Genomic DNA, 461373 nt, shown 5'->3' with positions numbered 1-461373 from the left:
GGCGCCTTCGCGATCGTGGCCGGCGGTTTCGATGGCTCCAGCGACCGGCGTCCCCTGGCCGCCGCGGCGGCCGATCTCATCGCCGCCACCGCCGTCGGCAGCCTGGAGATGCAGGGCCTCAGCGTCAGCGACTCCGATCCGAAGGGGCCGGTTCTGTTCGAGATCGGCCGGGCCGCCTACACCTCCGCCGGGTCGGAGGGCAGCACCGTCCTGGACAACCTGGCGCTGTCGCGCGGCAGTCTGCGTGTCCATGTCGGTCGCCTCGCCGTCCTCGGGACCTCGCTGGTGCCGACCGTCGCGGCCCTCCAGGGGATCGCCGCCGAGCCGACGGCCGGGCCCGGCTTCTCCGATATCGAGATGCGCCGCCTGACGCCCAAGCTCGGCAACCTGACCCTGAGCGACCTGTCGATCGAGCTGCCGCCGGAGGGCGAACCCGAGCGGGCGCCGCCGCGTGATGGTCGGGCTCCGGCCCGCGGCGGCCTCTCCGACTCTGGCCGGGCGGGGCCTGGCAGGCCGGCAGATCCGAGGACGGGCGACACCGCCGCCGACCCCCTCGCCCTGTCGGTATCGCCCCGGCCGGTCCGCCGGATCGCCCTGCGCGAGGCCACACTCGCTCTGGGGGCGCCGAATGACGGCGTGCCCAGCGCGACCCGCCTCAGTCTCTCCGGCCTCAGCCTGCCGGCGGATCTCGTGGCGGGCGCGCCGATCATCGGCATGCTGCCGGTTTACGGGTACCGGGATCTCGACCTCGACCTCGTGGCCGACGCCACTTTGGATGAGAAGGCCCGCGACCTCGCCCTGCGCGAGGTGACGGTGTCGGGTCGCGACATCGGCACCGTCCGGCTATCCGGCACGCTGGGCGGTATCGGGCCCGAGCTGTTCTCCGGCACCCTGCCGGCCGCGACCATGGTGATGTTTTCGGGAAGCGCCAAGGCCCTCGACCTGACGGTGGAGAACGCGGGCCTGTTCGAGCGCTTCCTGGCCGCGCAATCGAAGGATCTCAGCCTCAAGCCGGACGAGCTGCGCAAGGAGTACGTCACCGCCAGCCTGCTCGGCGTGCCGATCATCCTGGGCAACAGCGCGGCCGCCAAGGGCATCGGCGCCGCCATGGGCCAGTTCGTGATGAAGCCCGGCAAGCTCGTGGTGCACGCGAAGTCCAAAGAGCCCGCCGGGATCGGTTTCATCGATCTCGGCGCGGCGCGCTCGCCGGCGGCCGTGCTCGACCGGCTGGACGTCGAGGCGAAGGCGAATTGAGGCAACCGTGACCGGTCTCCGGGCTGTCGCAGCCGGAAGACCGGCCTGAGGAGGCCCCATGCGCGCCGTCCGTCTCGCGAAGGCTGCGCTCGCCGCCGCCCTGGCGCTGACCTGCATGCCGGTCGTGTATGGCAACGTCGCAGACGATGCCGCCGCGCGATCTGGCCTGCGGCCGGTCGGGTAGATTTCCGTCTCGCTGATCGGGCTTGGCTCACGAACTGGACCGAGCCGAGACAGCCCAAGGCTGAAAGCTGTCGCGCCGGCTGTCGGAGCGTTCGTCGTCGACCGCGGAACGGCCTGCGTCGAACGTCGCTGATCAAGCGACCACGCGGGCCCGTTGCGGAGGTTACAGCGCGATGATCTCCGGATGCTGCGCTGCGAGGTTCGCCCGGGTCGCCTCGGCCCAGGCGCGGTCGCGTTCCCGGCGCGGTCGATCGAGGGACACGGCGGCGATGAGACCCGCCGGGCGCCGGGAGACCAGCAGCAGACGGTCGGCGATCCCGATCGCCTCGGCGACGTTGTGGGTCACCATCAGGACGCTCATGCCGGACCGATCCACCGTATCCACCACGAGGCCGCGCAGCTCGGCGGCGGCGGCATCGTCGAGGGACACGAAGGGCTCGTCGAGGACCAGCACCCGCGGCCCGTCGGCCAGGGCCCGCGCCAGTGCCACGCGGCGTTGCATCCCCAGGGAGAGCGCCTTCGGATAGCTGGCCCGCCATGCCGTCAGGCCGAGCTGCGCGAACAAGCCGTCAAGGTCGAGCCCGCGCCGCGCCCGAGGGAGCCCGAGGCGGACATTGTGCTCGACGCTGCGCCAGGGGAGCAGCCGCGGCTCCTGGAATACGATACCGGCCCGCTCCGCCCCGGAGACGCGTCCCTCGAACGCGGTATCGAGGCCGAGCAGGATCCGCAGCGTCGTGGTCTTTCCGGCGCCCGATGGCCCGATCAGGCAGACGATTTCCCCGGCTGCGACCTCGAATTCGAGGTTGCGAACCGCCTCGACCGGTTCGGCATCGCGCGGCCGATACCATTTCGACGCGATCGCGACCTGAAGAACGGGCTCAGCGCCAGCGACGGACATAGGCTTCGAGCCGCTGCAGCAGGAGGACGTCGATGCCGATCATCACGGCCATGAAGACGAGGCTGTAGCCGATGATGGCCGCCACGTCGGTGCTCTGGACGAAGTAATAGTTGATCGCGAAGCCGACTCCGTCGGGACGACCGAGCAGTTCCACCACCAGCACGATCTTCCAGGCGAGGGAGAGGCCGGACCGCGCCGCCGTGACGATGTAGGGCTGGAGCTGCGGGATCAGGAGGTCGCGGGCCCAGGTGAGCCGGTCGAGCCGATAGGCGCGGGCCATCTCGTCGAGGCCGGGATCGAGATTACGGGCCCCTTCCCGGACAATCACCGCGACATTCGGGAGCTTGTTGAGGACCACCGCCAGGATCGCCGCGGTCTCGGTGAGCCCGACCCAGACATAGGCCAGTACGGTGATCACCAGGGCCGGCGTGTTGAGGAGGACGAGAAGCGGCGTGTCGAGCGTGAGATCGGTGACCTTCGAGCGTCCGAGCGCGACGCCGAGGACGACGCCGAGAAGCATCGCCACCGTGAATGAGATCGCTACGCGGAGCAGCGTCATGCCGACGTTGTGTGCGAGGTCGCCGCGCTCCGCCTCCTGAACGATGAAGCGCAGCACCGCCAGCGGCGCCGGCAGCAGGCGCGATCCCGCCTCGAGTGCAGCCAACTGCCAGGCTGCAAGGAGCACGACCAAAGACGCGATGCGGGTCAGCACGCCCAGGCGATCCCGAGTGTCTGGACCGCTGCAACGGTGGCCCGCTGGGCCGGCGCATCACCCATTGCGACCGGTGTAGTACAGGTCGGGAGGCAGTGCGTCGCCCTTTCCGACGAGGCGCGCTCCGCCGAGCCGCGCCATCACGGTGTAGAGTTTCTCGGCATCGGCGCGCTCCTCCGCCACGGGGCGCCGCGGGATGCCGGCGAGGAAGTTGCGCTTGAGCGCCTCGAAGGTTGCATCGTCCTCGGCCGCCATCAGCGGGCGCACGATCTGCCACGCGGTCGGATCCGAGGCCAGGATGTCCTTGGCCGCCCGCGACGCCCGCGCGAAGGCCGCCACGGCAGCGGGCTTCTCCTTCACGGTGGTGTCCTGGAACAGGTAGCCGATCAGCGCCACGTCGCCGGGGACGCCGAGGGCGTGCATGATGTCCTCGGCACCGACCAGTTGGCGAAACCCCTTGGCCTGAAGGCGGGCGCAGTAGGTCCAGTAGGTGAGCGCTGCGTCGAGGGCGCCCTGCTCCAGCTTCAGCGTGATCAGCGGGGGCGCGCCGTAGGCGATCTCGGCTTCGCGCTCCAGGTCGATTCCGGCCGCGTCCTTCGCCTGCGCCCGGAGCAGCAGCCAGTTCTTGTCCAGGGGACCGCCGGCCACCCCGAGGCGCTTGCCGGCGAGATCCTTGAGGCTCTTCACCGCGCTCCCGGCCGGTACCATCACGCCGCCCTCGGAGGTCGAGTACGGGATGAAGCGCACCGCCTGCCCGTCATTGCCGAGGCGGGCGGCCCAGAGCAGGTCGCCGATGATCGTATCGACCTGTCCTCCGATGAAGCTGATGCGGGCCGCGTCGTTGCCGGCGAGCTTCACGGCATCGAGCTGAAAGCCGTTGTCGGTGTCGAGGCCGCGGGCCTTGATCACCGCAGCCTCCCAGGTCGACGTCCCGAAGGGCAGACTCCCGAGACGGATGGTCGGCACGTCCGCGCGCGCCGCCCGCAGGCCGAGGCCGCCCAGCAGGCCGCCGGCGAGCATCGCGCGCCGTGACAGCATCACGCCTTCTCCCATCGTATTACGCAGTCTTGGACGGCGGTAGACTGACGTGCCGCATGAACGGGACGCCATTGGAAAAAGGTCATAGGGCTCACACCGGTTTCCGTCCACCGTGCGGAACACGCTTGCGCGCAACCGGCTGCGGCGGCACCCTCGACCGAGACGCCATTAGGGGAGACATGCGATCATGACCGAGCGACGCGAGGGAGTTCTGGACGAGGCGACCGTGGAGGCGCGGCTGAAGGCCGAACTGCCCGCCTGGCGCCTGGAGGATGGCTGGATCCGCCGCACCTACAAGACGGCCGGCTGGAAGGGCACGCTGATGGTGATCAACACCGTGGGTCACCTCGCCGAAGCAGCCTGGCATCATCCCGACATCACGGCGTCCTATGCCTGGGTCGAGGTCCGGCTGATGAACCACGCCGCCAAAGGCATCACCGAGAAGGACTTCGCCCTCGCCCGGAAAATCGAGGAGGTCGTGTCCTGGCAGCCGGTCCTGGAGGGACAGGGCCTCGAAGGGACGCCCACGGATCCGCGCTTCGCCTACATCAAGTACGACAAGTAGCCGCGCGGCGCGGGCGTCACTGCGGGTCCTTCACGCGGCGGCATTCGGTCTTGAGGTAGGCGGTCTTGCCGATCTCGTCGCGGCGCTCGGTGCGGGCGATGATCTCCTGCCAGCCGGTGGCGCATCCGAGCTCGTTGGCAACTCGGACCTTGCGGACCTCAAGGGCCTGGGCGTCCGTGCAGGCGTCCTGTGCGAGGCCGTTGGCGCAGACCAATACGACGGCGATGAAGGCGTTCATGGATGGGGCGGTCCTCGTTCTCGCCGCACCCTACGCGCCAAGCGACCGCAAGGTTTCCGATGACGGGCCGCGGCCCGCGATCAAGCTTTCGTCACGGTCGGCCCGCCCTGAGGGGGCGGAGGGGCGGGCCGACCGTTTCTCGCAGCACCCGCGGGCGCTGCGATCGCGTGAGCCGGGCGATCAGCCGGCGTGGGCCGCCGGACGGGCGCCCGCATCCGGGCGGATGCGGTAGCAGCCGATGTAGAGGGCCGGCAGGAACAGGAGCGTGAGGAAAGTCGCCGCCAGGATCCCGCCAATCATGGCGAAAGCCATCGGGCCCCAGAAGACCTCCCGGGCGATCGGAATCAGGCCCAGACTCGCGGCGGCTGCCGTCAGCAGGATCGGCCGCATGCGGTGGTGGGTCGCCTCGAAGACCGCTTCCCAGGGGGCCATCCCCTCGGCCCGGAACTCCTCGATCTGGCTCACCAGGATGACCGCGTTGCGGATGATGATCCCGATCAGCGCCAGGATGCCCAGGATGGCGACGAAGCCCATCGGCTTGTCGAACAGGAGCAGGGCCGGCACGACGCCGATCAGGCCGAGCGGCGCCACGGTGAAGACGAGGATCATCCGCCCGAAGCTCTGGAGCTGCATCATCAGCAGGAACGCCATGGCGAGCAGCATGACCGGGACGACGGCCGCGATCGGGCCCTGGCCCTTGGCGGATTCCTCAACGGCGCCGCCGGTCTGGACGGTGTAGCCCTCCGGCAGCGCCTTGATGAAGGCGTCGATGCCGGGCTGCAGAGCGGCCACGATGGTGGCCGGCTGGGTCGCGTCGTGGATCGTGGCGCGCACCGTCACGGTCGGCAGACGGTCGCGGCGCCAGACGATCGGCTGCTCCAGATCGTAGCCGATCCGTGCGAAGGCGAGCACGGGGACCACGGTGCCGTTCGCGAGACCGACCTGCAGCGATTGCAGGGTGTCCAGCGAAGACCGCTCCACCGCGCGGGCACGGCCGACGACGTTGACCAGATAGATCGAGTCCCGGACCTGCGTGATCGCCTGGCCGCCCTCGATCCCGTTGAGGATTCCGGCGACGTCCTGGCTGGTGACGCCGAGCTGACGCGCCTTGTCCTGAAGGATCTCGACCCGCAGCACCTTGCCGGGCTCGTTCCAGTCGAAGGTCGGCACGTCGAGCCGCTTGTCGCCGGCCACCACGTTGGCGAGGTCGAGCGAGAGGCGGCGCACCGTCTCCATGTTCGGGCCGCTGAGGCGGTACTGCACCGGCCGGCCTACGGGCGGTCCGAGGCTCAGGGGCTGCACCAGCACGTCGGTGCCGACGAAGTCGCGCAGGGCGATGGCCTGGAGACGCGCCATCACGCGGTCGCGCACCTCGAGCGACTTCGTGACGATGACGATCTGACCGAAGAAGGCGTTGGCGAGCTGCTGATCGAGGGGCAGGTAGAATCGCACCGCGCCCTGACCGACATAGGACGACCAGCTCGACACGTCCGGATCGCCCTTCAGGTTCGTCTCGAACCGGTCCATCTGCGCCCTGGTCTCGGCGATGGTGGCGTTCTGCGGGAGGGTGAGGTCGACCAGCACCTCGGAGCGGTCCGAGGACGGGAAGAACTGCTGCTGCACATGCCCCATCCCGACGATGGCGGCCGCCATCAGCGCGAGGCAGACCACCACCGTCGTCCAGTGCCAGCGCATGGCGACGCGCAGAGCCGCCATGAACAGGCGCGTGAAGATGCCGCGCTTCTCCGTGTGGTGCTTCATGGTCTTCGGCAGCAGCGTGACGCCGACGAGCGGGGCGAACAGAACCGCCACGACCCACGATACCAGCAGCGATGCGGCGATCACCACGAACAGCGAGTAGGTGTATTCGCCCGCGCCGGAGCCGTTGAAGCCGATCGGCAGGAAGCCCGCCACGGTCACCAGCGTTCCGGTCAGCATGGGGAACGCCGTCGACGTGTACGCGAAGGTGGCGGCCTTGCGCAGCGTGTCGCCCCGCTCCAGCCGCGCGACCATCATCTCGACGGTGATCATGGCGTCGTCGACCAGCAGGCCCAGCGCGATGATCAGCGCGCCGAGCGAGATGCGCTGCAGGGTCACGTCCATGATCTGCATGACCACGAAGACGATCGCCAGCACGAGGGGGATCGACACCGAGACGACGAGGCCGGCCCGGATGCCCAGGCTCACGAAGCTCACGGCCAGCACGATGACCACGGCCTCGACCAGCGCCTCGGTGAAGCCGCCGACCGCATGCTCGACCTGCTTGGGCTGATCTGAAACGAGGTGGACGCCGACGCCCACCGGCAGCGTCGCCTCGATCCGCCGCATGCGCTCCTTCAGCGCTTCACCGAAATGCAGCAGGTTGGCGCCCGGACGCATCGCGATGGCCAGCCCGATCGCGGGCTTGCCGTCCACCCGGAATAGGGGCGCGGGCGGATCCTCGTAGCCGCGGCTGATTTCGGCGATGTCGGCGAGACGGAAGAAGCGATCGTTCACCCGCAGATTGAAGTCCTGAAGCGAGGCTTCGGAGGCGAAGGAGCCGCTGACCCGCAGCGAAATGCGCTCCGGTCCGGCCTGAACGACCCCGGATGCCGAGACCGCGTTCTGCGCTTGAAGCGCCTTGATCAGGGCCTGGAGATCGATGCCGTAACCGGCGAGCTTCCGGGTCGAGAAGTCGAGATAGATGGTCTCGTCCTGGGTGCCGAGCAGCTGCGTCTTGCCGATATCGGGCACGCGCAGCACGTCGGTGCGGATGCTCTCCACGTAGTCGCGCAACTGCCGGTGGGTCAGGCCGTCGGCCGTGAAGGCGTAGACGTTGCCGTAGACGTCGCCGAACTCGTCGTTGAAGAACGGCCCCTGCACACCGTCCGGGAACTGGCTCTTGATATCCCCGAGACGTTTGCGGACCTGGTAGAAGGCGGGCTGGACCTCGCCCTTCTTCAGGGTATCGCGGAAATTCACGAAGACTGTGGAGGATCCCGGGGTCGTGTAGCTGCGGACGTAGTCGAGGCCGTTGAGCTGCTGGAGTTCCTTCTCGACCCGGTCGGTGACCTGATCGAGGGTATCCTTGATGGTCGCCCCCGGCCAAGTCGTCTGCACGACCATCGTCTTGATGGTGAACGGAGGATCCTCCTCGCGGCCGAGGCGGCTATAGGCCATCACGCCCGCCACGAGCGAGACCAGCATCAGGAACCAGACGAACGAGCGGTGCTCGAGCGCCCAGTCGGAAAGGTTGAAATCCTTCACGCGAAAACCCCGTGCGGCCGGATCAGACGGCGCCGTTGGCCAGGCGCACGGCCTGGCCTTCCTTGAGGACATGGACCCCCGCGACCACGACGCGTTCGCCGGCCTTCAGCCCATCGACGACCGCGATGCGACCGTCCTCCGCGTTGTCCCGCGCCGCCGCTACGGTCACGTCGCGACGCGACACGGACTTCCCGTCGGCGGACACGACCCAGACCGAGCGGCGGCCGCCGTCCTCGAACAGTGCCGATGCCGGCAGCAGCACGGTGGGCGAGACATTCCGCGTCAGCGACACGTTGATGGTCGCGCCGAGCCGGAAGGCCGGGCCGGGCTGGTCGAGGCTGATCCGGATGCGCTTGGAGCGCGTCCCCGATTCGGCGAGCGGCGCGATCTCGCGGACGCGCCCGCGCGCCGTGAGCTCCGGGGCGCTCTGGAGCGCGACGGTGAAGATGCCGTCCGCCGGCAGCGCTCCGACATAGACCTCGGGAATGTCGACCACGGCCTCGCGGACGTCCGGCCGCGCCACGGTCACGACACCCTGGCCGGCGGTGAGCACCTGGCCGACCTCGGCGAGGCGCTGGGTCACGACACCGTCGAACTCGGCCTTCAACTCGGTGTAGCCCATCTGGTCGCGGGCCTTCTGCAGGCTGGACATGGCTTGGTCCACCCGCGCCCGGGCCGTCTCGCGCTTGGCAACCGCTTGGTCGAGCGTGGCCTGGGCGACGCTGTTGCCCGACATCAGGCGCCGGGTCCGCGCCTCGGCGGCCTCAGCGTTCTCGGCCTGCGCCTTCGCATCGGCGAGATCCGCCTCGGCACGGGTCAGGTCGAAGCGTGTCACGATGGTGTCCAGGGCCGCGAGGCGCTGGCCCCGGGTGACGAGGTCGCCGATCGTCACGTCCCGCGCCACCATGCGGCCGGGAATCTGGAAGCCGAGCTGCGCCTGATAGCGCGGCTCGATCGTGCCGGCGAAGGGCCCGAACATGACGGTGTCGCTCGGCACGACCACCTGCGTGAGCACCGGACGTATCGGGGCGGCTGCCGCGGCTTCGCCGCCCTCCTCGCCGTGCCCGTTGCAGGCCGCCAGCGCTGCCGCGACGAGGCTCAGGGCGAGATACGTGTGCGCCTTCACGGGCGAGCTCCGATCTCGGCGGCCGCGACGGTCTGACCAGGGCGCAGGAACTGGATGCCGGCGACGACCACGCGCTCGCCCGGCTCGACGCCGCGCTTCAGCGCGATGATGTCGGGCCCGAAGCGGTCGATCTCGACGGCGCGGACCGAGACTGTCCGCCGGTCGGGGTCGTAGATCCAGACGGACGGTTGCCCGTCGTAGCGGTACAGCGCCGACCAGGGCAGGATCACCGCTTCATGGGGCGCGAAGCGTCCGCGGCCGACCACGACGGCACCCAGCCCCATCGCGGCCGGAGTCGATTTGAGTCCGATCTTGACCCGGACGGTGCCGCTCGCCGCATCCACCGTCGGCGAGATCTCGCGCACGGTCCCGACCGCGGTGATCGCCGGATCCGACTGGAGCGCGACCGCGATGGTGTCGCCCGCCGGCGGCTGGGCCAGCAGCGATTCGTAGACATTGAAGACCGCATCCCGGGGGCCGTCCTGCGCAATCACGAGAACGGTCTGCCCCGATTGGACCACCTGGCCGACCTCGAAGCTCCGGCTGGTCACGACACCGGCCACGCCGGCGCGCAGTTCCGTATAGGAGAACTGCTCCTGCGCGGTTCCCAAAGCGGCCTTCGCCGAATCGACGGCCGCCTGTGTCGTGCGCAGCTCCTGCTCGGCATTGTCGTAGGTCGAGCGCGTGGTGAAGCCGCCGGCAAGAAGTTGCTTCTGGCGCTCGAAGGACATCTTGGCCTGGGTCAGGAGTGCCTCGGCCGAAGCGAGGGCGGCTTTCGCGTTGTCGAGATTCGCCTGCTGGGTCAGGGGCTCGAGAACGGCGAGGACCTGATTGGCGGTGACGTGATCCCCGACCCTCGACCCGCCGCTCGGCCACCTTGCCGTTGGTCCGGAACGAGACGTTGACCTGGGCCTGGGCCTGGATGTCGCCGGTCACCACGACCTCGAGCGCCTGGGGCGTACGGCGTGCCTGCACCACCCGCACGCGCGCCATCGCGGGATCGAGCGCGGCGTCAGGTTCGGCCCGTGCGCACCCGATCGACGCGAGCGCGGTTAACACCAGTACAACGGATGGGGGTGGACGGAAGACGATGCGGCTCATGCGATCGACCGTGTCGGCGCGGCTCGTGCGAAATGCGTGGCGCGTTCCTACGCCATCCGTTACATACCGTCCAGACGGTTTTTAGTGCAGGTCAGCGATGCAGGTGAAGCGACAACGGCTGGCGGCCCGGCCCGAGATCATCCTTGAGGCCGCCGCCGCGGTGCTGCTCAAGGCGGGCGTGCGGGGGTTGACGATCGACGCGGTTGCCGCCGAGGCCGGGCTGAGCAAAGGCGGGGTTCTGCACCATTTTGCGTCGAAGGATGCGTTGGTGGTGGCTCTGGTCGCCCGAAAGCTTGCGGATGTGCGCGAGGAGATCGCGGCATGCGCTGCGGCGATCCCCGCCGGCCCGTCTCAGTTCCCGAAGGCGATGGTGGCGCATGTGCGCGGGCATTATTGCGAGGACAACGAATCCGCGCGCGCCCTCCTGCTGGCCTCGATGGAGTCGCCGGAGGCGCAGAAGGGGTTCCAGGCCTTCGTGGTGGATCAGCTGGATCAGCTCGGTCAGATCGACGGCGCCCGTCCGGGCGAGGGTTCCGTCCTGTTCTTCGCGATCCTCGGCCTGTTCATGAGTCGGGCCCTGGGCTTCCACCAGCTCGGCGAGGACTCGCTCGTGCCGATGCTCGACGCCCTCGATCGAATCGCGAGCCGGACCGACGGCTGAGATTGCGCGCTCAGACCTGAAAGGCAAGAACCGCCCGCGTGCCCGGAGATCCGGGGGCATACGACAATGCCGAGCGCAGGTTCGACGCCATCGCACGCACGATCCGTGAGCCGAGTCCGGTCCCGCGGATCTCACCCTCTCCGGTCCAGCCGATTCCATCATCCTCGACGGCGAGCCGCACGGTGTCGGCGGCATCGCACTCGATCGCCACGCGGATCTCGCCCGACGTGCCGGCCGGATAGGCGTACTTGTACGCGTTGGTGACGAGTTCGGTTACGACCACGCCCACCGAGACGGCCTTGTCGGTCGAGAGGCGCACGGGCGCCGCCCGGAGCCGGATGGCATGATCCCGCCCGCTCGCCCGCATGGCCGCCTGCAATTCCTCGACGAGGCTCTGCAGGTAGGCGTCGAGCTCCACGGACTCGACGTCGTCCGAGGTGTAGAGCCGCCGATGGATCCCGGCGATCGCCGAGATCCGGGCCTGCATCTCGTCGAGTGCAGCCTTGGCAGCCGAATCCGTGACGGCGTTGCGCTGCATATGCGCCAGGGCCGCGACGAGGGCCAGGGAATTGGCGACGCGATGGTTGACCTCGCGCAGAAGCAGTTCGGCGCGGTCGCGCGCCTCGCGCACCTCCGCTTCGGCGCGTTCCTTGTCGCGCCGCAGGCTCTCCTGCCGCAGCGCCGTGGCGACGGCCTCGCCCAGCAGCTCCCGGAACTGCCCCTGAACGTCCTTCCAGACGTAGTCGACCGCGCCGGCCTTCAAGGCCGCGACGGCGACGCGGCTGTCCTCGGAGCCGGTCACGTATATGACCGGGGGCGCCTCGGGCAGGGCACGGATTTCCGGCAGCAGATCGAGGCCGGTCTGGCCGGGCATGTGATGGTCCAGGGCGACGGCATCGATACCGCCCTGCGCCAGCCGTGCCAGCCCCGCGGCGCCGTCGGGACAGATCTCGACCGCGTAGCCCCGGGCCTCCAGGGCGCGCCGGACCAAGCGACCGAGGCCTGGATCGTCGTCGATGTAGAGGATGCGTGCCGCCGCGGCGGTCCCGTCCCCGCTGACACGCCCGGTGCTCATGGGTTCTGGGGAACCTGCATGACCGAGAAGAACAATCCGAGCTGACGGATCGCGTTCGCGAAGCCGTCATAGCTGACCGGCTTGGTGATGTAGACGTTGGCCCCGAGATCGTAGCAGCGCTGGATCTCGCGGCTGTCATCCGTGGTGGTCAGCACAACCACCGGGGAGCGCCGCGTATGCGGGTTCGCCTTGACCTTCTCCAGGATGTCGAGGCCGGTCATGTCGGGCAGGTTGAGATCGAGCAGGATCAGCAGATGCCGCCGGGCACTCGCCTCGCCGGTGCCGTCCGCGCCGAACAGGTAGTCCAGCGCCGAGGTGCCGTTCCGGAACGGGACGATCTCGTTGTTGACGCCGGCGCGACGGATGTTGCGCTCGATGAGGCGCGCATGCCCCTCGTCATCCTCGATCATCACGATGCTGACAGGATGCACGGGCGGGCTCCACGCTCATTCGGCGGCGATGGGCGCCGGTTCGGGGTCTATCTGGACCGCTGTAGCCGGAGCGCGGGGCAAGGTCACGTCGAACGTCGTGCCGACGCCGAGTTCCGAACGGACCTCGATCCGGCCGCCGAACGAGCGCACCAGGGCTTTGACATGGGCCAAGCCTATCCCATCGCCCGGGCGATCCTGCAGGCCGGAGCGTCGGAAGAGTTCGAAGACGCGGGCATGATCCCGTGCGGCGATCCCCCGGCCGTTATCGGCGACGGAGAAACAAACCCGCCGGTCTCCGACGGCCGTGGCGGTCACGGTCACGCGTCCCGGCCGGCTGGGGTCGAGATACTTCACGGCGTTGTCCAGCAGGTTCCCGAAGACCTGCTCGACGGCCACGCGATCGGCGACGATCGTCGGCAGGTCGGGGGCGATCGTCACGGTGGCGCCCGTGGCCTCCGTCTGGTGCCTCTGGGCGTCCGCCACGTCGCGCAGCAGATTCGTCATGTCGAGGCGCTCGGGGGAGAATTGCCGCCGCCCTTCTCGGGAGAGCTTCAGGATGGCGGCGATCAGCCCTTCCATCCGGTTCACCGCCGCCTTGATGAAGCCGAGCGCCTCGGCGAGATCGCCGTCGAGCCGCTCCGCCTCCGGGTGCCCGCGAAGGGCCGCCTGGATCTCGGTCCGGGTCGCCTCCAGCTCGCTGGTGAAACCCATGACGTTGACGAGCGGCGCGCGCAGGTCATGGCTCACGATATAGGCGTAGCGCTGGATCTCCTCGTTGGACTCGCGCAAGTCGGCTTCGGCCTGTCTCTGTTCAGTGATGTCCGTATGGACGCCGACCCATTCCCGGATCGCGCCGCGTGCATCGAGCACCGGAATGGCGCGGATCGCGAAATGTCGCCATGATCCGTCGCGGGACCGGACCCGGTGTTCGTGGACGTAGGTTTGTCGCGCTCGGACGGTTGCGTTCCAGCTCTCGATGGAGGCCTGCACGTCGTCCGGATGCACCGCGTCGGCCCAGCCGTAGCCCTGGTACTCCGCCCGCGTCTGGCCGGTGATCGCGCTCCAGCCGGGCTGGTCGCCGAGCATCCGGCCCTCGGCATCGTTGGTCCACAGGACGCCACGCACGGCCTGCACCGCGGCTCGAAACCGTGCCTCGCTCGCCAGCAATTCGCGTTGCACCCGCTGCTGGTCCAGAGACGAGGCGAGGATCGCCAGGAACAGGATGAGGAAGGTCGCGCCGGCGACGTAGAGCGCGAGATTCTGCTGGCCCTGCACGCTCGTCATCGCATGGGCGGCGTGGGTGCCGCCTTCATCGACGGTGATCGTCGCGGCGGCCATGCCGGTGTAGTGCATGCCGGCCACGGCAACCCCCATGACGCAGGCCGCGACAAGCTTCTGCCAGACGCCGTGCTGGTGAAACGAGAGCCACAAGGCCGCGGTCGCCGCGGTCACGGCGATCGCCACCGAGAGCGCGACCATGGGCCGATTGTAGGCAAGGTCGCCGGGGATCCGAAGCGCCGCCATGCCGGTGTAGTGCATGCCTGCGACCCCCAGGCCCATCAGCACGCCCGCCACGAGGATGCTGCCGAGCCCCTCCCCGGTCCGCTCCACCCACAGAAAGCCGGCGCCGGTGGCCGCAACGGCGATCGCGAGGGACAGGAGGGTCAGGCCGATGTCGTAGGTGGTGGGCATGCCGGTTTCGAAGGCCAACATGCCGACGAAATGCATCGACCAGATGCCGCCGCCCATGGCGAGCGCAGCGCCGGTGATCCACGGCCAGCGGGGGCCCGCCGCGACGGGCCCTCGGATGCGACTGCCCAGATCCAGCGCTGTGTAGGACGCAAAGACGGAGAGGCCGATCGACAGGGCGACGAGCGCCGGATTGTAGCCTGTATGGACCATCGACTGGGATCGACGTGTGGAGCGCGCAGATCGGGATGTATCCTGAGCCCTCGAAGCGCGCCATCGGGAATCGAAGGCACCGTGGTTTCCCGCAGCCAGGATCGTGAGCGCGGGGCCGACCTGCCGGTCGGCTGCGGCTGGCGCGGCGTGGCGGAAGCCCGGGCCTTCCCGTCGCCGCGGCGATCGCGCATTGTCCCGCGCGGCGGCCTTCGGCCTGTCCCGACAGGTTGCGGCAAGCAGGAGGAGCGACGATCCATCGTGGCCCCGCCCGAGCCGAAGATCCGCCGCCCCGACGCGGGTTCGCGGTGGAGGGGGAGCCCAGATGCGGGCCCCATCCGGTCAACCCGACGGCCGGGCCCCGAACGACCCTGGGCGCCGCCGCCGGCGCGCCCATAGACTGCGTAGAAAAATCCGCGTTCGTCAGACCGCGATGGCCTCATCGGTCGCGCGCGCGCGTTCTAGAATTCCGTCGATCGCTCATCGCGAATGCAGGTTCATGAACGGACACGCTGCGGCACGACTTCCGGACGACCTGCGCGACGCCCTGGCGCGGACCCTTTACGATCACGACCAGCCGGCGGGCGAGGCGTGCGCGGGCTGGGAGGCCGCGGATTTCGAGATCCGTCACCCGGGTCTGCGCGAGCGCTATCGCCGCTCCGCCGACGCCCTTGCCGACGGCCCGCTCGCCGAATGGCTTCTGAGCCGCCTCGCCGACGAGGAAGAGTTGCGGGTGCTCCGACGGCAGCGGATGTCGCCGGAGCGGGAGCGCGAGCTTCTGGAAGCCAACAACCGTCTTCTCGCGCGCGCTGAAACGGCCGAAGCGGCCCGGGAGGCGGCCGAGGGAGCGCTCGCCACGCTCCGCCGCGAGCGCGACGTCGCCCGGGAGGCGGAGGCGTTCTGGCAGCAATTCGCCTTCGATGCCGACGATCTCGCGACCCGCCGCCTCATCGAGCAGACGGATGCGCGTGCCGAGGCCGAGCGCCGGGCCATCGCGGAACGGTGCCGCAGGGAGCGCGCGGAGGCGGCGTTGCGCCTGTTCGCCGACCGCGCCGACGTGATGCCGAAGGAAGGCTGGGCCTCGGAACTGGCCCAGGCCAATCGCGACATACCGCTCTGGTGGTTTCACGCGGCGCGCGTCGCCCTGGACCCGCCGGATCTCTCCCGGCCAGCCGAAGACGGAGAGGGTTGAGACCCTCAGGCGGCGGCGGACTGCTTGGCGGACTGGTCTCGGAACAGCGCCGTGCATCCGGAACCGCGGTGCATGCTCAGGATCGACGCGCGGTCGATCTCCGGGTGCGACTTGAGCACGTTCTGGACGCAGGCCAGGACACGCTCGTACTGCGCGGCATCGTAGTTCGGCTCAAGCGGACTGACCGCGATGTAGGTCTCCACGACGAGGACGCGCTCGGCGCGGTCTCGGGCGACGTCGACGGCGATCCAGGAGGATTTGATCAGGCTGGTGCTGGCGAGCATGGGCGTTCCTCGTGCAGCGTTGCGACTTTAATCCCGCGGCGGCGGGCCAATTTTGGCGAAACCATGGACCGCCCGGCCGCGAATGCCAAGGGGCGCTCCCACTTGGTCCAAGGTTGCAAGCTGTCTGTGGAGCGCCGCGTCTGGCCGGCTTACGCTTCGTCACGGGCCGCCATAGGCCCGATCCACAATCGGCACTCGCATCCGGCGAATGGCATGTGGTATACAAATTCGAGGACTCGTCACCCAGGGTCCGAGTGACGGTGTCGCGACACGACGAGACCGCGCATTGGGAGGGATAGCAGACATGATCCGTTCGAGGATGAGAGGTCCCTGCCCCTGCCCCTGCCCCGGCGTCGCGCGTTGCCCGTCACCGACCCGTGCAGGCAGCTTGCCGGCATTCCGCGCGGCCTGAGCCGCCCTCCGACATTCCCGCATCCGACTCCAGCTCCGAGACCGATCATGACTAAGGCCCTCGAAGGCGTCCGCATCCTGGACTTCACCCACGTTCAATCCGGCCCGACCTGCACGCAGCTCCTGGCTTGGTTCGGTGCAGACGTCATCAAGGTGGAACGGCCGGGTGTCGGCGACGCCACGCGTCAGCAGCTTCAGGACATTCCTGACGTGGACAGCCTCTATTTCACGATGCTGAACCACAACAAGCGCTCGATCACGCTGGATTCGAAGAATCCGAAGGGCAAGGAGGTCCTCTGGCGCCTCATCAAGGAATGCGACGTCCTGGTCGAGAACTTCGCACCCGGCGCGCTCGCCCGCATGGGCCTCACCTGGGAGAAGATCCACGAGGCCAACCCGCGCATGATTCTGGCCTCCGTGAAGGGCTTCGGTCCGGGCCGCTACGAGGACTGCAAAGTCTACGAGAACGTCGCGCAATGCGCCGGCGGCTCGGCCTCGACCACGGGCTTCCGGGACGGTATCCCGATGGTGACGGGTGCGCAGATCGGTGATTCCGGAACGGGTCTGCACCTCGCGCTCGGCATCGTCACGGCGCTGTATCACCGGACCCAGAGCGGCCTCGGCCAGAAGGTCGACTGCGCGATGCAGGACGGCGTGCTCAACCTGTGCCGGGTGAAGCTGCGCGATCAGCAGAGGCTCGAGCACGGCCCGCTGAAGGAATACAGCCAGTTCGGTGAAGGCATCCCGTTCGGCGAGGCGACTCCGCGCGCCGGCAACGATTCCGGCGGCGGTCAGCCGGGCCGCATCCTGCGCTGCAAGGGCTGGGAGCAGGATCCGAACGCCTACATCTACGTGATCACCCAGGCCGCCGTGTGGGAGCCGATCTGCGACATCATCGGCGAGCCGAGCTGGAAGACCGACCCGAACTACGCCACGCCGAAGGCCCGACTGCCGCATCTCAACGAGATCTTCACGCGGATCGAGGCGTGGACGATGAAGGTTTCCAAGTTCGAGGTGATGGATACGCTGAACAAGTACGACATCCCCTGCGGCCCGATCCTGTCCATGAAGGAGATCGCCGAGGACGAGTCGCTGCGGAAGACCGGCACGATCGTCGAGGTCGACCATCCGACGCGCGGCAAGTACCTGACGGTGGGCAATCCCATCAAGCTGTCGGCGAGCCCGAGCGACGTGAAGCGCTCCCCGCTGCTCGGTGAGCATACCGAGGAGATCCTGCGCAGCGTGCTGGGCTATTCCGAGGCCGAGGTCGGTGAAATCTCCGAGTCCGGCGCGATCGGCGTCGTTCAGAAGATCGCCGCAGAGTGAGCGGCGTGCGGCGATCCCTGGCTCCGGCCTGGGTTCGCCGCCGTCGTGTCCGGGGCCGCACCGTCCCGGACTTCGGATGACGCCGTCCGATCAACGGGGCACGACCGTTCGCCGCCGCGCCCCGCGCTCCGACCGTCCCTTTCCCGGGCCGCCATGGGCCCGGTCGAAGCCCAGGAGATTGCATGCGCATCGCCTTCATCGGCCAACAGGATTTCGGCAAGGCGGTCCTGGAGGCGTTCCTCAAGCGAGGCGATGAGGTCGCCGCGGTGTTCTGCGCGCCCGAGAAGCCCGGCGCCAAGCCGGACGTCCTCAAGACCGCGGCGGTCGAGAAGGGGTTGACGGTTTTCCAGTTCCCCAGCCTGAAGAGTCCCGAGGCCGAGGCCGCGATGCGGGGGCTCGATGCCGACATCGGCATCATGGCCTACGTGCTGCAATTCGCGCCCCAGAGCTTCGTCAACATCCCGAAGCACGGCACAATCCAGTATCATCCGAGCCTGCTGCCGCGGTATCGCGGCCCGTCCTCGATCAACTGGCCGATCGCCCGCGGCGAGCTGCAGACCGGCCTTACGATCTTCCGGCCCACCGACGGGCTCGATGAAGGGCCGGTGATCCTGCAGAAGACCTGCCCGATCGGCGCCGATGCGACGCTGGGCGACGTCTACTTCGACAACCTGTTCCCGATGGGCGTCGAGGCGATGCTCGAGGCGGCCGATCTCGTCGTTGCGGGAGAGCATGTCGAGATTGACCAGGATGAGGATGCCGCCAGCTACGAGGGCTGGTTCCGGGGGGCGGAGGCGGAGATCCACTGGTCCGCTCATGCCGAGCAGATCTACAACCTGATCCGCGCGGCCAATCCGGCGCCGGGCGCCTGGACGACGCTCGACGGCAAGAAGCTCCAGATCTTCGATTCGACCCTGCATCGGGTCCGTAAGCTCGCCGATGTCGTGGGCAAGCCCGGCGAGGTGATCGCCATCGACGACGCGGGGTTCAGCGTCTGCGCGCAGGGCGGCCGGATCGAGATTCGCAAGGTCAAGGCGGAGGGCGGCAAGAAGATCGCGGCCGCCGCGTTCGCCCAGGAGGTCGGGCTGGCGGTCGGGCAGGTGCTCGGGCGATAGGATGCCCGCGCCGGCGGTGGAGCGCATCCGACCTTAGACGGCGCGGCGCCCGACCGATCCCGCGGGGCCTCTCGGCTAAGCGGTCGTTGAGCCTGTGCTCCCCGCCGCATTCAGCCCATAGCCGCGAAAGCGCTCGACGGTGATGCCGATCTCTTCATCGGACAGGACGATCGGCGTCCCGATCTGCCGCGCGACGGCGTATTGGTGGCAGAGTGTCTCCAGCTCGACGGCGAGCCAGAGGGCCTTCTCCAGATCGGTGCCGGCCGCGATCATGCCGTGGTTGGCGAGGAGGCAGACGTTGCGATCGGCCAGCGCCGTCAGGGCCAGGTCCGAGAGTTCAGCGGTGCCATAGGGCGCATACGGCGCGCAGCGCACGCTCGGGCCTCCGAAGGCGGCGATCATGTAATGGATCGCCGGTATCGGCTGACCGCACATGGCGAAAGCGGTGCAGTAGACCGGATGTGCGTGGACCACCGCACCGAATTCCGGACGGGACACCAGGATGTCCCGATGGAAGCGCCATTCCGAAGAGGGCTTCTGATCCGGCGGGTGGGTGCCGTCGAATGCCATCGGGACCACATCGTCCGGTCCCGTCCTGTCGGTGGGCATGCCGGAGGGTGTGATCAGGAGCCCATCGCGGAACCGCACCGAGACGTTCCCCGACGTCCCGCGGTTCAGCCCCTGGGCGTCGAGCGCCCGTGCCGCCGCCACGACGCTCTCCCGCGCGATCCGCTCGTCCCTGTCCATACCCGATCTCCGGAAAGCCCGGTCCCCGGTATGCAGGAAGCCCGGCGCCGTAAAGACGGCGCCGGGCTCATTCTCGTCGGTTCGTGTCGCCTGGACCGCGCTACTGGGCCAGGACCGGCGCGAGGCTCGCTTCGCGCTTCTTGGTATAGGCGGCCCGCATCGGCTTCAGGACGAAGAGCGCCAGCAGAGCCGCGACGATGTTGAGGGCCGCTGCCGCCAGGAACACCGCGTGCCAGCTCCCGGTCATGGTCGTGAGCACGCTGGTATAGGGGACGATCAGCGCCGCCGTGCCCTTGGCCGTATAGAGCAGACCGGCATTGGTGGCGGCGTATTTCGAGCCGAACGTGTCTCCGCAGGTCGCCGGGAACAGGGAGTAGATCTCACCCCAGGCAAAGAACACGAGACCGGTCAGAAGCACGAAGGCGATCGGGTTCTGGCCGAACTGGCTGAGCGCGTAGATGCCCAGGCCTTCGATCGCGAAGGACAGGAACATCGTGTTCTCGCGGCCGATATGGTCGGAGACCCAGCCGAAGAACGGACGCGTCACGCCGTTGAGCACCCGGTCGAGCGTGGCCGCGAAGGTCAGCGCCGGCAGCGTGATCCCGAGCAGCGAGACCGGAACGTCGGCGATCTTGAAGTCCTTGGCGATCGGGCCGAGCTGCGCGGTCGCCATCAGGCCGCCGGCCGCCATCATGACGAACATCGCGTACATGACCCAGAAGATCGGCGTGCGGACCATCTCGGAGGGCTTGTAGTCGCGCTTCGACTGGCTGACCCGGGCGATCTCCGGAACCTGCCCCTTCGCGGGCGACCGCAGGAACAGGGCGATGAGCATCACGATGACGCCCTGCCCGATACCGAAGTAGAAGAACGCCGCCTCGTAGCCCTGCGACTTGATCATGGCCTGGATCGGCACGACGGTCAGGGCCGAGCCCGCGCCGAAGCCCATCGCGGTGATGCCCGCGGCGAGGCCGCGTCGGTCGGGAAACCACTTCAGCGAATTGCCGACGCAGGTTCCGTAGACCGCACCGGCGCCGGTGCCGCCGATCGCGGCCGCGATGTACAGCACGGTGAGCGAGTCGGCGTAGGAGTTGATCACCCAGGCGATGCCGCAGAGCAGGCCGCCGAACAGCGTGACGATCCGCGGGCCATACTTGTCGACAAACCAGCCCTCGATCGGGACCAGCCACGTCTCGGTGACGACGAACAGCGTGAACGCCACCTGGATCGCCGCGCGATCCCAGCCGTGCCGCTCCTGCATCGGGTTCACGAAGAAGGTCCAACCGTACTGCATGTTGGCGATCATGCACATGCAGACGACGCCGAAGGCGAGTTGCAGCCAGCGGCCACGTCCCGCCGGTTTGACGATCTCGGACATACCCATCCCTCCTTGGCAGTATTATTGTTGGGGTCTGTGCTCAGACCGGCTGTATGCCCTGCCGCGGCCCAGCTTGGCAGAACAAGATGACCGGGATTCTTCGAAAAATTCTTGGCCCGCAGGCAAATAAAGTCTCAAGTACTCGAGCATCCGCATTGGACTCAGCAGCGCGGGACTGATGGTCGACGGTATGCCAGCAGGATGGTGCTGGTATCCCTCCGGGCTGTCAATCGAACCGGCATAAAAATACACGTTTCGGTGCTGGGATTAAAACAGATCGGCCGAACGTGCGGTCAAAACGGGGGATGGGGAGCCGCGCCTGCACAACTTCCGCGAGGCGAAAAGTCGGCAAAGGTCACAGGTCTGTGGGGCCGCCCCGCAATTGACTAGGATCTGGCCAAGGTTTGGGTTAGTCCGCTTGGGAGCGCACGACAGAGAATGCGTGCGAGACATCATACGTGTGAGCTGACTGGACGAGGGATGTCGAATTCCGAACCGCTGAGCGTGAAGCCCATCGTCGCCAGCTCCAGTCTCCGGACCTTGGCCTACGAGGCGCTCAAGACAGCCATCACCAACATGGACATCTACGGACGTCCGGACGAGGTCCGCCTCGACGAGCGGAAGCTGTCGCAGGATCTCGGCGTCAGCCGGACGCCGGTGCGCGAGGCCCTGACGGTTCTGGAGCAGGAAGGCTTCGTCCGGTCCGAGGCCCGGCGCGGTGTCTTCGTGATCAAGAAGAACAAGCGCGAGATCGTCAGCATGATCCACGCCTGGACGGCGCTGGAAAGCATGGCGGCTCGCCTCGCCTGCACCCGCGCCACCGATGCCCAGCTTCGCGCCCTGCGCGAGTCCTTCCCGGAATTCTTCGAGGGACAGCCCTCAGAGCACATCGATGAGTACTCGGACGCGAACATCCGCTTCCATCAACGCATCATCGCTCTGGGACACTGCGATGCGATTGCCGATCTGACCAGTAATCTTCTGATGCATGTGCGGGGCATCCGCAGCACGGCGCTCCGGCAGGGCGACCGGGCCGAGCGTTCGATCCGGGAGCACGTCGCCATCATATCGGCTCTGGAAGCGCGAGATGCCGACCTGGCCGAACGTCTCGTGCGCGAGCATGGCCTCGGGCTGGCTCAGCACGTCGACACCTACGGCGACTACCTGGACTGATCGGCGTCGAGACCGTCCCACAGGGTCCGTTTCGACCGACAAAGCCTCGCCGACCGCTTTGCCGACCGCATCGGGAATCGTCGGCGAGGGCCGCACGGTCGTGCGCTTCGGCTGCGACAGCACCGACCGACCCGGTGGTCTGAACCCCGACCGAGTGCTGGTTACAAATTAAATCGCGCACAAGCGTTGCCGCACTGCAAAAATTTTGAAAGGCGCGAAGTCTCTGTGCGCCACTCTCAACTGCGAGCGTGGCGCATGCGATGTGCGGCTTCTGTGCGCAATGCGGTCGCATCTCCGCCTTCCATGCATAGGCGGCATGAACGGTATTCGTTATCTGGCATACCAGTTTGCGGGGCGGCATGACATATCTCGCACCGCAACATATCGCGGTGCCCGGCCGCCCTGGAGAGTCCGATGATCGCCAGCTTCCTCGCCATCTTTGTCGCTTTCGCCGTTTGCCAGGCGCTGCTGACCGTGAAGTTCGCCGACTTTCTGAGCTCCGAGCGCACGTCCGGTCGTTCGACCGTCGCACCGACCGGCGACGTCGCCTCCGCCAAGCTGGCCTGACGGGATCCGTCGATGTTTCGGTGAGGGCGCCGAGCACGGTTAACGCTTTCCTCAAAACTTGCGCGTAGGGTAAATGGATCGTTGACCCTGCGGGCGAGGAGCGACCGCGTTGGCCCTCGGCGCCGCATCGCGATTCTCGGACGGCCCCTACGTCCTTCTGATTTCGGATCGCCCATCCGAGCAGAGAGCCCTTGAGCGCGCGATCGCGCTGGTGATGGATTGCCGGGCGCTCTCGCCGGGCGCGCCGATCCCGGCCGAGCGGCCCCACCTCGTGGTTCTGGATCTTCCACCGGTCCAAGCTGCATCGTTGCGGACCACTCTCGACCGGTACAGGCCGTCACTCCCGCTCTTGGTTCTCGTACGCGGCGAGCCCATGGCGGGGGCGTCCAACCTCCGCCAGCTCCCCGCCGCGGCACCGCGCCAGATCGTCCTGGCTAATGTCTTCGCCATGATCGAGGAGGCGACGCGGTCGGCCGAGGCGCGTCGGCGACAGCTCGCGGAGCGCGTCACGGGTGCCACCGCAATCGTCGCGGACCTGTTCGACAGCGCCGCCCTCGGCGCCCGACTCCGGCGTGCCGACGTGGAGCGGGGAACCGAGCTGGTCCTCGCTGCCGTTTCCGAGGTCGGCATCGGGGCGTGGCTCGCCGAAGTCTGGCGCCACGAGATCGGCGTCTATCAGCACACGCTCGGCGTCGCCGGACACGCCGCGACCTTCGGCGCGCAGATCGGCCTCAATCGGACCGACCTCGCGCGACTGGTTCGATCTGCGCTGCTGCACGACATCGGCAAGTCGCGCATTCCGGTCGAGATCCTCAACAAGCCGGGGCCGCTCAATCCTGAGGAGATGCGGCTCATGCAGCGCCATCCCGATATCGGCGCCGACCTTCTGGTCGCTCAGGGTGAGTTCGAGGCGGCAATCATCGATGTGGTCCGGCATCACCACGAGCGCCTGGACGGCAAAGGTTACCCCGACGGCCTGGCCGGCTCGGCCATCTCGGACCTCGTGCGCATTGTGACGATCTGCGACGTGTTCTCGGCCCTGACCGAGCGGCGCACGTATCGGCAATCGGCGACCCCCGCCGACGCCCTGGCGACGATGGTCGGCGGCACCGGTCATCTGGACCTGGATCTCCTCCGCGCCTTCGCACCCTCGATGCTGGCCGGCATGTCCCTGGCGGCGTGATCACGCCGGGTGCGTGGCGCGCGTGCCACGCGCGAGTGCGGCATCGTGCGGGCGCGCCGCGTGCCGCGCTTTCGCCGCAACCGCCCTGGAGGGAGGCGGGTGTCTGTCACCGATCGCCGTCCGGACCGTGCCGAAATTCAAGTTCGCCCTCGCCGCCGCCCTTCTGATGAGCCTCACCGCATGCGGCGGCGTCTCCGTCATGCCGGATGCGTCCGTTGAGAATGCGACGCATACTGCCGTGCTCGACGAGGTCGCGGCCGCGGCCGCGATTTCGGCCTACCGGGTTCAGAACGGCCTGAGCCCCGTCGTGGTCGATCCGGTTCTCGTGAAGGCGGCGGCCTTCCAGGCCGGCAACAACGCGCGCCACGGCCAGCTCAGCCACGAGATCGGCGGCAGCTTCACGTCGCGCATGGCCTCCGTCGGTCTGGCGAAAGCCTGGGCGGCGGAGAATCTCAGTGCCGGCTCCGAGACCCTCGAGCAGGTGCTCGCCCGCTGGAAGGCGAGCCCCGAGCACAACAAGAATATGCTGCTGCCGCAGATCCGCAGGATCGGGATCGCCCGCGTAGATGCGCCGACCACGCGCTACAAGCGGTTCTGGGCCCTTGTCATGGCAGGAACCTGACGCAGCGGCTCTCAGGGGTCCGCTGGCGCCAGATCGACGATCCGGAGCTGGGCCCGCTCGGCCCCGCGCCAGCGGTCGCAGGACAGCGTTCCGGCCACGTGCATATCCCGACCGATCCCGTTCAGCAGCGCGAGGCCGAGGGGGCGCTCGGCGGCACGGAAGCAGATGGCGCCCACCGCCTGTCCGTCGCGGCTGCGCAGGCGGGCCCTGACATGGCTCGACCCGACCACGCCGGCATCGACCAGGCGATGGCGCCCGAGGGCGAAGATCGGCTCCGGCGCGCCCTGTCCGAACGGTCCGGCCTGCTGGAGCAGCCGGACCGTTTCCGCCGTGGCGCCCCCGGCGCTGAGTCCGCCGTCGATCAGCAGGGCGTCGGCCGCCCGCGCCACGGTCACGCTCGCCCCCAGCAGCATGACGAGATGCGCCTCGAAGCGGGGGATGTCGTCGGTCCGCACGGTGACGCCGGCCGCCATGGCGTGTCCGCCCCCCTTGAGGGCGATCCCGGCCTCGACGCAGGCGCGCACCGCAAGCCCGAGATCCGACCCCGGGATCGAGCGCCCCGAGCCGGTGGCGCTGCCGTCGGGTCGGATCGCGAAGGCGAAGGCCGGGCGGTTGAACCGTTCCTTCAGGCGCGACGCGATGAGTCCGACGATGCCGGGATGCCACTCAGGACTGGCCGTGACCAGCACGGTGCGGGTCGGGTCGAGCGTCAGGGCACGGTCCATCTCGGCCTCGGCCTCGGCGACGGCCTGCGCCTCGATCGCCTGACGCTCGCGATTGAGGCGATCGAGGTCGGCGGCGATCCGGGCCGCTTCGTTCGGGTCCGCCGTCGTCAGAAGCCGGGCACCGAGGGCCGAATCGCCGATGCGGCCACCGGCATTGATGCGCGGCCCGAGGACGAAGCCGAGATGCCACGATTCCGGCGGTTCGCTCAGCGAGGCCGCGTCCAGCAGGGCCGCCAGGCCGATGCGGCCGCGATGGCGCATCACCGTCAGGCCCTGCGTCACGAAGGCCCGGTTGAGACCGGTGAGGGGCACCACGTCGGCCACGGTCGCCAGCGCGACGAGGTCGAGGGCATCGGTGAGCTGCGGTTCGGGACGGTCCGGCCCGAAGAAGCCTTCGAGACGCAGAGCACGGTTCAGCGCCACCAGGGTGAGGAACACGATCCCGGCGGCGCAGAGATGGCCGAGGCCCGACAGGTCGTCGAGGCGGTTGGGATTGACCACGGCGCGGGCCGGCGGCAGCACCTCGGAGGCCGCATGATGGTCGAGGACGATCACGTCGAGGCCCGATTTCTCGGCTTCTTCCAGAGGCGCGTGGCCGCTCGTGCCGCAATCGACGCAGACCAGAAGCGTTGCGCCGTCCGCCGCCAATGCGGTGATCGCAGCGATGTTGGGGCCGTAGCCCTCGGTGATCCGATCGGGGATGTGGATCGGAGCCCTCAGGCCCACACCGCGCAGGTAGCCGGCGAGCAGGGCCGCGCTCGCGGCGCCGTCCACGTCGTAGTCGCCGAAGACCGCCACCGTCTCGCCGCGGCGCACGGCCCGGACGAGCCGGCGGACGGCGGCGTCCATATCGAGCAGCGTATTCGGGTCCGGCATCAGGTCGCGCAGACGCGGCGCAAGGTGGCGCGGCGCGGCCTCCGGACCGATCCCGCGCCCTGCCAGCACACGGGCGAGCAATTCCGGCAGGCCGTGGGCCTGAACCATCTTGGCGATGTGATTCTGGACTGCCGCGCCGCCACAGCGCTCCTGCCAGCGCCGGCCGGTGATGGAGGCGGCGACCCCCAGGAAGGGCGGCGGATCGACGGAGAGCGGGGCGGATGACACGGATGCCACCCTACACCGGGTGGGCCGCGGAATCTTGCGCACCGCCGCAACAGCGTCGGCGAACGCGCGCCGTCGCAACGAAAAAGGGCGGGCATCGCTGCCCGCCCCGGAAATCCGCCCGAGACCCGGGCCTCAGAGCGACTTCAGGATGCTGTCGACGACCTTCTTGGCATCGCCGAACAGCATCATGGTGTTGTCCCGGAAGAACACCTCGTTCTCGACGCCCGCATAGCCGGAACCCATGCCGCGCTTGATGAACAGCACGGTCTTGGCCTTCTCCACATCGAGGATCGGCATTCCGTAGATCGGCGAAGCCTTATCGGTCTTGGCCGCCGGATTGGTGACGTCGTTGGCGCCGATCACGAAGGCGACGTCCGCCTGCGGGAACTCGCCGTTGATGTCCTCCAGCTCGAAGACCTCGTCGTAGGGCACGTTCGCCTCGGCGAGCAGCACGTTCATGTGGCCCGGCATGCGCCCCGCCACCGGGTGGATGGCGTACTTCACGTCGACGCCCTCCTTCTTGAGCATGTCGGCCATCTCGCGGAGCGAGTGCTGCGCCTGGGCGACCGCCATGCCGTAGCCCGGGACGATGATGACCCGCTCGGCATTCTTCATGATGTAGGCGGCGTCGTCGGCGGAGCCCTGCTTCACAGGGCGCGTCTCGACCTGGCCCGTGCCAGCCGCCGCGGTGTCGCCGCCGAAGCCGCCCAGGATGACCGAGATGAACGACCGGTTCATCGCATGGCACATGATGTAGGACAGGATCGCACCCGAGGAGCCCACCAGCGAGCCGGTGATGATCAGCGCGAGGTTGCCCAGGGTGAAGCCGATGCCGGCCGCCGCCCAGCCCGAGTAGGAGTTCAGCATCGACACGACCACCGGCATGTCGGCGCCGCCGATCGGGATGATGATCAGGCCGCCGAGCACCAGCGCGGCGATGACGATCAGCCAGAAGATCGCCTTGGACTCGGTGCCGATGAACAGGGCGATGAGCAGGACGAGGCCGGCGGCCAGCAGCGCGTTGATGAGGTGACGCTGGGGCAGCATGATCGGCTTGCCGGACATGCGTCCGTCGAGCTTGGCGAAGGCGATCACCGAGCCGGTGAACGTGATGGCGCCGATGGCGACGCCCAGGCCCATCTCGAACAGCGACTGCTTGTGGAAGTGGCCGTTCTCGATGATGCCGAAGGCCTGCGGCGCGTAGAGCGCGCCGGCCGCCACGAAGACCGCGGCGAGACCGACCAGCGAGTGGAAGGCGGCCACGAGCTGCGGCATCGCGGTCATCGGCACGCGCTTGGCGATCACCGCGCCGGCGCCGCCGCCGATGCCGAGGCCGAGGAGCACGAGGATCCAGGCGCCGAACCCGGCCGGCGGGTGGCCGACCAGCGTGGTGAGTATCGCGAGACCCATGCCGACCATGCCGTACAGGTTGCCCTGCCGGGAGGTGGTTGGGTGCGATAGCCCCCGCAGCGCCATGATGAACAGGACGCCGGCGACGATATAGAGAAGGGAGGAGACGTTCTCAGACACCGGCTCAGCCCTTCTTCTTGTACATGCCGAGCATGCGCTGCGTGACGAGGAAGCCCCCGAAGATGTTCACGCTGGCGAGCACGATGCCGATGAAGCCGAAGAACCGGGCCAGTCCGGTGCCCTTCTCGATCAGGGGCACGCCGACCGCCAGGATCGCACCGACGATGATCACCGACGAGATCGCGTTGGTGACCGACATGAGCGGCGTGTGGAGCGCCGGCGTCACCGACCAGACCACGTAGTAGCCGACGAAGATCGCCAGCACGAAGATCGCGAGCCGGAACACCGTGGGATCCACGGCGCCGCCGGTCGCGGCACTGAGCCCGTGGCCCATGCCGTCGGCGAGGGCCTGTGCCTGGTCGGCGGCGTTGCGGGCCACCGCGGCCGCCGCGCGCGCGGCGTCGGCCAGCACGCGGGCCTGATCGGCCGCCTGATCGGGAGGGACGATGACGGTTGCCATTCTGCTACTCCTCTCGGCCGGGCTTCACTGTGCGCCGGCCGGAGCGGCCGTGCCGGTCTCCGGCTTGGCGAGCCCCACGGACGCGGCTTCCGAGGTCGCTCCCTCGGTCTTGGGCTGGAAGGATGCGTGGACGACCGAACCGCCGCGGGTCAGGTTCGTGGCCTTCACCAGCTCGTCGTCCCAGTTGATGGCGAGCGCTTTCGAGTCCTTGTCGATCAGGGTCTCGACGAAGGCGTAGAGATTGCGCGCATAGAGGCTCGAGGCTGTCGCGGCGAGGCGCCCCGGAACGTTGACGTGGCCGACGATCTTCACACCGCGGTCGTCGGTGACGACCTCACCGGCCTTGGCGCCGGCGACGTTGCCGCCACGCTCCACCGCGAGATCCACCAGGACCGAACCCGGCTTCATCGAGGCCACCATCTCCTCGGACACCAGCTTGGGAGCCGGGCGTCCGGGGATCAGCGCCGTGGTGATGACGATGTCCTGCTTGGCGATGTGGCCCCTGACCAGCTCCGCCTGCTTCTTCTGGTATTCGGCCGACATCTCCTTGGCGTAGCCGCCCGCGGTCTCGGCCTGCTTGAACTCGTCGTCCTCGACGGCCACGAACTTGGCGCCGAGTGATTCGACCTGTTCCTTGGTGGCGGGCCGGACGTCGGTGGCCGTGACCACCGCGCCGAGGCGGCGGGCGGTCGCGATGGCCTGGAGACCGGCCACGCCGACGCCCATCACGAAGACGCGGGCGGCCGGCACCGTGCCGGCGGCGGTCATCATCATGGGCATCGCCCGCCCGTACTCGGCGGCACCATCGACGACCGCGCGGTAGCCGGCGAGGTTCGCCTGCGAGGACAGCACGTCCATCACCTGGGCCCGGGTGATTCGGGGCATCAGCTCCATGGCGAAACCGTCGACGCCGGCCTCGGCCATCGCCTTCAGGGCCGCCTCGTTTCCGTAGGGGTCCATGATCGCGATCACGGTGGCGCCGCGCTTCAGCTGCGGCAGCTCGTCTGCGCTCGGTCGGCGGACCTTGAGCACGAGATCGGCGTCACCGGCGGCGTCGGCCGCGCTGCCAGCGATGCTGGCGCCAGCCGCCTCGTAGTCGCTGTCGAGGATGCCGGCTCTCTTGCCCGCACCGGACTGCACCACGACGTCGGCACCGAGCGAAATGAACTTCTTGACGGTCTCAGGAACCGCGGCGACGCGCGGCTCCGCGGAGTCCGTCTCGGACAGCACAGCAATGCGCATACGAGGGTTCCCCTGGAAAAGCTCGGCCTTCGAATGCGCGAACCGGCGACGCTTTTCGAGAGGCAGATCTACGATACCGCGTTGGAAGCGGCGGGAATGTAACTTGTGCTCAATTTAATTGCCAACAATGCGTCAGCGGCCCGCTCGGCGAACGCGAGCGAGCTCCTCATCCGAGGCAGCCAGCGAACCGGCCGCTCGGGCCTCGCCTCAGGCGAAGAACAGGTAGAGGACGAGGAGGATGCCCACGACCAGCGGCGCACGCCAGCCCACGGCCGGCGCCAGGGCACCGACGGCTCCTGCCGCTCCGGCGACGATCACGCCGACGATGGCCAGCAGCCAAGCCTCGCGGATTCCGCCGATCGCAAGGGCCAGGACCCAGCAGATCACGACGCCGGTGGCAATTTCGACGAACCGGACGAACCCGCGATAGGTCTGTTCGTGAGTCCTCGCGTCCATCGCCGGGCTGTAGGTGTGCCCGGCCACCGTGTCACTCTCGGCCATCGTGCGCTCGTTTCCCTAAGACGCGACTTCTTGCGGTCAGGGTCGGATGTAGCTCAAGCGTTTATCTGCCGCAATCGGACGCACGCAAGTTGATCGCTCTCTCGGTGGATCTTCGATCCCGATCAGACCGGTTCCGGCAATCCCGCCTCGGCAAGGGCCCGGCCCTGGCGATCCGACAATTCGTCCAGCGAGAAATGCTCGATCTCGGCCTCGAACAACCGGTGGTAGTTGAGTTCCGACCTGAGGTGGAGAAACACCGCGCCGAGGCCGACGGCGGCGCGATCCATGAAGACGAATTCCTGCGGAACGGTCACGGGTCCGCGCTCCTTCAGCGCCTGGTGGACCTGGAAGGCCTGTCGCCGGCCATATTCTCCGGGCTTCACCCCGTCCGCGACCGTGCGGGTCCGATCCTCCAGCAGGGGACCGTAGATGAACCGGGCCCAGATGTTCAGGATCTCGATCTTCTCCTTGTCGAGGTCCTTGAAGCCCCACACCTCGTAGGCGTGGACGATGCGGGCCTCGTCGTTCTCCAAGAGGCCGCGATACAGATCCACGACACCGCCCACGAATCGCGGATGGAAGATGCGGACGCAGCCGTAATCGAGCAGGTTGATGCCTGCGGCCTCGCCGCCCTCTGAGAAGACGGTGTAATTGCCGAGATGCGGATCGCCGTGGATCACGGCCGCGCGGCTGAACGGGTGCCACCACGCCTTGAACATCGCCTGGGCGATCCGGTTGCGCACCTCCACCGGCTCGTCGGCGAAGCCCAGGATCTTGTCTCCGTCGAGCCAGCCGAGCGTCAGGAGGCGCTTGGTGGAGAGGTCCGGAAAGACCCGGGGCACGCGCACCGCCGCGATGTCCTTCAAAACGGCCCCGTAGAGTGCCGCGTGCTTGGCTTCACGTTCGTAGTCGAGTTCCTCGCGGACCCGGGCGCCGATCTCCTTGGCGATCTCGCGGGTGTCGAGCCACGAGTTCATCCGGCGATGCAGCGCGAAGGCGACTTCCAGCTGCTTCAGGTCGGCCTCCACGGCCGATTGCATGTCCGGATACTGAAGCTTGCAGGCGAGCCGTTCACCATCCTGGGCGGTTGCACGGTGCACTTGGCCCAACGAGGCGGCGGCTGCGGGTTTGAGGTCGAAGTTCCCGAAGCGGCTCTGCCACCCGGCTCCGAGTTCCGACTGCATCCGGCGCCGGACGAAGGCCGCGCCCATCGGCGGCGCGTCGGCCTGGAGCTTCTGCAACTCGGTGGCGTATTCGGGGGGCAGGAGGTCGGGAACGGTGGCCAGCAACTGCGCCACCTTCATGATCGGACCTTTCAGGCCGCCCAGCGCCTGCGCGAGGGCGGCCGCATTGGTCGTGCCCTCCTTCCCGAACAGCCGTGCCATGGCCATGCGAGCGGCCACGCCGCCGACATTGGCGCCCACGCTGGCGTAGCGCCCGGCACGGGCGGAGAAGCGGTTGGCTTCGCGGTCGGTCTCGGCCATCTCTCGATCTGCTTGTCGTGTGATGGTCCGGAGATAAGCCGCGCCCCCGCGTGAACCAGGGGCGTGGGGCCCTGCGCCGCGGGGGGGCACCCCGCGGCGTCGCGGTCAGGGCTGTCCTTCCATGCCTTCCAGTTCGGCGATCATCCCTTCGATCATGCCGAGCCCGATCTGCCAGAAGCCCGGATCCTTCGCGTCGAGCCCGAACGGCGCAAGCAACGTGCCGTAGGGCTTGGAGCCGCCAGCCGAGAGCAGCGCGAAGTAGCGCTCCACGAAGCCCTCCTCCGCCTGGGCGTAGACGCCATAGAGCGAGTTTACCAGGCAATCGCCGAACGCGTAGGCGTAGACGTAGAACGGCGAATGGATGAAGTGGGGGATATACGCCCAGAACGGCTCGTAGCCGGAATCCAGCGTGATGGCCGGACCGAGCGACTCGGCCTGCACGGACAGCCACAGGGCATTGATCTGATCGGTGGTCAGCTCGCCCTTCGCGCGGGCGAGATGCACCTTCCGCTCGAAAGAGTAGAAGGCGATCTGGCGCACCACCGTGTTGATCATGTCCTCGACCTTGGCGGCGAGCATGGCCCGGCGCTGGGTCGTGTCGGTGGTGGCGGCGAGGAGCCTGCGGAAGGTCAGCATCTCCCCGAACACGCTGGCGGTCTCCGCGAGTGTCAGGGGGGTCGGCGCCATCAGGGCGCCGTTCGGCCCGGCGAGAACCTGGTGGACGCCGTGGCCGAGCTCGTGCGCCAGCGTCATCACGTCCCGCGGCTTGCCCTGGTAGTTTACCAGGACATAGGGGTGAACCGACGGCACGGTCGGATGCGCGAAGGCGCCCGGCGCCTTGCCGGGACGGGTCGGCGCGTCGATCCAACGCTCATCGAAGAAGCGCTTCGCGATCCCCGCCATCTCCGGCGAGAACGCGTCGTAGGCGGAGAGAACCGTGTCGCGGGCCTCCGTCCAGGGGATCGTCCGCTGCTCGACCCGCGGAAGAGGCGCGTTCCGGTCCCAATAGGGCAGCGTCTCCTGCCCGAACCACTTCGCCTTCAGCTTGTAGTAGCGGTGGGAGAGCCGCGGATAGGCCGCCCGTACGGCGTCGACGAGGGCTTCCACCACCTCGGGCTCGACCCGGTTCGACAGGTGGCGCGCGTCCGCCACGTCCTTGAAGCCGCGCCAGCGGTCGGAGATCTCCTTGTCCTTCGCCAGCGTGTTGGTGATCAGCGTGAAGACGCGCAACTGCCCGCGCAGAACTTCACTGATCGCACCGGCCGCCTCCTTGCGGACGGCTCCGTCCGGATCCTGGAGCTTGTTGAGCGTCGGCTCCAGCGGCATCTCCTCGCCCTGCACGGTGAAGCGCAGCGAGGCGATCGTCTCGTTGAACAGACGGTCCCAGGCGGCGTTCGACGTGACCGACTTCTCGAGGAAGAGCTTCTCGGTCCGGTCGTCGAGCTGGTGCGGCTTCTCCTTGCGCAGGTCCTCGATCCACGGCGCGTAGTGGGCGAGCGGCCCCTCCGCCATCGCGGCATTCATCGCCGCGTCGTCGACGCGGTTCAGCTCCAGGGCGAAGAACAGGAGATCCGCGGAGGCGCTGGTCAGCCGCTCGCGCGTGTCGCCGTAGAACTTGGCCCGTGCCTCGTCGGTGGTATCGCCGGAATAGACGAGACCCGCGAAGGACATCAGCTTGCCCAGCAGGTCCTCGATCCCCTCGTAGGTGCGCACGGCCTCCGCCAGTCGGGCGGACGCCTCCGGTCCCGCGGCGAGCTCGGCTATGCGGCCGGCATAGAGTTCGGAGAACCGGCGGCACTCCTCCTCGGCCCGGGTCATGTCGCCGGAGAATTTAGGGTCATCGAGGCCGGAATAGAGGTCCGACAAATCCCATTCCGGAAGATGGCCGAGGTCGGCAGCCTTCGCGGCGGCGCGCGCGGCGCTCACGCCCTCCGGCAGGCGGACAGTCACCGGCGATGCGGCGTGGCTCGGCATCATGTCGTGCAATCCTCTCTAAGGGCAGCGGCCCCGTACCCTGATATCGAGCGTGCCGCCACGCGTTCAACGCGGCGTGTCGGTTCGAAGCCCCGCGCGATCGTCGACGACACGATGCAAACGTCGTTAAGCGCCACTTTACGTCTGTGGGTCACCCTACGGCTCGAAACGAAACAGTCGCCGAATCGGAGCCCGTGACGGGGTTGAGCCCATGTCGCGAGCCCGGCCTTCGCGCGCCGTTCAGGGAGCCGCCATGTCCGCCACCGTGCTCATTGTGGACGACGATCCGGTCCAGCGGCGTCTCGCCGAGGCGGCGGTGCGCCGCTTCGGCTTCGAGCCCCGGGTCGCCGAAACGGGCGCGGACGCACTGGCCCTGCTCCGGTCCGAAGGCGCGGACGTCGTGCTCCTCGACCTCGTCATGCCCGGTCTAGATGGGCTTGGCGTGCTGGCCGAGATGCGCAAGAGCGGCCTCGCCACCCCGGTGATCGTCCAGACCTCCAACGGCTCCATCGACACGGTGGTCGGCGCCATGCGGGCCGGCGCCGTGGACTTCGTGGTCAAGCCTGCGGGTGCCGAGCGGCTGCAGGTCTCGATCAAGAACGCCCTGCGGGTCGATACGCTGGAAGAGGAGGTGCGTCGCATGCGCCGCCGGGCCTCCGGGGCGCTGACCTTCAAGGATCTCACGTCCAAAAGCCCCGACATGGAGCGGCTGATCCGCCTCGCCGAGCGGGCGGCGAAATCGAACATCCCGGTCCTGATCGAGGGCGAGTCCGGCGTCGGCAAGGAGGTGCTGGCCCGGGCGATCCAGGGATCCGGCGACAGGCGCGGCAAGCCGTTCGTGACGGTCAATTGCGGGGCGATCCCCGAGAATCTCGTGGAATCCACGCTGTTCGGTCACGAGAAGGGCGCGTTCACCGGTGCGACCGAAAAGCATGCCGGCAAGTTCGTCGAGGCCTCGGGCGGTACGCTCTTCCTCGACGAGATCGGCGAGCTTCCCCTCGACGCGCAGGTCAAGCTGCTCCGGGCCCTGCAGGAGGGCGAGGTGGATCCCGTCGGCGGCAAACGCTCCGTGCGGGTGGACATCCGCCTCGTCTCCGCCACCAACCGATCGCTGCTCGACCTCGTCAAGCAGGGCAAGTTTCGCGAGGACCTCTACTATCGCCTGAACGTCTTCCCGATGACGCTGCCGCCGTTGCGGGCGCGCCGCGAGGACATACCGGACCTCGTTCGCTCGTTCTGCGCGCGGTTCTCGGCCGAGGAAGGCAAGCGCGTCAGGGCCATCACGCCGGAGGCGATGGCGCTGCTGACGCGCTATCCCTGGCCGGGGAATGTCCGGCAGCTGGAGAATGCCCTGTTCCGCGCTGTCGTGCTCGCGGACGGCGACGAGCTGACCGTGGCCGAATTCCCCCAGATCGCCGCGCAGGTGGAAGGCTTCGACGTCCGCATCCCGGCCCTGCCGGTTCAGACGCAGATGCCAGCCTACGCCCCCGAGCCCGTGCGCGAGATCGTCCGCGTGGAGGTGCGCGACCCTCATGCCATGTCCCTCGTGACCGAGGAGACCGGCGAGATGAAGCCGATGGACGTCCTGGAGGCCGAGATCATCCGCTTCGCGCTCCAGTTCTATCGGCAGCGGATGTCGGAGGTGTCGCGTCGCCTCGGCATCGGTCGCTCCACCCTCTACCGCAAGCTCAAGGATCTGGGCTTGGAGGACGACGCGAAGACCGAGGACGCGGCCTGATCGAGCGCCGCGTGCGCTAACGCACCGACCGCATTCGGTCGGCGCGGTGGTGCGGGAAATTCACCTGATGCTGCACGCAATCGACCGACGATTAGGTAGATCATAAGCTGAGCAGCATTAGAAATGACACATTCATCTGCGCGACAGAGGTTCTATTCGCGACGACTGCGGTTGCTGAAAGCCACGCTTGCGCGGATAATCACACTCTGAGCGTGCGGTCCTACCGCCGCACCCCGGGAGATCACGATGCGCGTCCCGCGCTCCAGCCTCATGGCGCTGGCCGCCCTTCTCTGCGGCACGCTGGCCCCGGCCGCCTCGCTTCGTGCGGAGACCGTCTCGCTGGACCAGCCCTCCGCCGATGTCCCGGCATCGCCAGCCGCCGCGCCGCCTGCGCAGGCGGCTCCCTCGGCTCCGGCCACGACGGCGCTACCCGACTACAAGCCTGAGGCACCGGCGGCCGAGCCGGCACCGGCCCCCGCCGCCACGGCGCCGGTCGCCCCAACGGATCCGCTCGGTGCTGCGGTCTTCGCCCGCTTCGCGGATCCCGCCCCCCTTCTGCTCCGTCTGACCGGCAAGGATCGCGATGCGATCCGGACGTTCTACGAAGCCCGCACCTACAAGCCGCTCTGGATCTCCAGCGGGGCGTGGACCGAGGCCGCAAAGTCGGTGTCGGCCAGGCTGGCGGCTGCCGCCGAGGACGGTCTCGACTCGCGTGCGTACACGGTCCCGTCGCTGCCCGATAAGCCGGACGAGAAGGCGCTCGCCGATGCCGATCTCCGCCTGTCCGCGGCGGCCGTGCTTTATGCCCGGGACGCCCGTGGCGGCCGCGTCAACCTGGCCTCGATCTCGCGGCTGATCACGCCGCATCTCGATCTTCCCGCCGGGGACGCGGTGCTGGCGAAGCTCGATGAAGCCGGCGCGAAGGCGGGCGAGGCGCTCCAGGGCTACAATCCGGCGACGCCCGGCTATCTCGCCCTCAAGGCGCGTCTTGCCGCCCTGCGCGGTCCCGTGCCGACCGCCGTGAAGCCGCTGCGTCTTCCGGCCGGGCCGGCCTTGCGCGTCGGCATGCGCGATGCCCGCGTGCCGCTGCTCCGGACGCATTTCAATCTCGAGAGCCGCCCGGCCGGAACGTTCGACAAGCCCCCCGGCGAGCCGGACGAGTACGATTCCGTGGTTGCCGACGCGGTCGCGAAGTTCCAGCGCGGCCGCGGGCTGCCGGGCAACGGGGTCCTGAACGTCCAGACGGTCCTGGCCCTTGCCGATGCCGGTCGCGCCGCGCGTCCGACGGGGGGCGAGGCCGAACTCATCGTCAACATGGAGCGGTGGCGGTGGCTTCCCGGCGATTTGGGATCCGACTACATCCTGGTCAACGTCCCGGAATACCGCCTGCGCGCCTACCGGGGCGGCGTCCTGCGCGATGAGGCGCGGGTCATCGTCGGCAAGCCGGAATCGCGGACGCCCCTGTTCTCGGGGCTGATGGAATACGCGGTCGTCAACCCGTCCTGGTACGTGCCGCCCTCGATCCTGAAGACGATGGCGCCGAAGCTCGCCGGCTACGGTGGTAAGACCTGGGGGGGCTACGAGGTCGTCCGCCGCGGGGGGCACATCTCGCTCCGCCAGCCCCCCGGCGAGCGCAATGCGCTCGGCTTCATCAAGTTCATGTTCCCGAACCAGCACGCGGTCTACCTGCACGATACGCCCAACCGCTCGCTGTTCTCAGCCTCGAAGCGGGATTTCAGCCACGGCTGCGTGCGCGTCGACGACCCGTTCCGTCTTGCCGACGCGGTGCTGCCGGACTGGTCTCAGGACAGGTTGAAGAAGCTGATCGGCAAGGGCGAGCGGACGATCCGGCTGCCGGAGAAGCTGCCGGTCCATCTCGCTTACTTCACCGCCTTCGTGGACGATGGCGGCACCTACCGCACCCTGCCGGACCTTTACGGCTACGACGCGCCGATGCGCGCAGCCCTCGGGCTGCCCGGCGGCGGCGGACCGGCGATTGCCCGGCTGCCGGACGAGCCGCCGCGGCGCAAGGCCGAGTCTGCGCCGAAGCCGCCCGTGGCGCGGACGGTCCATCGCCGCGCGCCCGAGCGCCCGGTGGCCAATGCCGAGGCGTGGCCCGAAGGGCGCTACGAGGAAGCGGACACGCGGCGCCGGTCCCTGCGCCGTGCCGCCCGGGCCGACAGCGCGCCGGAATACGGCGAGCCCGGGCTCTGGACGCCTGCGCCGCAGCAATCGGCGCCGCGCGGGTGGTGGTAGGCCACCCGCGGAACCCGCAACTTTCGCGTGCGCAGACGCACAGCCGGGCACGATTTCGCCACGGTCGAGCCTTAGCCGTTTCGACCGACAGCCCGGGCTGAGACGCGTTCGGGCGAGGGTTTCGGGAGAGGATCAGGACCGTCGTGCCCAGTCTCCCGCGTCCCCTCCGTCATCTCGCCCTCGGCTTGTCCGGCCTCGTGCTCGGAGTGCTGGTCGGGACGGCCGAAACCGAGGACGCGGTGGCCAACGGCGACACCCGCTCGCTGACCATCTACCACACGCACACGCAGGAAAGCGCGACCATCACGTTCAAGCGCGATGGCCGCTACGACCGCGCGGCCCTCGATCAGCTGAACTGGCTGCTCCGCGACTGGCGGATCAACGAGCCCACCAAGATGGATCCGCGGCTGTTCGATACGGTCTGGGAGGCCTATCGCCAGGTCGGCTCGTCGCAGCCGATCCACATCGTCTCGGCCTATCGGTCCCCCGGCACCAACGCGATGCTTCGCCGCCGCTCCAAGATGGTGGCCGAGTACAGCCAGCACATGCTCGGCAAGGCGATGGACTTCTTCGTGCCGGACGTCTCGATCGACCGGATCCGCGAGGTCGGGCTCCAGATGCAACGGGGCGGCGTCGGCTGGTATCCGCATGCCGGAACGCCCTTCGTGCATCTCGATGTCGGTTCCGTGCGGATGTGGCCGCGGATGACCCACGATCAGCTCGCCCGGCTCTTCCCCGACGGCAAGACCGTGCTGCTCCCGAGCGACAACCGTCCCTTCCCGCGCTACGAGGAAGCCAAGGCCGAGATCCTGGCCCGCGGCGGTACCGTCGCGGGGATCACGACCCAGATGGCCGGCGGCGAGGAAGAAGACGGTCCCGGCCTGTTCGGCTTCCTGGCGAGTCTGTTCGGCGGCGGTCGATCCAGCCCCGAGCCCGCTCCGGCACCGCCGCCGGTGGCGGTCGAGAAGAAGGGACGGCGCGCCCCCGTCGTCGCCGTGGCGAGCGCCGATCCGCAGGATCCGGTGGGCGCACGGACGGCCCTCGCCTATGCGGCCCCCGCCACCGACGACGCGCTGCGCGGTTCGCTGGCGGCGCGGGCTCAGGCGAAGAGCGCGGAGATCAAGCCGTCCGATGCCAAGTCGCTTCTGACGGCCGATCAAACCGCGCCCGCCGACGACGCCATGCCGGCGGTCACGACGCCGCTGCCGCCGCGGCGTCCCTCGGACCTCGCAGCCGCGGTCGCGAGCCTGAACATGCCGCTTCCGCCACCGCGCCCGGTGCAATTCGCGGCGCTCGAACGGGGGATGGCCAATCTTCCGTCCGCGAGCGAGATTCGCGCGCTCGGCAAGCCCACGGCGCCGGACCCGGTTCGTCCGCGTTCGCTCGTGGCGCCGGACGCGGACGCGAAGGCCCAGCTGCGCGCCCTGTTCGATTCCGTGTCCGCCGGTCCCGTTGCGACGCCGGCGAGCCGCGCTGTCCCCGTGCATGTGGCTGCCACGCGTCTCCGCGGTGCAGCGCCCGACTCGGTCGTCGCTGCGGTTCCGGACCGCGTCACGACGCGGTTCAGCACGCGCAGTCCGGGCGATGACCTGACAACCCGGTTTACCGGCTCCGCTGCCCGCGCCTTGCCCGGAGCACGCTGATCGAGGGGTCGGTCTGACGGGGAGGTGCGCTTCGCCTGCCCGTCCGCGTCGGACGGCTCGTGCAGGGTGACCAGCGCACCCGTTCGATTCAGCGCAGGGGCTTGGACAGGTTGACCGCCAAGGCGCCGACCAGCGTTGCCGCGTAGCTGTCGTCCTGCGTCCCGGCGATGCGTTCGGCTTCGCCACCGCTGTTGGCCGCGACCGACATCATCAGCATCACGGCGGTCACCAAGCCGCCCAGGCCGCCGACCAGAGCGAGATACGCACGGACGGCCGCGCGCGGCACCGACACGGCCGCATCGGTCCCGGTGAGGCACAGCGGCGATGGGCTGTGAGACATCTTGACGGCCGATTCTGACGGGCGACGTTGACCCGACGCAGGCCGAATAGGCGCACGCCAGACCGCCTCGTTCAACGAAAGAACGCCTCACAGAGAGTCGAGTTCAACCGAAAGGCGAGGTTTTTCCACTGGTCTTCATTCGGATGGTTGATCGCCGTCCGGAGGCCGCCGCGCGGCGGCCTCCGGCGCGCGCTCAGCCTTCCTTGCCCGAGACCTTGCCCAGCGCCGCCTGGGCGGCCGCGAGCCGGGCGATCGGCACCCGGTAGGGCGAGCAGGACACGTAATCGAGGCCGACCTCCTGGCAGAAGCCGATCGAGGCCGGATCGCCGCCGTGCTCGCCGCAGATGCCGAGCTTGATGTTCGGCCGGGTCTTGCGGCCGCGCTCGACGCCGATGCGCACGAGTTCGCCCACGCCTTCCTGGTCGATGGTGATGAACGGATCGGCCGGCAGGATGCCCTTCTGGGTGTACGGCCCCAGGAAGGTTGCCGCGTCGTCGCGGGAGATGCCCAAGGCCGTCTGCGTCAGGTCGTTCGTCCCGAAGGAGAAGAACTCGGCCGTCTCGGCGATCTCGCCGGCCTTGAGCGCTGCGCGCGGCAGCTCGATCATCGTGCCGACCTGATAGTCGAGGGTCGCGCCCTTCTCCTCGGCGACAGCCTTTGCCATCGCGTCGATGCGCGCCTTCACGATGTCGAACTCGGCGCGCGTGAACACCAGCGGCACCATCACCTCGGGCGTGACCGGGCTACCGGTATCGGCGGCGGCCTGGACGGCCGCCTCGAAGATCGCCCGGGCCTGCATCTCGGCGATCTCCGGGAAGGCGATGGCGAGCCGGCAGCCGCGGAAGCCGAGCATCGGGTTGTGCTCGGACAGCTCCCGCATCCGGTGCCGGATCTTCTCCTCGGCGACCCCGGTCGCCTTCACGACCTCGGCGACCTCGGCATCGGTATGCGGCAGGAACTCGTGGAGCGGCGGGTCGAGCAGACGGATCGTGACCGGCAGCCCGGACATGATCGTGAACAGCTCGAGGAAGTCCTGGCGCTGATAGGGCAGGATCTTCGCGAGTGCCGCACGGCGGCCCTCGGCGTCGTCTGCCAGGATCATTTCGCGCACCGCGATGATGCGGTCACCCTCGAAGAACATGTGCTCCGTACGGCAGAGGCCGATGCCCTCCGCGCCGAAGTTGCGCGCCGTGCGGGCATCCGTCGGCGTATCGGCGTTCGCCCGCACCTTCATGCCGCGGAAGGCGTCGGCCCATTCCATCAGGGTGGCGAAGTCACCCGACAGCTCGGGCTCCAGCATTTTCACCTCGCCCTGGATCACCTGTCCGGTGGACCCGTCGATGGTGATCTTGTCGCCGGCCTTGAGCGTGTTGCCGCCGACCGTCAGGGTCTGCGCCTTGTAGTCGATCCGGATGGAGCCGACGCCGGAGACGCAGGGCTTGCCCATGCCGCGGGCGACCACGGCCGCGTGGCTCGTCATGCCGCCCCGGGTGGTCAGGATGCCCTCGGCGGCGTGCATGCCGTGGATGTCCTCGGGCGAGGTTTCGATCCGCACCAGGATGCACTTGCGCTCCGCCTTGCGATGCGCCTCCGCGTCCTCGGAGCTGAACACGATCTCGCCGGTCGCCGCGCCGGGCGAGGCCGGCAGGCCCGAGGCGATGACCTTGCGGTCCGCCTTCGGGTCGATGGTCGGATGCAGGAGCTGGTCGAGCGCCCCGGGCTCGACCCGGCCGATCGCCTCTTCACGGGAGATCAGCCCCTCGCCCGCCAGATCCACGGCAATGCGCAGGGCGGCCTTGGCCGTGCGCTTGCCGTTGCGGGTCTGGAGCATCCAGAGCTTCCCCTTCTCGATGGTGAATTCCATGTCCTGCATGTCGCGGTAGTGCGACTCCAGGATCCCGTAGATCCGGGTCAGTTCCGCGAAGCTCTCGGGCATGGCCTTCTCCATGGAAGGCTTGTCGCTCTCGGCCTCGATCCGGGCTTTCTCGGTGATGTTCTGCGGCGTGCGGATACCCGCGACCACGTCCTCGCCCTGCGCGTTGATCAGGAACTCGCCGTAGAGCGCCTTCTCGCCGGTGGACGGATTGCGGGTGAAGGCCACGCCGGTGGCCGACGTGTCGCCCATGTTGCCGAACACCATGGCCTGCACATTGACGGCCGTGCCCCAGCTCTCCGGAATGTTGTTCAGCTCCCGGTACTTCTTGGCCCGGGGAATCATCCAGGAATTGAATACGGCGCTGATCGCGCCCCAGAGCTGGTCGTCCGCGACCTGCGGGAAGTCGGATCCGTGCTCGTCGCGCACGATCTTCTTGTAGGTCTGGATGAGCGTCTTCCAGTCCGCGGCGCTGAGCTCGGTGTCCAGCTCGAAGCCCTTGGCTTCCTTGTACTGCTCCAGCGCCTCCTCGAAGGCGTGGTGCTCAACGCCCAGCACCACGTTCGAATACATGGTGATGAAGCGACGGTAGGAATCGAAGGCGAAGCGCTCGTCTTCGGCCTCCTTGGCCAGCGCCAGCACGGTCTCATCGTTGAGCCCGAGGTTCAGGACCGTGTCCATCATGCCGGGCATCGACGCCCGGGCGCCCGAGCGGACCGAGACGAGGAGGGGATTCGTGGCATCGCCGAACTTGCGGCCGGTGAGCGTGCCGATCTGGGCGAGCGCGGCGGCGATCTGATCCTTCAACTCCGGCGGGTAGGACTTCCCGTGATCGTAGTAGTATGTGCAGACTTCGGTGGTGATGGTGAAGCCGGGCGGAACCGGCAGGCCGAGATTGCACATCTCGGCGAGGTTGGCGCCCTTGCCACCGAGCAGGTCGCGCATCTGCGACTTGCCCTCCGCCTTGCCGTCGCCGAAGGCGTAGACCCACTTCGCGCTTCCGGTCGCCATGTCGATCCCGTCCGTATCTGGTGCCCGGCGCTGGCCGAGCTGATGGGCGGGGTTGGACCATCCCGCAGCGCAACGCAAGATGAACGCGCGATGGCCCTGTGCGTGCTTGGATGACGGGTTCGACGGTCTGTCAGGCCCGCCGCGTCGCGGTGCGGGCGCTGCCCCTCAATGGAGGATTCCGAGCCCGATCACGCCGACGATGATCAGGTAGATCGCGACGATGTAGTTGAGCAGCCGCGGCATCACCAGGATCAGGATCCCGGCAAGGATCGCGATGAGCGGTTGGAGGTTCGAGATGGTGATGGTCACGGGCGCCTCCTGAGGCCGAGCTTGGCCGCCGGTATCGACGCCTTTACCCAACAGAGGTTCCCCGGAGCTTGAGCGGAGCGGCCGGACGGTCCGGCCGCTCCGGTCCGATCACGGCTTCGGCGTCTCGGTGCCGGGGATCGGGTCCTTCGCCTCGCCCGTGGGCAGGTTCGCCGAAATCGTCGGGTGCGACAGTTCCGGATAGGGCTCGATCACGTTGGCGCCGTTGAGCGGCTTGTTGGCGCCGTTGTGACAGGTGGCGCAGTTGATCTTCGGCACGTCGCCCAGAACGCCGAGGCGATTCCGCGGGAAGACCGAGGTCAGCGGCGTCATGTAGTCCTGGTTGAGATCGCGGACCATGCGGATGCCGTACCAGGCATGGACGCGGTTCGGCGTGCTCGTATCCCACTGCGCCACCGAGCGGGTGTTGTGGCAGAAGGTGCAGTTCACGCCCAGTGACTGCGACATGCTGATCATGATTGCGAAGGTCTTCTCCGCGTCCTGGATCGGCTTGCCCTTCGTCTCGGGCAGCGCCGTGGTGGCGTTGACCCGCACCGCATCCTCGGGCGTGTCCTTGTGCTGGTAGAAGGCCTGATAGACGTCGTAGGGCAGCGACGTGTTGCCGACCTCCGCGGACGCGAGATTCTGGCTGTTGTTGCGCGGGATGAAACGCCCCGCCCCCTGAACCGGGTGGTCGAACCAGATATTCGCCGGCACCGGATTGCCGCGGTGACACGTGTAGCAGGTCACACCCGCCTCGTGGACGTGCTTCTCCTTCCAAGTGGAATTGATGTACTGGGTCATCTGCAGCATGCGCCGGGCGACGCGCTTCTGGTAGAGCTCGTCCGAAGCCATGTTCTCGGTGCTGTGGCAGTACGTGCAGCCCTGCTGGGGTGCGACCCACTCGGTGATCGACACCATCAAGCGGTTGAACTGCTCAGCCGAGAGATCTCCCAGAACTTGCACATTCTGGTAGACCGCCGAAGCCTTGTCGCCCCCTGCCTCGGCCGGGTCGGCCGGGGCCGGCGCGACGTTGGCCGCCGACAGCGCCGCGTTCCCGGCCCGGGTGCGGATCAGGTCCATGCCCGTTCCGCGAAAGCCGGTCTGCTTGTTCGCCATCGGCGGATGGGTCCAGCCCGCGCCGCCGAACATCGCGATGGTGAGGAACAGGGCCAGAGCCCCGCCGATGACCGCCAGAATCGTCTTCATGACGGCCTCCTCACGGCTTCATGCCGGGTGCGAGATGAGCGGGATCCACGATCGGGCCGTAGACCTGCGGATAGGAGGGCGCGACGCCGTGCTTGACCGCCCAGAGGTACCAGTTGTCCACCACGGTTCCGGTGAGCAGGATGCCGATGCCGCCCGTGAGCGTTGTCAGGACCGCGAACCACCAGGCCCAGCGGTGGATCGACTCCATCGTGGCGTTGAAGCCCATGGTCCAGCGCCAGAACAGGGCTGCGCGTTCGGTGGCCGTGCCCCGGTCGACGATCTGATCGATCTCCCGTTCGGCGCCGTAGCGCGAGCAGGCCAGGATCGTGCCGCCATGCATCGCGAACAGCAGCGTCGATCCGTAGAGGAACGTGATCGAGAGCATGTGGAACGGGTTGTAGAACAGGTTGCCGTAGCGGAGCGAGAAGGCCGCGGTCCAATCGAGGTGGGGGAAGATGCCGAAGGGCACGGCTTCCGACCACGATCCCATCAGCACCGGCCGGATGAAGCCGAGGACGAGGTAGAGCCAGATCGCCGACGCGAAGGCCCACGGCACGTGGGTGCCGAGCCCGAGCGCCCGCGCCCGCCGATAGAGGTGGACCCACCAGAGGAGGATCGAGGCCGTCAGGAAGAAGCCGGCGATCAGCCACCAGCCACCCTCGTTGAGGGGTGGAAGGACCTTCAGCCCGTACTTCGGGAGCGGCGGCTCCAGAGCGAGCCACGGCAATTGCCGGACGAACTGGACCGGATCCCAATTCACCGAGGCCCACATGTTGAGCCCGATGATCTCGAAGGCGATCAAGCCGCAGACAATCGAGAGCGCCGCGATATAGCCGATATAGATCGGACCGACTTGGCTGTTGCCGATGAGCCCGAACAGGTAGCTGTTGAACGGCTTGCCGATCCGGTCATCGACCGCCACCGGAACGCCGTGCTCCGGTACCAGCGGGCGCACCTGAACCTGCGTGAAGATGTTCTGGTAATAGGCCATGGCCTGCCCTCCCCCGGAGTGCCGCGCGCTCGACGGCGGCGACCCGCGTTATGTCCTTCGTTCCGATCGCGTCCGGCTTGTCATCGCCACACCGGCAGATTGAGCCACCAGCCCCACCATTGCGGCCAACCCTGCGTCCAGAACGGCCCGCTGATCACGATGCAGACCGCACTCCAGAACCCCGCTGAGAGGGCTAGGAACAGGCCGAGGCGGTGAACGCCGAGCGTGCCGATCGAGTAGCCGATCGTGTCGCGGAAGAAGGTGTCCTCGTGCTCCGGCGTCTTCACGACCTCGCCCTTCTTCGGGTTGGTCGCCGACAGGATCAGGCCGCCGTGCATCGCCAGGGCGAGCGTCGTGGTGAAGAAGAACGTCACGGCCAGCATGTGCGCTGGATTGTAGTGGAAGTGCAGATACTGATAGCCGGTGTTGGAAACCCAATCGAGGTGACTGAGGATGCCGTAGGGAAAGCCGTATCCCCAGGCGCCCATCAGGAACGGCCGGACCACCACCAGCGTGAAATACGCGAAGATCGCCATCCCGAAGGCCGCGGGCACGTGGTAGCCGATACCGAGCTTGCGGCAGATCTCGACCTCGCGCAGCGCCCAGGACACGAAGGACCCGAGCGCGCAGAACGTGATGATCTGCCAGAGACCGCCCTCCTTCAGCGGGGCGAGCCGCAGGCCGTAGCTGATATCCGGCGGCGCGATGTTGATCTGCCAGACGTTCCAGGTCGGCCCGATCGCCGCGCCGTAGATGACGAGGGCGGTGCCCAGCACCGTGAAGAACAAACCGACGACCCCGAAGAAGCCGACGAAGAACGGCCCGACCCAGAAGTCGAACAGGTCGCCGCCGAGCAAGGTGCCGCCGCGGACCCTGTATTTGCGCTCGAAGCTCAGCATCGCCATGGCGGCTGCTCCTCAGTCAGGCCGGAGAAAGGGAAGGTTTGGGGTGACCGCGGCCCTCGCGCGCCGCGGTCCGGACCGGCGGTCAGGCCGGCATCTGCGGCAGCGCGAGCGTGATGGTGTTCTCGGCCGCCTTGTTGTTTCTCGGACCGTCAAGCCAGTTGAACCGGTCGGTCGAGAGCAGGATGAAGTGGATCAGCAGCGCCAGGATGAAGAGGAAGGTGAACAGAGCCACCAGCGTGCGCCGCGGATCGAAGAGCAACCAAACCTTGTGCATTCGATCCTCCTCAGCCGATCATCGTGACGAGGGCGTGGGCCGCATCGCGGACGCCGTCGAGAGAGGCGTAGCCCTGCGGTCCGGGAAGCCAGGGGCGCCACAACCAGACGAGGATGTGAGCGACCACGGCAATCGCCGTGAAGATGAGGAAGCTCGTCAGGAAGATCGCATGGAACTCCTTGGCTTCCGGTTCCGTCAGCCCGGACAGGCTGCTCGGTCTTTCTGTTGTGACGGGTCCACTCGCCATCGTTCAGACCTCCGTGTGTTGGCCGCGCCTCTGACGAGGCGCGACGGGTTCAGCCACGATGCCTTGCAGCGGTCGCGGCTCGACTTCCCCCGCGTGACCGGACGGAAGTGTCTCGCTCAGGGGCGTGTCAGCCCATGAAGGCGAAGGGGATCGCCTGAACCGCCATGGCGCGGGCCTCGCCGAAGACCGAGCGCCGCGCCGGTGCCAGGCCAGGACGGGCCGCCTCGCGCGCCGGCCGGAACCGGTTCAGCGCGGCCGCGGCGAGGAAGAACGGGTAGGTCGCCGTCAGGATCAGCCGGAACTGAATGGCTTCCTGATGCTGGCGGCCGGTCGGGACCATCGTTCTCATCGTCAGGTCTCCTCTGGGTGAAACGGAAAGGCGGCTCACGCGGGGATCCCCCCGGCGAGATCGGCCCGGGCCCGCGCCACATGGGCGGGCGCCACGGCGGCGGATTCTGTGTCGCGTGCGGCGCGCTCGGCGGCGTCGCGCAGGCGCTTGGCGGCGGAGATCCGCGCCAGGACCGGCTGGGCCTCCACGAGGCTGTCGAGGGCCTGACGGGCGGCCTCGTCCCAGGGCAGCTCGCGGTGGAGGCGGGCCGGTGTGGCCTCGACCTTGTCCATGTCGCGGGCGAGCGGCAGGATGTGGAAGAGGGTGTCGAACAGGGCGTTGCAGACTTCCTGGACCAGGTAGGTGGCGCCCGCGTAGCCCATGAACGGCGTCCCGGTATGCCGCCGGATGATGGCGCCGGGGAACGAGGCCGGAACATAGGTCGCCCGGGCGCCGCACTCCGCGAGGTACATCCGCTCGTTGAACGACCCGAAGAGAACCAGGGGCGGCTTCGCCGCGATGGCGGCCCGCACGGCGTCGTTGTCGGGTTTCAGCCCGGCGGAGCGGCCGAAGGCGAAATGGCAGGGCAGGCCCATCTCGTCCTCGAGGAAATGGCGCACGCCCCGGGCGTAGGTCTCGGTGGCGACGATGCCGAAGCTCGCCGTGCCGAAGAAATCCTGGGTTACCGACCGCCAGAGATCCCAGACCGGCTTGATGGTCGTATGCCGCTCCCGCTCGATGAACGGCTCCGGGTCGAGGCCCAGAATGGCACCCAGCGAGCGCAGGAACTTCGTCGTCGAGAGGATGCCGATCGGCGCCTGCAGGTAGGGCCGCTCCAAGTCTTCGCAGAGCAGGCGGCCGAATTCCCGGTACAGACAGATGTTGGCGTCGGCGTTGACCAGCTTGGGCACGTCCGCGAGGTGCGAGCCCAGCGGGAAGGTCAGGTTCACCTCGGCGCCGATCCCCTCCACCAGCCGCCGGATCTCGGCGAGGTCGGAGGGCATGTTGAAGGTGCCGTAGGCCGGACCGATGAGGTTGACCCGCGGCCGCTCGCCGGGCTTGCGCTCCGGCCGGGCCGGGATGCCCTTCTTGGCGAACTTCTTCGCCCCGTATTCCTGCCACAGCCAGCGCATCGCCCGGTCGGCGGCCTGCCACTGGTCCTCGTCGATGGTCCGGGGCAGGAAGCGCTGGAGGCCGGTGCCCTCGGGGGTGACGCCGCCGCCGATCATCTCGGCAATGGAGCCGGTGACGACCACGCTGGGCTGGCCGGGATCGAGGGTCGCGTGGGCGCGCTTCATGGCGCCCTCGGTGCCGTGCCGTCCGAGCTCTTCCTCGGCGAGGCCCGTGACCACGATCGGCAATTCATGGGGTGGCAGCGCATCGGTGTAGTGCAGCACCGACGTCACCGGCAGATTCTCGCAGCCCACGGGGCCGTCGATGACGACCTGCAGGCCCTTGATCGCCGTGAAGACGTAGACCGCGCCCCAGTATCCGCCGGCCCTGTCGTGATCGAGGATCAGCATTATGCCATCTCCCCGATCGGCTTCTTCGGGCCCTCGATCTTCGGGCCCTGCCGCCGCTGCGGCACCTCCTGCCAGACCCCCGCGGCGTAGCCGGTCCCGACGCCCTCGAAGAAGTCGCGCATGGCATCGAACCGCGCCTTGTTGCCGAGCGCGGCGTTGATCACCGTGGCGAGCGACCCGGCGCCGGCCGCGCCCATCAGCGGGCGGGCCGAGATCAGGTTGGTGAAGTAGAGGGCGGGCGTGCCGCGCTCCTTGGCCCGCTGCACCACCGGCGTCGTGCCGATGGCGAGGTCGGGCTTGAGCGTATCCAGGGCGTAGAGATCGTCCTCCAGGGAGGCGCGGTACTGAACCTGCGTCCCCCGCGCTTCCAGCCATGCGCGGTCGGACTCGGACCAGGGCGTGCGCGGGCAGGCGGTGCCGACATAGGGGACCTCGGCGCCGCTCTCGACCAGCAGCCGGGCCACCAGCAGCTCCGAGCCCTCGTAGCCCGAGAGGGTGATCCGGCCCTTGATCGGCATGGCGGCGAGCGCCCCGCGGATGCCGGGCAGGATCCGGTTCTTGGCCGCCTCGACGGTGGCGCGGGGCACCGCGCAGGCCTCGCCGATCCGGTCGAGCCAGTCGGCGGTTCCGTCGACGCCCACCGGGGCCGAACCGACGATCGGGCGGCCCGCCGCCTCGAATTCGCGGATGGAGGCGGTGTAGAACGGGTGGATCGCCGCCACGGCGGCGCAGTCGAGGGCGGCGTAGAGCTCGCGCCACTCGCGGGTCGGCACCACCGGGCCGGCCGCGAGTCCGAGCGGCTCCAGGAGCGACGCGATCACCACCGGATCGGCCGGGAAGACCTCGCCGAGGAGCGCCACGCTCGGGCGCTCCGAACGGCCGCCCCGGGGCGCCGCCACCGGTCCCTGCTCGGCTTCCGCGCGGGCGACCTTCAGCATGGCGCCGGCGAGCACGTCCTTCGCCTCGGCATGGGTCGGGACGCCGAAGCCCGGCACGTCGATGCCGATCACCCGGACGCCGTCGATCTCCTTCGGCAGAAGGCGTAGCGGGACGCCGGAGGCCGTGGGCACGCAGAGATTGATGACGACGACGGCGTCGTAATCCTCGGGCTTCGCCGTGGCGTAGACCGCCTCGCGGATATCCTCGAACAGCTTGCCGGTGACCAGGGTCTCGGAATTGAACGGCACGTAGCCGACGCTGCGCCGGGCCCCGTAGAAATGCGACGTGAAGGTCAGGCCGTAGACGCAGCAGGCCGAGCCCGAGAGGATCGTGGCGGTCCGGCGCATGCGCAGCCCGACCCGGAGCGAGCCGAAGGCGGGGCACATGCTCTGGGGCTGGTCGTGCGGACCCTGCGGATAGTCGCTGCGGAGTTGTGCCAGGGTGTCCGACAGGCCGGCGGCCTCGGCGGCCGCCCGCATCGCGTCCTTGCCGGCGTGGCAGCCGAGCCCGTCGCCCTCGGTGGCGGCGCGATCGATGGTGGGCGCCGCCTGGCGGGCCCGCAGATCGGCGATGTCGAGGGAGACGGCCATCGCTCAGACCTCGTCGTAGACGACTTCGAGGGACGGCTTGGACACGTGGGCGACGCCGCACATGTCCTCGTGGGTTGCAGGCACCAGCACCACGTCGCGGCCGGTGACGTCGCTGGAGAACAGGCCGAGCAGCCCATCCTGCGTCAGCGGGGTCGGCCGGTGCGGCGCGGCGTCGGCGACATTGGCGGCCAGATCCGAGAACAGGCTGCCCCAGCGGCTCTCCGGCCGGCCGATGATCTCGTAATTTGCGCTCTTGCGGCGGATATCGTCGTCGGCCGGGATCGAGGCGAGGACCGGGATGCCAGCGGCATCCGCGAAGGCCTGCGCCTCGCCGGTGCCGTCATCCTTGTTGATCACGAGGCCGCCGACGCCGACATTGCCGCCGAGCTTGCGGAAATACTCCACCGCCGAGCAGACGTTGTTGGCGACGTAGAGCGATTGCAGGTCGTTCGAGCCGACGACGATGACCTTCTGGCACATGTCCCGGGCGATCGGCAGGCCGAAGCCGCCGCAGACCACGTCGCCCAGGAAGTCGAGCAGGACGAAGTCGAAGCCCCATTCGTGGAAGCCGAGCTTCTCGAGGAGCTCGAAGCCGTGGATGATGCCGCGGCCGCCGCAGCCGCGCCCGACCTCGGGCCCGCCGAGTTCCATGGCGTAGACGCCGTCGCGCTTGAAGCAGACATCGCCGATGGCGACCGCCTCGCCGGCCAGCTTCTTCTTGGTCGAGGTTTCGATGATGGTCGGGCAGGCCTTGCCGCCGAACAGCAGCGAGGTGGTATCGCTCTTCGGATCGCAACCGATGAGCAGGACCTTCTTGCCCTGCTGGGCCATCATGTAGCTGAGATTGGCGAGGGTGAACGACTTGCCGATGCCGCCCTTGCCGTAGATCGCGATGATCTGGGTCTCTTTCTTGGCCGGGCTCGTCGCGACGGGATCCGGTTCGACCGCGGCCTCGGCGCGGAGCTGCGCGGCTTGGGACAGGGCGGCCTTGTTGAGCTGAACGTTCACGCGGCGTCCCTCCAATCGAGGATCATCTTCAGGCAGGCCGGATCCGCGAATGCGGTGCGGTAGGCGTCCTGGGCTCGACCCGCGGGAAGACGGTGGGTGATCAGTCCGTCGAGGGACAGGCGTCCGCCTTCGATCAGCGTCGTCACCGCCGCCGTGTCCTCCGGACGGAACTCGGCGGAGATCCGGATGCGCGCCTCGCGCATGAAGGCGGGCGGGAAGGCGAAGCTCAGGGGAGCCTCGTAGAACCCGGCCAGGACGATCTCGCCGCCGGGCGCCAGCCGGGCGATCAGGTCGTCGAGGCCGGCGGCGTTGCCGCTGACGTCGGTGATCGTCGCGTAGTCGCGGCGCGGGTCGGCGTCGGGCGCCACGACCGCGTAGCCATGGTCTCCCGTGGCCCGGGCCGGATCCGTCTCCCAGACCGTCGGCTCCGCGCCGGCCGCCAGGGTCAGGCGGGCGAGCAGCCGTCCGAGGACGCCGTGCCCGACGATGAGCGGGGTCGCCCCGGGCCGGATCTCGCCGAGGGCGCGGTAGGCTGTCGCCGCCAGGGCCAGGAGGCAGGCCCGGTCGCCCAGCGACGCGTCCACCGGCACGAGCCGGGCGGCCGGCGCCACCAGATGAGAGGCCGCGCCGCCGAACAGCCCGCGGACGGAACCGAAGCAGCGCGCCCCCGGAACGTAGACGGTCTGGCCGACCCGAACCGAGGTATCGGCGCCGGCCTCGATGACGGTCCCGACGGATTCGTAGCCGGGTACGAGCGGATATCCCATCCCGGGAAAGGGCGGCATGCGACCCGACCAGAGCAGGCGCTCGGTGCCGGTGCTGATCCCGCTCCAGGAAATGGCCACCACCGCATCGGCATCGCCGGGCGGCGTCAGAGCCAAGCGCTGAACCGAAAGGTGCTCCGGGTTTTCCAGAATGACGGCCAGAGCGTCCATGGCTGGAATCGTCCACCCTTTGCCTTGCGACTCTCTCTGATGCGAAGCCGCTAAGTGTCATCCTAGATAGACACAGGCCAGCGTCAAGTGACACTTACTTGAGACGGCCTGTTTTTTGGGCTTTCAGAACTCGGGTGAGCAGCGGGCGCCGGGTCGGATGTTCATGCGTCACGGCGAATCCTGCCGTCCGGAGCATCGCGCGGAGCTCCTCCGCACGGCGCGGGCGCCCGGATCCCATCGCCAGGAGATAGAAGCCGAAATAGGCGTCCCCGACCGGTTCCGCGCCCGGCGTTCCGGCCATGGGTTCCGCGAGCAGAAGCGTTCCGCCCGGCGGCAGAGCCGCGTGGGCCGCTCGGAGCAACGCCAGGGCGGGCTCGTCGTCGTGGTCGTGGACGATCCGAACGAGGGAGATCGTGTCGGCGCCGGTCGGCAGGCCTCCGTGGAAATCGCCGCCGCGGCAGGCGATTCTGCCTTCGAGGCCGGCCTGCGCCAAGCGGCTGGCGGCGCGCTCGGCCACGGCGGGGAGATCGAACAGGGTCAGGCGCGGCGTCGCGTGCCGTCTTGCCACCGCTTGCAGGAAGGCGCCCTCCCCGCCTCCGACATCCATCAGGTGCCGGACCCCTGACAGGTCGCAGGCATCGAGCACGTCCTCCGCGATCAGCGCCTGCGAGGCGCCCATCAGGCCGCTGTAGGGGGCCACCGTCTGCGCATCGCCCGAGAGGCCGGAGGCATAGGGCCAGTAGCGCGCGAGTCCGGTCGGCGGGGCCTGGCCGCGCAGCAGGGCCACCGGATCCGCAAGATCTGCGTAGAGCAGCGCGTGATGCTCGATCATCGCGGCGATCCCGGGATTGCCGACGAGAGCGGCACCGAGATCGGCCAGCCCGAACCGCTCGCCCGACAGGGCGCGGACAAGCCCGAGGGATTCCGCGGCCCGAAGAAGGCGCCGGGTGTTGTCCGGCGGCAGGTCGAGCCGGCGAGCGAGGGCTTCGATCGTCTGCGGGCCTTCGGCCAGGATCGCGAACAGGTCGAGGCGGACGCAGGCAGTCAGAACCTGCGCGTAGACGAAGCCCGCGCAGAGATCGAAGAGGGCGCGCGTGTTCCGGCGGGCGATGCCCCGCGTGAGGGGGAAGCCCGCCGCCCAGCGCTGGAAGCGGGGGCTTGCGACCAGGCGGCTGCGCCAGGCGTTCCATCGATCCGTCCAGGCGGACGGGACAGACGCCGCCGCACCGATGCCGGAGAGCGATCGGCCGGTCAGGCCGTCACCGCCCGCAGGCTCGCGGGCAGGAACAGCCGCGCCTGCGCCTCGATCTCGGCGGTCAGCGCGGCCATGCCCGGGCAGGCCGGAATCGCCGCCACGGCCTCGCGTGTCAGTCTCGACAGCCGATCCAGCGCGCCGCCGGTGCCCAGAAGCGCCGCAGCGTTGGGCCGCCCCAGAGTTGCGTCGCGCCCGGCAGGCTTGCCGATCTCCTCCTGGCGGCAGGCGACGTCACGCAGGTCGTCGGCGACCTGATAGGCCTCGCCGAGGCACTCGCCGAGGCGGCGCCAGGGCTCCGAATCCGCTCCCGCCGCGGCGGCGCCGGCGACGGTGGCGGCGGCGAACAGGGCCCCGGTCTTCGCCTGCTGGTAGTCGCTGAGACTGATATGGGCCTCCGATTCCCAGGCTTGCCCTGCGGCGATGCCCGACGGCGACCCGGCGGCGCGACCGAGGAGGCCCACGAGCCGTCCCAGGCGCGTGGGATGGGAGCCGGCGGACCGGGCCAGTGTCTCGAAGGCCAGGACGATCAGGGCGTCGCCGGTCAGGACGGCGATGGGCTCGCCGAAGGCGACATGGACGGAGGGCTTCTGCCGACGCATCGGCGCATCGTCGAAGCACGGCAGGTCGTCATGGACCAGGGAGGCGCAGTGCAAAAGCTCGATGGCCGCGGCCGCCGCTTCTGAGCCGGCCGGGTCGTCATCACCGCAGGCGCGGGCGACCGACAGGCATAGCCGCGGCCGGATCCGATGCCCGCCCGGGAACACCGCGTAACGGAGCGCCTCCGCCAGAAGGGGCGGCGCGCCCGGCGCCTCCGCGTGAGCAACGGCGCGATCCAGCGCCATCTCGATCCGCCGACCGGACTCCATCGCGTTGCCTCCCGTGTTGTGTGCGGTTGTCAGCAACAAGTGTCATTTCTTATTGACACTTTGGCGCCGTCAGATCAATCCCGTTTCCGGGGGAGAAGGTGGAGCGACCGTGGCGCAGGAGCGCGTCGTCGTGATCGGAGCGGGGATCGGTGGTCTCGCCGCGGCCGTGCGGCTCGCTCATGCCGGATTCCACACCACGGTCCTCGAACGGGCGCAGCAGCCCGGCGGAAAGATGCGCGCCATCCCCGTCGGAGACCGCGCCATCGAGGCCGGCCCGACCGTTTTCACGATGCGCTGGGTCTTCGAGGAGCTGTTCGCGGAATGCGGTGCAGAGCTCGGGGACCGGATCTCCCTGGCGCCGGCTCGGCTCCTCGCCCGGCATGCCTGGAGCCGGGACGAGCGCCTCGACCTGTTCGCCGACATCGAAGCGTCCGCCGACGCCGTCGCGGCCTTCGCGGGACGGCGTGAGGCGGACGGCTATCGGCGCTTCTGCGCCCGCTCGGCGGAGGTCTACCGCACCCTCGAAGGGCCGTTCATCCGCGAGGGCCGGACCGGCCCCGCCGGCCTCGCGCAAAGGGTCGGCCTGTCGGGCCTCGGCGACCTCTGGCGGATCCAGCCCTTCACCACGCTCCAGTCTGCGCTGGGCAGCTACTTCCGCGATCCCCGGCTGCTCCAGCTGTTCGGACGCTACGCCACCTATTGCGGCGCCTCGCCCTACACCGCGCCGGCGACGCTGATGCTCGTCGCCCATGTCGAGCAGGCCGGAATCTGGACCGTTTCGGGCGGCCTCAGCGGCCTCGCGCGGGCCGTGGCCGATCTCGCCGCGGAGCGGGGCGCGGCCTTCCGCTACGCGGCGGAGGCCGAGCGGATCCTCACCGCGGGCGGCCGGGTCGTCGGCGTACGCCTGGCCGACGGCACGACGGTTCCGGCCGACCGCGTCGTCTGCAATGCCGATTGCGCCGCCCTCGGCGCGGGCCTGTTCGGACCGGACGCCGCCGTCGCCGGCGAGCGGCTCGCGCCCGGCGAGCGCTCGCTGTCCGCCGTCACATTCTGCGCGGAGGCGGTGCCTGCCGGCTTCCCACTGGCGCACCACACGGTCTTCTTCTCCCGCGATTACCGGGCCGAGTTCGACACGATCCTGCGCGACCGTCGCCTGCCCGACGATCCCACGGTCTACGTCTGTGCCCAGGACCGGGACGCGGCGGGGACCGCGCCGCAGGGGCCCGAGCGCCTGCTCATGCTCGTCAACGCACCGGCGGATGGCCGGGAGCGACCGCTCACGCCGTCGGAGACCCAGAGATGCGAGACGACCCTGATCCGCCGGTTGGAGGCCTGCGGGCTCACCCTGACCTTCGCGTCGTCGGCGGTGACCACGACGCCACGGGATTTCGACGCCCTCTTTCCCGGGACGGGCGGAGCGCTCTACGGGCGGGCGGCGCAGGGATGGGCGACGACCTTCAAGCGCGCGGGCGCCCGGACGGCACTGCCGGGCCTCTATCTGGCGGGGGGCTCGATCCATCCCGGCCCGGGCGTGCCGATGGCCGCGCAATCGGGTCGGCTGGCAGCGGCGGCGATCCTGGAGGACCGCGATTCGATGGCCCGGTCGCGCGGGGCGGCTACGCGTGGTGGTACGTCGATGCGGTGAGCGACGATGGCCGTCACGGCCTCACGATCATCGCGTTCATCGGAAGCGTGTTCTCACCCTACTACGCGTGGAGCGCCGAGAAGGACCCCTTCGCCCATTGCGCCATGAACGTGGTCCTCTACGGCGATCGCGGCCGCTTCGCGATGACCGAGCGGCGCGCCGCCAGCCTGTCGCGCGGCCCCGACCACATCGCCATCGGCCCGAGCGCGATGCACTGGGATGGCACGGCGCTGACCGTTCGCATCGACGAGCGCGGGGCGCCGCTGCCCCATCGACTCCGCGGCACCGTCCGTCTCGAGCCGCGCGGTTTCACGGCGGGCCCGTTCCATCTCGACAGGGCGGGCCGCCACCGCTGGTGGCCGATGTCGCCGTCCTCCCGGGTCGAGGTGGATTTCGACCAGCCGGATCTGCGCTGGAGTGGCGGAGGCTACTTCGACACGAATGACGGCGACGAACCGCTGGAGGCCGCCTTCTCCCGGTGGACGTGGTGCCGGGCGGACCTGCCGGACGGCGCCGCGATTCTGTACGACGTCCACCACCGCGACGGCGGCGGACAGAATCTGTCGCTCCGGTTCTCAGCCGACGGCAGCCGGCGCGAGATACGGCCGCCGCCCGCGGCGTCGCTGCCGGCGACCGGGTTCTGGCGGATGCCGCGCGAGACCCGCAGCGATGACGGGCGGTCGCGGGTGCTCGCGACCTACGAGGACACGCCGTTCTACGCCCGCTCGCTCCTCGCCTCGACGCTGGGCGGCGAGCCGGTGCGGGCCATGCACGAGAGCCTGTCGCTCGACCGGTTCCGCAACCCGCTGGTGCGGCTCATGCTGCCCTTCCGGATTCCCCGGCCGCTGGCCCCGTGAGGGCCTGGATGTCGACGCCGCCCCTCCCGGTTCGGTGCCGTCCTTCGAAGACCGTCCAGGGCCGAATGCGGTGGGCGATGCAGGCGAGCGTTGCGACGCTCAGCACGAATCCGAGGGGAAAGCCGGTCAGCCCCGCCACCTCCCGCGTGACCGCGAAGAGCGGCGCACAGCAGATCAGGACGCGTTCGTGCGGTCGCAATCCGCCCGCCCGGTGCGCGGCGAGGGCCAGCAGGAGCGTGGCCGGGACGACGGGCGCCAGATCGTAGACCGGCAGGTACGGCGACAGCATCGGCGCGGCGGCGACGAGCGCCGCCGCGCGCAGCGCCGCGTCGGTGGGGCGGCGCCAGGCGCGGCAGGCCACCCCGAGGGCCAGTGCGGCGACGAGCACCTGCGCGATCCAGGCTGTGGCCATCGCGCCGCCGACCAAGCGCACGGCCCCGAACGCGCTGGCATTGAGGTCGAGGCCCGCGGCGGCGTTCTGCAGGATGATCCGATTCGTGTCTCCGAGCGTGCCGAAGAAGCCGCTCCAGGGCGCCGTGCCGAAGAGGGCCAGCGATGCCAGGCAGAGGACCAGGACCGTGGCGAGGCAGGCCGCCAGACAATCCCGCCGCCCGGTCGCCAGCAGGAGCACGGGCGCCAGCGCCGCGAAATGCGGCTTGTAGGCCAGCAGGCCGAAGCAGAGCCCGGCCAGCCAGGGGCGCCGGTCCACGAGCACCGCGCCGAGGGTCAGAAGCGACGCCGTGAACAGAGCGTTCTGGCCGTAGGCGAGGTTGCTCAGCACCAAGGGATGCGCGAGCGCGACGAAAGCCACATCCATCCGGCCGGCTGCCACGCGCATCGTCAGCGCGAACAGGGCGACCGAGAGTGCAATCCAGGTCAGATAGGCCGGTTGCGGTTCCATGAGCGCCATGGCGGCCGCCGGCAGGAGGAACACCGGCGGGTAGTGCCAGGCGAAGCGGCAATCCTGCCCGAAGGCGGCCTTCATGTTCGCCAGATGCACCGGCAGATCGTAGGGCTCGCTGGCCCGGCCCTCCAGAGCGGAACGGCCCGCCGTCCAGACCTGAGCGAAATCGTTTCCGAGCGGATCGCCGTACCAGTTCCGCCGCGGCTCCGGGCCGGTCCCGTAGACCAGCAGGACCAGGGCGAGGCCGAACGGGACCAGCACCCGGGCCGCGCGCATGGCAAAGGCGGACAGCCGGGCGTCGCTGCTCACGAGATTCGCGAAGTCGGCCCATAAGGCAGGCAGGCGTGCGGTCGCGGGGTCCGGCGCGCGGGACGGGGGAGGCGCAGGCATCGGGCGATTTTTGTATCCGGACTTGGCGGAAGCTTAGGTTCCCGCGGTTTGAAGCCCGTTAACAGCGCTGTTTGCGGCCCGGCCCGGCTTGTGCGAGAGGGCGGCGGCTGCGATCCTTGCGCCGTCAACCGGGGCGGTCACCTTGATGCGACTGGACGAGGCGTCTTCGGCCCCGCGCGTCCTGATTTACAGCCACGACACCTTCGGGCTGGGGCATCTGCGCCGCTCGCGGGCGATCGCCAACGCGATCGTGGCGTGCAACCGCGGCGCTCAAGCGATGATCGTCTCGGGCTCGCCGGTGGTTGATCGCTTTGCCTTTGCGCCGGGCGTCCGGACCGTCCGGCTGCCGCCGGTGACCAAGTTCGCGGATGGCAATTATGCCAGCCTCGACGCGGCGACCCCCCTCGCCCGCACGGTCGAGCAGCGGTCGGCGATCATCGCCCAGGCCTGCGGAACCTTCCGCCCCGACCTGATCATCGTCGACAAGGAACCGGCCGGCTTCCACGGCGAGTTGCTGCCGGTGCTGGAAGGCGCCGCCGACCGCGACATCCGCCTCGTCCTCGGACTGCGCGACGTCCTCGACGACGCCGATCGTCTCGTGCCCGAATGGGAGCGCAAGGGGGCGATCGAGACGATGGTGCAGTTCTACGACGAGATCTGGGTCTATGGGCTGAGCCGCATCCATCAGCCCCTCGCGGCGCTGCCGATGGATCCCGAGATCGCCGCGCGCATCGACGCGCGCCTGATCTATACCGGCTATCTGCGCCGGGACCTCCCGGAGCGCCGCGCCGGCCGCAAGGAGCCGGCCATCGCCGACGGCCCGTTCATTCTGGTCACGCCGGGCGGCGGCGGCGATGGTGCCGCCCTGATCGACTGGGTGATCGCCGCCTACGAGGCCGATCCGGCGATCCCTTTGCCCGCCCTGATTGCCTTCGGTCCCTTCCTCGATACCGCCACCCGCGACGGTTTCGCGGCGCGCATCCGCGCGCTCGGCGGAAGAATCGCCGCGATCACCTTCGACAGCGAGATCGAGTTCCTGTTGCGCAAGGCCGCCGGCATCGTCGCCATGGGGGGCTACAACACCTTCTGCGAGATTCTGTCCTTCGACCGTCGCGCAATCCTCGTGCCCCGGACCGAGCCGCGGCGGGAGCAGGCGATCCGGGCGCTCGCGGCCGAGCGGCTCGGCCTCGCGCGGGTCCTGATGGAGGCCGAGGGCCGGACGCCCGGGCGCATGGCGGCCGCGCTCCGCGACCTGCCGGAGCAGGATCCGCCGTCGCGGGTACTGGTGCCGGGTCTGCTCGACGGCCTCGACGCGGTGGCCCGCCGCGTGCGGGCGCTGACGGCGCGCGACAGCGCGGACGAAGAGACCCGCCCGTGCCTGCAGGCCTATTCGTGAGCGCCAAACGGGTCGCCGTGGTGCTGAAGGGCTATCCGCGGCTCTCCGAGACCTTCATCGCGCAGGAGCTGCTCGCCTTGGAGCGGCGCGGTCTGTCCCTGGAGATCTGGTCCCTGCGCCGCCCGACCGACCAGGCGCGCCATCCGATGCACGGGCAGATCCGAGCCGAGGCCGCTTACCTGCCCGAATATCTGCGCGATGCGCCGCTGCGTGTGCTCCGCGGACTCGGTGCGGCGCTCCGGCGGCGGAACCTCCCCGCGCTTCTCGCGCTGTTCGCCCGTGACTTCCGGCGCGACCCGACGGCGTCGCGGCTGCGCCGCCTCGGGCAGGCCCTGGTCCTCGCCCGGGAACTGCCGGCCGACGTCGCCCATATCCATGTGCATTTTCTGCATACGCCGGCCAGCGTCGCCCGCTACGCCGCGCTGCTCACCGCGCGCCGGTGGAGCTTCTCGGCGCATGCCAAGGACATCTGGACGACGCCGGACTGGGAGCTGACCGAGAAGCTGCGCGACGCCGCTTGGGGTGTGACCTGTACCCGCGACGGGCTTGCACGTCTGGACGCGCTCGCGCCCGGCCGGACGCTGCTCGCCTACCACGGGCTCGACCTCAGCCGCTTTCCGATCCCGCCGCCGCATGAAACGCGCGACGGCACGGATCCGGTCCGGCCGCTCCGGCTCCTCTGCGTCGGCCGGCTCGTCGCCAAGAAGGGACACGACGATCTCATCGACGCCCTGGCCACCCTGCCCCCAGGCCTGCATTGGCAGCTCGACCTGATCGGCGGCGGAGAGCTGCGCGCTGCCCTGGAGGCGCGGGTTGGCGCCTGTGGCCTCGCGGAGCGGATCCGCTTCCGGGGCGCCCTGGCGCAGCCTGCGGTGATCGAGGCCATGCGCGCGGCCGACCTGTTCGTCCTGCCGACGAAGCCGGCCCCGGGCGGCGACCGCGACGGATTGCCGAACGTGCTGATGGAGGCGGCAAGCCAAGCGTTGCCGATTCTGGCGACCGCATTCGCCGGCACGCCGGAATTCATCACCGATGGCACGCACGGGGTTCTGGTCCCGCCGGGCGACCCGGCGGTGCTGGCGGCGGCGCTGATCCGTCTCGCCGACGATCCGGGCCTCCGCCGGAGGCTGGGCGAGGCCGCCCGGGCGCGGCTTGTGCGAGACTTCTCCGAGGAGGCCGCGATCGCGCTGATCGCCGGCCGGCTGCGTGCCTCCGCGGGTCTGTCGTCGGACGTGGCCGCACACGAATCGGAGCTGCCCGCGTGCGCGTCCTGATCGCGGTCACGCATCTCTTGGGCGCGGGGCATCTCACCCGCGCCGCCGCCCTCGCCCGCGCCTTCGCGGCGGCCGGTCACGAGACGCTGCTGGTCTCGGGCGGCGTTCCGGCGCCGATGGTCCGCCGCGACGGCCTGCGCCTCGTTCAGCTGCCGCCGCTCCGGATTGCCGGCACGGAGTTCTCGACGCTGCTGGAGCCCGACGGCCGTCCGGCCGAGCCGGCGCTGCTGGCACGCCGCAGCGCCCTGATGATCGAGACCGTGACGGCCTTCGCACCGGATGCCGTCATCACCGAGCTGTTCCCCTTCGGCCGCCGCGCCCTGGCACACGAGTTCCTGGCTCTGGTGGATGCCGCTCGTGCAGGTCGGCCGCGCCCGCTCGTCCTCGCATCCGTCCGCGACATTCTCGTCGCCTCGACGAAGCCCGCGCGCATCGCCGAGGCGCACGCACGCGTGGCGGACCTCTACGACGCCGTTCTGGTACACGGCGATCCGGCTCTCGTGCCCCTCGATACCTCCTGGCCCGTCGATGCGGCCACCGCCGCGAAAGTCCGGTACACCGGCTACGTGGACGAGGGCACGGTCGCTCCGCCGGCAATCCGTCGCGCCGGCGTGCTGGTCGCCGCCGGATCCGGGCCGGCCGGGCTGGTTCTGCTCGGCGCTGCCGCCGAGGCGGCCCGGCAACGGCCGGATCTCGGCTGGCGGATCCTCGCCGGCCATGGCGTGCCCGAGGCGGCGCTGTCCGGGATCGGCCGCGATCTTCCTCCGGGCGTCCTCGGCCGTGCCCGGCCCGACTACCGCGCCCTCCTGGCCGGGGCCGCCGTCTCTGTGAGCCAGTGCGGCTACAACACGGCCATCGATCTCCTCGCCACGGGCACGCCCGCCGTGCTGGTGCCGTTCGAGGCCGGCGTCGAGACCGAGCAACGCCTGCGCGCCGCGTGCCTCGCCGCCCGCGGTCTCGCCCGTGTGCTGCCGGAATCGGAGTTGACGGCCCAAACCCTGGTCCAGGCCGTCGAGGCCCAGGCGGCTGCACCCGTCCCCGGTCCGCACGGCATCGACATCGCCGGCGCCCGGCGCACGGTGGAACTGGTCGAGAGCCTGCACGGCGTCGGTCCGGCGCGGCGCGGATCCGTTCCCCCGACGGATCCGGCCTTCGCGGTCATCGATCGCGCCCTGGATTCCGTGGCCGCCCGCGGCGGGCGTGTTCCGCTGTTCTGGCGCGACGACGATGCGATCGCGGCGAGCCCGGAGCTCGATCGGCTCGTGGGGCTTGCGGAGGCGCACGGCATCCCGCTGCTCCTCGCGGCGATTCCGTCCGGGATCGAGCCGTCGCTCAAACGGCGCCTCGAAACGGCTCCGGGCGTGAGGGTCGCCATTCATGGCCTCGCCCACAGCAACCATGCGCGCCCCGGCGAGAAGCCGGCGGAGTTCGGTGCGCACCGGCCCCTCGATATCCGGATCGCGGAGGCCGCGGCCGGCTTGCGGATCGCCCGCGCGCGGCTGGCGGAGGCCACGGTGCTGCCGGTCTTCGTCCCACCCTGGAACCGCCTCGCGCCGGATCTCGCCGCCGCCCTGCCTGATCTCGGCTATTGCGGCCTCTCGGCCGTACCCGGCCCACCGGTTCCGGGTCTGCGCCGGCTCGACGCCACGCTCGACCCGATCGACTGGCGGGGCACCCGGTCCCTGCGCGATCCGGAGGCGCTGCTGACCGGCGTCGCCGACGCCATCGTCCGTGCGCCGGAGCAGCCGGTCGGTCTGCTGACCCACCATCGCGTCCATGACGACGCCCTCTGGAGCTTCGTCGCGGCGCTGATCGCGCACCTCGTCCGGCACCCGGCGATACAGCTGCTGGATCTTCGCGAGCACTTCGGCGTCGCCGCGATGGACATGGGCCCCAAGGCGTCTAAGTCTCGGGTCTCACAGATCGCGAGGACGGGTTGAGCCCGCTATTGTCCATCCGCGACCTCGCGGTCGCGTTCCGCACGGAGAGCGGCCCGTTCGAGGCGCTGCACGGCCTGTCCCTCGACGTTCACCGCGGCCGGACCCTCGCTCTCGTCGGGGAGTCCGGCTCGGGCAAATCGGTGACCGCCCAGGCGATCCTCCGGATCCTGCCCCCGGCCGCCGCCATCACCCGCGGCCGGATCCTGTTTCGGGATGGCGAAACGGAGACCGACATCGCGCGCCTCCCCGCCGACAGCGAGGCGATGCGGGCGATCCGCGGCCAGCGGATCGCGATGATCTTCCAGGAGCCGATGACCTGCCTGTCTCCGCTCCACACGGTGGGCGATCAGATTGGCGAGGCCCTGCGGATCCATACCGGTGCCGACCGCAAGGAGGCGGATGCCCGAACCGAGGAGGCGCTGGCCCGGGTCGGCTTCCCCGATCCGCACCGCGCCCTGCGGACCTATCCGTTCGAGCTGTCCGGGGGCCTACGCCAGCGGGCCATGATCGCCATGGCGCTCATCCTGAAGCCCGCCCTGCTGGTGGCCGACGAGCCGACCACCGCGCTCGACGTCACAACGCAGGCCCAGATCCTCGCCCTGCTCGCCCGGCTCCAGGAGGAGACCGGGATGGCGATCCTGCTGATCACGCACGATCTCGGCGTGGTGGCCAACATCGCCCACGACGTGGCGGTCCTGTATCGCGGCCGCCTCGTGGAGGCGGGCCCGCGCGACACGGTGATGCGGACGCCGGGCCATGCCTATCTCCGCGCGCTCCTTCACGCGGTGCCCCGCTTCGACATGCAACCCGGCGAGCGCCTGACGCCGATCCGCCCCGCGCGGGCCGAGATGCCGCCCGGGCAGAAGCCCGCGCCGCTGCCGGGGCCGCTCCTCCAGGTCGAGGGCGTCAGCAAGAGCTTCACCCTGCGCGCGGGACGGATGTGGCAGAAGCCGCGGACCGTCCATGCGGTCTCGGACGTCTCGCTCAGCCTCGCGGGCGGCCAGACGCTCGGGCTCGTCGGTGAGTCCGGATCGGGCAAAACCACCGTCTCGAAGATGATCATGCGGGCGCTGCGGCCGGATGCCGGGCGGATCCTGTTCGACGATGGCAGCGGCCCCCGGGACGTCCACGCCTTGAGCGGCGATGCGTTGTTCGCCTATCGCCGCACGGTCCAGTTCGTGTTCCAGGACCCTTACGCGTCCCTGGATCCGCGCATGACCGTGCGCCAGATCCTGTCCGAGCCGATGGAGATCCACGGCATCCCGGCAGGAGAGAGACGGGAGCGCTGTCGTGCCCTGATGGCGATGGTCGGTCTGGAGTCGAGCGGTCTCGGCCGCTACCCGCACGCCTTCTCGGGCGGCCAGCGGCAGCGCATCGGCATCGCCCGGGCCCTCGCCCCGAAGCCGCGGCTGCTGGTGCTTGACGAGCCGGTCTCGGCCCTCGACGTCTCGGTCCAGGCCCAGATCCTGAATCTGCTCAAGGATCTCCAGGCGGCGCTGGGTCTCTCCTACCTCATCGTCTCCCACAATCTGGCAGTGATCGACTACATGGCTGATACCATCAGCGTGATGTGCCGGGGGCGCATCGTCGAGGAGGCGCCCCGCGCCGCCCTGTTCCGCCGTCCGGTGCATCCCTATACGCAGGCGCTGCTCGCGGCCGTGCCGGATCCGAGCCTCGACCATCCGCTCGATTTCGCTGCGGTCGCGGGCGACCAGAACGATCCGATGCGCTGGGAGGAGCCTTTTCGCCTGGCCCCCGACGAGGCCGGGGCGATGCGCGCGGTCGAGACCGGCCACCGGGTGCGTTTCGGCGCCGCCCACGCGGTCGAGGCCGCGTGATGCAGGCCCGGCCACCCGTGATGCTGGAGCGCCTGCGCCGCAAGGTGCTGTCGCCGCTCTTCGACCGCCTGGGCTACGACCTCGTCCCGGCGGCCCCCGACTGGAGCCACCGGCCGACGTCACCGCGCGAGGTGGCGACGCTGCTCGAATCGGCCGCCGCCATCCTGGAACGGGATCTCGCCGCTGCCGGCCTGGTTCCGGATGGCGACGTCCTCGAACAGGTCCAGGCGTTCTGGGCGCTGATCCCCACCGCGCCCGTCCGCCAGCGCAGGGGCGGCAGCGGCTTCAACGGCGCGTTGCAGCTCTACATCGCGATGCGGGCGCTGAAGCCGGATTTCGTGATCGAATCCGGCGTGTTTCGCGGCCTCACCACCTGGGTCATCCGGCAGGCCCGCCCGCAGGCACAGATCTTCTGCCACGATCCCGACCTGTCGGGCCTCCAGTACCGCGACCGGCAGGCGCGCTACAGCACCGCAGACTGGTCGAAAGCCGACTGGTCCATGCTGGACGCGGCGCGGACGGTGGCGTTCTTCGACGACCACGTCGCCCAGGGGCGGCGGGTCGTCGAGGCGCAGGCCCGGGGCCTGACCCGTCTGCTCTTCGATGACGATGCTGCCGGACACCGGATCCACGCTCATGGCGGACCTGCGCATCCGACCATCGCGATGATCACCGGCCCCGAACGCAGCCCGGAGCCGATCCGCTGGACCCGGAACGGTCGCCACTTCGAGCAGCCGGCCGACGATTCTCTTCTCCGGCAGGCTGCAGACCTGATCGTGCGGTCGCATGCCTTCGATGACCTGCACCGGGCCACGGGCTACTCGCCGGCGCGGCTGACCTCGGTGACGCTTCGGGGCAGCCCATGAGCGCCGGGGACTTTTGGGACGATTCTTCCGCCTCCCTCCCGCGCCGCGGCAGGCGGGACGGCACGGTCTCCCGCCGCGCCCTCCTCGTCGGCCTGGGCGCCACATTGAGCTGGTCGCGCGCGCCGTCATGGGCCTTCGCAGAGACGCCGCCGACGGATGCGCCCGGTCCGCCGACCAAGCCCGCCGTCGCCGACCTCGCTGCCCATGGCCGCCGTCTCGGGACGGCAGGCGGCACCATCCGGACCCTCATCGCGAAGGCCCGGGATGTCCGCTACCTGTCGGTCTACGGCTATACCCGCTTGGTCGGCTACGATGCCGCGCTGAACCTGCGGCCCGACGTGCTGGAGCGTGTCGATGTCGAGGGCGGGCGCTTCACCTTCACGCTCCGCCAGGGCCACCGCTGGTCGGACGGCCATCCGTTCACCACGGAGGATTTCCGCTATTACTGGGAGGACGTCGCCAACGAGAAGGCGCTGAATCCCGATGGGCCGCCGGCCTTCTTCCGGGTCGACGGCAAGCTGCCGCAGGTGGAATTCCTCGACCCGGTCACGGTCCGCTACAGCTGGGACCGGCCGAACCCGATGTTCCTGCCCGCCCTGGCGGCGCCGCGGGACCCGCTGATCTACCGGCCGGCGCACTACCTGAAACCGTATCATGCCCGCTACATCGGCAAGGAGGCGGCCGACGCGAAGGCCAAGGCCCTCAAGCTCCGCAGCTGGGCGGCGCTGCACAACCGCCTCGACGACAATTACGAACTCAACAATCCGGAGTGTCCGACCCTGCAGGGCTGGGTGCCGCGGACCCGATCGCCGGCCACCCGGTTCCGCTTCGAGCGCAACCGCAGCTACCACCGGGTCGACACGGCCGGCACGCAACTGCCCTATGTCGACACCATCGTGATGGACGTGGCTTCGCAGGGCCTCCTGGTCGCGAAGACCAACGCCGGCGAGGCCGACCTGATGTTTCGCGGCCTGACGATGCCCGATATCCCGAGCCTCAAGGAGGGTGAGGCGGCCCATCGGTACCGCACCAACCTGTGGCCCGTGGCCCGGGGATCGGAGATCGCCCTCTACCCGAATCTCACCACGACGGATCCGGCCTGGCGGCAGCTCAACCGCGACGTGCGCTACCGGCACGCCCTGTCGCTCGCCGTCGATCGCCGGACCCTGAACAACACGCTGCTGTTCGGACTGGGCACCGAGGGGAACGACACGATCCTCTCGGACAGCGCCCTCTTCGAGCCGGAGATGCGGACGCTGAACGCCGCCTACGATCCGGCGCAGGCGACGAAGCTCCTCGATGAACTCGGTCTGACCGGACGCGACGGCGCGGGCACGCGGCTGCTGCCCGGTGGGCGGCCGCTGGAGATCGTGGTGGAGAGCGACGGCGAGGCCGAGATGGTGCTGGACGCGCTGCTCCTCATCACGGAGTTCTGGCGCGAGGTCGGCATCCGGCTGATCACCAAGCCGCAGGAGCGCACCAACCTGCATCGGCGCTCCATCGGCGGCATGACCATCATGGTGGCCGCCCAGGGGCTCGACCTCGCGGTGCCGACCGCGATCATGCCGCCGACCGAGCTGAGCCCTGCCCAGCCGGAGCACTATTCCTGGCCCCTCTGGAGCATGAACGTCGAGAGCCGCGGCAAGAGCGGCGAGCCCTGCGACGTTCCGGAGGTCCAGCGACTGCTCGACCTCGACCGCCAGTGGCGCGACACCGACGACGCCGCCAAACAGGCCGCGATCTGGCGCGAGATGCTGACGAATCACGCGCGCAACACCTGGGTGATCGGCACGGTGGCGGGGGCGCTCCAGCCTGTTGTCGGCGCGGATCGCCTGATCAACCTTCCGAAGCGCGCCCTCTATTCCTGGGAACCCACTGCGATGATCGGCGTGCAGCGCCTCGACGAGTTGTTCTGGGAGACAGGCGCCGACACCCGCGCGGAGGTCCGGTGATCCGTCAGATCCTTCGCCGGATCGTCACCATGGCGGTGACGCTGCTGGTCATTTCGGCGCTCGTCTTCATCATCATCAAGCTGCCGCCCGGCGACTACCTGTCCAACCGGATCATGGAGCTGCGCGCCACCGGCGATGCCAGCTCCGTGGCGAAGGCGGAGTTGCTGATCCAGCAATACGGGCTCGACCGCCCGGTCTGGCAGCAATACCTGATGTGGATCGGGGTGATGCCCGGCTCGGTTGGGTTCTCGGGCCTGCTTCAGGGCGATTGGGGCTGGTCGTTCGAGTACGACAAGCCGGTGGCCGACGTCGTCGGCGACGCCCTGTGGCTGACCCTGCTGATCAATCTGACGGCCGTGGTGTTCGTCCACCTCGTCGCGATCCCGGCGGCGATCTATTCGGCGACACACCGGAACACGGTCGGCGACGCCGTCGTGACCCTGCTGGGCTATGTCGGCCTCGCGGTCCCGGGCTTCCTGCTGGCGCTGATCCTGCTCTTCTACGCCAACCGCTGGTTCGGGCTGTCGATCGGCGGCCTCTACGATTCGGCCCTCACCAACCAGCCCTGGACCTGGGAGAAGGTCCGCTCGCTCCTGGCGCATCTCATCGTGCCGACCCTGGTGATCGGACTCGGCGGTACGGCGGCCATGATCCGGCGGATGCGTGCCAACCTGCTGGACGAACTGGCCAAGCCCTATACGGTCACGGCCCGCGCCAAGGGCCTGCCGCCCCTGCAGGCGTTGCTGAAGTATCCGTTCCGGATGTCGCTGAACCCATTCGTGGCGGATATCGGCAACCTGCTGCCGCACCTCGTCTCGGGTTCGGTTCTGGTCTCCCTGGTGCTCAGCCTGCCGACCGTCGGGCCGCTGCTCCTCGAAGCCCTGCGCAGTCAGGATCAGTTCATGGCCGGCTTCCTCCTGATGTTCGTCGCGGCCTTGACCCTCGTCGGCATGCTGATCTCGGACCTGATCCTGGTCTGGCTCGATCCGCGCATCCGCATGGGCCTGCGATGAACCGGCCCGCCATGAACGACGCGCTCCCCGCATCGGGACATTTCGTCGATCCGGCCCCCTTCGAGCCTGAGGCCAGGGCCGAGAGCCCGGTCGCGACGGCGTCCGCCTGGCGGCTGATCCTGCGTAAGTTCCTGCGCCATCGTCTGGCCGTGGCCTCGGCCCTGATCCTGCTCGCCCTCTACGCGATCGTGCCCTTCGTCGAGCAGCTGGCACCCTACGGCCAGGCCCGCCGCAACGGCGACTACCTCTATGCGCCGCCCCAGGGCGTTCATCTGTTCCATGCGGACCGCTTCGTCGGCCCGTTCGTCTATCCCTACCGGGCCCATCTCGACCTCGACACGTTCCGCCGCGACTACAAGGTCGACGCGTCCGCGCCGCAGCCGTTGCGGTTCTTCTGCCGGGGCGACGGCTACGACTGGCTCGGGATCGTCCACACCGACTGGCACCTCGTCTGCCCGCCGGAGAACGGGACGCTGTTCCTCCTCGGAACCGACAAGCTCGGGCGCGACCTGTTCTCCCGCATGGTCTACGGGGCCCGGATCTCCCTCACCATCGGCCTCGTCGGCGTGGCGATCTCCTTCACCCTCGGGCTCTTCTTCGGCGGTATCGCGGGCTATTTCGGCGGCGTGGTCGATGCCGGGGTGCAGCGGCTGATCGAGGTGGTCCGCTCCCTGCCCGAGCTGCCGCTCTGGCTCGCCCTGTCGGCGGCCCTGCCGCCGAACTGGAGCCCGCTGCTGATCTTCTTCGGGATCACGGTGATTCTCGGGCTGCTCGACTGGCCCGGGCTGGCCCGGGCGGTGCGCGGCAAGCTGCTGGCGCTGCGCGAGGAGGATTTCGTCCAGGCCGCCGAACTCATGGGCGCCTCGCCTGCCCGGGTGATCGGCCGGCACCTGATCCCGAACTTCATGAGCCACCTGATCGCCTCGGCGACCCTGTCGATCCCGACCATGATCCTCGGCGAGACCGCCCTGTCGTTCCTCGGCCTGGGCCTGAGACCGCCGGTGACCAGCTGGGGCGTGCTGCTCAACGAGGCGCAGAATCTTGCGGCGGTGCAGCTCTACCCTTGGCTGCTCCTGCCGGTCCTGCCCGTGCTGGTGACGGTGTTGGCCTTCAATTTCATGGGCGACGGCCTGCGCGACGCGGCCGATCCCTATCACTGACGGAGGCGGCCGTCCCCGCGCGTACGGACGGGCGTCTCGAAACCCCTAACCCGCGAGCGGCAACGGTGCGATCCGTGTCGGTGCAGCGACGCCCTTGCGCTCGAGCAGGCCCGGCGGCGGCACCGGGGCGTCGATGGTGCAGACCACGCCGGTCGGCTCGTAGCTGAGGACGACCTCGCCGGCGAGTTCCCGGGCGAGGCTGCGCTCGATCAGACGCGAGCCGAAGCCGGTCCGCGTCGGCTTCTTCACCGGCGGACCGCCGCGCTCGGACCACCGCAGCGACAGCTGCATGTCCTCCGCGCGCCGGACGGTCCACGAGATCTCGACCACGCCGCCCTCAGCGGAGAGCGCGCCGTACTTCACGGCGTTCGTACCGAGTTCGTGCAGGGCCATGGCGATGGACAGCGCGAGCCGTGGCGGCAGACGCAGGGCCGGTCCCACGACCTGGAACCGCGAGTCCCGGCCGGCGCCGGCCTCCAGCGGCCGGATCGCGTCCGCCACGACCGCGGAGAGTTCCGCGCCCTCCCAGCTCTCCCGCGTGAGGACATCGTGGACCCGCGCCAGGGCCAGGAGGCGCGCCTCGAAGGCGGCGCGTGCCGCATCGGCCTCCGCGCCCTCCAGCCCGCGCAGCGACTGGGCGGCGATCGACTGGACCGTCGCCAGGGTGTTCTTCACCCGGTGGTTCAACTCGTGGATCAGGAGCAGCAGGTGCTCCTCGGCATTCTTCGTGTCGGTGATGTCGATATTGCAGCCGGTGTAGCCCAGGAAATTCTGTCCGTCGTCCAGCCGCGGGACACCCTCGCACTGGAGCCAGCGCACCGCCCCCGTCCGGTCGATCACCCGGGCCTCCGTGCGGAACGGGATCCGGGCCTCGAAGGCCTCCGCGAAGGCGGTCCGGAAGCCGTCCAGATCATCGGGATGGACGATCTGGTGCCAGCCATCGTCGTTGAACTGGTTGGCCGGCAGCCCGAACAGGTGCTCGAAATGAAGATTGGCGAAGCTGACCGCGCCGGTCTCGTCGGTCATCCAGATCAGGGCCGGCGCCGAATCGGCCATGTGCCGGAAGCGCGCCTCGCTCTCGCTCAGGGCGCTCAGGCCGCGCTTGGTCTCCGCCAGCGCCCGGTCGCGCTCCTCTTCCCGGGTCCGCAGCCGGAGCGAGGCCTCGGACAGCACGACGGCGAGTCGCTGGATCTCGTGCACCGGTGAGGACACCCGCGGGATCGCCTCGCCCCGGGCCAGGGCTGGCCCGGAGGCGGCCAGCAACCGGAGGGGGCGCGAGACCCGCGACCAGAGATTCACCGCCAGGAGCGACGACGTGGCGAGGACCAGCAGGCCGAAACCGGCGAACGCCCAGATCCAGCGCCGCACCCGCGCATCGACGACAGTCTGCGGGATGCTGGTGGCGACCATCCAGCCCGTGAGCCGCGAGCGCGCTTCGATCACCACCACCGGCTTGTGCTGGCGGTCCTGGCCGTCCCAGACGCCGGGCGTCGCCGACTGCACCTGTCGAAGGCTGGCAAGGCGCGGCTTGCCGACCACCGCCTCGGGATCCGGCAGCCGGGCGAGAACGATGCCGGCCCGGTCGCTGATGCCGGTGGTCCAGCCCGGGACGACCTCACGGGACAGGATGCCTTGGAGGCGCGACAGGGGCACCGTGAAGCTCAGGATGTAGCCGACCTCGCCGTCGATCATCACCGGCACGCCCACCGCGTAGGTCGCCTCGCCCGGCATCGGACCCGGCACGTAGCCGCTCACCATCGCCCGTTGCGTGCCCCGGGCGAGGTCCTGATCGAAGGGGAACGCGACGATCGGCATCGGCGCCCCACGGGGAACGCGGGTGTTCACCACCTCCTGACCGTTGGGCCGGCGCAGCAGGACGTCCAGATCGATCGATTCGCGCACGAGACGCGCTTGGGCGTCGAACGCCTCGAAATCGCCCTGCCGGATCCGCGGCGAGGTGGCCAGTGTCTGGAGCACCGAGACCAGACCGGCGGTGTCGCGGTCGAGGGACAGGCCGATGCCGCGCACGTTCTCGCGGGCGTCCTGCTCGAAGCGCGCCCGCTCGGCAGAGGCGTAGCGCATCAGCAGGATGCTGGTGAACAGCAGGCCCGGGCCGATCAGCGCGATCACCAGCGCGATCAGGTAGACCTGCGTCGAGAAGCCGTTCCGCCCGAAGCGATGCAGCCGCCGCGACAGCCACGACCGGCGCGCGGGGATGATCGCCGGGACGCCCGCCCCCTCGGCTTGGTGATCCGGACTCAAGCGGGGTCCGTCCCCGGCCCGCAGTGCCCCGCAGGCGCCTTGCCGTTCCCTCGCCTCATGATCGGTCGATATGGCCGAGATCGCGCGCCGGGTCGAGGTGGTCGCGCACGCGTTGCTTCAGGGTCTTCACGTCCGGGAAGCCGCCGTCCCGCACCCGTTCCCAGAGGAGCGCATCGCCCAGCGTGATGCGGAACAGGCCCCCCGAGGCTGGGACGAGGGCGACCTCGCCGAGATCGTCGCGAAAGGTTGAGAGGAGCTCCTGCGCCATCCAGGCTGCCCGCAGCAGCCAGTTGCACTGCGTGCAGTAGGTGATCGCCACGCGCGGCCGATCAGGCCCCGTCGCGCAGGCCGCCGTCACGTCGCTGCCCTGTCTCGCGCCCGCTGGCCCATCGTGCATGGCCCCACAGCGCACCGGGCCGCGGGCCTTGTCAACCTCGCCGGCGCCCGTGGTGGCGCGCCTGCCGCCGGCGACGGCCGAACCCGCACTCGGCAATCCGGGACGCGGAGGCGCTTCGCCGGCCCGTCTCCGTGCGGCAAAGATCGTCGGCCGCGCTTGACGTCCCGGGCCGCCGCGCTCTAGAACGCCGGCCACCGGGTTGCGGCGCCCTCGGGGGCGAGCGGCTCGATCGCGTGCGTTGAAACGGCACGCCGGTACGGACGGTTAGCACAGCGGTAGTGCGTTCCCTTCACACGGGAAAGGTCGCAGGTTCGATCCCTGCACCGTCCACCATCCCGCTCCCATCTCCAGACGGTCTGATCCCGCGGACCACCGTGTCGGTTTGCCACCCGAAATGCGCGTGCTAAGGGCGCTCGATCGGTGAACGCATAAGCTTGGACCCGGCCCGATCCGGGTCGCAGGTTACGGGCAGGGGAAGGGCGGGAACAGCCATGAAGGATATCCTCGACAAGCTCGAAGAGCGGCGGGCGCAGGCCCGGCTCGGCGGCGGTGAGAAGCGCGTCGAGGCGCAGCACAAGCGCGGCAAGCTCACGGCGCGCGAGCGGATCGAACTCCTCCTCGACCACGGGTCGTTCGAGGAATTCGACATGTTCGTGCAGCACCGCTCCACCGATTTCGGCATGGAGAAGCAGAAGATCCCGGGCGACGGTGTCGTCACCGGATGGGGCACGATCAACGGCCGCACGGTCTTCCTGTTCTCCAAGGACTTCACGGTGTTCGGCGGCTCCCTGTCGGAGGCGCACGCCCAGAAGATCGTGAAGGTCCAGGACATGGCGCTGAAGATGCGCGCCCCGATCATCGGCATCTTCGACGCCGGCGGCGCCCGCATCCAGGAGGGCGTCGCGGCGCTCGGCGGCTACGGGGAGGTGTTCCGCCGCAACGTCATGGCTTCGGGCGTGATCCCGCAGATCTCGGTGATCATGGGTCCTTGTGCAGGCGGCGACGTCTATTCGCCGGCCATGACCGACTTCATCTTCATGGTCCGCGACACGAGCTACATGTTCGTGACCGGCCCCGACGTGGTGAAGACCGTCACCAACGAGGTCGTCACGGCCGAGGAGCTCGGCGGCGCCAAGGTCCACACCACCAAGTCGTCCATCGCCGACGGCTCGTTCGAGAACGACGTCGAGGCGATCCTGCAGATCCGCCGCCTCCTCGACTTCCTGCCGGCCAACAACACCGACGGCGTGCCGGAGATCACGAGCTTCGACGACGTCAGCCGCATCGATGCATCCCTCGATACGCTGATCCCCGACAATCCGAACAAGCCTTACGATATGGGCGAGTTGATCCGCCGCGTCGTGGATGAGGGCGACTTCTTCGAGATCCAGTCCGCCTACGCCCGCAACATCATCACCGGCTTCGGCCGGATCGAGGGGCGCACCGTCGGCTTCGTGGCGAACCAGCCGCTCGTGCTTGCGGGCGTCCTCGATTCGGACGCCTCGCGGAAGGCCGCGCGGTTCGTGCGCTACTGCGACGCCTTCGATATCCCGATCGTGACATTCGTGGACGTCCCGGGCTTCCTGCCCGGCACGGCCCAGGAATACGGCGGCCTGATCAAGCACGGCGCGAAGCTGCTCTTCGCCTATTCGCAGGCGACCGTGCCGCTGGTGACGATCATCACCCGGAAGGCCTTCGGCGGCGCCTACGACGTCATGGCCTCCAAGCATGTCGGTGCGGACGTCAACTACGCTTGGCCGACCGCCCAGATCGCCGTGATGGGCGCCAAGGGCGCGGTGGAGATCATCTTCCGCAGCGAGATCGGCGACCCGGAGAAGATCGCGGCCCGCACCGGCGAGTACGAGGACCGCTTCCTGTCACCGTTCGTGGCGGCCGAGCGCGGCTACATCGACGAGGTGATCATGCCGCACTCGACCCGCCGCCGGATCGCCAAGGCCCTCGGCATGCTCCGCACCAAGAAGATGGAACAGCCCTGGAAGAAGCACGACAACATCCCGCTCTGACACGGGCGCGGTGGCCGGCGGCACGCTCCGCCGGCCTCTCAACTGCGGTCGCTGTTCTCGATCACCGCGCACAGGGTCAGCGGACCCTTGTCGGGCGACACCATGGCCGAACAGGTCACCCGAGCGCCGCCGAGATCGACATTGCTGTGGCGCAGCTTGGTCGCGGTGGCCTGGGCCCGGTGCGCGGCCTCCGTGATGACGGAGGCATCGATGCCCGTCACCGCGTGGCCGGCCTTGCCTAACACGTCGAAATAGCGATCCGGCGGAGTGGCGCCCCGATATTGGGCGCCGACCGACGAGTGGTCCGGTCCGCCGCAGGCGAGGGTCAGGGTCATGTCCTCACCGGCCGTGAAGCTGGCATAGTCGCTCCGGTGATCCGTAGTCTTGGCCGCAGTCTCGCCGGTCACCTTGTCGATCAAGGTGTCGCAGGATTGCGCCCAAGCCGTTCCTGAGCCGGCCGCGAGAAATGTGAAGACGATCAGGGGGAAGAGTGCGCGCATACCCGCGAGGTAGCGCGACGGCGCGCAAAGGCGAGCCAACCGGCGCTTCGGCGCCTCCGACCCGCCATGGTCCGGATCAGGCGGATTCGCCCCGCCGCGTGTCGAGAGCGGCCCCCGCGCCGGCAAGAAGCCGTCGCTTCAGGCGGGCGATGCCCTCGCGCTGCAACTCACTCGGCGGAGAATGCGCGCCAGCCACCTGGGTCAGCATCGCGACCAACTGCTCCCGCTCGGCCGGTGTCAGCGCGTCGCGCAGCAGCGGAGCCAGCGCGTCGGCGACGTGCGAGAAGGGAAGCCGCGCCTGCGTGTAGCCCCAGGCCCGCTCTAAGGTCGCCGAGATCCGCTCCACCTCCAGGGGAGTCTCCATGTATTCGAGGATTCGCGTCTTCTCGCTGGCGGTCAGGGGGCTGCCCGTACGGACCAGCTGAATCATCAGGATGATCGCGGCCAAGCGGGGATCGCGCACACGCTGCAGCGGCGTTCCGACGAGGTTCTCGAAGGTGGACACGGCGCGGCGCTGGAGCCCCTTCGTGTCCCGGTTGACCTCCTGCAGACCCTTGACGGTCCCGTGCGTCCGCAAGATCCAGAACAGTCCCGCAACGATGAGACCGATGAGGCCGAGCAGGATCGGCATGAACGTCCCCAGATCGAATCGATGCGGGACGGTCCCATGCACATCTCGATGTGTCAAATTGCCGCCGAAAGCCTCCGGGCACCGGAATTCATCATCTGATCTACAGAATTCCGATCGCATGACTTGCGCGCGGCCGGATTGTGCTTCGACGATCCATCGATCGTGTGACAGTCGAGCGGCGGTCCCGCGAGTGCCCCGCGCTCAGCTGGCGGCTGTTACCGCGTCCGTCTTGCCGAGTTCGAGGAGGACGATCTCGGGAGGGACGCCCATCCGCACCGGGATGCGGCTCATCCCGAACCCGCCCGAGACGATCATGTGGCGGCCGTCCTGGATGACATGGCCGTAGGAATAGTCGTGTCCCTGCACCTTGCGGATCGCGGGGGCGTGGCCGAACAGGCGAATTTGGCCGCCATGGGTGTGCCCGGCGAGGGTCAGGGAGACGCGGTCGGGCACGGCGACGAAGATGTCGGGCTCGTGCGCCATCAGGATCACGGGTGCCGAATCGGTGATCGGATCGAGCGTTCGCGGCAGGTCGGCCAAGCTGAACGTGTTCCACGCGTCGAAGAAGGGCTGTTGGTCGCCGAGACCGGCGAGCCAGAACGGCCGGCCGTCCTTCACCAGGCGCACCGCACGATTCTCGAGAACCGGGATACCCTGTGCCTCCAGCAGGCGCCTGACCGCGGGCACGCCGCGGCCGTTCCTCTGGACCGTATGGTCGTCCCACCAATCGTGATTGCCGAGGATCGCGTGCGTGCCGAGGGGCGCCTTGAGTTCGGTCATCATCCGGGCGAACTGATCGAGCGGCAGCTTGCGCCACGCGATCCGCCCGGCCGGATAATCGCCGAGCAGAAGCACCAGATCCGGTTCGAGCGCGTTGGTCGCTTCGACGATCTGCGCCACCCGGTCGAACGGCATGAACGGCTCGCAGATGTGGAAATCCGCCAGGACCGCCACCCGTAGTTGCAGCGACGGATCCCACCGCGGCAGGGTCGGCGCATAGGATGTCACCACCAGCCGATGCAGCGGCTCGATGTCGAGGGCATAGACGCCGGTGGCGGCGGTGATGCCCGCGCCTGCAGCGAGCCCCGTCAGGACTTGCCGTCGGCTCGGCATGATCAGCATCGCGACAACACCCGTTGGCTCCGAACTACGCCGGTGTCCCGCTAGGAGCGCAGTCCGGCGAAAGCGGGGCAAGACTGGATTTCACGATCGCGCTTTACCGCTTCGAAACCCGCGAGACGGACCATGGCCTGCCGCCCCGCTCGGTTTATAAGGCAGTGTCTCGTCCAGCGAAGTGATCCGGAACCAGATGTTGAACCGCCCCCTGCGCATCGGCACCCGCGGCTCTCCGATGGCGCTCGCGCAGACCGGCATGGTGCGGGACCAAATCGTCGCCGCCAATCCGGGCCTGGAGACCGAGTTGGTGGTCGTGACCACCGTGGCCGACAAGATCCTGGACCGGCCGCTCTCCGAGATCGGCGGCAAAGGGTTGTTCACCAAGGAACTCGAGCAGGCGCTGTTCGCCGGCGAGGTCGACGTCGCCGTGCACTCGATGAAGGACGTGGAGACCTGGCTTCCCGACGGGCTCACCATCGCCTGCATCCTCGAACGTGACGATCCGCGGGACGCATTCCTGTCGCCGCATGCGGATGGTCTGGCGGGGCTGCCGGCGGGCGCGCGGATCGGGACCTCGTCGCTGCGCCGCGGCGCGCAGGTTCTGATGCGGCGGCCCGATCTCCGGGTCGTGCCGCTGCGGGGCAACGCCAACACCCGGATGCGCAAGCTCGAGGCCGGGGAATGCGACGCGACGCTGCTCGCCCTGGCGGGCCTCCAGCGCCTCGGGCTGGAAGACATGGCCCGCAGCGTCCTGTCGGTCGAGGAGATGCTGCCGGCGGTGGCACAGGGGGCACTGGGCATCGAGTGCCGTACGGACGACGCGGTCATCCGCGACCTCCTGGCGCCCATCGCCTGCGCCCGGACCACCATCGCCGTGTCGGCCGAGCGATCGCTGCTCGCGGAACTCGATGGATCCTGCCGGACGCCGATCGCCGCCCTGGCGCAGATCGACGGGGATGTCCTGCGGATCGACGGCTTGCTGTTCCTGCCCGACGGCAGCCGCCACTGGTCCGCGTCCCGACAGGGGCCCGTGACGGATGCGGAGCGGATCGGCCAGGAGGCGGGAGCCGCCCTCAAGGCGGCTGCCGGCGACACCTATACCCGTCACCTGCAGTAGAAGACGGGCCGCAGGACCCACGCTCCCGATCGCCTTCACGCAGGCCGGTGCGGATGGCGGCCGGCCGCCGCCCTGTGGCGGGGAGCGTGACGTGCTGGAGGGCGAATCTGGGGGCCTGACGTCGCCCGTCGCTGACAGAGCCGGGATCCGCCGACGGGCGCTCTCAGCGCCTGGCCAGTCGGCCGGGACCCGTGCGGTGCGGATCGCCTCAGTCCGGCTCGCGATCGCGATCACGCCGGATGCTGCGGCGGACCACGATGAGCTGCCAAATCCCCACCCCGAAAGCCAGGGCGAAGACGAGGCCGATATCGAAAGCCGCGAACAGCCCGTCGCTCACCGATGTCCTCCAGGCCGCAGGTCAGGACGGCGCCGAGCGGCCGAACGTCTCGCGCTCGCGCATCCGCTCGATCAGATCGAGGACGTGCACGACCCGGCCGCCGACATCCCACCACGGCCGCAGCGCCGGGCGCCGACGCGTCGGCACGAGCGGTTCGCGCGCGACGGCCTCGATCAGGAAGGCGGCTTCCGGCAGTGAAGGCCCGCCGAGGCTGGCCGCGACCGCGGGCGTGCGGGCTGCGCGGGCGATCAGAACCAGCTTCCGTGCCGTTCCGACCCGGGCGCGGCGCTGGACCGAATCGTAGTCGTGCGCCGCCACCACGCGGCCGATCTCGGAATAGATCAATCCGGCCGCCCGGATCGACGACCGGCAGCCGCGCGGCAGCGCTGCGATTCCGGCCTCCGCGCGGGTATAAAGGACGTCCGCTTCGGCGAGGAGGCGGGCCACCACCTTGGCCAGCGCCGGGCTCGGCCGCGGATCTGCGAGGAATGCCTCCGGATCGAGCCCAGCCGCATCCATCCAGTCCAGCGGCAAGTAGAGACGGCCCATCCGGGCATCCTCGCCGACGTCGCGGGCGATGTTGGTGAATTGCATCGCGGCGCCGAGGTCGCAGGCGCGGGCCAGGGCGTCCGGTTCGCGGGTGCCCATGATCAGCGCCATCATGGCGCCGACGGAGCCGGCGACACGGGCGGCGTAGGCATGGAGCGCCCCCAGATCGGCGTAGCGCCGGCCTTCGGCGTCCCAGGCAAAGCCTTCGATCAGGGCACGCGGCAGGGCCTCCGGGATCGCGTATGTGGCGACGATCTCCGAGAAGGCCCGGTCGGCGGGAGCGTCGGCGGGTCGCCCGGCATAGGCACGGCCGATGCGTGCCTCGAGGCGGGCCACGGCGTCGCGTCGTCCGGCCGGATCGGTCGCGTCGTCGACGAGGTCGTCCGAGAGTCGGCAGAAGGCGTAGAGGCCGTAGGCCGCCTCGCGGACTTCGGCCGGCAGCAATTGGCCGGCGGCGAAGAAGCTCTTCGAACCGGCCCGGATCGCGACCCGGCAGGCGGTGCGGTCGGCCGCGGCGGCGAATTCAGGCGGTAACGCGGGCATCGGGGACCACGCTGTCGAGAATACGGGCAGAGGAGAGCACGCCGGGCAGGCCCGCACCCGGGTGTGTGCCGGCGCCGACCAGGTAAAGGTTGCGGACGGTGTTCGACCGATTGTGCGGCCTGAACCACGCCGATTGGGTCAGCACCGGCTCCAGACCGAAGCCCGAGCCCCGGTAGCTCAGGAAATCGTCCTGAAAATCCAGAGGGGTCGTCACCTTGGACGTGACGATGGACTCCGACAGGCCGGGCATCACACTCGCCTCCAGCATGGCGGCGATCCGGCGCCGGTACGGTTCGGCAAGCGCCTGCCAATCCTGGCCACCCGCGAGATTCGGCACCGGGGCCAGGACGTAGAAGGCGTCGCATCCCGGGGGGGCGAGGCTCGGGTCGGTGGCGGTCGGCCGGTGCAGGTAGAGGCTCGCGTCCTCGGCCAAGACCTTCCGGTCGAAGATGTCGGCCAGCAGGTCGCGGTACCGCGGTCCGAGCAGGATCGTATGATGATCTACCCCCGGATACTGCCGATTGGTGCCGAAATACCAGACGAAGAGCCCCATCGACGAGCGGGCCCGCCGAAACCGGGTGCGGCTCCAGCGCTGCGCTTCCGGCAGCAGACTCGCATGCGTCACGGCCGAGTCGGCGTTGGAGACCACGAGGTCGGCGCCGATCACCTCGCCGCTGGTCAGTACGACACCCGTGGCAGCGCCCTCCTCCACCTGGATGCGCGCGACGTCGACGCCGAGGCGGAGGCGGCCGCCCTGTGTCCGGATCAGACGCACCAAGCCATCGACCAGCTGCCCGGTCCCGCCCATGGCGAAGTGGACGCCCCAACGCCGCTCGAGATCGGCGATCAGGCAGTAGATGGCGCTGGCTCGGAACGGGTTGCCGCCGATCAGCAGCGGGTGAAAGCTGAACACCGTGCGCAGCCGCTCGTCGCGGATGAACCGCGCCACCACCTCGTAAACGGAACGGTGTCCGGACAGGCGCAACAGGTCGGGTGCGATCTTGAGCATCGATCCGACACTGCCGAAAGGCACATGACCGAGCTGCTCGAAGCCGATCCGGCAAACGGCCCGGCTGTGAGCCATGAAGCGCTCGTAGCCCGCGACGTCGTCCGGTGCGAAGCGCGCGACCTCGGCGCGCATGCGATCCACGTCGCCGCTGTAGGCGAAGGATGTCCCGTCGGCGAAGCGGATCCGGTAGAACGGATCCATCGGTACCAGCGTCACATCGTCCGCGAGCTGGCGGCCGGCGAGCTGCCAGAGTTCCTCGAAAAGCTGCGGGGCCGTGACGATCGTCGGACCGGCATCGAAGGTGAAGCCGTCCTGCCGATGGACCCGGGCACGGCCCCCGGCCTGGGCCAGGCGTTCGAGGACGGTGACGCGGTAGCCCCGCGCACCCAAACGGATCGCGGCGGCGAGACCCCCGAAGCCTGAGCCGACGACGACGGCGTGCGGACGCCCATCGATCGAATGCGCAACCCTGTGGTCGACCGCGAGTGTCAGCATTGGTTGACACTACTGCGGCCTTTCACCGACGCGCAAGGTCGAAGTGCCGTCCGCCTTGCCGGGTCCCAGTCGTTCAGAACTCGCCGGCCAGTCCGGCGCGGACGCCGACGGCGTTGTCGCCGCCATAGGCCATGCCGGCCGTGACCGCGATCGGGACGCAGCAGGTCGGCAAGCGGTGCGCCACCGCAAGGCCGCCGGCCCACTCGCCTCGATAGGTTGCGCCATTCGTCGCCCAGGTGGTCTTGCCCGGCGCGGACGGCATCGGCGCGGTCGCCATCGCGATGGCCATCGCCACGCCCTGCCGGGCCTCCTTGCGGGTCTGGATGGCGTAGCGCTGCACGGAATCGGTCTTGGCCTCCAGCGCGTTGACCTGTCCCTGGACCGAATCGATTCGGTTGCCGAGACCTGCGATCGTCGACGGCCCGTAGGCCGAGGCCGCAAGGTTGCCGCTGGCATCGGTGGTCACGAAGGCCGTCGCTCCGCTCTGAGCGGCAGCGCTCGCCTGAGATGCGACGCCGGCCAGCCGGTAGGTGTTGGCGGAATTGCCGATCGCCACTTGGTTGGCCTGCGTGGTCTTCACGTTGGCGCCGATGGCGATCGTGTTGGCTTGGTTGGCGGCAGCCCCGTTGCCGAGCGCGACGCTGTTGTTTCCGGCGGCCGAAGCGGCCGCGCCGATGGCGGTGGAACCTGTCCCGGTCGCGCCGGCGACGAACCCGAGCGCGGTGCTCCCGGCCCCCGACGCCGCAGACGCCGTACCGATGGCCGTTCCGCCGAGCCCCTGAGCGCTCGCCGCAAAGCCGAGGGCGACGCTGCCGGTATTCGCCGCGCTCGCGCCGGTGCCCACGGCGGTCGATGCCGAACCGGCCGCACTTGAACCGGCGCCCACCGCGAGGGCGTCGGCGCCGACAGCGATCGGGGCGGCCAAGCCGCTGGTGTTGTTGGCGGCGACGCCGGTGATGCTGGACAGCTGTGAGAGTCTCAGGTCGGTGATTACGGTCTGGCCCTGGGACTGCGTGGTGCTCCCTGTGACGATGTAGAGACCCTGATTGGAGCTGGCGGCTGCTCCGCTTCCCGCTGTTCCGCCGGTCCCGCCGCCGGTCACACTTCCGCCGGTTCCGCCGGTGGTTCCAGTTCCGCCAGTTCCGGTTCCGCTCGCCGTCCCGAGGTTGAGACCGGTGCCGAGCAGTCCGTCGCCGGGGCCAGTCGTGCCGACGACCAGACCGGTTCCGAGGACGCCTCCGCTCGTGGTCCCGACGTTGAGGCCGGTCCCGAGGATGCCGGTCCCGGGAGCGGTGGTGCCGAGCGTCACACCGGTGCCGAGAATGCTACTCGTGGTTGTGTCCAGGGTGCCGCGAAGAAGCTGCGCCTGGACCGGTGTCGTCTGCGCCGTGCAGATCAGGAGGCCGGCGGTGAGCGGGATGGTCGGCGTGATCCACCAGCGGGGGACGGCGAGCCAGGCAGCCCGGGCGTGAGCCGGCACGAGGGTCGAGGGACGCATCTGGAACTCCATTGCTGCGCAGCGGGACGGGGTTCCGAACCGGCCATGCAACTCAGCAATCAGCGAGCGGGAACAGAATGCATCTTCTAGTGGAATGATTAACGCTAACTTTCGGTTGTATTGCTATCGGAAGTGCCCGCACAGATAGGTGTTCTCTCGGCGGCCGAGGGGGCACCGGCAGCCGCCTCAGAAAACGCGTGTTTGCGCGGCGATATCCCGACGGAAAGGGGCTATAGGGGCTTGGAAATCCGAGCTTTCGGCAGGGAACGGACGCGTGATGGACGGTCGAGGTCAGACCATTTTCGTGGCGGGCCATCGGGGCATGGTGGGCTCGGCGATCGTGCGTCGGCTGCGTGAGCTGGGCCACGAGCGCATCCTCACGGCCGACCGCCAGAGTCTCGACCTTCTCGATCAGGCGGCGGTCCGTCGCTTCTTCGCCGACAACCGCATCGATCAGGTCTACCTTGCGGCCGCCAAGGTCGGCGGCATCCACGCCAACAACACCTATCCCGCCGAATTCATCCACGAGAACCTGCTGATCCAGTCGAACCTGATCGACGCCGCGCACACGCACGATGTCGACCGGCTGCTGTTCCTCGGCTCGTCGTGCATCTACCCGAAGCTGGCCCCGCAGCCGATGCGCGAGGACGCGCTCCTGACCGGGCTTCTGGAGCCGACCAACGAGCCCTACGCGATCGCCAAGATCGCCGGGATCAAGATGTGCGAGAGCTACAACCGCCAATACGGGCGGCGCTACCGCAGCGTCATGCCGACGAACCTGTACGGGCCGAACGACAACTTTCATCCCGAGAACGCCCACGTCCTGCCGGCGCTGATGCGCCGCCTGCACGAGGCGAAGGTCGAAGGCCGCCCGTCGGTCACGGTCTGGGGCACCGGCCGGGCGATGCGCGAGTTCCTGCACGTTGACGACATGGCCCGCGCCAGCGTCTTCGTGATGGAGATGGACGACGGGGTCTACGCGGCCAACACGCGGCCGGACCTGTCGCACATCAATGTCGGCACCGGCGAGGATTGCACCATCCGGGAGTTGGCCGAGGCGCTGGCCCAGGTAATCGGCTACGCAGGCCGGCTCGACTTCGACGCCACCAAGCCCGACGGGACGCCGCGCAAGCTGATGGACGTGTCGCGCCTCAGGGCCATGGGCTGGCGGCCGGAGATCGGCCTGGAGGACGGGCTGCGCCAGACCTATGGATGGTTCCTCGAGAACCACGCCTCGATTCGGAGCTGAACGGCCGCGCCGGCGCGGCCGCCTCATCCTTTCACTCCATCGCCACCGACCATCCGCTCGGGGAGGAGACGGTTCATGGCCCATCGGCCACCCGACGACAGCGCCGATGCGCGACGCCGGAAGTTCCTGCAGAGCTTCCAGAACTTCGACGCGAACAGCCGGTTTCCCGCGCCATATGTCCAGTTCGCCGGCAAGCCGCTGACGGTCGCGGGCGGCCAGGACTGGCGCTACGACGCCCTCGGGTATCGCAACGACGCGCATGCGGATACGCGGCCCTCATCCGAGACGCTGCGGGTCTTCGTCGTCGGCGACAGCACCCTGATCGACGGACAGGTCTTCGCCGATACCGTGCCGGGGCGGCTGGAGACCGGGCTGAAGCAGGCCCATGGGGCGGGGGCGCGCGTCTACAATTTCGGCGCCGTCTCGGCCTGCCTGAATCAGATGATCGCCCTGGTCACGACGCGGCTGATGGATCTTCAGCCCGACGTCATCCTGATCGTCGGCGGAGCGACCGACATCTTTCAGCCCTGGAGCTTCGATCCGCGGGCCGGCGTTCCATACAATCACTTCGCCAATGAAAGTCTCTACGATTACTTCTTCGACCCGAGGAAGAGCGCAGAGGACACGGTAGCACTGTCCTATGACGGCTTGCAGGCGATGATCTTCAACCGTCTCGAGAATCTGCGGGCGCTGACGAACTGGCAGTCCGAGATCTGGGAATGGGAGGTCGTGCGGCAGTTCGAGCTGGCGCTCAGGCGGCTCGCGCGGCTCGCTCCCGGCATCGGTGCCCCGGTTCGGTTCCTCCTGCAGCCCACGATCGTCCGCAAGGGCGCGCCCGTCGGCACGGAGGCGGGCACGGCCTCCGACGCGTTCCTGGCCTATCTCGACCGCCAGTATGCACGTTTCGAGGGTGTTCTCGGCCGGCTGGATACGCGGGATTCAGCCTTTGCGGCCCGGGACCTCAGCCGCCTGTTCGAAGGCGACGCCCGAAACCTTTTCACGGACATCGTTCACGTGACCTCAGAGGGCCGCCAGATGATGGCGGACCGCCTCCAGGCGGAGGTGGCCGAGACCCTCGGGACCGCGACGCCGGCCTGAGCCGTGCGCGAACCGATCGTCTTCATCGGGGATTCGATCACCGAATTGTGGGGCTTCCACCGGGCGGGCACCTTCGAGGCCTACAACCTGATCCCCCGCGGCGGGTCCGGTCAGACGGCCCGCTGGATCACCATGCGGTTTCGGCGCGACCTCGAGGAAACGCGAGCCCGGGGCGTGCATCTTCTGTGCGGTGTGAACGATATCGGCCGCAACGAGGGCTTCTTCGTCCCGGCCGACGAGATCGCCCGAACGCTCGCCGGCATGCTCGACGAGGCCCGCGCCATGGGCGTGAAGGCCTGGATCGGCTCGATCATGCCCGCCGCCAGCATCCCCTGGAATCCGGAGGTGCGCGACGCGTCGGCGATGATCGCGGCGGTCAATGCATGGTTGCGAGACCATGCGCACGAGCACGGCGCGACATTCATCGACTACCATGCGGTGCTGGCGACCGAGACAGGCGGACTCCGGCCCGAATACGGCACCGACGGGCTTCATCTGAGCCCGGCCGGCTACGCCGCCATCGAGCCGCTGATGCTCGCCGCGCTCGGGCGCATCCCGCCGCCGACGCCCGGAGGGGTGGGGCGGGGCGCAGCCAAGGTCCGCCGACGGTGGATCGGTCTTGCGGTGGCGGCGGCAGCGCTCCTCGGTGCTGCCGCCGTTCTGGTTCTCGGCGCCCGCTGATCAGAGCCGGCGCACCGCCCCGTGGGCCGCGCTGGTCGTCAGCATGGCATAGGCACGCAGTGCCGTACTCACCTTGCGCTTGCGCGGGGTCGCCGGCTGCCAGCCCGCCGCGTCCTGCGCGATCCGCCGCCGATCCAGCTCCGCCTGATCCACGTCCAGATGAATGCGCCGGTTCGGAATATCGATGGCGATCCGATCGCCGTCGCGCACGAGGCCGATCAGGCCGCCCTCGGCGGCCTCCGGCGAGACGTGGCCGATGGACAGGCCCGAGGAGCCGCCGGAGAACCGCCCGTCGGTGACGAGGGCGCAGGCCTTTCCGAGCCCCTTCGATTTCAGGTAGCTCGTCGGATAAAGCATCTCCTGCATGCCGGGGCCGCCGCGTGGCCCCTCGTAGCGGATCAGCACCACCTCGCCGGCCGTGACCTTGCCGTTGAGGATGCCGTCGACGGCCGCATCCTGGCTCTCGAACACCCGCGCCGTCCCGGTGAAGGTCAGGATCGAGGCATCGACGCCTGCGGTCTTCACGATGCAGCCCTGCTCGGCGAGGTTGCCGTAGAGGACCGCGAGCCCGCCATCCTGCGAATAGGCGTGTGCGGCATCGCGGATGACACCGCCTTCCCGGTCGAGATCGAGTTCGTCGAAGCGTGATTCCTGGCTGAAGGCCACCTGGGTCGGCACGCCGCCCGGGGCCGCCCGGTAGAAGGTCTGGACCGACGCGCTCGGCGCGGCGCGCACGTCCCAGCGGGCAAGGGCGTTGCCCAGCGTGCCGGCCGAGACGTTGCCGACTTCGGTGTCGATCAGACCGGCCCGGTCGAGCTCGCCGAGGATCCCCATGATGCCGCCGGCCCGGTGCACGTCCTCCATATGGACGTTGGCCACCGCAGGGGCGACCTTGCACAGCACCGGCACCCGCCGGGACAGCCGGTCGATATCGGCCATGGTGAAGGGCACCTCGCCCTCGTGCGCCGCCGCCAGCAGGTGGAGGACCGTGTTGGTCGAGCCGCCCATGGCGATGTCGAGGGTCATGGCGTTCTCGAACGCCTTGAAGCTCGCCACGGCACGCGGCAGCACGCCCGCGTCGTCCTGCTCGTAGTGGCGGCGGGCGAGATCGACGATGAGGTGACCGGCCTCCACGAACAGGCGCTTGCGGTCGGCATGGGTGGCGAGCACCGAGCCGTTGCCCGGCAGCGCCAGGCCCAGCGCCTCGGTGAGGCAGTTCATGGAATTCGCCGTGAACATGCCCGAACACGATCCGCAGGTCGGGCAGGCCGAGCGCTCGATCACCGCGACATCCTCGTCGGAGATGCGGTCGTCGGCTGCGGCGATCATCGCGTCGACGAGATCGACCTTCCTGGCGATGCCCGGCAGCTGGACCTTGCCGGCCTCCATCGGGCCGCCCGAGACGAACACCGTCGGAATGTTGAGGCGTAAGCTGGCCATCAGCATGCCGGGTGTGATCTTGTCGCAGTTCGAGATGCACACCATCGCGTCGGCGCAATGCGCGTTGACCATGTACTCGACGGAATCGGCGATCAGCTCCCGGGACGGCAGCGAGTACAGCATCCCGTCATGGCCCATGGCGATGCCGTCATCCACCGCGATGGTGTTGAACTCCTTGGCGACGCCGCCGGCGGCCTCGATCTCGCGGGCGACCAGCTGGCCGAGATCCTTGAGGTGGACATGGCCGGGCACGAACTGGGTGAACGAGTTCACCACGGCGATGATCGGCTTGCCGAAATCGGCATCCTTCATGCCGGTGGCGCGCCAGAGGCCGCGGGCGCCGGCCATGTTGCGGCCGTGGGTGGTGGTGCGGGAACGATAGGCGGGCATCGAGAGCTTCGACTGGTTCAAAGGTGAAAGGCTTCTGCGCCGGTGCTCGCGCCTCTGCAAGCGTCGCGGAAGGGGCCGCCCCCGTGGCATGCTCCTGGCAGATGGCAGGAGGGAGGGACGATATCGTGATGACACAGGTGGAATCGCTCCGGCGGGCCATCGCGCAGGGCCAGGGTCGCACGGAGGCCGACCTCGTCCTGAAGGGCGGCCGTTTCCTCGACCTCGTCACCGGGGCGCTTGTCGCCTCCGATATTGCGATCTGCCGCGACCGCATCGTCGGCACCTTCGGCCACTATCGCGGCACGCGGGAGATCGACATCTCCGGCAAGGTCGTTGTGCCGGGCTTCATCGACACGCATTTCCACGTCGAATCCTCGCTGATGCCCCCGCAGGAATTCGAGCGCTGCGTTCTCCCCCACGGCGTCACCACGGGGATCTGCGACCCGCACGAGATGGCCAACGTTCTCGGAACGGACGCCTTCCGATGGTTCCTCGCTTCGTCCGAAACGCTGGCGATGGACCTGCGCGTGCAGCTCTCGTCCTGCGTCCCGGCCACCGACCATCTGGAAACCTCGGGGGCGCGGATCGACGCGCAGGACCTGCTGTCCTTCGTCGGCCACCCGAAGGTCATCGGGCTCGCCGAATTCATGAACTTCCCCGGCGTGCTGGCGGCCGATCCCGGCGTGCTCGACAAGCTCGCCGCCTTCCAGGGCCGGCATATCGACGGTCACGCCCCGCTCCTGCGCGGCCTCGGACTGAACGCCTACATCGCGGCCGGCATCCGCACCGAACACGAGGCCACCACGCCGGAAGAAGCCCTGGAGAAACTGTCCAAGGGGATGACGGTGCTGATCCGAGAGGGCTCGGTCTGCAAGGATCTGCACGCGCTCGCGCCGATCCTGACCGAGCGGACGGCGCCGTTCCTGGCCTTCTGCACCGATGACCGGAACCCCCTCGACATCGCCGAGGAGGGGCATCTCGACTTCGTCATCCGGACCGCCATCGCCCTCGGCGTCCCACCCCTCGCCGCCTACCGTGCGGCCTCGTGGTCGGCGGCCCGGGCGTTCGGGCTTCACGACCGGGGGCTCGTCGCCCCCGGCCAGCGCGCCGATCTCGTGGTGCTTGACGATCTCGACACCTGCGCCGTGTCCCAGGTTCTCAGTGCCGGACGCCCGGTGAACGAGGCGCTGTTCGCCACGCGACCCGCCGTGGAGCCGATCGGCCGCGGCAGCGTGCGGGCGCGGCGGGTCAGCGCCGCGGATTTCGCCGCGCCGGGCTCCGGGCCTTCGACGCCGGTGATCGGGGTGATCCCGGGCCAGATCATCACCCTGCGTCATGACCTCGCCCTGCCCTATTCCGGCGGGGAGCGCCGGATCGACCTGGACCAGGACGTCATCAAGGTCGCGGTGGTCGAACGGCACGGCCGCGCCGCGCCGGGGGTGCGCGGCATCGGGGTCGCGTTCGTGAAAGGCTTCGGCCTGAAGCGGGGGGCCATCGCCTCGTCGGTCGGGCATGACAGTCACAACATCACGGTCGTCGGGGCGGATGATTCCGACATGGCCGTGGCCGTGAACCGTCTGGGCGAGATCGAGGGCGGCTTCGTCGTGGTCGAGGGTGGCGAGGTGCGCGCCGAGATCGCGCTGCCCGTCGCCGGCCTGATGAGCTTGATGCCGTTCGACGACATCCGCCGGTCGCTCGTGACTCTGCGGTCGGCCGCCAGAGGCCTCGGTGTCGTGCTGCCGGAGCCGTTTCTGCAGGTGGCGTTCCTGCCGCTCCCGGTCATCCCCCATCTCAAGATCACCGACCGGGGCCTTGTGGATGTCGACCGTTTCGCCCTGATCGACCCTTGATTTCGATTGTGCGCAATTTAAATGGGGCTGTGCGAAGGCCCGCCGGCGCCTACATGCCGACTTTCTTCCTCCAACCGGAGATCGCTATGTCCGTAGATGTGAAGTATCGCACCACCGCCACCGCCACCGGTGGCCGCGACGGCGCCGCCCGCACGGCCGACGGCAGCTTCGAGGTCAAGCTGTCGACGCCGAAGGAGCTCGGTGGCGCGGGTGGCCCGGGCGCGAACCCGGAGCAGCTCTTCGCCTCCGGCTACTCGGCCTGCTTCCTCGGCGCCATGAAGGCCGTGGCCCCGTCGCTGCAGCTCAAGGTCCCGGCCGATACCAGCGTCACGGCTGACGTCGGCATCGGTCCGCGCTCCGAAGGCGGTTTCGGCATCACCGCCGATCTCACGATCAGCCTGCCGGGCCTCGACCGCGCGGACGCGCAGAAGCTTGTGGACGCCGCTCACCAGGTCTGCCCGTACTCCAACGCGACCCGCGGCAATGTCAACGTCGGTCTGAAGCTGGCCTAAGACGGTGTCCGGCGGGTTTCGCGTCTGCGAGGCCCGCCGTCGCACCACCCGCGGGCTCGATCCGCGGGTCGATGCCGTGCCGTCGTGGCGCCGCGACGCGTACGCTGATGGCGCCGGCCCGCAATCCGTGCCGGACGAGGCCGCCCTCTGACTGACCTCGCGCGCCGGATCTCACACGTCGGCGCGGGCCCGCATGCAGACCTTCCCTGCTGCATCGAGGGTCACACCCTCGAACCCGGACCCGCGGGTTCGGCCGCAGACGCGAAAGGTCTGGTTGGCCGTCATCGGCGAGACGCCGCGATAGATGAACGTCCGCGGCACGTGTCCCAGGAGCGTGGCTGCGAGGTTCATCAGCAGCGTGGCCTGCATCGGGCCGTGGACGACGAGATCGGCATAACCCTCCACCTGCGTCGCGTAGGGCTGATCGTAGTGGAAGCGGTGGCCGTTGAAGGTCATCGCCGAATAGCGGAACAGCAGCGTCGGCGTCGCGGGCACTGCCCAGATTGCCGCGTAGTCATCGGGATCGTCGCGTTCGGGCGCGGCATCGGTTCCGGTCTGCGCCCCGGCCGCCTCGCGATAGACGATGTCCTGCCGTTCACGGATCGCGACGCCCCGTCCCGTGGCGACGGCGTGCTCGACGGTGACGAAGCACAGGCTTCCGCTTCGCCCGTCCTTGAAGGCGACGTCCCGTACCGTCTCGGTGCGGGTGACCGCGTCTCCCGCGCGCAGATCCGAAAGGGTCTCGATCTGTCCGCCCGCCCACATCCGCCGGGGCAGCGGCACGGGCGGGAGGAACCCGCCCTTCGCGACGTGGCCGTCCGGCCCGAGGGCGTCGGCGGCCGGCGTCTCCGGGGCGAGACACCAGTGCAGCGCCGGCCACGCGATGCCGTCGGCGACCGGGGCGAGATGCGGCCCGAGGGTCGCGCGGAACTCGGCTATCAGGCGTGGGGTGACGAGGTCGGAGGCCTCGCGCGTCCGGCCGATCCAGGCGGCGAAATCGGTCATGTCAGTACGAACGCGGCAGGCCGAGCACATGCTCGGACAGGTAGGCGAGGATCAGGTTCGTGGAGATCGGCGCCACCTGGTAGAGGCGGGTCTCGCGGAACTTCCGCTCGATGTCGTATTCCTCGGCGAAGCCGAAGCCGCCATGGGTCTGGATGCAGGCGTTGGCGGCCTCGAACGAGGCGTCGGCCGCGAGCATCTTGGCCATGTTGGCCTCGGCTCCCGGATTCGCGCCGCCCTCGTAGAGGGCCAGCGCCTCCCGGACCATCAGCTCGGCCGCGCGCATGTTGGCGTAGGCCTTGGCGATCGGGAACTGCACGCCCTGATTGGCACCGATCGGACGGCCGAAGACCGAGCGCTCGCCGGCATAGATTCGTGCCTTCTCGATGAACCACTTGGCGTCGCCGATGCATTCGGCGGCGATCAGGATCCGCTCGGCGTTCATGCCCGACAGGATGTAGCGGAATCCCTTGCCCTCCGCGCCGATGAGATTCTGGGCCGGCACCCGGAGGTTGTCGAAGAACACCTCCGTGGTGGCATGGTTCATCATCGTGCGGATCGGCCGGATGGTGAGGCCGTTGCCCCTGGCCTCCCGCATGTCGACGAGGAGCACCGACAGGCCGTCGGTGCGTTTCATGCCCTCGGTCCTGGGCGACGTGCGCGCCAGAAGCAGCATCAGGTCCGAATGTTCGGCACGGCTGGTCCAGATCTTCTGGCCGTTGACGACGTAGTGGTCGCCCTCCAGGCGCGCCGTGGTCTTGAGGCTGCCGGTGTCGGTGCCGGAGGTGGGCTCGGTTACGCCGAAGGCCTGGAGCCGCAGGCGTCCTTCCGCGAGGGCCGGGAGATATTCGGCCTTCTGCGCCGCGGAGCCGTGCCGGAGGAGCGTGCCCATCGTGTACATCTGCGCGTGGCATGCGCCCCCGTTGCAGCCGGCCCGCTGGACCTCCTCCAGGATCGCGGCCGCGGCCGAGAGCGGCAGGCCGGAGCCGCCATACGCCTCGGGGATCAGAACAGACAGGTAGCCGCTCTCGGTGAGCGCGTTCACGAACGCGGTCGGGTAGGCCATCTCCCGGTCGAGGGCCCGCCAGTACGGGCCCGGGAAGCCGGCGCAGAGCTTGGCGACCGCCTCGCGGATCTCGGTATAGGCTTCCATCGACATCTCCTCAGGCCGTGCGGCCGCCATCGACCGGCAGATCGACGCCGGTGATGAAGGCCGCCTCGTCGGAGGCGAGGAACAGGGCGGCCGACGCGATGTCGCTCGCCTGGGACAGGCGGCCGAGCGGGATCGTGGCGATGAACCGGTCGCGGTTTTCGGGGGTATCGGGCACGCCCATGAAATGCTCGAGGAGCCCGGTGGCGCCCATGACCGGGCAGAGGGCGTTCACCCGGATCTTCCAGGGCGCCAGTTCGAGCGCCAGGGACTTCGAGGCGAGGCTCGCCGCGCCCTTGGAGGCGTTGTACCACGTCAGACCCGGCCGCGGCCGCAGAGCCGCCGTCGAACTGACGTTCAGGATAACGCCGCCGCCCGCATCGCGCATGAGCGGGGCGACCTTCCGGACGTAGTGAAAGATCGACTTCACGTTGACCCGGAAGACCCGGTCGAAGTCTTCTTCGGTGACCTCCATCAGCGGCTTGTTGCGGTGTGTGGTGCCGGCGTTGTTGACCAGGATGTTCGGCAGACCGAAGCGCTGCCGTGTCTCGTCGACGCTGGCGATGACATCGGCGGCGAGGCCGACATCTGCAGCGATGGCGATGGCGTTGTCGCCCAGATCCGCCGCGACCCGCGCGGCGGCCGCGCCGTCGATGTCGATGCAGGCGACCTTCGCCCCCTCGGCGACGAAACGCTGGGCGATCCCCGCTCCAAAGCCGCTGCCGGCGCCCGTCACGAGCGCGATCTTGCCGTCGAGCCTCATCGTGTCCTCCCCGCGTGTCGTTCGGTGTCGATCTCTAGGTCCTCAGGTGCCGGGCGCGAACTCGGCCCGGATACGCGCGCCGTGCGCGTCGATCGCCGGGACGGGGCCGAGGGCGCGGATCTGCCCGTCGACCAGCACCGGCGGCGCGACGATGCGGGCGGATCCGGCGGGTGTCCCGACCTCCGTGCGGATCAGCGCCGGGTGGGTGACGAGGTCCGCAAGCGTGTTGACGAAGCCGTAGGCGGTGCCGGCGGCCTCCAGCCGGGCGGCGGCGGCGTCGCGGCTCAGCCGCACCAGCTCGGCGCCGATGCGCAGGTCGACGGCGGCGCGGTTGGCGACCCGGGCGTTGTTGGACGCGAAGCCTTCGGCGCGGGCGAGATCCGGCTCCCCGAGCACGCCAGCACAAAAGCGCGCCCATTCGCGCTCGTTCTGGATCGAGATCAGCACGAGGCTGCCGTCGGCCGTGGGGAAGGCGCCATAGGGACAGATCGAGGGATGGGCGAGGCCGACCCGCTGCGGCGCCTGCCCGGTTCCCTCGAAATAGAGCAGCGGCACGTTCATCCAGTCGGCGGCGGCGCTGAACAGGCTGACCTCCAGGGCGCAGCCCTGCCCGGAGATGCCCCGGGCGATCAGAGCCTCCAGGACGGCCGCATGGGCATCCATGCCGCAGGCGACGTCGCAGACGGACACGCCGACCCGGCCGGGTCCCGCCGGATGGCCGGTGATGCCGGCGAGCCCGCTCTCCGCCTGGACCAGCAGGTCGTAGGCCTTCATGTCGCTGTACGGGTTGCCGGCACCGTAGCCCGAGATGTCGACGGTGATCAGCCGGGGATTGCGTGCACGCAGCTCCGCCGATCCGAAGCCCGCGCGCGCCGCGGCGCCGGGGGCGAGGTTCTGCACGAACACGTCGGCCCGCGCGAGGATCGCGTGCAGGAGCCGGGCATCGGCCGGGTCCTTGATGTCGGCGACGAGGCTCTCCTTGCCGCGGTTGAGCCAGACGAAGTAGCTCGCCAGGCCGTCGACCGCCGCGTCATAGCCGCGAGCGAAATCGCCTTCCGGCCGCTCGATCTTGATGACCCGGGCGCCGGCATCGGCGAGCCGCGAAGTGCAATAGGGGGCGGCGACGGCCTGCTCCAGGGCGAGCACGGTGAGCCCTCGCAACGGCAGGTTCTGGCTCATCCGCACCCTTCGTCTTTGCGCCGCCCCGCGAGGCTGGAGCCGGAACAAGTGGAACGGCCGGAGGCTCCGCCAAGCGGGCGGCGGTGACAGGGCTGCCCGGTCGTGGGCCTCCGGCCGGGCTTTCATACGGTGCCGGCGAGGCCGGCGGTCGAGCCTACTCGGCTGCGTGCAGCGTGGGCGGTCCGCGGACCTCCTCCACCGGCTCCGCGTCCGCGCGGGCGACCTGCGTCGCCTCCGGCCGGTCGCGGAAGGACAGGCGGTGGGCCAGCCGGTCGAGATAGATGTAGATCACCGGCGTCGTGAACAGCGTCAGCACCTGGCTCACCGCGAGGCCGCCCACCATGGCGTAGCCCAGGGGCTGCCGGATCTCGGAACCGGTGCCGGTGGCGACCATCAGCGGGATGCCGCCGAGGAGTGCCGCCATCGTGGTCATCAGGATCGGCCGGAAGCGCAGCAGCGCGGCCTTCCGGATCGCGGCCTCGGGGGTGAGCCCCTCCTCGCGCTCGGCGACGATGGCGAAGTCGACCAGCATGATGCCGTTCTTCTTCACGATGCCGATGAGGAGGATGATGCCGATCAGCGCGATCAGGCTGAAGTCGAATCCCGCCCACATCAGCACCGCCAGGGCGCCGACGCCGGCCGACGGCAGGGTCGACAGGATCGTGATCGGGTGGATGAAGCTCTCGTAGAGGATGCCGAGGATCAGGTAGACCACGAACAGCGCCGCCAGGATCAGGAGCGGCACCGTCGAGAGCGATTGCTGGAAGGCCTGGGCGGTACCCTGGAAGCCGCTCACCACGGTCGGCGGCACCTGCAGCTCCCGCATCGCCCGGCCGATCGCCTCGGTCGCTTGGCCCAGTGCCACGTCGGGAGCGAGGTTGAAGCTGATCGTCACCGCCGGGAACTGGCCCTGGTGGTTCACGGCGAGCGGCGCCACCGGAACGGTCGTCCAGTGGGCGAAGGCCGCCAGCGGTACTTGCCCGCCCCCGATCGGCGCCTTGATGTAGATCCTGTCGAGGCTCTCGACGCTGCCCTGCAGCGCCGGCAGAACCTCCAGCACGACGTGGTAGCTGTTCAGCTGCGTGAAGTACTGGGCGATCTGGCGCTGGCCGAACGCGTCGTAGAGCGTGTCGTCGATCAGCTGAGGCGTGATGCCGTAGCGCGAGGCGGCGTCGCGGTCGATCGACAGCGTCAGCGTCGTACCGCGGGTCTGCTGGTCGGTGGCGACGTCGCGCAGCTCCGGCAGGGTCTTCAGCGTGTCGAGGATGCGCGGCGCCCAGGCGTTCAGCTCGGCGAGATCCGGATCCTGGAGCGTGTACTCGAACTGGGTCCGCGAGGTGCGGCCTCCGGTGCGCACGTCCTGGGTGGCCTGGATGAAGGTCCGGATGCCCTCCACGCGCTCGAGTTTCGGCCGCAGGCGGCCGATCACCTGGAAGGCATTGGCGTCGCGCTCGTCGCGCGGCTTGAGCGTGATGTACATGCGCCCGGAATTGAGCGCCTGGCCGTTGCCGCCGAGGGACATGCCGACGGTCGCCACCGCCGGATCGGCCTGGACGATGGCGCCGACCTTCTCCTGCAGCGCCTGCATCGCCGAGAACGAGATGTCCTGCGACGCCTCGGTGACGCCGATCATGAAGCCGGTGTCCTGCTGCGGGAAGAAACCCTTCGGGATCGCGACGAACAGGTAGCCCGTCAGTGCCAGCGTGGCGAAGAACACCAAGAGCGTGACGCGGCGGAACCGCAGAGCCACGTCGAGGGCATCGGCGTAGACTGCAAGCAGCCCGTCGAACGCGGCCTCGCTGATCCGGTAGAGGCGGCCATGGCGCTCGCCGTCGTGTGGCTTGAGAAGCCGCGAGGCCATCATCGGGGTCAGCGTCAGCGACACGAAGGCCGAGACCGCGATCGTCATCGACAGCACCACGGCGAACTCGCGGAACAGCCGGCCGATGATCCCGCCCATGAGCAGCAGCGGGATCAGCACCGCGATCAGCGACACCGAGATCGACACGATGGTGAAGCCGATCTCGCCCGCGCCCTTGAACGCGGCCTCCATGGGCCGCATCCCCGCCTCGACGTAGCGGCTGATGTTTTCGAGCACGACGATGGCGTCGTCCACCACGAAGCCCACCGAGATGGTGAGCGCCATCAGCGAGAGGTTGTCGAGGGTGTAGCCCGCCATCCACATGAGCGCGCAGGCGCCGAGCAGCGCGAGCGGCACCGTCACGCTCGGGATCACCGTCGCCCAGAAGCTGCGCAGGAAGACGAAGATCACCCCGACGACCAGCACGATCGTCAGCATCAGGGTGAATTGCACGTCCTCGACCGAGGCGCGGATGGTCTGGGTGCGGTCGCTGAGGATGCCGACCTTGATGGCGGCCGGCAGGGTGGCGGTCAGGCGCGGCAGCTGCGCCTTGATGCTGTCCACCGTGTCGATGACGTTGGCGCCGGGCTGCTTGAACACGACGAGGAAGATGCCGCGCCGGCCGTTGGTCCAGCCGGCCTGCTTGGTATCCTCGGGGCCGGCGACGGCTTGGCCGATGTCGCGCACGCGCAGCGGCGCGCCGTCGCGATAGGCGATGATGACGTCGTTCCAGTTCTGCGCCGCAGTGAGCTGGTCGTTGGCGTAGATCGTGTAGCTGTGGCTGCCGCCGTCGATGCTGCCCTTGGGGTTGTTGACGGTGGTCAGCGTGAGCTGCGCGCGCACGTCCTCCAGGGACAGGCCCTTGGCCACGAGCTTGGCCGGATCGATCTGGACGCGGACCGCCGGCTTCTGCTGGCCGCCGATGAAGACCTGGGCGACGCCGGAGATCTGGCTGATCCGCTGGGCCAGCTGCACGTCGACCGCGTCGTCCACATCGATCAGCGGCAGGCTGTCGGAGGTGGCCGAGAGCAGCAGGATCGGCGAGTCGGCCGGATTGACCTTGCGGTAGGTCGGCGGGGTCGGCAGGTTCTTCGGAAGCTGGCCGCTGGCGGCGTTGATCGCCGCCTGGATGTCGCTCGCCGCGCCGTCGATGTTGCGGTTGAGATCGAACTGGACCGTGACCGTCGAGATCCCGAGGGAACTCGTCGAGGTCATCTGCGCCACACCCGGGATCTGCGAGAACTGCCGCTCCAGCGGCTGCGCCACCGACGAGGCCATCGTCTCCGGGCTCGCGCCGGGGAGCTGCGCGGTCACCTGAATCGTCGGGAAATCGACCTGCGGCAGCGGTGCGACGCCCAGCAGCGGATAGGCCACCACCCCGAGGAACAGGATGCCGACCATGATCAGCGTGGTCGCCACCGGAAACCGGATGAAGGGTGCCGAGATGCCGCCTTTCACCGCTCGGCCTCGCGCTGAACTGCTCTCGTCATCGCCGCCTCGCTCAGCCTCAACGCACCGCCTCCGCCTGCGCGGTGTGGGCGGCGTGCGGGTCACCCACGAGGCTGCCGTCCTGAACCTTGTACTGACCGGCGACGATCACCCGCTCGCCGGGCTGCAGATCGCCGCTGAGGATCCGGGTCCGCCCGGAATCGGAGCGCCCCGCTTTCAGAGCGCGCTGATGGGCGTGGTTTCCGTCATCCACCGAGAAGACGAACAGGCCGTCGGGACCGTGCTGGACGGCATTGTCCGGTACGGTCATGGCGACGGCGACCGTGCCGACCCGCATCTTGGTGGAGACCGACAGGCCCGGCCACAGGGCGTGGATCTTGTTCTCGAAAACGGCCTTGAGGCGGATCGTGCCGGTCGCCGTGTCGACTTGGTTGTTGAACAGGGCGAGCTTGCCGTCCGCGAGCTTCGTCAGCCCGTCCGAACTCCAGGCTTCCACCGGGACGTCGCCCTTGCGCAGGGCTGCGGCGATCGCGGGCAACTGATCCTCCGGCGCCGTGAAGACGACGAAGATCGGCTCCACCTGCGTGATCGTGACGATCGGGGTCTGCCCCGCCGCGTTGACGATATTGCCGATATCGACCTGCCGGAAGCCGGTGACGCCGTCGATGGGCGCGCGGACCGTCGCGTAGCCGAGCTGCGTCGTGGCGTTGTCGATGGCCGCCTGATCGGACGCCACCTGCGCGGTGAGCTGGGCGACCAGGGCGGTCTGCGTCTCGGTCTGCTGCCGGGAGGCGTAGGCGCCCAGTCCGGTGTAGCGGACGAGGTCGGCTTTGGCGTTGCCGAGATTGGCCGTGTCCTGTTCCTTCTTGGCCTTCGCCTGAGCGAGCGCCGCCTGATAGGGCCGCGGGTCGATCTGCACGAGGACATCGTCCTTGTGGACGGTCTGTCCCTCCCGGAACGCCACCTGCTGGATCTCGCCGTCGACCCGCGTGCGGACCTGGACGGTGTTGTACGCCTGCACGGTGCCCAGGCCGTTCGAGACCAGGGCGAACGGACCCTGCTCGACCGTCCCGAGGGTGACGGGCATAGGAAGCGCCGCCGCCGCCACAGGTTTCGCGACGGGCCGGTTCAGATACGTGTAGCCGTAGGCGGCGCCGCCCGTGATGGCGAGGAGGAGCAGGCCCAGACCGGCCGCGCCGGAGCGTCTCGATGCGGGGCCCGGCGCCGGTCGATGGACGCCGTCGTCGTCCGTGCGCGTCACCGGCGCGTCCGATCGAAAAGTGTCGCGCTCACGCACGTCCTCATTCAGCATGCGCCGTCATCCGCCCCTTGGCCCGAAAGCTCCGCACAGCCGGAAGATTTTGCATCCATTAGCATACAATCCGCGTTCCGGACATCGTGGCGTCCAGCCGATCACGGCAAAGTTCCCCGACGTAAAGCGTGCAAGCGCCGACGGCAGAGGGTAGCGTCACGCCGTCCGACACCCCGTCCGGACGATCCGTGCCTGGTGCGGCGGCGCGGAACATCCGCCGATGCCGCGCCGAGGATGTGAGACCGGGACGCCGCATGGCCTCGACGCTGGAACTGGATGGCCTGAACGAGCTGCGCGATGCGCTGATCGAGGAACGGCAGATCATCGTCGCATCGGTGCGGAAACTGCGCGACGCGCGGCGCCGGAAAGGCACGTTCGTACTGGGTGACGGCGCCGATGCCGGTCCGCGGCTGGTCGCCGTGCAGGAGCAGATCGAAGTGGTCGAATCCATCATCGCCGCGCTCACGCAATCCCGGACCTGACGCGACCCGGATCCGCATCGTCGGAAAATCCGTTCCGGGCGCCTCGTCCGGAATGCTGTTGTCCGGCACTGCCACAGTTCGATGTCCGGGATGTTTCTGAGCTCTTTGCTCGGCCTTCCCGGGATCGGATATGCGCCGCTCGGTCGGCCCTTGAAGTCAGACGCCGGTGTGCCGAGTCATCGATCAGTCCTGCGGCAGGATTCGACGCCGCGCTTTGCCGAAAAAAGGCCCTTGATCCAGCCCTGCACAATATTGGTGCCTCGGCGGTGCTGGCAGGTCCCGGCAGTCGAATGGGACGGCGCGCTGCCTCGGCGCCGGTGCTCGTTTGCCGGTTATGGATTCGTCCGGGCGTGACGATCCACGCGGCTTGTACAGGCTCTGCACATCTTTCGGGCTGGACGATCGCGATACCGTGCTGTTAGCCCAACGCAACTCAAGGCGCAGGACTACGAAGATGGACGCCTTCGATCACGCCGGAACGGCGCACGACGCCGACGAAACCCTCGACACGCCTCACGAGACCGAGCTTCTGGCCCTCTGGCGCGCCCTCGCGGCCGACAGGCGCGCTCGGGACGAGCGCATGGCACGCCTGCGCGCCATGCGCCTGATCGGCGGAGACGACGGAACCGACTGATCAATCGGTCTCCGGCATCCCGTCCTGAATGCGGCTCGCCAGGACGAAGCCGACCGCCATCGCCATGGCTTCGGCCTGTGCGATCAGCTTCGGCTCGCCGGCATCGCGCGCCGCCTGCAGCAGCTGGATCGCGTGGCGGCCGAGACGGAGGGTCACGTCCTCTTCGCCCGCTGGGTCGTCGTCCGGCATCCCGTGGCTCTGGGCGCGGTCAGTCATTGTCGTGCCTCGATCTCGGGGCGGCTGGCATGGGCTTGAACGGCGAGGAGGTCGCGATCCACGATTGCGTGTCCGTGACGTCGCCGAAGACCCGCATCACCGCGCTCACCGACCGGTGGATCTCTTCGGCGCCGATGTCCTCCAGATCGTGGCTGGCGGAGGCATCGGACAGGAAGGTCACGTCCTGACCCCGGTGGAAGCCGTCGACCGCCGTCGCGAGGCAGGAGGATTCGGCGGCGAAGCCCGCCATGACCAGGGGCGGGCTTCCGCGCTCCATCGCGTCGGCGAAGGCGGGGCTCGCGTAGCAGGAGGGGCGGTCCCGGTCGAAGATCATGTCGCAGCCGTGGGGCTCGAACCCCTCGATCCAGCGGGCGTAGCGGCTGCCCGCCTGGAACAGCGGCGCCCCGACCCAGCGGACATAGGCCACCTGTATGCCGCTCGCGCGGGCATGCGCGAGGGCGCGGCGGCAGTTTTGGAGCGCGGGCTCGATCCCCGACAGGGCGAGCGGACGCCCGGCGATCTCGTATTCCTGCTGCATGTCCACCAGCACCAGAACCGGGACGCTGCGGGGCCGGCGATACAGCGCCGGATTGATCGGCCGGTTCATCGCGCCGCCACCGTCCGGTCCACGGAGGGCCGCGTCACGGCCCGGCTGCGGGACCGGTCGAGGGTTCCCGCCCGGTGCCAGCGTCCTTCCGGCCGGATGATGACGTAGGGGTCGGCGCCGAGCCCGATGGCCTGCGGATGCGGCTCCGCCTCCATCAGCATCTCGACGTAGTCGAAGTCCGAGAAGACCAGTTCCTGCGCACCGTCGAAGATCCGGAAGCCGAAGCGGCTCCAGAAACCGACGAGGCGCTTCTGGGCGTGGCCGTAGAGCCGGCGGTAGCCCTTCACCCGCGCGAGTTCGATGCCGGCCCGGACCAGGGCGAAGGCCAAGCGGGTGTTGCGGAACTCGGCCCGGACCGCAAGGCGCTCGATCTTGGCGAAATCCGCGAAGAACCGGATGCGCAGGCAGCCCGCCGGCTCGTCCCCGACATAGCCGATCAGGTGCGTTGCCGAGAGGTCGTTGCCGTCGAACTCCTCCTCGTAGGGGCAGGCCTGCTCTGCCATGTAGACGGCGGCGCGCAGGGCGATGACCCGGGACAGATCCTCCAGGTTCCGCGCGACCGCGACGCTGGTGCCGGCCCCGCCCGGCTTGTGGCTGTCGTAGAGCGGTGCGGCCTCCGTCTTCGGCCCGCGGGCGAAATGGTACAGGTCCACACAGCCGGTCTTGCGGACCGTGAAGCCGAGCGTCGTGAGCAGATCCGCGCCCTCGGGCGTCGCCGCCCGGGCGTAGAAATCGACGCCGCGATAGGTTGGGCTCGACAGACGGTCGAAGACGAGGCTGACGCCACCCGCAAGCCGCCGCCGCGCGTAGACCGCCCAGACATAGATCCCGGCCGGACGTTCGTGCTGACCGGCCAGCATCGCGGCCGGTGGATCCGACGCATCGAGCGTTCCCGTCTTGAGCGCGGCCAGGCCGGCCGCATTCAGCATCAGGCAGGCGACGAAGCCGTCGCCCTGCGGACGTGCCGCATCGAACTTGTGTTTCTGGGCAATCGCCAGGACGCTGTCCGGATTGATCGACATCACGCGCTGCACGACGTGCAGGGGTGCCAGATCCGGCAGATCTGTACGCGCATCTTCGATCAGGCGCCTGAGATCGTCCGGCGCCGGCATGAATACGACGAGATGACGGGCGATACGATCGACGCGCAACATGCTCAGGTCATGCCGCGGCTCCACAGTGACTGACGCTGGACCAAGTTGATCCGTATCCCCCGCCACGAACTGGCCGCGAGCCATGTGCAGTGTCATCGGATGACCTGTCATTCGGTTTCGGATTGACGGTCCAGCACTTCGCATCTAGCGCTCTGGCTGTATGTGCAAAAATTGAAACAGGGGTGTTCCGTCGATGGAACAGACGGAGGCAAGCCGGGGCTCGATGCCCGACTGGCAGAGCATCCGAGTCTTCCTGACGCTCCAGCGGTCCGGAAGCTTCCGATCGGCGGCCGCCAAGCTCGGCCTGTCCGTGAATTCGGTGCGTCGCCGGATCGGCGATCTCGAGGCCCTGATCGGTGCCCCGCTGATGACGCGGCATGTCGACGGGATCCGTCTGACCACCGAGGGGCAGGCGATCCTGGACGCGGCCAACCGCATGGAGGCTGCGGCGTTCAGCCTGGTGCGCACGGGCGAGGTCGCTCCGTTCGCCGAGACCGGCGAGGTCCGCATCGCGGTGACGGAGGGGCTGGGGGCGTTCTGGCTCGCGCCGCGGCTCGTCGAGTTCCAGCGCGCCAATCCGCGCCTGACCGTCGACCTGCGCTGCGCCATGGAATCCGCCGACGTCCTGCGGCTTGAAGCGGACGTTGCCATCCAGCTGACGCGCCCGACGAGCCCGGACCTGCGCGTCGTCAAGCTCGGCCGGATCCACATGGTGCCCTATGCCGGGCGGAGCTACGTGGAGACGTATGGGCTTCCTGATCGCCCCGAGGATCTCGCGCGCCACCGGATCGTGGTTCAGGACGGCAGCCAGACCATGCGCCTCGAGGATTACGTGCGCTCAGTGCCGGGCTTTCCCGCGACGGTGCCGATCACCCTGAAGATCAATGTCAGCAGCGCGTATTACTGGGCGATCGCGAAGGGCGCCGGGATCGGCCTGCTGCCGACCTATGCCAGCGCGATCGGCGCGCAGGTCGTCCCGGTGGACAATCTCGGCCGCTTCGGCGTCGACATCTGGCTGACCTATCACCCGGATGCGGAGCGGATCGGCCGCGTGCGGCGGACGATCGACTGGCTGCGGGCGTCCTTCGATCCGAAGCGCTATCCCTGGTTCCGGGACGAGTTCATCCATCCCCGCGACCTGCCGGGCGCCGTCAAGGGCGAGCCCCTGCCGGACCTGTTCGCCGGGTTCATCGCCATGACGTCGTGACGTCGCCGGGGCCCTGAGCAGCCCCCGACCGTCGATGGCCCGAAGCGTCTCCACGGGGCCCGCCTTGGCCTTGACCGCGCAACGCGCATGATCCTTGCTCCGGCGGCCACGACGACGAGGTTGCCCGTGCTGCTGACACCCCGCGAAAAGGACAAGCTGCTGATCGCCATGGCGGCACAGGTGGCGCGCAACCGCCTCGCACGGGGCGTGAAGCTCAACCACCCGGAGGCGGTGGCGCTGATCACCGATTTCGTGGTCGAGGGCGCCCGGGACGGCCGCACCGTGGCCGATCTGATGCAGGCCGGCGCCAAAGTGCTGACCAGCGATCAGGTCATGGAGGGCGTGCCGGAGATGATCCACGACATCCAGGTCGAGGCCACCTTCCCGGACGGGACCAAGCTCGTCACCGTGCACCACCCGATCCGGGGGACGGCCTCGGCAGACGTCCCCGGGGCCGTGACGACGCTGCCCGGCGAGATCGTCTTCAACGCAGACGCCGAGCGGACCGTGCTCGAAGTCGCCAATGTCGGGGACCGGCCGATCCAGGTCGGCTCGCACTATCACTTCTTCGAAGTCAATCCGGGCCTCGTGTTCGAGCGGGAGCAGGCCCGCGGCAAGCGCCTCGACATCGCGCCGGGCACCGCCGTGCGTTTCGAGCCGGGATCGACGCGGGAGGTCGCGCTGGTGCCGCTCTCCGGCGGACGCACCGTGTACGGTTTCCGCGGCGACGTGATGGGCAAGCTCTGACCATGGCCAATTCGCCCAAGCCCGCCAGCCTGCCCCGGTCCGCCTACGCCGACATGTTCGGCCCCACGGTCGGCGACCGTATCCGCCTCGCCGATACCAGCCTGGAGATCACGGTCGAGCGCGACTTCACCACCTACGGCGAGGAGGTGAAGTTCGGCGGCGGCAAGGTCATCCGCGACGGCATGGGCCAGAGCCAGGCGACCAACGCCGACGGCGCCGTCGACACGGTGATCACCAACGCCGTGGTCCTCGACCATTGGGGCATCGTGAAATGCGATGTCGGAATCGTCCGCGGCCGGATCTTCAAGCTCGGCAAGGCCGGCAACCCGGACGTGCAGCCCGGAATCGACATCGTGGTCGGCCCGGGCACGGAGGTCATCGCCGGCGAGGGCAAGATCCTGACGGCGGGCGGCTTCGACAGCCACATCCACTTCATCTGCCCGCAGCAGATCGAAGAGGCGCTCTGCTCGGGGATCACCACGATGCTCGGCGGCGGCACCGGGCCGGCCCACGGCACCTTCGCCACCACTTGCACCCCGGGCCCCTGGCACATCGCCCGGATGATCGAGGCGGCCGACGCCTTCCCGATGAATCTCGCCTTCGCCGGCAAGGGCAATGCGTCCCGGCCGGACAGCCTCGTCGAGATGGTGCGGGCGGGTGCCTGCGCGCTGAAGCTGCACGAGGATTGGGGCACCACGCCCGCGGCGATCGACACCTGCCTGTCCGTGGCCGATGCCCACGACATCCAGGTCATGATCCACACCGACACGCTCAACGAATCGGGCTTCGTCGAGGACACGATCGCCGCCTTCAAGGGCCGGACGATCCACGCCTTCCACACCGAGGGCGCCGGCGGCGGCCACGCCCCCGACATCATCAAGGTCGCCGGGCTGCCGAACGTGCTCCCGTCGTCCACGAACCCGACGCGGCCCTACACGTGGAACACGATCGACGAGCATCTCGACATGCTCATGGTCTGCCACCACCTCGACCCGTCGATCCCCGAGGATCTCGCCTTCGCGGAGAGCCGGATCCGGCGCGAGACCATCGCGGCCGAGGACATCCTGCACGATATCGGCGCGCTCTCGATGATGTCCTCCGACAGCCAGGCCATGGGTCGGGTCGGCGAGGTCATCATCCGCACGTGGCAGACCGCCGACAAGATGAAGCGGCAGCGGGGCGCGCTGCCGGGGGATGCCTCCGGCACCGACAACCTGCGGGCGCGCCGCTACATCGCCAAATACACGATCAACCCGGCCATCGCGCACGGCATCTCCCGGCACATCGGCTCGGTGGAGCCCGGCAAGCTTGCCGACCTCGTCCTCTGGACGCCGGCCTTCTTCGGGGTGAAGCCCGATCTCGTGCTGAAGGGCGGCAGCATCGCGGCCGCCCCCATGGGCGACCCGAACGCCTCGATCCCGACGCCGCAGCCGGTGCATTACCGGCCGATGTTCGGTGCCTACGGTCGGGTCCCCTTCGCCACCGCCCTGACCTTCGTCTCCAAGGCCGCCGTCGAGGACGGCCTGCGGGAACGGCTCGGCGTCCAGAAGGACCTGGTGGCCGTGGAGAATGTGCGCGGCGGCATCTCGAAGAAAAGCATGATCCTCAACGACGCCACGCCCGAGATCGAGGTGGATCCCGAGACCTACGACGTCCGGGCCGACGGCGAGCTGCTGGTCTGCGAGCCCGCCGAGGTGCTGCCCATGGCGCAGCGCTACTTCCTGTTCTGAGCGGTCCCGTCCGATGATTCGCGCCACCCGCATCCTTCGCCGGGACGCCCTGTCCGGCGGCGAGATCGTCGACCGCGTCGTGCTCGATCACGGCGACCGGCATCGCCGCCGGGTCGCCATGCGCGGCGCAGGCGGGCTGGGCTTCCTGCTCGACCTGCCGGAGCCGGCCGTGCTGGAGGACGGCGACGCCCTGGTCCTACAGGACGGCCGCCTCGTCTGGGTCGAGGCGGCGCCGGAGCGCCTTCTGGAGATCCGCGCACCGGACGACCATGCCCTCAAGCGCCTGATCTGGCACATCGGCAACCGGCACATCCCCGCCGAGATCGGCGCGGACGCGGTGTGGATCGCCGATGACCATGTGCTCGCCGAGATGGTGCGCGGTCTCGGCGGCACCGCCGAGCCCGTGGAGCGACCGTTCCGGCCCGAGGGCGGTGCCTATTCCGGCGGCCACGCCCACGAGCATGACCATTCCCACGGCGGCCACCACCATCACCACCATGCCGGCGGCTGAAACCCTGGATTCGCTGCGTCTGATGGCGTGGCTGTCGCCGGGTTACCCGGTGGGCGCCTACGCCTACTCGCACGGCCTGGAATGGGCTGTCGAAGCCGGAGATATCCGCGACGAGGCCGGCCTGACGCTGTGGCTCGAGGACGTCTGCACCCGCGGCGCCCTGCGCAACGACCTGATCCTCGCGGCCGAGGCCCACCGGGCGGCAGGCGCCTCCGACGGCGCCGGCCTCATCGCCGTCAACGATCTCGCGCTCGCCCTCGCCCCGTCCCGGGAACTGCACCTCGAGACGAGCCAGCAGGGGCGGAGCTTTCTCGACGCGACACGCGGCGCCTGGCCCTGCCCGGCGCTTGCGGCGCTCTCCGAAGAACTGCCGGGTCCGGTCGCCTACCCGGTCGCCGTCGGGCTCGCCGCCGGGGCGCATCGCATGGCGCTGGCGCCGGTTCTCGCCGCCTACGGCCTCGCCTTCCTTCAGAACCTCGTCTCGGCGGCCCTGCGGGCGGCGCCCGTTGGCCAGGCAGCCGGGACGCGGGTGATCGCCGCCCTTGCTCCGCGGCTCGTGCCGCTGGCCGCCGCCGCCGCTGAGGTGGGGCTCGACGCCCTCGGTGCCGCCACCTTCCGCCTGGATCTCGGCTCCTTTCGGCACGAGACCCAATATTCCCGCATCTTCCGATCCTGAGTCTGAAGCATGACCTCCTCGAACGGCCCCCTCCGCGTCGGCATCGGCGGTCCCGTCGGCTCCGGCAAGACCGCCCTGATGGAGCAGCTCTGCAAGCGCTTCCGCGACCGCTACGAGATCTGTGCGATCACCAACGACATCTACACGAAGGAGGATGCGCGCATCCTGACCGTAGCCGGCGCCCTCCCCGAGGAGCGCATTCTCGGTGTCGAGACCGGCGGCTGCCCGCACACCGCGATCCGAGAGGACGCTTCGATCAACCTCGCCGCCGTCGCCGAGATGACCCGGCGGTTCCCCAAGCTCGATCTGGTCCTGATCGAATCCGGGGGCGACAATCTCGCGGCGACGTTCTCGCCCGAACTCGCCGACATCACCCTCTACGTCATCGACGTCGCCGGCGGCGAGAAGATCCCCCGCAAGGGCGGCCCGGGCATCACGCGCTCGGATCTGCTGATCGTCAACAAGACCGATCTCGCGCCCCTCGTCGGCGCCGACCTGTCGGTCATGGAATCCGACACGCAGCGGATGCGCGGCGCGCGGCCCTACGTGTTCGCGTCCTTGCGGGAAGGGGCGGGCGCGGATTCCGTCGCGCGCTTCGTCGAAGAGGCGGGCGGTCTCGGTCGCTGAACCGATGAGCCGGTCACGTCGAACGGGCGGCGCTCGGCCCTAGCGCCCGGCTTCGGCGGAGCGGGCGCGAACCGACGACGATTTCGGCACACCCATGAGCGCGTCGAGGCGGCTCATGCGGGCGTGGAAATCGTTCATGACGGTCTGGCGCGCCTTAAGTGCGGCGCTGGGCTGGACCTTGGCGGCCGCCTGACGCGGCCGTGCCTCAGCCTGGATCGTCGGAACGGCGAGAAGCGCCGCCAGCGCGGCGATGGTCAGGGTCGGTTTCATCGCGCGAGATCCCTCGTGCATCGGCGACGCCGAACGTCGCGAAGCCGCACGAGATTAGGCGTGCCGGACCCGGGGCCGCGTGCGCGAGCGCACAACACGTAAGATTGATCTGACTGCGCATCGAGCTGGCTCCGTCAGGTTGACAGCCCGTCGCGACTGATTCAACCCGCGGTATCGGGGCCTTCTGGACGGTATCGCGCATGCGAAATCTGCGGTGGCTCGCCGCCCTGCCCTTTCTGGGCATCCTGATCGGTCCGTTCTTTCTGAACCGGGTCGAACCCTTCGTTCTCGGCCTGCCGCTGCTCCTCGCCTGGCTGGTGTTCTGCGTGATCGGGACCTCGGCGGTGATGGCGGTGATCTATCTCACCGATCCCCAGAACCGAAGCCCGGAGGATCCGCGATGAGCGTCGCCCTCATCATCGTGGCGGCCGGATTCGCGCTGGCGATCGGCCTCGGGCTCTACGCACGATTGGGCCGTGAGATGGGCCTGGAACAGTGGACGGTGGGCGGCCGGGGCTTCGGCACCACCCTCGTCTTCCTGCTGATGGCCGGCGAGATCTACACGACCTTCACGTTCCTGGGTGGGTCCGGCATCGCCTACGGCAAGGGCGGCCCGGCCTACTACATCCTCTGCTACCTGACGCTCGCCTACGTCACCTCGTATTGGCTGCTGCCGCCCGTCTGGCGCTACGCGAAGCAGAACGGCCTCTACACGCAGCCCGATTTCTTCGCCCGCAAGTACCGAAGCCCGGCGCTCGGCATGCTGGTGGCTCTGGTGGGCATCGTGGCGCTGGTCCCCTACCTCGTGCTTCAGTTCAAGGGCCTGGGGATCATCGTCTCCACAGCGTCCTACGGGGCCATTTCGTCGACCGCCGCGGTCTGGATCGGGGCGGCCGCCCTCACCGTCTACGTGGTCGTCTCGGGCGTCCACGGCTCGGCCTGGACGGCGGTGATCAAGGACACCAGCATCCTGTTCGTGGTGGTCTTCCTCGGGATCTACCTGCCGGTGCACTATTACGGCGGCTATGGAGGGCTGTTCCAGGCCATCGAGGCGGCGAAGCCCGGCTTCCTCGCGCTGCCCGATCGCGGCCAGAGCCCGACCTGGTTCACCACGACGGTCCTGCTCACCGCCCTGGGCGGATACATGTGGCCGCACACCTTCGCGTCGCTCTACACGGCGCGCGAGCCCGGCGCCTTCCGGCGGAACGCCGTGATCCTGCCGATCTACCAGCTGATCAATCTCTTCGTGTTCGTAATCGGCTTCACGGCCGTCATGCAGGTGCCCGGCCTCACCGGCCCGGATGTCGATCTGTCGCTGTTCAAGCTCGCCCTCGCGACCTTCCCGCCCTGGGTCATCGGCCTCATCGGCGCCACCGGCGTGCTGACCGCTCTGGTCCCGGGATCGATGATCCTGATCGCCGGCGTGACCCTGGTGGCCAACAACCTCGTCCGGCCCCTGCGACCCGGCATGGACGATGCCGCCACCGCCCGGCTGTGCAAGATTCTGGTGCCGGTTCTGGCGCTGGTCTGCGTGGGCTTCACCCTGTCGGGCGGAGACACGATCGTGCAGCTCCTGCTGATGGGCTACAATTTCGTCACGCAGCTCTTCCCGTGCTTCATCGCCAGCCTGATGCGGCGCAACCCGCTCGATCGGCGCGCTGCGATGGCCGGCATCGTCGCGGGCGTCGCCACCGTGGCGGCGACCGTCCTGAGCGGGTTCAGCCTGTCCAGCCTCTCCGCCCTAGGACCGCTCCAGGACGTGAATGTCGGCATCGTGGCACTGATGGTGAATCTCGTGGTCACCCTCGCGGTGGCACAGCTGCTGCGCGTCGGGGCGACCGCCGCGCAGGCCGCTGAGTGACGGGCCTCAGGCCTGCCCGCGCCGGGTCGTGAGCCAGGATGCCAGTAGCACCGCGGCGCTCACCAGCCCGACCAGGAGGGTCGAGGCCGCGTTGATCTCCGGGTTCACCCCGAGTCTGACCTGGCTGTAGAGCCGCATCGGCAGCGTGGTCGAGCCGGGGCCGGACACGAAGCTCGCGATGACGAGGTCGTCGAGCGACAGGGTGAAGGCGAGGAGCGCCCCGGCGGTCAGAGCGGGCGCCAGAAGCGGCAGGGTGACGGTCATCAGCACCCGCGCGGGCGTCGCGCCGAGATCGGCCGCGGCTTCCTCCAGGGATCGATCGAGACCGCGCAGGCGCGCCCCGACCACCACCGCCACGAAGCCCGTGCAGAACGTCGTGTGGGCGATGACGATCGTGAGGAGGCCCCGGTCCAGCCCGATCCCGATGAACATCAGCAGGAGCGAGAGGCCGATCATCACCTCCGGCATCACGATCGGTCCGACGACGAGGCCGGTGAACAGCGCCCGTCCCCGGAAGCGGCCCTGCCGCTCGAGGACCAGGGCTGCGAGGGTGCCGAGGATCGTGGCGAGCAGGCTCGCAAGGATCGCGACCTTCAAAGAGACCCAGGCGGCTGCGATGAGCGGCGCGTCGGACATCAGCGCACCGTACCAGCGGGTCGAAAAACCGCCCCAGACCGTGACCAGGGGCGAGGCGTTGAACGAGTAGGCGATCAGCACCACGATCGGCGCGTAGAGGAAGACGAGGCCGGCCGCGAGGGCGGTGCGGGTGACCCAGGTCACGGGGACTCCCCCTCGCCCGCGCGCAGGCTGTCCCGGAACAGCACCACCGGGCCGATGACGATGGAGAGGATCAGGACCGCCACCGCGGAGGCCAGGGGCCAGTCGCGGTTCGAGAAGAACTCGGTCCAGAGCACCCGGCCGAGCATCAGGGTTTCCGAGCCGCCGAGAAGGTCCGGGATCACGAATTCGCCGATCATCGGGATGAAGCACAGGCCCGCGCCGGCCGCGATCCCGGGCAGGCTGAGCGGCAGGGTCACGGTCCAGAACACCCGGGTCGGCGAGGCGCCGAGATCCGCAGCGGCGTCCCGCAGCGTCGGGTCGAGGCGGTTCATCACCGCGTAGAGCGGCAGGACCATGAAGGGCAGATACGCGTAGACGAGGCCGATGATCACCGCGGCGTCGGTGTTGAGGATCGTGAGCGGCTCGCCGATCAGCCCGAGCCGGATCAGCGTGAGGTTGAGCAGACCCTCCGGTTTGAGGATCGCGATCCAGGCGTAGACCCGGATCAGGAAGCTGGTCCAGAACGGCACGACCACCAGCGCCACGAGGAGCGGCTGCCATCGGGAGGGGGCGCGGGCCAGCGCGTAGGCGAGCGGCGTGCCCAGGGCGACAAGGATCAGGCTGGCCAGGGCGGCGTAGGTCAGCGAGCCGAGGACGGCGTCCCGATAGAGCGGGTCGGCGTAGAGCGTCAGGTAATTGTCGAAGTTCAGGGCTTCGAGAAAGGTCGACCAGCCGTCGAGGCCGGCCCGCCAGTCGAGCACCGGCAGATAGGGGGGAATCGCCGTCGCCGGCTCCGACAGGCTGATCTTGAGGGTGATCGCGAACGGCAGCAGGAAAAACGCCGCCAGCCAGAGGAAGGGTGGCAGCCGCACCAGACGATCGAACAGCCGCGCCGGCATCAGGCCGCTCACCGGCGGGCCCCCGGATCGCGCCGCCCCGGGCGGGCATGCGGGTCGGCCGACGGCGCGATGGGCCTCATGCGGGCAGGATCACGGCGGCCTCGGCCGCGAAGCCGGCATGCGATACCGATCCGAGCGCCTGCCCGGCCTCCGTCGGTCGCCCGCTCGCCCGCAGCGTCGTGCCGTCGGGCAGGCGCAGGGTCCGACGCAGCCTGTCTCCGAGAAAGACGGAATCGGCGATCACCACCGGCAGCCCCTCCGTGCCGAGAACGAGGTCCTCCGGCCGCACGGCGACCACGACGGCGGCCCCCGTCTCCAACGAGCCCGCCGCGACGCCCTGCACGGCGCCATAAGCGGTCTCGACTTCGCGGGCGCCGCCGGGCCCTCCCGCGCCGAGGCGGCCGGGGATGAGGTTCACGTCGCCGAGCAGCCCGGCCACGAAGCGGCTCGCCGGGCGTCGGTAGAGCTCCGCCGGAGGTCCGACCTGGATCAGGCGCCCGCCTTCCATGACGCCGATCCGGTCGGCAAGCATCATCGCCTCCTCGGGATCGTGCGTGACGACGATGAAGGCGGTGCCGAGCCGCCGCTGGACGGCGCGCAACTCGCCCTGCGTCTCCTCGCGCAGGCCGCGATCCAGGGCGCCGAGCGGCTCGTCGAGGAGCAGCAGCTGCGGCTCCCGGGCCAGCGCCCGGGCCAGGGCGACCCGCTGCCGCTGACCGCCCGAGAGCGTGTCGGGTCGGCGGTCGCCGAACCCGTCGAGGCGCACGAGCCGGAGCAGGTCCGCCACCCGGTTAGCGGCGGCGGCGCGGCCGAGGCCCTTGAGACCGTAGCCGATATTGCCGGCCACGCTCATGTGCGGGAACAGGGCATAGGACTGGAACATCATGTTGACCGGCCGCCGGTGGGGCGGCAGCGCGGTCAGATCGGCCTCCCCCAGCAGGATCCGCCCGGCGGTCGGTCTCTCGAAGCCCGCGATCATGCGCAGGAGGGTGCTCTTCCCGCAGCCGGACGGCCCGAGCAGGCAGAAGAATTCCCCCGCCTCGAGATCGAGCGTCACGGCCTCGACGGCGTGGTGCGTGCCGAAGCGTTTGGTCAGCTCCTCGAGCCGCAGGCGCGGCGCCGGCAGGCCGGACAACGGATCAGGAATCCTCGCGCAGCGCCTCGGCCACGCGCGCTTCCAGGAGATCCGGCCGCCGCAGGACGAGGGCGCCGCGGGTGCGGTCGACCAGACCCTCGGCGGCCATCGCGGTGAATTCCCGGGTCACCTGCTCCCGCCGGCAACCGATCCGGGCGGCGAGGACGTGGTGATAGGGCGGGGGCGACACCACCCGCTCGCCCCCCGCCCCGGCCCGCGGCACGGAGAGGCGCAGCAGCTCGGCATACAGCCGGTGCTTGAGATCGAGCAGGGCGTGCTCCATCAGCCGCGTATTCAGCTCGCGCACGCGCTTGGCCAGGAGCCGGAACAGCCGGTCGGCGATCGCCTCCGACGCGAAGACAATCTGGCGGAACACCGGGGCCGGCACCACGCAGACCTCGCCGCGCGTCAGCGCCGTGACGTTGGCCGAGCGGCCGATCCCGTCGATCGCGGCGAGCTCGCCGAAGAAGGCCCCGCCCCGCATCTCCCCCAGGATGACCTCCTTGCCGGACTGGGTCCGGTTCAGGATGCGGACCTCGCCGGAGGCGATGAAGTACACGTCGGTGGAGATGTCGTCGAAGTCGACCAGAACCTCGTTCTCGTCGAAGCGGCGCCAGTGGCAGCGGGGCTCGTAGGGCCCGAGCTCAATGCCCGGATCCTTGAAGAAGGGTATCGTCCCCAACCGCGCCATCGATCGTGTTCCCTCAACTCCGGCCTCCGTCCCTGCCCTGACGGGGGCCAGCCAGCAGATCTGGGGACGGGAGCAGCCCGTACAGTGACGTCGCGCTCCGCCGGGGCGGTGCTGGATCGATCGGGCATAATGATCGTGACGGTCGCGGGCTGGACGGTCAAGCCGCGTCCCGATGAACAGGAGTTTATTGGCGTGGATCACCCATGAGGGCTAGGTTCCCTGCCCGCTGCGGCGGCCTGACTCGATGCATCAAGACGTTCCATTCCCGCTCTCGACAGCCTCTCCAGGCCCTCGTCTTCAGGCGACCTTGTCTCATCCGTTCGAGCGGTCGGGACGCAGCCTCCATTCGGGGCGACACGCCACGGTCCGCGTCAGCCCGGCGCCGGCCGGCCATGGCATCGTCTTTCGGCGTCGTCTGAGGGATGGTCGCACGGTCGATGTGCCGGCCGATTGGCGACTTCGGGAATCGCAGCCGCTGTCCTCGGCGGTGCGGCAGGAGGGGGTCCTCGTCCGCACGATCGAACACCTCATGGCATCGCTGAGCGCCTTGCGGATCGACAACGTGCTGGCCGAGATCGACGCGGACGAGCTGCCGATCTTCGACGGCAGCGCCACGCCGTGGTGCGAGGCCATCCGGGCCGCGGGCCGGAGCGAGCAGACCTTGCCCTGCCGGGTCATCCGCCTGCTGCGGACCGTTGCGGTCGAGAACGGGCGGCGGCGGCTTCAGATCGAGCCCGGCGACGGACTCCACATCAGCGGCCACCTCGCGCTGGCGCATTTCGGGTCGGTCGACTGGTCGGGTGCGATCACGCCCGAAGGCTTCGAGCGGGAGATTGCGCCGGCGCGCAGCTTCGGTCGCTACCTGCGAGCCATGGCGGGGCGCGCCTACGGCTTCGTCCGGGGGACGGACTTCCTGCAGGGCGTATCGCCCCGCTCGGCGGCGCTCCTCGTGCGCGGGCACGTGCTCGGCGGGATGCGGGTCCCCGATGAACCGGTGCGGCACCGCATCCTCGATCTCGTCGGCGATCTCGCTTTGGCGGGCCACCCGATCGAGGGCCGCATCTCAGCCTTCCACACGGGACACGAACTCAACCACGCACTGGTCGCGGCCCTGATGAGCGACAGCTCGGCCTGGGAACTCGTTTGAGCGCGGCCGACAGACCGGAAGAGGCCTCAGGCGGAGGCAGGTCGAGGGGGTTCGCAGGCGGCCGCGACCTCACCGAAGGCTCGGACCAGATCGACATCGAGCTTCGCGGTCATCTGCCTCAGGATGGCGTAGGCCTCCGGGGCCGATTTCGGCGCCTTGTAGGGGCGCGCCTCGATCAGCGCGGCGAAGATGTCGCAAATGGTGATCAGCCGGACGAGATCCGGGATCTGCGACCCGCGCAAGCCGTCCGGATAGCCCGAACCGTCGAGATATTCGTGATGCGAGCGGACCACCGACAGGGTCAGCGCGTCATAATCGCCCGTCAGCAGCATCGCGTGACCGAGCGCCGGGTGACGATCCATCTCCTTGCGCTCGAGGGGCGTCAGCGGTGCCGGCTTGTTCAGGATGGCGAGCGGGATCTTGGCCTTGCCGATGTCGTGGAGCAGAGCCCCTTTGACCAGATACCGGGAATCGGCCTCGCTGAGCCCCAGAATACGGGCGAACTCGGCTGCGATCCCGGCCACGCTCAGGCAGTGGCGGTGGGTGACGTCGTCGAAATTCGCGACGACGTCGAGCCAGTTGCGCACCTTCGCCTCGCGGATGGCCTGATTGACCAAGTCGGCGCCGCTTTCGACCACCGCCGGCGGGGGCGCCTGATCGGCCCGGAACAGGCTGACGAAGGCCGCATGTGCCTCATGGATCTGATGCCGCCACCGGCGGGCGGATCGCGTATCCGGCCCGCCGTCGGTCAGGGTCGCGACCGCATTCAGCAGCAGGGCGCTCGCCGTGGAGGCCGCCATCACCCGGGTCGCCCCCAGAGCCGTCGCCTGGATCTCGCCGCGCCCGAGATTGCCGTGGATCAGGGCGAGAAACGGGACCCCAGGGGCCCGCACCGTGGACAGGACCTGACGCAGGCGCCGGACGGATTCGGAGGTCAGTGCGCTGACGTCGCTGATGATCAATGCGGCGCCCGATGGCGGGGCCGCGTCGCCGTAGAGGTCGTGCAACATCACGGAACTGCCGCCGCCGAGGTTGCGCGCGAGCCGCCCGCCCCGCTCGAGATCGTCGGTCAAGATCAGGGTCTGGCCCAACAACTCCCCCCGTCGCTCGCCTCGTTCCGGGCGTCCAACGTGTGCGAGCGCACTCTAACCAATGATCGGCCTATCGAAATCTGGATAGACGTCGCTCAAGATAATTATAGTCGCATTACGTTAAAATTTTAGCCGCCCAGGCAGGTATTCTCCGCTTCAATCAGGTATCCAACCCGTCACGCCGAGGCCTCGCGAATCGTGCCGGTCGGCGCGGAGCCGGCGCTTGCCTCGCCGCGTCCGGACAGCCAGAACGCCGTCATGCTGCGCGTCAATGACCTCACCTATCGCATCGGCGACCGTCTGATCCTCGATTCCGCGAGCTTCACGATCCCGGAAGGCGCCCGCGTCGGTCTCGTCGGGCGCAATGGGGCCGGCAAGACCACGCTGTTCAAGGCCATTCTCGGCGATCTGCCGGTGGATGCGAAATCGGTGGCGCTGCCCAAGGGCATGCGGATCGGCGCCGTTGCCCAGGAGGCACCGGCCGGGCCGGAGACGCTGCACGCCGTCGTGCTCGCCGCCGACACGGAGCGCGCCCGGCTGATGGCGGAGGCCGAGCATGCGGACGGCTTGCGCCGCGCCGAGATCGAGACCCGGCTCGTCGATATCGGCGCCCACTCGGCGCCGGCCCGGGCCGCCGCGATCCTGCACGGCCTGGGGTTCGATGCGGCCGCCCAGGGGCGGCCCTGCTCGGACTTCTCCGGCGGCTGGCGGATGCGCGTGGCGCTGGCCGCCGTCCTGTTCTCGGAGCCGGACCTGCTGCTCCTCGACGAGCCGACCAACTATCTCGACATCGAGGGCACGCTCTGGCTGTACGATTACCTGGAGCGCTACCCGCGCACCGCCATCATCATCAGCCACGACCGCGACCTGCTCGACACCAGCGTCGATCACATCCTCCATCTCGACCGCGGCAAACTGACGATCTACCGCGGCGGCTATTCGAGCTTCGCCAAGCAGCTCTCGGAGAAGCGGGTGCTCCAGGCCAAGGCGAAGGCCAAGCAGGATGCCGAGCGCGCGCATCTCCAGAGCTTCATCGACCGGTTCAAGGCCAAGGCCACCAAGGCGCGGCAGGCCCAGTCGCGGATGAAGCGGCTGGCCAAGATGGAGCCGATCGCGGCGCTGCTCGACGACGACGTGCCGGTGATCCACCTGCCGAGCCCGGAGAAGCCCCTGTCGCCGCCGATCGTGGCGATGGAGCGGGTCAAGGCCGGCTACGGGGACCGGATCGTCCTGACCGGGCTCGACCTCAGCCTCGCGCCGGACGACCGGGTGGCGTTGCTGGGCGCGAACGGCAACGGCAAGTCGACCTTCTGCAAGCTGATCTGCGGCCGGCTCGGCCCCGTGGCCGGCGAGGTCAAGCGCTCCTCCAAGATGGAGGTCGCCTATTTCGCCCAGCATCAGCTCGACGAGTTGCGGCCCTCCGAGAGCGCCTACGCGCATGTCCGAACCCTGATGCCGGACGTTCCGGAGGCCAAGGTGCGCTCCGCGACGGCGCGGCTGGGCTTCGGCGCCAACAAGGCCGACACGCCGGTCGAGAAGCTCTCGGGCGGCGAGAAGGCGCGCCTGCTCATGGGCCTCGCGGCCTTCCACGGCCCACACCTCCTGATCCTCGATGAGCCGACCAACCACCTCGATATCGAGAGCCGGCAGGCCCTCGTGGAGGCGATCAACGACTACGAAGGGGCCGTCATCCTCGTGTCCCACGACCGCTTCCTGGTCGAGGCCTGCGCCGACCGGCTCTGGCTCGTCGCGGACGGCACGGTGAAGACCTTCGACGGCGACATGGACGATTACCGGCGCTTCGTCCTGTCGGGGCCGGAGCGCGAGGCGGAGCGCGAGACCGAGCCGTCCGGCGGCCAGAAGGCCGAGGCGCGCCGGGCCGGCGTCGAGCGCCGCGCGGCCCTGGCGCCGCTGCGCAAACGCCTGGAGGCCATCGAGGCCCGCATGGCCAAGCTGACCGCGGCGATCCAGAAGATCGACGCGGCGCTGGAGGACGGGTCCGCCTTCCGCGAGAACGCCGCCAAGGCCGGCGAGATCGCCAAGATGCGCGCGGACGCCGCGCAGGCGCTCGCCTCCACCGAGGAGGAATGGCTGAATGTGAGCGCGGAGATCGAGGCCGCCTGAGGCGTTCCCCGGCGCGCTCGGACCCCTCGAGGCCGGTGGTTCCCATCCGTTCGGGCGCTGCGAAACCATCCAGCAGCGCCACGGCAGGCCGGGCGGCGCAATGCTCGTTCAGAGCGACAGTTCGATCGCCCGCTCCAGGATGTCGACGCCGAGGTCGATCTCCTCGTCGGTGGCGGTCAGCGGCGGGGCGATGCGGAACACGCCGCCCATGCCCGGCAACTGCACGATGTTCATGCTCAGCCCGAGGTCCAGGCAGCGCTGGGTGATCGCATCGCCCAGATCCGGCGCCGGCACCTTCGTGCCCCGGTCGGCCACGATCTCGACGCCCTGCAGAAGCCCGCGGCCCCGGAGGTCGCCGATGCAGGCGAAGCGCTGCTGAAGGGCGCCCAACCGCGTGGCGAGCCGGGCGCCGGCCTCCTCGGCCCGGGCGACGAGGCCGTCGCGCCGGACGATCTCCAGCACCTTGAGGCCCACCGCTGCGGGCAGCGGATCGGAGACGTGCGTGGTATAGAACAGGAACCCGCGGGCGTGGCAGAGATCCTCGATCTCCGGCGTGGTCAGGACCGCCGCGAGCGGCAGGCCGGCGCCCAGGGTCTTCGACAGGGTCAGGATGTCCGGGACCACGCCGTCGCGTTCGCAGGCGAACATCAGGCCCGTGCGGCCGATGCCCGTCTGGGCCTCGTCGAGGATCAGCAGCATCCCCCGCTCCGCGCATTTCCGCTTGAGCGCGGCGAGGTAGCCCGGCGGCAGTTCGAGGATGCCCCCGGAGCTGAGGATCGGCTCCGCCAGGAACGCCGCGAGGTTGCCGGTCGATTGCCGGTCGACCAGCGCGAAGGCATAATCGAGTTCGGTCTGCCAGTCGGGGGCTCCGTCCTTCTCGAAGGTGGGGCGGTAGGCGTTCGGCGCGGGGATCGCGAAGGAGCCGACGGAGGCCGGGCCATAGCCCTTGCGGCCGGCGCTGTAGGTCGCCCCGGCCGCCCCCGCCGTCATCCCGTGCCAGGATTGCGCGAAGCTCACGACCTCCCAGCCGCCCGTGGCGAGCTTGGCCATGCGCAGGGCGGCCTCGTTGGCCTCTGCGCCGGTGGTCAGCAGGAGCGTCCGTTCGAGGTCGCCGGGGGCGATCCGGGCCAGCTCCGTCGCGAGATCGACCACGGGCCGGCTCAGCATGCCGCTGAACAGGTGGTCGAGATGTCCGACATGATGCGCGGCCACCGCGGCGATCTCGGGATGCCCGTGGCCCAGGATCGCGCTCATCTGGCCGGAGGTGAAATCGAGGATCTTCCGGCCGTCCGCGTCGTAGACGAAGCTGCCCTCCGCCCGCTCGATGATGACCGGCGCGAAGGAGCCGCCGTACCGCACGAGATGCCGACGTGCGCGCATCCAGAAATCGGCGTCGTCGTTCCGTGTCATCGTCGGTCCTGCACCCGGGTCCAGCCGCGCCATGCTAGGACCGCCGCGGACGGCAGAAAAGCTTATCGTTCTGAACCGAGAGTTCAGAGGTTCTTATGGCTCACAGCCTCGACATCGATCTCCTGCGCAGCTTCGCCGCGGTGGCGGAGACCGGCGCCCTGAGCCGGGCGGCGGAGCGGGTCAGCCGCAGTCAGGCCGCCCTCAGCATGCAGATGAAGCGCCTGGAGGATCTCGTCGCGCAGCCGCTTCTGCGGCGGACGGGGCGCGGGGTCTCCCTGACGGTGCAGGGGGAGCGCCTTCTGGTTCATGCGCGCCGGATCCTGTCCGCGCACGACGACGCCCTGGCTGAATTGTCCGGACGGAGTCTCACCGGCACGCTGCGGATCGGTTGTCCGGACGATTATGCGCAGGCGTTCCTGCCGGCCCTGCTGCGCGGCTTCGCACCCCGACACCCCGCGGCGGCGATCGCGGTGGTCTGCGCCGCGACGCCCCGTCTGGAGGAGCGATGGCAACGCGGTGGACTCGATCTGGCGCTGGTCTCCGTTGCCCGCTCGGCCGGGGGGGAGATCCTCCGGCATGAGGATCTTGTCTGGGTCGCGCCGCGCGGTGCGCCCGCGGCTTGGCCCGACCCGCTGCCGCTCGCCCTCGGCGATCCCGATACCCTCGATCATCGGGCGGCGCGGGCCGCCCTCGACAAGGCGGGGCGACCATACCGGATCGCCTACGCGAGCGGCAGCCTATCGGGCCTGCTGGCCGTGACGCGCTCCGAGCAGGCCGTGGCGGTCCTGACCCGCGCCGCGGTCCCGCCCGATCTGCGCATCCTGACCCGCAGCAGCGGATTGCCGGCGCTGCCGCGCATCGGTCTGACGATCCGCATGGATGAAGCGCATGCCACTCCGCTCACGCGGGCCTTCGCCGCCCATGTCCGGTCCGTTCTGCCGGCGCTCTGAGCCCGCGATCGATCGGCGAGGGAAAGCCGATCGACCACGGCGGTGAAGCCCAGCGCCGCCGCATGCCAGGATCTACGCTTCGTCACCGGATTTCGGCCAGAACACAACGATGTCGTCGTTGTCGACATCGATCCAATTGAAGTGCGTCTTTGGGTTGTCCTGACTGATGCTTTCGAAATGCGCGCTGTTGCACAGGACGTAGACCTCCCGCTCCGGCCCGTGGAAGCCGATATCGATCTCCAACTGGCGAAGGGCCGAGCGGAAGTCCGTATCGGACAGGTGCGCGCCCCGGAACTTCCGGCCAGCCACGTCCGGAAAGGCCGCGCTCCAGGCTGCCATGACCCGGGGATTGTCATACTGAACGACCGTGTCGGTTCCCACGATGCGGGATGGACTGTGATCCAGCCGGACATCCTCGCTCCAGTTGCGGTTGGCGGCGCCGATCGTCTTCGTCGTTTCCGGAGAGACGACAGGCGTCGTCGCCGTGACCGTCGCCATGGCCGCCGCGGCAATCTGGGTGCCGCGCCGATCCGGCGGATCGAACGGCATGGCGTCGATCGCCCGGATCTGGGTTTCGGCCAGCGCGAAGACGGCGCCGGCCGCCTCCGGCGAGAGCGTGTAGATGGACCGGGGATCCGGTGCAGCCGAGACGGCGGCCGGCGCCGTCTTCGCTGTCGTCAGCCCGAGTTCTTCGGCGTGGTTCGCTTTCTGGGTGGCAGCCGTGACGGCAGCCAGGGGAGGTATGTAATCCATCGCGCGGTCTCCATCTGTTCGAGCCGATGCGCTCCCATCGCCGCTCAACGTGAGCGGCGTGCCTCCGCGTGCTGCGCCGGCAGACAGACGTGCCGGCGGTACAGCGGGCGAATGCCGTCCGGTCCGGCAACCGGCGCGGCGACGCCCGGCAAGGCCGGGCCGAGCTGCGGTGTCACCGCGCGGCGCGACCAAGCGCGTCAGCGGTCGCGCCTGCCGGGTCATGCCGTAGGCGGCCGGCGGCGCGGGGCGGCCCTTTCAGAACTGGACGCGCCGGTCCGTGATGCCGGTTAGGCGGAGTGGCGGGGATGCAAGCGGGAAACGCCTCGGCTGTCGGACGCCACGCGGCCCTCATGACCACCGGCACCCTATCCGCGAGCTTCATGCTCCGTTAATTCTTGCGTGCACTTAAACACTTGAAGGTGTCAAGTCTATTCTAGCCGCGCCTGCGCCTTTCCACGGTGTCGGCGACGATGTGCGAAGACAATAGGCCGGTAACGCAACAGAGTTTTCTATTTTTATACTGAAACATGTAGTGGATGACGCGCAGTTTTTGGCGGTCATGCCAAGGCATGCCCCTTCATGCCATGAGCCGTCCCGATTCACAGGATGCGTGGTGCGCCTGTGCCGTGGACACCCGGTGGATGCCATGCGGCGGTCCGCGGCCCGGCGATCGGGCGACCCAGTGGCCGGGGGCGACGGCGCCCTTCGTCCGGCAAACGCCGCCGATTCCCAAGTCCGATGGGCGGTCGAAGGCTGCGTTTGCCCGCAGCCCGCGGACATGCGAGAGAGGCCGAATGTTGACCGTCGATAGCCTCTGGCGCGCGCGGCACCGGCTCGCGCAGTTCGGGAAGAAGCGGACCGGATCGCCGCGCATCCTCGTGATCGGCGTCTGCCAAGCGGGGTCCATCGCCAAGACGATGCGCTACCTGCTGCCCGAGGCGCGGGTGGATTTCGTTTCGGCCTTTACGGCGGCCCGCCGGTTCCCGCGTCTCGCGGACCTGATGGCGCATGCGGACGGCTACGATCACGTCTTCAGCAGCATCTACCTGCCCCGGTTCAAGGGCGGCGGCACGATCGACACGCTGCGGACGCACCCGAAGGTGCGGTTGATCCCCACCATCGTGTTCAGCGCCTATCATCCGGATCTCGTCCATGTGGGCGTGCAGGATTCCGTCACGCTCAACGGCCTGATCTCGGGGCCGATGGGGCATTCGCACTCGGCGATCACGCTGTTCGCCTACCTCTCCGGATTCTCGCAGGCGCAGGCGCTGCGCCTGTTCTCCGAGCCGGTCTTCGAGCGCCTCGGGTATTTCAATCTCTGGGACGAGTCGGTTTCGTATCTTCGCGGGCTCGGCGTCCAGGCCGGGTACGATCTGGACACGCACCTCACGCGCTGGGCGCGCCGGGGCTGCTTCATGCACTCGATCAACCACACGAAGCTCTACGTCGTCGCCGACCTCGCCCGGGGCCTGCTGACCCGGGCCGGCGTCCCGTTCGAGGAATGCGATCTCGACGCGTTCCTTCCGGACGATCTCGGCGGTCAGGGCAGCTGGCCGGTCTATCCGGAGATCGCCCAGCATTATGGCGTGCCCGGCAGCGCCCTGTTCTTCAAGGCGGAGACGCGCCGGTCCGGTCCCGCGCGCACGATGAGCCGGGCCGAGTTCGTCGCCGCCTCCTACGCGAATTACGACCGGCGCGAGCGCAAGCTTCTGATCTCGCAGCGTGTCCAGGGCTGGCTCAGCGACCCGCCGACGGTGGATTTCCTGCGTGAGGCCGCCGGGCGCGACGCCGCGCCGGCGCGGTCGGAGAGCCGGGCCCCGGCCCTGAGCGCCGGCAGCCTCGCCGGACACGCGTCCTAAGGTTCAGGCGGGCACTTCCCATCGGTCCCGGCGTTGTCGCGCACGGCCCGCGGCTGCGGGATGGACGTCGAGGTGGTTCGATGGGCTCTCAGTCCCGGCACAGCGCCGGTCGCTTCGCGGCTGCGGCGGCCCTGACGCTCGTCGGCTCGGCCGCGGCCCTGGCCGGCTGGAGCGGGCTCGCGGTGAACCGGCGGATGCCTCTGCCGCCCGCCCTGCCGGGGCGGCACGAACGGCTCCGGATCCGACGCGCCGGCGAGATCTCGCTCTACGGATCGACCGAGGCCGAGGGCGTGCCGCTTCTGCTGATCCATTCCATCAACGCCGCGGCCAATGCCTACGAGGTACGGCCGCTCTACCTGCGTTACCGCGGCACGCGGCCGGTCTACGCTCTGGACCTGCCGGGTTTCGGCTTCTCGGAACGGTCGCGCCGCCGGTACACGCCGCGGCTGATGGTGGAAGCGATCCACGCCGCGGTCGATGAGATCCGGCACCGGCACGGCGGCTGGGCGATCGATGCCCTGGCTGTCTCGCTGTCGGCCTCGTACCTCGCGCGGGCCAGCCTGGAACGGTCGGATGCCTATCGCAGCCTCGCGCTGATCAGCCCGACGGGATTCGATGGGCGGCTCTCGGGGGACGGTCCCCCGGACGGTCATCGCGGCCGCGACTGGCTGCGCGACGCCCTCGACCGGCCGCCCCTGGGCCGGCCGCTGTTCGATGCCCTGGTCACGCGGCCGAGCATGCGCTTCTTCCTGCAGAAGACCTTCGGCTCGTCCGCCATCGACGAGGGTCTGCTCGCCTACGATTACGCATCGGCGCACCAGCCCGGTGCCGAGCACGCCCCCTGGTGCTTCATCGCCGGTCACCTGTTCCCCACCGACGCGACGCGTCTCTACGAGCGCCTGCGCCTCCCGGTCTGGATGGTGCACGGCACGCGCGGCGACTTCGTCGATTACCGGCTGGCGCCGCGGGTCGCCGACCGGCCCAACTGGCGCGTCGAGACCCTGCCGACCGGCGCATTCCCGCATTTCGAGCAGCCGGCGGCGGTCGCGGCCGGCTACGACGCGTTCCTGGCGAGCATCATCCGGCTGCCGGCGGCTCGACCGGCGTGATCCGGTAGCGCAGCCACACCACGCCGTCGGAAAGGCGCTCGCAGGCCGTCAGGTCGAGCTTGCGGCGGCTGCCCATCGTGTCCGCCTCCTCGCCGGCGAAGTCGAACACCGCGGGCGTCCCGGTCAGGCCATCGACGGCGGGCACCAGGAGCAGGCTCAGTTCGTCGATGATCCCGGCTTTCAGCATCGAGCCGTTGATGTGGCCGCCGCCCTCGACGATGAGCCGCTCGATCCCGAACAGGGTGCGCAGCTTCGCCGCCGCCAGGGCGAAGTCGACGGTCCGCTCGCCCGCGAACAGGTAGGACTGGCCGCCGGCCCGGAGCGCGCGCAGATGCGGATCCGGCACGGATTCGGTGAGCACCACCACCACATGGTCCCCCTCGATCGCATTGCGCGCGCCCCAATCCAGACGTCCGCGCGCATCGAGGGCCACGGCGTAGCCCGGCGCGTCGCGGCGGGCGACATGATCCGTCCGCGGGACCGGAACGCCGTCGTCCCGGACCGGCTCCGGCAACGGATCGGCGCTGTCGGCATAGCCCTGCATCGTCACGCGCCCGCACATCCAGGCATCGCCCTCAAGCTCACCGTGGACGCGCTCGTAATGGCTGTCGGCATCCAGCGTCTTCCAGCGGCGCACCTTGATCCGGCCGTCGACCGACGAGGTCATGTGACAGATCACGTATGGGCGTTCGGCGGATGCCATGGACGATCCTCGTTCAGCGCGCCGGGGCTCCCCCCCCGCAAACACCCGCGAAACTAGGCGGATCGTCCCTTCGGCCCAGCGCGGCGCGCGGGATCGAACGCCGCAGCGATCCGCGTCTGTGGACCCGGCGCGCCCCGGTCCGTAAGAATGCGGCGGCCGCCGGGAGCGGCGTCCGTGTTGGATTCCAATGATCGACCTGACCCTCGAGGCCGCCCGCACCATCGTCGACACCGCCCTGCGGGAGGCGCGGACACGGACGCTCAAGCCTCTGGCCGTCGTCGTCTACGATGCCCGCGGCGCCCTCAAGGCGGCCGCGGTCGAGGACGGGACCTCCCTGCGCCGGGCCGAGATCGCGAGCGGCAAGGCCAATGGCGCGCTGGCGCTGGGTCTCGGCTCCCGGGCGATCCACGCGCGGGCGGAGCAGCAGCCCTATTTCGTCGCCGCCGTCACCCATCTCGCCGGTCCCGCCGCTCTCGTGCCGGTGCCCGGCGGCGTGCTGATCCGGTCCGGTGAGGGACGGCTCCTCGGCGCGGTCGGCATTTCCGGCGACACCTCCGACAACGACGAGATCTGCGCGTTGGCCGGCATCGAAGCGGCCGGCCTGAAGCCGGAAACCGGCGCCTGACCATGCGCCTGCGTCGGCGCGACTGGCTGGCCGGCGCGATGGCCCTCTCGGCCGTGTCGCCCGCCCGCGCGGCCGAGGCGCTCTACCGCCGCGGCAACGACGCCGATCCCGAGACCCTCGACCCGCACCGCTCGTCCACGGTCGCGGAGGCGCATATCCTGCGCGACCTCGGCGACGGGCTGCTCACCTACGACAATTGCGGCGCCATCATCCCGGGCGCCGCACGCGCCTGGACCGTCTCGGACGACGGCGCGACCCTGCATTTCGACCTGCGGCCCGACGGTCGCTGGTCGAATGGCGAGCCAGTCACCGCGGCGGATTTCGCCTACTCGCTCCGCCGGATGCTCGATCCGGCCACCGCGGCGAAATACGCCGAGATCCTGTTCCCCATCCGCAACGCCGCCGCCGTGAACCGCGGCGAGAAGCCGGCCGACGCCCTGGGCGTGGTCGCGGAGGCGCCGCTGCGGCTCGCGATCACACTGGAACAGCCGACGCCCTACATCCTGGAACTCCTCACCCATCAGACCGCCCTGCCGGTCCACCGCGCCTCGGTCGAACGCTACGGCGACAGTTTCACCCGGCCGGGAAACCTCGTGACGAATGGGCCCTATCGGCTCGCCGACCGCGTGCCGGGCGGCGCCATCACGCTGGAGGCCAACCCGCACCATCCGGATGCGGCGAGCCTCGCGATCCGCCGGGTCGCCTTCCTGCCGACGCCCGACATCGCATCGGCCGTGCGCCGCTACGCCGCCGGCGAGATCGACTCGCTCTCCGACCTGCCCGTCGACCAGATCGCCGACCTGCGTCGCCGCTTCGGAACGCAGGTGGTGCTCGGACCCTTGCTGGGACTGGCGGCGCTGGTGGTGAACACCCGCAAGGCGCCGTTCTCGGACAGGCGCGTCCGACAGGCGCTGTCGCTCGTGATCGACCGGGAATACTTGGCCGACGGGCTTAACAGCGGCACCATGAGTCCCGCCTATTCCCTATGTCCGCCCGGCCTCGACAATTACCGGACGCCGCCCGAGACCGAGGGCCGCCGCGGCCTGCCGATCGACCACGAGGCGGAGGCGCGCCGACTGCTCGCCGAAGCGGGCTTCGGCCCGGACCGCCCCCTCACCCTGGAGTACCGGTTCAACATCAGCGACAACAACCGCACCGTCGCGGTGGCGCTCGGCGACATGTGGCGCGACCTCGGGATCAGGACCCGCTTCGTCTACACCGACGCCAAGACGCATTTCGCCCATCTGCGCGACGGCGGCGATTTCGACGTCGCACGCATGAGCTGGCTCGCCGACTATTCAGACCCGCAGAACTTCCTGTTCCTGCTCCAGAGCGGAAATGACGGCATGAATGTCGGCCATTGGTCGGATGCCGCCTACGACACCCTGATGGCGCAGGCGGCCACCGAGCGCGACCTCACCCGACGGGCCGGCCTGCTCTACGACGCGGAGGCCATCGCCTTGCGCGAACTGCCCTGGATCCCGCTGATGCATTACCGCTCCAAGGCGCTGATCGCGCCGCGGCTGCACGGCTACCATCCGAACCTGCGCAACGCCGCGCCGACGCGGTTCCTGAGGCTCGACGCGTGATCCGCTTCATCCTGCGCCGCCTGCTCCAAGCGGTGCCGACGCTGCTCGCCGTGGTGACCGTCAGCTTCTTCCTGATGCGGCTGGCCCCGGGCGGACCGTTCGACCTGGAGCGGCCGCTGGCGCCCGCCGCCATGGAGAACCTGCGCCGGGTCTACGGCCTCGACCGGCCGCTCGTCGCGCAGTTCGGCAGCTATCTCGCGGCGCTGGTGCGGGGCGACCTGGGCCCCTCCTTCTCGTTCCGCGACCAGAGCGTCCTCGATCTGATCGCCCGGGGCCTCCCGGTTTCCGCGACGCTGGGCGCCCTCGCCCTCGTGCTGGCCACCGCGCTCGGCGTCGGGCTCGGGATCGCGGCGGCGCTCCGGCGCGGCGGCGTCATCGATCGGCTCCTGGGCGTCGGTGCGGCCCTGACCCTCTCGCTGCCGAGCTTCGTGGTCGCGCCCCTGCTCCAGATCGCCTTCGGGCTCACGCTGCGCTGGCTGCCGCTGGGAGGCTGGAACGACGGCGCCCCGAGCCACCTGGTCCTGCCGGTCGTGACGCTGGCCCTGCCGCAGGTCGGTGCCCTGGCCCGGCTGACCCGGACCTCGCTGGCCGAGACCCTGCGGACGCAGCCGGTCCGCACCATGCGCAGCCTCGGCCTGCCGCCGGCCCGCGTCACCCGCCACGCCCTGCGGGGCGCGCTCCTCCCGGTTGTGGCCTATCTCGGGCCGCTGGCCGCGTCCCTGCTCACCGGCTCGGTGGTGGTGGAGACGATCTTCGGCCTGCCGGGGATCGGCCGCTACTTCGTCGAGGGCGCGCTCAACCGGGACTACACGCTGGTGATGGGCACGGTGCTGCTGGTCGCCGGGCTGGTCATCGCCCTCAACCTCGCCGCCGACCTCGCCTGCGCATGGCTCGACCCGCGCCTCCGGGCGGCGTCGTGACCATCACCGCCGCGGCTCCGGGGCCGGCCCGGCGCGCCGTTCTCCGCTTCGCCCGGGAACGCACCGCCATGGCGGCCCTCGCCGTGCTGATCCTGATCGCCCTCGCCTGCCTGATCGGTCAGGGGCTCACCGGCCACGATCCCGAGCGCGCCTATCCGGACCTGCGTCAGCTCCCGGCCGGCCTCACCGCACAGCCCGATGCCGAGCATCTCCGGCCGGCGCTTGAGCGCCTCGCCTTCCGGATGCGGGTCCGGCTCGACGCAGTCGCACGCGACGGCGACACGCTGCGGCTCACCCTCGGGTCCGACGCGGGCGTCGATCGGCGCAGTCTGGCCTACCTGCCGCGCTCGGCGCTCTTCGGATCCCCCGACATCCTGGACGAGCGCGACGGCGGTCGGAGCCTCGTCGTCGCGGTGCCGATCCGGCGCCTGCACTTCCTCCTCGGCACCGACATCCAGGGCCGCGACCTGCTGACCCGCTGCCTCGTCGCCGGCCGGATCTCGCTGGCGATCGGGCTCGCCGCCAGCCTCGTCGCCCTGCTCATCGGCGTCGCCTACGGTGCCACGGCGGGTTTCATCGGGGGCGCCGTCGATGCCGTGATGATGCGCGGCGTCGACGTGCTGTACGCCCTCCCCTTCGTGTTCTTCGTGATCCTCCTGCTGGTGTTCTTCCGCCCGAGCCTGCTGCTCATGCTGGTGGCGATCGCCGCGGTGGAATGGCTCGACATGGCCCGGGTGGTGCGCGCCGTGACCCTGTCGCTGCGCGAGCGCGATTTCGTCCGCGCCGCACGGGCGCTCGGCCTCGGGACACCCCGCATCATCCTCCGGCACATCGTGCCCAACACCCTCGGTCCGGTGGCGGTGACCGCCACGCTGCTGGTGCCGCAGGTGATCCTGCTGGAGAGTTTCCTGTCCTTCCTCGGGCTCGGGGTGCAGGAGCCGCAGACGAGCTGGGGCGTCCTGATCGCCGAAGGCGCCCGTTCCATCGAGGGGGCGCCCCACATGCTCGCGGCCCCGGCCGCCTTCCTGATCGCGACCCTGGTGGCCCTCAACCTGATCGGCGACGGCCTCGCGGACGCGCTGGACCCCCGCGGAGACTGATGCCGCGGTCGGCGGCTTCCTCGACTCAGCCCAGCTGCCGGATCGGGGCACCGGCGAGCCAGGCTTCGATGTCCTCGACGGCCTGGGTGAAGAACGTCCGGTAATTGTTGCGCGACACGTAGCCGAGATGCGGCAATGCCAGCACGTTCGGCAGGCGGCGGAACGGGCTGTCGGCTGGCAGCGGCTCGGTCTCGAAGACGTCGAGGCCCGCGCCGGCGATCCAGCCCTCGTCCAGGGCCCGCACCAGGGCGTCCTGATCGATGATCGGCGCCCGTGAGGTGTTCACGAGGAACGCGTCGCGCCGCATGCGGCGCAACTCGGCCGGCCCCAGGAGGCCGCGCGTCCGATCGCCCAGCACGAGGTGGATCGTGACGACATCGCTCGCCTCCAGCAGCGCCTCCTTCGAGGCTGCCCGCTCGACCCCCGCGGCGGCCGCGCGGGCCTCATCGAGGTTCGGGCTCCAGGCGATCACCCGCATGCCGAAGGATCGCCCGATCTGGGCCACCCGCGTCCCGATCTTGCCGAGCCCGAGAATGCCGAGGGTGGCGCCCGCGAGATCGGTTCCGATCGTGCTCTGCCAGGGCCCCCCCTCGCGCATGGCCCGGCCCTCAGACGCCACGTGACGCGCCAGTCCAAGGATCAGCGCCCAGGTCAGCTCCGTCGGCGGCGTCGGACTCGAATCCGTGCCGCAGACGACCACGTTGCGCGCCCGGGCGGCCGCAAGGTCGATCGCGAGGTTGCGCATGCCGCTGGTGACGAGCAGCTGAAGCCGGGGCAGCCGCTCCAGCAGGGCTGCGGGGAACGGCGTGCGCTCCCGCATGATCACAAGGATCTCCGCCTGCGCGATCCGCGCCACGAGGGCATCCGCATCCGGAATGTGCTCGGCGATGGCCGAGACGGCGACGTGATCGGCGAGGCGAGTCCAGTCTGTGAGCGCGAGGGCTGCCTGCTGGTAATCGTCGAGGATGAGGCAGGTGCGCATGGCGATGGGGTAGGCCTCGGTGGGCAGAGCGTCAACGAAGTCCGATCGATGACACGACGTCGGCTCTTCGAAACTGCGCCGCGGTCAAGCGAGCCCGTCACGCCACGACCGCGCCGTCCAGCCCGGAGCCCGGGATCGACCAGGCCTTCGGGGCGGGCGGCCAGTATGAGAGATCCCCCCTGTCGGGGCTCGCCCGACATTCGGCCGGCGGGATCACGGAGGAGACGCGGACGGCTCCTAGGTCTCGGCCAATGCTGCGAACGCCACGGCGACGCCGGCGGCGCCGGGATCCTGAATACCGACGAGATCGCCCATAGCCAGGTAGCTCGAGCGGCCGGCGCCGGCGCGGGTCATGCGGGCCGTGGCTTCGGCACCGGCTCGGGCCGCCGCCGCGGCGGCGGTCAGGTCTCCACTCCTCAGGGCCTCGACGGCGGGAATCAGCGCGTCGAGCAGGGTGCGGTCGCCGGCCTGAGCGCCGCCATGGCTCTGGACGCGCGCGACGCCCTGCCCGAGCGCCATGGGCCATGCGGCCCCGTCGGCAAGGGCCGAGGCCGTCGCGGCGAAGAAGATCGAGCCGAGCACACCGCTCGAGCCGCCGACGGCGCGGCCGATCCGCTCGGCCAGGGCCCGGCACAGGGCGGCCGGATCGGCCAGCGGCAGTCGGTCGAACTCAGCCCGTACGGCGCGCGCGGCCCCCGCGAAGGTCGTCCCAGCATCGCCATCGCCGATCTTGGCATCGAGACCGTTGAGGGTCTCCTCAGCCTCGATCAGCGCCTTTGTGACGGCAGCGATGCGAGCCCCCGTGACGGCGTCGTGCGACGGTGTGAAAGTCTCACCCGCGAGCCCCTCCGGCACCGGCCGTAGGATCGGCGGCGCGATCCGGACTGCCGCCGGCCAGGCCGCGACCGGCACGGGCTCCGACAGGGCCCGCTCCAGCGCATCGTCGAGCGGGAGGACCGACAGCGAGGCGCCGTGCATGTCCAGCGCCGTCATCAGCGGCGCCGGACCGAGCAGCAGACGGACGCGCCGGCCCAGATCGGTGGCGAGCACCGCCCGCGTGAGGATCTGCATCTCCAGCGCTGAGGCGGAGCCGAGATTGTTCACAAGGAGGGCCAGACGGTCGGCACTCGCGATCGCCCGCGAAAGCCTGTCGGCCATCATGTGGGCGAGATCGCTGGCCCTCGGCAGGGTGATGCGTTCCACGCCCGGCTCCCCGTGGATGCCGAGGCCGAGCTCGGCCTGACCCTCCGCCAATCGCTCGCTGCGCGGCGAACCGGGGATCGTGCAGGTCGAGACCGCGATGCCGAGTGACTTCGCCGCTTCGGCCGCCCGGCGGGCAAGCGCCGCAACGGTTTCGAGCGATTCCCCGGCTTCCGCAGCATGACCCGCCGCCTTGTGGACGAACAGCGTTCCGGCGACGCCGCGCGGCCGCTTGGCGTCCGGCAGGGCTATGTCGTCGGCGACGATCACGGTCTCGACCTTATGGCCCAGCGCCCGGGCCCGCTCGGCGGCGAGACCGAAATTCAGCCGGTCGCCCGCATAGTTCTTGATCACGAGCAGGCAGCCGGCCGGTCCCGTCACCGCGAGGATCCCGGCCAGCACCGCGTCGACGCTCGGCGAGGCGAAGACGTCCCCGCAGACGGCCGCGCTCAGCAGACCCGGCCCGACGAAACCGGCATGGGCCGGCTCGTGACCGGAGCCGCCACCGGAAACCACCGCGACCTTTCCGGGCTCCGGGACGGCGCGCAGGATCACGCGGATTCCGGGATCGCCCTCGAGCCGCGCAAGGCGCCCGCCGCTGGCTGCCAGCAGGCCGTCGAGGGCGTCGTTGACCAGGGTTGCGCGGGCGTCGATGACATGGGCCATGGCGTGACCTTCGATGGGGCGGTCACCGATTCCGGGTCGGCGGATCCGCACGCAGTGTCGGCGCAATCCGGTCGCCCAGGCAACGGCCTCGTCACGCCGTTCGCGATGATGGAGGCGTCGAGCCGGCCTCCGTCACTCCTTCACGGCGCCTGTGAGCGCCGACACGTAGTACTCGACGAAGAACGAGTAGAGGATCACCAGCGGGAGCGAGCCGAGCAGCGCGCCGGCCATCAGCGAACCCCACTTGTAGACGTCGCCGTCCACGAACTCGCTCACGACGGCGATGGGCACCGTCTTATTCTGTGTCGAGGACAGGAAGGTCAGCGCGTAGATGAACTCGTTCCAGCACAGCGTCAGAGAGAAGATCCCGGCCGAGATCAGCCCCGGGAAGGCCAGCGGCAGGATGATCTTGGTTAGGATCTGCCACCGGCTGGCGCCGTCCATCAGCGCGCATTCCTCCAGCTCGTACGGAATGGTCTTGAAGTAGCCCATCAGGAGCCACGTCGAGAACGGGATCAGGATCGTCGGGTAGGCGAGGATGAGGGCGATCGGCGAGTCGAACAACCCGTAGGCCTGCACGATCGTGGCCAGCGGGATGAACAGGATCGAGGGCGGCACGAGGTAGGCGAGGAAGATCGCCGCGCCGACCCAGCCCGCGCCCCGGTAGCGCACGCGCACGCAGGCATAGGCGGCGAGCACGCTGGCGAACAGCGACAGCACGGTCGCCGCCACCGACACGTACATCGTGTTCCAGAGCCAGCGCGGATACTGCGTCTCGAACAGCAGCTTGTGGATGTGCTTGAACGTCGGATCCACGACCCAGAACGGGTTGAACCGCTCCATGTCGATCAGCTGCTCGTCCGGTTTGATGGCCGTCAGCGCCATCCAGTAGAACGGGAACAGCAGCACGGCGAGGATGACGAGGAGCGGCAGGTAGGTGGTCACGAGCCGCCGGGGCAGGCGCTCGAGATAGGCCATCCCCTCCGAGTTGTCGGTGAGCCCGGCCGGCCGCGCCTCCATCACGGGGGCGAGGTGCGGGTCGATGTGGGCGGGCGGTGCGGGCGCGCTCATCGGTCGGACTCCCCGGCCTGCCAGGCCCGGCGCTGCAGGCCGAACCACGAGATTCCGATGGCCGCGAGCAGGAACGGCACCATGGCGGTGGCGATGGCGGCGCCCTCCCCCAGGGTCCCCGAGAGGATGCCCCGCTGGTACGAGAGCGTCGCCATCAGGTGCGTGGCGTTGACCGGTCCGCCGCGGGTCATGGCCCAGATCAGCTGGAAATCGGTGAAGGTGAACAGCACCGAGAAGGTCATCACCACGGCGATGATCGGTGTCAGCAGCGGAAGCGTGATCCGCGAGAAGATCTGCCAGTTCGAGGCGCCGTCGAGGGTCGCGGCCTCGTATAGGGACGGCGAGACCGTCTGCAGGCCGGCGAGCAGCGTGATGGCGATGAACGGCACGCCCCGCCAGATATTGGCGAAGATCACGCAGGCTCGCGCCATCGCCGGATCACCGAGGAAGTCGATGTTGCCGTCGATGACGCCGAGATGGCGCAACGACCAGGAAATGATCGAGAACTGACTGTCGAAGATCCACCAGAACGCGATGGCCGAGAGCACGGTGGGGACCACGAACGGGATCAGCACGATCGAGCGGATGATCGCCTTGAACGGCATGTTCTTGTTGAGCAGCAGGGCGAGATAGAGGCCGATGCCGAACTTCACCACCGAGGCCACCGCCGTATAGAGGCAGGTGTTGAACACCGAGAGCCAGAAGACGTCGTCGTCCCAGAGCCACGCGTAGTTCTCCAGGCCGATGAACACGCCTTCGCGGCCGATCCGCGCGTTGGTGAAGGACAGCCAGATGCCCTTCAGCAGCGGATAGGCCAGGAACAGGCCGAGGATCAGCGCCGTCGGCAGCATGAACCAGAAGCCCGCCCAGCCGCGGCTCGCGCGCAGGCGCTGCCAACCCGAGCGGATCGGGACAGCGACTGGCGCCGGCTCTGTCAGTGCGGAATGCGCCATGGTCTCGCCTCCGGCAGCCGCGCTCAGGTGTTCCGGAAGATGCGGGTCGCTGCGCGTTCGGCGTTCTTGATCGCGCCCTTCACGTCCTCACGGCCGGTGCAGTGGCTCGCGAACATGTCGACGATCACGAAGTCGGCGAGCACCGCGGCGATGCGCTCGCTGACCGGTGCGAGGCCGCCAGCTGCGAGGGAGCGCCGGCCGGCCTCGGCGAAGACCGCGTTCTTCGGGTCGCTCGTCCAGATCGGGTTCTTGGGGTAGTTCGACAGCGGCTCGCACAGGTAGCCCTGCGCCGCTTCGAGCCAGGGATTGTAGTTCGCTGCCTCCATCATGAAGCTGATGAAGGCCTTACAGGCGTTCGGCGCCTTCGAGTATTTGAAGGCCAGGATCGGGAAGGCGAGCTGGAACTCGGTGGGCTTGCCGGCGGGGCCGATCGGCCAGACGGCGTGGTCCATGTCCTCGGCGAGCTTCGGGTTGTCCTTCTTGGCCGCGGCGTAGATCGAGATGCCGTTGTTGGTGAGGTACAGGTCGCCGGCGAGGAACGCCTTGTTGTTTGACGAGTCGTTCCACGACACCGTGCCGGGCACGAAGGTCTCGTAGAGGGATTTGACGTATTCCAGCGCCTTGGCGGTCTCGGGCGAGTTGATCACGATCTTCTCGTTGGCGTCCACGAGGTTGGCGCCGTGGGACCAGAGGGCCCAGTGGCACCACGTGTTGCCGTCGCCCGTGGCGTGACCCAGCGCGAAGCCCGCCGGCGTGTTGTTCTTCTTCAGGCCCCGACAGAGTTCGAGGAATCCGGCCGTGTCGGTGGGGAACTTGTCGAAACCGGCCTTCTTCATCGCCGAGATGCGGTAGTTCGGATAGCCGCCGTTGAAGGCGACGGGGATCGCGATCCACTTGCCCTTGACCTTGCCGTAGGCCTCCGCCGACGGGAACCAGGGCCCGTATTTCTTGGCGAGCGCGTCCGCCACGTCCTCCAGCGGCAGGCACTTGTCGGGGAAGAGTGCCGGGAACGAGAACAGGCCCCAGACCATGTCGGGGCCCTGTCCGGTATTGGCGGCCACCGATGCCTTGGGCTGGATGTCGTCGAACGATTCGTTGGTCACCGTGACCTTGACGCCCGTCGCCTTGGTGAAGGCGTCGACCATCTTCATGAACGCCTCGTCCTCGCTCGGAACGAAGCGCTTCCAGCGCAGGAGCGACAGGCTGGCGCCGGGCTCGGGCTTCCACTCGGTGCTCTGCGCCCAGGCCCGGGCGAAGCCGAGGAGGTCGCCGCCGCCGGCGAGGCCGGTCGCGGCGGCACCGGCGAGGAGGGAACGGCGGTCGAGAACGGGCATCGGTTCTTCTCCCTCTGTGAATCTGCTTCAGGTGCGCGCCGCGCGCGCGCCCGCATCGGCCCCGATGCAGGTCAGTTCGGCAGGCGACGGCCGGTCTCGGCGTCGAAGAAATGCACGCGGTTCGGACGCAGGGAGACGGTCTCGCCCGGCCGCTCGCGCACGCGCTCGCGCAGCACGCAGGTGAGCTCCTGGCCGAGGGCCCGGACCGCCAGCATGGTCTCGGATCCGGTCGGCTCCACGACCACCACCTCGGCGGCGATCCCGTCGGACGCGAGGTCGAAATGCTCGGGCCGGACGCCCAGGATGAGGGGGCGCCCCTCGACGCCGGAGGGGGCGTCGGCAAGCGGGATCGTCAGGCCGGTCTCGGTGGTGAAGGTGAGACGTCCGTTCGCCCGGACCTTCCCGGGCACGAAATTCATGGCCGGCGAGCCGATGAAGCCCGCGACGAACAGGTTGTCGGGCCGGTCGTAGAGTTCGAGGGGCGGCCCGATCTGCTCCACGACCCCGTCGTGCATCACCACGATCCGGTCGGCCATGGTCATCGCCTCGATCTGGTCGTGGGTGACGTAGATGGTCGTCGTCTTCAGGCGCTGGTGCAACTCCTTGATCTCGGTGCGCATCGCCACGCGCAGCTTGGCGTCGAGATTCGAGAGCGGCTCGTCGAACAGGAACACCTGCGGGTCGCGCACGATCGCCCGGCCCATGGCGACGCGCTGGCGCTGGCCGCCTGAGAGCTGGCGCGGGTAACGGTCGAGCAGGTGGGTGAGACCGAGGATCTGCGCCGCCTTGTTCACGCGCAGGTCGATCTCGGAGGCCGCGGCCTTCCGGATCCGCATCGAGAACGCCATGTTCTCGCGGACCGTGAGATGCGGGTAGAGCGCGTAATTCTGGAACACCATGGCGATGTCCCGCTCCTTCGGCGGAACATCATTCACGACGCGCTCGCCGATCCGGATTTCGCCGCCGGAGATATTTTCCAGCCCGGCGATCATACGCAGAAGCGTCGATTTTCCGCACCCCGACGGACCGACCAGGATCACGAATTCCCCGTCCCGGATGTCCACGGACACGCCGTGCAGGACGTTCGTCGACCCGAAAGCCTTGCGAACCTCGCGGATTCCCACCGAGGCCATGCTTCCTCCCGATCAAGGCCGCTCTATCGGCGGCTCTAGGGCGGCAGTACAAAGGAGGGGCCGGGGGAAAGCAAGCGGGGACCTGGGTAAAGCTACAGATAATCTTCGTTCTGTCAGGCGGCGCGGTCTGTACCCGTGACGAGGTCGCCGCGGTGAAACCAACCGTCGCGTCTCGGCGCGCCGGGGATGATATGGGACCGCGATCCGGCCTCGCTGCCGGCAGGCCGATCCGGAATCGTGGCACCGAACCCCCGTCGCAGCGGGCTGCCCGGTTCCCGGACATCCGAGAGAGGTGAGCGCATGTCGTCATCGTGTCTGACTGCACGGGAGATCCTCCCCGCCGACGGATGCCGTGGCGCGCTCGTGGGCCGGGTCTGGCGTCCCGATGCGGCCGGGCCGAGCGTCGTGGCGATCCGCGCCGATTCCGTGGGTGAGGCCCGCGTCGTCGACATCACCGCGGCCTTCCCGACGGTCAGCGACCTGTGCGAGGCGCGCGACCCGGGAACGGCCCTGCGCGGCGCGGCGGGCGAGGATCTCGGAGGCCTGGACGCCATCTTGGCGAACACGCCGCCGGACGACCGCGACCCGGCCCGGCCCTGGCTCCTCGCACCGGTGGATCTGCAGGCGCTCAAGGCGGCCGGCGTTACCTTCGCCACCTCCATGCTGGAGCGGGTCATCGAGGAGCGCGCCCGGGGCGATCTCGCCGCCGCTGCGGCGATCCGTGCCGAGGTCGAGCGCTTGGTCGGCAACGACCTGCGTCGGCTGAAGCCCGGATCGCCCGAGGCCACGGCGCTCAAGGCGGTGCTGGTCGCGCAAGGGGCCTGGAGCCAGTATCTCGAGGTCGGCATCGGCCCCGATGCCGAGATCTTCACCAAGGCACAGCCGCTCTCGGCGGTGGGGTGCGGCGCGGATGCGGGCCTGCACCCGGATTCGCGCTGGAACAATCCCGAACCCGAAGTGGCCCTCGCCATCGCCTCCGACCAGCGAATCGTCGGCGCGACCCTCGCCAACGACGTGAATCTGCGCGACTTCGAAGGGCGATCGGCGCTGCTCCTCGGCAAAGCCAAGGACAACAACGCCTCCTGCGCCGTCGGCCCGTTCCTCCGCCTGTTCGACGACACGTTCGGTCTCGACGATGTCCGCCGGACCACGGTGACCCTCGAAGTCTCCGGGACGGATGGCTTCCGGCTTGAGGGCACCTCGCCGCTCGCCGAGATCAGCCGCGATCCGGAGGAACTCGCGGAGGCGCTCATGGGGCGCACGCACAATTACCCGGATGGGGCCCTGCTCCTCCTCGGCACGATGTTCGCGCCGATCCAGGACCGGCACGGGCCCGGCCTCGGCTTCACCCATGCCGAGGGCGACCGCGTCGTGGTGGCGAGCCCGGAGCTCGGCAGCCTCGTCAACCGCATGCGCCCCTGCGATGCCTGCGAGCCCTGGACGTTCGGCGCCCGCGCATTGATGCGAAACCTCGCGGCGCGGAAGATTCTATGAGAGAGCGTCGCGCGGAGTGCCGCCCGACGCGGCGACCAGACCAAGCCTGAGATGATGCCGATGACCGACGCCGCCTTCCTCGACCGCCTCGCCGCGATCGTCGGACCGTCCGGCCTCGTCACGGGCGCGGAGCTCCGCGGGCGCGCGGCCAACTGGACGCGCCCGGCCGAGCCTTGCGCCGCTCTGGCACTGGTTCGACCCCGCAGCACGCAGGAGACCAGCGCGGTCATGGCAGCGTGCCACGAATCCGGCGTCGCCGTGGTGCCCCGCGGCGGAGCCACCGGCCTCGTCGACGGGACGCTCTGCCAGCCTGACGAGATCACGCTGTCGACGGAGCGGATGACCGGCATCGAGCCGGTGGATCCGCTGGGCATGACGGTGGTGGTCGGGACCGGCGCCACCATCGAGAGCGTGCAGGACGCGGCGTCGGCGGCCGGGCTGTTCTTTCCCCTGGACCTCGGCGCCCGCGGCTCGGCGACCATCGGCGGCGCGATCTCGACCAATGCCGGGGGCCTGCGCGTCCTGCGCTACGGCATGATGCGGGAGATGGTGCTCGGCCTGGAGGCCGTGCTCGCCGACGGCACCGTGGTGTCGTCCATGCGGCCCCTCATCAAGAACAACACCGGGCTCGACCTGAAGCAGCTGTTCCTCGGCACCGAAGGCACGCTGGGCATCGTCACGCGGGCCGTCCTGCGCCTGCGCCCCGAGCCGGCCGGCTATGCGACGGCACTCATCGCCTGCCCGGGGGTGGATGACGGCGCGCGGGTGCTGCGGGCAGCCCAAAGCGCCTTCCAGGGACGCGTGTCCTCCTTCGAAGGGCTGTGGCCGGATTTCTACCGCCTGATGACGGCACCCGGACGGGCGACCCCGCCCCTCGGCCATGACTATCCGTTCTACGCGATCATCGAGATCGAGTGCGTCGCCGAGGAATCGGACCGTTTTCTGAGCCTCCTCGAAGGGCTGATGGGCGAAGGCACGATCCTCGACGCCGCCGTCGCCGCCTCGGAGGAGCAGCGCCGGGGCATGTGGCGCATCCGCGACCGCGTGGAGCATCTGAATGCCGACGGGATCGAACGCGCTTTCGACGTCAGCGTGCCGCTGTCGCGGATGGATGGCTACGTGCGCGGAGCGCTCGACCGGCTCGCGGCAATCCCAGGCTGCCGGGCCGTCGTCTATGGGCATATCGGCGACAACAACCTGCACTGGAACACGACCCGCCTCGACGTCGCCGGCAACGCCGCCATCGACGCGGCGATCTACGAGCCCCTCGCGGAGCTGAACGGCTCCGTCTCGGCAGAGCACGGGATCGGGCTGGAGAAGCGGAGCAAGCTGAAACTGTCGCGCTCGCCTGAGGAGATCGCCGTGATGCGGATGGTCAAGCGGGCGCTCGATCCGGACGGGCGGCTGAATCCGGGCAAGATCTTCTGAGCGATCGCCCGTGGCAACCCGGCTGGCTGTCCGCCTCACGCCGCGTGGCGGCCGCGACGCGGCGGAGGGCTGGGCACGGGACGAGAAGGGCCAGCCCTACCTGAAGGCGCGCGTCGCGGCGCCACCGGTGGAGGGTGCCGCCAACGAGGCCCTCGTGGCGATGATCGCCAAGGCGCTCAAGGTCGGACGCCGCTCGGTCCGCATCGTCGCCGGCGATCAGAACCGGTTGAAGATCCTGGAGATCGACGGCGTCATCGAGGCGGATCTCGAACGGGTGTTCGGTCAGCCTTGAGAGGCTGCCGACCCGGCTTTTGCGCGGAGCGGGGACATCCAGCCGGACACGCTCGCCGATGGCTCACTCCGCTGAGCCGCTTTGCCCTGGTCGCCAGGAGGGCCCGGGATCGCGAAACCCCGCGGCGGGGGACAGTGCGCTTCGCCAATCGCGACGCACTGTCCCGATACGCAGGACGCGCTGTCAGAACGCGACCTTGTCGCCGCCCTTCAGCGCCAGCATCTCGCGCGCCTCATCGGGCGACGCGACGGCGAGGCCGAGCCCCTCGATGATCGACCGGACGCGGCGCACCTGCGCGGCGTTGGTCTCGGCGAGCTTGCCGGGCCCGTCCCACAGGCTGTCCTCGAGGCCGACGCGGACGTTGCCGCCCATCGCGGCCGCCATGGCGGCGATGTTCATCTGGTTGCGGCCCGCCCCGAGCACCGACCAGCGGTACTGATCGCCGAACAGCCGATCGGCGGTGCGCTTCATGTGCATCACGTCGTCGGGATGCGCGCCGATCCCGCCCTGCAGTCCGAACACCGTCTGGATGAACAGCGGCGCCTGCACGAGGCCGCGGTCGAAGAAGTATTTCAGATTGTAGAGATGCGCGGTGTCGTAGCACTCGAACTCGAATTTCGTCCCGTTCGGACCGCAGGTCGTCAGGATGTGCTCGATCTGGCCGAAGGTGTTGCGGAAGATGATGTCCTTGTTGCCGAGATAGTCCCGCTCCCACTGATGCTTCAGGTCCTTGAAGCGGTCGAGCATCCCGAACAGGCCGAAATTCATCGAGCCGAGGTTCAGGGAGGCGACCTCCGGCTGAAAGGTCGCGGCCGGGCGCACCCGCTCCTCGATCGACATGGTCGGCGCGCCGCCGGTGGTGATGTTCACCACGCAGTTCGAGCGCTGCTTGATCACCGGCAGGAACTTGGCGAAGGCCTCGGGTGTCTGGTCGGGTTGGCCGTTCACCGGATTGCGGGCATGCAGATGCACGATGGCGGCGCCGGCCTCGGCGGCGCCGATGGCGGCGTCGGCGATCTCCTCGGGCGTCACGGGCAGGTGCGGCGACATGCTGGGCGTGTGGATCGCGCCCGTCACCGCGCAGGTGATGATGACTTTCCGCTGTGAGGCCATGCTCAGTCCTTCTGTGATGCCTTGTGGGCCCGGAGCGCCGCCAGCCGCGTGTCGCGGCGGTTCATGCGTGCGGGTAGATCGTCCGGCGGCTGCCACTTGGCCAGGATCGCCTCGGTGGCCGGCGCCTCGTAGACCGAAGGTGGCGCCGGATCGGCGGCCAGGTTCTTGTAGAAGCCGGTATAGCGGGCGCAGTAATCGGCGATGCCGCCCGGCGCGTTCAGCTCGATCGTCTCGAACGGTCCCATGAAGCTCCAGCGCAGGCCGAGCCCGTCCGCGACGGTCTTGTCGAGATCCTGCGGGGTGACATAGCCCTCCGAGGCGAGACGGAACGCCTCCGCCAGCAGGGCGCCCTGAAGCCGGTTGAGGATGAAGCCCTCGATCTCCTTCAGCACCGTGACGGGGACCTGTCCGATGGCCTCGTACACCGCTCGCGCTCGTGCCAGAGCCGCCGGATCGGACCAGGGCGCGCCGGAAATCTCCACGAGCGGGATCAGGTGCGGCGGATTCACCGGATGGCCGATGAGGCAGCGCGCCCGGCCCGGCAGATCCTCCGTGAACAGCGAGCAGCGGATGGCCGATGAGGACGACGCGATCACCGCGTCCCGCGGCGCGTGGGCATCGAGCTCGGCAAAGAGGGTCCGCTTGACGTCGAGCCGTTCGGGCCCGTTCTCCTGGACGAAGTCCACACCGTCGAGGGCGGCGGCGAGACTCCCCGCGCTCCGGATGCGCCCGGCAGCTCCCTCCGGATCGGGACAGAGCCCGTTAGCCGAAAGGGTGCGGAGCCCTTCGGCGCAGAGCGGGAGCGCGGCCTCGGCCACGCCTTCGGCGGAATCGAACAGCCGCACGTCCCAGCCGGCGCGGGCGAAGATCATCGCCCAGGCCCGGCCGATCAGGCCGGCGCCGACGATTGCGACGCTTTCGGTCATAGCCACAGCACCTTCCGTCTCAGCTCCTGATCTTCGCGCAAGAGGCGCGACTCGCCCGCCCACTGCACGCTGCCCCGCTCCAGCGCCACGGTCCGGTCGGACAGGGCCAGCGCCAGATCGAGGTGATGGTCCACCAGGATGATCGCGATCTCGCGGCGCAGCCGGTCGAAGGCCTCGAACAGCTCCTCGGTCACGGCCGGCGACAGGCCTTCGAACGGCTCGTCGAGAAGCAGGAGCCGCGTATCGCCCGACAGCGCGCGCGCCACCGCCACCATCTGCTGCTCGCCGCCCGACAGGCGGGCGGCATCGACGGTCCAGCGCTCCTTGAGCCGCGGGAAGAACTCCAGAACCTTCTCCTCGTCCCAATGGATGCCGGCACCGGTGAGCCGCCGCAGACGACCGAGGCCCAGATTCTCGGCGACGCTCATCCCGGCAAACAGCGCCCGCCCCTGCGGCACGTAGCCGATGCCGAGCCGGGCGATCTTGTCGGGCGAGAGGCCCGCGATGTCCCGGTTGGCGAGCACGATCCGGCCGGCGGCCGGTGATGCTGTGCCGATCAACGTCTTGAGCAGGGTCGACTTGCCGGCGCCGTTGCGGCCGAGGAGCGCCACCACCTCGCCCCGGTTCACCGTGAGGTTGACCCCGTTGAGGATGTGCGACTTGCCATAGAAGGTATCGACGCCCTCCATGGCGAGCAGCGTCTCGGACTCGGCGGCGCTGGCGCGCGGCTTCGCGGCGATCACCGCCGTGCCCGATCCGAGGTAAACCGCCTGGACCCGGGCATCGTCCCGGGCATCCGCGACGGAGCCGTCGACCAGCACGGCGCCGTCGGCCATCACGGTGACGCGGTCGGCCAGACGGAACACGCGGTCGATGTCGTGCTCCACGAGCAGGACCGGGATGTCGGCCGAGAGCGCCTTGATCAGCTCGCCGACGCGCTCGCGCTCGGCGGCGGCCAAGCCGGCGAGCGGCTCGTCGAGAAGCAGCACGCGGGGTTGCGTGGCCAGCGCCAGCCCCATGTCGAGGAGCCGCTGGCCGCCGTAGGACAGGCTGCCGGCCTCGGCCCGCTCGATCCCGGCGAGGCCCGTCCAGCGCAGCAGCTCGGCGGTATCGTCGGCGATCGCGCGGATCGAAAGGGCGTCCCGCCAGGGGCTGAAATGCGCCGCGTGGCGCGCCTGCACCGCCAGGCGGACGTTCTCCTCCACCGAGAGGCCCGGGAACAGGTTGGTGATCTGGAACGAGCGCCCGAGTCCGGCCCGGGTGATCGCATGCGGTTCCAGGCCGGCGATCTCTTGACCGTCGAGGCGGATGCTGCCGCCGCTCGGCCGGAACATGCCGGAGAGCAGATTGAACGCCGTGGTCTTGCCGGCACCGTTGGGGCCGATCAGGGCGTGAAGCGTCTTGTCCGCCACCGCGAAGGAGACGCCCCGCACCGCGTTCACCGGGCCGAAGTTCTTCCTGATGGCATCGGCGACGAGAACCGGTCCCGTGCCGCGTCCCTCGGCGATGAAGCGCGCCGGGACGCGGCCCGAGGCGCCGGCGCGGCGGGCCGCCATGGCCGCACCTTCGGTCGGCACGCGCCGGAACGGCTTGAGCAGGCGCGCCGCGATGCCGACCAGCCCGTCCGGCGAGAACACGATGAAGGCGACGAACAGCAGCCCGAAATACAGCAGCCAGTCGGCGGTGTAGATCGACAGGAACTCCCGGAACAGGATGTAGAACAGCGCGCCGAGGGCCGGCCCGAGGAACGAGCGCATCCCGCCGATCACCACCATGGCGAGCAGTTCGCCCGAGAACGCGATGGAGATCGGGTCGGCCGAGGTGAAGCGATGACTGTAGGCCGAGAGCGCCCCGGCCAGCCCGGTGATCGTCGCCGAGATCACGAAGGCCGCGAGCTTGTAGCGGTTGGTGGCGTAGCCGAGGAAGCCGGCACGCTGCTCGTTCTCGCGGATCGCCACGAGTACCGTGCCCATCGGCGAGCGCCGGAACCGCCAGAGCGCGACCAGCACCGCGAAGGCGATACCCGACACCGCCGCGTAGTAGGCGCCGGGCTCCTGCAGCACCGCCCAGCGGTGCAGGTTGCCGATGCCGTTCTCGCCGCCGGTCAGGTCGGTCCAGCGGAACGCGATGGCGTAGAGCATCGCCGTGAAGGCGAGCGTCAGCAGCGAGAAGTAGACACCCCGCCGTCGCAGGATCAAGGCTCCGGCCGCCAGGGCCGCGAAGCCGGTGATCGCCAGGGCGCCGAGGAGCGGCAGCGCCATGTCGCCGGGGACAAGCCGGGTCTGCAGGATCGCCACCGCGTAGGCGCCGATCCCGAACCACGCCCCGTGGCCGAAGGAGGTGAGCCCGGTCCAGCCGACCAGGATGTTCAGGCCGAGCACGGCCAGGGCGAAGATCACCACGTCGGTGGCGGTGATCAGCGTCAGGCCGATGGCGTCGAGGGCGAAGGGCAGGACGATGAGGGCGGCGAGCGCCGCCCAGAGCTGGCGGCTCTCGCGCAGGATCAGGCCGCGCTGCGGCAGGGCGATCGGCAGCGGCTCGGCGGTTCCGGACATGGGACGCTCTCCGCTCACTCGAACCGGGCGATGTGCTCGCCGAACAGGCCGCGCGGGCGCAGCAGCAGGACGAGCACCATGAGGGCGTAGACGGCGGCTTCGGTGGCCGGCGGATAGGCGTAGGCGGTGAGGCCCCGGACCACGCCGACGATCAGCGCGGCGAGCACCACCCCCCAGAATGAGCCGAGGCCGCCGATCACCACCACCACGAAGGCGAAGGTGAGGATCTCGGCGCCCATGGCGGGCTGGACCCCCGTGACCGGGGCCATCATGGTCCCGGCCAGCGCCGCGAGCCCCACCGCGATGGTGACAACGGCGGTCATGTAGGGCCGAAGCGAGATGCCGAGGGCCGCGACCATGTCGGGGTTCTGCACGCCGGCCCGGACCACGCGCCCGAAGCTGGTGCGGGTCAGGAGCAGCCAAAGGCCGGCCACGCAGGCCACAGCCACCACGAGAATCGAAAGCCGGTAGCGCGAGTAGATCAGGTCGCCGATGAAGACCTGACCGCGCAGCCATGTCGGGATCCCGAACGGCACCGGCGCCGCCCCGAAGGCCATGCGCAGGGCCTGCTCGGCCACCATGGCGAGTCCGAATGTGAGGAGCAGGCCGAGGGTCGGATCGCCGCGATAGAAGCGCCGCAACAGGAAGCGCTCGATCACCAGACCGAGCACCCCCACCGCCAGGGGAGATGCGATGAGGGCGCCGCCGAAACCGATCGAGGGCGTCAGCAGCACGGTCAGGTAGGCGCCGATGGCGTAGAAGGCACCGTGGGCGAGGTTCACGATGCCGCCGAGGCTGAAGATCAGCGACAGGCCGAGCGCGATCAGCAGATATTGCACGCCGATCAGCAGGCCGTTGAGCACCTGCTCCAGGATGAAGACGAGCTGCATGACGGCCTCACGTCGGGAAGGTGCAGGCGTTCTCGTCACGGGTGGTGGCGAGGACCTCCAGGCTCTCGCCGGGACCGGGGAGCGGCCCCGTCGAGGTGAAGATGTCGTAGGGGTTCTTGACCTGATCCGCCGGCAGGGCGGTGATCGCGAACATCTCCTGCATCAATTCGTGGTCCCAGGGGCGGAAATAGCCCTCGCGGACCTTGGCGATGTCGAACTTCGCGCCCGATTCCAAGTGCTCGACGACCTTGATCGACTCGGTCGCCTTCAGCTCGTTCATCGACTGCGCCACGATCTTGAGCGCGGTGTAGTCGCCCCAGCCCTGGTTCTCCGGCGGCTTCTTGTACTTGGCCTTGAAGGCGGCGACGAACGTCTTGGCCGAGGGCGAGTCGATCTGGTGATGCCAGATCACCGGCCAGGTTCCGAGGAAGTTGCCGGGCCCGGCACCCCAGGCGAGCGCCGTGTCGAAGCCGAAGCCGGCGACCGGGAACGGCAGGCCGAACTCGCTGTACTGCTTGAGGAAATTGGTGATCTGCGCGCCCGCGAGGTTGCAGATGACGAGGTCCGGCTTGGCCTGACGGAGCTTGAGCAGGAAGGGCGAGAAGTCCGTGAGCTCGGTGGGAATCAGATCCTCGCCGACGAGCGTCGCGTCGTTGGCCGCGAAGTATTTCTTGGCCTGCTTCAACAGGTCGTGGCCGAAGGCGTAGTCGGCCGTGAGCGCGTAGACCTTGCGACCCTTGATCAGGCCCCGGTCGAGCAGCGCCCGCCCGCAGGCGCGCACCATCATGGTGTTCTGCGATTCGACGTGGAACATGTAGCGCTTGCAGTCTGAGCCGCGCAGCGCGTCCGAATTGGCGCCGGTGTTGATGAACAGGATCTTCTCCCGCTGAGCCACCTGGCTGATCGCCAGCGCCGAAGCCGAGTTGATCTCGCCGACGAGGCACGCCACGTGGTCCCGCTGGACCATGCGCTCGGCCTTGGCCGAGGCGGTCTGCGGATTGACGCTGTCCTCGGAGAGAAGCTCGACCTTCCGACCCGCGATGCCGCCCGCGGCATTGATCTCCTCGACCGCGAGCTGCGCCGCCTGCACGGCGAACTCGCCGAGCGGTCCGAGGAAGCCGGTCCGCGGCGTCAGGTGCCCGATCCGGATCACGTCCGACTGACCCTGCGACAGGGCCGGGCTCGCAAGAGCCGGCGCGAGAAGCGCCGCGCCGCCGGCTTTCAGAAGGCTGCGGCGAGAAAGGGAATCCCCGAACCGGTCCGTCATCGTTCCGCTCCCGTGCGTTTCCTCCAGCCGGGTTGTTGTTGTGGGCTCTGACGGCCCTCACCCAAACTGTGATCACAGATCACTAGCGCGATAGTGCCGGATCCGTCTAGGGTCGGCATATGAATTCCACATCGGTCCTTGCCGAACTGCCTCTGCTCGAACGGCGGACCCTGTCCGACACCGTCTACGAAGCGCTGTCGGACCTCCTGGCCTCGGGACGGCTGGCGCCGGGCGACCGGCTGTCCCTGCGCCAGAGCGCGGCGGCGCTCGGCGTCTCGGTCATGCCGGTCCGCGAGGCGGTGAGCCGACTGGCGGCGGACGGCGTGCTGGAAGTGGCTCCGAACCGGGTGATCCGGGTGCCGGTCATGAGCGCGGACGCCTTCCGGGCCCTGGTCGAGACCCGCATCGGCGTGGAGGGCATCGCCGTGGCCCGTGCGGCCGAGCTAAGGACCGCCACGGAACTCGCAGCGATCCGGCGTACCGAGGCCGCGTTCCGGGCGGAAGCTGAGGCGGCAGAGCCCGACCGGGCGCGCGCGGTGCAACTCAACCGCGATCTGCATTTCGCGATCTACGGTGCCTGCGGGCTCGGTCCCCTGCAGGAGATCATCGCCCGGCTCTGGCTGAAGGCGGGCCCGGTCATCAATCTGGATCTGCGCGCCCATCCGGAGCGGCTGCGCCAGGGTTTCGCGCTTCGGCGGCACGCCGAGGCCGTGGCGGCCATCGAGAACCGGGACGGCGCGGCCGCCGCCGCCGCGATCGCGGCCGACATCCGGGAAGCCGCGGAGTTCATCTTGACCCGCGGCGGATTGCGGGACGTTCAGGGAGAGGACTGATCATGGATCTGGGGATTGCCGGCCTGCGTGTCCTGGTGACGGCGGGTGCTGCCGGGATCGGCCGCGGGATCGTCGAGGCCTTCCTGGAGGAAGGGGCGCGTGTCTTCGCCTGCGACGTAGACAGCGAGGCCCTGGCCGGTCTGCCGGACGCGGTCGGCCGTATCCGGACCGATGTCGCCGACCGCGATGGCGTCGCCACGATGATGGACCGCGCGGTCGAGTTCCTCGGTGGCCTCGACGTGCTGATCAACAATGCCGGCATCGCCGGCCCGACCGGCCGTGTCGAGGAGATCGCCCCCGAAGAATGGGACCGATGTCTCACCGTGTGCCTGACCAGCCAGTTCAACTGTGCGCGCCTCGCGGTGCCCCATCTGCGCCAAAGCCCGAATGCCTCGATCGTCAATCTGTCCTCGGCGGCCGGCAAGTTCGGCTTCGCCCTGCGCAGCCCCTACGCGGCGGCCAAATGGGGGGTCATCGGCTTCACCAAGTCTTTGGCGATCGAACTCGGCGGGTCCGGCATCCGGGTGAATGCGATCCTGCCGGGCTTGGTGGCCGGCGACCGGCAGCGCCGGGTGCTCGAATCGAAGGCCCAGCAGCAGGGCACGAGCTTTGCCGAGATGGAAGCCCGCGCCTTCTCGTTCGTTTCGGTCAAGGACTACGTCACCGCCCGGCAGCTCGCCGACCAGATCCTGCTGCTTTGCTCGCCCCGCGGCCGGACCATCTCGGGTCAGGCCATTTCCATCGACGGTGACACGCGGATGCTGTCCTGAAATCAATCCAGCGCCGATGAGGCTGCCCTGCCTGATGCGCCGGAGTATCCCAAGACCGAGTCCGGGGCGCCGCGACCGCGGTCGCGCGTCCTGCGGCCGCTGCCGAAGACAGGAGCCGGACCGTCCGCGCCGGCCACAGGATGCGAGGAAGCGACCATGAGCGACAAACGCCGGATCACGCCATCTGACCTGCGCTCCAAGGCGTGGTTCGACAACCCGCACAATCCCGGCATGACCGCGCTCTATCTGGAGCGATACCTCAACTATGGACTGACGCCGGAGGAGTTGCGTTCGGGCAAACCTCTGATCGGCATCGCCCAGACGGGGTCCGACCTGTCTCCCTGCAACCGCCACCATCTCGAACTCGCCAAGCGGGTCCGGGAAGGCATCACGGCGGCCGGCGGCGTTGCCTTCGAATTCCCCTGCCATCCGATTCAGGAAACCGGCAAGCGTCCGACCGCGTCCCTCGACCGAAACCTCGCCTACCTGTCCCTGGTGGAGGTGCTGTACGGCTATCCCCTCGACGGCGTCGTCCTGCTCACCGGCTGCGACAAGACCATGCCAGCCTGTCTGATGGCGGCGGCCACGGTCAACATCCCGGCGATCTCGCTGAATGTCGGGCCGATGCTCAACGGCTACTTCCACAAGGAGCTGACCGGCTCGGGCACGATCGTCTGGAAGGCCCGGGAGCGGCACGCGGCGGGCGACATCGACTTCCAGCAGTTCATGGACATCGTCGGATCCTCGGCGCCGTCCACGGGCCACTGCAACACGATGGGCACGGCCTCCACGATGAACGCGCTGGCCGAGGCGCTCGGTCTCGCCCTGCCCGGCTCGGCGGCGATCCCGGCCCCCTACCGCGAGCGCGGGCAAGCCGCCTACGCCACCGGCCAACGCATCGTCGAGATGGTCTGGGAGGACCTCAAGCCCTCCGACATCCTCACCCGCCAAGCCTTCGAGAACGCCATCGTGGCCAACGCGGCGATCGGCGGCTCGACCAACGCGCCGATCCACATCAACGCGATCGCGAAGCATATCGGTGTACCGCTGACGTGCGACGACTGGGAGCGGGTCGGATTCGAGATCCCTCTCCTGGTGGACATGCAGCCCGCCGGACGCTGGCTCGGCGAGGAGTACTTTCGCGCCGGCGGCCTTCCGGCGGTCTTCGCGGAGCTGATCGACGCCGGGAAGGTCCACGAGGGCGCCCTGACCTGCAACGGCCGAACCGTGGGCGAGAACTACCGCGGCCGGCACAGCTGGAACCGCGACGTGATCCGTGCCTATGGCGCGCCGCTGATGGAGCGCGCGGGCTTCCTGAACCTCAAGGGTACCCTGTTCGATTCGGCGATCATGAAGACCTGCGTGATCTCCGAGGAGTTCGCGGCCCGCTACCTGCGCAATCCGAACGACCCGATGGCCTTCGAGGGGCGCGTCATCGTGTTCGACGGACCGGAGGACTACCACACACGGATCGACGACCCGGCGCTCGACATCGACGAGAACACGATCCTGATCATGCGCGGAGCCGGACCGATCGGCTATCCCGGCGCCGCCGAGGTGGTGAACATGCAGCCGCCGGGATCGCTGATCCGGCGCGGTGTCACCGCACTGCCCTGCATCGGCGACGGCCGGCAATCCGGCACCTCCGGGACGCCCGCCATCCTGAACGCCTCGCCCGAGGCGGCCGCCGGGGGCGGGCTGGCCCTATTGCAGACCGGTGACCGTATCCGCATCGACCTCAATCGCCGGAGCGCCGACATCCTGCTCCCGGCCGAGGACCTCGCCCGCCGGCGCGCGGATCTGGAGGCGCGCGGCGGCTATCCCTACCCGGCGACCCAGACGCCGTGGCAGGAGATCTATCGCGATCAGGTCGATCAGCTCGATCAGGGCATGGTGCTCAGGGGCGCGGTGAAGTTCCAGAAGGTCGCGCAGGTCTCCGGAGTGCCGCGGGACAACCACTGAGGCCTGTTCCCCGGGTCGGCCGCGGGGTTGAAACATGCGGTGTCCTGAGCAACCTTTGCGACGGCACTCCGGGCCTACCGCTGCACAGGGCATCGCGAGCCCGCTCTCCAGCGCGACAGCGCGGCCGGTTTGCTCCGCACTGAATTTTGAATACATTTCCCGTCAGGTGGGCATGTCCCATCACGGGAGGGATCGATCGTGACGGAAGCGAGGGCGCATGCCCCGGCGCCGCGTGCCGCGGCGCGCCTGGAAGCCGGATTGCCGCGCAGGCTGGCGGAGCAGCTCCAGGGCGAGGCGCGGTTCGACGCGTTCACGCGCGGACGCTACAGCACGGACGCGTCGATCTACCAGATCATGCCGGCCGGCGTGGTGCTGCCGCGCTCCGCGGCCGACATCGCCGCAACCCTGCGCATCGCCGCCGAACACGGCGCGCCGGTGATCCTGCGCGGCGGCGGCACGTCGCAGAACGGCCAGCCGATCGGGTCGGGCCTGGTGGTCGACTGCTCACGGTACTTCAACGGCGTCCGGGCCTACGATCCGGAGGCGGGCACGATCACGGTCGAGCCCGGCATGGTGCTGGAGCGGCTGAACGCCCGGGTGAAGGCCGACGGATGGTTCTTCCCCGTCGAGCCCTCGACGGCGACCCGCTGCACCATCGGCGGTATGGCGGGCAACAATTCCTGCGGCGCCCGCTCCCTGCGCTACGGCAAGATGAGCGACAACGTCCTGGCGATGGAGGCGCTGTTCCACGACGGCGAGGCCTTCGGCTTCGGACTGACCGGTGACGTCCGGTCGGGCGTGAACGGCTCGGATCGGGCGGCGGCGCTGGCCGCGAGGATGCGCGGCCTCGCCGAGGATCACCGCGCTGAGATCGAGGCGCGCTTCCCGAAGGTCCAGCGCCGCGTCGGCGGCTACAACCTCGACGCGCTGATCGAAGCGCAGCCGAACCTCGCGCACCTGCTCGTCGGATCCGAGGGCACGCTGGCCGCGACCACGGCGGTGACGCTGAAGCTCTCGCGCCTGCCGACGCACCGGGTGATGGGCGTGTGCCACTTCCCATCCTTCCGGGCCGCCATGGAGACGACCCGGCACATCGTCGGCCTGGACCCGGTGGCGGTCGAGCTCGTCGACAACAACGTCCTCGTGCTCGGCGCCGATATCCCGCTGTTCCGCACGACGCTGGCCGACATCACCCGCGGACAGCCGAACTGCCTGCTGCTCACCGAATTCGCCGGCGACGACCTCGCCGCCGTGACGCGCGACCTGAAGCGCCTCGACGCCTGCATGGCCGATCACGGCTTCCCGGACGCCGTCGTGGAGGTGGTCGAGCCCGCCCGCCAGAAATCGTTGTGGGAGGTTCGCGAGGCCTGCCTCAACATCATGATGTCCATGAAGGGTGACGCCAAGCCGGTCTCCTTCATCGAGGATTGCGCCGTCCCGCTGGAGCACCTCGCCGATTACACAGACGCGGTCACGGCGGTCTTCGCCAAGCACGGCACCCGCGGCACGTGGTACGCCCACGCTTCGGTGGGCTGCCTGCACGTTCGCCCGATCCTCGACATGAAGGAGGCTGGCGACGTCCGCCGGATGCGCGCGATCGCGGAGGAGACCTCCGAGCTGGTGCGCCGCTACAAGGGGTCGTATTCCGGCGAGCACGGCGACGGCATCTCACGCTCGGAATACATCGAGCCGCTGTTCGGCTCGGTCCTGACGCGCGCCTTCGAGGACGTGAAGGACGCGTTCGATCCCGAGAACCGCCTCAACCCCGGCAAGATCGTGCGCCCGCTCGCGATGGATGACCGGTCTCTGTTCCGCTTCAAGCCCGACTACACGGTGACGGAGCCGATGAAGCCGGCGCTCGACTGGTCGGATTGGGGCGGCTTCGGCTCCGCCGTCGAGATGTGCAACAACAACGGCACCTGCCGGAAGCTCGCCGGCGGCGCCATGTGCCCGTCCTACCGGGTGACGGGGGAGGAACAGCACCTCACGCGCGGCCGCGCCAATTCCCTGCGGCTCGCCATCTCGGGCCAGCTCGGCAAGGAGGCCTTCACCAGCCCGGAGATGAAGCGGACTCTCGATCTCTGCGTCTCCTGCAAGGCCTGCCGCCGGGAATGCCCGACCGGCGTGGACATGGCCAAGATGAAGATCGAGTTCCTGCACCATTACCACGCCCGCCACGGGCTGCCGCTCCGCGAGCGACTCATCGCCATGATGCCGCTCTATGCCGGGGCGGCCGCGAAGCTCGCGCCGATCCTCAACCTGCGGGACCGGTACCCGGCCCTCGCGGCCCTGTCGGAGCGCGTCGCCGGCCTGTCGGCCAGGCGCTCGTTGCCGCGCTGGCGTCGGCCCTGGAGCGAGCAGGGCGAACCCGCGCATACCCACGACGTCGCGGGGGATTTCCGCGACGTGATCCTCTTCGGCGACACCTTCAACCGCGCCTTCGAGCGGGAGAATCTCGAGGCGGCCGAGCGCGTGCTGCTGGCCGCGGGCTACCGGCTGCATCGGGTCTATCCGGCCCGCGGCCGGCGCCCGCTCTGCTGCGGCCGGACGTGGCTCTCCGCCGGCCAGACGGACCGGGCCCGGCTGGAGGCGCGCCGAACCCTCGACGCGCTTCTGCCCTTCGTCCGCGCGGGCGCGCGGGTCGTCGGCCTGGAACCATCCTGCCTGCTCACGTTCCGGGACGAGTTCGCCGCGCTACTGCCCGGTGCGGATTCGGCGCTTCTGGCCCGGCAGTCCGTCCTGTTCGAGGAGCTGCTGGCCGCAGACCTGACGGCGGGCCGGATCGCGCTACCGTTCGCGGACCAGGGCGGGCGCGTCGCGCACCTGCACGGCCATTGCCACCAGAAGTCGTTCGGCGTGATGGGCTCGGTGGAGACGGTGCTCCGGGCCGTGCCGGGGCTCGACCTGCGGGTCGTCGAATCGAGCTGCTGCGGCATGGCCGGCGCCTTCGGCTACCGGCCGGAATCCATCGAGACATCCTTCGCCATGGCAGAGCTGTCGCTGTTCCCGACCCTCCGCGCCGCCGGGCCGGACGATCTCGTGATCGCCGACGGGACGAGCTGCCGACATCAGATTCACGATGGCCTCGGTCTCGAGGCGGAACATGTGGCTCGCGTTCTCGATCGAGCCCTCGTGCCTCGACACTCCATTGCCGGAGACTTACACATACACAACAGGTCGCACTGATCTGGTTTGTGTCGGGGGACCATGAACAAGATCGAGCCCGGGATCGGCATCAGCCGCCGCTACCTCCACGACGAGGTCGCGGACCGGATGCGGGAGCTGATCCGGTCCGGGGAGATGGAGCCGAAGGCCCGGATCAACGAGAGCGAGCTGACGGAGCGCTTCGGGATCTCGCGGACCCCGCTCCGCGAGGCGATCAAGATCCTGGCGACGGAAGGGCTGCTCGAACTGCTTCCGAACCGCGGAGCGCGGGTCGCCAGCATCTCGGAGACCGAGCTCGAGGAAATGATGGAGGTGATCGCCGGGCTCGAGGCGACCGCCGGGGACCTGGCCTGCCGCACCATCACCGACGCCGAGATCGACGCCCTCGCGGTCGACCATAACGCGATGGTGGCAGCCTGGCAGTCGGGCGACGAGGCGGGCTACTTCAGCCACAATCGCCGGATCCACGAAGGCATCATGGCGGCCAGTCGCAACGTCATTCTGGCGAATATCTACGAGAGCCTGTCCGGCCGGATCCAAAGGTCGCGGTATTCCGCGCACCAGACCCCGGATCAGTGGGCCCGCGCGGTCTCCGAGCACGAACGGATGATCGAACTCCTCCGTGCCCGGGACGGCGCTGCCCTGGCCGTCCTGATGCGCGAGCATATCCGCGGGAAGAAGTCCGTCATCGCCGCCAATTACGGCGCGGCGGAGGTTGCCTGAAGGCTCAGCCCGGCATCCCCGTCATCTCGAACCAGAACGACGCGCCCGGGGTGCGGGAATCGTTCGCGTAGAGGAACGGAATGTCCGGTCCGGTCGCGCGGGCGGCAAAGACCGTCTTCACCCGGGCGCTCATCGCCGGGTCCTGACAGATATACATCACCGGCACGGTCACGCGGAACGGCGGAGCGCCGCACAGCAGCATCGCGGCAAGAAGATACTGCTCGTTGTACAGGCGGCAATTCCAGGCTGACGGATAATCGTCCGGAATGAAGATGTCGTGGATCTGTACGATCACGCCCGGCGCGAGGCGCGGCATCACCTCGAAGAAGAACACCGTGACGTCGGAGTTCGCGAAGGACCGATGCGATCCATCGAAGAACAGGATGTCGCCGGCCTTCAGTTCCTCGAAGATCTTCAGGTCGCAGGATTCCAGCGGGCTGCGGACCGTCCAGTCGCACAGGGCGTCGATCTCGCGGCGTGGCATCGGATCGATGGAGGTGATCCGCGTCGGCAGCTTCAGCGTGTCGATCGCGTGGCGCGCGAAGCAGGTCGAGCACCCGGAGCCGATCTCGAAGTATCGTTCAGGGCGCTTCCAGGCCAGCATCGTCAGCAGTGCGGCGCCGTCGAGGGCGGTGAACCACGTGTTGTTCCAGTGCGGTGCAGCCGAACCCGCAGCGTGCGCGTCGTGCGGGACGCTGTGGAGCAGGTCGGCCTGCGCTTCCAGGGCGGTGAGGAACGCCTCGTAGGCTGCATGGTTCTGGGCAAGGACGGCTTTGAGCCGGCCGTGCGGCGCCTGGCCCGGCTTCCACCGCGCGGACGGCACGACCGGATAGTAATCGTGGACCGTATGACTCCAGCGGAAGGCTTCGCCGCTCGCCCGGAAGATATCCACCCCCGCGCGTCGGCCGGCAGTCCTGACAACGTCCTTCAGCATGGTGCCTCCCGGGTTCCGGGTGAAGGATGCCGGGATTGCAACTTCTGGTCGAGTCCGGTGGACCACCTACGCAGTCCGACCTTATTTCACGGTTAGGAGGCGATGAAGACGCACCGGCTTCGCGGCCCGCTGCGGGCGGTCTGCGCCGCGGGATGATCGTCAGGCACCCGGACAGGTCGAAGCTTTCAGGCCGCGCTCTGCGCCCGCAACCCCGCGACCAGATCGGTGAACCGGTCACCCTGGACGATGACGTGGCTCCGGAGCGCCTCGGCCGCCCCGACTTCGTCTCCGGCGATGATGGCAGCGACGATCGCTTCGTGTTCGGCGAGCGATTGCGGCAGGCGTTGGCGCACGCGCAGCTGCAGACGCCGATACGGCGCGAGACGGCGGTGAAGTGACAGCGCCTGCTCCGCCAGGAAGGCGTTGCGGCTGGCCCGATACACCACCGTATGGAACACGTAATTCTCGGCGTAATAGGCCTCGGTATCCTCCGTCGACAGGGCCCCGCGGCAGCCTTCGAGGGCGGCGCGCAGCGCGGCGGCATCCTCGGCCACGAGGCGGCGTGCGGCGAGGCGACCGCACGCCGCCTCGATTTCCGCCATCGTCTCGAACATGGCCAGCAGCAGGTGTGGCTCGGGCGCGCTGACGATGGCGCCGCGCCGGGGCTTCGTCTGGACGAGTCCGGTCACGGCGAGCTGCAGCAGCGCCTCGCGGATCGGCGTGCGCGAGACCCCGAAACGGGCCGCGAGCTGATTCTCATCGAGCCGCGATCCCAGCGCGAGTTCGCCCGCCACGATCTCGTCCTCGATTCGCTGCCGTAGCCTTTGCGCGTGGCTCATGCGCCTGGTTCCTCCCCCGATCGTCGGGCCGCGCGTCGTCCCGCCCGTTGAGGCCGGCGGATGTCCAACGCACGCGAACATTATGCTGGAGCATTGACAAAATATACAAGGCGGTTTTCCATGCATACAACGAAGCGCCCCACTATTGCGGCGCACAAAACTTTGCCGCGTTGTTTGCGGTGCGGGAGAAATCCATGACGCCAACTCGTCGCTCGCTGATCGCGGCCACGCTCGCGGCTCCGGCGGTCCTGCGGTTCGGGCTGGGCTCGGCCCAGGCCGCCACCACGCTGAAGCTGTCCCACCAGTTCCCGGGCGGCACCATCGACGAGGGCGACTTCCGCGACCGCATGTGCCGGAAGTTCGCCAAGATGGTCGGCGAGCGCTCGAAGGGCGCCCTGGACGTCCAAGTCTATCCCGGCTCCTCGCTGATGAAGACGAACGCCCAGTTCGGCGCGATGCGCAAGGGCGCCCTCGACATGTCGCTCTATCCGAGCCCCTATGCCGGCGGCGAGGTGCCGGAGCTGAATATCGGCCTGATGCCGGCGCTGGTGACGTCCTATGCCCAGGCGGTGGCCTGGAAGGCGGCGCCGGTCGGGCGCAAGCTCTCGGAAATCCTCGACGCCAAGGGGATCGTCCTGGTCTCGTGGGTCTGGCAGGCCGGCGGCGTCGCGAGCCGCGAGCGCGCCCTCGTTTCGCCGGCCGACGCCAAGGGCTTGAAGGTCCGGGGCGGTTCGCGCGAGATGGACATGATGATGAAAGAGGCCGGCGCAGCCACCCTCTCCATCCCGTCGAACGAATCCTACGCGGCGATGCAGACCGGCGCCTGCGATGCGGTGATCACATCGTCCACCAGCCTGATCTCCTTCCGCCTGGAAGAGCTGTCCAAGGCCCTCACCTCGGGCCGCGAGCGCTCCTACTGGTTCATGCTCGAGCCGATCATGATGTCGAAGATCGTGTTCTCGGGCCTTCCGAAGGAGCAGCAAGACCTGATCATGGCGGTGGGCACCGAGCTGGAGGCCTTCGGCCAAGCCGGCGCCAAAGAGGATGACACCCGGGTCGAGGAGATCTTCTCGAAGGCCGGGGCCAAGGTCGTCCAGGTTGACGAGAAGTCGCTGGGTCAGTGGCGGGACCTCGCCCGCAACACGGCCTGGAAGGATTACGCCGCCAAGAACGCGAACTGCGCGGAACTGCTGAAGCTCGCGGAGCAGGTCGCGTGAGCCACGGCTTCGACGCGGCTACGGCCGCTCCGGAGGCGCGGGGCGCGGCCGAGCCGCGTCTGCCCGGCCTGCTCGGCGCCTTCGACCGGACGATGCGGCTGCTGAATCAAGTGATCCTGGCGGTCGGCGGCCTCTGCCTGGTGGCGGCTTGCCTCGTCCTGACCCACAGCGTGGTCGTCCGCTATCTCCTGAAGGAACCGACGGAGTGGCAGGACGAGATGGCGGTGTTCCTGATCATCGGGGCCACCTTCCTGTCGGCCGCCGGCGTCCAGGCCAAGCGCGGCCACGTCGCGATCGAGGCCCTGACCGGTCTCCTGCCGCCGGCCGCCAACCGCGTGCGCCTTCTGCTGGCCGACATCGTCAGCCTCGCCTTCTGCCTGTTCTTCGCCTGGAAGAGCTGGTCGCTGGATCACGAGGCCTGGGTCGACGGGCAGGTCTCGCAATCGACCTGGGGGCCCCCCCTCTGGATCCCCTATACGCTGATGTCCGTCGGGATGAGCCTGCTGTGCATCCAGTTCGTCCTCCAGATCGCCGAGGGCCTGGCCTACGGGCCGCGGGCCGCCGGCTGGGCACAGCCCAAGATCGGGCTCGGGGCCGACGTCAACCGCGACATGCACGGGGCGCCCGAGGTTGCGCCCCGAGGACCGGATCCGCTGGGTCAGACCGTTTCCGCGAAGGTTGAACGATGAGCACGGCCGCGATCGGCTTCCTGTACGCGGGCGCGACCCTGGGTGCGATGCTCTCGGGCATCCCCATCGCCTTCGCCCTCGGCTTCGTGGCGCTCGCCTTCATGGTGGCGTTCATGCCCGGCGCCTCCCTCGATACGGTGGCGCAGAACGTCTACGAGGAGATGGCCTCCATCACCCTGCTGTCGATCCCGCTCTTCATCCTGAAGGGGGCGGCCATCGGCCGGTCCAAGGCCGGGCAGGACCTCTACTCGGCCATGCACGCCTGGATGCACCGCATCCCGGGCGGCCTCGGCATCGCCAACGTGTTCGCCTGTGCGCTGTTCGCCGCCATGGCGGGCTCGAGCCCGGCAACCTGCTCGGCGATCGGCTCGGCCGGCATCCCGGAGATGCGCAAGCGCGGCTACTCGCCGGGCTTCGCCGCCGGGATCATCGCGGCGGGCGGCACGCTCGGAATCCTGCTGCCGCCCTCGATCACCATGATCCTGTACGCGGTGGCGGCCGAGCAGTCGCTCGGACGCCTGTTCCTCGCCGGCATCGGACCCGGGCTGCTGCTCGTGGCCCTGTTCGCGGCGTGGTCGATCGTGCGCTTTCGCTCGGAATACGCCGCGGCCAAGGCCGTGATGGAGCGCGGCGGACCGGCCTCGCCGATCCTCGCCGACGATCAGTACAGCATGGCGCAGCGCTTCTCGACGCTGCCGCGGGTCCTGCCCTTCGTGGTCCTGCTCACCGGCGTGATGGTGGCGCTCTACGGCGGCTACGCCACGCCCTCGGAAACCGCGGGTCTCGGCGGCCTGATGGCGCTGGCGCTCATCGCCGCGATCTACGGCGTCTGGCGGTTCCGCGACGTCACGCCGATCCTGACCGCGACCCTTCGGGAATCGACCATGCTGATGCTGATCATCGGCATGTCGCTGCTCTACGCGTACGTGATGAGCTACCTGCACATCTCGCAATCGGCCGCCGCCGCGATCGTCGCGATGCAGCTCTCGCCCTGGCTGCTGCTGCTGACCATCCTGGCGTTGGTGATCGCGCTGGGCTTCTTCCTGCCGCCGGTCTCGATCATCCTGATGACGGCGCCGATCATCCTGCCGCCGCTCAAGGCCGCCGGCTTCGACCTCGTGTGGTTCGGCGTGGTGATGACCATCACCATGGAGATGGGCCTGATCCACCCGCCGGTGGGCCTGAACATCTTCGTCATCAAGAACATCGCCCCCGACATCCCGCTGTCGGACATCATCTGGGGGACCTTGCCCTTCGTGATCCTGATGGCGGTGGCGATCCTGATCCTGTGCCTGGTCCCGGGCATCGCCCTGTGGCTCCCGGACCTGCTGCTGGCGACCACACGGTAGGCGGACCGAAGCATCGATCCCGCAGGCAGGCCCTTCTCCGTCCGGGGAAGGGCCTGCCGCATGCCGGGGTGCAGCCGCGCGAGCGCCGCCTCCCACGCACCGGCGGGTCGCGTCCAGGCGATGGCTGAAGCGTGCCGGGGCGCCTATGGCAGCGGGCTTCCCGTACTGCCCTGATCGAAGCTTCGGAACGAATCATGAGTCTCGCATCCGTGCGCGCCTTCTTCGCCGAGAAGGCGCCCGACATCGCGGTCATCGAGCTCGAGGCCAGCACCGCAACCGTCGCCGAGGCGGCCAAGGGCCATGGCGTCGCCCCGGCGCAGATCGCCAAAACCCTGTCGATCCGCGTGGGCGATCATGTCGCTCTCGTCGTCACCCGTGGCGACGCGCGTCTCGACAACAGGAAGGCCAAGGCCGTCTTCGGCGGTAAGGTGAGGATGCTCGATCTCGGCGAGGTCGAGGCGGTTACCGGCCACCCGGTGGGCGGCGTCTGCCCGTTCGGCCTGGCCACGCCGCTACCTATCTACTGCGACGTCTCGCTCCAAGCGTTCGACGAGGTGGTGCCGGCCGCCGGCGGCACCCACAGCTCCGTGCGCATCGCGCCGACGCGGATGGCCGAACTGACCGGCGCCGCCTGGGTCGATGTCTGCGCGCTGCCGACCTGAGGGCCGCCCTCAGCGCCCGGTCCAGTTGGGCGGGCGCTTGCCCAGGAAGGCCTCCATGCCTTCGCGGAAATCCTGGCTCATGTAGCACATGAGGATCAGGTCATCGCCGGGATGTGGCGCGCCCTCGGCGACCGCCTCCTCCTCCGCCAGCCGCCGGAGCCCTTCCTTGGTCGCCTGCATGGTCAGCGGCGCGTGGTTGGCGAGGAGCTGCGCCAGGGTATCGACCCGCTCGGTGAGCGCGGCGCGATCATCCACCATCTCGCCGATCAGCCCGATGGCCAGCGCCTCCTCGGCCCCGACCAGGCGGGCGGTGAAGATGATGTCCTTCACCCGCGCCGGCCCGATCAGACCGGAAAGCCGCTTCAGATTGCCCTGGCTCAGGCAATTGCCCAGCGTCCGGGCGATGGGGAAGCCGAAGCGGGCATCGCGGGTGGCGATGCGGAGGTCGCAGGCCGCCGCGATGGCCGCGCCGCCGCCCGTGCACGCACCCGCGATGGCCGCGATGGTCGGAACCCGCAGCCGCTCCAGGGAGCCCAGCACCTTGTCCATGAACCGCTCGTAGCCCAGCGCATCCTCCGCCGTGCTGAAGCTGCGGAACTGGGCGATGTCGGTACCGGCCGCAAAAGCCTTCTCGCCGGCACCGGTGATGATCAGCGCCTTGATGGCCGGATTGCCGGCGATCGCCTCGCAGCAGGTGATCAGGCCCTGATACATCGCGAAGGTGAGCGCGTTGCGGGCCTGCGGCCGATTCAGGACGATGCGGGCGATGCCGGCCTCATCGGTCGTGAACAGCAGTTCGTCGGTGGCGGGCGTGGCACTCATGCGCGGGGTCTCCGGGTGGCGGGGTCAGGCCGCGGTCTCGCGGACCACGCCGCGCGCGATCAGCGCGTCGATCTCGGCCGAGGCGTATCCGGCCTCCGCCAGGATCGCCCGGGAATGCTCGCCAAGCAACGGGGCCGGCCCATGCACGCGCCCCGGGGTCTCCGAGAACTTGACCGGCAGGCCGAGGGTCTTCATGCGGCCGACCCGCGGGTGTTCGACCTCCACCACCATCTCGCGGGCGAGGGCCTGCGGATCCCGCTGCATGGCGTTGACGTCGAGCACCGGCCCGGCCGGGACGCCGCCGGCTTCGAGCCGGGCGAGCCATTCGGCCGAGCTGTGGGCCCGGAAGATCGGCGCGAGGGTACCGGCGAGGTCCTGCCGGTTGATCATCCGGTCGCGGTTGACGGCGAAGCGCGGATCATCGGCGAGGGCCTCGGCGCCGATCGCCTTCAGCAGGCGCAGCCAGTTGGTCTGGTTGGCCGCCCCGATCGTGATCCAGCCATCGGCGGTCTCGAAGGCCTCGTAGGGCGCGTTCAGCGGATGGGCCGAGCCCATCGGTCCCGGCGCGACCCCGGTCGCCATGGCGATGGCCGATTGCCAGTAGGTGTGGGTGATGCCGGCCTCGAACAGCGAGGTGTCGACAGCCTGGCCCTTTCCGGTCCGGAGCCGGTTCGAGTAGGCCGCCAGAACGCCCATGGCGGCCAGGATACCGGCGGTGATGTCGGTCACCGGAGGTCCGCACTTCATCGGGGGCCGCCCCGGGCCCTCCCCCGTGATCGACATGAGCCCGCTCATGCCCTGCGCCACGAGGTCGAAGCCGGCCCGCTCCGCATAGGGACCGGTGCGGCCAAAGCCGGAGAGCGAGCAGTAGACGAGAGCCGGGAATTCCTCGCGCAACGTCTCGTAGCCGATCCCGAGGCGCTCCATCGTGCCGCCGCGGTAGTTCTCGATCAGCGCGTCGGCGCCCTTGAGCAGGCGGCGCAGGACCGCGACACCGTCCGGGTCCTTCAGGTCGAGACTGATGCCGCGCTTGCCGCGGTTCATCATCATGTAGGCGGCGCTCTCGCCTTCCAGGGCCGGCGGAACGGTGCGACGCGTGTCGTCGCCGTCCATCTTCTCGACCTTGATCACCTCCGCGCCCATGTCGGCGAGCATCAGCCCGCAGACCGGACCGGCCATGATGTGGGCGAGCTCGATCACCCGCATCCCGGCGAGCGGACCGGACCGTTTCATCGCTTCCGCCATCGCGCGCTACTCCCCGGCCGCCACGGAGCCCACGCGACCATCGAGCGGCGGGGCGGGATCCACGAATTCCCGCTCGGGGTGCATCGTGAAGGCCAGCGCCGCACCGAGCAGGCACAGGCCGATCGAACCGACGAAGGGCAGCGTCCAGCTCCCCGTCATGTCGACGATCACGCCGAAGACGATCGGCGAGACGATCGCGGCCACGGCCGAACCGGTATTCATCAATCCGCTGGCGGTGCCGGCATATTTCGGCGCGATATCCATCGGCACGGACCAGATCGGCCCGATGACCAGCTCGGCGAAGAAGAAGCCCGAGGACAGGAGCAGCGCCACCAGGGTCAGATCCCGCGTCATGAAAACGCCGGCGAGGCTCGCAGCGGCGCCGAGGAACCCGACGACGATCACCGACAGGCGGGCGAGCTTCACCTTGCCGGTCCGGTGCAGGATGGCGTCGCTCATCATGCCGCCAACCGTGTCGCCCACCACGCCGGCGAAGAACACGCCCGAGGCGAACAGCGCCGAGTTCTTCAGGTCGAGGCTGTAGTTCTCCTTGAAGAAGCTCGGTAGCCAGCCGAGGAACAGCCACAGGGTCCAGCCGTAGCAGAAATACGTGATGGTGACCGGCAGCATGCGGCGGGTCAGAGCGCCCCACGGGACGCTCTGCTTCGCGCCGACCTTGCGGGGCGGCGGCAGCGTGTCGAGTTCGGCCCGGGTGATCGCCGGATGGTCGGAGGGATCGTCGCGGAAATACAGCCACCAGATCGCCACCCAGATAAAGCTCACGGCGCCGAGGATCACGAAGCTGGTCCGCCACCCGAAATGGAAGATCAGGAAGGCGACGATCGGCGGCGCCACCGCGTTGCCGAGGCGCGCGAAGGCGTGGGTGATGCCCTGGGCGAAGCCGCGGCGGCCGGGCGCGGTCCAGTTCTGCATCGCGCGGGTGGCGGTGGGGAAGGTCGCGCCTTCGCCGAAGCCGAGCAGGACCCGGGCCAGGAACAAACTCACCAAGCCGCCGACCATTCCGGTCAAGATCGTCGCGGCGGCCCAGATCACGCCGCAGGCGAGCAGCGTGCGTCGGGCGCCGAACTTGTCGCCGACCGACCCGCCGATCACTTGGAAGATCGCGTAGGGATACGCGAAGGCCGACAGAATCAGACCGAAATCGGTCTTCGACATCCCGAAATCGCGCATGATCTCTGCGCCGGCGGTCGCGATGTTCACCCGGTCCAGATAGGTGATGAAATACATCACGCAGAGCAGGCCGAGCACGCCGTTCGTGGCGCTGATGCGCTTCGACATCGACCGTTCCTCCCATCGGGGCGCCGCCGCTGGCGGTCGCCGGGCGCCTCGGCTGATGGACCGGACGCTCTTTCATAATGCATTATTCAAACGCGTCGCGCGGCAGAAGGCAACCGCCGACTTGTATCCGGCGCGCGATCGATCCGGTCGCCCCAACGGAAAACGGGGGCCGCTTGGGCCCCCGTTCTGGGTGATCGCGTTCGCGACGCGGGCTGTCAGGCCGTGACGGGCTGCAGCCGGTTCTGTTCAGCTTCAGTCGCGGTGCCCAGGGCCTTGCCGCGAGGCCCGACCCAGCTTCCGACCCACTTCCGCTGCCAGAGGGCGAGGCAGCCGAGCACGACCGCCGTGAAGGCGGCGTAGCCGATGAAGCCGATGGAGAACGACCCGGTATACTGCTTGGACAGGCCCATGACGTTCGGAAGGATGGCGCCTCCGAGGGCCCCGATCTCGCCGATCATCGAGCCGGCGACGGCGGTGTTGTTGGGCCAGCGCAGGGGAACGAGCTGAAAGAGGGCGCCGTTGCCGGCCCCAAGCGCCGCGAAGCACAGCATGAACAGGATCGTGGTCAGTGCCAGCGACGGGGTCGCCGTCAGGGACAGGAGCGTGGCGATCGCCGCGAGCAGCACCACCGACAGCACGGCGATCCCGCCCATCCGATCGGCGAAGTAGCCGCCGACGATCCGGATCCCCGAGCCCATGAAGGCCGCCAGCATGGTCAGGCGCCCGGCCTCGACCTTCGTCACGGCGAACTGCTCGTAGAAGAAGGTCGGCAGGAAGTTCGACAGGCCGATGAAGCCGCCGAAGGTGATGACGTAGATCAGCGAGAACGCCCAGCCGTCCTTGGTGAAGAGGCAGGAGACGTGTTCCTTGAACGACTGGTGCTCGCAATCCGGCGGCTCCTTGGCGAGCACGATCATGATCGCCAGCGGCAGCAGCATGACGAGGCCGGCGAAGGCGTAGGTGGTCTGCCAGCCATAGGCCTGCGCCAGCGGCGGGGCGAACAGCACGGCCAGCACGGTGCCGGAATTGCCGGCGCCCGCGATGCCCATCGCCAAGCCCTTGTGCTCCGGTGGGAACCATCCCGATCCGAGGGACAGTGCGACGCCGAAGGACGCGCCGGCGATGCCCAGCAGGACGCCCATGGCGAGCACGTCGTTGTAGGACGAGACGAAGAGATATCCGTAGGCCATCGCCAGCATGATCACGCTCATCTCGGTGATCGCTGCATTCTTGCGGCCGATATACTGGGCCAGAATTCCAAGCGGGAAGCGCATCAGCGCCCCGGCGAGGATCGGAAGGGAGATCATGAAGCCGGTCTGGGCCGGCGTGAGCTTGAAGGTCTCGGTGATGAACGGGCCCATGGCGCCGTTCAGGACCCAGATGGCGAAGCAGAAATCGAAATAGAGGAATGCCGCGAACAGCGTCGGGGGGTGACCCGACTTCATCACCGTTTTGAAGCTGGCCATAGCTGGTGCTCGTCGAAAGGAGGCGAACCGCTGCGCGGTCGCTCATGCCGGGGATCCGGACTCACACCGTCCGCTGTTTGGAGCGCCGTTGCTCCGCCGCAGCAGCAGGCGCGGCTGATCTGGCAATGCAGCATGCGTGCCACGTCGGGTTTGATGCGCGACGCGCCGATCGCCCCAAACGGGCGGGCCCGGGATCGTGTCGGAATCGATCCAACCGCTGCCGTTCATCGAGGCAGGCCTGCCGAGTAAACGGGCGGCCGGACGGCGCCATCACGGATCGGTGAGCGCCGCAGCCGTAATGGTTGCTGCATGCGCGCAACACAGGGGCGGAGAAACGGTCCGGAAGACCCCGTAAATTGCCTTCGATCACGGTCGGCAACTTGGCGGCAAAGCGTGAGTTTTGCTAAGCCCCGGGACGAGCTCCGCCGCGACTTCGTGCAGGCCCGCTCGATTGCGCGCCGCGGCAAGTCCCGGTGTCGCCTCCCGAGGAATTTCGATCCATGTCCGCCTCGATCCGTCGCCTTCTCCTGGCCGGCTTCACAGTCCTCGCCTTTGCCTCGACCGTTCACGCCCAGGGCCGCGGCCCGGTCGGCGATGCCGGCATCGACGGGTTCGGCGATGACGGCCAGCTCTATCAGGATCAGAGCGGTGCGCTCTATGTGCGTCGCGGCGGGCGCTACCTGCCCTATACGGGCCGCACGGATTTCGTGCGCCCCGCCCCGGCGGTCCAGGCGCCCGTCGCTCCGCCAGCCGCCAGCGTCGACCCCGACGCGACCGTCCCGGCCCGTCCGGGCGGGGCACCGACCGCCGAAGGTCTTTCGCCCCTGGAGGCCGCGAAGGCGAAGGCCATCCTGCGCGCGCCCGACAACGAGCCGATCGATTACGCCAAGATCTATGGCCCGATCACCGACGACGTGTTCCCGGTGCAGGCGTTCAACTACAAGAAAATGAACCCGGCCTTCTTGCGCCAGGAGATCGCCTATCACGGGCCCTACGAGCCGGGGACGATCATCGTCGACCCGCGGGCCCACCAACTGACCCTGGTGGAGGGCAACGGCCGGGCCCGCCGCTACGGCGTCGGTGTCGGCAAGCAAGGCTTCTCGTGGTCGGGCACCGCGACGGTCAATTCCAAGCAGGCCTGGCCGGACTGGTATCCGCCCAAGGAGATGATCGCCCGCAGCCCGAAGCTCGCGAGCGAGGTCGACAAGCTGCAGAGCGGCCTCGGCGTCTCGGGCGGCCTGCGCAATCCCCTCGGCGCCCGGGCCATGTACCTCTGGCAGGGCAACAAGGACACGCTGTTCCGCATCCACGGGACTCTGGAGCCTTTCTCCATCGGCAAGAGCGTGTCGTCGGGCTGCATCCGCATGATCAACCAGGACGCGATCGACCTGTTCAGCCGCGTCAATGTCGGCACCAAGGTGGTCGTGCTGAATTGATGCCCGGCTGAACCGCGATCAGCCGCTGCCGCCGGTAGAACCGGCGGCAGCGGACTGCGGCTTCAGGTCAAGCCGCGGCGGTGCTCGCCGAGGATTCGCCGGACCGTGCCGGCCTCGGAACGGTAGACCAGCGTCTCGGTCTGGATCCGGTCCGGTCGGAATCGGACGCCCCGCAGAAGCGCCCCGTCCGTGATGCCCGTGGCGGCCACGATGACGTCGCCGCTCGCGAGGTCGGTCAGATCGTATTTCCGGTCGAGATCCTCGATGCCCATCTCGGCGGCCCGGCGCCGCCGGTCGGGGGTGTCGAGGATCAGGCGTCCCTGCATCTGGCCGCCGATGCAGCGCATCGCCGCGGCGGCCAGGACGCCTTCGGGAGCCGCCCCGGTTCCGAGATAGATGTCGATCCCCGTCTCCTCGGGGCTCGCGGTGAAGATGATCCCCGCGATGTCGCCGTCCGAGATCAGGCGGACCGCCGCGCCGGCCGCCCGCACCTCGGCCACGAGGGCGGCGTGCCGGGGCCGGTCGAGGATCAGGGCCGTGATCTGCTTCGGCTCGACCCCCTTGGCCCGGGCCAGGGCAGCGATGTTGTCGGTGGGACTGGCATCGAGATCGACGAGACCCGGCGGATAGCCCGGCCCGATGGCGATCTTCTGCATGTAGACGTCGGGGGCCGCGAGGAGCGAGCCGCGCTCGGCCATCGCCATGACCGCGATCGCCCCGGGCATGTCCTTGGCGCAGAGGGTCGTTCCCTCCAGCGGATCCACCGCGATGTCGACCTCCGGCCCCTCGCCGAGACCGAGCTGCTCCCCGATGAACAACATCGGCGCCTGGTCGCGCTCCCCCTCGCCGATCACCACGGTTCCGCGGATGGGCAGGCTGTTCAGCTCGTCGCGCATCGCGTCGACCGCCGCCTGGTCCGCCGCCTTCTCGTCGCCCTGACCGCGCAAACGCGCGGCGGCGATGGCAGCGCGCTCCGTGACCCGGGCGAGTTCGAGGGCGAGCGTGCGCGGGACGCCGCGCGATGCCGACTTGGGGGCCTCAGCCATGGTTTCCTGCCTTTGTCCGAGCCCGATCTTGAGGTCGGATCCCGGGTGGACGCCGTCGAATGACGGCCGCCAAGCCTATACCCCGGTTCGCGGGCGCCCACTATCCTGCATCAAGGCCTCGCGGATCACCGTCCGGCATGCACTGTTATTCGCGCTCGATCCGGATCACTTGCGGCGGCTCCGCCAGCAGGCCGTCGGCGCCGATCGCGTCGAGGGCGTCCCGGATGTTACCCTCGGTCGCCGCATAGGTGATCAGCACCAGCGGCACGGGCCGTCCGGAGCGGCCGTGCGGATCCGTCTCCGCGCCCTCGATGCGGCGTTGCAGGATGCTCTCCAGGGATATCTCCCGCTCGGCCATCCGCTGAGCGACACCCGCCGCGACGCCCGGGCGATCATGGACGGTGAGGCGGATGTAGTAGCCGCCCTCGTGCCGCTGCATCTCCACGCGCTCACTGGGGCGCATCGCGGCGGCCGGAATGCCGAAGGTCGGGCGGATCACGCCGCGCGCCACGTCGGCGATGTCGGCCACGACCGCGGAGGCCGTCGCCTCGCCGCCGGCACCGGGACCGATCAGCGTCAGCTCGCCCACCGCATCCGCGTCGATCGTCACGGCGTTGGTCACACCCATGACCTGCGCGATGGCGGAGGATTTCGGCACCATCGTCGGGTGGACCCGCTGCTCGATGCCGGCCTCGGCCGCCTGCGCGACGCCGAGGAGCTTGATCCGGTAGCCGAGCTCGTCCGCCATGCGCAGGTCGAGAGGCTGCACCCGGGAGATGCCCTCCACCGACACGCCCTCGGCGTCGACTGCGGTCCCGAAGGCCAGGCTCGTCAGAATCGCGAGCTTGTGGGCCGTGTCGAAACCTTCGACGTCGAAGGTCGGATCGGCCTCGGCGTAGCCCAGGGCCTGCGCATCCTTCAGGCAGGCCTCGAAGGTCAGGCCCTCGCGCTCCATGCGGCTGAGGATGTAGTTGCAGGTGCCGTTGAGAATTCCGTAGACGCGGGAGATCGTGTTGCCCGGCAGGCCCTCGCGGAGGGTCTTGATCACCGGGATGCCGCCGGCCACCGCCGCCTCGAAGGCGAGGGCTACGCCCTTGTCCTCGGCGTGCGTGGCGAGGGCGGCACCGTGGCGGGCAAGCAGCGCCTTGTTGGCGGTCACCACCGGCTTGCCGGCATCCAGCGCCGCCTCGACCACCGCCTTGGCCGGTCCTTCGGCGCCGCCGATCAGCTCGACCACGCAGTCCACGGAACCGGACCGGGCGAGCGCCACCGGATCGTCGAACCATTCGATGCCGGCGAGGTCGAGGCCGCGGTCCCGGGTGCGGTCGCGCGAGGACACCGCCGTGACGCGGAGATCGAGGCCCGCGGCGGTGAAGGCGGCGCGGCGGCGCTCGACCATCCGGACCACGGACGCACCGACGGTCCCGAGTCCGGCGATCCCGAGGCGAAAGCTCACTGTCATGACCCCTTCCGTACCCGGGCGACCGTGATGGGCCGGGCGCCCGATGCGGCGCACTTCTGCAAGAATTCCGCACCGCCCGCAAGGAAACGGCCCCGGATCGCCGGACGGCTCACCCGGCGGACTCGCGGTGCCGCACCGCCGTCGCCACCAGGGCGTAGAGGATGACGGCGTTCAGCACGTGCCAAAGCGGATGGGTGCCGGTCGGCAGAAGCGTGCAGGCGGCCTGATCGGCAGTCCGCGCGGCGAGCGAGATCAGGAACAGAAGGCCGATCCCGGCGAGCCGCCGCCCGGTCCCGAGAAAGCGCTCCTCCGGCCGACGCGTGACCGCGCCCGCAATCCCGAACAGCGCCAGCAGAGCGGGCAGGTAGTCGACCGATCCGTTGGTGAGCCGCGCGACGTCGAGGCCGGTAAGTCCGTCGAGCACGGGCGTGAGGGCGAAGCCGAGGAGCGCGAAGCCCCCCGTCGCCGCAGCGACCCGGATCGGCGCCAGCTTCAGGAATCGCCGCAGGGCGAGCGCGAGATACGCGTAGATGAACAGGGCGATCGGGATCACGTCGGCCAGCATCGACCAGTAGACCGCCAGCGTGTGAAACAGGAACGAGCCGATGCCCACCACCGCGACCAGGGCGGATAGGGCGAGGCCGGCTCGGTCCGGCGGCTCGGCTGCGGAGGCGCGTCGTGCGGCAGCGGCAGCCGCCACGAGGAAAGCCGCGTTCGACAGGGCGTTGGCCGGCTCGGCCCAGAATTGCGGACCGCCGCGCTCGCAATAGGCTCTCACCGGCTCGAACCAGTCCATCCGCCGACCCTAGATCCCCGTCCTTGCGCCGGGATGGCCTTGTCAGCGCGACGCGAAGCGCGGATGACGGCCCGGCGGCGACCGGAAGCGAGGCGATGCGGATCACCACCTGGAACGTCAATTCGATCAAGCAGCGGCTCCCGCATCTTCTCGCCTTCCTCGCGGAAGCGCGGCCCGACGTGGTCTGCCTGCAGGAACTCAAGTGCCAGGACGAGGCCTTCCCGCGGGCCGACATCGAGGCGGCGGGCTACACGGTCGAGACGCTGGGCCAGAAGGCCTATAACGGCGTGGCGCTCCTCGTCCGGGAACCGCTCACCCTCTCCGAGATCCGGCGCGGGCTTCCGGGCGATGCATCGGACGAGCAGGCCCGCTACATCGAGGCGCTCATCTCCGGCGCGGAGACGCACCCGGTCCGCGTGGCGTCAATCTATCTGCCGAACGGCAATCCGGTGGACAGCCCGAAATACGGCTACAAGCTCGCCTTCATGGAGCGGCTGCGGCTCCACGCCCGGGCACTCCTGCAGGACGAGATCGCGGTGGTGCTGGCGGGCGACTACAACGTCATCCCGGAACCTGCCGACGCGGCCGATCCGGAGGCTTGGCGCTCCGACGCGCTCTTTCTCGGGACGACCCGCGCGGCGTTCCGGGCGCTTCTCGCCGAGGGCTATACCGATGCGCTGCGCGCCTGCGACCCGCGCGATGGGCTCTACACCTTCTGGGATTACCAGGCCGGCTGCTGGCAGCGAAATGCCGGGATCCGCATCGATCACGTGCTGCTGTCGCCCCAGGCCGGCGACCGGCTGGTCTCGGCCTCGGTCCAGAAGCATCTGCGCGGGCTCGACAAGCCGTCCGATCATGTGCCGGTGACGGTGGAACTGACGGCCGGCTGAAAAGATAACCCATGTTGGCGGGCGCAGCGACCAGACCGGTCGCCGCCCGTCTTTCAGCTCAGGAGCCACGCTTGATCGTCTACGGTACCGGCTATTCGCCCTACGTCCGCAAGGTCCTGGTCTCGCTTGCCGAGAAGGGCATTGCCTACGAGCACAGGCCTGTGATGTTCCACGCGCCGGATGCCGACTTCCAGGCGGCCAGCCCGCTCGGGAAGATTCCAGCCATCGAGGACGATGGTTTCCGCCTTGCCGATTCATCGGCGATCCTCTGGTATCTGGAGCGGAAGCACCCGACGCCGGCCCTCGTTCCGACCGAACCGAAGGCGCTCGGCCGCGCCGTCTGGTTCGACAAGTTCGGCGACACCGAACTGTTCGCGAAGCTGATCGTGCCTTTCGTCCAGCGGGTGCTGAAACCCAACATGATGAAGCAGCCGACCGACGAAGGTGCGGTCGCCCAGGCGCTCGACACGGACCTGCCGCCGCTGTTCGACTATCTGGAGCGCGAGATCTCGGGCCCGTATCTGGTCGGTGACGCGTTCAGCATCGCCGACATCTCCGTCGCGACCAGCTTCTACAATCTGCACTTGGCGCAGGCGAAGGTCGATGCCGACCGCTGGCCCAAGCTTGCGGCCTATGTCGACGCCACGCTGGCGCGGCCGTCGTTGAAGGCCGCACTCGAGGCCAAGAAGGGCTGAACCGGCCGGGCGGTCCGGCGGCGGCGCTCAGCGCCGCCGCCGGATCGAGCCCACGGTTTGCAGTTGCGTCTGCGCCTCGGCGCGGTCGTCCTCGCTCGCGGCCGCCCAGTTCTTGTCGTAGAGCGCGACGATCCAGTCGTCCTTCCGCGCTTCGGCCCCTTCCCGCGCGAGGGAGAGCCACATCAGGCCCCTCACCCGCTGGATCGGGATCCCGCCGAGACCGTTGACCAGCATGTCCCCGAGCAGTGCCTGCGCCGGATGGTGGCCCTTCTCGGCTGCGAGGTTGAACCAGCGCGCCGCCTGCTTCGGATCGGCCTCGACGCCCGTGCCGTCGAGGTAGAGCCGGGCGAGATTGTACTGCGCGTTGGGATCTCCGTAGTACGACGCGGCGTAGTTGAACATGTCGTAAGCGCGTTCGGGATTCGGGCGCACATAGGTGCCTTTGATCCCTTCCAGGAAATAGGTGCCCAGAGCCGTGAAGGCGCTGCCCAGAACCGCCGAGTTCTGCGGGTCGGGTCCGTCATCGGTGCTGGCATCGGCGATCCGGGAGAAGAACTCGAACGCCTTCAAGTCGTCATGGGGCACGCCGTCGCCGTCGGCATACATCCGGCCGAGCTTCCATAGAGCCAGGGCGTGGCCCTGGCCGGCCGCGTATTCGAGGGCGCGGGCTGCGCCCTGCTTGTCGCCGGCATTGTACTCCCGCATGCCGGCCCGGAGCGCGTCCTTGGCCGAGCGATAGCTCTTGTCGGCGACCGGCACCTGAACGGGCGTGCGGACATTGGCGTCGAGCGCACGCGAGGTCTCGACCGGAAGCGCAAGCAAAGCGAGCGCCCAGGTCGCGACGGCGAGGCCGCGGGCGAACCGGAACCGACCGGGATCGGCCCCGACCGGCGCCCTGCGCCGGCTGAGGTCAGTCCTAGACGTCCGCATAGCTCTGCGTCTCCTTGGCACCTCCCGGATGGGTCACGGCGCCGTAAAGCGCCGGGCCGACGCCTTGCGCGTATTTCCAGAGGTAGCCGGAGGTCGCGGAGTTCGGACGCGGCGTCCAGGCCTTCCGCCGCTCGGCGAGTTCCTCGTCCGAGAGAGCGACGCTGAGCGTGCCCTGGATGGCATCGAGGGTGATGACGTCGCCGTCGCGGATCAGGCCGATCGGACCGCCCACGGCGGCTTCGGGTCCCACATGGCCGACGCAGAAGCCGCGTGTCGCGCCCGAGAAACGCCCGTCGGTGATCAGCGCCACCTTGTCGCCCATGCCCTGCCCGTAGAGCGCCGCGGTGGTCGACAGCATCTCGCGCATGCCGGGACCGCCCCGGGGCCCCTCGTAGCGGATGACGAGGACCTCACCTTCCTTGTAGCCGCGAGACTGCACGGCCGCGAAGCAGGCCTCCTCGCCGTCGAACACCCGGGCCGGGCCGGTGAAGACCTGCTTCTCGGCCGGGATGCCCGCGACCTTCACGATGGCGCCTTCGGGGGCGAGGTTGCCCTTCAGGCCCACGACGCCCCCGGTCGGGGTGATCGGCCGGTTGGCCGGGTAGACGACGTCCTGGTCCGGGTTCCAGGTCACCCGGTCCATGTTCTCGGCGATGGTGCGGCCGGTGACCGTCATGCAGTCGCCGTGCATGAAGCCGTGGTCGAGGAGCGTCTTCATCAGCAGCGGGATGCCGCCGACCTCGAACATGTCCTTGGCGACGTAGCGCCCGCCGGGCTTCAGGTCAGCGATGTAGGGCGTGCGGCGGAAGATCTCCGCCACGTCGAACAGCGTGAATTCGATGCCACATTCATGCGCGATGGCCGGCAGGTGCAGGGCGGCGTTCGTGGAGCCGCCGGAGGCGGCCACCACGGTGGCGGCGTTCTCCAGCGCCTTGCGGGTGACGATGTCCCGCGGGCGGATCCGATTCGCGAGAAGCTCCATCACCTTCTCGCCGGCGGTGGCGCAGAACTTGTCGCGGATCTCGTAGGGGGCCGGGGCGCCGGCCGAGTAAGGCAGCGCGAGGCCGATCGCCTCGGAGACGGTTGCCATCGTATTGGCGGTGAACTGCGCGCCGCAGGCGCCGGCCGACGGACAGGCGACCTGCTCCAGCTCGTCCAGATCCTCCAGGCTCATGTCGCCGACGGCGACCTTGCCGACGGCCTCGAACAGATCCTGGACGGTCACGGGCTTGCCGCGGAACGAGCCCGGCAGGATCGAGCCCCCGTAGATAAAGATCGAGGGGACGTTGAGGCGCACCATGGCCATCATCATCCCCGGCAGGGACTTGTCGCAGCCGGCAAGTCCCACCAGGGCATCGTAGGCATGGCCCCGCATGGTCAGCTCGACCGAATCGGCGATGACCTCGCGGGACGGCAGCGACGCGCGCATGCCGCCATGGCCCATGGCGATCCCGTCCGTCACCGTGATGGTGCAGAATTCGCGCGGCGTGCCGTTGGCGGCGGCGACGCCCTTCTTCACCGCCTGCGCTTGGCGCATCAGCGAGATGTTGCAGGGCGCGGCCTCGTTCCAGCAGGAGGCGACGCCGACCAGCGGCTGGTGGATCTGCTCGCGCGTCAGACCCATGGCATAGAGATAGGAGCGGTGCGGGGCGCGGTCGGGCCCCTCTGTGACGTGGCGGCTCGGCAGCTTCGACTTGTCGTTCAAACGCGTCACCATGACTTCAGACCAAGCCTTCGCACAGCCGATCCCGAGGGTGCGCTGAACCGCGGCGCGTCGCCGTTCGCGAAGCGCCGGGATATTCATCCGCGTGCTCGGGAAGTCCTCGTTTCCGATCGGTAAATCGTTGTCGAGATTGCCGTTTACCGCGGATCTTGAGGTGGGCCCGGACTATGGCGGGATCGCGGCGTTTACAGGCAGGTCTCGGGGCGGAGCCGGGATCGTTTTACGGTGTTGCGACCCCGCCACAGCCACGCTTGCAGCCATTTCGCTCGCCAGGACCAAAAGAAGGACAATCGCGACGGCACCGCCCGGTGATCCGCCTCGATCCGTCTAGTCTTCAGGATCAGCGCGGATCTCCGCAGAGGAATCCACCCGCGCCGCGGCAAAACCGGCCGGAGATCGTCGGCGCAGCATTATCGCCGTGCGCGGTCTGCGCCGGAAAGACCTGGGCGGATCGGGAAATAACCCGTGGGACCGGATCCGCGGTTCGTTCGAACGCGGGCCCTGCAGGACCGCACCCTAGCCCGCCCGGGACAGGGCGTATGTCCAGGCGACCCCACCGGTGGGCACGCTTTCCGATGCGGGAAGACGATCCCGTGACGGCGTCCGCCGGCGACCGGCCGGACGGGATCACAGGATCACGGGATGGCCTGATCCCACGCGGGTCGCGGCTCAGGCCGCCCCGCTCTGCGGCGCCGGGATCTCGGTGGAGATGGCGTCGACCGTGCGCGGCATCGGGCTGCCCTGCCCGTCCGCGCGCTGAATCCGCACCTGCTGGTTGACCGGCTGCATGTTGCCGAAGGGCGTCGAGAAGGCGATCTCGGCGGCATCGCGTCCGACGCCGATCCGCACCAGCCCGTCGAGGTCGGCTTGCCTTGTGGCGTCGAACAGCCACCAGCGGCCGTCGAGATAGGCTTCGAACACGGCGTGGAAGTCGCTCGGAACGAGCCCGTGGGCGTAGCAGCTCACGAACCGGGCCGGGATGCCGAGAGCCCGGCAGAAGGCGGCGCCGAGATGCGCGAAATCGCGACATACGCCGGCGCGCTTGAGCAGCGACTCATGCGCGGTGGTCTCGCCGTCGCTGGAGCCCGGCTGATAGGCGATGTGGTCGTGGATCCAGTTGCAGATCTGGTTCACGCGGCCATAGCCCTTGGGCAGCGCGCCGAATTCGGCCAGAGCGAACGGCGTCAGCCGGTCCGAGGACACGAACCGGCTCGGCAGCAGGAAGGGCAGGATGTCGAGGGGCAATTGCCCGATCGGCGTCTCGTTGATCGTCGCGGGATCGGCCCGATGCACCGTGAGATCGACCTCGGCATTGTACTCCAGCGCGAACTGGCCGGTCGGCACGTTGACCGCGAGATAGCGGTTCTGGTGGTCGGGCGTGGTGTAGAGGTCGCGCTTGAGGTTCGGCGTCAGGACCAGGCTCTCGGTCAGGATCTCGACGCTCTTCAGCTTCGCCACCTCCAGATTGAAGATGAAGGTGGTGTCCGACAGGATATTGTAGGACAGGCTGCAACCGAGGATGTAGCGCATCGGATCTCCTTGCCGGATGACGGCCTATCCGCCGCCCAAGCAAGGGGCGCGCCCGATCGTGGGTTCCGGATCAGGCGCACCGCGGCAGCATCAGCACCGTGAGCGAGCGCACGCCCTGCGCGCCGTGGATCAGCACGCCCTCGATGTCGGCGGTCGCCGACGGTCCGGTGTGCAGCACCGCGTAGGCCGAGCGGCCGAATTCCGGCCGGCGATAGGCGGCCTGCACGTTGGGCACGATATCGGCGGGATCGAGCAGAACGACGAGGTGCTGCGCGAGATAGGCGACCGCGTTGACGATCAGCTGATCCTCCGTGAATAGCACCGATCCCGTCTCGGCGATGCCGAACACGGCGCGCACCACGGCCACGTCCACGTCCTCGACCTCCTGCGGGGCGCGGACGCTCCGAAGGTCTCGGTTGCCGGTCAGTTCCGGTACCGCGGAGGCAATCACCTTGGCCGCATCGAGTCGCTCGCGGACCCCCGCGAAGACATCACCGGCGCCGGGCTCTGCCACCCGGCCGCCCATCCGCTTCAGCCGCTCGCCGAACTCGGCCACATGGTCGTCGCCGACGAGGGGCGTGAACAGCGGCACCTCCGGCAGCGGGAAATCGCCGGCCGGCCGATTCCTGCGGATGCCGTCCAGGATCGCGTCGCGGGCGCTCATCGACGCGTGTCCTTCATGCGGTTCTGCTTGTACCAGGCGTGGAAGGTCTGGCGCGGGGCGTCGGGCATCTCGCGCTTCTTCCCCCAGGTGTTGAGCGGATTGTAGACGGCGAAACGCGGCAGGACCTTCAGGGCGGAATCCGCCGCGCCGATCGCGGCCCGGTAGGCGGCCGGGCGCGACAGGACCGCGCCGGCGGCCTTCATCATGCCCTGCTTGAGCGCCGGGATCTGGTGCTCCTCGACCAGCACCTTACGCCACGCGAAAATTTGCTCGTGGATGTTGATCTTCACCGGGCAGACGTTGGTGCACGAGCCGTTCATCGTCGAGGAGAACGGCAGCGTCGAGTATTTGCGCTTGTTGAAGGTCGGATCGATGATCAGCCCGATCGGCCCCGAATAGGTCGCCCCGTAGGAGAGGCCGCCCGAGCGCCGGTAGACCGGGCAGGTGTTCATGCAGGCGCCGCAGCGGATGCATTTCAGGGAGGTCCAGAACTCCTCCATGCCGAGGCGCTCGGAGCGGCCGTTGTCGACCAGCACCATGTGCATCTCGGTGCCCGCCCGCGGCGCGCGGAAATGCGAGGTGTACTGGGTGATCGGCGAGCCGAGCGCCGAGCGCGACAGCAGGCGGATGAAGACGCCGAGATGCTCGACCTTCGGGATGATCTTCTCGATGCCGATGGAGTGGATCTGGAGCGGCGGCACGTTGCCGGAGAGATCGGCATTGCCCTCGTTGGTGCAGGTGACGACCGATCCGGTCTCCGCGATCGCGAAGTTGCAGCCGGTCATGCCGGCATCGGCCTTCAGGATGTAGGGGCGGGTCGTCTCCCGCTGGCTCTCGGCGAGATAGTGGGCGTCGTCGTTATCCGGGTCCGTCCCGAGCGTCTTGGCGAAGACCTCGGCCACGTCCATCCGGGTCTTGTGGACCGCTGGCGCGACGACGTGGCTCGGCTCCTCGTTGTCGAGCTGCTGGATCCGCTCGCCGAGGTCGGTTTCGATCACCTCGATCCCGTTCGCCGCCATGTGGTGGCGGAAGCCGCACTCCTCGGTGAGCATCGACTTCGACTTCACCAGCGTCTTGGCGCCGTGGCTCCGCAGGATCTCCAGGACGATCCGGTTGTGGTCGGCCCCGTCCTTGGCCCAGTGGACATGGACGCCGTTGGCTTTCGCGGCTGCCTCGAACTGCTCGAGATAGCGGTCGAGATGGCTCAGCGTGTGCGTCTTGATCTGCGAGGCGAGCTCGCGGAGCTCCTCCCATTCGGGAATGCCGTGGGCCGAGACGTCGCGCTTCTTGCGCAGGTCCCACAGCCGCTCGTCGTGGGCGGCCTGGTGCAGCGGCGCGGCGAGGAAGCGCTCGGCGGCTTCGGACTGATTGATCGGACGGTCACCCCGGATCTTCGCGCCGCGGGGCTGCGGCTCACGGACCTGGGGCGCGCGGATCGGCTTCGAGGCCGCCTCGGCGTGCTGGAGGCGCCGTCCGTCCTGCGCGCGTTCACTCTCGTCGTGGCTGGCGCGCACCTCCGGGTGGATGACGCCGTCGCGCTCGCGGGGATTCAGATCCTCGGCGCTCATGCGGTGGCTCCGTTCAGCACCTGGGCGATGTGGATGTACCTGAGGGGCAGGCCCAGGCGCTCGGCGCAGCCCTTCTGGTGCATGAGACAGGAGGAATCCGCCGAGACGACATATTGGGCGCCGGCGCGGTTCTGGTCGGCCACCTTGTCGTAGCCCATCTTGGCCGAGACGGCGGGCTCGAACACCGAGAAGGTCCCGCCGAAGCCGCAGCACTCGTCCGGCCGGGCGAGATCGACGAGCTCGACACCCTTGACGAGGCGCAGCAGGTCGAGGGGCTTCGAATAGTAGGGCTTCACCAACTCGGATGGCCGCGCGTGATGGATGCCGCGCAACGCGTTGCAGTTGGTGTGATAGGCGACCTTATGAGGGAAGTTCGTCCAGGGCAGGTCCTCGACCTTCAGCACGTCGTGCAGGAATTCCACCAGCTCGTAGGTGCTGGCACGGACGTGGCGCACCGCGTCGGTCTGGGGGATCGCGGTGAGATGCTCGCGGACTTGGTGGACGCAGGATCCCGACGGCGCGACGACATAGTCGAAGCCGGAAAAGTTCTTCACGAACAGCGCTTCGGTGGCGGCGGCTTCGGCGTGGCAACCGGTATTGGCCATCGGCTGACCACAGCACGTCTGATCGTAAGGGTATTCCACCGTGCAGCCGAGCCGCTCCAGCAGCTCGAGGGTGGCGATCCCCACCTCGGGCTCGAAGGCGTCGACGTAGCACGGCACGAACAGGCCGACCCGCATGGTGCGACAACTCCCTGAAGATCGGCCGCGCGGCGATCTGGAACGGTTCAAGATTGGTGGTGGGTCTACCGGATGTCGCTGATCTTGGCGAGATCGGACACTGCGTCACCGGGCCCGATGTAACGCAGCGCGCCGTTGATGCGGGGTCCGCCGCCCCTCCGTCTTCCAGGCCGTGGATCCGCGGTCAGGGGACGTCGTTCCCGGGGCTTGGCGGTCGGCGTCCTCGATCCGGTCGAGGGGTGACGCTCCTCCGTGCGCAGCCGGAGAGTTTCCCGAGGATGCTGGGCCGCGCGCTTGATTTCCGACGCCTCAGAGTCGAATGACGTCTGGAAGCGTTCCGAAGAGATCATCACCATGGAAGAACTGCTCGCCCGCGTCACCACCCGCACCGGGCTCGACGCCGCGACCGCTCAGACCGCCATCGGGCACATCCTGGCCTTCCTGCAGAAAGAAGGGCCGGCGACCGAGGTCGGTCAACTCCTGGCTGCCCTGCCGGGCTCCGAGTCCCTGATCGCCGAGTCGAATGCCGGCGAGAGCGGCGGCGGCGGTCTGATGGGCATGCTCGGCGGCATGATGGGCGGCGGCGGCGTCATGGCTTTGGGTCAGAAGCTGATGGCCGCCGGTGTCCCGATGGGTCAGATGCAGCCTCTCGGCCAGGAGCTGTTCGCTTTCGGTCGCGAGAAGGTGGGCGAGGACGCGATGGGCCCGATCATCGGCTCGATCCCCGGCTTGAACCAATTCGTCTGACGCCCATCGATGTGCGCGGTCGCACTGCATTCGGGTGCCGCCTGGACGAAGGTAAAAAAGAGGTTTCGAGGCGAAAGCTTGACGGAACCTGTCCACGCGATCCCCGTTATTAGGGATGCGGGCTGGATCGACGCCTTTGGCAGTGTCCAGTTCCGCTCTCAAGCAGGCCGGCCATGCCCGTCTTCGAAGCCAAGAACCTGGACAGCGAGTTTGAAGGGCAGACCCTGCTCGCTGCCATCCTGCATCCGACCCGCGCGGCGCAGACCCGCGCTCTGAGGCACGGGCGCCAACGGGCGGAGCGCGCGGCGGCCTTGGCCGATCCGATGACGATCGAGCCGCGTTTCCCGATTGCGCCCGGCGAACTGGCCCCGACCGGCTGTCCCAGCCGCTGAGGCCGTTCGGTTTCGGTCAGCCTACCAGGGCTGCGACGTGACGAGACCCTGGCGCGTCACGACCACCCATTCCCGTCCGTGTCGCTCGACGCCTTCCACGCGACCGACGCCCGGAAGGATGTCGCCGGGCGAGACCTCGACCAAGCGGCGGCGCCGGTTCTCCAAAACCGCCGTGCCCTCGTAGACGTCCCGCAGAGCCCAGCCTTCGATCACCGGCGGCCTGTCGAAGGCCGCCGGTTTCGGCTTGGTCTCGCCAATCTTGGCCTCGCCAGTCTTAGCCTCGCCTGCCTTGGCCTCGCCCACCTTGGCGTCCGCCACCTTGACCTCGGGCTTCCCCTCGCTGGCGCGGGCGGGCTCGCCGATGCTTCCCGTCTGGGTCGGCTCCGCCTTCGCGGCGACCGGTGTCGCGGCTGTCCGGCGCTCCAGCTGCGCGGCGAGGCCGGTGAGCCGGGCGGTGTGCTCGCGCTCGCCCTGCTCGAGGCGCTCGCCGAGCGCCGCGACCTTGGCGTTGAGACTCTTGTCGACCTGCGCCAGACGCTCGCCGAGGGCGCTGCTGCGGTTCGCGGCCTCTTTCCGCGCGGCGTCCGTTGAGGCGCGAAGGTCGGCGAGGACGGTGTGGAGCTGCGCGATGTCGCCGGCCAGCCGAACGGTTTCGGTCCGGCCGGCATCGAGCGTGGTTTCGAGAGCCGCAATCGCATCGGGCCGCACGGCTGCCGGGCGGGAGAGCACCATCACGCTCCCGCCCAGAATTGCGCCGACGGCCAACGCCGCGCCCGGGAGCGCGAGCCGCTTATGATCGAGGCGCGACAGGAACGGACGAGCGAAGCCCTTGCCCGCGGGAGGCTCCACGGACGCGGTCGCCGCCGAGGCAACTTCCGCCTTTCCGGTGACCACAGCTTTGAGCAGATCCGCCGGCGAGATGCCCTCGGAAACGGCCTGCTTGGCTTGGATCTTCGTCATCGCCCCGAACTCCGCACGCGGCCTCGCGCTGCAAGCGTTCGTTAAGGACGTTTGTTTACGAAACCCTTACCGCGGGCGCGCGGCTCAGGCCGCCAGACCACGCTTCTTCAACAGCGGCTCGATGCTGGGCATCCGCCCGCGGAAGGCCGTGTAGGCCTCGCGCGGATCGCGCAGGTTGCCGGCACCGTACACGAAGGTCCGCAGCCGCTTGGCCGTCTCCGGATCGAAGATGTCGCCCGCTTCGCGGAACGCGTCGAACGCGTCCGCATCGAGCACCTCCGACCAGAGATAGCTGTAGTACCCGGCCGCGTAGCCGTCCCCCGAGAAGATGTGGGCGAAGTGCGGTGTCCGGTGCCGCATGCTGATCTCGGCGGGCATGCTGATCCGCCGCAACGCTTCGGACTCGAAGACGGGGACGTCGAGCCCGGCCTCGCCCTCCGCCGAGAGGTGCAGCGTCATGTCGACGATGGCCGAGGCGGTGTACTCCACCGTGGCGAAACCCTGGTTGAAGGTCCGTGCCGCCAGCAGCTTCTGCAGCAGGGCGTCGGGCATGGGCTCGTCGGTCCGATGATGCCGCGCGTGGGCGCGCAGGACCTGCGGCTGCTCCAGCCAATGTTCGTAGAGCTGCGAGGGCAGTTCGACGAAGTCCCGCGACACGGCCGTTCCGGACAGGAGCGGGTAGGTCACGTCCGATAGCAGACCATGCAGGGCGTGGCCGAATTCGTGGAACAGGGTGCGTGCGTCGTCGAAGGACAGCAGCGTGCTCTCGCCCTCCGGCGCCTTGGCGAAATTCATCACGTTGACGATGATCGGCGTGATCGGGCCGTTCAGGCGCTCCTGCGAGCGGAAGGCGCTCATCCAGGCGCCGGACCGCTTTGAGGCCCGGGCGAAATAATCGCCGAGGAAGAGGCCCACCTCGGACCCGTCGGGATTGCCGACCCGCCAGACCCGGACATCGGGATGATACCGGGGGACGTCGGAGAGTTCCGTGAAGGTCAGGCCGAACAGCCGGGAGGCCGTGTCGAACGCCGCCTCGATCATCCGCTCCAACGGCAGGTAGGCCTTGATCTCACTCTCGTCGAGGTCGTGCTCGGCGCGACGCACCTTCTCGGCGTAGTGCCGCCAATCGTGCGCCTGGAGCGCGAAGTTGTGGCCTTCGGCCTGGATCGTCGCCTGGAGGCGGTCCCGCTCTTCGGCCGCCCGCGCCCGGGCGGGCGTCCAGACGTCGCGCAAAAGGCCGGTCGCCGCTTCGGGACTCGCCGCCATCGTGTCGTCGAGGGCGAAATGGGCGAAGCTCGCGAACCCGAGAAGCCGCGCCCGCTCCGCGCGCAACCGGATGATCTCGGCGAGGATCGCACGGTTGTCAGTGTCGCCGCCGTTCTCGCCGCGCCGGGTCCAGGCCGCATAGGCGCGCTCGCGCAGGTCGCGCCGGGTCGAGAAGACCAGGAAGGGCTCGATCAGCGAGCGCGACAGAGTGATGACGTGCCCGTCGAGGCCGCGCTCCTTGGCGGCGCTCTCGGCGGCGGCCCGCAGGAACGGCGGCAGGCCGGCCAGATCCTCCTCGCCCCGAAGCGGCAGGATGAAGCTGCTCTCGTCGGCCAGGAGATTCTGGCTGAACCGCGTGCCGAGTTCTGACAGGCGTGCCGCGATCTCCGCCATGCGGGCCTTGTCCTGGGGCCCGAGATCGGCCCCCGACCGACGGAAGCGGATCCGGTATCGGTCGAGGACCCGGCGCTCCTCCGGCTCCAGACCCTCGGGGGCGATCGCCGAGATCCGGGCCCAAAGCTCGGGATTCAGGTAGATGGCGCTTCCATGCCGGGCGAGCTTGGGGCCGATCTCGCGCTCGATGGCCTGAAGCTCCGGGTTCGTATGGCTGCCGGTCAGATTGTAGAAGACGCCGGCGACGCGCTCGAGGGCGAGGCCGGCCCGCTCCATGGCCTCCACGGTGTTGCCGAAGGTGGCCGGAGCGTCCTGGCTCGCGATCACGCGGATCTCGGAAGCGTGGGCCTCAAGCGCCGCTGCGAAGGCCGGCCCGTAGTGCTCCGGTCGGATCCGCTCGAACGGCGGAAGGCCGTGCGGGGTGCTCCAATGCGCCTCGCGGAAGGGATTGTCCTGCGGCAGGCTCGGGAGCCCGGCATCAGCTGCGTCCGACATGCGGTCCTCAACGATACGTCCACGCGACGCCGCGTCTGTCCGCGCCGCCGGTGCGCCGACATGGGGTCTGCCGGCGCGATCGGAAAGACAGTGGCCCGTTCGACGGGTCCGTCAACCACATGGGCGCGATCCGAATGGCGTCTCGTCCGTTGTAGAGGCCAACGCCCACGCTTCGAGGCCCCATGCCGGGACGCACTCTGTCGATCCGCCCTCCGTCCGTCATGCGCGCCGGGGTGGCCCTTGCATTGGCGCTCGGCCTGCTCGCCGCCGATCCGGTCGGGGCTGCCGAAACGCCCGCCGCCTCGGTGCCGACGCCCCCGCCCCTGCCGCCCGAACGCCCTGAGACGCTGAAGCCACCCGTTGCGGAGCCGGCGCCGCCGACCCCGCCGGCCCGGCCTCCGGAACTGAAGCCTGCCGTCGCGGAGCCGGCGAAGGAGCCGGTCAAGGATCCCGGCCGGGAAAAGGCCTCCGAATCCGCGAAGGAAAGCCCGAAGGACGGCTCGAAGGAATCCGCGCAGGAGGCGTCCAAACCCGAGATCCCGACGCCGCCACCCGCGCCGCCCGAGCGCCCGCCGGAACTGTCCGGCGGGGCGGCCCTGGCCCTTAAGGTCTCGCCGCCGGACGATACGGCCTGCCGGACGCGCCTGAAGCGACTCGGCGTCGATTTCGAGCCGCTGGCGCCCATCGCGGAAGGGCAATGCACCGCTCCGCTGCCGCTCAAGGTGACGAAATTCGCCGACGGCGTGGCGCTGCCGCAGGGCGCGACCTTGACCTGCCGGGCCGCCGAAGCCCTGGCGCGCTGGGTCACCGAGGTGCAGGTCGAGGCCGAGCGGACGTTGAAGCATCCCCTGACCGCCCTCGAACTCGGCGGGTCCTATGTCTGCCGAGGCCAGAATCACGACATCGATGCCAAGCTGAGCGAGCATGCCTTCGCCAATGCCGCCGACATCATGGGCTTCGCCTTCGCCGGACGCGCAAGCATCCCCGTGAAGGCGATGCCGGACGGCTCTGAGGAGGCGCAGTTCCTGGGCGCGGTGCGCACCAAGGCCTGCGGCTTCTTCCGCACGGTCCTGGGGCCGGGTTCGAACGCCGCCCACGCCAACCATCTTCATGTGGACCAGCGGGATCGCAATGCGGGCCACCGGCTGTGCGAGTAGCCTCGCGTGGAACGTTCCGGCCGGCTCGGCGCTTTTTGGCACGGGAGCGCCTCCGCTCTCCGGAATTGCGACGTCGATGATCCCAAAATCCTGGCGGCCCGTTGGCGCGGCTCTCGTGGCGAGCTGTCTCGTCGTGCAAGGCGCGGCGGCCAAGCCCGAGAAAGACCGGAAGACCGAAGCGGCGCAGCCGCCGGCGCTCACCGCCGACACCGTGAACGCCGCCGCCCTGGCGCCCCCGGAAGCGGGCAAGGATCGGGATGCCAAGCCGAACACGAAGGCGCGCCGGGCCGCTGCGTCCGCGGAGAAGCCCGACCCGCTGATCGTCAAGGCGCAGGTGCTGCTCGACCGGGCGCATTTCTATCCCGGCGCGATCGACGGCCGGACCGGCGAAAATTACAAACGCGCGCTCTCCGTCTTCGCTGTGGCGCAGGGGCTTTCAGCGACGCAGAGCCTGAATCCTGAGGTTTGGGACAAACTCCAGGCGACGAGCGATAAGCCCGTCGTCACGGACTATACGATCACCGAATCCGATGCCTCGGGGCCCTATGTCGAGCGGATTCCGCCCAAGATGGAGCAGCAGGCCGAGCTCAAGACGTTGGGGTACACCAATGCCCGGGAGATGCTCGCAGAACGCTTCCACATGGGCCGTGACCTCGTCAGCGCGCTCAATCCCGGCAAGTCCCTGGACAAGGCCGGCACGGTCATCGCCGTCGCGGCCGTGGAGCCGATGGGGACCGACAAGCCGAAGGCCAAGGACCTCCCCGAAAGTCCGAAGGTCGAGCGCATCGAGGTCGGCAAGGCGAGCCGCGACGTCCGGGCCTTCGGCGCCGACGGAAAGCTGCTAGCCTACTACCCCGCCTCGATCGGCAGCTCCGAGAAGCCAGCGCCGAGCGGCGGCACCAAGGTGAAGGGCGTCGCGTTCAATCCCGACTACACGTACAATCCGAAATACGCATTCAAGGGCGTGAAAGCGCAGCACAAGTTCACCATCCAATCCGGTCCCAACAACCCGGTCGGTCTGGTCTGGATCGATCTGGCGATCCCGAGCTACGGCATCCACGGAACGCCGGAGCCCGAGAAGGTCGGCAAGACCGAATCCCATGGGTGCATCCGGCTGACCAATTGGAATGCCCGCGACCTTGCCGCGCATGTCACGCGCGGTGCTGAGGTCGTCTTCAAGGAAGACTGATCGCCCGCTTCGATCCGCCCGGCTGCCGGGCGGACAAAAATGTATCAGGCGTTAACATAGCGCGCGGTCGCACCATCGGAACGGGCCGGGAACGCTTGACACGTTGCGGAATACGGGCGACGCCACAGGTTGTCTCGCGGGCCATCCTTCGGGCCGTGCTCGTTCATACGAGCGCTGCTGTCGCGGTGCGCGTGGCTCGACCGACCGCACGGCATGATCCCCGGAAACGGGGCGTTCGAAGGGAAGACGGCCCGGCGTGATTGCTGACTCCAACGACGACGTTCTCAACGGTGTCCGCGTTCTCGTCGTCGAGGACGAGGCCGCGATCTCCATGCTTCTGGAGGACATGCTCCTCGATTTCGGCTGTGCCGTTGTCGGGCCGGCCGCACGGCTCTCCTCCGCGCTGGAAATGGCGTCGCAGGAAGCGTTCGAGGTCGCCATCCTCGACGTGAACGTGGCGGGCGAGCCGATCTATCCCGTGGCCGAGGCCATCGCCAAGCGCGACCTGCCGCTGGTCTTCTCCACCGGGTACGGCGGCGCGGGCATCCGCGAGCCGTTCCGCGACCGGCCCGTCGTTCAGAAGCCCTTCAGCCAGGCTGATCTCAAGCGCACGCTGATCGGCGCGATCCGGGCCGCCCGCGCCTGACGCACGCCGGGTAACCGGCGCGTCCCCAGCACGGCGGCTGTCGGGTGAGGCGAGACGCCGCGGTTCCTGACCGCGGCTTCAGAGCCCTTCGATCGTGAAGACCTGCTCGACATGGGCCGGCCACCCGCGGGCCCCGACGAAAACGGCGTCGGCACGGAACGTCACACCGGCACACCACGCGTTGCGCCCGATCCACGCCCTGACCGCGCGGGAGAAGCGCCGCCGCTTGGCGGCATCGATCGCTTCCCGCGCGTCGTCACGCTTGGCACGCGCCTTCACCTCCACGAACACGATGGTGTTCCAGCGCTGGACGACGAGGTCGATCTCGCCCCCGGCCATGCTCACGCGCCGGCCGATCGGCCAGTAGCCCTTGAGCATCAGTGCGGCCAGCGCCAGCCATTCGGCGTGGTGGCCGCGCCGATAGGCGGCGCGGCGCCGGCCGGTCCGGTCCGGCACAGCCCCATTCATCCCTGGCCCCGCGCCAAAGCTAGCGCCCGCGAATAGACCTGACGCCGCGCCTGTCCGGTCTCGTCAGCGACGAGGCTGGCGGCATCCTTGATCGAGTGCCGCTCCAGCGCCGACAGGATCAGCGCGTCGAGGGCGGCATCCGCATCAATCGTTCGCTCCGGCGTCGTCGCCGCACCGATGATCACCACGATCTCACCCTTGGGCGGCCCTTCCTGGGCGAAGCGCTCGCTCAGGCTGCCCAAGGTATCGCGCCGGATGGTTTCGTAGAGCTTGGTCAATTCCCGTGTCACGGCGGCCGGGCGCTCCGGGCCGAGCACCGCAGCGGCATCCGCCAGCATGTCGGGCAGGCGATGCGGCGATTCGAACAGGACCAGCGTGCCGGGAACCTGGATCAGTGCCTCCAGCCTGTTGCGCCGGGCGCCGGCCTTCTGCGGGAGGAAGCCCTCGAAGAAGAAACGATCGGTCGGCAGACCCGCTGCGACCAAGGCCGTCATCACCGCCGACGGGCCCGGAACCGGCGTGATGGCGATCCCCGCCTCGATCGCGGCCTGGACCAATTTGTAGCCGGGATCCGAGACCAGCGGCGTCCCGGCATCCGAGACGAGAGCCAGGGCTTCGCCGGCGCGCAGCCGCGCGATCATCCGCTCCCGCACGGCATCGTTGGAATGCTCGTGATAGGCGAGCAGCGGTGTCGTGATCCCGTAATGCGCCAGCAGGTTCCGGGTGACGCGGGTGTCCTCGGCCAGGACCGCATCCGCGGCCGCCAGGGTGGACAGGGCCCGGATGGTGATGTCGCGCAGGTTCCCGATAGGCGTCGCCACGATGTGCAGGCCCGGCGACAGGGGTTCGGTCTCGCTCGCCAGACCGAAGGCCGTGAAGGTGGTGTTGCGCGGCCGATCGGGGGCGAGCTTCGGGGACGGAGCTCGGGTCGGGGCGGCGGGCCCCGGGGCATCGAATCGGCGTGTCATCATCGGTGATCTTGCCACACCGGCCGTCTCCCGTCGCGGTGAAGGCGTCCGACCGGGGGCAACTCTGCCGCTCCGCGTTTACAATTCGGATTCCGATCGTCAGGCTGCGGTGCCTGCCGAGAGGAGTCCGCGCGATGGCGCGCCCGACGAGCATGCGGGACCGTCTCGTGCGCGTCACCGCCCCGACCGCTGCGCTGTGCGCCGTCCTGCTGTCACTGGGCGGCTGCCTCGGCACCGACATCGCTCGGCGCGCGACGGCGCCACAGGCCGAGCTGACGCCGCCGGCGGCCGTTCCCGGGGCACCGCCGCCCGCACCCGCAGCGCCGCCGATGCCGGCGGCGGGTGGCACCGGGCGCATCGGCTCCGGAGCCGTCAAGGTCGCCCTCGTGCTGCCGCTGACCGGCCAGGGGGCAACGGTGGGCGCCGCCATGCGCAACGCGGCACAACTCGCCTACGACGAGGCACAGCAACCCGACCTGACGCTCCTGGTGGAAGATGACCGAGGCAGCCCGGACGGCGCCCGGGACGCGACGCAGGAGGCGCTGCGCCAGGGGGCCGAGATCGTGCTCGGTCCGCTCTTCGCCGGCAATGTTCAGACGGCGGCGGCCGCGGCCAGAGCGGCGGGCAAGCCGGTGGTCGGCTTCTCGACCGACGTGACCGTGGCCAGCCGGGGCGTCTACCTCCTGAGCTTCCTGCCGCAACCGGAGGTGGACCGCGTGGTCGAGGATTCCGTCGCCGGCGGAAAACGCTCCTTCGCGGCTCTGATCCCCGAGACGGCCTACGGCAATGCCGTGGAGGCGGAGTTCCGGGAGGCCGTTGCCCGGAAGGGCGCGCGGGTCGCCGCCGTCGAACGCTACCCCGCTGGCGCGCCGGGTCCGGCGGTGGAACGGCTGACCCGGGTCATCGCAGGGCCGGGCGCCACCGCCGACGCGCTGTTCATCCCCGAAACCGCCGACGCGCTGCCGGGCGTGGCCGCGGCACTGACCAAGGCTGGCTTCTCGCCCGCCCGGATACGCCCCATCGGCACCGCCCTCTGGAACGAGCCGTCGCTCTTCGCCCTTCCCGCCCTGCAGGGCGGCCGCTTCGCCTCGCCGGACCGCACCGGGTTCTCGAATTTCAGCGGCCGCTACCAAGCCCGGTTCGGCACCGTTCCGCCGCGCGTCGCATCCCTGGCCTATGATGCGGTGATGCTCGCGGCCGCTTTGTCCCGACGCTACGGCTCGCAGCGCTTCGCGGAGACCACCCTCACGAATGGCTCCGGCTTCGCCGGCATCGACGGGACCTTCCGCTTCCGGCCGGACGGGCAGAGCGAGCGGTCCCTGGCGGTCTATGAGATCCGCAACAATGCCGCGATACCCGTCAGCCCCGCGCCGCGGGTGCTGGCAAAGCCCGGGATCTGATCAGGCCGCAAGTTCGGCAACCAGGGCATTGAGCACCGGCGCCCCCTTCGCGGTCGCGGCGATGCGGCCGCCGGGAAGCCGCTCCAGCACGCCATCGCCGATCAGCATGCCGATGCGGTTGCCGTTCAGCGGCCGGCCCTTGAGGGCAGCGTAGCGATCCGGATCGATGCCCTCGCGAAGGCGAAGCCCCATCACCAGGAACTCGTCGGCCTGGTCGGCGGCCGTGAGCGTTTCGGTCTCGACGACGGCGTGTCCGTCGCGCTCGACCCGGGCCAGCCAAGATTCCGGCGACCGCTCGGTGACGGTCCCGATCCGTCCCCCCGCAGTCACGAGCCGCCCGTGCGCCCCGGGACCGATGCCGGCATACTCGCCGTAGCGCCAATAGAGCAGGTTGTGCCGCGACTCCGCCCCGGGCCGGGCGTGGTTCGAGATTTCATAAGCCGGCAGGCCGGCCTCTGCGCAGAGTTCCTGGGTGACGTCGTAGAGGGCGCGTCCGACCTCGTCGTCCGGCGTCACCAGTTTGCCGGCGGCGGCGAGGCCGTGGAACGGCGTCCCCGGCTCGATGGTGAGCTGGTAGAGCGAGAGGTGCTCTGCGGCCCGCGCCAGCGCCGCTTTCAGCTCCGCCCGCCACAGCGCCGGAGTCTGTCCGGGCCGGGCATAGATCAGGTCGAAGGAGGTCCGCTCGAAGGCCGATTGCGCCAGCGTGATCGCCTCCAGGGCCTGTGCGGCGTCGTGCAGGCGCCCGAGGGTCCGAAGCGACGCGTCGTCGAGGGCCTGGATGCCGAGGGAAACCCGATTGACCCCGGCGGCGCGGTAGCCCCGGAAGCGTCCGGCCTCGACGCTCGACGGATTGGCCTCGAGGGTAACCTCGGCGCCGGGAGCCACCGGCCAGTGTTCCGCGACGGCGTCGAGCAGACCCGCCACGGTCGCGGGCTGCATCAGCGAGGGTGTCCCGCCGCCGAGGAAGATGCTGGTGACGGTCCGTCCCGGCGTGCGGGCGGCCGTGTGGGCGATCTCGGCCCGGAAGGCCGCGAGGAAGCGCGGCTCGTCCACGCCCGCGTGGCGGACGTGGCTGTTGAAGTCGCAATACGGGCACTTCGCCGCGCAGAAGGGCCAGTGCAGGTAGATTCCGAAACCCACGTCGCGGGTCGGATGGTCCGGGCCGGTCGATACCATGATGACCGGGATGTGAGCGCGACCGCGCCGTTTGGCAATCAGGAACCGGAGGCCAGACAGGCCCGGCTCAACGCCACGAAGGCCCGGGCCCGGTGCGAGAGCCCCTGACCCTTCTGCCAGTCGACGCCGTGCTTCTCCTCGGCGCTCATCTCGCCGAAGGTGCGCGCGTGGCCGTCCGGCCGAAAGATCGGGTCGTAACCGAAGCCGGCGGTCCCCCGCGCCGCCACGAGGTCGCCGAACACCCGCCCTTCGAACAGCTCGGTATGGCCGTCCGGCCAAGCCAGGACCAGGGCCGAGACGAAATGGGCCCGGCGGTCGGCCGCGCCACGGTCGTCGAGCTCGGCGAAGATCCGCGCCATCGCGGCCGCGAAATCCTTGTTCGGGCCGGCCCAGCGGGCCGAGAAGATGCCCGGCGCTCCGTCGAGGGCGTCGACGCACAGGCCGGAATCGTCCGCGAAGGCGGGCAGTCCGGTGGCGTCGGCCGCCGCCTTCGCCTTGATGGCGGCATTCTCGGCGAACATCGTGCCGGTCTCCTCGGGCTCGGGCAGTCCGAGTTCGCCGGCCGACACCGCCTCGACCCCGAACGGCGCGAGCAGCTCGCGCATCTCGGTGAGCTTGCCGGCATTGTGCGTGGCGATGACCACCTTCCCGGTCAGGCGGCGGCTCACGCGATGGCCTCCTTCTGCAGGGCGACCAGCCGCTCGGTGCCGGCGCGGGCGAGGCCGAGAAGTTCGAGAAGCTGCTCCTGGGTGAAGGGCTCCATCTCGGCGGTGCCCTGCACCTCCACGATGCCGCCGCGCCCGGTGAGCACGAAATTGGCGTCGGTCTCGGCGGCGGAATCCTCGGCGTAATCGAGATCGAGGACCGGCATGCCCTTGTACAGGCCGCACGAGACGGCAGCGACATGGTCGCGCAGGGGATCGACCGAGATGATCGAGCGCGTCCGCATCCATGCGAAGCAATCGTGCAGCGCCACCCAGGCGCCGGTGATGGCGGCCGTCCGGGTGCCGCCATCGGCCTGGATGACGTCGCAATCGATCGTCACCTGACGCTCGCCCATGGCCGGCAGGTTCGTGACGGCCCGGAGGGACCGGCCGATCAGCCGCTGGATTTCCTGCGTTCGACCCGACGGCTTCCCGGAACCAACCTCGCGGCGGGTGCGTTCGTGCGTCGCACGCGGGAGCATGGCGTACTCCGCCGTGACCCAGCCCTTGCCCGAGCCGCGCAGCCACGGGGGCGAACGCTCTTCGAGCGACGCGGTGCAGAGCACCCGGGTATTTCCGAAGCTGACGAGGCACGAGCCTTCTGCGTAGCGCGAGACCGCGCGCTCCAGGCTCACGGGCCGCAACTCGTCGGCGGCACGCTTGGAAGGCCGCATCGCGGGCCCCTTCTGTCGAGAGTGTCGAGGGCCGGGCTCTTAGGCCGCCGCGACATCACGGGCAAGCATCGCCATACGGATTGATCCGCGCGGGTCGGTTGCGCATGATCGGACCACAGGATGACCGCGTGACACACCCCAGTCCCAACTTTGCCAACGGCCAATCCATGCAGGCCCTCGCCGCCCTCAATGAGCGCGCCCGCGAGATCTTCCGGCAGATCGTCGAGAGCTATCTCACGACCGGCGAGCCGGTGGGCTCCCGGAATCTCGCTCGGATCCTCCCGATGGCGCTGTCGCCGGCCTCGATCCGGAACGTGATGGCGGATCTGGAGCATTCCGGCCTGATCTTCGCGCCGCATACCTCGGCCGGACGCCTCCCGACCGAACTCGGGCTGCGGTTCTTCGTCGACGCGATGCTGGAACTCGGCGACGTCAGCCAGGACGAGCAGGCGCGCATCGAGGCACAGATGCGGGCCGCAGCCTCGGGCCACACGTTCGATTCCGCCCTGGCCGAGGCCTCGACCATGCTGTCGGGCGTTTCGCGGGGGGCCGGCGTGGTGCTGACCACCAAGGCCAACGTCAATCTGAAGCACATCGAGTTCGTGCGGCTCGATCCGGCCCGCGCCCTCGTCATCCTCGTCTCGGATGACGGCTCCGTCGAGAACCGCATCGTCGATCTGCCGCCCGGACTTCCGGCGGGTGCGCTTCAGGAGGCCACGAATTTCCTCAACGCGCGCCTGCAGGGCCGCACTCTGGGGTCGCTGCGCGCCGAGATCGAGGCCGGCCGCAAGGCCATGAAGCGCGAGCTCGACGCGATCACCGAACGCCTCGTCGATGCGGGGCTCGCAACGCCGGTGGGGCCGACGGAAGCGCGCCAATTGATCGTTCGCGGCCAGGCCAACCTGCTCGACGACCTGCGTGCGGTCGAGGATCTGGAGCGGATCCGCCTGCTGTTCAACGACCTGGAGACCCAGAAGGACGTCATCGACCTGCTGGCCCGTGCCGAGGGCGGCGAGGGCGTGCGTATCTTCATCGGCTCCGAGAACAAGCTGTTCTCCCTCTCGGGGTCATCGCTGATCGCGGCGCCGTTCCGCGACGGATCGCAGAAGATCGTCGGCGTGGTCGGGGTCATCGGTCCGACCCGCCTCAACTACGCGCGCATCGTGCCGATGGTGGATTATACGGCGCGGGTGGTGTCGAAGCTTCTGGACGGCGGCCGGTAGGTCCTGTCGGGCCTCAGGCCGCCCGAACCGAATCCAGGAATCGTGCGACCTCGACACCGAGGCGCGCGGAGTGCTGCGACAGATCCGATGCTGAGCCCAGGACCTGTCGCGCGGCCTCGCCCGTTTGCGCGGCGGCTCCGGCCACCCCGGCGATATTCACCGTCACGTCCGCGGTCCCGTCCGACGCCTGGGTCACGTTGCGGACGATCTCCTGCGTGGCCGCCCCCTGCTCCTCGACTGAGGCGGCGACGGCCGCGGCGACCGCGTTGATGTCCCGGATCCGCGTGACGATACCGTCGAGTGCCCGGGTGGCTTCGCCGGTGGAGCCCTGGACGCGCGCGATATGATCGTTGATCTCCTCGGTGGCGCGGGCGGTCTGCGCAGCCAGATCCTTCACTTCGGCCGCCACCACGGCGAAGCCGAGCCCGGCCTCGCCGGCGCGCGCCGCCTCGATGGTGGCGTTGAGGGCCAGCAGGTTGGTCTGCGCGGCGATCGAGGCGATCAGCCCGGCGGCGTCGCTGATCCGGGATACCGCCTCCGACAGCGCCTGCACGCGGTGTCCCGTCTCGTCGGCCTCGTCCACGGCCGTCCGGGCGAGGCGTGACGAGCCTGCGACCTGCCCGGCGATCTCGCGCACGCTCGCGCCGAGCTCCTCGGCCGCAACCGCGACGGTGCGGACGCTGGTCGAGGCTTGGTCGGCGGCCGCAGCGACGCTGCTGGATCGTGCCGCGGCCTGCGTGGCGGTGTTTGTCAGGGCTTGGGCGGTGGCGTGAAGCTCGGACGCCGCGGACGACACCGAACCGACGATCGTGCCCACGGCCTCTTCGAAACCATCGGCGAGGGCCGTCATGGCCCGCTTGCGCTCCGCTGCGGCCGCCGCCTCGGCCGAGCGCCGAGCCTCTTCCTGCTGACGTGCCTTCTGCGCCACAACGGCCTTGATACCCTCGACCGCCCGCCCGACCGTCCCGATCTCGTCTCGGCGCCTGGCCTCGGCGATCTCGGTATCGAGGTCGCCGAGGCTCATGCGCTGAAGGACTTCCACAAGTCGGTCTAGGGGATGTGCGACAGTCGCGGCCATCATCCGGCTGACAGTGACGGCCAGCAGAAGCAGCGTGATCGCGGTTGCGATGGCCAAGTTCTGCGCGAGATGCGTGATAGGTGCGAACGCGGTGGCGTGGTCGACCGAAAGCGCGATGTACCAGTCGAGCGCCGGCGGCAGATTTGGGACGCGCGCGAAGACCGTGCGGACGGACCGTCCCGCCTCGCGCGTGTCCGCCGCCCGACCGGCGGCGATGCCGGGAACCGGACCGTCAATCAGCTCCGACAGGGGCTTTCCGATGAACGCGGCCCGCGGGTGCATCAGGATCGTGCCAGCGCCCGACACCAGATAGGCATAACCGCCGTCACCCGGCGCGACCTCGGTGATCATCCGGGCAAGAGCCGAGACGTCGAAATCGCTTCCGACCACGCCGCCGAGACCGTGCGCCGCATCCTTCACCGGCGCCGCCGCCGTAATGATGATGGTACCGCGACTGGCGGAGATGTACGGCTCGGTCAGGATCGGGCCGTCCGTCGCGGCGGCCTGCTTGTACCACGGACGCTGACGCGGATCGTAACCCGGCGGAATCTCGGCCTTGGGCATCTTGGTGTAGAACCCGTCCGGACGCCCGAAGAAGCTGACGTAGAACGAGTCGCGGATGATGGGCGCGTCGAGCACCCGATCCGTGTCCGACTCACGGCCGCCAGCGGTGATCTGCTGAGCCATCATCTGCGTCAGATCGAGCTTGCCGCGCAGCCAGTTGCCGACACTGCGGGCGGCAGATCCGCTCAGGCTCGACATGCTGGCGTCGACGTCGCCCTGCAGGGTGCTGGACTGGGACAGGTACAGATAGGACGAACAGGCGACGAGGGCCGCCGATACGATCGCGAGAATCAGGAGTGTCGCGCGACCCGATATCCCGACGCGTCCACGGCGTGCCGCTCCAGAAAAGCCACCGATTTCAATCGACATGCACACCCCGATCTTCAGGAGTCGCGCCTGACGAGGCCAAATTCAAACCTAAACCGCTACCTGTGGCGTCTGTGTTCTTTTTATCAGATCGTGGATGGCATGGATCAGGACGTCGATCGGGCGCGACACCATTTCCCGCGCAAAGCCGGTCCGCGCCTTGTCGGGCGCGGACCGGATCGACGGTGATGATCGTGTGCTTTGCTTGCGCGGGTGTGTCGGCGGCCGGAAGAGCCGTTTCGACCGACGCGCGGCCAGGCGTTAGGCCGGAATCACGTCCACGATCTCGTAGGTGTCGGGGTCGATGATCACGATGTCGTCGCGCACGAGGATGAACTCGTAGCCCTCGTATTCCGGCACGATCGAGATGATCGCCGGCGGCAGTCGGTGCAGGGTCACCGACCGCGGGATCGCTGTGCCGACCGCGAGACCGAAGGCCACGTCCCGGAGCGGCGACACGCCCAGGCGGGTGATCGAGCTGCGGAACTCGGTCCGCTGCCGGGTATCGAGGCGGCCGACCGCACCGCGAACGGCGCCGCCCTCGCGGGCGCCGGCACGACCGCCCCGCTCGCCAGCCGGACCGCGGCCGCCCCGATCGGGGCCGGTTGCGTCGCGATTGCCGCGCTCGCCGCCGGCACCGGGTTCACGGGCACCGCGCTCGCTCCGGTCACCGCGATCACCGGGATCACCGGCATCGGGCTTCGCGGCCGGGCCGGCCCGATCGGACGATCCGTTGCGCTCGGCGGCGCCACCCGGGCGGCCCGGTCCCTCGGCACCGCGACCCGCCGGTCCACCCGGCTCGGTGCCGCGCGGACCGCCCTCGGCACCGCCAGGCCCGCGCATCGCGCCGCCGTCCGCGCCGCCGGCACCGCCCCGCATCCCGCCGCCAGCACCGCCGCCACCGGCCGGACCGGCGCCCGCGCCTGCGCCGGCAGCTCCACCGGGACCGCCGGGTCCGCCGCCGCCGGGGCCGCCCCCGCCGCCTGGGCCGCCCTGCGCGAATGCCGTTGCCGCTCCGGCCACGACCATGGCCGCCGCAACCGTGTCTCTCAGAATGCGCTTCATGGCCTCTCCTCCTGCGGCCGTCGGACCATCCCCGACGCCCATGCCGGCCCGCAACGGGCCTCGGGGCGAACCGTTCCGTCCCGCGGCGTCGTGGCCGTGCCGCCGGTGACACCCGCGCGCGCTGTCCTCGGCTAAGTCCGCTCACGGTCTTGCGATCAGGCCAGTCACCTGTAACGTCGCGCCGCACCAAGTAGAGACCGGCCCAGGCCGGCATCGAGATTGATCGACGGAGACGCCATGTCCGCCTCGCGCGACGATACGATCGGTATCGCACCGAGCGCCCACGATGACGCCGCAGACCGCAAGCGCCGCATCTGGGCCATCGTCGGATCGTCCTCGGGCAATCTCGTCGAATGGTACGATTTCTACTGTTACGCGTTCTTCGCCCTCTACTTCGCGCCGGCCTTCTTTCCGAAGGGCGATTCCACCAGCCAGCTCCTCCAGACCGCGGGCATCTTCGCGGTCGGATTCTTCATGCGACCGGTCGGCGGCTGGCTGTTCGGGCGCATCGCCGATCGTGTCGGACGCCGGACCTCGATGGTCGTCTCGGTGCTGCTGATGTGCTTCGGCTCGCTGCTGATCGGCATCCTGCCGACCTACGAGCATGTCGGTACCCTGGCCCCGGTGCTGCTGCTCCTCGCCCGCATGCTCCAAGGCCTGTCCGTCGGCGGCGAATACGGCACCTCTGCAACATACATGAGCGAAGTCGCGATCAAGGGCCGGCGCGGCTTCTTCGCCTCCTTCCAGTACGTCACGCTGATCGGTGGCCAGCTTCTGGCCTCGCTGGTCCTGGTCCTGCTCCAGGCGGTGATGACCGGCCCGGAACTGACCGCCTGGGGCTGGCGCATCCCGTTCTTCATCGGCGCCGGGCTGGCGGTCGTCGCACTCTATCTGCGACGCTCCCTGGCCGAGACCAAGGACAGCAGTGACAAGGAGACCGCCGGCACCTTCGCCGAGCTGTCGAAGCACTGGCGGGCGTTCCTGGTCGTCGTGGCCTACACGGCGGGCGGCTCCCTGAGCTTCTACACCTTCACGACGTATATGCAGAAGTATCTCGTCAACACCGCCGGCATGCCGAAGACCTCGGCTTCGCAGACGATGACGGTGGTGCTGTTCGTCTACATGATCATCCAGCCGATCTTCGGCGCGCTGTCCGACAAGATCGGCCGCAAGGCGAACATGCTGCTCTACAGCGGCCTCGGCACACTCATGGTGGTGCCGCTGATGACGGCGCTCGGCACCAACAAGGATCCCTATCTGGCCTTCGCGCTGATCACCCTCGGGCTCGCGGTCGTGTCGTTCTACACGGGCATCAGCGGCATCGTGAAAGCGGAGCTGTTCCCCACCAACGTCCGGGCCCTCGGGGTCGGCCTCTCCTATGCGGTAGCCAACGCTACCTTCGGCGGTACCGCCGAGTTCGTCGCCCTGTGGTTCAAGGACAACGGGATGGAGAGCACGTTCTTCTGGTACGTCACCGTCCTGATGGCGATCGCCTTCGTGGCGTCGCTGATCATGCCGAACCCCAAGGTCCACGGCTATCTCGACGGCGCCGGCACCGTCGAGGAGGCGCTGGGGAAGAAGCGCGGCCTCGCACACGCCTGACCGGTGGGCCGTCCGGCTGGACCGGGCCCGACTTTCACGCTGATATGCCTCCCGCCGGACGCGCCAGACGTCCGCGGGAGGACGCCATGCTCAGGAAGGCCGCCGCCGGGGCACTGACCCTGCTCTGCCTCGCAACCGCTTCGGCATCCGAGGCCACCGAGGGGGGCTCCGGCGACACGCCGTTCAAGCCGAAACAGCCCGCGGGGTATTTCTTCGTCGGCGGCCGCTCCGCGACGGCGGCAGGCAAGACCACGGCCTCCGGGCAGATGTTCGTGGAGTATCGCGCACCGGCGCGGGTGACGCAGCCCTATCCGATTGTTCTGGTGCACGGCACCGCCCAGACCGGGACCAACTTCCTGGGCACGCCGGACGGACGGCCTGGCTGGGCTGACCGCTTCGCCGCCAAGGGTTTCACGGTCTACGTCGTGGATCAGGTCGGGCGTGGCCGCTCGGGCGGCGATCCGGAGACCTACGGGACCTATGCCCGCCTGCCCGTCGAGGATCTGGAGACGGTGTTCACCGGGCAGGAACGCGTCCCGCTCTACCCGCAGGCGAAGCTGCACAGCCAGTGGCCGGGCGGCCCGGGGGTGCGCGGCAACGCCGCCTTCGACCAGTTCTACCTGTCCCAGGTCCCCTATATCGCCAGCGCACTGAAGAGCGAGGAACTGGTCGATCCGGCCCTGATCGCCCTTCTGGAGAAGATCGGCCCCGCGATCCTGCTGACGCATTCGCAGGCCGGCGTCTTCGGCTGGGCGGTCTCCGATCAGCGCCCCGACCTCGTGAAGGCGCATGTCGCCGTCGAGCCCAACGGGCCGACCTTCTTCGACATCCGCTTCAAGGGCGGCGCCGATTGGTACGAGCGCGTCGGGGAGGCGCGGGCCCGGCCCTACGGCATCACCCGGGTGCCGCTGCATTTCGAGCCCCCCGTCAGCAGCCCGGCCGATTTGACGGTCGTTCAGGACGACCGCGCCGCCGCACCCGACAAGATCCGCTGCTGGCTTCAGGCCGAGCCCGCTCGCACGCTGCCGAACCTCGCCCGCGTGCCCGCCGTGCTCGTCACCGCCGAAGCCTCGTTCCGCGCCACCATGGATGATTGCACAGCTGCATTCCTGGCCCAGGCGGGCGCGAAACCGGACCGGCTGGCGCTCGCCGAGCACGGCATCCACGGCAACGGCCACATGATGATGCTGGAATCGAACAGCGATGCGGTGGCGGATGCGATCGTCGGCTGGATCGAGAACCGGGTCCACGCGCCGGGCCGTCCTTAACCGGTCGCTTACCCTGTCCCGGCGAGGGTGCCGCCGTCATCCGACGAGGGAATGCATGACCGACATGACCGACACCGTGGGCGTCGCGGGCGACCGCATCCGCTCGATCATCGAGCGCGTGGAACGGCTGGAGGAGGAGATCAAGGACCTGATGGAGGCCAAGAAGGAGGTCTTCGCCGAGGCCAAGGGCGAGGGTCTCGACGTCAAGGTGCTCAAGGAGATCCTGAAGATCCGCAAGCAGGACAAGGATGAGCGCGACGAGCAGGAGACGCTCCTCGACGTCTACCTGCGCGCCATGGATGCGCCCTCGCCGGCCCCAATCGCGGCCGCGGCCTGATCCTCTCGACGGAGTGCGGCGCCGCGCGCGCCGCCCTCCCCTCAGGACTGCGGGGAGCCCGCGAGATAGGCGGCGATGTTGCGCCGGATGCGCTCCAAGGGCTCCTCGCTCGGATCCGGCAGGACGAAGCGCGCCCCCGTGATCGTCTCGTAGGCGCGGATGTAGACCGCGGCCGTCTCCAGGACGACCTCCGCGGGAATCTCCGGAATCGGGTCCTTGTACGGATCGCAGCGGGCGACGACCCAATTGCGCACGAAATCCTTGTCGAAGCTCTCCGGCGCGGAACCCGCGGCGAAGCGCTCCGGATAGCTCTGCGCGAACCAGTACCGGCTGCTGTCGGGCGTATGGATCTCGTCGGCGAGGACGATCCGGCCTTCGGGATCGGTGCCGAACTCGTATTTCGTGTCGGCTAGGATGAGACCGCGCTCGGCCGCCAGCGCCGTGCCGCGGGCGAACAGCGCCAGCGCCGCGTCGGACACGGTGCGCCACTGCTCGGACGTGAGCAGCCCGCGTTCCAGAATCTCGGTCTCGGTCAGCGGTTCGTCGTGGCCACCGTCGAACGCCTTGGTGGTCGGCGTGATGATCGCCTCCGGCAGACGCTCGTTCGGCCGCATGCCATCCGGGAAACGGTGGCCGTACATATCCCGCTCCCCGGCGCGGTAGCGCGTCAGGACCGACGTGGAGGTGGTGCCGGCGAGGTAGCCACGAACCACCACCTCCACCGGCAGGATCTCCAGACGCCGGCCCACGACCACGTTCGGGTCGGGATAGGCGATGACGTGGTTCGGGCAGATGTCGGCCGTCCGCTCGAACCAGTAGCGCGCGGTCTGGGTTAGGACCTGGCCCTTGAAGGGGATCGCCGCGAGCGCCCGGTCGAAGGCGCTGATCCGGTCCGAGGTGATGAGGATGCGCCGGCCGTCGGGCAGGTCGTAATTGTCCCGGACCTTGCCGCGATAATGGTTCGGCAGTTCGGGCAGGGTCGCGTCGCGCAGGACCTGGTGCGCGTGCGGGGCGAGATCTGCCGTCTTCATCGGGCTTTCCGTCAGGCTGTGCGGCGACTGCGCCGCCTGATCTCTGTGCGCGGATGGGGCGGAGAATTCCAGTCCCGGGTTTCACCGAGGCCCGGCGCGCAGCTCCGGCCGCCACCCCGACCCCCGCGGCAGTGGGCGAGCGGCCCTGCCGCTCTGGCCGGGCCCGGCCGTCGGCCCTATCCTTGCCGTGGATGGCAGACGGTGAATTGCCGACTGCGAAATGCCGGCCGGTGCCGCCGGACGGCCGAGGCGCAATGTTCGAGACACCGCACCAAGCAAGCCGACAACCGTTCCTGCGCCGGATCGAGACCGTCGCCTTGTTCACGCTCAGCGATGCGGAGCGGGCCGCCCTCGTCGCGCTGCCGATGCAGGTGGCGCAGTTCGAGCCCAATCAGGACATCGTTCGGGAGGGCGACCGCCCCACCCGAAGCTTCACCCTGCTCAGCGGGATCGCCTGCACTTACAAGTCGACGCTGGCCGGCAAGCGGCAGGTGATGACCTACCACGTCCCGGGCGATGTGCCCGATTTCCAGAGCCTGTATCTGGAGGTGCTCGACATCAACATCGCCACGGTCAGTGCCTGCAGGCTCGGCTTCGTTTCGCATGACGCGGTCCGCGGGCTGATGCGTGCGCATCCGCGCCTCACCGAGGTTTTCTGGCGCGCCACCCTCATCGACGCCGCTCTGGTCCGCGAATGGATGCTCAACACCGGTCGCCGCGACGCCTACGCGCGGATGGCCCACCTGTTCTGCGAACTCGTGACCCGCCTCGGCGCGGTCGGGCTTGCACCGGATCGGACCTGCGAGCTGCCCATGACGCAGCCCGAACTCGCAGACGCCCTCGGCATAACGTCCGTTCACGTCAACCGCACGATCCGGGATCTCAAATCGGCCGGGCTGATCACGTTGCGCGACCGCCGCCTGACCGTCCACGACTGGCCGGGGCTGCAGGCCGCCGCCGGATTCGATCCGGCCTATCTGCATCTGCGGGATGCGGAGACTCGCTGAGCCAGTCGGCAGAGCGCCGGCTTTCGAGCCGACGAGGGCGCGCTGTCACCCTGCCCGACGTATCGACCGCCGTCGAAAGCCAAAGCCAAGCCGACGCGGGACCGAAGTCTGGATCTATCGGTAGGGAGATAACGCGGCGCCGTTTTCGCTAACCGTTACCGGAGCGGGCACTCAGCGGGAAGATGGTGCCCAGGGGCGGAATCGAACCACCGACACTGCGATTTTCAGTCGCATGCTCTACCAACTGAGCTACCTGGGCGTCGTCCGCGCCGGTGTCGGCCTCGGACGCCGCGGGGTATAGTCAGTGCTTCGCGGCCTGTCCAGCCTTGCCGTGACGTCGACACGACGGAAATGCCGGAAAAATTCATCGCTCCGGATCGGGCTCGGGCGGAACCTCGTCGGAATCGAGGTCCTCGGGGATCGCGTAGCGCTCGTTGAGCCACCGTCCGAGATCGACGTCGGCACACCGCTGAGAACAGAACGGCTGGAATTCCGGTGTGGACGGTTGCCGACAGATCGGACAGGGCGGCCGGCGCTCGCTTCTCATGCCAGGGCGCCCCAGCCGGCCCGCACGGGATACCCCTCCCCGTCGAGGAGGCTCAGGGTCTCGTAGAGGGGCAGCCCGACCACGGCGCTGTAGGAGCCGACCAGTTTGACGACGAACGCCCCCGCCAGGCCCTGGATCGCGTAGCCGCCGGCTTTCCCGCGCCATTCGCCCGACGCCACGTAGCCCTGGATATCGCGGCCCGAGAGCCGCTTGAATCGGACGCGGGTCTCCACGATCCGCTCCCTGCGTCCACGGGGCGAGAGGACGCACACCGCCGTGTAGACGCGATGCTGACGTCCGGAGAGCAGGCGCAGGCAATCCGCGGCCTCGTCGGGGATCTCGGCCTTCGGCAGGACCCGCCGCCCGACCGCCACAACCGTATCGGCCGACAGGAGCCAGGTGGGCGTCGTGGTGTCCTGGAGGTGCAGCGCCGCCTCGGCCGTCGCGAGCTTCGTCCGGGCGAGGCGGCGTGCCAGTTCGCGGGGCGGCTCAGCCTTGCGGGGCGTCTCATCGATCTCGGCCGGCAGGAGAGCCGCCGGTTCGATGCCGATCTGCTGCAGCAGCGCGAGGCGGCGCGGCGAAGCGGAGGCGAGCACAAGTCGCGCCGTCGGCCCCTGCGTCGCGCCGATCGCTTCAGGTTTGGCGTCCATGATGTTCCGTTCGCACAATCGACCGGAGCCGTGCGCGCCCTGCGCGGCGGCCCTTCGTCGGCCGGGACAGGCTCGATCCACCCGCCTGATAAGGGATGGGGTCGGGCTTGTGAACTCGGAGGGGCTTCGGCAGATGTCCCAGACCCCGGCCGGCCCGGGTCATGATCCGGGATACCCCCGCCCGCCCGCCGGCAAGAGTAGGCCGACCGAGCGCCGCGGCCGGCACTGTGATCGCGGCGCGGCAAGCCAGACTAGAGGTGCGGCTTGGCGATCTGACAAGCTTAGAGCAAGACGTCGTCCGCGATCGTAACCGACCGTTAACTACGTGTGGCTGAGAGTGTTGTCCTCCGAAGGGGATCGACATCGATGTTGAACGCTGATCCGCTCCTGCAGCGCCCGACGCTGGTGACCACGGCCCTGCTCGCCCGTGCCCTCGACGGGCTCCGGCCGCAGGTCACGTCGCCGGTCGAGATGTGGCAGCGTCTCACCGAGCACTACGTCGTGGATCTCGACGCCGTCGCGGCCCTCCTGCCCGCCGACGAACCGGAAACGCACTGGCTATCGTCCCGCGACTGAGGGCGCGCAGATCAAGTCTTCGGCCGTCCGCCCAACTGGCACACGACGTGCTTGAAGGGTCCGGCAACCGGGAGGAAGCACTCAGGCAACGACAACGCGGCGGCTCGCACGCCAGAGCACCCCGCGGACCTTTCGATCGCTCGAAGCTGAGGTCCGTCATGTCGGAATTGCTCTCTGTTGCCTTGGTCTGCGCCGGTACGCTTCTGGCTCAGGATTGCTCCCGCGACACCGCCCTGGACGTCATCATCGCCCCGGCGCACACGCCGATGGAGTGCCTGATGCACGCCCAGACGATGGCAGCCCAGGCCGGGTTGCCGGGGGGCAGCGACCGGTATCTCAAGATCGCCTGCGAGCATCGCCGGACCGAAGGCGAGCCCCGCACGGTCGTCCGGCGCGCGTCCTGACGCGGCCGGGCGCGTCGGCGGTGTCCGTGCCGTCGCGCCCGGCCGCGATTTGGTCTGGTGCATCAAAGCCACGTCACGATTTTTCTTGTTCGCATCCGCCGTTCGGACAGTTGCCGCCTCCGGGAACGGGACCCATCCTGCACGGCCACGCTGATGCAATTCAAACCCCGGCATCCGCCACCTTTGCCGCCCCGATGGCCCGCGTGCCGGGCAGGGCTCCAGCGAGTGCCTGCCCGATGCTGTACGACGCGTTCGACCTGCAGACCGACATCGCTGCCCAGACCCGGGCATGGGGCCGGCTGCTGAACGACATCTGGTCGCCCTGGATCGGGTTGGGCGAGCCGGTCACCTGGATGTCCGCCGGCGCCCGGATGATGATGCGCGCCGGTCTGACCTTCGCGCGGCCGCCCTACGGCATCGAGACGGTCAACGTCGGGAACCGGAGCGTCCCGGTCTCAGAGGAGCCGGTCGAGGTCACGCCGTTCGGGACGCTGCTGCACTTCAAGAAGGACATCCATACCGAGCAGCCCAAGGTGCTGATGGTCGCGCCGATGTCGGGCCATTTCGCCACGCTGCTCCGCGCCACCGTGCGCACCATGCTGCCCGACCACGACGTCTACATCACCGACTGGCACAATGCCCGCGACGTGCCGCTGTCGGAAGGCCAGTTCGGTTTCGACGACTACGTGGGCCACCTGATCCACTTCCTGCAGACGATGGGTGAAGGCGCCCACATGGTGGCGGTCTGCCAGCCCGCCGTTCAGGCCCTCGTGGCGGCAGCCGCGATGGCGCAGGCGAAGGATCCCGCCGCCCCGCGCAGCATGACCCTGATGGCCGGCCCGGTGGATTGCCGCATCAACCCGACGGGCGTGAACGCACTCGCGACCTCCAAGCCCATCGACTGGTTCGAGAAGAACCTGATCGCGACGGTCCCGACGCGCCACAAGGGCGCCGGCCGCAAGGTGTATCCGGGCTTCATGCAGGTCTCGGCCTTCATGGCGATGAACGCCAAGCGCCATATCCAGGGTCACGCCGATCTCTTCTGGCACATGGCCAACGGCGAGCGCGAGAAAGCCGAGGCGATCGAGACCTTCTATGACGAGTATTTCGCCGTGCTCGATCTCGCGGCCGAATTCTACCTGGAAACGGTCAAGACCGTGTTCCAGGATCACGCCCTGGCTCGGAATGCAGTGAGCTATCGGGGGGAGCCGATTGACCTGCGGGCGATCCGCCGCACCGCCCTGATGACCGTCGAGGGCGAGCGCGACGACATCTGCGCGGTCGGCCAGACCATGGCGGCCCATGATCTCTGCTCGGACCTCGCCCCCTACATGCGGACCCATCACCTCCAGGCGGGCGTCGGCCATTACGGGGTCTTCGCCGGGCGGCGCTGGGAGTCGCAGATCTACCCGCAGGTGCGCAACTTCATCCAGGCGCACAACTGACCGCGAGACCGGGGACGCGTCGCGCCGATTTGACCCGCCGACCCGCGCGGCCCACCATGCTACCGTCTTCTGATGGGAGCCCGGTTCGCGTGGTTCCTGGGGCCACTCCTGCGGCGTGAGGCGGAACGGTCGGCGTGATCGGCACCGAGAACAAGACCAGCGCGGACGGCCCGACAATGGTCTCCGCACGGCTCGACCGGCTGGTGGCTCGCGCCCGGGCGGCAGCCCTCTGGGAGCAAGCCTGGCCTGTCCTCTGGCGGGGGATCGGGGTCGGACTGATCTTCCTCATGCTGTCCTGGTCGGGGCTGTGGCTCGATCTCACGCCGATCTGGCGCCAGATCGGTCTGGGCATCCTGGGACTTCTCCTCGTCGCCGCGCTCGTACCGCTGATCCATATCGCCCGGCCCGATCGGCGCGTCGCCCTGGCACGGCTCGATCGTGAGGCGGCGGCCCGCGATCCGGCCCTGCGTCACGGACCGGCCTCCGCGGCGCAGGACAGCCTCGCCGTGGGTGCCGCCGATCCGGGAAGCCGGACCCTCTGGGAGCTCCATCAACGGCGGGCCGCGCAGGCGGTCTCGGCCCTGCGGGTCGGTTTGCCGAGGCCCGGCATGGTCCGGCACGATCCGTTCGCCCTTCGCGCCGGCCTCGTGGTCGCCGCCATCGCCAGCCTGTTCGTCGCCGGGCCCGAGTGGCGTCAGCGCCTTGGCGCGGCGTTCGACTGGCAGGAGCCCGCGGCGCAAAGCCCCAATTTCCGCGTGGACGGCTGGATCGACCCGCCGCTCTACACGCGGCTTCCGCCCCTCCTGATCGCCATGGACGGAAACGATCAGCGTCTGCGCGCCCCCGTCAACGCGCAGCTGATCGTGCGGATCGCCGGTCAGGGTAAGGCCGCGTCCGAGACGACGCTGACACCCAATGCCGGCTTGGTCCCCGTCCCGGGCCAGGAGGCGCGGCCCGATCTGCGCGAGGAGCGCTATCGCATCGTTGGCGGCGCCGAACTGACGATCGTGACTCCCGCAGGCCGGCAACGCCTCACCGTGGACGCGATCCCCGACCGACCGCCGGAGGTGACGGCCGTCGGCGGCCCCGAAGTGAACGGCCGCGGTACCTTCAACCTGACCTACCGCGCGAAGGACGATTACGGGCTCAGTTCGGCGGAGGCCGTGATCGAGCCGCTGAAATCGGCCCGTGCTCTGGTCCCGGTTCCCCACATCAATCTGGCATTGCCCGGGGACGCCAACGGCGAGTCCGACACGAAGACCCTGGTCGACCTCACCGACAGCCCATGGTCCGGGGCGCGGGTCCGCTATCACATCGTCGTCAAGGACGAGGCCGGTCAGGAAGGCCGGACGCCGGATGCCGAGATCGTCCTGCCGGCGCGCCCGTTCCGCGAGCCGCTGGCGCGGGCGCTCGCCGAGGAACGTCGCCGCCTCGTGACGGCACCCGATACGGACCGCCGGTGGGTTCAGGGGGCCCTGGACGCCCTCCTGGTCGCCCCCGACACGTTCACGCCGCAGCCTGCCATCTTCCTGGGTCTGCGGACGGCCACCGAGCGGCTGCGCCGCGCCCGGACGGACGCCGATCTCATCGCGGTGGCCGATCTCCTGTGGGAGATGGCCCTGAAGATCGAGGACGGTGACCTTTCGGATGCCGAGAAGCAGCTCCGCCAAGCCCAGGATCGCTTGAAGGAGGCGATGGAGCGCAACGCGCCCGACGACGAAATCAAGCGCCTGACCCAGGATCTGAAGCAGGCGCTCGACAAGTTCCTGTCGGAGATGGCGCAAAAGCAGGGCCGCGAGCCTCGCGAGCAGAGCGATCGCGGGCAGAAGAATGCTCAGTCGAAGACCGTCACGCCCGAGGATCTCGATAAGATGATCCAGGACATGGCGGAGGCCATGAAGCGCGGCGACACCGCCGAGGCACAGCGCCTGATGGAACAGCTGCGCAACATCCTGGAGAACCTGCAGACGGCCGAACGCGGAAGCCGGTCGGATCAGGCGTCCCGCGAGATGCAGAAGCAGATGCGCGATCTCGACGCCATGTCCCGCGAGCAGCAGGGCCTGCGCGACGAGACCTTCAAGGACGGCGAAGAGCCGCGCGGCGGCCAGCGCCAGCAGAATCGCGGTCAGCCGCAGCAAGGACAGCGCGGACAGCAGGGCCAGAGACAGCCGGGTCAGCAAGGCCAAGGACAACAGGGCCAAGGACAGCAGGGCCAGGGGCAGCAGGGCCAGGGGCAGCAGGGCCAAGGGCAGCAGGGCCAGAAGGGCGATGTCGGAGAGCGGCAGCAGGCGCTTCGGCAGCGGCTCGAAGATCTCCAACAGCGCATGAAGGAGAACGGCATGCGCGGCGAGCAAGGTCTCGCCGATGCCGAGGAAGCCATGCGCGAGGCCGAGAACGCCCTGAAGGACGGCGATTCGAGCGGGGCGGTCGACGCGCAGGGGCGCGCCCTCGACGGCCTGAAGCGCGGCGCCGACGGCATGGCGCAGCAGATGCAGGACATGGCCGAGGGCCAGGGCGAAGGCCAGCAGGATGGCGGTCAGCAGCCGGGGCAGCAGGGCCAGGCCGGGGCACGGGACGACGATCCCCTCGGACGTCCGACGCGCGGCCGCGATATGAGCGACGGACGTGTCCGCGTGCCGACAGCCGATGAATCAGCGGTCCAGCGCGCCCGGCGCATCATGGAAGAGCTGCGGCGCAAGCTCGGCGACCCGACCCGCCCCCGCGAGGAACTCGATTATTTCGAGCGCCTGCTCCGCCGCAACTGAGCGTCCGCACCCTCACGACGCGCCGAGCCGGATCACGGCTCCGGCCCCACCCGGATCCCCACCCGCATGTCGTCGAATACCCTCGTCCTGATCGCCTGCCTTGCCGTCGCCGCCGTCCTGCTCCTGGGCTTGGCCAACATGATGCGCGGCGGCAGCGCCAGTCTCTCGCAGAGGCTGATGCGCCTGCGCGTGCTCCTGCAATTCGTCGCGATCGTGATCATCATGGGCGTCGTCTGGTGGCGCTCGGCCTGAATTCCGCCGGGACGGGTGTGACCGCGCCGCCGCACCGAACACCTTTCCGCCCGGTAACGGATGAATTGGCCGCCGCATATCGCGGGCCTCTGCTACGCTCGGTAGAAGCAAATCGCTGCGCCTAACCGGCCGAGCCCGCATGACTGCCCCTTCCCGCCTCTGTCTGTTCGGCATCCTGACCGGGGCGGCGATCATGCCGGCTTCGGCCGCGGACGCGCCACCGCCGCCGCCTGCCGCCTACCTGGCCCCCGTCCAGCCGCTCAGCATCGTGTCCGAGATCCGGATCGGCGGCGCGGTGCAGGACCCGGGCAGCGCAGAGGGCAAGCTTCCCGGGTTCAGCAAGGCGAACGTCAACGGCGAGATCCTCTTCGCCAAGCCGATCCTCAGCGCCGATCCGTTCTGGCAGGCTTTCGTGCCGCGGCCGACCGTCGGCGGCAGCTACAACACCGGCGGCCGGACCAGCTACGCCTATCTCGGCGCGACCTGGACCCTCGAAGTCTTTCCTGAGACCTTCAATCGCCGCGTCTTCCTCGACGGGTTCTTCGGCGGCGTGGCCCATAACGGCTGGACCGGCCCGAAGGCGGAGACGCCCTACGGCTTCAACACGCTCGGGTGCTCACCCATGTTCCGCGAGGCGGCGGCTCTCGGCTTCCGTATCACGGAACATTGGAGCATCATGGCGACGATCGAGCACATGTCGAATGCCGGGCTCTGCGCGAATAATCGCGGCCTGACGAATTACGGCGGCAAGATCGGCTACACGTTCTGAGGCATCAAACCCTTTGGTCAAGCTCAACCGCATCTACACGAGGACCGGCGACAAGGGCACGACCGCCCTGGCGGACGGACAGCGTCGCTCGAAGGCGGATCTGCGGGTCGAGACCTACGGGACCGTCGACGAGACCAACGCCTGCATCGGACTCGCGCGCCTGCACACGCAGGGGCCGCTCGACCAGATGCTCGGGGCGATCCAGAACGACCTGTTCGACCTCGGGGCCGACCTCGCGACGCCGCCGAGCCCGGAGCCCCTCCCATACGAGCCGCTGCGGATCGTCGCGAGCCAGGTCGAGCGGCTGGAGCGCGACATCGACGGCCTGAACGAGGCGATCCCACCGCTGAAATCCTTCGTGCTTCCCGGTGGATCGCCGGCCGCGGCGGCCCTGCACCTCGCCCGCACCGTCTGCCGCCGCGCCGAGCGCCTGGCGGTCAGCCTCGCCGCCCGGGAGGACGAGACGGTGTCGCCGGAGGCGCTGCGCTACCTCAACCGCCTCTCCGACTTCCTGTTCGTGGCGAGCCGGGCCGCCAATTCCGACGGCGCCGACGACGTGCTCTGGGTGCCCGGCGCCAATCGTTGAGCCCGGGCCGAGGGGTTTTCGCCGGGCCGCCACGGCGCCGCGTTGACAAGGCGGAAATGTGGCCGTTACGGTCCGCGCGCCTTGCGTGCCCCCGCCACGCTGCGCCTTGCGCGCCGTGGAAGTGGCCTGCACGACGACAAGAATCCTCCGGGGAAGGATCGTGACCGCCATGAAGGTGCTGGTGCCCGTCAAGCGGGTTGTTGACTACAACGTCAAGATACGCGTGAAGGCCGACGGCTCCGGGGTCGAGCTCGCCAACGTGAAGATGTCGATGAATCCCTTCGACGAGATCGCCGTCGAGGAGGCGATCCGGCTCAAGGAGAAGGGCACGGTCACCGAGATCGTGGCGGTGTCGATCGGCCCGCAGCAGGCGCAGGAGACGCTGCGCACAGCGCTGGCCATGGGCGCCGACCGTGCGATCCTGGTCAAGACGGACGTGACCTGCGAGCCGCTGGCGGTGGCGAAGCTTCTGAAGGCCGTCGTCGAGAAGGAGAGCCCGCAGCTCGTCATCCTCGGCAAGCAGGCGATCGACGACGACTCGAACCAGACCGGGCAGATGCTCGGTGCGCTGCTCGGCTGGCCGCAGGGCACCTTCGCGTACAAGATCGAGCCGGGCGAGGGCAGCCTCGACGTGACCCGCGAGGTCGACGGCGGCCTGCAGACCGTCAGCCTCAGGCTGCCGGCCATCGTGACGACGGATCTGCGCCTCAACGAGCCGCGCTACGCGTCGCTGCCGAACATCATGAAAGCGAAGAAGAAGCCGCTGGAGGAGCTGACGCCCGACGCGCTCGGCGTCGACGTGACGCCGCGGCTCACGGTGCTGAAGACCGCCGAGCCGCCGGGCCGCTCGGCCGGCGTCAAGGTCGGCTCCGCGGCCGAGCTGGTGCAGAAGCTCAAGGTCGAAGCCGGCGTCATCTGATCCGCAGGCGGGGCTCCCGAGCCACGGTCGAGCCCCGCGCCACAACCCTCAAGGGCACCAGCAGACCATGACGACACTCCTTTTCGTCGAGCACGGCAACGGTCAGATCAAGGACGGGACGCTGAAGGCGCTCTCGGCCGCCAAGGAGATCGGCGCCCCGATCCACGCTCTGGTCCTGGGTTCGGGATCGCAGGCCGTGGCCGCGGCGGCGGCCAAGTTTGACGGCGTCGAGAAGGTCCTGAACGCCGAGGACGGCGTCTACGACCACGATCTTGCCGAGCCGGTCGCGGCGCTGATCGCGTCGATTGCCGAGCCCTACGACACGATCATCGCCTCGGCTTCGACGACCGGCAAGAACGTGCTGCCCCGGGTGGCGGCCCTGCTCGACGTCGCGCAGGTCTCCGACATCATCAAGGTGGTTGCGCCCGACACGTTCGATCGGCCGATCTATGCCGGCAACGCGATCCAGACCGTTCAGGCGCCGGCGGGCAAGAAGGTGATCACCGTGCGGACGGCCGCCTTCAAGGCTGCGGCCGAGGGTGGCGCGGCCGCCCCGGTCGAGGCCGTGTCGGCGGGAGCGCCCGAGGCCGGCGGCTCGACCTTCAAGGGCGAGGAGATCGCCAAGTCGGATCGCCCGGAGCTGGCCTCTGCGCGGATCATCGTGTCCGGCGGCCGCTCGCTCGGCTCGTCCGAGAAGTTCCACGAGTTGATCGAGCCGCTCGCCGACTCGCTCGGAGCCGCCGTCGGCGCCTCTCGGGCCGCCGTCGATGCGGGCTACGCGCCGAACGACTGGCAGGTGGGGCAGACCGGTAAGGTCGTGGCGCCGGACCTCTACGTCGCGGTGGGCATCTCGGGGGCGATCCAGCACCTCGCCGGCATGAAGGACTCGAAGGTCATCGTCGCCATCAACAAGGATGAGGACGCACCGATCTTCCAAGTGGCCGATTACGGGCTCGTGGGCGATCTCTTTCAGGTCGTGCCGGAGCTGCAATCCGAGATCGGCAAAGCCAAGGGTCAATAACGGAGCGGAATCTGGCAACCCGCGAGTATTGTCGCCGAAGGCGGATTCGCGGGTTCCTTCCGGATCGAAGATTGGTCTAGAACGCTGCGACGGCGAGACTTCGCGCGGTGCCGTCGCGCTCGTGCCCTCGGTCGAACCGGGCGGCCGTGTATCGGCATCCGCATTGGGGGCACAGGTCGGCACATGCATATGGAGATCAAGCGGGTCGGCATCATCGGCGCAGGCCAGATGGGAAGCGGCATCGCGCAGGTCTGCGCCACCGCCGGCCTCGACGTCCTGCTGAACGATCGCGATCCCGCCCGGCTCGAGAATGGTCTGACGGTCATCGAGGGCAGCCTGGGTCGCCTCGTTTCGAAAGGCACGCTGTCGGAGGAGGACAGCGCTCAGGTTCGGTCGCGGATCGTAGCCGCCCGGGACTTCGCCGCCCTCGAGCCGTGCGACCTCGTGATCGAAGCCGCGACCGAGAACGAGGCCACGAAGCGCGAGATCTTCAGCAGCCTGTGCGGATCGCTGCGTCCGGAGACGTTCGTAGCGACGAACACGTCGTCGATCTCCATAACGCGGCTGGCGGCGGCGACGGACCGGCCGGAGAAGTTCATCGGCATCCACTTCATGAATCCGGTGCCGGTGATGCAGCTCGTCGAGCTGATCCGGGGCATCGCCACCGAGGATACGACCTACGAATCCGCCAAGGCGTTCATCGCCAAGCTCGGCAAGACTTCGACGATGTCGGAGGATTTTCCGGCCTTCATCGTCAACCGCATCCTGCTGCCGATGATCAACGAGGCGATCTACACGCTCTACGAGGGTGTCGGATCGGTCGAATCGATCGACACGGCCATGAGGCTGGGCGCGAACCATCCGATGGGCCCGCTTCAGCTCGCGGACTTCATCGGTCTCGACACCTGCCTGTCGGTCATGCAGGTGCTCTACGAAGGCTTGGCGGATTCGAAATACCGCCCGTGCCCTCTGCTCGTGAAGTATGTCGAGGCCGGCTGGCTCGGCCGTAAGGCCAAACGCGGGTTCTACGATTACCGCGGGCCGACGCCGATCCCGACCCGCTGAGCCGTCAGGCCGCGGGACGGCTGGAGAAGCCGTCCCGGGTCGGTGTTATTTCGGCGCGTTGCCGTTAGCCCCCGGCTGCGCGGGCTGCGGATAGGACGGGTTACCGCCCGGCACGCCCGTGCTGTTGGTCGGCGACGCGGCGCCCGACTGCCCGTTCACCGAACCCGTCACTTCCTTGCGGGACGCGTCCTGGCTCTGGCTGGCGTAATCCTTCGGCGAATTGGCGCCGTTCCACGTGAGGAGACCCACGGTGGCGATCGCCAGCAGAACGAGGCTCCCCACCAGGACCCAGAGCATCGGTTTGCCGCGCTCGCCCTGACGGCTCTCGTTGGGATTCAATCTCTCGACCATCTGCAGGACCTTCCTCGGCGGGACGCCACACGCCGAAACGGGCGCTGTGCGACACGATCTCGTTACCGGCCGCCAACGCGGGGCCGCCGAGGCAGGTTCCTGCCGGATCGCGGTGTCACCGCCCGGTCGTCAGAAGGATCTTGCCGAGATGCGCGCTCGACTCCATGAGTTCGTGCGCCTCCCGAGCCTGCTCCAGCGGGAACGTGGCATGGGTGACGGACCGGATGCGCCCGGCATCGAGCTCGGGCCAGATATCCCGGCGCAGCCCCTCGGCGATCGCTGCCTTGTCGGCCTTCCCGCGCGGCCGGAGCGTCGAGCCGGTAAAGGTCAGGCGGTTGCGCATGATCGGCGTGATGTTCAGGCCATCGACCTTGTAGCCGCCCATCAGGGCGATCATCACGAGCCGGCCGTCCGGAGCCAGCGACTTCAGGTTCCGGGCGAGATAGCTCGCACCGATCATATCGAGGATCACGTCGACGCCACGTCCGTCGGTGAGGCGCTTCACCTCCTCGGCGAAGTCCGCCTCCTTGTAGTTGATCGCGGCATCCGCCCCCAGATCTTCGCAAAACCGGCACTTCTCGGCCGAGCCCGCCGTGGCGAAGACCCGCGCGCCGACATGCTTGGCGATCTGGATCGCCGTGGCACCGATGCCGCTCGATCCGCCATGCACGAGGAAGCTCTCGCCGGGCGCGAGCCGTCCGCGCTGGACGACGTTCGAATAGACCGTGAAGAACGTCTCCGGCAGGCCGCCGGCATCGACGAGCGAGACCGCCTTCGGACGCGGCAGACAATGGGCCGCCTCGGCCACCGCATACTCCGCATAGCCGCCGCTGATCACCAGGGCGCAGACCTCATCGCCGAGCGACAGGCCCGTGACCTCGCTCCCGATCGCGACCACACGACCGGCGACTTCGAGGCCGGGAATCTCGGTGGCGCCGGGCGGCGGCGGATAGACCCCCGCGCGCTGCGCGACATCGGGGCGGTTCACGCCGGCCGCCACCACTTCGATCAGGACCTGTCCGGGTCCCGCATGCGGCACAGGGGCGGTCTCGACGCTGATCACCTCCGGGCCCCCGGAACCCGCGAAGCGGATCTGACGCATGGTCCCGGGCAGGTCGGTGCTGGCCATCAACGATAATCCTTTGCGCGCACGTGATCTCAGCCGCGTTCACGCTGACGCGGTACGGCTCTACTTGCGGCAACGGGCGCGCTTGGCAAGCCGAAGGCGCCGCACGCGTCCATTGCCGATCCGAACGGCAAGCTAGCGGGCGGCCGCCTTGACGGCCGCCGGCAAGACGATCGCGCCCTGCGCTAGGCTCTTCGGCCAGACCGCGACCTGCTTGCCGTCCTGCCACTGCGCCATCAATCCGGTGACGAAGCCGGGACCGTATTTGATCGAGTGCGTGAACGGGTCGTCCTTGCCGTAGAACTGCGTCCGCCCCACGGTGCCGACCCAGTCGGTCTTCTCCAGGGCCTCGACGAGCTTGTCGGCCTCGGTCGAGCCGGCGCGCTTCACCGCATCCGCCGCGTAGTAGACCTGATCGTAGGCCATGTAGCCTGCGTAGGACGGATCGCTGCCGAAGCGCTTCTTGAACGCGTCGCTGAAGGCGAGCGACTTGTCGGTGATCGCCGCGCCCGGCACCGCGATGCTCTGGAAGATCACGCCCTGCGTGGCGCCGTTGGTGTTCGCCCAGAACGTCGAGGAGGTCGCCTGCGAGTTCATCCCCGTCATGGCGAGGGGAACCTGCTGGTTCTGCCACTGCACGGTCGGCTGCACGCCGACATGCGAGATGCCGGTGACGATCAGGTCGGGCTTGGCCGCCTCGATCTTGTTGTAGATCGGCGTGAAGTCCCCCGTGTCCGGCGAGAAGCGGATATGGTCGACGACCTTCACACCGATCTCGGGCAGGCACTTCTCGTAACCGACATCGAGGGGACGGGTCCAAGCCGCGTCCTCGCTCATGATCGCGGCCGTCTTCACCTTCATCAGATCGATCAGCATGTCCTTCGTGGAATCGCAGATCGACTGCGCCAGGGCCGCCGAGGTGAGGTAGCCGTGGAAGGAGTACTTGTTGCGCGCGTAGTCCTTGTGGATCGCGAGGCTGATCTCGTTGGAGGCGGCACCGGGCGTGATCATCGGCGTCTTGAGCCGCGCCGCCCAGGGCATCAGTGCCAGCACCACCTCGGAGATGTAGCTGGCGATGACGAGGTTGACCTTGTCCTCGGAGACCGCCCGCTGGAAGGCCCGGACCGCGTCGGAGGCGGACGACTTGTCGTCGTAACTGACGATCTGGATCTGGCGCCCGTCGATCCCGCCCTTGGCGTTGATCTCGTCGGCGGCGAGCTGGACCGCCTGCGGGATCGAGGCGCCGACGACCGACTGCGCCTCGGCGATGACCCCGATCCGGATCGGGTCGGCGGCGCGTGCCTGCGTCGACCCCAGCAATCCGGCCACTGCGAGCAGGGCCAGGACACGACTCGAAACGCTGCGTTCCATCGGCATGGGCTTCCTCCTGCGGTCCGTGCGGCTTTTGGCGCCGCATCGGATCCGAGGCAGGATTGTGCTCTATTCAGGCGCGTGAATACAATGTGCAGATAAGGAAAGCGGTGACAGATGATCCGTCTGCCGCGCGCACATCTGAAATCGCGATCCGACCGCGACGACGGCTGAGTTTGGATCCTACCGGGTGCCGTACATCCGGTCGCCGGCATCGCCGAGGCCGGGGACGATATAGCCATGTTCGTTCAGATGGCTGTCGATCGCCGCGGTCCAGACCGGCACGTCGGGATGGGCGGCCTGGAACTTGGCGAGGCCCTCCGGAGCCGCCAGCAGGCAGACGAAGCGCAGATCGGAGGCACCACGCGCCTTGAGCCGGTCGAGGGCCGCGATGGCCGAATTGGCCGTCGCCAACATCGGATCCAGGACCAGAACGGTCCTGTCGGCGAGATCGGACGGCGCCTTGAAGTAGTATTCGACCGCCTCCAGCGACTCGGGATCCCGGTACAGCCCGATATGGGCGACGCGGGCCGACGGAACCAGCGACAGCATACCATCGAGGAAGCCGACCCCGGCCCGCAGGATCGGCGCCAGGACCAGCTTCTTGCCCTGGATCTGACGCCCCTCCATCGGCTGGAGCGGCGTCTCGATCGTCACCGGTTCCAGCGGCAGGTCGCGCGTCACCTCGTAGGCGAGGAGCATGCCGATTTCGTTCAGGATCTGGCGAAAGCCCTTGGTCGAGCGGTTCTTGTCACGTAGCTGCGTCAGCTTGTGTTGCACAAGCGGGTGATCGACCACGGTGACCCGACCCGTCGGCATTCGCACCCCCTCCATCAGCAAAGGAGGACCAATGCCGGAGCCGACGCCAAGGCGCAACTCGACGCTGCGGCCCGGCGACAGCCCATGTGTCGAGGGCGCTCGGATGCACTGCGGAGCGCGCGGCGCAAAACCAAGTTCGGCGCGGGCCACCGGTCGCCGCAGAGATTGGCACGCTCAAGCGAGGCGCGGAATGTCTATCCAACAAGTGCCGGGTTGAAAGCCGCGGATCATGCTCCTGGAAAATCGCGGCCGCGCATCCTCATAACAGATCTTTTAGCATGGCCGGTCATTTTTATAGCAATAAGACCCAGATATAAGATCAAATCTGTGACAATAAAATCGCTATCTTTACACTATACACGACAATATATAAATAATACCGCATGCCATATTACAAAATTTTACTCTAGAGTGCTTGCCGCTGATGTCACTTGCCCGGATTAATTTAAGTTCTAAATCGGATCACGAGCATCCTTGCTTCCGATGCGACCCTTCGATCCGATCGGCCCTATTTATGCGCCTGACCAAGTCAATCACAGCAATGCTTGGAATCCTCTTCGGAGGGCTCGCACTGATATCGGCGGCTCAGGGTGGCCTGTCCCTTTATCAGCTCAGCGACATCGGTGAAGCGGCGACGACCCTCGCCGGAAACTGGATCCCCTCGCTGCAGAAAGTGGGCGCCATCGAGATGGCGGCATCCGAGGTGCGCATCAAGCAATACCGCCTCATCCTGCTGTCGGACACGCCTCAGCATCGGATGACCAACGCGGCCAACCTCGCGGAGACGCACGCACAGTTGTTGCGAGCCCGTCGCGCTTACGTGCCCCTGATCAGCACGGCTGAGGAACGGAAGCTCTACGATGCCTTCGCGGCCTCGTGGAGCCGATTCGAGCAAGCGGATCACGAGGCGCTTCGCCTGCTCGAATCGGGCCAGGAACGGGAGGCCCGCGCCCTCCTGGTGAACTCCGATGTCGTCGGCATGTACGATACCGCCCGTGCGGCCCTCGCGCGTCTGGTGGCCCATGACGAGGAGGCCGCGGCCCGGAACGCCGATACCGCGATGGCCAGGGTCAACACCGCGTCGGTGGCCGCATATGGAGCAATCGCCCTCGCCCTCGTGTCGGCTCTGGGCGCGGCGATCTTCGGCCTGCTCCGTGTTTCGCGCCCGATCGCCGCGATGACGGGTGCGATGAGCAAATTGGCCGAGGGCGACGCTTGCGCGGACATCCCGTTCAAGCACCGGCGCGACGAGATCGGCGCCATGGCGGCGGCGGTCCAGGTGTTCAAGGACAATCTGCTCCGCACCCATCAGCTCGAGGCCGAAGCAGAGGCAGCGCGACAGCATGCGGAGGCCCAGCGCAGGCTCGGGATGCGCCAGCTCGCCGATCGCTTCGCGGAGACCGTCGGCGGAATCATCGCGGAGGTCTCGGCCTCGGCCATCGGGCTGCAGACCACGGCCCGGTCCATGACGGCCACTGCGGCGGTGACCGCCGAGCAATCCACGACGGTCGCTGCCGCGGCCGAGCAGGCAGCGAGCAACGTCAGCACCGTCGCGGCGGCCGCCGAGGAACTCGGCACCTCCGTGCAGGAGATCGGCCGGCAGGTCGATGGCTCGGCCAACTTGGCGCGGGGTGCCGTGGACGAGGCAGATCAGACCGGTGCGCTTGTCCAGAAGTTGAGCGAGGCCGTGTCGCGGATCGGCGACATCGTCGGTTTGATCTCGACCATCGCCGGCCAGACCAACCTTCTGGCCTTGAACGCCACGATCGAGGCGGCCCGGGCGGGTGTCGCCGGACGCGGCTTTGCTGTCGTCGCCACGGAGGTCAAGGCACTGGCCGAGCAGACCGCCCGCGCCACGGAGGAGATCTCGAGTCAGATCACGCGGGTGCAGGCTTCGACGGGGGAGGCCGTATCGGCCATCGGCGCCATCACGGCGCGGATCCGCGAGATCAACGGGGTCGCGACCTCGATCGCCGCCGCAGTGGAGCAGCAGGGCGCGGCCACCCACGAGATCGTTCGCAACGTCGGCCAAGCCGCGGCGGGCACGAGCGAGGTGACCAGCAACATCGTCAGCGTCGCCGACGCAGCCGAAAAGACCGGCGCGGCGGCCGGTCAGGTTCTGGTCGAAGCGTCGCGGCTCTCGGAACGATCCGAGCACCTGAACGCCGAAGTGGCACGGTTCCTCGAAACCGTCCGCGCGGCCTGAACCGTCGGATGGGCGTCACGCCGGCGCTTGAATCACAGGGACGGCGCGTCCGAGCCCCTGAGCCCGGACGCCCACAGATGCAGGATCAGACGGAGCGATCCCCGCCCTCGGCCCGGCGCTTGGCCATGAAGGCATCGAACTGCTCACGATCCCGGGCGCGCTTCAGCTCCTCCACGAACTCGGAGAAGGCGCGGCTCTCTTCCTCGAGGGCACGCCGCTGCGCCTCAAGACGGTCGAGCTCGGTGCGACGGTACGCGTCGAAGGCGGCATTGCCGCTGCTGTCGCGTCGGTTGGCGGCTTCGAACGCCCGGGCGAAGCGCGAGGCGGGGCGTCCTCCCTCAAACTCGGAAGCCGCGCGCCGCGCCGCGTCGCGCATTTCCGCGAAGGCCGGATAACCCGCAACCTTCCAGGCCACCAACGCGAGGCCGACCGGCCACCAGTAGATGAAACCGACGACGATTGCGCCAATCTCCAGCGACCGGCGCGGGAACGGGCCAGTCCGGCAGAGCTTGCCGGTCGCCCAGGGTGAAGAGGTTTGAGAGGTCACGGCTGTGCTCCGCTGTTCATGTGAACGCGGTTAACATGCGGGTCCCGGAGGTGCCTTTCAAGGTCGTCCGAGACCGCCCTCGCGCTCGGTCTGTCGGGAGGCTCCGTGGACGAGCGCCAGGACCCCGGCCCGCAGCAACTCGTACTTGTCCGGAAAACCCGGCCCGCGTGGCAGATGTCCGGCGGCCGACAGGGTCGCGAGGCCGTGGGCCAAGGCCCACACCTCCAGGGCGATGAAGCGGGGTGCCACGCCCCCGAATCCGTCCGAGAACGTCGCCTGCAGCGCCTCGACCAAGAGATCGAACGGGCTCGGCCGCGACGCCACCGCATCGCTGGCCGCCGTGTCGAGGTCGCCGCCGCCGGTGGGGAAGCCGCGCGTCTCGAAGATCGCCGCGTAGTAGGCCGGCTCTTCCTCGGCGAAGGCGAGATAAGTCTCACCCATCCGCGTGAACCGCTCCAACGGCGTCCCGCGCGACGTCAGGGCCCGCGCCAGACGGGCGGCGAGTTCCGCGAAACCGCGCCCGGCCAGCTCCTCCAGAAGTGCCTCCCGGCCCCGGAAATGGCGGTACAGCGCGGCCGGGGTGACGCCGACGAGGCGCGCGGCTTCCACCAGGGTGAAGCCGCCGATCCCGCGCTCGGCGATGAACCGGCGCGCGGCCTCCAGGAGGGCCTCCTTCAGATTGCCGTGATGGTAGCTGCGCCGGTCGTCCGGCCCGTCCCGCCAGGGTCGCAAGATCTCATCATCCTTCGCGCGCCTGTTGCACCTCACAGGACCCCAGCGCCGCTGTCGAGTCCAAGGCCGCCAGAGACTGTGTCTCCAGGCCCGCCCTTCGGTATGACGGCCGAACGCGACGGTTGTTTCGGGCCGCCCCGCACCACGCTTGACCACCTCCCGAGCATGCAACACTATTACATCGGAAAATCCAGAGGGATCGACGATCCCCCGGACGGCGGCGAATGCCGGGGCTTCCAGTGCAGGACGACGAGCATCGCGCATGGCCTTTGTGAGCCTCAAGGCGTGGCGCGCCCGCTCGGCGGAGCGTGCCGAGATCGCGTCGCGCCTGAAGCAGGACCTGCGGTTGGCCCTGCGCCTCGGCGAGGACGATACCTTGGCGGTGAACGAGATCGCCTGCACCGATCCAGGCTGTCCCGACATGGAGACCATCGTGCTGGTGATGCGCGCCGGCGCGCCCACGCGGGCGCTGCGGATCCGGCGCCCCATCGACGCGGTGGATGCCGACGACATCGCGGCGCTGGCCGAGGAAGACCGGTCGTCCGGAGCGCCGTAGACCGGCGTCTCGACAATGTGATCGTGCGCGGGCGCTTTCGATCTTCGGGCCGCCCGGGATCTCGCGACGCGCCCGGGCGCGCGGCGTAGCATTCCTCAAACACCGCAATCCGGTCCATCAGCAGGCCGGGAGGAAAGCACGCCATGAAGAACCGCCGTCACATCCTCGCGCTGGCCGGCCTTGCCCTCACCTGCCCCATCCTGCTCGGAAGGCCGGCCCCGGCCAGGGCGGCCGAGACGACCCCGTTCTCGGACGCGGCCTTCGAGGCTGCGCAGAAAGCCGGAAAGCCGGTCCTGGTCGCGGTCAGTGCGCCCTGGTGCCCGATCTGCCGCACGCAGAAACCGATCCTCGCGAAGCTCGCGGCCGAGCCGCGCTTCAAGGACCTCCAGATCTTCGACATCGACTTCGACAGCCAGAAGGATCTGCTGAGGCGCCTCAACGTCCGGATGCAGAGCACGCTAATCGCCTACAAGGGAACGACCGAGGTCGGTCGCTCGGTCGGCGAGACGCAGCCGGAATGGATCGAGGGCCTCGTGGAGAAGACCCTCTGATCGGCCGCTCCTGCGAGGCCGGCCTGTCCGGTCCCGTTCAGGGAAGCTCCGACATAAGCCCGATGCGGGCCCGCGCGACGGGTCCGGCGGAGAACTTCACCGGTGTCGAGCGCCCTCCCGTCAGACGATCCGTGTCCCGATGCGATCGTGGCCGTACCCGTGCGAAACGAGGAGGAGCGGATCGCCGCCTGCCTGAAGGCGATCGACGCCCAGGAGGGTCTGGAACCCGGCCGCCTCGGGCTGGTGCTGTTCCTGAACAACTGCACGGACGGTACGGAGGCCCTCGTGTCGGCCCTGGTGCCGACGCTGTCGATCCCGGTCCGGGTGCTGAGCGAGGACTTTTCCGGCGCCCATGCCGGCTGGGCCCGGCGCAGGGCGATGGATGCCGCCGCCGCCTGGCTGGGTGATGCGGGGAATACGGGGATCATCCTGTCCACCGACGCCGACAGCCGGGTCCCGCCCAATTGGGTCGCCCGCAATCGCGCGGCGATCCGGGCGGGGGCCGACGCGGTGGCCGGCCGGGTCGAGCTCGATGCCGCGGAGGCGGCGCTGCTGCCGCCCTCGCTTCCTGCCCGCGGGCGCCTGGAGGATCTCTACGACGCCCTCATCACCGAGGCCGAGGCGCGGATCGACCCGGATCCGCACGATCCCTGGCCTTGCCATCGGACAGCGATCGGGGCGACCCTGGCGGTGACCCGAAGCGCCTACCTTGCGGTCGGCGGCATGCCCGAGATCCCCCTCGGGGAGGACGGTGCCTTCATCGCGCGCCTGCTCGAACACGGCTTGCGGGTCCGTCACGCCACCGATGTGTGCGTGACCATCTCGGCGCGACTCGCCGGTCGGGCTCCGGGCGGTGTCGCCGACACGATCCGCTCCCGCTGCGAGGAGCCCGACGCGCTCTGCGACGCCCGGATGGAGACCTTCCCGCGCGCCGTGCGGCGCTACGCCTGGCGCCGGCGGTTCCGTCGGATGCACGATCGCGGGCTGCTCGCCCGGAACGAGGCCTGGGCGCGGGCCATCGGAATCGCCCCCGTGGAGGCGCGGCGGATCGCTGCCCTCCCCCTTGGCCAGGCCATCGCCGAGGCTGAGCGGCTCAGCCCGGATCTGGCCTATCGTCCCATCGGTCCGCGGCAGCTGCCCGGCCAGATCCGGATCGCGCGGCTCGGCGTCGCCGCACTCCGCCTCGGTTTCGGCCTCCTAGGCTTCGCGCGGCGGATCGCGGGTTCAGCGGCCTCCGGCCGGCCGGTCGCGGATCCGCGGGGCAGCCGGATCTGATATCCTCAGAAACGGCCTTCCAAGACGTCCCGTGGGGCCATGCCGAACCGGCGGCGGAAGGCGCGGCTGAAGGCGGCCGCATCGGTGAAGCCGCAATTGGCCATCACGGACCCGATCCGGGTTCCGTTCGTGCGCGACCGCAGCCGCCGGTAGGCGCGGTCGAGACGCGCGTCGCGGATCTTTGCCGCCACGCCCTCGTCGCCCGTGAAGGCCGCGTAGAGCCGACTGCGCGAGACCCGCAGGGCGGCCGGAAGCGATTCGGGCCCGAAGGCGGGATCGTGCAGCCGGCGCTCGATATGGGCGAGGGCCAGAGACCGGACGGCTTCGCCGGAGAGATCGTTGTCCCCCTGGTCGCCCTGACCGTCGGCGAGCGCGCGCAGAAGATGCAACACGCCCTCCAGCGCGATGCCGGCCTCCGCCTCCGTCATGCCGCCGACCGTCTCCGAGAACGACCGAAGATAGGTCGCGAACAGGCCGCTAAGCGGCGTGGCCCGGAGCTTGCGCCCGATAAAGGCCGGCACGTTGCCCACTTGCGCCAGGAAGGCGGCACGGGGCACCTGTAGGCGGATCTCCTCGTAGGCGTCGCGGCTGCCGATCGCGAACGGTTGATCCATGGCATGGACCGTGATGTCGCCGGCGCTCAGCAGGGCGCCGCTGTTACCCTGCTCGACGAAGCCGCCCCCCTGAACGAGAAACGCGATCGCGATGTCGTCGCGCCCGTCCTGGCGCACATGGTGCGCCGTGCGCTCGACCCCGATCGGACCGCTGAGGGTGTGCAGGACCACGCCGTGCGTGGAGACCGCGAGCCTGCGGCCCGCCGTGAACGGCACATCGGGCGCGAGCATCGTCGCGTCCACCCGGGCCAAAGCTGTGCTGCGCCAGTAATCGAAGGCGCGCTTCTGCTCGACCGTGTCGGTCGTCTGGATGACGATGGGAACCGTCTCGCGGACACTCAAAGCAGGTCTGCCCCGGGCGCCAACAACAACCTGCGCGCCTTCGCGCGTTGGAACCTCAACGAAGCAAATTGCAGATCTGAGGTCGCGGCGCAACCTTAAATAGATGACGCCGATAAGCCGAATGGTCTCGCCGCGGAGCGACGCCGGGAGCGATCAACGCTCGGACGCTGCCACCCGCGCGTCCGGCCGGGCGCCCGACGCATCGGCGAAACGCACCAGGATCGCGCGGCCATCGGACGGTGGTGCCGACAGGCTCGCCCGGAATCGGGCGGTCTCGGTTGCGGCGAGGACCGCCCGTGGCGGCGCAACCGAGAAGGTGCGGATCGTCCGGCCACCGGCGTCGCGAATTTCAACGCTCAGCGGCGCGACCGCAGCGTCCTTACGGGCAACGCCGACGAGGTCGCCTTCCACCACCAGTTCCGCAGGATGGCCGTCCTCGGCAGGGTTGGTGAAGGCCACCACGTCGCGGATCTCGATGCCGCGGATGTTCACGGGCAGGCCGACGCGTGCGAACAAGGAGGCGGTCTGCGGCGCGGCTTTGACCACGCTCGTCCGGGCGAGGCAGGCGAGCGGCAGCGCCGCGAGGAGCACCAGACCGAAGGCCAGGGACGGCGACAGGCCTGGAATCGCGCGGCGGCCCTTCCCGGCGGATTTCGAACGCCTGGCCTTTCGCGGGACGGTGGGAGCCGGGACGTCGGACGCCGTTCGAACCGAGGCCGTCGCCTCCTCCCACGCGGCGTCGGCGAGCGGATCGGCCTCGGCCCGCGCGGCGAGTTCCGCCTCATGGCCGGCGAGAACATCGGCCGGCGTGATGAACCACGTCTCGCGACAGGCGGCACAGCGGACCGAACGGCCCTCCATGCCGACCTTGCTGGCATCGATGCGATATTCGCTCGCGCAGCTCGGGCAGGCGATCAGCATACGCCGCATACTCGCATCGATCGGCCGCAGCCGGGGCGGAAATTAAAAGTGCTTGAGGAAGTGTCGCTGAACAGGGTTAAGCGGCGGTGAAACTCAGGAGGCCTTGAAAACGCCCGCCCGTCCGGCGATTCCCGAGGCATGGACAGACGAGACACGGCACGGCCTTGAACCTACAGGCGAGCATGAAAAGCCTGCTGCCCGGCGCTGAGCGGCCGGTGGTGCAGTTCGAGAATGTCGGCATGCGCTACGGGCTCGGGCCGGAAGTGCTGTCCGACGTGAGCTTCCGCATCGCGCCGCGCTCCTTCCAGTTTCTCACCGGTCCCTCCGGAGCCGGGAAGACGACGCTGCTGCGCCTCATCCTGCTGTCGGTGCGGCCGACCCGCGGCCTCGTCTCGATCTTCGGCGAGGAGGTCAGCGGGATCTCAGCCAAGGCGTTGACCGGACTCCGGCGGCGCATGGGCGTGGTGTTCCAGGATTTCCGGCTCCTCGACCACCTCACCACCTACGAGAACGTGGCCCTACCCCTGCGCGTCCAGGGCCGCGCCGAGGCCAGTTATCGGGCCGAGGTGGTGGAGCTGCTGCGCTGGGTCGGCCTCGGCGAGCGCATGCACGCCCTTCCCCCGCTGCTCTCGGGCGGCGAGAAGCAGCGCGCCGCGATCGCTCGGGCGCTGATCGCGCGGCCCGACCTGCTGCTCGCCGACGAGCCCACCGGCAACGTCGATCCGGGCCTCGGGCGACGGCTGCTTCGACTCTTCCTCGAACTGAACAAGCTCGGGACCTCGGTCATCATCGCCACCCACGATTTCGGCATCATGGACGCCGTCGACGCCCGCCGGATGGTCCTGGGCGAAGGCCGGCTGCGGATCGAGGAATGAGCACGCAGGCGATCCCGCGGACGAAGCCCGGCGGATCGGCCGTGCCGCCCGACCCGTCGATGCCGGCCAACCTGCGTCGCAACGCGCCGCTGGTCCCCACCGACACCGCGGCCGGCCGCTCGTTGGCGGCCGTCATCGCGATCCTCACCTTCCTGGCGGGGCTCTGCGCTGGGGCCGCCGAGATGGTCGCGACGAATGCCGCCCAATGGCAGGGCGATGTGGCCCGGGAGGTCACCATCCAGGTCCGGCCCGGTCCCGGCCGCGACGTCGATGCCGACGTGTCCCGCGCCGACGGCATCGCCAAGGCCGAACCGGGGATCGCGGAGACGCGGGTCTTCAGCAAGGCCGAGGCCGAGCGCCTCCTCGAGCCGTGGCTCGGGACCGGGCTCGACCTCTCGGACCTCCCGGTCCCGCGGCTCATCGCCCTCAAGCTCGCGAGCGGCCAAATTGCGGATCTGCAGCGCCTGCGAACTAGGCTCGTCGAGGCTTTGCCGGGTGTGGCCAGCCTGGATGACCACGCCCTCTGGCTGCAGCGGCTCTCGACCGCCGCCAACGCCTTCGTGGGGATCGGGATCGGACTCGTGCTGCTCGTTCTGATCGCCACCGGGCTCGCCGTGACCTTCGCGACCCGCGGCGCCATGGCGAGCAACCGCGAGGTCGTGGAGGTTCTCCACTTCGTCGGTGCCGACGACGACTACATCGCCCGGGCATTTCAGCGGCGCTTCTTCGGCCTGGGCCTGCGGGGTGGCGCGATCGGGGCCGGGCTGGCTCTCGTCGCCTTCGTCATCGCCGGACTTCTGGCCAGGGCCGCCCGGTCTGGACCGGCCGGCCAAGAGGTCGAGGCTCTGTTCGGCGCATTCCATATCGGCGTGCGCGGCTATGCCAGCGTGCTCCTGATCGGCGTGATCGCGTCTCTGGTCACCGGCATCGTCTCGCGCGTGACCGTCCGGCGGTTCTTGGCGTGAGCGTGCGACGTCGCGTTCAGGTGGAAATAGGGAGTCTCGATAGCACGTTTACCATCTGGAAACTTTATCATCGCGGTGTTGATACGGCTGACGGCGCCGGCCTCCGGGTTGCCGCAATCGGCTCCGATCTTCCGGAGGATGACCACGCGTATGCTGCGCGCATCGGATCCGCTCATGACCGACCCCGTCGGCTGGGCTTGGCACGTGTGGGATCACCCGCCCCGCGCCGTCGTGCGCCCGCGCCGCCGGCGGCGCATCGCGCTGTGGACCTGCAGCCTCGGCGCGGGTTTGGGCGCGCTGGCATTGTTTGCCGGATTCCTGATCTTCGTCGGCGCGCTGGCGCGACACGAGCGTGCGCCGTCTGATCGGGCCGACGGAATCGTGGCGCTGACCGGCGGCGCGCAGCGGATCGGCGATGCGATCGACCTGCTGGCCGGAGGCTACGGCCGGCGGCTTCTGATCACCGGCGTCAACGAGCGGACCAGCCGCGACGAGATCGCCCGCCTGAACCCGACCCAGCGCGCGCTGATCGCCTGCTGTGTCGATCTCGACTACCGGGCGCGCAACACGATCGGAAACGCGATCGAAACCCGGCGCTGGATGCGGGCGCACCGCTTCAGCACCGTCGCGGTCGTCACCTCGAATTATCACATGCCGCGGACGCTGATCGAACTCGATCACGCTCTGCAGGACAGCGACCGCGTCCTGCCTCATCCCGTCGTGACGGAGGCATTCGACGCCGATCGCTGGTGGCACGACCCGCCTGCCGCGCGCCTTCTGGCCTCCGAATATATGAAATTCCTGGTCAGCTGGGTCCGTACGCGCTTCGAGGCGGACCCCGAGCGCTCGCGCGCCGCGATCCTCATCGGGCGGGGCAAGCCGGTGAAGATGGTGGCCGAGCCGCTGATGATGCGCGGCGTGGACTGACCTCGCCCCGGGTACGCCGTCCCGTCGGAGCCGACAGTTCGGCCCCATGCCATCCGTGGATCACCGCGCGTGACCGTCCGGATCACGGGCGCTCGGCAGCGGTCTACGGACCCTTGCAGCGTGCCTTGATGGCCGCCGAGAATTCCCGGTCCGATCCCTGAACCTGGGCGAGGCGCTCGCTGCGCTCGGTGCCCGACAGGCAGCGCCCGTACACGCTCGCCACGCGGCGCATCGTCTCCACGTGACGGCGCCAGATGCGGCAGTTCTTGGCGTCGTCACCGTCGGCCTGCTCGAGCTGGTCGAGGGCTTGGCGCTGCATGGACTGCGCCACGAGGACATCGCGGGCGCAGGTCGTCTCCCCCTGCGCCGCGGCGGCGGTCGAGGCGATGGCCGCGAAGGCCAGAGCGGCGGTGTTCCGAAAGATCGGCATCATCAGGCCGCCTGCGGCGCCGTCGAGCGCGTCAGAAGGGCGTAGAGGGCACCGGCATCCCGAGCGGCGCGGATATGCGTGAGCATGCCCGGCTCGCGGAGAATGCGGGCAACCTGCGCGAGCGCCTTCAGGTGATCGGCCCCCGCTCCTTCGGGCGCGAGGAGCAGGAAGGCGATATCCACCGGCTGGCCGTCGAGGGCGTCGAAGTCCACCGGGCGATCGAATCGGGCGAACAGCCCGAAGAGCCGATCGAGTCCGGGCAGCTTGCCGTGGGGAATCGCCACCCCATCACCGATGCCGGTCGATCCGAGCCGCTCGCGCTGGAGAAGGGTGTCGAAGACGGGCCGCTCGCCGAGCGCCGGCAGGCGCCGCGCCGCCTGCGCGGCGAGATCCTGCAGCACCTGCTTCTTGGCGCGGGCGCGCAGGGCCGGCACGACCGACTCGGGGTCGAGAAATTCCAGAACTGGCATCGAACGACCGTTGCCCCGTCACCCGTTCGCGAGGAAGCGGGCCTCGTCGCAGGGGCGTCGTCGACCGTTCCGGCCGCGCCCCTGCTGGATCAATAGGTGGGGAAACCAGCCGGTTCCGGCTCCGCTTCTCCCGACCTATCGCGTCACTCGGCGGCGCTCGGTGGGTCCACCCAGCCGATCGCTCCGTCGCTGCGCCGATATACGACGTTGACGCGTCCGGTGCCAGCGTGGACGAACACGACCACCGGGGATCCCGTCATGTCCAGGGCCGTCACGGCCTCGCCGATGGTGCGGCGCTGGAGGGTCTTGGTGCTTTCGGCGACGATCGGCGGATGGGCGTCACCCTCGACGGCGTCCTCGTCGTCCTCCTCCGGCGGGGCAGCGAACACCGCATAGGCGGCCTCGATCGCCGCGTCGTCCCCCGGTCCGGTGGCGTGCTGCTTGAGCTTGTGCTTGTAGCGGCGCAGCCGCGTCTCCAGGCGCTCAGCGGTCTGCTCGAAACTCGCCCGGGCATCGTGGGCGAAGCCGTTCGCCTCGATCGTGAGGCCGGACACGAGGTGCAGCACGCAATCCGTCCGGAAGGCGGTGCCGTCACGCCGGAGCGTGACATGGCCGTTGCAGGAATCGTGCATGTGCGAGTCGAGATATTTGGCCTGGATCGCGGACATCCGCTCCTCGACGCGGCCGCGCAGGCTCTCTCCGAGATCCACGCCGTGGCCAGTGACTCGCAACGATCCCATGCTGCCTCCCCCGTTTCGATGCAGACGGCCGACTTAGAGAGCCGGCTCGGGTTAAGTCAACGGAGCCACTTGCGGTTCAGGCGGTTGCTTAACCCTGGGTTCAGCCGGCCTGTCCGTATACAGGGAGGCTCCCGAGACGTGAGACGACTGCCTGCATGACGATCGACGCCGTGCCTTCCGCCGCACCGACACGCCGCGCCCTGCTGGTCGGCACGCTGGGTGCCGCCGCGGGACTGCTTCCGGCAGTGGCCCGTTCGGCCGAGCCGGACAAAGCGCCCGCGCTGCCCGGCAAGGGCGAGGCCTTCGAGGCGAACACCCTGACCGACCTGGCCCGCGCCCGTGCCGCAGCACCCTATGCGGGGCCGAAGACCGGCGACGTCCCGGCGGTCCTGAAGGCTCTGTCCCGGGAGGCGTACGACGCGATCCACCCGGCGGAGGGCCGCGCGCTCTGGGCCGACCGAAACGTGGGCTACGTTCTGGAGCCGCTCCTGCGCGGATCGATCTTCGAGACGCCGGTGTCGCTGTTCGTCATCGAGAACGGGCTGGTTCAGCCCGTCGCGTACGACAAGACGGCGTTCGTCGCCCCCGGCCTCGATCTGCCGGATCTCGAACCCGACGCCGCCTTCTCGGGCTTCCGCCTCCGGGCCCGGTTCGAGGGTGCGGAGGACGTATCGAGCTTCGCGCTGTTCCAGGGCGCCTCGTTTTTCCGGCTCGTCGCGGAGGGCCAGGATTTCGGCATCAACGCCCGCGCGCTGGCCCTGCGGCCGGCCGATTCCCGCGGGGAGGAGTTCCCGCTCTTCCGGGCCCTGTTCGTGGAGACGCCCGCGCCCGGTCAGCCGGTCGTCGTTCATGCCCTCGCCGATTCCGAGTCGGCGACGGCGGCGTTCAAGATCACGCTCACGCCTGGCCGGGACGTCTCCACGGCGGCGATCGAAGGAACGGTCTTCGCCCGCGCCGACCTCGACCATATCGGGCTCGGCGGCATGCAGGGGAGCTACCTGTTCGGACCCCTCGACCGGAACCGCGTCGACGATCTGCGCGCCGCGGCCTTCTCGGTGGAGGGCTTGGCGATCCACAACGGCTACGGCGAGCCGATCTGGCGGCCCGTTCACAATCCGGAGGCCCTCCAGGTCTCGGCCTTCGTGGATCGGGGTCCGAAGGGGTTCGGCCTCATGCAGCGCGCCCGCGCGTACGATGACTTCGAGGATGACCGGCGTCATTGGGAACAGCGCCCGTCCCTGTGGCTGGAGCCGCTGGATGACTGGAACGAGGGTGCCGTCACCCTGCTTGAGATCCCGAGCGATTCCGAGCTGAACGAGAACGTCTTCGCCTATTGGCGACCCAAAGCGAAGCTGGCGAAGGGCCTGGAGATGCGTTTCCAGTGCCGTCAGCATTGGTCCAAGGGCTGGCCGGATCCTCTGCCTCCGGAGATCGCACGGGTGCGCGACAGCCGCTGCGGCCACGGCAGCACCGGCAGCCGCCGCCTCTTCGCCGTCGACTTCGAGGGCGACACGCTGTTTCAGCCCGGCGATATCGACGTCGATCTCAGCGCGTCGGCCGGGACGATCACACGGCAGGACCGGTTTCGGTATCCCGAGCGCAAGACGTTGCGGATCCTGTTCGAACTCGATCCCGGCAGCGCCCGCGCGAGCGAGCTGCGCCTCGCCCTCCGGCGCGGCCAAGCCCGGGTCAGCGAGTCGTGGCTGTTCCGCTGGACACCGTGATCCCCGATCCGCCTCAACCTCAAGGACCAACCTGCACCGTGCGATTCGACGATACGATGACCTTGCCGCCCGCGATTGACGCCGCGCGCGTGGCCGAGGCGAGCCCCGATGACGGAGGCGGCATGCCGCGCGAAGCGCCGCTGGCCATGCCCGTCCAAGATCTGTCGCATTGGGACATGAGCCTAGGCCATCGGCCCGCACGGCCCGGCCGTGACCCCTGGTCGGCGCGGATTCTGGTCTTCGGCGGCGCGCTGGTGCTGACCGCCTTCGGCGGCTGGCAGATGGTCGAGACCGTGTCGGTCTCGGGCAATCCGACTGCGCTCCAGCTCGTGCTGGTCGTCCTGTTCTGCCTGACGTTCTCGTGGATCGCGCTCGCCTTCACCAGCGCCGTGCTCGGCTTCGGGACGCTGCTGCGGCGGCCGCGTCCGATGTCGGCTCCGACGGCCCTGACCACGCGGACCGCGGTCCTGATGCCCGTCTACAACGAGGCGACAGCCCGCACCTTCGCGGGTGTCGAGGCCATGCGCGAGGCGGTCGAGGCCACGGGACTGGGAGACCATTTCGACTGGTACGTCCTGTCGGATTCGACCCAGCCCGATGCCTGGATCGCCGAGGAGCGCGCCTTCCTCGAATTGCGCGGCCGCCTGGGTCCCGATGCCCGGCTCTACTACCGCCACCGGGCGAAGAATCACCATCGCAAGGCCGGCAATATCGGCGACTTCGTCACGCGGTGGGGTGGCCACTACGAGCACATGCTCGTGCTGGATGCCGACAGCCTGATGAGCGGATCGGCGATCGTGGCGCTGGCCTCCGCCATGGAGGCGGATCCGGATGCCGGTATCATCCAGACCCTGCCGCTGATCATCAACCGCAACACCCTGTTCGCCCGGCTTCAGCAATTCGCGGCCCGGATCTACGGCCCCGTGATCGCAGCCGGACTTTCCGCGTGGTCGGGGCGGGATGGCAACTACTGGGGTCACAACGCGATCATCCGCACCCGCGCCTTCGCGGAATCCTGCGGCCTGCCGGATCTGCCCGGGAAGCCCCCCTTCGGCGGCCATATCCTGTCGCACGACTTCGTGGAGGCGGCCCTGATCCGCCGATCGGGCTGGGCGGTGTACATGCTCCACCGCCTGCCGGGCTCGTACGAGGAGAGCCCGCCGTCGCTGATCGACGTCGCGGTGCGCGATCGGCGCTGGGCGCAGGGCAACCTCCAACATGCGCGAGTGATCGGCGCCGCGGGGCTGCATCCCGCGACCCGCCAGCACTTCGCCACCGGCATCGCCGGCTATCTGGCCTCGCCACTCTGGCTGATGCAGCTGGTGGTCGGCATCCTGCTTGTGCTGCAGACCGCCACGGAACGGCCGGACTATTTCGGGGGGGCGGGCTTCTCGCCGGTTTTCCCGCGGTTCGATCCGGTCCGCGCGCTCCAGCTGTTCGGCCTGACCATGGCGGTTCTGCTTGCACCCAAGGTCCTGGGCCTGATCCTGGCCCTCTTGGATGGTCCGGTGCGGCGCGCCTGCGGGGGCGCCGGGCGGCTCATCCTGTCGAGCCTGGTCGAGATCCTGCTCTCCGCGCTGGTGGCGCCGGTGGCGATGGTCATCCAGTCCGGCTCGGTGATCGGCATTCTGCTGGGACGGGACACGGGCTGGAATCCGCAGCGCCGCGACGACGGCTCGATCCCGCTGCGGGACATCGTCCGCCGTCACCGCTGGCACACGGTTCTGGGGCTCGTAGCGGGAATCGCGGCCTTCGCGATCGCGACGTCGCTGTTCCTCTGGATGAGCCCGACGATCCTGGGTCTGGTGCTCGCGATCCCGATTTCCTGGGCGAGCGGACAATTGACCCTGGGCCTGGCGCTCAAGCGCCGGATGCTACTCGCCACGCCCGAAGAGGCATCGCCGCCGGAGATCGCGCTGCGGGCAGCGGCGCTTGCGACCCGCAATGCGGCTCGCGGCTACGACGACACCGATTCCCTCGTGGCGATCCACGCCGATCCCGCCCTTGCGCACGCCCATGGCCGGATGCTTCCGAAGGGACAGCGGCGGCCCCGGGGCGCGATCGACGCCGACCAGACGCTGGCGGCCGCCAAGATCTGCGAGGCCGAGACGGTGGCGGAGGCACAGCTGTGGCTCTCCCAGAAGGAGCGGATGGCCCTGCTTCACGACCGGGCCCTCGTGGACCGTCTCGTGCGCCTCGAGACCAGCCAAGCCTGATCGCGGTTCGCGCCGGGATCTCGGGCGGGGCGTTCGGCGATCACGTCCTCGCGCTGTGCGCAGCCGTCGCGGCACCGGCTCAAGGGCGCGACCGGGTGTCGAGAGAAGGGGTTAACCATTCGGATCCTAGACTCGGCCATCGTCACTCGGATCCGGTCATGACCCTGCTGTTCGTGTTCCTGCTCCTGCCGCTCGCGCTTGCCATCGTTCTGGCCCGCGGCGAGCCGGTCCGCACCATCAGCTGCCTCGGCGCGATGGGGGTGGGCTGCGTGATCGCCTGCTTGAGCGTGGCCAGCCTCCTCCGCCACCGGGCGCGGCCGACCTGAGAAGAATCGCCGTCCGGCCCGAAGCCGGGAATCGCTTCCCTACAGGAAGCCCACCGGTCGCGGACCGCCGGTCAAACTCCGCCCGGCCCGCGCAACCAGCTGGGAAAAGGCGAGCGCCGCCGCCGTCGCCTGCGCGCGGGACGGGAAGCTACGCCGCGATTCGAGCACCGGCTCGTCGGTCTCGTTGACGAGAACCCACGACCAAAGCGACCGGCTGTGCTCACGGATCTCGAATTGCACGGGCGCCTGCCTTTCCGGGACATGCGAAGGGAAAGGCTCGCATCAGCCGGTGACATCCCGATGACGACACGGGATGATCGTCACGGCTTTCGAGCCGCCCGTCCGGCTCGGAGGAGTCTTCCGCCGGGTTCGGTGCGTCGCCGGCTGGAAACCATGCCGAAGCGCGTGCGGGATCCGGCTGCAGAAGCGGCGGCATGCGAACGGGCCTGACGGACGCCTTGTTTCCGACGGCTTGGCGTTTCAGGCAGACGGCGCATCCCTGCTGCGCACCCCGCCGGAGTTTCCATGAAAGCCGTCAACGCGCTGATCGCCGATGAACTCGGTGTCGGGGAGGCGCAGGTTGCCGCCGCCGTCGCGCTCCTCGATGGCGGTGCGACCGTGCCGTTTATCGCGCGCTATCGGAAAGAGAATACGGGCGGCCTCGACGACACGCAGTTGCGCCGGCTCGAAGAACGGCTCTCGTATCTGCGCGATCTCAACGAGCGGCGCGCCACGATCGTCGCGAGCATCACCGCACAGGGCAAGATGTCTCCGCCTCTCGCCGCAGCCCTCGAGGCCGCCGATACGAAGGCGCGCCTGGAAGACCTGTATCTGCCGTTCCGACCCAAGCGGCGCTCGAAGGCCCACGCCGCCCGGGAGGCCGGCCTCGAACCGTTGGCCGAGCTTCTCCTGCGCCGGCCCGATAGCGCGCCCGAGACGGCGGCGGCGCGCTACCTGTTGGACGCCCATGGCATCACCGATGTCGACGCCGCACTGGACGGTGCCCGTGCGATCCTGATCGAGCGCTTCGCCGAGGATGCCGACCTCGTCGGGCGCCTGCGCACGGATTACTGGCGGGGCGGCCAGCTCGTCTCCCAGGTCCGGAAGGGCAAGGCGAACGAGGGCGCGAAATTCTCGGATTACTTCGCCTGGAGCGAGCGGCTGGAGCGGATGCCCTCACACCGCATCCTGGCGATCTTCCGCGGCGAACGGGAGGAGATTCTCGAGGTCGGCTTCACCGCGGAGGGTGAGGATTCCGCGCCCGGGATTCCCGGACCGTTCGAAACCGCGATCTGCCGCCGCTTCGACATCGCCCTCCGGGGCCGCCCCGGCGATCCCTGGCTCGTCGAAACCGTCCGCGCGGCTTGGCGGACGAAGATCCGGGTGGGCATCAAGCAGGATCTGCGCAACCGCCTGTTCGAGCGGGCCGAGGATGAGGCCGTGACGGTCTTCGCGGGAAACCTGAAGGACCTGCTCCTGGCCGCTCCGGCGGGCGGCCGCACCACGATGGGGCTCGATCCCGGCTATCGGAACGGCGTGAAGGTGGCGGTGGCGGATCGCACCGGCCGCGTCGTCGCGGTGGAGACCACCTATCCGCACGAGCCCCAGCGCCGCTGGCGCGAGGCGGTCGCGGCGTTGGGGCGCCTGTGCCGCCTCCACAACGTGGAGCTTCTGGCCATCGGCAACGGCACGGCCTCCCGCGAAACCGAACGCCTCGCCGCGGAGATCATCGCGTCGAACCCGGATCTTCCGCTCGCGAAAGTCATGGTCTCCGAGGCCGGCGCCTCGGTCTATTCGGCCTCGGAGATCGCCGCGCGGGAATTGCCCGATCTCGACGTGTCCCATCGCGGCGCCGCGTCGATCGCCCGGCGCCTTCAGGATCCCCTGGCTGAACTGGTCAAGATCGATCCGAAGTCCATCGGCGTCGGGCAGTACCAGCACGACGTGAGCGAGGCGAAGCTGTCGCGCTCGCTCTCCGCGGTGGTGGAGGATGCGGTCAACGCCGTCGGGGTGGACGTCAACACGGCCTCCCCGGCCCTGCTGGCGCAGGTTTCCGGCCTCGGCGGCGCGATGGCGGCGCGGATCGTCGCCCATCGCGACGCCCAGGGCCCGTTCCGGACGCGCACGGCGCTCAAGAAGGTCCCGGGGCTCGGCCCGAAGACCTTCGAGCTTGCCGCCGGCTTCCTCCGCATCCAGGGCGGCGACGACCCGCTCGACGGGTCGGGCGTCCACCCGGAAGCCTATCCGGTGGTCCGCCGCATCCTCCAGGCGACGAAGAGCGACATCCACGTCCTGCTCGGCAATGCCGCCCTCCTCGGCCGTCTAGCGCCGGAGCCGTTCGTCGACGCGCGTTTCGGCCTGCCGACGGTCCGCGACATCATCGCCGAACTCGAGAAGCCGGGGCGCGATCCGCGGCCGGCCTTCAAGACGGCGCGCTTCCAGGAGGGTGTCGAGACGATCGGGGATCTCACGCCCGGCATGCAGCTGGAGGGCGTCGTGACCAACGTGGCCGCGTTCGGTGCCTTCGTCGATATCGGCGTTCATCAGGACGGGCTCGTCCACATCTCGGCGATGGCGCGGCGCCGGATCGCATCGCCGACGGAGATCGTCCGGATCGGCGAGGTCGTCCGGGTGCTGGTCCTCGGGGTCGATGTGCCGCGCAAGCGCATCGCGTTGTCGATGCGGCTCGACGATCCGGTCGACCCGTCTCAGCCCGCCCGACGCGGGGGCGAATCGAAGATCGACGCGCCGCGAACCCGGCCGAACGCCACCGCGGAATCCGCGCCGACCGGACCGCTGGCGGAAGCGCTCCGTCGCGCCGCCGCATCGGCGCGGCGCAACTGACCATCGCGAGACACGCGGCAACCGCCGGCGCGGAACGGGAAGCGCCTCGGCTGACGTCCCGCATGCGCCCCGTTATGGTTAGCGCTTCGTAAACCTCCCTCCGGTCACAGATCGGGGATCGTGCCGCCCTGTGCGATCCCTGTGGCCGGATACCGGCGGCCGCATCGCAGCGGCGGCTCCCCTTTCGGAGGCTGTGATGCAAGCGCGTGCTGCGGGGATTGACAATCCGAGCCCGATGATCGGCCCGGCACGCCTCATCAGAGCCGCCTTCGAAGCTTCGGACATGGCCGCGCTGGCCCAGGAGATCCTCGCCAGATCGCCCGATGGCGTCATCGACGCCGGGGCGGCGATGGATCTGGCGACGATCCTGTTGCTGATGCACCGCACCGACGAGGCGCTGCAGCTCCAGACCGACATCCTTCAGGGCCAACGGCTCTTCTCGCTGCGTTCGAACCCGGATCAGGCGCGGGTCCGCGTGCTCATCCTCATCACGGCCGGCGATCTCATGGCCAACACCCCGATCGATTTCCTGCTGAACGACGACGATTTCAGCCTCACCTATCTCTTCCTATGCCCCGGCGAAGACATGCCGCGCGACCTGCCGGAGCACGATGTGCTGATCACGGGCATCGCGTATTCGAGTGGCGCCGAGCCGCTTTTGGAAGCCGTCGCGGCCGCCGCCGAAGGGTGGTCGCGGCCGATCGTCAATCACCCGCGCGCGGTTCTGAAGACGTCCCGGCACGGGATCGCGGATGCGCTCCGCGGCGCCGAGGGGATCCTGGCGCCTGCCGTCGCCCTCCTGGACCGGGCGGCGCTGAGCGCCTCGGCGTCCCGCCTTCCCGAGGGCCTGGACTATCCGGTGCTGGTGCGCCCCCTGGATACCCATGCCGGCAACGACCTCCAGAAGGTCGATCGGGCCGAGGATCTGACGCGCTACCTGGATCACGCAACCGCGGAGCGATTCTACGTCACGCAGTTCTGCGATTATCGTGGCCCCGATGGACTATTCCGAAAGCTCCGGGTCGTTCTGATCGACGGTGTCCCGTTTCTGTGTCACCTGGCCATCCGCGACCACTGGATGATTCATTACCTCAACGCCGGAATGCTCGAGGATGCCGAGAAGCGGACGGCGGAGGCCACCGCCATGGCCACGTTCGACGCCGCGTTCGCGCAGCGCCATCGCGCCGCGTTCGCCGAGATCCACCGAAGGATCGGGCTCGATTACCTGATCCTCGATTGCGCGGAGAGCACGGACGGCCGGCTGCTGATCTTCGAGGCGGATACCGGGATGGTCGTCCACGACATGGATCCCGTGGACCTGTTTCCCTACAAGCTGCCGCAGATGCGCAGGGTGTTCTCCGCTTTCCAGCAGGCCGTCCGCGGGCGCGCTGAGACGCGCCCCGCCTAGGACGCGCACGGTCGGGCATTCACGCCCTTTCCGAAGCGGGCGGGCCCCGATCCTGGCCTCGCGGGAGTTCGAACGGCGGAGGGAGCCGCCCTTTCACCAGGGGATGCGGCCGAAGCGGTCGATCAGCCGCTGATACTCGGCGTCGCTCTCGACTCTCGACGTCCCGCCCTGGCCGACATCCGAGGTTCCGGAGCCGGGATGCACCAGGCGGCACACCAGCGGCAGGATGAAGCCGTGGCGCACGAGGTGCGTGTTGGGGCCGCCGAGCCGAAGCACGTTGGCGAGCCACGGGCGGACCTGAACGGCGTTCTCGAAAGTGCCGGGCGCCGTCGCCTCGACGAGGTGGGCGCGGCGCAGGCCGGTCTCGGCGAGCCGGCCGAGCCACTCGTTGTCGTAATGCCATTTCGAGGCGGGGTTGATCGCGCCGACCTGCGCGAAGGTGGACCGACGCATCAGCCAGCCCGACGGCGTCGGGAAGTCGTTGATCCGGACGACCTCGCCGGCCTCGTCCGTCTCGACCTGGGTCGAGGAGACGAAATCGAAGCTTTCCAGGGTCCGGAGCGCGAAGCCGAGATAGGGCGGCAGCCAATGGTCGTCGTCCTCCAGGAAGCCGACGAAGTCCCAGCTTTCATCGACGGCCCGGATGGCCGCGTTCAGGGCGGGGATCTGCCCCTTGCGCTCGCCGCGCACGAAGGTGATCTGCGGATGCGCGGCGAGCCGCGCCGGGATCTCGGTCTCGGGGTCGGTCCCGACGAAGAAATGGATCGTCGCCGGCCTGTCGAGTTCCTGGCTGTTCGCGCTCTCGACCGCGTGTTCCAGGAAGTACTGGCCGGATTTGCCGGCCAGAGTCGAAGGTTTCATCCGGGACGGCGTGATGATCGCAATCCGCATTCCCACGCCTCATCGTTTGGAGCGCAGCCCGCGGAAGAGCGGAGCGCAGTTGCGTCGCGGCCGATCGGATTGCCGGCCGTCACTCAGTGTCTGTCCGGCGACATATTGAGTGATGTAAGGGGTTTGTGATTCAAGGCGGCCTGTGTGGAGGCTGCTGATGTGGACGACCGAGAACCGGGCCCGCTACGATCGAAGCGAGCTTCGGTATCCGAGCGATCTGACGGATGACGAGTGGGCGCTGATTGAGCCCCTGATCCCTCCAGCCAAGCGTGGCGGCGGCAAGCGCAGTGTCGACATGCGGGCGGTGGTGAACGGCCTGATGTACGTGCTGAGCACCGGCTGCCAATGGCGGGCGATCCCAAAGGATCTGGCGGCGCGCTCGACGGTTCACGATTACTTTGACCTCTGGGACTATGACGGCACGCTGGAGCGGATCCATCACACGCTCTACGTCGCCTGCCGGGAACGGATGGATCGGGAGGCCAGCCCGACGGTGGCCATCATCGACAGCCAGAGCGTGAAGGGCGCGGAAAAGGGGGGCGCTCGATCGACCCGCCCGGCTACGATGCGGGCAAGAAGATCAGGGGCAAGAAGCGCCACATCCTGGTCGACACGCAGGGCCTGCTGATGCACGCGCTCGTCCATCCCGCCGACATTCAGGATCGGGATGGCGGCGTGCTGGTGATGGCCACGCTGTTTGGCCTCTACCCGTTCCTGCTCAAGCTCTTCGCCGACGGCGGCTACCAGGGACCGGCCTTCCAAGATGGCCTTCGCAAGGTCTGCCGCACCCTCACGGTCGAGATCGTCAGGCGCTCCGATCAGGCCAAAGGCTTCGCTGTGCTGCCCAAGCGTTGGATCGTCGAGCGAACGATCGGCTGGCTCAACCGCTGCCGCCGTCTCGCAAAGGATTGGGAATGCAAAAGCCGGAAAGGACGAGCGTTCGTCCTCTTGGCCTCCATCCGCCTCATGACCCGAAAGCTCTGTCAGAAAACATCATGATGCCGGACAGACTCTCAGAGCTTGAAGGACTGTTCGCCGATATGTCCGAGTTCCTTGCTCAGATACGGATCGCACCAGATCCGGTAGCCGGCTGCACGGACTCGGTCGCTGAAGTCGAAGTCCTCGCCGATGTTCACCCCGGCCTCCTCATCGACGCGGAACCGGAAATACGGCCGCTTGAGGCTTTCGAAGACGGTCGATTTGATCAGCAGGAAGCCGGTGGGGATCCGAGCCATCTCCAGCAGGCCCTTGGGGGCGTCGGCCGGCTGCTCCGGCAGGATTTCGCCGAGGAAATGGAAGGGCGCCGTGCGCCGGGAATAGGTTGCGCCGATGATGTCGACCTGCCGCACCAGCAGTTTGAGCAGGGCGTCCTTCGGGAAGGTCATGTCGCTGTCGATGAACAGGACGTACTCCGCATTGTGTTTCTGCGCGTATTCCAGGCCCAGGTTTCGCGCGTCGGCGACGATCGATGATTTCCCGACCACGATCGACATCGGCATCTCGCCGAGGGAATGCATCATGGATCCGAGGCTGACGGCGAAATCCGCGTGGACCATGGTCCCGCAGGGGATCGCGATCGCCACATGGGGAAATTTCGTCGGCGCGGAGGGGGCCGGGTCGCCAACATCACCGGACGCTTGAGCGATCACAGTTGAGCTCCGTACTAGGGTGTGCCCCATTTCCCTTCGCCTGCCACGCCGGATCGAGACCGGCCGGGCAGGCACCACAGAATTGGCGAGCGCCGTCGGTTATGGCCGCGGATGGTTAATGGATCTTGAACGGCGCCGTCTTCCATCAATACTTAATGGATTTCGATGGCGATTCATTAAGGATCACTTCGGTCGACTTGAGTGTCGGCAATCGGATTAACCCCCACGAAACATCTGGAGCGCGATTACTGGCGTGCCCGAGAAACGGGCGCATCAAATCAGAAAGATACGACCCATGTCCTCCATCACCCTGTCGGCCGCCACGCGTCAGAACCTGCTCTCCCTGCAGGATACCGCCCAGCTGATGGCGACCACGCAGAACCGCCTCGCCACCGGCAAGACGGTCAACTCCGCCCTCGACAACCCGACCAACTTCTTCACCTCCCAGTCCCTCGACGCCCGGTCCTCGAGCCTGAACACCCTGCTCGACGGCATCTCCAACGGCGTCCAGTCGATCCAGGCCGCCAACCAGGGCATCACCTCGATCCAGAAGCTGGTCGATCAGGCCAAGTCCATCGCCAACCAGGCCCTCTCGACCCAGCTCTCCACCACCGGAACCGCCGCCAACGCCTACAGCGCCAGCACGGCCTCCCAGACGGTGCTCCTGACCATCAACGGCACCTCCGTGTCGGCCAACGTCGCCGCCTCGTCGAGCATCAGCGCCACCGTCGCGGCCCTGAACTCGGCGGTCAGCTCGGCGTCGACCTCGTCCAGCGGCTCGTTCGGCGCAGGCGCGATCTTCTCGATCGACAGCACCGGCACGAAGATCGTCCTGAACGCCCAGGCCGATGTGGAGTTTCAGAACTCTGGCAGCCAGACGGCGCTCGGCTTCACCGCGTCGAGCACCACCGCCTCGACCTACGGCACCGCCGCCACCACCGTCGTCTCCAGCGATCTCTCGGTCTCCGGCGTGTCGCAGCGCGCTTCTCTGGCGAGCCAGTACAACAACCTGCTCAACCAGATCACGCAGCTCGCCGGCGATGCCAGCTACAACGGCGTCAACCTCATTGCCGGCAAGGGCAATGACATGAACATCAAGTTCAACGACACCGGCAGCTCGACCTTGAACGTCGCCTCGGTGGATGCCACGGCCAGCGGCCTGGGCCTGTCGTCGATCACCAACTCGAACAGCACGGCCAGCCAGAACGGCCTCGGCAACTTCCTGTTGAACTCGGACGTCAACAAGACCCTGTCGACCCTGACGAGCGCCGGCAACGCGCTGAGCTCCGCGGCGAGCGCGCTCGGCTCGAACCTGTCGGTCGTGCAGAACCGGCAGGACTTCTCCAAGCAGCTGATCAACGTGCTGCAGACCGGCTCGGCCAACCTGACCAACGCCGATCTCAACCAGGAAGCGGCCAACTCCCAGGCGCTGTCGACCCGGCAGTCGATGGGCATCTCCGCCCTGTCCCTGGCCAACTCCGCGCAGCAGGGCGTCCTCCAGCTCCTGCGCTAAGCGGCACGCGGTTCGAAACGACGGCCGGCCAGGGTTTCTGGCCGGCCGTTTTCGTTTGGGCGCGATCAAATAAATTGACCGGACGGACGAGATGCGGATCCGCTCCGTCCGCTCTCGCAACGGCCAACCGCCCATCGAGCCCGGACCCGGCATGTCCGCGGCTTCGGCCGCAATCCACATCGCGATCCCGCGATCCCGCACGGTCCCGGTTGCACCTGCCATCGCCATCCGCTCCCGGTGGCGAAGGTCTCCGTCGGCCCGTGCACGGCACCCTGAACCCGGCGCTCGCACAGCATCGAAGCCGACGGACCGATCGGCGTGATCCAAAGCGCGATACGCCCGCAGGCTTGCCAAGCTTGACCATATGCGCCAGCCTCTACGCAGTTCATACGGATCGATCCGAGCCGGAGCGCCGATGCTGGTGAATCACGAGCGCCGCCTTCTCATCCGAGCAGCCGAGACTGTGGGACACCGGATTGCGGTCTGCAGACAGGCGAACGCGTCCTGGCCCGGCGACCACAGCCGGCTCCTCGCGCTCGAAAGCACCGGTCATCTCCGACGGGTCGACCATTGCGGAGACTCCGAGGGTACGGTCGCCGTCTGGCAGATCACCCCAGCCGGACTGGTCCAGCTTCAGATGCTGACGTCGGGAGCTCACTGATGGCGTCCATCAAGATCCGTGCAACCGATGACGGGACCTTCGTGGTCTATCGGAATGGCGCGGTCGTGGCCTCTGGTCTGTGTCAGGCGACACGGCAAACTGACCCCCTGACGCCATGAGGATCTGACCCCCTCGATGAGCGAGGAGGTCGAGATGATCAGGAACGAGGCTCAGGCTCTGACGCGGATGGACGATCCGTGGAGGGCCGAGATGAAGACGCCGGACGACGTGTCGGCGATGATGCGGCTGCAGGCGCTCGGCTGGGGCGCGAAGCGGATCGCAGCCGAGCTTGGCTGTTCGAAGAACACGGTGAAGCAGTGGCTGCGACGGGGGGATTGGCGCCCCTGCGCGACGCCCTCGCGCTCGAAGCAGCTCGACGGCTTGGCGGACTGGCTGGTCGAACGCTTCCGGCAGCATGCGGGCAACGCCGACGTCGTGCGCCAGGATCTGGCGACCGAGAAGGGCATCCACGTCAGCCTGCGCACGGTGGAGCGGGCGGTCGCGCCGTTGCGGCGGGATCTGGTGATCGCCGCGCGGGCGAGCGTGCGGTTCGAGACGCGGCCGGGCGAGCAGATGCAAATCGACTTTGGCGAACGGCGCGTCGAGATCGGCGGCGTGCCGACTCGGGTCTCCCTGTTCGTAGCGACGCTCGGCTACTCGCGCCGCCTGCACGTGCGTGCCTTCGGCCACGAACGGCAGGAGGACTGGTTCGCCGGGCTGGAGAGCGCTTTCCGGGCTTTCGGCGGCGTGCCACACGAGGTGTTGCTCGACAACGCTCGCGCCCTGGTCTTGCACCACGACCCTGTGAGCCGCGAGGTCGTCCTGCACCCGCGCCTGCACGCCTTCTCCCGCCACTGGGGCTTCCGGGTGCGGGCCTGCGCCCCGTACCGGGCGCGCACGAAGGGCAAGGACGAGCGCGGCGTCGGCTACGTCAAGAACAATGCCGTGGCCGGCCGCCGCTTCGCGAGCTTCGCAGCCCTGGAGGCGCATCTCGATGCCTGGACGCGGGACGTCGCCGACCGGCGCGTGCACGGCACGACCGGCGAGGCGCCGGGCGAGCGGTTCGCCCGCGACGAGGCTCGGGCGCTACGGCCGCTCGCGGGCGTGCCGCCGTTTTCCGCCGCGCGCGATCTCGTGCGCCGGGTCGGAGCGGACTGCGCGGTTGCGGTCGACGGCAACGCTTACTCGGTACCCTGGCGGCTGATCGGTGAGCGGGTGCGGGTCACCGTGAGCGGAGCGGTGGTGCGCGTCCACCACGGCGGACGGGAGGTCGCCGCGCATGCCGAACTGAAGGGACGTCACGGCCGTGCGGTCGACGACGCTCATCTGGCCGGGCTCGTGGGTAGCCGTGAGCGACCGGCTCATCGGCGCGACCCGCCTCCTCTCGTGGCGACGCCGGAACTGCTGCGTCCGCTCGCCGAGTACGAGGCTGTCGCCGGGGGAGGCTTCTGATGAGCGAGGAACACGATCACCTCACCGTACTGCTCGACCGCCTGAAGCTGACGGCCATGCGTGACCAACTCGACAGCCTGATCGACGAGGCCGGCCGGGGCGAACTGACGATCCGCGAGGCGCTGACGCTGTTCTGCGAGCGGGAGATCGCCCGGCGCGATCAGCGGCGCATCGACATGGCCTTCGGGCTGGCCCGCTTCCCGTTCGTGCGCGACCTGACCGGCTTCGACTTCGGCGCACAGCCCTCGTTGGACAAGGCGCAGATCCGCGAGATCGCCACCGGCCGCTTCATCGCCAACGGTGAGGCGGTGCTGCTCCTCGGACCACCCGGGGTGGGCAAGACGCATCTGGCGGTGGCGATCGGGCGTGCGGCGATCGTGGCCGGCTACGGCGTGTTGTTCACCCCAGCCACGACGCTCGTGGCGCAGTTGGCCAAGGCGCACGCCGAGGGGCGGCTGGAGGAGCGGCTGACGCACTATGCCAAGCCGAAGCTGCTGATCATCGATGAGCTCGGCTACCTGCCGTTCGAGCCGGATGCCGCGCACCTGTTCTTCCAGCTCGTCAGTCGCCGCTACGAGCGCGGCGCGATGCTGGTGACCTCGAACCGGGCGGTGGGCGAGTGGGGCAGCGTGTTCGGGGACGCGGTGGTGGCCACCGCCATCCTCGACCGGCTGCTGCACCATAGCCACGTCGTCACCATCCGCGGTGACAGCTACCGCCTGCGCGAGAAGCGTCGCAGCGGACTTCTACAGAGGGCCGCTATCGTCCCCAACCCCACGCCCGTCTAGGCGAGGAAACCGGCATGGGGGTCAGATCCTCGTGACGCGAAGGGGTCAGTTCCGGTTGTCGCTTGAAAGTCTGACCCGCTGGCAGGCCGAGCGCTGCGCCACAGTGCTCGGCTGGATCGCGCAGGGTCATTGAGGACGCAGCCACAGCCCTTCGCCGTCCCCGCCTCTGAACGGATTCTGTCGGCCCGGGCGCCCTCTGCAATCGGCGAAATCTATTCCAAGCGAAATCGGCGCCTGATCCGGGCCTTTCGGCTGCGATGTCGTCGATGGCCTCAAACGCGCGCATCGCGTGCGGACGTTGACCGATCGGTCTTCTCCGTGCGGCCGTTCATCCGGGAGGCTCGGACGCCCATCGCTGACCATGCTGCACGACGTCTTCAGACGACACGATCCGCGCGCGACGGGCAAGATCGTCGGGAAGATCAGCGAATCGCGGAGTTCTTCGGGTAACGAATTTTTAATCCTCACGGCAGGATCATCCTGCCATGGCCCGGCACATGATCCAGGCCACGTCGATCGGGCGAGGCTCCGATGATCGTGTTGATTGCGGCGGCGATCGCCGGTGGACTCGCGACGGCGGCGATTCTCGCGCCGGTCAGCGGTCTGGTCGCGCTGATCCTCGTGCCCCTCGCGGCCAGTGCAGCGGCCATCTTCGCGGGCATCTCCATCGCGTGGCGCGGCGCTCACGAGGATACCGATCGTCACGGCGGCCGGGCACGGTCCGATGGGATGGCGGTCGCGCCGGTGCGTATCCATCGCTGACGGTCGACTTGATCGTCGCGCCGCCACGGCGTCGCGCGCCGTGCCGCAGCCTGCCCGCGAGATCGGCGCCATTGCCAGGATCGGGGACCAAAGCCCATTCTGCTCGGGATGAGGCCACCCGTCCCCCTCTCCGCAGTCCGGATCTTTGAGGCCGCTGCCCGGCGACGCTCGTTCAAAGCCGCAGCCGGCGAATTGAACCTGTCCCCGAGCGCGGTCAGTCACGCTCTCCGCAAGATGGAAGAAGCCCTGGGCGTCGTTCTGTTCGAACGCGCCGGGCAGGGCATCGTGCCGACGCCGGCCGGTGAGGCGTTGTGCGATCATGTCGGGCGCGCCTTCGCGGAACTCAACCGCGGCTTCGACCTCGTGGCGAATCGCGGGCCGCAGCTGCTCAGGCTGCACTGCGCGCCGAGCTTCGCCGCGCAGTGGCTTGCCCCGCGCCTCGCCCGGTTCCTCAGCGCCCATCCGGGCTTCGAGGTCCGCCTCGCCGCCGGCATGGATTACGCCCGCTTCATCACCGACGAATTCGACGCCGACATCGTCTACGGACCGCCCCGCGGGGAAGGTCTGCTGCGCATGCCGCTGGGCCCGGAGACGGTGACGCCGCTCTGCGATCCCGCGCGGGCCGCCCGGATCCGCGAGCCGGCCGACCTCCTGGCTCAGACCCTGATCCAAAGCGACAACAAGCAGGTGCGCTGGACGCACTGGTTCGAGCGGAATCAGCTTGCCGCGCAGCCGAACGCGGGCATCCGCTTCGATCGGAGCTTCCTGGCCCTGGCTGCCGCCGCCGACGGGCTCGGTGTCGCCCTGGAATCCACCCGCCTCGCCGAGCGCGAGGTCGCGGCCGGCCGCCTCGTCGCGCCGCTGGCCGGACGGTCTCAGGACATCAGCTACGTCGGTCACCATTTCGTCTGCCCCGCCGATGTGCGCCGGCGCGCGCCGCTGCGGGTCTTCGCGCGGTGGCTGGCCGAGGAACTCGAAATCACGCTGAGTCCCGACCTCGCCTGACGCGGCGACAGGTGACTGGGATTCACTTGCGCGTGCAAATTCCGCGTTTGTCGCGGAGGCAGCGCGTCGGCACTCTCGTCGCAACAAAACAGGCGGGAGGAGACGACGCCGCAGGCCGCTCGATCCAAGGGCTCGGTCCCTGGAATCGCAGCCGGCGGCCGGACGCCCCTTCCGTCGCGACGACAGGTCCGATCCCGCGCTGTCGCGGGTCGCCGGGAGGGATCCATGCTGTTGAACGACCGGGTGTGCGTGATCACCGGGGCGGCCTCCGCCCGCGGCATCGGCAAAGCCACCGCGCGGCTCTTCGCAAGCCACGGCGCCCGCGTCGCCGTTCTCGATCTCGATGCGGGCCAGGCCGAGGCTGCCGCCCGCGACATCGGCCCGGGCCATCTCGGCCTCGCCTGCAACGTCACCGACCGGGCGGCCTGCTCGACGGCGGCGGAGGAGATCATCGGCCGCCTCGGGCGCATCGACGTGCTGGTCAACAATGCCGGCATCACCCAGCCCCTGAAGATCATGGAGATCGGGCCGGAGAACTACGACGCGGTCACCGACGTGAACCTGCGCGGTACGCTCTACATGAGCCAGGCCGTGATCCCGGCGATGCGCCGCCAGGGCTCCGGCGCGATCGTGTGCATGTCGTCGGTCTCGGCCCAGCGGGGCGGCGGCATCTTCGGCGGCCCGCATTACAGCGCCGCCAAGGGCGGTGTGCTGGGCCTCGCCAAGGCCATGGCCCGGGAGCTGGGTCCGGACGGCGTGCGGGTGAACTCGGTAACCCCCGGCCTGATCCAGACCGACATCACCGGCGGCAAGCTCACCCCCGAGCTCAAGGTCGAGATCGCCAAGGGCATCCCGCTGGGGCGCCTCGGCGTGGCGGACGACGTCGCCAATGCCTGCCTGTTCCTCGCCTCCGACCTGTCCACGTACATCACCGGCGCGGTGATCGACGTGAACGGCGGCATGCTGATCCACTGAGGAGGTCGCCATGGCGATCGACGTCCCGACCGAGCGGCCGCGCGCCGGCTCCAATGTGCCGCTGAGCGAGCGCGCCTACCGCATCCGCCGCCACGCCCTGCGCATGGGCGAGGTCCAGGGCCAGGGCTACATCGCCCAGGCGCTCGGCATCGCCGACGTGCTGGCGGTGAGCTACTTCCACGCGCTGACCTACCGGCCCGAGGATCCCGAATGGGAAGGCCGCGACCGCTTCCTGCTGTCGATCGGCCACTACGCCATCGCCCTCTACGCCGCCCTGATCGAGGCGGAGATCCTCCCCGAGGACGAGCTGACGAGCTACGGCGGCGACGACAGCCGCCTGCCGATGTCCGGCATGGCCGCCTACACGCCCGGCATGGAGATCACCGGCGGGTCGCTCGGCCACGGGCTCGGCATCGCGGTCGGCATGGCGCTGGGGCTGAAGCGGAAGAACTCGAACAGCTTCATCTACAACCTGTTCTCCGACGGCGAACTCGACGAGGGCTCGACCTGGGAGGCGGCGATGTCGGCCGGCTCGTTCAAGCTCGACAACCTGATCGGCCTCGTCGACGTGAACGGCATGCAGGCGGACGGCGCCTCGCACGGGGTGCTCGATTTCGAGCCGCTGGCGCCGAAGTTCGAGGCCTTCAACTGGTTCGTGCAGCGGGTCGACGGCAACGACATCGACGCGCTGGTCCGGGCCTTCGACGCCGCGCGCCACCATCCGGGCCCGCAGCCCCGGATCATCATCTGCGACACCCGCATGGCGAAGGGCGTGCCGTTCCTCGAGGCGCGCGAGCGCAACCACTTCCTGCGGGTCGAGCCGGACGAGTGGCAGCGGGCCCTGGCGATCCTGGATGAAGGGAGGGTGCGGTGAGACGCTCCAAATACGAGAAACCCACCCCCCGCACCGGCGGCGGCGCCAAGACCTCGGCGATGATCGCCTCGCTCGCCGCCCCCGGACAGCGCACGAAGGCCGCGCCCTTCGGCCACGCCCTGGTCGAGCTCGCCAAGACCCGGCCCGACATCGTCGGCCTCTCGGCGGACCTGTCGAAATACACGGACCTGCACATCTTCGCGCAGGCCCATCCCGAGCGGTTCTACCAGATGGGGATGGCCGAGCAGCTCCTCATGAGCGCCGCCGCGGGCTTGGCTCGTGAGGGGTTCACGCCCTTCGCCACCACCTACGCGGTCTTCGCGGCGCGGCGCGCCTACGACTTCATCTGCCTCGCGATCGCGGAGGAGAATCTCGACGTCAAGATCGCCTGCGCCCTGCCCGGCCTGACCACCGGCTACGGCCCGAGCCACCAGGCGACGGAGGATCTCGCGATCTTCCGCGGGATGCCGAACCTCACGATCATCGACCCCTGCGACGCCCACGAAACCGAGCAGGTCGTCCCCGCCATGGCGGCCCATAAGGGACCGGTCTACCTGCGGCTCCTGCGCGGGAACGTGCCCCTGGTGCTCGACGAGTACGGCTACCGGTTCGAGTTGGGGAAGGCCAAGACGATCCGCGACGGCCGCGACGTCCTGGTGATTGCGTCGGGCCTGATGACCATGCGCGCCCTGGAGGTCGCCGAGGCCCTGCGCGACGACCGGGTCGACGTGGCGGTGCTCCACGTGCCGACGATCAAGCCCCTCGACACGGCGACGGTCCTGCATGAGGCCGGGCGCGGCGGCCGGCTCGTGGTGGTGGCCGAGAACCACAGCGTGATCGGCGGCCTCGGCGAGGCGGTGGCCGGTCTCCTGATGCGCAACGGCGTGATGCCGGGCCGCGGCTTCCGCCAGATCGGCCTGCCGGACGAATTCCTCGATGCCGGCGCCTTGCCGACGCTCCACGACCGCTACGGCATCTCGGCCGCCGCGATGGCGCGGAGCATCCGCGCATGGCTCTGACCCGCATCGCCCTCGTCGGCCTCGGCGCCATGGGCCTGCCGATGGCGACCAACCTGGTCGCGGCAGGTTTCGCGGTCCGCGGCTACGATCTGCGGCCCGAGAGCCGCGCGGCCTTCGCGGCGGCCGGCGGAGTTGCGGCCGAAAGGCCGGCCGCTGTCGCCCAGGGCAGCGACGCGCTCCTCCTCATGGTGGTGAACGCCGCGCAGGCCGAGGACGTGCTGTTCGCCCAGGGCGCCCTCGACGCAATGGAACCGGACGGCATTGTGGCCCTGATGGCCACCTGTCCGCCGAAAGCGGTGGAGCACCTCGCCGAGCGCGTGGCGGCGACCGGCCGCCGCTTCGTCGACGCGCCGGTCTCGGGCGGCGTCGTCGGCGCGCAGGCCGGCACGCTCACGATCATGGCGGCGGCGCCCGCGGAGACGCTGGCCGCGCTGAGGCCGGTGCTGGAGGCCCTGGGCGACCGGATCTTCCATGTCGGCGAGCGGCCCGGACAGGGCGCCACCGTCAAGGCCGTCAATCAGCTCCTGTGCGGCGTGCACATCGCCGCCGCCGCCGAGGCGCTGGCGCTCGCCGGGCGCGTCGGCGTCGACCGCGACGTGGTCCTCGAGATCCTCACGGGCTCCTCCGCCGCGAGCTGGATGCTGCGGGACCGCGGCCCCCGGATGCTGGAGGACGAACCGCAGGTCACGAGCGCGGTCGACATCTTCGTGAAGGACCTCGGCATCGTGCTGGAGGCCGGCCGCGGCGCCGGGACGGCGCTGCCGCTCGCGGCGCTCGCCCATCAGCTCTTCGTCTCGACCTCCGGGCGCGGCGACGGCGCCGCCGACGACAGCCAGGTGATCCGCGCCTACCGCCTGCTCAACGGCGACGGCGCCTGACGCGCCGCGCAGGGCGCGCGACGACGGCGCCGGGTCCGCACCCGCCGCCCCGGACAGCAATGCGGGTCGCACGCTCCACCGGCGGTCAACGGCGGGGATCGGGCGGCCTGGACCACCCAGGGAGTGAAACCATGCGCGACACCCGTCTCAGTCGCCGCAGCCTGCTCGTGGGCGCGGCCGCACTACCGGCCTTCGGCATCCTCACCCGGCGCGGGCAGGCTGCCGAGTTCACCTACAAGCTCGCCAGCGGCCAGGACCCGACCCATCCGGTCAACATCCGGGCCCAGGAGGCCCTCGACCGGATCCGCGAGGCCACCAACGGCCGCCTGGAGATCAAGCTGTTCCCCGCCAACCAGCTCGGCTCGGACACCGACCTGTTGGCGCAGGTCCGCAACGGCAGCGTCGAGTTCTTCAACCTCGCGACCTCGATCCTCGCCACCTTCGTGCCCGCCGCGAGCCTGCCCAACACCGGCTTCGCGTTCAAGGATTACGACGCCGTCTGGTCGGCGATGGACGGAGGCCTCGGCACCTATGTCCGGTCCGAGATCGCCAAGACGCCGATCCTGACCGTGTCGAAGGTCTGGGACAACGGATTCCGGCAAATCACCTCCTCGACCCGCGAGATCCGGACGCCGGAGGATCTGAAGGGCTTCAAGATCCGCGTCCCGCCCGCGCCGATGCTCACCTCGCTGTTCAAGGCCTTCGACGCCGGCGCGGCGCCGATCAATTTCAACGAGCTGTACTCCTCGCTCCAGACCAAGGTGGTCGAGGGCCAGGAGAACCCGCTCGCCATCACGGCCACGACCCGGCTGTACGAGGTGCAGAAATCCTGCAGCCTGACCGGCCATGTCTGGGACGGCTACTGGATCCTCGGCAACAAGCGGGCGTGGCAGCGCCTGCCCGAGGATCTGCGCACCATCGTCTCGCGGGAACTCGACCGGTCGGCCGACGCCCAGCGGGCCGACGTCGCCAAGCTCAGCGTCTCCCTCCGGGAGAGCCTGGCCGCGAAGGGCATCACCTTCATCGACGTCGACCGCGCGCAATTCCGCGCGGCCCTGGGGCGGACGAGCTTCTACAAGGACTGGAAAACCAAGTACGGCGACGTGGTGTGGTCGCATCTTGAGGACGTGTCGGGCAAACTGACCTGACGCGCTTTCCGCCGGATCGGGTAACGGTATCGGAGAACGAAGGCGCGCCGAGACGCACCACAAGAAACACGCGAAGACGCACTCGGAGACGTTCCCGCCGGCAGCGGCATCGGGAGCGGTTCCGACGGGAGGGCGCCATGCAGATCGATATTGCGGCTGTCGAGACGACGGCAGGGGTAGAGTTGTCCGGTCCGCCCCTGCGCGCCGGAAGCTGGCTGCGCCGGCTCGATGCCGGGCTCGGCTATCTCGTGGAGATCCCCGCGGCGCTGCTCGTGCTGGCGGAGATCGCGGTGCTGCTCGGCGGCGTGGTGAGCCGCTACGTGTTCCGCGAACCCCTCGTCTGGTCGGACGAGCTCGCCTCGATCCTGTTCCTGTGGCTCGCCATGCTGGGCGCCGTGGTCGCCTTCCGGCGCGCCGAGCACATGCGCATGACCGCGTTCGTGGCGATGAGCGGCCCGCGCCTGCGCGCCTTCCTGGAGACGGTGGCGCTGGTGGCCGGCCTGATCTTCGTGGCCCTGCTGCTGGAACCGGCCTTCGAGTTCGCCAGCGAGGAGACCTTCGTCCAGACGCCGGCGCTGGAGCTGAACAACGCGTGGCGCGCCGCCGCCCTGCCGATCGGCCTCGGCCTCATGCTCGTGGTCGCGGTGATCCGCCTCCTGGAATCCGCCGATTGGCGGCTGACCGCGGGGGCGCTCGTGCTGGGCGGCGGAGTCGCCGCCGGCCTCTTGGCGCTTCAACCCTGGCTGAGGGACCTCGGCAATCTCAACCTGCTGCTGTTCTTCGTCCTCGGCGTCGGCGCCCTGGTCTTCTCGGGGGTGCCGATCGCCTTCGCATTCGGCCTCTCGACCTTCGCCTACATCACGCTCACCACCGACGCGCCCTCCATGGTGGTGGTCGGCCGCATGGACGAGGGCATGAGCCACCTGATCCTGCTTGCGGTGCCGCTCTTCGTCTTCCTCGGCCTCCTGATCGAGATGACCGGCATGGCCCGCGCCATGGTGGGGTTCCTGGCCTCGCTGCTCGGCCACGTCCGCGGCGGCCTGCACTACGTGCTGGTCGGGGCGATGTACCTCGTCTCGGGCATCTCCGGTTCGAAGGCCGCCGACATGGCGGCGGTGGCGCCCGTGCTGTTCCCGGAGATGAAGGCCCGCGGCGCCAAGGAGGGTGACCTCGTGGCCCTTCTCGCCACCACGGGCGCACAGACCGAGACGATCCCGCCCTCGATCGTGCTGATCACCATCGGCTCGGTCACCGGCGTATCGATCACCGCCCTGTTCACCGGCGGCCTCCTGCCGGGCCTCGTCCTCGCCGTGACTTTGTGCGCGCTGGTCTGGTGGCGCTACCGCCGGGAGGACCTGAGCCACGTCGCCCGGCCGTCCGGGCGGATCATCGGTCGCGCCTTCCTGGTGGCGATCCCGGCTCTGGCGCTGCCCTTCGTGATCCGCTTCGCCGTGGTCGAGGGCATCGCAACCGCCACGGAGGTTTCGACCATCGGGATCGTCTACGCGGCGCTGGCGGGCCTGCTGATCTACCGCCAGTTCGACTGGCGGCGGCTCTACCCGATGCTGGTGACCACCGCGACCCTGTCGGGGGCGATCCTGCTGATCATCGGGGCGGCCACCGGCATGGCCTGGGCGCTGACGCAGTCGGGCTTCTCGCAGACGCTCGCCGAGGTGATGAAGAGTCTGCCCGGCGGAGCCCTCGGCTTCCTGTTCGTCTCGGCCGTCGCCTTCATCATCCTGGGCTCGGTGCTGGAGGGCATCCCGGCCATCGTCCTCTTCGGGCCGCTGCTGTTCCCGATCGCACGGGCGGTGGGCGTCCACGAGGTCCACTACGCCATGGTGGTGATCCTCGCGATGGGCATCGGCCTGTTCGCCCCGCCCTTCGGCGTCGGCTACTACGCGGCCTGCGCGATCAGCCGGATCCACCCCGATGCCGGGATGCGCCCGATCGTCGGCTACATCGTGGCCCTGCTGATCGGCCTCCTCGCCATCATCCTCGTCCCCTGGTTCTCGATCGGCTTCCTCTGAAGGCGCCTGCGCGAACCTGAAGGCTCTGCGCCCCGGCGGATGCCGGATCGGCGCGGGACGGCGGGTCAGAACACAGACCGAGATCCATCCCGGGCCGCCGCGGTGCCGCCCGGGCGGCCTTCGCGCGCCGAAAATTCGCACCGCCCGAGCCAGACCCATGCCCGACACGCCCGATGCCATGCTCACGGCCCGGATGGCCGACGCGATCCGCTTCCTCGCCCTCGACGCCATCGAGCGGGCTGGGGACGGGCATCCCGGCGCGCCCCTCGGCTGCGCCGAGATCGCCGTGGCGCTGTTCACCCGCCATCTGCGCTGCAACCCCGCCGACCCGGTCTGGCCCGACCGCGACCGCTTCGTCCTCTCGAACGGCCACGGCTCCATGCTGCTCTACGCGGCCCTCCATCTCGCCGGCTATGAAGGCCTGCCGATGGAGCAGATCCGGCGGTTCCGCGAGCTCGGCGCCCACACCCACGGCCATCCGGAAATCGCCCCGGAACTCGGGATCGAGGCGACCACCGGCCCGCTCGGACAGGGCATCGCCAACGCCGTCGGCATGGCGGTGGCCGAGGCCAGGCTCGCGGCGACCTTCGGCTCCGATCTGGTGGATCACCGCACCTACGCCCTGGTCGGCGACGGCTGCCTGCAGGAAGGCATCGCCCACGAGGTGATCTCGCTGGCCGGCCATCTGCGCCTGGGAAAGCTCACCTTCCTGTGGGACGACAACCGCATCACCGACGACGGCGCCACCGACCTGTCCATCTCGGAGGACGTCCGCGCGCGCTTCCGCGCCGCCGACTGGCAGGTGATCGACGCCGACGGGCACGACGTCGAGGCGGTCTCGGCGGCGATCCGGCTCGCCCAGGGCGACCCGCGCCCGACCCTGATCGCCTGCCGCACCGTGATCGGGCGGGGCCTGCCGCGCCTCGAGGGCCAGCGCGGCGCCCATGGCGGGCGCGTGCGCGCCAGCGACTGCGCCGAGGCGCGGGCCGCCCGGGGGTGGGATCACCCGCCCTTCACCGTGCCCGACGATGTCGCCGCGGCGTGGCAGGCCGGCGTTTCCGGCCGCAACCGCGACGGCTACACCGCCTGGACGAGGCGCCGGGACGCCCTGCCGGCCGAGGTGCGGGCGGAGTTCGACCGTGTTTCCGGCGCCCGCCTTCCTGAGGGCTGGCATGCGCCGCTCCGCGCGCTGCGCGACCGCTTCGCTGAGGCCGGGGCGGCGCGGCCCAGCATCGAGGTCTCCGCCAAGATCGTCGCCGCCCTGTCCGACGGCATGCCCGAACTGTTCTCGGGCGCCCCGGATCTGGAGGGGCCGACGAAGCACAAGGGTGCGCTCCACGCCTTCACGGCCCAGGACCGGTCGGGCCGCTACCTGCATTACGGCATCCGCGAGCACGCGATGGGCGCGATGATGAACGGCATCGCGGCCCATCGCGGGCTGGTGCCGGTGGGCGCGACCTATCTGGTCTTCTCCGACTATATGCGGCCGTCCCTGCGCATGGCGGCGCTGATGAACCTGCCGGTCATCACCGTCTACAGCCACGATTCGATCGCCATCGGCCGCAACGGACCGACCCATCAGCCGGTCGAGTACCTCGCGTCCCTGCGGGCCATCCCCAACATGCTGGTGCTGCGCCCGGCCGACGCGGTCGAGACAGCCGAATGCTGGGAGATGGCCCTGGCCAACCGGACCGGCCCGACATCGCTCGTCTGCTCGCGCCAGGCGCTGCCGGCACTCCGCGGGCCGGGCATCGAGGAGAACCGGAGCGCGCGGGGCGCCTACGTTCTGGCGGATGCCTCGGGTCCCCGGCGGGTGACGCTGATCGGGACCGGCTCGGAGGTCGCGCTGGCGCTTACGGCCCGCGCGATGCTGCAGGCCGAGGGTGTGCCGACCGCCGTCGTCTCCATGCCCTCCTGGGAAGCCTTCGCCGCGCAGGATGCCGGGTATCGCGCGAGCGTCATTCACCGCGATACCGTGCGGGTGGCGGTCGAAGCCGCTCTTCGCTTCGGCTGGGACCGCTGGATCGGCGAGGATGGCGGCTTCGTCGGCATGACCGGCTTCGGCGCCTCGGGCGCGCCGGAAGACCTGTTCCGCCATTTCGGCATCACCGCAGAGGCGGTGGCGGAGACTGCACGGGCGCGCCTGCGTTGAGACGCGCCTGAGGACTCAGATCATGCCGGCGCCGCCGGTGCGCACGATGCGGTCGCGCTGCTCGGCGTAGCGCCCGGCCGCGGCGCGGCGCATCGCGACGCCGAAGCGCCCGGCGATCTGCGCGAGGAGTGGCGCGCCGCTCTGGGTGCGGAAGCCGACGAGATTCGCGAGGGTGGTCATCGTACCCGATCCCGGTCATGCCCGGGCGGGGCGCCCGGCGTGTTGCGATGCAATATGAGCCGGTTTGCGAGCGCGTGTCAGAGGCTGCGCGTTCGGGCTGTCATGCAGCGAAAACATGCTTTTGGGATGGGACGTTAACAGACGCCGGAATCAGGACGGTGTGGCGACCTCGGCGACGTGTGCAGTGCGGTCTGCCCAACCGCTCAATGCGCAAGCTGCACTGTGGTGGGTCTGGACGTCTCCGCGGGCAGCGAGGCGATCCAGCGGTGCCACGGCCGCCGATCTCCCGCGACGCCGATCTGCGTCGCCGCGCGCGCGACGACGCCGTGAGAGCCGTCCGCCAGCGTCTACCGATCCGACGCCTGGGCCGGCTTTTCGAGGGGCAGATCACCGCGCGACTCGAGTTCCGCGCGGATCGCGCGCTTCGTCACCTTGCCGTAGCCGGATTTCGGAAGGGCTTCCCAGAAGAACACACGCCGGGGCAGCTTGTAGCGGGCGACCGCGGCGGACAGCCACGCGATCAATTCCCCCTCTTCCACCGACGCCCCGGGACGCGCGACGCAGACCGCAACACCGACTTCGCCCCAGGCGCGGTCGGGCACGCCCAGGATTGCGGCCTCGGAGATCGCCGGATGCGTCAGGAGCTTCTCCTCAATCTCGCGCGGATACACGTTCGAGCCGCCCGAGATGTACATGTCCGAGGCGCGGCCGGTGATGAACAGGAAGCCTTCCGCGTCGCAATGGCCGAGGTCCCCGGTCCGGAACCAGCCGTCGCGGAACGCCGCCGCGTTGGCCTCCGGGTTGTCGTAGTAGCCCGCGAAGACGGCCGGGCCGCAGACGCAGATCTCGCCGGTCTCACCGGGCGGCAATTCGCGGCCCTCCGTGTCCTGGATCTGGACCTGCATGCCCGTGCGTTCGACGCCGCAGGTGCCGACCTTCACATCGGGGCCGTCCTCGGCCGCGTGCAGGCGGGGCGGCAGCACGGTGATGTTGCCGGTCACCTCGCCGAGGCCGAAATACTGCACCAGCACCGGGCCGAGCACACGCAGCGCGTGCTGCTGATCCGCCCTGTACATCGGCGCGCCCGCGTAGATCACGTGCCGCAGGCTGGAATGATCGTGCTCCGCCACGGCCGGATGTTCGGTCAGCAGCTTCACGATGGTCGGCACGGTGAAGAGGTTCGCGATGCGCCAACGCTCAACGAGCGCCCAGACTTCTTCGGGGTCCAGCCGCTCGCCGGCGGTGAGCACCGTCTTCGTGCCGGCCGCGACCTGCGCGAGCTGGTGGATGCCGGCGCCGTGCGAGAGGGGGGCGACGACCAGGGACGCGTCGGCCTCGGTGGTGCCCGGCATCAGATCGCAGAGGTGATTGGTGACGACGAAGGCCATCTGGCCGTGTGTGAGCACCGCCGCCTTCGGCCGGCCGGTCGTGCCGGACGTGAAGAAGAACCAGCACGGATCGTCGTGCTCGACGCCGGAAACGGGCGCGGCGCGGCCCAGATGTTCGGCGACCAGCGCGTCGTAATCCGCCCCGAAGGCCGTGCCGCCGATCTCGACGACGTGGTTCAGGTCCGGGCAGGCCGCGCGCACGGCGGCGGCATGGTCCGGAAAGCCGGTCCCGCAGATGAGCGCGGAGGCACCGCTGGCGCTCGCGAGATACGCGACCTCCGACGGCGTCTGCCGGAAGTTGGTCGGCACCCAGACGGCGCCGAGCCGGAAGCAGACGAACATCGACTCGAACAGCTGGTTGCTGTTGCGCGCCTGGACCAGGACGCGGTCGCCCTTGGTCACGCCGCGGGCGGCGAGCGCCGCCGCCATGGCGTCGACCCGGGCGTCGAGCTCGGCCCAGGTCCAACTGCGCGCGCCCCAGGCGAGCCCCACCGCATCCGGGAAGCGGCGCGCGGCCCGGCGCAGGAAGTGCGCGAGGTTCATCACCCGCCGGGAGCACGGCGCGACCCCGCCGCGCGGCGCCCCCGCGGCGCTCATCAGGTGAGCTTCCCGCAGGCCTTCTCCAGCAGCGACCAGCCCTCGTCGCCGTATCGCCCCTTCCACTCGGCGTAGAAGCCGGCCTTGCGCAGCTTGTCGCGAAAGGGCTCCGGATCGGGCTTGTTGAAGACCATGCCGTTCTTCGAGAGCTCCGCCTGCAGGTTGGCGTTGAGCTGGGCGACGTCGGCGCGCTCCTTCATCCCGGCTGCGTTGATGTGGCGGGCCACCGTCTCGCGCAGATCCGGCGGCAGCCGCTCCCAGGCGCGGCGGTTCGCCAGGAACCAGTACCCGTCCCACATGTGGTTGGTGAGCGAGCAGTACTTCTGCACCTCGTAGAACTTCGTCGTGGAGATGACCGCGAGCGGGTTCTCCTGGCCCTCAACGATCTTGGTCTGCAGGGCCGAATAGGTCTCGTTGAGGTTGATCGAGGCGGGCGCGGCGTCGAAGGCCTTGAACATCGAGGTCCAGAGCGGCGAGACCGGGACGCGGATCCGGAAGCTTTTGAAATCGTCGGGCGTGGCGATCGGCCGGGTCGACGAGGTGGTCTGGCGGTAGCCGTTGTCCCAGATCTTCTCCATGGCGACGAGGCCGGACTTGGCGATCTGCTGGCGGACCCAGGCGCCGAGTTCGCCGTCCATGGCCGGCCAGACGGCGTCGTAGCTCGGGAAGGCGTAGCCGATGCCGTTGATCGACGCGTTCGGGACGAGGGTCGAGAGGATCAGCGGCGACATCGTGAAGAACTCGACGCTGCCCGAGCGCAGCTGGCTCAACGTGTCGGTGTCGGAGCCGAGCTGGCTCGTCGGGAAGATCTTGAGGTCGAACCGGCCGCCGGTCTCGGTGCGGAGCGCCTCCGCCATCTCGCGGGCGCGGATGTTCATCGGGTGCGTGTCGGGAAGGTTGTTGGCGTATTTGTAGGTGAACTCCGCCTTCTGCGCCCGCGCCACGTGCGGCGCCGCCACGGTGCCGGCGATGAGCGCCGTCGAACCGGTGGCCAGGAATCGCCGGCGGGACAGGGGCGTGCGGGACAGGGACATGGCGGCCTTTCCGGTGCGGGCCCGCGGGCCCGGCGTTTCCTCGGGTCCGCGTTGGTGCGGACTCCATCGTTGCGGCCTCGATAGCCGCTGACCTGTGCCAGTCAACGGACTTTCGCGGCCCCACCCCCGGGATTGATTGCATCTGGGCGCCCCTGACACGCCGAGCGCCGCCAAAAGCGGTCCCGACCGCGCGAGACCGCCTGCGCGACGGAATTGCCGTCGTTTCGGCGCGCCATTGGCGCGGTCTGCGTCCGCCTTCAGTCCAGGCCGGGCAGATGCACCGTCCAGGGCTCGGCGAAGGTGTGTTCCTCGAGGTTCACGCCCGGGCCTCCGCGGTCGACCACGACGAAATCCTGTGGCTGACCGTAGGGCGTGAGCACCCCGTGCCACGTGTTGCGCGCGTAGCAGATTCCCTGGCGGGGCGCGGTGACGAAGGCCTGCGGCCGACCGGGCCGGCCCTCTTCGTCCGGGCAGACCACGACCAGGAACGGCGCCGCGCTCAGCGGCAGGAACGCCTGCGCGCCGAGCGGATGCCGCTCCACCAGGCCGAGGCGCAGCGGCAGCGGATAGGGCTGCGCCTCCACCAAGCCGATCACCACGCGCGCGCCCTCCCCCACGACCTCGATCTCGGCGAGATCGTGGAAGCGGCGGGCCATCCCGGCATTCATCGGCCGCGGCGCAACGGCAGCCGCGTCGATGACCGTGCCGAACGGGGCGAAGGCCGCCGCGGTCAGAGGCCGGGCGACGATCCTGCGCGCGTCCGCGCTCAACGGCCGAGTCCGCGCGGCGCGAGCGCCGGATGGCGGTTGACGTCCTTGTAGAGCAGGTAGCGGAACGGGCCGGGCCCGCCCGCGTAGCAGGCCTGCGGGCAGAAGGCGCGCAGCCACATGAAGTCGCCCGCCGCGACCTCGACCCAGTCGCGGTTGAGTCGGTAGACCGCCTTGCCCTCCAGCACGAACAGCCCGTGCTCCATCACGTGGGTCTCCTCGAACGGGATCGAGGCGCCCGGCCGCAGGCTGACGATGTTCACGTGCATGTCGTGGCGCAGATCGTCGGAGCCCACGAAGCGGGTGGTCGCCCAGGCGCCATCGGTGCCGACCATGCCGGTCGGCTCGGCCGCCGATTCGTGCGTCACGAACGAGGGCGGCGCGTCCAGCCCCGCCGCCGGCTGGTAGGCCTTGCGGATCCAGTGGAAGCGCACGGGCCCGTCGCCGTCGTTGCGCAGGGACCAGGCCGCGCCGGGGGAGAGATAGGCGTAGCTGCCCGGCCGCAGGGCGTGCCTGGCGCCGTCGAGGGTGAGGCTCGCCGTGCCCGCGACCACGAACAGCACGCCCTGCGCCTGAGCCTCCGGCTCGGGAGTCTCGCTGCCGCCGCCCGGGGCGACCTCCATGAGGTACTGGGCGAAGGTTTCGGCGAAGCCCGAGAGCGGCCGTGCCAGGATCCAGGCCCGGGTCCCGTCCCAGCCCGGCAGGAGGCTCGTGACGATGTCGCTCATCACCCCATGGGGGATGACCGCGTAGGCCTCGGTGAACACGGCGCGGCCGGTCATCAGCGCCGTCTGGCCGGGCAGGCCGCCGCACGGGGGGTTGTAGGCTCCAGCGCTCATGGTGGGTCTCCGGGATTCGGCTTCAAGCTGTAATCGGCTGCCCCGGATCGGTCACGCGGTGTGCGGCTGCGCGACGGGGGCCTCGAGGATCGCCGCGGTGTCGGCCGTGTCCTCGCCGTTGAGAACCCGGTGAGCCTGGGCGCGATCGATATCGCCCTCCCAGGCTGCGATGACGACGGTCGCCACGCAATTGCCGATGAGGTTTCCGAGGGCACGGGCGATGCCGACGAACCAGTCGACCGACAGGACGAGGACCAGACCGATCACCGGGATCTCCGGGACCGCCGACAGCGTCGCGGCGAGGACCACGATCGCCGAGCCGGGCACGCCGTGGGCGCCCTTGGACGTCAGAAGGGCAATGCCGAGGATCAGCATCAGATGACCGAAGGACAGGTCGGTGTTGGTCGCCTGCGCAATGAACACCGTGGCCAGGGTCAGGTAGAGCGAGAAGGCATCGAGGTTGAAGGAGTAGCCGGTCGGGATCACGAGGCCGACGGTCGATTCCTTGATGCCGAGCCGCTCCATCTTGCGCATGACCTGCGGCAGCACGCAGTCGGAGGATGCGGTGCCGGCCACGACGGTCAGTTCCTCGCGCAGATAGGCGAGCAGCTTGAAGATGCTGAAGCCCGCGAGCCGCATGATGCCGCCGAGCACGACGATCACGAAGGCCGCGACGCCCCCGTAGAACAGCACGACCAGCATGCTGAGCTGCTTCAGGGATCCGACGCCGTACTTGCCGACCGTGAACGCGACGGCGCCGAGCACGCCGAGCGGCGCGAGCCGCACGATGAAGCCGATGATCCGGAAAAGGACTTCGGTGATGCGCTCCAGGCTGTCGGCCAGGGGCTTGCCGCGCTCGCCGAGGAGCGAGAGGCCGGACCCGAACAGGATCGCGAGAAGCAAAACCTGGAGGATGTCGCCCTTCGCGAAGGCGTCGACGAAGGTCGTCGGCACCAGCTTCATCAGGAAATCGACGGTGCCCGTGACCTGCCCGACCCGGTCGGTGTAGCTGGAGAGCGAATTGGCATCCAGCTTCGCCAGGTCGACGTTCATGCCCTGGCCGGGCGCGAAGACGTAGGCGAGGACCAGCCCGAGCGCGAGCGCGATGGTCGTCACCACCTCGAAGTAGATCAGGGATTTGAGGCCGACACGCCCGACCTTCCGCAGATCGCCGGCGCCGACGATGCCATGCACCACGACACCGAACACCAGCGGCGCGACGACCATCTTGATGAGCTTGATGAAGACGTCGCCGAGGGGCTTCAGGCTGACCGCAAAGTCCGGCCACAGCCGCCCGACGAGGACGCCGAGGACCAGGGCCGCGACCACCTGCCCGAAAAGCGACCCGAACACGCGCTGCATCGCAATTCCCCTGGGCAGCCTCGGACTGGCGACCGAAGCCCGATGGCGGCGCGCGGGGCGATCGTGACGCGCAGCATCGTTTCGATTTGCCGAGCTGCAAAATCGTTCCGGCCGATCTAGACGTCAAATATCTTTTTCATTCCAATTGATAGGCGTGGCATATAGATGGCGGGATGGAACTTCGGCATCTCCGCTATTTCGTGGCTGTCGCCAAATATCTGAGCTTCACGGCCGCCGCAGAGAGCCTCGGCGTGGCGCAACCCCCCCTCAGCCAGCAGATCCGCGACCTGGAGGATGAGGTCGGCACTGCCCTCTTCGAGCGGACCACGCGGCGGGTGACGCTGACCCGGGCCGGCCACGATTTCCACGTCCAGGCGCTCGCCATTCTGGAGCGGGCCGGCGAAGCGGTGGAACGGGCCCGTGCCATCGGCGCGGGTACCGCCGGCATCATCAACATCGGCCTGACCGGCTCGATGTTGGCCGGCCCGCTCGGCCCGGCGCTCCGGGACTTCGCCCGCACCTATCCGGCAGTCGATCTTCGGATCCACGAGATGTCGCCGGATCGGCAGATCGCGATGCTGAAGTCCGGTCAGACCGACCTGAGCTTCCTGCGGTGCCCCCCGGAGGATGCCGATCTGGTCCGCGTCTGCGCGTGGACCGAAACCGTACGGGTCGTCCTGCCGAAAGGCCACCGCTTGGCGACGGGCGCGCTCCGCCTCTCCGACCTTCGCGACGAGCGATTCGTCTTCCTGCGACTCTCGGATTCCCTGTTTGCCAACTACCTGTGGGATTGCTGCGCAGAGGCCGGGTTCGTCCCCTCCATCACCTATCAGGCCGTCGAGGCGGCCTCGTTGACGAGCTTGGTGGCATCGGGGCTCGGCATCGCCATCATCCCGGAATTCGTCGCCCGTCTGGCGCATGCGGACGTGGTCTACAGGCCCCTCGAAGGGCCGCCCATCCGCGCCGACGTCTTCGCGTTGTGGATGGCCCCGAAGGCTCCGCTGATCGCCAATTTCGTCGATCTGGTTCGCAGCGGCCCGGCGCCCGCCGATTAGGCAAATCGCCCGGGAATCCGCGACGGGTCGTGCGCCCAAGGCCCAAACGCGTGTCCATCGGGACGCGGCGAGCGGAAATGTGCCCGCGCTGAGCCGCAGCCGCGGCTTGTCGACAGGTCGATGCATTTTCGTGCAGGTAAGATCTTATATTCGCCTTCTTTTTTGCCGGACATATTCCCGAAACGAGTCTGATACGCTATTGCAACACTCGGTACGGAGCGCTCGCGGCCACAATGCCTTCCCAATTCATTCGCTCAGCGACCTGGGCGCCGACGATTGCTTTGTCGTGGTTCTGGGGGCTCGGATTTTTCTACGCGATCCACGTGACCCTCACGTATGGATGGCTCGGGTTTCTTGCCTTCGCTCTGCCGAATGCCACGGGCCTCGGCCTGTTCGGATGGCTGCTCGGCGCTCCCCGGCGGCGCATCGACACGATTGTCGCGTCCGTGCAGGGTCCCTACGCCCTCCTGTTCCTGGGGGCCCAGTTCTTCGCCGTCGCCATCACGATCTTCGGCTTCGCCGCCTATGCGTGGCTTCCGCTGTTCGGCCGCGACTCCGTGGTCGGCCTGGTCGCCCTGATCCTCATCGCCTGCTCGATCGCGCATGCGGTTCCGCTGCGCGGCCTCCGGACGATCCACGGCGTCGCCCTGGTCCTCGGACTGTCGGCCTGCGCGCTGCTCTTGGTTGACCTGCCCCGGCATCCGGACGGCTGGACGGTCCCGGTCCACGCCTTCGACGAGCGCTTCTACGGTCTGGTCGTGCCCTCCCTGGTCGGCTTCCTGCTCGGCCCGTGGATGGACATCCAGCATTGGCAGCGCGCCCTCGAGATCCGGCGTTCGGGGGGATCCGTGCGGGTGGCCTATGTGACCGGCGCCATCCTGTTCCTCGGACTGCTGACGCTCAATGCCCTACTCGCAGCGCGGGCGGGGCTCGGCGTGCCGGTCGTCTCGTCGGACGGGCTGCCGGGGGCTTATGCGGCCGTGGCGCAGGCGATCGGGCGGGAATCCGTGGCGGGTGCGACAGCCGCCTTCGTGGTCTGGACGGCGATCGCGGCCGCCACCACGATCGACAGCTTCTACAGCGCGACGCGGTGGCTCGGGACCTCGGTCACGGCGCGCAGCAATTCGCCGCTTCTCGCCTTCGTGCCGGCGGGACTCGTGTCCTCACCGGTCTGGATCCTCGGCGCGGCGCTCGCCACGGCGGCGGCGGCGATCTGGGCGAATCTCTCGCTCCTCTACCTGATGATGCCGTTCGCCACGCTCCTCGTCGGCGCGGCGGCCTGTCTCGTCTGCGAGACGCTCGGCGCGACGCGGCGGTACGACTCGGTCCTCAACGCCATGATCGGGGCAACGGCGTGCCTGATCTTCGTCACCGGCTATTTGGCGCCGAGTTGGGCGCTCCTGGCCATCGCGCCGCTCATCGGGCTGATCGGTGCCCTGCCGATGATCGCACAGATCCTCGGATGGCGCGCAACGCAGCCGGCCGACACGTTGATCCCGGCGGCGGAGCGGGCGCCGCGGGCGGCGCCGGTGCCCGTCGCGCTCGACCGGCCCGACACCGTCGCCTCCCACGGCTTCGACGGTCACTGGTTCGTCCTGCGCCTGATTCCGACCTATGACGATACGAATTCGGTCGGAAACGTCTATTTCGCCAATTACGTGCGCTGGGTCGGCAAGGCGCGCGAATTGTTCTTCAACGTCTGCATGCCGGATTTCGACCTGAAGTCGACGGACTTCTACATCCTGACGAAATCCTTCCATCACGACTTCCGGCGGGAAGCCATGGAGTTCGAGCCGGTCACCGTCCGGATCTCCATCGCGAGCCACAACCGGAAATTCGTGACCTTGGCGCACGAGATCCACAGCGAGGTCAACGGCCTGCTCGGCCGCGGCGAGCAGTCGCTGATGTTCGTGGATACCGTCCACTACCGGCCCCTCGATATCCCGCGCACCATCGTCGAGGGCTTCCTGCCCTACTGGCCGAAGGTGTCGCCCCACGCGGTCACGGGCGAGCCCAGCCCGGCCGGCGTGGCGCCCCTCGGCGCCTGACGGCACCTCACGCCGCCTGGACGGCGGTCGGAAGCAACTTGCGGCTGCGCGCGAGAACCGCCGCCTGCTCGGCCGGCAGCGGCTTGCTGAAGAGATAGCCCTGGAATTCGTGGCATCCCTGGTCGAGGAGGCAGATCCGCTGCGCGTCTGTCTCGACCCCTTCCGCCGTGATCGTCATGTCGAGGCGCGTCGCCATGTCGATGATGGCCCGCACGATCGCGGCGGCGCTGCCCTCGTGCGGCAGGTCGCGGACGAAGCTCTGGTCGATCTTGATCTTGTCGAAGGCGATCCGGCGCAGATAGCTGAGGCTCGAATAGCCGGTCCCGAAATCGTCCAGGGACAGGCGCACGCCCATCTCACGCAGCCTGGACAGGGTGGCATTGATCGCCGGCGTCGCCTCCAGGAATACCGATTCGGTGACCTCCAGTTCCAGGCGGGCGGCGGCCAGTCCACTCGTCCGCAAGGCAGAGCGCACGAGGTGCGGCAGATCCGAATGCCGGAACTGGCGGGGGGAGAGGTTGACGGCGATCCGGACATCCTCCGGCCAGCCGGCGGCGATCCGGCAGGCCTCTCGGAGGATCCATTCCCCGAGGGGGATGATGACGCCGGTCTCCTCGGCGAGCGGAATGAAGTCGCCCGGCGAGACGAAGCCCCGCGCGGGATGCTTCCACCGCAGGAGTGCTTCGAAACCGCCCACGCGGCACTCCTTGGCCGACACGATCGGCTGGAAGTAGAGGACGAACTCGTTCCGATCGAGCGCGCCCCGCAGATCGGACGTCAGGGCGCGCCGCGCCTCGATCCGCTCGTCCATCTCGGCTTCGTAGAACCGGTAACCGTTCCGCCCCTCGCTCTTCATGCGGTAGAGAGCGAGATCGGCCCGCCGCATGATCTCCTGGCATCCGTCCTGTGGTGCGATGGCGATCCCGATGCTGACACTGACGGTCAGCCGAATGCCGTCGACGGTGAATGGCGAGGCGAGCGCCTCGACGATGCCGCTCGCGAGGGACTCGATGGCGTGCAGGTCCCGGGCGCTCCGCCCGGCCGCGAGCACCGCGAACTCGTCACCCGCGAGGCGGGCGAGTTGCACGTCGGCGGTCTCGAAGCCGCGCAGCCGCTCGGCCACGGCTGTGAGGAGCTTGTCACCGACGGCGTGGCCGAACGTGTCGTTGACGCTCTTGAACTCGTCGAGGTCGAGGGCGAACACGGCGAACCGGTCGCCCTGCGCGAGTCGTGCCCGGGCGGTCTCCTGAAGCTGGTGGAACAGAACCCGGTTGGGGAGATCGGTCAGGGAATCGTGGAGGGCGAGATAGGACAGGCGCTCCTCGGAGCGCCGCTTCTCGGTCACATCGGAGCCGACGCCGCGATAGCCTGAGAACACGCCGGCCCGGTTGAAGGTCGGCTTTCCAGAGAGGCACCAGGTCCGCCGCTCACCGGCGATGTCGAGTTGCAGGTGGAGATTCCGGAAGACGCGTCGCTCCGCGATGCAGCTCCAGAGAGCCGTGCTCGAATGGCTTTTGGGCGGCGCCAGCGGCGGGAGCAGCAGGCGTTCCAGCGGCAGGCCCATGAGCTGTCGCTCGGAGGAACCGGCGACCTCGATCAGGCGCGGCGAGACGTGCTGCAGCCGCAGGTCGGCATCCGTCTCCCAGAGCCAATCGCTGGCACTCTCCTCGAACTCGTTGAGCAGGAGATGGGTGAATTCCTGCTGCCGCTCCAGCTCGATCTGCGCGATGACGCGCATCGTGAGCAGGCGGCTGAGGTGCAGGATCGTGAAGCAGATGAAGCTCGCATAGAAGAACAGCAGAACGCCGACATAGATGTAGAAGGCTTCGCCCGTCGCCGCGAGGGCGATGAACGAACCGACGATGATCAGGCCCGCATACCCGATGGCGACTCGGGGCAGCACCGCCGCGCTCATCCCCGTCGCGATCAGGCCCGCCATGCTGGAGGCAATCAGGAGCCGCCCATTCGGATCGGCCCCGGCGAACAGCATCACCGGGATGGAGGCCAGGAGAAGGCCATAAATCTGCGCGGCGAGGACGAGCCGCTTGACGAAGGAGGATGGCACCTCGAGCGGCTTGGGCTGCGAGCGCCAGCGCCAGCACTGCCGGAGCGAGACGACCGCCAGCGGCAGGACGAGGGCTTCCAGGCCCGCGAGATAGGCGCGGTTCCCGGGCTGCCAGAACAGGTAGACGATGACCTGTACGACACTCAGGCTCACGAGAATCGTGAAGGGCACCAGACGAAGGGCGACGTCGAGCTGCTCGATCCGCGCGCGTGCCCTGAGGTTCGCGTCGAGTGGATCAGCCTTGCGATCGGTATCGATCAGGAAAGAAATCAGCATCTCCCGCGACACAAATGCTCGTTGCAAAACCGTTACGATCGAGAACTCCGGATATCAGCGCTTAGATGCATACGAATTGGTTCGCCCACACAAGTTCAACTTGCCCGATGGTGAACAATTCGTAAATTCCGGCCTGGAGTTCGGCATCCGCCCCTCCGGTGATCACGGCGCCCAGGCGGCGGTGTCCGGGCCAGGCGACCGTCGTTGCGCCATTTGCCGGGGGCGGGACGGAGGGCCGTCCCTCGCATCGACCGGGCGACGGCGCTAAGAGGCCCCGATGCCTCGATCGCGGCCCATCCGGCGCCGTCCGCAGCTCCGAGCAGGATGAAGCAGACCATGCCCCAATCGCTGGGTCTCAACCGCATATTGGGCGGTGCCATCGGGATCATCGCGCTGGTCTCGGTCCTCAGCAGCGGTGCGGTCCTGGTTACGGGCGATCAATTGCGGGACGCGACCGACGCGCGAAGCCGGTCAAACCAGCTGGTTCGCGCCCTCGACAGCTTCCGCGCGGCCATGCTCAACCAGGAAACCGGGTTGCGCGGCTACCTGATCACGGGGCGCGACGGCAGCCTGGAACCGTACCGAGCCGGCCGTCAGACGCTGGACGAGGCGATCGACCGGTTGAAGGGCCTCGTCGGTCAGGATGCGGAGCGGACACGCCTGCTCGCCGCCGCAGTGGTGGCGGCTCGCAGCTGGCAGACCGAGGTCGGCGAGGCGGCCCTCCGCATGGCGGCCGATCCGGCGAAACGGGCCGAGGCGGTCCGCATCGAAGCCGACGGTCAGGGCAAGCAGCTGTTCGACACCTTCCGCGAGAAGCTGTCGGCCATCGAAGGCCTCGAAGAGGTGGTGCGGACGGCTCTGGCCGAGCGCGTGGCCCGGGGCGAGCGCAACGAGAGCATCGCCCTGTGGGGCGGAACGCTCATCACCCTCCTGATCTGCCTGGGGATCGGAATCGCCATCAACCGTCTCATCGTTCAGCCGCTGGTGCGCGTGATGGCCTTCGTCGGCCGCGTCGGCGAGGGCGACCTGTCCGGCCAGTTGGCTGTTCGCGCCGGTGGTGAAGTGGGCCGACTTTCAGCGACGCTGAACACGATGGTTGCGGGTCTGTCGGATCTGGCGCGGACCAACCGGGCGGCGACGGCGGATCTGAACGCGGCGGCGGCGGAGATCCGCGCCTCGGCGCAGGAGCAGGCGGCCTCGGTGGAGCAGCAATTCGCGGCCGTGCAGGAGACGGCGGCGACGGTCGACGAGATCACCCATTCGGGCGCGCAGATCAGCAAGCGGGCCACCGAGGTGATCGCCACCGCCCAGGCGACCGCGCAGACCTCCCGCCAGGGCCTGCGCGCCGTGTCCGACACCGCCAAGGCCATGGAGGCGATCCGCGAGCAGGCGGAGGCGGTGGCCGGCAACATCGTCAGCCTGTCGGAGAAGACCCAGACGATCGGCGACATCATCGAGACGGTCAACGACATCTCGGAGCGCACGCACCTGCTGGCGCTCAACGCCGCCATCGAGGCGGCGGCGGCCGGCGAGAGCGGGCGCAGCTTCGCGGTGGTCGCTTCCGAGATGAAGCTCCTGGCCGATCAGGCCAAGGCGGCCACCGGCCAGGTGCGGGGGATCCTGGGCGAAATCCAGCGGGGCATCAACACCTCGGTCATGCTCACCGAGGAGGCGGTCAAGCGCGCCGCCGCCGGCAAGACGCGCTCGGACACGACGCAGCGGACCATCGAGGAGATCACCGCCCGGGTGGAGGAGAACGTCCAGACCTTCCAGCAGATCGTCGCCTCGACCAACCAGCAGCAGCTCGGCATCGAGCAGGTGATGGGCGCGCTCCAGAACATCCGCCAGGCCAGCCAGCAGACCGCGGCCGGCACCCGGCAGGTCGAGGCCGCCTCCGCCAACCTCACCGAACTCGCCCAGGCCCTCATGGCCCTCGCCGAACGCTACCGGAACTGAGGCGGCGCGCCCCTTGGCCGGATCGTCCAGTCCCGGTTCTGCCGACCCGGCCCTTCGCTTCGTACGGACCGAGTGGGACCGAGTGTCAGGCCCGGGGCGGTTCAGCTGCGACGGGCGGAGCGATGGGCCGGCCGGCGGGCGCCGGCATCCGCACGCCGGCGTGCGGCCCGGACGCGCTCGATGTCGGTTATCCCGACCGGACTGGGCGGTGCGTCGCGGGTGAACGGCATGCGATTGCGGACATCGCCGTAATAGTCCGACCCCCCCATTCCGAAACTGCCCGCAACCACGGCTCCGTCCAGGCGCGTATCGCCGGCTGCTGCGCCCGTGGCGATGAGGACGAGGACAGGGGCGGCGAGGAGGAGGCGCATGGAAGCATCTGGCCGCCAATCTACGGCAGCTTTGCGACGGTTGCCGTCACGAGCGCGTCCCGGGCTGTCGGGCCGTCTTCGGTTCAGGCGTTCGGGTCGCCGTGGGGGGAGCGGGTCGGACGCGGGTGCGGCTTCTGCCAACCCGTCCGACCTTGCGCGAAGCCGACTTCAAGAAAGTGGATCAGCGGATTGACGCCTGCGGCGCGGACGTCGGCGTTGGCTTCGAGATAGCCGTCGGTGCTGAACTGTCCGCTCGGGTCTCGCCCCTCGCGCCATCCCAGATCGAGGTAGTGCCGCGCCAACCCGTGGGGATACCGACACGTGTCGGCGTACCAGCTCCTGTAATATTCCTCATCGAAACCCGGGAGCGCGCTGTCCAGGTAGGGCTCGGATTTGAAGTGCGTCCGGACATGGCTGGCGATGCGGGCGGCGACGGCCGTGTAATCCCGAAGGTAGGTGCCATCGACGAAGGCGTCATCCTCGGCCAAGCCGAAACGGGCGCCGCGCAATCCCGCAAACGGATCGAAGAACGAGACGCCGCGGCGCACGCAGACAGCGCGGAGGCAATCCGAATAGACTTCGACCGCGGCAGGGTCGCGTTCCGATGCCTTCGCGGCAGGGGTCGGGGGCAACGCCGCCACGAGCGTATCGAGGGTCCAGGCCTGGAGGCGATCGACGATCCGGTCTGTCTGCCCGAAGAAGTCGTCGGTCGCCGCCTTCGACAGCGCCGAGCGGGCGCGGATGTCGTTGGTCCCGATGATCAGGACGGCGAGCAGAGCCGGCAGGGGCGCGCGCAACAGATCGAGGGCGCGGCCACAGGAGCGCGCCGTCGCTCCGGCGATGCCCGCGTTCAGGACGGGGCGCGGAACGATCGGTCGCGGCATGAGCGCCGCATGCGCGTCCCCGACCAGAACGATGCAGCCGCTCGGCGCAGCATCGAAGCCAGCCTGGATGTGGCCGAGCCCGTGACGTCGGAGGGCGCCGGTGCGAAACGCTCTCAAGGCCCCCGAAAAGCGCATGCGAATCTTGAACACTGCCCCCGCGTCCCGCACCGTAGGAGGTTCAGTTTTCACAAGTCCAGTCTTTCTCCAGCCTGCCAGCGCCTTTTGACCTCGCCCCCGTTGTCATGGGAGGGAGATTCGCAGGACGTCCGGATGATGAATGATGGCTCGCGGCGGAACCGTCTTCGGCGGCGGGCTGTTGAGGAGCCCGCTCGGTCGTGCAATGGAGCGCGCGCCCATCGGCGCCGTCGACCGCCACAATGCTTTCGCGTGCTCAGGTCCTTGTCCGATCCTATGGTCCGCGGCTACTTATCGTTCACCCCGTTCAAGTTGAGAGACCTGCATCCGGCACCGGTCGGGCGACGGCACGTTTTCTTCATTCACGGCTTCGACGCCCGCAGCGGGATCCGGTTTCCTGCGTTCTTCAAACGGGAACTCGGCCGGCATACGGCCCGGTTCGGAACCATGCCGCGCGCGGTCTCGGAGATCCGGACCAGCGCCGACGGTCTCAGCCGGACCTGGACGGTCGGCCCGCCGGCCGATGGCGACGGCGCCGCCGTCTGTTGCGAGACCTTGATCTGGAGCGACATCGTCCACGCGGATCTCTCCCGGCCCGTGCTCCGCCAGCTGGCGCTGCTGGCAAGAAGCGTCGTTTCGGGGCTCGCACAGGGGCTGTTTTTCAAGACGGCGCGCTTCGGATGGCCCTATACCCTGCTGAGCGCTTTTCCGTTCTTCGTCGTCTTCGTCGCCCCGGCCCTGCTGATCTCGGCCGGCACGGCGCTCTTCGCCGTCCTGAAACCGTTATCGCCGATGGAAACGGTCTGGGCGGCGCTGATCTGCGCCGTGGCCGCGGGCGCGGGTCTCTACGCCATCCGCAAGGCGCTGGGCCGGCTGTTCTTCTGGCATATCCTGAGCATACGCATCTTCTTCTGGCAGCATGCCACGGGCCGGCGACCGGATTACGAGGCGCGAATCGCGCTCTTCAGCGAGCGAATCCTGACGGAACTAGCACAATGGCGTGCGCATCCGGCGGAGGCGCCCGATGAGGTCATGATCGTCGGTCATTCCCTCGGTGCTGCCATGGCCGTGGAGGTCGCTGCCCGGATCCTCGCGCGCCTCGGTACGGACGATCGGCCCCTACCCCGCTTGTCCCTGGTCACGCTGGGCTCGGGGCTTCCCTTCGTCGCGTTGCCGAAGGAAGCCGTGGGGATCCGCGCACGCATCGCGTCGCTCGTCTACAGCGACCGCATCGTCTGGTGCGACTATCAGGCGCCGCAGGATTGGCTCAACTGCTACGGGTTCAACCCCATTTTCGACATCGGTCTCGAGAGACCGGCCTTTCTCGCCCACAATCCATTGATACGATCGGCTGGGGTCAAGGACCGGATACCGGAATGTGACTACAAGCGCTTGCGTCTTCGGCCGTTCCACATGCACTTCCAGTTCCTGAAAGCCAATTTCAGGCCCGGAGAATACGATTTCTTCGAGATGATTCTGGGCCGGCAATCGCTCCTGGGTCGCGCCCTCCGTCCGAACTGCCGGCGCCCCGTCGCCCCTGCGCAGGACCCGTAGGGTCGGCGCCGGTCGGACGCCGCCCCACGCGCGATCCGGGCTTCAAGCCGTCGGAAGCAGGGCCGCCTTATTCAGGTCGCCAGTCTCGGGACAGGTGCTCCGGCCGGCGTTGAAACGGACGGCGCGCATCGCGGGAGATCGTGAGAGTGAAGCCCGGTTCTGCCCTGCTCATCGGCGCCCTTTTCGCCCTGGTGCTGGCGTCGCTCGCCCTGCCGGCCCGGGTCGAGGCCGACTGGAAGGGACCCGACGCGCAGCCCCTCTTCGTCAACGAGGCGAATCCGGCCGGCTACAATTACGCGCCCAGCATCATCTCGGAGAACGGCGTCACTGATTTCTGGTGGTGCGGTCAGGGCCAGACCGATGTCATCTTCCATCGATCCTACGACCCGCAGACCGGCTTCTCGCCGGCCCGGATCGTGTTCAAGCCGACGCCCGGCTCCTGGAACCGCCAATACGTCTGTGATCCCAGCGTGATCCGGGGCCGCTTCGTGAACCCCGGGGACGGCCAGACCTACACCTATGCGATGTACTATTCGGGCGCGGACAACCAGCCTGGGAACAACAATCAGACCGGTCTCGCATTCTCGAACGACAAGGTGACGTGGGTCGACTATCCCGAACCGGTCATCAGGCCGCTCAACCCGGCGGTGGCGCAGGGCAATTACGGCGCCGGTCAGCCGGCGTCGTTCACGGACGGCAAGTCCGGTCTCTTCGTCTTCACGACGGACCTCACCGGACCACAGGGCGTTGCCGGCTTCGGCGATCTCTACGTCCGTCACACCGCGGACGGCATCCATTTCGGGGCGCCGGTGCGGATCCCCAACGGGACGACCGATGGAGCGACCATCAATCCGAACTCCGATTTCGCGTACGATGCCAAGACGGGAGACGTCTACGTCATCACCGGGCTTCCGGGTCGCGTGTGCCATCAGGTGGCCTGCAAGGATCCGGCCCGCAACCCCGACCGCGAAACCTACCAGATGGGCCTGTTCAAGATGCCCTTGAAGGTCCTGTTGAGCGGGTCACCGGCACGTTGGACGCCGCTCGGCTATCTGAACTCCGACGTGACCGGCTTCTATCTCAATCACAGTCCGGGCTTCCGGCGGGACGGTACGGGGAGCCTCACGCCCTTCCTGCCTGACATCACCGTCTTCTTCTCGGGCGGCGACCCTTACCCGGGCACGTGGCGGATCGCCGAGGCGCGCGCGACCCGCGGTGCCGACCGTTTGCCCTTGCGGCGCGCCATTGGTCCCGCCGGACATTGGGTCACGACGGGCTATGTCGCGCCCGCCTACAGGGCCGAGGGCAGCGTCGGCAGCGTCTTGACGCTTTCGGCCCCCGGGACCGCAAGACTGATGAGTTGCGTGGCGGGACAGGATCACTTCCTCAGCCGGGACGTGCGCTGCGAGGGGCAGACCCCGCTGGGGCAGACCGGCTACGTCTACGAGGCCCCCAGGCCCGGCAGCCACCCCATCTACCGCTGCAATGCCGGCGGTCGCGATCACTTCGTATCGACCCTCGCGGGCTGTGAAGGGCATACGACCGAGGGCCTGCTCGGCTACGCACTCGATTGACTTCCCTTCGCGCGGCTCGCCGTACCGGTCCGAGACATCAGGCGGCATGAGCGACCGCGCGTGATCAAGTCTCCAATCGGCCGATACCGGCCTGTGCTGCAGCGGGCAGATGAGCCTAGCGCCGGCACAGGGTTTCGGAAGGAGCGGCGGGGCGCTGAAAATACTCGCGCAGTTAATCCGTATTTAACCTTAAGCGGTATTCTTAAGCGATCCCCGAGAATCGGGTTGCTCCGGTTGGAAAGTTAGCGATCCATGTCTTCCATCACCCTGTCGGCCGCGACACGCCAGAACCTGCTCTCCCTGCAGGATACCGCCCAGCTGATGGCGACCACGCAGAACCGCCTCGCCACCGGCAAGACGGTGAACTCCGCCCTCGACAACCCGACCAACTTCTTCACCTCCCAGTCCCTCGACGCCCGGTCCTCGAACCTGAACACCCTGCTCGACGGCATCTCCAACGGCGTCCAGACGATCCAGGCCGCCAACCAGGGCATCACCTCGATCCAGAAGCTGGTCGATCAGGCCAAGTCCATCGCCAACCAGGCCCTCTCGACCCAGCTCTCCACCACCGGAACCGCCGCCAACGCCTACAGCGCCAGCACCGCCTCCCAGACGGTGCTCCTGACCATCAACGGCACCTCCGTGTCGGCCACCATCGCCGCCTCGTCGAGCATCAGCGCCACCGTCGCGGCCCTGAACGCCGCCGTCAGCTCGGCGTCGACCTCGTCCAGCGGCTCGTTCGGCGCAGGCGCGATCTTCTCGGCCGACAGCACCGGCACGAAGATCGTTCTGAACGCCCAGGCCGATGTGGAGTTTCAGAATTCCGGCAGCCAGACGGCGCTCGGCTTCACCGGATCGAGCACCACCGCCTCGACCTACGGCACCGCCGCCACCACCGTCGTCTCCAGCGACCTCTCGATCTCCGGCGTGTCGCAGCGCGCTTCTCTGGCGAGCCAGTACAACAACCTGCTCAACCAGATCACGCAGCTCGCCGGCGATGCCAGCTACAACGGCGTCAACCTCATTGCCGGCAAGGGCAATGACATGAACATCAAGTTCAACGACACCGGCAGCTCGAACCTGAACGTCGCCTCGGTGGATGCCACGTCCAGCGGCCTGGGCCTGTCGTCGATCACCAACTCGAACAGCACGTCCAGCCAGAACGGCCTCGGCAACTTCCTGTTGAACTCGGACGTCAACAAGACCCTGTCGACCCTGACGAGCGCCGGCAACACGCTGAACTCCGCGGCGAGCGCGCTCGGCTCGAACCTGTCGGTCGTGCAGAACCGCCAGGACTTCTCCAAGCAGCTGATCAACGTGCTGCAGACCGGCTCGGCCAACCTGACCAACGCCGATCTGAACCAGGAAGCGGCCAACTCCCAGGCGCTGTCGACCCGGCAGTCGATGGGCATCTCCGCCCTGTCCCTGGCCAACTCCGCGCAGCAGGGCGTCCTCCAGCTCCTGCGCTAATCCTGCGCTAAGCCTTCGTCACATCATCGCCATGACGGCCGGAGCGACGCTCCGGCCGTTTGCATGAGAAGCGTCGGACAACGACGGATTCCTTTCGAACGCCGATGGCATCGCGGGCCGCAGCCGATACGGCGTGAGAGGCTGCGCCACGCCCCGAATACCGACGCGCTTCGGCAAGCGCGTCCTCGAAACCATTCGACAGCCCGGCAGCCCGGACCGGGGCGGATCCATGGGTGCGGTCCCCGAGGATGCGGGAACCGTGTCGATTACGCTTTCAGCGGCAGGGACCCGATCGTCTCCAGGATGCGTTGCGGCTTAGAGATCGGACAACCAGACGGATTTCTCGTCTGTCGGCTCGCACGGCTTCGAACAAGCCCTGTGACTGGGGCGCAGAGAAGGGATCATCTTCCCTACGGCGGGCAGGCGAGGTCGCCGCCCGGCCACCTGATCTGCGCCGCCAAGTCCTGAAGACGCTGGCGCGTCAAAGCGATCTTACATGCCCCGGCAAGCATCGGGCGAGGCTGCCGTTGTGCCCGGGCGTCGTGGTGTCGGCTCACGGTTGGTCGGCGTCCGGGACCGCGCCGCGGGCGCGGAAGCCGTAATATCCGCGGTCGGCGTCGAACAGGACATCGAAACCGTTCAGGACGTGCAGCCCCGTATTGACGAAGGGTTGCGGGCGCGTGGTGTTCAGAACGATGCGCTCCGGTGCGAGTCCCGTGGTGTGGTCGCCGACGGTGACCGTGTAAGCGGCGGCGGCGCCGAAGCGAAAACGCAGTCGCGTTCCGGGAAGGAGCGCACTGTGACCGGTCGCGTCGGTCTGAAGGCTGGTGGCCACCTCCGAGGGCGGCAGGGTCAGGAACATGGCAGTGACGCCGGTGTCGAGCAGTGCCCGGCCGCAGGCGCCCGGCTCCCGACCGTCGACGGAAATGCACACGGGCACGCCCAGCCAGTCGCCCGGCACGCGCGGGTGGGGATCGAGCTTGACGAAGCGGTAGCGGCCGTGGGTGTTTGCGCGCGTCAGGCCGACATGGACGCCTCGGGCGGTGAGCACGTAGCCGCGCCGGATCGCACCGGGGCCGGACGGCTCCGCATTGAGCAGGGGATTGGTGTCGGGCGTGCTCTGGCTCTGGCTGTCGTCCTCGCGGCCGAATCCGATGCCCAGCATGGCCACGTGCTCCGGCGCCTCTTCCGGGGTGCAGTGGCGGGCCTGCGCGGTGCAGGCGATGCGGTCGACCGCGAGGACCGGGATCGGCCGCGTCGCCACGCTCTCGCCGTCGCGGCCCCACAGGGTTACCGGGACGCGTATCCAGCGGCCGATCATGATGCGGCCGGAGCTCGTGTAGGTGATGCGCCCAGGCTGGCTGGGCAGCGTCGCGTTGTCGGGGATGCGGCTGGCCGAGACCACGATGCCGGTCGAGCCGGTATCCACCAACACGGGCCGGACCGCGCCGCCGAAGGAGAGCCCGAGCCGCGGCGACTGCGCGATGGCCTCGCCGGGTTGCGGTGCATTCAGGAAAGGCAGGAACACGCCACGCCGGTCCTCCAGATAGCTCGGGCCGTCCTCGGCGTTCGCGAACTTAGCCTGTCCGAGGAGCCCAGCCACAGCGAAACCCGCGCTCAGGACAGCCAGACCCGATCTTGCGCCGTGACCGCGCGCCTGAGCGTTGCCGCGGGGACGTTGCAAAGCCTGCCGCATGCCGGTCCTCCGCGGGACGATATCTGAGCGATCCCGCTCACATGCTCGGCCCTTCCGGGCAACGCTTCAATCCACGCGCCCTCGATGGGCGGCGAGCCAGCGCCGGCTCAACGGCAGCGCCGATCCATGCATCCACGGTGTGACATTGTGTCCTGATCCCGCGGCGGATAATCCTGTCGTGCGCCCGAACCGATTGCACCCCATCTCGAGGATCATGAGCTCGGGCCGCGACCCGGGGCAGGAGGACGTTCTTGCCGAAAGCCGAATCGGGATCTGGCCGGACGTCCGCCGCCCGCACCGCGATCACTTCGTTCGGCCTGATCGGCCAGAGCCGAATACGACCAGCCCGTGCAGCGCCCGATCCAGCGGCCTTGGCCGACACCGCCGACGGCGCAGCCGTGATGATCGGCAAGAACAGCGTGAGGCAGACCACGACGGTCGGCGAGATCCTGACGCTGCCCGTCACGACCGGCGCGACGACCCGCCACCGCCGCGGCCACGGGAACTCGCATGGGGCGCGACCGGTGCAGGCGGGCACCGACCGATCCGCCCCCGCCCGAAGGAGGATGTCCGATGAGCGCCCTTGAGACTGGACGGCCGGACCGGTCCCGCCGGCGTCTGCGCGTGATCCTGATCCTGACGGTGGTCGCGTGGCTGCCGGCTTTGCCCTTCGCCGCCGGTGCCGCGCTGACCAGCCTCACCGGCTGCCAAGTCAACGAGGCAAACACGTATCCCTGCCCGGTCGCCGGTCACGATATCGGCGAGCTGCTGTACGGGCTGATGATGACGGGCTGGATGTTGATCGCCTTCCTGCCTTTCATGGCCCTGACCCTGCTGCTCGCCGCCGTGCAGGGCTTGCTGATGCTGGTCGGGGCGTTGCGGCGGAGAGGAAAGCCGCCTCACGAGACGCACGATCCGGAGCGCGATGGTCGAACCCGGCTTCGGGTTGGCCGCGTCCCCAGGTGATCGGGATGGACGCATTCGCCGATCCTCGTGGCACGGCGCCCGGTCTCGAATCGCCCGGCACGAACCACCCCCCTCGTCCGCGGATCCGCGACCGGGGTTCGCCTCGCCCGGGGGACGGATGCCGCAGCCGACGTCCGTTCTTCGCCTGCGGCGCCCGGAAGGATCCTTCCGAGATCGGCCGCGCCATGATCTTCGTGGAGGATGAAGGCGTCAGCGCGATCGGTCGAGGCGCCGGCTTCGCAGAGGCCGCAGGTCTCCGACGTCGGCCCGGCTGCTGCGCCGCACATGGGGCGACGGGGTCGTCCAACGGCCGGACACGCGGGGCATCCGCCCCGGCGACGGCTCTCCCTGGGTTCCGGCCATCCGCAGGCTTCTCCCAATTCTAAACGCCCGGCTACGCCCAGGGTCCGTTGGCCTGAGGCCAGTCCAGGCCGTGCCACCGTCTCTCGGTCCAGACCGGACTGTGCGCGCGCGGGACCTCGGAGAGATCGGACGCGAGCAGGCCGCCTCCGAATCGCGCCCAGTCCTCTAGCGTACGCGTCCGGCCGGCCTGCGAACCGTGCCGCTCCCGCGTGATCTTCAGCGGGGATCCCACGCGCCCGCAACGCCGATACCAGTTCCGCGCGCGCCGCACGGGCAGGCCCACCGCCAACTTCATGCCGTTCCCCCTGGCGCGACCATGCGGCGAGGCGCCCTCAGCCCCGTCGACCGGGGCTCCCAACCGCCAAGCTAAGCCAGGCCTTCAGCGCAAGCATGTCGGGCCGACCCTGACACGTCTGCCGATCTCTCCGACTGCTGATCGGTGCAGCGGACCACAGATGGGACGGCGGGACAGTGGCCGGAGACTTCGATCTTCGTCCCCCGCCTTCGGGGCACGCCGCCGCATTCGACGGCGGCGAAGGCTCGGTTCCCCGTCCGACCGTGGCCGCACGGTCGTCCTTCCTCTTCCGTGGAGTTCAGCCCATGAAACGTCTTGCGATCACCCTGACGGCGCTTTCGAGCCTCGTTCTGTTTGCACCGTCGAGCGAAGCGCGGCCCTACGGTCATGGCCCCGGCCTCCATCACGGGCACCACCATCTGGACCATGGCGCCCGGAGAGGGCGACGCCACGGATTGCACCATCACCGCCTCCACCGGCACCACATCCACCGGTTCCGCCCGCACCACAGGCGGTATCGTGGTTATCGGGGTGTGACCTTCCGCCCCTCCGCCTATGGCTACCGGCCGCACGCCTACGGCTACGGCGGTCCCCGTGATACCGCGGGCCGGGTTTCGCCACCGGCCTCGGCCTTGCGGCGGCGGCTGCCGGGCCGAACCTCTATCGGCCGGTCTATAGCCGTCCCTACGGCTACCGTTACGCGCCGGCCGGCTACGGCTGCGGCTTCTAGGAAGCCCTTCGGGATCCGGGAAGCCGACGTGCGGCAGCCTCCCGGATCCGCGGGCGATGAAGGCTGTCCGGGTGACCCCTGCGCAGGATCCAGCAAGGAACCGCGGGCGTCCCGACAAGCGTCGATGCTCAACGGTCGCATGATTTGCCGCTTGGGTGCCGCTTTCGCGCAATGGTCAACGGATGATCGTCTGCACAGCGTGTCGGGATAAACCCGACACGCGTCGGTGAGAGCAGCATCGCGACCTGAAACAGCTTGCTCGACCGTTCGAACTGCGCGCTTCTCACGGTGCGGGACATCATCCCGAGCAGCCGGAGAGATCAGCGCCCATGCTCATGGACATCGTCAAACAGGGGGCCCGCGCGCGTTCCGTCGGTCGGCCCCGCGATGCCTGTCCGTATCCCGGCGAGTCGCGCGAGCGCCGCGCGTGGTTCGAAGGCTATGACGGCTCCTCCTGGGCCGTTGCGACGCGGCTGCCGCATCCGGCCCGGATGCTGCCCGGATCTGCGCTCTGCGACACCTCCCTCGCTTCGGACGCGCTCCCGCCGGCTTGATCGCAGGGCGACTTTTCCGCGACAGAGCGCGTGGCACACGGGCCGGGACGGGGACTCGGGAGACGGGTGGCGATGCGGTCGGGACGGCGAGACAGGAAGGCCGAGCCGCCCGAGCGATGGAGGCCGGGTTCGGGCTGGCGCGCTGCGTGCCCGCGCCCGGGCCCATGAACATCCGACCCCGCGACGCCGCCATACACGGGTCTGAGCCCCCGCTGAGCCGCGGCAGCCGCCGGACCTTCATCGCCCTCGCCCTCGCGGCGGCCATACCGGTCCTGTTGCTGAGCGGCTGGGTCGCCACGCTCATGGCGCAGCAGCAGCGCGACCTCGCCCGGAACGCTGCGGTCGCCAGCGCGACCCGTGTGGCCGAGCGCGTCGCCTCGGACATTGCGGCCCAGATCGCGGTTCTCGAAGCGGAGGCCGCCTCCGCCACCCTCGACCGACCGGATCTCGCGGCCTTCTACGCCGAGGCCGAGCGGCTGAGGCAGGCGCATCCGCTCTGGGAGACGGTGGAACTCGCCGGTCCGGACGGCGCTCAGATCGTCAACCTGCTCCGCTCCCTCGAAGAGGAACTGGGACCGACTTCGGACCGGCAGAGCTTCGACGCCGTGGTGCAGACGCGTCAGCCGGTGATCGGCGGCATCGGTCCGGCCGGCCTGATCTCCGGCAAGCGCCTCGTCGCCCTTCGCGTCCCGGTCATCCGCGACGGGATCCTCCGCTACGTGCTGTCGGTCCGGCTTGCCACAAACGCGGTGAGCTCGATCCTGCGGGATGCCGGTGCCCCCGAGGGCTGGGTCGGTACCATCGTGGATGCGGACGGGAACACCATCGCCCGGACCCGGGCCGAGGTCGAGGAACTCGGCCACCCTGCGAATCCCGCCTTGCAGGCGGCGATCCGGCACGCGCCCAACGGATTCTACACCGGCCCGACGCTGGAGGGCGCGAATGTCGAGGTGGTCTACCGGACGCTGAAGCACACCGGCGGCTGGTCGGTGCATTTCGGAATGCCGGTCGCCACCCTCAACGCCCCGGTGTCACGGTCGTATGTCGTGCTGGGCGGCGGCAGCTTCGTCAGCATCGGTCTCGCCCTGGCGCTGGTCGGATTGGTGGGCCGCGACATGGCGCAGCGCCGTGCGGGCGAGCAGGCCCGGTTCTCCCTCGCCCTCCGGTCTAGCGAGGAGCAGGGCGCCGTCGCCGCCGAGGCCGCGGAACTCGGCACGTTGCGCTGGGACACCGTCGCGCGCCGGGTGACGGGTTCTGCGCGCGCGGCCGAGCTTCTGGGGTGGCGGGCGGCCGCGGAAGGGCGCGACAGCGCCGTGGACGCCGATACCGTCCTGCAGGCGGTCGAGCCGGAGGATCGCGGGCGCCTGAGCGAAGCCCTGCGCCGGAGCCTCGCGGAGGGTACGCCGCTCGACGTCGAGTTCCGCGTGACCCGGCTCGATCGGGAACCGCGCTGGGTCCGCGTGGCCGGTCGCGTGCCACAGCTTCACGAGGACACCCCGGACGGGCTGATCTACGGCGTGGTCTCGGATATCGAGCCGCGCAAGCGCGCCGAGGCCGAACGGTCCGCGCTGCTCCGCCGCCTCGGCGAGGCGCAGGAGAACGAGCAGCGCCGGATCGCGCGGGAACTCCACGATCAGGTCGGCCAGACGGTGACCGGCCTGTCGCTGGGCCTCAAGAGCATGGAGCGGCTCCTGGCCCGCGGTGCCACAGCCGAAGCCGGAAGGCAGATGGAGTGGCTGCAAGCGCTTGCCGGGGAGATCGGACGCGACATCCATCGGGCTGCCGTCGACCTGAGGCCGACCGCCCTCGACGATCTCGGCCTGCGCGAGGCGCTCGCGACCCTGCTGCGCGACTGGAGCCAGCGGCACGGGATCCGCGCCGATCTGGAATGCCTGAACGAGGCGACCCGTCTGCCGGCCGCCATCGAGACGGCCGTCTACCGGATCGTGCAGGAGGCCCTCACCAACGTACTCAAGCATGCCCGCGCCGCGAGCGTCAGCGTCTCGGTGGAGAAGCGCACCACCGAGATGCGGGTCGTCATCGAGGATGACGGCGTCGGCTTCAACGCCGAGGACCTTCGCGACCGTTCCGGCAGCGATGGACAGGCCAAGCTGCGGCTGGGACTGTCCGGGATCCGCGAGCGCCTGTCCCTTCTCGGCGGGACGCTCACGCTGGAATCGTCCCCGGATGTCGGCACAACCCTGTTCGTGACCATTCCCGTACCGCACCATCCCGAACCCTGAGGAGAAGCGCCCGATGGATCGCATCCGCGTCGCCCTGGCCGACGACCACCCCATCGTCCTCGCCGGGATCCGGACGCTCCTGAACGCCGACCCCGAGATCGAGCTGGTGGGCGAGGCGACGAACGGCAGCGAGGCGCTGCCGATGATCCATGCAGCCGACCCCGACGTCGCCGTGGTCGACGTTTCGATGCCCGGTCTCAACGGGCTCGAGCTCACCGAGCGCGTGGCGGATGCGTGCCCGCGAACGCGCGTGCTGGTTCTGACGGTCCATGAGGATGCGGCCTACGTCCAGCCGCTGCTCAAGGCCGGCGCCCGGGGATACCTGCTCAAACGCTCGGCCGCGGAGGATCTGCTCCGCGCGGTCCGCGCCGTCGCCGCAGGCGGCGTCTATCTCGACCCTTCGGTGGCGAGCCATGCCCTGGCGCATCCTGCAGCAGACTCCCGGATCTCGGTGGCCGAGCCTGCCGCAGACGCGCTGAGCCCGCGCGAGACGGACGTCCTTCGCCTGATCGCCCAGGGCTTCAGCAACAAGGAGATCGCGCGCCGCTTCGATCTCAGCGTCAAGTCCGTGGAGACCTACAAGGCGCGGGCCGCCGAAAAGCTCGGCCTGCGCACGCGTGCGGAGATCATCCGTTACGCGGCCGCGCACGGATGGCTCGATGCCCTGGCCCTGCGCTAGGAGCCGCGATTCTTTGAGCGCGACGGATCAAATCGCGGCGCGGTTCGTCTGTCTGGCGGACCGAATACGGATGAGGGGAGACGTGTGAGCGTCGGATTGATTGCCCTGCTGGACGATGTCGCCTTCATGGTCAGGAGTGCGGCGGCGTCCCTCGACGACGTGGCAGGCCAGGCCGCGAAAGCCGGAACCAAAGCGGCCGGTGTCGTCATCGACGATGCGGCGGTCACGCCCCGCTACGTCGTCGGCTTCGCGGCGGAGCGCGAGCTGCCCATCGTCGGCAAGATCGCCGTCGGATCGCTCCGCAACAAGCTCCTGTTCCTGCTCCCGGGCGCCCTGGCGCTGAGCGCCTTCGCGCCCTGGGCGATCACGCCGCTCCTGATGCTGGGCGGTGCGTATCTCTGCTACGAAGGCACCGAGAAGGTCTACGAGGGCCTCTTTCCCCATCGCGCCCACGGCGACGCGGCGGACCACGCGGACGGCGCCGGTGGCGCTGCGGCCGGAGAAGAGCGCCGCGTGGCGAGCGCCATCAAGACCGACTTCATCCTCTCGGCCGAGATCATGGCCATCACCCTCGCGGCCTTGCCGGAGGGCAGCTTCTGGATGCGGGCGGCCGTTCTGGCCATCGTTGCTCTGGGCATCACCGTGGGCGTCTACGGCGTGGTCGCTGTGATCGTGAAGGCTGACGACGCGGGCTTGGCTCTGGCCCGCAGCACGGCCGGGCCGCCGCTCGGAAGCCTCGTCCGCGGGCTCGGCCGCGGCGTCGTCAAAGGCATGCCGATCCTGCTCGGACTTCTGGCCGTCGTCGGTACGGCGGCCATGATCTGGGTCGGCGGCGGGATCCTGATGCACGGTCTGGAGACCTACGGCTTGGCATGGCCCGCGCACGCCGCCCACGACGCGGCGACGGCAGCGTCCGCGCGCCTGCCGTTCGCCAAGGGCTTCGTCGAATGGCTGGTCACCGCCCTCGCGTCGGGCCTGATCGGGCTGGTGGTCGGCGGCCTGCTGATTCCGCTCACGAGCTTCGTGCTGGCGCCGACGTGGCACGCCCTGTCGGCCCTGCGGAAGCAGACTGCCTGATCCGAGAAACGTCGAGGCCAAGCGGTACGGTGGTCCAGACGGTCACCGTATTGCTCGGCCTCCTCCGGAGCCCCATGGCCCGGTGGTCGAGGATGCTTCTGCAGGACCCAGAAACGACAAAGGCCGCAGAGCTGCGGCCTTGTAAGTCGATCGTATGGTTGGGAAAACTGGAGCGGGCGAAGGGATTCGAACCCTCGACCCCAACCTTGGCAAGGATGTATGAAGTCGTTTCCCTGTGTTTCCGCCGATTTCAAAAGTTTTCATTCATCATTGCAAGTCGTTGCAGTATTGACTGCATTCGCTTTGCGCCGTTTCATGGCGTAGCCGCCCGTTTCCGACACGGTGCTGCCTGCGTGCGTCCTGAAGGAGCAAGACCATGAAGCGAAGGAACGCCGTTCGCCTGACGCTCAGGACCATCGAAAAGGCGGCCGCAAAGCCCACCTCCTATTTCATCTGGGATCTCGATCAGCCCGGGTTCGGGTTGCGGATCGAGCCGACCGGCGCGAAATCCTTCTACATCCACTATCGTCTCGGAGGCCGCGGCTTTCCTTCCAAGAAGATGAAGCTCGGCGACGTGCGCAGCATGAGTGTGAGCCAAGCGCGGAGCGAAGCGGCGGAGAAGCTCGTGCTTGCCCGGAAGGGCGAGGATCCGGCAGCCGAGCGGGTCGCGGCGAAGAACTGCCTGTTCGTGCACGAACTGATCGACCTATACGGGTCGGAAGGCCTCGTCCGCTTGAAAGGACGCCGCAAGGGCGAGGACATGACGGAGGAGACCGCAAAGTACACAATGGCGCGGCTGCGCAACCACGTCGTACCGGTCCTGGGCCAGCTCCGGCTCGTCGAACTCGACAAGACGCACGTCGAGTCGCTCTTCAGGAAGGTCGGCTCCGGAGCGACAGCCGCGAAGACTGAGGAGCGGACCGGCAGGGGAGCGGTCGTCCGCGGCGGACGCGGTGCCGCGCGAAAGGTGGTCCGCGATCTATCGGCGGTCTGCACGTTCGCAGTCGACAACAATCTCATGAAGGCGAATCCCGTCGCGAACGCGCGGGTCAACAAGGTGGACAACGAGCGCAAGGACTACCTGACGACTGCGCACGTGCAGCGCCTCGGGCGAGCACTCGTCGAGGCGGAGACGAGTCACGGCGTCCCGCGCGTCGCAACGGACCAGATCCGTCTCTGGCTGCTGACCGGCCTGAGGAGGAACGAAGGAGCCGCGTTGAAATGGAGCGAGGTCAGGCTGGAACATGAAAGCCTGGAACTCGAGACTTCCAAGAGCGAGACCAAACGGCCTCTCACGCCCCCGGCGGTGGCGTTCCTGCGGAAGCTGAAGGAGACAGCCGACTCCGCCTACGTCTTCCCGGCGAAAAGAGGCGACGGCTGGTTTACGGGTACGAAAAGGTACCTGCCACTGATCATGCGCCTCGCCGGACTCGACAGGCTGTTCCCGCACCTCCTGCGGCACACCTTCGGATCGAACGCGATCTCCCAGGGATTGAGCATCCCCCTGGCCGGAGCCCTGCTGGGACACGCCAACCTTCGGTCCACGCTGATCTACGCCCACGTCCAGCACGACGTCGCGGCCAGAGCGGCCGGCCCATGCATGACCGACTTCGCAGCGGCGCTGGGCGCGCCGACACGCGACGCGTTCGGTGGAGAACGGTCGAACGCGGCCGATGGCGGAGAACGGTCGTGAGATACCCGACCAAGATTCGTCCGCACTGGATCCCGCTGCATCTCGCTCCGTTCACTCTGCGCCGGATGCAGGAGCCGTGCGCTCGCGATCTCGAGCTGGATGCGGAGTTGGAGCGCGCGTTGGCGGTCGACGCGCCGGATCACATGCTCGTTCGGGCGGACTGGTCCGCCGGACTGATCGAGGTGCTCGCCCGGGATCCGGTCGACGACGACATGGGGCCGGGTGACGGCTACCGCGTGTGCGTGAGCTCGCATCCCGCACTTTTCCGATCCGCGGCATCGCGAACGTCGCCGTCCGCATCGGCGATGCTGTGCGCCGGCCTCGTCGACGCCTTCTGGTCGGCGCTGATCAGCCGCCATTCGGCTCTGATCGTCGGCGACGTCCTGGCCGTCCATGCAAGGGGCGGTCCCAGACCGGTCGACGGCTTCAGGGAGGTGCCTGCCGACGTATGGGCATCCTCGTCCATCGATTGGGCCGCCGGAACGTGCACGTCGCCGGACGGCCATGTGTACTTCTCGATCCACGTCGCCCGGTCGGAACCGCCCTCGCCGCGCCCCGGCGACGAGGGCGGCCCGACAGCGACCGGCAGGCAGACGCCGTGCGACGTCGGTGCGCCGGGGGTCGTTTCGACCGGCGACGTGGAAGGCATGGACGTCCGCGCGGCAAGTCGCTTCCTGGGTGTCAGCAAAAGCTCCTTGGACAAGTGGCGGCTGACGGGCAACGGCCCGCCGTTCCACAGGATCGGAGCCCGCGTGCGCTATCTCAAGTCCGAACTCGAGGGATGGCGGAACCGACGTCGGGACCCGGGTCGTTCGATTTGAACGAACGCTCGTTTACAGATCTCCGTTGTATGATGGCGTTGAACCGGTCTGGTCGGAATGTCGGTCCGGACCAGCTGAGCGCGATCGAGACGATGACGGAAACCGAAGTCGGGCAGGAGCAAGTGGGTCTATGTGAATCAGCGCGGCTTCGGGCGCCAACGTCGGGCGTAAGTCCAATTCAACACCAAAGCGTGCCCCTGGCGGAGTCGATCCCCGATCTCCTACAAGTTCAACGAATCCGGGTTTTCGGTGGGGTCAGGATCGGCGCCGATCGCGACCGCAACCTTCATGGGATTCCGGTCGAGCCCGCAACCGCTTAGGCAGTGTCGCCCAAGGCGCGTGCTTCGGCGCCGATTCGCAAGCGGTCGCCTCTTCGTTTTGTCCACTCTCATACGGACGATCCGGACGTGATCGCCGACAGGTGGATTGGGACGTCGACTGGGCGGGCGGGGCGGCGGCCGGCCACGGCCCTTTTGCGTAATGGCCTTGAACATTCAGCCGAGTTTCGGCGTCCTGCGCTGCGGCTCAAACGTGCCGGTGTGCCACAGGGGCGAACGACGCGCGCCTTCCCGCCGTCCGGTCGCCTCCAGTCTTCGGCGACCTGAGACGCGACCGTGTGGGTTATCGCTCCGGCCCCGCGCAGGACTCTCGGTTTGCGAGAAGCGAAGCCCGCATCGGCGCTTGCTGCGAACCCGGCTGTCACGAATGCGCGGTGCTCGGCCGCTACCGGGTCGGGCGTCATTCGCCAGTCCTCGTCTGACCGTGCCCCGCAATCTTCGACTGCACCGTCGGTGTCCGGGCGCTCGGGCCACTCTAAGCGTCGACGATATGATCGCCTATCGTTCTCGGCCGAGCCAACTACCGGCGACCGCTGCCGAGACTCGCGCTTGACCGCGGCCTCCTTTCGCAATCCGCTTACGGAGGCTGGCGACCTCCGTCGAACCGGAGCCTGCGCGCACTGGTTCGGTTGCAACGGGCTTGCATCGACGAGTCGGCACGACGACTCTATCTGAACCCGGGACGATGAGTGCATCCGACCGGTTCGTTCCCGACACCGATCTTTCGCCGACCGCCTGCCGGAAGGCTCAGGAGCCGATATCGTGACAACGGATCAGAGACGAGATGCCGTGGCGTCGTCGAAGGGCAAAGCACCTAAGACGCTTTCGTCGGACACCAAGCTGGCCGCGATCAGAACTGCCATGGCCGCGGACGACTGGGATACAGCCTTGAAGCTCGCTTCGCGCTTCCAGCGTTTGGGCGAGCAGGCCAGCGTCATCCGGCGGGCTGCGGATTTCCAACTCCGGCCCAACTTCTACCGCCAGTTGGGATACGACGGCGAGAGGGTGCGGGCGGAGGGGATCGCCGCTCTCAAGGAGCGGTTCAGCGTTTCCTGGTCTCAGACGAGCAGCCGGGACTGATCGCTTGACGAAAACCACGACGCTCATCGCGACGAACGTCGACCGGCTCGCTTCGACAGGCGGCCTCTCGAACATCCAAGACTCTCCGGTCGGGGCGAGCGGATTCGGCTCGTTCTCTTGGCCCTTGCCGGAACAAGTCTCGTCCATGCTCCAGGCTTGGCAAAGCGCGGAACGTGCGTCGCCGATGGAGCTCGGTCGTCAGCTCTACGACCTGCTCCTTGCAGGCCGACCTGGAAGGACAATGCCGACCGCGCTCGAACGCGCGCGAGCCGCAAGTCGTGTTCTTCTGGCGTTCAGTACGGCTTCCCCGGAAATGCACTTGCTTCCGTTCGAGATTTTGCACGACGGGGATCGGTACCTCGCCGGAGGCGAGAGGATCCCATTTCGCTGGATCAACGACGGTTCGACCCAGGATGCCAGATCGCACGGCTTCCGGCATTTCCTGGTCGCGGTCGCGAACCCGACCGATCACCCCGATTTCGACCACGATCGGGTAGTCGGCGAACTGCGGAAGGCGATCGACGCGATACCTCAGGCGACCTGCAACATGGTTCCGCATGCCACACGCGGCTCGCTGAGGCGCGCTCTCGGCGAGCGGGATGCCTATGACGCAGTGGTGATCGTCGCCCACGGCGGCAGCGCCACCGCCGAAAGGGACGGTTTCATGGTGCTCGAGGACGAGAGCGGCGCCGCAAGCAGATGGGTCGGCGAGGACGTGGCGCACGAACTCGGTGTTCATCGTGGATGTCTGGTAGTCCTATGCTCGTGCAAATCGGGCGCCGTGACCGCGAAGAACTCGCTCGGGGGCGTCGCACAGCGTCTCATGATCGGTGGACACGTCGGCTCCGTCGTGGCGATGCAGCGTCCCGTCACGGTTTCCTCGGGGCTCGCCTTCCTCGGGCGGTTTCTAGGAGTCGTCGCGGACGGTACCATTGACGTTTTCGATGCCTATGGCGAGGCTGCCGCAGCCTTGGCGGCGCATGCGGATTGGGAACGCGGGACTGCGGCCCTCTACACGCGCTTGCGCGGTCGGTTCGGCGACGGGGGCGGAGTCTTCGCTAACATCGCTCGGCCGAGCGAAGAGGAGATCATCAGGACGTCGACGTTGCTGAGCGCCGATCAAGAGACCTCCCGGTTCGCCTTCTCGTTGCCGCGGTTCAAGCTCGGCTCGCCCGAGGGCCAACCGGGTGCGCCGCCGCCGGAAGCCGATGACGAAGCCTACCGGTATCGCGGGCCGACCATCGCCGCCAACGACGTGCAGGCGGTCGAGCCGCTGATTCAACTCGTCGGAAGATTTCTGCCGAAATCCGAAGATCTTGCGCGCCGCGCCCGGATCATACCCGGCCACGTGGTCGACGCATCCTTCGAGGCGAAGGAGTTCACTCACTACGTGCTCGTCGGAAGCCGATCGCACGATTTCTCGCGGTCGAAGCTTCCCCAGTACAGCCGCGACTTCGCTTTCGAATTTACCGAGTGCGGGCCATGGCGCCTGATCGACCGGCGGGAGGGAATCTTCTACGACGTCGCCAACCCGGCACTGGCCGCCGCGCCCACCCCGAATGCGAGCGACTACGCTCTCGTCGAGAAGATCGTGGACCCCCAAAACGACCGGGTCCTGCTCGTCATTGCAGGCATGTGGAGTTCGAGCACGCTCGCAGCTGGGCGGTATCTCTTCGACAAGCGGGATGAAATCGTGCGCCGGTTCGGAGCAGGCGGCTTCCAGTTCGTGCTGGAGACGCGACAGGGCACCAGCGAAGTTACGAGGGTGGTCGTGAGCCGCGAACCACTGCTCGTCAGTGGATGACCAGCCTCTCGAGGGTCGACGACGCGGGATCGACGGGTGGATCGAAGCGCAGCACCGCCGCGAAGGCGCGGTCTCCGACCTGATCGGCCAGCCACCGCCACCGACGTTGCAGATACAACCCGCAACCCTCGGTGGCTCTTCCACCCAGACCGGCCACCATGAATACCGACCTGGAACGGCCGCCGGCCGACCGGCAGCCCGCGACCACGCCGTAATCGATTCTGGCGGAGTATTCGTCGCGGCTCAGCTTCGACGGATCGTCCAATGCGTATCGAGCGCCGTCGGCGAGCCGGATCGCCCATTGGGAGCCGAAGTCGAAATCGAAGATGAACTGCAGTCCCGTCGAGCCGAGAACTTCGTCGAGAGCGGAATTGCTTCGGCTGCCGAACACCACCGACGTCGCCGCGTCCGGCTCCGACGATGCAAGATCCGTGGCGAGATCGTCCGGCGAGATGAACCCGACAGCCGCACCGGCCTCCGAGGCTAGGCTATGGACATGCAGCGCCGAGCGCACGTCGCGTTCGGCGTACGCGTTGCTCGGATACCGGAACGGATCCCCATCCCGTGCGCCCACCACTCCCTGGCGGAACCGCGGGAGGCAGAGCCGAAGCGTCGGCTGAAGGCCGAGGCCGAGAAATTGCGCTATGCCCTGGTCGAACATGGCGGGATACTAACCGCTTTCGCGCGACGCCTCCAGTGGCGCGAGGCTCGTGGCGGACTGCGGCCGAATGCCGGCTAGGCGCACGCGCGTCGGAACGCGTCCGAACACGGCTTCGGGAGCGGACGCATCGTCGGGGGCGAACATCTGGATGCTCTTGCGCAACGACGTCCAGGCGAGTGCACGCTGCTTGGGGGCCCATGAGAACTCGCGCAGGATGGCCTCTTTGGAGATTTCTCCGTTGAGTTCGAGAAGATCCTTCACACGCAGCAGGGATGGGTTTCTGTCCGACATGACAGGTATGCCGCCTTCCGCGGCCCGGAATACGTCCAGCCACCGTCCGGTCCAGGCTTCCCACGAATAGACTTCGCGAGCGCGACGTGCGACCTCGCGAGCGACTTCCGCCTCCTCCGGCAGCCTGTCGAGAAGATCGCAAAGGCGGTTCGTGAGTTCGCTGCGGAAGTAGAACCATCGGACCTCGACGTGGCGACGTACCGAGGGGGCCAGACCCGAGAGAATCGGCTCCATCATCTCGAGTAGGAAGCTCTCCACGTTCATCAGCGGAACGCATCCGCCGCAGATCGCCTCGAGCGTGGAGATGGACCAATGAGTCGAGCGGTGCGGCGCGAGAACCAGATCGCTCGTACGGAGCGCCTCCCGATAGCGGCTACGTGGGAGCGTTTCGACGGTCAGCCAAGCCGCACGCGTCATCGTACCAGGCAGACGCACCCTGGTCGGGTTGGTCAGGTGTACATGGAAATCCTGTCGCCTTTCCCAGAGCCGCGGGAGGACGTCCGAGACGAGAGCGCGCACGCCCGTGTACTTCAGCAGGCGATGGTTGACCAGGATGCGCGCGGGAGTGTCGGAAGTGCGTCCTCCTCGCGGGACGAGCCCTCGCACGTCCACTGCCGGTGGAAGGATTCTCATTCTCTGGTCCAGCAATTCAACGAAGTCGTCGTTGAACCAGGTACGAGCCTTCGCCAGGATCTGCTTCCGCCCGTATTCGGAATTGCAACCGACCAGCGACATCGATCCCAACCCCGCCAGAGTCGCGAGCAGCGCCGGACGATGGAGGTCGTGCTTCGGCGTGGATGGCCGTCTTACGTCGAACCAATGGATGTATCCGACGGCGGGGACGTTGTGGAACGTCTGCCGGTTCATGAACTGCAGGAAGGCAGGCGCCGTCTCGGGTTGGTTGAGAAACAGCACGTCGACGTCGTACCGCCGGAAATCGAAGCGCTTGTAGAGTTCCGCCGGATCGAACTGAAAATCGCCGCCGTGCATGCGTGGCAGCAAAGGTACCGGAATGCAGGTGATGCGATCGTCCCCCAGCGCTTCCGTCCAGCTGGCCGCAGCGCGCTCGGGGATCAGCACATAGAAATGCAGGTCGCGATCGGCACGCACGAGCGCCCCGAGGAGTTCCGCGGTGAATGCAAGGCCGCTGTCACCTTCGGCGTTTTCTCCAGCCGAGTAGTTGACCTGCGTCAGAACCCGAAGCGCCATTCCTCGATCCGCCGGACCTGCTTAGCCTCAGGTCGTCGAGGGCGTGGCAGCGGACGTGGATCTCGCCGATGCGGAGCCAATCGTCAAGGCTCCGCCGACAGCAGGTCCATCCTTATGCGCGCCGCCGGATCGCCCAGCACGGCGTAGTTTCTGACGTCGTCCCGGATTATCCACAGTTTTGCCAGCCTACTTCTCGTGGCAGGATCGCCGGCCGAGTTCCTCATGATCTCGGCAATGGGTATCGTCAACGCGGACCACTGCGCGTTGAACTGATCGATGGCGTTTCCGATCCGCTTGCCTTGCATGAGCCTGGTCAGCACGTCCCGTATCGGGTGGCTTTGAGGACGACCTAGGGGCGTGCGAAAGGAATACGACCACGCGCGGTCCACGTGCGCTATCACGGACAACGCTCCGCGGCTCAGCATGGCCTGCGGCAGCCTGGCCATCTCGGGCTTGTCCGCGATCTGACGACCGCGACCGTCGGGTCCATCGCGGAAGGTGTCGACGGCCTCCCAGCCGGCGCCGTAGCACGCAAACAGAAAGTGCATCATGCCGTTCAGCCGAAGGCTCGCCGGCAGATCCCCGGCGGAGAGCCAATCGTCCTCCGTGACGGCGCCATATCCTTCCCAATCGTCGCAGACGAGAGCTCCCTGGCAGTCCCTCTGACGCGGATCGTCCTTGCCGAACGTCATTCCGTGCGTGCCCGAGAAGAGAAGGGACGGAGGTCCCTCGGCGCCTCCGAGAGCGGCCAGCAGACTCGATTTTCTGGCGTCGCGCTCCAAGAGGGAGGTCAAGGCAAACCCTTGCCTCTTGCCCAGCGGCCCGGCCGATCCGGAGCCGTCGCGAAACGGCTTCGCCACGTCGCGCGTGAACATCGCAGTGGCCCGGTCGAACTCATGCGCGGTAGAAAAGAGAACGGACCGCCTGCTCTTTTGAAAGATCAGTTCTCCCTTCTCGTATTGAGCGAGAGCTTCTGCGTAGCGTCGATAATTCTCCATATTGTCGAAATGCAATCTTCCGACAGCCCAGAAGACATCCAGCAGGTACTGGAACGACATCGGAACGTCTTCGGGCGAAGCGACGATCAGAAGATAGTACGGCACTCCGCGACTCGGATCGACGGCCGCGAGTCCCGGACCTTCGCCTTGCCTCGCCAGCCACGCCGTGGCCTCCTCCCCGGGACGGATGCCCGCATCCTTCTCGAAGACGCGGAAAAGATCGCCAGCCTGACTTCTGCGCAGGTCGAGGAGTGGATGAAGAGCCTCCTTGTAGGGTTCGGCATCCACCTCCGCGGGGAAGACTATGCCCCACCCGGCCTGATCGAGCTCTTCGGGATTTTCGACGGACGAGTCGGTTCCGAACGTGTCGACCCCGCAATCCGAGGCCGCGTGCCTGCCGGCGACCGTCTCGTCCTCGAACCGCGCCATCGATCCGCCGGCGATATCGACGATCCGCGCGCCGGAGCCGTTCTCGGGCGGCGGTAGAGGACGTCCGGTCTCCGCTTCCACGCCGTTGGCATGAAGCTCGTCCTGGTCGGTGCCGTCCGCGTCGAAACCGGGCATGTCCTTCGTTTCACTTCCCGGCCAGAGCCGCCGCCCAGATCAGATGGGCGACTTCCGGCCCATCTATGTCGTTGTGAGCCCCCGAGGCACCGTCGCCGTTGCGGATGTATCGGCTGGCCTCGACGTTGTAGATCCGGCCCTGTTCCAGACCGTACGACTCGTTTGCCGGCTTCATCGCGAGCGCGATCGCCTCGGGGTCGAGGCCTTGGGCACCGAACGCACCCAAGGCGCCGTAGCGAGGCGGTTCCCCGGCCGCGAATTCGATCTGATTGGCGACGCCCGCGGCGAGCGGATAGTACCGGCCCACCGCCGTGTCGTAGATGCTGCGGGTCGTCACGATCGGGCCCTTTACGAGCCGGTCGTCGAGCAACCCCCGGAAATATCCTTGACGTCCGACGGCGTCCGGAATCTCTCCGCAATAGGACCAGTGCGAGAGGGCTCCCTGGATCAGAGCGAGCGAGGCGACGCTCTTCGCGCTGGAATCGGCCGTGCCGCGTCCACAGAGCATGCCGGAAACCACGATGCAGCCGAAGCTGTGACCCATCAGGTGTACCCGCGCCGTGGTGCCGGCGCTCGACGACTGAAGCTCGCGTAGAAGCGCGTGCATCCCGCCCTCGCCGACGATCTGGGCCCTCGATTTCATCTTCCAGAACGACAGCTGCCGCAACGGAGCGAGAATCCCGCCGAGACTTCGGGAACCGAATCCGAAACTCTCCTCCTCGAGCGAAGCCTCGAAGTAGACCTGAGGGTCGAACGGTTCGCGATCGCCTCCGGGGGGAGCGGCGACGCCGGACGAGCCCATTTCCGTGAGCAGGCCGTCGATGTCGCGGTAGGCCGAATCGGCATCCGGCGGCAACCGGTCGGCGGCCGGATCGAGCGCCGCTGCGCGGAATACGGTCGCGATCCGTTCCCTCAGTCCCGGACGGTCGCCGAACCTGTCGACGTAGAGTGCGATCGGATCCGCCGAGCCGTCGAACGCTCCGGCGCCTGAACCGAGTTCCTCGTCCCCCCACGGTTGACTCGGCCAGTGGACACCGATGCGGAACGGCTTGAACTTGGGTCTGCGTTCTTCGGCCTCGCTCCGATCCGGACTGCGGTCCATGGCGGCAATCCACCGATCGTATTGATCAAGCGACGCGGGGATGTCGCCCTTCCAGCCGTGACATAGGATGAAGATGTCGGTGGGCCGCTCGGACGCGATATCGTTGAGCACCTTCCGGGAAAACGATCCGTCGGCGGCATCGGGATCGTCCGTCCTCTCGCGCCCTTCTGCATCGAATGCGAGGAGAGCGTAGCGCGTTCCCGCGCCCGCGATCGTCCGGTAGGGCATGGCGTCCCCTCCCCTCCACCCGTCAAGCTTGGCGGTTGCACCGCGACGACACCCGGTCCTGCGACCCCGCGAGGTCCGCGCGCACGTGCGATGCAGGATCGCGGAGCCCGACACAAACGACGGGTTCATGCGGGGGTTCCCCGGTCCGCAGACGAGCGGCCCGACGACGTGGTCTTTCACCCGCCGGAGGGCGGATCCGCGGCGAGAGCCGGTGCTGGCACGCCGACACGATCCCCCGCACGGCGCGCTCGGCCGCCGGACGCCGGCGCAGGGGTCGTACCGTCGCCGGCCGCCATCGTGCCGGCTTCGGCATCGGGCCGTCGCGTGGGCGGAATCGGCTTCCATTCGGATCAACGGGCGTCGGTCGGGTCGAACGGCTTGGACTTACGATCTCGCATCGCTCCGATGGACCGGCCCGGGTACGCATCGCCCGGCCTGCCGAGTTCGCGAACTTCCGGCCCCCCGACAATCCGATCCCCATTTCCCGTCGGCGGGCGCCCCTCAACCCAGAGTCGCGCTCGGAGCGGTGCCGCTTCCCATGATCGAAGGAACGGCCGTCCTCTCCGGTTGCGGCGGCGGATTCCCGGAACGGGGCCGATGATCTCCGCCGCAGCCTTCCGCGTCCTAACCCTTCGAAGGAACGCTCAAATCCATTGCCAGGCGATCGATCGGGCAGCGCGGGGCGGAACGGGAAGGAGTCGGGAAGGAGCGGAGGAAGCCGATCCGCACCGACGCTTCGGCGTTCCCGCTGTGCGGCGACGGTTTCGGGCCACGGGTCTTCTGACCTCCGTTTTCCGGTAGTTCGTCCGCACCCGCCAAGGCGACGAGCATGGCAAGATCCACATCGGCGGAGTACTCACGCACATGCTTCTCGAACCTGCCCGCTGCGAGTCTCGGGTCTCCGCCCTGCCCGATCATCGTGCCGACAGTCTTCGCAACCACTTTGCAGCAGAGCTCTCGGATCCCGGACGGCTGTCCTCTCTGATGATGGCGACGCAACGATCTTTCCGACCTTTCCAGGCCGCCTTCGATGAGAGCCACCGCGCCTTCCATGCCTAGCACGACGAAGTAGGTTTAGGAGCGGCACAGCGCTGTTTGGCCGATTGGTCTCGGATTTGCCGGTCGCTCTTTGGCCGCTCTCGGGTTCCGCCGCCGACGTGCCTCCCCGCGGAAGGTGCACTGGTTTAAAACGGCGCGCGGGCCGAGAAGCTGCCGGTGCAGCCGGACCGCATCCCGGCGGATGTGCCGAGACGCCGACGCTCGCCGCGCACGCGCTCGGCGAGCATGAACAGTCCTCCAGCCGAAAGGCTGGGTTGTGCGCTGGACTCGAAGCCCTTCGGGTCGGACGCGCGCACGGACGCCGCCAAGCTGACGACGCTGGCGGGGGTCTACGCAGCGCAGGACAACGCACACGGGCAACCGGGGATCTGACTGTGGTTGCATGCTCCTTATGTCGGCATGGAACCTGGCCCGCGACGTCGCGTCGAGCTCGGGTAGTCGGTGTTCGGTGGAATTCGGCCGGTGCGGAACGCCGCAAGCCACCGGTTCGCCGCCAAGGCACTCCGCAGCAGTGTCGTCGATGCGGAAGCTGATCCGCCCCCTTGGCCAACGGGTCGGATCGTGACGGATCCGTCCATGGTTGGAACGGCCGTACACAGGAGGCTTTGACGTTTTCGGAGAACCAGGTGATCTGAAGAAGGGTCCCGTCCGGAGACCCGCATGTCGACCATTCATGTCAACCGCCTCGAAGCGCCCACCGGGGTGGCCCGCAGGGTGCTGCGCGAAGCTGCCTTGCGTATTCTCGCCCTGCACGGATGCGACGGCCCACAGACGCCGATGAAGAAACGGGCCGTCCGTTTTCAAGGCTTCTCGATTCAATACTACGTTGCGGAACCAGACTCGATATCGCGGCGTGGAGGGATCCGATGGAACACACCATTCGGGGCCAAAGCGGACGAGTGTCAACACGTCATGGATATCGAGGTCGGCGAGCACTTGCTCGGAATCGGTTGGAGAGGCGATGGACCCATCGTGCACGATCGGTTCGTGCGCGGACCGTGGGAGTTGGAGCTCCTACGCGCGGCAGACATGGCGGACGACATCCCGTGCATGAACCGGGTCGCCCCGGCCGCCCCGGAACGATCGAGTCGAAGAGTCTGGCCGCTCGAGGCAATCGTACGGACCGGCCAGGGCCGCTTGCGCCGTCCGGTTGCATTCGACGTAATCGGATACAAGACCTGCTGGCCTGCGACCGCACCAGCAGGCACGAGTTTTTCCGAACTGGTCGACCTGGTGAAACACTATTACGATGCATCCCGCAGCGCAGATGGGGCGGTCACAAGCGCGACCGGGTTCTCCAGCTTCTCGATACGCGCCCGGTTGGGCGAACGGACTTTCAGACGGAGCGTTCCGATCGGAAGACCGGACCTTCGCTACTGGATAGCTCCTCACGGCGGCGCGAGGGCGGCGGCATCCCTGCTTGTATTGCTCGGTCAAGTCGACCCTATCGCTGGGCCGACCGTAGGCCGCTGCGTATGAGATCCCGCTCGATCGCGTCGCCAAAGGGCCGTTGGCGAGTTCGACAGTTCCGAGGCTGCCTCGATTCGTCGAAGCACATCGACTGGTGTCCTGCTCCTGACGTTTCCGACGGAGGTGTGTCGTCGGGTTCGACGTCGAACGCTCGAAGACGGAAGCGCTCGACGCCGGTCGGAATGGCATCGGCCGACTTCACCCACCGGTACGGCTTCGGATCGGTCTTCGTGGTCGTGATGAAGGCAAGAATGTCCCGCTCCGGCTCCTCGAACGGGCGGTCGACCACGCCCCGGATGGCCCGGGCCGTCGGCAAGCCAGACAAGGCAACGGATGATCGATGACGCTGTCCCTACAATGGAAGGACGCGGTGATCCTGCTGGTCCCGGGCGGCGATACCTACCGCCGACGAGTTCCTGCAGTGGACTGGCCACCCGGCCGGTGTTGCGTGTCATTCGGCCTGCCGCAGCCGCTGATAGTCTACTCGGACGCGACGCCGTGGAAGTTCGATGTCGTCGTCGAGCGGCTGGGGCGATCGGCACCGCGCCGCGGGTCACGCCGGAGCGCTCGGCGCCATGCGTCCGCGTGCCAGGGGCGTCGGTCCGCGGAGGCAGCCGGCCGAGCGACCCCATGACCATCCTGACGATGCGATCCTGCCGCGGCGCCGCCGCCGCGTCGGTCGTCCAGGCGAACCGTCCATACGCCCGACGGCCGGCGCGGTCCCGCTCCCAAGACTAGGCGGCGCGCTGTGCGGTGTAGGGCGGATAGTCGGTGTAACCGCGCCAATCGCCGCCGCAGAAGGTCGAGCGGTCGTAGGGGCTGAGCGGCAGATCTTCGCGCAAGCGGCGCACGAGGTCAGGGTTGGAGATGAACCGCCGTCCGAACGCGACGAGGTCAGCCTCGCCGGCGGCGACGACGGCCTCGGCGCTCGCCTTGTCGAAGCCGCCGGCGGCGACGATCGGTCCTTTGAAGATGCGGCGCAGCTCCTGCGTTGCGACCGGGGGCGCGCCCGCGTCGACCGTGTCGTTGCCGCGGATGCGCGGCTCGACGACGTGCAGATAGGCGAGGCCGAACGCATTCAGCGCCTCGGCGACATGGCCGAAGGTGGCGCTCGGGTCGCTATCCGACATCGCGCCGTATTCGCCGGAGGGGGAGATCCGGACGCCGACGCGGTCGCCGCCCCAGACGGCGGCAGCCGCTTCCGTGATCTCCAGAAGGAATCGGGCACGGTTGGCGATCGGACCGCCATAGGCGTCGGTGCGCTTGTTCGAGCCGTCCTGCAGGAATTGATCGGGCAGGTAGCCGTTGGCGCCGTGGATTTCGACGCCGTCGAAGCCGGCGGCGAGCGCGTAGGCCGCGCCCTGGCGGAAATCGGCGACCACGCCCGCGATCTCGTCCAGTTCCAGCGCGCGCGGAACCGGGTGTGGCTTCGGCCCCGTGGCGGTCACCGCCGTCCCGCCCGCAGGAAGCGCCGAGGGCGCGACCGGCAGCACGCCGCCGGGCTGCAGATCGGGATGCGACTGCCGGCCGACATGCCAAAGCTGGAGGAAGATGCGCCCGCCGCGCGCATGCACCGCCTCGGTGATCGGCCGCCAACCAGCGACCTGCGTCTTAGTGAAGATGCCGGGCGTATGCGCGTAGCCGAAGCCGGTCGGGGAGACGGGCGTGGCCTCGCTGATCAGGAGGCCGCCGGGCGTGGCGCGCTGGGCATAATAGCTCGCCATCAGGGCGGTCGGCACCTCACCTGGCCCCGCGCGCATCCGGGTGAGCGGGGCCATCACGACGCGATGGTCGAGGACGTAAGGTCCGACGCAAGCAGGCGCGAACAGTGGCGACATGACAGGCTCCAACGGTAAAGCGTTGCAGCCCATCTCGGCGGAAAAGGACTGGCCCGGAAGGCGGCCTACTGGCATTCCACCTATTCCCGGAGGATGAGAGATGGACCGGCTGGAGGCGATCAGGTTGTTCGTGCGCGTGGCGGAGAGCGGCAGCTTCTCCGCGGTCGCGCGCGAGGCGAACATCGGCCAGCCGGCGGTGTCGAAGCAGGTGGCCGCTCTGGAACAGCACCTCGGCGCGCAGCTGATGCACCGCACCTCGCGAAGCCTGACGCTGACGGAAGCGGGGCAGGCCTTCTACGAGGCCGGGGTGAAGCTCCTGTCGGATCTCGAGGCGGCCGAGTCACTTGTCGGCGCCGGGCAGAGCCGGCCGTCGGGGCTTTTGCGCGTCAGCCTGTCGGCGGGGTTCGGACGGATGCAGATCGTGCCGCTCATCCCCGCCTTCCATGCGCGCTATCCCGACGTACAGGTGGAGACGTTGGTCTCCGATCGCTTCGTCGACCTGGTCGAGGACGGCGTCGACCTCGCGATCCGCATCGGCGAGCTCGCCGACTCCGCGCTGGTCGCCCGGAAGATTGCGGTCACCCAGCGCGTCACTGTCGCGTCGCCCGCCTATCTCGATGCGCATGGTTCGCCGGCGGGCCCGCACGACCTCGATCGCCACGCCTGCATCGGATTCGTGTTCCAGCGTCAGGTACGCCCCTGGAGCTTCCGCGTTGGCGAGGACCGGGTCGAACACTGGCCGAAGGGGATCCTGCGCACCAACGACGCCGAGCATGTCCGTATGGCCGCTCTCATGGCACTGGGGCTGGCGCAGGCGCCGCGCTGGCTGTTCTCGTCGGACCTCGCGAAGGGTCGGCTCGTCGAGGTGCTCGCCGCCTGGCCCGGCGAGCGGACACCTATCCACGCTCTCCACCCCGACGGGCGCCGCCCGCCCGGCAAGCTGCGCGCCTTCGTGGATTTTCTCGTCGCCGCCTTCGAGCGCGATCCCGAACTCACGCCGCGTTGAAGTCATTCATGCCGAGCTGGAATGGACTCTAGTCCGACGCACGGCGTTATCGCCGTCAGACGAGGGGCTTAGCTAGCGGTCGTGCCGGGCGATGGACGCCCAGCCCCGAGACACCGCCGGAAGGACTCGTCATGACCACGTTCCCCGTCCACACCGCCGAGAGCGCCCCCGACGCCTCGAAGGCGACGCTCGAGGGCGTCAAGAAGGCGTTCGGCTTCGTGCCCAACCTGCAGGCCAACATGGCGACCAGCCCCGAGCTGCTCGCCGGCTACTCCGCGCTGTGGGACCTGTTCTCCAAGACCACGCTGACGCCCACCGAGCAGCAGGTCGTCTACCTGACCTCGAACTACGAGAACGAGTGCCACTACTGCATGGCCGGCCACACCAAGCTGGCGCAGATGGGCAAGATCGCCGACCCGATCGTGCAGGCGATCCGCAACGGGACCGAGATCCCCGACGCGAAATTGGAAGCGCTGCACGTGTTCACGGGCCTGGTGGTGCGCGAGCGCGGCTTCGTCGGCGACGCCGCTGTCGAAGCGTTCCTGGCGGCCGGCTACACGCAGCAGAACGTGCTGGAGGTGGTGCTGGGCGCGGGCACGAAGCTGCTCTCGAACTACACCAACCACATCGTCCACACTCAGCTCGACCCCTTCATGAAGGGCGCCGAGTGGACCAAGCCCGGCTCCAGCCGCGTCGCGGCCTGACCCGTCCCCTGCCAGCCGGCCTCCCGCCCTCGCCGGTTCGACCCCGGCGCCGACCCCGGCTCCCCCTTTCGGGGTCGGCACATTCTTCCCGGAGAACACCCATGTCGCTTCAAGCCCGTCTCGATGCGTTCAAGGCCGACTTCCGCTCCGGTAGGCCGCCGTTCAACGCCCCCGCCTTCGTCCATCCGATCATGGAGCGCGCCTCTGCCGAGCTGATCGCATCGGGCGCGGCCGGACGTGCGCTCACGGTCGGCGACAAGGCCCCTGCGTTCACTCTCGACGACCCCGACGGCGCGCCGGTCTCCTCGACCGAACTCCTGGCCAAAGGCCCGCTGGTGCTGAGCTTCTACCGCGGCGTCTGGTGTCCCTACTGCAACCTCGAGCTCCAGGCGCTCGAAGCGGCGCGGCCCGCCTTCGAGGCCGAGGGCGCGACGCTCGTCGCCGTCTCGCCGCAGAAGCCGGCGAACAGCCGCCGCTCGCAACGCGAGAACAAGCTCGGCTTCCCGATCCTGTCGGATCCCGGCAATCAGGTCGCCCAGGCGTTCGGTCTGAAGTTCGCGCTGCCTGATTACCTCGTCGTTCTCTACAAACAGCTCGGCAACAACCTGCCGCTCGTCAACGGCGACGAGAGCTGGACGCTGCCGATGCCGGGCCGCTTCGCCATCGGGCAGGACGGCCGCGTCGCCTACGCCGAGGTCAATCCCGACTACACGCAGCGTCCGGAGCCCGAAGCGCTGATCCCGGCGCTGCGCGCGGCGCGGCTTCAAGCTGCTTGAAGGGAGCCGGGCCGATGCCGCGCACCATTCTCATCACCGGCGCCACCAAGGGCATCGGCCTCGCGCTTTCCCACCGCCTCGCGGCGACGGGGGAAGCGGTGGTCGGTCTCGCCCGCAATGCCGCGCCCGACTTTCCAGGCAGGGTGGTGGAGGTCGACCTCGCCGATGCCGCAGCGACCCAGGCGGCGCTCGACCGCGTGCTCGCCGACCATGCAATCGATGCGGTGGTCAACAATGTCGGCCTGGTAAGACCGGCGCCGATCGGCGCGGTAGACCTGAGCGACCTCGCCGCTGTGCTCGATCTCAACCTGCGCACCACCGTGCAGACCGCGCAGGCGGCGCTGCCGGGCATGAGGGAGCGGGGCTGGGGGCGGGTCGTCAACATCGCTAGCCTGACCGTGCTCGGCGTGCCCGAGCGTACCGCCTACGCCGCGGCCAAGGCGGGGCTCGTGAGCTTCACCCGCGGGTGGGCGCTGGAACTGGCCGCGACCGGCATCACCGTCAATGCGGTCGCCCCCGGTCCCACCGAGACCGAGCTGTTCCGCGCCGGCAATCCGCCGGGCAGCGGAGGCGAGGCGCGCTACCTCGCCGCGGTGCCGATGCGCCGCTTCGCCAAGCCGGACGAGATCGCGGCCGCCATAGCCTTCCTGCTCTCTGAGGACGCGGCCTTCATCACCGGCCAGACCCTGTTCGTCGACGGCGGCGCCTCGATCGGCAAGGCCGCGATCTGAGCATTGCCCTATGGGAGGACGACAATCATGCAAAGGCTCTCCGGACGACGCGTGGTGGTGACCGACTGCGACGAGCTGATCGGACCAGAGATCGCCGTCGTCTTCCGGGAGGCCGGTGCCGAGGTGCTGGTCGACCGGCGCGATCTCACCGCGCCGCAGGCTGCCGCCGAGCTGATCGCGCAGGCCGGCCACGTCGACGTGCTCGTGGCCAACCTCGCCGCCCCGGCGCTGGGGCGGCTCGCGATCGAGAGCGACGACGCAGAACTGGACCTGATGCTCGATCGCATGGTGCGCCCCCTGCACCGACTCGTGCGCGCGGTTCTACCGCAGATGATCGCGCGGCACTCCGGCAAGATCGTCGTGGTGGGCGCGGGGGCGGCCCTGCGCGGGGTGCCGCGCCGGGCGGTCTATTCTGCCGCGCGCGCGGCCCAGCACGGCTACGTTCGGAGCGTGGCGATGGAAGCCGCCCCCCACAATGTGCAGGTGAACGCCACCGCGCAGACCTTCGTGGAGAACCCGACCTACTTCCCGCCCGCCTACCAGACGACGAGCGAGTTCCAGGAGCGGATGCGGGGCGTGCCGGCAGGCCGGCTCGCCACGGCGCGCGAGGCCGCGACCTTCCTGCTGACGCTCGCCGGCCCGGAGAGCGATTTCCTCGTCGGGCAGGTCTTCCCGTTCACCGGCGGCTGGGTCCACTGACGCAGCCGCTGCTCGCGCCTCTCCTCAAGACGGAACACGGGCCATGATCGACCTCTACGCCTTCGCCACGCCCAATAGCGTCAAGGTTCCCATCCTGCTCGAAGAACTCGGGGTGGACTACGTCTACCATCCCGTCAACATCCGCCAGGGCGAGCAGAAGGCTTCCTGGTTCCAGACGCTCAACCCGAACGGCAAGGTGCCGGTGATCGTCGACAGCGAGGGGCCGGGGGGCGAGCCGCTCACCATCACCGAGTCCGCCGCGATCTTGGTCTACCTAGCCGAGAAGTCCGGTCGGTTTCTGGCGCGCGAGGGCGATGCGCGGGTGCGCGCGTTCGAATGGCTGTTCTTCCACGCCGCCGGACTAGGGCCCGCCTTCGGCCAGTCGGGCTACTTCCAGAAGCTCGCCCCCGAGCCGATCCCCGCCGCCATCGAGCGCTTCCACGGCGAGGCCAGACGGACGCTCAACGTGCTCGACGGTCGCCTGGCCGAAGCCGAGTACCTCGCCGGTACGTACTCGATCGCCGACATCGCCAAATTCGGCTGGGTCTGGCGGCGGGAGTTCGCGAACGTGGATCTAGCCGAAACGCCCCACGTGGAGCGCTGGTATGCTGCGGTCGAAGCTCGCCCTGCAGTGCAGCGCGCTATCGGCAGGCTCTGATCGAGGGTGGAGATCCGAGCGCATCGGACGAGCATGTCGGAATCGTGCCGAAATACCGATTATCCGGCACCCGAGATGGCGACACGGCTCGTTGACGGAAGCAAGGCCGTTTCGAGCGGCGATCGTCGTTTTTCGGAGGCGATGTCAGCCAGAGTGATGCCGCGACTGCGGCGATCGAGTCGGCCGGCCAGAAGCGGTCCTGGCGGACCAGACGCTGGCATAGACCAAACTCTTCGGGCGCATCGCCGGCTCCGAGATCCCCGCGGAGGCCTGCGTACGCGACGGGCAACAATCCCCCGGGGCCGGCATGAAGGCAGGAACTCGACCACTTCACGGGTTGCTAACCCTATCGCGGGCTTAATGGCGCGCCCCACGTGCGGGATCGCGTCGGGCCACCGCCCCGATCCCTAGCCGTCGTGTCCGATGAAGTTCCTCGACAACCTGAGGCTCCTCGCGAAGCTCGCGATACCCTCCCTCGTGCTCGTCGCCGTCTCGGCGGGCATGATCCTCCTTGCCCGGGGCAGCCTGACCCGCCTCGACGCCAATACGCAGGAGATCGTCGACCGCAGTGCCCAGCGCGCGATCCTGTCCCTTCAACTCGCGGTGGCCATCGACGAGGCCACCATCCGTGAGAAGAATCTCATCATCGAGGGTGACGGTCCGAACCGGCAGGTGCTGCGCGGTCAGCACGCCGAGGACGAGCGCGCGGCTCGTGAAGCCGTCGACCACCTGGTGCAGCTGTCGGACACGCCCGAGCGGCGCATCGTCAACGAGAAGCTTAAGGAGCTGGCGGACCGCTTCCTCGCGACCTCGAAGGCCGCGGTCGACATGGTGCTGAGGAACGAAGTGACGGCGGCGACCGCCTTGTCGAACGGCGACGGCAGGGCGGCTCGGCGCGAGGCCGTGGAGGCGACCCGGAAGCGCGTGGACGCGAACGTCGACGCCCTAAAGGAGGAGAAGCGGCAGGCCGCCGAGGTCGCCGCCGCGGCTACGCAAACCCTCACCCTCGTCGCCGTACTTGGCCTGACGGCCGCCTTCGGACTGCTCGGCGCTATCGCCGTGTTCGGGATCACGCGCCCGCTGAACGGCCTAGTCGGCGTCCTGGAGCGGATGGCTCGGGGCGAGACCGACGCCGTCATCCCGGAAGCCGCGCGCGGCGACGAGATCGGCGCGGTCGGCCGTGCGGTCCGGGGCATCAAGGCCATGGTCGCGCAAAAGGCGGCGGAGGAGGCCGAGGTGCAACGAATCGCCGACGAGGCGGCCGCCGCGGAACGGCGGCGTACCATGGTGGAGCTGGCCGACGGCTTCGAACGCGCGGTCGGTGGCATCGTCGGCACGGTCTCGTCCGCCGCCACGGAGCTGCAGGCAACCGCCCGGACCATGTCCTCCGCCGCCGCCGAGACCGCGTCCCAGTCGACGGCCGTCGCCGCCGCGGCCGAGGAGGCGGCCTCGAACGTCACGACGGTCGCTGCGGCCTCCGAGGAACTCGGCTCGTCGGTGCAGGAGATCGGGCGCCAGGTCGCCGGCTCCGCGGACCTCGCCCAAAGGGCCGTGACCGAAGCCGATCGGACGGGCATGTCGGTGCAGGAGCTCAGTGCCGCCGTGTCGCGCATCGGCGACGTGGTCGGGTTGATCCAGAACATCGCGGGCCAGACCAATCTGCTGGCGTTGAACGCCACCATCGAGGCGGCCCGCGCAGGCGAGTCCGGCCGTGGCTTCGCGGTCGTGGCCGCCGAGGTGAAGGAGCTCGCCAATCAGACCGCGCGTGCGACCGAGGAGATCTCCGGGCAGATCGCCGGCATCCAGGCCTCGACAGCGCATGCGGTCTCGGCCATCGGCTCCATCACGGAGCGCATCCGGCAGATCAACGGCGTTGCCACCGCCATCGCGGCAGCCGTCGAGGAGCAGGGCGCGGCGACGCAGGAGATCGTCCGCAACGTCGGCCAGGCTGCGGCGGGCACCGCCGAGGTGACGGGCAACATCGCCGGCGTCGCCGGGACGGCCGAGGAGACGGGCGCGGCGGCGGCCCAGGTGTTGGCCTCCGCCTCCGAGCTGTCGCGCCAGTCCGAGACCCTCTCGGGCGAGGTCGCCCGCTTCCTCGCGACCGTGCGGACGGCCTGACATCGCCGGAATCCACGTCCTGCCGGCGGGAGGTGCCGGCCCGGTCGAGGGCGGCTCCATCCCGATTCGGCAGAGTCCCACGAAGCCGGCGTCGATTTCGATTTGTGGGCCGTGAACATCCGTGCCTGCGGCTTCAGCGTGCTGTCGTGGCGACCGAACGCACTCGCTCATCGAGAGGATCGAGACAACGGCCGACCCCTGGCCTCAGCCCATCCGCGCCGGCACGTCCTCGTGCCGGAGCTCCTGGTGAAGGAAGGCAATACCCGCGTGGCCGTCCACCATCGCGAGCAGCGCGAAGGTGAGCCAACGATGGAACAGGTCGCAGGGGACGACCATCCAGGCGATCCTCTCGTCGCGCCCTCGCATGAGCGGATGCCGTAGGGCCTGAACGGCTTGATCGACCCGTATGGGCGCTTCAGCGGGAGCCCCGGCACGACCATCATCGGCGCGTAGATGAGGAGGTCACCGGCCACGGCAGCCCGTCCCAGGCGTCCCCGAGGCGGTGGGCGGCGCACCAGGTTCGCCAGCCCCCAGGCCCAGCGCAGGACCACGAGTACGAACAGGGTGAAGCCAAGGGTGAAGTGGCTGCCTCCGACGAAACGCGTGAGGACGTTTTCGCCGGTGCCGACATACGGCAGCGCGCCCGCGAACTGCCATGCGAACAGGGTCGCCATAAGCCAGTGGAAGCCGCGGCTGACCCGGCCGTAGCGGCGCGGCGTCTCGAGCCAACCTGCCGCCGGCGTGATTGCCCTTCTTGGCCGACCAGGACGTCGAGCCGGTATTGGTCCGTCCCGGTCTGGTCGGAGACGCGCGCGAATGCGCTGGCGCCGCCGATGAAGAGTTCCGCCGCCTCGTCACCGGTGAGCGGGTAGTGCGTCTCGCCCATCCAATGCACCAAGACGACGCTGCCGCCCGGCTGCAGGCAACTCCGGACCCGATACACCAAGCGCACGACATCACCGGCATCGGGGGCAGTATACGACCTCCGACAGCAGGATCAGGTCGAACCCCTGATCCCCATGGCAGCATCGACCACGACACCGCACGCGGCGGCGAGCAGGACGCGCGCTCGGCCCTGCGCGTGCTCTTCGAGACGAAGCTTTGCTTTCGCGCGCGAGCGCGACGCCCTCCTCGCCTGTAACGGCATCGGCGCCGCAGCCATCGCCTTCGGCTGCGACCACGCGGATGCCAGGGCAAGCGGAACGGTTTCACTTCCCATGACGCGTAGGGGACATCTCGACGGGTGTCCTCAAGGCGCACGACCCGAAACGGCACCTGACTTGGCTCGGCCGCCGTAGAATTAAACCCGCCGAAAAGCGAGATCCGGACCCCGGCCCCGAATTCGGAAGGTGACCGTCGCGACAATCTTCTACATCGGGCCCGGCCAGAGCCGCATCAGGCTTTCCCCGAGCCCTGCCACGATGATCCGGGACTATGCCTAGGGTTAGGCGAACTGCGACGCCCTCGACGGTCTGGGAGCCCGGCCGAAGCCCCGTCGACCGAGATGACCTGACGATCGGTGCGTGCTCTTGCGACCGTCATCAGCATCGCCTCACTGCCGACGACCCGCCGGATCCTGCGCGTGCCATCTGTTCGCGAAGGAAATCGATCGTCTTCGTTTCGATGCCCTGGCCGACATCATCCACGCACCTTTTCGCGCAATCCATGTCCTTCGATGTCGATAGCCTACGTGGCCGCTCCGACCGCGAACAAGGGAGCCCCTTCGAGCGATGCAGTCGGTCTACGGCTTGGAACCCCATCCTCGCAGTGGAACGCTCCGGAACCGAAAACCGCCGAGAAGAGAGTGTGTGGCTGGTACGCCGGATCGAGGCGGAGCGGGAGGCTTCGACGTTGGGGGGATCATCCCCCGCGCTCAGGTGTGCTGATAGCCGAAGTTTGTCGGCGTCGATCCAGCTAAGTCATTGGTCCAGCTAACCCACGAAATCGAGCATGGCGCCGGGTACGTCGGCCACGGGCGTCAATGTTTGTCGGCCGGGCGCATTGGCATCGTCGGGGGCTGAAACCACCGCCTTTCCAGGGTGTTCACTGCGCGGACCAGATGCCTCGGTAGCTCCAAGCCCTTGTTCGTCGGTCGCTGCCTCGCCTACGTCAGCGGGCGAAGCCGGCGTGTGGGAGATGGTGGGGTAGAAACCGAGCGCTCAGGAGCCGCGCACCATGATCTTGCCGCCTAAGATCGCCACGTTGGACCCTCGCCGGGTCCGAGACATGTTCAAGGCCTTCAACGAAGCCGACACCGAGTACGATTTGTCCGGCGCAGCGCCCAAGTTCGTCCTTCGCAGGATGACGCGGACCTACGTGCGCGACGAACTGAACCTGTCCGATGCCAAGGCCGACGAGGTTCATCGTTCGCTGATCGAGGAGGGTTGGATCGACGCCGAGCGCCTGTGCCCGACGCATCAGGGAATGGGCTTGGCAAACCACCTAGACCTCCCCCGCATCTCGCGAGAGGAGGGCTTGGAGCTCGTCGAACGGGTACTCGATTGGGTTGATCGAGCGAACGCTGACGAGAACTCGCGCGTCCGTATTAAGTCCATAGAGCTTTATGGAAGCCTGGAGCGAGGATCGGCGGACATAGGCGACGTCGACATCGTCGTCGCGTTTAACACGATGGACCTCGATGACGGCCCACTGCCGGAGGACATGGATCGTGAAGATGAGTTGGCCGCCGAGCTGACGGCGATCTCGCCCTACATCAGCCCTGCTACCGAGCTCGACAAGCTCGGTATGCCCCATGCGAACTATCGGCAGATCTACCCACGGCCTTGAGATGGCCGAGCCCCAATAAGGCTGTTGGTCGATCAACTGGTCACCGCCGACTGCGGGTGTGCAGGCGTACGGCGTGGCACATGCCAATCGCATGAAGTGCACCTGATTGCACATTGCAGCGTCAGCGTAGGCTTGGCATCCTTGCTCCGTCTTCGCCCTTGAGCAGCTGACGAGGAAGCGAGAGGCGGCGGGCGAAGCGTTGGGCGAGATGCATGGGACACATGACCGATAGCGCCTTCGAGAGGCTTAAGGCGCTGGAGGCCAACATCCGGTCTGCCTTGGCCGAAGGACCGAACGAGAGCGACACGCGTCTGAAGGCGCTCGACCGCATCCTGTTCGAGGTGCTGGGCTGGAAGCACGAGGCGGTGTTCACGGAGCCACCGACCGAATCGGGGTACATCGATTACCTCCTGACGGTCGGCGAGCGCCGCAATGCGCTCATCATCGAAGCCAAGAAAGCGGGCCTGCTCACTCCGGCGACGAAGGCCGACCGCGTGACCGTGGTCAGCCTTGCTGGACCGGTTGTAAAGCCTCTGCTTGCCGGGATGCGGCAAGCGTTGGGCTACGCGGGGGAGAAAGGCGCCCCCATGGCCGTCGTGACCGATGGGGAAACTTGGCTCTTCTTCAAGGGAACGCGAACGGATGGCCGGCCACCTCTTGAGTGCAGGGGCATTCTGTTTCCCAATCTAAACTCGGTGATCGAGGACTTCGGGCTGTTTGCTGAGCTCCTGGGTCCGCTTGCCGTCGTCGAGAGGCGCCACCTTTCTCATCTCGATGAGGCCGAGGGGCGAAAGGTCGGGGATGCCGAGCAGCACTTCTACGTGTTCCCGCCTAGCGAGGCGCGGATGCGCACCCGTGACCCGCTCGCGCATGACGCTTCTCTGCTGTTCTCTCAGTTCTTTTCTCGTCTCTCGGACGACCAAGATCGAGAAATGCTGCGGGACTGTTTCGTTGAGACTGGCGAGAGCCGAAAAGCGGATCTTGAGCTGCAGAAAATAATACAGAAAGTCTTGAACAATATCTCTGCCATTAGCACGGGAAGCGGAGGGGCGCTTCAGGCGGAGCTGGAACGTGCGATGGTCTCGGGCAGATCGGAGACAGTGCTGCTCATCGGCAATAAGGGATCCGGCAAATCGACGTTCGTAGACCGATTCTTTGACCAGATCCTGCCTCTCAGCGTTCGCGAGCGCTGCGTCGTCGCCCGTGTGGACCTCGCCGAGTACCACGGCGATCCTGAGCGCATCGTGTCCTGGGCAATTCTGCAGCTCCGCGACCGCTTGGAGACCGGGGTCTGCGCCAACGACCCGCCGACCTACGATGACCTCCAGGGCATCTTTTTCAAGGAATATAAGCGCTGGACGACCGGAGCGCGAAAGCCTCTCTACGAACGCGACAAGGACGAGTTCAAGATACAGTTCGGAGAACACATGGAGAACCGGCGCGAGACGCAGCCGGACACTTATGTGCGTCTTCTGCTAGACTGGGCGGCGCGCGGCCACGGCAAGCTACCCTGTCTCATCTTTGATAACACCGACCAGTTTCCGGTCGAGGTGCAGGACGCAGTGTACCAACTTGCCCACTCGCTGGAGAGCGCGGCACCGGTGTTCAATATCGTGCCCATCACAGATCGCACCGTGTGGCGCCTGTCCAAGGCAGGGGCGTTGCAGAGCTATGCATCGAAGAGCTTCTACTTGCCCGTTCCGGAGGCCAAAGAGATCATCTCGCGCCGGGTCGCCTTCCTGAAGGGGAAGCTCAAGGCAGAGCCAAAGGCCGCTAAGTCATATTTTTCGCGCAAAGGGTTCCAAGTAGAGGTCAACAACCTTCAGATGCTGGCCGAGGCGGTAGAGAAGGTCTTCGTCGAGAACGACTACGTATCAGGCTTGATCGGACGGTTGGGCAACTTCGATATCCGTCGCATGCTGAAGCTGGCTGAGCGGATCTTCCTGTCACCCGAGGTGAAGATCGACGAAATTATCAAGTCGAAATTCGGAGGGCCGAGCGTCACCACCGACCGGTTCCGAACGCATCGTGCCCTGGTCAAGGGGGAGTACGACCGCTTCACCGAGACTGAGAACGAGTTCATTTCCAATGTGTTCGAAACTAATCCGCAACGGCCGGGCTCGCCAATGCTGGCGTTTTACATTCTCTGGGTTGTAAAGGGCGGACCAATTCCAGGCCGCCGTGGCGGAGCAAAATCAGGCCACTGGCAACGTGCAGCCTGAATGAAGAAGGGGCCCGATCGGGCCCCTTCTTCATTCGTCGCCGATCGTAAGGGTCAGGCCGGCGGGATCTCGCCTGTCTCGGGGGCGTGAGGATCGGCGGTGGCCTGGTTTTGCTCCGCCCCTTCGGCCCGGCCGCGCCGGCTGCGGGAAGTTTTGAGGCGGTAGCTGTCGCCGTTCAGGCTCAGGATGCTGACGTGGTGGGTCAGCCGGTCGAGCAGCGCGCCGGTCAGCCGCTCCGAGCCCAGAACTGACGTCCAGTCCTCAAACGGGAGGTTCGAGGTCACCACGGTCGAGCCGCGCTCGTAGCGCTGCGAGAAGACCTCAAACAGCAACTCCGCTCCCGTCGACGACAGCGGCACATAGCCGAGTTCATCGACGATCAGGAGCTTGACCGCGGCCAGCTCACGCTGAAGCCGGAGCAGACGACGCTCGTCGCGCGCCTCCAGGAGTTGGTTGACCAGCGAGGCCGCGGTGGTGAACGTGACCGAGAAGCCCTTCTGGCAAGCCGCCAAGCCGAGAGCCAAGGCGATGTGGGTCTTGCCGGTGCCCGAGTTGCCAAGTGCGATGACGTTCTCCCGGCCGAGGATGTAGCCACAGCGGGCCAGCTCCAGCACGAGCATCTTGTTCAGGCTCGGGATCGCGGCGAAGTCGAACGTGTCGAGGCTCTTCACCGCCGGGAAGCGCGCCGCCCGGATGCGGCGCTCGACCATGCGCCGCTCACGGTCGATCAGCTCCAGTTCAACCAGCCGCAACAGGTAGCGCGAGTGGTCCAGGCCGCCCTGGGCGCACTCGCGGGCAACCTTGTCGTACTCGCGCAGCACCGTGGGTAGCTTGAGCTGCTTGAGGTGGTGAGCCAGCAGGACGCCCGGCGTGGTCTCGTCGCGCGCCGGGCTCATGCGGCCACCTCCGGCACCAGCACGGCATAGTCGGCAGCCACGGTGGTCCGCACCGTGGTTCTGGGAAGGTGCGGATAGGCTGCCAGGTCGAGCCGGGGCGGTCGGTGCTCGAGTCGGGCCAGCGCAATCAGCTTGACCGCGTCGAAGCCGATTGCCCCGAGCCGGATCGCCTCCGTGACGGCTGCGGCCACCACGTCCTTGGGCATCGCCTCCATCAGGCGCAGCACCTGGATGAACTCGCGCTTGCCCCGGTTACCCATGCGCGCCTCCAGGAGATGGCGCAGGTGCTGGAACGCCTCGGGCAAATCCCAGTCCTGGAGGGCCGCCGCTTGGTCGAGGGCGTTCGGCTTGGTCTCGATCAGCGCGAGGTAGTGCAGCGGCTCGGACACGAACACGCCGGTGCCGTAGCTGCGTTCGTGCCGGGCGATCTCGATCCCGCCGCACAGGATCACGACCTCGTCGACGAAGCCCTTCACCAGCACGTTCCGGAAGCCGTAGGCGGTGGGCACCGAGTAGTCGTTGCCGTGATAGCGCACCAGCGCGGTCGAGGAGACACGACCAGCCCGCTTCTCGCACGGCTCCAGCGGGACCGCCGGCAGGGCGCGCAGGACCGCACGGTCGGCCACGAGCCGCGTACCGATGAGCTCGGCATACCGACCGGCACACTCATCCTGCCGGACTCGGCAGCGTCGCTCCAGATCAGCGTTCAGCGCCTCGAACGAAGCTGCCTCCGGAGCCGGGGTCATGAAGTTGGACCGGGCGAACTTGACCAGCCCTTCGACTTTGCCCTTGTCGTTGCCCCTGCCCGGACGGCCGAAGCGATCCCGGAACAGGTAATGGCTCACCAACTCGGTGAAGGCGCGCGTGCGCTCGCGCTGCCCGTCACCGCAGATCTTGGCCACCGCGATCTTCGTGTTGTCGTACAGGATCGACAGCGGCACGCCCGTGAAGAAGGCGAAGGCGGCGACGTGCCCGTCGAGGAACGCCTCGGTGGTCTCCCGCGGATACGCCTTCACGAAGCAGGCGTCGGAGTGCGGCAGGTCCATGCAGAAGAAATGGATCTTGCGACGCACGCCGCCGATCGTGGCCACCGCCTCGCCGAAGTCGACCTGGGCATGGCCGGGCGGGTGGACCAGCGGCACGAAGGTCTCCCGCCCCTGCGACCGGCAGATCCGCACGTGGTCCTTCACCACCGTGTAGCCGCCGGCATAGCCGTGCTCGTCGCGTAGACGCTCGAAGATCCGCTTGGCCGTGTGCCGCTGCTTGACCGGCGCAGTCCGGTCCGCCTCCAGGATGGCCGTGATCACCGGCAGAAGAGGCCCAAGCTTCGGCTTCGCGACCGGCTTCGAGCGCGTATAGCCCGGCGGCAGAGAGAACCGGCACATCTTGGCGATCGTCTCTCGGCTCAGCCCGAACACTCGAGCCGCCTCACGCCGAGAGTTGCCCTCGATAAACACGAACTGCCGAACGGCCGCGTAAACTTCCACGGCGAACATCCCCGGCTCCTCTCGAAAGAGAAGCTTCTCCACTGGCCGGCTTTTACGCCGCCCGCATCAGCACGACGCCGACGCTCCAGTGGATGGTTTTGTCACCGCCCTACACACTGCGTTCTTGTCACCGATCAGCGCTTCGAGTTTGTCGTACAGCATGGCGCGAGATGGCCTTGCCTGCGTGGCGAACTTCTGTGCTGTCTCGACTAAGCTCTCGTGTGCCTCGGGCTCCAATCGCGCGGTGCGGTCGCCGCAATTCCTGTACTTGTCGCGCAGCGCTTCGGGAGCCCAGTCGCACTCCTCCATGATCGCCAGCCAACGCTGAAGCGTGCGGTAGGAGGGCGGCTCCCTCAGCACCGTCGCGGTACCCGAGCGGATCTTACGTGGGGTGCCGTCCTTGCGCAGCGGGACCGGCTTACCCTTCTTGCGCTTCTCGTCGGTTCGGCGGACGATCGTGGCGCAGTCGAGCTGATTGACCTCCACGGCGATCTTGGCGATGGCCGCCTTCATGCCGGCGTTCGACCGATCGGCCTCGCCCTTCGACACCATGCGCATGAAGCGGTCGACGTACTCGTTCTTCCAAAGGATCTTGGGCTGTTCGCGTTTGGGGATGTCAGCGAAGTTCTCGACACCGCTGCGCTGCCGCGCCTTGACCTTGCCCTCGTTGAACCAATCCCTGTCGTAATGGTACGCACGTGACCTTTCGATCTGCGCCATCTCGAGATGAGAGAAGGACTCGAACATGCTCGGGTCGTCGACGCGCCGGAGGCGGTGCCCGGCCTCGTTCGTCTCGACGCAGGTGTAAGCCACTGCGCCGTTCCGGATGCGGTCGAACTTGCCGTATGCGATGCGGCCGACGGAAAGCGCCAGAGAGCTCATGAAGTCCCTCCGGCAGCCCGGCGCACAGACATACCTGGATCGATCAGCCCATTCCGGGTCGTTACCAGCGCCCCGCTCCCAATTGCGCGGACGACGGCATAGAAGCCCTGGTCGTGTCCATTGAGGCCCGCAGTTGCAACGATACAATCGATGGTCGTGGTGCCTTTGAGGGTGGCGATGACGGCGCGGACGCGGTCGTCGATCTCCGGATCTGGAAGGCGGCGTGCGTCGTGGATCAGCCTGCTGTTCTGGAATACGGCAGGTGAGATATTCGCGTCGGTCAGGAGGAGGATGCCGCTCGCGAACGCCGGGTCCATCTGCCGGGCGATGTGCTTCAGAAGCCCTTGGAGATCGCGCTTGATCGCGAGCTTCAACGGCTTCACGGCAATGGCGATGCGCTGCCCAGATCGACGGATCATGAGGAAGTCGAAAGTGTGCTTACGCGGCTTTCCCTCGTAATCGAGGTACGAGACCGGATCGGGCTGCTCCTGAATTGACGTGCAATCGGGCCGTGCCATCAGGAGAAAGGCCGCCTTGGCTTCAAGCTCGCTCTCGCAAAGGATTTCGCGGGGATTTTCGGTTGTGACGATGACCGGACGAGCGGAGGTGCGGCTGGGCTTCTCCGACGGGCGACGCGAGGCAATCGAACGCAAGGGCTCGCGCCAGCGGTGAGCCGGTTCTGCTGTGCCAAAGGTTGCTGGGGCGGGCGACACGTCGGATGAACCTTCCGTTTAGGGACGGGTGATTGTTTTCCGGCCTCGAAGGGTTGAATCGCAGACATGCGCGATCGACCCGACGATGCAGGGGCCTCAAACGCTTGCAGTGTCGTGATTGGCCGGTAGAGGCCGGCAGATTTCGATTAGTCGCTCTGGAGGCAAACCTGTGGGATCAGGTTGGCTCACGTGCCCTACGGCGAACGGATGCTCGCGGGCCTTTGAAATTTTGGCCGGACCGACGAGTCGAGGCTTGCACTGTGCTGGTGATTACCAGCGAAGTGCCTTTGAAGTTCGAATTGTGAGCGCCACAGGACGTCGCTTTCCGTCCGATCAATCTCATGGGGCTCAAATGCGGTGGAGAATGCGCGCATGTAACTCGCCTCCTGGGCGAGGAACGCGCAGCATTTCAGCCGTCGACACAATGCGCTTGCGGCCGATGTCGGTCGCAGGCATTATGCAGGCACGAACGCTGCGAGATTCCTTGAGAATCTGGTGGTTTCGGTTTTCTGGCCGCCCGACGTCGCTGCCAGGCTTTGCGGACGGCCAGTGGAACGGAGGCGCTCGAGACATCTCGGGCGCCTTTTCCATATATGCTCAGTTCACGCCATCGAGTGCTCTCCGCTTCGTGGCTGGTAAGCTCAGTGTCGACGTCTTGGTAAAGACCGCGACCTTGGCCCCAATCCGATTCGCTTAATCGTTCATACAAAGGAACGAGAAACGCAACAGCTTATTGCTTGCGTCTGCAGCTATAGCGCACTCGGCAGACCATCGTCATCTTGGTCGGCTGCCACATAAGTGTGTCGAAGTCAACGGTTTCACAAAAATAAATATGTCGAGTCGACCATAAGGAACGGATTTTCGAGCTGGTCGAACATTATTCCTTTGTACCGAAGGATCAAAACATCAAATTTCGTGTTTCATTCCTTCAGATGTGGTTTCGTCAGTGGGCTGAGTGCACCCGTGAGCATTCCTTCGACATCTGTTAGGATGTCGCGTGAGTGTCGAGTGCGCGGGTACAGGGGACCGATTTTTCGGCCGATAAAATTGTTCGGTTTCGGGGGTGATTCGCCTCGTACAGAGGACGCTTGAACCGGCACTTCGGGTGCAGTTTTCTGGCGCGACGCGAATCACTCGGGCGCCGAACTTCAGCCTGGGCTTTCCCTTAACGGCCGTCGTCCAGCACGGGCGCCTGGTCCGCTTTAACTTTGGCGAGAAGACCGCCGATATGCTCGAAGCTATTTTGCGGCCGCCGGTTGCCATCGCGATCTGAAAGGCTGTTCAGACGGATTATTGTGTCAGGGCATAGCATCAATCCCAAGTCCAAAATCGAAAGCCCAAGGCATACAAGCGCCAGGATAGTATCGATCGGATCGGCTGAGGAATTCTGGATACAATTCGTTAGTTGGGATATGGGCAATCCACTGGGGTGTGCAGCCAGCCGCTCGAGAACGCGCAGCCTGTTACTGGGCGAAATTGGTGTTCGCCTGGTTGACCAGATGGCTCTAGCGTTAGACAGTGACGGTTCGGATAAAACGACGGACCGTTTCACAAATAGATGACTGTCTAAGAATTGAAGCTGGTTGAAATCTTCATCGCGCATGGCAGTCAATTGAAAAATCTCTCCGCCGCAATCTATGAAGAGATTTAAGCCGCCGTTAGGCCATTTGGTGCTGCAAGGACTTATTCCCGTCACGTATGGATTAAGAGTTAGTTGTATCAAGAGATCGTGGTGCCACCGCGCAGGATATAAGATCGGCGCTGATGTTTTGAAGGATCGAAATCCCGGCATCTGACCGGTATTTTTTGTCGTTTTAATGTATGGTCGGTCTGACAAATATGCTGATGACATGTCATTGACCCTCGAATGCAGCATCGGGTGTGCGACAAGATCGCTGGAAGCGCAATCCGGTACTCTGCAGTCGTCAGCCGTTTGGAATATCCCTCTATCAAACCGCGCAATCCAAACCGCGCTCGGGGAAGTCGTTTCCATTCGTCTCAACGAGGCTTGCCGCATGATAGAGGCAATATTTGCAGGCGCAATATGATATCTTTTCGGTGGTATTGCGGGTATCTCGAGCAAAACTTGGACCGAACAGATTTTTATTGTGAATCTTTTAATGAAGATGTGCATTCATATAATATTTAGCCAGCTAATAGGATTCCTTTTAATGCGTTCTTCCTTTAGCTGTTTTCTTTGATCCAAATTGTGATTGCCTGCTCGAATTCAGTTCCGCGGCCTAATTTTTCCGACTCCTTGCTTAGTCGATTAATGACCTTCACGACCTTGTCCGTAAATAATGCTGAAGAGATGTAGCCATCAGAGGCAGCTGCGTCAGGGCCAAATGGGAGTTCCAAGCTGGTCAACATGTCCAGAAGGTAGCTGACCTCCGAGGGGGGGCCACGATGCGCCCAGTAGTGAACCGTACGGAGCGCCACGCCCAACTCAGCCGCGAAACCGGTCTGGGTCCGGCGCAGCAGACGTAGGCGAGCCTTAAACTCTTCCCCTGTCATTCGATCTCGCGCGAGGAGGCAAGCCGCAGCAGATGCATCAGCCGTGCGGCACCGGCGCCGTTGCCGCGAGCCCACCGAGGCATGAGTGTTCCTTCCACTATATCGCGCTGGCAGTTGATTTCGAACTCCCTCCAAGCCAGACGGCCTCCAAACTGCCGCTGGTGCCCGGTGTGCGATCGGTCCTACCAGCGATGCCGCGAACACGTTTTGCGCGATGCCCAAATGGAAGCGTAAGTGCAGCAGATGCCAGACAGCTTGACCCGCCTATTTCGGCGCGTGTCACAACTCTTCTTGGTGTGTAGGGAAAATTATCCGTTTCAGACAGATTGCCAAAGTCGCTGCTCAGCTGGGAATATTGGTCTTGCTCTGCCCGAAATCTCGGGTCCAATCTATGGCGCGCTTGGTGAAATCCGGCGCCACTACTTGAGGTGCGCGACAAACCGCTCACACTGACCGGGCCATTCCGTAACGCGGAGGGATGCGCTCGTGGCAGGTCACCTGCCCGCAGCATGCGACTACGTGCTTCTGAGTTCGGCACGCACCCACCACGCGTTGCCACCGTATTGGTCTCCGACGCCATTCTTTCAGGTCCCCGAAGAGCCTGACGTTTGTACGAATGGGACGTAACGACACCATATTTGTCGCTCCTTAAGCGATGCCTCCCTTGTGGATATGTGCCGGTCGGCGCTGTTTTTGTTCATTTTTTGTTCTATAAACGTTCGTCGCCTGGTTTGAGGCGATCTCCTGATGCCGACGCCCGCCGAGCGCTCCGATCCCATCGAGCCAGCCGCGTCGCTGCAACCAATCCAGCCATCACGCTGACGGCCGGCGCCGCTGCCCGGCCGCGGGAGATTTCGTCATGTTGCCGACCTTAACGAAGCTGAACGACCAGCATCCAGACGCTAAGCCGTCTGATGCGCTTGCCCGTGCGTTCCTTCGAACCCTGGCACAGGAAGAGCGCAAGAACACTAAGTTCAAACGCGAATTCAGCTCGGATCCCGATTGTGACGACAGTAGCGACGATCCGGTCGAACTCATCCTCGCCCAGACCGAGGGCGAGAAAAAGGCCGAGCACGTGCCCATCCCGGCAGACCTCGCCGCGGTGGCCGTGCTGGTCGCTCGTGCCATCGAGGCCGAGGACGGCCTCGTTCGTCGTCTGCGGCGCGAAGCCCCGGTCGTTGTCATCACCACGCACATGCCGGATCTCGTCGAACCGGTGCGGGACGTCCTTGAAAAATGCGCCTTCCGACCCGGCGTCCGGGTGATGGATCTGAGCGGCAACAGAGCGGTCGCTCTGAAACCGACGCAGGCCGGCCTGCTCGTCCGCGACGGCTCGCAAAAGGAGCACAGACCCGATACTGGCAACCTCATGGTGGCCTCGGCGCTCCATGCGCGGGTTCCCATCGTTGGATGCGCACCCGATCCGATCCGCCAACTGCCGCGCGATTTCCTGCGCGCTGCCGAGCATCGCATCGCGCTCCCCGGCTTGGATCAGAGCACGCTCGACCTCATCATCGAAGCGGTCACCGGGGAAAGCCCAGCACGGCAGATTGATCCCGAGCTGGTTCGCACCCTCGACATCGCCGATTTGCCGATCGCATTCCGGGGTGCTGCCTCACCCGATGCCTGTATCGATGCAATCGCCCGGGTAATCGCAGCCAAAGCCCACTACCTTCAAACGGGTCCGACACTCGAGGAACTTGACGGGTATGGTGCAGCCAAGGATTGGGGCCTGGCAGTTGCTGCTGACCTGCAAGCCTATCGTCTCGGTCGCCTCGCCTGGGCCGAGATCGACAATCGGGGTTTGCTGCTGTCGGGCCCGCCGGGCGTCGGCAAGACCAGCTTCGCCCGCGCCCTGGCGAAGTCCGCTCGGGTTCCGCTGGTGGCGACCTCGGTCGCGGAGTGGAACGCATCGGATTACCTCTCCGGTACCCTGCAGGCGATCCGCAGAGTGTTCGCCCAAGCCCGGACCCAGGCGCCTTGCATTCTGTTCATCGACGAGCTCGACGGCATCTCCGACCGCGCACAGATCCGCGGCGAGCACGTCCAGTACTGGACCCAGGTGGTGAACCTGTTCCTCGAATTGCTCGCCGGCGTCGAAGAGCGCCCGGGCGTGGTCGTCGTCGCTGCCACGAACCACCCGCAGAACATCGATCCAGCCGTGAAGCGGGCGGGGCGCCTCGATCGCGAGATCGCGATCGAGCGGCCGAACACCACGAGCTTATTGAAGATCTTCCGGCATCATCTCGGCGCCGAGGCGCTGGCCGGAGATTCTTTGATGCCGCTCGCGCTCGCCGCGCGCGGCAAGACCGGAGCCGATGTTGAGGCGTTCGTGCGTCGAGCCAGGGGGGCGGCGCGCCGTGCCGGGCGCCAGATCGGCCTCGACGACATCCTGGCAGAGATCCGTCAGGGGCGGCTCGCGATGTCCCCAGACGCGCGACGACGCTCCGCCATCCACGAGGCGGGTCACGCGATCGTCGGCCGGTCGCTCGGCTGCGGAGCGCTCGTAGACCTGTCGCTCCACGACGGTGGTGGCCAGGCCCAGTTCGAGTACCCAGTCGACGGTGCTTCGACGCTGCCGCAGCTCGAGGCGACCCTCGCGACGATGCTCGCCGGACGCGTGGCCGAAGAGATCGAACTCGGTGGCGTCTCGATCGGCAGCGGCTTCGGCCCGGGATCGGATCTCGCCCAGTCAACGGCGCTCGCCCACGGCATCGACCTGCAGTTCGGGCTCGGCAAGCTCGGACCCTACTACGTCGACCCGGCCGAACGGCATATCTTCCTCGTAGGCGGGCTCGTCGAGACCGCTTCCGATCGGCTGCGGAGGGCTTACGCGCGGGCCCGTGCTGTCCTGGAAACGCAAACGACGGCGCTGCGGGCGATCGCCTCGGAACTTGCCGAGGTCGGCTACCTCTCCGCTCAAGACATCGACCGGATCATGCTGGATCACTCGGCGCCTGCGAGCTCGGCCGGAACGCCGGTACCGGCACTCGACATGGGGGCGGCCTGATGTTCGCGCTTCCTCCTGAGGCATTCGAGATCGGCGACCTGCAGCCGCTGGCCGAGGCCATCGAAGGCCTCTGCGCGATCCTCGACGGCGACCGTGAGGCTGTCATCGAAGGCTTGGCCGAGATCCTTAGACGACGCACTGCGTTCGAGGCTCTGAAGCGTCACACCCAATCCAGCCGCGACGCCTTGAAAGACCTGCGAGTCTAAGATCGGAGGCGTGTCGCGGCGAGGACGTTCGTTCCCCCGCCCCGCCCGACCACGCCTCCGACTGTCATCCACCACAAGCCAACCCCGAATCTCACACTCGAACCGGCCACATCGCGCGCCGGGGCGGCGGAGCATGTCCATGTCTGTCCTGAACCAAGGGCCCGGCCCCTTTCCCCATCTCGCGGAGATCGCGCGGAAGTACCGTGCCATCGCCGACGACCTCGATCGCATCGCCCGCGGCCGGCACCCGGGTCAGGATGAACTGCGCGATGCGCCGAGACTGTGGGAGTGGCGGGTGATCGCGTACCCCGTCCCCCATCTCGTCGGAATCGTCCTCGGCCATCCGCTGCTCAGGGACGGCGAGATCTGGACGAGCGAGCTCCTGACCTACGATCCCGAAAGAGGCTACGCCCGCACCCTGTCGAGGTTCTATCGGCTGGAATCGCCATCGTCCGATGGGGACTAATCCCCTCCGGGATTCCCGAGGCGCTCTCCGTCGGAGCGGATACCGGTTCGGCTTTAGCGAGCGCGTCGAATCGAGGACCAAGGGATTCTAACGCAGCGCGTGGTCGGCGTCCGCCCGCTCGATACTATCGCGAGCGGCGAGGCGAATGCCGGTAACGCTCAAACCCTCCGTCGCCGCACGGTCGAGGATCTTCCGCCGCGTCGCGATTGCCTGCGCCGGGTCGGTGTCCCAGATCACCGTCCAGTCCGGATGCGGCATCTGCAGCAGCCGCGAGTGGACGATGTCGCCCCGTCCTGAAGCACGAGTTCGGCGTTGGCGAAACGTGCGCGGCGGCTCGGCGTCAGGAGACCGCCGGCATAGTCGGCGTGGAGATGGCTTAGCCAGATCGTGTCAACCTGATCCAGCCGTGTCCGTCGCTAGTGCAGTGACGCGGACAGAGGATTCACGCGTCCGATGAGACGTGCGAGTCTGGGCCATGGCTCAGACGGTCTGTGTGCTTCTCGATGCGAGCGATGCGGCACGACTGGTTGCGATCGCCAGCGACCGCTCCCGCCCGCTCAAACATACCCAGCGTGCCCGCATCGTCCTGCTCTCGGCCGAGCGCTTTTGTGTCCAGGACGTCGCCCGGCGGGCGGGCGTCAGCCGCCCGGCCGTGTGGCGCTGGCAGCGGCGCTACGCCGAGGCTGGCGTCGAAGGTCTGCTGCGCGACAAGACGCGCCCGCCCGGCACGCCGCCCCATTCAACCGAGACGGTGGCCGAGGTACTGGCGCTGACCTGCTCGGAGCCGCCGGGCGAGGTCACCCACTGGACCGGCCGGGCCGTGGCCCGCGCGGTCGGGATCTCGTTGCGTGCCGTGCAGCGGATCTGGGAGGCTCACCGCCTCCAGCCGCATCGGCTGCGCACGTTCAAGCGCTCGCGCGACCCCGCTTTCGCCGCCAAGGTCGAAGATGTCGTCGGCCTCTACATGGCCCCACGCGCCCACGCGGTGGTGCTGTCCATCGACGAGAAGAGCCAGATCCAGGCGCTGGAGCGGACGCGCCCCGACCGTCCGCCTGCCCCCGGCCATCCTGCCGCCCAGACCCACGACTATACCCGTCACGGCACCACGACGCTCTTTGCGGCCCTCGACGTCCTGGCGGGCACCGTGCTCGGCCGCTGCATGCAGCGCCACCGGAACGGTGAGTTCATCCGGTTCCTCAACGCCGTCGAATCTGCTGTCCCGTCCGGCAAGGCGATCCACGCGATCCTCGACAACGTCGCTACCCACAAACATCCGAAGGTGCGCGCCTGGCTCGCCCGGCACCCGCGCTGGACGTTCCACTTCACCCCGACTTCGGCCTCGTGGCTCAACGCGGTCGAGGGCTTCTTCTCAGCGCTGACCCGTCGTCGGCTGCGGCGAGGCTCCTTCACCGGCGTCGTCGATCTGCAGGCGGCGATCAAACGCTACATCGCCGAGCACAACCAGCGCGCCAGACCCTTCGTCTGGACAAAGCCCGCCACCGATATCCTCGAAGCCGTCGGCCGATCCCCTGAACCATCCGTCTGAGTCAGTGCACTAGACATTCGTGCCCTTGCTGGCGCGGCGGGAGCGATGCGTTTTCGCGCCCCTGTCGGCGCGGGTCGGATCGATCGGCGACAACCGACAGGGCGGCTGGTACCCCTACCGGACCTCGAAGTCGGCGCTGATTCAGATCCTGCGAACGCTCGCGATCAAGGTCGCAAGCAGCCGACCGAAGGCGATTGTAGTCGGCATGCATCCAGGCATGGTCACGTCCGGCTTGTCGCGGCCCTTCCGGCCGGAGTCGACGGCCATCGGCCTCTGTCACCCGAGGAGAGCGCAGCGCATCTCCTGCGCGTGCTGGATGACCTGTGCTCAGCGACACCGGCGGCGTCTTCGCTTGGGACGGCTCGCCGAGCCCCCCCTGAGCGCGGTCTCGGCCCGAACAGATGGCCACGACGTCATGCGATTGTGTGGAGCCGGAATTGCTTACTACATGCGCCATCAGCCGGTATTGGCCTAACGCCCGAAACCAGACATTCGGGATTGCGCCCAACCCGGCCATTCAGTCGGCCATTACAACGTCCCGTAAGCGGCCCCTCGGCGACCAGCGCGGCTAGCGCCCGGAAATATCCCTGCCCAAGCACGCCCGGCATCAGGGTCGACAGGCAGGTCGCCACCGCGCCGTTGCGGTTTTCAAAACTGTGCGCGGTGCTGCGTAGCATGAACAGGGTCTAGCTCGGACGGAGCGCATGCGGCTCGCCTCGCGGCATTGACGGTGACGGTCAGGCTGTAGACGGTTCCGTCTCAGGCGCGGCGATAGTGAGCGACGGGCATGTGGCCGTGTGGCGGAGCGGTCATCTCGAACAAATCGAGGCGACCGTTCATCGCGTACTTGGAGCATAGGAACTGCACCGTCAGCGGCCCGATACTGATCTCCTCGGCCATGTTGTTCCTCGATCCCAAACCCGGAGATCAGGGTAAGACAATCCGACAGCCCTTCACGGACCTGGCACGCCCCCTTTCCGCCCATCCCTCTACGCAGCCCGTGCAACCAAGCGAACACGGCGCCGCCCATCGAGCGCCGTTGTGTCCGAGGATCAATCCGCCCGCGTGATCGGCCGCGCGAAACGTTGCTCCAGCACCTCGGCCTCCCATTGCCGTCCGGGCCGCTCCTCTACAAGCCGGAAGCCGTGCGACTCGTATAGGTGACGGGCGGCGTGAGGGCCCTGGAATGTCCACAGGTGGACGGCGTCGAAGGCCTGCCGCTCGCAGAAGCCTGGGTGTCGCGCTGATGGTCGGACCGGCCGCGCTGTCGGGGATCGGCGCCGGCTTGCTGGCGCAATTCGCCGTGCTTGGCGCGGCCTTACCGAAGGGGCGCGATCCTTGCGCATCGCGCCCCTTCGGTGGGCGTTAGGCCGAGAGCGCGACTTCGATTTTCGGGAAGTCGATGTCGGTCTGAGCCACGTTGTTGGTGAAGTTGGTGAGCACGTTCAGCGCGACGCCGGCGATCACCTCGACGATGCGGGCGTCGTCGAGGCCGGCCGAGCGGGCGCTCGCGAGATCGGCATCGCTGACTTGGCCGCGCGCCTCGACTACGCGACGGGCGAGAGCAGCGACCGCGTTGTCGACCGGGTCCTGCGCCTTTCCGTGGCGCGCGGCCAGGATGTCCTCGGGCGTCAGGCCCGCGCCCTTGCCCATCAAGGTGTGGGCCGAGAGGCAGTAATGACAGCCGTTTGCCTGCCCGACAGTCAGCGCGATGATTTCGCGCTGCTTGGCGGTCAGGGCACCGTGGGTCAACGCGTCGGAGAAGGCCAGGTAGCCGTTCAGCGCGGCGGGCGACCGCGCGAATATCGTGAAGAGGTTCGGCACCATGCCGATCTTGCCCTTTACAGCCGAGAGCGTCGACTGGACGGCGGGATCGGCATGGGCGGGGTCGATGGGGGTGATGCGGGGCATTGGAAGATGTCCTTCACTACGTCCGTGCGGGTTGCACCACAGCTCTATGAGCGACTACGCAGCATCGAAGGTGTCAGGATCATTGCCGATCGTCCCATTGGCGAGGTCGAGATGGACCATTTCGCGGCGCTGTTCGCTCACGCCGCCCCCACGGCGCGGACCTTCTTCACGGGCAACCTCTGCCAGACCGAGGATTTTGGCGATGCAGGCCACCTTCATTTGATGCAGGCCGGTGCGCTGCGGCTTGTGCTGGCGGGGCAGGACGATCTCGTCATCGACGAGCCGACGCTCCTCTTCCTACCCCGTGGGCGCCCGCACCGGTTCGTGGCTGATGCCGAACGCGGGGCGGATCTGGCCTGCGCCACTGTCGACCTCGGCGGCAGGTTCGGCAATCCCATCGCGCATGGCCTCCCCGAATTGATCGTCATGCCGCTGAGCCGCCACCCGGTGCTGGTGCCGACCTGCGCGCTCCTGATTGCTGAGGCGTTCGGCGAGGGAGATGGTCGCCAAGCCGCGCTCGACAGCTTGTTCGCCTACCTGCTGATCGTCGTCGTGCGCGACGTGATGACCCGGGGCCTGATCCAGGGCGGCGTGCTCGCGGGGCTGGCCGACCCCCGCCTCTCGCGCGCCTTGACCGCGATTCATGATCGGCCGCGCAAGGCGTGGACGCTGGACGACCTCGCCGAGGTCGTCGGCATGTCGCGCACGCGCTTCGCCGCGGCGTTCAAGGAGGTCGTCGGTCAGACACCGATCGAGTACCTCACGCGCTGGCGCATGATGATCGCGCGAGGCAGCCTCGCCAAGGGGCGGCCGGTCAAGCGCGTCGCCGCCGAGGCTGGCTACGATAGCGCCGCCGCGTTCAGCCGCGTGTTCGCACGGGTGACGGGCGAGAGCCCGCGTGCCTTCAGGTCGAAGGGCGAACACTCAGACGATGCGTGAACGCTGGCGCGAACATCGGAGCCTGTTGCCCCTTCGACAGCCCCGCATCTGACCGAATTAACAGGTCGCTCACGAACGCCTCGGTGAGCCTGTCGGCGCGCAAGCCCGGCCCATATGATCAGATCGGGAGCACGTCCGGGCTGAGTTGCCGCGTCATCGAGGCTGCGCTTGATCGGTTCCACACGCAGAGCAGCACGAACGCCGCCGCAGGGAGCACCCACTCAAAGGGAGGAACCGCGGGCCCGATGGGGATGAGCGAGGGACCTGCATAGGCGGGAACGGGGAGCGCGCGGATCATCGTTGACCTCCAGCGAGGCTGTAGGTGGTTCAGCAGCCGGTGCAGACGGCCGTGCGGATCAGGTGATTGAGCCTGCGGCTCTCGGCGTCGAGGGAGGGCTTGGTGCCAAGGCGTGCATCGAGGGCGGCACCGGCCGGCTTCGTGACACCCGAACGGATGATCTGCCGGAACAGCGGGCCGGCGGCGGGAGGCGGTATCACCCCGGTCTGCACGGCCGGCTCCGATGGCGCGGATATGGCGAGGCGCCCACGGGCCACGGCGTTGCCCTGCAGGCCGAGGGTGAGGAGGAGCGTAGCGGCGATAGCGGCGGTAGGCTTGGTCATGGGAGACCTCCTTGCATTCGCGATTGCTCGGAACTCGCACAGGCCTCGCTCCCGGTTACCCTCCGCGGGTGCGTCCGCGCACCAGAGCGGCACAGCGCTCACGGTAGGCCGACCGCCGATTGCATCATCGTGAACCGCGCCGGGATTTTCGGAAGCTCCCACTCTTGAGAGACCGGAGCCATTATGAAGCATACTCCACCATTTTCCTCCGACGTCCGCGAGCATGCGGTGCGGATGGTACTGGGGCACCAGGGCGAGCACGCCTCGCCGTACGGCGCGATCCGCTCGACCGCCGCCAAGATTGGCTGCTCGGGTTAGACACTGCTCAACTGGGTGAGACAGGACGAACGTGACCGGGGCGTACGGGGCAGGCCGACGACGGACGAGCGCGAGCGGATTAAGGCGCTCGAGCGAGAGAAGCGCGAACTGCAGCAAGCCAATGAGATCCTGAGGAAGGCAGGCGCGTATTTTACCCAGGCGGAGCTCGACTGCCGGTTCCGGCCATGATCGCCTTCATCGACGATCGCCGCACCTAGCTACGACCTCGGCCAGCCCCGGCTCACAGCCCGCGCAGGGGTTGATATAGATCAAGGCCTATCGAAGAAGACAGCACAGCTTACAGTGAAGCTACGGATAGCATCCGAGACTCCATGGGAGAGCTTCGCCCATGTCTCTAATCAAGCGCGATGGCTGCCACTCGACCCGGCGCGGGTCCAAATGCGAGCAACCGCCGGCCTTACGCCGCGGGCGAGAACACTGGGTGGTGCGCTGGATCGGAGCTGCCAAGCGTCGAACTAAAAATCCGATCGAGAGTGCTCCGATTGAGACTTCTGGCGCTCGCATCATTCGGCTAAGCTGTGCTGATACCTTCGGCCGACCGGTATGCCCTGAAGTCGCCAGCATGATTGCGCAAGTGCTGCCCTTCCAGGGCCAATAAGGCGCGAACAATCTCGCGCGCCACGCTTGACTGCCGATCAGGCGCTCTTCCGTGCCTTGCGCTGATTGACAAGTCCACCATGCGACCCGAGCCCGCTAGCCCTCGCGAGAACTGAACGCTGTGCGGCGTAGCTCGGCGCGACCATCGGATAATCGGCCGGGAGGCCGTAACGCTCGCGATAAGCGCGGGGATCAAACCCATGAGCGGTGAGGTGGCGCTTGAGCGTCTTGTAGACCTTGCCGTCGATGAAGCTCACGATCCCATCATCCCGGATCGACTTGCGGATCTGGGCGGGCGTCGGCTTCGCGACCTCAGCGTCTGAAGCTGCAGCTCCTACTGCGGTGGCTGTACCCAGGTTGGCGACTGCCGAATGCACCTGTGCAATCAGAGCCGGCAGCTCGGTAGGCGGCACAGGGTTGTTCGAGACATAGGCTGAGACGATGTCGGCGGCCAGACCGGTGAGGTTGAGACCAGCTTGCTGTGCTTCTTCGCTCACGGCGTTCGTTCCTGTGTACCCCTCGATTTTTGCGGGATGGAATAGGAAAGGCGCAAAAGCAAGTCTATACATTCAGTTGCACGCAATCGACCTGCCATCTCACCGGCATAATGATCTGCAACTTCGGTCAGCATTCGGCTAAGAGGTAGCTCCTCTGCGCAACCTCAGGGCGTTGCGCTGCCATCTATGATGTCACTGCGTTAAGAATATTGAGGGATGTCACTGAAATCGATGAATGTTCGCTCATCGTTGCCGTGCGAACATGACCACGCTGGAATACGAGCATCGTTCTGGCGGCGCCAATCGCACTCGCAATCCTCACCGTTGTAGCGTAGCTATTTCATGTGGCGCCGCCGTGAAACGACCTTTCCCCCGCACGAGACGATCCTGTCGGAAGTGTCACGCTGTAAGCAGACAGTCGATTGCCATCGCGCGCGATCGAGGCTAGCTCAACCGCGCTGGGAACCGTCTCAGCATGTGAACCTTGGAACTCCGCCCGGCGATCTCCCCCGATCGACCGGGTTTTCTTTCTGACCGGAGCGTCGATCAGAAGGGTAATCACTCGGCGGTAAGCGCTGGCAGCAGCTGTCGCGGGCGCGCCGCCTCATAGACCACGGCGTGAAGTGCGATCAAGTATATGCCCGCGATGAGGATTATAACGCCGACGCCGACCCAGTCGTGAATGGGCGGATCGTGGCTACTGCGGCGCGTGACGCCCGTCAGGACGCCGCACTTCTCACATATCCTCGCAGAGGATCGGAGCCGTTGTCGGCATGCTGGGCACCTCGTAAGCAGCATGAGCCTGCTCCCTGCTTAGGAAAGGCAAGATGCACCCCGCGCTCAGTTGCGTTTTGATCTGAATCAACGGCTACGTTGGGCCGGCGCGCCACTAGCTGTAATAATATTACGGTTAGAGCCCGGAACTGCGGCGGCACTTCAGCCGGCGACTTCGCTGCTCGCCGCAAGCGCGACCGCCCGGACATAGCCGAACGCGTCGAGAAAGGCCGCCTACTTCCCGGTGCGCCGCGTCACGGACGGCAGCGGCGGCCCTCGCGTGGTCGCATCCCGCGCTTAGAACCTGCGGCGGCCGCCGGCCAAAACCTCGGCTAGCCAGTGCCAAGCGATCAATCAGCCCCGTTCTTGGTGGCCGTTCCGCCGTACCAAATGAGGTTTGGGCCGAACGGGGGCCGGGGCCGCGAGGCAGCCGAACCCGTGTGAACCACACTTCGTCGAATCGCGGGGTCGTACGCACGAGCATTTGACGGCCGCAGCCGAAGCTCATGAAGAACTAGCGGATGACAAAGCATCTTCGGTTCAAAGTGGATGGTTGACACGCGCTGTCGTCAGGTCAGAGTTATTTCGTCCAGTCGCCGCTGCGTCAGAGCAGTGTCCCGTCGGATCCGAGCTCAGGATCGAGTTCAGGGTCGGTTTTGGGCGTTTCGAGCCTGGTAAGCGCGTAGCGTAGCGCGGCGATGGCGCGCATCCGCCGCACGGGCTCGATCGGTACGAGTAAGCACACCGGTTTGGACGGCGCGAAGATCGCAATGGTCGTGAGCATCGACCTGTCGTGATCGGTAACGGTCACGACGATCGCTTGTCTGCCATAACCGCTGCGGCTTCGGTCGTTTGGAAAGGAGACGACGTTGCTCATGCTCGGCCATTCTGCGGCGGCTGTTCGACACCGAGTGCTGAGGTGACGCTCAAGGAGATCCTATGTTCACCACCCAGCATCTGCGTGCATGCGTTGTTGCTGCCGTCGCAGCCAGCATTTCGTGCCATCGCGCCGCGGCTAAGGGCAAGATATCCGACCGCCAGCTTCTTGTCGCAACGTCTCACCAATAGGATCGTACCGCCCAAAGCCAACGGGCGACGATCACACCCCGCAGCAGGTTGAGGCTCATACCGAGTAGATCCTACGATCCCTTGTTGCGAAAAAGTTCGTAAGCGGCCCGGTTCAGGGCAGTATAGAGCCGGGCCGCTGATCGCATCGGGGGCGACCGACGATCTGTCCGCGCGGCCTTGGGCAGGGCGCCGTTCGAAAGTCGCGTCCTGCCTCTCTAATCATTTGCTGGAATGCTTGTGCGCGTTGGCCGTATGGCGATGCGCGTGTTCGGCATGCTCGTGCGCGCTGGTGGAGTGGCGCTTCGCCTCTTCCGCGTTGCCGTGAGCATGGTGATGAGCGGCTTCGTGGTGATGATGAGCCGCCGCGGCATGGTGCGTCGCCGCAAGCATGTGATGCTCGTGAGCGGGATGTGAGTTCATGGCCATGATCGAGACCCTTCGTTGTCAGGCTCCGGACCGCTTCGCGAAGGTGCGCTCCGAGGCGTGCTCATTCGGCGCGGCCGTGATGATGTCGCTGATTCCGGTCTGCGGTCGCTGAGCAATTCAACGTTCGACGCACTGGATGCGTTGACCTGCATCAAGGCCGCCGCGCGTAGAGGGTGATCGGATTCCAGTATGGAAGATGGAGGCGAACCTCATGGCGCAGAAATTAGATCGCTTGGCTCGGGAAGCCGATGAGATTTCCACCAAGATTGAAGGAGCATACGAGAAGCTGATCAACAAGCTGCAATCCAAATCTGATAAGGCGCGCGCGAAGATGAGCAGCAATCGGACTATCAGTACGCGGAATATGTTAGGACAGCGCGCCAAACTTTATGCTGAAGCTGCGCAGGAGATTGGCGCCTGCTTGACCAAGCGACGCATTGCGTCGGGAGACACGCCACACGTCGACGGCAAGAGGGCAGGCTCTCGCGATGCGACAGTCGAGCGCCTCAGTTGAATATACCAGGCTGGAGCTAAATAACCCGCTTGATCGGGGTCAACCACTCTTCACCAGCTCTGCCCTTCTGCGGAGAGCGGCGGACCGTTACATCCCGCAGCTCCGCGAGGGCCTCTGCTCGTGATGGTGAAGCGTTCGACACGCGCAGGATGTTCGACGACGAAAGCTACCGTAGACCGAATGCCGCGCGCTTAGCGGTCGGCGTTGAAGCCGCCGTGGGGCTCAAAGCAAGACCATGGCTGATCAGAAAAGAAAACGAGCGGCACTCGAGCGGCACGGTCGCGCTAAGTCCTTGTTGGCGGGACCAGACAGTCGTCCCGTCCACACCCCGACTGCACAGCTGTTGCCGCGCATCAGAGTGCGTCAAGCCGCCTGCGCGGTTTCCTCAGGCTGGGCGAGCAATCGCGCGAGATCGGCGACCGGCAGCGGGCGGCTGAACAGGTAGCCTTGCATCTCGTCGCAGCCTTCCTGCTGGAGATGATCGCGCTGCTCGGCGGTCTCGACACCTTCGGCCACCGTTGTGATCCCGAGAGCGGCGCCGAGACCGGCTACCGCCCGCACGATCGCCGCGCAGTGACGGTTAGCGCCGAGCTCGCGCACGAAGGACTGGTCGATCTTGATCTTGTCGAATGGGAACGCCCGCAGGTAGCTCAACGACGAGTACCCGGTGCCGAAATCATCCATGGCGATGCGCACACCGAGGTCGCGCAAACGGTGAAGGACCGCCAGGTTGGCGTCGCTGTCGACGAGCAGCACCGACTCGGTGATCTCCAGCTCCAAGCGCTTCGGATCGAGCCCCGCATTCGCCAGCGCCGACACGACGGCGGGGACGAGGCCCGGCTGCCGGAACTGCAGCGGCGAGAGGTTGACCGCGACCTTGATCTCGCCCGGCCAGGTGGACGCTTCCCGGCACGCTTCGCGCAGGACCCACTCGCCGATCGGTGCGATCAGACCCGTCTCCTCGGCGATCGGGATGAACTCGGCCGGCGAGATGAAGCCGCGTTCGGGATGACGCCAGCGCAGCAGCGCCTCGCAGGCGATGATGCGGTTCTCTCGCAGGTTCATGAGCGGCTGGTAGTACAGCTCCAAGGCACCCGTGTTCAGCGCTTCCCGCAGCGCGCGCTCCAACGCACGGCGCGCCTGGACCCGCGCGTTCATCCCCGCCTCGAAGAACCGGAACGTGCCGCGTCGCTCCGCCTTGGCCTGGTACAGCGCGAGATCGGCGTTGTTGAGCAGGAGATCGGGGGTGGTTCCGTCGCCCGGCAGAACGGCGATGCCCAGACTGGCGCCGATCACCACCTCCTGCCCGAGGACGGTGAACGGTCGGGCCAGGTGCTCGACGAGGCGCGCCGCGAGGTGGCCCGCCGCCTCGGGCGATGACGCGCTCTCCTGCAGGATCGCGAACTCGTCGCCGCCCAGGCGGGCGACCATGTCCTCCGCGCGCACGCAGGCCCTGAGGCGCTCGGCGACCACCCGCAGCACCGCGTCGCCGGCCGCGTGCCCGAGCGTATCGTTGATCCCCTTGAAGCCGTTGAGATCAAGGCAAAGCACCGCGGACTGGTCCGGACGGCGCTGCTGTCGCTCCAGGACGGCGCACAGGCGCTCGCGGAAATAGGCTCGGTTCGGCAGGTCGGTCAGCGGGTCGTGGTGCGCCATGTGGGCGATCCGCGCTTCGACGGCGCGCCGCTCAGTGACGTCCTCGGCGATCCCGAGCAGGTATTGCGGCCGTCCCGCCTCATCCGCGACGGACAGCTGCTTGATGTGGAGGAGGCGTTTTCCGTTGGCGGGTGTGTTGATCTCGCGCTCTTCGACGAGAGCGCCGCCATCAGACGTTAGGAGAACGCGCTCTTCGCGAGAAGCGGCAGGCCCTTTCTCGGCAGCCAGAAACAGCTCATGGGCGGTTTCGCCGATCAGCTCCGTCCGCGGCACGCCGAGCAGTTCCTCTCCGGACCGATTCAGCAGGAGGAGACGGTGTGCGACTGCGTCTTGCACGTACACCATCGCGGGAATGTTCTCGACGACTGTGTCGAGAAAACTGCGCGTTTTTCGCAGCTCCGCTTCGGCGAGTCGGCGCTGGGTGACGTCGATGGAAGCCACCAGCACGGCCGGCTGCCCCCTGAGGATCAGCGAACGTATGTACGGCAGGATCTCGATCGAGGATCCATCCGCCTTGATATGACGCCAGATCTGCTCGCCGTCGTAGGGGCTCACGCGGTTCGTCAGGACCGCCTGGACCGCGGCGTGGTCCGCCTCGGGCCGGATGTCGAGAGCCGTCATCGTGAGGAAGCGCTCGCGGCTGTAGCCGTAATGCTCGACCGCGGCGGCGTTGACGTCGAGGAACCGCAACGAGGCAGCGTCACAGACCCACATCGGCAACGGATTGGCCTCGAACATCATCCGGAATGACGCCTCGCGGGTGCGCAACTCCGTGATGTCGACCAGCGTGATCACGAGCAGGTCGCCCAAGGTTGAGGCCGCGACTTTGAGGAACAACTCCCTCTGATCGACGACATAATCCAGCTCGAAATCGATACGGCCGCCAGTCTCGACGACAGCGTGCAGGCGGGTGACGATATCCTCCGCCCGGCTTCCGAGCCGGATCGCTGAGAGGTGCTGCCACAACAGGGCGCTGGCCGGCTGGCGCATCAACGTGGCAGCGCCGGCATTCAAAGCGACGATCTGGAGATCCTGCAGGGCACCATCGACATCACGCACGGGGATCAACGCGAGGATCCCCTCGGTAGTCGAGTGATAGACCTGTTCGACGAGGCTGGATCGGCTCTCGGGTTCGCCGACATGGACGAGCGCGACGGGAAAGCCCCAGTGCGTTTCCAGGGGCAACACCAGGATCTGATGTACTTCGACGACGCCGTTCTCGACGCGGCTGGCCGCCTCCTGCGCGGGCCGGCCGGTTTGCAGGGCCCGGTGCACGACTTGGCGCAGGACCCGTGTGCAGTCGCTGCGCTCCCGCGGGGACTGACCATCGGCCGCCCCATGCAGCCAAACTGCGACGTGTGGTGCGATGCGCACGATGGAGAGTTCATCGCCATCGAGACGCACGATGGCGGTGCTATCGGCGAACCGTCCGAGCGTGCCAAGGGCAACGTCCTCGTAGCGAGGCAGCGCCATACCCGGCTTTCGAGCAGCAGACCAACGCTCGCTTAGGATGTGAGCTGCGCTGCCCGACGCGTCGGATGGGCGATGTTGAGCCTGGATCGACATGTCGCCGGGGAGATCGCACAGACAGATAAGATCACCAATGCAACGCGGCGGTTGAGATTGGATTAAAATCGGGAAGCCGCCGTGAGATGCGGCGCTTCAATGGCGATCGGAAGAGATCAATACTTACTCAATTCCGACACACCTGCCGAGGCCGGTTCGGGTATAAGACCGATTTACCTGCCAGCGCTGAAGCAATGAGAGGATGAGATATGCAATAGAAGGAGCCGTCAGAAATTTGCGAGTGAGTGGCATGCCGTCAACCGGTTTTGAGCCAGCGCGCTGTTGGGGGCCGTCTCCGGGCTATGATCCAGTCCTCAATCTCGCGACTAGTTGGCAAACTGGAGAAAGTGTCGATGCTTGCCAGCGTGCCGACCAGCTTCGGGAACAGTGAGCGGCGAGGACCGTACGGTTCGCCGCTCGCGCGGAGGTCTCGATACGGCGAGGCAAAAACGGGCGCTCTCCTTTGAGAGGAGCGCCCTGAGTGCGTTCCGGTCTCGGGAAGGAACGTGTCGATCTGCTATGACTTCACGCCGGCGTGAACAAGCCACCGCAGGTAAGAAGCCGGGCGTGTGTCCGTGTCATCGAAACGTCACATGTGTTAAGAGGCAGGTGACGCGTTCGTTGAGAGAGGAGGAAGGCATGGCCTCCATCGAGGAGATCGCGGCGACGCTGCGCAGCATCGCGACGCCGGGGATGAAGCCGAAGGCTTTGCGCGCCGCCATACGGGAACGGTACCCTGAGGCGAACAAGAAGGAGATCGTTCGAGCCGCCTTTTACGCTATGACTGAGACCTCTCCTGTGGGGCAGGATGCGCTGCCGGACCTGCACAACTTTGCCTTGTCCGAGCGGGCCGGCGACGAGGATGCGGACGCGGCGCTGAAGGTCGGCAAGCGCAAGGCGAAGAAACTGGCCCCCGACAAGGCTGGCAGGCCCGCAAACCCTGAGGTTGGAGCGCGATACGCAGCGTTCATACGACGCGCGGGTTAGATCATCGGCGCGACGTGCTCAGGCTCGCTTGGGGCGCCTGGTCTGCCGAGAATGCGCGTGACCCGCCTCACGCCGCATGAACCCGGTCGAGGAAGGTGTCGATAGCAGCCTGCAGGCTGGCGGTGCCTGTGTTGACCTGCGAGGCGCCACTTCGGACCTGATCAGCTTGTGCCGCGTTCGAGGCGGCCGCCTCTTGCACACCGCCGATGCTGTTGGATACGGTCCGGGCTTCGGCCGCAGCACCCGCGATAGCGCGGGCGATCTCCTGGCTGGCGTGTCCCTGCTGTTCAGCGGCCGCGGCCACGTCGGAGGCCGTCTTGCTCATTTCCGCGATGGTGCCACCGATCGAGCCGATCGCATCGACCGTCCCGTCGGCGGCGGCTTGGATCGCCGCGACCTGGCTGGTGATGCGGTCCGTCGCGGATGCGGTCTGCGTCGCGAGTTCCTTCACTTCAGCCGCCACCACCGCGAAGCCGCGGCCCGCAGCGCCGGCGCGCGCCGCCTCGATGGTCGCGTTGAGGGCCAGCAGGTTGGTCTGCGCGGCCACGCTGCGGATCAGCGTCACCACGGCTCCGATCTCGCCGGCGGCCTGCGACAGGCTCACCACGGTCGTCTCCAGGCCGCGCGCATCGTCCAGGGCCGCGGCCGCGATCTCGCTCGTGTGCCGTACCTGCTCCTCGATGGCCCGGGCTGAGCTCGACAGCTGTTCCGCGGCACCGGCGATGCTGTTGACCACCTCGACCGACTGGCTCGATGCGACCGCCACGCGCGTAGCCTGCGCCGTCGTGTCCCCGGCGGTGCCGGACAGGGCATCGGCCGTGGCCTGCATCGCCTGAGCCGAGCACGCCAAGCTCGCTACGGCTCGCTTGGTCTCGAGCTCAAAGGCGTGCGTGGCCTCGGCCAGGACCTGGGCTCGGACTGCGTCCTGAGCCGCTCGCTTCTCCGCGCCAGCGTCGAGATCCCGCTTCTCGATCAGCGCGACCTGAAAGGCCTCGATCGCGCGCGCCATCTCGCCAATCTCGTCGGCGCGACGCGTGAAGGGGACTTGGTCGTCGAGCTTCTCGGCAGCGAGCGCCTGCATGGCGGCCTTGAGCCGGTGCAGAGGTCGTTGGATCTGGGTTGCGAGAACCCAGAAGGCGACACCGAGACCCAGAAGCAGAGCGACGGCCGGCGCGACCAGAAGGGTCAGTGTGGCCCGATGGCGCTCCTCCGCGACAGCTGCGCGCTGCGCGTCGAGGTGGGCCAGCATCTCGCGTCCGAGATTGCTGATCTCAGCGACCATGCGCTCACGGTTCTTCACCGTGGCTTCGTCGGTGGCCTGGATCAGGGCGGCCTTGGGCGAGAGGGTCAGGCCCATTTCGGCTGTTTCGGTCTGATAGGCGATGAACTCCTTCACTGCGAGGTCGAGCTTGCGCTTGCGCTCGGGCGAGAGTTGCGCGTCCATGGCAGTGAGAAAGGGACCGCGCGCCTGTTCCACATCGGTGAGGGCGCTCTGGAGCCCGGCGAGCCGGGCTTTGGCCTCCTGGGTGTCTTCGGCGGTGTAGACCGCGGTGGCCTGCACCACTGCGTGCTCGATGGCCTGGGCCAAGGTCCGCGCCTGCAGGCCGGCGTTCCAGGCCGCTTCGGTCGCTGCTGCGCGCTGCTGCTCCTGATCGGCTTGGCGGAGGGCAAAGCCGGAGATGCCGGCGGCGACGAGGCCGAGCAGGCTGATCACGGCCACGAGTTTATGGGCCAGGGAGATACGCATCAGGAACTGCCAAATACCGAGTTGATGCGCCGGTCCCTGCACCGGCATCCGTTGCGCTACCCTTAAGGATAGCTGGCAAAATCGCCTCGACACATTATGAATTAAAACGCCCATATCGTTATGATTGCCAAACAGCGATTGCAAAGAATGAATATTAAAGTCAATATTAAGAGCCATCATACTCAAGGTACCGAGCAATATCCTTCAATCGCATAGGGCTGCTTCGGATTTGCACTTGGCGCGCAGGCCATCCAAACCAGATCAGGCGGAAACATACTGCCCAGACTCATTATGGATCAGCGAGGCGGTCGGCTGAGCAGCGGCAAACGTCCACCTCCGCGATGCAGCGCTTCGGAGCGAGCCGGTCTACTGCCACAATCAAGACATGCTATACTGATAGTTGAAGCGGAGCGTCAGCGATCTCATCGGCTCGGAAGTGAAATGAAGTGCATAGACGCGCACCTGTTCAGACTAAGTGTTGGCGACTTCCATGTACCTTGATCCGGCCACCTTGCTGATCGCCAGCTCTGCGACAACTTTCCTGGTTGGCACGTTACTTCTGGTAGCGGGGCGTGAGTCGCAGGGATCCCGCTCTCTGAGCCTCTGGGGAGCGGCACATCTCATTGGCGCCATCGGTTCCGTCGGCATCGCTCTACGCGACCAAGTCCCTGACCTGCTTTCCATCGGGCTGGCCAACGTGCTCGTTCAGGCCGCTTATGGATTGATCTGGAGCGGCGTCCGCTCCTTCGAGGGTCGTTCGATCCGCCTAGGCGTTGCGTTCGTCGGCGCGATATTCTGGTGTGTCCTCTGCCTGGTTCCGGCCTTCTACGCGTCAGTTACGCTGCGGATCCTATATGGTTCGGCCGTGGCGACACTCTACTGCAGTTCGGCCGCCGTGGAGATCTGGCGCGGCCGCGCGGAGCGGCTCGCCTCCCGAGTTCCGGCTTTCACTGTGCTAGGCCTTCATGGTGCAGTCTACTTCGTCCGGATCCCGCCGACCCTGACGGCACCACAACTCGGATCCAACCCGATCGCCACACCCTGGGTGGCGATCCTGTGCTTCGTGACCATGCTGTTCTCGATCGCCTCGGCCTTCACCTTCTTGGCGCTTGTGAAGGAGCGGGCCGAGCGCGAGCAGCGCATCGCCGCCTCTACCGATGCGCTTACGGGCGTACACAATCGACGCGCCTTCGCGAAAGCCGCCGAGTCTATACTGGCTGAGCATCGAGATAGTGTACTATTGCTTATTGATCTCGACCGGTTCAAGGCCGTCAATGACAGCTATGGCCACGCGGTCGGCGATGCGGTGCTGGTGAGCTTCTGCGCCATGGCCACCTCCCTGCTGCCGCAGGACGCGCTGCTGGGGCGCCTCGGCGGCGAGGAATTCGCCTGCCTTTTGCCGGATGCCTCCCCCGAGGAGGCCCTTGCCCGGGCCGAGGAACTCCGCCGAACCTTTGCGCAACTTTTCGTCGCCGAGTTCCCTGAGCTGCGAGTCAGTGTCAGCATCGGGATCGCACAAGCGTGCGGTGTGGGCGGATACGAGATTCTGATGCACTGCGCCGATATGGCACTCTACACCGCCAAGAATGGGGGGAGGGACCAAGTGGCCATGGCCAAGATGCCAGCCGGGCAGTCCGCTGATGGCCAAGGGCGCATCCCGGATTGTGCGCTGATAGCGAGACGAGACTGCGTGCCTGCTTTTACTGCGCGGGAACGCAGTCCGTACAGGCCAGGCTCAAAGTCCGCGTAATTACCCAGGCCTGTGATGGCTGGGCTCAGGCGCCGATGGTTTTGAGGATGGCGCCGAAGGGACTGCTGCCTGTGAGGCGCGCGGTGTCGACGACGGTGCGAATGGCGGCCTCGCCCTCGGCCGCCCACATGGCCCGGTAGCCGTTGGTGACCTTCCGCTGCACGACAGCCGGACGCAGCAGCCGCTCGGAGCCGTTGTTGGTCGGCTCGACCTTTCCGGGATAGGCGAGGAAGACCAGGAGCTGATCGCGGGCGCGGCTGATCTTGGCCTGCAGGTCGCGGCTCAGATCACAGCGGCTCGACGTGGCGAGGATGGCACCCAGTTGCCGATCCAGGCTGCGGCGCTTGGCCGAGAGCGTCGCGGCAGCCAAGTCGGTGACGCGCTCGGCCAGGGCGAACACGCGCTGCAACCAGAGTTGCAGGCGCCAGGGCACGGGATCGTCGCTGGCCTCGACGCCATAGGCGACATCGCGGGCCAGATGCGCCAGGCAGGTCTGGTGCTCATCCGCGTGGCCCTGTTGGGCGGTGTAGCGGTCGGAGATCCACACCGCCGGTCGGTGCCCGTCCATCATCTCGCGCACCACGACAGCGCCGCGCGTCGGGGAGGCGGTGTGCACCACGGCTTGCGCCGAGTGGAACAGCCAGTGGTAAGCGTTCGAGCCCTCGATGCGCACGCCAGTCTCGTCGCAGGCGACGACCTCAGCCTTGCGCAGGGTCGCGATGGCCGCGTCGCGACCGGCACGGAAGCGGTCCTGCGCGCGCCGGAGCAGGTTCATCAGCCCGCCCTGGCTGAGGGTGAGGCCGAACAGATCGGAGAGCGCCGCCTGCAGCCGTTCGTACGAGAGCGCCTGAAAGGTCTTGAGGTACGTCGCCACCGCATGCAGCCGCGGACCGAAGGGCGTGCCGCGCGCCGCTTCGGGCGGTGGCGCGATCACGCGCGTCCCGCAGCTCGGACAACAAACGGCAAGGCGCTGGTGCTGCGTCACAATCGGCGCCACCTCAGGCAGCTCGATTTGCTCAGAGACGCTGACGATCTCTGCCGGAAGTGCGGCGTGCAGGCTGGCGCCGCAGCACGCGCACGCCTCGGGACGATGCTGGACGATCGTATCGGGATCATCGCTCAGCACCCGGCTGTGACCCTCGTGACCGGGCTTGGCGCCGCCGGGCTTAGAATGCTCCCGCTGCTCCTTGCGATCCGTCGCGGGCGGCTTGGATGAGGTGCGCGAGGTCTTCTCTGGCCGCTGCAGCCGCAGCACCAGCTCGATCAGCTCCTCGCGGCTCAGCCGTTCCAGTTCGCTGCGGCCCATCCCGCCAGGGAATCAGCGAAATCCGACCCGCGCAAGAGGCAAGCTCGTCCCGGCAAGCGGCGCAGCCGCGGGCGTTCCGCCGCCGACCGATCCACCCCGTGGGTAATTACAAGTCCGCGGAAAGAGCATTTTGAGACGATTGGACGAGCCGCAACGAAGGTCCACTTCTCTGGACTAAACAACAAATGCGGCTCAGTCGCTTTCAGTTAGACTACGTCACGTGAGAGCGCCAGCGCACGCAGAACCGGTCGTTCAGCTTTGCGCCCATTCCGGCCATCTAACGAGCCGCCGACGCGCCTCCATAGCGGACGCTCACCGTGAAGGCTGCGGCGGCGGCCCATTCGCATAAGGGCACGATATGGAGCGGCGCAGTGCCTCCGTGGCCCTTGGGATCCGATGTGCGCTCTGGGAAGGCCTTCTTCCAGGCTGCCGGTGAGGGCGGGGCCTACAACCGGGTAGGGTGGAAAGCGGGCGGTCTGCTTGAGAGCGGGCGGGGCTTTGAAACAGACATGGTCGCTACCGGAAGGTCCGCTGGGGCCGGGATACATCTCCACCTCGACCACGTTACTGAAGGAGTGGTCCGGCTGATCCGCCGCGACAGGCGCACGGCCTTCACCGTGCGCCGCAGGTCGCTCAGCTCTTGGAAGAAGTCATAGCGGATGAGCGGCAGCGTTTCCGAGCGCGTACTCAGGCGGTCCAGAAGCTCAGGCATCAGCAGCCGTGCCGTCGTCCCGTAGCGGCTGCGGCGATCCCCCAGCGCCGCAACTTCGGACTGCAGTTTGCCTTAGGCCCGCAGCCAGATCGCCTGGTAGTGCAGCGCCAAGAAGGTATAAGACACGGCTTACAGATGCAGTGAGCGTGGACTTTGCCCTGCTGGACACGCCGATTGCCCGGTCATGCAGGTCTCATCTGCAAAGAACCCGTTTCGGCGATGCTGGCACGAGAGCGCCACCCTTGACGAGGGCATCGAGCGCCGCGAGGATCTCGTCGCCGCTGTCAAGGCTTCCGAACGCCTCGGCTACCTCGCCGGCCCGGACCCGGAAGCTCGGTTCGTTCAACACGCGTAGGGCGGCCGTGCGCAAGGTCTCAACGGTAGGCGCGTCCGTCGTGAGGTCGATACCAACCCCCGACCAGCCGATGCGCGCGCCGACCTCGGCTTTGTCCTCCGTCCGCCCCGCCGAGACGATCGGCACGCCCACGGCCAGCGCCTGCGAGACACTGCCATAGCCGCCGTTGGTCACAAGTAAGTCTACCTTCGGCAGCAGCAGGTCGAACGGCAGGAAGCTCGCGACCCGGGCATTGGCGGGAAGCGGTCCCCGCAAGACGTCCAAGGGCCGCCCGCCAGTGGTCGCGACAACGAGCAGGTCGTCCCGGTCGGCGAGCGCGGTCAGTGTCGGCTCGACCAGAGCCCCGAAGTCCGCATTGGCGAGTGTGCCCTGCGTGACCAGCACGACGTGGCCGCCCTCCTCGCGCCACGCGTCGAGCTCGGGCCACCAAGTCGGCACCGGTATGTCGGCGTGCGGGTTGGGCAAGAGGCCGACGAAGCGTAGGCCGGACGGGAGCGCACCGAAGTCGTACTCGAAGGCGGGGACCGTCGGCTGGAGGAAGAGATCCGGCAGCACGACGATCGAGTGAGGCAGGGAAGCCGGCAGGGGCGGAAGCCCGAGTCCGGCGAGCAGGCCGTCCGTGTGGGCGCGCACGGGATTGACGAAGGCGGCATCCGTCCCCGCCTTCAAGGCGGAGTAGCGCATCCGCTCGGCTTCGTCTCCTGCCGGCGGCAGGCCGGCCCCCACCGGCGCGTGATCAGGCCGATCGAGGAAGAGGAAGCTGACGTTCAGGACGGCGATCGGCGGCCGGGGTTGCCTGTCGAGGAGCAAGGGCAGCACGCCAAGGAAAAGGCTGCCGGCGATCACGATATCAGGCCGATGATCTGCGATCAGCCTCCGCAAGCCGGCTGCTTGGCCAGGCATGCCGTCGATGAAGCGCCGCTCGAATTCATGCCGCCAGCGTTCCGGTCCCGGCGGCAGGCTGACGTCGAGGTAGGCGGCGGCTCCACCATCATTGCACGGGACGAAACGCAGACCTGCTGCCTCGATCCGGGTCCGAAACGTCTCGGCCGTTGTGAACAGCACGTCGTCGCCGCGGGCGCGCAGGAGGTTTCCGATGGCCAGCAGCGGATTGACATGCCCTGTCAAAGCCGAGGCCGCGATCAGGACTTTCATCTTGAAACTCCGTAGCTTTGGAATTGAGAACACTCACTCGGCGTCGCGAACGAAGTGTAGCTGTTCCGAATATATCGACCGCAGCTCGCAAGGAATACGCGACCGCAGCGTGCACGTCGATTGCTGCTATTTTGGACTGAACGATCCCGAACGCGCTGGTGTTTCGGCTCAGGTGCGTGACCAGCTAGTCTCAGATGGAAGCCTCATCGAGATACAGGCTTTATGGATACCTCATCGGCTACGTGGAAGCTGCGACTCGTCTGCTTCGGACACATCGAATAGAGTACATATCACTGCGACCGGCAGCGGAGACGACAGATCGACGGAGTGACAGAACTGCGAGTGTCCGCAACAGACATCGATAAGGCCACCCACCTTCTGGGTAATTCTCTCGCGCAATGCAAACAGACGCAAGACCTGGGAATCACGAAAAGAGAGTCGCTCGCGCAATGCTCATTATCAAATCGAAACTGCGATGACGGCCTTGCAGTCAAGCCTCGCCATTTCAATCGAGGTTTTGCTTGGCCATGAAGTTTCGGACTAACGCTGCAATCTCGTCGACGCGCTCATCAAGCGCGAAGTGTCCCGCATCGAGAATGTGGATTTCTGCGTCCGGAAGGTCTTTCCTGTAGGCTTCGGCACCGCCGATCGCGAAGGACGGATCGTATCGCCCCCAGACGACGAGGGTTGGAGGCCGCTTCTGCCGGAGCCAAGTCTGCCACATCGGATAGGAGGCGACGTTGGTACGATAGTCATAAAACAGATCGGACTGGATCTGTCGTTGACCTGGCCGGGACAGATGGGCGAACTCGTCGAGCCACAGATGCGGGTCGTATCGCTTTGGATGCGGGCTGGTTCCGAGATGACGCTGCTTCGTCGTCTCCAGGGAGAGGAAGCTATCGATCACCGCGTCCTCATGGGAGGCGCGGTCGTGCCAGAATGCCCGACGGGTTGCCCAGAGCGGTCCAAGCCCATCCTCATGAGAGACAGCATTCTGGATGATCAGCGCCTGCACACGTTCGGGATGTGCAAGAGCCAGCCTCATGCCTATGGGGCCGCCATAATCCTGAAGGAAGAGGCTGTACCGGTTCAGGCCGATCTTTTCCGCAAACTGGTCGATCGTGCCGGCGACATGGTCGAACGTGTAGGCATATCGCTCCGGCGGTGGCGCCTCGCTCAGGCCGAAGCCCGGATAATCGGGTGCCACCAGATGGAAGCGGTCTGCGAGACGAGGGATCAGCGTCTCGAACATGGCCGAAGATGATGGAAAGCCGTGAAGCAGAAGGATTGTCGGAGCGTCCTTCGGGCCGGCTTCTCGATAGAAGATTGTAACGCCGTCGACCGCAACCGTACGATAGGTTGTGTCGACGGATGTCATTGAGGCCGTCTCGGCCGACGCAGTTGGAGAAGCAATCAGCGCCGTTGTCGCGAGAAGGGGTGCAAGCGCTCTGAACATCGTTGTACCTCTCGAGTACGGGTGGCTTCTCAGCCGCGGATGCTGTGCGTCGAGCGATATCCGTCATGACGCACGCAGCCTTTCGGAGCGGGCGTGCGAAGTCCTGGCTGGAACCGCTCGATGCCCGCGTGCCTGTCCGATCGAGCCAACCACAAGGCTCGGCGGAGCGGCCGCAGGCACCACACGCCGCTTCAAGGTTCACCGAGCCAAACCGGGTCTCTGTAAACCCTGCCTGTCACTCCGGAAGCTGCCGCGCATCATTTTCTCAATGATGGGTATCCGTCGACATAGATCCAGTTCGTCGATCGAGCAGGAACGTGACACCCTAAACATTCGTCTCGATAGCTGACTGTCGTGGCTTTGTCGGGCTGACCCGCATCGAACCACGACCAGCCCCAACCTTCGCCCCAAAGTGGGTTGTCTTGGTGAGTATTTCCGGCGTCGCGCACCATGACGAACCAACCTTTGAGATGATCCGCACGACTTACCGTCCCGGTCGTAAATTCACCGGTGCTGGTTTCATAAACTTCTTTGACCAGGGTAGCGCCGTCTGGAAACGAACCCTCGTTGCGATAGGTCTGCGCAGCACCGGGTGATGCGTAGACCACGTGCATCTCCTTCGAACCCCGGCCATTCTCCGATGCGACCGCCCAGGAACCGAGGAACCGGTAGCGTTCCCGGTAGTCGCTCGGCACGCGGATATTGCCGGATTCATCCACAAGCTGCGGCTTCTTTTGGTCTATCGGCTGAGCGGAAGGCTGACTCAGCAATCCCGCCGACGTGGCCAGCAGCGTCAATGCGCCAGAGACATGGAGCAGATAGCGACGATACATATCGTATCTCCACACAGTATACGATCTAACTAATCGTCCAATCGCGGATAGAACTGTGTCCAGACTTCATCTTTCTTTGCTGAGGCCATGTGGCAGTAGGCGCATTCGCTTTTCGGGCGCACCGTTGCAGTTGCCGCTTTCGGCTCGTGGTGATTGAAGTTGAAGTAACCCCATCCGCCGGTCGAGGTATACCGCGCTGTGTCTTTGACCGTCACGTCGGCTCCGTTGAGCTTGCCCGGAAAAAAGCCACGCCCAGATGGCTCGACGCGCGACCCGTCGGCCTCTTCTTTAGGTAGAGTCAACTGAAGTTCCTTGAAGAGGATGGTGCCCTCCGGAAAACTTCCGGTCCTCTTATATTCATCGTAGGAGCACGGCTCGATGTAGACGTTGTGATACTCTGGGAAGCCGGCGTGCCCGTTATTGAGTGCATTCGGTGTAAGAGGCGAGCCGACATAGATCCATCGCTCGAAGTGCTTCGGAAGGACCAGCTCCCCATCCGACGTGTACTCCGCTTTGTAGCAGCTCGATTGTTGCGCAATCGATGGGCTCGGATTCGACATTAATCCTGACACCGCCACCGATGCAGCAGCAACCCGGAGGAATGCAAACCTGGACATCGAACGTCATCCCCTCTCTCAACCGCCTTGAGGCGCCGCAACGTAGCGTGCGATTGAGCGCCCATCTGCGAGCCTACCGAAATGGAGCGTGCCGAAGGTCCGGAATTGGTTGCAGAACGTCTCGCACCTCTGTCGTCACCGTTGCGACGAGGGTTGATGGCGGACCGCGAGCATCCCACATGGGCGCGCCCTGATCGCACATCACGAGGTTTCCTGTAGCCACGGCGAAGCCGCCGAGGTTGCTTCGGATGTCGATAGGACCGCACATCCCACCTGTCCTGTGAACGGGGCGACGAATTGACCATCGATTGCTTGACACGGACCTGTGTTCACGCACACGAGCTGCACCTGATCTAGGTACGGAGAATTGAAAGTTCCTATTGTGCCAGCTACGATTTCACGACACACCGTCGATGCGGCCATCGACGTACTTGAAGTGAGCTTCGTCAAGTTGGTGGAGTGCCTCGTCGCATCCGGCTGGCGCCTCGAGTTGGCCGGCACCGATGCACCGAGCATCCATTACAACATAGCCGGTCGAGGCACGCTCATCACGAGCAGGAGTGCGCCCATCGATCTTCGGCCGCACACCCTCGTCATTCTTCCGAGGCACACGGCGTTCGCCCTCGAAACCCCCGGCGCATTACCCATGCGAACCGTCAACCGGGGGCCTCTGAGTTCGGCGCCCGGATCGGTCCGACGCTTCACAGCCGGCCCGAGTGCGGCCCACCTCGTCCTCGTCTGCGGTTACTTTCGGGCGCTGTATGGCACATCGATCGACGTCTTCGACACGCTTCGGGTGCCCATCGTCGAATACTTCGACGAAATCGATCAAATCGACCACAAATTTCGTGAGGCGGTCGACGAGCTCGCCGCACAGGAGGTCGGCACCGGAGCAATGGCCGCAGGCCTGCTCAAGCTTGTTCTCATTGCGATATTCCGGAGATCGCTCGTCTCGCAGCAAGTTTGGGCGGAGCGGTTCTCGTTGCTCAGCGATCCGCAGATCTCGCGGGCCTTCTCCGAAATGGCCGCGCGACCAGCGGCGGACCATACCGTATCGTCCCTCGCCCATGTCGCCGGTCTGAGCAGATCCGCCTTCCTGGCTCGCTTCACCAAGGCCTTCGGCACTTCGCCGATGTCGACGCTCAGGCAGCTGCGCATACGACACGCGGCGGCACTTCTGTCCACGAACGTACTGCCGATCGATCAGATCGCTCAAGCTGTCGGGTATCGGAACCGCAGCAGCTTCTCGAGAGCCTTCAAGAAGACGTACCTGATCGATCCGAGCGAGTATCGAAATCGAAAGGCGATACAAGAAGGCGAAGTTTACAACCCCGATCCATAAGATCGGGGTTGGACAGTAGATCTGTGCGGGGGCAACCGTAGCGAGGCTGCCCCCTATCGTCTGTCGTTTCACCGATCCGACGATCGTAAGGTGGATCGAGATCGTGACGTCAGCCGCGCGGCCGACCGTCGGGCCGTCGCACGGATGCCAGCAGCAGCGTTATCGACGCCGCCAGCAGGACGAGATCCTTGAGGAGGAACTGTCCGGGCATCGCGGAGATTGCGGGAAATCCACCGGCGGTGTGCTCGGCCACGCCGGGGGTGGTCACAAAGAACGTCAGTGTTATCAGGTACGTCGTGATCGACATCGCGGCACCCAGGGCCGAAACCACTGGAACGAAGGCGCCGACTGCGAGCGCGATCGCGGTCGACAGCTCCAAGATGCCGATCACACGGCTTGTTCCCTGAATGCCGAAGACGTCGTGCAACCAGCCCATGATGGGGCTATTCGCCACGAACGGGGCAATCCCGCCAGCCTCATAGGCCGTGAACTTCATGAAGCCGAACCAGAGAAAGATGACGACCAGCGACCAGCGCAGCGGCGAGAGACTGGATCTCAATCCGGCGGGGCCTTCGGCGGTCACGAACCAGGACTGATGCGGAGTGGTGGTAGTCATGGCGAAATCCTTTCGGGTCATGTTGCACGAGACAGGTGTGCGGGAACGCAGCGCGCGATTGCTGTCGTCGGTCGGACCTGTTCGACAGGTGGAGGGGTGATGGAGTGACTAGGCTGATCGGCCCCCACGAGGTGGTCCAAGGTCAAAGTTAGTGCAGGGTTGGTCGCTGGACCACGGCGAGCTTGGCCGGTGCAGCCGGCCTAGCGGCTATAGCTGGCACGAACACCTCTGGCGCTGGCGGCCGGTAGCCCAATGCGCCATGCGGCCGAACCGTATTGTAGTGCCGTCGCCAGCCCTCGATCATGATCTGCGCCTCCTTGAGCGTGTAAAAAATCTCGCCATTCAGCAGCTCGTTGCGTATCTGTGCGTTGAAGCTCTCGACATATCCGTTCTCCCACGGCGAACCAGGGGTGATGTAGGCCGTCCTTGCGCCAACGGCCGCAATCCAGGACTGCACCGACTTGGCGATGAACTCCGGACCATTGTCTGACCGAATGTGCGCCGGCACGCCGCGCAGGATGAACAGGTCGGACAGCACATCGATCACGTCGGCCGCCTTGAGCTTGCGATCCACTCGGATGGCCAGGCACTCGCGGCTGAACTCGTCGAGGACGTTGAGCATCCGGAACTTGCGCCCGTCGTGGGTGCGCGTCTCGACGAAGTCGTAGGACCAGACGTGATTGCGGTGCTCCGGGCGCAGCCGGATACAGGAACCATCCCCGTCCCACAGCCGTGCGCGCTTGGGCTGGCGGGCCGGGACCTTCAGCCCCTCCTGCCGCCATAGGCGCTCGACCCGCTTGTCGTTGACCAGCCAGCCGTCCGCCCGCAGTAGGGCGGCGACCTTCCGATAGCCGTAGCGCCCGTAGCTACGGGCAAATTCGATCAGCTCGGCGACGAGCGCCGCCTCGTCATCTTTGCCCCGCGGCGCCTTGCGCTGTGTCGAGCGATGCTGCCCGAGTGCCTTGCAGGCCCGACGCTCGGAGACCTTCAGCACGGTCCGGACATGCTCGATGCAGGCGCGTCGGCGCGCGGGGCTGGTCAGTTTCCCCGGGCGGCTTCCTGCAGGATCAGCTTGTCCAGGGTGAGATCGGCGATGGCTTTTCTGAGCCGCTGGTTCTCCGTCTCCAGATCCTTCATCCGCCGGACCTGATCCGACTTCAGGCCGCCGTACTCACGCCGCCAGCGGTAGTAGGTCACCTCACTCACGCCGATCGCGCGGATCGCCTCCGCCACGCTCTGGCCTTGCCCGACCAGCACGTCCGCCTGCCGCAGCTTGGCGACGATCTCCTCAGGCTTGGGTCGCTTCCTCGACATCGATCCGTCCTCCAGGCTCAAAGCCATACCAAAGGGCGGACCACTTCATTGGGGGCGGATCAGTGTGAGGTCGAGACGGAAGACGTGGGCATTCTGGATCGCGTCCGTGAGACCTTCGGGGACGTGCGGATCGGCCCTTAAGGATCCGCTGCCGACCCAAACCGGTCACCCAGGCTCGTGCTTCATCCGGCTAAAAGCGGACTTCGGAATCTATGGCCGCGGATGACTGCGATTGCTCGAATGCAGAATAGCAGATTTCGAGCGATCAGGTGGCGGGAGCATCCTTCGTGGTGCGTCAATGTTAGATCGACTCAGGCCTTACGCTCTGCAATTTTATGGGCCGACCAACCAGTAGGATCCCTATAGCGACCCACTTCAGCACGACGAGTCGTGGCTGACTCCACCTTCAAACCGTCGGATCTACGGTTCGGACCCAAGAGGCTTCACCCGAGCCTGCTCTCCTCAGCTTGTCGCAGGGGCTTGCAATCACGTTAGCTTGGCACGTCCGTCCTGCCTTCGGCCAAAGGCTCGGACGCCAGTGGCCAGCGCAGGCTCCTCAACCTTCAGGTCGGCTACAGGAGGCTTGCTTGTCCGCGAGATTGAAAAGCCGGATCGGATGATCGTCAGCAGGAAGGCGGTCAGCATCAACACAAAAGCGCCAAACGAGATGATCCGCTGCTGCATGTGCTCTATCCCGAGCGTGGTCCCGATCCGACTAGGATCCATGGTCGCGCGCAGCAGGCGTGCACGTTCACCGGACCAACTGCCAAACACGAGATAGTTGAGCGTCCCGCCGACGCGGCTTGGATCACGTCGAGCAACGTACTCGATGTGGCACGTCGACACGAGATAGTACCAGCGCGTGCATTTCGACTCCTTGATCGCCAGGTCGTCGACCAGTACCCAGCGTCCGCCGACTTGCAGATCGCTCGCGAGCTGTGGTCCTGCGTACACCAGAGGACCTACGAGCGTGAACGTTAGGGCGGCAAGGAACAGGAGGGTCCGAACCATCTGTCTGCCTCCGATAGCTGTGCGATGCGTGCAGCTGTGGTGCGTAAGCGGGACTTAAACATTTCAGCGAGGACGGGACGTTAGCCCCGCGCTTTAGCGAACAACCGTTTGCCGGACCAAGCCATGAAGGCTGCCATGGCGCCGACGCCGAGCAACGTCGGCAGGCTGCCAGCGAGGAGGCCGCCGGCTAGCGCCGCGAAGCCCCAAAGCAGGGCAAAACTCCAGCAGATCAGGCCGCGCATATAGTACGTGCCAGCTCTGGCCGCCGCAGCACCGGCGACGGCCGCGGATCGTGCCCCGGTGACGACTGCGCTCTCGCGTCCCCAGACTTCGGTCGGCTTGCGGATCATCAGGCTGCCCGCCCTGCCTTGAGCGCAGCCAGCCGCTGGGCGACGGCCGCGCTCTTCTGCAATGCGTCGATCTCCGCAACCCGGTGGATCGTCCCTGCTTCAGCCGGTGTGAAGCCGACGCCGCCCACACCCTTCATGGCGCGCTCGAACGCCTTCTCCGCAACGTCGAGCCGCTGACCGGGCGTGTGTTCACGACGCATGGAACCGGAGCCATTCCCCGCCTCGCCTTTGGAGACCTCGAAGGCGGCAAGCGCTTCCTCCATCTGCCCCTTGCGCGCCACCAGTGCCGCGAGGCCGGCCTCCAGTTCTGCCTCCTCAACCCGAACCTGCGCCTGCACATCATCGAGCGCCCTGGCTTGGGTCTCAAAGTCGATCTGCCGGGACAGGGCCGCCTCGGCGAGATCCTCTCGGCCCTCATCGACGGCGAAGGCGGCTTTACCACCCAGATCCTCGATGCGTTTCGCGAGCAGCTGTTGCTGGCGCGCTGCCTGCAGCCGACGCACCGTGATGCTTTCGAGTTCCGCCTTCGCCTGATCGATGGCCCGCTCCGCTTCACGGACGGCTTCGCGCATCACAGCCGGGCCACCTGCGGCTTCCAGCCTGTCGATCGCGTCCTCGACAGAGGCCGATAAAATCCGCGATATCCGTGAAAAGATGGATTCAGACATGGCTCACCTCAACAGCATCCATGAAGCAGGATCGCCTGTCGCCCATTGAATTTAAATTAATACCGAACAGTAATTATCGGTGAGATAAACAGTTTCTATACCCGGCGCCTCTATCCTGGCACGTGTGTTGGGGAGAGGCTTGCCCTTATGATTGATACCAGTCTCGTCCTGCTGGCCATCGCGCTGGCCGCCGCTCCGTTCTACATCGTCGTAGCGACACGGAACCGGCTCGTGGCGCTTGATCAGCGTTGCGAGACGGCTTTCGCCGACATCGATGCGCACCTCAAGCACCGGCAGAACCTGATCCCCGGGCTGGTCGAGACGGTCAGAGGCTATGCCAAGCACGAGCACGATGTCCTGCTCAGCGTCATCCAGGCCCGCACCGCCGCCCTCGCGGCGATCCAGCCCGAGGCACGCCTTGAGGCTGAGAAGAACCTAACACAGACCATCAATGCCCTGATCGGGGCGGCCGAGCGCTATCCCGAGTTGAAGGCATCGAGCCACTTCACGGCGCTGCGCGACGAGTTTGTCGCCGCCGAGAACCGCATCACGGCGTCGCGCCGCTTCTACAACCTCTCTGTCGGCGAGTATGGGGCGACGCTGCGTCAGTTCCCCGGCAGCCTCATCGCGCGGCTCTGGAAGATGCAGCTGCGCAAGCCATTCGACCTTGGCATCGAGCGCGTCCTCATCGACGAACCTGTCGCCTTCAAGTTCTGACTTGCCTGCGAGATCCATATGCTGCGCGTCAACGGCCTGTTCGGCTGGATCGCCGCGAATGACCGGCGTTCGCTGGTCCTGTTCGCCGGCTTTCTCGCCGCTTTCCATGTTGGAGCCGTACTAGCGCTCTACTTGCCGCTTGCCGCCCTCGATCCAGAGCATGCGCCGGTCTTCACCTGGGTCGGCTACGCGAGCCGCTACCTGGTTCTGGTGACGCTCGCCGGCATCATCCTGTTCGTTGCGCTACTGCTCTGGCACGTTCACGCAGTGCGCAGGGTCATGGCGTTCACGTTCGTCGACGAGCAGGACGAGCCGCGCCTGTGCCGCATCGTCGAACCGCTGGCGCTCAGTATGGGATTGCCGGTACCTTATGTCGGCGTGATCCGTTCAAGTGCGCTGAATGCGTTCGCCTGCGGCATCCGACGCAAGGACGCGGTCGTCGTGGTGACCCGTGGGCTCATCGATGGTCTCGACGACGACGAACTGGCGGGAGTGGTCGCGCACGAACTCGCGCACATCCGCAATGGCGACATCCGCCTGATGGCGGCCGCCAACGTGTGCCTGCGCCTGCTCGATCTGTTGATTACGCCGCGGATGAAGGAAACCACTCCGCTTAAGGAACTCGTGGGTCTCCCGATCCTGACGTTGTGGTTTCCGCCGATCCTCGTGTTCGTGCTGATCGTCAGCTTCGTCGCCCAGTCGGCGCTGAAGGCGGGCCGGCTCGTTCGGCTTCTGATCTCCTCATCCCGGGAGTTTATCGCCGACGCAGTCGCCGTGGAGGCTACGCAAAACCCGGCCGCCCTCATCTCGGCCTTGCGGAAGGTGCACGGCCACAGCGCGATTGCTGGGCTTCCGTCCGGTCAAGACGCGATGATGATCGACGGCGCGGCCGAGGGCGGACTGGCGACACACCCGAGGATGGATGAGCGCGTGAATGCGATCATCGCGATGACCGGGTCGATGGCACTCATTGCACCTGCGCGGCGCGACACGCGCCCGGATGCACTGCGCCGACCGGCCGACCATCTGTGCGACGCATTTGTCAGCCCCGGCCGGCGCGAGGCGTTCCGAGCGATGAGCGCCCTCCGTCGCGTTGCCACCGACGACACAAGGAATTGGCTCGGCCTGACCCGCAACATGAGCTACGGCGTCATCTTGGCGGTGGCAGCAATCCTGTGTTGCAACGCCAAGCGCCTCGACCGCCCAGCCGTATTGATCGAGATCTTCGATCCGCAGCCCTTCAACGTGTTCCTCGCGGCTGCAGCCAAGGGTATGGCCTGCAATATTGGGGCGATCGCCTCAATGGCTAACGTTCCACATCTGGCTCGAAAGTGCGATCCGAAAGAGTTGAGCGCGTTCCTCTCCGTACAAAGCGAGCATGCTGGGCCGTTTGGCGCGATGTTGACTATGATGGCCGACGCACCGGATGGCACCTTTGCATCGACTAAGATCATTCGGAACAAAGAAGTTGGTCGTTAACTCATCCAGCACGGTCGAGCGCACGACCAGCCAAACAGCACGATCTGTTTGCAGGTCCGGTTTGGTTGCGTCGGTCCTCGTAAGCGGACAGGCAGGAAACCACCCGGAGCGGTCATTCAGCTGTTTCGACCGTTATGTACAAAAAACGAACGTTTTCCCGACGATCACTGACCACGCATGCTCGGTTGTGACCTTCAGCGATAAGTGGCGCGTTTACTTCAGAGCTTGGTGACACACCCGCCGGTGCGCCGGGGACGCCGATGCGATCAGGCAGGTGCGGTCGCGTCCCTGATCCTCAGAATAGTCTGCCGGCTGGTTTTGAAGGTCCGCGCCAGGGCCGACACGCTCGCGCCGTCCCCGATCTGGCGCGTCACCGCCTCGCGCTGCTCGCCCGTGAGACTGGCCGGCCGGCCGAGCCGCCTGCCTTCCGCCCGCGCCCGGCTCAAGCCAGCCTGGGTGCGCTCAATCAGGAGATCGCGCTCGAACTCCGCGACGGCGTTGATCACGTTCATCGTCAGCTTGCCCGTCGAACTCGTCAGGTCGACCCCACCCAGCGCCAGGCAGTGAACCCGCACCCCGAACTCCTCGAGCTTGGCGACGGTGGCGCCCACGTCCATGGCGTTGCGCCCGAGCCGGTCGAGCTTGGTCACCACGAGAACATCGCCCGCCTCCAGCCGGTCGAGCAGGCGCGCGAAGCCGCGGCGCTGGCTGGCCGCGATGGAGCCCGACACGGTCTCGGTCACGAGGCGGCGCGGTTCGATGGTGAACCCGGCCGCTTGGATCTCGGTAAGTTGGTTGTCCGTGGTCTGACCAGGAGTGGAGACGCGGAGATAGGCGAAGGTGCGCGGCATGAGGCGAATTCGTCCGAAAACCATGACCGGAACTAGACACCTGTCCGGAACTCGAAGAAGCTAGTTTGTGAACAGGTCGCGTGACCTTGTCCAGAACCGGTCGGTTCCGGACAGGCCTCGTCCTGTGACGTGCGGGTCAGGGACGGCCTCATGCGGAGCGACACAGCCGCAGCATCCCTCGTGGAACTGACCGAGCCTCAACGCCAGCGCGCCATGGCCCGCTTTGCCGTGCTCCGGCCGACCCTGGAGGAGGGCGTGCCTCTGACCCGGGCCGCCGCGGACGCCGACGTGCCGCTGCGAACGGCCCGGCGCTGGCTGACACGATTTCGACGCGACGGACTGGCGGGCCTGGCCCGTGCCGTCCGTTGCGATGTCGGCCGTTACCGCTTGCCCGCCGACCTGGTCAGCCTGATCGAGGGGATGGGCCTGAGAAAACCGCGATCCTCGGCCGCCGCCATCCATCGCAGGATTACGGCCGTCGCCGAGGCGAAGGGGTGGCCCCCGCCTTCCTACGGTACGACCTGGGCCATCCTCTCCCGCCTCGACCCGGCCATGGTCACCCTGGCCCTGGACGGACCGACCGTCTTTCGGGACCGCTACGAGCTGATCTGCCGACATCGGGCGAGCATGCCCAACGCGCTCTGGCAGGCCGATCACACCCTGCTCGACATCATGGCTCTCGACGAAGACGGCAGGCCGGTCCGGCCCTGGCTCACGACGGTGATCGACGACCACTCACGGGCAATCGCGGGCACCATGCTGTTCCTGGGCGCGCCCTCAGCGCTCAACACCAGCCTCGCACTCCGTCACGCGATCTGGCGCAAGGCCGATGCGGCCTGGCCGGTCTGCGGCATCCCGGACGTGCTCTATGTCGACCACGGAAGCGACTTCACGAGCCGCCATCTCGATCAGGTGGCTGCGAGCCTGCACATGCAAATCGTTCATTCCGGCGTCGCGCGACCGCAGGGCCGGGGTAAGATCGAGCGCCTGTTCGGAACCATCAACACCGAACTCCTCCCCGAGCTGCCCGGCCACCTCGTCGCGGGCGGGCCGGTCAGCCCACCAGCCCTGTCACTGGCGGATCTGGATCGCGCAATCGGCGCCTTCATCCGCGACGCCTATCATCGGCGCACGCACGGCGAGATCGGGCAAGCGCCCCTCGACGCATGGCGGGCGAACGGTTTCCTGCCCCGCCTGCCCGAGAGCCTGGAGGCGCTCGACCTCCTGCTGGTGATGGTCGCCAAGCCACGCTGCGTGCGTCGGGACGGCATTCACTTCCAGGGCCTGCGGTACGTCGCATCGACCTTGGCAGCCTATGTCGGCGAGACCGTCACGATCCGCTACGACCCACGCGATGTGTCGGAGATCCGGGTGTTCCACCGTGAGCGCTTCCTCTGCTGGGCGGTGAACGAGGAGCACGCTGGAGAAGCTCTCAGCCTCAAGGACATCGAGGCGGCGCGCCGTCTGCACCGCCGCAGCCTTCGCGCTGCGATCAACGAGCGCGTGGCGCGCGTCGCGGACTTCCTGCCCGATCCCGTCCGTCTCAACCGTCAGATCGCCCCGGCCCGCTCGCCGCCGCGGCTCAAGCTGCGCGTGTATCAGGCAGAGGACGAGGGATGACCGCCAGATCGGGCGCCTTCATCGCCACCAAGGAGCATCGCCGCTTCATCGAGTTCGCCGATGCGGTGCGCAAGCACCGCTACATCGGCCTCTGCTACGGGGCGGCCGGGGTCGGCAAGACACTCTCGGCACGTCGCTATGCGCGCTGGGAGGTGGCCGAGCCCTTCCTCGACACCTGGGGACCGCGACAGCCGTCGGACGCCAAGATCTATGGCGTGCTCGCCCAGAGCTGTAGCGTCTTCTACACTCCGGCGGTCGCCTGCTCGTTGCGGGTGCTGCGCAACGAGGTGACCTTTCTCACCGTGCGGATGGATGCCTGTCTCGGCGAACACCATGCGAGCGGGGAAGGGAGGCCAACGGGCTTTGCGCGCGGGTTGACCGAGCTCCTGATCGTGGACGAAGCCGAGCGACTCTCGACCACGGGCCTGGAGCACCTGCGCGATGTCTTCGACCGGACGGGGATCGGCGTGATCCTGATCGGCATGCCGGGGATCGAGAAGCGCCTGTCGCGCTATCCTCAGCTCTACAGCCGTGTCGGGTTCGCCCACCATTACCGTCCCTTACAGGGCGACGAACTCACCTTCGTGCTGACGCGCCACTGGCGTCAACTCGGCCTTGCCTTGGACGACGCGGACTTCACCGATGTGCAGGCTGTGGCCTCGATCGCGCGGATTACGGGCGGCAACTTCCGGCTGCTTCAGCGCCTGTTCGTGCAGATCGCACGCATTCTCAAGATCAATGAGCTCAAGGTGATCACGGACGATGTTGTCGAGGCCGCGAGGAGCACCCTCGTCATCGGTGCCACATAGTGCTCCAAAAACACTGCCATTTATCGCTGAAGGTCACAGGCTCGCGATGCGCGTCGCCAGAGTGTCGGGAAAACGATCGAATAGCCGACAGTCGACAATCCCGGCGTCTGACGCATGGCTATCGCGAGGGACCCTGTGCCTGGACGATGGTCGCCTTCACCCGTGCCACGCCCGCCAAAGCAATGCCAGGATAGGGACAGCTTCGCGCTGCCTCTCCCGCCCGTCGTCGTGCTGTGTGGCCGCGACACGAGCTCTCCCGTGGCGATCGCCTCGAAATAGGCTAGAGCGCGGCCCAATCAGTTTGAAGCACAAGCGTCGTCCTCGTAGCCGGCAGCTGTGAAGTCGTTGCGGCACTCCTCAGGCGAGAAGCGCGTGAAGGCTTTGTGGATCGCCGCCCAGAGATCTCTGACCGTGCGGGCCGCCGCGCTGCGCAGGAGCGCTTTAAGCTTTGCGAAGGCTTGTTCGATCGGGTTGAACTCAGGGGAGTACGGCGGGAGGTACAAGAGCCGGGCTCCGGCTGCCTCGATCGCCTCGCGCACGCCTGCCACCTTGTGGACGCCGAGGTTGTCCAGGATGAGCGTGTCGCCCGGCCTCAGGGTCGGGACCAGCGTCTCGGCCACGTAGGTTCGGAAGCGCTCGCCCGTCACGGGCCCGTCCAGCAGCGCAACCGCCTCGGGCCCGCTCGTCCTCAGCCCGGCGATGACGGTGGTGGTCTTCCAATGACCAGCGGGCGCCGCGATCCGGCAGCGCTCGCCGCGCGGAGCCCAGCCATAGCGGCGGACCATGCTGCTGTTGGCCGCCGTCTCGTCCAGGAACACGAGACGGTCCGGATCGAGCTCGGGCTGCGCCTCGAACCAAGCCTCACGCGCCGCTCTTACGTCCTCGCGCTCCTGCTCAGCTGCGTGCAGAGCCCCTTTTTACGCGTGATCCGGTGCCGGGCGAAGAAGCGCGACAGACTGCTGGTGCTGACCGCGACCCCGCGTTCCTGAAGAGCCTCACGCAACGCGCGCAGGAGGACCTGTGGGCGGGCCTGGTAGGTCTGCCGGATGAGGTTGGCATGAGCCTCGATGTGGCGGGAGCGCTGGTCGCCGCCCAGCGGCTTGGGCGCGACGTGGCCCACGCGCCGCTTCTGCTGCGACCAACGGCTGGCGCTGGCCCGGCTCACGCCGAAGCGCTCGGCGGCTTGCCGGCAGGTCGCCCCGGACGACACGGCCGACGCCACGCGCTGGCGCAGATCAACGGACAAGGTTGTCGGCATGGCCTCCTCCTTGCCCCGTCAACCCCCAACCGCCCAGCGCAGCTTCCGATCGGACGAACCCCGCTCTAACTTCGCCGTCCGCTGCTTACCAATCAGACCTCGTCGACCACCTTGAACGAAGCTGTGACGCTCTTCAGCTCCGTGATGAATATGCCGATGCGGTGACCGTTTGCGAGCCGCAGCATCACGCCCGGCTTGAGACCCAGCCGCTCCAGCGCCGAGGAGCGGGCGTGCAAAGTGCCGTGAGCGATGACACGGCTGGGCGATCCCCCAAGAGCAGCTCATACGAGACCGTGGCGGGCCTGGTCCCTACTGCCAGGACTGTACCTTTGCCCATCATCATTTTCGGCAATCCAGATCGTGCGGCGATCTGTAGGAAGCGAGACTTTGCTGTCACGGCAGGGGCGACGTCCACACGCAAAGAAGAGGCCGAGCTAAGCCCGCGATCGCATCGGCATTGTGGCATCCGGTGTTGCCAATTCCTCCCAACATTTCTGCCACACGCTCCCGCAAGGCGCTGATCAACATGCGTTTTCGTGATTTCGCTGCCACGGTGTAGGGAAATTGAGCGCATAGGCTGCTGAGAGGGTGGAATAAGTGGCGACTGCGTCTTGAGGTCAAACCTCGATCACGCATGAGTGCCGCCGACGCCGCCGACGAGAAGCGGCACGTGTTCGGGCACTTGGGTTGGGGGAATGATATGCGTGCCCTTCGCGGCAGCCTGATCGCGTCTGTGGCACTGCTACCCGGCATCGCTCATGCGCAGCAGTCCGTCACGCTTGGTGAGATCAGCGTCGTCTCCACCTCGCCGGTCGGCGCGGGAGGCGGCACCTCCAGTGCGGCTCAGAACCTCGACAACGCCGCTCAAATCGCGCCGACCCTGCCCGTTCCGGCCGGCGCAATCCGTCTGCGCGGCTCCGAGCAGTTGCTCAACAAGATCCCCACCACCGTCGAGACTGTCACGGCTCAGCAATTCGACATCGACCGCGGTACCGACAGCGTAGCCTTCACGCTCGCCCGCCGGACGCCCGGCGTGAACATCTCCGACTCACAGGGTAACAGCAACCGAGTCGACATCACCTATCGCGGCTTCACCGCCTCGTCGGCTCAGGGTGTGCCCCAGGGTCTCGCCGTCTACCAGAACGGCACGCGCATCAACGAGGCCTTCGGCGACATCGTCAATTTCGACCTGATCCCGCCGCAGGCGATCCAGCGTATCGACGTGGTCACCGGCAATCCGGTCTTCGGCCTCAACGCCATCGGCGGTGCCGTCAACATCCAGATGAAGAACGGCTTCACCTGGCAGGGTACCGAGATCAGCGCCTTCGGTGGCTCGGACGCGCGCACCGCCGGCTACCTCGAATACGGCAAGGTCGTCGACAACTGGAGCTTCTACTTCACCGGCGACGGGCTGAACGACCGTGGTTGGCGCTACGAGAGCCCGAGCACGATTGGCCGTCTCTACGCCGATCTCGGCTACCGCTCGCAAGACTCCGAGTTCCATCTGACAGGCCACGCAGCCCGAAGCTTCTTCGGGGCCGCCTCGGCGACGCCGGTGGACTTCACGCATGTCGATCCGCGGGCGATTTTCACCAACCCGCAAACCACCACGACCGAAGTCGGCATGCTCCAGCTGACCGGCCGGGTCGACCTCTCGCAGACCTGGGATCTGGCCGGCAACGCCTACTTCCGCCGCTTCAGCCAGGGCTATCGGGACGGCAACCAGGGCAATTTCGAGAACTGCAGCAGCCGCGGCAGCTTCCGCGGTTTCCTCTGCTTCCAGGATGACGCGTTCAACGTGAATGCGCCCCCGACCAGCCAAGTGGCCGCCCGCCGGGCCTACGCCAATCAGTTCACCATCATCGGCCTGAACGGCCAACCGATCCCGTTCCGGTCGGGCGTCCCCTACGGCACGATCGACACGACCCTGAACGAGGCGACGGGCTACGGCGGCTCGTTGCAGGCCGCCAATCACGACAAAATCTTCGGTCTCAGCAACGCCTTCGTGATCGGCGGCAGCGTCGACGCGGCCGACTACTCGTTCAAGTCGTCCAGCACGTTGGGCGCGATCAACCCGAACCTGTCGGTCACCACCGACCCGAACAACCCCTACTACGGCACCATTCCAGGCCTAGGCACGCCCTTCCTCCGGACGGCCGGCGCGCTCGGCATCGCGCCCAGCTCCGTTCAGGGCTCGAACCTGTATCTCGGCCTCTACGCCACAGACACGCTTGACGTCACCGACCGTCTGTCGCTCACCGCCGGCTTCCGGCTCAACTACGCGCGCATTCAGACGCGCGATCTCACCGGCTTCGCGCCGGACGTGACCGGAGCGCACGAGTACACCAAGGTCAACCCGCTGGCGGGCCTGACGTATCGGTTCGACCCGGCCTTCAACCTCTACGGCAGCTACTCGGAGTCGAACCGCGCGCCGACGCCGCTGGAGCTGTCCTGTGCCAGCCCGACGCAGCCGTGCCTGCTGCCAAATTCGCTGGTGTCCGACCCGCCGCTGAAGCAGGTCACGGGTCAGACCTACGAGGCCGGCTTCCGCGGCGTGATCCCGAATTTCCTTCAGGGCGGTAACCTGACCTGGAAGGCCGGCGTCTTCCGCACCGATCTGACCAACGACATCTACCAGGTCGCCGTCGCCGGCAACGCGGCGCGGGCGTACTTCATCAACGTGCCGTCGACCCGTCGGCAAGGCATCGAGGTCAGCGGCGAGTACGTCGTCACCCCGGACCTGCTCGTCTACGCGAACTACGCGCTGGTCGACGCCACCTTCCAGTTCAACCAGACGCTGTCCTCGCCGAATAATCCTTTGGCCAATGACGACGGCTCGATCAACGTCCGCAAGGGCGACAAGATCCCGCTGATCCCCGCTCACCAGATCAAAGCCGGGTTTGAGTACAACATCACCCCAAACTGGCGCTTCGGCCTCAACGTGTCGGCGTTCTCTTCGTCTTACTTCCGCGGCGATGAGTCGAACCTGAACCGCAAGCTGCCGCCCTACTACGTGATGAACCTGACAACGAAGTACCAGGTGACCAAGAACCTGGAGATCTTCGGGCTGATCACCAACCTGACCAACAACCCCTACGCGACTTTCGGTACCTTCGCGCAGCCGGGTGCGGTAGCCGGCAACCTGTCGATCAACGATCCGCGGACCACGACGTTGGCGCAGCCGCTGTCGATCTATGCTGGCTTGACGTATCGCTTCGGCCCCTACCCGGTGCCGATGGCACCCGAGCCGCTCATCCGGAAGTACTGACCTCAACCCTGTATGATGGAGACTGTAGGAGCTGCCCCTGTGCAGCTCCTTTTATGTCTGGACGCTGATCGGCGATTCGGTCTGAGGCCCGGTCAGATGCGCATATTCTGAAGCTAACCAAGTTTGTTTAGCCTAAGGAGCTCGAAATATTACATACAAAGAACGATCGAATAGCCGACAGCCGCGGCTTATGCGATCGGAGCAGAGCAGTCGATTGGACAGGGGGGTCGACCCGCTAGCCGCCGACGGTTCGGTTTGGACGGTTCACGTGATGCCAATCTGTTTTAAAAGGTGAAGCGCTCTCAAGTCGGCGCTGTCGAGAAGCGCGTGAGTCGAGCGTGGAACTTCCGCGTTGAATGACTCGGTCCCGCCATGACGCCGCCAAGCAATCACAAGGTGGTGCGTCACCCCGAACCGTCTCTTCGACCTTCGAGTTGCACGGGGGATAGCGAGGGAATGGCCAAGTATGCGACAGGTGAAGGTTAGGCTGATCGAGCCGGGGCTGCGGCCCCGACGGACGCGCCTTGAGATCCCCGGCTGGGCTGGGAAACCCGAGCCGCGGGTGGACGGCTCGCAGGAATATGCCTGGCACTGCGTCCCGTTCTCGGAGGCGGCCAAGGGCGGCATCGAGCTCTTCTACCCCTACGACGCCGAGTTGTGTGTCAGCACGCGCGATGGAAGGCTAATCCTGGAGGGTGATTTCGGCGAGCCACCCGAGCCCGGCCTGCAATGGCCGCCGTTCCGGAGCTTCGGCGATGCCTACTACACATACCAGATCCTCCTCGACCTGAAGGTCGAGGAGGGCTGGGCGATCAAGACCGAGCCGCATCCGCGCTTCTACACCGACCGGACTGGAACCGTGCCGGTCGCCGTGCCGGCGCTGCTGCGGCACTGGTGGCCGATGATGTACTTCATGGTGTTCAAGGCCCCCGACGAGGGACGCACACACGTGTTCCGTAAGGACGAGCCCTTCATGCAGGTCACGGTCGTCCCGGCCGAGGCCGAGTTCGAATTGGTTCCCATGTCCGAGGAAGAGGCCGCCGAGCGCGAGTTGCAGTCCCGGCGCATCTACGCGAGCCGCCACACACTCTCTGCCGACACGCAATGGACCTCGGCGACTAACACCGTGTTCGACGGGACCTACCGTCGCATCCTGGGCGCCGCGAAGAGCCCCCAGTGAGGCAGGGGGGGAATGTCTCACACCCCGCCGCCATGTGCTCAGTACCCGTAGGGCACGTAGTATCCGTGGTGATGATGGTGATGGTGGTGGTACCGCCGGAAGTACCGGTGGTGGTGATGGTGATGGTGATGGTGGTAGAAGGGCCGGAAGAACCGGTGGTGATGGTGATGATGGTGGTAGTAGTATTGTGCCTCCTGGACGGTCGCCTCGCCCTCGGAGGCGGCCTGTAGGAGTTGGACCTTCGCCGCAGCCTCGTCGGACTCCTTGAGTAGGGCGACCGCGTCGGGAATGGGCTTGAGCAAATCGGCATAACTTCCGGCCTGCATAGCCGCCTCAAGGCCGGTCGGGGCCGGCATCGCGGCCTGCGCCGGATCGGCAGCCCCGAGCAGGGTGATGGCCCCGATCAGGCCAGCGACTGTTTTGTCCATTGACGATATCCTTCATCCAAAGGCGCGGTCCGCCGCCTCGCAAAGACCACGACGAAAGCGCCGCCGGAAACGCCGTGCGCCAAACGACCGTTCCAGCTAGAGACGGCATCGGATATCACATCTTCGGTATGAACGACGAAGTGCCTATCGATCTCTGAAACGATGAATGGCCAGGAAAGACGATAGAGTTTAATTGATCTCCGCGATGTACGCGATCTCAGTGATCGTCATCTATGAAAAGTTCGAGTATCAGGGCGAATTCATGTTCAGGATGGGGCTGCGCCTGTTTGTGATTTAAGTATCATGCAAGCTATATTAATATTGGAACTGTTGTTTTGCGGTTCAATAATCATATAAATTCGAATTATTTCGATAAGAACGCTCGATCAAATTTGCTTAGATCTGTCATAAGCGAGAAAATGCCGAGGGTTATAGAATTTTTCGGCCAGTATACTAAACATGGTCGTAGTTTTGATATCCTACGGGAAGCGCTCAAGTTCGTGCAACTTGGCAAGCCGAGCGGCTATCAGCGCACAGATGGTCGCCCAGGCGGCCCCCACACACCATCCAGCGGCAACATCGGTCGGCCAATGAACGCCGAGGATGACCCGGCTGACACCCACGAGAATGGTCAGAAGGACCCCAGAGGCCATGAAGTAGTGCTGGATGACGCGTCGGGTCTCGATCCGCGTCAGCAGCGCGGCGAGGGTCAAGTAGGTGACGGCCGAGAGCATGGCATGACCACTCGGGAAACTCGCCGTAAACACCTCCGGCGCGTTCGGGATGAGATCGGGACGGGGTCTCTCGAACAGGATTTTCAACACCGTCGAGAGTGTCTGACCCGTCACGACGGATGCAAAGACGAACAGCATCGCCCTACGCTTCCGGGCTATGGCGAGGTAGCCGAGCACGAAAACGAGCACGAGCCCGAGGATTACGGTGCTGCCGAAGCTCGTCAGATCACGCAGCGTCGATGGTAGCCACGGCGGGCCCAGGAGCTTCTCTGGGTGTCCAGCACAGCGGAAGAGAAGGATGATCCGCCGGTCGAAGGACTGCGTATCGCCCTCCGAGACCTCCTCGGCCAGCCAGCCGAACAGCAGGAGCAGGGCTGCGCTCAGGAAGACCCCGCCCAACCAGAACCACTCGGGCGGCGGCTCACCATGGGGCGGCGAACGTAAGCGACCCGTCACGCCCGACTCTGTCACGATGGCGTCGGCTCCGCACCCGGGTGCTGCCCTGCGCGTTGCGGCAGCAGCACGATCAGGGCAACGATGAAGGCCGCGATCACCACCGAGGCCAGCGGACGGCTGAGGTTCAGCCCGCCGTGCGCGACCGGCTTATCGAGGAAGTCGCCCACTGTCGCTCCGAGCGGGCGCGTGAGGATGAAGGCTGCCCAGAACAGCCCGACCCTCGTCACCTGGGTCCGATAGTACAGCACCACCACCACTGCGAGGCCAGCAGCGAAGACCAGGGCGCCGCCCTCGTAACCGAGCCCACCGGTGTCGGCGAGCCAGTCGCCGAGCGCGGTGCCGAGCGTCTGCGAGAAGGTGATCGCGGCCCAGTAGAATGCCTCGACCCGCGGGGTCGAGACGGTGTTCACCGAAACGCTGCCTTCTATTCGGTACCAGAGCGCGAGCACCGCCGCCAGGCAGGCGAGCAGCAGGGTCGAGCCACCCGTGTAGCCGATCCCGAGCGAGCGATCGGCGAAATCGGCCATCGTGGTACCGAAGGTGGTCGAGGCGACGATCGTCGCCCAGTAGAGGGTCGGATTGAACTGCTTCGACAGGATCTGGGCGATCACGAGGGCGATCAGCACGACGGCGAACAGCGCGGTGCCGGCTAGGTAGCCCCAGTTCAGCGTCATCGTGACGGTGTCGCCGCCGGTCTCGCCCAGGGTGGTCGCGAGGATCTTGATGATCCAGAACCCCAGCGTCACTGCCGGAACCTTACTGAGCATTGCTTCACAGTTTTCGGGCATCAGTCCCGTTCCTCTTCTGTGCGCCTCAAGGAAGATGATCCTCAGCCGGCCGCGCGTTCCTCGAAGTGACGCCCGGCCCGCTGCGGGATGACGAGGACGCAGACGATCATCATCAGGGCCAGCACCCAAGAGATCGTGATGTCGTTGATCCCGAGCCCCCGGAGACGGCGGGTTTGTCGAGGGAATTGACCAGCGTCGCGCCGAAGGGCCGCGTCAGCACGAAGGCTGCCCAAAACAGCAACGGCTGCAAGACGTTGGTCAGAAAGAAGGTGGCGGCGAGAACGCCGAGAACGAGGCCGATCAGCAGGACGCTCCTATTGTAGCCGAGGCCGGTGCTGTCGGCCATCTAGTCGCGCAGGGCGTTCGCGCGGGATTGGACGCGCCGAGATCAATCGAGTTTATGGCAGGCACGTCACCAACACAGGGCTCGGTCGACAGAGGTTTTGACCCTGCAACCGGGACTTCCCGCGCCGCCGGCCGCTGCGAGTGTCGTGCCGCGGCAGATCCAACGGGTCGTGGTGTCCAGTTCAAGGGATGTCTTGAAGCCCGATCGGGCGCAGACGACTTGTGCAGCCGCGGCGCAGTCGAGGATGTGGTCCTCCGTCGATTGTGGACAGGTGGCTTCCCCGGACACGATGACTGGACTGATCGAGGCGATGCTCGATGACGTGCCATTGAGCGCGTTCGCGAGGCTCGTCAGGAGCCGCTCGATGGGGCCGACGAGGTCGGGCATGTCGAGCGCCGGGGCATCGGAGCTGGCGCCGTTCGTCCGGACCGCCGCGTCCGCTCCGCCGAGGCCCGTGAGCGCGAGGGCCAGGGGTATCGCGAGAACGAAATTTCGGTGAACGGAGCGTACCGGAACCCGTCGATCAAATGACATCTATGCCTCGATGCGCGGCGTTTCACCCTGGACGATCCCGCACAGAATCTCCGCTGCGGCACGCATTGATTCGAACGGGATGTCTGCATCGCGCCGCTTGGCCAGAAAGACCGCCCGCGCATTGGAGGGACATCACTGGATCTATACGGATTGGTATAGAAATGGTGGTTCGAGGCCGGGCGGTCGATATTACTAAACCGTATGGTCTCCCGGCAGGAGCCGAATGCTAGCATCCGTCATCGGGGAAGTGACGTCGCGGGGGTTCCAAGGTCCGGTGAAAATCCTTCTGATCGAGGATGACGCTGAAACGGCGGGCTACGTGAGCCAGGGGCTGGCGGAGCACGGCCACGTCGTCGATCATGCCGCCAACGGACGCGACGGCCTGTTCCTCGCCGCTGGCGAGGCTTACGACGTGCTGATTGTCGATCGCATGCTGCCCGGCCTCGACGGCCTCGCCGTGGTCAAGACGCTGCGGGGCGCCGATGTGCAGATTCCGGTCCTATTCCTGACCACGATGTCGGGGGTCGGCCAGCGGGTCGAGGGTCTGGAAGCGGGCGGCGACGACTATCTGACGAAGCCGTTCGCCTTCGCCGAGCTCTTGGCGCGGGTGCAGGCGTTGGGGCGAAGGCGCCCGATCACGCAGGTCGAGACCGTCCTCAAAGTGGCGGACCTGGAGCTGGATCTGATCGGCCGCAAGGTCCGCCGCGCGGGCCGCGAGATCGGGATCCAACCTCGGGAGTTCAAGCTGCTCGAATACCTCATGCGCAATGCTGGCCGGGTCGTAACGCGCACCATGCTGCTCGAGAATGTGTGGGAATTCCACTTCGACCCGAGGACCAATATCGTCGAGACGCATGTCAGCCGGTTGCGCTCGAAGGTCGACCGAGGCTTCGACCGCGAGCTGATCGAGACGGTCCGCGGCTCCGGATACTGCCTACGTGCGCCGCGGGCTTAAGATGCTGCGCGGCAGCGGAGTCCGCTTCGCGTTGCTGCATACCCTGGTGTTCGTGATCTCGGTGGCCGCGGTCGGCGTTACCGCCGAGGCGCTGGTCACGCGCGCGCTCAAGGTCCAGGCCGGTCAGCGGGTCGAAGGTGAGGCGGCCGAGCTCCTCGACGAATTCCGGCAGTACGGCAGCGACACGTTCCGCAAGCTCATCGACGCGCAGACCGCCAGCGGCGAGAGCCGCTTGCACTACGCGCTACTTGGGGCAGATGGGCAGCGCATCGCCGGTGAGCACCTCGTGGCACGAGCAGCGGCTTCCGTCCCGGCCGCCGAGGCGGGTTCCGTCGCGGAAGCCCGACTCACGGGATCCGATAGTTTCCTGCTGGTGCGCAGGCTCCTGTCCGATGGGACGATCCTCGTCGTCGCCGATGACCTCGGCAGCGTCGAGGATGTCGAGGACGTGGTCTCGGACGCGTTCGCGATCGTGCTCGGCATCTCCGTGCTGCTCGGCCTGGCTGGCGGCTTTCTTCTGACGAAGGGCGTGTTGTGGCGCGTCGAAGCTGTGACTCAGACCGCCGAAGCTATCGTCGCTGGCGACATGACACGACGGATCGAGCAGACCGGGGCGGGCGACGAGTTCGACCGGCTGGCCACAAGCCTGAACGCCATGCTCGACCGCATCGTGCAGCTGATGGCCAATCTGCAGCAGGTCTCCAATGACATCGCCCACGATCTGCGCACGCCGCTCGCGCGCCTGCGCCAGAACCTGGAACACACGCGGACCCATCCGACGACAAACCAAGCCTACGCGGTCGCGGTCGAGCGGGCGATCGAGGAGGCGGACGGCCTGCTCGCCACCTTCTCAGCGCTCCTGCGCATCTCTCAGATCGAGGCCGGCAGTCAGCGCGCGGCGTTCCAACCTGTCGATCTGAGCGAGGTGGTCGAGACGGTGTGCGAGGCCTACGCGCCCGACGTCGAGGAGGGCGGCCGTGTCCTGACCTGTGCGGTCGCACCGAGCATCACCGTCGATGGTGACCGCGAACTGCTGGTCCAACTCCTGGCCAACCTCGTCGAGAACGCGCTCGCTCACACGCCGCTGGGTACTGCGGTCCGGGTCAGCCTCCAGGACCCTGGCCCTGTCGGTCCAGGGCCGGTCTTGGAGGTGTCCGATGACGGGCCCGGCATTCCGGCCTCTGAGCGTGACAACGTGCTGCGTCGGTTCTACCGGTTGGAGCGGAGCCGCACGACGCCGGGCAACGGGCTGGGACTGAGCCTCGTCGCGGCGATCGCCAAGCTTCACTGCGCGGACATCCGGCTCTCCGATGGGATACCGGGCCTAAGCGTGACCCTGTGTTTCCCATCTCCTGCGCATCTGGAACAGGCGCCGCGCGAGGCCACGCCGCTGGGGAAAGAGGGCTGCCCGGCTTTGCGAACGGGTCTCGATCCTGCCGATACGCATTACACCTTGCGGTCGAGGACCTGACCCGGACCGCTCGTGGCGAGCTTCGGCGCGGTCGGCTTGGCAGCGGCCGCGTCGTCGGCGTCATTGTCGGCTTTCTTCGCCGTTCCCTGCGCGGGAGAGGACAAGAGGGTGGCCAGAGGATTGGTCACCCGGCCGCTGTGATGGGCTGCGCTGACGGACATCGAAAACCTCCGCGTTCGAGCGGAGCGATCCTGCAGGGTCGTATGCTAACGGATCTTTGCCAGTCCTGAGTTCACCGGCAACATTGGGAAATCGTATCCTCAAGTTCACCCGTGCAAATCTGGCGGAAATCGGCAATCCATCAGCCTCAGACCTTGCCGCCCGCACCATCCATGATCGCGAGCAGATCGGCCAAGCTGGCCTTACAGACAGCCGCATCCGGGGCACCAGCGCGCAGAGCGGCCAGCGCTCGGTCGATCGCCTTGTCGACGCGGTGCCAGTCCTTGGCGGAGCGCGGCTTCAGCGATGGTTCCGCCTCATCCCAGGCGACCTCCAGATCTTTGATCCGCGCCTTGGCGGCGGCCAGGTCGCCCTTGTCCACGAGGGCGGCGGTGTCGACGACGATGCCGCGATAGGCGCTCAGATCCCCGAGTTGCGCGACGTCGGCCACCGCTTGTACCGGGGGAAAGGCTGGCATGCCGGCCCCTACGAGAGCCAGCGACAGGGTCGCGAGGACGACCAGTCTGCGGTGGCGGGAGATTGGCTTCATGGCGGCTTCCTTTCAAGTAGTTGCGGGGAGATGAATTTTGCAGCCGAGCGGCCTCACAGGGCGGGACGTGCGCGAAGCCCGCTGCGCCCGACACTCTCGATCCCGACGAGGACGACGATCACGGCGAGGAAGACGAGGCTCGTCGTGCTCGTGCCAAGGCCCAGGCCGCCGTTTGGCCGAGACTGGGAGAGCAGGTCGCCGAGCGAGGCCCCGAGCGGCCGAGTCAGGATGTAGGCCATCCAGAAGCTGGTGATCGCTCCGAGGCCGAACCGGTGTGCCAGGGCCACGAGGCCGATCAGGCCCGCGAAGGCGAGGACGCCGATCTGGAAACCGAGGCCCAGCGCCTCGGTCGCGAGATCGCCCGCGGCGGTGCCCAGCGCGAAGGTGAACAGGATCGCGGCCCAGTAGAAGGTCTCGCGCCGGGGCGTGACGATGGTGTGGATCGAGAGCGTGCGCTCGCTCGCGTACCAAAGGGCGAAGATCGTCGCGAGGATGGCGGCAAAGGCAGCCGTGCTGGCGTGAAGGCTGATCTCCAGGCCGTCGGTGAGGGCGTCGGTGATCTGCGTCCCGACGATGCTGACCAGCACCACGCACAGCCAGTAGATCCACGGCACGTAGCGCCGGGCGCGCATCTGCAGGACGAGCGCGCTGGCGAGGAGCGCTGCCATGATCGCGCCGGTGGTCGCCGTGCCGAGCCCGACATGGACCGCGAGGTAGTCGGCGCCGGTCTCGCCGACCGTGGTCGAGAGGACCTTGATAATCCAGAACACCGCCGTGATCGCGGGGACCTTGTTGGCCATCACCCCTGGCCGCGCTGAGGCGGCGTGCGGTACGAGGGGGAGTTCAGCACCGGGCAGTGAGGCGGGCATCGGGCGGGCTCCAGACGGCTTCGTCCGATGCACTCTGGCGGATTGCGGATTGGGTTACGTCGACCGGAAGATTGCCGTTTCCCAATCTTTTGCGGATACTCCGAACCTCTCGCTCTGGCGTCAGCAGGCGTGAGGGTTGCCGTTGACTGGTGTTGATCGGCCCTCACCCGCAACGACGCTCGACTATACAAAACCGTAATTTCACCGCGCCTCCGGATAGCGCTACGGTCATGCTTCCGCGCCGCGGGTTCGAGTGAGACGTCCGCCGACCATGAGGGTACGCAGATCAGGCGTGGCTCCGAGCCAAGCCACCGTGTCCCGACGCAAGGCGTTTCGGCTGCCGTGCGGTAACCGAACGCGTCTGACGCAGGTTGATGCACGTTTCCAGATCCTGCCCCGGTCCGGACGAAGCCCCGCTTGAGGCTCGCGAGCGGCCGGTCCGCCAAACCTGACAGCTGCGCAGTCAGGAGGTCCGGGTTTTGGAGACGCTTACATGCTGGATTTGATGGCACGCTGGGGCATGAGGGCCCGGCATCCAGCTTTGCGGCCGACCGTCTGCGCGCTCCTCCTGTCCACATTCGCCACGATAGGAGGATGCTCGACGACCCGGTACTACGACGCGGCATCGCGTGACAGCTCCGAACTCGAACGCGTGAACCGCGCCGTCTTCGCGTTCAACGAGGATTTCGATCGACAGGTGGTTGAGCCGGTGGCGCAGCAGTACGTCAGCCACGTACCCAATGACCTGCGCAAAGGCATCAGCGGCTTCGTCTACAATCTCAATGAGCCTATCTACGCGGTCAACTTCCTGCTCCAAGGGCACATCGATCAATCGATCGACGCGACCGGACGATTTGTTCTGAATACATCGCTCGGGCTGTTCGGTTTCGTGGATTACGCCGCGATGATCGGTCTCGCTCCGAAGCGGACGAGCTTCGATCTGACGCTCGCGGATTGGGGCATACCATCCGGTGAATACATCGTTCTCCCGATACTCGGGCCGTCCTCGCCCAGGAAGGTCTTCGCCGATGTCGGCGAGGGCGTCCTCGACCCACTCAACGCGATACCGGCCTTGAACGGCGGGGCCACAGTCGCGGCGCGCGCGATCGCGACCGGTGGGCTGAGGCGCGTCGAGGTCGCCAACGATCTGCGAGCTCTGCGTGAGGACTCGCTCGACCTCTACGCCCGGATGAAGAGCCTCTACCTGCAACAGTACTCCAAACCGGCGCTAATCGGACAGGATCTGGGAGACGCGCAGTGATCGACAGCACGACATTAAGGTCGAAACGAAGGATCGCGGCGCTGCTGTTCGTGATCACCATGGCGAGCGGCAGCGCGGTGCCGGCCCGCAGCGACGATGCTGCGACAGGGGTGATCAGGCGGTTCTACGACGGGATGATCGCGGTGATGCGCTCCGGACAGGCGACGCGAGCGCGGTTCGATCAGCTCAAGCCCGTGATGATGCGCACCTTCGATGTGCCGGTGATGGCGCAAAGGGTCCTGGGCTCGCATTGGAGCACACTGTCGCCCGAGGCCAGGAAGCGGTTTCAGGCCGCCTACGCCGACTTCATCGTCGCGACCTACGCGAGCAAGCTCGACACCTATTCCGGCGAGCGCTTCGACGTGGATCCGTCGACGCAGCCGCAGGGCAACGGCACTCTGGTGTACACGAAGATCGTGGACGGGGACGGAGTGGGACACGCCGTCAACTACATCGTCGGCCGGGACGGCAAGGTCTTCGACACGTACTTTGACGGCACGATCAGCGATGTCGCTGCGCGGCGCTCGGAGTTTACCGGTCTGCTCCAGAGGTCAGGACCGGACCAACTCATTCAATCTTTGACGGATCGGACTCGCAAACTGCTCGAACGATGACGTGGCGGCCGACCGAGACGTCGTCGGACACGCCGCTTCGTCGTATCCACCGCAACACCTCCGGCCGCGTTTGTGTGCCGTTCGGATTGCTGGAGTTCGAGTACAGCGAACAGTCGCTGGCGGTGACCTGCGCTCCATTCTCCAAGTCGAATGTTGCAGGTGCCGCAGGGTCGAGGGTGAGCATGCAAAGGCGCATCTTGCCCACGACGTTGGCCTTCGACTGGAGCGCGATATAGGCCGAGCGCACGCCGATGAAGGGCCCGAACGCGAACTTGAAGTCCTTCGAGGCGGTGGCGAGAACGCTGCTCATGTCGGCTGGCACCGTGACCTGCACGGTCAAGAGTCGGTCGGGGGGGATGGTGCGTTGACGCGCAGGGTTTGCTCGGTGACGCCGCTGGGGGCTGGTGTCGCCGAGGCCGGCTTTGAGCGTGTTGCCCCCGGCGAGAACGGCCATGTCGAGCGCGTTCTGGACCTGACTGCGCCGCGCGGACAGCCTAGCGTAATCGATCCCGCCGCCAGCCAGTCCGATCAAGACCGTGGAGCTGAGGGCGAAGATGACGGCGACCCCGCCCTGCCGATTGGTCCAGAGCCTATGCCGGCCCGTGCGGATCGTGAGGGGCTCCAGATGGCTTCGTCCGATGCATCCTGGTGGGCCGCGGATTGGGTTACGTCGACCGGAAGATTGCCGTTTCCCAACCTTCCGCAGATGTCCCAAACGCCCGCTGCGCCGGCGGAAGATCTAAAGGCTGCCGTTCCTGAACATCGTTGAAACCACGTCCGTGACGGTATTTCACTATACAAAATCGTAATTTTCCCGGCCCTCCGAACAGCGCTACGGTCAAGCCTTCGCACCGCGGGTACGATTAAGATGTACGCCGACCATGAGGGTACGTAGATTAGGCATAGCTCCGAGGCCATGTGCCGATCGAAGACGTGGCAGCTGACGTGCGGGGACCAAACGCGTCCGACTCGGCGTGGAGCATGTGTCCGGATCCTGTCTCGGCCCGGTCGAGACGTAGGCCCGCTGAATGCTCGCGAGCGGCCAGTCGGCCAGACCTGACGGCTGCGCAGAAGGCCTGGGTTCTGGAGACTCTTAGATGCTGGCATTGATGGCACGCCGGGGCTCGACGTCCCGGCATCCCACCTTGTGGCCGACGCTGCGCCGTATGCGCTGTGCTCAAGGATCGGAACGAGCGATCTCTCGCAAAGAGGCAACATCTGACCGACCAAATCGGCGATGAGACAGTCGCTCGTGTTCAATCTCTCAAAGCTGAAATATCCCGTCCTGTTCGACGTCCCCGTATTGAGCCAGCTGGTCGGCTTGCGGGGTATCTTCGCGCGAGCTTCGCATATCTGGCCTCCCACGCTACCGATCCAGGCGCACTTTCTGAGCTTCGATCCGCCGATTTTCTGTGGCCAGCCGAGCCCGAAGCCTTTCGGTGCGGCGCATTATTTCGCGACGCGCTTTCCGGACGAGCCCTTCATCTTCCTGTACCCCATCACAATGAGCCTCGAGCGTCCGATCTACGCGCTCTCGTTTGCGGCTCAATATCGTCGGTTTCGTAAGGCGCACCCCCGTGCGCGCCTCATCGTCATGGCCAACACGAAGGGGGAAGAGCAGCTGCTGCGCGGGCTTGGGGTCGTTGTACACCTCGCGCCGCAGAACATGTTTGTCGATGAGAGCATGTGCTACCCAATCCCTGGCAGAGAACGGCGCTACGACGCCATCTACAATGCCACGCTTGCCCCGATGAAGCGGCACGAGTTGGCGCGCCTGCTTCCGAGCTGCGCCTACGTAACGAAGCTCTTCGATCATTGGCCCTCGCGGCTGAAGCGAGAGCAACGGAACGAATTCGTGCGTGCGCTGCCGCGCGGTCATGCCATCATCAACGACATCAACGAAGACGGCTTCGCTCCAATGGACCACGTTCAAGTGAACGAGGCGATGGCTTCGGCCCATGTGGGACTATGTCTCTCGAAGCTCGAAGGCGCCATGTACGCGAGCATTGAGTATCTTCTGGCAGGCTTGCCGGTTGTATCGACGCGCAGCAAAGGTGGGCGGGACGTGTTCTTCCATCCCGAAACGACCTTGATCGTCGACGACAATCCTCGCGCTGTTCAAGAGGGAGTGGCTGCGATGAAGGCGCGGGCTCTGCCCCCCGAGTACGTCCGCGCAACCACCTTGCGGCTGATGACAGCTGAACGAGAGCGCTTCAACATATTTATCGACCAGCTGCGCGGCCATCAAATCGCGCGGCCAGACGACCGCTGGTCCTTTTCTTACTATCCAAAGCTTCGCAAGGTTGCGTCGCTTTCTAATTTTGAAGATCAGTTTACGTCATCCAGGCGCGCTGCAGCGATCCATAAACCGAACGCGACTTAATAGTCGCGAGCGGAGACTCTATCCGTGAAATTATCAAGATTACTTTGCCTTCGTGGCTTCCTCAACGAAGCAGCGGATGGCGCAGAAGTTACAGTTAGTGGAGACGCCAGACGCGGGGGTTCGTGACGACAACGGCCAGAACATAAAAGGCCACGCCAAGCGGGGTACCGTAGGCGATGACAACGACTCCGATCGCGATCCAAGCAACGAGCAGAGCGGCCATCATCACAAGCGCGACGGGGTTCACGATCCTCTCCTCTGGATCCTCTCGGTGCCGCACGAAGATCTTGCCAGTAAGCGAGTCTATGGGGTGTAGCGGATCTCCTCAACGATGGCCCTCTCGCCTCAGGTTGTCGAGACCGTACCTCGCAACTAAGGTCAAGTATGTCGCAAACACGATCACTCTGAGTCCGCTTGCCGTTTCGATGAACCGGCGGCATTGCTCCTCAGCGACCAGCTTCTCCACACAGCGATCACGGTGCGCCGGTGTGTGCCTGTCTTGCCGCTGTCATCAGCATTTTGGACAGTCCCTTCGCGGGCAGACTACGGTCCATTGTTGTTTGACCCTGTCGCGCACCGCTGAGTTGGTCGGAGCTCGACGCGCGACCCCTGCCGTCAGAAATGCTATATGACCGGACGCCACCGCCGAATGGGCCAGCAGGCGGTTTGGGACGTCATTTGACCAGTCCGAGCACGATAAAATTTCGTGTTCAACGACGCATTGTCGTCAAAACAAATGTTTTCTTATGATCGGAAGTTACGCGGTGCCATCATCGCGGATCATGCAACGGCAACATAACATTGAGTCTGGCGCCGCCGACCGCATTTCGACGCGCTGTGATCATCCCACGATGCGCATCGATGATCTGCTTTGCAATCGCGAGGCCGAGGCCTGTTCCTCCATGTTCGCGGCTGCGCGATGCATCCGCGCGATAGAAGGGCGTGAAGATTGCGGCCCGGTCAACGGAACGGTCGGCACCGATCATGGAACCGGGACATTGGCCTTCTTAACGGGCAGCGCGATACGCGGTGGTCGAGTAATCACGGACTGGCCAGGGCTCTCGCTCAAGGCGCTTCATGAGGGGCGAGATCTGAAGCGGACCACCGATGTCAGGGCGGTGGCGAAAGGCATTGCGACCGATCTCTTCGGCGTGTCGGCGCAGGTGTTGGCACGTGATGTGTTCCAGACACAGATGCAGTGCGACCGCTCGGTGGCTTGATTGCGTGATTATAAATCATTCTTCGTTTCCAGCACTTAAATCATCGTCGACCGAGATAATATTCTTTAAAATAACGTTATAAAAATGCCTTACACAAATAAATCGTTCTGAAATACACATCAATTGTGAGCTTAAAAATCCGCTGAAAATGCATGAACTTAAACGTTTCTATCCTGTGGGCGACTCTGATAATCTGTTTCAATTTCGAGTTTCGCAGCGAAATCCGTGGTGAGCCGACATTTCTGGACTGCCGAGAAGTTGACACCTTTGCTTGTGCTACCACCTGCAAAACACGAACAAGGTGACCCTCATGCAGCTTCACGGTGCTCGACGTGCTGCCCAGCCCGTTGAGGAATGACGAGGACGAAAACGATCATGACCAAGGCGAGCGCGCCGGAGATCGTGATGTCGTTGATGCCAAGGCCGCCAGCAGCCAGCGGCTTGTCGAGAGAATTGGCCAAGGTGGCCCCGAGCGGACGCGTCAGGATGAACGCGGCCCAGAACAGCAAGGGCCGAGACACATTCGTGAGGTAGTAGAGCGTTGCGGTGACGGCCAGAGCGGCGGCGATCACCAACGCACTGCCGTTGTAGCCAAGCCCCGTGCTATCGGCCATCCAGTCGCCGAGCGCCGTCCCGAGCGTTTGCGAGAACATGATGGCAGCCCAGTAGAAGCCCTCGGTCTTGCGCGACCGGACGGTTTCGACAGCGATGGTCCCGAGCGTGCGCTTCCACAGGACGAGGGTGAGCACCACGAGTGAGAACAGCAGCAGCGACCCACCGAGGTAGCCGATGCCGAGCGAGCGGTCGCAGAAGTCAGCCAGCGTCGTTCCAGCGAGCGTCGTCGCCGTGATCACCGCCCAGTAAAGCGCCGAATGGAAACGGTCGGCCCGGATTTGGGCGGTCAGGAGCACCACCAAGGCGCTCGCGAAGATGGCTGTACCGGTGAGATAGCCGAGCCCCAGCGTCAGCGTGACAGCGTTGCCGCCGACCTCGCCGAGGGTCGTGGCGACGATCTTGATGACCCAGAACCCGAGGGTGACCGCAGGCACCTTGCTCAGGGCCGCCCTGTTCTCCGCATCCATCATGCTCAATTCCTTCGACAGCGTGGTGCCTGCAACTCATCCCGAACGGTGAGGCCCTACCCCGGCGCGTGGCGGTGCAGGCTGAGCCTGGACTTGGAGACACGAGCGAGGGGATGTAGCCCAGGGAGCCGTCGCTCACGATGTTATGAGATGCAGCAGCCCGGCCCTATCCGCATTGCCGGAAGCCGACCTCTTCACCGTCCGCGGAGGATTGTGAGTGGCCGGATGGGCGACGTCCACTTCAATAAGTTCGCCGCTTAGAAGCAGACCGGCTCGAGATCACCCGATCTAGTCGTATGCCGCTGCCTTTCGTTGGACCGAGGCGAACCTTCCTCGGTCGCACGATGGATCGCGCGGCCGCAGATTATCACGGCGCGCCTCGTTCCGTAAGCTGCCCTTACGTGAAAAGGATCGGACGCTGTTGGCGAATTCGGGATTGTAGCTTCGTCTGCTGCTTGAGGGCGGCCCCGTAGCGCTGGGCCGCGAGGGCAAGTAACAGTACCGAATTTGCGCTGTCATAAGACTGTCATGTAGTTTTCCGTCGAGCCGCCATCCCGCGGCGCCATCGCCGGGAGGCGAATATGGCATCGATCGAGATCATCGCAGCGACGCTTTGGACCCTCGTGAAGCCAGGGATGAAGCCGAAGGAATTGTGTGCCGCTGTGCGAGAGCAGCATCCCGAAGCGAGCAAAAAGGAGATCGTCCGGGCCGCGTTCTACGCACTGACGGAAAGTCCGCTCTCAGGCAGCCAAGCTCTGGCTGACCTCCACAACTTTGCTCTCATGGAGCGGGGCCAGGATGATGGCGCTGATACCGACGCAACGGTCGGCCCGCACCGGAAGAAGAACCGGGGCACTGAAAGACACAGCGATCACGTTGCTTCCAGAAGCTCATAGCCACGACGAGCACTGCCTTCCAAAAAGTCTGATCATGCCGCTGAAGGGGCGCGATAGGATCATCGCGGATAGTGTATTAGCCAGCAAAGTATTAATTCAGTAAATTAGCTCTATCTCGCTCTCCGAATGGGCCCTATATAGGCGCGACGGAGGGATTTATTATGAGCCAGCGAATGAATCGTTCCGACGAATACTGGAATAATCTTGAGACTATCGTCACATCGAAGGTACATAGTGCATGCAAACGAGGAACAGGTTCACAAGCCTCTCTGATCGCATACCTTCGCAATCTGGAAGAGATGGCCCGTGCCGAGTGCGACCGGCGGCAAACCATCCAAATCATCGCCTCGGCGCGCAGCGTGCTGGGGGATCGGAAAAGGATCGGACCGGACGATGGACCGTTCGCTCATACCAGCGGCCTATAAGGTAGGGACCGTCGACATCATCACGTCCCAAAAAGATCTTCCGCTACGCTGACGGCGCAGCGTTGGCGTGCATAGCATCGAGGTCCGTGCCAAGATCGACCACCGGGGCTTGCGAAGCGAAGTTCGCGGGTACCTGGGGCCTTATCGACCTCGCCGAGGCGGACGGCGTCGCTGCACGTGCACTGAAGCGCTGTTCGTCCTGCCACGGACCGGTGGTGAACAACGGTTCAAGACCATCGGCCATACAACACTGTCGGCACAGAGCTGAGTAAGTACGGATATTTTTCCAGAAACTACCGTATATAAACGAGATCTTCGATTGCGCAGCTGCCTACGCGTAATTACCCACCCCCTCATAAATTTCGAATGGCCAATTGCGTCAGCGGGTTGGCGTGTGACTCAAATTTCCCGCTCGTGAGGGTCCGGAGCCTTTGAAAGCAGAATTTCGGGAAAAAACAGTAAATAGGCGAAATTTGCTATGATGGACTCGGTGTGGCCACAGTAACTACTGGTAATGTCGCTGCAATTACTATAAACGCCGGAACCGCGAAAGTCGCGCCTAACACATTGATCTCACAGGGTAAATCCCGCTCCAGGGCGGGGGTGAGTAATAACCGGCGGGGGGCCAACACCATCGCCGCACGGTCTCAGGCTGCGCGCACTCGATCGAGGAAGGTCGCGATCGCACTTTGCAAGGCGTGGGAGCCCTGGCTCACCTGCGTGGCGTTCGCCCGAACCGCGCCGGCTTGGCTCTCGCTGGACGCGGCTGCCGCTCGCACCGTGCCGATGCTCTCGGCGACGGTCTGAGCCTCCGCGGCCGCACTCGCGATGGCGCGCGCGATCTCCTGGCTGGCCTTGCCCTGGTCGTCGGCGGAAGCGGCGACGGCCGCAGCGATCTCGCTCATCTGCGCGATCGTCCGTGCGATCGCGCCGATCGCGCCCGTGGTGCTGTGCGCCGCGGCCTGGATCGCATCGACCTGACCCACGATCCGGTCGGTCGCCAAAGCCGTCTGACCCGCGAGAGCCTTCACCTCGGCCGCGACCACCGCAAAACCGCGTCCAGCTTCTCCGGCCCGCGCCGCCTCGATCGTGGCGTTGAGCGCGAGCAGGTTCGTCTGACTGGCGACCGTGCGGATCAACGTCACCACGGCGCCGATTTCCGCGGCGGCTCGCGTCAGCTCGATCACCGTCGCCTCCAAACCGTGCGTGTCGGCCAATGCGACCGTGGCGATCTCGCTGGTGTGCTGGACGCGCTGCTCGATCTCGAAGGCCGAGCTCGACAGCTCCTCGGCGGCGCTGGCGATGCTGTTGACCACGTCGGCCGACTGCTCGGACGCCTTGGCGACCACCTCTGTCCGGGCCGTCGTGTCGCCTGCCACGCCCGACAGCAGATCCGCGGCCGTCTCCATCGCCTCGGCCGAGCATGCGAGGGCCGCCACCGCAGTTTCGGTCTCGGCCTTGAAGGTGCGCGTCGCGTCGGCCAGCGCCTCTGCGCGGGCGATGTCGCGAGCGGCTCGTTCCTGTGCATGGGCATCGAGGGCCTGCTTCTCGATCAGGGAGGCCCGGAAGCCCTCGATGGCCCGCGCCATCTCGCCGACCTCGTCGCGGCGCGCCGTGAACGGGACGACGCTATGAAGCTGATCGCCGCCGAGCGCCTGCATCGTGTTCTTCAGCCGCTGCAACGGACCCTGGATCTGAGTCCGGACGATCCAGAATGCCACCAGCAGCGCGATGCCGAGTGCCGCGGCGGGCACGACCATCAGGGTCAGGTTGGCGCGGTGCTGCGCCTGCGCGGCGGCGACGCGCTGCGTGTCCAGGCGCGCTAGCACGTCTCGGCCCAGGGCGTTGATCTGCACGACCATCTGCTCGCGGTTCTTGACGGTCGCTTCGTCGCTCGCCTGGATGAGCGCGGCCTTCGGAGAGATCGTCAGGCCCATCTCGGCCGTGTCGCGCTGGTAGGCGACGAATTCGGTGAGACCCAGCTCGAGTTTGCGTTTGCGCTCGGGCGAGAGCTGCGCGTCCAATGCCGCGAAGAAGGGGGTACGCGCGTGCTCGACCTCGGTGAGGGCGGCCTGAAGCGAGGCCAATCGGCCTTTGGCCTCGTTGGTATCATCGGCGGTGTAGAGGGCTGTCGCCTGCACGACGGCGTGCTCGATCGCCTGAGCGAGGCTGCGCGCCTGCAGTCCGGCGCTCCAGATGGCGTCTATCTCGTCGCCGCGGCGCTGGGCCTCGCGTCCCTGCTCGATCGCGAAGGCGGAGATGCCGATGGCGACGATGGCCAAAACACCGATGACGGTGGCGAGCTTGCGCCCAAGGGTCATACGCATAGAAAGACAGGGTCCAGGAACGGTTGAGTAAGACCTTCTATCGCATTCGGACTTGCGGAGGGGTTAAAGGTAGCCGACTTTATTCTTGCGCAACTTTCGTTACGATGAGATCCACAATGCGTGCTCTGAAATTTCGATCCGAATAAGGTGCGGCTCAACGATACATTCAAACCCTGTCGACAGGCTGCGGGTCTTGCTCCAAACTGTGAGCTGCACCCCAAGGGTGTTTCTCAACGCGACTCAGGCGCCTCGGTGACGGGCCACCTTTTCGTTGGTCGGTAAGGTGGGCCACGATCCTGATTGCAGCAAGTTTCTCTATTTAAAAACGTACGTATTCATCAAACTGTCTTAATCGCGCTGCAGCCGTCTGTTGCTCGTCGGCAACAGACCCGTCGTGATCATCCGTGTACGGAAGCGTCAGTTCGTTCCAGAGACCACGAACCCACTTGCGGCGCACTCATCAGGGAGTGCGCCGCTATTTTAATAGCTTTTCTCCACGACGTATTATCGAGCCAAGCCAGGTTGCTCGACGACCGCTTCTCGACGCGCCGCCGACGGCGCCTGCGTAACGCCTCGCCTGTATCATCAACCTGTCATTTGATCAGGCTCTATCTCCTGCCCCCGCGGCGTAGAGATCGTATCCCGAACGCCTGAGGTTCAAACCGACAGCCGGTCACGTGGCCGGTGATGGTAAGGAGAGACGCATGAAGTCCTTGTCATACCTACTGGCTATCGGCCTCGCGACGGCTCAGATGGCGTCTGCGGCGCTCGCCGCCGACATCACGGGTGCCGGTGCTACCTTCCCGTTCCCGGTCTACTCGAAGTGGGCCGAGGCCTACCGGAAGGAGACGGGCTCGGGCCTGAACTACCAGTCGATCGGCTCCGGCGGCGGGATCAAGCAGATCCAGGCCAAGACGGTCGATTTCGGCGCTACCGACGCGCCGTTGAAGGGCGAGCAGCTCGCCAAGGACGGCCTCGTCCAGTTCCCGACCGTGATGGGCGGCGTCGTCCCAGTGGTGAACATCCCCGGCGTCGAGCCGGGCAAGCTCAAGCTCACCGGTGATGTGCTCGCCGACATCTACGCCGGCAAGATCATGAAGTGGACCGATCCGCGGATCACCAAGCTCAACGACGGGCTCAAGCTGCCCGAGACGAACATCACCCCGGTCTACCGCTCGGACGCCTCGGGCACGACCAACATCTTCACCACCTACCTGTCGCAGGTCTCCGAGCCCTGGAAGAAGGAATACGGCGCGGCGACGACGATCTCCTGGCCGGTGGGCCAGGGCGGCAAGGGCAACGAGGGCGTGACTGCCACCGTGAAGCAGGTGCCGAACGCCATCGGCTACGTCGAGTCAGCCTACGCCAAGCAGAACAAGCTCTCCTATGCCCTGCTGCAGAACAAGGCCGGCAAGTACCCCCAGCCCGACGACAAGGCCTTCCAGGCTGCGGCCGGAAGCGCCGACTGGAAGTCAGCCCCGGGCTTCGGCATCTCGCTGACCAACCAGCCGGGCGACGACGCGTGGCCGATCACCGCCGCGACCTTCATCCTGGTCCACAAGGAACCCGCCGACTCGGCCAAGGCCGCGGATACGCTCAAGTTCTTCGATTGGGCCTACAAGAACGGCGATAAGCTTGCCTCCGACCTCGACTACGTGCCGCTGCCCGACAACGTCGTCGAGCTGATCCACCAGGAGTGGAAGGACGTGAAGAGCAAGGACGGTAAGCCAGTGTTCTAAAGTTTGAGGCTTGGGGCGATCTCGGTTTTGAGTAATGGATCGCCCCATGAGCTCTCAAGATCTAGCCCGGAAGCTGGGCTGATAATAACTGTTACTGATCAGTACCCGTGCACTCAGGGCGCCTGTCGCAAACGCGAATGGGCCTATGTTCATGGGTCATCAGCCATACCCGCCGAGCTTGTCGCCTTCGCGTCGGAGCCGGCCCATGACCGTTCAAGCTATCGCCACCAAGCTGAAGCAGCGCGCCAAGGCCGACTCTAGGGGTTAGCACTTCGAAGCGGCGCTGATCGTCCAGGCCGTGTCCTGGTACCTACGCTACCCGCTCAGCTATCGCGACATCAAGGAGCTGTTCCTGAAACGCGGTCTTGAGGTGGGCCAGGACGAAACCTAACCGCTGTGAATGACAAAAAAGGCCGCTCCGGAAAGAGCGGCCCGAAGTCTAGGGAGGAAACGCCCAAGAAGGGCGCAGCACGCATGCGTATCGCGCTGCGCTGCATCAATCCGTTGTGCACCGCATGGTTCCAAGAATGGTGCCGCGCGATACAAGGCCCCACCGACCCAGCCCGTGAGATTGGGGGGCATAGAAGGGCTGGGCCGATGGGTGTCCCTTGGGAGGACAACCTATGTTGCGATGCGCAACCCAGTCCGTCAAAGCCCTAGAACGAGTAAGGGGTACGCCGCGGTGTCGCGGGCGTGGGCTTCTGCGATCCTCGTATTCGATAAGTCCGCCAGGCGACATCCGAGCGTCACGGCGGTATGCATCTCGTACTGCACCGTGAATGTAGGATCAAAACCATGAGTAAGAGTGCGAAAAAGACCGACGACGATCATGCGAGCGCGCTAGAGCAAGAGACCGATAAAGTCTCAGGCAAGATTGATGATGTGTTCCAGAAGCTCGCCAAGAAGCTCCGTGCCAAGGCTGAACACGCTAAAGGTAAAATTGATATGACGCAAAACAAGACGAAGCGCGCGATCCAGCTACGCCGCTTTGAATTGTACGCAGATGCCGCGAACCACCTTGAGGATCGGCTGGCCCACCGTAGCGATGTTCCTGACAACGGCAGCGACTAACCGATCTCTCGATTTATAACCTTGGGGTTGCATTAAACGCGTCGCTCATCGGAGTATGCGATCGGCCTACACCTGAATTGCGCGCAAGCTCCATAAGCTGCCCTTACGCGAATGGTTACGGACCACGCACGTCATCGACGGCAAAGTTCGTGCTGGCGGTCTCCATGTCGACCACCAGGCCGATGAACGTAGGCTCCCGGGGAACATCCAGATAACCGGCCATGGGCTCCAGTCGGGGCAGTACGCGGTAGCCACCCGGGCCTTTGAGCACGGCAGCCATGCTGTCGAGAGGCTGGTTCACATCCCTCGCCGTCCCGGGCCGGTTCCCTCTGGCCGTGATCCATCTTTGTCAGCACAGCGGATCTATCAACGCTGGATGAATGATGGGCGGAGACACCAACAGGCTATAGCCAATTGTTATTCTTGTGCCTGAATGTATGCGCGCTCGCGAGCGCTTTCTTTGGTTATCAAATTTTCGTTTTGCTTGATACGATCCAGCTCTTCAGCCGTAAAAAACTTAAGGCTAGATCCACGATGCGATTGCCGACTGACTTGACCGGTTAGCTCCTTGAAGCTCTTAGCCTCGCTCCGAGCAACGAAGAGATGTGTTTCGGCACGTGATCGCGTAAGAGCCACGTATGTGCTGGCATCTCGCCAATGGCTAGTGTGCAATACATACGTTTCATCCAAGGTTTTACCCTGCCCGCGATAGATCGTGCCGGCATAGCCAAGGTCGAATTGCGAAAACTCCCGCGCGTCGAATGTGACCCGGCGGCCCGCATCGGTCAGAACCGAGATCATATCGGCCTCGATGTGTTCGACGGTGGCCAATGCCCCGTTGAGGATACCGCGGCGCTTATCCGTACCGCGAAAGCTCAAGCGGTCGCCCGTTCCAAGGCGCACGGTGCCCTGCTCCGTCTCGAAGGTCTGCAGAGAGCCAACCCGCCCGCGCACCACTTCGACGGCCTGCAGCGCATCGTTCAGACGCTTCACCTCTTGGTTCGTGTAGCAGAACACGAACCGACGCCCGCGGGCGTCGACCGTGTCCTGGGTATAGCGGGCGACGAGGGCTGCGCGCGCCTGTTCCAACCCCGCTGACCAGTGAATCAGCCCGCGTTCGGCGTAGGCCTCCAGCGCATCGCGAAACCGGCCTTCCGAGAGCGCCCGGGCGGCGGCGCGAGCCCAGTGCCGCGTCTGGCGACGGACGGTCTGCAATTCGACGCTTCCCACAGCCCGCACTAGGTCGGTGAACAATCCGCCGCGCTCGATCGCCGGAAGCTGATGGTCGTCGCCGACGAGGCACAGCGTGGCTTTCGATGCCTCCGCGGCCTCCAGCAGCTCGCGATAGCGCTGCACATCGAGCATCGCAGCCTCGTCGACGGCAATGAGGGCGCCCCGTGGGATCTGGGCGTTGGCGTGCTCCGGCGCGTGAGCGCGATACCAGAGCAGCGAATGCACGGTCGCCGCCCGTTCAAATCCCGAGGCTCGCATATCGTCGGCGACAGCGTTGGTCGGTGCCAAGCCGATGACGGATCCGCCCTGGGCTTCCACCGCCGCTCGGATGGCGGACAGGACGGCCGATTTGCCGGTCCCCGCCCGCCCTTCGATCAACACCAGCCGGTGCCCCGACAGGGCATGTCGGACTGCTGCAGCCTGCTCCTCGTCGAGCCCGTGTCGCGTGATGGCGTCAGCGATGTGGGTTTCAGGCACGGCAGCCCCGGATCGGCGGCTCAGGCGCACGGCACGGGTCACGAGCCCCTGCTCCTCGGCACGGATGCCGAGTGTGGTGTAACCGACCACCGAGCGCGTCTCCGGCTCATGCAGAGCCACGATGTCGGGCGCCGCCAGCAATCGCTGGAGCGCTGTGTCGACGCCGTGCGGCAGCTGCTCGGCCAGTGCGTGCCGGATCTCGTTCTCGGTGGCGAACGACCGCGTTTTGAGCAGCTGGTCGAAGGCCGGGCGAGGATCCCGAGCGGCAGTGATGAGGTCGGATTCCTCGGCAGTCCCCTGAACAGAGGGCGCGAATTGCCGCTCTAGCTGGCCGGCCCGCGCCACCGCCACGGTCGGCACGGCATCGAGGTCGAGATCTCGAAGGCGTTCGCGGACGCGCGCGGTATCGGCGCCCGCGATGCGGCGGGCCAAACTGTGGACCGCACCGGATGCATCGACGATGACAAACTGGCGGCGGTTCCCCAGGGCCAGGACGATACCGGCCTCGTGAAGGGCAGCCACGAAGGCATTGCCCGTGTCAGCGGTATTCCAGAGGGCGGTGACCTGAGCGCTCAACGCCTCCAGGTCCGTATCGGTGCGCGCGGCTTGCTGCAGCTCCCACGTGCGCGGCGTCCGAGCTGGCCGCGGTACGCCATCGCGATCCGTGAAGGCGCCCTGCACAACCTCGTGTCCGAATTGCCGCTCCAGCGCCCGTGCGGCCTCCTCGTGGATCCGATAGTTGTGGCTGTCCGGGATCGCGCACATCCGCGCGGTATCGATGCGTGACCAGACGCAGTGGACGTGCGCGCGGCCTCCCTTCACGTGCATCACCACCGTGCGCGGCTGCCCGCTCAACCCGAGCCGCGTTTCGAGTTCGTCGACGGCGAGGAGCCACTGATCCCGTGTCAGATGTTCCTCGATCCGGGTGTTGAGAGCCGCGTGATAGAGCGGGCGCTTGCAGCGCGTCCCGGCAGCCACGGCTGCGAGCTCGGCAAGGGCGCCAGGAAGGTCGTCCGCGACCGTCCCACGGATCTGCACGACCTCCATGTGCTCGTTCGTGTCGAGCCGGCGCAGGTGAGCGACGAGTTCGCGAGCCGACCCGCGCGATTTGCCTTTGATGATCATCGGCGCGTCGACTTCAAGGCATCTGCAGCGGTGCATGCTTGAACCAGAGACCCGTCCGGTCCAGCACCGATGCCCCCGTCGGAGGCTTATGGTCGGCAATCCTATGCTCACCCACGTTCACGACGATGACGCCGACGTTCCAGAGGCTCAGGGTCTGAGCTTCGCGGTAGAAGAAATCCGCATGCTCCGGATCGGGAAACACAGCCCAGAACTGTGTGAAGAAGGTCGCCTCGGTAGCGACCTGCAGGACGCGCCTCATCACCAGCTCGCGCTGCGAGGGACCGGCGAGGGCATAGCAATCGATGCCGTCGACGCGCTGGATCCGACCTTGGTGGCGCGTGACCATCAGGAAATCCGGATTGGCATACCGCGATGGATGGCTCATCCGGCCGATGCTCCGACCGATTTCGAATTCAAAGAACGGCGTCGTCTGAAGTAGCTCCAGGGTCGTCTCTTGGAAGCGGCGCGCGGCGCGCTTGCCCGCCACCATCGGCGCGTAGCTTCTGGGCGCGTTCTCACGAAGGCGCTGATAGGTCGCGAGCAAATCCGGATAGCTTGGTCGGATCCATTCGCGCCGAAACACCTTGAGCGCGGTCTCGGGCTCGAAATTATGGATGCGCATGGCTGTCTCCAGATGCGAAAACCGCATGCTGGACAGGATCTCGGCATCCTTGAGCTGTCCCTCGGCGACCAGACGTCGGACGAACTGCGCGACGCGGGTCATGCGCCGGATCTGGTTCGTGGTGTAGCCTGAGCGATCGGCGGCGATCTGGACCCAGGGGCGCCCGTCCGAACCGCCGAGGCTCTGTGCCTCCAGGCTGAGCAAGGCATCGGCAACCTGGAGCCAGGGCACCTTCCGGGCGCGGGCTTCGGTCAGAAGAGTGAGCTGAGGCGGGTCGGTAACCATGGCATCGGGCGCTGGGTTGACGCAGAAGTTAGCACAGCAGTAAATTATAGGCGAGCGGTCTGGTACCGGCCTCGGCGTTGTCCGAGCGCCGGGACATCGAGGCCGCTTGGACCGATCACATAAATCTAATGCAGTGCTAATATGTGATCCTTCCTTCTCTCGCCTCCCAGCCAGAAAGCAGCCCATGCCCGATCCCGCCGAGAACCCCCCACCGCAGTTCGCCCCGGCCGACATCCTCACCTGGCTCTGCGACCGTCTCTCGCCAGTCCAGCAGCGCAGCATGCTGCGCGCGATGATCGCGCGTTCCAACGCGCTGCTGGAGCCCGGCGTCCCACCGGACCAGACGGCCACCCGCGTCCTGGAAATCACCCCCCAAAGTGGCGTGCCCTTCACCTTCGCGGTCGGCGTGCAGGTCCAGGACCGCGACGCGCTCCAAGCCGTGCAGCAGGGATCGATCAGCGGATCGCTCAGCATGAGGCCCGCGATCTGGCTCGATGCGACGGGCGAGGTGCCGATCGTCCACGTCGGCGCAGTCTGCCTGATCGCCGGACAGACCGTGGCCACGCTGGTGGCGAGTCCCGAGTGCCTGACGATCGAGATCGCGTCGCACGCCTTCGATCGCACCCTCGATCTGGATGAGATCGATGGCTAGCGGAGCCGGACGGTCGGGGCCTTCGCCCCGACCGTAACGCCAGGATCTGCATCCTCGCGAACGCGCGCATTCCCGATGGCCGGCACGGAAACCCGTCAGCGTCGCCACCTCCTGCAGATCCGGTTGACGGCGGAAGAGGCTGCCCGGATCGCGGATGCGGCTGATCGGGCCGGGCTGACCGCGGCCTCGTTCGCGCGTGAGCGTTTGCTCGAAGGCAGGCTCCCGCGCTCGGTCCGCCAACCTCCGGTCGATCGCACGCGGCTGGGCCAGCTCCTGGCTCTGGCGGGCCAGATCGCCGAAGATCTCCGCGGCTTGGTCCGGAGGCCGCTGGACCCGGGCCACAGACCGATCGACCCCGGTGCCATCGAAGCCTGTCTCGACACCCTTCGGGATCTTCGCGATGGCGTCATCACGGCCCTGGGTCGCGAGCCCTGACCCTCGACGAGGGCGATCTCGGGGGGATGGAACGGGGGCGCCAGCCCCCTTCCCAAGTCTCGCGCGGTATGACCGCGCATGGCTTGCCCCTCTCCTTCTTTCCGCCAGCCCACAGTAACGCCCGCTCCGACGCGAACGAAAAGACAAGTGGCATCAGATACTTGCTGCATGTGTCACGGATCTGCTAGTATCCTGTGACGTAGTTGTGACGTCACAGGATGACCGCTCTCACCGACACGATCATGGCACTCGCAGCGCGGCTCCAGCAGGATGGATCCCTCCTGTACCTGCAGGCTCGTATCCGGGGCGAGCTCGACACGATCGAGGGCATCCTCGCCCAGGGCATGTCCCTGCGGAAACTGGCCGATGCGCTGGCGGCGGCAGGTGTGCGCCAGCGGGGGAACCACCCATTGGGCTACGGCCACCTGCGCCAGCTCGTGACCCGGGCGCGAAATGCTGCGGTGATGACGGAACGATCCTCGGCGCCGTCGACGCATGACCCCACGAGCGCGCTTCCGACGGCCTCGGGTCGTCGGAAGCGGGTCGCGACAGAGAGCTCGCGAGGCACGGGTGTCGAGACCGGCGCGACGCACGCCGAAAGTTTCTTCACGCATCGCCAGCGTCGACAAGCGGCCAAGGCGGCAGAAGCCGCTCGTCGCCCGGACTTCGAGGAGATCTTAAAGCCCAAGCTGTCGAGGCGGTGAACCGCCGGGTCCGATCAGCATGGGGGCATCGCAGATGTGTCCCAGAACGCACGCTGAGGAGCTCGGGCTGAGCATCACCACGGTGACGCTTGGCGGGCGTCGGGTCGGGATCAGTCCGTCCGTCGTGCAGACGGTCGATCGTGTCACGTTTGCTCCCGCCAACATCCGTTCGGATGTGCAACCTGGAGAGGTCCGCTTGCCGGCTGCTAACGAGGTACAAGCTGACAGCAGCTCAGGGTGGTTTTGCGACCTTCCGCTTACGAGTGGCGATCTATCGGTAATTACTCACGGGGTGGATCGGTCGGCGGCGGAACGCCCACCGCTGCGCGGCTTGCCGGGACGAGCTTGCCTCTTGCGCGGGTCGGATTTCGCTGATTCCCTGGCGGGATGGGCCGCAGCGAACTGGAACGGCTGAGCCGCGAGGAGCTGATCGAATTGGTGCTGCGGCTGCAGCGGCCAGAGAAGACCTCGCGCACCTCGTCCAAGCCGCCCGCGACGGATCGCAAGGAGCAGCGGGAGCACTCTAAGCCCGGCGGCGCCAAGCCCGGTCACGAGGGTCACAGCCGGGTGCTGAGCGATGATCCCGATACGATCGTCCAGCATCGTCCCGAGGCGTGTGCGTGCTGCGGCGCCAGCCTGCACGCCGCACTTCCGGCAGAGATCGTCAGCGTCTCTGAGCAAATCGAGCTGCCCGCGGTGGCGCCGATCGTGACGCAGCACCGCCGGCTCGCGGTCCGGTGCCCGAGCTGCGGGGAGCGGGTCGTCGCACCGGTGCCGCAGGCGGCGCGCGGCACGCCCTTCGGCCCACGGCTGCATGCGGTGGCGACGTACCTCAAGACCTTTCAGGCGCTCTCGTACGAACGGCTGCAGGCGGCGCTGTGTAGGGCGGTGACAAAACCATCCACTGGAGCGTCGGCGTCGTGCTGATGCGGGCGGCGTAAAAGCCGGCCAGTGGAGAAGCTTCTCTTTCGAGAGGAGCCGGGGATGTTCGCCGTGGAAGTTTACGCGGCCGTTCGGCAGTTCGTGTTTATCGAGGGCAACTCTCGGCGTGAGGCGGCTCGAGTGTTCGGGCTGAGCCGAGAGACGATCGCCAAGATGTGCCGGTTCTCTCTGCCGCCGGGCTATACGCGCTCGAAGCCGGTCGCGAAGCCGAAGCTTGGGCCTCTTCTGCCGGTGATCACGGCCATCCTGGAGGCGGACCGGACTGCGCCGGTCAAGCAGCGGCACACGGCCAAGCGGATCTTCGAGCGTCTACGCGACGAGCACGGCTATGCCGGCGGCTACACGGTGGTGAAGGACCACGTGCGGATCTGCCGGTCGCAGGGGCGGGAGACCTTCGTGCCGCTGGTCCACCCGCCCGGCCATGCCCAGGTCGACTTCGGCGAGGCGGTGGCCACGATCGGCGGCGTGCGTCGCAAGATCCATTTCTTCTGCATGGACCTGCCGCACTCCGACGCCTGCTTCGTGAAGGCGTATCCGCGGGAGACCACCGAGGCGTTCCTCGACGGGCACGTCGCCGCCTTCGCCTTCTTCACGGGCGTGCCGCTGTCGATCCTGTACGACAACACGAAGATCGCGGTGGCCAAGATCTGCGGTGACGGGCAGCGCGAGCGCACGCGCGCCTTCACCGAGTTGGTGAGCCATTACCTGTTCCGGGATCGCTTCGGCCGTCCGGGCAGGGGCAACGACAAGGGCAAAGTCGAAGGGCTGGTCAAGTTCGCCCGGTCCAACTTCATGACCCCGGCTCCGGAGGCAGCTTCGTTCGAGGCGCTGAACGCTGATCTGGAGCGACGCTGCCGAGTCCGGCAGGATGAGTGTGCCGGTCGGTATGCCGAGCTCATCGGTACGCGGCTCGTGGCCGACCGTGCGGTCCTGCGCGCCCTGCCGGCGGTCCCGCTGGAGCCGTGCGAGAAGCGGGCTGGTCGTGTCTCCTCGACCGCGCTGGTGCGCTATCACGGCAACGACTACTCGGTGCCCACCGCCTACGGCTTCCGGAACGTGCTGGTGAAGGGCTTCGTCGACGAGGTCGTGATCCTGTGCGGCGGGATCGAGATCGCCCGGCACGAACGCAGCTACGGCACCGGCGTGTTCGTGTCCGAGCCGCTGCACTACCTCGCGCTGATCGAGACCAAGCCGAACGCCCTCGACCAAGCGGCGGCCCTCCAGGACTGGGATTTGCCCGAGGCGTTCCAGCACCTGCGCCATCTCCTGGAGGCGCGCATGGGTAACCGGGGCAAGCGCGAGTTCATCCAGGTGCTGCGCCTGATGGAGGCGATGCCCAAGGACGTGGTGGCCGCAGCCGTCACGGAGGCGATCCGGCTCGGGGCAATCGGCTTCGACGCGGTCAAGCTGATTGCGCTGGCCCGACTCGAGCACCGACCGCCCCGGCTCGACCTGGCAGCCTATCCGCACCTTCCCAGAACCACGGTGCGGACCACCGTGGCTGCCGACTATGCCGTGCTGGTGCCGGAGGTGGCCGCATGAGCCCGGCGCGCGACGAGACCACGCCGGGCGTCCTGCTGGCTCACCACCTCAAGCAGCTCAAGCTACCCACGGTGCTGCGCGAGTACGACAAGGTTGCCCGCGAGTGCGCCCAGGGCGGCCTGGACCACTCGCGCTACCTGTTGCGGCTGGTTGAACTGGAGCTGATCGACCGTGAGCGGCGCATGGTCGAGCGCCGCATCCGGGCGGCGCGCTTCCCGGCGGTGAAGAGCCTCGACACGTTCGACTTCGCCGCGATCCCGAGCCTGAACAAGATGCTCGTGCTGGAGCTGGCCCGCTGTGGCTACATCCTCGGCCGGGAGAACGTCATCGCACTTGGCAACTCGGGCACCGGCAAGACCCACATCGCCTTGGCTCTCGGCTTGGCGGCTTGCCAGAAGGGCTTCTCGGTCACGTTCACCACCGCGGCCTCGCTGGTCAACCAACTCCTGGAGGCGCGCGACGAGCGTCGTCTGCTCCGGCTTCAGCGTGAGCTGGCCGCGGTCAAGCTCCTGATCGTCGATGAACTCGGCTATGTGCCGCTGTCGTCGACGGGAGCGGAGTTGCTGTTTGAGGTCTTCTCGCAGCGCTACGAGCGCGGCTCGACCGTGGTGACCTCGAACCTCCCGTTTGAGGACTGGACGTCAGTTCTGGGCTCGGAGCGGCTGACCGGCGCGCTGCTCGACCGGCTGACCCACCACGTCAGCATCCTGAGCCTGAACGGCGACAGCTACCGCCTCAAAACTTCCCGCAGCCGGCGCGGCCGGGCCGAAGGGGCGGAGCAAAACCAGGCCACCGCCGATCCTCACGCCCCCGAGACAGGCGAGATCCCGCCGGCCTGACCCTTACGATCGGCGACGAATGAAGAAGGGGCCCGATCGGGCCCCTTCTTCATTCAGGCTGCACGTTGCCAGTGGCCTGATTTTGCTCCGCCACGGCGGCCTGGAATTGGTCCGCCCTTTACAACTAGCGCTTCGAAAATCGCGTTGCTTCGTGTACGTTTTGTCGGCGTCAGAGCACTAGTATGGGTCGCAGACGGAAGGTCCGCTTTCAAACTGGCCGCCTGCCTAGGCGTCGTAATTACCCAGGCCTGTGATGGCAGGGTTCAGGCACCGATGGTTTTGAGGATGGCGCCGAAGGGACTGCTGCCTGTGAGGCGCGCAGTGTCGACGACGGTGCGGATGGCGGCCTCGCCCTCGGCCGCCCACATGGCGCGGTAGCCGTTGGTCACCTTCCGCTGCACGACAGCCGGACGCAGGAGCCGCTCGGAGCCGTTGTTGGTCGGCTCGACCTTTCCGGGATAGGCGAGGAAGACCAGGAGCTGATCGCGGGCGCGGCTGATCTTGGCCTGTAGGTCGCGGCTCAGATCACAGCGGCTCGACGTGGCGAGGATGGCACCCAGTTGCCGATCCAGGCTGCGGCGCTTGGCCGAGAGCGTCGCGGCGGCCAAGTCGGTGACGCGCCCGGCCAGGGCGAACACGCGCTGCAGCCAGAGTTGCAGACGCCAGGGCACGGGATCGTCGCTGGCCTCGACGGCGTAGGCAACATCGCGCGCCAGATGCGCCAGGCAGGTCTGGTGCTCATCCGCATGGCCCTGCTGGGCGGTGTAGCGGTCGGAGATCCACACCGCGGGCCGATGCCCGTCCATCATCTCGTGCACCACGACAGCGCCGCGCGTCGGCGAAGCCGTGTGCACCACCGCGTCGGCTGAGTGGAACAGCCAGTGGTAAGCGTTCGAGCCCTCGATGCGCACGCCAGTCTCGTCGCAGGCGACGACCTCAGCCTTGCGCAGGGTCGCGATGGCCGCGTCGCGACCAGGACGGAAGCGGTCCTGCGCGCGCCGGAGCAGGTTCATCAGCCCGCCCTGGCTGAGGGTGAGGCCGAACAGATCGGAGAGCGCCGCCTGCAGCCGTTCGTACGAGAGCGCCTGAAAGGTCTTGAGGTACGTCGCCACCGCATGCAGCCGTGGGCCGAAGGGCGTGCCGCGCGCCGCCTGCGGCACCGGTGCGACGACCCGCTCCCCGCAGCTCGGGCACCGGACCGCGAGCCGGCGGTGCTGCGTCACGATCGGCGCCACCGCGGGCAGCTCGATTTGCTCAGAGACGCTGACGATCTCTGCCGGAAGTGCGGCGTGCAGGCTGGCGCCGCAGCACGCACACGCCTCGGGACGATGCTGGACGATCGTATCGGGATCATCGCTCAGCACCCGGCTGTGACCCTCGTGACCGGGCTTGGCGCCGCCGGGCTTAGAGTGCTCCCGCTGCTCCTTGCGATCCGTCGCGGGCGGCTTGGACGAGGTGCGCGAGGTCTTCTCTGGCCGCTGCAGCCGCAGCACCAATTCGATCAGCTCCTCGCGGCTCAGCCGTTCCAGTTCGCTGCGGCCCATCCCGCCAGGGAATCAGCGAAATCCGACCCGCGCAAGAGGCAAGCTCGTCCCGGCAAGCCGCGCAGCGGTGGGCGTTCCGCCGCCGACCGATCCACCCCGTTCCCGGTAGGGACGCTCCTTGCGGAGCGCCCCCCGGACAGATCCGTACGTGCGGGATTCCCGCATACGGCTCCTACCTCGGGTGTTTGACGGCGAAGCGGACGTTGGGCCAGGGATGACGGATGCGGGGTGGTGGGAGCCAGTCGCCGACCAGCCTCGCCATACGGTCCCACGTGAGTGCATCCTTCTGGCTGCGCCGCCGGAGCGTGCGTCGCCAGAGGTCGCCCACCCAATGCCGGAACGCCGAGAGCGCCCGGCTGTTGGTCGGCACCGCATAATAGGCAAAGTGGCCGGTGAGCACCTGCTTCAGCCAAGCTCCCTGGATCGGGATCGGCTGATGCATGCGTCGCCGAAGCTCCTCCTTCAGCTCCCTGAGCTTGGCACGTCTCCGATCAGCCCGGGTGATCCTCCTGAGGAGGAACTGCCCCTTACGGGACCGGCCGCAGATGTGCGTGAACCCGAGGAAGTCGAAGGTCTCCGGTTTGGTCAGGCCCCGGCTCGATCGGCGTGCAGCCGCATGGCGGCCGAACTCGATCAGTCGGGTCTTGTCCGGGTTGAGCTTCAGGGCGAACGCTTCCAACCGCGCCTGCATCGCCTGCTGGAAGCGGTGGGCGTCGTCCTCGCGTTCGAAGCCGACGATCTGGTCGTCGGCATAACGCACCACGATCATCGCCCCCCGGGCCTCCCGCCGTCGCCAGCGCTCGGCCCAGAGATCGAAGACGTAGTGCAGGTAGACGTTGGCCAGGAGCGGCGAGATCACCGATCCTTGCCCCGTCCCCCTGTCGTCGACGGTGACGATCCCGTCCTCCAGCACCCCCGCCTTCATCCATCTCTGGATCAGGCGGAGGATGCGCCGATCACCGATGCGGTGCTCCAGGAAGCGGATCATCCATCTCTGGTCGATCGCCCCGAAGAAGTTCTCCACGTCGGCGTCCAGGATGTGGTTCACCTTGCGTCTGTCGATCGCCACCGCCAGGGCGTCGAGCGCATCGTGCGGTCCTCGTCCGGGCCGGAACCCGTAGGAGAACCCGAGGAAGTCTTCCTCGTAGATGGCGCTCAGCACCATGGCGGTCGCACCCTGGACGATCTTGTCCTCCAGCGCGGCGATCGCCAGCGGCCTCTGCCGGCCGTCCGCCTTCGGTATATACGTCCGGCGGGACGGTTGCGGGCGATAGCCTCCCCCATGGACCCGGTCGTGGAGATCTGCGAGCCGAAGCTCGATCCCCACCTCGTAGTCCTCCCACGTCACGCCATCCACGCCCGCGGCGGCCCGGCGCTTGAGCGCCAGGAACGCCGCCCGGAGCATGTCGACGTCGATGTGGTGAAAGAGCGCGGTGAACCGTTCCGTTCTCCCATGCTTTGCCGCTTGCCGTACGCGTTCCAGCGCCTGTGTCACGCCAGCCCGGCCCTGGGTCCGGAGCGTGCTTTGCCGGTTCGCGTTCCCCTCGGTTCCCGGCCTTGGCTCCACCGGCTCCGCCCCCGGCTGCCCGGGTTTGTTCGTCGGCTTCACAGCTACTATGCCGGGATCAGACTTCTCCCGATCGTTCATTAGCGGCTTCGGCTCCTCGCCTTCCCGCCACGGACCGATCCGCCACGACGGCCATCGGCCGATCGGGAGATCTCCCGGTTCCCGAACAAGGAACGTCCGCACATGCCAGGGTCTGCGACCACGCCGGGTCGGACAGGCACTCGCGATGACGCGCCTGTCCGTGTTGCCTTCCGACTACCCAACGCCGTCGGCACCCGGGAGATGTAACTTTCGTGGCTCGATAGCTGGCCTATGCGCTCCCCTGCCGACGCTTCGCCGACGCCCTCACGGACGCCGACGCACGGCTCAGGGCCGATGCGGTTCGCTACACCTTCATCGTGATGGACTTCCACCATCTGTTCCTTGCCGGTCTCCCGGCGCACTGAGTAATTACTAGGCGTCGCCTCTTAGCATTACAGTTGCGTTCTTGACGATGTTCTGACTCATTGCGTCACCATGATTCGCACATCATGGACCTCGGGGACCTCAATCGAGGCGACGCTGGAGCTCTGGGCCTCGTCCCTGCGTGACGTGAAGGGTCGTATGCGGCCCCTGTTCACCCAGGAGCGGGTCGCCGCCTCGGCCGGGGCATTTTTGGACGGGCTGCTCGGCGCGGAGCGGCGCAAGACCGGTTGGATGCGGGCGGAAGCCGCGGGCGACCCCGGGCCCTGGCGTCAGCAGGCCGTGCTCGGGCGCGGGCGCTGGGATGCGGATGCGTTGCGCGACGTGGTGCGGGACTATGCCCTGGAGACCCTGGCCGATCCGGACGCAGTCCTGGTCCTCGACGAGACAGGTTTCCTCAAGCAAGGCAAAGCTTCGTGCGGCGTGCATCGCCAGTACACCGGCTCGGCCGGCAAGATCACGAACTGCCAGATCGGCGTGTTCGCGGCCTACGCCTCGCGGCACGGTCACGCGTTCATCGATCGGGCCTTGTACCTGCCCAAGACCTGGACCTCGGATCCGGCCCGATTGGCCGCCGCCCACGTGCCGGAGGGGACGGGCTTCTCGACCAAGCCGGGCTTGGCCCTGGCGATGATCGAGCGAGCGATCACCGCCGGCGTGCCGTTTTCCTGGGTGGCGGCCGACACTGTGTACGGGGTCGGCGACATCGAGATGGCGCTGCGGCGCGCGGGCAAGGGCTACGTGCTCGGGGTCAAGACCGATCACATGTTCAACTCCTGGGCCGGCAAGCCGCCGGTGGCTGGCACTGCCGAGGCGATCGCCGACGGCCTCGCTCCGTCGGCCTGGACACGTCTGTCGGCGGGCGAGGGCACGAAGGGCGCGCGGCTGTACGATTGGGCCTATTGCGAACTGGCCGACCTCGACGGCGCCGACGACGACCAGGACGGCCTGTGGACGCGGGGGCTCCTGATCCGGCGCAGCCTGGCTGACGGCGAGCGGGCGTACTTCACGACGTGGTGCCCGGCCGGCACACCGATCGCGACCTTGGTGGCGGTCGAGGGACGGCGCTGGGCGATCGAGGATGCGTTCGAGACCGCCAAGACCGAGCTTGGGCTCGCCCACAACGAGACCCGCTCCTGGCACGGCTGGCACCGGCACGTCAGCCTGGTGATGCTGGCCTTCGCGTTGCTGGCGGTGATCCGCCATCACGCCAACGCGACGCCCCCAAAAAGCCGAGCCCGGCCGAGGCTACGCGATCCCTGATCCGCTGGTCGGTCCAGGAGATCCGCCGCATCGCCGTGCGGCTGGCGCAGCGGCGCATCCAGCCCGCCCACGTCATCGCGTGGTCGCTCTGGCGACGGGCACATCAGGCGGCCGCCCGAAACGCCCATCTCAAACGCCGCGCCTCAGACGCCAAACCGCATCGACGCCGTAAGACCGGCACGACAAGCCGCAAACAGAAAAGCCACAAAACGCAACTGTAATGTTAGCGTACGTTTTCAGACATCCTTCACGACGCCCGTAGCATGGCCTTGCGCGGCTGTGGAACGCGTTCCATATAGTGTTTGGAACATGGAGGGTCACGTGAGCTACGATGACGTCAAACGGGCCGCGATGGCCCTGCTGGAGGCCGGCCAAGAGCCTTCGGTTCGCAGCGTCCTGATCACCCTCGGAACCGGCCGCAACATGGGCACGGTGTCACGAGATCTGCGGCGCTGGCGGCAGGAGACGCTGCTCGCCCTGCAGAACCTCGAGATCGACGGGATGGAGGAGGACGAGGATCGTCACACCATCGCGATCGGCGACACCCTATCCGCCGTGGACGGCGCGGAGCCGGTGGCAGCCATCACGGTGAACGACGTCGTCGGTCAGCTGACGCTGGAAACGCTGCGCGCGATCGTCGCCGGGCACCGCGCCGATCGTGTCTACGGGCCGTTCTTCGAGGCCCTGCCGGCCAATGGCGGCGGTGTCATCTGGACCATTCCGTTCCACGGCCCGGTGAAGGTCCGCATCTCCCCGGAGCAGCGGGACTGGATCGTCAAGAAAGTCCTCTGGCTGCTGCACTCGGAGAACAAGTGATGGCCGTCGTCCTCATCGGCGGGGATCGCGGCGGGACCGGAAAAGATCTCGTCAGCGAGGGCAGCTACCTGGCGGCGCTGAAGCGCGGCCAGGTTCCCAGCCTCTACGAGGTCGAGACCTCCCGGCGCCTGGGCGTGTTGTACCCGGAGACCCATTTCATCGATGCCGGCGTACCGACCGCCGAGGACATCTACCGCAATCCCGACGCACTGCTGGCCCCCCTCGATGAGGCCGCCTCGCGCTGGGCTGGAGACGCGCTGGCGATCGTCAACCTTGGTGCGAACGTCACGAGCGGCCTGCTGAGCTGGGCGGAAACCAACGGCCGCCATACCTTCGGCACCGGGGAGCGTCTGTGCTTTGCCATCGTGCTGACGATGAACAGGCACGCCCTCGCGTCGGGTCTGAGCAACCTCTACGACGTCGGCAGGCATTTTCCGGCAGCGCGCCGGATCGCGGTCCTCAACGAATTTATCGCCCCCTTCGTCGAGGGCGATCAGATCATCGCGCGCCAGCTCGAACAGGCGCGCGGTGAAGGCCCCCCGATCGAGACCGTACGGCTGCGGCGCATGGTGGCGCCCGCGTGGGGACATCTCCAGAATTTGGGGCCCCTGACCCAGGTGGCGCAGATGCCGCCCGAGGAACTCATCGGCCTCGGTCTGCCCGCCGGCCCCGCCATCCGCTCCCTGGCACTCTTGGAGCGCTGGCTCGACGAGGATCTGATCGGCCCGCTCGATGCCCTGCTGCCCGAGGTGACCGAGGCGTCCAGGCCCCGGCCGAAGCGCAAAGTGTCGGAGGCGTGAACATGAGCGCAGGAACCTCCTCTGAGGGCCCTCAGGAGGCGCGCTGGCGGGCTTGGTCGGCCGATTGTCGGAAGCGTCTCCTTCGCCTTCCCGTGAACGAGCTCGCTCGGAAAATGCGCCTTCCAGCCTTCCTCGATCTGACCCCGGTAGATCAAGCCGCGCTCTGGGCATCGATCGAGCGCAGCGGGCCCGTCGCCGAGGTCGCGACCCTCACGGCAGAGGGTGTGGCCGAGCTATCGCCTCAGGAACAGGAGACGCTCGCCCATCGCGCCGTTGCTCAGCTGAAAGGCTTGCCGGTCCCGGACCCCGGTCGACCGACGATACCGAAGCGCGTCTACCGGCATCCAGATCCGATCGAACCGGCCAAGCACAGCGTGCGGTTCTCCATATCCGACCAGTCGCCGCGTGGTCTGACCCTGTGGCTTCTCGCGATCACCAGCGTCTGGGCAGCCGCCATCCTGGTGGCCGGCCTGGCCATCCTGCAACGCTTCACGGTTGGAGGTTAATCGTGGCCCGACGACATCCCACGGTCCGGGTTCGCTCACCCTGGCCGGCGTTCTGGACCGGCGCCACTCTGCTGGCTCTCAGCACGTCGGCGAGTTTCGGTGTGGCGTTCGGTCTGATGCCGCCGAGGGCCTGGGGAACGGAGTCACTCCAGACGCGGCTGCGCCTCGGCTGGAGCAGCCTACCCGGTGCTTACGGAGCTCTCAACGAGGTGGTGGCGCGAGGCTATCGGGCGGCCGGGTTCGGCGTCGGGGAAACGCGTGCGAGATCCGTCGTGTTTTCGACCGCGGGCGATCAGTCGGACAGCCTTCTCGGTCGCTGGAGCCTCGTCATCCTCTGCTCCGGTCTCATGACGCTGCCGACGGCTCTCCGGGTCCGGACGCGGACACCGCTCCGGCATCGAGCGGTCCATGTCAGTGGCGGGCAGCGTTTCGAGTACGCCGACGCGACCCGGTACGCCGCCACCCGCTTTGCCGACGATCTGGCCATCGACAACCCGGGCCTGGCACTGACCGCCGATCTAGTCCTGCCGCGCAAGCGCGAAACCGACGGCATCCTGGCGATCGGCCGCTCCGGCTCGGGCAAGACGGTCCTGATCAACACGGTGCTGATGCAGGCCCGCGCACGTGGCGACCGGATCATCCTGCACGACACCAAGGGCGACGTCGTCGAGACGTGGCCCGATGCACAGTTCTATCTGCTGACGACCGGCGACCGGCGCTCCTGGGCCTGGGATCTCGCGGCCGATCTCGGTGGAGAAGAGGACGCGATCCGCGCCTTCTGGGCCATCCTGATGCCGGCCGACGGACGCGAACCGATCTGGGCGCTCGGGGCCCGTGAAGTCGGTGTCGGCGTGATCAAGGGTCTCTACGCCGCGCATGGCGCCTTCTGGGGCTGGTCGGACCTGGCCGACATCCTCGAAGGGGAGGATGCTGTCAGGCGACACGGCAAACTGACCCCCTGACGCCATGAGGATCTGACCCCCTCGATGAGCGAGGAGGTCGAGATGATCAGGAACGAGGCTCAGGCTCTGACGCGGATGGACGATCCGTGGAGGGCCGAGATGAAGACGCCGGACGACGTGTCGGCGATGATGCGGCTGCAGGCGCTCGGCTGGGGCGCGAAGCGGATCGCAGCCGAGCTTGGCTGTTCGAAGAACACGGTGAAGCAGTGGCTGCGACGGGGGGATTGGCGCCCCTGCGCGACGCCCTCGCGCTCGAAGCAGCTCGACGGCTTGGCGGACTGGCTGGTCGAACGCTTCCGGCAGCATGCGGGCAACGCCGACGTCGTGCGCCAGGATCTGGCGACCGAGAAGGGCATCCACGTCAGCCTGCGCACGGTGGAGCGGGCGGTCGCGCCGTTGCGGCGGGATCTGGTGATCGCCGCGCGGGCGAGCGTGCGGTTCGAGACGCGGCCGGGCGAGCAGATGCAAATCGACTTTGGCGAACGGCGCGTCGAGATCGGCGGCGTGCCGACTCGGGTCTCCCTGTTCGTAGCGACGCTCGGCTACTCGCGCCGCCTGCACGTGCGTGCCTTCGGCCACGAACGGCAGGAGGACTGGTTCGCCGGGCTGGAGAGCGCTTTCCGGGCTTTCGGCGGCGTGCCACACGAGGTGTTGCTCGACAACGCTCGCGCCCTGGTCTTGCACCACGACCCTGTGAGCCGCGAGGTCGTCCTGCACCCGCGCCTGCACGCCTTCTCCCGCCACTGGGGCTTCCGGGTGCGGGCCTGCGCCCCGTACCGGGCGCGCACGAAGGGCAAGGACGAGCGCGGCGTCGGCTACGTCAAGAACAATGCCGTGGCCGGCCGCCGCTTCGCGAGCTTCGCAGCCCTGGAGGCGCATCTCGATGCCTGGACGCGGGACGTCGCCGACCGGCGCGTGCACGGCACGACCGGCGAGGCGCCGGGCGAGCGGTTCGCCCGCGACGAGGCTCGGGCGCTACGGCCGCTCGCGGGCGTGCCGCCGTTTTCCGCCGCGCGCGATCTCGTGCGCCGGGTCGGAGCGGACTGCGCGGTTGCGGTCGACGGCAACGCTTACTCGGTACCCTGGCGGCTGATCGGTGAGCGGGTGCGGGTCACCGTGAGCGGAGCGGTGGTGCGCGTCCACCACGGCGGACGGGAGGTCGCCGCGCATGCCGAACTGAAGGGACGTCACGGCCGTGCGGTCGACGACGCTCATCTGGCCGGGCTCGTGGGTAGCCGTGAGCGACCGGCTCATCGGCGCGACCCGCCTCCTCTCGTGGCGACGCCGGAACTGCTGCGTCCGCTCGCCGAGTACGAGGCTGTCGCCGGGGGAGGCTTCTGATGAGCGAGGAACACGATCACCTCACCGTACTGCTCGACCGCCTGAAGCTGACGGCCATGCGTGACCAACTCGACAGCCTGATCGACGAGGCCGGCCGGGGCGAACTGACGATCCGCGAGGCGCTGACGCTGTTCTGCGAGCGGGAGATCGCCCGGCGCGATCAGCGGCGCATCGACATGGCCTTCGGGCTGGCCCGCTTCCCGTTCGTGCGCGACCTGACCGGCTTCGACTTCGGCGCACAGCCCTCGTTGGACAAGGCGCAGATCCGCGAGATCGCCACCGGCCGCTTCATCGCCAACGGTGAGGCGGTGCTGCTCCTCGGACCACCCGGGGTGGGCAAGACGCATCTGGCGGTGGCGATCGGGCGTGCGGCGATCGTGGCCGGCTACGGCGTGTTGTTCACCCCAGCCACGACGCTCGTGGCGCAGTTGGCCAAGGCGCACGCCGAGGGGCGGCTGGAGGAGCGGCTGACGCACTATGCCAAGCCGAAGCTGCTGATCATCGATGAGCTCGGCTACCTGCCGTTCGAGCCGGATGCCGCGCACCTGTTCTTCCAGCTCGTCAGTCGCCGCTACGAGCGCGGCGCGATGCTGGTGACCTCGAACCGGGCGGTGGGCGAGTGGGGCAGCGTGTTCGGGGACGCGGTGGTGGCCACCGCCATCCTCGACCGGCTGCTGCACCATAGCCACGTCGTCACCATCCGCGGTGACAGCTACCGCCTGCGCGAGAAGCGTCGCAGCGGACTTCTACAGAGGGCCGCTATCGTCCCCAACCCCACGCCCGTCTAGGCGAGGAAACCGGCATGGGGGTCAGATCCTCGTGACGCGAAGGGGTCAGTTCCGGTTGTCGCTTGAAAGCTGTTCTGCGTGAAGCAGAGGACCCGCGGGGGACGGTTCTGGCGCGTGTAAGTGAGGGCCTCCTCGGGATCGATCTCCACGAAATCCCTAGAGACGAGAGCCTTGTCTTCCTCACCGGCAGACGGAGGGACGAGGTATGACGGACGTCATGGAAGCGGACCTGAGCAGCGAAGACTCAATCGAGCCGGTCACCATAGATCATATTGTACCTGACGATCTTGAGGTCGGGGCTTTCATTATCTACGAAGGAAGGCCGTTTAGTTTCCTTCATAAAGATGAAGGGTGTGCGCCACTTATTTTCAAATCCGAAACCGGCCCTCCTCGGCTGATTGAGCTGCTGCCGACCGAATATATTCACAAAATTGCGCTCGGCGAAATAAAAAGGCCTGGTAGAAAAAACATCGCCGGACTAAATGCAGAGCCTGAGTCGTATAGGCATGACGAGAAATTTGAGGCGCTTCCTAAAAAAGCGCGAGAAGTTGCAGGATTGAAGGATTTATATGTCGAAGAGTTTGCGCGCAGGATCCGAGACGCCGAAGAACGAGGTGAGAGGTTCGCGCGAAACGAAACGAATGCATTGATTGTTCGCGAAATCGTAGATGCTGCTCTACCAAAGGACGTTCATCCACCGGCCATGCGATCGGCCCGCAGCATTTTGCGTTGGTTGCAGAGATCGGAGCTTAAGAAGGGCTCTCCGATGGCGAACGTCCACGGCAACTACCAACGTCCATACAACCGTAAAATATCCCAACGTGTGCTGGACCTTATTGCCACGATCATTCGTGAACAAGCCGACACTCTACCTCATGCCTTGCGGCCAGGTATTATCCGCGGTCAAGTAAACACCAAAATTAAAGAAATAAATTTGGAGGAGAGTCTCCAAATACCGCCAGTAAGAACAACAACTGTGACTTCAGAGTTCAATCGTTACGACGGATGGATACGGCTTGCAGCTACAAAGGGTAAACATGCGGCGGACTTGGAATTCGGTGCCGTCGGAAAACTCGTCCGGCCAACACGTATCAATCAGCATTGGGAGCTTGACCATCACTCGATCGACCTCATCCCCATTTTAGGAAGCACAGAACTCGGGCAAATGTTGTCAAAATCGGCGTTAGGCAGATTGGACATAACTTTAGCGATAGACGTTTACTCGGGCTATCCCGTTGGATTCTACCCGTCTTTCGAAGGTACTGGTCTGCTGCCTTCTTTGATGTGCATTGCTCATGGCGTTCAGGAAAAGACCTACGTGGCTCAACGCTTCCCGCATATCAGCGGCTCACTGCTCGCACATGGCAAGCCTACCAAGGTCCGGTTCGATCGCGCACGGGAGTACGTCGGCAGACAGATGGCGAGATCTCTCCGCAGAGTTGGAATTGGCTTCGAGCTGGCGCGACCCAGATTTCCAGACGATAAACCATACATTGAACGATTTTTTGGAACGCTCGAGAATGATTTCGTCTCTTGGCTTAAAGGAAGAACCGGATCAAGCCCTCGTGACAGGGGTGCTGCAAACCCCGCGAAGGAGGCGGCTATTGAACTAGATGATTTCGTTGCGCTTCTGCACGAATATTTTATCACTGTTTACGCTCGCAGACCCCAAAGAGGTCTTGATTGGGAAACCCCGGAGCAACGCTGGCTGCGAGGTCTGCGAAACTATAAGCCTAGGCTTCTGACTCCTGATGAACAAGCTCGCGTAGACGTTCTTGCCTCCATTGAGGTAAAGGTGAACGCTGGCCGGGAGGGGATACAGTGGCGCAACAAGCATTATCAATCCCCGGAGCTTCAGAGCATCCGCCGTACGTCGGGTAATTTCGGAGTTCGCAAAAACTCTATGACTCCGCTGATTGGCAGAATTTCACTACGAGACGTCGGCGTTATATTCGTGTCCGTTCCTAATACTGATACTCCCTCAGAGATTGCTGTTCCCTGTACCGCAGCGGCAGCACACGGCAGGACTGTTTGGCAGGACGAAGTTGTACAGGCGCTTCTTCGCCAGAAGAAAAAGAATCCGCAATCGAAGATCGACTATGAGGATGGATTTTCGGCGCTGTTCCGCCGGTCGATTGGATGCATGGGCATCAAAACCGACAAAGCCTCGAAGCTTGGTTCATCTCGCGGTGCAGTTACCGCTGCACGATTTACCGGCGTGATGGTCGACGGCGTATGTAAACATGCTTTGACGCGTCTGGTTCGTGACGGCACTGCGCTTGATCTGTTCGGCCAATTGGCGGCGCAAGATAAAAGCCAGGCGGTCTGCGAAGAAAATATAAATGCAATAAATACGGATGATGAGGACATCGTCGATATCTACGATGACATGCCTGCCGATGAAATAGATATGAGCGATCTCCTCGGTGAGGAGGATTGAGGTGGCAATATTCCCTCACGAGCTTCCGCACAAGAAGCGGCTGGATTACATAGACAGGATCTTTATACGGCATGATGCGATCAAGATCGCCGCACAGGCTCTCCAGCACCTCACGTTCGCTCCGAATCGGCGCAGGGAAGGATCCGTAGGATATATACGCGGATATTCACGTTGCGGCAAAAGCGAAATTCTAAAACGTCACATCGAAGAACTTACTGGCACACAGGTCGGAAAGGGGCTTCAGCGGCTCATCGAAGGCAACGGCCATTTGATCGTTTACCTCGAGCTTTCTGCCGGGGAAACACCGCTAGGTGTTGCGACCCGATGGTTGCGCCTCTTCGAGGATTTGCGTGTGAGCGCACGGGGCCGCAGGTATGAGCCGCCCCTACGTGAGCGTGACGCGATTCAGCGCGCTATAGATATTTCCAATGACAACAACGTCACGCTTGTCGCGCTCGACGAGTACCAGAATTTGTTCAGAAGTGGATCTTCTGCGGCAGTCGATGCAGCCAGAAGTATGCTCATAACCATGCAGAATGCAGCAACGTTTCCGATCGCAATCACCGGTTCTCCGCTCCTAGAGGAATTGTTCTCGCGACATGAGGCAGTTAAGGAACGTGCGGGTCCAAGAGTACTCTTAAAGCCGCTGCCGTTCCGTGCGCGGAAAGAACAAATTGCGTTCGCTAGTGTAATTAAAAAATTTGAAGACAAGCTACCGTTCTTGCAGAAGCCGGGATTGTCGACGAAGGATTGGTTACAGTCGACATTTTTTGCAACGCGCGGCCGTCTTGGGCGGCTCACCCTGCTCACTCGCGCTGCGACTGATTTGGCATTCGCCGATTGCGCTGAGGGAACGATGCCTTCGACGTTGTCTATCAAGCATTTAAATCAAGCTTTCGATCTACTTCATGGCGACGATCCTACAATGAATGGCGTAAATCCTTGGGTCAAAGATTTCCAACTTCCCAATATTCCGCTGTCGGTCGAGGACGCAATGCGCATCAATTTGGACGATAGGAAGCGACGCAAAGGAAGGACGCTTTACGATGAGTGACGTGCCTCCTTCAGCGGCGCGGCTGCGTCGAACCGTACAAGCACAACCTGGGGAGGACCTAAGAAGTGTAGTCGTGCGCTACGCTCGGATAAAACGTATATCGGTCGAGATGCTTCTGCGTTTTGGCCTGCAGGTAGACGCGAATAGCTTAGCTTCTGTCCCGCTTCGCAGATACCAACTCGAGACGTTTGCGGACCTTGCGGGTCTCGAGCTGCAAAAGCTTGCAAATGATGCATTTGCCGAAGGTAAGAACGGCTTTGAGCTTTTCGGTCAGGACGCTGGCTTGGACGTCATCGAGCCACATCGGCGGCGAGTGGCACCCGGCATGCTCAAATCGGATGGTATTCCCTGGATCAGGGCGCACTGGCAAGTCGCCTGCCTTCCATGCGATCCGGACACTGGGGAATGTTTTGTTCAAATCTGTCCTACATGTCAGAAGTCGCTTTCTTGGGTAGGAATCGAGAGTGTCTATCTGTGTCAAAACTGCGCTATCGATTTGCGTATGGTCGCGCCCCGGTACGCCTCAGAGAGGAAACAGGAGTTGGCCAAGCTAATGGTCGGCGTGCTGCGTCGCGACGCGAACGCCCTCACGCAGTTGCCGGCCATAATTGCGCATTCAACTGCCCGCGAGCAACTCGCCTTCTTCTCGGTTCTCGCCAGTCTATCCTTCATTGTCGCAGGCCGTATCTTGCCACATGGGGCATTTGCAACTTTCCGCGGCCTTGAGCTTGCGCTCGAATATCCCTCTTGTCTCGATGGCATAATCGCAGATATAGTCCGGTCTCATGAAGAATGTAGCATTAAATTGGGCTGGTTTGCGGCGTTCATGGAAGTACGTTGTCGAGTAAAATTGCTCCCTTCCGGAAAGCTTAAGCGATCGATGGAGAGGCGTATCTTTAGAATTATGGGAATTGACGAGAAAAACTACATGGTTGTTCGCAGGGTCAGGCCTGATTTTTCTTCGGAATCTTGGCGATCAATTTCCTTTAAATACCAGAGTTTCCTGAGAGGCGTCCCAGCCAATCGTGAACCGGAATCATTGCCCGTGGGCGTAATCGATATGCCGGGCCCATTTCAGTCTTGATTTTTTCAACAATTTCGAGTTCTGCGACTCTCCTGAGGCAGGACTCGGCTTCGTCTTTTCCTAATATCTCTCGTTCGATGTCGCGCATCGTCTTGTAATCATCCGAGATGAATTCCAGCAGGAGTCTCACTCCTGGGTGGTACAATGCCTTGAAAAACAGATCTTCCCGCGCAAGTTGAGAGATCATGTTGCATTGTGGACGGCCGGATGCGTCGTCGAAAATATTAAGCTTGCTCGTATTTTGATTTGAGGGTTCCGCGCGAGTGCTACGGCGGGGCGGCTGCGCGGGTGATGCCCTTTCCATGTCCCACTCCCTCGAAATCAGTCTCTCAACTGCTGCAACATCAGGTGCGGAGTCGTGATGTGAACAGGCTCGCCGCGCCGAATCCATATGTCCGAAATCTGGCTAGAGCGTGCGTAGCTACAGCTGTTTAACCGTTCTGCGCTCGGTGTCTATCGGTCGGTTCAATAAAGCTGGCTTTCACCCTGTCAATGAGGAGCTATCGTGCGGTCGATCCAGTGTCAGAATATTTGTTCGAACTGCTTTTTGGTGTCAATTCGCCGGCATTCGGTGACAGAATAAGAGTGTCGTCGGCGGTGAGATCGCTTGAGAGCTCAGATTATTTCGGTGCCAATTTATTCCGAGCCCGACACGGGCTTCGCACAGGCCGCCATCGTCGGCCGGTTCGAGGCCGGACCCGCCGCGATCCGGGTCGAGGCTTGAAGGGGGGGCGATGCCACCTCGTGACGCGCTCGCCGCTCCGATGCTGCGCGACAAGGTGCACGGAGCGTCCTCGGCGTTCACGTCCTAGTGCAGTGACGCGGACAGAGGATTCACGCGTCCGATGAGACGTGCGAGTCTGGGCCATGGCTCAGACGGTCTGTGTGCTTCTCGATGCGAGCGATGCGGCACGACTGGTTGCGATCGCCAGCGACCGCTCCCGCCCGCTCAAACATACCCAGCGTGCCCGCATCGTCCTGCTCTCGGCCGAGCGCTTTTGTGTCCAGGACGTCGCCCGGCGGGCGGGCGTCAGCCGCCCGGCCGTGTGGCGCTGGCAGCGGCGCTACGCCGAGGCTGGCGTCGAAGGTCTGCTGCGCGACAAGACGCGCCCGCCCGGCACGCCGCCCCATTCAACCGAGACGGTGGCCGAGGTACTGGCGCTGACCTGCTCGGAGCCGCCGGGCGAGGTCACCCACTGGACCGGCCGGGCCGTGGCCCGCGCGGTCGGGATCTCGTTGCGTGCCGTGCAGCGGATCTGGGAGGCTCACCGCCTCCAGCCGCATCGGCTGCGCACGTTCAAGCGCTCGCGCGACCCCGCTTTCGCCGCCAAGGTCGAAGATGTCGTCGGCCTCTACATGGCCCCACCCGCCCACGCGGTGGTGCTGTCCATCGACGAGAAGAGCCAGATCCAGGCGCTGGAGCGGACGCGCCCCGACCGTCCGCCTGCCCCCGGCCATCCTGCCGCCCAGACCCACGACTATACCCGTCACGGCACCACGACGCTCTTTGCGGCCCTCGACGTCCTGGCGGGCACCGTGCTCGGCCGCTGCATGCAGCGCCACCGGAACGGTGAGTTCATCCGGTTCCTCAACGCCGTCGAATCTGCTGTCCCGTCCGGCAAGGCGATCCACGCGATCCTCGACAACGTCGCTACCCACAAACATCCGAAGGTGCGCGCCTGGCTCGCCCGGCACCCGCGCTGGACGTTCCACTTCACCCCGACTTCGGCCTCGTGGCTCAACGCGGTCGAGGGCTTCTTCTCAGCGCTGACCCGTCGTCGGCTGCGGCGAGGCTCCTTCACCGGCGTCGTCGATCTGCAGGCGGCGATCAAACGCTACATCGCCGAGCACAACCAGCGCGCCAGACCCTTCGTCTGGACAAAGCCCGCCACCGATATCCTCGAAGCCGTCGGCCGATCCCCTGAACCATCCGTCTGAGTCAGTGCACTAGAGCCTGCTGCGCAAGGCGGGCAACGCGGCCTCGACACCGTGCCGAACCGGTGGTCGTCGCGGGCTTGATCGATCGGCCCGAGCGGGTGATAGAGGCCCTATGCGCGGGGGCCGTCGCGTTCACGGTCGGCACGGCAGTGTTGGATGGCGTCTTCCAGGCCCAATCGTCCGCGCTCGCCGACCAGTTCGAGGCCATCCGGGCTGCGCTCGCGGCCGCGTGGGGCTGCAACAAGAGCCCTCCACAGCAAGGAGCGACATCATGGACAAGGTCAACCTCGCGAAGGCGTTCAGCACGTTCTCGGACCACTGGAGCCCCAAGATCGCCGGCGACCTGGGCGACTTTCAGGTCAAGCTCGCCAAGTTTAGGGGTTCCTTTCACTGGCACCAGCACGACCAGGAGGACGAACTCTTCCTCGTCGTCGAGGGTCGGTTGCGAATGAGCTTCCGCGACCGGCCGGCGCTTGATCTCGATCCGGGCGAGTTCATCATCGTCCCTCACGGGACCGAGCACTTGCCGGAGGCGCTCACCGACGAGTGCCATGTCGTGCTGTTGGAGCCGAACACCACGCTGAACACCGGCAACGTCGAGAATGAGCACACCATTCGCGAGCTCGGCCGGGTCGCCTGATGGGGCACGACCCGCATTCGGTCGAGGATCTCTGGGCGCTGCTGCCGCAACTGCGTGCGGCGCGCTGGGGGACCTGGCGCATGCCTTCGACGTGGACATTCTCCACCGCTCGAGCTTCGCCCCGGCGCAGCGGACGGTGATCTACCACCAAGATCCCGGCGTGGGCAGCAAGAAACACGGCTTCCTTGCCGAGGAGTGGCGATTGCAGGGCCAGTGGGGCGCGCATGTCGACCCGCCAGCTCAGTTCGTGCGGGTCCCCCGCTTCCTGCATCGGATAGCGGTGCAGAGCTGGTCTTTCCGCTCGTCGTGTCGATCATCGGCGAGCACACGGTAACCGATCCGGATTACCGTGCGAGGCTTGAGGATGTCCGAGCCTGGGAAGGACACAACGGACCCATGCCGGCGGGCGCCTTCGTCGCGCCGCGGACCGACTGGTCGCGTCGCTGGCCCAGCCAGGAGGGCATGCTGAACCGGCATGTGGCCGGCATGTGCCACTTCCCGGCTGGAGCCGCGACGTTCCTGCCTACGTGCATGAGGAACGAGACATCACCGCTTCCGGGTATGACACCACCGATACCGACCCGGACGTGATCGTCAGCGGAGGCGCCGTGTTCTTGGAAGCCTACGCTCTCGGATTGCCCCGCCGGCAGGTCGAGCTGACGGTCAATCTCGATCAGGTGCACATGTGCGGCTGTCTGCCGGTCGCGAGTTGGCCAAAGATGAAGCAGAGCGCGGGCTTTCCCGCACGGATTTTCGCCCTAATGCCGGCCGCCGGCGATAGCGACCTGCCAAATCGAGCCGGCCGGTCCGCGGAGGACGTGGGGCTGAGCCCCGCTCGGATCGGATGACGCTTTGGCTCGTCGGGCTGGAAGCACCGTGCGATCGGGAGGCCGGCTTGAAGCCACCCCGATTGATCTCGTATCGTTGCATATCGCGCTTCAGGTCAACGAGCTTGGAAGCATTCGGTGCGCCGCCGAGGTACTCGGATCGCCGGCGTCCGTAGTGAGCCGTCGAATTCGTGCGCTCGAGGACACGCTGCCGGTTTCGCTGTTCGATGGGTCGGCTCGTGGCGTAGAGCCGACGATCGCCGGGCATCGGCTGCGGAGTGCTGCACGGTCCATCATCGTCGATTCCGAACACACGGTTCGTTCCGCACTCGCCCTCGACATAGATCGAATGGGATCGCTTCGGGGAGCTGGTCGCAGCCATCGCCGCGGGACAAGCGTGTCAGCTTCTCGACGCGTACAGCCCGACTCATGCAAGTATCGACAACGACCATACGGACGGCCTACTTGGGTTCAGACTTGATCACGGTCCGCCAACTTCGCCAATGCTCGGCGAAGCGAGCCCGCATTTGCCTCGCCGAGACGAGCCAAACACTCCGCCTGCATGTGCTCCCACAGTGGAACGGTTTCGTCGAGACGGGCACGGCCCACCTCTGTTAGGTGAACGCGCCGGGCACGCCGATCGTCCGGATCGGGTTCGATCGTGATCAACCCACGCCGCTCGAGCAGCTTGATGTTGGCCGTGAGCGTGCTTTTATCGAGGGCAAGCTCATCGGCCAATTCACGCATCGTCGGTCCGTCAGCACAGGCGAGCACGGTGAGAAGTGTGAACTGCCAGTTCGAAAGACCGACGGCTCGGAACGCCGCGTCGAACTCGCGCCCGATCACGCGGGCGGCGCGCTGGACGGCGACGCAGATGCATGCCTGCTCGATGGCTGCAGCCGCGACGGGGGTCAGCTTGAAGGACGAGGGCACGTCGTGGTTCCAAACGGAAGCTGGTTCTAGGATATAGATCGAGCGAGCGCTCATGCGAGCCGCCGAGCCGGACCTCCAAGAAGTTTGATATCACATCATGTGCGCCGGCGCACGTGCCGCGGACGAAAATGGTTTTATATAAAACTTGTTCAACGAGCGGCGCCATTCGCCGCCTCGAATCAATCGCGGCAGAGACCCGCTCAGGCTCGACGGAGATCCAAGATGTTCATGCGCACGATGTCAGCGTTCACGGTCGCGTTTGCCTTGACCGCCACCACGCTGCCGGCCGCGGCCCAGCAGAGCCGCACCTTCACCGCCTGGGGCCACGAATTCGTCGCGCCGGAGATCGACCCCCGGGAGATCACGCCCGCCGCCCCGAACGGCGCGGGCCCTGCCCCGTTGCGCAGCAACGGTCGGACCACCGCCTACACCGCCTCTTCCGGACAGCCTGCGACCACGGCATCGACGGCTCGGAACCCGACGCGAGCCATCGACGTCCGGGGCGCCCGCTTTGAAGTTCCGGCGCGGTGATGCGTCGTACCCTCTCCTGGACGGCGAAGGTGCATCTCGTCTCCGCCGGCACAACTTCGCAATAGAAAGCTCGATTCCCATGTCCAATCACTCTCTTGTTTCCGGCCGAAGCGGCGCCTTTGTCGAAGTCGGTCCGGCTTTGACTGCGATCGAGCGGTACGGGGATCACCTGACCCGAGCGGCGCTCTACGGTTCGCTCGCCGTCATCTACGCTTGGTTCGGGGGAATGAAGTTTACAGCCTATGAAGCGGAAGGACTGGTTCCGCTGGTCGGCAACAGCCCGCTGTTGAGCTGGTTCTACAGCATCTTCAGCGTGCGTGGCTTCTCGGCTTTCCTCGGCGTGCTCGAACTCAGCATCGGCGCCCTCGTCGCCGCGCGGCTCGTCAACCCCAAGCTCTCCGCGCTCGGCGGTCTCCTGTCGGCCGGCCTCTTCGTCACGACCCTGAGCTTTATGGCGTCGACGCCCGGTGTCGCCGCGCCGGAGCTCGGCTTCCCCGCCATCTCGGTGTCGATCGGTCAGTTCCTCCTCAAGGATGTCGGCCTGCTCGCCATTTCGCTTTGGATTGCCGCCGACTCGCTCAAGGCGATCCGTCACCGTCGCGACTGATTTGTCGCCGGCCTCGGATACCGACCATTAATGAGGAGACCCACCATGCAACGCATCGCTTCCATCGACCCGGTCACGGCGACCGGTAGCGTCAAAGATCTGCTTGAGGGTGTGAGAACGCAGCTCGGTGTCGTACCGAACCTTCACAAGGTCCTCGCGCAGAGCTCGGCCGGCCTGGAAGGCGTGCTGGCCTTCTCCGGTGCTCTCGCACGGGGTACGCTCGATCCCGCGACGCGCGAGCGCATCGCGCTGGCCATTGCGAACGTCAACGGCTGCGACTACTGCAACGCCGCCCACACGGCGCTCGCCAAGCACCGCAAGCTGGATGAGGCGGAGATCGCGGCCAACCGCACAGGCCGCTCGACCGACGCCCGCGCGGATGTGGCGGTCAACTTCGCCCGCAAGATCGCGGTCACCCGCGCCGATGTCGCTGAGGACGACCTCGCGGCTTTGCGCAGGGTCGGTTACACGGACGCGCAGATCGTCGAGATCGTGCTTCATGTCGCGGTCAACGTGCTGACCAACTACGTCAACGAGGTGTTCAAGACCGAGGTCGACTTCCCGCATATCGGGCCTGCCACGCGCATCGCGGGCTGACGTCGAGCGGAGCCGGAGCCTCGGCACATGGGCTCTGGCTCCGTCGTGGGAGTGCGGATCACCGCCGTGGGGCGCATGAGCTCCGTTTCGACGCACTCTCTTTAACCGGACCGTCATTCATTTCGGCGGAGAGCGCTCCAGCCCGACGCGCTGCGTTCTCCGATCGTATGACGAGGTCCAGCTAGTGCTCTGACGCCGACAAAGCGTACACAAGGCAGCGCCGTTTTCGCATCGATAGCAGCAAGTTAACGGACAGGCACGTGGTGCGTTCGTTGGCGTCTGTGCACTAGCGGCCGTTCCGGGCGATCCACGCCCCCGCCCAAGATCGCCGGAAGACCCCGTTATGATCCAGTTCACCGTCCATACTACCGACCTCTGCTCCGGAGCTTCGAAGGTGGTGCTCGCCGACGTCGAACAGGCGCTCGGCTTCGTGCCGCGTGCGCTGAACTATGGGCGCCCGGATCGGAGGGGGGACTGCTCGTGAACACGCCGGCGATCATCGCCCTTTTGGCACAAGGCCGGGATAGCCAACCAGTCAAGCGGCCGAAGGGACGAGCAGAGTACACCGAATCCGTGGCGTTCCAGACGCGCAACGACGATGAGGCTTGGAAGCCTTGGGCCGAGCCGAACCGCGAGCACCATGACTTGACACTTCGGTTCTGCACATTCGACTGCGACATTTTGCAAGACGATAATTATCAATTTCATACTCAAAAATCACTAAGTAGCATTTACTTGGTGTGTCTAGATGAACACCCGCGGCTTCCGATCGGCGGATTTCGCACCCTGAATATCTACGTACCTGAACCGTCGCTTGGCGATATAGTCGAGTCCGGGGATTCAGTTTCGTCTGCTGCGCCAACAGGATCGATTGACCCCAGAGCCGTTCCTGACTGGCAACTTCGTCGCCTTGAAGTCGAGATGCTGGCTGAAATGCGCATGGCTCGACCTTTATCGCGTCTTCGCATCGATACGTTGGGACTGGAGGTTGCGGTCCATCTTCTTCGGCAGCACTCGTCCATGAACGGCGCAGTCCGTTGGGAATCCCTCGGTCCGCGCCGTAGCCGTTTCGATCCCGCCGTCGGAAGGGCGATCGAGTACATGGAATCGCGTTGGGCCGACGATATCAGGCTGGTGGACGTGGCTCGCGCGGCGCAGCTATCTCCACGCAAGCTCACGACTCTTGTTGCCAAGGCAACGGGTTTGCCTCCCCACCGTTGGCTCATGCGCCGTCGTATCGAACGCGCGTGCGAAATGCTGCTCGATCCGCGCCGCTCGATCACCGAGGTCGCCTTTGCGTGCGGATTCCACTCCTCGCAGCACTTCGCGACCAGGTTTCGCAAGCAGATTGGTTGTACGCCGAGTGCATATCGACGGGAGCGGCTCTCGTGAATTTTTCTGACACTCCACACCGAAGCGACGGCTGCAGCAGGATTCTCAATTTTTTCGGAGAGGACTTTGCATGCACGTCTGGATAAATTCCAGCAACGAGTATTGCATATTGCTTTAGTTAATTTGATACATTAAATAATTACTTTTGTCCCGTGATATATCGATATTGTAATTATGATATACATTAACTAGATATTTTTTGTTTTATCAATCGAAGACAATAAATGCCCCCTGCCAATAAATAAGAAAGATGAAACTTACGAGATCACGCGGCGGCAGGTTGTTCGGACCTCTTAGTGAACAGAGCGCCTGGCCCATTCGCTCAGGCTGATGGAGGTGATGCGCGGGGATCAGTCGACGAGCCCGTTGCAGGCGTCGCAGCAGAGGTCGAGGGCAATGGCGCTAGGATGATGACAACAACCGCGAGCTTCGTCGTGATGTGCCATCCAGCTTGATCGAGCAGCAGCGTGGCCTCAGCGGGCAAGGACTGGGTAACCTTTGACGTACAGCCAGTCGGTGGCTTGCGCCGGGGTGTGGCAGCCCAGACATTCCTGGCGATAGTCGAGCGTCTTGGTCTTGTCCGGGCTCCCTTTGTCGAACCATGCCCAGCCCCACCCGTCACCCCAAAGCGGATTGCCCGGGTAGCTGCCGCGATCGTCTTTCACCATCATGAACCAACCGGCTAGACCGGCGGCCCGACTCACCCGGCCGGTGGTCATGTCCTCGCTCTCGGCGTTGAACACCTCCTTCACCAAGACGGTGCCATTTTTGAACCGGCCGTTGGCTCGATACTCGTCGATCGCGCCCGGAGAGACGTAGACCGTATGCATCTCCTTCGAGCCTGGCACGGTATCGGAGGCGACAGCCCAGGTGCCGAGGAACTGGTAAGCCGCTCGATAGTCGAGAGGTAGACGCATGGTGCCGGCGACGTCGACCAGCCCAACCGACGCCCTCGGGGTTTCTGCAACGTTCGCGGACCGTACCTGTTGGGCGAGCAAGCCTGTCGCCGCGGCGAGCGTCGCTCCGCAGGTTAGAAGAAGAGTAGCCGAGGGAAGACGGCGACGGAACATATGATCCTCCACTGACAACGCCGAGCGCTTGGGCCCCTAGTTCTTGCCGACGCGCTCCAGCAAGCCACGCAGCACCGGGTAGTGCTGAATGAATACGAAATCCCGGCCGGCGTTTGCAGCATGGCAGGCATTGCAGGTCTCGACGGCCTTTACCTCGGTCGCCGAGGCGTATTGTGCCTCGGGCACGTGACCGAAGGAGAAGTAGGCCCATTGACCCGGTTCGTTCGCGAAGCGACGCGAGTCCTTCACAGCCGCCTCGAGACCGGCATACTCTGCCATGAAATAGCCTTTGCCGCTCGATTCCGTGATCGCGCCGTTTGCCGGGTCCGTCGTGCTGTTGATCTGCTGGCGCACGAGCTCCTTGACGATCACAGTACCTTCGCGGAACTCTCCCGTCCGTTTGAAGTGCTCCCAAGCAGTCGGCTCGACATAGACGATGTGAAACTCCGGGAATGGCGCCTCCGGTAGGTTGAGCCGGTTCGGCGTCAGCGGCGTGCCGATGAACGGCCACTCGCGCCAGCCGATCGGGCGCACCAGCCGGCCGTCCGGCAGGTACTCGGCGACGTACGGGGTCCGCCTGCCGTCGACCGTGTACGGCTGGGCCGGCGGACGACCGGATTCGGCCGCGGCCGCAGCCCGCTCCTGCGGCTGGTTCTGCCGGGCTGCGCCGCTTTGCTGCGGGGGTGGCGTCTGCCTAAGCTGCTCCGGGGTGCGCTCCTGCGACTGGGTCTGTCGGGGCTGCGGTTCGCCGCTCGGCTGGGGCGGCGGTACTTGCCCCGACCGCGCCGTACCGGCCGCGGGCGGCGGCGTGGTCTGCGCCTCGGAGCTCTGGATCCCGCCACAGCCGACCATCAGGGCGACAGCCCCGGCCGTCCGAAGCAGCGTCCAGCGATGACGAGACATGAAGAACATTTTCGGATCCTCCGGATTGCGGCATGGCCCGAACGGCGCGTCAGGGCGAAGCTCGACGGTTCGGCACGCGCGCGTGTTCCTGGCCGGTTGCCGGGCCAGCCCGAGATATGAGGCACACGACCAGCCCTCTGCAAGATCACGCCCGGTTCGCAGGCGACGCGTAAGGGTGCCCGCGCCGACGCGCGATTGCGTTCACGAAAAAGAGGCGACGTTCACGATCCGGAGCATGGGTCAGGTCGACGCGATCCATGCCGCAGCGCAAAGCACAACGGACGCGGTCGGCGGTATCGCGGCGACGATCGCGCAGTCGAGTGGCACGGCGCGCGCCGTCGCCGCTGCCGCCGACGACCAGGATCAGGTCGGCCAGGAGATCGCCCGTGCCATCGCGAGTGCGGCCGAGCAGACCATCGCCGGGCGCATCGGGACGATGCGAGCGGCGGCCGCCTCCAACGGGGGTCCGAGCGGGCGCGGTGCGAGCGGACGCCGGGCAGCGAATCAGGGCTCTCACATCCCGCGGAGCGCGATACCAGCCTTTCCTGAACGCGTGCGCACAGCCTGAGCGACGTGCGACGAGGCTGCAGGTTCATATGCGGCCCTCGTCCGAACCGGGTTGCGCGCGCGATCGTCAGGCGGCTCGCGCGGCCTGTTCAGTCGCCGCGATCAGCTGCCGCAGATCGGCGACCGGCAGCGGACGGCTGAACAGGTAGCCCTGCATCTCGTCGCAACCCTCATGCTGCAGGTGATCGCGCTGCGCCGCGGTCTCGACACCTTCGGCCACTGTCGTGATGCCCAGATCGGCACCGAGTCCGGCCACCGCCCGCACGATCGCCGCGCAGTGGCGGTTGACACCGAGCTCGCGCACAAAGGACTGATCGATCTTGATCTTGTCGAAGGGAAACGTCCGGAGATAGCTCAAGGAGGAGTAGCCCGTCCCGAAATCGTCCATGGCGATGCGCACGCCGAGGTTGCGCAGCCGGTGTAGGACCGCCAGGTTGGCGTCGCTGTCGGCGAGCAGCACCGACTCCGTGATCTCCAGCTCCAGTCGGCTGGGATCGAGCCCGGCGTTCGCCAGGGCCGACACGACGGCCGGGACGAGGCTCTGCTGACGGAACTGCACGGGCGAGAGATTGACCGCGACCTTGATCTCGCCCGGCCAGGTTGCCGCCTCCCGGCACGCTTCGCGCAGGACCCATTCGCCGATCGGCGCGATCAGGCCGGTCTCCTCGGCGATCGGGATGAACTCGGCCGGCGAGACGAAGCCACGCTCGGGATGGCGCCAGCGCAGCAGCGCCTCGCAGGCGTTGATGCGGTTCTCCCGCAGGTTCAGGAGCGGCTGGTAGAACAGCTCCAAGGCGCCGGTGTTCAGCGCCTCGCGCAGCTCGCGCTCCAGCGTACGACGCGCCTGGATGCGGGCGTTCATCTCCGGCTCGAAGAACCGGAACGTGCCGCGTCGCTCCGCTTTGGCCTGATACAGCGCGAGGTCGGCGTTGTTGAGCAGAAGGTCCGGCGTGGTCCCGTCGCCCGGCAGCATCGCGATACCGAGGCTCGCTCCGATCACCACCTTCTGACCGATGATGGAGAACGGCTGCGCCAAGCACTCGACCAGGCGCGCGGCGAGCTGGCCCGCAGCTTCAGGCGACGGCGCGCTCGCCTGCAGGATGGCGAACTCGTCACCGCCGAAGCGGGCGACCAAGTCCTCCTCGCGCACGCAGTGCCGGAGGCGATCCGCCACCGCGCGCAGCAGCGCGTCGCCGGCTGCGTGTCCCAGCGTGTCGTTGACTGCCTTGAACCCGTCGAGATCGAGGCAGAGCACGGCCGCCGGCTCGGCATGACGATGCTGTCGCTCGAGCGCGTCGCTCAGACGTTCGCGGAAGCAGGCACGGTTCGGCAGGTCGGTGAGCGGGTCGTGGTGTGCCATGTGAGCGATCCGCGCCTCAACGGCGCGGCGCTCCGTCACGTCCTCGGCGATCCCGAGCAGTTACTGCGGTCGCCCTTCCTCGTCGCTCACGGCGAGCTTCTTGACGTGCAGGAGGCGCGTACCGTTGCCGCGCGTCTCGAATTGACGCTCCTCGACGATCGCGTCCCGACCGCTGGCGCGAAACAGCGCCGCGTCCTGATCCAGCACGGCCCGGGCCGTCGTGTGCTGAGAGTCTGTCCGGCATCATGATGTTTTCTGACAGAGCTTTCGGGTCATGAGGCGGATGGAGGCCAAGAGGACGAACGCTCGTCCTTTCCGGCTTTTGCATTCCCAATCCTTTGCGAGACGGCGGCAGCGGTTGAGCCAGCCGATCGTTCGCTCGACGATCCAACGCTTGGGCAGCACAGCGAAGCCTTTGGCCTGATCGGAGCGCCTGACGATCTCGACCGTGAGGGTGCGGCAGACCTTGCGAAGGCCATCTTGGAAGGCCGGTCCCTGGTAGCCGCCGTCGGCGAAGAGCTTGAGCAGGAACGGGTAGAGGCCAAACAGCGTGGCCATCACCAGCACGCCGCCATCCCGATCCTGAATGTCGGCGGGATGGACGAGCGCGTGCATCAGCAGGCCCTGCGTGTCGACCAGGATGTGGCGCTTCTTGCCCCTGATCTTCTTGCCCGCATCGTAGCCGGGCGGGTCGATCGAGCGCCCCCCTTTTCCGCGCCCTTCACGCTCTGGCTGTCGATGATGGCCACCGTCGGGCTGGCCTCCCGATCCATCCGTTCCCGGCAGGCGACGTAGAGCGTGTGATGGATCCGCTCCAGCGTGCCGTCATAGTCCCAGAGGTCAAAGTAATCGTGAACCGTCGAGCGCGCCGCCAGATCCTTTGGGATCGCCCGCCATTGGCAGCCGGTGCTCAGCACGTACATCAGGCCGTTCACCACCGCCCGCATGTCGACACTGCGCTTGCCGCCGCCACGCTTGGCTGGAGGGATCAGGGGCTCAATCAGCGCCCACTCGTCATCCGTCAGATCGCTCGGATACCGAAGCTCGCTTCGATCGTAGCGGGCCCGGTTCTCGGTCGTCCACATCAGCAGCCTCCACACAGGCCGCCTTGAATCACAAACCCCTTACATCACTCAATATGTCGCCGGACAGACACTGAAACAGAGCATGCGACGGCCCTCCGATCAGTTCGTCGCGCGGCACGCCGAGCAGGGCCTCGCAGGCACGGTTGACGAGCAGGAGGCGGTGATCAACCGCATCCTGCACGTAGAGCATCGCGGGGATGTTCTCGATCACCGTGTCGAGGAAGCTGCGCGTGCGGCGCAGTTCCGCCTCGGCGAGCTGGCGCTCGGTGACGTCGATGCTCGCAGCGAGCACGGCCGGCCGGCCCCGCAGCATGAGCGGACGCACGTAAGGCAGGATCTGGATCACCGATCCATCCGCCTTGCAATGACGCCAGATCCGCTCGCCATCGTAGGGCTTCGTCCGGTTCGCGAAGACGATCTGCAGTTCGGCACGGTCCGCCTCCGGTCGGATGTCGTGGGCTGTCATCGCCAGGAAGCGGTCGCGGCTGTAGCCGTAGTGCTCGACGGCGGCGGTGTTGACGTCGAGGAAGCGCAAGGATCCGGCGTCCAAGACCCACATCGGAACCGGGTTGGCCTCGAACAACATCCGGAAGGAGGCTTCGCGGGTGCGCAGCTCCGTGATGTCGACGAGGGTGACTACGAGCAGGTCGCCGAGTGGGGCTACGGCGATCTTGAGGTAGGATTCCGCATCGTCCCCGATGAATTCCAGCTCGAAATTGTCGCTTCCGCCGTTCTCGACGACACGGAACAGGCGAGCTGTGATCTCCTGCGCGTGATGACCCATGTAGACTTCGGAAAGATGCTGCCACAACAGGCTGTCCAACGACCGGCGCATCAGCTGCGCGGCGCCGGCGTTCAGGGTGACGATCTGCAGATCACACAGCTGTCAGTCCGCGTCGCGCACGGGCGCGAGGGCGAGAACCCCTTCCCGGGTCGACTGGTAGACTTGTTCGATGAGACTGGATCGGGTCTGGGGTTCGCTGACGTGGACGAGGGCGACCGGGAAGCCCCAGTGCGTGTGCAGGGGCAACGCGAGGATCTCGTGAACCTCGACGATGCCGTTCTCGACGCGGCTTGCAACCTGCCGCTCTGGCTGGCCGGTCCGGAGGGCGCGTCGCACGATTTGATCCAAGAGCCGCGCGCAGTCGCTCCGCTGGTGTCCGGCGGCATGACGGGGCGTCCCTTCGAGCCATGTAGCGACGGCTGATGCCGTTTGCAGGTGGACGAGATCTGGCCCGTCGAGGCGCACCAGCACCGTGCCATCGGCGAAACGACCGAGCGAGCCGAGAGCGATCTCTTCGTAAGGCGGCAACGCCATACCCGGCTTCCGAGCGGCATGCCAACGTTGGCTCAGGATGTGGGCAGCACTGCCCGCGAGTCCAGGCGGTCGTTGCTTGGTCTGAGGCGACATGGCGCGAAGAGCGTTCTGGCGGATGCGGGCGAATGACCGTTGGCCGAATTCGCTAAATATTTCTGAATAACCGATTGGATCGGTGACAAAAACCGCAGCGATAAGCCGGCTAGCGATATCTCTCAAGTCATGCGTGCGTGCGAAAATCCGCACCTGGAGCTCCTGAACACGGGTCTGTTACAGACATTCGACGTTTGAAACCGGAACGCGGAACATGAATCTTGATGATTTACACTCTGGATAGCCGTGCAGTCCTTGCCCGGCCTTCACAGCGTCCGAAAGCTCTTTCCCGCTCGCCCGCCCGGATCGGGACAGCGCGGCCGTCCCGATTTCCGTTCGTCGACGTCAGGCGTGGAAGGTGCATCGATCGTGCACGCCACATTCGGGGCTGCAGATCCAACCGACGGCGCTTTTCGACCGGTGCGAGGAATCGAACGGGCTCTCGATCACCTGCATGACGTTATGTGAAGGCGTCATCGCGCTGTCATGATGCACCTTCGTGATGTCTCCCCGACTTAAAAGCCGGGGCTTCCATGCCCGGACGGGCACGGCGTCTCACATCCGAGACGAGCGATATTCCGCGCGGCATTCTGGTCGCGCTCATGTTCTGATCCGCACTCGCCGCACGTCCACCGCCTGATGCTGAGACCGGCCAGCCCCGTGGGTCCACTGAGGCGCCCACAGAACGAACAGGTCCGTGTCGTGTTGGCTTCGTTCACCTCGGCGTAGGCGACCCCTGCGTGATCGCATTTGTACCGGAGCATGCCGCGTAGCGTAGACCATCCGGCGTCGAGCACGCTCTTCGCCATCCGGGTCTTCGTCATAGCCGAGGCCGACACGTCGCCGACCGTGATCTTGCGGGCGCGATCCACGAGCGCCCGAGAGAATTTGTGAAGCACATCCTTCCGCCGATTGGCGATCTTGGCGTGAATCGATTTGACCTGCCGCTTGCGCCTCTTGCGCTGCGCTTCGGCGAGCTTGGGTTCGAGGCAGCGATAGAACTGCGCCTGCTCAAGTCCTGTGCCGTCCGAGCACTTGGCGACGGACTTGAGCCCGAGATCGACGCCGATGTCATCGCGCCCGCGCCCCTGCGAACGGGGCACCTCGCACACGAGGTTGCAGTACCAACGGCCGCGCGCGTCTTGGCTGAAGTTGCCCGACTTGATCCGCCCCTCGACGGCGCGGTGCAGCCACAGGCGGAAGCGCTGGCCACGCAGGAGCACGGTTGTTCCGTCGAGGGCGATGTCTTGGTTCGTGAACGGCACCCACCCGAGCGCCCGCCTGGGCCCACGGCTCGCACGCCAGCGAAGCTTCGGACGGCGCGCAGCCTTCCGTTTTATGACGTACTGGTTGATCATCTCTTGCACGACCTGCGACGGAAGGCCGAGCAGCTTGCCACTGCCCTTGGTCAGAACGCGAAGCTGCTTCTTGGCCGCCCAGATCGGACCACGCTGTGCCGAGCGCATGCTGATCTCGTTAAAGTAGTTCCAGACCGTATTGACCGCATCGCCGAGCGCGATCAGCCGCTCGTCGCGTCCTTGACGCGGAAGCTGAAGGTCTTCAGAACCGTTTGGTCTGTAAGGGTGGTCACGCCCTTGACATAGGGCATCGAGACGGTTTGGTCTATGGAGCTTCGCACCGGGCGGCACGTCGTCTTCACCCTGCACGCCCACCTAGTGTTCACGACGAAGCGGCGGGGCAAGGTGCTGACCCGTGCGCACCTCGACCGGCTCCAAGCGATCTTCGCCAGCGTGTGTGCGGACTTCGAGGTCGAGTTGCGCGAGTTCAACGGCGAGCGGGACCACGTTCACCTGCTGGTGTTCTATCCGCCGAAGGTTCGGCTCTCGGAACTGGTCAACAGCTTGAAGGGAGTGTCGAGCCGCCTGCTGAAGAAGGAGTTCCCCGAGATCGCCTCGTTCTGGTCTGTCAGGAAGAGCCGAGGCGTGCTGTGGACACCGAGCTACTTCGCCGGGTCGGTGGGCGGCGCCCCGCTCTCGATCCTGAAGCAGTACATCGAGAACCAAGGTCGCTGATCGCGGCTGTCGCCGCGAGCGCGCCTACAACCTCTCCCTGAAAGAAGAGGGATTGGCGCGCGTTCCGCTAAGAGCGAAAGTCGAAACTCTACCCCGACACGTGGGTGAGAGCGTCGATGGCAGCTAGGATCTCGCGCCCTGGGTCCAGATCGGCGAAGGCCCGTGCCATCACACGAGCACGTTCGCGAAACCGCTGCTCCGTGAGCACCCTCTCGACGGCCCAACGCAAGGCGTCCACGGTCGGGCGGTTCGTCGCAAGATTCAAGCCGACGCCCGACCACTCGATCCGGGCTCCGACCTCGGCCTTGTCCTCGGTCAAGCCGGCGGAGACAATCGGAACGCCAGCGGCGAGAGCTTGTGAGACGCTTCCGTAGCCCCCGTTGGTTACCAGGAGATCGATTTTGGGGAGAAGCACGTCGAAAGGCAGAAAGGTGGCGACCCGGCCATTAGCCGGTATTTCACAGTGTATCTCCTCTACGGATCTCCCGCCAGTTGTTGCAACGATGAGAAGATCGTCGCGCCCCTCAAGCGCCTGGAGCGTCGGCTCAAGTAGTTCGCTGAAATCAGCGTTTGCGAGCGTGCCTTGTGTCACTAGGATGATGCTCTTGCCGCTCTCCAGATCCGGCCACCATTCCGGTACCGCGACCGCCATCGGCGTGGTCGGCAGCAGCCCGACAAAACGCAGTCCTGGAGGAAACGTACCGAAATCGTACTCGAACTCGCGGACGCTCGGCTGCAGGAATGCGTCGGGCAGTATCGCGAGCGATTGGGTCAACGAGGCTGGCAAAGGTCGCGCGCCGAGCCGGGCCAGGCGGGCGTCGGTGAGGGCGCGAACCGGTCGGACGAATGAGGCATCGAGACCCACCTTCAATGCGGCGTAGCGAGCACGCTCGATGTCGTCCCGGGCCGGGAGCAGCCCCATGCCGACCGGCGCATCGTCGGGACGGTCGAGGAACAGAAAGCTGATGTTGAGTACGATGATCGGAGGCCGGCACGTCGTCGCATCGAGAAGAAGCGGCAAGATCCCAAGAAACAGGCTGCCTGCCACGATCACATCCGGAGCCTCCGTCCGGATCGTCTCGCGCAGAACCGCGGCTTGCGTCGCCATCGGTTCGATGAAGCGGTGCTCGAATTCGTGCGTCCACCGCACCGGTCCAGGCGGCAGGTGCGGCTCCAGATAGGTCGCCGCACCCCTGTCTTCGTAAGCTGTGAGGCGCAAACCCGAAGATTCGACCTTCTGCCGAAACGAAGGATCGGTCACCACCAAGACGGTGTCGCCGCGCCTGGCCAGCAGTCGTCCCACAGCCAACAGGGGGTTGACGTGGCCCGTAAGGGGGCTGGCTGCAATCAAAACTTTCATGCCGACATCCGGCGCAATCCTCGATCAGGGTTAGTCACATTTATTTCGCGTGTGTCGCTCGGTCCGTTACCAGCGGTTCCGCAAGTATCGGCTGGCGCCTTCGCAATCGGCGTTGCGAAGTTCGGCCAAGGTGATGCGAACTCGCTCCTGCGGGGGAACCAGGAAGCCGCACCGCGTCCGTCGCTGGTCGGACGGCACGTGAAACAAGCCTTGTTCCATCGCATGTCAGGCGATCACCTCGAATGTGGCGCCTCATGCACGTGCGGCCGCCGCGCACGTCGCAACGGTGCCGCTCGCCATAGGACTGCGACCGATCTGAAATTGTCGACACGGGATATGCGGCGCAGCACCTGTTTTGGACGATAACGCACGCCAGTCCGCTTCCATGCCTGCCTTCGATCCGCAAAATCGAGCGGGAAATCGCGAAGATGGTAGGCTCGATGTCGTCGTCGCATGGGCTGCCGGTTCTCCAGGCCAGCGCGCGCTCAATCTTCGCCCGTGACATCCTGTGCGGAGTCGAAGGTCGCGTTGGATCCGGGTTCGATGGCCTTGGCCGCGTCCGCGCATCGACCGCGGTATGCGCTCGGATCGACGCCGTAGGCCGCCTTGAAGGCATGCGAGAAGTAGCTTCGACTGGTGTAGCCCACACTTGCGGCGATGACCTTCACGGGCATGGGCGACGTCGTCAGCAACTGTGCCGCGAGGCGCAGGCGGACCCGGTGCAGGTACTCGATGGGCCCCTCGCCGAAGATGGCGGAGAACCGCTCGGCGAACGCGGACCGGCTCATCCCGCAGAGTGCAGCGAGACTATCGACCGTGTGGGAGGCGCCGGGTGCGTCGAGGACCGCCGCGACGGCGCGCATGAGCCGCGGATCCCGCAGCGCCGCGAAGATTGGCGAACTGGTACCCCGCTCCTTCAGGTGAACCCGCAGCAGAATGGCGAGGCACTGCCTCATCAGCGCGCTCGTCACCTCCTGCGTGCCGAGTCCGGGCTGGACCAACTCCTCGATCATGAAGGCGAAGGCGTGCCGCAGTCGGTCGTTGCCCGACAGGTCCTCGATCAATGCGCCCTGCAGGCGGTCGAAGAGGCCGAGCGCGCCGGCGTAACTGGCCGAGATCGCGCCGCAAGCCACGAGGATGTCGCGACTGCCGTCGCCGGCCGTCAGCGCGACGAGGCCGTCGGGAAGCACCCTGAGCGCATCTCGAGCTGTAACCGTGTGCATGGCCCCGGCGAAACCGAGGGAGTGAGGAACGCCGCGCGGCGGAATCACCATGCTGTTCGGCCCGAAGGCCACGGGCTCCTGGTCGCCGACGACGATAGTCCCGGTGCCTGACAAGACATAATGGACGAGCAGGGCGTCAGCGATGCCCTGCTTCCGCAATCGCCACCCCGATTGAATCTCGCAGAATGCGAAGGCATGAACCCTCACCGTCAAAGTCGATAGTAATTTGACTAATACATGATCTGACATGTGTGCCGACCGAATCAAAGCGCAACGGATTTAAACGATATCGTGCCGGAAGACGAAATGAATTAGGAGTTGTAGCATGATACAACAAACCACACCCGTGAAGCACGCACGCAGCATAAGCCACGCTGGGATGCTCGACGTCCTTCCACGCGATCACGGTTCATGTCCGTGTTGAGAGGCAACCCTGGAACTGCGCCGACGCAGTCCACAGCTGTGCCTCGCCGGCTGCATCCCTGGCCGGTACGGGTCATGCACTGGACGAACGCCGCGGCGATGGTGGTGCTGATCGGGTCCGGCTGGGGCATCTACGACGATTCCGTCATCATCCACGGCATCTATTTCCCCAAGTCGGCCCGGATCGGATCCTGGGCGGCCGAGAGCCTGCTCTGGCACTTCGCCGCCATGTGGGTGCTGGTCGCCAACGGCGCCGCCTATCTCGTCTACGGCGTCGCGACCGGGCGCCTGCGCGAGCGCCTCCTGCCGATCCGTCCGCGCGAAATCGTGCAGACCGTCCGCGACACGTTGCGGCTCAAGCTCGCGCACGAGGACCTCACGACCTACAACGCCGTCCAGAAGATCCTCTACATCGTCGCCATCCTGGCCGGCATCGGCCAGGTCGTCAGCGGCCTGGCCATCTGGAAGCCGGTCCAGTTCTCCGGGCTCGTCGCGCTGCTCGGCGGGTTCCAGGGCGCGCGCCTCGTCCACTTCGCCGGCATGGCGGTGCTGGTCGGCTTCCTCGTCGTTCACGTCGTGCTGTCCCTGCTCGTGCCGCGAACGCTGTGGGCGATGCTGACCGGCGGCCCCGTACGCCGCCCGGCCCTCCCTGCCACGGCGCGGGAGGCGACGCGATGAGGTCGCCGTTCCGCCCCCTCAAGGTGCCGGATCCCGGCATCCTCGACGACCACCGCGCTTTGGTCCGGAGGATCGAGCGTCGCGGCCTCCTGCGGGGCGGCCTGTCGCTCGGCGCGCTCACGATGTTGACCGGCTGCGACGTGACGGACACGAGCGCGGTCGGGCGGGCGCTCCGTGCCATGTCCGACTTCAACGACGGCGTCCAGGCCGCCCTTTTCGATCCCCGAAAGCTCGCGCCCGAGTATCCGGGGTCCCAGGTGCTGAAGCCGCCGCGCTTCAACGCCTACTACGACGTCGAGGACGTCAAGCCGATCGACGGCGACGCGTGGCGGCTGGAACTCGCCGGGTTGATCTCCGACAAGCGGCCCTGGACGCGCCGCCGGATCGCGGAGCTGCCCGAGCGCGAGATCATCATTCGCCACGTCTGCGTCGAGGGCTGGGACTACATCGGGCAGTGGTCGGGCGTACCGCTCCGGGCGTTCCTGGAGCGCGTCGGCGCCGACCTCACCGCCAAGTACGTCGCCTTCAAGACGGCGGACGACTACCCGAGCAGCATCGACATGGCGACCGCGCTGCACCCCCAGACACTGCTCGCGACCAGATACGCCCGCGAAGAATTGCCTGACCCGTATGGATACCCGCTGCGCCTGCGCATGGCGGTCAAGCTCGGCTACAAGAATCCGAAGTGGATCACGGTCATCGAAGTCACCAACACCTACCCCGGCGGATACTGGGAGAGCCGCGGCTTCGGCTGGTTCGCAGGCCTATGAGCGTCCGCGCGATCCGGTGCGCCGTCGGCACCTGCCTGCTCACGCTGGCGCTCTCCGCATCGGCGCAGGCGCAGACGCCGGGCCCCTCCCCGGCCCCCGACCACATGCCGAAGCCCGGCATGACCGCGCCCGAGATGGCGGGTCGCGCGGCGGACCGGTTTCCGCAGCCGGTGCGCGTCGGCGACCTCGCCGGCCGCCTCCTGCTCCGGCCGGAGGAGTCCCAGTCCGTCCTCGGCCGCGTCACGGGGCTCGTGCGCCGCGGCGACGGCGCGGGCGAGATGGCCGTGCGCCTCGACGGTGCGTTGGGGCTGGGCTGGCTAGGCCTGCGAGCGGTCGCCTGGAGCGGATTCGGGTCCCGGCTCGTGGCCGTGCCGGTGGAGGCGGTGGCGCTCCTGGGCGAGCACGTCGCCCTCATGGGCCTGACGCCCGAGCGCCTGCGCGCGCTGCCGACCTTCACGCCCGGTTCCGCCACCGAGATACCGCCGGACGAGACGATCCGCCTCGGGATCGTCCGCCCCTTCCATTGACCACGCGGGAGCCTTCTACATGGCACGAGGACCGACCTCCGGACCGGCCCCCACCTGCGCGATCGGGGTGATGGCGAAAGCGCCGCGAAGCGGGCGCTCCAAGACGCGGCTGTGCCCGCCGCTGACCCTCGACGACGCAGCGGCTCTGAGCGCCGCCTTCCTGCGCGACACGACCGCCAACATCCAAGAGGCGGCCCGCGCCGCGCCGATTGCCGCCTACGCGGCTTTCGCGCCGCCGGGCGCGGAGGCTCTGGTGATCCCCCATCTTGCGCGGGGAACCGACCTCGTCCTGGCGGATGGAAGCGTCACAACCGCGGCGCAGGTCGAGGGCTTCGGCCGTTGCCTGCTGCAGGCCGTCCAGGGCATGCTGGCGCACGGTCACGCGGCGGCCTGCGTGCTGAGCTCCGACATCCCGACCCTGCCGACGCGGCTCCTGATCCAGGCGGCCCGGATCCTGCTCGAACCGGGCGAGCGGGGCGTGTTCGGCGCCTGCGACGACGGCGGCTACTACATCCTCGGCCTCAAGCAGGCCCATGCCCGCCTGTTCGCCGACATCGCCTGGAGCACCGACACCGTCGCCGAAGCGACCCGCGCCCGGGCGCGCGAGATCGGCCTCGATCTCGTCGAGCTGGAGCCCTGGTACGACGTCGACGACGCGGCCTCGCTCGCGCGGCTCGCCGCCGACAGGACCGGCTACGCGGCCCCGGCGACGCGCTCGGTCCTGGCGCGGCTCGCGCGCGCGTCGGAGTTGGTGCCGGCATGATCCGGCTTCTCGCCAGCCCCGCTCATCGGCTCGCGGCCCTCGGCCTCCTGCTTCTGGCCGTCACTGTCGGCGCGCTGGCGATCCAGGTGCCGGGCGCCGACACCGTCGGCGCGGCGCCCCAATCCAACGCCTTCATCGGCGTGGTCGCGGTCGGCCTCGCGGTCTACCTCCTCGCCGTGCGCCTCGTGTTGCGGGAGCGGCTGCCGCGCGCGGCCCTATGGACGATCCTCGGCATCGCCGTGCTGCTGCGGGCCGCTTTGCTGCCGGCGCTGCCGTTCCTGTCGACCGACATCTACCGCTACGTCTGGGACGGGCAGGTCCAGGCCGCCGGAATCAACCCCTACCGCTACATCCCGGCCGACCCCGCCCTCGAGCGGCTGCGCGACCCGGCGGTCTACCCGCTGATCAACCGCAAGGACTACGCTCGTACGATTTACCCGCCCGCGGCGCAGCTGGTCTTCGCCGCCGTCGGGCAGGTATCGCACAGCGTCACCGGGATGAAGCTGGCGATGTTGGGTTTCGAGGCCCTGGGCATGCTGGCCATGCTCGCGGTTCTGCGCGGCGCCGGCTTGCCTTCGGCCCGCATCCTGATCTACGCCTGGAATCCGCTGGCCCTGTGGTCCTTCGCGCGCGACGGGCACGTCGATGCCGTGGCGATCGGCCTCCTCGGCATCGCGTTGCTGGCCCGCACCCGTCGTCGGTACGGGCTCGCGGGCGCGCTCCTGGGCGCGGCGACGCTGGTGAAGGTTCTGCCTGTCGCGGTCGCGCCCGCCTTCGTCCGTGGAGGCCGGCTGTGGCGGCCTATGCTCGCCGGGGTGGCCGTGATCGCCGTCCTGTACCTGCCCTACCTCGCTGCCGGCCCGAACGTGTTCGGTTTCGCCGGCGGCTACGGGGCCGAGGAGGGCTACGACACCGGCGTGGGCTACTGGCTGCTCGCCGGTCTCGGGCATCTCGGGCTCAGCCCCCCGAGCCTGCTGCGGACCTACCTGGTCTGCGCCGGACTGACGCTCGCCGCCCTCGCGCTCCGGATCGCCTTCGGCCCGAACCGGCAGACCGCGCCCGACGCGGTCGCGCTGTGCCGCGATGCCGGGCTCCTCGCAGCCCTCACCACCTGCGCGGCGAGCCCACACTACGCTTGGTACTATCCCTGGCTGGCGCTGCCCGCGGTGGTCGCGCCGGCCCCGGCCCTGATCTGGCTCGGCTCGGCGCCGATCCTGTTCCTGATCGACCCGTTCGACGACCGCTTCCTGTGGCCGTCGCTGGTCTTCGTCCCGGCCCTCTTCCTAGCCGCCCGCTCCCTGCGGCAGGCCTGCACCGCACCCCTCTCCGCTCTCCCGGAAGGAACCGCACCATGACGGCCTCAGCCGCAGTGAAGGACCCGCGCCGCTACTTCGAGGCGGTCGGCCCCGACCGCGCCTCCGAGGCCTTGGCGCCGCCGGTCTGCCTCTATCTGGAGGTCACGAACCGCTGCAACCTGCTGTGCGAGACCTGCCCGCGCACCTTCGAGACCCTGGAGCCCCCGGCCGACATGAGCTGGGCGCTGTTCAGCCGGATCGTCGACCAGGTTCCGGACGTCGCCCGGGTCGTGCTCCACGGGGTCGGCGAGCCGATGCTGGTGAAGGACCTGCCGCGGATGGTCCGCTACCTCAAGGACCGCGGCACCTACGTCCTGTTCAACACCAACGGCACCCTGATGCAGCCGAGGCGCTTTCAGGAGCTGATCGATACCGGGCTCGACGAGCTGCGCGTCTCCCTCGATGCCGCCGACCGGGCCTCGTACCGCCGGGTGCGGGGCAAGGACTTCTTCGACCGCATCGTGCGCGACGTCGGCAAGTTCGTCGCGTTCCAGAAGGCGACCGGCGCCGCGACCCCCCGGGTCTCGCTCTGGCTCACGGGCCTCAAGGAGACCGTGGACCAGCTCCCGACCTTCGTGCGGCTCGCCGCCGAGATGGGCGTGACCGAGGTGCACCTGCAGCGCCTCGTCTTCGACGAGGCCGGGTACGGTATGGCCCGCGCCGACCTGTCGCTGTTCGAGAGCACCCAGGCGGCGGAGGCCGCCGCCATCGCCGAGGCCGAGGCCATCGGCCGTTCGCTAGGGGTGACGCTCGACGCCTCGGGCGCGACCGAGCCCGGAATCAGCCTGAAGCGTCAGGAGGACCGCGCCTGGGCCACCTGTCGGCGACCCTGGTCCCTGATGTACGTCACCGCCCACGGTCGGGCGCTGCCCTGCTGCATCGCGCCGTTCTCGGTGCGCGGCTATTCCAACTACACGCTGGGCGACGCCACGCAGGCCACGCTCCGGGAGATCTGGAACGGCGCGGCCTATCGCGACTTCCGGACGTCGCTCCTCTCCGACGTGCCGCCCGCCCCGTGCCGGAACTGCGGCCTGCGCTGGAGTCTCTGAGCGATGCATCCGGTCAGCATCGTCATCCCGACCCTGAACGAGGCCGAAGCGATCGGCGCGGTGATCCGCGAGATCCCGCCGGCCTACGCGGCGGACGTCGTCGTCGCCGACAGCGGCTCGACCGACGGGACGCAGGACGTCGCCCGGGCCGCGGGCGCCCGGGTGATCGAGGCCGGACGCGGCTACGGCCGGGCCTGCGCGCTCGGGGCGGCCGCGGCCGATCCGGCCTCGCGCGTGATCGTCTATCTCGACGGCGACGGCGCGGATCGCGGCGACCTGATCGACCGGATCGCCGGGCCGGTGCTCGCCGGCCGCCACGACCTCGTCCTCGCCTCGCGCACGCTGGGCAGCCGCGAGCCCGGATCGATGCTCTGGCACCAAGTGCTCGCCGGCCGGCTCGCCGGCCTCGGCATCGGCCTACGCTACGGCGTCCGATACACCGACATGTGCGCCTACCGCGCCATCGACCGCGCCGTGCTGCGGGCCCTCGCCCTGCGCGAGCCGACCTACGGCTGGAACATCGAGATGCAGATGCAGGCCGCGCGAGCCGGCCTGCGCATCCGCGAGGTGCCTATGCCCTACCGGCGCCGGTTGGGCGGATCCTCGAAGGTCGCGGGTTCGCTCGGTGGGACGATGCGGGCCGCCGCTCGGATCGGCGCGACCTACCTGCGCGTCGCCGCCGGCTCGGAGCGGCGCGCGTGAGGCCGGCGATGGCGCTCAAGGACGACGCTGCACCGGGCCTTTGGGCCGGCGCCCGGACGGAGGCGCCCGGCCCCGATACGGACCACGGGATCGCGCCCGCAGGGTCGTTCGCGCTGGCGGCGTACCTGGATCGCTGGTCGGCCTGCGCGCATCACGACCTCGCCGCCTCGGACTCGGAGCCGCTGTCGCTCGCCGCCTTGCTGCGCCTTGCCGGCCCGGAGGATCGTCGGCGCTGGCGGAGGGCCGACCTCGGCTACGCCGACCCGCGCGGCGCCTCCTGGCTGCGCGCCACGATCGCCGGCTGCTACCGCCGGCTCGCTGCCGACGACGTGCTGGTCAGCGCAGGGGCGCAGGAAGCAGTGGCCTGCGTGCTGAGTGCGCTGCTCGGTCCGGCCGATCACGCGGTGGTGGTGGTGCCGATCTACCAACCCTCGGAGCTCGTCGTGTCGCGGCTGTGCGCGGCCGATGGCGTCGCCCTCCGACCGGAACCGGCCTGGACCCTCGATCTCGACGGGCTGGTCGCCGCCATCCGGCCGAACACGCGGCTGGTGCTGATGAATTTTCCCAACAGCCCGACCGGCGCGTCGCTGGATCGAACGACTCTGGAGAGGCTGGTCGACCTCTGTCGCCGACACGGGCTCTGGCTCGTCAACGACGAGGTCTATCGCCAGACGGACCTCGACCCGGGCCGAGCCGTCCCACCCGTCGTCGACGTGTACGAGCGCGGGATCTCCATCAACGGGTTGTCGAAGGGCTTCGGGCTTCCGGGCCTGCGCGTCGGCTGGGCCGCCTGTCGCGACCGCGGGGCGCTCGACCGCGTCCTCGCGGTCAAGAGCCTGCTGTCGAGCTGCCTCGCCGGACCGAGCGAGATCCTGGCGCAGGTCGCGCTGCGGGCCGAGCAGCGCCTGACCGGCCGCGCCCGCGCGATCGGGCGGCGCAACCACCACCGTCTGCGTGCTCTGCTCGATCGCTACCCGAACCTGTTCGATCCGGAAGAACCGACGAATCTCGCCTTCGCCTGCCCCCGCTTCCGTGGGCGAGAGGGTGCGACCGAGTTCTCGAAGGCTCTCGCGTCCGAGGACGGCGTCCTCGTGCTGCCCTCCGCGTTGTGGCACTCGGCGCTGGCGCCGGTCCCCACGGACCGCCTGCGCCTCGGCCTCGGTCGCGTCGGCAGCGGCGCGGCGCTCGGGATCCTCGGGGATCATCTGCAGCGGCGCGCCGGCCGATGAGTGCCGAGATCGGACGCGACCGGAGCATCGAGCACCCCGGTTCCGTTCCTCCGGGCGCGGCCCCAGCCGCTTCCCCGAGGCTCACCGGGCTCGGCGGCCTATCCGCACCACCCACGGAGGCCGAACGCCTCGGCGCCTGCGACGTGGCGCCCGTCCCTGCCGCCCGGGCTTCGGGGCGCACGGAGATTCCGTTTCTTGCCCCCCTCGACGGAGACGCCGACGTCGCGATCCGGGCGCGGATGACCTCCGTCGCCGTCGCCGGAGGGCGGACGCTGTTCGAGGAGGGGGACGAGGCCGACGCCCTCTACACGCTCGTGAGCGGCGCGGTCGGCCTCTCGATCCGCGACCCGCGCGACGGCAGCGTGCGCCGCCTCATCCGACTCGCCCCTCCGGATACCGTGGGCGAACTCGCCCTGCTCACCGGCGAGCCGCGCTCGGTCACGGCAACGGCCCTGCGCGATACGCACCTCCTGCGGCTCTCCCGCGCGTCGTTCGAGGATCTGATCGCCGCCCATCCCGGGACGCTGCTCTATTTCGCCCGGATCCTGGCCGCGCGGCTGCGCACCGCCCATACGGGCGTGACCCTGAGCCATGCGCCGCGGAGCTTCGCCGTCCTGGCGGTGACCGAGGGCCTCAAGGCGACGGCCTTCGGCGAGCGGCTGGCGCAGGCCCTCGATGCCGCGCTGCCGGGGCGGACCGGCTGCCTCTCCGAATGGCCCCCCGAGGCCGACGAGGCGTGGTTCCACCGCTACGAGCAAACGCACGACCGCACGGTCTTCGTCGCCCACCAGATCGACTGCCCCTGGTGCCGGCTCTGCCTGCGCCACGCCGACCACGTCCTGTTGCTGGCCGAGCCAGGCGCGCCGCCACGGCCCGGCGCCGCGGACTATCTCGCTTCGATCCGCTCCGACTGGATCCGCATGGACCTCGCCGTGGCGCAGCCCGCCGAGGCGCGCCTGCCGCGCCCTCTGCATCCCGACGTCGCCGCGCTGCCCTTCTCCCTGCGGCTCCAGGTTCGCGAGAACCACGGTGGCGACTTCGCCCGGCTTGCCCGGATCGCGTCCGGCCATGCCCGCGCCCTCGTCCTCGGCGGCGGCGGCGCCCGCGGCCTCGCCCATCTCGGCGTTCTGCGGGCGCTCGGCGAGGCCGGGCTCGACATCGATCTCGTCGGCGGCACCAGCATGGGCTCGATCCTGGCCGCCAGCGTCGCCCTTGACTGGAGCCTCGACGCGATCGAGACCCACACGGTGGCTTCCTTCGTCGGACGCAACCCCCTCGACGACTACACCCTGCCGTTCCACGCCCTGACGCGCGGGGCCAAGGTGGATGCGGGGTTGGCCGAGCGGTTCGGCGATGCCCGCGTCGAGGATCTCTGGCGCCCGTTCTTCTGCGTGTCCTCGAACCTCACGACCGGCACCGCAATGGTCCACTGGGCGGGCCCCCTCGACCGGGCGATCCGCGCCAGCATCGCCATTCCCGGCCTGCTGCCCCCGGTGGCGAGTGCGGACGGCATCCTCGTGGACGGCGGCATGATGAACAACCTGCCTGCCGACGTGATGGCCGATCTCGACCGCGGGCCGGTTCTCGCCGTGGATGTCGGCAGCGACGCCGCCTTCCAGGTCATGCCGCGGCAGGGCCGGAGCGCGCAGGCGTTCCGGCGCCTCCTCGGCATCTCGGACCAGCTCCCCGGCATCGCGCACCTGCTCCTGCGCTCCGCGATGGTGTCGAGCGACGCCCAGACCATGGCGGCCGTCACCCGGGCTGCGGTCCTGCTCAAGCCCTCCTTGGCCGGGGTCGATCTGCGGGCGTGGTCGAGCTTCGAGACGACGGCCGAACTCGGCTATCGCTGCGCCCGGGAAGCGCTGGAGTCGGGCCGCCTGGGAGCCTGGACATGAGCCGCTCCGATGTTCGGGCAGGCGCAGATCCCGACCGACCGGTCATCCGCACATCTCTTCGGAGCCCCTGAATGCGTGTCGTGGTCGATCTCAACCGCTGCCAGAGCTACGCGCAGTGCTGCTACGCCGCCCCTGAGCATTTCGAGGTGCGCGGTCACGAGATCCTGTTCTACGATCCGGCGCCGCCCGAGGCGAAGAGGTCGCAGGTCGAGCGGGCGCAGCAGGCCTGCCCCGTCCGGGCCATCGCGATCGAGCCCGCCGGACTCGCCGAGGGTGACGAGCCGTGACGGACGGGCAGCGACCGGGCATCGTCGTGGTAGGCGCCTCCCTCGCCGGCCTGCGGGGCGCGGAGGCGTTGCGGGACGGCGGCTATGACGGCCCTCTGACCCTGGTCGGGGACGAGCCGCACCGGCCCTACGACCGGCCGCCTCTGTCCAAGCACGTCCTGGCGGGCGAGCTTCACCCCGACGCGACCGCACTTCCGCAACTCACCCGTCTGCGCGCGCAGTGGCGGCTCGGCCTGCCGGCCGTCGCCCTGGACCGGGACCGCCGGGTGGTGCGCCTCGCCGACGGCGCGACGCTTCCCTACGAGACGCTCCTGATCGCCACCGGCGCCAGGGCGCGGCCATGGCCCGGAGAAGGCGCCGATCTCGCCGGGATCTTCACGATCCGGACCCTGGAGGATGCCCGCTCCCTGCGGAGCGCGCTGGCGCTGCGGCCGAGCCGCGTCCTCATCGTCGGCGCCGGCCTGATCGGCTGCGAGGCCGCCTCCTGCTGCCGCGATCTCGGCCTGGCGGTGACGCTCGTCGATCCCAACCCGACGCCGCTCGCCCGCCTCCTCGGGACGGTGATCGGGGCCACACTCGCCGGGCGGATGCGGGCTTCCGGAGTGGACCTCCGCCCGAACGTCAAGGTGGTGGCCTTCTCCGGCGAGGATGGACAAGTCCGCCGCGCCCACTTGGCGGGTGGCGCGGACATCGCGACGGATCTCGTCATCGTCGCCCTCGGCGCGACGCGCGACACGGGTTGGCTCGCCGCGGCCGCCCTCGTCGCCGACCCGGGAGGCCTGACCTGCGACGCGGCCTGCCGCGCCCTGACCACGACGGGGGAGCCCGATCCCGCCATCTACGCGGCCGGCGATGTCGCGCGCTGGCCGAACCCACTCACCGGCGGCCGCTTGGTGACCGTCGAGCATTGGGGCAACGCGGTGGACCAGGCCCGGCACGCGGCGGCGAACATGCTTGCTCCGCCCACGGGCCAGGTCGAATACCAGCACGTGCCTTCCTTCTGGTCGAGCCAGTTCGGTCTCAACATCAAGCTCGCCGGCCTGACCGAGGGGGCGGAGGCGCTCGCGATCGTCCAGGGATCGCGGGCCTCGCACCGGTTCCTCGCCGTCTATGGCCGGGCCGGGCGAACCGTCGCGGCCCTCTCCTTCGATCAGGCACGCTGGCTTCCCGCCTATGCCGAGGCCGTGGCTGACGGGGCGGCCTTCCCGCCGATCCTCGGCGCCACCGACCAGCCGCGGATCGAGACCCTGGAGCCCGGCTTTCCCAGCCCGCGGCGATCCTCCGGCCGATCGGTTACGGCTCTGGAGACGGCCCATGCCTGACGAGACGCTGTTCGCGCAGGTTCTCGATCCGAGAAACAGGGCGAACCCCTATCCCCTCTACGCGCGCTTGCGCGAGACGCCCGTGTCCCGGCAGGCGGACGGCAGCTACGTCGTCAGCACCCATGCCGCGCTGAAGAGCCTGATTTTCGATCCCCGGCTGAGCTCGGAAGACCTGCCGCCCTCGCGGCGACCCAGAACGGGCAACCCTCTGAAGGACTGGATCCTCAACCCGATCCGGAATCGGGTGGTCAACGGCCATCGCCCGCTGATCTTCCGCGATCCGCCCGACCACGACACCCTGCGCGGTTTCGTGATGAAGGAGTTCACGATCGCCCGGGTGCGGGAATCTCACGCCAAGGTTGCGAAGCTCGTGGATGCCCTGATCGACAAGTGCCACGGCCGCGACACTGTCTGCTTGGTGGAGGACCTGTCCTATCCGCTGCCGGTGGCCGTCATCTGCGAGCTGCTCGGCGTGCCCGAGGCCGATGAGGCGCAATTCCACGTCTGGGCGATCCGCCTCGCGACGGCCCTGGAGCCCGACGTGCGCCACGACGAGGCGGGGCGGCGGGAGATCGCCGCAACCTTCGACGCGATCTCCGACTACATGCGTCGGCTGATCCGCGAGAAGCGCCGCCATCCGGCCGACGACATGCTCAGCGGGCTCGCCGCCCACGGTGGCCGGGGCAGCGCGGCCATGGGCGACATAGACCTGATCTCGACGGCGATCCTGCTCCTCGTCGCGGGTCACGAGACGACGGTGAATCTCATCACCAACAGCATGCTCACACTGCTCAGGCATCCGGAGGAGCTGCGAAAGCTGAAGGCCGACCCCGAGCGGGCACCCCGCGTGATCGAGGAGATGCTGCGCTACGAGCCCCCCGTCCATTTCCGCACCCGCAAGGCGCTCGGCGCCATCGCGGTGGCGGGAACGACGATCCCGCCGGGATCGTCGGTGGTGCTGCTCTTTGCGGCCGGAAACCGCGACCCGGCGCGGTTCGAGCAACCGGACCGGTTCGATCCGGACCGGACGGACAACCAGCATTTCGGGTTCGGCGGTGGCCTCCATTACTGCGTGGGCGCGCCCCTCGCGCGGATCGAGGCCGAGATCGCCCTTGTCACGCTCTGCCGGCGCCTCATCGCACCGAGGCTCCTGGACGACCCGCCGCCTTACCGACCGGGCGCTTCCCTCCGCGGTCCACAGCACCTCGGCATCGCCATAGCGGGGATCGCGTGATCCTACAGGCGCGAACGGTTATGAGACGATGGCGAGAGCCAAGCGCGGTCGTCTTGCGGAGCGGGGTACGTCAGCTCTGGACTTGCGTCGGTCTGGATGCTGCTCGTCGTTACGTCTGGATCGAGGAGCCGGGAGCGGTCCTCCTTCATCTGCGCGCCGAACCAGCCGGCGATGGACGACTTCAGCGACGCGGTGTCTCCCCCGCAGGATAAGACACCGGAGCCGGGGGGCCCGATCGTCAGGACGGGATGGCGCGGGTGATCGGCAGTGCGGTGAGGCGCCCGGGCCTCAGGAGCAGTGCTACGAGGCCTGTCCAGCCCGTCTGATGCATCGCGCCGAGCCCTGCGCCGGTATCGCCGTGGAAGTACTCGTGAAACGGGATGCAGTCGCACACATGCGGATCGTCGGCGAGAGCGCCATAGGAGGCGAGCACCGGCCGGCGTCCATCTGGCCCGCGCAGGAATAGCCTGCAGAGGCGCTCGCTCAACTCGTCGGCGATCTCGGGCAGGCTGAGATAACGGCCGGAGCCGGTCGGGCACTCGAAGCGGGTGTCGTCGCCATAGAACGTCCCGAAGCGGTCGAGCGCCTCGATGAGGAGGATGTTAATCGGCATCCAGACCGGACCGCGCCAATTCGAGTTGCCCCCGAACGTGGCGGTCGTCGATTCCGCTGGTTCGTAGTCGACGGAGTAGCGGGCACCGCTCCAATCGAGAACGAACGGGTGCTCGGCATGCGCCTTCGACAGAGAGCGAATACCGTGGTCGGAGAAGAGCTCGGTCTCGTCGAGCATCCGCGCCAGAAGCGCCTTCATGCGGTGCCGGCGCAGCAGCGAGAGCAGCATCCGGTCGCCGCCCGGGCCGGGCGGCGGTCCCTCACCCTCGCCTTGGCTCCAGTGCGAGACCAAGGCGGCGAGGTCGGGACGGTTACGCAGCATCCACTCGGCCCGGCGCGCGAAGCCGGGGAATCGGTCGCGCAAGGAAATGTCGAGCACCTCGACGGCGCAAAGCGGGATCAACCCGACCAGCGAGCGGACGCGCAACGGCAGCATCTTGCCGTCGGGCAGGTTCAGCACGTCGTAGAAGAATTCATCCGCCTCATCCCAGAGGCCGACCCCGCTGCCGCCGATGTCGGTCATCGCCTCGGCAATGTAGAGGAAGTGCTCGAAGAACTTGGTCGCGATGTCCTCGTAGACCGGGTCCTCGGCGGCCAGTTCAAGGGCGATCCGCATCAGGTTGAGCGTGTACATCGCCATCCAGGCGGTGCCGTCGGCCTGGTCGATGGTGCCGCCGGTGGGCAGCGGCGCCGAGCGGTCGAAGATGCCGATGTTATCCAGTCCGAGGAAGCCGCCCTGGAAGACGTTGCGCCCGTCCGCGTCCTTCCGGTTCACCCACCAGGTGAAGTTCAGCATCAGCTTGTGGAACACCCGCTCCAGGAATGTCCGGTCGGGTCGCCCGGTGAGCGCGGCGTCCATCTGGTAGACGCGCAACGCCGCCCAGGCATGAACCGGCGGGTTCACGTCGCCGAAGGCCCACTCGTAGGCCGGCAGCTGGCCGTTGGGGTGCATGTACCACTCGCGCGTCAGCAGCACGAGTTGGCCCTTGGCGAATTCTGGGTCAATCAGCGCGAAGGTCACGCAGTGGAAGGCGAGGTCCCAGGCCGCGTACCAGGGGTATTCCCAGGTGTCGGGCATCGAGACGATGTCGGCGTTGTTGAGGTGCGCCCACTCGCTGTCGCGTCCGTGTCGCCGCTCCGCTGGGGGCTCCGGCTGCGTCGGATCGCCCATCAGCCAGCGGCGCACGTCGAAGTGGTAGAATTGCTTCGACCAGAGCATGCCGGCCAGGGCCTGGCGCTGGACGAGGCGTGCGTCGGGGTCCGTCATGTCGCGTTGAAGGGCGGCGTAGAAGGCGTCGGCCTCCGCGACCCGACGCGCGAACACCGCCTCGAAACCCGCGTCGTCGAGACCCGGCGCGTCGGCCGGGGACAACCGGTAGCGCAAGACGATCGTCTCGCCGGCCATCAGCGTGTGGCGGCTCAGCGCCGCGCACTTGGTGCCCTCGTGGAGCGGGTTCACCCGCGTGCGGGTTCCCGCCACCACATCGTCGTTGATCGCGTCCTTGGGGTGGTACGATCCGCTCACGCCGAACAGGCGAGCAGTGTTGGTCTCGTTCTCGCAGAACAGGAACTCGGCCGGCTGTAGGGCCCTGAACAGCCGACAGGGACCCGCGGCGCGGGTCGCCTCGACGCTTGGCCCCTCGACGAGCCGGAGGAGCGGCCGCTTCGGATCCTCGCGCCACGACCACGTGTTGCGCGACCACAGATGGGGCAGGACGTGGATTTCGGCCGCTTCCGGCCCGCGATTGACGACCGAGACCCGCATCAGCACGTCGTCGGGGGCGGCCTTGGCGTACTCGACCGTGACGTCGAAGCAGCGGTTCTCCGCCAGTACACCGGTGTCGGCGAGCTCGTACTCGGGCATGTCGCGGCCCTTGCGCCGTCGGTTCTCGGCCACGAGCTCGGCGTAGGGAAACGCCGCGTGCGGGTACCTGTAGAGCATCCGCATGTACGAGTGCGTCGGCGTGCCGTCGAGGAGCCAGTAGAGTTCCTTCATGTCTTCGCCGTGGTTGCCCTCCTCGTTGGTCAAGCCGAACATCCGCTCCTTGAGGATTGGGTCCCGCCCGTTCCAGAGGGCCAGCGCGAGACACCAGAGCTGCTTGTCGTCGCTGAACCCGGCGATGCCGTCCTCGCCCCAGCGGTAGGCCCGCGAGCGCGCGTGATCATGGGGCAGGTAGTCCCAGGCGGTGCCGTCCCGGCTGTAATCCTCGCGGACCGTCCCCCATTGCCGCTCGGCGAGATACGGTCCCCAGCGGTGCCACCCGTCCGCGGCACAGGCCCGAAGACGGCGTCCTTCCTCGGTCTCGAACAGGTGGGATGCGTTCGGGCCCTCAGGCATTGCGGTCTCCCTCAGAACGCTTTGAGGCCGAGCATCCGGCGCAGGCGGATATATTCGCCAAGCGACCAGGCCTGGAACGGGCAGCCGCCGGGTCGATAGGGCGCATCGCCGTCGGCGACTTCGCTGACATGACCGAGGCCGGCCTCGCCGAGGTGCTGCTCCAGCGGCGGCAGAAAGCGAGCCCGCCCCTCCGTCAGGGCCGCCTCGCTGCGGCCGCGGACCGAGAGCCACGCGTCGACGAAGGGACCGAGCAGCCAGGGCCAGACCGTGCCCTGGTGGTACGCACCGTCTCGCGTCCGCGCGTCGCCCCCGTAATGACCGGCATAGGCGGGATCGTCCGGCGACAGGGTGCGCAGGCCGAGCGGCGTCAGAAGCCTGTGCTCGACCGCATCGACGACGGATTTGGCGAGCTCCCCAGTCAGGAGCGGAAACGGGAGACCGCCGACGCAGAAGATCTGGTTCGGACGCACCGCCGCATCGTGCGTGCCGGGGACGTGGTCGACATCGACGACGTCGAATAAGCCACCCACCGGGTTTGGAAATTTCTGCGCGAAGCTCGCTCGCGCCGCGGTCTCGGCCTCGGAGAAGCGCGGCTCCCACAGCGTCGCCGCGATGTGGAGGGCGTTGATCCAGAGGGCCTGGATCTCGACCGGCTTGCCGATACGGGGCGTGACCACCCAATCGCCGACCTTGGCGTCCATCCACGTGAGTTGCCATCCGGGCTGACCGGCCGCGATCAGACCATCCGCATCGGCCCGGATGCCGAAACGGGTACCGGCAGCGTAGCCATCGAGGATCGCGAGGCAGGCTGTACGCAGAGCTGGCTCGGACTGGACGGAGCGCCCAACCAGCCTGCAGGCTGCCAAGAAGTCGTACACGCTGACCACGTACCAGAGCGAGGCGTCGACGGAATTGTATTCCGGTACCTCGCCGGAATCCGGGAAACGGTTGGGCATCATGCCCTCGCTGACGACGCCCGCCCAGGCTCTGAGGATGCTCTCCGCGGTGTCGAGTTCGCCGGTCGCCAGCAGCAGGCCGCGCAGCGCGATGAAGGTGTCACGCCCCCAATCCGTAAACCAGGGGAAGCCTGCCACCAGGGTACTGCCCCGTCCTCGATCAACCCGGTAGCTCAGGGCACTTCGGCGAAGATCCGGACCGGCCCGCGTCGCGCGCGCCGCGGCGATCATCCGGTCAGCCAAGGCTCGGACGCGGACCGGCCCGCTCTCGCCAGCGCGTAGCAGCATCAGCCCGGGCTCGGGCCCCGCGAGATCGAAGCGAAAGCTGCCGGGCGCGGCGAGATCCTCGACGCAGTCGAGTCCCCGCGCCCGCTCCGCCGCGTAGAGGAACTGGCGATACCAGTCCGGTTCATGTCGATAGGTGCCCGTGGTCAGGGCGGAGATCGCCGGTCGATCCGGATAGGGATGCCACGTGACGCAGGTTCCGGTCTCCGCGCCGCCGATTTGTGGCTTGAAGTCGAAAGCGGGATTTGCGGTTTGCAGGCTGTGATAGTCCCGTCCCGAGAGCAGCGGGACGACGACGAGCGTGCAAGGACCAGCGCCTGAGATCCGCCGCCATCGCAGCAGCGTGTCGCAGGCATCGGGATCAACCAAGATCTCCTGGGTGATCTCGGTGCCATCCGGCAGGCCGAATGTCCATGACGGCCAGGGCTCGTGAGTGAAGCTCGTAATTCGCTCAAAACCGCGCGGATGGATCACGTCCGGCAGGTAGCGCTGGGCGCTGAGATCGGTGTGTCCGGCCGCGGTCTCGATCCAGGCCTCGATGCCGTTGACGAGCACCGTCCGCCCGGTCGGCGGATTCGCCGCCGTGAGCAGGAGCGCGTGGTAGCGGCGTGTCCGGACGCCCGAAACGGTGCCCGAGGCGAAACCGCCGAGCCCGTCGGCCTCCAGCCACTCGAACGCCTCGCCCGGCAGGGGTATCGCGTCAGGCATCCCGGTGTCCCGCTCCGTCCGCGCGGCATCCGGCGTGCGCAGCCGCACGCGGATCCGGCCTCCTGCAGGCACTCAGGATCATGGCGCGATCGACGCGCCGCGGAGAACCTCGATGTTCGATCCAGCCCGCGCCCTTCCTCCGATCGTCGGCGCGATCGCGGCCTTCTTCAGCCTGATGGTCGTCGCCTTCGTCTGAACGCTTCCCGCTCCAAACCACGTAGGGACAAAGATCATGACCCGCCCCGCTTTCGCCGCCATCGCTCTCATCACCTTCGCTGCGTTCCCGGTCAGTGCCGCGCCGGTCGACCATTTGCCGGCCGCGGTCGGCTCGGCATCGACGATGCCACAGGCGCTGTTCCGCCAAGTGACGTCGAACGGTACGACGAAGCCGGGGGGCTCGGCCCTCGACGGGCGCAGTGGGACCACCGCGGCGCTCGACCGGAAGAGTCGCGCTCTGCACAACCTGATCGCGACCTCGATCTGTACCGGTTGCTGACCGGCGCTCACCGCGATGCCTCCCGCAGGGCCGCCACGAGTTCGTCCTCGCGGGCGGCGTCGAGGGGCGGAGGCGGGAGCCGGCCGAGAGCGTCGCGCGTGAGCGCGATCTGCCGCACGAAACGCCGGCAATTCCTGCAGGTCGCGAGATGAAGCCGGATGCGCCATCGAACGCGTCCGGACACCTCCGCGTCCACGAACGCGCCTGCCTGCTCCGCCGCCTCTCGACACCGCATCCGATCATCCTCGCCCGTTCCGCTCGTCACGCTCGCGCCGCGTCGCGGGTCAACGCCTCGAACACCCGTCGGATCTTCAGCCTCGCTCGATCGAGCAGCACGCGCTGACGCGCCTCGCCGAGGCCGAGCAACTCCTCCGTCTCGCGCGGGCCGAAACCCTCGATGTCGCGATGCCGGATCACGGCGGCCTCGTCCGGCGGCAGAGCGGCGATGGCCGCCTCGACCGCTTGCCAGACCTGCCGCCCCGCGAGCCCGCGCTCCAAGTCGATCTCGCTCCAGTGCCAGGGCGCCTCACGCCAGTGGCCGTCGGCGAGGAAGGCATCGGCGTCGAAACCGGATCCCTCGTCCTCGTCATGCCGTGGCGTGAGTTCCGCGAAGGTCGCGGTGCGCCTGGCGGAGACCGAGGCCTTGCGCGCGATGTTCAGGACGATCCCGGTCAGCCACGTGCGCAGCGACGAGCGCGCCTCGAATCCCGCGATGTTGCGCATCACCGCGATCCAGGCCTCCTGCACCGCCTCCTCCGCCGCCTCCCGCGTCAGGTGTGCGCCACGGGCGATCGCCACGAGCCGCACGTGATAGCGCCGCACGAGGATCCGGAAAGCGGCCTCCTCGCCGAGCCGAAGCCGCGGAAGCAGCAGGTCGTCGCTCGGTTCCAGATCGGCCGTCATCACCGGATCAGCCTGGCGCATCACGGGTCAACCTGATGTCGACCTCGCGCTCGACGAAGGTCCACTCGCGGGTAGCGCGTAGCGCTGCGACGAGCGCCTCGAAGGCTACCTCGTGCTCCGGCGGGAACTCGAACCACGTCAGGAAATCGAACGGCTCGCCGAGGTCACGACTGTGGTGGAGTCGCCGTGCGATCGCCGGCAGGTAGCCGAGGCCGATGCTCGTGTGGTGCGAGGTTTCCTCGAAGATCGCCCGGCGCTCGTCCTGAGCCAGCTCCCACCAGCGCGCCGACTTCCTGATCGGGATCAGGGCGGCCCGCGTCGCCGAAGGTCGATCGAGAGGTGGCTGCACGGCGCGTAGCCGCTGCGCCTCGTTGCTGGTTGTATAGCGCAGATTGCTCACCACCCCGCGCAAGCGCCAGATCGTGCCGGTCGAAGGACCGGTCCGCTGTCCCATGTTGCCGATCGGAAGGCTGACGGAAAGGCGGGTTGCGCTGGGCAGACGCTCCCCAAGCGGCGACTCCGCGCGCGTCACCCGCCAAGGGCCTGCATCGCCACCCGCGAACTCGATCAGGTCGATCATTCCGCCATCCTCTCGGTAAAGGCCGCTTCGCTTGCAAGGCTCGCCGCGTTACACAGTCGAAGGCAGTCAACATCTTCCCCGCCCTGAAGGACGAGGATTTTCGGAGACCGTGAGATCTCGTGCAGTTGACGCTTCATAGGGCCGCTGATGCAAACCCTCCACGTTGAGCAAAGGTGTGTTCCATCTCCGACGAATATCAAACGCCGCGTTCGTGTCGGCAAGAACGTGGCGAGAAGGATAGGTCGGAGAAGGTTTCATTTGTCGAGGCACCATTTCTATCGGGTGGGCCAGATCCTGTGTTTCGTGCCGATCCGCAGCGGCGATGATCGGGCCCTTGCCTGCGGCGAGGCGGGCAGTGTACGCGGCGCGTCGTCTGGGACTGCGCCCTCGACCGGGACTTGTCACCCGGCCGAGTGGGCTGCTTGAGGGGGTGAAACAGCCGGGAGACCGATAGGAGCACCTGATGCATTCCACACCGCAATCCGGATAGCCAAGAAACTCGTGGGCTCGTCACCCGGTGCAACGCCGGATGGGACGCACCGGGCCGTACGCGCCCATGAAGGGAGCGCATCAGGTCATGGCTTATCGGATCGGCTAAGGTCCGCGCGCTCGCTCCGCCCGTCGACGCAGACTTCGACCACCGCGATCCTGGTCCCGTTCCGTAGGATCGACGGTGGAAGGTTCGCGAAGACGCCGGCGTCGAAAGATCGGTCGACGACCCGCTCATCGGCCTTCCGCGGATACGTCCTCGCGAATCGGCCATCGGCATGGTCCCCGACCGTGCACACGACGAGGACCGCCGCAAACGCGTGGATCCGCGAGTCGGGCACTTGTACGACATCCCGACTCTCGTCGCTCATTCAAACGACCGATGATCGACCAGTTGCGGAAACTTTCCCTTCGAGCCGAGGTAAGGCCAAGCCCTTCGAACGCTCTCAACCGGCGCCAGAGATCCGTGCGTCCTGCAGAAATTCTCTTCTCAGGTAGTCGATGGCTGCCCGCACCTTGAGCGGAACGAACCGGCGCGACGGGTAGACGGCCTGCATCGGCAACGGCATCGGCCGGTGAGCGGGGAGGATGATCTTCACCCGTCCCGTCTCGATCTCGTCGCGGAACGCCCAGATCGGCACGACGCCGATGCCGAGGCCCGCGATGACGCCCTCGCGCACCCCTTCCGAATTGTTGACCCGGAAACGACCCGCGACGTCGACTGAGACGGGTCCATCCGGGCTCGTGAACGACCAGCGGTGGCCGGCGACGAGACGCGTGTAGACGATGCAGTCATGGGCGGCGAGGTCGCCCGGGCACGTGGGTTCGCCGCATTTCGCGAGATAGGCCGGGGCGGCGACCGTGACGCGCCGCGTGATCCCGATCCGTTTCGCGACGAGGCCCGGATCGGTGATCTCGCCGACCCGGATCGCGAGGTCGATCGCCTCCTCGACCAGGTCGGAGAAGGCGTCGTTCATGATGAGATCGACGCGGATGTCCGGGTAGCGCTCCGCGAACAGCGCAAGGCGCGGCACGACGTGCAGACGCCCGAACACGACCGGCACGGTGAGTCGCAGCGTTCCGGACGGCCGGCCCTTGCGCCTGCCGACCGCGGCTTCGGCCTCGGCCAGCGTCTCGAGCGACCGCAGGGCGTGTTCGTAGAAGACGCGACCGTCCTCCGTCACGGCGAGCGCGCGGGTCGTGCGGGTGATGAGCCGCGTGCCGAGATGCTGTTCCAGCGAAGCCACTTGCCGGCTGATCGTCGGCTGGGTGGTACAGAGCTCGGCCGCCACGGCGGTGAAGCTGCCGGCCTCCACGACCCGCACGTAGGTCCGCATGGCCGTGATCAGGTCGTTCATCCATACCGTCCCCGTATCGTCCGGAGCTCCGACACCCCGTAGCCGACCGCGGCGGACCGGTCACCGATGACTGCCGATCGAGGCGGTGGATTCCGGCGGGCGACGACGCCCGCGAGACCGACGCATCCTTCGGCACGCGCCGCTCGCTCGCGCCGCCACGGTCCCCGTCGCCACGGTCCCCGTCGCCACGAGCGCCCAGGATCTTCCAGCACGTACTCATACAGGTCGCGTATAGATCCTATTCCCGCGTCACCTCTTCTCACGACTCCCGGTTGTCCGCACGCTGGTTGCAAAGGGGAGACCCTCATGACTCCGGATGCACGGCACCATACGGCCCAGGTCAACGGCATCCGGATGCACTACCTCGACGCGGGTGCGGGCCCGGCCGTGCTGCTTCTGCACGGCTATCCGGAGACGCATTTCGCGCGGCGCCATCAGTGGCCCGTCCTGGCCGAGCGGTATCGAATCATCGCTCCGGATCTGCGCGGCTATGGCGCGACCGACAAGCCCGATACGGGATACGACAAGCGGTCGATGGCGGGAGACGTCCGGGCCCTGATGGCGCATTGCGGCATCGGGCGTGCCGCCCTCGTCGGTCACGACCGCGGCGCCCGTGTCGCGACACGGTTCGCCAAGGACTACCCGGAGGCCATCGACCGCCTCGTCGTGATCGACAACATACCGACGCGCGTGGTCTTCCAGGCCACGGACGCGCGGCTCGCCAAGCTCTATTGGTTCTTCTACTTCCAGCAGGTGCCGCATCTTCCGGAGGCGCTGGTCGCAGGGCGCGAGGAGATGTTCCTGCGGCACTTCTTCGATAGCTGGTCCTACGCGCCGGGTGCGATCGGCGAGGAGGCGGTGGCGGAGTACGTCCGCGCCTATTCTCGGCCCGGCGCCTTCCGCGGCGCCTTCGCGGACTACCGGGCAGGACCGGTCGACCTCGCGCAGGACGAGGCCGACGCCGACCGGCTGATCGCGTGCCCGACCCTCGCGATCTGGGGCGCCGACTTCGACCTCGTGGGCCGGACCTTCGACGTCCTGGCCGTGTGGCAGGGCATGGCCGGAGACGTGCGCGGCGTCGCCATTCCGCAATGCGGGCACCTGCCTCCAGAGGAGCGGCCCGACCGCGTCAACGCGGAACTCCTTGCCATTCTCGAGCCGTGGCGGGGCTGACCATGACAAGGCGGAAGGTCGTCGTCACCGACCACGTATTCCCGAACCTGGAGCCCGAACGCGCAATCCTCGACGGCTTGGCCGATCTGGTCGTCGCGCCGTCCACGGACCCGCAAGCTCTGCTGGAGGTCTGCCGCGATGCCGACGCTCTGCTGAACTGCTACGCGAGGCTTCCGCCGACCCTCGTCCAGCAACTGGAGCGCTGCGCGATCATCGCGCGCTACGGCATCGGCGTGGACACGATCCCGCTGCCCACGACGCGGGACAAGGGCATCCGGGTGACCAATGTCCCGGACTACTGCATCGAAGAAGTCGCCGATCACACCCTGGCGCTGATGCTGGCGCTCGCCCGCGGGCTGGTCCGCGGGATCGACCAGACCCGCGCGGGCGTGTGGAACGTGGCCGCCGTCGCGCCTCTCCACCGCCTCCGCGGACGCACGCTCGTCCTGCTCGGGTTCGGGCGCATCGCGCGCGCCCTGGGCCTGGACATCCTCGTGTGCGACCCGTTCGTCCCTCAGGACCCGATCGCGGGGCTGGGGGCCCGCCGCGTCGAACGCGACGAGGCCTGGGAGGCGGCCGACATCCTCTCGCTCCACGTGCCGCTGGAGGCCGAGACGCACCACGTCGTCAACGCCGAGAGCTTGGCGCGGCTGAAGCCCGGGGCCCTCCTCGTCAACACCTCCCGCGGCGGCCTCGTCGACCTTCCCGCAGTGTGCGCGGCGCTGGCATCGGGGCGATTAGGCGGCGCCGCGCTTGATGTCCTCGAGACCGAGCCGCCGACGGCGGAGACTTGGATCGGGACCGTTCCCAACCTCATCGTGACGCCGCACCTCGCCTTCTACTCGGAGGAATCGCTGGTCGATCTCCAGAGGCGCACCGCCGAGGAGGTGGCCCCGGCGCTGCGCGGCGAGCCAGCCCTCAATCCCGTCCACTGATCGCAGGAAGGCACCGTCATGGACCTGACCATCCACACCCCCGGGACCGCGCCCGAGCGGTCGAAGCCGATCGCGGCCGACTCGCTCGAGCGCTACGGCTTCCTGCCGAACCTGCACGGGATCATGGCCGAGTCGCCGGTTATGTACGAAATCTATCGGCAGACCGGCGCGACCTTTGCCAGGCGCACCCTGTCCGTGCTCGAACGCCAGATCGTCCTGCGGGCGATCGACTACGAGAACGAGTGCCATCACTGCATGGCGGTGCACTCGCCGATCGCCACGCGCGAGAGGATTCCCGGGGCAATCCTGTCCGCGCTGCGCCACGGCGACCCGCTGGCCGACCCGAAGCTCGAGACGCTGCGCAGCTTCGCCGCCGCCATGACCCGGACTCGCGGCCAAGTCGGGCAGGCCGAGCTCGATCGCTTCGAAGCGGCGGGCTACACGCGGGAGAACCTGATCGAGGCGATCGTCGCCATCGGGTACGAGGTGCTCGGCAACGACATCGATCACGTCGCGGCCACGCCCCTCGACGCGGCGTTCGAGGCCTACGCGTGGAGCAAGCCCGAACCCGTCCAGCAGGCCGACGCGGCCTGAATGGCGCGGTGGAACGGGTCCGATGGCGCTGAAGCTCTACGATCTCGCGGCGGCCGACGAGCGCGTCCGGTTCAGTCCGTTCGTCTGGCGCGTGCGTCTGGCGCTTGCGCACAAGGGCCTCTCGGCTGACACGGTGCCGTGGCGCTTCACCGACAAGGCGACCATCGCCTTCTCGGGCCAGGATCGCGTTCCCGTCCTAGTGGACGAAGGCGCGGTGATCGTCGATTCCTGGTCGATCGCCTGTCATCTCGACGCCAAGTATCCCGACCGGCCGTCCCTGCTGGGTCCGCGCGAGGCCCGAGCCGGGATCGTGTTCGTCAGGAACTGGTGCGACGGGGTCGTGATTCCCGGGATCGGGCGCCAGATCGTGCTGGACGTCTGGACCATCCTGCACGAGCGCGACCAAGAATACTTCAGGCGCACGCGGGAGGCGCGGTTCGGGGCGACGCTCGAGGCGGTCGCGGCGGGCGCCGATCAGGCCCTGCCCGCCTTCCGGGCCTCCCTCGAGCCGCTCCGCGCGACCATCCGGTCGCAACCCTTCCTGGGGGGCGAGCGCCCGAACTTTGCCGACTACATCGTATTCGCCGCGTTCCAGTGGGCTCGATGCTCGTCGCCGCGCGGACTCCTGGCGGCGGACGACCCGGTCGCGGCCTGGCGCGACCGGTCGCTCGCCCTCTTCGACGGCCTGGCTGCGAGGGCGGCTCGCGCCCACCTCTCCAACGAAGGATCGGATTCTCCGCCATGATCGACGTGCATTTCTGGACGACCCCGAACGGCTACAAGATCCTGCTGGCGCTGGAGGAGGCTGGAGCGGCCTACCGGATCGTGCCGGTCAACATCAGCGAGGGCCGGCAGTTCGAACCCGACTTTCTGCGCATCTCCCCGAACGGCCGCATGCCGGCCATCGTCGATCACGCGCCGGCCGACGGCGGCGAGCCCGTTCCGGTCTTCGAGTCCGGCGCGATCCTGATCTACCTCGCCGAGAAGCTCGGCGGCCTGATGCCCGACGACCGGCGCAGCCGCAAGACCACGCTGGAATGGCTGATGTGGCAGATGGGCGGGCTCGGCCCCATGCTCGGCCAGAATCACCATTTCAGCCACTACGCGCCCGAGCGCATTCCCTATGCGATAGAACGCTACGTCAAGGAGACGTCGCGCCTCTACGGGGTCCTCGACGAGCGATTGGCCGATCGCCCCTTCATCGTAGGCGACGCATACGGCATCGCCGACATGGCGGCCTACCCGTGATGCCTGCTGTGGGAACGGCAGGGTCAGCGGATCGAGGAGTACCCGAACGTCCGCCGTTGGCTCGATGCCCTGGCGGTGCGCCCCTCCGTGCAGCGCGCCTACGCGGCCGGTAAGGCCGTCAACTCGACTCCGACCGTCACCGAGGAGTCGAAGGCCATCCTGTTCGGCCAGGGACGCCGCGGCGGCTGAGCGCCGCGACCACGCTTCCGAAGCCCGAGCGTCACGACACGGGGAGGACGACCATGACCGGACGGTTCGGCGCGCGCGGCCGCGCCGCCGCGTTCCGCGCGCTCGCGGCGGCCCTCGTCCCGACCGGTGCTCCGGCCGCGGAGGCCTTCTCCGACGGCGTCGTCAAGATCGGTGTGCTCGGCGACCGATCGAGCGTCTACGCGGACAAGTCGGGCGCGGGCTCGGAGCTGGCCGCCCGCATGACCGCGGAGGAGGCGGCGGCGCTGTTGCCCGGGGTCGCCATCCGGATCGTCGGCGCCGACCACCAGAACAAGCCCGACATTGGACTTGCCTCGCAAAAGTGGAGAGCTCTTTTCCTGAAGGAGGAGGGTTCCGATGTCAGACCGGAAGCAAACCTTTACCCCTGAGTTTCGTGCCGAGGCGGTGCGACTGGCGCAGACGAGCGGGCGGTCCCGCCGGGAAGTCGCCGCCGATCTAGGCGTCGGGCTCTCGACGCTGCGCAACTGGATCGACGGCCGACGTGAGCGGGAGATGGACCACCCGCCGGCGGAACGGCAGGAGGACATGGCCGCCGAGCTCAAGCGCCTGCGCCGCGAGAACGAGGTGCTGCGCCAGGAGCGGGAGATCCTGAAGCGGGCCACGGCTTTTTTCGCCAAAGAGGGAAGTCGATGAGGTTCCGCCTCGTCGACGCGGCGAAGAAGGACTTCCCGGTCGCGCGCCTGTGCAAGGTCCTCGACGTCAGTCCGAGCGGCTACTTTGCCTGGAAGAATCGTCCGGCTTCGGCACGGCAGCGCGAGGACCTCGTGCTGCTTGCCCATGTTCGCTCCGCCTTCACGCTCTCGCACGAGACGTATGGCAGCCCGCGCATGACGCATGAGTTGCGCGAGCAGGGCTTGGCGGCAGGCCGGCGACGCGTGGCCCGGCTGATGCGGGAGAACGGGCTCAAGGCCCGCCAGCCGCGCCGCTTCCGACGCACGACGGACAGCGGCCACGCCTTCCCGATCGCGCCCAACCACCTCGACCAGGACTTCACGGCGGCTGGGCCGGATCGGAAGTGGGGGAGCGACATCTCCTACATCTGGACGCGGGAGGGCTGGCTGTACCTGGCGGTGGTCCTCGACCTGTACTCTCGACGGGTCGTGGGCTGGGCGGTGGGCGACCGTCTTCACAAGGAGCTCGCGCTGACTGCGCTGCGACGTGCCCTCGTCGTCCGGCAGCCCGGACCAGGTTTGCTGCATCATTCCGACCGCGGCAGTCAGTACTGTGCGAATGAGTATCAGGCGGAACTACGAGGACATGGCATCGTGATTTCGATGTCTGGCAAGGGGAATTGCTTTGACAACGCGATGGTCGAGACGTTCTTCAAGACGCTGAAGAGCGAACTGGTCTGGCGCACCGCCTTCCAGACGCGAGCCGAGGCCATCGACGCGCTGGCCCGTTACATCGATGGCTTCTACAATCCCCGACGCCGTCACTCGGCGCTCGGCTTCACCAGCCCCACCCAATTCGAAAGGGGCATCGCCCACCACACCGCTCTCCACTAAACTGAAGCAAGTCCAATCGCGGATGCCCGTGTTCAGACCTTGCCCGCCGGCCGGGCTGTTGAGGTGCGCGGCGTCCCCCGCCAGCAGCACGCGCCCGCTCCGGAAATGAGGCGCCACGCGCTCGTGCTTGCGGTAGGCCGAGGTCCACACCGTCTTCCGCCAGGCCCCCTCGCCGAACAGAACCTCTGTCAGCTCTCGCGCGTGATCGGCGAGCTCGGCGTCCGTCAGCGTGTCGGGAATGCCCTGCTCGATCAAGCGCCATATCCGCGGCGCATACCGGATCGACATAAGGAGCGACGGGCGATCGGGCTCGGCGAGCCACCCGTCCGCGGTGTCCGCCTCCTCGCTCACCTCGACATCGGCAAGGACGGCTCGAGTCGCGTAGGTCTTACCCTGCAACTCCCAGCCGAGCTGCTGCCGAACGCTGCTGTGGGAACCGTCCGCCCCCACGAGGAATCGCGCCTCGACGACGCTCTCGACGCCTTCCCCTTCGCGAAGACGAACATGCACGCACCCGCCGGCCTCATCGTCCTCGAATCGAACGAACGAGCATCCCATACGCAGCTCGATCCTGTCGTTGCGCTGGGCGTGCTCGAAGAGGACGCGCTCCGTGCGGTTCTGAGGGATGGCGAGCAAGTAGTTACACTGCGTGATCGGGTCGTAGGTTCCGAAGTCGAAGTCGATGAGGGTCTTGCGGTCTGACGCGCGGCGCAGCCGGAGGTGGGACGACTGCTCGCCGCTGACGATCAAATCCTCGACCACGCCGAGCGACCGAAAGATTTCCAGCGTCCGTGGAAACAGCGCGATTGCGCGGGAGTGAGTGTCCAGCTCCCGCTTCTGATCGACGACGATGCTCCTGACGCCCCCTCTTCGCGAGGCCGAGAGCGAGCGTGAGGCCAACGGGGCCGGCGCCGCAGATAAGGACTTCGGTGCTTTGAGGAAGGGACGACACGATGATCTCCTCGGATCATTGCCACGGCGCCGCGACCCGCTATGTTGTCAGCGACAACACACAACTGGGAGCCTTTGTAGGCTGTGTCAACATTGGATCGCGAATCCTGCTGCCCATCCGGCGCGCGGCGTTACCATCACGGTAACCTGCGCGATGCGCTGCTCGAACGGGCGGCCGAGGTGATAGGTGCGGAGGGAATCGAGGCGCTGAGTCTGCGGGCGCTCGCCCGCGACCTCGGCGTCTCGCACGCTGCACCCGGCAGACACTTCCAGACCCGGACGGACCTCCTCGCCGCGCTGGCGGAGGACGGCGTGGACAGGCTGATCGCGGCGACTGAGTCGGCGATGGCCGCATCGGGCGGTGATCCGGTCGAACAGCTTCGCTCGCTCGCCAGCGCCTATCTGCAATGGGCCAACGAACACCCCGCACACTACAACGCGGTCCGGAACCCGGAGGTCGTCCGATGCGCGAGCCCGGGCCTTAAGGCCAAGATGATGCGGTTCGCCGAGAAGCAGAGGGCAACTTTGCGGCAGGCGCAGGCCGCAGGATGGATGGTCGAGGTGGACCTCGACCTCCTGATGTTCCAGTTCGTGGCGACCCTGGTCGGGTCGGCCACGGTGATCTCCGATCCGCTCTATCGTGAGGTGCTCGGACCGATCTGCGCGCCCGACCGCGTGGGTGACATCGTCGAGCGCGCCTTCCCCCGGATGACGGCATCGCCCCGATTCGGCGAGCAGGCCAGGACGCGCGGCTGAGCAGCACCGGCATTGCGCGACCAGGTCCCGGAGAATGCAGCCACAGCAACGATCGGGGTTCACGATGGCATACGAGAAAGGCGCAGCCGCCGTTCTCCGCAACGGCTCGGCCGGAGGTTCCCGCCTCGGGCGGAGCGGGTCGTCGGCGGCAGCACCGAGAGCGCGACGCGCGTGAGGAAGAACGATCCGCCCCAACGTACGGATAGGGCGAGCAGAATCGTCTGCTCGGACGCGGTCATGCTGCGGTTCACGGAAGTGGACTTGGCGGGACGGTTCAGTCGCGGAAGGCCATCCGGTCTGCACCGCGTCCACGGGGTCGCGCATCCCGCTTCTTGCGCCGCAATCTCGATCGATCTGCCGGCGCCCGGCGGCTCAAGCCGTGATCGCCTGGTTGGGCCACAGCCAAGAGCACGGCGTTATTGGACGATCCAGCCCGCAGGCTCGGGAGACCGCCGAGAAGCGCCGGCGCGGTTGTTCGTTCATCGGATGCCTTCACCCATGACAGGCGGATCGGTCGGGTCGCGGAGGACTCCAGACCAGGAATGGCGAGGGTTGGATAACATGATGTCGGCGCACCGCCCGGGGGACTAAGCTGAACGATGACGCACGATCTGCGACAGACGGATGGGGCGCCCGAGGTCTCGACGCATCCGCCCGAAGTGACCCTCGTGGCCGGCTACCAGAGCGGTGCTCTCGCGCGCTGCACGGAGATGCACGCCCAGCACTACGCGAGGATTGCGGGGTTCGGACGCGCGTTCGAGGCACGCATCGCCGCAGGTCTGGCCGATTTCGCAGATCGACTCGATCATCCCTGCAACGGCCTCTGGCTCGCGGTTCGCCGGGGGCAGATCGTCGGCACGGTGGCCATCGACGGCGAGGACATCGGCGCGGGCATCGCGCATCTGCGCTGGTTCATCGTCGATGACGGATTGCGCGGTGGCGGCGTCGGCAGAAGGCTGTTGACCGCCGCTGTGGGCTTCTGCGAGCTGCGGGCCTTCGACGCCGTCCACCTTTGGACGTTCCAGGGCCTACATGCCGCCCGTCACCTGTACGAGTCGCACGGCTTCCGGCTTGTAGAGGAGCGGCCCGGACAGCAATGGGGGGTAGAGGTGCTGGAGCAACGTTTCGCCCGGCCGATCACGCGGGCGGGCTGACCCTCAGACGCAACGGCGCTCAATGGGCGGCGGCGTGTTCGCCTGACTTGGGTCGGAAGCGGAGCGTTCGCTGTTCCGGCGGCCCTTCTCCGAAGCGGGCGGACCGAATCGGCCAGCTCCTGCTGACGTCAAGGGGTAGCTGAACGCCTTGGACGGGTGGATTTCCGCCCGACCGCTCCCGGAGGGCGGATGCATCAAAGCAGGCTTACTCAGGAGATGCGCTGTCCTGTTGTTCGCGCGGTGAGTGCCCGACGATGCGGGAGAACACCCGCGAAAACGCAGCGGGGCTGTCGTAGCCGACCTCCGCGGCCACGCTCTTGACAGACTTGCCCTTGGCGAGGCGCTGGCGCGCCACTGTCATCCGCCAGAGCGTGAGATAGTCGATCGGTGTCCGGCCGACAACGACGCGGAAGCGCTCCGCGAAACGGGTGCGCGACATGCCGGCCACCTCGGCGAGGTTCTCGAGCGACCAAGGCTTGCCCGGCGCCTCGTGCAGCGCGGTGAGCGCACGCGCCAGCCGGGTGTCGGCGAGCCCCGCGAGGACGCCGCCGTCGACGAGACCGCTCCTCACCACGTGCCGCACGATCAGTATCAGCAGGTAATCGAACAGCCGGTCGAGCGCCGTCTGCCGGCCGTCGCCCTCCGCGAAGGCCTCGTCGACGATCAGGTCGCAGGTCGGCCCGAGCGCGGGATGGCTGGCGAGCGGCAGCACCACGAACGCCGGCAGCCCCTCGCCGATCGGGCTACCCGCTTCGCCGCCGAGGTCGACGGCAGCGCAGGCAAGGTCGGCGCCACGCTCGGGGTCGACGAGAAAGCGGTGGGTGCGGCTGCGCGGGAAGAACAGCAGCGTCGGCTCTGAGAGCATAAGGTCGGGCTCGCCACGTTGCGCGAGCGTCAGCGTGCCGGCGTTGAGGAAGTGCAGATGGCCGCCTTCGGCGAATTCTACCGCCTGGCATAGGTTGCCCGTGAAGAAGGTCCGCGCGGTGGGCGTGGCGTGGGCGAAGAGGGCGGCGAGGTGATCCATCGGGACGATCGGCAACGTTCTCGGGACCTACGCTACCGCGTCGTTCGGCATAGAGCGGGCGTGCAAGCCGCACAAACCAAGACGAGGATCTCGCCGATGCCCCGTATCGCTCCCATCGACACCGCCCATGCCGCCGCCGAAGTCCAGGCGACGCTCTCGGCCGTGAAGGCCAAGATCGGCATGGTGCCGAACCTGTTCACCACCTTCGCGCAGTCGCCCGCCGTGCTGAACGGCTATCTCGGCTTCTCCGACGCGCTCGCCAAGGGCGCGCTGACGGCCAAGCAGCGCGAGATCATCGCGCTTGCCGTCGCACAGGCCAACGGCTGCCACTACTGCCTGTCCGCCCACACGCTGATGGGCAAGGGCGCGGGCCTGACGCCCGAAGGCGTCCATGCCGCCCGCCACGGCAAGGCGCAGGACGCGCTCGACAACGCGGTCGCCGCCTTCGCCCAGCGCGTGGCGGAGGCGAAGGGCCACGTGAGCGACGCCGACATCGCCGCCGCCCGTTCGGCCGGCCTCGACGATGGCCGGCTCGTCGAGGTGATCGCCAATGTGGCGATCAATGTCCTCACCAACTTCACCAACAACGTCGCGCTGACCGACATCGACTTCCCCAAGGTCGACGTCGCGCTGGCGGCCTGACCCACGGCGGACGCGGCGTCTTACTAGCCGCCGCGTCCGACTCCCTCGACGTCCATCAACTGCGGCCTCGCCATGACGAGCGTTCGCAAAGCCAACAGGAGAGTGTCATGAACTTCCGTTTCGTCACCAAGACCGTCCACGCTTACCTCGACTATCCGGTGGCGCTGAGCCTGATAATCACCCCGTTCCTGCTGGGACTGGGCAAGACCAACCCGCTGGCGCTGTGGCTGTCGGTCGCGACTGGCGTCGCCGCTTTCGCGCTGACCTTCCTCACTGACCACAAGACCGGCGTCATCCGCGTGCTGCCCTACTGGCTGCATGTGGCGGTCGATCGCTTGGTCGGCGCCACCTTCATCGTCGCGCCGTTCGTGCTTGGCTTCGAGGGCCTCGACGCGATCTACTACTGGGCGAATGGCGCGGCGGTGCTGCTGGTGACGTTCGTCCTGAACGCGCCCGAGACCGAGGACCGCGCTCCGGTTCTCGCCGACGCTTGAGCTCCGGATGACCAGTCCTGAGGCGGCTGGACGCAGGCTCGGCCGCCATTTCATTCGCCTGGATCATCCTCCGGTGGGTTAGGCCGATGCGCAGGCGGAGAGGAGCCGGACATGACGACCACCATGGACGCGCGGCTCATCGAGGCGCGTCGGTGCGTTGTCTTTGTGCTGCACATACCGCGGGGATCCGCTGTCGATCGTGCAAGCGGGTGCAGGCGCCCGACTGCCCGCTTCTCCGGCGTACTTACGGCAAAGCGGATCAGCGGCTTTCGGCCATTCTCGGTCGTCCCGGCGCCAATCAGATTGCCGGCAATCAGACCATCCGAAAGCCTGGTCGGAAGCAGCCCCTCGCTACGGATACCAAGCATTGATTTCCGGCCGGTAGCCGCGCCGGAGAGCGACCTTACTCGGAAGCCACCATGTCCCTTCCACGAGAACTTCATCGGACGACGGTACGCCGAACGCGAAGCTAAATGCCGAACTTCCGGCACTCGATCCGCTTCCGACCTCGCGCCCTCATTCGGGCGCTCCGCAATCTGAGGTAGTACGTTCGGAGGCAGACTTCGCGGCCGTCACAAAGGAACGATCGACCGAGACTATTGCGCGATCGTGCATCGGGCCGAGGCCGGCGGGTTTGGTGCACCGTTCCATCAGGTCTGGACGGCCAAAAGGAACAGGGCAATCCATTGCCAGGCAATCGATACCGTGGCACGGGAGGGCACCGGAAGGAACCGGAAGGAGCGGAGGCCGCACTTCGACCGCCGCTCCAGGCGGGGCCGCGATGTGCGGCGCCGGAGTCGAGCGAGGTTGGCCCCATGAGGTAGATCGCGATCACGCAGAGCGGAACCGAGCCGAAAAATGGGTTTTGGCAATGGTTTTGGCAATTGGATGCCCCGTTCGTGCGTACGCGGGCCGGCAACCTCGGCCCGCGTCCGATCGACGTCCGGCCGCGCGATCCGAAGGAGTGGCGCGGCCGGGCGGACGGGCGACGGCACTTAAGCCCCATGCGGCCCGATCGGACGGGGCGCCCAACCTGAGCGTGCGCCGCCTCCCCGTATCTCATCCGCGACGGAACCATCGAAGCCTCATGAAGCGCCGGCCATTCTATGCGGCAGCAATCGCCACTTCGCGTCGGACGTCGTGCCCGGAGCCTCGTTCGCGCAATTCGCGATTCGGCGGCGGGTGCCGGGCGCGGCGCCGTCCGGCTTCCGATCGGCAACGGTCTCGGCCGAGCCGACCACGCTGGGCTGCCCACGCGTTCGCAGGCGACGTGGGCCCGCACGGAGAAGGGAATCGGGATCCCCAGGCGTCCGACCCGAGATGCAAACAGCCGGCTTCCGGAAGCCGCCGGCAAGGCCGGCAGGAGAACCGGCCAGGAGCGACCTGCAGCCACGATCGTCGCGCCGCCTAGCGGAGTTCAGTTGGCCCTTTCTCCCAGCCTGTAGAACCTCGACCTCGTGCGCGCGTAACCCAAGTCCGGTTCGAGCGTGAACAGTTCGCTGGTTCTGCAGAGTTCTCCGTCCGGTATGACAGGATGACCGAGCACGATGCCGACGAGGTGTGGCGCGGGAGCCAAGCGAAGCCTCCATTCCATCAGGAGTGGCGCATCCCTCAAATCGTCGGCACCGGGATGGTGGCCGCCGGCGATGCGTTCGAGATCCTCCGCCAACCGACGATGGCGGGCAGCGATGCGGGCGAGTTCGGGAAAAGGGCCAGGACCCTTGTGCAGGACCGACATGATCGATGTCCTTCGTTCCGACACCGTGGTCGGATGGGGGGCGACAGAGCGCATCGAGGTCGGCAGGATCGCGCCTCCGAACGCGGCGATGCGACATCGGCCATCGTCGGCCGTCGTCGGGACGGATCGTGCGGCAACTGGGCCCCGATCCTCCCGCGCGCGCCCGAAACTCGCACGGGCGCGATTCCTTTGATCGCGGCTCGAACGACGTCACCGAGCGGTCCCGTCCGAAGCCAGCGCCGGATCCCGGCGTGCGACTGCCGATCGCCTTCGGCGACACGGACTTCCGGGCGGCTTCGAAACCGACCGCCTCGCCGGAGATCGCCTTTCATCGTTGAGTCCCGACCTTCCAGGTCGACAGCCCGGGAGCCGGAACGGAATCCGGATCGTCCCCGGACCGAGATACCGGAGCTTCGCCGACCGACCGAGCCGCCGCCGAACCTGCGACTTCGTCGTAACGGGCGCCGAAGACGTGATGCCGATTGAGCAGGCGCAGTACGAAGTGCGGCGACCTCTGCCGCAGATAGAACTCCTCTCTCGAGCGTCGGGCCCGTCCGCCGCGCGCAGTCAGGTAGGCGACGAGATCCTCGGTCGCCTGGGCCCGCATGAGTGCCGCGGCGAAGGTGAGCCGCGCCGACCGGATCTGCGCACCCTTTCCGAGCGACCTGTCCCGAGCGCAGCGCGCGATCGCAGTCCTGAGATCGGCCGCGCCAAGTGGTTGCTTCGCCGACAACATGAACAGGCCGTTCCCGCCGGTCGCATATTTCCGGCGGTCGCGCATGTACGCTTCCAGAACGTTCCGGACGGGCTTGAGCAGCGGAACCGTTCTGGCGGCGTCCCGGCCGTGGATCGAGCGGCGCGCACCGACCACGATCGTCGCGATGCCGGCTTCTGTCCCGAGATCGTGAGGGTGGACGGCGCATAGCTCGTCCGGTCCTGCCCCTGTTCCTATGGAGACGGCCAGAGCAGCCGCAAGACAGCGTTGCGCTGAGGGAGGAACGTCCGGTCGTGCATGGACGACAGGATCGATCAGCGCCAGAGCGGTCGCCCTGTCGAACGGCAGAGCCGCGAACGACGGGATCATGGCGTACGTCGCCGGTTCGGTCGCTTGGACATGCGCCAATCGCGCGTCCATCTGTCACCACGACCATTGGATCTGCCGGGGTCGCTCGGCACCCGTAATGTGACGGGAGCTGCGGATGCATTGCTCCGGCGGTCCGGCGACACCTGCCGCTTTCGATGAGCGAATGCGTCCACGACCAACTCGTGGGAGTCGAGCGTATGCGAACCGTAGACGTTCTCGAGAGTTTCCACCGTCATCGAGAGGTAGTCCGCCGCAACCCAGATCGGCACCCCCTCGTTTTTCATCCAGTGCGCGCAAGTGTGCCGGAGAGTATGAGGGGTGATGCGCTCGGGGTCCAGTCCGGCGTCTTTGACGATCTGCTTGAAGGTTATTTGAATGTACGCATTGTAACCTGTACCATTTTGCTGATGGACGATGTTCAGAAGATCGCGCTTGTCGTCGTTCTCCTGCCAACGACGTATATGTGCCTGAAGCGATGTTGGGATTCTGCAAGGATTGCGGCTTTTCGAGGTATCGGCCTCGCGATCACCTCTGCGAAACAATGTCCTCAGATCGCCTGAAACGTATCCGGCCGAGTCGTTTTTCTTCCAGCGCAATCGGAGCACCGAGTCGTGCCGTGTTCCGGTCCAAGCTGCCAGCAATATGAAACGGGCGATCCCGGCACGTCGGCGCCGTGTGTAGGGATCCTTGATGACGAGACGGCCGCGAGCGTCGCGAATCCAGTCGTCCGCCTCGGGATCCCAACGACGCCCACGGCACGCTAGGAGGAGGCGGGCGACCTCGTCGTAGGTCAACCACTCGTCCCTAGGCTGAGCTTTCGGCGGAAGCTCGGCCTGTCTGATCGCGGTTAGGTTCTTCTCGCGCGCATAGCGCTGGATCGCCGAGTTCAAAACCTCGAGCTCTCTGCGAGCCGACTGTGTTCCGGTTACGCGGATCTTGGAAGAATCGGACTCCTTCGTCTGATTCTTCCAGCGCACACCCGTTCTGATGTTGCGGTATTCAACACTGGATTGCGCCGTGACATCGGACAGGTACTTTCCGCTCCAGTATTTTCGAAGTTCGGAAATGCAGAACAGGAGGTTCGTGCGATTGCGGATCTCTGCATCCGTCGCGCCCGCCTTTTCAGGGTTGGACGCCTCCATGTGGTCGAGGATGTCGTCGAGGGGAATCTCATCCGCATTGGATGGCGCCGCCGCCGTTCGCGGCCCTTTCGCTTTGTCCACCTTGTACTCGGAAAGCAGAAGATCAGCCTTCGTACCGTCGGGGTCATGCGGATCCCAGAACAGGCCCAGACTGAGCTGATTTTTTCCGTCGATGATATACCACATCCACGTTGAAGAATCCTGTTCGTCGCGCTTGCGCAACCAGAGCCGCGCACCCGCCTGTTTCCTTCTTCCAGCCATGGCCCGATCCCTTGCTTCGGTCAGCGGAACATCAAGGTGCAGTCGTTCTCGAGATGTTAACGGGAAGATCTTCTATTCCCTCCGCCGGACCTCGCTTTGGAGTCTGGTTGATGAGACCATAGTCTCACTTCTAAAAGCCGGCGGTAGAGATTCAGCGCGACTTACCAGGATCGATGGAGCAGCTTCGGCTTGCGACCCCGGCGGCGGGCGACGGACGGCACCTCCGCCTCTCGATCCGATCGCGGGCTCCTTCGGTCGTCCATGCTTTCGGCCGATCCGCACGTGTCCTTCGCATCCCGACGAAGCTGCGGCTCGAGAAGCGAGCGGACCGCCGAAGGCGTCGTGTAGAGCCTGCCTGCGATCGAAGCGGATGCGAGTTGACCGAGACGGACCGCCGAACGAAGCGATTTGACCGTCAGCGGGCCGTTCGGGAAGAACAGAGCGCGCGCCTCTTCGAGGGTCACGATCTCGTCGTCGGCCCATTGATCGACCGCCGGCCTTCCGACGAGGCGTCGAAGAGGATCCGCACGGTCGTCGATCCGGCCGCGGCTTGGACGCTCATGCCGCTGGCCGCGGTCTGCGGCCCGAGGCCGGTCGCCTCCGAACGCGTCCGGATCCGGGCCGGGAGCTTCAGAGTTCATCGATCGGCATCCAGGTGAGACGCGCGGACGCGGACGCCCCGCCGGTGACGAAGGCGGTCGCTTCGCGTGCGCTGCGGAAAGTGACGAAGGCGGCGACGGTGAGGTACCGCGCGTCGTCGCCGGGCACGAGGACGCCGGATCCGATCAGTTCGATCCGCTTCTCCCGCAACCACTGCGTGTTCGCGCATACGTCCGCGACGATCCGCGAGCCGGGCAGAAGCACGGTTTCACCGCCGCGCATCGTCGCGGTCGCCAGCGCGCCCCGCCAACGCATCGTATGTGTGGTTCGGACGAGACCGAGGGGATCGAGGCCGCGCGGGGCCATGACCACACGCGCGCCGATCGGCGCCTTCACCGGTTCGACCGCCGCGACGAGTCCCGGCATCGCCATGTCGAGGAGCGGGCGTAGATCTTCGGTCACCTGCGCCGCCGTGGCGATGTCGTGTTCCGTGGCCGTGAACCTCTCCGCGTCCTGCCTGTTCGCAATCGTCGCGAAACCATGGTTGGCGATCTCGTCGACGAACGCGCGCTGGAGGATCAGTCGAACGGTCTCGTTCATGATGCGCGGCCCGGTCGCGACGCACGCGTCCCAAACGAAATCGAGCGTCGGGTCAGCGGCGTGTGCGGCGAGACGCTCTTGAAGCATGCCCGATTCGCCGACTACAGCTCTGAGCTTCGTCGATTGCGGTGCCGGCATCCCGACCAGGATGTACAAGCCGGGACCAAGCATTGCAGGAAGGTCCAGCAGACGATCCATCGACCATATCGGACATGCATGGAGCGCGACGCCCGATGAGACGAACTCGAGTGAGACGTACCCTTCGTCCCGTGTGCCGGCCATCATTCCTCGGAACGGACGCGGACGTTTCTCCAGCATCGCGATTCCTCCTGCACATCATGTTGGGAGTCGCGATCGGTTCGTCGCGACGATCGCGCTACTTGGATCGGAAGGACCGACCGGTCGGCGACGCACCTCCGGTCGTCGACCGCATCGAGGACCGGCGGGTCGCGTCGCCGATCATCGGAACGTCAGCGGAGAAACTCCTCGACTTCGACCGAGGCGAGCGACCTTCGCGATTCGAGCATCTCGGCCAGTTCCAGGAGTCGTTCACGTCGGGTCCCCAGGAGGGCCAGCGCGGACTTCGCCGCCGACCGCAGCGCCCTCTCGACGAGAGTCCCCACCGCAGGGTCGACCATGCGTCCGCCATCCGCCGACAGCCGCCGGTCCAAACCCCAGCGGACGTGCATGTCGCGCGCGAGCGTCGTTGCGGCGAGGAGATCCGCCTCGGCTCCGGCGGAAGGGTCGCCGAACGCGAGTATCTCGGCCGCACGTCCCGCCATGAGAACGATGAGCATGTTCCGGAGCACGTGTCGGGTCACGACCCCGGGGGGCGCAAAGCCCATGTAGCCGCCCCCCCCGTGTCCGGGCGAGCGCAGGACCAGATCGCCGATCGACAGGCCGAGCGACCGCGCGGCTACGGCATGCCCGCATTCGTGGATCGCCACCCGTCTCTCGTCCTCGACTCGTGCGCGTCCGGCTGAGCCTGCGATCTCCACGAGGATATCGTTCTCGACGAGAGGCCGTCCGGCGCGGCGGGCCCGGCCTCTGGCGCGCCGCACCCAGGCGGCGCAGTCGGCGCCGGTTCCGCCCAACGCCTTTCGGGCAATGGGCCGAAGATCGGAGGCGACGAGATCCGATCCGAGATGGTGGCGCAGGATGGCGGGCAGTTCCTCGAGGGCGGGCCGGGCGATCGCGATCACCCGATCGAATCGTCCCGCTCTCAGGATCGCGGGATCGATCTGAGTGGCGTCGTTGGTCGCGCCGATCATCAGCACGCCGGCCCGGCCGCCATCGCCGTCGAGACATTCCAGGAAGCCGTTGATGACCTGGACCCCGTAGCTGCGGTTGTAATCCGCGAGTTTGCGGCGATCTCCGAAAGAGTCGAGCTCGTCGACGAGCGCGACGCAAGGCGCCATTTTTCGCGCCTCGCGGAAGAAGCCGATCATCGCCTTTAGCGTGGTCCCAAGGTGCGCTTCGCCTTCCGCCTGCCACTGTGCCAACGAACCTGCGATGAAAGGTACATCCGCTTCTCTCGCCAGTGCCGATGCGAAAATGGTCTTGCCGACGCCCGGCGGGCCGCTCAGTAGCGCACCGGGCTCGCAATCCGCCCAGGGCAGCTCACCTCTGCCGAACGCCGCCAGATCTGCCGCTGCAGCGATCCCCCATTCGGCCGCAGCGCCGTAACCCGATAGATGCGACAGACGCGGCGTAGGAGCGGCCGGCGGCTTCGAAACTCTGCGTTCCACGATCGCCCTGAGCCGGTCGATGGACCCGTCCGCTCCCCGGGAGGCATGCAGCGCGATCCGGAGATCCGTCGCGTCGACCCGCGCCGCGATCGAAGCAGGAACGGTCGTCTTCGGATCCGACCCGACGATCCGGGCTGCAATCATGGTCAAATCGTCGGGCTCGAGCGGGCCGAGCGGGATCCGCTCCTCCCACGATCGTTCCACTTCGAAGGGCAGCCGTGATCGGCCGGGGGCCGCGACGCAGATCAAGGCTTGGAAGTTCCGAAACGCTCGTCCGACGTCGACGCCCGGCGTCTCGGCTCTGATCCGAACGTCGTCGGACCGCCCCTTCACGACCACCGCCTGGCCGGCACTTCGCTGCATGCCGGGCGTTCGCTTCCATAGCGTGGATCCGGACCCGAAACCTCGTACGAGGACGTTCGTCATCGGTTCGAGCCAGCTGTCGTCGGGGCAATCCACGATGAGTACCGGCGAGCGCTCCCGGATCCGATCCAGTATCGCGGGGTCCCGCTCGATGGCGCGACCGAACAGGATCGCCGCTGCGATTTCGGCCGGGTCGTCGGGTAGGTGGGACGAAGAGGCACCCGGCTCGGCCTCGTCCGGGTCGACATCGACCGCTCGACGGCTAGAGTCGAGAAGCCGAAGCATCGCGAGGATGCCTGACGGGCGATCTTCCGCGAAGGCGACGCTTGTCGTCGGCCCGCCTTCCGCGGGCCGCTGCGTGCCCTTCGAACGGCCGAGGGACGGGATCGGACCCTGGCCGCTCATCTCGTTCCCCCGGTCGTTCCGACGAGTCCGGGACACGCGATTCCGATGAGAAAGAGGTGACGGCGGGCTTCGCGTGCGCGCTCCACCTCCCCGGCTGGAAAGTTGCATGACCACGGCGCGGCGGTTCGAACCTGCGTTCCGCCGTGCCGCAGCGCGTCCTCGATGCCGGCGACGGCCAGGGCCCGGCGCTGTGCCGAGAGAGGCAGCCCGCCCACCCAAACAACCTGCCGCTTCTCGGATGGATCCTGTCCGTGGTCTGCGCGCCTCTGATCGTCGAGCCGAAGTCGTGCCATGCTCACATCGATCGTAGGACGGCCGTTCGGATCCAGGCTGTGCACCAGCTGAAGCGTACCGCTTTCTGGAGGGCACAGACCGCACAGCAGGTCGAGATCGGCGAACCCGCTCCGAGCCACCCAGGCACAGCTCGCCCGGTCCTCGATTCTGATCGCGAAGCGCCCGAACACGTCACCGGCGAAAATGAATCGCTGGCCGTGAGGCCGCGCGTCGTGCGCACCGGCGGCTTCCGACCAGGGGCGCCCGATCTCGAAAGCATGACGCATCGCTAGTCTCGCCGCCGTGGCAGGCGTGAGGACCCGGCTTCGGGCGAGAGCCGACAACATGTCCACCGTCTCGTCGGCCACGCCGGTCAGATCGCGAAGTTCGATGGAGAGAGGCTGGCGCCCGGATACGGACTGCCGGCGCCGAAGTGCGGACGCCAGCTTCCGTGCCATGGTCGCGACTCTTCCTCGGTCGTTCGTGAGTCGTGGCATCGGTCGTCCGGTCGGGAACACGACGACGTTCTCGTTCCGCATGAGGCACCTGTCGGGTCCGGAAAGGTTCGATAGCGTTCGCGCGCCAGGATCGAAGCAAGCCGCTCGAAGGACGACGAAAGGGTCAGTCCAGGGAACGGGACGGCGAGAGGCTTCGCGGGTCGCGTCTGCACCCGGCCAAGCGGAGCAAGCCCCTTCCCGTGACGAGCACGACGCGTCGGCCGATACGGCGGGCGTCGCGCTTGACCGCGATCAGCCGACGTCTCAGATCCGGCCGCCGCCAGACGCGACCGGCCGCCGCCAGGACGATCACAGTTCCTTGGGCGCGCCGGACTGTTGCGTGCGCCAAGCCGTGGTCGGCGAGCTTCCTGTAGGATTGGATGTCCTCCAACCCCCTGGGAAGGACGGACAGGACGTCGTCGCGCGATCTCGCGACGATCTCGAGTTCGCGGGCCAATCGGATGCGCTCGCCCGCGATGCGGATGCTGCGACACAGGCTGTCATGGATGCCGCCGACGATGGCGTCACCAGATCCGGTGTACGACTTCGACATGGCACAATCTCCCGATCCGCCGAAGGAGCGGAGGAACAAGGCTGCCAAGTTTCGGGGTGCCGTCGCTTCCTCTCGCCTGCGGCGCCAAGGAAGCGCGTCGTCTTCGACAAGCATCGAAGGAATCGCCGTAGCAACGGCGTGGACCCATTTCGACGGACTTGCAGGTCGGCCAAAGATCAGGTCTTCTGGACAGACGCCTTCCGCAATTGGCGTTCCGGCTCCGTCTTCCAGCGATTCGCAGGCTGCACCAGAGATGCGTCCGCGTCAAGTATCTTCCGCGGCCAAAGTGGAAGCTTCGCAGATCCGAGGCGCCAGGGCGATGCTCGGCTGGACACAGAAGGAGCTCGCCGTCCGCTCCGGCGTCGCCAAGAGAAGTATCGCCGGACTGGAACTCGGTACCAGCACACCGAAGCCCGAAACCCTCGAGCGTTTGGTTGCCACGCTTTCGGCCGGCGGCATAGAATTCCGGAACGCCGACGCCGACGGTGTCGGCATCAAGCTTTTCAAAACTTCGAAGTTCGCCCACGGATCGAAGCCGCGGTTCGACGAGATGAAGGGCTGAGGTGATTTCGGTGTGGAATGCACCGGAATTTTCTCACCGCTCTCTGAACTGTCTCGTGTCGCCTGAGGCTGCGCGAGCGGCCAGTCGAGGAGCTTCGGCCTGAGGTGCAGCCCCAGACGACATCCCTCGTACCGTGCCCGCCTCGCGGTTGGCGGGCGCGCGGGGCCCCGAGCGAGCTCCGGATGGGGGCGGCATTCGCCGAGAGCCGCCGCTTTGATCCTCCGGTGAGCCTCCGCCCATCCGCACGCACGCTGGGGCAGCGCCGCTGTGGGCCAACTCCGATCCTTTCATAAACCGGAGGCGACTTCGTGCGTGCAGGACGGCAGGACGTCCATGATCCCGCGCGCGGCGGCCGATCAACGCCGCGCATTTCGTGCCGGCTGGGCAACCGCCGCGGCGAGCATCGGAAAGTGAATATGAAAGAAAACGCTATGTTCCTTTGAGGCCGAAGTATCGCGTCTGCGGCCGAAGTGCAGGCTCTCAAGGCGGCACCGCAGGAGGCGAAGGCTGTGCTGGACAAATTGAGCCGGTTCCTGCTCGCCTGCAGCCAGGATCCAGGATCGGCCACGCTCACGCACTACATCGTCGCGCAAGCGCTGCAGTTTCCCAACCTCGCGCGGCTCGCCTACGAGGAAGGATGGTTGGGTGGCGTGCGCGCGGTTGCACCGCTCCTGGAGGTCATGGCCGCACGGGGCCAGATCGCCGTCGACGACGTCGAGATCGCCGCGGACCTGTTCCTCAACCTTGTGCCCGGACGCAGTTCCAAGCAGGCGCTGTACGGCATCCAGGGCGACCCGGAGGCGCAGGAGAAGCGCTGTCGGGCAGCCGTCGCGCTCTTTCTCGCGGGCGTTCGCCCGCAGCGACAGGGACGGCCGCGACGAGCCGGAGTTCCGTCCCAGGCGGAACCGACGTGAACAGTCGCGTTCGTGAGCCGGTTCCGATCTGACCGCCAGCCCGTATCGACGGGTTTCAAGCTTCGCGCGAACAAATCGACCCGAGCCGTGTCGACAAACGTTAAAGGTCGGCGTTCGTGGTGATCTCGGCCTCTGCACGCGGGGCGGCATGCAGGGTACGCGGCGCGGTCGAGGTCTGGGCTGTCGGCGGAGTTCGTTGCCCGTTGCTCGCGCGGCCTCAGGCGCGGCGAGACAATCCGGAGGCCGGTCCGGTGCAGCTCATGCTTTCGGCAGGAATCCAGACAGCCGATCGGAACGGTGAGGACCGGTACAATTCGTCAGATCCTTCAGAGACCAACTCCCGCGTCCGAGTCATCGGCTTTACTCCTCTGGTATAGTTCGTTCACCCAGGGTGATTGTTGATTTTCTTGAAATATCAACCCAAGCTCTTTCCGTGGTCGGGTAACTCCCACATAGAACAGGCGGCGAGTCTCACGCAGGGCTCCGGCGGTCCTTTTGTCGCGTTCACTGGGAAAGTCTCGTGCATTCACGCCATACATGACTACGGCATCGAACTCCCTTCCCTTGACGCTGTGCAACGTGCTCAGATTGACGCGACCGGTTCCGCCCACGCGGCCGGCGAAATGGCCGAGCGGCATATCGAGACTCGA

At 67.5% G+C, this 461373-nt stretch carries 414 protein-coding genes, 2 tRNA genes and 12 pseudogenes (2 of these 428 running past the window's edge); 223 read left to right on the top strand and 205 right to left on the bottom strand.

What is annotated here, in order from left to right:
• A protein-coding gene (locus tag ABC766_RS26445; protein ID WP_345819845.1) for a hypothetical protein crosses the window boundary here: on the top strand, nt 1–1254 show its 3' portion. Its footprint begins 669 nt before the window's first position; the window shows 1254 of its 1923 coding nt (coding positions 670–1923); its start codon lies beyond the left edge, outside the window; the stop codon is at nt 1252–1254.
• 58 nt (nt 1255–1312) lie between these two features.
• Nucleotides 1313–1438, top strand: coding sequence for a hypothetical protein (locus ABC766_RS26440; RefSeq protein WP_345819844.1), 126 nt, complete (start codon nt 1313–1315; stop codon nt 1436–1438).
• A 162-nt stretch (nt 1439–1600) separates the two neighbouring features.
• Here ABC766_RS26440 and ABC766_RS26435 read toward each other — a convergent pair whose 3' ends face one another.
• From ABC766_RS26435 to ABC766_RS26425, 3 genes are read right to left on the bottom strand one after another with little or no spacing between them, the layout of a single operon-like run.
• The gene (locus tag ABC766_RS26435; RefSeq protein WP_053610698.1) at nt 1601–2335 is read right to left on the bottom strand and encodes an ABC transporter ATP-binding protein; all 735 of its coding nucleotides are present in this window, start codon (nt 2333–2335) and stop codon (nt 1601–1603) included.
• Entirely contained in the window at nt 2316–3053 is a 738-nt protein-coding gene (locus tag ABC766_RS26430) for an ABC transporter permease (RefSeq protein WP_043349142.1), read from the bottom strand. Before ABC766_RS26430 ends, ABC766_RS26435 begins: the two co-directional genes overlap by 20 nt.
• Before the next feature lie 51 nt (nt 3054–3104).
• Nucleotides 3105–4085, bottom strand: coding sequence for an ABC transporter substrate-binding protein (locus tag ABC766_RS26425; RefSeq protein ID WP_043349145.1), 981 nt, complete (start codon nt 4083–4085; stop codon nt 3105–3107).
• 187 nt (nt 4086–4272) lie between these two features.
• Between ABC766_RS26425 and ABC766_RS26420 the strand changes: the two genes are divergently transcribed.
• Nucleotides 4273–4650 (top strand): 4a-hydroxytetrahydrobiopterin dehydratase, encoded by a 378-nt coding sequence (locus ABC766_RS26420; RefSeq protein ID WP_345819843.1) that lies wholly within the window; start codon nt 4273–4275, stop codon nt 4648–4650.
• Between the two features lie 16 nt (nt 4651–4666).
• On the opposite strand, the gene ABC766_RS26415 is transcribed toward ABC766_RS26420, so the two are convergent.
• The 4 genes and pseudogenes from ABC766_RS26415 to ABC766_RS26400 form a co-directional block, all read right to left on the bottom strand.
• Nucleotides 4667–4888, bottom strand: a complete 222-nt coding sequence (locus ABC766_RS26415) for a hypothetical protein (protein ID WP_043380797.1) — start codon at nt 4886–4888, stop codon at nt 4667–4669.
• 180 nt (nt 4889–5068) lie between these two features.
• A complete protein-coding gene (locus ABC766_RS26410; RefSeq protein ID WP_075380384.1) occupies nt 5069–8134 on the bottom strand; it encodes an efflux RND transporter permease subunit in 3066 nt (1021 codons plus the stop codon).
• Between the two features lie 22 nt (nt 8135–8156).
• Nucleotides 8157–9260: an efflux RND transporter periplasmic adaptor subunit gene (locus tag ABC766_RS26405; RefSeq protein WP_427902268.1), complete on the bottom strand. Its 1104-nt coding sequence runs from the start codon at nt 9258–9260 to the stop codon at nt 8157–8159.
• A pseudogene (locus ABC766_RS26400) lies at nt 9257–10361 on the bottom strand (efflux RND transporter periplasmic adaptor subunit). The gene ABC766_RS26405 and the pseudogene ABC766_RS26400 overlap by 4 nt, the downstream one beginning before the upstream one ends.
• 97 nt (nt 10362–10458) lie before the next feature.
• Here ABC766_RS26400 and ABC766_RS26395 point away from each other — a divergent pair.
• Nucleotides 10459–11022 carry a TetR/AcrR family transcriptional regulator gene (locus tag ABC766_RS26395; protein WP_043351415.1) on the top strand — a complete coding sequence of 188 codons (564 nt, stop codon included), beginning with the start codon at nt 10459–10461 and terminating at the stop codon, nt 11020–11022.
• 10 nt (nt 11023–11032) lie between these two features.
• Here the strand turns inward: ABC766_RS26395 and ABC766_RS26390 are convergent, their stop codons facing one another.
• The 3 genes from ABC766_RS26390 to ABC766_RS26380 are packed head-to-tail and all read right to left on the bottom strand — an operon-like array spanning nt 11033 to nt 14430.
• Nucleotides 11033–12097: a sensor histidine kinase gene (locus tag ABC766_RS26390; protein WP_179696767.1), complete on the bottom strand. Its 1065-nt coding sequence runs from the start codon at nt 12095–12097 to the stop codon at nt 11033–11035.
• Nucleotides 12094–12507 (bottom strand): response regulator, encoded by a 414-nt coding sequence (locus ABC766_RS26385; protein ID WP_043351430.1) that lies wholly within the window; start codon nt 12505–12507, stop codon nt 12094–12096. The genes ABC766_RS26390 and ABC766_RS26385 overlap by 4 nt, the downstream gene beginning before the upstream one ends.
• Before the next feature lie 36 nt (nt 12508–12543).
• Nucleotides 12544–14430: an MHYT domain-containing protein gene (locus ABC766_RS26380; protein WP_345819842.1), complete on the bottom strand. Its 1887-nt coding sequence runs from the start codon at nt 14428–14430 to the stop codon at nt 12544–12546.
• 322 nt (nt 14431–14752) lie between these two features.
• Here ABC766_RS26380 and ABC766_RS26375 point away from each other — a divergent pair, with 322 nt between their 5' ends.
• Nucleotides 14753–15619 (top strand): hypothetical protein, encoded by an 867-nt coding sequence (locus ABC766_RS26375; protein ID WP_345819841.1) that lies wholly within the window; start codon nt 14753–14755, stop codon nt 15617–15619.
• Between the two features lie 5 nt (nt 15620–15624).
• Here the strand turns inward: ABC766_RS26375 and ABC766_RS26370 are convergent, their stop codons facing one another.
• Entirely contained in the window at nt 15625–15903 is a 279-nt protein-coding gene (locus ABC766_RS26370; RefSeq protein WP_043380811.1) for a hypothetical protein, read from the bottom strand.
• A gap of 459 nt (nt 15904–16362) precedes the next feature.
• Here ABC766_RS26370 and frc point away from each other — a divergent pair, with 459 nt between their 5' ends.
• The gene (gene frc, locus ABC766_RS26365) at nt 16363–17640 is read left to right on the top strand and encodes a formyl-CoA transferase (protein WP_043351422.1); all 1278 of its coding nucleotides are present in this window, start codon (nt 16363–16365) and stop codon (nt 17638–17640) included.
• A gap of 182 nt (nt 17641–17822) precedes the next feature.
• Nucleotides 17823–18755, top strand: coding sequence for a methionyl-tRNA formyltransferase (locus ABC766_RS26360; protein ID WP_043351424.1), 933 nt, complete (start codon nt 17823–17825; stop codon nt 18753–18755).
• Nucleotides 18756–18830: 75 nt separating this feature from the next.
• On the opposite strand, the gene ABC766_RS26355 is transcribed toward ABC766_RS26360, so the two are convergent.
• Both ABC766_RS26355 and oxlT read right to left on the bottom strand, forming a co-directional pair.
• Complete coding sequence (locus tag ABC766_RS26355; RefSeq protein WP_345819840.1) at nt 18831–19502, bottom strand: class II aldolase/adducin family protein; 672 nt, start codon at nt 19500–19502, stop codon at nt 18831–18833.
• 100 nt (nt 19503–19602) lie between these two features.
• A complete protein-coding gene (gene oxlT / locus ABC766_RS26350; protein WP_043380816.1) occupies nt 19603–20880 on the bottom strand; it encodes an oxalate/formate MFS antiporter in 1278 nt (425 codons plus the stop codon).
• 480 nt (nt 20881–21360) lie between these two features.
• Between oxlT and ABC766_RS26345 the strand changes: the two genes are divergently transcribed.
• The 4 genes from ABC766_RS26345 to ABC766_RS26330 all read left to right on the top strand — a co-directional run bounded on the left by ABC766_RS26345 (nt 21361) and on the right by ABC766_RS26330 (nt 24425).
• Nucleotides 21361–22053: a GntR family transcriptional regulator gene (locus tag ABC766_RS26345; RefSeq protein WP_043357745.1), complete on the top strand. Its 693-nt coding sequence runs from the start codon at nt 21361–21363 to the stop codon at nt 22051–22053.
• A 414-nt stretch (nt 22054–22467) separates the two neighbouring features.
• A complete protein-coding gene (locus ABC766_RS26340; protein WP_167380416.1) occupies nt 22468–22620 on the top strand; it encodes a hypothetical protein in 153 nt (50 codons plus the stop codon).
• A gap of 109 nt (nt 22621–22729) precedes the next feature.
• Entirely contained in the window at nt 22730–23803 is a 1074-nt protein-coding gene (locus ABC766_RS26335; protein WP_043379875.1) for an HD-GYP domain-containing protein, read from the top strand.
• A 166-nt stretch (nt 23804–23969) separates the two neighbouring features.
• Nucleotides 23970–24425, top strand: a complete 456-nt coding sequence (locus ABC766_RS26330; protein WP_210274774.1) for a CAP domain-containing protein — start codon at nt 23970–23972, stop codon at nt 24423–24425.
• An 11-nt stretch (nt 24426–24436) separates the two neighbouring features.
• Here ABC766_RS26330 and recJ read toward each other — a convergent pair whose 3' ends face one another.
• The 7 genes from recJ to ABC766_RS26295 form a co-directional block, all read right to left on the bottom strand.
• Nucleotides 24437–26254: a single-stranded-DNA-specific exonuclease RecJ gene (gene recJ, locus ABC766_RS26325; RefSeq protein ID WP_345819839.1), complete on the bottom strand. Its 1818-nt coding sequence runs from the start codon at nt 26252–26254 to the stop codon at nt 24437–24439.
• Between the two features lie 132 nt (nt 26255–26386).
• Nucleotides 26387–27784, bottom strand: coding sequence for an NAD(P)(+) transhydrogenase (Re/Si-specific) subunit beta (locus tag ABC766_RS26320; protein ID WP_043357739.1), 1398 nt, complete (start codon nt 27782–27784; stop codon nt 26387–26389).
• Between the two features lie 4 nt (nt 27785–27788).
• A complete protein-coding gene (locus tag ABC766_RS26315) occupies nt 27789–28244 on the bottom strand; it encodes a proton-translocating transhydrogenase family protein (RefSeq protein ID WP_345819838.1) in 456 nt (151 codons plus the stop codon).
• Nucleotides 28245–28268: 24 nt separating this feature from the next.
• Nucleotides 28269–29486 carry a Re/Si-specific NAD(P)(+) transhydrogenase subunit alpha gene (locus tag ABC766_RS26310; RefSeq protein ID WP_345819837.1) on the bottom strand — a complete coding sequence of 406 codons (1218 nt, stop codon included), beginning with the start codon at nt 29484–29486 and terminating at the stop codon, nt 28269–28271.
• Nucleotides 29487–29693: 207 nt separating this feature from the next.
• Nucleotides 29694–29987, bottom strand: coding sequence for an aa3-type cytochrome c oxidase subunit IV (locus ABC766_RS26305; RefSeq protein WP_043357734.1), 294 nt, complete (start codon nt 29985–29987; stop codon nt 29694–29696).
• Between the two features lie 122 nt (nt 29988–30109).
• Nucleotides 30110–31471, bottom strand: coding sequence for an AarF/ABC1/UbiB kinase family protein (locus tag ABC766_RS26300; protein ID WP_345819836.1), 1362 nt, complete (start codon nt 31469–31471; stop codon nt 30110–30112).
• Between the two features lie 105 nt (nt 31472–31576).
• Nucleotides 31577–33448 carry a M3 family oligoendopeptidase gene (locus ABC766_RS26295; RefSeq protein ID WP_345819835.1) on the bottom strand — a complete coding sequence of 624 codons (1872 nt, stop codon included), beginning with the start codon at nt 33446–33448 and terminating at the stop codon, nt 31577–31579.
• 250 nt (nt 33449–33698) lie between these two features.
• Here ABC766_RS26295 and ABC766_RS26290 point away from each other — a divergent pair, with 250 nt between their 5' ends.
• The 3 genes from ABC766_RS26290 (at nt 33699) to ABC766_RS26280 (ending at nt 39082) form a co-directional block, all read left to right on the top strand.
• Entirely contained in the window at nt 33699–35183 is a 1485-nt protein-coding gene (locus ABC766_RS26290) for a sigma-54-dependent transcriptional regulator (RefSeq protein WP_043357728.1), read from the top strand.
• A 246-nt stretch (nt 35184–35429) separates the two neighbouring features.
• Nucleotides 35430–37439 carry a L,D-transpeptidase family protein gene (locus ABC766_RS26285; protein ID WP_342142155.1) on the top strand — a complete coding sequence of 670 codons (2010 nt, stop codon included), beginning with the start codon at nt 35430–35432 and terminating at the stop codon, nt 37437–37439.
• A gap of 143 nt (nt 37440–37582) precedes the next feature.
• Complete coding sequence (locus ABC766_RS26280) at nt 37583–39082, top strand: DUF882 domain-containing protein (RefSeq protein ID WP_052083624.1); 1500 nt, start codon at nt 37583–37585, stop codon at nt 39080–39082.
• Between the two features lie 88 nt (nt 39083–39170).
• On the opposite strand, the gene ABC766_RS26275 is transcribed toward ABC766_RS26280, so the two are convergent.
• The 15 genes from ABC766_RS26275 to ABC766_RS26205 form a co-directional block, all read right to left on the bottom strand.
• Entirely contained in the window at nt 39171–39422 is a 252-nt protein-coding gene (locus tag ABC766_RS26275; RefSeq protein WP_075380394.1) for a hypothetical protein, read from the bottom strand.
• Between the two features lie 193 nt (nt 39423–39615).
• A complete protein-coding gene (gene ppdK / locus ABC766_RS26270; protein ID WP_111473873.1) occupies nt 39616–42306 on the bottom strand; it encodes a pyruvate, phosphate dikinase in 2691 nt (896 codons plus the stop codon).
• Between the two features lie 165 nt (nt 42307–42471).
• Nucleotides 42472–42615 carry a DUF3096 domain-containing protein gene (locus ABC766_RS26265; protein ID WP_075380395.1) on the bottom strand — a complete coding sequence of 48 codons (144 nt, stop codon included), beginning with the start codon at nt 42613–42615 and terminating at the stop codon, nt 42472–42474.
• A gap of 108 nt (nt 42616–42723) precedes the next feature.
• Nucleotides 42724–43821, bottom strand: a complete 1098-nt coding sequence (pufC, locus tag ABC766_RS26260; RefSeq protein ID WP_043379892.1) for a photosynthetic reaction center cytochrome PufC — start codon at nt 43819–43821, stop codon at nt 42724–42726.
• Nucleotides 43822–43831: 10 nt separating this feature from the next.
• A complete protein-coding gene (gene pufM, locus ABC766_RS26255; protein WP_043379895.1) occupies nt 43832–44812 on the bottom strand; it encodes a photosynthetic reaction center subunit M in 981 nt (326 codons plus the stop codon).
• A gap of 80 nt (nt 44813–44892) precedes the next feature.
• On the bottom strand, nt 44893–45717 hold the full coding sequence (gene pufL, locus ABC766_RS26250; protein WP_043379897.1) for a photosynthetic reaction center subunit L: 825 nt from the start codon (nt 45715–45717) through the stop codon (nt 44893–44895).
• A gap of 82 nt (nt 45718–45799) precedes the next feature.
• A complete protein-coding gene (gene pufA, locus ABC766_RS26245; RefSeq protein ID WP_012319766.1) occupies nt 45800–45991 on the bottom strand; it encodes a light-harvesting antenna LH1, alpha subunit in 192 nt (63 codons plus the stop codon).
• A gap of 10 nt (nt 45992–46001) precedes the next feature.
• A complete protein-coding gene (pufB, locus tag ABC766_RS26240; RefSeq protein WP_043349888.1) occupies nt 46002–46238 on the bottom strand; it encodes a light-harvesting antenna LH1, beta subunit in 237 nt (78 codons plus the stop codon).
• Between the two features lie 127 nt (nt 46239–46365).
• Nucleotides 46366–46587, bottom strand: a complete 222-nt coding sequence (locus ABC766_RS26235) for a hypothetical protein (protein WP_170861823.1) — start codon at nt 46585–46587, stop codon at nt 46366–46368.
• 35 nt (nt 46588–46622) lie between these two features.
• Nucleotides 46623–48089 carry a chlorophyllide a reductase subunit Z gene (gene bchZ / locus ABC766_RS26230; protein ID WP_043757976.1) on the bottom strand — a complete coding sequence of 489 codons (1467 nt, stop codon included), beginning with the start codon at nt 48087–48089 and terminating at the stop codon, nt 46623–46625.
• The gene (bchY, locus tag ABC766_RS26225) at nt 48089–49618 is read right to left on the bottom strand and encodes a chlorophyllide a reductase subunit Y (protein WP_278305449.1); all 1530 of its coding nucleotides are present in this window, start codon (nt 49616–49618) and stop codon (nt 48089–48091) included. Before bchY ends, bchZ begins: the two co-directional genes overlap by 1 nt.
• A gap of 3 nt (nt 49619–49621) precedes the next feature.
• A complete protein-coding gene (locus tag ABC766_RS26220) occupies nt 49622–50626 on the bottom strand; it encodes a chlorophyllide a reductase iron protein subunit X (RefSeq protein WP_043761204.1) in 1005 nt (334 codons plus the stop codon).
• Entirely contained in the window at nt 50623–51561 is a 939-nt protein-coding gene (gene bchC / locus ABC766_RS26215) for a chlorophyll synthesis pathway protein BchC (RefSeq protein ID WP_345819834.1), read from the bottom strand. Before bchC ends, ABC766_RS26220 begins: the two co-directional genes overlap by 4 nt.
• Before the next feature lie 94 nt (nt 51562–51655).
• On the bottom strand, nt 51656–52792 hold the full coding sequence (locus tag ABC766_RS26210) for a methyltransferase (RefSeq protein ID WP_345822844.1): 1137 nt from the start codon (nt 52790–52792) through the stop codon (nt 51656–51658).
• Between the two features lie 20 nt (nt 52793–52812).
• A complete protein-coding gene (locus ABC766_RS26205; RefSeq protein WP_342142153.1) occupies nt 52813–53682 on the bottom strand; it encodes a polyprenyl synthetase family protein in 870 nt (289 codons plus the stop codon).
• Between the two features lie 109 nt (nt 53683–53791).
• Between ABC766_RS26205 and crtD the strand changes: the two genes are divergently transcribed.
• Complete coding sequence (gene crtD / locus ABC766_RS26200; RefSeq protein ID WP_043379911.1) at nt 53792–55327, top strand: 1-hydroxycarotenoid 3,4-desaturase CrtD; 1536 nt, start codon at nt 53792–53794, stop codon at nt 55325–55327.
• The gene (locus ABC766_RS26195; RefSeq protein WP_342142152.1) at nt 55324–56184 is read left to right on the top strand and encodes a carotenoid 1,2-hydratase; all 861 of its coding nucleotides are present in this window, start codon (nt 55324–55326) and stop codon (nt 56182–56184) included. The genes crtD and ABC766_RS26195 overlap by 4 nt, the downstream gene beginning before the upstream one ends.
• Here ABC766_RS26195 and ABC766_RS26190 read toward each other — a convergent pair.
• Nucleotides 56144–57397, bottom strand: coding sequence for a glycosyltransferase family 87 protein (locus tag ABC766_RS26190; RefSeq protein ID WP_342142151.1), 1254 nt, complete (start codon nt 57395–57397; stop codon nt 56144–56146). The two genes, ABC766_RS26195 and ABC766_RS26190, sit on opposite strands and share 41 nt — an antisense overlap.
• A gap of 226 nt (nt 57398–57623) precedes the next feature.
• Between ABC766_RS26190 and ABC766_RS26185 the strand changes: the two genes are divergently transcribed.
• From ABC766_RS26185 to ABC766_RS26150, 8 genes are read left to right on the top strand one after another with little or no spacing between them, the layout of a single operon-like run.
• Nucleotides 57624–58874, top strand: coding sequence for a glycosyltransferase family protein (locus tag ABC766_RS26185; protein WP_345819833.1), 1251 nt, complete (start codon nt 57624–57626; stop codon nt 58872–58874).
• The gene (locus ABC766_RS26180; protein ID WP_345819832.1) at nt 58871–60148 is read left to right on the top strand and encodes a glycosyltransferase family 4 protein; all 1278 of its coding nucleotides are present in this window, start codon (nt 58871–58873) and stop codon (nt 60146–60148) included. Before ABC766_RS26185 ends, ABC766_RS26180 begins: the two co-directional genes overlap by 4 nt.
• Nucleotides 60136–62088: a glycosyltransferase gene (locus ABC766_RS26175; protein WP_345819831.1), complete on the top strand. Its 1953-nt coding sequence runs from the start codon at nt 60136–60138 to the stop codon at nt 62086–62088. The genes ABC766_RS26180 and ABC766_RS26175 overlap by 13 nt, the downstream gene beginning before the upstream one ends.
• A complete protein-coding gene (locus tag ABC766_RS26170) occupies nt 62085–63926 on the top strand; it encodes an ABC transporter ATP-binding protein (RefSeq protein ID WP_345819830.1) in 1842 nt (613 codons plus the stop codon). The genes ABC766_RS26175 and ABC766_RS26170 overlap by 4 nt, the downstream gene beginning before the upstream one ends.
• Nucleotides 63926–64792 (top strand): hypothetical protein, encoded by an 867-nt coding sequence (locus tag ABC766_RS26165; RefSeq protein WP_345819829.1) that lies wholly within the window; start codon nt 63926–63928, stop codon nt 64790–64792. The genes ABC766_RS26170 and ABC766_RS26165 overlap by 1 nt, the downstream gene beginning before the upstream one ends.
• The gene (locus ABC766_RS26160; protein WP_345819828.1) at nt 64789–66744 is read left to right on the top strand and encodes an ABC transporter substrate-binding protein; all 1956 of its coding nucleotides are present in this window, start codon (nt 64789–64791) and stop codon (nt 66742–66744) included. Before ABC766_RS26165 ends, ABC766_RS26160 begins: the two co-directional genes overlap by 4 nt.
• Nucleotides 66741–67757, top strand: coding sequence for an ABC transporter permease (locus ABC766_RS26155; RefSeq protein WP_043758002.1), 1017 nt, complete (start codon nt 66741–66743; stop codon nt 67755–67757). The genes ABC766_RS26160 and ABC766_RS26155 overlap by 4 nt, the downstream gene beginning before the upstream one ends.
• Before the next feature lie 11 nt (nt 67758–67768).
• Nucleotides 67769–68917, top strand: coding sequence for an ABC transporter permease (locus ABC766_RS26150; protein ID WP_345819827.1), 1149 nt, complete (start codon nt 67769–67771; stop codon nt 68915–68917).
• A gap of 45 nt (nt 68918–68962) precedes the next feature.
• Here the strand turns inward: ABC766_RS26150 and ABC766_RS26145 are convergent, their stop codons facing one another.
• Nucleotides 68963–71179, bottom strand: a complete 2217-nt coding sequence (locus ABC766_RS26145) for a sensor histidine kinase (RefSeq protein ID WP_345819826.1) — start codon at nt 71177–71179, stop codon at nt 68963–68965.
• Nucleotides 71180–71234: 55 nt separating this feature from the next.
• Nucleotides 71235–71576: a SelT/SelW/SelH family protein gene (locus ABC766_RS26140; protein WP_083683805.1), complete on the bottom strand. Its 342-nt coding sequence runs from the start codon at nt 71574–71576 to the stop codon at nt 71235–71237.
• 258 nt (nt 71577–71834) lie between these two features.
• Here ABC766_RS26140 and ABC766_RS26135 point away from each other — a divergent pair.
• Both ABC766_RS26135 and ABC766_RS26130 read left to right on the top strand, forming a co-directional pair.
• Nucleotides 71835–71909: transfer RNA gene (locus ABC766_RS26135), tRNA-Val, on the top strand.
• Between the two features lie 158 nt (nt 71910–72067).
• A complete protein-coding gene (locus tag ABC766_RS26130; RefSeq protein ID WP_043379941.1) occupies nt 72068–73600 on the top strand; it encodes an acyl-CoA carboxylase subunit beta in 1533 nt (510 codons plus the stop codon).
• A 38-nt stretch (nt 73601–73638) separates the two neighbouring features.
• On the opposite strand, the gene ABC766_RS26125 is transcribed toward ABC766_RS26130, so the two are convergent.
• The 3 genes from ABC766_RS26125 to ABC766_RS26115 form a co-directional block, all read right to left on the bottom strand.
• Nucleotides 73639–74100 carry an ABC transporter ATPase gene (locus ABC766_RS26125; protein ID WP_345819825.1) on the bottom strand — a complete coding sequence of 154 codons (462 nt, stop codon included), beginning with the start codon at nt 74098–74100 and terminating at the stop codon, nt 73639–73641.
• A 76-nt stretch (nt 74101–74176) separates the two neighbouring features.
• Nucleotides 74177–74731, bottom strand: coding sequence for a TerB family tellurite resistance protein (locus ABC766_RS26120; RefSeq protein ID WP_345819824.1), 555 nt, complete (start codon nt 74729–74731; stop codon nt 74177–74179).
• A 201-nt stretch (nt 74732–74932) separates the two neighbouring features.
• Nucleotides 74933–75853 (bottom strand): metallophosphoesterase, encoded by a 921-nt coding sequence (locus tag ABC766_RS26115; protein ID WP_043379947.1) that lies wholly within the window; start codon nt 75851–75853, stop codon nt 74933–74935.
• A gap of 187 nt (nt 75854–76040) precedes the next feature.
• Here ABC766_RS26115 and hemC point away from each other — a divergent pair, with 187 nt between their 5' ends.
• The gene (hemC, locus tag ABC766_RS26110) at nt 76041–76964 is read left to right on the top strand and encodes a hydroxymethylbilane synthase (protein ID WP_053610721.1); all 924 of its coding nucleotides are present in this window, start codon (nt 76041–76043) and stop codon (nt 76962–76964) included.
• Between the two features lie 208 nt (nt 76965–77172).
• Here the strand turns inward: hemC and ABC766_RS26105 are convergent, their stop codons facing one another.
• The 4 genes from ABC766_RS26105 to ABC766_RS26090 form a co-directional block, all read right to left on the bottom strand.
• The gene (locus ABC766_RS26105; protein ID WP_257791596.1) at nt 77173–77301 is read right to left on the bottom strand and encodes a hypothetical protein; all 129 of its coding nucleotides are present in this window, start codon (nt 77299–77301) and stop codon (nt 77173–77175) included.
• A gap of 21 nt (nt 77302–77322) precedes the next feature.
• The gene (locus tag ABC766_RS26100; protein WP_345819823.1) at nt 77323–78393 is read right to left on the bottom strand and encodes a phytoene/squalene synthase family protein; all 1071 of its coding nucleotides are present in this window, start codon (nt 78391–78393) and stop codon (nt 77323–77325) included.
• On the bottom strand, nt 78374–79897 hold the full coding sequence (locus ABC766_RS26095; protein WP_345819822.1) for a phytoene desaturase: 1524 nt from the start codon (nt 79895–79897) through the stop codon (nt 78374–78376). Before ABC766_RS26095 ends, ABC766_RS26100 begins: the two co-directional genes overlap by 20 nt.
• 73 nt (nt 79898–79970) lie before the next feature.
• Complete coding sequence (locus ABC766_RS26090; RefSeq protein WP_345819821.1) at nt 79971–81395, bottom strand: hypothetical protein; 1425 nt, start codon at nt 81393–81395, stop codon at nt 79971–79973.
• A 277-nt stretch (nt 81396–81672) separates the two neighbouring features.
• Between ABC766_RS26090 and fcl the strand changes: the two genes are divergently transcribed.
• The 3 genes from fcl (at nt 81673) to ABC766_RS26075 (ending at nt 84423) form a co-directional block, all read left to right on the top strand.
• Nucleotides 81673–82644, top strand: a complete 972-nt coding sequence (gene fcl, locus ABC766_RS26085) for a GDP-L-fucose synthase (protein WP_043357622.1) — start codon at nt 81673–81675, stop codon at nt 82642–82644.
• Between the two features lie 75 nt (nt 82645–82719).
• Nucleotides 82720–83742, top strand: a complete 1023-nt coding sequence (locus ABC766_RS26080) for an SGNH/GDSL hydrolase family protein (protein ID WP_274927119.1) — start codon at nt 82720–82722, stop codon at nt 83740–83742.
• 3 nt (nt 83743–83745) lie between these two features.
• Nucleotides 83746–84423, top strand: coding sequence for a GDSL-type esterase/lipase family protein (locus ABC766_RS26075; RefSeq protein WP_345819820.1), 678 nt, complete (start codon nt 83746–83748; stop codon nt 84421–84423).
• On the opposite strand, the gene ilvD (ABC766_RS26070) is transcribed toward ABC766_RS26075, so the two are convergent.
• Entirely contained in the window at nt 84424–86253 is a 1830-nt protein-coding gene (ilvD, locus tag ABC766_RS26070; protein WP_043357638.1) for a dihydroxy-acid dehydratase, read from the bottom strand. It abuts the gene before it with no gap.
• A gap of 128 nt (nt 86254–86381) precedes the next feature.
• On the opposite strand from ilvD (ABC766_RS26070), the gene ade reads away from it, so the two are divergent.
• Nucleotides 86382–88103 carry an adenine deaminase gene (gene ade / locus ABC766_RS26065; protein WP_345819819.1) on the top strand — a complete coding sequence of 574 codons (1722 nt, stop codon included), beginning with the start codon at nt 86382–86384 and terminating at the stop codon, nt 88101–88103.
• A gap of 86 nt (nt 88104–88189) precedes the next feature.
• Entirely contained in the window at nt 88190–88615 is a 426-nt protein-coding gene (locus ABC766_RS26060; protein WP_043357630.1) for an organic hydroperoxide resistance protein, read from the top strand.
• A 171-nt stretch (nt 88616–88786) separates the two neighbouring features.
• Here ABC766_RS26060 and ABC766_RS26055 read toward each other — a convergent pair whose 3' ends face one another.
• The 6 genes from ABC766_RS26055 to ABC766_RS26030 form a co-directional block, all read right to left on the bottom strand.
• Nucleotides 88787–89620 (bottom strand): FAS1-like dehydratase domain-containing protein, encoded by an 834-nt coding sequence (locus ABC766_RS26055; protein ID WP_345819818.1) that lies wholly within the window; start codon nt 89618–89620, stop codon nt 88787–88789.
• Between the two features lies 1 nt (nt 89621).
• Entirely contained in the window at nt 89622–90770 is a 1149-nt protein-coding gene (locus ABC766_RS26050; protein WP_345819817.1) for an acyl-CoA dehydrogenase family protein, read from the bottom strand.
• A 10-nt stretch (nt 90771–90780) separates the two neighbouring features.
• Nucleotides 90781–91530: a glucose 1-dehydrogenase gene (locus ABC766_RS26045; protein WP_345819816.1), complete on the bottom strand. Its 750-nt coding sequence runs from the start codon at nt 91528–91530 to the stop codon at nt 90781–90783.
• A 42-nt stretch (nt 91531–91572) separates the two neighbouring features.
• Entirely contained in the window at nt 91573–92709 is a 1137-nt protein-coding gene (locus tag ABC766_RS26040) for a CaiB/BaiF CoA-transferase family protein (RefSeq protein ID WP_345819815.1), read from the bottom strand.
• A 154-nt stretch (nt 92710–92863) separates the two neighbouring features.
• Entirely contained in the window at nt 92864–96028 is a 3165-nt protein-coding gene (locus ABC766_RS26035) for an efflux RND transporter permease subunit (RefSeq protein ID WP_179696795.1), read from the bottom strand.
• A gap of 49 nt (nt 96029–96077) precedes the next feature.
• Nucleotides 96078–97331 (bottom strand): efflux RND transporter periplasmic adaptor subunit, encoded by a 1254-nt coding sequence (locus tag ABC766_RS26030; protein ID WP_345819814.1) that lies wholly within the window; start codon nt 97329–97331, stop codon nt 96078–96080.
• 254 nt (nt 97332–97585) lie between these two features.
• On the opposite strand from ABC766_RS26030, the gene ABC766_RS26025 reads away from it, so the two are divergent.
• Both ABC766_RS26025 and ABC766_RS26020 read left to right on the top strand, forming a co-directional pair.
• Complete coding sequence (locus ABC766_RS26025; RefSeq protein WP_043353185.1) at nt 97586–97813, top strand: hypothetical protein; 228 nt, start codon at nt 97586–97588, stop codon at nt 97811–97813.
• A 454-nt stretch (nt 97814–98267) separates the two neighbouring features.
• Nucleotides 98268–98447, top strand: coding sequence for a hypothetical protein (locus tag ABC766_RS26020; RefSeq protein ID WP_043353187.1), 180 nt, complete (start codon nt 98268–98270; stop codon nt 98445–98447).
• Here the strand turns inward: ABC766_RS26020 and ABC766_RS26015 are convergent, their stop codons facing one another.
• From ABC766_RS26015 to ABC766_RS26005, 3 genes are read right to left on the bottom strand one after another with little or no spacing between them, the layout of a single operon-like run.
• Nucleotides 98448–98636, bottom strand: a complete 189-nt coding sequence (locus ABC766_RS26015) for a hypothetical protein (protein ID WP_345819813.1) — start codon at nt 98634–98636, stop codon at nt 98448–98450.
• A gap of 19 nt (nt 98637–98655) precedes the next feature.
• A complete protein-coding gene (locus tag ABC766_RS26010; protein ID WP_043353190.1) occupies nt 98656–99270 on the bottom strand; it encodes a cysteine hydrolase family protein in 615 nt (204 codons plus the stop codon).
• Nucleotides 99267–100424, bottom strand: a complete 1158-nt coding sequence (locus tag ABC766_RS26005) for a GNAT family N-acetyltransferase (protein ID WP_236961370.1) — start codon at nt 100422–100424, stop codon at nt 99267–99269. Before ABC766_RS26005 ends, ABC766_RS26010 begins: the two co-directional genes overlap by 4 nt.
• 193 nt (nt 100425–100617) lie before the next feature.
• Between ABC766_RS26005 and ABC766_RS26000 the strand changes: the two genes are divergently transcribed.
• The 6 genes from ABC766_RS26000 to ureG all read left to right on the top strand — a co-directional run bounded on the left by ABC766_RS26000 (nt 100618) and on the right by ureG (nt 105922).
• The gene (locus ABC766_RS26000; RefSeq protein WP_075380417.1) at nt 100618–101631 is read left to right on the top strand and encodes a LysR family transcriptional regulator; all 1014 of its coding nucleotides are present in this window, start codon (nt 100618–100620) and stop codon (nt 101629–101631) included.
• A 126-nt stretch (nt 101632–101757) separates the two neighbouring features.
• Nucleotides 101758–102378, top strand: a complete 621-nt coding sequence (locus ABC766_RS25995) for an urease subunit gamma (RefSeq protein WP_051975955.1) — start codon at nt 101758–101760, stop codon at nt 102376–102378.
• 2 nt (nt 102379–102380) lie between these two features.
• Nucleotides 102381–104108: an urease subunit alpha gene (gene ureC, locus ABC766_RS25990; RefSeq protein WP_342141197.1), complete on the top strand. Its 1728-nt coding sequence runs from the start codon at nt 102381–102383 to the stop codon at nt 104106–104108.
• 13 nt (nt 104109–104121) lie between these two features.
• Nucleotides 104122–104619, top strand: coding sequence for an urease accessory protein UreE (locus tag ABC766_RS25985; RefSeq protein ID WP_043353196.1), 498 nt, complete (start codon nt 104122–104124; stop codon nt 104617–104619).
• Complete coding sequence (locus tag ABC766_RS25980) at nt 104570–105295, top strand: urease accessory protein UreF (RefSeq protein WP_427902267.1); 726 nt, start codon at nt 104570–104572, stop codon at nt 105293–105295. The genes ABC766_RS25985 and ABC766_RS25980 overlap by 50 nt, the downstream gene beginning before the upstream one ends.
• A 9-nt stretch (nt 105296–105304) precedes the next feature.
• A complete protein-coding gene (gene ureG, locus ABC766_RS25975; RefSeq protein WP_043353197.1) occupies nt 105305–105922 on the top strand; it encodes an urease accessory protein UreG in 618 nt (205 codons plus the stop codon).
• A gap of 39 nt (nt 105923–105961) precedes the next feature.
• On the opposite strand, the gene ABC766_RS25970 is transcribed toward ureG, so the two are convergent.
• A complete protein-coding gene (locus ABC766_RS25970; protein WP_345819812.1) occupies nt 105962–106192 on the bottom strand; it encodes a hypothetical protein in 231 nt (76 codons plus the stop codon).
• Nucleotides 106193–106392: 200 nt separating this feature from the next.
• Between ABC766_RS25970 and ABC766_RS25965 the strand changes: the two genes are divergently transcribed.
• Complete coding sequence (locus ABC766_RS25965; protein ID WP_043353201.1) at nt 106393–106596, top strand: DUF3311 domain-containing protein; 204 nt, start codon at nt 106393–106395, stop codon at nt 106594–106596.
• Nucleotides 106593–108053 carry a sodium:solute symporter gene (locus ABC766_RS25960; RefSeq protein ID WP_342141200.1) on the top strand — a complete coding sequence of 487 codons (1461 nt, stop codon included), beginning with the start codon at nt 106593–106595 and terminating at the stop codon, nt 108051–108053. The genes ABC766_RS25965 and ABC766_RS25960 overlap by 4 nt, the downstream gene beginning before the upstream one ends.
• 6 nt (nt 108054–108059) lie before the next feature.
• On the opposite strand, the gene ABC766_RS25955 is transcribed toward ABC766_RS25960, so the two are convergent.
• The 4 genes from ABC766_RS25955 to ABC766_RS25940 all read right to left on the bottom strand — a co-directional run bounded on the left by ABC766_RS25955 (nt 108060) and on the right by ABC766_RS25940 (nt 111558).
• Entirely contained in the window at nt 108060–108833 is a 774-nt protein-coding gene (locus ABC766_RS25955; RefSeq protein WP_043353206.1) for an ABC transporter permease subunit, read from the bottom strand.
• Nucleotides 108830–109732 carry an ABC transporter permease gene (locus ABC766_RS25950; RefSeq protein WP_345822842.1) on the bottom strand — a complete coding sequence of 301 codons (903 nt, stop codon included), beginning with the start codon at nt 109730–109732 and terminating at the stop codon, nt 108830–108832. Before ABC766_RS25950 ends, ABC766_RS25955 begins: the two co-directional genes overlap by 4 nt.
• A 76-nt stretch (nt 109733–109808) precedes the next feature.
• Nucleotides 109809–110867, bottom strand: coding sequence for an ABC transporter ATP-binding protein (locus ABC766_RS25945; RefSeq protein WP_345819810.1), 1059 nt, complete (start codon nt 110865–110867; stop codon nt 109809–109811).
• Nucleotides 110868–110871: 4 nt separating this feature from the next.
• Complete coding sequence (locus ABC766_RS25940) at nt 110872–111558, bottom strand: Crp/Fnr family transcriptional regulator (RefSeq protein ID WP_043353212.1); 687 nt, start codon at nt 111556–111558, stop codon at nt 110872–110874.
• 244 nt (nt 111559–111802) lie between these two features.
• Here ABC766_RS25940 and ABC766_RS25935 point away from each other — a divergent pair, with 244 nt between their 5' ends.
• Entirely contained in the window at nt 111803–112705 is a 903-nt protein-coding gene (locus ABC766_RS25935; protein ID WP_345819809.1) for a UDP-3-O-acyl N-acetylglycosamine deacetylase, read from the top strand.
• A 26-nt stretch (nt 112706–112731) separates the two neighbouring features.
• Here ABC766_RS25935 and ABC766_RS25930 read toward each other — a convergent pair whose 3' ends face one another.
• A complete protein-coding gene (locus ABC766_RS25930) occupies nt 112732–113778 on the bottom strand; it encodes an HD-GYP domain-containing protein (RefSeq protein WP_342141205.1) in 1047 nt (348 codons plus the stop codon).
• Between the two features lie 276 nt (nt 113779–114054).
• Here ABC766_RS25930 and ABC766_RS25925 point away from each other — a divergent pair, with 276 nt between their 5' ends.
• Nucleotides 114055–115920, top strand: coding sequence for an ABC-F family ATP-binding cassette domain-containing protein (locus ABC766_RS25925; protein WP_345819808.1), 1866 nt, complete (start codon nt 114055–114057; stop codon nt 115918–115920).
• Nucleotides 115921–116028: 108 nt separating this feature from the next.
• Here ABC766_RS25925 and ABC766_RS25920 read toward each other — a convergent pair whose 3' ends face one another.
• A complete protein-coding gene (locus tag ABC766_RS25920; protein ID WP_345819807.1) occupies nt 116029–117330 on the bottom strand; it encodes an aspartate aminotransferase family protein in 1302 nt (433 codons plus the stop codon).
• Nucleotides 117331–117425: 95 nt separating this feature from the next.
• On the opposite strand from ABC766_RS25920, the gene ABC766_RS25915 reads away from it, so the two are divergent.
• Nucleotides 117426–118280, top strand: a complete 855-nt coding sequence (locus ABC766_RS25915; RefSeq protein WP_345819806.1) for a LysR family transcriptional regulator — start codon at nt 117426–117428, stop codon at nt 118278–118280.
• A gap of 72 nt (nt 118281–118352) precedes the next feature.
• Here the strand turns inward: ABC766_RS25915 and ABC766_RS25910 are convergent, their stop codons facing one another.
• On the bottom strand, nt 118353–119081 hold the full coding sequence (locus tag ABC766_RS25910; RefSeq protein WP_345819805.1) for a hypothetical protein: 729 nt from the start codon (nt 119079–119081) through the stop codon (nt 118353–118355).
• Nucleotides 119082–119827: 746 nt separating this feature from the next.
• On the opposite strand from ABC766_RS25910, the gene ABC766_RS25905 reads away from it, so the two are divergent.
• Together ABC766_RS25905 and ABC766_RS25900 are read left to right on the top strand one after the other, a co-directional pair.
• Nucleotides 119828–120892 (top strand): WcbI family polysaccharide biosynthesis putative acetyltransferase, encoded by a 1065-nt coding sequence (locus tag ABC766_RS25905; RefSeq protein WP_043758069.1) that lies wholly within the window; start codon nt 119828–119830, stop codon nt 120890–120892.
• Between the two features lie 80 nt (nt 120893–120972).
• Nucleotides 120973–122001 (top strand): alpha/beta hydrolase, encoded by a 1029-nt coding sequence (locus ABC766_RS25900; RefSeq protein ID WP_345819804.1) that lies wholly within the window; start codon nt 120973–120975, stop codon nt 121999–122001.
• Here the strand turns inward: ABC766_RS25900 and ABC766_RS25895 are convergent.
• Entirely contained in the window at nt 121970–122704 is a 735-nt protein-coding gene (locus ABC766_RS25895) for a RibD family protein (protein ID WP_345819803.1), read from the bottom strand. The genes ABC766_RS25900 and ABC766_RS25895 overlap by 32 nt on opposite strands.
• Nucleotides 122705–122891: 187 nt before the next feature.
• Here ABC766_RS25895 and ABC766_RS25890 point away from each other — a divergent pair, with 187 nt between their 5' ends.
• From ABC766_RS25890 to ABC766_RS25875, 4 genes are read left to right on the top strand one after another with little or no spacing between them, the layout of a single operon-like run.
• On the top strand, nt 122892–123329 hold the full coding sequence (locus tag ABC766_RS25890) for a GlcG/HbpS family heme-binding protein (RefSeq protein ID WP_179696806.1): 438 nt from the start codon (nt 122892–122894) through the stop codon (nt 123327–123329).
• Between the two features lie 2 nt (nt 123330–123331).
• Complete coding sequence (locus ABC766_RS25885; protein ID WP_345819802.1) at nt 123332–124918, top strand: peptide ABC transporter substrate-binding protein; 1587 nt, start codon at nt 123332–123334, stop codon at nt 124916–124918.
• Nucleotides 124915–125838, top strand: a complete 924-nt coding sequence (locus ABC766_RS25880; RefSeq protein ID WP_043353232.1) for an ABC transporter permease — start codon at nt 124915–124917, stop codon at nt 125836–125838. The genes ABC766_RS25885 and ABC766_RS25880 overlap by 4 nt, the downstream gene beginning before the upstream one ends.
• Nucleotides 125805–126938, top strand: a complete 1134-nt coding sequence (locus ABC766_RS25875) for an ABC transporter permease (RefSeq protein ID WP_182591627.1) — start codon at nt 125805–125807, stop codon at nt 126936–126938. Before ABC766_RS25880 ends, ABC766_RS25875 begins: the two co-directional genes overlap by 34 nt.
• Nucleotides 126939–126963: 25 nt before the next feature.
• Here the strand turns inward: ABC766_RS25875 and ABC766_RS25870 are convergent, their stop codons facing one another.
• From ABC766_RS25870 to ABC766_RS25845, 6 genes are all read right to left on the bottom strand, one after another.
• Complete coding sequence (locus tag ABC766_RS25870; protein ID WP_287089545.1) at nt 126964–127920, bottom strand: D-2-hydroxyacid dehydrogenase family protein; 957 nt, start codon at nt 127918–127920, stop codon at nt 126964–126966.
• A gap of 237 nt (nt 127921–128157) precedes the next feature.
• Nucleotides 128158–129786: a dihydroxyacetone kinase subunit DhaK gene (locus ABC766_RS25865; protein WP_345819801.1), complete on the bottom strand. Its 1629-nt coding sequence runs from the start codon at nt 129784–129786 to the stop codon at nt 128158–128160.
• Nucleotides 129787–129918: 132 nt separating this feature from the next.
• Nucleotides 129919–130806, bottom strand: coding sequence for a carbohydrate ABC transporter permease (locus tag ABC766_RS25860; protein WP_043353258.1), 888 nt, complete (start codon nt 130804–130806; stop codon nt 129919–129921).
• Nucleotides 130807–130853: 47 nt separating this feature from the next.
• Nucleotides 130854–131810 (bottom strand): carbohydrate ABC transporter permease, encoded by a 957-nt coding sequence (locus tag ABC766_RS25855; protein WP_043353236.1) that lies wholly within the window; start codon nt 131808–131810, stop codon nt 130854–130856.
• 23 nt (nt 131811–131833) lie between these two features.
• Nucleotides 131834–133144 (bottom strand): ABC transporter substrate-binding protein, encoded by a 1311-nt coding sequence (locus tag ABC766_RS25850; RefSeq protein WP_345819800.1) that lies wholly within the window; start codon nt 133142–133144, stop codon nt 131834–131836.
• Between the two features lie 71 nt (nt 133145–133215).
• Complete coding sequence (locus ABC766_RS25845) at nt 133216–134277, bottom strand: ABC transporter ATP-binding protein (RefSeq protein ID WP_043380019.1); 1062 nt, start codon at nt 134275–134277, stop codon at nt 133216–133218.
• A 300-nt stretch (nt 134278–134577) separates the two neighbouring features.
• Between ABC766_RS25845 and ABC766_RS25840 the strand changes: the two genes are divergently transcribed.
• The 3 genes from ABC766_RS25840 to ABC766_RS25830 are packed head-to-tail and all read left to right on the top strand — an operon-like array spanning nt 134578 to nt 137491.
• A complete protein-coding gene (locus tag ABC766_RS25840; protein WP_345819799.1) occupies nt 134578–135771 on the top strand; it encodes a fumarylacetoacetate hydrolase family protein in 1194 nt (397 codons plus the stop codon).
• A gap of 60 nt (nt 135772–135831) precedes the next feature.
• Entirely contained in the window at nt 135832–137199 is a 1368-nt protein-coding gene (locus ABC766_RS25835; protein WP_345819798.1) for an FAD-binding oxidoreductase, read from the top strand.
• 10 nt (nt 137200–137209) lie between these two features.
• Entirely contained in the window at nt 137210–137491 is a 282-nt protein-coding gene (locus ABC766_RS25830; protein ID WP_287091086.1) for a DUF167 family protein, read from the top strand.
• A 183-nt stretch (nt 137492–137674) separates the two neighbouring features.
• Here the strand turns inward: ABC766_RS25830 and ABC766_RS25825 are convergent, their stop codons facing one another.
• From ABC766_RS25825 to ABC766_RS25805, 5 genes are read right to left on the bottom strand one after another with little or no spacing between them, the layout of a single operon-like run.
• Complete coding sequence (locus tag ABC766_RS25825; protein ID WP_043380028.1) at nt 137675–138604, bottom strand: 3-keto-5-aminohexanoate cleavage protein; 930 nt, start codon at nt 138602–138604, stop codon at nt 137675–137677.
• A gap of 2 nt (nt 138605–138606) precedes the next feature.
• On the bottom strand, nt 138607–139530 hold the full coding sequence (locus ABC766_RS25820; RefSeq protein ID WP_345822841.1) for a 3-hydroxyacyl-CoA dehydrogenase: 924 nt from the start codon (nt 139528–139530) through the stop codon (nt 138607–138609).
• Nucleotides 139527–142085: a branched-chain amino acid ABC transporter ATP-binding protein/permease gene (locus tag ABC766_RS25815; RefSeq protein ID WP_345819797.1), complete on the bottom strand. Its 2559-nt coding sequence runs from the start codon at nt 142083–142085 to the stop codon at nt 139527–139529. Before ABC766_RS25815 ends, ABC766_RS25820 begins: the two co-directional genes overlap by 4 nt.
• Before the next feature lie 14 nt (nt 142086–142099).
• The gene (locus ABC766_RS25810; protein WP_043353271.1) at nt 142100–142975 is read right to left on the bottom strand and encodes a branched-chain amino acid ABC transporter permease; all 876 of its coding nucleotides are present in this window, start codon (nt 142973–142975) and stop codon (nt 142100–142102) included.
• A 7-nt stretch (nt 142976–142982) separates the two neighbouring features.
• Nucleotides 142983–144242 carry an ABC transporter substrate-binding protein gene (locus ABC766_RS25805; RefSeq protein ID WP_345819796.1) on the bottom strand — a complete coding sequence of 420 codons (1260 nt, stop codon included), beginning with the start codon at nt 144240–144242 and terminating at the stop codon, nt 142983–142985.
• Nucleotides 144243–144361: 119 nt separating this feature from the next.
• Here ABC766_RS25805 and ABC766_RS25800 point away from each other — a divergent pair, with 119 nt between their 5' ends.
• From ABC766_RS25800 to ABC766_RS25780, 5 genes are all read left to right on the top strand, one after another.
• The gene (locus tag ABC766_RS25800) at nt 144362–145075 is read left to right on the top strand and encodes a GntR family transcriptional regulator (RefSeq protein WP_345819795.1); all 714 of its coding nucleotides are present in this window, start codon (nt 144362–144364) and stop codon (nt 145073–145075) included.
• A gap of 2 nt (nt 145076–145077) precedes the next feature.
• Nucleotides 145078–145845 (top strand): SDR family oxidoreductase, encoded by a 768-nt coding sequence (locus ABC766_RS25795; protein ID WP_043380039.1) that lies wholly within the window; start codon nt 145078–145080, stop codon nt 145843–145845.
• Between the two features lie 156 nt (nt 145846–146001).
• The gene (locus tag ABC766_RS25790; RefSeq protein WP_345819794.1) at nt 146002–147807 is read left to right on the top strand and encodes an IlvD/Edd family dehydratase; all 1806 of its coding nucleotides are present in this window, start codon (nt 146002–146004) and stop codon (nt 147805–147807) included.
• Between the two features lie 198 nt (nt 147808–148005).
• Entirely contained in the window at nt 148006–150993 is a 2988-nt protein-coding gene (locus ABC766_RS25785) for an FAD-binding and (Fe-S)-binding domain-containing protein (protein ID WP_345819793.1), read from the top strand.
• 21 nt (nt 150994–151014) lie between these two features.
• The gene (locus ABC766_RS25780) at nt 151015–151695 is read left to right on the top strand and encodes a GntR family transcriptional regulator (protein WP_043380046.1); all 681 of its coding nucleotides are present in this window, start codon (nt 151015–151017) and stop codon (nt 151693–151695) included.
• A 4-nt stretch (nt 151696–151699) separates the two neighbouring features.
• On the opposite strand, the gene ABC766_RS25775 is transcribed toward ABC766_RS25780, so the two are convergent.
• Together ABC766_RS25775 and ABC766_RS25770 are read right to left on the bottom strand one after the other, a co-directional pair.
• Entirely contained in the window at nt 151700–152629 is a 930-nt protein-coding gene (locus ABC766_RS25775; RefSeq protein ID WP_345819792.1) for a class I SAM-dependent methyltransferase, read from the bottom strand.
• Nucleotides 152630–152814: 185 nt separating this feature from the next.
• Nucleotides 152815–153468 carry a GntR family transcriptional regulator gene (locus ABC766_RS25770; RefSeq protein WP_043353293.1) on the bottom strand — a complete coding sequence of 218 codons (654 nt, stop codon included), beginning with the start codon at nt 153466–153468 and terminating at the stop codon, nt 152815–152817.
• 194 nt (nt 153469–153662) lie between these two features.
• On the opposite strand from ABC766_RS25770, the gene dctP reads away from it, so the two are divergent.
• From dctP to ABC766_RS25750, 4 genes are all read left to right on the top strand, one after another.
• A complete protein-coding gene (dctP, locus tag ABC766_RS25765) occupies nt 153663–154685 on the top strand; it encodes a TRAP transporter substrate-binding protein DctP (protein WP_345819791.1) in 1023 nt (340 codons plus the stop codon).
• Nucleotides 154682–155374: a TRAP transporter small permease gene (locus ABC766_RS25760; protein WP_287090572.1), complete on the top strand. Its 693-nt coding sequence runs from the start codon at nt 154682–154684 to the stop codon at nt 155372–155374. The genes dctP and ABC766_RS25760 overlap by 4 nt, the downstream gene beginning before the upstream one ends.
• Nucleotides 155371–156723: a TRAP transporter large permease gene (locus tag ABC766_RS25755; protein ID WP_043356157.1), complete on the top strand. Its 1353-nt coding sequence runs from the start codon at nt 155371–155373 to the stop codon at nt 156721–156723. The genes ABC766_RS25760 and ABC766_RS25755 overlap by 4 nt, the downstream gene beginning before the upstream one ends.
• A 194-nt stretch (nt 156724–156917) precedes the next feature.
• Nucleotides 156918–157385: a YbaK/EbsC family protein gene (locus ABC766_RS25750; RefSeq protein ID WP_345819790.1), complete on the top strand. Its 468-nt coding sequence runs from the start codon at nt 156918–156920 to the stop codon at nt 157383–157385.
• Between the two features lie 9 nt (nt 157386–157394).
• On the opposite strand, the gene ABC766_RS25745 is transcribed toward ABC766_RS25750, so the two are convergent.
• The 4 genes from ABC766_RS25745 to ABC766_RS25730 form a co-directional block, all read right to left on the bottom strand.
• The gene (locus ABC766_RS25745) at nt 157395–158207 is read right to left on the bottom strand and encodes an enoyl-CoA hydratase/isomerase family protein (protein ID WP_043356161.1); all 813 of its coding nucleotides are present in this window, start codon (nt 158205–158207) and stop codon (nt 157395–157397) included.
• A 24-nt stretch (nt 158208–158231) separates the two neighbouring features.
• Nucleotides 158232–159452: a CoA transferase gene (locus tag ABC766_RS25740; RefSeq protein ID WP_345819789.1), complete on the bottom strand. Its 1221-nt coding sequence runs from the start codon at nt 159450–159452 to the stop codon at nt 158232–158234.
• Nucleotides 159453–159458: 6 nt separating this feature from the next.
• The gene (locus ABC766_RS25735; RefSeq protein ID WP_043380055.1) at nt 159459–160751 is read right to left on the bottom strand and encodes an MFS transporter; all 1293 of its coding nucleotides are present in this window, start codon (nt 160749–160751) and stop codon (nt 159459–159461) included.
• Nucleotides 160752–160966: 215 nt separating this feature from the next.
• Nucleotides 160967–162217 (bottom strand): nitrate/nitrite transporter, encoded by a 1251-nt coding sequence (locus ABC766_RS25730; protein WP_345819788.1) that lies wholly within the window; start codon nt 162215–162217, stop codon nt 160967–160969.
• Nucleotides 162218–162717: 500 nt separating this feature from the next.
• Here ABC766_RS25730 and ABC766_RS25725 point away from each other — a divergent pair, with 500 nt between their 5' ends.
• Nucleotides 162718–163653 carry a L,D-transpeptidase gene (locus tag ABC766_RS25725; protein WP_345819787.1) on the top strand — a complete coding sequence of 312 codons (936 nt, stop codon included), beginning with the start codon at nt 162718–162720 and terminating at the stop codon, nt 163651–163653.
• Between the two features lie 62 nt (nt 163654–163715).
• Here ABC766_RS25725 and glpX read toward each other — a convergent pair whose 3' ends face one another.
• The 3 genes from glpX to ABC766_RS25710 all read right to left on the bottom strand — a co-directional run bounded on the left by glpX (nt 163716) and on the right by ABC766_RS25710 (nt 166957).
• The gene (gene glpX / locus ABC766_RS25720) at nt 163716–164699 is read right to left on the bottom strand and encodes a class II fructose-bisphosphatase (protein ID WP_043345791.1); all 984 of its coding nucleotides are present in this window, start codon (nt 164697–164699) and stop codon (nt 163716–163718) included.
• A gap of 145 nt (nt 164700–164844) precedes the next feature.
• Nucleotides 164845–166161: a homoserine dehydrogenase gene (locus tag ABC766_RS25715; protein ID WP_345819786.1), complete on the bottom strand. Its 1317-nt coding sequence runs from the start codon at nt 166159–166161 to the stop codon at nt 164845–164847.
• 109 nt (nt 166162–166270) lie between these two features.
• Nucleotides 166271–166957, bottom strand: coding sequence for a ceramidase domain-containing protein (locus ABC766_RS25710; RefSeq protein ID WP_345819785.1), 687 nt, complete (start codon nt 166955–166957; stop codon nt 166271–166273).
• Nucleotides 166958–167052: 95 nt separating this feature from the next.
• Between ABC766_RS25710 and xth the strand changes: the two genes are divergently transcribed.
• Together xth and ABC766_RS25700 are read left to right on the top strand one after the other, a co-directional pair.
• A complete protein-coding gene (gene xth, locus ABC766_RS25705) occupies nt 167053–167847 on the top strand; it encodes an exodeoxyribonuclease III (RefSeq protein ID WP_345819784.1) in 795 nt (264 codons plus the stop codon).
• Between the two features lie 71 nt (nt 167848–167918).
• The gene (locus ABC766_RS25700) at nt 167919–168542 is read left to right on the top strand and encodes a glutathione S-transferase family protein (RefSeq protein WP_345822840.1); all 624 of its coding nucleotides are present in this window, start codon (nt 167919–167921) and stop codon (nt 168540–168542) included.
• Nucleotides 168543–168569: 27 nt separating this feature from the next.
• On the opposite strand, the gene ABC766_RS25695 is transcribed toward ABC766_RS25700, so the two are convergent.
• The 6 genes from ABC766_RS25695 to ABC766_RS25670 all read right to left on the bottom strand — a co-directional run bounded on the left by ABC766_RS25695 (nt 168570) and on the right by ABC766_RS25670 (nt 175697).
• Complete coding sequence (locus ABC766_RS25695; protein WP_043345803.1) at nt 168570–169472, bottom strand: tetratricopeptide repeat protein; 903 nt, start codon at nt 169470–169472, stop codon at nt 168570–168572.
• Entirely contained in the window at nt 169459–171189 is a 1731-nt protein-coding gene (ilvD, locus tag ABC766_RS25690; RefSeq protein ID WP_043380071.1) for a dihydroxy-acid dehydratase, read from the bottom strand. Before ilvD (ABC766_RS25690) ends, ABC766_RS25695 begins: the two co-directional genes overlap by 14 nt.
• 675 nt (nt 171190–171864) lie before the next feature.
• Complete coding sequence (locus ABC766_RS25685) at nt 171865–172725, bottom strand: transglutaminase-like domain-containing protein (protein ID WP_053609889.1); 861 nt, start codon at nt 172723–172725, stop codon at nt 171865–171867.
• 70 nt (nt 172726–172795) lie between these two features.
• Nucleotides 172796–173389 carry a LutC/YkgG family protein gene (locus ABC766_RS25680; protein WP_345819783.1) on the bottom strand — a complete coding sequence of 198 codons (594 nt, stop codon included), beginning with the start codon at nt 173387–173389 and terminating at the stop codon, nt 172796–172798.
• Nucleotides 173386–174957 carry a lactate utilization protein B gene (locus ABC766_RS25675; RefSeq protein WP_043380074.1) on the bottom strand — a complete coding sequence of 524 codons (1572 nt, stop codon included), beginning with the start codon at nt 174955–174957 and terminating at the stop codon, nt 173386–173388. Before ABC766_RS25675 ends, ABC766_RS25680 begins: the two co-directional genes overlap by 4 nt.
• Nucleotides 174954–175697 carry a (Fe-S)-binding protein gene (locus ABC766_RS25670; protein ID WP_345819782.1) on the bottom strand — a complete coding sequence of 248 codons (744 nt, stop codon included), beginning with the start codon at nt 175695–175697 and terminating at the stop codon, nt 174954–174956. Before ABC766_RS25670 ends, ABC766_RS25675 begins: the two co-directional genes overlap by 4 nt.
• Before the next feature lie 354 nt (nt 175698–176051).
• Here ABC766_RS25670 and ABC766_RS25665 point away from each other — a divergent pair, with 354 nt between their 5' ends.
• Nucleotides 176052–176444, top strand: coding sequence for a DUF2267 domain-containing protein (locus ABC766_RS25665; RefSeq protein ID WP_043345824.1), 393 nt, complete (start codon nt 176052–176054; stop codon nt 176442–176444).
• Between the two features lie 173 nt (nt 176445–176617).
• Nucleotides 176618–176836: a hypothetical protein gene (locus tag ABC766_RS25660; protein WP_043345819.1), complete on the top strand. Its 219-nt coding sequence runs from the start codon at nt 176618–176620 to the stop codon at nt 176834–176836.
• Between the two features lie 21 nt (nt 176837–176857).
• Here ABC766_RS25660 and ABC766_RS25655 read toward each other — a convergent pair whose 3' ends face one another.
• Nucleotides 176858–177796, bottom strand: coding sequence for a hypothetical protein (locus ABC766_RS25655; protein WP_342144158.1), 939 nt, complete (start codon nt 177794–177796; stop codon nt 176858–176860).
• 84 nt (nt 177797–177880) lie between these two features.
• On the bottom strand, nt 177881–179950 hold the full coding sequence (locus tag ABC766_RS25650; protein ID WP_345819781.1) for a M3 family metallopeptidase: 2070 nt from the start codon (nt 179948–179950) through the stop codon (nt 177881–177883).
• A 182-nt stretch (nt 179951–180132) separates the two neighbouring features.
• On the opposite strand from ABC766_RS25650, the gene ABC766_RS25645 reads away from it, so the two are divergent.
• The 3 genes from ABC766_RS25645 (at nt 180133) to ABC766_RS25635 (ending at nt 182942) form a co-directional block, all read left to right on the top strand.
• Nucleotides 180133–181107, top strand: coding sequence for an extensin family protein (locus ABC766_RS25645; RefSeq protein WP_345819780.1), 975 nt, complete (start codon nt 180133–180135; stop codon nt 181105–181107).
• 76 nt (nt 181108–181183) lie between these two features.
• Nucleotides 181184–182296 (top strand): L,D-transpeptidase, encoded by a 1113-nt coding sequence (locus tag ABC766_RS25640; RefSeq protein WP_345819779.1) that lies wholly within the window; start codon nt 181184–181186, stop codon nt 182294–182296.
• Nucleotides 182297–182552: 256 nt separating this feature from the next.
• Nucleotides 182553–182942, top strand: coding sequence for a response regulator (locus ABC766_RS25635; protein ID WP_043345829.1), 390 nt, complete (start codon nt 182553–182555; stop codon nt 182940–182942).
• Nucleotides 182943–183020: 78 nt separating this feature from the next.
• Here the strand turns inward: ABC766_RS25635 and ABC766_RS25630 are convergent, their stop codons facing one another.
• Both ABC766_RS25630 and rsmI read right to left on the bottom strand, forming a co-directional pair.
• Entirely contained in the window at nt 183021–183410 is a 390-nt protein-coding gene (locus ABC766_RS25630) for a YraN family protein (protein ID WP_182591643.1), read from the bottom strand.
• Nucleotides 183407–184378 carry a 16S rRNA (cytidine(1402)-2'-O)-methyltransferase gene (rsmI, locus tag ABC766_RS25625; RefSeq protein WP_345822839.1) on the bottom strand — a complete coding sequence of 324 codons (972 nt, stop codon included), beginning with the start codon at nt 184376–184378 and terminating at the stop codon, nt 183407–183409. Before rsmI ends, ABC766_RS25630 begins: the two co-directional genes overlap by 4 nt.
• Nucleotides 184379–184512: 134 nt before the next feature.
• Here rsmI and ABC766_RS25620 point away from each other — a divergent pair, with 134 nt between their 5' ends.
• Nucleotides 184513–185778: a penicillin-binding protein activator gene (locus ABC766_RS25620; protein ID WP_287089436.1), complete on the top strand. Its 1266-nt coding sequence runs from the start codon at nt 184513–184515 to the stop codon at nt 185776–185778.
• Here ABC766_RS25620 and hemW read toward each other — a convergent pair whose 3' ends face one another.
• Genes hemW through rph form a run of 3 tightly spaced genes read right to left on the bottom strand, consistent with a single transcriptional unit; the run spans nt 185779 to nt 188332 of the window.
• Nucleotides 185779–186954, bottom strand: coding sequence for a radical SAM family heme chaperone HemW (hemW, locus tag ABC766_RS25615; protein WP_345819778.1), 1176 nt, complete (start codon nt 186952–186954; stop codon nt 185779–185781).
• A gap of 38 nt (nt 186955–186992) precedes the next feature.
• Entirely contained in the window at nt 186993–187622 is a 630-nt protein-coding gene (gene rdgB / locus ABC766_RS25610) for an RdgB/HAM1 family non-canonical purine NTP pyrophosphatase (protein ID WP_043758149.1), read from the bottom strand.
• Complete coding sequence (gene rph, locus ABC766_RS25605; protein ID WP_043380092.1) at nt 187619–188332, bottom strand: ribonuclease PH; 714 nt, start codon at nt 188330–188332, stop codon at nt 187619–187621. Before rph ends, rdgB begins: the two co-directional genes overlap by 4 nt.
• Before the next feature lie 167 nt (nt 188333–188499).
• Here rph and hrcA point away from each other — a divergent pair, with 167 nt between their 5' ends.
• Complete coding sequence (hrcA, locus tag ABC766_RS25600) at nt 188500–189555, top strand: heat-inducible transcriptional repressor HrcA (RefSeq protein WP_085987606.1); 1056 nt, start codon at nt 188500–188502, stop codon at nt 189553–189555.
• 13 nt (nt 189556–189568) lie between these two features.
• On the opposite strand, the gene ABC766_RS25595 is transcribed toward hrcA, so the two are convergent.
• Both ABC766_RS25595 and ABC766_RS25590 read right to left on the bottom strand, forming a co-directional pair.
• Nucleotides 189569–191566, bottom strand: coding sequence for a methyl-accepting chemotaxis protein (locus ABC766_RS25595; RefSeq protein ID WP_345819777.1), 1998 nt, complete (start codon nt 191564–191566; stop codon nt 189569–189571).
• A gap of 258 nt (nt 191567–191824) precedes the next feature.
• The gene (locus ABC766_RS25590) at nt 191825–191962 is read right to left on the bottom strand and encodes a DUF1236 domain-containing protein (RefSeq protein WP_335633083.1); all 138 of its coding nucleotides are present in this window, start codon (nt 191960–191962) and stop codon (nt 191825–191827) included.
• Between ABC766_RS25590 and ABC766_RS25585 the strand changes: the two genes are divergently transcribed.
• From ABC766_RS25585 to ABC766_RS25570, 4 genes are all read left to right on the top strand, one after another.
• A complete protein-coding gene (locus tag ABC766_RS25585; protein WP_345819776.1) occupies nt 191951–192763 on the top strand; it encodes a hypothetical protein in 813 nt (270 codons plus the stop codon). The genes ABC766_RS25590 and ABC766_RS25585 overlap by 12 nt on opposite strands.
• Before the next feature lie 102 nt (nt 192764–192865).
• Entirely contained in the window at nt 192866–194230 is a 1365-nt protein-coding gene (locus ABC766_RS25580) for an MFS family transporter (protein WP_043347663.1), read from the top strand.
• A gap of 86 nt (nt 194231–194316) precedes the next feature.
• Nucleotides 194317–195498: an alpha/beta hydrolase gene (locus ABC766_RS25575; protein WP_345819775.1), complete on the top strand. Its 1182-nt coding sequence runs from the start codon at nt 194317–194319 to the stop codon at nt 195496–195498.
• 55 nt (nt 195499–195553) lie between these two features.
• Nucleotides 195554–195835 carry a DUF2312 domain-containing protein gene (locus tag ABC766_RS25570; RefSeq protein WP_020091862.1) on the top strand — a complete coding sequence of 94 codons (282 nt, stop codon included), beginning with the start codon at nt 195554–195556 and terminating at the stop codon, nt 195833–195835.
• A gap of 41 nt (nt 195836–195876) precedes the next feature.
• Here the strand turns inward: ABC766_RS25570 and ABC766_RS25565 are convergent, their stop codons facing one another.
• A complete protein-coding gene (locus tag ABC766_RS25565) occupies nt 195877–196866 on the bottom strand; it encodes a phosphoribosylaminoimidazolesuccinocarboxamide synthase (protein ID WP_075380461.1) in 990 nt (329 codons plus the stop codon).
• A gap of 254 nt (nt 196867–197120) precedes the next feature.
• Here ABC766_RS25565 and ABC766_RS25560 point away from each other — a divergent pair, with 254 nt between their 5' ends.
• Nucleotides 197121–197873: a Crp/Fnr family transcriptional regulator gene (locus ABC766_RS25560; protein ID WP_345819774.1), complete on the top strand. Its 753-nt coding sequence runs from the start codon at nt 197121–197123 to the stop codon at nt 197871–197873.
• 183 nt (nt 197874–198056) lie between these two features.
• Here ABC766_RS25560 and ABC766_RS25555 read toward each other — a convergent pair.
• The 3 genes from ABC766_RS25555 to ABC766_RS25545 form a co-directional block, all read right to left on the bottom strand.
• Nucleotides 198057–198132: transfer RNA gene (locus ABC766_RS25555), tRNA-Phe, on the bottom strand.
• Nucleotides 198133–198237: 105 nt separating this feature from the next.
• Nucleotides 198238–198420: a DNA gyrase inhibitor YacG gene (locus ABC766_RS25550; RefSeq protein WP_075380462.1), complete on the bottom strand. Its 183-nt coding sequence runs from the start codon at nt 198418–198420 to the stop codon at nt 198238–198240.
• On the bottom strand, nt 198417–199070 hold the full coding sequence (locus ABC766_RS25545; RefSeq protein ID WP_043380104.1) for a Maf-like protein: 654 nt from the start codon (nt 199068–199070) through the stop codon (nt 198417–198419). Before ABC766_RS25545 ends, ABC766_RS25550 begins: the two co-directional genes overlap by 4 nt.
• Before the next feature lie 366 nt (nt 199071–199436).
• Between ABC766_RS25545 and ABC766_RS25540 the strand changes: the two genes are divergently transcribed.
• The 10 genes from ABC766_RS25540 (at nt 199437) to ABC766_RS25495 (ending at nt 208872) form a co-directional block, all read left to right on the top strand.
• Complete coding sequence (locus ABC766_RS25540; RefSeq protein WP_043758164.1) at nt 199437–199646, top strand: hypothetical protein; 210 nt, start codon at nt 199437–199439, stop codon at nt 199644–199646.
• Between the two features lie 158 nt (nt 199647–199804).
• Entirely contained in the window at nt 199805–200050 is a 246-nt protein-coding gene (locus tag ABC766_RS25535) for a hypothetical protein (protein WP_043347682.1), read from the top strand.
• A 236-nt stretch (nt 200051–200286) separates the two neighbouring features.
• Entirely contained in the window at nt 200287–201495 is a 1209-nt protein-coding gene (locus ABC766_RS25530) for a polyhydroxyalkanoate depolymerase (protein ID WP_043380107.1), read from the top strand.
• A 176-nt stretch (nt 201496–201671) separates the two neighbouring features.
• Nucleotides 201672–204260, top strand: coding sequence for a TIGR02302 family protein (locus ABC766_RS25525; RefSeq protein ID WP_345822838.1), 2589 nt, complete (start codon nt 201672–201674; stop codon nt 204258–204260).
• Between the two features lie 66 nt (nt 204261–204326).
• Nucleotides 204327–204512: a twin transmembrane helix small protein gene (locus ABC766_RS25520; RefSeq protein WP_053609901.1), complete on the top strand. Its 186-nt coding sequence runs from the start codon at nt 204327–204329 to the stop codon at nt 204510–204512.
• A gap of 139 nt (nt 204513–204651) precedes the next feature.
• Nucleotides 204652–205281, top strand: coding sequence for an acyloxyacyl hydrolase (locus ABC766_RS25515; RefSeq protein WP_043380114.1), 630 nt, complete (start codon nt 204652–204654; stop codon nt 205279–205281).
• 13 nt (nt 205282–205294) lie between these two features.
• Entirely contained in the window at nt 205295–205867 is a 573-nt protein-coding gene (locus ABC766_RS25510) for a cob(I)yrinic acid a,c-diamide adenosyltransferase (RefSeq protein WP_043380117.1), read from the top strand.
• 169 nt (nt 205868–206036) lie between these two features.
• Complete coding sequence (locus ABC766_RS25505; RefSeq protein WP_043351331.1) at nt 206037–206786, top strand: electron transfer flavoprotein subunit beta/FixA family protein; 750 nt, start codon at nt 206037–206039, stop codon at nt 206784–206786.
• A 67-nt stretch (nt 206787–206853) separates the two neighbouring features.
• Nucleotides 206854–207807 carry an electron transfer flavoprotein subunit alpha/FixB family protein gene (locus ABC766_RS25500; protein WP_111473846.1) on the top strand — a complete coding sequence of 318 codons (954 nt, stop codon included), beginning with the start codon at nt 206854–206856 and terminating at the stop codon, nt 207805–207807.
• A 183-nt stretch (nt 207808–207990) separates the two neighbouring features.
• Nucleotides 207991–208872, top strand: coding sequence for a 3-hydroxybutyryl-CoA dehydrogenase (locus ABC766_RS25495; protein WP_043758171.1), 882 nt, complete (start codon nt 207991–207993; stop codon nt 208870–208872).
• Nucleotides 208873–208917: 45 nt separating this feature from the next.
• On the opposite strand, the gene ABC766_RS25490 is transcribed toward ABC766_RS25495, so the two are convergent.
• From ABC766_RS25490 to upp, 4 genes are all read right to left on the bottom strand, one after another.
• Nucleotides 208918–209223 carry a hypothetical protein gene (locus ABC766_RS25490; RefSeq protein ID WP_043351325.1) on the bottom strand — a complete coding sequence of 102 codons (306 nt, stop codon included), beginning with the start codon at nt 209221–209223 and terminating at the stop codon, nt 208918–208920.
• A 115-nt stretch (nt 209224–209338) separates the two neighbouring features.
• Nucleotides 209339–210352 (bottom strand): NAD(P)H-quinone oxidoreductase, encoded by a 1014-nt coding sequence (locus ABC766_RS25485; protein ID WP_043351323.1) that lies wholly within the window; start codon nt 210350–210352, stop codon nt 209339–209341.
• A gap of 132 nt (nt 210353–210484) precedes the next feature.
• Nucleotides 210485–211726, bottom strand: coding sequence for an ABC transporter substrate-binding protein (locus ABC766_RS25480; RefSeq protein ID WP_345819773.1), 1242 nt, complete (start codon nt 211724–211726; stop codon nt 210485–210487).
• A 177-nt stretch (nt 211727–211903) separates the two neighbouring features.
• A complete protein-coding gene (upp, locus tag ABC766_RS25475; RefSeq protein WP_345819772.1) occupies nt 211904–212539 on the bottom strand; it encodes a uracil phosphoribosyltransferase in 636 nt (211 codons plus the stop codon).
• Between the two features lie 514 nt (nt 212540–213053).
• Here upp and ABC766_RS25470 point away from each other — a divergent pair.
• A complete protein-coding gene (locus ABC766_RS25470; protein ID WP_345819771.1) occupies nt 213054–214745 on the top strand; it encodes a methyl-accepting chemotaxis protein in 1692 nt (563 codons plus the stop codon).
• An 85-nt stretch (nt 214746–214830) separates the two neighbouring features.
• Here the strand turns inward: ABC766_RS25470 and ABC766_RS25465 are convergent, their stop codons facing one another.
• Both ABC766_RS25465 and ABC766_RS25460 read right to left on the bottom strand, forming a co-directional pair.
• Nucleotides 214831–215292: a DUF2852 domain-containing protein gene (locus tag ABC766_RS25465; RefSeq protein ID WP_345819770.1), complete on the bottom strand. Its 462-nt coding sequence runs from the start codon at nt 215290–215292 to the stop codon at nt 214831–214833.
• Between the two features lie 57 nt (nt 215293–215349).
• Entirely contained in the window at nt 215350–216024 is a 675-nt protein-coding gene (locus tag ABC766_RS25460; RefSeq protein WP_342142791.1) for a TetR/AcrR family transcriptional regulator, read from the bottom strand.
• A 262-nt stretch (nt 216025–216286) separates the two neighbouring features.
• Here ABC766_RS25460 and ABC766_RS25455 point away from each other — a divergent pair, with 262 nt between their 5' ends.
• The 3 genes from ABC766_RS25455 to ABC766_RS25445 all read left to right on the top strand — a co-directional run bounded on the left by ABC766_RS25455 (nt 216287) and on the right by ABC766_RS25445 (nt 218406).
• On the top strand, nt 216287–216580 hold the full coding sequence (locus tag ABC766_RS25455; RefSeq protein ID WP_342142789.1) for a hypothetical protein: 294 nt from the start codon (nt 216287–216289) through the stop codon (nt 216578–216580).
• Between the two features lie 143 nt (nt 216581–216723).
• Nucleotides 216724–217131: a thioredoxin family protein gene (locus ABC766_RS25450; RefSeq protein ID WP_342142787.1), complete on the top strand. Its 408-nt coding sequence runs from the start codon at nt 216724–216726 to the stop codon at nt 217129–217131.
• 147 nt (nt 217132–217278) lie between these two features.
• The gene (locus ABC766_RS25445; RefSeq protein ID WP_345819769.1) at nt 217279–218406 is read left to right on the top strand and encodes a glycosyltransferase; all 1128 of its coding nucleotides are present in this window, start codon (nt 217279–217281) and stop codon (nt 218404–218406) included.
• Between the two features lie 5 nt (nt 218407–218411).
• Here ABC766_RS25445 and ABC766_RS25440 read toward each other — a convergent pair whose 3' ends face one another.
• Both ABC766_RS25440 and ABC766_RS25435 read right to left on the bottom strand, forming a co-directional pair.
• Nucleotides 218412–219362 (bottom strand): helix-turn-helix domain-containing protein, encoded by a 951-nt coding sequence (locus ABC766_RS25440; protein ID WP_345819768.1) that lies wholly within the window; start codon nt 219360–219362, stop codon nt 218412–218414.
• A gap of 153 nt (nt 219363–219515) precedes the next feature.
• Nucleotides 219516–220283, bottom strand: coding sequence for a zinc-ribbon domain-containing protein (locus ABC766_RS25435; protein ID WP_345822837.1), 768 nt, complete (start codon nt 220281–220283; stop codon nt 219516–219518).
• 182 nt (nt 220284–220465) lie between these two features.
• Here ABC766_RS25435 and ftsE point away from each other — a divergent pair, with 182 nt between their 5' ends.
• The 3 genes from ftsE (at nt 220466) to ABC766_RS25420 (ending at nt 223050) form a co-directional block, all read left to right on the top strand.
• Nucleotides 220466–221158 (top strand): cell division ATP-binding protein FtsE, encoded by a 693-nt coding sequence (gene ftsE / locus ABC766_RS25430; protein WP_043380143.1) that lies wholly within the window; start codon nt 220466–220468, stop codon nt 221156–221158.
• On the top strand, nt 221155–222123 hold the full coding sequence (locus tag ABC766_RS25425; RefSeq protein ID WP_345819767.1) for an ABC transporter permease: 969 nt from the start codon (nt 221155–221157) through the stop codon (nt 222121–222123). The genes ftsE and ABC766_RS25425 overlap by 4 nt, the downstream gene beginning before the upstream one ends.
• Nucleotides 222124–222273: 150 nt before the next feature.
• Entirely contained in the window at nt 222274–223050 is a 777-nt protein-coding gene (locus tag ABC766_RS25420; RefSeq protein ID WP_043758193.1) for a YdcF family protein, read from the top strand.
• A 103-nt stretch (nt 223051–223153) separates the two neighbouring features.
• On the opposite strand, the gene ABC766_RS25415 is transcribed toward ABC766_RS25420, so the two are convergent.
• The 3 genes from ABC766_RS25415 to ABC766_RS25405 all read right to left on the bottom strand — a co-directional run bounded on the left by ABC766_RS25415 (nt 223154) and on the right by ABC766_RS25405 (nt 224690).
• Nucleotides 223154–223480 (bottom strand): hypothetical protein, encoded by a 327-nt coding sequence (locus ABC766_RS25415; RefSeq protein ID WP_043380148.1) that lies wholly within the window; start codon nt 223478–223480, stop codon nt 223154–223156.
• A 2-nt stretch (nt 223481–223482) separates the two neighbouring features.
• On the bottom strand, nt 223483–223950 hold the full coding sequence (gene ptsN, locus ABC766_RS25410; RefSeq protein ID WP_043351295.1) for a PTS IIA-like nitrogen regulatory protein PtsN: 468 nt from the start codon (nt 223948–223950) through the stop codon (nt 223483–223485).
• A 143-nt stretch (nt 223951–224093) separates the two neighbouring features.
• Nucleotides 224094–224690, bottom strand: coding sequence for a ribosome hibernation promotion factor (locus ABC766_RS25405; RefSeq protein ID WP_043380150.1), 597 nt, complete (start codon nt 224688–224690; stop codon nt 224094–224096).
• Between the two features lie 155 nt (nt 224691–224845).
• Here ABC766_RS25405 and ABC766_RS25400 point away from each other — a divergent pair, with 155 nt between their 5' ends.
• The 3 genes from ABC766_RS25400 to ABC766_RS25390 all read left to right on the top strand — a co-directional run bounded on the left by ABC766_RS25400 (nt 224846) and on the right by ABC766_RS25390 (nt 228956).
• Entirely contained in the window at nt 224846–226414 is a 1569-nt protein-coding gene (locus tag ABC766_RS25400) for a glucan biosynthesis protein D (protein ID WP_345819766.1), read from the top strand.
• A gap of 56 nt (nt 226415–226470) precedes the next feature.
• Nucleotides 226471–228630, top strand: coding sequence for a glucans biosynthesis glucosyltransferase MdoH (gene mdoH / locus ABC766_RS25395; protein WP_345819765.1), 2160 nt, complete (start codon nt 226471–226473; stop codon nt 228628–228630).
• 158 nt (nt 228631–228788) lie between these two features.
• Nucleotides 228789–228956: a hypothetical protein gene (locus tag ABC766_RS25390; protein ID WP_164706379.1), complete on the top strand. Its 168-nt coding sequence runs from the start codon at nt 228789–228791 to the stop codon at nt 228954–228956.
• Between the two features lie 39 nt (nt 228957–228995).
• Here ABC766_RS25390 and ABC766_RS25385 read toward each other — a convergent pair whose 3' ends face one another.
• Nucleotides 228996–229196 carry a hypothetical protein gene (locus ABC766_RS25385; RefSeq protein WP_043352604.1) on the bottom strand — a complete coding sequence of 67 codons (201 nt, stop codon included), beginning with the start codon at nt 229194–229196 and terminating at the stop codon, nt 228996–228998.
• A 285-nt stretch (nt 229197–229481) separates the two neighbouring features.
• On the opposite strand from ABC766_RS25385, the gene ABC766_RS25380 reads away from it, so the two are divergent.
• Both ABC766_RS25380 and ABC766_RS25375 read left to right on the top strand, forming a co-directional pair.
• Nucleotides 229482–231800 (top strand): Tex family protein, encoded by a 2319-nt coding sequence (locus ABC766_RS25380; RefSeq protein WP_345819762.1) that lies wholly within the window; start codon nt 229482–229484, stop codon nt 231798–231800.
• Nucleotides 231801–231996: 196 nt separating this feature from the next.
• On the top strand, nt 231997–233208 hold the full coding sequence (locus ABC766_RS25375; protein WP_345819761.1) for a hypothetical protein: 1212 nt from the start codon (nt 231997–231999) through the stop codon (nt 233206–233208).
• Nucleotides 233209–233301: 93 nt separating this feature from the next.
• Here ABC766_RS25375 and ABC766_RS25370 read toward each other — a convergent pair whose 3' ends face one another.
• Nucleotides 233302–234099, bottom strand: a complete 798-nt coding sequence (locus ABC766_RS25370; RefSeq protein ID WP_345819760.1) for a glycosyltransferase family A protein — start codon at nt 234097–234099, stop codon at nt 233302–233304.
• Between the two features lie 157 nt (nt 234100–234256).
• Here ABC766_RS25370 and ABC766_RS25365 point away from each other — a divergent pair.
• A protein-coding gene (locus ABC766_RS25365; RefSeq protein ID WP_283206341.1) for an IS5 family transposase occupies nt 234257–235098 on the top strand; the annotation gives its coding sequence in 2 pieces (ribosomal slippage) (nt 234257–234647 and nt 234647–235098; 843 coding nt in all).
• A 14-nt stretch (nt 235099–235112) separates the two neighbouring features.
• On the opposite strand, the gene ABC766_RS25360 is transcribed toward ABC766_RS25365, so the two are convergent.
• Nucleotides 235113–235682 (bottom strand): glycosyltransferase family 2 protein, encoded by a 570-nt coding sequence (locus ABC766_RS25360; protein ID WP_043353052.1) that lies wholly within the window; start codon nt 235680–235682, stop codon nt 235113–235115.
• A 361-nt stretch (nt 235683–236043) separates the two neighbouring features.
• Here ABC766_RS25360 and ABC766_RS25355 point away from each other — a divergent pair, with 361 nt between their 5' ends.
• From ABC766_RS25355 to tkt, 12 genes are all read left to right on the top strand, one after another.
• Nucleotides 236044–237261 (top strand): flagellin, encoded by a 1218-nt coding sequence (locus ABC766_RS25355; protein ID WP_043353054.1) that lies wholly within the window; start codon nt 236044–236046, stop codon nt 237259–237261.
• 814 nt (nt 237262–238075) lie between these two features.
• Nucleotides 238076–239374 carry an IS21 family transposase gene (gene istA, locus ABC766_RS25350; protein WP_427902312.1) on the top strand — a complete coding sequence of 433 codons (1299 nt, stop codon included), beginning with the start codon at nt 238076–238078 and terminating at the stop codon, nt 239372–239374.
• Nucleotides 239374–240162: an IS21-like element helper ATPase IstB gene (istB, locus tag ABC766_RS25345; RefSeq protein WP_127991182.1), complete on the top strand. Its 789-nt coding sequence runs from the start codon at nt 239374–239376 to the stop codon at nt 240160–240162. Before istA (ABC766_RS25350) ends, istB (ABC766_RS25345) begins: the two co-directional genes overlap by 1 nt.
• A 531-nt stretch (nt 240163–240693) precedes the next feature.
• Nucleotides 240694–240924 carry a hypothetical protein gene (locus ABC766_RS25340; protein WP_345819759.1) on the top strand — a complete coding sequence of 77 codons (231 nt, stop codon included), beginning with the start codon at nt 240694–240696 and terminating at the stop codon, nt 240922–240924.
• A gap of 108 nt (nt 240925–241032) precedes the next feature.
• Nucleotides 241033–241929: a LysR substrate-binding domain-containing protein gene (locus tag ABC766_RS25335; protein ID WP_345819758.1), complete on the top strand. Its 897-nt coding sequence runs from the start codon at nt 241033–241035 to the stop codon at nt 241927–241929.
• Nucleotides 241930–242154: 225 nt separating this feature from the next.
• Complete coding sequence (locus ABC766_RS25330) at nt 242155–242904, top strand: glucose 1-dehydrogenase (protein ID WP_345819757.1); 750 nt, start codon at nt 242155–242157, stop codon at nt 242902–242904.
• 10 nt (nt 242905–242914) lie between these two features.
• Nucleotides 242915–243778, top strand: coding sequence for a transketolase (locus tag ABC766_RS25325; protein ID WP_051044879.1), 864 nt, complete (start codon nt 242915–242917; stop codon nt 243776–243778).
• Complete coding sequence (locus ABC766_RS25320; protein ID WP_342144109.1) at nt 243775–244797, top strand: transketolase family protein; 1023 nt, start codon at nt 243775–243777, stop codon at nt 244795–244797. Before ABC766_RS25325 ends, ABC766_RS25320 begins: the two co-directional genes overlap by 4 nt.
• Nucleotides 244788–245675, top strand: a complete 888-nt coding sequence (locus tag ABC766_RS25315; RefSeq protein ID WP_345819756.1) for an NAD(P)-dependent oxidoreductase — start codon at nt 244788–244790, stop codon at nt 245673–245675. The genes ABC766_RS25320 and ABC766_RS25315 overlap by 10 nt, the downstream gene beginning before the upstream one ends.
• A 131-nt stretch (nt 245676–245806) precedes the next feature.
• The gene (locus ABC766_RS25310) at nt 245807–246823 is read left to right on the top strand and encodes a TRAP transporter substrate-binding protein (protein WP_345819755.1); all 1017 of its coding nucleotides are present in this window, start codon (nt 245807–245809) and stop codon (nt 246821–246823) included.
• 137 nt (nt 246824–246960) lie between these two features.
• The gene (locus tag ABC766_RS25305; protein WP_043353068.1) at nt 246961–248853 is read left to right on the top strand and encodes a TRAP transporter large permease subunit; all 1893 of its coding nucleotides are present in this window, start codon (nt 246961–246963) and stop codon (nt 248851–248853) included.
• 157 nt (nt 248854–249010) lie between these two features.
• Nucleotides 249011–251005 carry a transketolase gene (tkt, locus tag ABC766_RS25300; RefSeq protein WP_345819754.1) on the top strand — a complete coding sequence of 665 codons (1995 nt, stop codon included), beginning with the start codon at nt 249011–249013 and terminating at the stop codon, nt 251003–251005.
• A 15-nt stretch (nt 251006–251020) separates the two neighbouring features.
• On the opposite strand, the gene ABC766_RS25295 is transcribed toward tkt, so the two are convergent.
• From ABC766_RS25295 to ABC766_RS25270, 6 genes are all read right to left on the bottom strand, one after another.
• Complete coding sequence (locus tag ABC766_RS25295) at nt 251021–251185, bottom strand: hypothetical protein (protein WP_167337807.1); 165 nt, start codon at nt 251183–251185, stop codon at nt 251021–251023.
• A gap of 347 nt (nt 251186–251532) precedes the next feature.
• Entirely contained in the window at nt 251533–253170 is a 1638-nt protein-coding gene (locus tag ABC766_RS25290) for an acyl-CoA synthetase (protein ID WP_342144113.1), read from the bottom strand.
• Entirely contained in the window at nt 253170–254204 is a 1035-nt protein-coding gene (locus ABC766_RS25285) for a TRAP transporter substrate-binding protein (RefSeq protein WP_043758226.1), read from the bottom strand. Before ABC766_RS25285 ends, ABC766_RS25290 begins: the two co-directional genes overlap by 1 nt.
• Nucleotides 254205–254461: 257 nt before the next feature.
• Nucleotides 254462–254974: an ureidoglycolate lyase gene (locus ABC766_RS25280; protein ID WP_345819753.1), complete on the bottom strand. Its 513-nt coding sequence runs from the start codon at nt 254972–254974 to the stop codon at nt 254462–254464.
• Nucleotides 254971–255810 carry a bifunctional allantoicase/(S)-ureidoglycine aminohydrolase gene (locus ABC766_RS25275; protein WP_342144118.1) on the bottom strand — a complete coding sequence of 280 codons (840 nt, stop codon included), beginning with the start codon at nt 255808–255810 and terminating at the stop codon, nt 254971–254973. Before ABC766_RS25275 ends, ABC766_RS25280 begins: the two co-directional genes overlap by 4 nt.
• Nucleotides 255811–255861: 51 nt before the next feature.
• The gene (locus ABC766_RS25270) at nt 255862–257172 is read right to left on the bottom strand and encodes a dicarboxylate/amino acid:cation symporter (RefSeq protein WP_043758232.1); all 1311 of its coding nucleotides are present in this window, start codon (nt 257170–257172) and stop codon (nt 255862–255864) included.
• Nucleotides 257173–257345: 173 nt separating this feature from the next.
• Between ABC766_RS25270 and ABC766_RS25265 the strand changes: the two genes are divergently transcribed.
• Together ABC766_RS25265 and ABC766_RS25260 are read left to right on the top strand one after the other, a co-directional pair.
• Nucleotides 257346–258227 carry a LysR family transcriptional regulator gene (locus ABC766_RS25265; protein ID WP_345819752.1) on the top strand — a complete coding sequence of 294 codons (882 nt, stop codon included), beginning with the start codon at nt 257346–257348 and terminating at the stop codon, nt 258225–258227.
• A gap of 281 nt (nt 258228–258508) precedes the next feature.
• Nucleotides 258509–260275, top strand: a complete 1767-nt coding sequence (locus ABC766_RS25260) for a thioesterase family protein (RefSeq protein WP_345819751.1) — start codon at nt 258509–258511, stop codon at nt 260273–260275.
• Between the two features lie 7 nt (nt 260276–260282).
• Here the strand turns inward: ABC766_RS25260 and ABC766_RS25255 are convergent, their stop codons facing one another.
• A complete protein-coding gene (locus ABC766_RS25255; protein ID WP_342144124.1) occupies nt 260283–262616 on the bottom strand; it encodes a putative bifunctional diguanylate cyclase/phosphodiesterase in 2334 nt (777 codons plus the stop codon).
• A 336-nt stretch (nt 262617–262952) separates the two neighbouring features.
• Here ABC766_RS25255 and ABC766_RS25250 point away from each other — a divergent pair, with 336 nt between their 5' ends.
• Nucleotides 262953–264572: a methyl-accepting chemotaxis protein gene (locus ABC766_RS25250; RefSeq protein ID WP_345819750.1), complete on the top strand. Its 1620-nt coding sequence runs from the start codon at nt 262953–262955 to the stop codon at nt 264570–264572.
• A 101-nt stretch (nt 264573–264673) separates the two neighbouring features.
• Here ABC766_RS25250 and ABC766_RS25245 read toward each other — a convergent pair whose 3' ends face one another.
• Both ABC766_RS25245 and ABC766_RS25240 read right to left on the bottom strand, forming a co-directional pair.
• The gene (locus tag ABC766_RS25245) at nt 264674–264943 is read right to left on the bottom strand and encodes a hypothetical protein (protein ID WP_345819749.1); all 270 of its coding nucleotides are present in this window, start codon (nt 264941–264943) and stop codon (nt 264674–264676) included.
• 83 nt (nt 264944–265026) lie between these two features.
• Nucleotides 265027–265977, bottom strand: a complete 951-nt coding sequence (locus ABC766_RS25240; RefSeq protein ID WP_345819748.1) for an SGNH/GDSL hydrolase family protein — start codon at nt 265975–265977, stop codon at nt 265027–265029.
• Between the two features lie 120 nt (nt 265978–266097).
• Between ABC766_RS25240 and ABC766_RS25235 the strand changes: the two genes are divergently transcribed.
• The 3 genes from ABC766_RS25235 to ABC766_RS25225 all read left to right on the top strand — a co-directional run bounded on the left by ABC766_RS25235 (nt 266098) and on the right by ABC766_RS25225 (nt 270560).
• Nucleotides 266098–267516 (top strand): lipase family protein, encoded by a 1419-nt coding sequence (locus ABC766_RS25235; protein ID WP_345819747.1) that lies wholly within the window; start codon nt 266098–266100, stop codon nt 267514–267516.
• Nucleotides 267517–267662: 146 nt separating this feature from the next.
• Complete coding sequence (locus ABC766_RS25230) at nt 267663–269090, top strand: hypothetical protein (protein ID WP_345819746.1); 1428 nt, start codon at nt 267663–267665, stop codon at nt 269088–269090.
• A gap of 252 nt (nt 269091–269342) precedes the next feature.
• A complete protein-coding gene (locus ABC766_RS25225; RefSeq protein WP_043346491.1) occupies nt 269343–270560 on the top strand; it encodes a flagellin in 1218 nt (405 codons plus the stop codon).
• Between the two features lie 553 nt (nt 270561–271113).
• Here the strand turns inward: ABC766_RS25225 and ABC766_RS25220 are convergent.
• The gene (locus ABC766_RS25220; protein WP_345819745.1) at nt 271114–272163 is read right to left on the bottom strand and encodes a hypothetical protein; all 1050 of its coding nucleotides are present in this window, start codon (nt 272161–272163) and stop codon (nt 271114–271116) included.
• Between the two features lie 464 nt (nt 272164–272627).
• Between ABC766_RS25220 and ABC766_RS25215 the strand changes: the two genes are divergently transcribed.
• The 10 genes from ABC766_RS25215 (at nt 272628) to ABC766_RS25170 (ending at nt 284899) form a co-directional block, all read left to right on the top strand.
• Nucleotides 272628–272843, top strand: a complete 216-nt coding sequence (locus tag ABC766_RS25215; RefSeq protein ID WP_345819744.1) for a hypothetical protein — start codon at nt 272628–272630, stop codon at nt 272841–272843.
• Nucleotides 272844–272880: 37 nt separating this feature from the next.
• Nucleotides 272881–273222, top strand: coding sequence for a hypothetical protein (locus ABC766_RS25210; protein ID WP_345819743.1), 342 nt, complete (start codon nt 272881–272883; stop codon nt 273220–273222).
• A gap of 1717 nt (nt 273223–274939) precedes the next feature.
• Nucleotides 274940–275164, top strand: coding sequence for a ribosome modulation factor (locus tag ABC766_RS25205; protein WP_345819742.1), 225 nt, complete (start codon nt 274940–274942; stop codon nt 275162–275164).
• 164 nt (nt 275165–275328) lie between these two features.
• On the top strand, nt 275329–277407 hold the full coding sequence (locus ABC766_RS25200; protein WP_051976318.1) for a sensor histidine kinase: 2079 nt from the start codon (nt 275329–275331) through the stop codon (nt 277405–277407).
• A gap of 13 nt (nt 277408–277420) precedes the next feature.
• Nucleotides 277421–278086 carry a response regulator gene (locus ABC766_RS25195; protein WP_043346486.1) on the top strand — a complete coding sequence of 222 codons (666 nt, stop codon included), beginning with the start codon at nt 277421–277423 and terminating at the stop codon, nt 278084–278086.
• Between the two features lie 84 nt (nt 278087–278170).
• Nucleotides 278171–279163: a DUF808 domain-containing protein gene (locus ABC766_RS25190; protein ID WP_043388102.1), complete on the top strand. Its 993-nt coding sequence runs from the start codon at nt 278171–278173 to the stop codon at nt 279161–279163.
• A 376-nt stretch (nt 279164–279539) separates the two neighbouring features.
• Nucleotides 279540–280856, top strand: a complete 1317-nt coding sequence (locus tag ABC766_RS25185; protein WP_059409799.1) for a tyrosine-type recombinase/integrase — start codon at nt 279540–279542, stop codon at nt 280854–280856.
• Nucleotides 280853–281677: a helix-turn-helix transcriptional regulator gene (locus ABC766_RS25180; protein ID WP_043388016.1), complete on the top strand. Its 825-nt coding sequence runs from the start codon at nt 280853–280855 to the stop codon at nt 281675–281677. The genes ABC766_RS25185 and ABC766_RS25180 overlap by 4 nt, the downstream gene beginning before the upstream one ends.
• 1100 nt (nt 281678–282777) lie before the next feature.
• The gene (locus tag ABC766_RS25175) at nt 282778–283095 is read left to right on the top strand and encodes a hypothetical protein (protein WP_170867536.1); all 318 of its coding nucleotides are present in this window, start codon (nt 282778–282780) and stop codon (nt 283093–283095) included.
• Nucleotides 283096–283099: 4 nt separating this feature from the next.
• Entirely contained in the window at nt 283100–284899 is a 1800-nt protein-coding gene (locus ABC766_RS25170; RefSeq protein ID WP_081948841.1) for a CHAT domain-containing protein, read from the top strand.
• Here ABC766_RS25170 and ABC766_RS25165 read toward each other — a convergent pair.
• The 5 genes from ABC766_RS25165 to ABC766_RS25145 form a co-directional block, all read right to left on the bottom strand.
• Nucleotides 284889–285560, bottom strand: coding sequence for a hypothetical protein (locus ABC766_RS25165; protein WP_043388021.1), 672 nt, complete (start codon nt 285558–285560; stop codon nt 284889–284891). The genes ABC766_RS25170 and ABC766_RS25165 overlap by 11 nt on opposite strands.
• A 9-nt stretch (nt 285561–285569) precedes the next feature.
• Nucleotides 285570–287060, bottom strand: a complete 1491-nt coding sequence (locus ABC766_RS25160; RefSeq protein WP_043388022.1) for a glycosyltransferase — start codon at nt 287058–287060, stop codon at nt 285570–285572.
• 83 nt (nt 287061–287143) lie between these two features.
• The gene (locus ABC766_RS25155; RefSeq protein ID WP_345819741.1) at nt 287144–288622 is read right to left on the bottom strand and encodes a hypothetical protein; all 1479 of its coding nucleotides are present in this window, start codon (nt 288620–288622) and stop codon (nt 287144–287146) included.
• Nucleotides 288623–288632: 10 nt separating this feature from the next.
• The gene (locus tag ABC766_RS25150) at nt 288633–289952 is read right to left on the bottom strand and encodes a hypothetical protein (protein WP_043388023.1); all 1320 of its coding nucleotides are present in this window, start codon (nt 289950–289952) and stop codon (nt 288633–288635) included.
• A 3263-nt stretch (nt 289953–293215) separates the two neighbouring features.
• Entirely contained in the window at nt 293216–294319 is a 1104-nt protein-coding gene (locus ABC766_RS25145) for an alkene reductase (protein WP_278307294.1), read from the bottom strand.
• A gap of 100 nt (nt 294320–294419) precedes the next feature.
• Between ABC766_RS25145 and ABC766_RS25140 the strand changes: the two genes are divergently transcribed.
• The 7 genes from ABC766_RS25140 (at nt 294420) to ABC766_RS25110 (ending at nt 301014) form a co-directional block, all read left to right on the top strand.
• Nucleotides 294420–295325, top strand: coding sequence for a LysR family transcriptional regulator (locus ABC766_RS25140; protein WP_278305553.1), 906 nt, complete (start codon nt 294420–294422; stop codon nt 295323–295325).
• Nucleotides 295326–295456: 131 nt separating this feature from the next.
• On the top strand, nt 295457–296029 hold the full coding sequence (locus tag ABC766_RS25135) for a carboxymuconolactone decarboxylase family protein (protein ID WP_278305554.1): 573 nt from the start codon (nt 295457–295459) through the stop codon (nt 296027–296029).
• Between the two features lie 101 nt (nt 296030–296130).
• A complete protein-coding gene (locus ABC766_RS25130) occupies nt 296131–296805 on the top strand; it encodes a peroxiredoxin-like family protein (protein ID WP_278305555.1) in 675 nt (224 codons plus the stop codon).
• A 14-nt stretch (nt 296806–296819) separates the two neighbouring features.
• Nucleotides 296820–297536: an SDR family oxidoreductase gene (locus tag ABC766_RS25125; protein ID WP_278305556.1), complete on the top strand. Its 717-nt coding sequence runs from the start codon at nt 296820–296822 to the stop codon at nt 297534–297536.
• A gap of 27 nt (nt 297537–297563) precedes the next feature.
• Nucleotides 297564–298235, top strand: a complete 672-nt coding sequence (locus ABC766_RS25120; protein ID WP_278305557.1) for an SDR family NAD(P)-dependent oxidoreductase — start codon at nt 297564–297566, stop codon at nt 298233–298235.
• 43 nt (nt 298236–298278) lie between these two features.
• The gene (locus ABC766_RS25115) at nt 298279–298893 is read left to right on the top strand and encodes a glutathione S-transferase family protein (protein ID WP_278305558.1); all 615 of its coding nucleotides are present in this window, start codon (nt 298279–298281) and stop codon (nt 298891–298893) included.
• 423 nt (nt 298894–299316) lie between these two features.
• Entirely contained in the window at nt 299317–301014 is a 1698-nt protein-coding gene (locus ABC766_RS25110) for a methyl-accepting chemotaxis protein (protein ID WP_278305559.1), read from the top strand.
• Nucleotides 301015–301218: 204 nt separating this feature from the next.
• Here the strand turns inward: ABC766_RS25110 and ABC766_RS25105 are convergent, their stop codons facing one another.
• Both ABC766_RS25105 and ABC766_RS25100 read right to left on the bottom strand, forming a co-directional pair.
• Complete coding sequence (locus tag ABC766_RS25105; protein WP_345822865.1) at nt 301219–301350, bottom strand: hypothetical protein; 132 nt, start codon at nt 301348–301350, stop codon at nt 301219–301221.
• Between the two features lie 146 nt (nt 301351–301496).
• Nucleotides 301497–301688 (bottom strand): annotated as a pseudogene (locus ABC766_RS25100) (cytochrome b); the annotation flags it as partial.
• 80 nt (nt 301689–301768) lie between these two features.
• Between ABC766_RS25100 and ABC766_RS25095 the strand changes: the two are divergent.
• The 3 genes from ABC766_RS25095 to ABC766_RS25085 all read left to right on the top strand — a co-directional run bounded on the left by ABC766_RS25095 (nt 301769) and on the right by ABC766_RS25085 (nt 306023).
• Nucleotides 301769–302155, top strand: coding sequence for a hypothetical protein (locus tag ABC766_RS25095; RefSeq protein ID WP_345819740.1), 387 nt, complete (start codon nt 301769–301771; stop codon nt 302153–302155).
• 1085 nt (nt 302156–303240) lie between these two features.
• Nucleotides 303241–303801, top strand: a complete 561-nt coding sequence (locus ABC766_RS25090; RefSeq protein WP_278305560.1) for a hypothetical protein — start codon at nt 303241–303243, stop codon at nt 303799–303801.
• Between the two features lie 221 nt (nt 303802–304022).
• Nucleotides 304023–306023 (top strand): AAA family ATPase, encoded by a 2001-nt coding sequence (locus ABC766_RS25085; protein ID WP_345819739.1) that lies wholly within the window; start codon nt 304023–304025, stop codon nt 306021–306023.
• Between the two features lie 53 nt (nt 306024–306076).
• On the opposite strand, the gene istB (ABC766_RS25080) is transcribed toward ABC766_RS25085, so the two are convergent.
• Genes istB (ABC766_RS25080) through ABC766_RS25065 form a run of 4 tightly spaced genes read right to left on the bottom strand, consistent with a single transcriptional unit; the run spans nt 306077 to nt 310001 of the window.
• Nucleotides 306077–306919, bottom strand: a complete 843-nt coding sequence (gene istB, locus ABC766_RS25080; RefSeq protein ID WP_345819730.1) for an IS21-like element helper ATPase IstB — start codon at nt 306917–306919, stop codon at nt 306077–306079.
• Entirely contained in the window at nt 306916–308415 is a 1500-nt protein-coding gene (gene istA / locus ABC766_RS25075) for an IS21 family transposase (RefSeq protein WP_345819731.1), read from the bottom strand. Before istA (ABC766_RS25075) ends, istB (ABC766_RS25080) begins: the two co-directional genes overlap by 4 nt.
• A 57-nt stretch (nt 308416–308472) precedes the next feature.
• On the bottom strand, nt 308473–309288 hold the full coding sequence (locus tag ABC766_RS25070) for a hypothetical protein (protein ID WP_345819738.1): 816 nt from the start codon (nt 309286–309288) through the stop codon (nt 308473–308475).
• Nucleotides 309285–310001: a hypothetical protein gene (locus ABC766_RS25065; RefSeq protein WP_206407131.1), complete on the bottom strand. Its 717-nt coding sequence runs from the start codon at nt 309999–310001 to the stop codon at nt 309285–309287. Before ABC766_RS25065 ends, ABC766_RS25070 begins: the two co-directional genes overlap by 4 nt.
• Before the next feature lie 1063 nt (nt 310002–311064).
• On the opposite strand from ABC766_RS25065, the gene ABC766_RS25060 reads away from it, so the two are divergent.
• Entirely contained in the window at nt 311065–311274 is a 210-nt protein-coding gene (locus ABC766_RS25060; protein WP_043388260.1) for a hypothetical protein, read from the top strand.
• Nucleotides 311275–312185: 911 nt separating this feature from the next.
• Here the strand turns inward: ABC766_RS25060 and ABC766_RS25055 are convergent.
• A complete protein-coding gene (locus tag ABC766_RS25055) occupies nt 312186–312515 on the bottom strand; it encodes a hypothetical protein (protein ID WP_139239616.1) in 330 nt (109 codons plus the stop codon).
• Between the two features lie 859 nt (nt 312516–313374).
• On the opposite strand from ABC766_RS25055, the gene ABC766_RS25050 reads away from it, so the two are divergent.
• The 3 genes from ABC766_RS25050 to ABC766_RS25040 all read left to right on the top strand — a co-directional run bounded on the left by ABC766_RS25050 (nt 313375) and on the right by ABC766_RS25040 (nt 316197).
• On the top strand, nt 313375–315525 hold the full coding sequence (locus ABC766_RS25050) for an AAA family ATPase (protein WP_051976328.1): 2151 nt from the start codon (nt 313375–313377) through the stop codon (nt 315523–315525).
• Nucleotides 315525–315731 (top strand): hypothetical protein, encoded by a 207-nt coding sequence (locus ABC766_RS25045; protein WP_043388259.1) that lies wholly within the window; start codon nt 315525–315527, stop codon nt 315729–315731. Before ABC766_RS25050 ends, ABC766_RS25045 begins: the two co-directional genes overlap by 1 nt.
• Nucleotides 315732–315870: 139 nt before the next feature.
• Nucleotides 315871–316197, top strand: coding sequence for a DUF6634 family protein (locus ABC766_RS25040; RefSeq protein ID WP_043388257.1), 327 nt, complete (start codon nt 315871–315873; stop codon nt 316195–316197).
• An 87-nt stretch (nt 316198–316284) separates the two neighbouring features.
• Here the strand turns inward: ABC766_RS25040 and ABC766_RS25035 are convergent.
• Nucleotides 316285–316604: pseudogene (locus tag ABC766_RS25035) on the bottom strand (hypothetical protein); the annotation flags it as partial.
• Between the two features lie 68 nt (nt 316605–316672).
• Here ABC766_RS25035 and ABC766_RS25030 point away from each other — a divergent pair.
• On the top strand, nt 316673–317743 hold the full coding sequence (locus ABC766_RS25030) for an IS630 family transposase (protein ID WP_345819737.1): 1071 nt from the start codon (nt 316673–316675) through the stop codon (nt 317741–317743).
• A 759-nt stretch (nt 317744–318502) separates the two neighbouring features.
• Here ABC766_RS25030 and ABC766_RS25025 read toward each other — a convergent pair.
• Nucleotides 318503–318643, bottom strand: coding sequence for a hypothetical protein (locus tag ABC766_RS25025; protein ID WP_158713311.1), 141 nt, complete (start codon nt 318641–318643; stop codon nt 318503–318505).
• 465 nt (nt 318644–319108) lie between these two features.
• Nucleotides 319109–319654, bottom strand: a complete 546-nt coding sequence (locus ABC766_RS25015; RefSeq protein ID WP_043387826.1) for a carboxymuconolactone decarboxylase family protein — start codon at nt 319652–319654, stop codon at nt 319109–319111.
• 6 nt (nt 319655–319660) lie between these two features.
• Between ABC766_RS25015 and ABC766_RS25010 the strand changes: the two genes are divergently transcribed.
• Complete coding sequence (locus ABC766_RS25010; RefSeq protein ID WP_230366881.1) at nt 319661–320593, top strand: helix-turn-helix transcriptional regulator; 933 nt, start codon at nt 319661–319663, stop codon at nt 320591–320593.
• 327 nt (nt 320594–320920) lie between these two features.
• Here the strand turns inward: ABC766_RS25010 and ABC766_RS25005 are convergent, their stop codons facing one another.
• Nucleotides 320921–321214: a hypothetical protein gene (locus ABC766_RS25005; RefSeq protein WP_043387824.1), complete on the bottom strand. Its 294-nt coding sequence runs from the start codon at nt 321212–321214 to the stop codon at nt 320921–320923.
• Between the two features lie 183 nt (nt 321215–321397).
• Between ABC766_RS25005 and ABC766_RS25000 the strand changes: the two are divergent.
• Nucleotides 321398–321744: pseudogene (locus ABC766_RS25000) on the top strand (transposase); the annotation flags it as partial.
• A 444-nt stretch (nt 321745–322188) separates the two neighbouring features.
• Here the strand turns inward: ABC766_RS25000 and ABC766_RS24995 are convergent.
• A complete protein-coding gene (locus ABC766_RS24995) occupies nt 322189–322647 on the bottom strand; it encodes a MucR family transcriptional regulator (RefSeq protein ID WP_230366880.1) in 459 nt (152 codons plus the stop codon).
• A gap of 1378 nt (nt 322648–324025) precedes the next feature.
• Nucleotides 324026–324298, bottom strand: a complete 273-nt coding sequence (locus tag ABC766_RS24990; protein WP_139239584.1) for a hypothetical protein — start codon at nt 324296–324298, stop codon at nt 324026–324028.
• A gap of 443 nt (nt 324299–324741) precedes the next feature.
• On the opposite strand from ABC766_RS24990, the gene ABC766_RS24985 reads away from it, so the two are divergent.
• Together ABC766_RS24985 and ABC766_RS24980 are read left to right on the top strand one after the other, a co-directional pair.
• A complete protein-coding gene (locus ABC766_RS24985; RefSeq protein ID WP_158713310.1) occupies nt 324742–324903 on the top strand; it encodes a hypothetical protein in 162 nt (53 codons plus the stop codon).
• Nucleotides 324904–325111: 208 nt separating this feature from the next.
• Nucleotides 325112–325429 carry a hypothetical protein gene (locus tag ABC766_RS24980; RefSeq protein ID WP_139239583.1) on the top strand — a complete coding sequence of 106 codons (318 nt, stop codon included), beginning with the start codon at nt 325112–325114 and terminating at the stop codon, nt 325427–325429.
• A 363-nt stretch (nt 325430–325792) separates the two neighbouring features.
• On the opposite strand, the gene ABC766_RS24975 is transcribed toward ABC766_RS24980, so the two are convergent.
• Nucleotides 325793–328558 (bottom strand): sensor domain-containing protein, encoded by a 2766-nt coding sequence (locus ABC766_RS24975; protein WP_179240068.1) that lies wholly within the window; start codon nt 328556–328558, stop codon nt 325793–325795.
• A 732-nt stretch (nt 328559–329290) separates the two neighbouring features.
• Between ABC766_RS24975 and ABC766_RS24970 the strand changes: the two genes are divergently transcribed.
• Nucleotides 329291–329638 (top strand): hypothetical protein, encoded by a 348-nt coding sequence (locus ABC766_RS24970; RefSeq protein ID WP_051976286.1) that lies wholly within the window; start codon nt 329291–329293, stop codon nt 329636–329638.
• Between the two features lie 67 nt (nt 329639–329705).
• Here the strand turns inward: ABC766_RS24970 and ABC766_RS24965 are convergent, their stop codons facing one another.
• A complete protein-coding gene (locus ABC766_RS24965; protein ID WP_230366879.1) occupies nt 329706–331433 on the bottom strand; it encodes a methyl-accepting chemotaxis protein in 1728 nt (575 codons plus the stop codon).
• Nucleotides 331434–331875: 442 nt separating this feature from the next.
• Between ABC766_RS24965 and ABC766_RS24960 the strand changes: the two genes are divergently transcribed.
• Nucleotides 331876–333135 carry a GGDEF domain-containing protein gene (locus ABC766_RS24960; protein WP_081948803.1) on the top strand — a complete coding sequence of 420 codons (1260 nt, stop codon included), beginning with the start codon at nt 331876–331878 and terminating at the stop codon, nt 333133–333135.
• A 25-nt stretch (nt 333136–333160) separates the two neighbouring features.
• On the opposite strand, the gene tnpC (ABC766_RS24955) is transcribed toward ABC766_RS24960, so the two are convergent.
• Together tnpC (ABC766_RS24955) and ABC766_RS24950 are read right to left on the bottom strand one after the other, a co-directional pair.
• Nucleotides 333161–334441 carry an IS66 family transposase gene (tnpC, locus tag ABC766_RS24955; RefSeq protein ID WP_043387809.1) on the bottom strand — a complete coding sequence of 427 codons (1281 nt, stop codon included), beginning with the start codon at nt 334439–334441 and terminating at the stop codon, nt 333161–333163.
• Nucleotides 334442–335346: 905 nt separating this feature from the next.
• Nucleotides 335347–336354, bottom strand: coding sequence for a glycosyltransferase (locus ABC766_RS24950; protein ID WP_345819736.1), 1008 nt, complete (start codon nt 336352–336354; stop codon nt 335347–335349).
• A gap of 12 nt (nt 336355–336366) precedes the next feature.
• On the opposite strand from ABC766_RS24950, the gene ABC766_RS24945 reads away from it, so the two are divergent.
• The gene (locus tag ABC766_RS24945; RefSeq protein ID WP_345819735.1) at nt 336367–336678 is read left to right on the top strand and encodes a hypothetical protein; all 312 of its coding nucleotides are present in this window, start codon (nt 336367–336369) and stop codon (nt 336676–336678) included.
• 490 nt (nt 336679–337168) lie between these two features.
• On the opposite strand, the gene ABC766_RS24940 is transcribed toward ABC766_RS24945, so the two are convergent.
• The 3 genes from ABC766_RS24940 to ABC766_RS24930 all read right to left on the bottom strand — a co-directional run bounded on the left by ABC766_RS24940 (nt 337169) and on the right by ABC766_RS24930 (nt 339569).
• Nucleotides 337169–338119, bottom strand: a complete 951-nt coding sequence (locus ABC766_RS24940; protein ID WP_043388182.1) for an alpha/beta fold hydrolase — start codon at nt 338117–338119, stop codon at nt 337169–337171.
• A 257-nt stretch (nt 338120–338376) separates the two neighbouring features.
• Nucleotides 338377–338952 carry a cytochrome P460 family protein gene (locus ABC766_RS24935; protein WP_081948859.1) on the bottom strand — a complete coding sequence of 192 codons (576 nt, stop codon included), beginning with the start codon at nt 338950–338952 and terminating at the stop codon, nt 338377–338379.
• 29 nt (nt 338953–338981) lie between these two features.
• Nucleotides 338982–339569 (bottom strand): cytochrome P460 family protein, encoded by a 588-nt coding sequence (locus ABC766_RS24930; RefSeq protein ID WP_081948857.1) that lies wholly within the window; start codon nt 339567–339569, stop codon nt 338982–338984.
• A gap of 367 nt (nt 339570–339936) precedes the next feature.
• Between ABC766_RS24930 and ABC766_RS24925 the strand changes: the two genes are divergently transcribed.
• Nucleotides 339937–340911 carry a helix-turn-helix domain-containing protein gene (locus ABC766_RS24925; RefSeq protein WP_043388181.1) on the top strand — a complete coding sequence of 325 codons (975 nt, stop codon included), beginning with the start codon at nt 339937–339939 and terminating at the stop codon, nt 340909–340911.
• Nucleotides 340912–341020: 109 nt separating this feature from the next.
• On the opposite strand, the gene ABC766_RS24920 is transcribed toward ABC766_RS24925, so the two are convergent.
• The 5 genes from ABC766_RS24920 to ABC766_RS24900 form a co-directional block, all read right to left on the bottom strand.
• Nucleotides 341021–341527, bottom strand: a complete 507-nt coding sequence (locus tag ABC766_RS24920; RefSeq protein ID WP_043388180.1) for a YkgB family protein — start codon at nt 341525–341527, stop codon at nt 341021–341023.
• Nucleotides 341528–341675: 148 nt separating this feature from the next.
• A protein-coding gene (locus ABC766_RS24915; RefSeq protein ID WP_089231777.1) for an IS3 family transposase occupies nt 341676–342841 on the bottom strand; the annotation gives its coding sequence in 2 pieces (ribosomal slippage) (nt 341676–342577 and nt 342577–342841; 1167 coding nt in all).
• Nucleotides 342842–343327: 486 nt separating this feature from the next.
• On the bottom strand, nt 343328–343852 hold the full coding sequence (locus tag ABC766_RS24910) for a hypothetical protein (protein ID WP_059410302.1): 525 nt from the start codon (nt 343850–343852) through the stop codon (nt 343328–343330).
• Between the two features lie 80 nt (nt 343853–343932).
• The gene (locus tag ABC766_RS24905; protein WP_143739342.1) at nt 343933–344202 is read right to left on the bottom strand and encodes a hypothetical protein; all 270 of its coding nucleotides are present in this window, start codon (nt 344200–344202) and stop codon (nt 343933–343935) included.
• Nucleotides 344202–344870 (bottom strand): PspA/IM30 family protein, encoded by a 669-nt coding sequence (locus tag ABC766_RS24900; RefSeq protein ID WP_059410301.1) that lies wholly within the window; start codon nt 344868–344870, stop codon nt 344202–344204. The genes ABC766_RS24905 and ABC766_RS24900 overlap by 1 nt, the downstream gene beginning before the upstream one ends.
• 147 nt (nt 344871–345017) lie before the next feature.
• Between ABC766_RS24900 and ABC766_RS24895 the strand changes: the two genes are divergently transcribed.
• Nucleotides 345018–345587 (top strand): LemA family protein, encoded by a 570-nt coding sequence (locus ABC766_RS24895; protein WP_059410300.1) that lies wholly within the window; start codon nt 345018–345020, stop codon nt 345585–345587.
• An 18-nt stretch (nt 345588–345605) separates the two neighbouring features.
• Nucleotides 345606–347066 carry a M48 family metalloprotease gene (locus ABC766_RS24890; protein ID WP_059410299.1) on the top strand — a complete coding sequence of 487 codons (1461 nt, stop codon included), beginning with the start codon at nt 345606–345608 and terminating at the stop codon, nt 347064–347066.
• 266 nt (nt 347067–347332) lie between these two features.
• On the opposite strand, the gene ABC766_RS24885 is transcribed toward ABC766_RS24890, so the two are convergent.
• Nucleotides 347333–347917, bottom strand: a complete 585-nt coding sequence (locus ABC766_RS24885; protein WP_053621441.1) for a recombinase family protein — start codon at nt 347915–347917, stop codon at nt 347333–347335.
• A gap of 150 nt (nt 347918–348067) precedes the next feature.
• Here ABC766_RS24885 and ABC766_RS24880 point away from each other — a divergent pair, with 150 nt between their 5' ends.
• A complete protein-coding gene (locus ABC766_RS24880; RefSeq protein ID WP_161392815.1) occupies nt 348068–349537 on the top strand; it encodes a Mu transposase C-terminal domain-containing protein in 1470 nt (489 codons plus the stop codon).
• The gene (locus ABC766_RS24875; protein WP_053621440.1) at nt 349534–350346 is read left to right on the top strand and encodes an AAA family ATPase; all 813 of its coding nucleotides are present in this window, start codon (nt 349534–349536) and stop codon (nt 350344–350346) included. Before ABC766_RS24880 ends, ABC766_RS24875 begins: the two co-directional genes overlap by 4 nt.
• 296 nt (nt 350347–350642) lie before the next feature.
• Here ABC766_RS24875 and ABC766_RS24870 read toward each other — a convergent pair.
• Nucleotides 350643–351604, bottom strand: a protein-coding gene (locus tag ABC766_RS24870) for an IS630 family transposase (RefSeq protein ID WP_427902266.1) whose coding sequence is annotated in 2 segments (ribosomal slippage) — nt 350643–351256 and nt 351256–351604 — 963 coding nt in all. Because the reading frame shifts where the segments join, the coding sequence is not laid out codon by codon here.
• Nucleotides 351605–351696: 92 nt separating this feature from the next.
• Nucleotides 351697–351840, bottom strand: a complete 144-nt coding sequence (locus ABC766_RS24865; protein WP_286964691.1) for a hypothetical protein — start codon at nt 351838–351840, stop codon at nt 351697–351699.
• A gap of 464 nt (nt 351841–352304) precedes the next feature.
• Here ABC766_RS24865 and ABC766_RS24860 point away from each other — a divergent pair, with 464 nt between their 5' ends.
• Both ABC766_RS24860 and ABC766_RS24855 read left to right on the top strand, forming a co-directional pair.
• Nucleotides 352305–354872, top strand: a complete 2568-nt coding sequence (locus ABC766_RS24860; protein ID WP_286964692.1) for a TonB-dependent receptor — start codon at nt 352305–352307, stop codon at nt 354870–354872.
• A gap of 466 nt (nt 354873–355338) precedes the next feature.
• Nucleotides 355339–356052: a hypothetical protein gene (locus ABC766_RS24855; protein ID WP_286964693.1), complete on the top strand. Its 714-nt coding sequence runs from the start codon at nt 355339–355341 to the stop codon at nt 356050–356052.
• Between the two features lie 38 nt (nt 356053–356090).
• Here the strand turns inward: ABC766_RS24855 and ABC766_RS24850 are convergent, their stop codons facing one another.
• From ABC766_RS24850 to ABC766_RS24830, 5 genes are all read right to left on the bottom strand, one after another.
• A complete protein-coding gene (locus ABC766_RS24850; protein WP_286964694.1) occupies nt 356091–356480 on the bottom strand; it encodes a hypothetical protein in 390 nt (129 codons plus the stop codon).
• Between the two features lie 479 nt (nt 356481–356959).
• A complete protein-coding gene (locus tag ABC766_RS24845) occupies nt 356960–357685 on the bottom strand; it encodes a phosphatase PAP2 family protein (RefSeq protein WP_286964695.1) in 726 nt (241 codons plus the stop codon).
• A complete protein-coding gene (locus tag ABC766_RS24840) occupies nt 357682–358458 on the bottom strand; it encodes a hypothetical protein (RefSeq protein WP_427902265.1) in 777 nt (258 codons plus the stop codon). The genes ABC766_RS24845 and ABC766_RS24840 overlap by 4 nt, the downstream gene beginning before the upstream one ends.
• A 112-nt stretch (nt 358459–358570) precedes the next feature.
• Nucleotides 358571–358804, bottom strand: a complete 234-nt coding sequence (locus tag ABC766_RS24835; protein WP_203111580.1) for a hypothetical protein — start codon at nt 358802–358804, stop codon at nt 358571–358573.
• Between the two features lie 66 nt (nt 358805–358870).
• Nucleotides 358871–359191, bottom strand: coding sequence for a hypothetical protein (locus ABC766_RS24830; RefSeq protein ID WP_286964697.1), 321 nt, complete (start codon nt 359189–359191; stop codon nt 358871–358873).
• 421 nt (nt 359192–359612) lie between these two features.
• Between ABC766_RS24830 and ABC766_RS24825 the strand changes: the two genes are divergently transcribed.
• Together ABC766_RS24825 and ABC766_RS24820 are read left to right on the top strand one after the other, a co-directional pair.
• The gene (locus ABC766_RS24825) at nt 359613–360293 is read left to right on the top strand and encodes a response regulator transcription factor (protein ID WP_345819734.1); all 681 of its coding nucleotides are present in this window, start codon (nt 359613–359615) and stop codon (nt 360291–360293) included.
• Nucleotides 360277–361764, top strand: a complete 1488-nt coding sequence (locus ABC766_RS24820; RefSeq protein WP_345819733.1) for a HAMP domain-containing sensor histidine kinase — start codon at nt 360277–360279, stop codon at nt 361762–361764. The genes ABC766_RS24825 and ABC766_RS24820 overlap by 17 nt, the downstream gene beginning before the upstream one ends.
• Here ABC766_RS24820 and ABC766_RS24815 read toward each other — a convergent pair.
• From ABC766_RS24815 to ABC766_RS24805, 3 genes are all read right to left on the bottom strand, one after another.
• Complete coding sequence (locus ABC766_RS24815; RefSeq protein WP_203140158.1) at nt 361740–361925, bottom strand: hypothetical protein; 186 nt, start codon at nt 361923–361925, stop codon at nt 361740–361742. The two genes, ABC766_RS24820 and ABC766_RS24815, sit on opposite strands and share 25 nt — an antisense overlap.
• A gap of 146 nt (nt 361926–362071) precedes the next feature.
• Nucleotides 362072–362473, bottom strand: coding sequence for a hypothetical protein (locus ABC766_RS24810; RefSeq protein WP_286964701.1), 402 nt, complete (start codon nt 362471–362473; stop codon nt 362072–362074).
• Nucleotides 362474–362526: 53 nt separating this feature from the next.
• Nucleotides 362527–363273 carry a COG4705 family protein gene (locus ABC766_RS24805; RefSeq protein ID WP_286964732.1) on the bottom strand — a complete coding sequence of 249 codons (747 nt, stop codon included), beginning with the start codon at nt 363271–363273 and terminating at the stop codon, nt 362527–362529.
• 562 nt (nt 363274–363835) lie between these two features.
• On the opposite strand from ABC766_RS24805, the gene ABC766_RS24800 reads away from it, so the two are divergent.
• Both ABC766_RS24800 and ABC766_RS24795 read left to right on the top strand, forming a co-directional pair.
• Nucleotides 363836–364603 carry an MlaA family lipoprotein gene (locus tag ABC766_RS24800; RefSeq protein WP_286964703.1) on the top strand — a complete coding sequence of 256 codons (768 nt, stop codon included), beginning with the start codon at nt 363836–363838 and terminating at the stop codon, nt 364601–364603.
• A complete protein-coding gene (locus ABC766_RS24795; RefSeq protein WP_286964705.1) occupies nt 364600–365217 on the top strand; it encodes an MlaC/ttg2D family ABC transporter substrate-binding protein in 618 nt (205 codons plus the stop codon). Before ABC766_RS24800 ends, ABC766_RS24795 begins: the two co-directional genes overlap by 4 nt.
• Here ABC766_RS24795 and ABC766_RS24790 read toward each other — a convergent pair.
• Nucleotides 365171–365932, bottom strand: a complete 762-nt coding sequence (locus ABC766_RS24790; protein WP_286964707.1) for a TadE/TadG family type IV pilus assembly protein — start codon at nt 365930–365932, stop codon at nt 365171–365173. The two genes, ABC766_RS24795 and ABC766_RS24790, sit on opposite strands and share 47 nt — an antisense overlap.
• A gap of 522 nt (nt 365933–366454) precedes the next feature.
• On the opposite strand from ABC766_RS24790, the gene ABC766_RS24785 reads away from it, so the two are divergent.
• The gene (locus tag ABC766_RS24785) at nt 366455–367600 is read left to right on the top strand and encodes a glycosyltransferase (RefSeq protein WP_286964708.1); all 1146 of its coding nucleotides are present in this window, start codon (nt 366455–366457) and stop codon (nt 367598–367600) included.
• A 76-nt stretch (nt 367601–367676) separates the two neighbouring features.
• Nucleotides 367677–367916, top strand: a complete 240-nt coding sequence (locus ABC766_RS24780) for a hypothetical protein (protein WP_286964710.1) — start codon at nt 367677–367679, stop codon at nt 367914–367916.
• A 454-nt stretch (nt 367917–368370) separates the two neighbouring features.
• Here the strand turns inward: ABC766_RS24780 and ABC766_RS24775 are convergent.
• A pseudogene (locus ABC766_RS24775) lies at nt 368371–368550 on the bottom strand (ATP-binding protein); the annotation flags it as partial.
• 9 nt (nt 368551–368559) lie between these two features.
• Here ABC766_RS24775 and ABC766_RS24770 point away from each other — a divergent pair.
• Nucleotides 368560–368828, top strand: a pseudogene (locus ABC766_RS24770) (DUF1501 domain-containing protein); the annotation flags it as partial.
• Nucleotides 368829–369128: 300 nt separating this feature from the next.
• On the opposite strand, the gene ABC766_RS24765 reads toward ABC766_RS24770, so the two are convergent.
• Nucleotides 369129–369902: a COG4705 family protein gene (locus ABC766_RS24765; RefSeq protein ID WP_286964733.1), complete on the bottom strand. Its 774-nt coding sequence runs from the start codon at nt 369900–369902 to the stop codon at nt 369129–369131.
• 581 nt (nt 369903–370483) lie between these two features.
• On the opposite strand from ABC766_RS24765, the gene ABC766_RS24760 reads away from it, so the two are divergent.
• Nucleotides 370484–370798: a hypothetical protein gene (locus ABC766_RS24760; RefSeq protein ID WP_286964714.1), complete on the top strand. Its 315-nt coding sequence runs from the start codon at nt 370484–370486 to the stop codon at nt 370796–370798.
• Between the two features lie 1072 nt (nt 370799–371870).
• Here ABC766_RS24760 and ABC766_RS24755 read toward each other — a convergent pair.
• Nucleotides 371871–373550: a methyl-accepting chemotaxis protein gene (locus tag ABC766_RS24755; RefSeq protein WP_286964715.1), complete on the bottom strand. Its 1680-nt coding sequence runs from the start codon at nt 373548–373550 to the stop codon at nt 371871–371873.
• Between the two features lie 704 nt (nt 373551–374254).
• Here ABC766_RS24755 and pstS point away from each other — a divergent pair.
• The 3 genes and pseudogenes from pstS (at nt 374255) to ABC766_RS24740 (ending at nt 376360) form a co-directional block, all read left to right on the top strand.
• A complete protein-coding gene (gene pstS / locus ABC766_RS24750; RefSeq protein WP_286964717.1) occupies nt 374255–375289 on the top strand; it encodes a phosphate ABC transporter substrate-binding protein PstS in 1035 nt (344 codons plus the stop codon).
• A 205-nt stretch (nt 375290–375494) separates the two neighbouring features.
• Nucleotides 375495–375662 (top strand): annotated as a pseudogene (locus tag ABC766_RS24745) (IS6 family transposase); the annotation flags it as partial.
• A gap of 422 nt (nt 375663–376084) precedes the next feature.
• Nucleotides 376085–376360 carry a hypothetical protein gene (locus ABC766_RS24740; RefSeq protein WP_160534967.1) on the top strand — a complete coding sequence of 92 codons (276 nt, stop codon included), beginning with the start codon at nt 376085–376087 and terminating at the stop codon, nt 376358–376360.
• A 115-nt stretch (nt 376361–376475) separates the two neighbouring features.
• On the opposite strand, the gene ABC766_RS24735 is transcribed toward ABC766_RS24740, so the two are convergent.
• The 3 genes from ABC766_RS24735 to ABC766_RS24725 form a co-directional block, all read right to left on the bottom strand.
• The gene (locus ABC766_RS24735; protein ID WP_286964722.1) at nt 376476–376661 is read right to left on the bottom strand and encodes a hypothetical protein; all 186 of its coding nucleotides are present in this window, start codon (nt 376659–376661) and stop codon (nt 376476–376478) included.
• A 116-nt stretch (nt 376662–376777) separates the two neighbouring features.
• Nucleotides 376778–379195, bottom strand: coding sequence for an AAA family ATPase (locus ABC766_RS24730; RefSeq protein ID WP_286964724.1), 2418 nt, complete (start codon nt 379193–379195; stop codon nt 376778–376780).
• Between the two features lie 13 nt (nt 379196–379208).
• Nucleotides 379209–380102: a hypothetical protein gene (locus tag ABC766_RS24725; protein WP_345819732.1), complete on the bottom strand. Its 894-nt coding sequence runs from the start codon at nt 380100–380102 to the stop codon at nt 379209–379211.
• A 184-nt stretch (nt 380103–380286) separates the two neighbouring features.
• On the opposite strand from ABC766_RS24725, the gene ABC766_RS24720 reads away from it, so the two are divergent.
• From ABC766_RS24720 to istB (ABC766_RS24700), 6 genes and pseudogenes are all read left to right on the top strand, one after another.
• The gene (locus tag ABC766_RS24720) at nt 380287–380754 is read left to right on the top strand and encodes a hypothetical protein (protein ID WP_286964728.1); all 468 of its coding nucleotides are present in this window, start codon (nt 380287–380289) and stop codon (nt 380752–380754) included.
• A gap of 75 nt (nt 380755–380829) precedes the next feature.
• Nucleotides 380830–381189 carry a plasmid mobilization protein gene (locus ABC766_RS34045; protein WP_427902264.1) on the top strand — a complete coding sequence of 120 codons (360 nt, stop codon included), beginning with the start codon at nt 380830–380832 and terminating at the stop codon, nt 381187–381189.
• Nucleotides 381190–381407: 218 nt separating this feature from the next.
• Nucleotides 381408–381893, top strand: coding sequence for a hypothetical protein (locus ABC766_RS24715; RefSeq protein WP_286964730.1), 486 nt, complete (start codon nt 381408–381410; stop codon nt 381891–381893).
• A 387-nt stretch (nt 381894–382280) separates the two neighbouring features.
• Nucleotides 382281–382772: pseudogene (locus ABC766_RS24710) on the top strand (IS66 family transposase zinc-finger binding domain-containing protein); the annotation flags it as partial.
• A 105-nt stretch (nt 382773–382877) separates the two neighbouring features.
• A complete protein-coding gene (gene istA / locus ABC766_RS24705) occupies nt 382878–384377 on the top strand; it encodes an IS21 family transposase (RefSeq protein WP_345819731.1) in 1500 nt (499 codons plus the stop codon).
• Nucleotides 384374–385216: an IS21-like element helper ATPase IstB gene (istB, locus tag ABC766_RS24700; protein ID WP_345819730.1), complete on the top strand. Its 843-nt coding sequence runs from the start codon at nt 384374–384376 to the stop codon at nt 385214–385216. The genes istA (ABC766_RS24705) and istB (ABC766_RS24700) overlap by 4 nt, the downstream gene beginning before the upstream one ends.
• A 263-nt stretch (nt 385217–385479) precedes the next feature.
• Here istB (ABC766_RS24700) and tnpC (ABC766_RS24695) read toward each other — a convergent pair whose 3' ends face one another.
• Together tnpC (ABC766_RS24695) and ltrA are read right to left on the bottom strand one after the other, a co-directional pair.
• Nucleotides 385480–386760: an IS66 family transposase gene (tnpC, locus tag ABC766_RS24695; RefSeq protein WP_345819729.1), complete on the bottom strand. Its 1281-nt coding sequence runs from the start codon at nt 386758–386760 to the stop codon at nt 385480–385482.
• A gap of 172 nt (nt 386761–386932) precedes the next feature.
• A complete protein-coding gene (gene ltrA, locus ABC766_RS24690) occupies nt 386933–388165 on the bottom strand; it encodes a group II intron reverse transcriptase/maturase (protein WP_345819728.1) in 1233 nt (410 codons plus the stop codon).
• A 678-nt stretch (nt 388166–388843) separates the two neighbouring features.
• Here ltrA and ABC766_RS24685 point away from each other — a divergent pair.
• The 15 genes from ABC766_RS24685 (at nt 388844) to ABC766_RS34035 (ending at nt 403729) form a co-directional block, all read left to right on the top strand.
• Nucleotides 388844–390052, top strand: a complete 1209-nt coding sequence (locus tag ABC766_RS24685) for an IS701 family transposase (protein ID WP_286964676.1) — start codon at nt 388844–388846, stop codon at nt 390050–390052.
• A 321-nt stretch (nt 390053–390373) separates the two neighbouring features.
• Nucleotides 390374–390868, top strand: a complete 495-nt coding sequence (locus ABC766_RS24680; RefSeq protein ID WP_345819726.1) for a DNA-binding protein — start codon at nt 390374–390376, stop codon at nt 390866–390868.
• On the top strand, nt 390868–391668 hold the full coding sequence (locus tag ABC766_RS24675) for a hypothetical protein (RefSeq protein WP_286964678.1): 801 nt from the start codon (nt 390868–390870) through the stop codon (nt 391666–391668). The genes ABC766_RS24680 and ABC766_RS24675 overlap by 1 nt, the downstream gene beginning before the upstream one ends.
• Before the next feature lie 113 nt (nt 391669–391781).
• A complete protein-coding gene (locus tag ABC766_RS24670) occupies nt 391782–392174 on the top strand; it encodes a hypothetical protein (RefSeq protein ID WP_286964679.1) in 393 nt (130 codons plus the stop codon).
• A 272-nt stretch (nt 392175–392446) separates the two neighbouring features.
• Nucleotides 392447–393136, top strand: coding sequence for a type IV secretion system DNA-binding domain-containing protein (locus ABC766_RS24665; protein WP_345819725.1), 690 nt, complete (start codon nt 392447–392449; stop codon nt 393134–393136).
• 42 nt (nt 393137–393178) lie between these two features.
• Nucleotides 393179–394477 (top strand): IS21 family transposase, encoded by a 1299-nt coding sequence (gene istA / locus ABC766_RS24660; RefSeq protein WP_427902312.1) that lies wholly within the window; start codon nt 393179–393181, stop codon nt 394475–394477.
• Nucleotides 394477–395265, top strand: a complete 789-nt coding sequence (gene istB, locus ABC766_RS24655) for an IS21-like element helper ATPase IstB (protein WP_127991182.1) — start codon at nt 394477–394479, stop codon at nt 395263–395265. The genes istA (ABC766_RS24660) and istB (ABC766_RS24655) overlap by 1 nt, the downstream gene beginning before the upstream one ends.
• Nucleotides 395266–395470: 205 nt before the next feature.
• Entirely contained in the window at nt 395471–397705 is a 2235-nt protein-coding gene (locus tag ABC766_RS24650; RefSeq protein WP_081948797.1) for a DDE-type integrase/transposase/recombinase, read from the top strand.
• 1 nt (nt 397706) lies between these two features.
• A complete protein-coding gene (locus tag ABC766_RS24645) occupies nt 397707–398759 on the top strand; it encodes an AAA family ATPase (protein ID WP_179696867.1) in 1053 nt (350 codons plus the stop codon).
• Nucleotides 398752–399843, top strand: a complete 1092-nt coding sequence (locus ABC766_RS24640) for a hypothetical protein (protein WP_139239620.1) — start codon at nt 398752–398754, stop codon at nt 399841–399843. Before ABC766_RS24645 ends, ABC766_RS24640 begins: the two co-directional genes overlap by 8 nt.
• An 867-nt stretch (nt 399844–400710) precedes the next feature.
• Nucleotides 400711–401781, top strand: coding sequence for an IS630 family transposase (locus ABC766_RS24635; RefSeq protein WP_170867530.1), 1071 nt, complete (start codon nt 400711–400713; stop codon nt 401779–401781).
• Nucleotides 401782–402052: 271 nt separating this feature from the next.
• A complete protein-coding gene (locus tag ABC766_RS24630; protein ID WP_059408428.1) occupies nt 402053–402421 on the top strand; it encodes a cupin domain-containing protein in 369 nt (122 codons plus the stop codon).
• 54 nt (nt 402422–402475) lie between these two features.
• Nucleotides 402476–403012, top strand: coding sequence for a cyclase family protein (locus tag ABC766_RS34040; protein ID WP_353806844.1), 537 nt, complete (start codon nt 402476–402478; stop codon nt 403010–403012).
• The gene (locus ABC766_RS24625; protein WP_179696548.1) at nt 402910–403269 is read left to right on the top strand and encodes a hypothetical protein; all 360 of its coding nucleotides are present in this window, start codon (nt 402910–402912) and stop codon (nt 403267–403269) included. The genes ABC766_RS34040 and ABC766_RS24625 overlap by 103 nt, the downstream gene beginning before the upstream one ends.
• 28 nt (nt 403270–403297) lie before the next feature.
• Nucleotides 403298–403729 (top strand): LysR family transcriptional regulator, encoded by a 432-nt coding sequence (locus ABC766_RS34035; protein ID WP_179239981.1) that lies wholly within the window; start codon nt 403298–403300, stop codon nt 403727–403729.
• Here the strand turns inward: ABC766_RS34035 and ABC766_RS24620 are convergent.
• Nucleotides 403720–404235 carry a MarR family winged helix-turn-helix transcriptional regulator gene (locus tag ABC766_RS24620; RefSeq protein ID WP_081948528.1) on the bottom strand — a complete coding sequence of 172 codons (516 nt, stop codon included), beginning with the start codon at nt 404233–404235 and terminating at the stop codon, nt 403720–403722. The two genes, ABC766_RS34035 and ABC766_RS24620, sit on opposite strands and share 10 nt — an antisense overlap.
• Nucleotides 404236–404403: 168 nt before the next feature.
• On the opposite strand from ABC766_RS24620, the gene ABC766_RS24615 reads away from it, so the two are divergent.
• The 5 genes from ABC766_RS24615 (at nt 404404) to ABC766_RS24595 (ending at nt 407308) form a co-directional block, all read left to right on the top strand.
• A complete protein-coding gene (locus ABC766_RS24615) occupies nt 404404–404712 on the top strand; it encodes a hypothetical protein (RefSeq protein WP_043378310.1) in 309 nt (102 codons plus the stop codon).
• A 79-nt stretch (nt 404713–404791) separates the two neighbouring features.
• Nucleotides 404792–405319, top strand: coding sequence for a YkgB family protein (locus ABC766_RS24610; RefSeq protein WP_043378313.1), 528 nt, complete (start codon nt 404792–404794; stop codon nt 405317–405319).
• Nucleotides 405320–405364: 45 nt separating this feature from the next.
• The gene (locus tag ABC766_RS24605; protein ID WP_043378316.1) at nt 405365–405916 is read left to right on the top strand and encodes a carboxymuconolactone decarboxylase family protein; all 552 of its coding nucleotides are present in this window, start codon (nt 405365–405367) and stop codon (nt 405914–405916) included.
• Nucleotides 405917–406259: 343 nt separating this feature from the next.
• A complete protein-coding gene (locus ABC766_RS24600) occupies nt 406260–406400 on the top strand; it encodes a hypothetical protein (RefSeq protein ID WP_158713259.1) in 141 nt (46 codons plus the stop codon).
• Complete coding sequence (locus ABC766_RS24595; RefSeq protein WP_139239449.1) at nt 406397–407308, top strand: helix-turn-helix domain-containing protein; 912 nt, start codon at nt 406397–406399, stop codon at nt 407306–407308. The genes ABC766_RS24600 and ABC766_RS24595 overlap by 4 nt, the downstream gene beginning before the upstream one ends.
• A gap of 473 nt (nt 407309–407781) precedes the next feature.
• Here the strand turns inward: ABC766_RS24595 and ABC766_RS24590 are convergent, their stop codons facing one another.
• Both ABC766_RS24590 and ABC766_RS24585 read right to left on the bottom strand, forming a co-directional pair.
• On the bottom strand, nt 407782–408378 hold the full coding sequence (locus ABC766_RS24590) for a cytochrome P460 family protein (protein ID WP_051975887.1): 597 nt from the start codon (nt 408376–408378) through the stop codon (nt 407782–407784).
• 36 nt (nt 408379–408414) lie between these two features.
• Complete coding sequence (locus ABC766_RS24585; RefSeq protein ID WP_051975888.1) at nt 408415–409290, bottom strand: cytochrome P460 family protein; 876 nt, start codon at nt 409288–409290, stop codon at nt 408415–408417.
• A gap of 226 nt (nt 409291–409516) precedes the next feature.
• On the opposite strand from ABC766_RS24585, the gene ABC766_RS24580 reads away from it, so the two are divergent.
• Nucleotides 409517–409849 carry a hypothetical protein gene (locus tag ABC766_RS24580; RefSeq protein ID WP_043378319.1) on the top strand — a complete coding sequence of 111 codons (333 nt, stop codon included), beginning with the start codon at nt 409517–409519 and terminating at the stop codon, nt 409847–409849.
• Nucleotides 409850–409915: 66 nt separating this feature from the next.
• Here ABC766_RS24580 and ABC766_RS24575 read toward each other — a convergent pair.
• The 6 genes and pseudogenes from ABC766_RS24575 to ABC766_RS24550 form a co-directional block, all read right to left on the bottom strand.
• Nucleotides 409916–411250, bottom strand: a pseudogene (locus ABC766_RS24575) (putative bifunctional diguanylate cyclase/phosphodiesterase); the annotation flags it as partial.
• Between the two features lie 18 nt (nt 411251–411268).
• Entirely contained in the window at nt 411269–411415 is a 147-nt protein-coding gene (locus ABC766_RS24570) for a hypothetical protein (protein WP_345819723.1), read from the bottom strand.
• A gap of 36 nt (nt 411416–411451) precedes the next feature.
• A protein-coding gene (locus ABC766_RS24565) for an IS5 family transposase (protein ID WP_283206341.1) occupies nt 411452–412293 on the bottom strand; the annotation gives its coding sequence in 2 pieces (ribosomal slippage) (nt 411452–411903 and nt 411903–412293; 843 coding nt in all).
• Between the two features lie 28 nt (nt 412294–412321).
• Nucleotides 412322–413161, bottom strand: a complete 840-nt coding sequence (locus ABC766_RS24560) for a PAS domain S-box protein (RefSeq protein ID WP_345822836.1) — start codon at nt 413159–413161, stop codon at nt 412322–412324.
• A gap of 18 nt (nt 413162–413179) precedes the next feature.
• The gene (locus tag ABC766_RS24555; RefSeq protein ID WP_345819721.1) at nt 413180–413857 is read right to left on the bottom strand and encodes a hypothetical protein; all 678 of its coding nucleotides are present in this window, start codon (nt 413855–413857) and stop codon (nt 413180–413182) included.
• Nucleotides 413858–414219: 362 nt separating this feature from the next.
• Complete coding sequence (locus ABC766_RS24550; RefSeq protein WP_230365910.1) at nt 414220–415353, bottom strand: RNA-guided endonuclease InsQ/TnpB family protein; 1134 nt, start codon at nt 415351–415353, stop codon at nt 414220–414222.
• On the opposite strand from ABC766_RS24550, the gene tnpA reads away from it, so the two are divergent.
• Nucleotides 415330–415737, top strand: a complete 408-nt coding sequence (gene tnpA / locus ABC766_RS24545) for an IS200/IS605 family transposase (RefSeq protein ID WP_043378321.1) — start codon at nt 415330–415332, stop codon at nt 415735–415737. The genes ABC766_RS24550 and tnpA overlap by 24 nt on opposite strands.
• An 88-nt stretch (nt 415738–415825) precedes the next feature.
• Here tnpA and ABC766_RS24540 read toward each other — a convergent pair whose 3' ends face one another.
• Together ABC766_RS24540 and ABC766_RS24535 are read right to left on the bottom strand one after the other, a co-directional pair.
• Complete coding sequence (locus ABC766_RS24540) at nt 415826–417097, bottom strand: glycosyltransferase (protein WP_043378323.1); 1272 nt, start codon at nt 417095–417097, stop codon at nt 415826–415828.
• A gap of 485 nt (nt 417098–417582) precedes the next feature.
• On the bottom strand, nt 417583–418569 hold the full coding sequence (locus ABC766_RS24535; protein ID WP_043378325.1) for an AraC family transcriptional regulator: 987 nt from the start codon (nt 418567–418569) through the stop codon (nt 417583–417585).
• A 162-nt stretch (nt 418570–418731) separates the two neighbouring features.
• Between ABC766_RS24535 and ABC766_RS24530 the strand changes: the two genes are divergently transcribed.
• The 12 genes from ABC766_RS24530 to ABC766_RS24475 all read left to right on the top strand — a co-directional run bounded on the left by ABC766_RS24530 (nt 418732) and on the right by ABC766_RS24475 (nt 430554).
• Nucleotides 418732–419421, top strand: coding sequence for a cytochrome b/b6 domain-containing protein (locus ABC766_RS24530; RefSeq protein ID WP_051975891.1), 690 nt, complete (start codon nt 418732–418734; stop codon nt 419419–419421).
• Complete coding sequence (locus ABC766_RS24525; protein WP_043378328.1) at nt 419418–420191, top strand: molybdopterin-dependent oxidoreductase; 774 nt, start codon at nt 419418–419420, stop codon at nt 420189–420191. The genes ABC766_RS24530 and ABC766_RS24525 overlap by 4 nt, the downstream gene beginning before the upstream one ends.
• A complete protein-coding gene (locus ABC766_RS24520) occupies nt 420188–420718 on the top strand; it encodes a hypothetical protein (RefSeq protein WP_043378331.1) in 531 nt (176 codons plus the stop codon). Before ABC766_RS24525 ends, ABC766_RS24520 begins: the two co-directional genes overlap by 4 nt.
• Before the next feature lie 19 nt (nt 420719–420737).
• Nucleotides 420738–421481, top strand: a complete 744-nt coding sequence (locus tag ABC766_RS24515; RefSeq protein WP_043378332.1) for a TIGR04282 family arsenosugar biosynthesis glycosyltransferase — start codon at nt 420738–420740, stop codon at nt 421479–421481.
• Complete coding sequence (locus ABC766_RS24510) at nt 421478–422836, top strand: glycosyltransferase 87 family protein (RefSeq protein WP_043378335.1); 1359 nt, start codon at nt 421478–421480, stop codon at nt 422834–422836. The genes ABC766_RS24515 and ABC766_RS24510 overlap by 4 nt, the downstream gene beginning before the upstream one ends.
• The gene (locus ABC766_RS24505; protein WP_043378338.1) at nt 422833–423885 is read left to right on the top strand and encodes a radical SAM protein; all 1053 of its coding nucleotides are present in this window, start codon (nt 422833–422835) and stop codon (nt 423883–423885) included. The genes ABC766_RS24510 and ABC766_RS24505 overlap by 4 nt, the downstream gene beginning before the upstream one ends.
• Nucleotides 423886–423888: 3 nt before the next feature.
• Nucleotides 423889–424587, top strand: a complete 699-nt coding sequence (locus ABC766_RS24500; RefSeq protein ID WP_043378343.1) for a glycosyltransferase family 2 protein — start codon at nt 423889–423891, stop codon at nt 424585–424587.
• The gene (locus ABC766_RS24495) at nt 424584–425816 is read left to right on the top strand and encodes a pyridoxal phosphate-dependent aminotransferase (protein WP_230365906.1); all 1233 of its coding nucleotides are present in this window, start codon (nt 424584–424586) and stop codon (nt 425814–425816) included. Before ABC766_RS24500 ends, ABC766_RS24495 begins: the two co-directional genes overlap by 4 nt.
• Nucleotides 425817–426055: 239 nt before the next feature.
• A complete protein-coding gene (locus tag ABC766_RS24490; RefSeq protein ID WP_210274612.1) occupies nt 426056–427711 on the top strand; it encodes a patatin-like phospholipase family protein in 1656 nt (551 codons plus the stop codon).
• 71 nt (nt 427712–427782) lie between these two features.
• The gene (locus ABC766_RS24485) at nt 427783–427998 is read left to right on the top strand and encodes a ferredoxin (RefSeq protein ID WP_043378346.1); all 216 of its coding nucleotides are present in this window, start codon (nt 427783–427785) and stop codon (nt 427996–427998) included.
• A complete protein-coding gene (locus tag ABC766_RS24480) occupies nt 427995–429320 on the top strand; it encodes an NAD(P)/FAD-dependent oxidoreductase (RefSeq protein WP_043378349.1) in 1326 nt (441 codons plus the stop codon). The genes ABC766_RS24485 and ABC766_RS24480 overlap by 4 nt, the downstream gene beginning before the upstream one ends.
• A complete protein-coding gene (locus ABC766_RS24475) occupies nt 429313–430554 on the top strand; it encodes a cytochrome P450 (protein ID WP_043378352.1) in 1242 nt (413 codons plus the stop codon). The genes ABC766_RS24480 and ABC766_RS24475 overlap by 8 nt, the downstream gene beginning before the upstream one ends.
• A gap of 238 nt (nt 430555–430792) precedes the next feature.
• On the opposite strand, the gene ABC766_RS24470 is transcribed toward ABC766_RS24475, so the two are convergent.
• A complete protein-coding gene (locus tag ABC766_RS24470) occupies nt 430793–433504 on the bottom strand; it encodes an MGH1-like glycoside hydrolase domain-containing protein (RefSeq protein ID WP_043378355.1) in 2712 nt (903 codons plus the stop codon).
• Nucleotides 433505–433515: 11 nt separating this feature from the next.
• Nucleotides 433516–435453, bottom strand: coding sequence for an amylo-alpha-1,6-glucosidase (locus ABC766_RS24465; protein ID WP_051975920.1), 1938 nt, complete (start codon nt 435451–435453; stop codon nt 433516–433518).
• 232 nt (nt 435454–435685) lie between these two features.
• On the opposite strand from ABC766_RS24465, the gene ABC766_RS24460 reads away from it, so the two are divergent.
• The gene (locus ABC766_RS24460; protein ID WP_043378358.1) at nt 435686–435949 is read left to right on the top strand and encodes a hypothetical protein; all 264 of its coding nucleotides are present in this window, start codon (nt 435686–435688) and stop codon (nt 435947–435949) included.
• 136 nt (nt 435950–436085) lie between these two features.
• On the opposite strand, the pseudogene ABC766_RS24455 reads toward ABC766_RS24460, so the two are convergent.
• The 4 genes and pseudogenes from ABC766_RS24455 to ABC766_RS24440 all read right to left on the bottom strand — a co-directional run.
• Nucleotides 436086–436184: pseudogene (locus tag ABC766_RS24455) on the bottom strand (zf-HC2 domain-containing protein); the annotation flags it as partial.
• Between the two features lie 26 nt (nt 436185–436210).
• Entirely contained in the window at nt 436211–436873 is a 663-nt protein-coding gene (locus ABC766_RS24450; protein WP_230365905.1) for a sigma-70 family RNA polymerase sigma factor, read from the bottom strand.
• The gene (locus ABC766_RS24445; RefSeq protein WP_043378364.1) at nt 436860–437432 is read right to left on the bottom strand and encodes a chlorite dismutase family protein; all 573 of its coding nucleotides are present in this window, start codon (nt 437430–437432) and stop codon (nt 436860–436862) included. Before ABC766_RS24445 ends, ABC766_RS24450 begins: the two co-directional genes overlap by 14 nt.
• A 935-nt stretch (nt 437433–438367) precedes the next feature.
• Nucleotides 438368–439279 (bottom strand): LysR family transcriptional regulator, encoded by a 912-nt coding sequence (locus ABC766_RS24440; RefSeq protein WP_043378370.1) that lies wholly within the window; start codon nt 439277–439279, stop codon nt 438368–438370.
• A gap of 306 nt (nt 439280–439585) precedes the next feature.
• On the opposite strand from ABC766_RS24440, the gene ABC766_RS24435 reads away from it, so the two are divergent.
• The 7 genes and pseudogenes from ABC766_RS24435 to ABC766_RS24405 all read left to right on the top strand — a co-directional run bounded on the left by ABC766_RS24435 (nt 439586) and on the right by ABC766_RS24405 (nt 444962).
• Complete coding sequence (locus tag ABC766_RS24435) at nt 439586–440452, top strand: alpha/beta fold hydrolase (protein WP_043378372.1); 867 nt, start codon at nt 439586–439588, stop codon at nt 440450–440452.
• A 2-nt stretch (nt 440453–440454) separates the two neighbouring features.
• A complete protein-coding gene (locus ABC766_RS24430; protein WP_043378923.1) occupies nt 440455–441387 on the top strand; it encodes a C-terminal binding protein in 933 nt (310 codons plus the stop codon).
• Nucleotides 441388–441405: 18 nt separating this feature from the next.
• Nucleotides 441406–441981, top strand: coding sequence for a carboxymuconolactone decarboxylase family protein (locus tag ABC766_RS24425; RefSeq protein ID WP_043378376.1), 576 nt, complete (start codon nt 441406–441408; stop codon nt 441979–441981).
• Between the two features lie 22 nt (nt 441982–442003).
• On the top strand, nt 442004–442726 hold the full coding sequence (locus ABC766_RS24420) for a glutathione S-transferase family protein (protein WP_051975893.1): 723 nt from the start codon (nt 442004–442006) through the stop codon (nt 442724–442726).
• Nucleotides 442723–443418: pseudogene (locus tag ABC766_RS24415) on the top strand (glutathione S-transferase C-terminal domain-containing protein). Before ABC766_RS24420 ends, ABC766_RS24415 begins: the two are co-directional and overlap by 4 nt.
• A 53-nt stretch (nt 443419–443471) precedes the next feature.
• Nucleotides 443472–443825 (top strand): ABC transporter substrate-binding protein, encoded by a 354-nt coding sequence (locus ABC766_RS24410; protein WP_043378379.1) that lies wholly within the window; start codon nt 443472–443474, stop codon nt 443823–443825.
• Nucleotides 443794–444962, top strand: a protein-coding gene (locus tag ABC766_RS24405; protein ID WP_089231281.1) for an IS3 family transposase whose coding sequence is annotated in 2 segments (ribosomal slippage) — nt 443794–444061 and nt 444061–444962 — 1170 coding nt in all. Because the reading frame shifts where the segments join, the coding sequence is not laid out codon by codon here. The genes ABC766_RS24410 and ABC766_RS24405 overlap by 32 nt, the downstream gene beginning before the upstream one ends.
• A gap of 69 nt (nt 444963–445031) precedes the next feature.
• On the opposite strand, the pseudogene ABC766_RS34030 reads toward ABC766_RS24405, so the two are convergent.
• Nucleotides 445032–445862: pseudogene (locus ABC766_RS34030) on the bottom strand (FAD-dependent oxidoreductase); the annotation flags it as partial.
• A gap of 135 nt (nt 445863–445997) precedes the next feature.
• On the opposite strand from ABC766_RS34030, the gene ABC766_RS24395 reads away from it, so the two are divergent.
• Entirely contained in the window at nt 445998–446669 is a 672-nt protein-coding gene (locus ABC766_RS24395; RefSeq protein WP_081948533.1) for a TetR/AcrR family transcriptional regulator, read from the top strand.
• Nucleotides 446670–447337: 668 nt separating this feature from the next.
• Nucleotides 447338–447823 (top strand): GNAT family N-acetyltransferase, encoded by a 486-nt coding sequence (locus tag ABC766_RS24390; RefSeq protein WP_342462660.1) that lies wholly within the window; start codon nt 447338–447340, stop codon nt 447821–447823.
• A gap of 205 nt (nt 447824–448028) precedes the next feature.
• Here the strand turns inward: ABC766_RS24390 and ABC766_RS24385 are convergent, their stop codons facing one another.
• Nucleotides 448029–448847 (bottom strand): helix-turn-helix transcriptional regulator, encoded by an 819-nt coding sequence (locus ABC766_RS24385; protein WP_043378391.1) that lies wholly within the window; start codon nt 448845–448847, stop codon nt 448029–448031.
• A 96-nt stretch (nt 448848–448943) separates the two neighbouring features.
• Here ABC766_RS24385 and ABC766_RS24380 point away from each other — a divergent pair, with 96 nt between their 5' ends.
• Together ABC766_RS24380 and ABC766_RS24375 are read left to right on the top strand one after the other, a co-directional pair.
• Complete coding sequence (locus ABC766_RS24380; protein ID WP_043378394.1) at nt 448944–449489, top strand: carboxymuconolactone decarboxylase family protein; 546 nt, start codon at nt 448944–448946, stop codon at nt 449487–449489.
• Between the two features lie 107 nt (nt 449490–449596).
• A complete protein-coding gene (locus tag ABC766_RS24375) occupies nt 449597–449983 on the top strand; it encodes an SPW repeat domain-containing protein (protein WP_043378397.1) in 387 nt (128 codons plus the stop codon).
• Nucleotides 449984–451400: 1417 nt separating this feature from the next.
• On the opposite strand, the gene ABC766_RS24370 is transcribed toward ABC766_RS24375, so the two are convergent.
• The 8 genes from ABC766_RS24370 to ABC766_RS24335 form a co-directional block, all read right to left on the bottom strand.
• Nucleotides 451401–451721 carry a DUF6634 family protein gene (locus ABC766_RS24370; protein ID WP_081948535.1) on the bottom strand — a complete coding sequence of 107 codons (321 nt, stop codon included), beginning with the start codon at nt 451719–451721 and terminating at the stop codon, nt 451401–451403.
• A gap of 328 nt (nt 451722–452049) precedes the next feature.
• Nucleotides 452050–452805 (bottom strand): tyrosine-type recombinase/integrase, encoded by a 756-nt coding sequence (locus tag ABC766_RS24365; protein ID WP_158713260.1) that lies wholly within the window; start codon nt 452803–452805, stop codon nt 452050–452052.
• The gene (locus ABC766_RS24360; RefSeq protein WP_081948537.1) at nt 452802–454208 is read right to left on the bottom strand and encodes a tyrosine-type recombinase/integrase; all 1407 of its coding nucleotides are present in this window, start codon (nt 454206–454208) and stop codon (nt 452802–452804) included. Before ABC766_RS24360 ends, ABC766_RS24365 begins: the two co-directional genes overlap by 4 nt.
• 161 nt (nt 454209–454369) lie before the next feature.
• On the bottom strand, nt 454370–454672 hold the full coding sequence (locus tag ABC766_RS24355) for a hypothetical protein (RefSeq protein ID WP_139239450.1): 303 nt from the start codon (nt 454670–454672) through the stop codon (nt 454370–454372).
• A gap of 166 nt (nt 454673–454838) precedes the next feature.
• Nucleotides 454839–455606: a hypothetical protein gene (locus ABC766_RS24350; RefSeq protein WP_139239451.1), complete on the bottom strand. Its 768-nt coding sequence runs from the start codon at nt 455604–455606 to the stop codon at nt 454839–454841.
• A 272-nt stretch (nt 455607–455878) separates the two neighbouring features.
• Nucleotides 455879–457924 carry an AAA family ATPase gene (locus tag ABC766_RS24345; protein WP_051975897.1) on the bottom strand — a complete coding sequence of 682 codons (2046 nt, stop codon included), beginning with the start codon at nt 457922–457924 and terminating at the stop codon, nt 455879–455881.
• The gene (locus ABC766_RS24340) at nt 457921–458655 is read right to left on the bottom strand and encodes a hypothetical protein (RefSeq protein ID WP_043378406.1); all 735 of its coding nucleotides are present in this window, start codon (nt 458653–458655) and stop codon (nt 457921–457923) included. The genes ABC766_RS24345 and ABC766_RS24340 overlap by 4 nt, the downstream gene beginning before the upstream one ends.
• Nucleotides 458656–458818: 163 nt before the next feature.
• On the bottom strand, nt 458819–459247 hold the full coding sequence (locus tag ABC766_RS24335; RefSeq protein ID WP_043378410.1) for a hypothetical protein: 429 nt from the start codon (nt 459245–459247) through the stop codon (nt 458819–458821).
• Here ABC766_RS24335 and ABC766_RS24330 point away from each other — a divergent pair.
• Nucleotides 459231–459809: a helix-turn-helix domain-containing protein gene (locus tag ABC766_RS24330; RefSeq protein WP_179239979.1), complete on the top strand. Its 579-nt coding sequence runs from the start codon at nt 459231–459233 to the stop codon at nt 459807–459809. The genes ABC766_RS24335 and ABC766_RS24330 overlap by 17 nt on opposite strands.
• A gap of 470 nt (nt 459810–460279) precedes the next feature.
• Nucleotides 460280–460723 (top strand): TetR/AcrR family transcriptional regulator C-terminal domain-containing protein, encoded by a 444-nt coding sequence (locus ABC766_RS24325; RefSeq protein ID WP_051975898.1) that lies wholly within the window; start codon nt 460280–460282, stop codon nt 460721–460723.
• A gap of 326 nt (nt 460724–461049) precedes the next feature.
• Here the strand turns inward: ABC766_RS24325 and ABC766_RS24320 are convergent, their stop codons facing one another.
• A protein-coding gene (locus tag ABC766_RS24320; protein WP_043378413.1) for an ATP-dependent helicase crosses the window boundary here: on the bottom strand, nt 461050–461373 show its 3' portion. Its footprint extends 1506 nt past the window's final position; only the last 324 of its 1830 coding nucleotides appear in the window; its start codon lies beyond the right edge, outside the window; the stop codon is at nt 461050–461052.

The sequence above is a fragment of the Methylobacterium fujisawaense genome (assembly GCF_039619325.1).
In the GTDB taxonomy this organism is placed as follows: Bacteria; Pseudomonadota; Alphaproteobacteria; order Rhizobiales; family Beijerinckiaceae; genus Methylobacterium; species Methylobacterium fujisawaense.
This window is presented reverse-complemented; position numbering and strand designations above follow the sequence as displayed.

Coding starts and splice junctions, on each gene's coding strand:
- ABC766_RS24800 (WP_286964703.1), top strand. CDS start 363,836: ATGCTGGATTTGATGGCACGCTGGGGCATGAGGGCCCGGCATCCAGCT.
- ABC766_RS25045 (WP_043388259.1), top strand. CDS start 315,525: ATGTTCGCGCTTCCTCCTGAGGCATTCGAGATCGGCGACCTGCAGCCG.
- ABC766_RS24525 (WP_043378328.1), top strand. CDS start 419,418: ATGAGGTCGCCGTTCCGCCCCCTCAAGGTGCCGGATCCCGGCATCCTC.
- ABC766_RS24630 (WP_059408428.1), top strand. CDS start 402,053: ATGGACAAGGTCAACCTCGCGAAGGCGTTCAGCACGTTCTCGGACCAC.
- ABC766_RS25845 (WP_043380019.1), bottom strand. CDS start 134,277: ATGGCCTCGGTGGGAATCCGCGAGGTTCGCAAGGCTTTCGGGTCGACG.
- istA (WP_427902312.1), top strand. CDS start 393,179: ATGATCAGGAACGAGGCTCAGGCTCTGACGCGGATGGACGATCCGTGG.
- ABC766_RS34045 (WP_427902264.1), top strand. CDS start 380,830: ATGGCCGGCACGGAAACCCGTCAGCGTCGCCACCTCCTGCAGATCCGG.
- ABC766_RS24850 (WP_286964694.1), bottom strand. CDS start 356,480: ATGGACAAAACAGTCGCTGGCCTGATCGGGGCCATCACCCTGCTCGGG.
- ABC766_RS25970 (WP_345819812.1), bottom strand. CDS start 106,192: ATGAAACCGACCCTGACCATCGCCGCGCTGGCGGCGCTTCTCGCCGTT.
- ABC766_RS24375 (WP_043378397.1), top strand. CDS start 449,597: ATGAACTTCCGTTTCGTCACCAAGACCGTCCACGCTTACCTCGACTAT.
- ABC766_RS25055 (WP_139239616.1), bottom strand. CDS start 312,515: ATGACAGGGGAAGAGTTTAAGGCTCGCCTACGTCTGCTGCGCCGGACC.
- ABC766_RS25860 (WP_043353258.1), bottom strand. CDS start 130,806: ATGGAGGCGCGGCCGGCCGGGCTCACCGACAACTCGGAGGGGATGGCC.
- ABC766_RS25325 (WP_051044879.1), top strand. CDS start 242,915: ATGGCGATCGACGTCCCGACCGAGCGGCCGCGCGCCGGCTCCAATGTG.
- ABC766_RS25620 (WP_287089436.1), top strand. CDS start 184,513: ATGGCGCGCCCGACGAGCATGCGGGACCGTCTCGTGCGCGTCACCGCC.
- ABC766_RS25670 (WP_345819782.1), bottom strand. CDS start 175,697: ATGCGGGTCGGCCTGTTCGTGCCGTGCTACGTCGACGCCTTCGAGCCC.
- hrcA (WP_085987606.1), top strand. CDS start 188,500: ATGCAGGCCCTCGCCGCCCTCAATGAGCGCGCCCGCGAGATCTTCCGG.
- ABC766_RS25560 (WP_345819774.1), top strand. CDS start 197,121: ATGTTCGAGACACCGCACCAAGCAAGCCGACAACCGTTCCTGCGCCGG.
- ABC766_RS26045 (WP_345819816.1), bottom strand. CDS start 91,530: ATGAGGCTCGACGGCAAGATCGCGCTCGTGACGGGCGCCGGCAGCGGC.
- ABC766_RS24530 (WP_051975891.1), top strand. CDS start 418,732: ATGTCCGTGTTGAGAGGCAACCCTGGAACTGCGCCGACGCAGTCCACA.
- ABC766_RS25490 (WP_043351325.1), bottom strand. CDS start 209,223: ATGGTCGAGAGATTGAATCCCAACGAGAGCCGTCAGGGCGAGCGCGGC.
- ABC766_RS25225 (WP_043346491.1), top strand. CDS start 269,343: ATGTCTTCCATCACCCTGTCGGCCGCGACACGCCAGAACCTGCTCTCC.
- ABC766_RS24810 (WP_286964701.1), bottom strand. CDS start 362,473: ATGAAGCCAATCTCCCGCCACCGCAGACTGGTCGTCCTCGCGACCCTG.
- ABC766_RS25655 (WP_342144158.1), bottom strand. CDS start 177,796: ATGACGAAGATCCAAGCCAAGCAGGCCGTTTCCGAGGGCATCTCGCCG.
- ABC766_RS25505 (WP_043351331.1), top strand. CDS start 206,037: ATGAAGGTGCTGGTGCCCGTCAAGCGGGTTGTTGACTACAACGTCAAG.
- ABC766_RS25270 (WP_043758232.1), bottom strand. CDS start 257,172: ATGCAGCGCGTGTTCGGGTCGCTTTTCGGGCAGGTGGTCGCGGCCCTG.
- ABC766_RS25425 (WP_345819767.1), top strand. CDS start 221,155: ATGAGCACGCAGGCGATCCCGCGGACGAAGCCCGGCGGATCGGCCGTG.
- ABC766_RS24520 (WP_043378331.1), top strand. CDS start 420,188: ATGAGCGTCCGCGCGATCCGGTGCGCCGTCGGCACCTGCCTGCTCACG.
- ftsE (WP_043380143.1), top strand. CDS start 220,466: ATGAAAAGCCTGCTGCCCGGCGCTGAGCGGCCGGTGGTGCAGTTCGAG.
- ABC766_RS25110 (WP_278305559.1), top strand. CDS start 299,317: ATGAAGTTCCTCGACAACCTGAGGCTCCTCGCGAAGCTCGCGATACCC.
- ABC766_RS25640 (WP_345819779.1), top strand. CDS start 181,184: ATGATCCCAAAATCCTGGCGGCCCGTTGGCGCGGCTCTCGTGGCGAGC.
- ABC766_RS25900 (WP_345819804.1), top strand. CDS start 120,973: ATGGGCTCTCAGTCCCGGCACAGCGCCGGTCGCTTCGCGGCTGCGGCG.
- ABC766_RS26000 (WP_075380417.1), top strand. CDS start 100,618: ATGGAACAGACGGAGGCAAGCCGGGGCTCGATGCCCGACTGGCAGAGC.
- ABC766_RS24535 (WP_043378325.1), bottom strand. CDS start 418,569: ATGTCAGATCATGTATTAGTCAAATTACTATCGACTTTGACGGTGAGG.
- ABC766_RS25525 (WP_345822838.1), top strand. CDS start 201,672: ATGGTCTCCGCACGGCTCGACCGGCTGGTGGCTCGCGCCCGGGCGGCA.
- ABC766_RS26015 (WP_345819813.1), bottom strand. CDS start 98,636: ATGCCGGACGACGACCCAGCGGGCGAAGAGGACGTGACCCTCCGTCTC.
- ABC766_RS24515 (WP_043378332.1), top strand. CDS start 420,738: ATGGCACGAGGACCGACCTCCGGACCGGCCCCCACCTGCGCGATCGGG.
- ABC766_RS26080 (WP_274927119.1), top strand. CDS start 82,720: ATGGCCCATCGGCCACCCGACGACAGCGCCGATGCGCGACGCCGGAAG.
- ABC766_RS26090 (WP_345819821.1), bottom strand. CDS start 81,395: ATGCGTCCCTCGACCCTCGTGCCGGCTCACGCCCGGGCTGCCTGGCTC.
- ABC766_RS25455 (WP_342142789.1), top strand. CDS start 216,287: ATGGCCTTTGTGAGCCTCAAGGCGTGGCGCGCCCGCTCGGCGGAGCGT.
- ABC766_RS24885 (WP_053621441.1), bottom strand. CDS start 347,917: ATGCCGCGCACCTTCGCCTATCTCCGCGTCTCCACTCCTGGTCAGACC.
- ABC766_RS24510 (WP_043378335.1), top strand. CDS start 421,478: ATGATCCGGCTTCTCGCCAGCCCCGCTCATCGGCTCGCGGCCCTCGGC.
- ABC766_RS25265 (WP_345819752.1), top strand. CDS start 257,346: ATGGAACTTCGGCATCTCCGCTATTTCGTGGCTGTCGCCAAATATCTG.
- ABC766_RS24590 (WP_051975887.1), bottom strand. CDS start 408,378: ATGTTCCGTCGCCGTCTTCCCTCGGCTACTCTTCTTCTAACCTGCGGA.
- ABC766_RS25885 (WP_345819802.1), top strand. CDS start 123,332: ATGCGCCTGCGTCGGCGCGACTGGCTGGCCGGCGCGATGGCCCTCTCG.
- ABC766_RS25550 (WP_075380462.1), bottom strand. CDS start 198,420: ATGAGAAGCGAGCGCCGGCCGCCCTGTCCGATCTGTCGGCAACCGTCC.
- ABC766_RS25710 (WP_345819785.1), bottom strand. CDS start 166,957: ATGGACTGGTTCGAGCCGGTGAGAGCCTATTGCGAGCGCGGCGGTCCG.
- ABC766_RS26010 (WP_043353190.1), bottom strand. CDS start 99,270: ATGAACCGGCCGATCAATCCGGCGCTGTATCGCCGGCCCCGCAGCGTC.
- ABC766_RS24725 (WP_345819732.1), bottom strand. CDS start 380,102: ATGGTTACCGACCCGCCTCAGCTCACTCTTCTGACCGAAGCCCGCGCC.
- ABC766_RS25295 (WP_167337807.1), bottom strand. CDS start 251,185: ATGACCACCCTCGCGAATCTCGTCGGCTTCCGCACCCAGAGCGGCGCG.
- ilvD (WP_043380071.1), bottom strand. CDS start 171,189: ATGGTGACGCGTTTGAACGACAAGTCGAAGCTGCCGAGCCGCCACGTC.
- ABC766_RS25665 (WP_043345824.1), top strand. CDS start 176,052: ATGGAAGAACTGCTCGCCCGCGTCACCACCCGCACCGGGCTCGACGCC.
- ABC766_RS24960 (WP_081948803.1), top strand. CDS start 331,876: ATGTACCTTGATCCGGCCACCTTGCTGATCGCCAGCTCTGCGACAACT.
- ABC766_RS25315 (WP_345819756.1), top strand. CDS start 244,788: ATGGCTCTGACCCGCATCGCCCTCGTCGGCCTCGGCGCCATGGGCCTG.
- ABC766_RS24685 (WP_286964676.1), top strand. CDS start 388,844: ATGATTCGCACATCATGGACCTCGGGGACCTCAATCGAGGCGACGCTG.
- ABC766_RS25820 (WP_345822841.1), bottom strand. CDS start 139,530: ATGACCGAAAGCGTCGCAATCGTCGGCGCCGGCCTGATCGGCCGGGCC.
- ABC766_RS26385 (WP_043351430.1), bottom strand. CDS start 12,507: ATGATCGAGGATGACGAGGGGCATGCGCGCCTCATCGAGCGCAACATC.
- ABC766_RS25935 (WP_345819809.1), top strand. CDS start 111,803: ATGCATCAAGACGTTCCATTCCCGCTCTCGACAGCCTCTCCAGGCCCT.
- ABC766_RS24610 (WP_043378313.1), top strand. CDS start 404,792: ATGTCCAATCACTCTCTTGTTTCCGGCCGAAGCGGCGCCTTTGTCGAA.
- ABC766_RS24760 (WP_286964714.1), top strand. CDS start 370,484: ATGGCATCGATCGAGATCATCGCAGCGACGCTTTGGACCCTCGTGAAG.
- ABC766_RS25290 (WP_342144113.1), bottom strand. CDS start 253,170: ATGAGCGCCGCGGGGGCGCCGCGCGGCGGGGTCGCGCCGTGCTCCCGG.
- ABC766_RS24350 (WP_139239451.1), bottom strand. CDS start 455,606: ATGGATCGTCTGCTGGACCTTCCTGCAATGCTTGGTCCCGGCTTGTAC.
- hemC (WP_053610721.1), top strand. CDS start 76,041: ATGTTGAACCGCCCCCTGCGCATCGGCACCCGCGGCTCTCCGATGGCG.
- dctP (WP_345819791.1), top strand. CDS start 153,663: ATGACGCCAACTCGTCGCTCGCTGATCGCGGCCACGCTCGCGGCTCCG.
- ABC766_RS25905 (WP_043758069.1), top strand. CDS start 119,828: ATGTTGACCGTCGATAGCCTCTGGCGCGCGCGGCACCGGCTCGCGCAG.
- ABC766_RS24640 (WP_139239620.1), top strand. CDS start 398,752: ATGAGTGACGTGCCTCCTTCAGCGGCGCGGCTGCGTCGAACCGTACAA.
- ABC766_RS25380 (WP_345819762.1), top strand. CDS start 229,482: ATGAAAGCCGTCAACGCGCTGATCGCCGATGAACTCGGTGTCGGGGAG.
- ABC766_RS25115 (WP_278305558.1), top strand. CDS start 298,279: ATGATCGACCTCTACGCCTTCGCCACGCCCAATAGCGTCAAGGTTCCC.
- ABC766_RS25420 (WP_043758193.1), top strand. CDS start 222,274: ATGCTGCGCGCATCGGATCCGCTCATGACCGACCCCGTCGGCTGGGCT.
- ABC766_RS25515 (WP_043380114.1), top strand. CDS start 204,652: ATGACTGCCCCTTCCCGCCTCTGTCTGTTCGGCATCCTGACCGGGGCG.
- ABC766_RS26330 (WP_210274774.1), top strand. CDS start 23,970: ATGAGCCTCACCGCATGCGGCGGCGTCTCCGTCATGCCGGATGCGTCC.
- ABC766_RS24465 (WP_051975920.1), bottom strand. CDS start 435,453: ATGCCTGACGCGATACCCCTGCCGGGCGAGGCGTTCGAGTGGCTGGAG.
- ABC766_RS25630 (WP_182591643.1), bottom strand. CDS start 183,410: ATGAATGGGGCTGTGCCGGACCGGACCGGCCGGCGCCGCGCCGCCTAT.
- ABC766_RS24425 (WP_043378376.1), top strand. CDS start 441,406: ATGGACCTGACCATCCACACCCCCGGGACCGCGCCCGAGCGGTCGAAG.
- ABC766_RS25340 (WP_345819759.1), top strand. CDS start 240,694: ATGATCGTGTTGATTGCGGCGGCGATCGCCGGTGGACTCGCGACGGCG.
- bchZ (WP_043757976.1), bottom strand. CDS start 48,089: ATGCTGATCCTCGATCACGACAGGGCCGGCGGATACTGGGGCGCGGTC.
- ABC766_RS25895 (WP_345819803.1), bottom strand. CDS start 122,704: ATGGCATCCGCCGAACGCCCATACGTGATCTGTCACATGACCTCGTCG.
- ABC766_RS25195 (WP_043346486.1), top strand. CDS start 277,421: ATGGATCGCATCCGCGTCGCCCTGGCCGACGACCACCCCATCGTCCTC.
- ABC766_RS24890 (WP_059410299.1), top strand. CDS start 345,606: ATGCTGCGCGTCAACGGCCTGTTCGGCTGGATCGCCGCGAATGACCGG.
- ABC766_RS25545 (WP_043380104.1), bottom strand. CDS start 199,070: ATGGACGCCAAACCTGAAGCGATCGGCGCGACGCAGGGGCCGACGGCG.
- istA (WP_345819731.1), top strand. CDS start 382,878: ATGTTCGCCGTGGAAGTTTACGCGGCCGTTCGGCAGTTCGTGTTTATC.
- ABC766_RS26435 (WP_053610698.1), bottom strand. CDS start 2,335: ATGTCCGTCGCTGGCGCTGAGCCCGTTCTTCAGGTCGCGATCGCGTCG.
- ABC766_RS26355 (WP_345819840.1), bottom strand. CDS start 19,502: ATGGACAGGGACGAGCGGATCGCGCGGGAGAGCGTCGTGGCGGCGGCA.
- istB (WP_345819730.1), bottom strand. CDS start 306,919: ATGAGCCCGGCGCGCGACGAGACCACGCCGGGCGTCCTGCTGGCTCAC.
- ABC766_RS25660 (WP_043345819.1), top strand. CDS start 176,618: ATGCCCGTCTTCGAAGCCAAGAACCTGGACAGCGAGTTTGAAGGGCAG.
- ABC766_RS24605 (WP_043378316.1), top strand. CDS start 405,365: ATGCAACGCATCGCTTCCATCGACCCGGTCACGGCGACCGGTAGCGTC.
- ABC766_RS25695 (WP_043345803.1), bottom strand. CDS start 169,472: ATGCGGACGTCTAGGACTGACCTCAGCCGGCGCAGGGCGCCGGTCGGG.
- ABC766_RS26345 (WP_043357745.1), top strand. CDS start 21,361: ATGTCGAATTCCGAACCGCTGAGCGTGAAGCCCATCGTCGCCAGCTCC.
- ABC766_RS26370 (WP_043380811.1), bottom strand. CDS start 15,903: ATGCTCGCCAGCACCAGCCTGATCAAATCCTCCTGGATCGCCGTCGAC.
- ABC766_RS26160 (WP_345819828.1), top strand. CDS start 64,789: ATGAGCGCCGGGGACTTTTGGGACGATTCTTCCGCCTCCCTCCCGCGC.
- ABC766_RS25165 (WP_043388021.1), bottom strand. CDS start 285,560: ATGTTCGACCAGGGCATAGCGCAATTTCTCGGCCTCGGCCTTCAGCCG.
- ABC766_RS24980 (WP_139239583.1), top strand. CDS start 325,112: ATGGAGGCGAACCTCATGGCGCAGAAATTAGATCGCTTGGCTCGGGAA.
- ABC766_RS24500 (WP_043378343.1), top strand. CDS start 423,889: ATGCATCCGGTCAGCATCGTCATCCCGACCCTGAACGAGGCCGAAGCG.
- ABC766_RS24430 (WP_043378923.1), top strand. CDS start 440,455: ATGACAAGGCGGAAGGTCGTCGTCACCGACCACGTATTCCCGAACCTG.
- ABC766_RS24470 (WP_043378355.1), bottom strand. CDS start 433,504: ATGCCTGAGGGCCCGAACGCATCCCACCTGTTCGAGACCGAGGAAGGA.
- ABC766_RS25865 (WP_345819801.1), bottom strand. CDS start 129,786: ATGGCCCATGTCATCGACGCCCGCGCAACCCTGGTCAACGACGCCCTC.
- ABC766_RS24335 (WP_043378410.1), bottom strand. CDS start 459,247: ATGTCGAAGTCGTACACCGGATCTGGTGACGCCATCGTCGGCGGCATC.
- bchY (WP_278305449.1), bottom strand. CDS start 49,618: ATGGCCGTCTCCCTCGACATCGCCGATCTGCGGGCCCGCCAGGCGGCG.
- ABC766_RS25355 (WP_043353054.1), top strand. CDS start 236,044: ATGTCCTCCATCACCCTGTCGGCCGCCACGCGTCAGAACCTGCTCTCC.
- ilvD (WP_043357638.1), bottom strand. CDS start 86,253: ATGCCCGCCTATCGTTCCCGCACCACCACCCACGGCCGCAACATGGCC.
- istA (WP_427902312.1), top strand. CDS start 238,076: ATGATCAGGAACGAGGCTCAGGCTCTGACGCGGATGGACGATCCGTGG.
- ABC766_RS25985 (WP_043353196.1), top strand. CDS start 104,122: ATGATTCGCGCCACCCGCATCCTTCGCCGGGACGCCCTGTCCGGCGGC.
- ABC766_RS25595 (WP_345819777.1), bottom strand. CDS start 191,566: ATGTCGATTGAAATCGGTGGCTTTTCTGGAGCGGCACGCCGTGGACGC.
- ABC766_RS24620 (WP_081948528.1), bottom strand. CDS start 404,235: ATGAGCGCTCGCTCGATCTATATCCTAGAACCAGCTTCCGTTTGGAAC.
- mdoH (WP_345819765.1), top strand. CDS start 226,471: ATGACCTTGCCGCCCGCGATTGACGCCGCGCGCGTGGCCGAGGCGAGC.
- ABC766_RS26005 (WP_236961370.1), bottom strand. CDS start 100,424: ATGTTGCGCGTCGATCGTATCGCCCGTCATCTCGTCGTATTCATGCCG.
- ABC766_RS25120 (WP_278305557.1), top strand. CDS start 297,564: ATGCAAAGGCTCTCCGGACGACGCGTGGTGGTGACCGACTGCGACGAG.
- ABC766_RS24780 (WP_286964710.1), top strand. CDS start 367,677: ATGGCGCAGAAGTTACAGTTAGTGGAGACGCCAGACGCGGGGGTTCGT.
- ABC766_RS25815 (WP_345819797.1), bottom strand. CDS start 142,085: ATGTCCGGAACCGCCGAGCCGCTGCCGATCGCCCTGCCGCAGCGCGGC.
- ABC766_RS26315 (WP_345819838.1), bottom strand. CDS start 28,244: ATGGCAACCGTCATCGTCCCTCCCGATCAGGCGGCCGATCAGGCCCGC.
- ABC766_RS24450 (WP_230365905.1), bottom strand. CDS start 436,873: ATGCGCCAGGCTGATCCGGTGATGACGGCCGATCTGGAACCGAGCGAC.
- ABC766_RS25770 (WP_043353293.1), bottom strand. CDS start 153,468: ATGAGCCACGCGCAAAGGCTACGGCAGCGAATCGAGGACGAGATCGTG.
- rph (WP_043380092.1), bottom strand. CDS start 188,332: ATGCGGCCTTCCAAGCGTGCCGCCGACGAGTTGCGGCCCGTGAGCCTG.
- ABC766_RS24990 (WP_139239584.1), bottom strand. CDS start 324,298: ATGAGCAACGTCGTCTCCTTTCCAAACGACCGAAGCCGCAGCGGTTAT.
- ABC766_RS25835 (WP_345819798.1), top strand. CDS start 135,832: ATGACCGACGCCGCCTTCCTCGACCGCCTCGCCGCGATCGTCGGACCG.
- ABC766_RS25500 (WP_111473846.1), top strand. CDS start 206,854: ATGACGACACTCCTTTTCGTCGAGCACGGCAACGGTCAGATCAAGGAC.
- ABC766_RS26100 (WP_345819823.1), bottom strand. CDS start 78,393: ATGCCCGCGTTACCGCCTGAATTCGCCGCCGCGGCCGACCGCACCGCC.
- pufB (WP_043349888.1), bottom strand. CDS start 46,238: ATGGCGAGTGGACCCGTCACAACAGAAAGACCGAGCAGCCTGTCCGGG.
- ABC766_RS25375 (WP_345819761.1), top strand. CDS start 231,997: ATGCAAGCGCGTGCTGCGGGGATTGACAATCCGAGCCCGATGATCGGC.
- ABC766_RS25305 (WP_043353068.1), top strand. CDS start 246,961: ATGCAGATCGATATTGCGGCTGTCGAGACGACGGCAGGGGTAGAGTTG.
- ABC766_RS25735 (WP_043380055.1), bottom strand. CDS start 160,751: ATGTCGAAGCGCATCAGCGCCACGAACGGCGTGCTCGGCCTGCTCTGC.
- pufA (WP_012319766.1), bottom strand. CDS start 45,991: ATGCACAAGGTTTGGTTGCTCTTCGATCCGCGGCGCACGCTGGTGGCT.
- fcl (WP_043357622.1), top strand. CDS start 81,673: ATGGACGGTCGAGGTCAGACCATTTTCGTGGCGGGCCATCGGGGCATG.
- pufM (WP_043379895.1), bottom strand. CDS start 44,812: ATGGCCTATTACCAGAACATCTTCACGCAGGTTCAGGTGCGCCCGCTG.
- ABC766_RS25495 (WP_043758171.1), top strand. CDS start 207,991: ATGCATATGGAGATCAAGCGGGTCGGCATCATCGGCGCAGGCCAGATG.
- ABC766_RS25310 (WP_345819755.1), top strand. CDS start 245,807: ATGCGCGACACCCGTCTCAGTCGCCGCAGCCTGCTCGTGGGCGCGGCC.
- ABC766_RS25140 (WP_278305553.1), top strand. CDS start 294,420: ATGGACCGGCTGGAGGCGATCAGGTTGTTCGTGCGCGTGGCGGAGAGC.
- ABC766_RS24805 (WP_286964732.1), bottom strand. CDS start 363,273: ATGGCCAACAAGGTCCCCGCGATCACGGCGGTGTTCTGGATTATCAAG.
- ABC766_RS24485 (WP_043378346.1), top strand. CDS start 427,783: ATGCGTGTCGTGGTCGATCTCAACCGCTGCCAGAGCTACGCGCAGTGC.
- ABC766_RS24895 (WP_059410300.1), top strand. CDS start 345,018: ATGATTGATACCAGTCTCGTCCTGCTGGCCATCGCGCTGGCCGCCGCT.
- ABC766_RS25825 (WP_043380028.1), bottom strand. CDS start 138,604: ATGGCCTCACAGCGGAAAGTCATCATCACCTGCGCGGTGACGGGCGCG.
- ABC766_RS25050 (WP_051976328.1), top strand. CDS start 313,375: ATGTTGCCGACCTTAACGAAGCTGAACGACCAGCATCCAGACGCTAAG.
- istB (WP_127991182.1), top strand. CDS start 239,374: ATGAGCGAGGAACACGATCACCTCACCGTACTGCTCGACCGCCTGAAG.
- ABC766_RS26310 (WP_345819837.1), bottom strand. CDS start 29,486: ATGCGCATTGCTGTGCTGTCCGAGACGGACTCCGCGGAGCCGCGCGTC.
- ABC766_RS24875 (WP_053621440.1), top strand. CDS start 349,534: ATGACCGCCAGATCGGGCGCCTTCATCGCCACCAAGGAGCATCGCCGC.
- ABC766_RS25740 (WP_345819789.1), bottom strand. CDS start 159,452: ATGGCGGAAGCGATGAAACGGTCCGGTCCGCTCGCCGGGATGCGGGTG.
- ABC766_RS25800 (WP_345819795.1), top strand. CDS start 144,362: ATGAATTCCACATCGGTCCTTGCCGAACTGCCTCTGCTCGAACGGCGG.
- ABC766_RS26120 (WP_345819824.1), bottom strand. CDS start 74,731: ATGCCGATCCTGCTCGGCCTCATCGGTCTCATCGTTGCGGGACTGTTC.
- ABC766_RS25335 (WP_345819758.1), top strand. CDS start 241,033: ATGAGGCCACCCGTCCCCCTCTCCGCAGTCCGGATCTTTGAGGCCGCT.
- ABC766_RS25805 (WP_345819796.1), bottom strand. CDS start 144,242: ATGACGGACCGGTTCGGGGATTCCCTTTCTCGCCGCAGCCTTCTGAAA.
- ABC766_RS25480 (WP_345819773.1), bottom strand. CDS start 211,726: ATGCCGATGGAACGCAGCGTTTCGAGTCGTGTCCTGGCCCTGCTCGCA.
- ABC766_RS25205 (WP_345819742.1), top strand. CDS start 274,940: ATGCTCATGGACATCGTCAAACAGGGGGCCCGCGCGCGTTCCGTCGGT.
- ABC766_RS25450 (WP_342142787.1), top strand. CDS start 216,724: ATGAAGAACCGCCGTCACATCCTCGCGCTGGCCGGCCTTGCCCTCACC.
- ABC766_RS24380 (WP_043378394.1), top strand. CDS start 448,944: ATGCCCCGTATCGCTCCCATCGACACCGCCCATGCCGCCGCCGAAGTC.
- bchC (WP_345819834.1), bottom strand. CDS start 51,561: ATGGACGCTCTGGCCGTCATTCTGGAAAACCCGGAGCACCTTTCGGTT.
- istA (WP_345819731.1), bottom strand. CDS start 308,415: ATGTTCGCCGTGGAAGTTTACGCGGCCGTTCGGCAGTTCGTGTTTATC.
- ABC766_RS25915 (WP_345819806.1), top strand. CDS start 117,426: ATGGCTCACAGCCTCGACATCGATCTCCTGCGCAGCTTCGCCGCGGTG.
- hemW (WP_345819778.1), bottom strand. CDS start 186,954: ATGGTATCGACCGGCCCGGACCATCCGACCCGCGACGTGGGTTTCGGA.
- ABC766_RS25685 (WP_053609889.1), bottom strand. CDS start 172,725: ATGCGCTACATCCTCGGTTGCAGCCTGTCCTACAATATCCTGTCGGAC.
- ABC766_RS25980 (WP_427902267.1), top strand. CDS start 104,570: ATGACCATTCCCACGGCGGCCACCACCATCACCACCATGCCGGCGGCT.
- ABC766_RS24975 (WP_179240068.1), bottom strand. CDS start 328,558: ATGGCGCTGCCTCGCTACGAGGACGTTGCCCTTGGCACGCTCGGACGG.
- ABC766_RS26235 (WP_170861823.1), bottom strand. CDS start 46,587: ATGAGAACGATGGTCCCGACCGGCCGCCAGCATCAGGAAGCCATTCAG.
- ABC766_RS26305 (WP_043357734.1), bottom strand. CDS start 29,987: ATGGCCGAGAGTGACACGGTGGCCGGGCACACCTACAGCCCGGCGATG.
- ABC766_RS25285 (WP_043758226.1), bottom strand. CDS start 254,204: ATGTCCCTGTCCCGCACGCCCCTGTCCCGCCGGCGATTCCTGGCCACC.
- ABC766_RS25185 (WP_059409799.1), top strand. CDS start 279,540: ATGAAGCGAAGGAACGCCGTTCGCCTGACGCTCAGGACCATCGAAAAG.
- ABC766_RS25145 (WP_278307294.1), bottom strand. CDS start 294,319: ATGTCGCCACTGTTCGCGCCTGCTTGCGTCGGACCTTACGTCCTCGAC.
- ABC766_RS25965 (WP_043353201.1), top strand. CDS start 106,393: ATGCGAAATCTGCGGTGGCTCGCCGCCCTGCCCTTTCTGGGCATCCTG.
- rsmI (WP_345822839.1), bottom strand. CDS start 184,378: ATGACACGCCGATTCGATGCCCCGGGGCCCGCCGCCCCGACCCGAGCT.
- ABC766_RS24475 (WP_043378352.1), top strand. CDS start 429,313: ATGCCTGACGAGACGCTGTTCGCGCAGGTTCTCGATCCGAGAAACAGG.
- ABC766_RS24385 (WP_043378391.1), bottom strand. CDS start 448,847: ATGGATCACCTCGCCGCCCTCTTCGCCCACGCCACGCCCACCGCGCGG.
- ABC766_RS26060 (WP_043357630.1), top strand. CDS start 88,190: ATGTCCGTAGATGTGAAGTATCGCACCACCGCCACCGCCACCGGTGGC.
- ABC766_RS24720 (WP_286964728.1), top strand. CDS start 380,287: ATGCCCGATCCCGCCGAGAACCCCCCACCGCAGTTCGCCCCGGCCGAC.
- ABC766_RS24985 (WP_158713310.1), top strand. CDS start 324,742: ATGGCGATGCGCGTGTTCGGCATGCTCGTGCGCGCTGGTGGAGTGGCG.
- upp (WP_345819772.1), bottom strand. CDS start 212,539: ATGCCGACGGGTCGGGTCACCGTGGTCGATCACCCGCTTGTGCAACAC.
- ABC766_RS25750 (WP_345819790.1), top strand. CDS start 156,918: ATGAGTCTCGCATCCGTGCGCGCCTTCTTCGCCGAGAAGGCGCCCGAC.
- ABC766_RS26380 (WP_345819842.1), bottom strand. CDS start 14,430: ATGGTCCATACAGGCTACAATCCGGCGCTCGTCGCCCTGTCGATCGGC.
- ABC766_RS26390 (WP_179696767.1), bottom strand. CDS start 12,097: ATGAGCACCGGGCGTGTCAGCGGGGACGGGACCGCCGCGGCGGCACGC.
- ABC766_RS26020 (WP_043353187.1), top strand. CDS start 98,268: ATGGACGCCTTCGATCACGCCGGAACGGCGCACGACGCCGACGAAACC.
- ABC766_RS25235 (WP_345819747.1), top strand. CDS start 266,098: ATGATGAATGATGGCTCGCGGCGGAACCGTCTTCGGCGGCGGGCTGTT.
- ppdK (WP_111473873.1), bottom strand. CDS start 42,306: ATGGCGACCGGAAGCGCGAAGTGGGTCTACGCCTTCGGCGACGGCAAG.
- ABC766_RS25795 (WP_043380039.1), top strand. CDS start 145,078: ATGGATCTGGGGATTGCCGGCCTGCGTGTCCTGGTGACGGCGGGTGCT.
- ABC766_RS24650 (WP_081948797.1), top strand. CDS start 395,471: ATGACGGACGTCATGGAAGCGGACCTGAGCAGCGAAGACTCAATCGAG.
- ABC766_RS24345 (WP_051975897.1), bottom strand. CDS start 457,924: ATGAGCGGCCAGGGTCCGATCCCGTCCCTCGGCCGTTCGAAGGGCACG.
- ABC766_RS24860 (WP_286964692.1), top strand. CDS start 352,305: ATGCGTGCCCTTCGCGGCAGCCTGATCGCGTCTGTGGCACTGCTACCC.
- ABC766_RS26375 (WP_345819841.1), top strand. CDS start 14,753: ATGCGGGCCCCATCCGGTCAACCCGACGGCCGGGCCCCGAACGACCCT.
- pufL (WP_043379897.1), bottom strand. CDS start 45,717: ATGGCGATGCTGAGCTTCGAGCGCAAATACAGGGTCCGCGGCGGCACC.
- istB (WP_127991182.1), top strand. CDS start 394,477: ATGAGCGAGGAACACGATCACCTCACCGTACTGCTCGACCGCCTGAAG.
- ABC766_RS24970 (WP_051976286.1), top strand. CDS start 329,291: ATGGCCTCCATCGAGGAGATCGCGGCGACGCTGCGCAGCATCGCGACG.
- ABC766_RS24900 (WP_059410301.1), bottom strand. CDS start 344,870: ATGTCTGAATCCATCTTTTCACGGATATCGCGGATTTTATCGGCCTCT.
- ABC766_RS25400 (WP_345819766.1), top strand. CDS start 224,846: ATGACGATCGACGCCGTGCCTTCCGCCGCACCGACACGCCGCGCCCTG.
- xth (WP_345819784.1), top strand. CDS start 167,053: ATGCGGATCACCACCTGGAACGTCAATTCGATCAAGCAGCGGCTCCCG.
- ABC766_RS25565 (WP_075380461.1), bottom strand. CDS start 196,866: ATGAAGACGGCAGATCTCGCCCCGCACGCGCACCAGGTCCTGCGCGAC.
- ABC766_RS26300 (WP_345819836.1), bottom strand. CDS start 31,471: ATGGCCGAGACCGACCGCGAAGCCAACCGCTTCTCCGCCCGTGCCGGG.
- ABC766_RS24935 (WP_081948859.1), bottom strand. CDS start 338,952: ATGTATCGTCGCTATCTGCTCCATGTCTCTGGCGCATTGACGCTGCTG.
- ABC766_RS24340 (WP_043378406.1), bottom strand. CDS start 458,655: ATGGCACGGAAGCTGGCGTCCGCACTTCGGCGCCGGCAGTCCGTATCC.
- ABC766_RS24905 (WP_143739342.1), bottom strand. CDS start 344,202: ATGATCCGCAAGCCGACCGAAGTCTGGGGACGCGAGAGCGCAGTCGTC.
- ABC766_RS26440 (WP_345819844.1), top strand. CDS start 1,313: ATGCGCGCCGTCCGTCTCGCGAAGGCTGCGCTCGCCGCCGCCCTGGCG.
- ABC766_RS25575 (WP_345819775.1), top strand. CDS start 194,317: ATGCTCAGGAAGGCCGCCGCCGGGGCACTGACCCTGCTCTGCCTCGCA.
- ABC766_RS25680 (WP_345819783.1), bottom strand. CDS start 173,389: ATGAGCGCCCGCGACGCGATCCTGGACGGCATCCGCAGGAATCGGCCG.
- ABC766_RS24930 (WP_081948857.1), bottom strand. CDS start 339,569: ATGTCCAGGTTTGCATTCCTCCGGGTTGCTGCTGCATCGGTGGCGGTG.
- ABC766_RS24445 (WP_043378364.1), bottom strand. CDS start 437,432: ATGATCGACCTGATCGAGTTCGCGGGTGGCGATGCAGGCCCTTGGCGG.
- ABC766_RS24785 (WP_286964708.1), top strand. CDS start 366,455: ATGAGACAGTCGCTCGTGTTCAATCTCTCAAAGCTGAAATATCCCGTC.
- ABC766_RS24940 (WP_043388182.1), bottom strand. CDS start 338,119: ATGTTCAGAGCGCTTGCACCCCTTCTCGCGACAACGGCGCTGATTGCT.
- ptsN (WP_043351295.1), bottom strand. CDS start 223,950: ATGCCAGTTCTGGAATTTCTCGACCCCGAGTCGGTCGTGCCGGCCCTG.
- ABC766_RS24410 (WP_043378379.1), top strand. CDS start 443,472: ATGACCGGACGGTTCGGCGCGCGCGGCCGCGCCGCCGCGTTCCGCGCG.
- ABC766_RS25675 (WP_043380074.1), bottom strand. CDS start 174,957: ATGAGCGCCGAGGATCTGAATCCCCGCGAGCGCGACGGCGTCATCCAC.
- ABC766_RS25090 (WP_278305560.1), top strand. CDS start 303,241: ATGTTCAAGGCCTTCAACGAAGCCGACACCGAGTACGATTTGTCCGGC.
- pstS (WP_286964717.1), top strand. CDS start 374,255: ATGAAGTCCTTGTCATACCTACTGGCTATCGGCCTCGCGACGGCTCAG.
- ABC766_RS24460 (WP_043378358.1), top strand. CDS start 435,686: ATGACCCGCCCCGCTTTCGCCGCCATCGCTCTCATCACCTTCGCTGCG.
- ABC766_RS24730 (WP_286964724.1), bottom strand. CDS start 379,195: ATGATCATCAAAGGCAAATCGCGCGGGTCGGCTCGCGAACTCGTCGCT.
- tnpC (WP_345819729.1), bottom strand. CDS start 386,760: ATGGGCCGCAGCGAACTGGAACGGCTGAGCCGCGAGGAGCTGATCGAA.
- ABC766_RS26050 (WP_345819817.1), bottom strand. CDS start 90,770: ATGGAAGCCTATACCGAGATCCGCGAGGCGGTCGCCAAGCTCTGCGCC.
- ABC766_RS25790 (WP_345819794.1), top strand. CDS start 146,002: ATGAGCGACAAACGCCGGATCACGCCATCTGACCTGCGCTCCAAGGCG.
- ABC766_RS25250 (WP_345819750.1), top strand. CDS start 262,953: ATGCCCCAATCGCTGGGTCTCAACCGCATATTGGGCGGTGCCATCGGG.
- ABC766_RS24675 (WP_286964678.1), top strand. CDS start 390,868: ATGGCCGTCGTCCTCATCGGCGGGGATCGCGGCGGGACCGGAAAAGAT.
- tnpA (WP_043378321.1), top strand. CDS start 415,330: ATGGAGCTTCGCACCGGGCGGCACGTCGTCTTCACCCTGCACGCCCAC.
- ABC766_RS26360 (WP_043351424.1), top strand. CDS start 17,823: ATGCGCATCGCCTTCATCGGCCAACAGGATTTCGGCAAGGCGGTCCTG.
- ABC766_RS24910 (WP_059410302.1), bottom strand. CDS start 343,852: ATGGTTCGGACCCTCCTGTTCCTTGCCGCCCTAACGTTCACGCTCGTA.
- ABC766_RS24815 (WP_203140158.1), bottom strand. CDS start 361,925: ATGTCCGTCAGCGCAGCCCATCACAGCGGCCGGGTGACCAATCCTCTG.
- ABC766_RS25745 (WP_043356161.1), bottom strand. CDS start 158,207: ATGAGTGCCACGCCCGCCACCGACGAACTGCTGTTCACGACCGATGAG.
- ABC766_RS25005 (WP_043387824.1), bottom strand. CDS start 321,214: ATGACCAAGCCTACCGCCGCTATCGCCGCTACGCTCCTCCTCACCCTC.
- ABC766_RS24765 (WP_286964733.1), bottom strand. CDS start 369,902: ATGGATGCGGAGAACAGGGCGGCCCTGAGCAAGGTGCCTGCGGTCACC.
- ABC766_RS25855 (WP_043353236.1), bottom strand. CDS start 131,810: ATGGCGCATTCCGCACTGACAGAGCCGGCGCCAGTCGCTGTCCCGATC.
- ABC766_RS26125 (WP_345819825.1), bottom strand. CDS start 74,100: ATGCGCGCACTCTTCCCCCTGATCGTCTTCACATTTCTCGCGGCCGGC.
- ABC766_RS25940 (WP_043353212.1), bottom strand. CDS start 111,558: ATGGCGCGGTTGGGGACGATACCCTTCTTCAAGGATCCGGGCATTGAG.
- ABC766_RS26115 (WP_043379947.1), bottom strand. CDS start 75,853: ATGCTGATCATGCCGAGCCGACGGCAAGTCCTGACGGGGCTCGCTGCA.
- ABC766_RS26420 (WP_345819843.1), top strand. CDS start 4,273: ATGACCGAGCGACGCGAGGGAGTTCTGGACGAGGCGACCGTGGAGGCG.
- ABC766_RS26040 (WP_345819815.1), bottom strand. CDS start 92,709: ATGAGCCAGAACCTGCCGTTGCGAGGGCTCACCGTGCTCGCCCTGGAG.
- ABC766_RS25390 (WP_164706379.1), top strand. CDS start 228,789: ATGACCCTGCTGTTCGTGTTCCTGCTCCTGCCGCTCGCGCTTGCCATC.
- ABC766_RS25580 (WP_043347663.1), top strand. CDS start 192,866: ATGTCCGCCTCGCGCGACGATACGATCGGTATCGCACCGAGCGCCCAC.
- oxlT (WP_043380816.1), bottom strand. CDS start 20,880: ATGTCCGAGATCGTCAAACCGGCGGGACGTGGCCGCTGGCTGCAACTC.
- ABC766_RS24580 (WP_043378319.1), top strand. CDS start 409,517: ATGGGTCAGGTCGACGCGATCCATGCCGCAGCGCAAAGCACAACGGAC.
- ABC766_RS26150 (WP_345819827.1), top strand. CDS start 67,769: ATGAACGACGCGCTCCCCGCATCGGGACATTTCGTCGATCCGGCCCCC.
- ABC766_RS25130 (WP_278305555.1), top strand. CDS start 296,131: ATGTCGCTTCAAGCCCGTCTCGATGCGTTCAAGGCCGACTTCCGCTCC.
- ABC766_RS25150 (WP_043388023.1), bottom strand. CDS start 289,952: ATGCCCTACCGGACGATCGCGGGCGCGGGAACGCGCTACGCTCTCCTC.
- ABC766_RS24755 (WP_286964715.1), bottom strand. CDS start 373,550: ATGCGTATGACCCTTGGGCGCAAGCTCGCCACCGTCATCGGTGTTTTG.
- ABC766_RS25730 (WP_345819788.1), bottom strand. CDS start 162,217: ATGGCCAGCTTCAAAACGGTGATGAAGTCGGGTCACCCCCCGACGCTG.
- ABC766_RS24505 (WP_043378338.1), top strand. CDS start 422,833: ATGACGGCCTCAGCCGCAGTGAAGGACCCGCGCCGCTACTTCGAGGCG.
- ABC766_RS25530 (WP_043380107.1), top strand. CDS start 200,287: ATGCTGTACGACGCGTTCGACCTGCAGACCGACATCGCTGCCCAGACC.
- ABC766_RS25520 (WP_053609901.1), top strand. CDS start 204,327: ATGTCGTCGAATACCCTCGTCCTGATCGCCTGCCTTGCCGTCGCCGCC.
- ABC766_RS25870 (WP_287089545.1), bottom strand. CDS start 127,920: ATGCGCACCTGCCTCATCCTCGACGATTACCAGCAGGCAGCCCTCGCG.
- ABC766_RS25135 (WP_278305554.1), top strand. CDS start 295,457: ATGACCACGTTCCCCGTCCACACCGCCGAGAGCGCCCCCGACGCCTCG.
- ABC766_RS25715 (WP_345819786.1), bottom strand. CDS start 166,161: ATGACAGTGAGCTTTCGCCTCGGGATCGCCGGACTCGGGACCGTCGGT.
- ABC766_RS24635 (WP_170867530.1), top strand. CDS start 400,711: ATGGCTCAGACGGTCTGTGTGCTTCTCGATGCGAGCGATGCGGCACGA.
- ABC766_RS25435 (WP_345822837.1), bottom strand. CDS start 220,283: ATGCTGATCGCCTGCCCGAGCTGCGCGAGCGAATATCGCATCGATGCC.
- ABC766_RS25200 (WP_051976318.1), top strand. CDS start 275,329: ATGAACATCCGACCCCGCGACGCCGCCATACACGGGTCTGAGCCCCCG.
- tkt (WP_345819754.1), top strand. CDS start 249,011: ATGCCCGACACGCCCGATGCCATGCTCACGGCCCGGATGGCCGACGCG.
- ABC766_RS25755 (WP_043356157.1), top strand. CDS start 155,371: ATGAGCACGGCCGCGATCGGCTTCCTGTACGCGGGCGCGACCCTGGGT.
- ABC766_RS25370 (WP_345819760.1), bottom strand. CDS start 234,099: ATGCGGATTGCGATCATCACGCCGTCCCGGATGAAACCTTCGACTCTG.
- ABC766_RS25840 (WP_345819799.1), top strand. CDS start 134,578: ATGTCGTCATCGTGTCTGACTGCACGGGAGATCCTCCCCGCCGACGGA.
- ABC766_RS25850 (WP_345819800.1), bottom strand. CDS start 133,144: ATGCCCGTTCTCGACCGCCGTTCCCTCCTCGCCGGTGCCGCCGCGACC.
- ABC766_RS26395 (WP_043351415.1), top strand. CDS start 10,459: ATGCAGGTGAAGCGACAACGGCTGGCGGCCCGGCCCGAGATCATCCTT.
- ABC766_RS25155 (WP_345819741.1), bottom strand. CDS start 288,622: ATGCCCGGTTTCGACGCGGACGGCACCGACCAGGACGAGCTTCATGCC.
- ABC766_RS25105 (WP_345822865.1), bottom strand. CDS start 301,350: ATGGTCGTCCCCTGCGACCTGTTCCATCGTTGGCTCACCTTCGCGCTG.
- ABC766_RS25125 (WP_278305556.1), top strand. CDS start 296,820: ATGCCGCGCACCATTCTCATCACCGGCGCCACCAAGGGCATCGGCCTC.
- ABC766_RS25415 (WP_043380148.1), bottom strand. CDS start 223,480: ATGCCGATCTTTCGGAACACCGCCGCTCTGGCCTTCGCGGCCATCGCC.
- ABC766_RS24670 (WP_286964679.1), top strand. CDS start 391,782: ATGCGCCTTCCAGCCTTCCTCGATCTGACCCCGGTAGATCAAGCCGCG.
- ABC766_RS26340 (WP_167380416.1), top strand. CDS start 22,468: ATGATCGCCAGCTTCCTCGCCATCTTTGTCGCTTTCGCCGTTTGCCAG.
- ABC766_RS24855 (WP_286964693.1), top strand. CDS start 355,339: ATGCGACAGGTGAAGGTTAGGCTGATCGAGCCGGGGCTGCGGCCCCGA.
- ABC766_RS25890 (WP_179696806.1), top strand. CDS start 122,892: ATGATCGACCTGACCCTCGAGGCCGCCCGCACCATCGTCGACACCGCC.
- ABC766_RS25920 (WP_345819807.1), bottom strand. CDS start 117,330: ATGACACGGAACGACGACGCCGATTTCTGGATGCGCGCACGTCGGCAT.
- ABC766_RS25925 (WP_345819808.1), top strand. CDS start 114,055: ATGCTGCGCGTCAATGACCTCACCTATCGCATCGGCGACCGTCTGATC.
- ABC766_RS26285 (WP_342142155.1), top strand. CDS start 35,430: ATGCGCGTCCCGCGCTCCAGCCTCATGGCGCTGGCCGCCCTTCTCTGC.
- pufC (WP_043379892.1), bottom strand. CDS start 43,821: ATGAAGACGATTCTGGCGGTCATCGGCGGGGCTCTGGCCCTGTTCCTC.
- ABC766_RS25085 (WP_345819739.1), top strand. CDS start 304,023: ATGACCGATAGCGCCTTCGAGAGGCTTAAGGCGCTGGAGGCCAACATC.
- ABC766_RS25540 (WP_043758164.1), top strand. CDS start 199,437: ATGTTGAACGCTGATCCGCTCCTGCAGCGCCCGACGCTGGTGACCACG.
- ABC766_RS24830 (WP_286964697.1), bottom strand. CDS start 359,191: ATGCCCGACCTCGTCGGCCCCATCGAGCGGCTCCTGACGAGCCTCGCG.
- frc (WP_043351422.1), top strand. CDS start 16,363: ATGACTAAGGCCCTCGAAGGCGTCCGCATCCTGGACTTCACCCACGTT.
- ABC766_RS25070 (WP_345819738.1), bottom strand. CDS start 309,288: ATGAGCTCTCTGGCGCTTTCCGTCGGCCGCATCGCATACGGCAAGTTC.
- ABC766_RS24945 (WP_345819735.1), top strand. CDS start 336,367: ATGATCTGCGATCAGCCTCCGCAAGCCGGCTGCTTGGCCAGGCATGCC.
- ABC766_RS26140 (WP_083683805.1), bottom strand. CDS start 71,576: ATGCACGATGGGCCAGCGGGCGCGAGACAGGGCAGCGACGTGACGGCG.
- ABC766_RS24365 (WP_158713260.1), bottom strand. CDS start 452,805: ATGATCCCGTCGTTCGCGGCTCTGCCGTTCGACAGGGCGACCGCTCTG.
- ABC766_RS25245 (WP_345819749.1), bottom strand. CDS start 264,943: ATGCGCCTCCTCCTCGCCGCCCCTGTCCTCGTCCTCATCGCCACGGGC.
- ABC766_RS26185 (WP_345819833.1), top strand. CDS start 57,624: ATGCGACTGGACGAGGCGTCTTCGGCCCCGCGCGTCCTGATTTACAGC.
- ABC766_RS26130 (WP_043379941.1), top strand. CDS start 72,068: ATGAAGGATATCCTCGACAAGCTCGAAGAGCGGCGGGCGCAGGCCCGG.
- ureG (WP_043353197.1), top strand. CDS start 105,305: ATGACCTCCTCGAACGGCCCCCTCCGCGTCGGCATCGGCGGTCCCGTC.
- ABC766_RS24715 (WP_286964730.1), top strand. CDS start 381,408: ATGACCGCTCTCACCGACACGATCATGGCACTCGCAGCGCGGCTCCAG.
- istB (WP_345819730.1), top strand. CDS start 384,374: ATGAGCCCGGCGCGCGACGAGACCACGCCGGGCGTCCTGCTGGCTCAC.
- ABC766_RS24435 (WP_043378372.1), top strand. CDS start 439,586: ATGACTCCGGATGCACGGCACCATACGGCCCAGGTCAACGGCATCCGG.
- ABC766_RS24840 (WP_427902265.1), bottom strand. CDS start 358,458: ATGCCCGAAAACTGTGAAGCAATGCTCAGTAAGGTTCCGGCAGTGACG.
- ABC766_RS25275 (WP_342144118.1), bottom strand. CDS start 255,810: ATGAGCGCTGGAGCCTACAACCCCCCGTGCGGCGGCCTGCCCGGCCAG.
- ade (WP_345819819.1), top strand. CDS start 86,382: ATGACACAGGTGGAATCGCTCCGGCGGGCCATCGCGCAGGGCCAGGGT.
- ABC766_RS25330 (WP_345819757.1), top strand. CDS start 242,155: ATGCTGTTGAACGACCGGGTGTGCGTGATCACCGGGGCGGCCTCCGCC.
- ABC766_RS24490 (WP_210274612.1), top strand. CDS start 426,056: ATGACCTCCGTCGCCGTCGCCGGAGGGCGGACGCTGTTCGAGGAGGGG.
- ltrA (WP_345819728.1), bottom strand. CDS start 388,165: ATGCTCCGGGCGGCGTTCCTGGCGCTCAAGCGCCGGGCCGCCGCGGGC.
- ABC766_RS25810 (WP_043353271.1), bottom strand. CDS start 142,975: ATGCAGCTCGTCTTCATCCTGGAGCAGGTGCTCAACGGCCTGCTGATC.
- ABC766_RS25010 (WP_230366881.1), top strand. CDS start 319,661: ATGTCCTTCACTACGTCCGTGCGGGTTGCACCACAGCTCTATGAGCGA.
- ABC766_RS24965 (WP_230366879.1), bottom strand. CDS start 331,433: ATGCCGGTGCAGGGACCGGCGCATCAACTCGGTATTTGGCAGTTCCTG.
- ABC766_RS25015 (WP_043387826.1), bottom strand. CDS start 319,654: ATGCCCCGCATCACCCCCATCGACCCCGCCCATGCCGATCCCGCCGTC.
- ABC766_RS26290 (WP_043357728.1), top strand. CDS start 33,699: ATGTCCGCCACCGTGCTCATTGTGGACGACGATCCGGTCCAGCGGCGT.
- ABC766_RS24440 (WP_043378370.1), bottom strand. CDS start 439,279: ATGAACGACCTGATCACGGCCATGCGGACCTACGTGCGGGTCGTGGAG.
- ABC766_RS25775 (WP_345819792.1), bottom strand. CDS start 152,629: ATGCTGAAGGACGTTGTCAGGACTGCCGGCCGACGCGCGGGGGTGGAT.
- ABC766_RS25960 (WP_342141200.1), top strand. CDS start 106,593: ATGAGCGTCGCCCTCATCATCGTGGCGGCCGGATTCGCGCTGGCGATC.
- ABC766_RS25030 (WP_345819737.1), top strand. CDS start 316,673: ATGGCTCAGACGGTCTGTGTGCTTCTCGATGCGAGCGATGCGGCACGA.
- ABC766_RS26275 (WP_075380394.1), bottom strand. CDS start 39,422: ATGTCTCACAGCCCATCGCCGCTGTGCCTCACCGGGACCGATGCGGCC.
- ABC766_RS25725 (WP_345819787.1), top strand. CDS start 162,718: ATGTCCGCCTCGATCCGTCGCCTTCTCCTGGCCGGCTTCACAGTCCTC.
- ABC766_RS24420 (WP_051975893.1), top strand. CDS start 442,004: ATGGCGCTGAAGCTCTACGATCTCGCGGCGGCCGACGAGCGCGTCCGG.
- ABC766_RS24835 (WP_203111580.1), bottom strand. CDS start 358,804: ATGGCCGACAGCACCGGCCTCGGCTACAATAGGAGCGTCCTGCTGATC.
- ABC766_RS24360 (WP_081948537.1), bottom strand. CDS start 454,208: ATGGCTGGAAGAAGGAAACAGGCGGGTGCGCGGCTCTGGTTGCGCAAG.
- ABC766_RS24585 (WP_051975888.1), bottom strand. CDS start 409,290: ATGTTCTTCATGTCTCGTCATCGCTGGACGCTGCTTCGGACGGCCGGG.
- ABC766_RS25950 (WP_345822842.1), bottom strand. CDS start 109,732: ATGCCGGCGCGGCTGTTCGATCGTCTGGTGCGGCTGCCACCCTTCCTC.
- ABC766_RS24540 (WP_043378323.1), bottom strand. CDS start 417,097: ATGAAAGTTTTGATTGCAGCCAGCCCCCTTACGGGCCACGTCAACCCC.
- ABC766_RS24370 (WP_081948535.1), bottom strand. CDS start 451,721: ATGTCGGTCCTGCACAAGGGTCCTGGCCCTTTTCCCGAACTCGCCCGC.
- ABC766_RS26055 (WP_345819818.1), bottom strand. CDS start 89,620: ATGACCGATTTCGCCGCCTGGATCGGCCGGACGCGCGAGGCCTCCGAC.
- ABC766_RS24920 (WP_043388180.1), bottom strand. CDS start 341,527: ATGACTACCACCACTCCGCATCAGTCCTGGTTCGTGACCGCCGAAGGC.
- ABC766_RS25485 (WP_043351323.1), bottom strand. CDS start 210,352: ATGGCCAGCACCGACCTGCCCGGGACCATGCGTCAGATCCGCTTCGCG.
- ABC766_RS24880 (WP_161392815.1), top strand. CDS start 348,068: ATGCGGAGCGACACAGCCGCAGCATCCCTCGTGGAACTGACCGAGCCT.
- ABC766_RS25570 (WP_020091862.1), top strand. CDS start 195,554: ATGACCGACATGACCGACACCGTGGGCGTCGCGGGCGACCGCATCCGC.
- glpX (WP_043345791.1), bottom strand. CDS start 164,699: ATGGCTGAGGCCCCCAAGTCGGCATCGCGCGGCGTCCCGCGCACGCTC.
- ABC766_RS25025 (WP_158713311.1), bottom strand. CDS start 318,643: ATGGCCGAGGAGATCAGTATCGGGCCGCTGACGGTGCAGTTCCTATGC.
- ABC766_RS26165 (WP_345819829.1), top strand. CDS start 63,926: ATGCAGGCCCGGCCACCCGTGATGCTGGAGCGCCTGCGCCGCAAGGTG.
- ABC766_RS25780 (WP_043380046.1), top strand. CDS start 151,015: ATGAACAAGATCGAGCCCGGGATCGGCATCAGCCGCCGCTACCTCCAC.
- ABC766_RS26415 (WP_043380797.1), bottom strand. CDS start 4,888: ATGAACGCCTTCATCGCCGTCGTATTGGTCTGCGCCAACGGCCTCGCA.
- ABC766_RS25535 (WP_043347682.1), top strand. CDS start 199,805: ATGTCGGAATTGCTCTCTGTTGCCTTGGTCTGCGCCGGTACGCTTCTG.
- ABC766_RS24615 (WP_043378310.1), top strand. CDS start 404,404: ATGTTCATGCGCACGATGTCAGCGTTCACGGTCGCGTTTGCCTTGACC.
- ABC766_RS25405 (WP_043380150.1), bottom strand. CDS start 224,690: ATGGGATCGTTGCGAGTCACTGGCCACGGCGTGGATCTCGGAGAGAGC.
- ABC766_RS25650 (WP_345819781.1), bottom strand. CDS start 179,950: ATGTCGGACGCAGCTGATGCCGGGCTCCCGAGCCTGCCGCAGGACAAT.
- ABC766_RS26025 (WP_043353185.1), top strand. CDS start 97,586: ATGGCCTCGACGCTGGAACTGGATGGCCTGAACGAGCTGCGCGATGCG.
- ABC766_RS26425 (WP_043349145.1), bottom strand. CDS start 4,085: ATGCTGTCACGGCGCGCGATGCTCGCCGGCGGCCTGCTGGGCGGCCTC.
- ABC766_RS25160 (WP_043388022.1), bottom strand. CDS start 287,060: ATGGCGCTTCGGGTTCTGACGCAGGTCAACTACTCGGCTGGAGAAAAC.
- ABC766_RS25470 (WP_345819771.1), top strand. CDS start 213,054: ATGCGCCTGACCAAGTCAATCACAGCAATGCTTGGAATCCTCTTCGGA.
- ABC766_RS25645 (WP_345819780.1), top strand. CDS start 180,133: ATGCCGGGACGCACTCTGTCGATCCGCCCTCCGTCCGTCATGCGCGCC.
- ABC766_RS25040 (WP_043388257.1), top strand. CDS start 315,871: ATGTCTGTCCTGAACCAAGGGCCCGGCCCCTTTCCCCATCTCGCGGAG.
- ABC766_RS24600 (WP_158713259.1), top strand. CDS start 406,260: ATGATCCAGTTCACCGTCCATACTACCGACCTCTGCTCCGGAGCTTCG.
- ABC766_RS24740 (WP_160534967.1), top strand. CDS start 376,085: ATGAGTAAGAGTGCGAAAAAGACCGACGACGATCATGCGAGCGCGCTA.
- ABC766_RS25875 (WP_182591627.1), top strand. CDS start 125,805: ATGGCTCGACCCGCGCCTCCGGGCGGCGTCGTGACCATCACCGCCGCG.
- ABC766_RS26205 (WP_342142153.1), bottom strand. CDS start 53,682: ATGGAGTCCGGTCGGCGGATCGAGATGGCGCTGGATCGCGCCGTTGCT.
- ABC766_RS26295 (WP_345819835.1), bottom strand. CDS start 33,448: ATGATGCCGAGCCACGCCGCATCGCCGGTGACTGTCCGCCTGCCGGAG.
- ABC766_RS26095 (WP_345819822.1), bottom strand. CDS start 79,897: ATGCTGACACTCGCGGTCGACCACAGGGTTGCGCATTCGATCGATGGG.
- ureC (WP_342141197.1), top strand. CDS start 102,381: ATGGCCAATTCGCCCAAGCCCGCCAGCCTGCCCCGGTCCGCCTACGCC.
- tnpC (WP_043387809.1), bottom strand. CDS start 334,441: ATGGGCCGCAGCGAACTGGAACGGCTGAGCCGCGAGGAGCTGATCGAG.
- ABC766_RS25255 (WP_342144124.1), bottom strand. CDS start 262,616: ATGCTGATTTCTTTCCTGATCGATACCGATCGCAAGGCTGATCCACTC.
- ABC766_RS26030 (WP_345819814.1), bottom strand. CDS start 97,331: ATGCTGAATGAGGACGTGCGTGAGCGCGACACTTTTCGATCGGACGCG.